The 413,330-nt window shown below is 65.3% G+C and carries 367 protein-coding genes, 13 tRNA genes, 6 rRNA genes, 8 pseudogenes, 1 CRISPR repeat array, 2 riboswitches and 1 other annotated feature (1 of these 398 running past the window's edge); of the genes and pseudogenes, 165 read left to right on the forward strand and 229 right to left on the reverse strand.

Going from position 1 to position 413,330, the window contains the following annotated elements; all coding sequences use genetic code 11:
* Window positions 1-19 carry the 3' end of a DNA starvation/stationary phase protection protein gene (locus tag BWR19_16970; protein APX94490.1) on the forward strand. The gene continues 455 nt to the left of window position 1, outside the view, so the window shows 19 of its 474 coding nt (coding positions 456-474); the start codon falls outside the window, past its left edge; its stop codon occupies window positions 17-19.
* Between the two features lie 58 nt (window positions 20-77).
* Here BWR19_16970 and BWR19_16975 read toward each other — a convergent pair whose 3' ends face one another.
* Both BWR19_16975 and BWR19_16980 read right to left on the reverse strand, forming a co-directional pair.
* Window positions 78-1,556, reverse strand: a complete 1,479-nt coding sequence (locus tag BWR19_16975; protein APX94491.1) for a cytosol nonspecific dipeptidase — start codon at window positions 1,554-1,556, stop codon at window positions 78-80.
* 134 nt (window positions 1,557-1,690) lie between these two features.
* On the reverse strand, window positions 1,691-3,850 hold the full coding sequence (locus BWR19_16980; protein APX94492.1) for a tRNA cytosine(34) acetyltransferase TmcA: 2,160 nt from the start codon (window positions 3,848-3,850) through the stop codon (window positions 1,691-1,693).
* A 182-nt stretch (window positions 3,851-4,032) separates the two neighbouring features.
* On the opposite strand from BWR19_16980, the gene BWR19_16985 reads away from it, so the two are divergent.
* The 3 genes from BWR19_16985 to BWR19_16995 all read left to right on the forward strand — a co-directional run bounded on the left by BWR19_16985 (window position 4,033) and on the right by BWR19_16995 (window position 7,811).
* Entirely contained in the window at window positions 4,033-5,028 is a 996-nt protein-coding gene (locus tag BWR19_16985; GenBank protein APX94493.1) for an iron ABC transporter substrate-binding protein, read from the forward strand.
* A 105-nt stretch (window positions 5,029-5,133) separates the two neighbouring features.
* A complete protein-coding gene (locus BWR19_16990) occupies window positions 5,134-6,744 on the forward strand; it encodes an iron ABC transporter permease (protein APX94494.1) in 1,611 nt (536 codons plus the stop codon).
* Window positions 6,741-7,811: a hypothetical protein gene (locus BWR19_16995; GenBank protein ID APX94495.1), complete on the forward strand. Its 1,071-nt coding sequence runs from the start codon at window positions 6,741-6,743 to the stop codon at window positions 7,809-7,811. Before BWR19_16990 ends, BWR19_16995 begins: the two co-directional genes overlap by 4 nt.
* A gap of 205 nt (window positions 7,812-8,016) precedes the next feature.
* Here the strand turns inward: BWR19_16995 and BWR19_17000 are convergent, their stop codons facing one another.
* Entirely contained in the window at window positions 8,017-10,797 is a 2,781-nt protein-coding gene (locus tag BWR19_17000) for a DNA polymerase I (protein APX95084.1), read from the reverse strand.
* A 218-nt stretch (window positions 10,798-11,015) separates the two neighbouring features.
* On the opposite strand from BWR19_17000, the gene BWR19_17005 reads away from it, so the two are divergent.
* The 3 genes from BWR19_17005 to BWR19_17015 all read left to right on the forward strand — a co-directional run bounded on the left by BWR19_17005 (window position 11,016) and on the right by BWR19_17015 (window position 14,279).
* The gene (locus BWR19_17005; GenBank protein ID APX94496.1) at window positions 11,016-11,312 is read left to right on the forward strand and encodes a hypothetical protein; all 297 of its coding nucleotides are present in this window, start codon (window positions 11,016-11,018) and stop codon (window positions 11,310-11,312) included.
* Between the two features lie 85 nt (window positions 11,313-11,397).
* Window positions 11,398-12,360 carry a homoserine kinase gene (locus tag BWR19_17010; GenBank protein APX94497.1) on the forward strand — a complete coding sequence of 321 codons (963 nt, stop codon included), beginning with the start codon at window positions 11,398-11,400 and terminating at the stop codon, window positions 12,358-12,360.
* Window positions 12,357-14,279 carry an arginine decarboxylase gene (locus BWR19_17015; protein ID APX94498.1) on the forward strand — a complete coding sequence of 641 codons (1,923 nt, stop codon included), beginning with the start codon at window positions 12,357-12,359 and terminating at the stop codon, window positions 14,277-14,279. The genes BWR19_17010 and BWR19_17015 overlap by 4 nt, the downstream gene beginning before the upstream one ends.
* A 75-nt stretch (window positions 14,280-14,354) precedes the next feature.
* Here BWR19_17015 and BWR19_17020 read toward each other — a convergent pair whose 3' ends face one another.
* The 7 genes and pseudogenes from BWR19_17020 to BWR19_17050 all read right to left on the reverse strand — a co-directional run bounded on the left by BWR19_17020 (window position 14,355) and on the right by BWR19_17050 (window position 34,123).
* Window positions 14,355-15,020: an isomerase/hydrolase gene (locus BWR19_17020; GenBank protein APX94499.1), complete on the reverse strand. Its 666-nt coding sequence runs from the start codon at window positions 15,018-15,020 to the stop codon at window positions 14,355-14,357.
* A 134-nt stretch (window positions 15,021-15,154) separates the two neighbouring features.
* Window positions 15,155-16,096, reverse strand: coding sequence for an ectoine hydroxylase (locus BWR19_17025; GenBank protein ID APX94500.1), 942 nt, complete (start codon window positions 16,094-16,096; stop codon window positions 15,155-15,157).
* A 162-nt stretch (window positions 16,097-16,258) separates the two neighbouring features.
* Complete coding sequence (locus tag BWR19_17030; GenBank protein ID APX94501.1) at window positions 16,259-17,104, reverse strand: hypothetical protein; 846 nt, start codon at window positions 17,102-17,104, stop codon at window positions 16,259-16,261.
* Window positions 17,105-17,796: 692 nt separating this feature from the next.
* A complete protein-coding gene (locus tag BWR19_17035) occupies window positions 17,797-18,615 on the reverse strand; it encodes a transposase (GenBank protein APX94502.1) in 819 nt (272 codons plus the stop codon).
* Complete coding sequence (locus BWR19_17040) at window positions 18,609-18,875, reverse strand: transposase (protein APX94503.1); 267 nt, start codon at window positions 18,873-18,875, stop codon at window positions 18,609-18,611. Before BWR19_17040 ends, BWR19_17035 begins: the two co-directional genes overlap by 7 nt.
* A gap of 167 nt (window positions 18,876-19,042) precedes the next feature.
* Window positions 19,043-19,261: pseudogene (locus tag BWR19_17045) on the reverse strand (sodium:calcium antiporter).
* Between the two features lie 192 nt (window positions 19,262-19,453).
* Window positions 19,454-34,123, reverse strand: a complete 14,670-nt coding sequence (locus BWR19_17050; protein APX94504.1) for a hypothetical protein — start codon at window positions 34,121-34,123, stop codon at window positions 19,454-19,456.
* Window positions 34,124-35,181: 1,058 nt separating this feature from the next.
* On the opposite strand from BWR19_17050, the pseudogene BWR19_17055 reads away from it, so the two are divergent.
* The 11 genes and pseudogenes from BWR19_17055 to BWR19_17105 all read left to right on the forward strand — a co-directional run bounded on the left by BWR19_17055 (window position 35,182) and on the right by BWR19_17105 (window position 43,204).
* Window positions 35,182-36,254: pseudogene (locus BWR19_17055) on the forward strand (IS1380 family transposase).
* A gap of 63 nt (window positions 36,255-36,317) precedes the next feature.
* The gene (locus BWR19_17060; GenBank protein ID APX94505.1) at window positions 36,318-36,596 is read left to right on the forward strand and encodes a transposase; all 279 of its coding nucleotides are present in this window, start codon (window positions 36,318-36,320) and stop codon (window positions 36,594-36,596) included.
* Window positions 36,597-36,652: 56 nt separating this feature from the next.
* The gene (locus BWR19_17065) at window positions 36,653-37,207 is read left to right on the forward strand and encodes a transposase (GenBank protein APX95085.1); all 555 of its coding nucleotides are present in this window, start codon (window positions 36,653-36,655) and stop codon (window positions 37,205-37,207) included.
* A gap of 258 nt (window positions 37,208-37,465) precedes the next feature.
* Window positions 37,466-38,545, forward strand: coding sequence for an IS110 family transposase (locus tag BWR19_17070; GenBank protein ID APX94506.1), 1,080 nt, complete (start codon window positions 37,466-37,468; stop codon window positions 38,543-38,545).
* 16 nt (window positions 38,546-38,561) lie between these two features.
* Window positions 38,562-38,858, forward strand: a pseudogene (locus BWR19_17075) (transposase).
* A 92-nt stretch (window positions 38,859-38,950) separates the two neighbouring features.
* Window positions 38,951-39,298, forward strand: a complete 348-nt coding sequence (locus BWR19_17080; GenBank protein APX94507.1) for a hypothetical protein — start codon at window positions 38,951-38,953, stop codon at window positions 39,296-39,298.
* Window positions 39,299-39,732: 434 nt separating this feature from the next.
* Window positions 39,733-40,092 (forward strand): hypothetical protein, encoded by a 360-nt coding sequence (locus BWR19_17085; protein APX94508.1) that lies wholly within the window; start codon window positions 39,733-39,735, stop codon window positions 40,090-40,092.
* Between the two features lie 91 nt (window positions 40,093-40,183).
* On the forward strand, window positions 40,184-41,611 hold the full coding sequence (locus tag BWR19_17090) for a hypothetical protein (protein ID APX95086.1): 1,428 nt from the start codon (window positions 40,184-40,186) through the stop codon (window positions 41,609-41,611).
* 503 nt (window positions 41,612-42,114) lie between these two features.
* Entirely contained in the window at window positions 42,115-42,297 is a 183-nt protein-coding gene (locus BWR19_17095) for a hypothetical protein (GenBank protein ID APX94509.1), read from the forward strand.
* Window positions 42,298-42,308: 11 nt separating this feature from the next.
* Window positions 42,309-42,872 carry a hypothetical protein gene (locus BWR19_17100; GenBank protein APX94510.1) on the forward strand — a complete coding sequence of 188 codons (564 nt, stop codon included), beginning with the start codon at window positions 42,309-42,311 and terminating at the stop codon, window positions 42,870-42,872.
* 2 nt (window positions 42,873-42,874) lie between these two features.
* Window positions 42,875-43,204: a hypothetical protein gene (locus tag BWR19_17105; GenBank protein APX94511.1), complete on the forward strand. Its 330-nt coding sequence runs from the start codon at window positions 42,875-42,877 to the stop codon at window positions 43,202-43,204.
* A gap of 114 nt (window positions 43,205-43,318) precedes the next feature.
* Here the strand turns inward: BWR19_17105 and BWR19_17110 are convergent.
* The 7 genes from BWR19_17110 to BWR19_17140 all read right to left on the reverse strand — a co-directional run bounded on the left by BWR19_17110 (window position 43,319) and on the right by BWR19_17140 (window position 47,949).
* A tRNA-Thr gene (locus BWR19_17110) sits at window positions 43,319-43,394 on the reverse strand.
* Between the two features lie 57 nt (window positions 43,395-43,451).
* Window positions 43,452-43,526 (reverse strand) — tRNA-Gln (locus tag BWR19_17115).
* Window positions 43,527-43,532: 6 nt separating this feature from the next.
* Window positions 43,533-43,608: transfer RNA gene (locus BWR19_17120), tRNA-Phe, on the reverse strand.
* Between the two features lie 83 nt (window positions 43,609-43,691).
* Window positions 43,692-43,964: an oxidative damage protection protein gene (locus tag BWR19_17125; protein ID APX94512.1), complete on the reverse strand. Its 273-nt coding sequence runs from the start codon at window positions 43,962-43,964 to the stop codon at window positions 43,692-43,694.
* Between the two features lie 23 nt (window positions 43,965-43,987).
* Window positions 43,988-45,070 carry an A/G-specific adenine glycosylase gene (locus BWR19_17130; protein APX94513.1) on the reverse strand — a complete coding sequence of 361 codons (1,083 nt, stop codon included), beginning with the start codon at window positions 45,068-45,070 and terminating at the stop codon, window positions 43,988-43,990.
* A 78-nt stretch (window positions 45,071-45,148) separates the two neighbouring features.
* The gene (locus BWR19_17135; GenBank protein APX94514.1) at window positions 45,149-47,497 is read right to left on the reverse strand and encodes a membrane assembly protein AsmA; all 2,349 of its coding nucleotides are present in this window, start codon (window positions 47,495-47,497) and stop codon (window positions 45,149-45,151) included.
* Complete coding sequence (locus BWR19_17140; GenBank protein APX94515.1) at window positions 47,494-47,949, reverse strand: GNAT family N-acetyltransferase; 456 nt, start codon at window positions 47,947-47,949, stop codon at window positions 47,494-47,496. Before BWR19_17140 ends, BWR19_17135 begins: the two co-directional genes overlap by 4 nt.
* Before the next feature lie 168 nt (window positions 47,950-48,117).
* Here BWR19_17140 and BWR19_17145 point away from each other — a divergent pair, with 168 nt between their 5' ends.
* From BWR19_17145 to BWR19_17165, 5 genes are all read left to right on the forward strand, one after another.
* A complete protein-coding gene (locus BWR19_17145; protein APX94516.1) occupies window positions 48,118-48,711 on the forward strand; it encodes an imidazoleglycerol-phosphate dehydratase in 594 nt (197 codons plus the stop codon).
* 43 nt (window positions 48,712-48,754) lie between these two features.
* The gene (locus BWR19_17150; GenBank protein ID APX94517.1) at window positions 48,755-49,396 is read left to right on the forward strand and encodes an imidazole glycerol phosphate synthase subunit HisH; all 642 of its coding nucleotides are present in this window, start codon (window positions 48,755-48,757) and stop codon (window positions 49,394-49,396) included.
* Window positions 49,397-49,472: 76 nt separating this feature from the next.
* On the forward strand, window positions 49,473-50,231 hold the full coding sequence (locus tag BWR19_17155) for a 1-(5-phosphoribosyl)-5-[(5-phosphoribosylamino)methylideneamino]imidazole-4-carboxamide isomerase (GenBank protein ID APX94518.1): 759 nt from the start codon (window positions 49,473-49,475) through the stop codon (window positions 50,229-50,231).
* A gap of 3 nt (window positions 50,232-50,234) precedes the next feature.
* Window positions 50,235-51,008: an imidazole glycerol phosphate synthase subunit HisF gene (locus tag BWR19_17160; GenBank protein ID APX94519.1), complete on the forward strand. Its 774-nt coding sequence runs from the start codon at window positions 50,235-50,237 to the stop codon at window positions 51,006-51,008.
* 19 nt (window positions 51,009-51,027) lie between these two features.
* Window positions 51,028-51,543 (forward strand): hypothetical protein, encoded by a 516-nt coding sequence (locus BWR19_17165; protein ID APX95087.1) that lies wholly within the window; start codon window positions 51,028-51,030, stop codon window positions 51,541-51,543.
* 18 nt (window positions 51,544-51,561) lie between these two features.
* On the opposite strand, the gene BWR19_17170 is transcribed toward BWR19_17165, so the two are convergent.
* Entirely contained in the window at window positions 51,562-52,161 is a 600-nt protein-coding gene (locus BWR19_17170; GenBank protein APX94520.1) for a hypothetical protein, read from the reverse strand.
* 49 nt (window positions 52,162-52,210) lie between these two features.
* Complete coding sequence (locus BWR19_17175) at window positions 52,211-52,507, reverse strand: cysteine methyltransferase (GenBank protein ID APX94521.1); 297 nt, start codon at window positions 52,505-52,507, stop codon at window positions 52,211-52,213.
* A 65-nt stretch (window positions 52,508-52,572) separates the two neighbouring features.
* Here BWR19_17175 and BWR19_17180 point away from each other — a divergent pair, with 65 nt between their 5' ends.
* On the forward strand, window positions 52,573-53,265 hold the full coding sequence (locus tag BWR19_17180) for a glutamine amidotransferase (GenBank protein ID APX94522.1): 693 nt from the start codon (window positions 52,573-52,575) through the stop codon (window positions 53,263-53,265).
* On the opposite strand, the gene BWR19_17185 is transcribed toward BWR19_17180, so the two are convergent.
* The 6 genes from BWR19_17185 to BWR19_17210 form a co-directional block, all read right to left on the reverse strand.
* The gene (locus BWR19_17185; protein APX94523.1) at window positions 53,218-54,339 is read right to left on the reverse strand and encodes a tRNA 2-selenouridine(34) synthase MnmH; all 1,122 of its coding nucleotides are present in this window, start codon (window positions 54,337-54,339) and stop codon (window positions 53,218-53,220) included. The two genes, BWR19_17180 and BWR19_17185, sit on opposite strands and share 48 nt — an antisense overlap.
* A complete protein-coding gene (locus tag BWR19_17190) occupies window positions 54,336-55,373 on the reverse strand; it encodes a selenide, water dikinase SelD (GenBank protein APX94524.1) in 1,038 nt (345 codons plus the stop codon). Before BWR19_17190 ends, BWR19_17185 begins: the two co-directional genes overlap by 4 nt.
* 46 nt (window positions 55,374-55,419) lie before the next feature.
* Window positions 55,420-56,799 carry a DNA repair protein RadA gene (locus BWR19_17195; protein ID APX94525.1) on the reverse strand — a complete coding sequence of 460 codons (1,380 nt, stop codon included), beginning with the start codon at window positions 56,797-56,799 and terminating at the stop codon, window positions 55,420-55,422.
* A gap of 115 nt (window positions 56,800-56,914) precedes the next feature.
* Window positions 56,915-57,364: a copper resistance protein gene (locus tag BWR19_17200; GenBank protein ID APX94526.1), complete on the reverse strand. Its 450-nt coding sequence runs from the start codon at window positions 57,362-57,364 to the stop codon at window positions 56,915-56,917.
* A 105-nt stretch (window positions 57,365-57,469) separates the two neighbouring features.
* Window positions 57,470-58,579, reverse strand: coding sequence for an alkene reductase (locus BWR19_17205; GenBank protein ID APX94527.1), 1,110 nt, complete (start codon window positions 58,577-58,579; stop codon window positions 57,470-57,472).
* Window positions 58,580-58,651: 72 nt separating this feature from the next.
* Entirely contained in the window at window positions 58,652-59,536 is an 885-nt protein-coding gene (locus BWR19_17210) for a transporter (GenBank protein APX94528.1), read from the reverse strand.
* Between the two features lie 127 nt (window positions 59,537-59,663).
* Between BWR19_17210 and BWR19_17215 the strand changes: the two genes are divergently transcribed.
* Complete coding sequence (locus BWR19_17215) at window positions 59,664-60,728, forward strand: histidinol-phosphate transaminase (GenBank protein ID APX94529.1); 1,065 nt, start codon at window positions 59,664-59,666, stop codon at window positions 60,726-60,728.
* Between the two features lie 342 nt (window positions 60,729-61,070).
* On the opposite strand, the gene rrf (BWR19_17220) is transcribed toward BWR19_17215, so the two are convergent.
* The 7 genes from rrf (BWR19_17220) to BWR19_17250 form a co-directional block, all read right to left on the reverse strand.
* Window positions 61,071-61,186: ribosomal RNA gene (gene rrf, locus BWR19_17220) — 5S ribosomal RNA — on the reverse strand.
* A gap of 68 nt (window positions 61,187-61,254) precedes the next feature.
* Window positions 61,255-64,168, reverse strand: a 23S ribosomal RNA gene (locus tag BWR19_17225).
* Between the two features lie 293 nt (window positions 64,169-64,461).
* Window positions 64,462-64,537: transfer RNA gene (locus BWR19_17230), tRNA-Ala, on the reverse strand.
* Window positions 64,538-64,653: 116 nt separating this feature from the next.
* A tRNA-Ile gene (locus tag BWR19_17235) sits at window positions 64,654-64,730 on the reverse strand.
* A 191-nt stretch (window positions 64,731-64,921) separates the two neighbouring features.
* Window positions 64,922-66,468 (reverse strand): 16S ribosomal RNA (locus BWR19_17240).
* The 16S, 23S and 5S rRNA genes sit together here with 2 tRNA genes alongside, the layout of an rRNA operon.
* Window positions 66,469-67,132: 664 nt before the next feature.
* On the reverse strand, window positions 67,133-67,981 hold the full coding sequence (locus BWR19_17245) for a CDP-diacylglycerol--serine O-phosphatidyltransferase (protein APX94530.1): 849 nt from the start codon (window positions 67,979-67,981) through the stop codon (window positions 67,133-67,135).
* Between the two features lie 157 nt (window positions 67,982-68,138).
* Entirely contained in the window at window positions 68,139-69,155 is a 1,017-nt protein-coding gene (locus BWR19_17250) for a ketol-acid reductoisomerase (GenBank protein APX94531.1), read from the reverse strand.
* Window positions 69,156-69,325: 170 nt separating this feature from the next.
* On the opposite strand from BWR19_17250, the gene BWR19_17255 reads away from it, so the two are divergent.
* Window positions 69,326-70,204, forward strand: a complete 879-nt coding sequence (locus tag BWR19_17255; protein APX94532.1) for a transcriptional regulator IlvY — start codon at window positions 69,326-69,328, stop codon at window positions 70,202-70,204.
* 58 nt (window positions 70,205-70,262) lie between these two features.
* Here BWR19_17255 and BWR19_17260 read toward each other — a convergent pair whose 3' ends face one another.
* From BWR19_17260 to BWR19_17280, 5 genes are all read right to left on the reverse strand, one after another.
* Window positions 70,263-70,754 (reverse strand): acetolactate synthase small subunit, encoded by a 492-nt coding sequence (locus BWR19_17260; protein APX94533.1) that lies wholly within the window; start codon window positions 70,752-70,754, stop codon window positions 70,263-70,265.
* Window positions 70,754-72,478, reverse strand: a complete 1,725-nt coding sequence (locus BWR19_17265) for an acetolactate synthase, large subunit, biosynthetic type (GenBank protein APX94534.1) — start codon at window positions 72,476-72,478, stop codon at window positions 70,754-70,756. The genes BWR19_17260 and BWR19_17265 overlap by 1 nt, the downstream gene beginning before the upstream one ends.
* Window positions 72,479-72,975: 497 nt before the next feature.
* Window positions 72,976-75,570, reverse strand: coding sequence for an ATP-dependent chaperone ClpB (locus tag BWR19_17270; GenBank protein APX94535.1), 2,595 nt, complete (start codon window positions 75,568-75,570; stop codon window positions 72,976-72,978).
* Between the two features lie 150 nt (window positions 75,571-75,720).
* Window positions 75,721-76,485, reverse strand: a complete 765-nt coding sequence (locus BWR19_17275) for a multi-copper polyphenol oxidoreductase (protein ID APX94536.1) — start codon at window positions 76,483-76,485, stop codon at window positions 75,721-75,723.
* A 10-nt stretch (window positions 76,486-76,495) separates the two neighbouring features.
* Window positions 76,496-77,455: a 23S rRNA pseudouridine(1911/1915/1917) synthase gene (locus BWR19_17280; protein APX94537.1), complete on the reverse strand. Its 960-nt coding sequence runs from the start codon at window positions 77,453-77,455 to the stop codon at window positions 76,496-76,498.
* Between the two features lie 115 nt (window positions 77,456-77,570).
* Here BWR19_17280 and BWR19_17285 point away from each other — a divergent pair, with 115 nt between their 5' ends.
* Window positions 77,571-78,401: an outer membrane protein assembly factor BamD gene (locus BWR19_17285; GenBank protein ID APX94538.1), complete on the forward strand. Its 831-nt coding sequence runs from the start codon at window positions 77,571-77,573 to the stop codon at window positions 78,399-78,401.
* A gap of 152 nt (window positions 78,402-78,553) precedes the next feature.
* Here the strand turns inward: BWR19_17285 and BWR19_17290 are convergent, their stop codons facing one another.
* A complete protein-coding gene (locus tag BWR19_17290; GenBank protein APX94539.1) occupies window positions 78,554-80,185 on the reverse strand; it encodes an NAD+ synthase in 1,632 nt (543 codons plus the stop codon).
* A gap of 106 nt (window positions 80,186-80,291) precedes the next feature.
* Between BWR19_17290 and BWR19_17295 the strand changes: the two genes are divergently transcribed.
* A complete protein-coding gene (locus BWR19_17295) occupies window positions 80,292-80,555 on the forward strand; it encodes a hypothetical protein (GenBank protein ID APX94540.1) in 264 nt (87 codons plus the stop codon).
* 3 nt (window positions 80,556-80,558) lie between these two features.
* Here the strand turns inward: BWR19_17295 and BWR19_17300 are convergent, their stop codons facing one another.
* On the reverse strand, window positions 80,559-81,659 hold the full coding sequence (locus tag BWR19_17300; protein ID APX94541.1) for a glycine oxidase ThiO: 1,101 nt from the start codon (window positions 81,657-81,659) through the stop codon (window positions 80,559-80,561).
* A gap of 87 nt (window positions 81,660-81,746) precedes the next feature.
* Between BWR19_17300 and BWR19_17305 the strand changes: the two genes are divergently transcribed.
* Window positions 81,747-82,301, forward strand: a complete 555-nt coding sequence (locus BWR19_17305; protein APX94542.1) for a hypothetical protein — start codon at window positions 81,747-81,749, stop codon at window positions 82,299-82,301.
* Here BWR19_17305 and BWR19_17310 read toward each other — a convergent pair whose 3' ends face one another.
* The 16 genes and pseudogenes from BWR19_17310 to BWR19_17385 form a co-directional block, all read right to left on the reverse strand.
* Window positions 82,302-83,522 carry a hypothetical protein gene (locus BWR19_17310; GenBank protein ID APX94543.1) on the reverse strand — a complete coding sequence of 407 codons (1,221 nt, stop codon included), beginning with the start codon at window positions 83,520-83,522 and terminating at the stop codon, window positions 82,302-82,304. It abuts the gene before it with no gap.
* Window positions 83,523-83,565: 43 nt separating this feature from the next.
* Complete coding sequence (locus BWR19_17315; protein ID APX94544.1) at window positions 83,566-84,171, reverse strand: hypothetical protein; 606 nt, start codon at window positions 84,169-84,171, stop codon at window positions 83,566-83,568.
* A 217-nt stretch (window positions 84,172-84,388) separates the two neighbouring features.
* Window positions 84,389-84,574, reverse strand: a pseudogene (locus BWR19_17320) (type IV pilus modification protein PilV).
* Window positions 84,575-84,582: 8 nt separating this feature from the next.
* Entirely contained in the window at window positions 84,583-85,059 is a 477-nt protein-coding gene (locus BWR19_17325; GenBank protein ID APX94545.1) for a hypothetical protein, read from the reverse strand.
* 4 nt (window positions 85,060-85,063) lie between these two features.
* Complete coding sequence (locus tag BWR19_17330) at window positions 85,064-85,492, reverse strand: hypothetical protein (protein APX94546.1); 429 nt, start codon at window positions 85,490-85,492, stop codon at window positions 85,064-85,066.
* A 165-nt stretch (window positions 85,493-85,657) separates the two neighbouring features.
* Window positions 85,658-86,635, reverse strand: a complete 978-nt coding sequence (locus BWR19_17335) for a 4-hydroxy-3-methylbut-2-enyl diphosphate reductase (protein APX94547.1) — start codon at window positions 86,633-86,635, stop codon at window positions 85,658-85,660.
* Entirely contained in the window at window positions 86,635-87,096 is a 462-nt protein-coding gene (locus BWR19_17340; protein ID APX94548.1) for a peptidylprolyl isomerase, read from the reverse strand. The genes BWR19_17335 and BWR19_17340 overlap by 1 nt, the downstream gene beginning before the upstream one ends.
* 67 nt (window positions 87,097-87,163) lie before the next feature.
* Window positions 87,164-87,679 carry a signal peptidase II gene (locus BWR19_17345; protein ID APX94549.1) on the reverse strand — a complete coding sequence of 172 codons (516 nt, stop codon included), beginning with the start codon at window positions 87,677-87,679 and terminating at the stop codon, window positions 87,164-87,166.
* Window positions 87,680-87,698: 19 nt separating this feature from the next.
* Window positions 87,699-90,533, reverse strand: coding sequence for an isoleucine--tRNA ligase (locus tag BWR19_17350; protein ID APX94550.1), 2,835 nt, complete (start codon window positions 90,531-90,533; stop codon window positions 87,699-87,701).
* Window positions 90,530-91,576, reverse strand: coding sequence for a riboflavin biosynthesis protein RibF (locus BWR19_17355; protein ID APX94551.1), 1,047 nt, complete (start codon window positions 91,574-91,576; stop codon window positions 90,530-90,532). Before BWR19_17355 ends, BWR19_17350 begins: the two co-directional genes overlap by 4 nt.
* A 249-nt stretch (window positions 91,577-91,825) precedes the next feature.
* Complete coding sequence (locus tag BWR19_17360) at window positions 91,826-93,349, reverse strand: murein biosynthesis integral membrane protein MurJ (GenBank protein APX94552.1); 1,524 nt, start codon at window positions 93,347-93,349, stop codon at window positions 91,826-91,828.
* A gap of 167 nt (window positions 93,350-93,516) precedes the next feature.
* Entirely contained in the window at window positions 93,517-93,783 is a 267-nt protein-coding gene (locus BWR19_17365) for a 30S ribosomal protein S20 (GenBank protein APX94553.1), read from the reverse strand.
* Window positions 93,784-93,973: 190 nt separating this feature from the next.
* Window positions 93,974-95,113: a glutamate 5-kinase gene (locus BWR19_17370; GenBank protein APX95088.1), complete on the reverse strand. Its 1,140-nt coding sequence runs from the start codon at window positions 95,111-95,113 to the stop codon at window positions 93,974-93,976.
* A 51-nt stretch (window positions 95,114-95,164) separates the two neighbouring features.
* Window positions 95,165-96,352, reverse strand: coding sequence for a GTPase ObgE (gene obgE / locus BWR19_17375; GenBank protein ID APX94554.1), 1,188 nt, complete (start codon window positions 96,350-96,352; stop codon window positions 95,165-95,167).
* Between the two features lie 86 nt (window positions 96,353-96,438).
* Window positions 96,439-96,696 carry a 50S ribosomal protein L27 gene (locus BWR19_17380; GenBank protein ID APX94555.1) on the reverse strand — a complete coding sequence of 86 codons (258 nt, stop codon included), beginning with the start codon at window positions 96,694-96,696 and terminating at the stop codon, window positions 96,439-96,441.
* Window positions 96,697-96,731: 35 nt separating this feature from the next.
* Window positions 96,732-97,043: a 50S ribosomal protein L21 gene (locus BWR19_17385; GenBank protein ID APX94556.1), complete on the reverse strand. Its 312-nt coding sequence runs from the start codon at window positions 97,041-97,043 to the stop codon at window positions 96,732-96,734.
* Window positions 97,044-97,299: 256 nt separating this feature from the next.
* On the opposite strand from BWR19_17385, the gene BWR19_17390 reads away from it, so the two are divergent.
* The 4 genes from BWR19_17390 (at window position 97,300) to BWR19_17405 (ending at window position 99,318) form a co-directional block, all read left to right on the forward strand.
* Window positions 97,300-98,274 (forward strand): octaprenyl diphosphate synthase, encoded by a 975-nt coding sequence (locus tag BWR19_17390; GenBank protein APX94557.1) that lies wholly within the window; start codon window positions 97,300-97,302, stop codon window positions 98,272-98,274.
* 73 nt (window positions 98,275-98,347) lie between these two features.
* A tRNA-Pro gene (locus tag BWR19_17395) sits at window positions 98,348-98,424 on the forward strand.
* Window positions 98,425-98,510: 86 nt separating this feature from the next.
* Window positions 98,511-98,918, forward strand: coding sequence for a hypothetical protein (locus BWR19_17400; GenBank protein ID APX94558.1), 408 nt, complete (start codon window positions 98,511-98,513; stop codon window positions 98,916-98,918).
* On the forward strand, window positions 98,908-99,318 hold the full coding sequence (locus tag BWR19_17405; GenBank protein ID APX94559.1) for a toxin-antitoxin antitoxin component: 411 nt from the start codon (window positions 98,908-98,910) through the stop codon (window positions 99,316-99,318). The genes BWR19_17400 and BWR19_17405 overlap by 11 nt, the downstream gene beginning before the upstream one ends.
* Window positions 99,319-99,327: 9 nt before the next feature.
* Here BWR19_17405 and BWR19_17410 read toward each other — a convergent pair whose 3' ends face one another.
* The 3 genes from BWR19_17410 to BWR19_17420 form a co-directional block, all read right to left on the reverse strand.
* Window positions 99,328-100,971, reverse strand: coding sequence for a choline dehydrogenase (locus BWR19_17410; protein ID APX94560.1), 1,644 nt, complete (start codon window positions 100,969-100,971; stop codon window positions 99,328-99,330).
* Window positions 100,972-100,980: 9 nt separating this feature from the next.
* Window positions 100,981-102,210, reverse strand: a complete 1,230-nt coding sequence (locus BWR19_17415; protein ID APX94561.1) for an MFS transporter — start codon at window positions 102,208-102,210, stop codon at window positions 100,981-100,983.
* A 195-nt stretch (window positions 102,211-102,405) separates the two neighbouring features.
* Window positions 102,406-102,633, reverse strand: coding sequence for a hypothetical protein (locus BWR19_17420; protein ID APX94562.1), 228 nt, complete (start codon window positions 102,631-102,633; stop codon window positions 102,406-102,408).
* Between the two features lie 135 nt (window positions 102,634-102,768).
* Between BWR19_17420 and BWR19_17425 the strand changes: the two genes are divergently transcribed.
* Entirely contained in the window at window positions 102,769-103,569 is an 801-nt protein-coding gene (locus BWR19_17425) for a redoxin (GenBank protein APX94563.1), read from the forward strand.
* Window positions 103,570-103,706: 137 nt separating this feature from the next.
* On the forward strand, window positions 103,707-106,655 hold the full coding sequence (locus BWR19_17430) for an RNA polymerase-binding ATPase (protein APX94564.1): 2,949 nt from the start codon (window positions 103,707-103,709) through the stop codon (window positions 106,653-106,655).
* Window positions 106,656-106,671: 16 nt separating this feature from the next.
* Here BWR19_17430 and BWR19_17435 read toward each other — a convergent pair whose 3' ends face one another.
* Window positions 106,672-107,592, reverse strand: coding sequence for a TIGR01777 family protein (locus tag BWR19_17435; GenBank protein ID APX94565.1), 921 nt, complete (start codon window positions 107,590-107,592; stop codon window positions 106,672-106,674).
* Between the two features lie 96 nt (window positions 107,593-107,688).
* On the opposite strand from BWR19_17435, the gene BWR19_17440 reads away from it, so the two are divergent.
* From BWR19_17440 to BWR19_17480, 9 genes are all read left to right on the forward strand, one after another.
* Complete coding sequence (locus tag BWR19_17440) at window positions 107,689-108,723, forward strand: hypothetical protein (GenBank protein ID APX94566.1); 1,035 nt, start codon at window positions 107,689-107,691, stop codon at window positions 108,721-108,723.
* A 186-nt stretch (window positions 108,724-108,909) separates the two neighbouring features.
* Window positions 108,910-109,821 carry a helix-turn-helix-type transcriptional regulator gene (locus BWR19_17445; protein APX95089.1) on the forward strand — a complete coding sequence of 304 codons (912 nt, stop codon included), beginning with the start codon at window positions 108,910-108,912 and terminating at the stop codon, window positions 109,819-109,821.
* Window positions 109,822-109,860: 39 nt separating this feature from the next.
* Complete coding sequence (locus BWR19_17450; GenBank protein APX94567.1) at window positions 109,861-111,276, forward strand: deoxyribodipyrimidine photo-lyase; 1,416 nt, start codon at window positions 109,861-109,863, stop codon at window positions 111,274-111,276.
* Between the two features lie 34 nt (window positions 111,277-111,310).
* The gene (locus BWR19_17455) at window positions 111,311-111,757 is read left to right on the forward strand and encodes a transcriptional regulator (GenBank protein ID APX94568.1); all 447 of its coding nucleotides are present in this window, start codon (window positions 111,311-111,313) and stop codon (window positions 111,755-111,757) included.
* A gap of 90 nt (window positions 111,758-111,847) precedes the next feature.
* Window positions 111,848-112,657 (forward strand): short-chain dehydrogenase, encoded by an 810-nt coding sequence (locus tag BWR19_17460; GenBank protein ID APX94569.1) that lies wholly within the window; start codon window positions 111,848-111,850, stop codon window positions 112,655-112,657.
* Entirely contained in the window at window positions 112,654-113,955 is a 1,302-nt protein-coding gene (locus BWR19_17465; protein ID APX94570.1) for an FAD-dependent oxidoreductase, read from the forward strand. Before BWR19_17460 ends, BWR19_17465 begins: the two co-directional genes overlap by 4 nt.
* Complete coding sequence (locus BWR19_17470) at window positions 113,952-114,713, forward strand: hypothetical protein (GenBank protein ID APX94571.1); 762 nt, start codon at window positions 113,952-113,954, stop codon at window positions 114,711-114,713. Before BWR19_17465 ends, BWR19_17470 begins: the two co-directional genes overlap by 4 nt.
* Complete coding sequence (locus BWR19_17475) at window positions 114,710-115,978, forward strand: SAM-dependent methyltransferase (protein ID APX94572.1); 1,269 nt, start codon at window positions 114,710-114,712, stop codon at window positions 115,976-115,978. Before BWR19_17470 ends, BWR19_17475 begins: the two co-directional genes overlap by 4 nt.
* Window positions 115,975-116,508: a hypothetical protein gene (locus BWR19_17480; GenBank protein APX94573.1), complete on the forward strand. Its 534-nt coding sequence runs from the start codon at window positions 115,975-115,977 to the stop codon at window positions 116,506-116,508. Before BWR19_17475 ends, BWR19_17480 begins: the two co-directional genes overlap by 4 nt.
* On the opposite strand, the gene BWR19_17485 is transcribed toward BWR19_17480, so the two are convergent.
* Entirely contained in the window at window positions 116,496-118,325 is a 1,830-nt protein-coding gene (locus BWR19_17485) for a GGDEF domain-containing protein (GenBank protein ID APX94574.1), read from the reverse strand. The two genes, BWR19_17480 and BWR19_17485, sit on opposite strands and share 13 nt — an antisense overlap.
* Before the next feature lie 226 nt (window positions 118,326-118,551).
* Between BWR19_17485 and BWR19_17490 the strand changes: the two genes are divergently transcribed.
* Both BWR19_17490 and BWR19_17495 read left to right on the forward strand, forming a co-directional pair.
* Complete coding sequence (locus tag BWR19_17490; protein ID APX94575.1) at window positions 118,552-119,067, forward strand: 3-hydroxyacyl-[acyl-carrier-protein] dehydratase FabA; 516 nt, start codon at window positions 118,552-118,554, stop codon at window positions 119,065-119,067.
* 12 nt (window positions 119,068-119,079) lie between these two features.
* Window positions 119,080-120,297, forward strand: coding sequence for a beta-ketoacyl-[acyl-carrier-protein] synthase I (locus BWR19_17495; protein APX94576.1), 1,218 nt, complete (start codon window positions 119,080-119,082; stop codon window positions 120,295-120,297).
* 78 nt (window positions 120,298-120,375) lie between these two features.
* On the opposite strand, the gene BWR19_17500 is transcribed toward BWR19_17495, so the two are convergent.
* From BWR19_17500 to BWR19_17515, 4 genes are all read right to left on the reverse strand, one after another.
* Window positions 120,376-121,134, reverse strand: a complete 759-nt coding sequence (locus BWR19_17500) for a 1-acyl-sn-glycerol-3-phosphate acyltransferase (protein APX94577.1) — start codon at window positions 121,132-121,134, stop codon at window positions 120,376-120,378.
* Complete coding sequence (locus BWR19_17505; protein ID APX94578.1) at window positions 121,131-122,003, reverse strand: dTDP-4-dehydrorhamnose reductase; 873 nt, start codon at window positions 122,001-122,003, stop codon at window positions 121,131-121,133. The genes BWR19_17500 and BWR19_17505 overlap by 4 nt, the downstream gene beginning before the upstream one ends.
* A 2-nt stretch (window positions 122,004-122,005) precedes the next feature.
* Complete coding sequence (locus BWR19_17510) at window positions 122,006-122,632, reverse strand: single-stranded DNA-binding protein (protein ID APX94579.1); 627 nt, start codon at window positions 122,630-122,632, stop codon at window positions 122,006-122,008.
* A 73-nt stretch (window positions 122,633-122,705) separates the two neighbouring features.
* The gene (locus BWR19_17515; GenBank protein ID APX95090.1) at window positions 122,706-124,091 is read right to left on the reverse strand and encodes an MFS transporter; all 1,386 of its coding nucleotides are present in this window, start codon (window positions 124,089-124,091) and stop codon (window positions 122,706-122,708) included.
* A gap of 180 nt (window positions 124,092-124,271) precedes the next feature.
* Here BWR19_17515 and BWR19_17520 point away from each other — a divergent pair, with 180 nt between their 5' ends.
* Window positions 124,272-127,124: an excinuclease ABC subunit A gene (locus BWR19_17520; protein ID APX94580.1), complete on the forward strand. Its 2,853-nt coding sequence runs from the start codon at window positions 124,272-124,274 to the stop codon at window positions 127,122-127,124.
* A 60-nt stretch (window positions 127,125-127,184) separates the two neighbouring features.
* Here BWR19_17520 and BWR19_17525 read toward each other — a convergent pair whose 3' ends face one another.
* The 55 genes from BWR19_17525 to BWR19_17795 form a co-directional block, all read right to left on the reverse strand.
* Window positions 127,185-127,571, reverse strand: coding sequence for a 50S ribosomal protein L17 (locus BWR19_17525; protein ID APX94581.1), 387 nt, complete (start codon window positions 127,569-127,571; stop codon window positions 127,185-127,187).
* Window positions 127,572-127,610: 39 nt separating this feature from the next.
* On the reverse strand, window positions 127,611-128,609 hold the full coding sequence (locus BWR19_17530) for a DNA-directed RNA polymerase subunit alpha (protein APX94582.1): 999 nt from the start codon (window positions 128,607-128,609) through the stop codon (window positions 127,611-127,613).
* Window positions 128,610-128,690: 81 nt separating this feature from the next.
* Entirely contained in the window at window positions 128,691-129,311 is a 621-nt protein-coding gene (locus BWR19_17535) for a 30S ribosomal protein S4 (GenBank protein APX94583.1), read from the reverse strand.
* A 12-nt stretch (window positions 129,312-129,323) separates the two neighbouring features.
* The gene (locus BWR19_17540) at window positions 129,324-129,710 is read right to left on the reverse strand and encodes a 30S ribosomal protein S11 (GenBank protein ID APX94584.1); all 387 of its coding nucleotides are present in this window, start codon (window positions 129,708-129,710) and stop codon (window positions 129,324-129,326) included.
* Window positions 129,711-129,749: 39 nt separating this feature from the next.
* Window positions 129,750-130,106 (reverse strand): 30S ribosomal protein S13, encoded by a 357-nt coding sequence (locus tag BWR19_17545; protein APX94585.1) that lies wholly within the window; start codon window positions 130,104-130,106, stop codon window positions 129,750-129,752.
* Window positions 130,107-130,230: 124 nt separating this feature from the next.
* Entirely contained in the window at window positions 130,231-130,344 is a 114-nt protein-coding gene (locus BWR19_17550; protein ID APX94586.1) for a 50S ribosomal protein L36, read from the reverse strand.
* A 28-nt stretch (window positions 130,345-130,372) separates the two neighbouring features.
* A complete protein-coding gene (locus BWR19_17555) occupies window positions 130,373-131,704 on the reverse strand; it encodes a preprotein translocase subunit SecY (protein APX94587.1) in 1,332 nt (443 codons plus the stop codon).
* Window positions 131,705-132,139 (reverse strand): 50S ribosomal protein L15, encoded by a 435-nt coding sequence (locus tag BWR19_17560; protein ID APX94588.1) that lies wholly within the window; start codon window positions 132,137-132,139, stop codon window positions 131,705-131,707.
* Window positions 132,140-132,142: 3 nt separating this feature from the next.
* Window positions 132,143-132,325, reverse strand: coding sequence for a 50S ribosomal protein L30 (locus BWR19_17565; protein APX94589.1), 183 nt, complete (start codon window positions 132,323-132,325; stop codon window positions 132,143-132,145).
* A gap of 6 nt (window positions 132,326-132,331) precedes the next feature.
* Window positions 132,332-132,832: a 30S ribosomal protein S5 gene (locus tag BWR19_17570; protein APX94590.1), complete on the reverse strand. Its 501-nt coding sequence runs from the start codon at window positions 132,830-132,832 to the stop codon at window positions 132,332-132,334.
* A 12-nt stretch (window positions 132,833-132,844) separates the two neighbouring features.
* Window positions 132,845-133,195 carry a 50S ribosomal protein L18 gene (locus tag BWR19_17575; GenBank protein ID APX94591.1) on the reverse strand — a complete coding sequence of 117 codons (351 nt, stop codon included), beginning with the start codon at window positions 133,193-133,195 and terminating at the stop codon, window positions 132,845-132,847.
* A gap of 9 nt (window positions 133,196-133,204) precedes the next feature.
* On the reverse strand, window positions 133,205-133,735 hold the full coding sequence (locus BWR19_17580) for a 50S ribosomal protein L6 (protein ID APX94592.1): 531 nt from the start codon (window positions 133,733-133,735) through the stop codon (window positions 133,205-133,207).
* A 9-nt stretch (window positions 133,736-133,744) separates the two neighbouring features.
* The gene (locus BWR19_17585; protein APX94593.1) at window positions 133,745-134,137 is read right to left on the reverse strand and encodes a 30S ribosomal protein S8; all 393 of its coding nucleotides are present in this window, start codon (window positions 134,135-134,137) and stop codon (window positions 133,745-133,747) included.
* Window positions 134,138-134,168: 31 nt separating this feature from the next.
* Window positions 134,169-134,474, reverse strand: a complete 306-nt coding sequence (locus BWR19_17590; GenBank protein APX94594.1) for a 30S ribosomal protein S14 — start codon at window positions 134,472-134,474, stop codon at window positions 134,169-134,171.
* Window positions 134,475-134,484: 10 nt separating this feature from the next.
* The gene (locus BWR19_17595; protein APX94595.1) at window positions 134,485-135,024 is read right to left on the reverse strand and encodes a 50S ribosomal protein L5; all 540 of its coding nucleotides are present in this window, start codon (window positions 135,022-135,024) and stop codon (window positions 134,485-134,487) included.
* Window positions 135,025-135,042: 18 nt separating this feature from the next.
* Window positions 135,043-135,357 (reverse strand): 50S ribosomal protein L24, encoded by a 315-nt coding sequence (locus tag BWR19_17600; GenBank protein ID APX94596.1) that lies wholly within the window; start codon window positions 135,355-135,357, stop codon window positions 135,043-135,045.
* Window positions 135,358-135,371: 14 nt separating this feature from the next.
* Window positions 135,372-135,743: a 50S ribosomal protein L14 gene (locus BWR19_17605; protein ID APX94597.1), complete on the reverse strand. Its 372-nt coding sequence runs from the start codon at window positions 135,741-135,743 to the stop codon at window positions 135,372-135,374.
* A gap of 54 nt (window positions 135,744-135,797) precedes the next feature.
* Window positions 135,798-136,058, reverse strand: coding sequence for a 30S ribosomal protein S17 (locus BWR19_17610; protein ID APX94598.1), 261 nt, complete (start codon window positions 136,056-136,058; stop codon window positions 135,798-135,800).
* 1 nt (window position 136,059) lies between these two features.
* Complete coding sequence (locus BWR19_17615; protein ID APX94599.1) at window positions 136,060-136,251, reverse strand: 50S ribosomal protein L29; 192 nt, start codon at window positions 136,249-136,251, stop codon at window positions 136,060-136,062.
* Window positions 136,251-136,664: a 50S ribosomal protein L16 gene (locus BWR19_17620; GenBank protein ID APX94600.1), complete on the reverse strand. Its 414-nt coding sequence runs from the start codon at window positions 136,662-136,664 to the stop codon at window positions 136,251-136,253. The genes BWR19_17615 and BWR19_17620 overlap by 1 nt, the downstream gene beginning before the upstream one ends.
* A 15-nt stretch (window positions 136,665-136,679) precedes the next feature.
* A complete protein-coding gene (locus tag BWR19_17625) occupies window positions 136,680-137,378 on the reverse strand; it encodes a 30S ribosomal protein S3 (protein ID APX94601.1) in 699 nt (232 codons plus the stop codon).
* A gap of 11 nt (window positions 137,379-137,389) precedes the next feature.
* On the reverse strand, window positions 137,390-137,722 hold the full coding sequence (locus tag BWR19_17630) for a 50S ribosomal protein L22 (GenBank protein APX94602.1): 333 nt from the start codon (window positions 137,720-137,722) through the stop codon (window positions 137,390-137,392).
* Window positions 137,723-137,740: 18 nt separating this feature from the next.
* Window positions 137,741-138,016: a 30S ribosomal protein S19 gene (locus tag BWR19_17635; protein APX94603.1), complete on the reverse strand. Its 276-nt coding sequence runs from the start codon at window positions 138,014-138,016 to the stop codon at window positions 137,741-137,743.
* A 22-nt stretch (window positions 138,017-138,038) separates the two neighbouring features.
* Window positions 138,039-138,866: a 50S ribosomal protein L2 gene (locus tag BWR19_17640; GenBank protein APX94604.1), complete on the reverse strand. Its 828-nt coding sequence runs from the start codon at window positions 138,864-138,866 to the stop codon at window positions 138,039-138,041.
* 17 nt (window positions 138,867-138,883) lie between these two features.
* Window positions 138,884-139,180 (reverse strand): 50S ribosomal protein L23, encoded by a 297-nt coding sequence (locus BWR19_17645; GenBank protein ID APX94605.1) that lies wholly within the window; start codon window positions 139,178-139,180, stop codon window positions 138,884-138,886.
* Complete coding sequence (locus BWR19_17650; protein ID APX94606.1) at window positions 139,177-139,785, reverse strand: 50S ribosomal protein L4; 609 nt, start codon at window positions 139,783-139,785, stop codon at window positions 139,177-139,179. Before BWR19_17650 ends, BWR19_17645 begins: the two co-directional genes overlap by 4 nt.
* Window positions 139,786-139,799: 14 nt before the next feature.
* The gene (locus BWR19_17655; protein ID APX94607.1) at window positions 139,800-140,438 is read right to left on the reverse strand and encodes a 50S ribosomal protein L3; all 639 of its coding nucleotides are present in this window, start codon (window positions 140,436-140,438) and stop codon (window positions 139,800-139,802) included.
* A 16-nt stretch (window positions 140,439-140,454) separates the two neighbouring features.
* Window positions 140,455-140,514, reverse strand: a sequence feature (possible 23S ribosomal RNA but 16S or 23S rRNA prediction is too short).
* An 87-nt stretch (window positions 140,515-140,601) separates the two neighbouring features.
* Window positions 140,602-140,913 carry a 30S ribosomal protein S10 gene (locus BWR19_17660; protein ID APX94608.1) on the reverse strand — a complete coding sequence of 104 codons (312 nt, stop codon included), beginning with the start codon at window positions 140,911-140,913 and terminating at the stop codon, window positions 140,602-140,604.
* A gap of 167 nt (window positions 140,914-141,080) precedes the next feature.
* A complete protein-coding gene (locus BWR19_17665) occupies window positions 141,081-142,274 on the reverse strand; it encodes a translation elongation factor Tu (GenBank protein ID APX94609.1) in 1,194 nt (397 codons plus the stop codon).
* A 29-nt stretch (window positions 142,275-142,303) separates the two neighbouring features.
* Window positions 142,304-144,424, reverse strand: a complete 2,121-nt coding sequence (locus BWR19_17670; protein ID APX95091.1) for a translation elongation factor G — start codon at window positions 144,422-144,424, stop codon at window positions 142,304-142,306.
* 78 nt (window positions 144,425-144,502) lie between these two features.
* Complete coding sequence (locus BWR19_17675) at window positions 144,503-144,973, reverse strand: 30S ribosomal protein S7 (protein APX94610.1); 471 nt, start codon at window positions 144,971-144,973, stop codon at window positions 144,503-144,505.
* A 112-nt stretch (window positions 144,974-145,085) separates the two neighbouring features.
* Window positions 145,086-145,460: a 30S ribosomal protein S12 gene (locus tag BWR19_17680; protein APX94611.1), complete on the reverse strand. Its 375-nt coding sequence runs from the start codon at window positions 145,458-145,460 to the stop codon at window positions 145,086-145,088.
* A 163-nt stretch (window positions 145,461-145,623) separates the two neighbouring features.
* Complete coding sequence (locus BWR19_17685) at window positions 145,624-149,841, reverse strand: DNA-directed RNA polymerase subunit beta' (protein ID APX94612.1); 4,218 nt, start codon at window positions 149,839-149,841, stop codon at window positions 145,624-145,626.
* A 10-nt stretch (window positions 149,842-149,851) separates the two neighbouring features.
* Window positions 149,852-153,928: a DNA-directed RNA polymerase subunit beta gene (locus BWR19_17690; GenBank protein APX94613.1), complete on the reverse strand. Its 4,077-nt coding sequence runs from the start codon at window positions 153,926-153,928 to the stop codon at window positions 149,852-149,854.
* A 235-nt stretch (window positions 153,929-154,163) separates the two neighbouring features.
* A complete protein-coding gene (locus BWR19_17695; protein ID APX94614.1) occupies window positions 154,164-154,532 on the reverse strand; it encodes a 50S ribosomal protein L7/L12 in 369 nt (122 codons plus the stop codon).
* A gap of 90 nt (window positions 154,533-154,622) precedes the next feature.
* Window positions 154,623-155,126, reverse strand: a complete 504-nt coding sequence (locus BWR19_17700; protein ID APX94615.1) for a 50S ribosomal protein L10 — start codon at window positions 155,124-155,126, stop codon at window positions 154,623-154,625.
* 268 nt (window positions 155,127-155,394) lie between these two features.
* Window positions 155,395-156,087 carry a 50S ribosomal protein L1 gene (locus BWR19_17705; protein ID APX94616.1) on the reverse strand — a complete coding sequence of 231 codons (693 nt, stop codon included), beginning with the start codon at window positions 156,085-156,087 and terminating at the stop codon, window positions 155,395-155,397.
* A gap of 2 nt (window positions 156,088-156,089) precedes the next feature.
* Window positions 156,090-156,521 (reverse strand): 50S ribosomal protein L11, encoded by a 432-nt coding sequence (locus tag BWR19_17710; protein APX94617.1) that lies wholly within the window; start codon window positions 156,519-156,521, stop codon window positions 156,090-156,092.
* 88 nt (window positions 156,522-156,609) lie between these two features.
* Window positions 156,610-157,143, reverse strand: a complete 534-nt coding sequence (locus tag BWR19_17715) for a transcription termination/antitermination protein NusG (protein APX94618.1) — start codon at window positions 157,141-157,143, stop codon at window positions 156,610-156,612.
* An 8-nt stretch (window positions 157,144-157,151) separates the two neighbouring features.
* The gene (locus tag BWR19_17720; GenBank protein ID APX94619.1) at window positions 157,152-157,520 is read right to left on the reverse strand and encodes a preprotein translocase subunit SecE; all 369 of its coding nucleotides are present in this window, start codon (window positions 157,518-157,520) and stop codon (window positions 157,152-157,154) included.
* A gap of 72 nt (window positions 157,521-157,592) precedes the next feature.
* A tRNA-Trp gene (locus BWR19_17725) sits at window positions 157,593-157,668 on the reverse strand.
* Window positions 157,669-157,809: 141 nt separating this feature from the next.
* Window positions 157,810-157,884, reverse strand: a tRNA-Thr gene (locus tag BWR19_17730).
* A gap of 31 nt (window positions 157,885-157,915) precedes the next feature.
* Window positions 157,916-157,989: transfer RNA gene (locus tag BWR19_17735), tRNA-Gly, on the reverse strand.
* 42 nt (window positions 157,990-158,031) lie between these two features.
* Window positions 158,032-158,115 (reverse strand) — tRNA-Tyr (locus BWR19_17740).
* A 106-nt stretch (window positions 158,116-158,221) separates the two neighbouring features.
* Window positions 158,222-159,061 carry a type III pantothenate kinase gene (locus tag BWR19_17745; protein APX94620.1) on the reverse strand — a complete coding sequence of 280 codons (840 nt, stop codon included), beginning with the start codon at window positions 159,059-159,061 and terminating at the stop codon, window positions 158,222-158,224.
* Entirely contained in the window at window positions 159,058-160,038 is a 981-nt protein-coding gene (locus tag BWR19_17750; protein ID APX94621.1) for a biotin--[acetyl-CoA-carboxylase] ligase, read from the reverse strand. Before BWR19_17750 ends, BWR19_17745 begins: the two co-directional genes overlap by 4 nt.
* Window positions 160,039-160,422: 384 nt before the next feature.
* Window positions 160,423-160,538, reverse strand: a 5S ribosomal RNA gene (gene rrf, locus BWR19_17755).
* Between the two features lie 68 nt (window positions 160,539-160,606).
* A 23S ribosomal RNA gene (locus BWR19_17760) occupies window positions 160,607-163,629 on the reverse strand.
* 210 nt (window positions 163,630-163,839) lie between these two features.
* Window positions 163,840-163,915 (reverse strand) — tRNA-Ala (locus BWR19_17765).
* Window positions 163,916-164,032: 117 nt separating this feature from the next.
* Window positions 164,033-164,109, reverse strand: a tRNA-Ile gene (locus BWR19_17770).
* Between the two features lie 192 nt (window positions 164,110-164,301).
* A 16S ribosomal RNA gene (locus tag BWR19_17775) occupies window positions 164,302-165,848 on the reverse strand.
* A 556-nt stretch (window positions 165,849-166,404) separates the two neighbouring features.
* Window positions 166,405-169,269, reverse strand: coding sequence for a 4Fe-4S ferredoxin (locus BWR19_17780; protein APX94622.1), 2,865 nt, complete (start codon window positions 169,267-169,269; stop codon window positions 166,405-166,407).
* An 11-nt stretch (window positions 169,270-169,280) separates the two neighbouring features.
* Window positions 169,281-169,952: a lactate utilization protein gene (locus tag BWR19_17785; protein APX94623.1), complete on the reverse strand. Its 672-nt coding sequence runs from the start codon at window positions 169,950-169,952 to the stop codon at window positions 169,281-169,283.
* The gene (locus BWR19_17790) at window positions 169,949-171,391 is read right to left on the reverse strand and encodes an iron-sulfur cluster-binding protein (protein APX95092.1); all 1,443 of its coding nucleotides are present in this window, start codon (window positions 171,389-171,391) and stop codon (window positions 169,949-169,951) included. Before BWR19_17790 ends, BWR19_17785 begins: the two co-directional genes overlap by 4 nt.
* Window positions 171,388-172,143, reverse strand: coding sequence for an oxidoreductase (locus BWR19_17795; protein ID APX94624.1), 756 nt, complete (start codon window positions 172,141-172,143; stop codon window positions 171,388-171,390). Before BWR19_17795 ends, BWR19_17790 begins: the two co-directional genes overlap by 4 nt.
* A gap of 372 nt (window positions 172,144-172,515) precedes the next feature.
* On the opposite strand from BWR19_17795, the gene pdhR reads away from it, so the two are divergent.
* Genes pdhR through BWR19_17810 form a run of 3 tightly spaced genes read left to right on the forward strand, consistent with a single transcriptional unit; the run spans window position 172,516 to window position 176,564 of the window.
* Window positions 172,516-173,292 carry a transcriptional regulator PdhR gene (gene pdhR, locus BWR19_17800; GenBank protein ID APX94625.1) on the forward strand — a complete coding sequence of 259 codons (777 nt, stop codon included), beginning with the start codon at window positions 172,516-172,518 and terminating at the stop codon, window positions 173,290-173,292.
* Window positions 173,279-175,189, forward strand: a complete 1,911-nt coding sequence (locus tag BWR19_17805) for a two-component sensor histidine kinase (GenBank protein APX94626.1) — start codon at window positions 173,279-173,281, stop codon at window positions 175,187-175,189. The genes pdhR and BWR19_17805 overlap by 14 nt, the downstream gene beginning before the upstream one ends.
* Window positions 175,182-176,564, forward strand: a complete 1,383-nt coding sequence (locus BWR19_17810) for a DNA-binding response regulator (protein APX94627.1) — start codon at window positions 175,182-175,184, stop codon at window positions 176,562-176,564. The genes BWR19_17805 and BWR19_17810 overlap by 8 nt, the downstream gene beginning before the upstream one ends.
* Here the strand turns inward: BWR19_17810 and BWR19_17815 are convergent.
* The 3 genes from BWR19_17815 to BWR19_17825 form a co-directional block, all read right to left on the reverse strand.
* Window positions 176,540-177,211, reverse strand: coding sequence for a hypothetical protein (locus tag BWR19_17815; protein ID APX94628.1), 672 nt, complete (start codon window positions 177,209-177,211; stop codon window positions 176,540-176,542). The genes BWR19_17810 and BWR19_17815 overlap by 25 nt on opposite strands.
* Before the next feature lie 86 nt (window positions 177,212-177,297).
* On the reverse strand, window positions 177,298-177,840 hold the full coding sequence (locus tag BWR19_17820) for a gamma carbonic anhydrase family protein (protein ID APX94629.1): 543 nt from the start codon (window positions 177,838-177,840) through the stop codon (window positions 177,298-177,300).
* A gap of 37 nt (window positions 177,841-177,877) precedes the next feature.
* A complete protein-coding gene (locus BWR19_17825) occupies window positions 177,878-179,218 on the reverse strand; it encodes a sodium-dependent transporter (GenBank protein APX94630.1) in 1,341 nt (446 codons plus the stop codon).
* 133 nt (window positions 179,219-179,351) lie between these two features.
* Here BWR19_17825 and BWR19_17830 point away from each other — a divergent pair, with 133 nt between their 5' ends.
* From BWR19_17830 to BWR19_17845, 4 genes are all read left to right on the forward strand, one after another.
* A complete protein-coding gene (locus BWR19_17830) occupies window positions 179,352-181,403 on the forward strand; it encodes an oligopeptidase A (GenBank protein ID APX94631.1) in 2,052 nt (683 codons plus the stop codon).
* 12 nt (window positions 181,404-181,415) lie between these two features.
* Window positions 181,416-181,661, forward strand: coding sequence for a hypothetical protein (locus tag BWR19_17835; GenBank protein ID APX94632.1), 246 nt, complete (start codon window positions 181,416-181,418; stop codon window positions 181,659-181,661).
* A gap of 361 nt (window positions 181,662-182,022) precedes the next feature.
* The gene (locus tag BWR19_17840; GenBank protein APX95093.1) at window positions 182,023-183,018 is read left to right on the forward strand and encodes a C4-dicarboxylate ABC transporter substrate-binding protein; all 996 of its coding nucleotides are present in this window, start codon (window positions 182,023-182,025) and stop codon (window positions 183,016-183,018) included.
* Between the two features lie 145 nt (window positions 183,019-183,163).
* Window positions 183,164-185,368, forward strand: a complete 2,205-nt coding sequence (locus BWR19_17845; protein APX94633.1) for a C4-dicarboxylate ABC transporter permease — start codon at window positions 183,164-183,166, stop codon at window positions 185,366-185,368.
* 83 nt (window positions 185,369-185,451) lie between these two features.
* On the opposite strand, the gene BWR19_17850 is transcribed toward BWR19_17845, so the two are convergent.
* Window positions 185,452-186,291 (reverse strand): methylenetetrahydrofolate reductase [NAD(P)H], encoded by an 840-nt coding sequence (locus BWR19_17850; protein APX94634.1) that lies wholly within the window; start codon window positions 186,289-186,291, stop codon window positions 185,452-185,454.
* 240 nt (window positions 186,292-186,531) lie between these two features.
* On the opposite strand from BWR19_17850, the gene BWR19_17855 reads away from it, so the two are divergent.
* Window positions 186,532-187,440, forward strand: a complete 909-nt coding sequence (locus BWR19_17855; protein ID APX95094.1) for a transporter — start codon at window positions 186,532-186,534, stop codon at window positions 187,438-187,440.
* 95 nt (window positions 187,441-187,535) lie between these two features.
* On the opposite strand, the gene BWR19_17860 is transcribed toward BWR19_17855, so the two are convergent.
* Window positions 187,536-188,945, reverse strand: a complete 1,410-nt coding sequence (locus BWR19_17860) for an adenosylhomocysteinase (GenBank protein APX94635.1) — start codon at window positions 188,943-188,945, stop codon at window positions 187,536-187,538.
* Between the two features lie 16 nt (window positions 188,946-188,961).
* Window positions 188,962-189,050, reverse strand: a riboswitch (S-adenosyl-L-homocysteine riboswitch).
* A 122-nt stretch (window positions 189,051-189,172) separates the two neighbouring features.
* On the reverse strand, window positions 189,173-190,393 hold the full coding sequence (locus BWR19_17865; protein ID APX94636.1) for a methionine adenosyltransferase: 1,221 nt from the start codon (window positions 190,391-190,393) through the stop codon (window positions 189,173-189,175).
* A gap of 279 nt (window positions 190,394-190,672) precedes the next feature.
* Between BWR19_17865 and BWR19_17870 the strand changes: the two genes are divergently transcribed.
* Entirely contained in the window at window positions 190,673-192,664 is a 1,992-nt protein-coding gene (locus tag BWR19_17870; protein APX94637.1) for a transketolase, read from the forward strand.
* Window positions 192,665-192,769: 105 nt separating this feature from the next.
* Here BWR19_17870 and BWR19_17875 read toward each other — a convergent pair whose 3' ends face one another.
* The 3 genes from BWR19_17875 to BWR19_17885 all read right to left on the reverse strand — a co-directional run bounded on the left by BWR19_17875 (window position 192,770) and on the right by BWR19_17885 (window position 194,838).
* On the reverse strand, window positions 192,770-193,822 hold the full coding sequence (locus tag BWR19_17875; GenBank protein APX94638.1) for a fructose-bisphosphate aldolase: 1,053 nt from the start codon (window positions 193,820-193,822) through the stop codon (window positions 192,770-192,772).
* 118 nt (window positions 193,823-193,940) lie between these two features.
* On the reverse strand, window positions 193,941-194,339 hold the full coding sequence (locus BWR19_17880) for a heat-shock protein (protein APX94639.1): 399 nt from the start codon (window positions 194,337-194,339) through the stop codon (window positions 193,941-193,943).
* A gap of 37 nt (window positions 194,340-194,376) precedes the next feature.
* A complete protein-coding gene (locus BWR19_17885) occupies window positions 194,377-194,838 on the reverse strand; it encodes a heat-shock protein Hsp20 (GenBank protein ID APX94640.1) in 462 nt (153 codons plus the stop codon).
* Window positions 194,839-194,975: 137 nt separating this feature from the next.
* Here BWR19_17885 and BWR19_17890 point away from each other — a divergent pair, with 137 nt between their 5' ends.
* The 5 genes from BWR19_17890 to BWR19_17910 all read left to right on the forward strand — a co-directional run bounded on the left by BWR19_17890 (window position 194,976) and on the right by BWR19_17910 (window position 199,504).
* Complete coding sequence (locus BWR19_17890; GenBank protein ID APX94641.1) at window positions 194,976-195,332, forward strand: CidA/LrgA family protein; 357 nt, start codon at window positions 194,976-194,978, stop codon at window positions 195,330-195,332.
* Complete coding sequence (locus tag BWR19_17895) at window positions 195,325-196,047, forward strand: hypothetical protein (GenBank protein ID APX94642.1); 723 nt, start codon at window positions 195,325-195,327, stop codon at window positions 196,045-196,047. Before BWR19_17890 ends, BWR19_17895 begins: the two co-directional genes overlap by 8 nt.
* A gap of 60 nt (window positions 196,048-196,107) precedes the next feature.
* Complete coding sequence (gene gapA / locus BWR19_17900) at window positions 196,108-197,145, forward strand: erythrose-4-phosphate dehydrogenase (GenBank protein ID APX94643.1); 1,038 nt, start codon at window positions 196,108-196,110, stop codon at window positions 197,143-197,145.
* Window positions 197,146-197,188: 43 nt separating this feature from the next.
* Entirely contained in the window at window positions 197,189-198,361 is a 1,173-nt protein-coding gene (locus BWR19_17905) for a phosphoglycerate kinase (protein APX94644.1), read from the forward strand.
* A 78-nt stretch (window positions 198,362-198,439) separates the two neighbouring features.
* Entirely contained in the window at window positions 198,440-199,504 is a 1,065-nt protein-coding gene (locus BWR19_17910; protein ID APX94645.1) for a fructose-1,6-bisphosphate aldolase, read from the forward strand.
* 78 nt (window positions 199,505-199,582) lie between these two features.
* Here BWR19_17910 and BWR19_17915 read toward each other — a convergent pair whose 3' ends face one another.
* Window positions 199,583-199,924, reverse strand: coding sequence for a hypothetical protein (locus BWR19_17915; protein APX94646.1), 342 nt, complete (start codon window positions 199,922-199,924; stop codon window positions 199,583-199,585).
* Between the two features lie 145 nt (window positions 199,925-200,069).
* Between BWR19_17915 and BWR19_17920 the strand changes: the two genes are divergently transcribed.
* Window positions 200,070-201,062, forward strand: coding sequence for a bifunctional glyoxylate/hydroxypyruvate reductase B (locus tag BWR19_17920; GenBank protein ID APX94647.1), 993 nt, complete (start codon window positions 200,070-200,072; stop codon window positions 201,060-201,062).
* A 59-nt stretch (window positions 201,063-201,121) separates the two neighbouring features.
* On the opposite strand, the gene BWR19_17925 is transcribed toward BWR19_17920, so the two are convergent.
* The 3 genes from BWR19_17925 to BWR19_17935 all read right to left on the reverse strand — a co-directional run bounded on the left by BWR19_17925 (window position 201,122) and on the right by BWR19_17935 (window position 202,479).
* Complete coding sequence (locus tag BWR19_17925; GenBank protein ID APX94648.1) at window positions 201,122-201,490, reverse strand: hypothetical protein; 369 nt, start codon at window positions 201,488-201,490, stop codon at window positions 201,122-201,124.
* A 294-nt stretch (window positions 201,491-201,784) separates the two neighbouring features.
* Window positions 201,785-202,075, reverse strand: a complete 291-nt coding sequence (locus BWR19_17930; protein APX95095.1) for a hypothetical protein — start codon at window positions 202,073-202,075, stop codon at window positions 201,785-201,787.
* Window positions 202,076-202,188: 113 nt separating this feature from the next.
* On the reverse strand, window positions 202,189-202,479 hold the full coding sequence (locus BWR19_17935) for a hypothetical protein (protein APX94649.1): 291 nt from the start codon (window positions 202,477-202,479) through the stop codon (window positions 202,189-202,191).
* A gap of 444 nt (window positions 202,480-202,923) precedes the next feature.
* Between BWR19_17935 and BWR19_17940 the strand changes: the two genes are divergently transcribed.
* From BWR19_17940 to BWR19_17950, 3 genes are all read left to right on the forward strand, one after another.
* Window positions 202,924-203,601: a haloacid dehalogenase gene (locus BWR19_17940; GenBank protein APX94650.1), complete on the forward strand. Its 678-nt coding sequence runs from the start codon at window positions 202,924-202,926 to the stop codon at window positions 203,599-203,601.
* 130 nt (window positions 203,602-203,731) lie between these two features.
* Window positions 203,732-204,106: a translation initiation factor gene (locus tag BWR19_17945; GenBank protein APX94651.1), complete on the forward strand. Its 375-nt coding sequence runs from the start codon at window positions 203,732-203,734 to the stop codon at window positions 204,104-204,106.
* A gap of 14 nt (window positions 204,107-204,120) precedes the next feature.
* Window positions 204,121-204,552: a hypothetical protein gene (locus BWR19_17950; GenBank protein APX94652.1), complete on the forward strand. Its 432-nt coding sequence runs from the start codon at window positions 204,121-204,123 to the stop codon at window positions 204,550-204,552.
* A gap of 4 nt (window positions 204,553-204,556) precedes the next feature.
* Here BWR19_17950 and BWR19_17955 read toward each other — a convergent pair whose 3' ends face one another.
* The gene (locus tag BWR19_17955; protein ID APX94653.1) at window positions 204,557-205,435 is read right to left on the reverse strand and encodes an NAD-dependent deacetylase; all 879 of its coding nucleotides are present in this window, start codon (window positions 205,433-205,435) and stop codon (window positions 204,557-204,559) included.
* Between the two features lie 159 nt (window positions 205,436-205,594).
* Here BWR19_17955 and BWR19_17960 point away from each other — a divergent pair, with 159 nt between their 5' ends.
* Complete coding sequence (locus BWR19_17960; protein APX94654.1) at window positions 205,595-206,506, forward strand: NERD domain-containing protein; 912 nt, start codon at window positions 205,595-205,597, stop codon at window positions 206,504-206,506.
* Here the strand turns inward: BWR19_17960 and BWR19_17965 are convergent.
* From BWR19_17965 to BWR19_17995, 7 genes and pseudogenes are all read right to left on the reverse strand, one after another.
* Window positions 206,503-207,267 (reverse strand): ribonuclease I, encoded by a 765-nt coding sequence (locus BWR19_17965; GenBank protein APX94655.1) that lies wholly within the window; start codon window positions 207,265-207,267, stop codon window positions 206,503-206,505. The genes BWR19_17960 and BWR19_17965 overlap by 4 nt on opposite strands.
* Window positions 207,260-208,597: a deoxyguanosinetriphosphate triphosphohydrolase gene (locus BWR19_17970; protein APX94656.1), complete on the reverse strand. Its 1,338-nt coding sequence runs from the start codon at window positions 208,595-208,597 to the stop codon at window positions 207,260-207,262. Before BWR19_17970 ends, BWR19_17965 begins: the two co-directional genes overlap by 8 nt.
* A gap of 106 nt (window positions 208,598-208,703) precedes the next feature.
* Window positions 208,704-208,802 (reverse strand): annotated as a pseudogene (locus tag BWR19_17975) (hypothetical protein).
* A 46-nt stretch (window positions 208,803-208,848) separates the two neighbouring features.
* A complete protein-coding gene (locus tag BWR19_17980; protein ID APX94657.1) occupies window positions 208,849-210,258 on the reverse strand; it encodes a nitrogen regulation protein NR(I) in 1,410 nt (469 codons plus the stop codon).
* A gap of 67 nt (window positions 210,259-210,325) precedes the next feature.
* The gene (locus tag BWR19_17985; GenBank protein APX94658.1) at window positions 210,326-211,369 is read right to left on the reverse strand and encodes a two-component system sensor histidine kinase NtrB; all 1,044 of its coding nucleotides are present in this window, start codon (window positions 211,367-211,369) and stop codon (window positions 210,326-210,328) included.
* A 368-nt stretch (window positions 211,370-211,737) separates the two neighbouring features.
* Window positions 211,738-212,340 carry a DUF4124 domain-containing protein gene (locus tag BWR19_17990; GenBank protein ID APX94659.1) on the reverse strand — a complete coding sequence of 201 codons (603 nt, stop codon included), beginning with the start codon at window positions 212,338-212,340 and terminating at the stop codon, window positions 211,738-211,740.
* A 138-nt stretch (window positions 212,341-212,478) separates the two neighbouring features.
* A complete protein-coding gene (locus BWR19_17995) occupies window positions 212,479-213,885 on the reverse strand; it encodes a type I glutamate--ammonia ligase (protein ID APX94660.1) in 1,407 nt (468 codons plus the stop codon).
* A 543-nt stretch (window positions 213,886-214,428) separates the two neighbouring features.
* On the opposite strand from BWR19_17995, the gene BWR19_18000 reads away from it, so the two are divergent.
* The 16 genes from BWR19_18000 to BWR19_18075 all read left to right on the forward strand — a co-directional run bounded on the left by BWR19_18000 (window position 214,429) and on the right by BWR19_18075 (window position 232,021).
* On the forward strand, window positions 214,429-214,968 hold the full coding sequence (locus BWR19_18000; protein ID APX94661.1) for a hypothetical protein: 540 nt from the start codon (window positions 214,429-214,431) through the stop codon (window positions 214,966-214,968).
* A gap of 96 nt (window positions 214,969-215,064) precedes the next feature.
* On the forward strand, window positions 215,065-216,084 hold the full coding sequence (locus BWR19_18005; protein APX94662.1) for a polysaccharide deacetylase: 1,020 nt from the start codon (window positions 215,065-215,067) through the stop codon (window positions 216,082-216,084).
* 165 nt (window positions 216,085-216,249) lie between these two features.
* Window positions 216,250-216,699 carry a hypothetical protein gene (locus BWR19_18010; protein APX94663.1) on the forward strand — a complete coding sequence of 150 codons (450 nt, stop codon included), beginning with the start codon at window positions 216,250-216,252 and terminating at the stop codon, window positions 216,697-216,699.
* A 1-nt stretch (window position 216,700) separates the two neighbouring features.
* The gene (locus BWR19_18015; protein ID APX94664.1) at window positions 216,701-218,212 is read left to right on the forward strand and encodes a Tricarboxylate transporter family protein; all 1,512 of its coding nucleotides are present in this window, start codon (window positions 216,701-216,703) and stop codon (window positions 218,210-218,212) included.
* 71 nt (window positions 218,213-218,283) lie between these two features.
* Complete coding sequence (locus BWR19_18020) at window positions 218,284-219,261, forward strand: recombinase RecA (protein ID APX94665.1); 978 nt, start codon at window positions 218,284-218,286, stop codon at window positions 219,259-219,261.
* A gap of 258 nt (window positions 219,262-219,519) precedes the next feature.
* Window positions 219,520-220,884 carry a hydrolase gene (locus BWR19_18025; GenBank protein ID APX95096.1) on the forward strand — a complete coding sequence of 455 codons (1,365 nt, stop codon included), beginning with the start codon at window positions 219,520-219,522 and terminating at the stop codon, window positions 220,882-220,884.
* Window positions 220,881-221,606: a hypothetical protein gene (locus BWR19_18030; GenBank protein ID APX94666.1), complete on the forward strand. Its 726-nt coding sequence runs from the start codon at window positions 220,881-220,883 to the stop codon at window positions 221,604-221,606. Before BWR19_18025 ends, BWR19_18030 begins: the two co-directional genes overlap by 4 nt.
* Window positions 221,607-221,771: 165 nt before the next feature.
* Window positions 221,772-223,607 carry a GTP-binding protein TypA gene (locus tag BWR19_18035; GenBank protein APX94667.1) on the forward strand — a complete coding sequence of 612 codons (1,836 nt, stop codon included), beginning with the start codon at window positions 221,772-221,774 and terminating at the stop codon, window positions 223,605-223,607.
* 187 nt (window positions 223,608-223,794) lie between these two features.
* Window positions 223,795-224,820 carry an L-threonine 3-dehydrogenase gene (locus tag BWR19_18040; GenBank protein APX94668.1) on the forward strand — a complete coding sequence of 342 codons (1,026 nt, stop codon included), beginning with the start codon at window positions 223,795-223,797 and terminating at the stop codon, window positions 224,818-224,820.
* Between the two features lie 3 nt (window positions 224,821-224,823).
* Window positions 224,824-226,011, forward strand: coding sequence for a glycine C-acetyltransferase (locus BWR19_18045; GenBank protein ID APX94669.1), 1,188 nt, complete (start codon window positions 224,824-224,826; stop codon window positions 226,009-226,011).
* A 127-nt stretch (window positions 226,012-226,138) separates the two neighbouring features.
* A complete protein-coding gene (locus tag BWR19_18050) occupies window positions 226,139-226,465 on the forward strand; it encodes a hypothetical protein (protein APX94670.1) in 327 nt (108 codons plus the stop codon).
* Window positions 226,466-226,616: 151 nt separating this feature from the next.
* Window positions 226,617-228,059, forward strand: a complete 1,443-nt coding sequence (locus BWR19_18055; GenBank protein APX94671.1) for a sodium-dependent transporter — start codon at window positions 226,617-226,619, stop codon at window positions 228,057-228,059.
* Between the two features lie 81 nt (window positions 228,060-228,140).
* Window positions 228,141-228,911 carry an ABC transporter ATP-binding protein gene (locus tag BWR19_18060; GenBank protein APX94672.1) on the forward strand — a complete coding sequence of 257 codons (771 nt, stop codon included), beginning with the start codon at window positions 228,141-228,143 and terminating at the stop codon, window positions 228,909-228,911.
* A gap of 36 nt (window positions 228,912-228,947) precedes the next feature.
* On the forward strand, window positions 228,948-229,652 hold the full coding sequence (locus BWR19_18065; protein ID APX94673.1) for an ABC transporter ATP-binding protein: 705 nt from the start codon (window positions 228,948-228,950) through the stop codon (window positions 229,650-229,652).
* Between the two features lie 63 nt (window positions 229,653-229,715).
* On the forward strand, window positions 229,716-230,720 hold the full coding sequence (locus tag BWR19_18070; GenBank protein ID APX94674.1) for a branched-chain amino acid ABC transporter permease: 1,005 nt from the start codon (window positions 229,716-229,718) through the stop codon (window positions 230,718-230,720).
* Window positions 230,720-232,021, forward strand: coding sequence for a branched-chain amino acid ABC transporter permease (locus BWR19_18075; GenBank protein APX94675.1), 1,302 nt, complete (start codon window positions 230,720-230,722; stop codon window positions 232,019-232,021). The genes BWR19_18070 and BWR19_18075 overlap by 1 nt, the downstream gene beginning before the upstream one ends.
* Before the next feature lie 75 nt (window positions 232,022-232,096).
* Here BWR19_18075 and BWR19_18080 read toward each other — a convergent pair whose 3' ends face one another.
* Window positions 232,097-233,314, reverse strand: a complete 1,218-nt coding sequence (locus tag BWR19_18080) for an amino acid ABC transporter substrate-binding protein (GenBank protein ID APX94676.1) — start codon at window positions 233,312-233,314, stop codon at window positions 232,097-232,099.
* A 217-nt stretch (window positions 233,315-233,531) separates the two neighbouring features.
* Here BWR19_18080 and BWR19_18085 point away from each other — a divergent pair, with 217 nt between their 5' ends.
* Window positions 233,532-234,572, forward strand: a complete 1,041-nt coding sequence (locus BWR19_18085) for a peptidase C45 acyl-coenzyme A--6- aminopenicillanic acid acyl-transferase (GenBank protein ID APX94677.1) — start codon at window positions 233,532-233,534, stop codon at window positions 234,570-234,572.
* Window positions 234,573-234,585: 13 nt separating this feature from the next.
* Here BWR19_18085 and BWR19_18090 read toward each other — a convergent pair whose 3' ends face one another.
* Window positions 234,586-235,173, reverse strand: coding sequence for a hypothetical protein (locus BWR19_18090; protein ID APX94678.1), 588 nt, complete (start codon window positions 235,171-235,173; stop codon window positions 234,586-234,588).
* 137 nt (window positions 235,174-235,310) lie between these two features.
* Between BWR19_18090 and BWR19_18095 the strand changes: the two genes are divergently transcribed.
* Both BWR19_18095 and BWR19_18100 read left to right on the forward strand, forming a co-directional pair.
* The gene (locus BWR19_18095) at window positions 235,311-235,634 is read left to right on the forward strand and encodes an antibiotic biosynthesis monooxygenase (protein ID APX94679.1); all 324 of its coding nucleotides are present in this window, start codon (window positions 235,311-235,313) and stop codon (window positions 235,632-235,634) included.
* 26 nt (window positions 235,635-235,660) lie between these two features.
* Window positions 235,661-235,988: pseudogene (locus BWR19_18100) on the forward strand (hypothetical protein).
* 53 nt (window positions 235,989-236,041) lie between these two features.
* A CRISPR array of direct repeats spans window positions 236,042-241,864; the repeat unit is 29 nt; unit sequence CGGTTGAGCCCCGCGCCTGCGGGGATCGG.
* A 110-nt stretch (window positions 241,865-241,974) separates the two neighbouring features.
* On the opposite strand, the gene BWR19_18105 reads toward BWR19_18100, so the two are convergent.
* Genes BWR19_18105 through BWR19_18140 form a run of 8 tightly spaced genes read right to left on the reverse strand, consistent with a single transcriptional unit; the run spans window position 241,975 to window position 250,738 of the window.
* Complete coding sequence (locus tag BWR19_18105; GenBank protein ID APX94680.1) at window positions 241,975-242,268, reverse strand: type I-E CRISPR-associated endoribonuclease Cas2; 294 nt, start codon at window positions 242,266-242,268, stop codon at window positions 241,975-241,977.
* Window positions 242,268-243,188: a subtype I-E CRISPR-associated endonuclease Cas1 gene (locus tag BWR19_18110; protein APX94681.1), complete on the reverse strand. Its 921-nt coding sequence runs from the start codon at window positions 243,186-243,188 to the stop codon at window positions 242,268-242,270. The genes BWR19_18105 and BWR19_18110 overlap by 1 nt, the downstream gene beginning before the upstream one ends.
* 27 nt (window positions 243,189-243,215) lie before the next feature.
* Window positions 243,216-243,914, reverse strand: a complete 699-nt coding sequence (locus BWR19_18115) for a type I-E CRISPR-associated protein Cas6/Cse3/CasE (GenBank protein APX94682.1) — start codon at window positions 243,912-243,914, stop codon at window positions 243,216-243,218.
* Complete coding sequence (locus tag BWR19_18120) at window positions 243,914-244,657, reverse strand: type I-E CRISPR-associated protein Cas5/CasD (protein APX94683.1); 744 nt, start codon at window positions 244,655-244,657, stop codon at window positions 243,914-243,916. The genes BWR19_18115 and BWR19_18120 overlap by 1 nt, the downstream gene beginning before the upstream one ends.
* Before the next feature lie 9 nt (window positions 244,658-244,666).
* The gene (locus tag BWR19_18125) at window positions 244,667-245,740 is read right to left on the reverse strand and encodes a type I-E CRISPR-associated protein Cas7/Cse4/CasC (protein APX94684.1); all 1,074 of its coding nucleotides are present in this window, start codon (window positions 245,738-245,740) and stop codon (window positions 244,667-244,669) included.
* Between the two features lie 36 nt (window positions 245,741-245,776).
* A complete protein-coding gene (locus BWR19_18130; protein APX95097.1) occupies window positions 245,777-246,391 on the reverse strand; it encodes a type I-E CRISPR-associated protein Cse2/CasB in 615 nt (204 codons plus the stop codon).
* 38 nt (window positions 246,392-246,429) lie between these two features.
* Window positions 246,430-248,112, reverse strand: a complete 1,683-nt coding sequence (locus tag BWR19_18135) for a type I-E CRISPR-associated protein Cse1/CasA (GenBank protein ID APX94685.1) — start codon at window positions 248,110-248,112, stop codon at window positions 246,430-246,432.
* 16 nt (window positions 248,113-248,128) lie between these two features.
* Window positions 248,129-250,738 (reverse strand): CRISPR-associated helicase/endonuclease Cas3, encoded by a 2,610-nt coding sequence (locus tag BWR19_18140; protein APX95098.1) that lies wholly within the window; start codon window positions 250,736-250,738, stop codon window positions 248,129-248,131.
* A 222-nt stretch (window positions 250,739-250,960) separates the two neighbouring features.
* Here BWR19_18140 and BWR19_18145 point away from each other — a divergent pair, with 222 nt between their 5' ends.
* Together BWR19_18145 and BWR19_18150 are read left to right on the forward strand one after the other, a co-directional pair.
* Window positions 250,961-251,830 (forward strand): WYL domain-containing protein, encoded by an 870-nt coding sequence (locus tag BWR19_18145; protein APX94686.1) that lies wholly within the window; start codon window positions 250,961-250,963, stop codon window positions 251,828-251,830.
* A 141-nt stretch (window positions 251,831-251,971) separates the two neighbouring features.
* Window positions 251,972-252,856 carry a glycerophosphodiester phosphodiesterase gene (locus BWR19_18150; GenBank protein APX95099.1) on the forward strand — a complete coding sequence of 295 codons (885 nt, stop codon included), beginning with the start codon at window positions 251,972-251,974 and terminating at the stop codon, window positions 252,854-252,856.
* 65 nt (window positions 252,857-252,921) lie between these two features.
* On the opposite strand, the gene BWR19_18155 is transcribed toward BWR19_18150, so the two are convergent.
* Both BWR19_18155 and BWR19_18160 read right to left on the reverse strand, forming a co-directional pair.
* Window positions 252,922-253,602, reverse strand: coding sequence for a PhoU family transcriptional regulator (locus tag BWR19_18155; protein ID APX94687.1), 681 nt, complete (start codon window positions 253,600-253,602; stop codon window positions 252,922-252,924).
* 25 nt (window positions 253,603-253,627) lie between these two features.
* Window positions 253,628-254,830: a sodium:phosphate symporter gene (locus BWR19_18160; protein APX94688.1), complete on the reverse strand. Its 1,203-nt coding sequence runs from the start codon at window positions 254,828-254,830 to the stop codon at window positions 253,628-253,630.
* Window positions 254,831-254,943: 113 nt separating this feature from the next.
* Between BWR19_18160 and BWR19_18165 the strand changes: the two genes are divergently transcribed.
* The 9 genes from BWR19_18165 (at window position 254,944) to BWR19_18205 (ending at window position 264,870) form a co-directional block, all read left to right on the forward strand.
* Window positions 254,944-256,119, forward strand: coding sequence for a monooxygenase (locus tag BWR19_18165; GenBank protein ID APX94689.1), 1,176 nt, complete (start codon window positions 254,944-254,946; stop codon window positions 256,117-256,119).
* A 52-nt stretch (window positions 256,120-256,171) separates the two neighbouring features.
* Window positions 256,172-256,840, forward strand: a complete 669-nt coding sequence (locus BWR19_18170; GenBank protein APX94690.1) for a hypothetical protein — start codon at window positions 256,172-256,174, stop codon at window positions 256,838-256,840.
* Between the two features lie 266 nt (window positions 256,841-257,106).
* A complete protein-coding gene (locus BWR19_18175; GenBank protein ID APX94691.1) occupies window positions 257,107-257,838 on the forward strand; it encodes an ABC transporter in 732 nt (243 codons plus the stop codon).
* Entirely contained in the window at window positions 257,835-258,725 is an 891-nt protein-coding gene (locus BWR19_18180) for a zinc ABC transporter permease (GenBank protein ID APX94692.1), read from the forward strand. The genes BWR19_18175 and BWR19_18180 overlap by 4 nt, the downstream gene beginning before the upstream one ends.
* Before the next feature lie 35 nt (window positions 258,726-258,760).
* A complete protein-coding gene (locus BWR19_18185) occupies window positions 258,761-259,957 on the forward strand; it encodes a metal ABC transporter substrate-binding protein (GenBank protein APX94693.1) in 1,197 nt (398 codons plus the stop codon).
* 87 nt (window positions 259,958-260,044) lie between these two features.
* On the forward strand, window positions 260,045-260,719 hold the full coding sequence (locus BWR19_18190) for an ABC transporter ATP-binding protein (GenBank protein ID APX94694.1): 675 nt from the start codon (window positions 260,045-260,047) through the stop codon (window positions 260,717-260,719).
* Window positions 260,716-263,196: an ABC transporter permease gene (locus tag BWR19_18195; protein ID APX94695.1), complete on the forward strand. Its 2,481-nt coding sequence runs from the start codon at window positions 260,716-260,718 to the stop codon at window positions 263,194-263,196. Before BWR19_18190 ends, BWR19_18195 begins: the two co-directional genes overlap by 4 nt.
* On the forward strand, window positions 263,193-264,353 hold the full coding sequence (locus tag BWR19_18200) for an iron ABC transporter permease (GenBank protein APX94696.1): 1,161 nt from the start codon (window positions 263,193-263,195) through the stop codon (window positions 264,351-264,353). Before BWR19_18195 ends, BWR19_18200 begins: the two co-directional genes overlap by 4 nt.
* Before the next feature lie 172 nt (window positions 264,354-264,525).
* The gene (locus BWR19_18205; protein APX94697.1) at window positions 264,526-264,870 is read left to right on the forward strand and encodes a hypothetical protein; all 345 of its coding nucleotides are present in this window, start codon (window positions 264,526-264,528) and stop codon (window positions 264,868-264,870) included.
* A gap of 85 nt (window positions 264,871-264,955) precedes the next feature.
* On the opposite strand, the gene BWR19_18210 is transcribed toward BWR19_18205, so the two are convergent.
* The gene (locus tag BWR19_18210; protein APX94698.1) at window positions 264,956-265,729 is read right to left on the reverse strand and encodes a hypothetical protein; all 774 of its coding nucleotides are present in this window, start codon (window positions 265,727-265,729) and stop codon (window positions 264,956-264,958) included.
* Window positions 265,730-265,995: 266 nt separating this feature from the next.
* On the opposite strand from BWR19_18210, the gene BWR19_18215 reads away from it, so the two are divergent.
* The gene (locus BWR19_18215) at window positions 265,996-266,193 is read left to right on the forward strand and encodes a hypothetical protein (GenBank protein ID APX94699.1); all 198 of its coding nucleotides are present in this window, start codon (window positions 265,996-265,998) and stop codon (window positions 266,191-266,193) included.
* Between the two features lie 59 nt (window positions 266,194-266,252).
* On the opposite strand, the gene BWR19_18220 is transcribed toward BWR19_18215, so the two are convergent.
* Complete coding sequence (locus BWR19_18220; protein ID APX94700.1) at window positions 266,253-266,786, reverse strand: lactoylglutathione lyase; 534 nt, start codon at window positions 266,784-266,786, stop codon at window positions 266,253-266,255.
* Window positions 266,787-266,872: 86 nt separating this feature from the next.
* On the opposite strand from BWR19_18220, the gene BWR19_18225 reads away from it, so the two are divergent.
* Window positions 266,873-267,376, forward strand: a complete 504-nt coding sequence (locus BWR19_18225) for a glycoside hydrolase (GenBank protein APX94701.1) — start codon at window positions 266,873-266,875, stop codon at window positions 267,374-267,376.
* A 15-nt stretch (window positions 267,377-267,391) separates the two neighbouring features.
* Here the strand turns inward: BWR19_18225 and BWR19_18230 are convergent, their stop codons facing one another.
* Complete coding sequence (locus tag BWR19_18230; protein APX94702.1) at window positions 267,392-267,868, reverse strand: transcriptional regulator MntR; 477 nt, start codon at window positions 267,866-267,868, stop codon at window positions 267,392-267,394.
* Window positions 267,869-268,025: 157 nt separating this feature from the next.
* Between BWR19_18230 and BWR19_18235 the strand changes: the two genes are divergently transcribed.
* Genes BWR19_18235 through BWR19_18245 form a run of 3 tightly spaced genes read left to right on the forward strand, consistent with a single transcriptional unit; the run spans window position 268,026 to window position 270,622 of the window.
* A complete protein-coding gene (locus BWR19_18235) occupies window positions 268,026-268,937 on the forward strand; it encodes an ABC transporter substrate-binding protein (GenBank protein ID APX94703.1) in 912 nt (303 codons plus the stop codon).
* Entirely contained in the window at window positions 268,930-269,709 is a 780-nt protein-coding gene (locus BWR19_18240; protein APX94704.1) for an ABC transporter, read from the forward strand. Before BWR19_18235 ends, BWR19_18240 begins: the two co-directional genes overlap by 8 nt.
* Window positions 269,696-270,622, forward strand: a complete 927-nt coding sequence (locus tag BWR19_18245) for a hypothetical protein (GenBank protein ID APX94705.1) — start codon at window positions 269,696-269,698, stop codon at window positions 270,620-270,622. The genes BWR19_18240 and BWR19_18245 overlap by 14 nt, the downstream gene beginning before the upstream one ends.
* 8 nt (window positions 270,623-270,630) lie before the next feature.
* On the opposite strand, the gene BWR19_18250 is transcribed toward BWR19_18245, so the two are convergent.
* Window positions 270,631-271,506, reverse strand: a complete 876-nt coding sequence (locus BWR19_18250) for an EamA family transporter (GenBank protein ID APX94706.1) — start codon at window positions 271,504-271,506, stop codon at window positions 270,631-270,633.
* Between the two features lie 176 nt (window positions 271,507-271,682).
* Between BWR19_18250 and BWR19_18255 the strand changes: the two genes are divergently transcribed.
* From BWR19_18255 to BWR19_18265, 3 genes are read left to right on the forward strand one after another with little or no spacing between them, the layout of a single operon-like run.
* Entirely contained in the window at window positions 271,683-272,372 is a 690-nt protein-coding gene (locus tag BWR19_18255; GenBank protein APX94707.1) for a hypothetical protein, read from the forward strand.
* Between the two features lie 10 nt (window positions 272,373-272,382).
* A complete protein-coding gene (locus BWR19_18260; protein APX95100.1) occupies window positions 272,383-273,252 on the forward strand; it encodes a zinc ABC transporter permease in 870 nt (289 codons plus the stop codon).
* 27 nt (window positions 273,253-273,279) lie between these two features.
* Entirely contained in the window at window positions 273,280-273,501 is a 222-nt protein-coding gene (locus BWR19_18265; protein APX94708.1) for a hypothetical protein, read from the forward strand.
* Window positions 273,502-273,512: 11 nt separating this feature from the next.
* Here the strand turns inward: BWR19_18265 and BWR19_18270 are convergent, their stop codons facing one another.
* The 4 genes from BWR19_18270 to BWR19_18285 all read right to left on the reverse strand — a co-directional run bounded on the left by BWR19_18270 (window position 273,513) and on the right by BWR19_18285 (window position 278,775).
* A complete protein-coding gene (locus BWR19_18270; GenBank protein APX94709.1) occupies window positions 273,513-274,844 on the reverse strand; it encodes a hypothetical protein in 1,332 nt (443 codons plus the stop codon).
* A gap of 351 nt (window positions 274,845-275,195) precedes the next feature.
* Window positions 275,196-276,440 carry a 4-hydroxytetrahydrobiopterin dehydratase gene (locus tag BWR19_18275; protein APX94710.1) on the reverse strand — a complete coding sequence of 415 codons (1,245 nt, stop codon included), beginning with the start codon at window positions 276,438-276,440 and terminating at the stop codon, window positions 275,196-275,198.
* 99 nt (window positions 276,441-276,539) lie between these two features.
* Window positions 276,540-276,959 (reverse strand): hypothetical protein, encoded by a 420-nt coding sequence (locus tag BWR19_18280; protein ID APX94711.1) that lies wholly within the window; start codon window positions 276,957-276,959, stop codon window positions 276,540-276,542.
* Between the two features lie 115 nt (window positions 276,960-277,074).
* Window positions 277,075-278,775 (reverse strand): methyl-accepting chemotaxis protein, encoded by a 1,701-nt coding sequence (locus BWR19_18285; protein ID APX94712.1) that lies wholly within the window; start codon window positions 278,773-278,775, stop codon window positions 277,075-277,077.
* Between the two features lie 224 nt (window positions 278,776-278,999).
* On the opposite strand from BWR19_18285, the gene BWR19_18290 reads away from it, so the two are divergent.
* Window positions 279,000-279,572, forward strand: coding sequence for a hypothetical protein (locus tag BWR19_18290; GenBank protein ID APX94713.1), 573 nt, complete (start codon window positions 279,000-279,002; stop codon window positions 279,570-279,572).
* Between the two features lie 7 nt (window positions 279,573-279,579).
* On the opposite strand, the gene BWR19_18295 is transcribed toward BWR19_18290, so the two are convergent.
* The 4 genes from BWR19_18295 to BWR19_18310 all read right to left on the reverse strand — a co-directional run bounded on the left by BWR19_18295 (window position 279,580) and on the right by BWR19_18310 (window position 283,550).
* Window positions 279,580-280,884: a C4-dicarboxylate ABC transporter permease gene (locus BWR19_18295; GenBank protein ID APX94714.1), complete on the reverse strand. Its 1,305-nt coding sequence runs from the start codon at window positions 280,882-280,884 to the stop codon at window positions 279,580-279,582.
* A 30-nt stretch (window positions 280,885-280,914) separates the two neighbouring features.
* Window positions 280,915-281,478, reverse strand: a complete 564-nt coding sequence (locus tag BWR19_18300; GenBank protein APX94715.1) for a C4-dicarboxylate ABC transporter permease — start codon at window positions 281,476-281,478, stop codon at window positions 280,915-280,917.
* Window positions 281,479-281,556: 78 nt separating this feature from the next.
* Complete coding sequence (locus BWR19_18305) at window positions 281,557-282,546, reverse strand: C4-dicarboxylate ABC transporter substrate-binding protein (protein APX95101.1); 990 nt, start codon at window positions 282,544-282,546, stop codon at window positions 281,557-281,559.
* A gap of 17 nt (window positions 282,547-282,563) precedes the next feature.
* The gene (locus tag BWR19_18310; protein ID APX94716.1) at window positions 282,564-283,550 is read right to left on the reverse strand and encodes a LysR family transcriptional regulator; all 987 of its coding nucleotides are present in this window, start codon (window positions 283,548-283,550) and stop codon (window positions 282,564-282,566) included.
* A 336-nt stretch (window positions 283,551-283,886) separates the two neighbouring features.
* Between BWR19_18310 and BWR19_18315 the strand changes: the two genes are divergently transcribed.
* From BWR19_18315 to BWR19_18335, 5 genes are all read left to right on the forward strand, one after another.
* Window positions 283,887-284,639, forward strand: a complete 753-nt coding sequence (locus tag BWR19_18315) for a hypothetical protein (protein APX94717.1) — start codon at window positions 283,887-283,889, stop codon at window positions 284,637-284,639.
* On the forward strand, window positions 284,636-285,340 hold the full coding sequence (locus tag BWR19_18320; protein APX94718.1) for an allophanate hydrolase: 705 nt from the start codon (window positions 284,636-284,638) through the stop codon (window positions 285,338-285,340). The genes BWR19_18315 and BWR19_18320 overlap by 4 nt, the downstream gene beginning before the upstream one ends.
* Window positions 285,337-286,266, forward strand: coding sequence for an allophanate hydrolase (locus tag BWR19_18325; protein APX94719.1), 930 nt, complete (start codon window positions 285,337-285,339; stop codon window positions 286,264-286,266). Before BWR19_18320 ends, BWR19_18325 begins: the two co-directional genes overlap by 4 nt.
* A 192-nt stretch (window positions 286,267-286,458) precedes the next feature.
* Complete coding sequence (locus tag BWR19_18330; GenBank protein ID APX94720.1) at window positions 286,459-287,214, forward strand: ABC transporter ATP-binding protein; 756 nt, start codon at window positions 286,459-286,461, stop codon at window positions 287,212-287,214.
* Window positions 287,207-287,935 carry an ABC transporter ATP-binding protein gene (locus BWR19_18335; protein ID APX95102.1) on the forward strand — a complete coding sequence of 243 codons (729 nt, stop codon included), beginning with the start codon at window positions 287,207-287,209 and terminating at the stop codon, window positions 287,933-287,935. The genes BWR19_18330 and BWR19_18335 overlap by 8 nt, the downstream gene beginning before the upstream one ends.
* Window positions 287,936-287,941: 6 nt before the next feature.
* Here BWR19_18335 and BWR19_18340 read toward each other — a convergent pair whose 3' ends face one another.
* The gene (locus BWR19_18340) at window positions 287,942-288,787 is read right to left on the reverse strand and encodes an AraC family transcriptional regulator (protein APX94721.1); all 846 of its coding nucleotides are present in this window, start codon (window positions 288,785-288,787) and stop codon (window positions 287,942-287,944) included.
* Window positions 288,788-288,893: 106 nt separating this feature from the next.
* Between BWR19_18340 and BWR19_18345 the strand changes: the two genes are divergently transcribed.
* From BWR19_18345 to BWR19_18405, 13 genes are all read left to right on the forward strand, one after another.
* Window positions 288,894-290,126 carry an ABC transporter permease gene (locus tag BWR19_18345; protein ID APX94722.1) on the forward strand — a complete coding sequence of 411 codons (1,233 nt, stop codon included), beginning with the start codon at window positions 288,894-288,896 and terminating at the stop codon, window positions 290,124-290,126.
* Window positions 290,127-290,208: 82 nt separating this feature from the next.
* A complete protein-coding gene (locus tag BWR19_18350; protein ID APX94723.1) occupies window positions 290,209-291,096 on the forward strand; it encodes a branched-chain amino acid ABC transporter permease in 888 nt (295 codons plus the stop codon).
* Window positions 291,097-291,098: 2 nt separating this feature from the next.
* Complete coding sequence (locus tag BWR19_18355) at window positions 291,099-292,094, forward strand: branched-chain amino acid ABC transporter permease (GenBank protein APX94724.1); 996 nt, start codon at window positions 291,099-291,101, stop codon at window positions 292,092-292,094.
* A 33-nt stretch (window positions 292,095-292,127) separates the two neighbouring features.
* The gene (locus tag BWR19_18360; GenBank protein APX94725.1) at window positions 292,128-292,955 is read left to right on the forward strand and encodes a hypothetical protein; all 828 of its coding nucleotides are present in this window, start codon (window positions 292,128-292,130) and stop codon (window positions 292,953-292,955) included.
* Window positions 292,956-292,980: 25 nt separating this feature from the next.
* Window positions 292,981-293,415 (forward strand): MxaD family protein, encoded by a 435-nt coding sequence (locus BWR19_18365; protein ID APX94726.1) that lies wholly within the window; start codon window positions 292,981-292,983, stop codon window positions 293,413-293,415.
* A 10-nt stretch (window positions 293,416-293,425) separates the two neighbouring features.
* Window positions 293,426-294,646 carry a hypothetical protein gene (locus BWR19_18370; protein APX94727.1) on the forward strand — a complete coding sequence of 407 codons (1,221 nt, stop codon included), beginning with the start codon at window positions 293,426-293,428 and terminating at the stop codon, window positions 294,644-294,646.
* A gap of 23 nt (window positions 294,647-294,669) precedes the next feature.
* The gene (locus tag BWR19_18375) at window positions 294,670-295,476 is read left to right on the forward strand and encodes a hypothetical protein (protein ID APX95103.1); all 807 of its coding nucleotides are present in this window, start codon (window positions 294,670-294,672) and stop codon (window positions 295,474-295,476) included.
* A gap of 38 nt (window positions 295,477-295,514) precedes the next feature.
* Entirely contained in the window at window positions 295,515-296,372 is an 858-nt protein-coding gene (locus BWR19_18380) for a hypothetical protein (GenBank protein ID APX94728.1), read from the forward strand.
* On the forward strand, window positions 296,369-297,343 hold the full coding sequence (locus tag BWR19_18385) for a hypothetical protein (protein APX94729.1): 975 nt from the start codon (window positions 296,369-296,371) through the stop codon (window positions 297,341-297,343). Before BWR19_18380 ends, BWR19_18385 begins: the two co-directional genes overlap by 4 nt.
* Complete coding sequence (locus tag BWR19_18390; GenBank protein APX94730.1) at window positions 297,340-298,587, forward strand: hypothetical protein; 1,248 nt, start codon at window positions 297,340-297,342, stop codon at window positions 298,585-298,587. Before BWR19_18385 ends, BWR19_18390 begins: the two co-directional genes overlap by 4 nt.
* Complete coding sequence (locus BWR19_18395; protein ID APX94731.1) at window positions 298,580-299,344, forward strand: hypothetical protein; 765 nt, start codon at window positions 298,580-298,582, stop codon at window positions 299,342-299,344. The genes BWR19_18390 and BWR19_18395 overlap by 8 nt, the downstream gene beginning before the upstream one ends.
* On the forward strand, window positions 299,337-300,053 hold the full coding sequence (locus BWR19_18400) for a hypothetical protein (protein ID APX94732.1): 717 nt from the start codon (window positions 299,337-299,339) through the stop codon (window positions 300,051-300,053). Before BWR19_18395 ends, BWR19_18400 begins: the two co-directional genes overlap by 8 nt.
* 68 nt (window positions 300,054-300,121) lie before the next feature.
* Window positions 300,122-300,328 carry a hypothetical protein gene (locus BWR19_18405; protein APX94733.1) on the forward strand — a complete coding sequence of 69 codons (207 nt, stop codon included), beginning with the start codon at window positions 300,122-300,124 and terminating at the stop codon, window positions 300,326-300,328.
* Between the two features lie 23 nt (window positions 300,329-300,351).
* Here the strand turns inward: BWR19_18405 and BWR19_18410 are convergent, their stop codons facing one another.
* Entirely contained in the window at window positions 300,352-301,158 is an 807-nt protein-coding gene (locus BWR19_18410) for a hypothetical protein (GenBank protein ID APX94734.1), read from the reverse strand.
* A gap of 171 nt (window positions 301,159-301,329) precedes the next feature.
* Between BWR19_18410 and BWR19_18415 the strand changes: the two genes are divergently transcribed.
* From BWR19_18415 to BWR19_18430, 4 genes are all read left to right on the forward strand, one after another.
* Window positions 301,330-302,226, forward strand: coding sequence for an allantoinase (locus BWR19_18415; GenBank protein APX94735.1), 897 nt, complete (start codon window positions 301,330-301,332; stop codon window positions 302,224-302,226).
* A 29-nt stretch (window positions 302,227-302,255) separates the two neighbouring features.
* Entirely contained in the window at window positions 302,256-302,984 is a 729-nt protein-coding gene (locus tag BWR19_18420) for an ABC transporter substrate-binding protein (protein ID APX94736.1), read from the forward strand.
* A 231-nt stretch (window positions 302,985-303,215) separates the two neighbouring features.
* Window positions 303,216-304,568 carry a glutamate dehydrogenase gene (locus BWR19_18425; GenBank protein APX94737.1) on the forward strand — a complete coding sequence of 451 codons (1,353 nt, stop codon included), beginning with the start codon at window positions 303,216-303,218 and terminating at the stop codon, window positions 304,566-304,568.
* A gap of 98 nt (window positions 304,569-304,666) precedes the next feature.
* A complete protein-coding gene (locus BWR19_18430) occupies window positions 304,667-304,975 on the forward strand; it encodes a hypothetical protein (GenBank protein ID APX94738.1) in 309 nt (102 codons plus the stop codon).
* Between the two features lie 39 nt (window positions 304,976-305,014).
* Here the strand turns inward: BWR19_18430 and BWR19_18435 are convergent, their stop codons facing one another.
* Genes BWR19_18435 through BWR19_18460 form a run of 6 tightly spaced genes read right to left on the reverse strand, consistent with a single transcriptional unit; the run spans window position 305,015 to window position 312,029 of the window.
* Window positions 305,015-305,410: a reactive intermediate/imine deaminase gene (locus BWR19_18435; protein APX94739.1), complete on the reverse strand. Its 396-nt coding sequence runs from the start codon at window positions 305,408-305,410 to the stop codon at window positions 305,015-305,017.
* A 14-nt stretch (window positions 305,411-305,424) separates the two neighbouring features.
* Window positions 305,425-306,192 carry a hypothetical protein gene (locus tag BWR19_18440; GenBank protein ID APX94740.1) on the reverse strand — a complete coding sequence of 256 codons (768 nt, stop codon included), beginning with the start codon at window positions 306,190-306,192 and terminating at the stop codon, window positions 305,425-305,427.
* The gene (locus BWR19_18445) at window positions 306,189-307,949 is read right to left on the reverse strand and encodes a hypothetical protein (protein ID APX94741.1); all 1,761 of its coding nucleotides are present in this window, start codon (window positions 307,947-307,949) and stop codon (window positions 306,189-306,191) included. Before BWR19_18445 ends, BWR19_18440 begins: the two co-directional genes overlap by 4 nt.
* Window positions 307,942-309,531: a BCCT transporter gene (locus tag BWR19_18450; protein ID APX94742.1), complete on the reverse strand. Its 1,590-nt coding sequence runs from the start codon at window positions 309,529-309,531 to the stop codon at window positions 307,942-307,944. Before BWR19_18450 ends, BWR19_18445 begins: the two co-directional genes overlap by 8 nt.
* A 40-nt stretch (window positions 309,532-309,571) precedes the next feature.
* On the reverse strand, window positions 309,572-310,552 hold the full coding sequence (locus tag BWR19_18455; protein APX95104.1) for a peptidase M19: 981 nt from the start codon (window positions 310,550-310,552) through the stop codon (window positions 309,572-309,574).
* A gap of 34 nt (window positions 310,553-310,586) precedes the next feature.
* The gene (locus tag BWR19_18460; GenBank protein ID APX94743.1) at window positions 310,587-312,029 is read right to left on the reverse strand and encodes an aldehyde dehydrogenase family protein; all 1,443 of its coding nucleotides are present in this window, start codon (window positions 312,027-312,029) and stop codon (window positions 310,587-310,589) included.
* A 93-nt stretch (window positions 312,030-312,122) separates the two neighbouring features.
* Here BWR19_18460 and BWR19_18465 point away from each other — a divergent pair, with 93 nt between their 5' ends.
* Entirely contained in the window at window positions 312,123-313,034 is a 912-nt protein-coding gene (locus BWR19_18465; protein APX94744.1) for a LysR family transcriptional regulator, read from the forward strand.
* Between the two features lie 13 nt (window positions 313,035-313,047).
* Here the strand turns inward: BWR19_18465 and BWR19_18470 are convergent.
* Window positions 313,048-313,124: transfer RNA gene (locus BWR19_18470), tRNA-Arg, on the reverse strand.
* A 255-nt stretch (window positions 313,125-313,379) separates the two neighbouring features.
* On the opposite strand from BWR19_18470, the gene BWR19_18475 reads away from it, so the two are divergent.
* Window positions 313,380-314,204, forward strand: coding sequence for a cytochrome c5 family protein (locus tag BWR19_18475; GenBank protein APX94745.1), 825 nt, complete (start codon window positions 313,380-313,382; stop codon window positions 314,202-314,204).
* A 92-nt stretch (window positions 314,205-314,296) separates the two neighbouring features.
* On the opposite strand, the gene BWR19_18480 is transcribed toward BWR19_18475, so the two are convergent.
* From BWR19_18480 to BWR19_18495, 4 genes are all read right to left on the reverse strand, one after another.
* Window positions 314,297-316,360 (reverse strand): DNA helicase Rep, encoded by a 2,064-nt coding sequence (locus tag BWR19_18480; protein APX94746.1) that lies wholly within the window; start codon window positions 316,358-316,360, stop codon window positions 314,297-314,299.
* A gap of 3 nt (window positions 316,361-316,363) precedes the next feature.
* Window positions 316,364-316,843, reverse strand: coding sequence for a tRNA (uridine(34)/cytosine(34)/5-carboxymethylaminomethyluridine(34)-2'-O)-methyltransferase TrmL (locus BWR19_18485; protein APX94747.1), 480 nt, complete (start codon window positions 316,841-316,843; stop codon window positions 316,364-316,366).
* 84 nt (window positions 316,844-316,927) lie between these two features.
* The gene (locus BWR19_18490) at window positions 316,928-317,485 is read right to left on the reverse strand and encodes a hypothetical protein (GenBank protein ID APX94748.1); all 558 of its coding nucleotides are present in this window, start codon (window positions 317,483-317,485) and stop codon (window positions 316,928-316,930) included.
* A 38-nt stretch (window positions 317,486-317,523) separates the two neighbouring features.
* Window positions 317,524-318,177, reverse strand: a complete 654-nt coding sequence (locus BWR19_18495; GenBank protein ID APX95105.1) for an orotate phosphoribosyltransferase — start codon at window positions 318,175-318,177, stop codon at window positions 317,524-317,526.
* A 119-nt stretch (window positions 318,178-318,296) separates the two neighbouring features.
* Between BWR19_18495 and BWR19_18500 the strand changes: the two genes are divergently transcribed.
* The gene (locus tag BWR19_18500) at window positions 318,297-319,064 is read left to right on the forward strand and encodes an exodeoxyribonuclease III (protein APX94749.1); all 768 of its coding nucleotides are present in this window, start codon (window positions 318,297-318,299) and stop codon (window positions 319,062-319,064) included.
* A gap of 65 nt (window positions 319,065-319,129) precedes the next feature.
* Here BWR19_18500 and BWR19_18505 read toward each other — a convergent pair whose 3' ends face one another.
* Window positions 319,130-319,852: a ribonuclease PH gene (locus BWR19_18505; protein APX94750.1), complete on the reverse strand. Its 723-nt coding sequence runs from the start codon at window positions 319,850-319,852 to the stop codon at window positions 319,130-319,132.
* Window positions 319,853-320,017: 165 nt separating this feature from the next.
* Here BWR19_18505 and BWR19_18510 point away from each other — a divergent pair, with 165 nt between their 5' ends.
* The gene (locus BWR19_18510) at window positions 320,018-320,881 is read left to right on the forward strand and encodes a YicC family protein (protein ID APX94751.1); all 864 of its coding nucleotides are present in this window, start codon (window positions 320,018-320,020) and stop codon (window positions 320,879-320,881) included.
* Between the two features lie 163 nt (window positions 320,882-321,044).
* Here the strand turns inward: BWR19_18510 and BWR19_18515 are convergent, their stop codons facing one another.
* From BWR19_18515 to BWR19_18545, 7 genes and pseudogenes are all read right to left on the reverse strand, one after another.
* Window positions 321,045-322,172, reverse strand: a complete 1,128-nt coding sequence (locus tag BWR19_18515) for a two-component sensor histidine kinase (GenBank protein ID APX94752.1) — start codon at window positions 322,170-322,172, stop codon at window positions 321,045-321,047.
* Window positions 322,169-322,822 carry a hypothetical protein gene (locus tag BWR19_18520; protein APX94753.1) on the reverse strand — a complete coding sequence of 218 codons (654 nt, stop codon included), beginning with the start codon at window positions 322,820-322,822 and terminating at the stop codon, window positions 322,169-322,171. Before BWR19_18520 ends, BWR19_18515 begins: the two co-directional genes overlap by 4 nt.
* A 79-nt stretch (window positions 322,823-322,901) precedes the next feature.
* Window positions 322,902-324,221 (reverse strand): two-component system response regulator, encoded by a 1,320-nt coding sequence (locus BWR19_18525; GenBank protein APX95106.1) that lies wholly within the window; start codon window positions 324,219-324,221, stop codon window positions 322,902-322,904.
* An 8-nt stretch (window positions 324,222-324,229) separates the two neighbouring features.
* Window positions 324,230-325,075, reverse strand: coding sequence for a hypothetical protein (locus BWR19_18530; GenBank protein ID APX94754.1), 846 nt, complete (start codon window positions 325,073-325,075; stop codon window positions 324,230-324,232).
* A 74-nt stretch (window positions 325,076-325,149) separates the two neighbouring features.
* Window positions 325,150-327,633: pseudogene (locus tag BWR19_18535) on the reverse strand (GGDEF domain-containing protein).
* Window positions 327,634-328,005: 372 nt separating this feature from the next.
* Window positions 328,006-328,335: pseudogene (locus tag BWR19_18540) on the reverse strand (hypothetical protein).
* A 1,853-nt stretch (window positions 328,336-330,188) separates the two neighbouring features.
* The gene (locus BWR19_18545) at window positions 330,189-332,180 is read right to left on the reverse strand and encodes a PAS domain S-box protein (protein ID APX94755.1); all 1,992 of its coding nucleotides are present in this window, start codon (window positions 332,178-332,180) and stop codon (window positions 330,189-330,191) included.
* A 478-nt stretch (window positions 332,181-332,658) separates the two neighbouring features.
* A riboswitch (cyclic di-GMP riboswitch) is annotated at window positions 332,659-332,747 on the forward strand.
* Window positions 332,748-332,927: 180 nt separating this feature from the next.
* On the opposite strand from BWR19_18545, the gene BWR19_18550 reads away from it, so the two are divergent.
* From BWR19_18550 to BWR19_18565, 4 genes are all read left to right on the forward strand, one after another.
* The gene (locus BWR19_18550; GenBank protein APX94756.1) at window positions 332,928-333,446 is read left to right on the forward strand and encodes a hypothetical protein; all 519 of its coding nucleotides are present in this window, start codon (window positions 332,928-332,930) and stop codon (window positions 333,444-333,446) included.
* Entirely contained in the window at window positions 333,446-334,192 is a 747-nt protein-coding gene (locus tag BWR19_18555) for a hypothetical protein (GenBank protein APX94757.1), read from the forward strand. Before BWR19_18550 ends, BWR19_18555 begins: the two co-directional genes overlap by 1 nt.
* 128 nt (window positions 334,193-334,320) lie before the next feature.
* Window positions 334,321-336,618 carry a hypothetical protein gene (locus tag BWR19_18560; GenBank protein APX94758.1) on the forward strand — a complete coding sequence of 766 codons (2,298 nt, stop codon included), beginning with the start codon at window positions 334,321-334,323 and terminating at the stop codon, window positions 336,616-336,618.
* Between the two features lie 59 nt (window positions 336,619-336,677).
* On the forward strand, window positions 336,678-337,094 hold the full coding sequence (locus BWR19_18565) for a hypothetical protein (GenBank protein ID APX95107.1): 417 nt from the start codon (window positions 336,678-336,680) through the stop codon (window positions 337,092-337,094).
* A gap of 62 nt (window positions 337,095-337,156) precedes the next feature.
* On the opposite strand, the gene BWR19_18570 is transcribed toward BWR19_18565, so the two are convergent.
* Window positions 337,157-338,266 (reverse strand): alanine racemase, encoded by a 1,110-nt coding sequence (locus tag BWR19_18570; GenBank protein ID APX94759.1) that lies wholly within the window; start codon window positions 338,264-338,266, stop codon window positions 337,157-337,159.
* The gene (locus BWR19_18575; GenBank protein ID APX94760.1) at window positions 338,263-339,402 is read right to left on the reverse strand and encodes an EBNA-1 nuclear protein; all 1,140 of its coding nucleotides are present in this window, start codon (window positions 339,400-339,402) and stop codon (window positions 338,263-338,265) included. The genes BWR19_18570 and BWR19_18575 overlap by 4 nt, the downstream gene beginning before the upstream one ends.
* A 42-nt stretch (window positions 339,403-339,444) precedes the next feature.
* Between BWR19_18575 and BWR19_18580 the strand changes: the two genes are divergently transcribed.
* The 6 genes from BWR19_18580 to BWR19_18605 all read left to right on the forward strand — a co-directional run bounded on the left by BWR19_18580 (window position 339,445) and on the right by BWR19_18605 (window position 343,953).
* On the forward strand, window positions 339,445-339,663 hold the full coding sequence (locus BWR19_18580) for a hypothetical protein (GenBank protein APX94761.1): 219 nt from the start codon (window positions 339,445-339,447) through the stop codon (window positions 339,661-339,663).
* 66 nt (window positions 339,664-339,729) lie between these two features.
* Window positions 339,730-340,362 (forward strand): guanylate kinase, encoded by a 633-nt coding sequence (locus tag BWR19_18585; protein APX94762.1) that lies wholly within the window; start codon window positions 339,730-339,732, stop codon window positions 340,360-340,362.
* Between the two features lie 84 nt (window positions 340,363-340,446).
* Complete coding sequence (locus BWR19_18590) at window positions 340,447-340,701, forward strand: DNA-directed RNA polymerase subunit omega (GenBank protein APX94763.1); 255 nt, start codon at window positions 340,447-340,449, stop codon at window positions 340,699-340,701.
* 31 nt (window positions 340,702-340,732) lie between these two features.
* The gene (locus tag BWR19_18595; protein APX94764.1) at window positions 340,733-342,865 is read left to right on the forward strand and encodes a bifunctional GTP diphosphokinase/guanosine-3',5'-bis(diphosphate) 3'-diphosphatase; all 2,133 of its coding nucleotides are present in this window, start codon (window positions 340,733-340,735) and stop codon (window positions 342,863-342,865) included.
* 100 nt (window positions 342,866-342,965) lie between these two features.
* Window positions 342,966-343,355 carry a reactive intermediate/imine deaminase gene (locus tag BWR19_18600; GenBank protein ID APX94765.1) on the forward strand — a complete coding sequence of 130 codons (390 nt, stop codon included), beginning with the start codon at window positions 342,966-342,968 and terminating at the stop codon, window positions 343,353-343,355.
* Window positions 343,356-343,437: 82 nt separating this feature from the next.
* On the forward strand, window positions 343,438-343,953 hold the full coding sequence (locus BWR19_18605) for an acyloxyacyl hydrolase (GenBank protein ID APX94766.1): 516 nt from the start codon (window positions 343,438-343,440) through the stop codon (window positions 343,951-343,953).
* A gap of 193 nt (window positions 343,954-344,146) precedes the next feature.
* Here the strand turns inward: BWR19_18605 and BWR19_18610 are convergent, their stop codons facing one another.
* Entirely contained in the window at window positions 344,147-345,022 is an 876-nt protein-coding gene (locus BWR19_18610) for an NAD(P)-dependent oxidoreductase (protein APX94767.1), read from the reverse strand.
* Window positions 345,023-345,102: 80 nt separating this feature from the next.
* Between BWR19_18610 and BWR19_18615 the strand changes: the two genes are divergently transcribed.
* Window positions 345,103-346,023: a LysR family transcriptional regulator gene (locus BWR19_18615; protein ID APX94768.1), complete on the forward strand. Its 921-nt coding sequence runs from the start codon at window positions 345,103-345,105 to the stop codon at window positions 346,021-346,023.
* Window positions 346,020-348,101, forward strand: coding sequence for an ATP-dependent DNA helicase RecG (locus tag BWR19_18620; GenBank protein APX94769.1), 2,082 nt, complete (start codon window positions 346,020-346,022; stop codon window positions 348,099-348,101). The genes BWR19_18615 and BWR19_18620 overlap by 4 nt, the downstream gene beginning before the upstream one ends.
* 5 nt (window positions 348,102-348,106) lie before the next feature.
* Here BWR19_18620 and BWR19_18625 read toward each other — a convergent pair whose 3' ends face one another.
* From BWR19_18625 to BWR19_18640, 4 genes are all read right to left on the reverse strand, one after another.
* Window positions 348,107-350,317 carry a TIGR01666 family membrane protein gene (locus tag BWR19_18625; GenBank protein ID APX94770.1) on the reverse strand — a complete coding sequence of 737 codons (2,211 nt, stop codon included), beginning with the start codon at window positions 350,315-350,317 and terminating at the stop codon, window positions 348,107-348,109.
* Window positions 350,318-350,371: 54 nt separating this feature from the next.
* Window positions 350,372-350,728, reverse strand: a complete 357-nt coding sequence (locus BWR19_18630; GenBank protein APX94771.1) for a hypothetical protein — start codon at window positions 350,726-350,728, stop codon at window positions 350,372-350,374.
* An 88-nt stretch (window positions 350,729-350,816) separates the two neighbouring features.
* Complete coding sequence (locus BWR19_18635; GenBank protein APX94772.1) at window positions 350,817-351,092, reverse strand: DNA-binding protein HU; 276 nt, start codon at window positions 351,090-351,092, stop codon at window positions 350,817-350,819.
* A 110-nt stretch (window positions 351,093-351,202) separates the two neighbouring features.
* Entirely contained in the window at window positions 351,203-352,363 is a 1,161-nt protein-coding gene (locus BWR19_18640) for an FAD-dependent oxidoreductase (GenBank protein APX94773.1), read from the reverse strand.
* An 87-nt stretch (window positions 352,364-352,450) separates the two neighbouring features.
* Between BWR19_18640 and BWR19_18645 the strand changes: the two genes are divergently transcribed.
* The 9 genes from BWR19_18645 to BWR19_18685 all read left to right on the forward strand — a co-directional run bounded on the left by BWR19_18645 (window position 352,451) and on the right by BWR19_18685 (window position 361,788).
* Window positions 352,451-353,005 (forward strand): chorismate lyase, encoded by a 555-nt coding sequence (locus tag BWR19_18645; GenBank protein ID APX94774.1) that lies wholly within the window; start codon window positions 352,451-352,453, stop codon window positions 353,003-353,005.
* 29 nt (window positions 353,006-353,034) lie between these two features.
* Window positions 353,035-353,919, forward strand: a complete 885-nt coding sequence (locus tag BWR19_18650; protein APX94775.1) for a 4-hydroxybenzoate polyprenyltransferase — start codon at window positions 353,035-353,037, stop codon at window positions 353,917-353,919.
* Between the two features lie 70 nt (window positions 353,920-353,989).
* The gene (locus BWR19_18655) at window positions 353,990-354,679 is read left to right on the forward strand and encodes a phosphate regulon transcriptional regulatory protein PhoB (GenBank protein ID APX94776.1); all 690 of its coding nucleotides are present in this window, start codon (window positions 353,990-353,992) and stop codon (window positions 354,677-354,679) included.
* Between the two features lies 1 nt (window position 354,680).
* Entirely contained in the window at window positions 354,681-355,997 is a 1,317-nt protein-coding gene (locus BWR19_18660) for a PAS domain-containing sensor histidine kinase (GenBank protein ID APX94777.1), read from the forward strand.
* A gap of 163 nt (window positions 355,998-356,160) precedes the next feature.
* Window positions 356,161-357,744: a peptide ABC transporter substrate-binding protein gene (locus tag BWR19_18665; GenBank protein APX94778.1), complete on the forward strand. Its 1,584-nt coding sequence runs from the start codon at window positions 356,161-356,163 to the stop codon at window positions 357,742-357,744.
* A 65-nt stretch (window positions 357,745-357,809) separates the two neighbouring features.
* The gene (locus BWR19_18670) at window positions 357,810-358,790 is read left to right on the forward strand and encodes an ABC transporter permease (protein ID APX94779.1); all 981 of its coding nucleotides are present in this window, start codon (window positions 357,810-357,812) and stop codon (window positions 358,788-358,790) included.
* Entirely contained in the window at window positions 358,787-359,740 is a 954-nt protein-coding gene (locus tag BWR19_18675; GenBank protein ID APX94780.1) for an ABC transporter permease, read from the forward strand. Before BWR19_18670 ends, BWR19_18675 begins: the two co-directional genes overlap by 4 nt.
* On the forward strand, window positions 359,715-360,764 hold the full coding sequence (locus BWR19_18680; GenBank protein APX94781.1) for a methionine ABC transporter ATP-binding protein: 1,050 nt from the start codon (window positions 359,715-359,717) through the stop codon (window positions 360,762-360,764). The genes BWR19_18675 and BWR19_18680 overlap by 26 nt, the downstream gene beginning before the upstream one ends.
* Window positions 360,765-360,792: 28 nt before the next feature.
* Window positions 360,793-361,788: an ABC transporter ATP-binding protein gene (locus tag BWR19_18685; GenBank protein ID APX95108.1), complete on the forward strand. Its 996-nt coding sequence runs from the start codon at window positions 360,793-360,795 to the stop codon at window positions 361,786-361,788.
* Window position 361,789: 1 nt separating this feature from the next.
* Here BWR19_18685 and BWR19_18690 read toward each other — a convergent pair whose 3' ends face one another.
* From BWR19_18690 to BWR19_18715, 6 genes are all read right to left on the reverse strand, one after another.
* Window positions 361,790-362,515 (reverse strand): sulfate transporter CysZ, encoded by a 726-nt coding sequence (locus BWR19_18690; GenBank protein APX94782.1) that lies wholly within the window; start codon window positions 362,513-362,515, stop codon window positions 361,790-361,792.
* Window positions 362,515-363,243, reverse strand: coding sequence for a phosphate transport system regulatory protein PhoU (locus tag BWR19_18695; GenBank protein APX94783.1), 729 nt, complete (start codon window positions 363,241-363,243; stop codon window positions 362,515-362,517). The genes BWR19_18690 and BWR19_18695 overlap by 1 nt, the downstream gene beginning before the upstream one ends.
* 43 nt (window positions 363,244-363,286) lie before the next feature.
* Window positions 363,287-364,078 carry a phosphate ABC transporter ATP-binding protein gene (locus BWR19_18700; protein APX95109.1) on the reverse strand — a complete coding sequence of 264 codons (792 nt, stop codon included), beginning with the start codon at window positions 364,076-364,078 and terminating at the stop codon, window positions 363,287-363,289.
* A gap of 44 nt (window positions 364,079-364,122) precedes the next feature.
* Window positions 364,123-365,661 carry a phosphate ABC transporter, permease protein PstA gene (locus BWR19_18705; GenBank protein ID APX94784.1) on the reverse strand — a complete coding sequence of 513 codons (1,539 nt, stop codon included), beginning with the start codon at window positions 365,659-365,661 and terminating at the stop codon, window positions 364,123-364,125.
* Window positions 365,658-367,406, reverse strand: coding sequence for a hypothetical protein (locus BWR19_18710; GenBank protein ID APX94785.1), 1,749 nt, complete (start codon window positions 367,404-367,406; stop codon window positions 365,658-365,660). Before BWR19_18710 ends, BWR19_18705 begins: the two co-directional genes overlap by 4 nt.
* A gap of 64 nt (window positions 367,407-367,470) precedes the next feature.
* Entirely contained in the window at window positions 367,471-368,391 is a 921-nt protein-coding gene (locus tag BWR19_18715; GenBank protein ID APX94786.1) for a phosphate ABC transporter substrate-binding protein, read from the reverse strand.
* Between the two features lie 151 nt (window positions 368,392-368,542).
* Between BWR19_18715 and BWR19_18720 the strand changes: the two genes are divergently transcribed.
* The gene (locus BWR19_18720) at window positions 368,543-368,947 is read left to right on the forward strand and encodes an acyl-CoA thioesterase (protein ID APX94787.1); all 405 of its coding nucleotides are present in this window, start codon (window positions 368,543-368,545) and stop codon (window positions 368,945-368,947) included.
* Between the two features lie 55 nt (window positions 368,948-369,002).
* Here BWR19_18720 and BWR19_18725 read toward each other — a convergent pair whose 3' ends face one another.
* From BWR19_18725 to BWR19_18735, 3 genes are all read right to left on the reverse strand, one after another.
* Window positions 369,003-370,091: an ABC transporter substrate-binding protein gene (locus BWR19_18725; GenBank protein ID APX94788.1), complete on the reverse strand. Its 1,089-nt coding sequence runs from the start codon at window positions 370,089-370,091 to the stop codon at window positions 369,003-369,005.
* A 555-nt stretch (window positions 370,092-370,646) separates the two neighbouring features.
* Complete coding sequence (locus tag BWR19_18730) at window positions 370,647-372,851, reverse strand: DNA helicase II (protein APX94789.1); 2,205 nt, start codon at window positions 372,849-372,851, stop codon at window positions 370,647-370,649.
* Between the two features lie 53 nt (window positions 372,852-372,904).
* Window positions 372,905-373,762, reverse strand: coding sequence for a transcriptional regulator (locus tag BWR19_18735; GenBank protein APX94790.1), 858 nt, complete (start codon window positions 373,760-373,762; stop codon window positions 372,905-372,907).
* A 249-nt stretch (window positions 373,763-374,011) separates the two neighbouring features.
* Here BWR19_18735 and BWR19_18740 point away from each other — a divergent pair, with 249 nt between their 5' ends.
* Entirely contained in the window at window positions 374,012-374,215 is a 204-nt protein-coding gene (locus tag BWR19_18740; protein APX94791.1) for a hypothetical protein, read from the forward strand.
* A 110-nt stretch (window positions 374,216-374,325) separates the two neighbouring features.
* Here the strand turns inward: BWR19_18740 and BWR19_18745 are convergent, their stop codons facing one another.
* The gene (locus tag BWR19_18745; GenBank protein APX94792.1) at window positions 374,326-375,156 is read right to left on the reverse strand and encodes a hypothetical protein; all 831 of its coding nucleotides are present in this window, start codon (window positions 375,154-375,156) and stop codon (window positions 374,326-374,328) included.
* A gap of 56 nt (window positions 375,157-375,212) precedes the next feature.
* Between BWR19_18745 and BWR19_18750 the strand changes: the two genes are divergently transcribed.
* Window positions 375,213-375,812 carry an undecaprenyl-diphosphatase gene (locus tag BWR19_18750; protein APX94793.1) on the forward strand — a complete coding sequence of 200 codons (600 nt, stop codon included), beginning with the start codon at window positions 375,213-375,215 and terminating at the stop codon, window positions 375,810-375,812.
* A 2-nt stretch (window positions 375,813-375,814) separates the two neighbouring features.
* Here the strand turns inward: BWR19_18750 and BWR19_18755 are convergent, their stop codons facing one another.
* The 22 genes from BWR19_18755 to BWR19_18860 form a co-directional block, all read right to left on the reverse strand.
* Window positions 375,815-377,650 carry a glutamine--fructose-6-phosphate transaminase (isomerizing) gene (locus BWR19_18755; GenBank protein ID APX94794.1) on the reverse strand — a complete coding sequence of 612 codons (1,836 nt, stop codon included), beginning with the start codon at window positions 377,648-377,650 and terminating at the stop codon, window positions 375,815-375,817.
* Window positions 377,651-377,662: 12 nt separating this feature from the next.
* Window positions 377,663-379,039, reverse strand: a complete 1,377-nt coding sequence (locus BWR19_18760; protein APX94795.1) for a UDP-N-acetylglucosamine diphosphorylase/glucosamine-1-phosphate N-acetyltransferase — start codon at window positions 379,037-379,039, stop codon at window positions 377,663-377,665.
* 13 nt (window positions 379,040-379,052) lie between these two features.
* Window positions 379,053-380,120 (reverse strand): thiamine biosynthesis protein, encoded by a 1,068-nt coding sequence (locus tag BWR19_18765; GenBank protein ID APX94796.1) that lies wholly within the window; start codon window positions 380,118-380,120, stop codon window positions 379,053-379,055.
* 18 nt (window positions 380,121-380,138) lie between these two features.
* On the reverse strand, window positions 380,139-380,936 hold the full coding sequence (locus BWR19_18770) for an undecaprenyl-diphosphatase (protein ID APX94797.1): 798 nt from the start codon (window positions 380,934-380,936) through the stop codon (window positions 380,139-380,141).
* Window positions 380,937-381,064: 128 nt separating this feature from the next.
* Complete coding sequence (locus BWR19_18775; protein APX94798.1) at window positions 381,065-382,435, reverse strand: magnesium transporter; 1,371 nt, start codon at window positions 382,433-382,435, stop codon at window positions 381,065-381,067.
* A gap of 120 nt (window positions 382,436-382,555) precedes the next feature.
* Complete coding sequence (locus tag BWR19_18780) at window positions 382,556-382,984, reverse strand: F0F1 ATP synthase subunit epsilon (GenBank protein APX94799.1); 429 nt, start codon at window positions 382,982-382,984, stop codon at window positions 382,556-382,558.
* Window positions 382,985-383,011: 27 nt separating this feature from the next.
* On the reverse strand, window positions 383,012-384,388 hold the full coding sequence (locus tag BWR19_18785; GenBank protein ID APX94800.1) for a F0F1 ATP synthase subunit beta: 1,377 nt from the start codon (window positions 384,386-384,388) through the stop codon (window positions 383,012-383,014).
* Window positions 384,389-384,436: 48 nt separating this feature from the next.
* The gene (locus tag BWR19_18790; GenBank protein APX94801.1) at window positions 384,437-385,324 is read right to left on the reverse strand and encodes a F0F1 ATP synthase subunit gamma; all 888 of its coding nucleotides are present in this window, start codon (window positions 385,322-385,324) and stop codon (window positions 384,437-384,439) included.
* Window positions 385,325-385,392: 68 nt separating this feature from the next.
* Window positions 385,393-386,937: a F0F1 ATP synthase subunit alpha gene (locus tag BWR19_18795; protein ID APX94802.1), complete on the reverse strand. Its 1,545-nt coding sequence runs from the start codon at window positions 386,935-386,937 to the stop codon at window positions 385,393-385,395.
* Between the two features lie 16 nt (window positions 386,938-386,953).
* Window positions 386,954-387,490: a F0F1 ATP synthase subunit delta gene (locus BWR19_18800; GenBank protein ID APX94803.1), complete on the reverse strand. Its 537-nt coding sequence runs from the start codon at window positions 387,488-387,490 to the stop codon at window positions 386,954-386,956.
* A gap of 11 nt (window positions 387,491-387,501) precedes the next feature.
* Window positions 387,502-387,972: a F0F1 ATP synthase subunit B gene (locus BWR19_18805; GenBank protein ID APX94804.1), complete on the reverse strand. Its 471-nt coding sequence runs from the start codon at window positions 387,970-387,972 to the stop codon at window positions 387,502-387,504.
* A 76-nt stretch (window positions 387,973-388,048) separates the two neighbouring features.
* Entirely contained in the window at window positions 388,049-388,276 is a 228-nt protein-coding gene (locus BWR19_18810; GenBank protein ID APX94805.1) for a F0F1 ATP synthase subunit C, read from the reverse strand.
* Between the two features lie 75 nt (window positions 388,277-388,351).
* On the reverse strand, window positions 388,352-389,179 hold the full coding sequence (locus BWR19_18815; GenBank protein ID APX94806.1) for a F0F1 ATP synthase subunit A: 828 nt from the start codon (window positions 389,177-389,179) through the stop codon (window positions 388,352-388,354).
* Window positions 389,180-389,196: 17 nt separating this feature from the next.
* A complete protein-coding gene (locus BWR19_18820; protein ID APX94807.1) occupies window positions 389,197-389,589 on the reverse strand; it encodes a F0F1 ATP synthase assembly protein I in 393 nt (130 codons plus the stop codon).
* 210 nt (window positions 389,590-389,799) lie between these two features.
* Window positions 389,800-390,714: a chromosome partitioning protein ParB gene (locus BWR19_18825; GenBank protein ID APX94808.1), complete on the reverse strand. Its 915-nt coding sequence runs from the start codon at window positions 390,712-390,714 to the stop codon at window positions 389,800-389,802.
* 34 nt (window positions 390,715-390,748) lie between these two features.
* Window positions 390,749-391,519, reverse strand: coding sequence for a chromosome partitioning protein (locus BWR19_18830; GenBank protein APX94809.1), 771 nt, complete (start codon window positions 391,517-391,519; stop codon window positions 390,749-390,751).
* 40 nt (window positions 391,520-391,559) lie between these two features.
* Complete coding sequence (locus BWR19_18835; protein APX94810.1) at window positions 391,560-392,198, reverse strand: 16S rRNA (guanine(527)-N(7))-methyltransferase RsmG; 639 nt, start codon at window positions 392,196-392,198, stop codon at window positions 391,560-391,562.
* On the reverse strand, window positions 392,195-394,099 hold the full coding sequence (locus BWR19_18840; protein ID APX94811.1) for a tRNA uridine-5-carboxymethylaminomethyl(34) synthesis enzyme MnmG: 1,905 nt from the start codon (window positions 394,097-394,099) through the stop codon (window positions 392,195-392,197). The genes BWR19_18835 and BWR19_18840 overlap by 4 nt, the downstream gene beginning before the upstream one ends.
* A 547-nt stretch (window positions 394,100-394,646) precedes the next feature.
* Window positions 394,647-395,417 (reverse strand): peptide ABC transporter ATP-binding protein, encoded by a 771-nt coding sequence (locus BWR19_18845; protein APX94812.1) that lies wholly within the window; start codon window positions 395,415-395,417, stop codon window positions 394,647-394,649.
* 10 nt (window positions 395,418-395,427) lie between these two features.
* Window positions 395,428-396,099, reverse strand: coding sequence for a nickel transporter (locus tag BWR19_18850; GenBank protein APX94813.1), 672 nt, complete (start codon window positions 396,097-396,099; stop codon window positions 395,428-395,430).
* 80 nt (window positions 396,100-396,179) lie between these two features.
* On the reverse strand, window positions 396,180-396,977 hold the full coding sequence (locus tag BWR19_18855; GenBank protein APX94814.1) for an amino acid ABC transporter substrate-binding protein: 798 nt from the start codon (window positions 396,975-396,977) through the stop codon (window positions 396,180-396,182).
* A gap of 92 nt (window positions 396,978-397,069) precedes the next feature.
* Window positions 397,070-397,423, reverse strand: a complete 354-nt coding sequence (locus BWR19_18860; GenBank protein APX94815.1) for an iron-sulfur cluster insertion protein ErpA — start codon at window positions 397,421-397,423, stop codon at window positions 397,070-397,072.
* 194 nt (window positions 397,424-397,617) lie between these two features.
* Between BWR19_18860 and BWR19_18865 the strand changes: the two genes are divergently transcribed.
* The 6 genes from BWR19_18865 to BWR19_18890 all read left to right on the forward strand — a co-directional run bounded on the left by BWR19_18865 (window position 397,618) and on the right by BWR19_18890 (window position 404,332).
* Window positions 397,618-399,369, forward strand: a complete 1,752-nt coding sequence (locus tag BWR19_18865; protein APX94816.1) for a Cl- channel voltage-gated family protein — start codon at window positions 397,618-397,620, stop codon at window positions 399,367-399,369.
* A gap of 37 nt (window positions 399,370-399,406) precedes the next feature.
* Window positions 399,407-399,838 carry a TIGR00701 family protein gene (locus tag BWR19_18870; protein ID APX94817.1) on the forward strand — a complete coding sequence of 144 codons (432 nt, stop codon included), beginning with the start codon at window positions 399,407-399,409 and terminating at the stop codon, window positions 399,836-399,838.
* Window positions 399,839-399,867: 29 nt separating this feature from the next.
* Entirely contained in the window at window positions 399,868-400,704 is an 837-nt protein-coding gene (locus tag BWR19_18875; protein APX94818.1) for a hydroxymethylpyrimidine/phosphomethylpyrimidine kinase, read from the forward strand.
* Complete coding sequence (locus BWR19_18880) at window positions 400,694-401,356, forward strand: thiamine-phosphate diphosphorylase (protein APX94819.1); 663 nt, start codon at window positions 400,694-400,696, stop codon at window positions 401,354-401,356. The genes BWR19_18875 and BWR19_18880 overlap by 11 nt, the downstream gene beginning before the upstream one ends.
* An 81-nt stretch (window positions 401,357-401,437) precedes the next feature.
* Window positions 401,438-402,730, forward strand: a complete 1,293-nt coding sequence (locus tag BWR19_18885; GenBank protein ID APX94820.1) for a glutamate-1-semialdehyde-2,1-aminomutase — start codon at window positions 401,438-401,440, stop codon at window positions 402,728-402,730.
* 30 nt (window positions 402,731-402,760) lie between these two features.
* Window positions 402,761-404,332, forward strand: a complete 1,572-nt coding sequence (locus BWR19_18890; GenBank protein APX94821.1) for a hypothetical protein — start codon at window positions 402,761-402,763, stop codon at window positions 404,330-404,332.
* A 284-nt stretch (window positions 404,333-404,616) separates the two neighbouring features.
* Here BWR19_18890 and BWR19_18895 read toward each other — a convergent pair whose 3' ends face one another.
* Window positions 404,617-405,312: a helix-turn-helix transcriptional regulator gene (locus BWR19_18895; GenBank protein APX94822.1), complete on the reverse strand. Its 696-nt coding sequence runs from the start codon at window positions 405,310-405,312 to the stop codon at window positions 404,617-404,619.
* 372 nt (window positions 405,313-405,684) lie between these two features.
* Between BWR19_18895 and BWR19_18900 the strand changes: the two genes are divergently transcribed.
* From BWR19_18900 to BWR19_18915, 4 genes are read left to right on the forward strand one after another with little or no spacing between them, the layout of a single operon-like run.
* Entirely contained in the window at window positions 405,685-406,287 is a 603-nt protein-coding gene (locus BWR19_18900; GenBank protein ID APX94823.1) for a non-canonical purine NTP pyrophosphatase, RdgB/HAM1 family, read from the forward strand.
* Complete coding sequence (locus BWR19_18905) at window positions 406,287-407,450, forward strand: YggW family oxidoreductase (GenBank protein APX94824.1); 1,164 nt, start codon at window positions 406,287-406,289, stop codon at window positions 407,448-407,450. Before BWR19_18900 ends, BWR19_18905 begins: the two co-directional genes overlap by 1 nt.
* Before the next feature lie 40 nt (window positions 407,451-407,490).
* Entirely contained in the window at window positions 407,491-408,165 is a 675-nt protein-coding gene (locus tag BWR19_18910; protein ID APX94825.1) for a cell envelope biogenesis protein OmpA, read from the forward strand.
* Between the two features lie 58 nt (window positions 408,166-408,223).
* Window positions 408,224-409,075 (forward strand): hypothetical protein, encoded by an 852-nt coding sequence (locus tag BWR19_18915; protein APX94826.1) that lies wholly within the window; start codon window positions 408,224-408,226, stop codon window positions 409,073-409,075.
* Window positions 409,076-409,083: 8 nt separating this feature from the next.
* Here BWR19_18915 and BWR19_18920 read toward each other — a convergent pair whose 3' ends face one another.
* The 4 genes from BWR19_18920 to BWR19_18935 form a co-directional block, all read right to left on the reverse strand.
* The gene (locus BWR19_18920; protein ID APX94827.1) at window positions 409,084-410,454 is read right to left on the reverse strand and encodes a tRNA uridine-5-carboxymethylaminomethyl(34) synthesis GTPase MnmE; all 1,371 of its coding nucleotides are present in this window, start codon (window positions 410,452-410,454) and stop codon (window positions 409,084-409,086) included.
* A 101-nt stretch (window positions 410,455-410,555) separates the two neighbouring features.
* Complete coding sequence (locus BWR19_18925) at window positions 410,556-412,244, reverse strand: membrane protein insertase YidC (GenBank protein ID APX94828.1); 1,689 nt, start codon at window positions 412,242-412,244, stop codon at window positions 410,556-410,558.
* A gap of 97 nt (window positions 412,245-412,341) precedes the next feature.
* Window positions 412,342-412,722: a ribonuclease P protein component gene (locus tag BWR19_18930; GenBank protein ID APX95110.1), complete on the reverse strand. Its 381-nt coding sequence runs from the start codon at window positions 412,720-412,722 to the stop codon at window positions 412,342-412,344.
* 40 nt (window positions 412,723-412,762) lie between these two features.
* Entirely contained in the window at window positions 412,763-412,897 is a 135-nt protein-coding gene (locus tag BWR19_18935; GenBank protein ID APX94829.1) for a 50S ribosomal protein L34, read from the reverse strand.
* Window positions 412,898-413,330 lie beyond the last annotated feature (433 nt).

Below are 413,330 nucleotides of genomic sequence, written 5' to 3' on the forward strand. Positions count from 1 at the left end.
CGGCGCCTACCTCGGCTGAGAGCCAGCCTTCGGCGCACGAGATTGTCAGCGGCCGCCTAGGGGCGGCCGCTGGCGTTTCAGGCCTGGGGGCTTGCGCCAGGCGTGGCCAGATCCTCCACCAGCCCGCGCAGCAGCTGCCAGAATTCGTTCACCGAGTCGATCTCGACGCGCTCGTCCGGCGAGTGGGCGCCGCGGATCTGCGGCCCGAAGGATATCATCTCCAGCTGCGGGTACTTGCCGCCGAGGATGCCGCATTCGAGGCCTGCATGGATCACCTTGACCGCCGGCTCGACGCCTAGCTGGTCGCGATGCAGCCGCTTGAAGCGCTCCAGGAGCGGGCTGTGCGGCGCAGGCGTCCAGCCGGGGTAGGCGTTCTCGATCCGGGTGCGCGCGCCGATCAGGCCGAACAGCGCGCTGAAGCGGTCGGCCATGTCTTGGGTGGCGCTATCGCGCAGCGAGCGCACCAGCGCGCATAGCCGGAAACGCCCGTCGTCGAGCGACACCACGCCGAGGTTGTTGGAGGTCTCGACCACACCGGGCACCTCAGTGCTCATGCGCTCGACGCCGCAGGGGGCGGCATGCAGGGCGTCGACCAGCAGGTGACTGGCGGAGGGCGTCAGCGCCGCGCCGGCCACCTCATCGCTCGCCGACAGGCTCAGCGTCAGCCCCTCGTCGACCCCGGCAAGCTCGCTACGCAGCTCCTCGCCCAGCGCGGCGAGCCGCGCCTCGGCCGCGGCCAGCTCATCCTCGGCCAGGGCCAGGGTGGCGAAGGCTTCCCGCGGCAGGGCATTGCGCAGGGTGCCGCCCTGGTAGTCGATCAACCGCGCGCCGCTGGGCGCCAGCGCCCGCAGCGCACGCATCATCAGCCGATTGGCGTTGCCGAGGCCCTTGGCGATATCGATCCCCGAATGGCCACCGCGCAGGCCGGTCAATGCCAACCGGTAGGGCCGCTCGCCTTCGCTCAGCGCGCTGGTCGGCAGCTGCGCCTCGACCACCACGTCAGCCCCGCCGGCGCAGCCGATATACACCTCACCGCGATCCTCGGAGTCGAGGTTGAGCAGCAGCTGCCCCTCCAGCCAGCCCTCGGCGAGCTGCAGTGCACCGCCCATCGAGGTCTCCTCCTCGAGGGTGAACAGCGCCTCCAGCGGACCATGCACCAGCGAGTCGTCTTCGAGAATCGCCAGCGCCGCCGCCACCCCCAGGCCGTTGTCGGCGCCCAGCGTGGTGCCGCGGGCGCGCAGCCAGCCGTCCTCGACGTAGGTGTCGATGGGGTCGCGGGTAAAGTCATGGGCATGCTCGGCATTGGCCTGGGCGACCATGTCGAGATGGCCCTGCAGGATCACCCCGGGGGCTGACTCATGGCCCGGCGAGGCGGCTTTCTTGAGACGCAGGTTGCCGTAGGCGTCGCGGTCGTGAGCCAGGCCCCGGGCATCGGCCCAGGCTTCTAGGGTGGCTATCAGCGCCGCCTCTTGCCCCGACGGCCGCGGGGTATTGCACAGCGTGCGAAAGTGCTGCCACAGCGCCTGCGGCGCCAACTGGTCGAGATGTGCGTTCATGATCGGCCTGCATGAGAGATAACTTGATTACTTTACTGACCGCTCGCCGCCAGGGAAAGCGTCCCCTCATCCCGGCCAGGGCTGTCGCAGATATCAGCAGCGCTCGGGACTAATACGCCGGTGGCCATGGCCCTTTATCGCGCCCAGTCGCGCCAGCGGGTCAGCGCCTCGCGCAGCCGTGCCTGCACCTCGCGCCGCCCGCTGAGTCCCAGCCGCTCGGCCAGCCAGGCGCTATCGCGGGCCTGGAACAGCCAGGCCACCAGCAGCCAGGCGTCGCCATCGCGGGCCGCGCCGGCGGCCAGGCCGCGCCGTACCAGCTGCTGCAGCGCCGGGCGCACCAGCGCCGGCTCGCGCCCTCCCAGGGTCACATCGTCGAGGTCGCGGCGCTGTTCGGTATCCAGCGGCGGCGCCTGGCCTTCGGCGAGCAGCGTCGCGGCCACCGCCGGTTCCAGGCCCTTCAGCTCGTAGGCCAACAGGGTCGGCAGCAGGCGCTGGAAGCGCTCGGCAAGGCCGGCGCATAGCGCCCGCCCCGCGTCGCTGGTGGGCATGGCCACCATCAGCGCATGCTCGCCGGTGGCGGTCTCGCGGCTCAGGCCCAGGCGGACGGCGCGAAAGCCGGCGGCATGCCAGAAGGCCATCAGCTCGGGGTCGGCGCCGAAACTGGCACCCAGCAGGTCGATGCCATCGCGCCGGGCGCGCTCGACCTCGGCGTCCAGCAGTTGCCGGCCGATGCCCTGGCGGCGGGCATCGGCGTGCACCGCAATGCGCATGATGCGGCGTACCCGCGAGGTCAGCGCCCGACGGCTGCCGGCGTGGGCGGCCAGCGACTGGGCCAGCAGATGGCCGCGCGGGCGGCGCTCGCCGCGGGCCACTCGCTCGGCCAGCTCGGCCGAGAAACCGCCCTCCTCACCGCACAGCGACACGGCGAGGGGCGTGCCCGCCTGCTCGAGGGTGGTGATCGAGACCCCGGGGCCGTCCAGCAGGCGGCGCAGGTCGCTGGGCCGGGTGCGGTAGTGGGCCTGCACCAGCAGGCCGAACAGCCCAGCGAGGCGCACCTCGTCGACCGCCAGCGATGCACGCTTCCAGCGGTGCTGGGCAATGGCCGTATCGCGTTGCGCTGGCAGCGCCGGCGGTTCGGCATCCAGCATCAGCAGCCGGTGGGTCAGCGCCTCGAGGGGGTCGCCTGCGGCCCAGCGCACCGGCGTGGTCAGCGTGCAGGCTCGCCAGTCAGGGGCGTGGCGCTGCAGGTGGGGCATGAAGCGCAGCGCAAAGCCGCGCCCCGAGCCCTCATAGCCGTGCACGGTAGTGGCGAAGGCGATGCGCGGAAAGCGCGCCAGCCAGTCGGCCAGCAGCGCCGCAGGGATCGCCGCGGCCTCGTCCACCAGCAGCAGGCTACCGGGGCCGGCCGCCGCACCGTGGGTCTCGGCCAAGGCATCCGGGGCCACGAAACGCACCCGCTGAACCTGGGCATCGCGGGTCAGGCTGACCTGATAACCCTGGCGACGCGCGTCGGGACAGTGGCGCTGGAGGTGCATGAACAGCGTTTCCACCGCCGCCGGGCGCGGCGCAGTGACCAGAATCTCTTGCTCGCCCTTGGCCAGCCAGCGCGCGCAGGCGATGCCCAGCGCTGCACTCTTGCCGCGGCCGCGGTCGGCGCTGATCACCAGCGGACGGCGCCGGCGCAGGCGCAGCAGTCGCGTCACTGCCCGGGCCTGATCCGCGGTGGCGCAGGCGGGATCCTCGCCGGTGCCGCCGGCATCTTCGTCGGACGCCGGCAGGGCAGGCAGCGCCAGCGTGTCGCTGGCCGTCCAGCGGGCGATATGCGGGGCGGCCTCGAGCTGTCGCGCCAGGCGCTGCAGATAGCGCGAGGTCAGATGTGCCGGCCGGTACGGATGATCGGCCAGCCGCCGGTAGTCGGCATCCGGCCGCGCACCCCAGTCGGGCGGGGTGAGCAGCACCAGCAGCCCGCCGGCCACCAGGGTGCCGCTGAGGGCGCCGAAGGCGTCGGGATCGAAGCCGGCCCCTTCGCTGACGGCGTCGAACACCACCAGCGCCTGCTCGCCGCCGAGCCGAGTGCGCGCCTTGTCCGCCGGCAGCCAGGCGGCGTCGGCGACGCCTGGCGGGGCCTCAGGGGCGATCCACAGCCCCCGCGCGGGGGTGCGCTGCCAGATCGCCAGCGCCCGGGCCAGGCACTGCTCGGGGCTGGCGGATATCCACACCAGGCCGCGCCAGCGCCGCGCGGCGAGTCGATCGCACCACGCCTGCAGCGCTGGCAGATTGCGGGCCTCCATCATGCTCGGCTCCTGTCTCATCGAGGGCACAGTGTAGAGAATCCTGTGCCGGGCGCACCAGGCATCGGCGCGCCGCATCGGCACTAAAGCAATTTGCGTATCATTATCATTTGCAATCAGATTATTTCTTGCTATCGTACCTACAGGCGCCAACCACCCCATGCAACACGACAACGGATATCGTCATGCAAAAGAACGTCATCGCTTCTGCCACGCTGCTCTCCACGCTGCTGGCAGCCCCCATCGCCGCCGCCGACCTGACCCTCTATTCGGGGCGCGGCGAGTCGATGGTGGAGCCGATCATCCAGCAGTTCGAGCGCAACACCGGCATCAACGTCAACGTGCGCTACGGCGATACCGCCCAGCTGGCGGTACTGCTGCAGGAAGAGGGCCAGCGTTCGCCCGCCGATCTCTACTGGGGCCAGGACGCCGGTGCCATGGGCGCCATCAGCCAGGCCGGCCTGCTCGCCGAGCTGCCCGATGACATCTACGAGGGCCTGCCCGGCATCTATACCAGCGAGACCGGCAACTGGGTCGCCGCCAGCGGCCGCGCCCGGGTGTTCGCCTATTCGCCGGAGCGGGTCAGTGAAGACGAATATCCCGAGAGCATCTTCGATCTTACCGACGAGCGCTACGAAGGCCGCGTCGGCTGGGCGCCCACCAACGGCTCCTTCCAGTCGTTCATCACCGCGATGCGCGTCGAGTATGGCGACGAGCGGACCCAGGAGTGGCTCGAGGGCATGCGCGACAACGGCGCGGTGACCTTCCGCAATAACACCACCCAGGTGCAGGGCGTCGCCGACGGGGAAATCGACTTCGGGCTCGTAAACAATTATTATTTGCCGCGGTTCCTGGCTGCCGATAGCGACTACCCGGTGGCGCAAGCCTTCTTCGCCGAAGGTGACATCGGCAACCTGGTCAACGTCGCCGGCATCGCGGTGCTGGAGAGCAGTGACAACAAGGACGCGGCACTCGAATTCATACGCTTCCTGCTGTCGCCGGCCGCTCAGCAGTACTTCACCGGCAGCGTCTATGAGTACCCGGTGACCCGCGACGTGATCCAGAACCCGGAACTCGAGGACTTCGACCGCTTGCTGGAGGTCAGCCCGCAGATCGACCTGGATGACCTGGAAGATCTCGAGGGCACGCTGAACCTGCTGCGCGATGCCGGGCTGCTGTAAGCCCCGCCAGCGCCAGCGCGAGTCGAGACCAGGGCGGCACAGGCCGCCCTGGTCTCGTGCGCTTGACTGCCATGGCCTGAATCGACACCGACACAGCGAGAGACGATGAGCAACAGCGCCGAGCTTGCCAGCCCTGCCGCACGCCGCACGCCGCCGAAAGGCAGGACGCGGCGCGTGCCGCTGCATATCCTGCTGCCTTCGCTGGTGGCGGCGGCGGCGATGCTGGTACCGCTGTTCTACCTCGGCCTGCGCGCCTTCGAGGCCGACCCGCAAACCCTCGCCAACCTGGTGCTGCGCCGGCGCAACCTCGACCTGCTGCTCAACACTCTCTCGTTGGCGCTGGGCGTGGTGGCCATGACCACCCTGATGGCGCTGCCGCTGGCCTGGCTGGTGGTACGCACCAACATCCGCTTCAAGCGCCTGCTGACCATTCTCGGGGTGATCCCGCTGGCGGTGCCTGGCTATGTGATGGCCTATGCGCTGATCGGCCTGGGCGGCAACTACGGCGTACTGGCCCAGCTCACCGGCGTGCAGCTGCCGCGCATCGAGGGCTACTTCGGCGCCATGCTGGCGCTGTCGCTGTATACCTTCCCCTATCTGTTTCTCAACCTGCGCGCGACCCTGGCCGGCCTCGACGGCAACCTCGAAGAGAGCGCCAGGAGCCTCGGTTACGGCAACCGCGAGGTGTTTCTCAAGATCATCCTGCCCCACCTGGCCCCCTCGCTGATGGCCGGCTGGCTGGTCATCACCCTCTACGTGCTGGGCGACTTCGGCGCCGTGGCGCTGATGCGCTACGAGGCCTTCAGCTACGCCATCTACACCCAGTACTCCGGCGCCTTCGACCGCATCTATGCCGCCTGGCTGTCGATCATGCTGCTGGCGGTGGCAGCCAGCTTCGTGATGCTCGACAGCCTGGTGGTCAAGCGCAAGCTGGCACGCGTGGGTACCGGGGTGGCGCGGCCGGTAAAGCCGATGCGCCTGGGTCGCCTGCGCTGGCTGGCCTACCCCTACCTGGTGCTGATCTTCGGCGCCTCGGTAGGCCTGCCGACGCTGATCCTCGGCTACTGGCTGGTACTGGCACCGCCCGACCTGAGCTTCTTCGCCCGCGTCCCGGGCACCTTCCTGCGCTCGGCGGGCGCGGCGCTGCCCGCTGCCTTGCTGTCGGCGGCCTTCGCCCTGCCGATCGCCTACCTCACGGTGCGCTACCGCTCCACCGCGGCGACGCTGATCGAGCGCTCGGCGTACATCGGCTATGCCATTCCGCCGCTGACCCTGGCGCTGGCGATGGTGTTCTTCTCACTGCGCACCGCGCCCTTTCTCTACCAGACCCTGACGCTGCTGATCGTGACCTGGGCGATGGCCTCGCTGGCCCTGGCCCTGGGGCCGATCCGCAGCGCCCTACTGCAGACCCGGCCCAACATGGAAGAGGCCTCCCATTCGCTGGGCCACGGTCCGCTGAGCACCTTCCTGTGGGTGATCTTCCCGCGCCTGCGTCGCGGCATCCTGGCCGGTGTCGCACTGGTCTTCGTGCTGTGCATGAAAGAGCTGCCGATCACCTTCTTGCTGGCACCGACCGGCTACACCACCCTGGCGGTGACCGTGTTCACCCGTACCTCCGAGGGCATGCTGGCCGAGGCCGCGCCCTTCGCCGCCGCCATCGTGGTGTTCTCCAGCCTGTCGGTAGGCTTCCTGTTAACCAAAGAGGGCAAGCGATGACCACCCTCAATCTCAACGCCACTCCCCAGGCCAGCGCCCCCCGGCGCCCCGCGCCGCTGCTCAGCGTCGATGGGCTATGCAAGCGCTACCGGCCCCAGGATCCACTGGCGGTAGAGAATGTCGGCTTCACCCTCGGCAACGGCGAGATCCTCGCGCTGCTCGGCCCCAGCGGCTGCGGCAAGAGCACCACCCTGCGCATGATCGCCGGTTTCGAGCATCCCGAGGCCGGCGACATCGTGCTGCGCGGCAAGAGTATCCTCGACCAGCCGCCGCAGCAGCGCCGCATCGGCATCGTGTTCCAGGACTATGCGCTGTTTCCGCACATGAGCCTGGGCCAGAACGTGGCCTTCGCCATGCGCCACCTGCCCAAGGCCAAGCGCGCCGCCCGCGCCCGTGAGTGGCTCGACCTGGTCGGCCTGGCCGACCTCGCCGAGCGCATGCCCGACGAGCTCTCCGGCGGCCAGCAGCAGCGCGTGGCGCTGGCCAGGACCCTGGCCGCCGAGCCGCAGCTGGTGCTGCTCGACGAACCGTTCTCCAACCTCGACGCGGCGCTGCGCGAGTCGACCCGCAAGGAAGTGCGCCAGCTGTTCAAGGCCGCCGGCACCTCGGTGATTCTGGTTACCCACGACCAGGCCGAGGCGCTCTCCTTCGCCGACCAGGTCGGCGTGATGCACGCCGGCAAGCTGATCCAGGTCGACCGCCCCGAGCGGGTCTATCAGCACCCGGCCACCGCCTTCGTCGCCGAGTTCCTCGGCCATACCAACCTGCTCGACGGCGATGCCGACGGCGAGATCGCCCAGACCGCACTGGGACCGGTGGCCATCACCCCGGCCAGCCGCGGCCCGGTTCGCGTCTCGCTGCGCCCCGAGCATCTGGCCCTGGCTACCGCCCCGGACGGCCATGGCGCCACCGTGGTCGAGCGCGAGTTCCGCGGCCACGACTGCTTCTACCTGCTGGAACAGCACGGCCAGCGCTTCTGCGCCATCACCCCCAGTCACACCCTGTGGCAGATCGGTGAGCAGGTCAGCCTCGAGCCCCAGCGCACCGCCACGGTGCTGCAGTACTAGGCTTTTTCACCCATCTCAGGGGGAGGAGGGAGTTGCGTCACGAGCGTAATCCCCCCTTCCCAGAGGGAATGTTGAATGAATCGTCGAGCGGGATGAAGCACAAGGCGCACGGAGCACAGAAACCGGAGCCTATGGGGTATAGGTGAGGATTTCGAGCACCGCGCAACGCAGTGATTCGCCCGCGCAGACCTTAATTCAGCGTTTCCTAGTGAGCTTCGTCCCAATTAGCCCCACTCTCCGCCTCGACGATCAGCGGCACGCGCAGTTCGGCGGCATCGCGCATATGCGTCTTGACCGCGTCGATAAAGCCGTCGACGTCGGCCTCCTTGACCTCGAAGACCAGCTCATCGTGGACCTGCATCACCATCCAGGCGTCGAACTCGCAGGGCGTCTTGGCGCTGCCCTGTAGCCAGGCGTCGACCTCGATCATGGCGCGCTTGATGATGTCCGCCGCGGTGCCCTGCATCGGCGCGTTGATGGCGGTGCGCTCGGCGGCCTGGCGGCGGGCGTGGTTCTGGGCCTTGATCTCGGGCAGGTAGAGGCGCCGGCCGAGCACGGTTTCGACGTAGCCGTCTTCGGCGGCCTGGGTGCGAATCCGGTCCATGTAGCGCGCCACCCCGGGGTAGCGGTCGAAGTAGCGCTCGATGTAGGTCTGGGCCTGGTTGCGCTCGATGTGCAGCTGCCGCGACAGCCCCCAGGCGCTCATGCCGTAGATCAGCCCGAAGTTGATCGCCTTGGCGCTGCGCCGCTGGTCGGCGGAGACCTTGTCGAGGGGCACGCCGAATACTTCCGCAGCGGTGGCGGCGTGGATGTCGCGGCCCTCGGCGAAGGCCTCGAGCAGGCCCTTGTCTTCGGAGAGGTGGGCCATGATGCGCAGTTCGATCTGCGAGTAGTCGGCGGCGACGATGCGGTAGCCGGGCCGGGCGACGAAGGCCTGGCGGATCTTGCGCCCCTCTTCGGTGCGAATCGGGATGTTCTGCAGGTTGGGGTCGCTGGAAGAGAGCCGTCCGGTGGCGGTGACCGCCTGGTGGTAGCTGGTATGCAGGCGCTTGGTGGTGGCATTGACCAGCCGCGGCAGCTTGTCGGTGTAGGTCGACTTGAGCTTGGCCAGGCCGCGGTGCTCCATTATTACCTTGGGCAGCGGGTAGTCCAGCGCCAGCTCCTCGAGCACCGCCTCGGCGGTGGATGGCGCGCCCTTGGGGGTCTTCTTGAGCACCGGGATCTTCTGCTCTTCGAAGAGGATCTCGCCGAGCTGCTTGGGCGAGCTGAGGTTGAACTCGCGTCCGGCCAGCTCGAAGGCCTCGGCCTCGAGCTCACGAATGCGCTCGGCCAGCGCCTGGCTCTGGGTGTGCAGCTGCTCGGCGTCGAGGGCCACCCCGGTACGCTCCATGCGCGACAGCACCGGCACCAGCGGCAGCTCCAGCTCATCGAGCACCGCGGCGAGCCGGCCCTCCCGTTCGAGGCGCGGGCGTAGCTCGTGCTGCAGGCGCAGGGTGATGTCGACGTCCTCGCAGGCGTAGGGTGCGGCCTGCTCGAGGGCGATCTGGTTGAAGGTCAGCTGCTTGGCGCCCTTGCCGGCGATCTCCTCGAAGCTGATGGTCTTCTCGCCGAGGTACTTGAGCGCCAGCGAGTCCATGTCGTGGCGGGTGGCGGTGGAGTTGAGCACGTAGGAGGCGAGCATGGTGTCGGCCAGCGGCCCGACCACACTAATCTGGTAGTTGGCCAGCACCGAGATATCGTACTTGAGGTTCTGGCCGATCTTGCCCTTGGCCGGGTCTTCCAGCAGCGGCTTGAGGGCCGCCAGCACCGCCGCGCGGTCGAGTTGAGCCGGGGCGTCGAGGTAGTCGTGGCCGAGCGGGATATAGGCCGCCTCGCCGGGCGCCAGAGCCAGCCCCACGCCGACGATCTCCGCCTCCATGTAGTTGAGGCTGGTGGTTTCGAGATCGAAGCAGAAGCGCTCGGCCTGGTGCAGCCGCTCCAGCCAGGCGTCCAGCGTGGCCTGGTCGACGATCACCTCGTCGTCGCGTGCGGCAGCAGTCGCGGCCGGCTCGTCGCTATCGGCCTGGGGCGTGGCGGTGCCGCCGGCCACGTCGTCGACGCCTTGGTCCTTGCCCTCGAGCAGCTCCGATAGCCAGGCCTTGAACTCCATCTCGCGATAGAGCTCGAGCAGGGCCTCGCGGTCGGGGTGGGCGATCTCCAGGTCGTCGAGCCCCACCGGCAGCTCGCAGTCGGTCTTGATGGTGGCCAGCTGGTAGGAGAGAAACGCCTGGTCGCGGTGCTCCTCGAGCTTCTTGGGCAGGGTCTTGGCGCCGCGGAAGTCCAGCGTCTTGACCTTGTCGAGGTCGGCGTAGATGGCGTCCAGGCCACCGCCCATGCCCTGCAGCAGGCCCAGCGCGGTCTTCTCGCCGACCCCCGGCACGCCGGGAATGTTGTCGACCTTGTCGCCCATCAACGCCAGGAAGTCGATGATCAGCGACGGCGGCAGGCCAAACTTCTGCTCCACGCCGGCCTCGTCGAGGGTCTCGTCCTTCATGGTGTTGACCAGGGTGATATGGCCGTTGACCAGTTGCGCCATGTCCTTGTCGCCGGTGGAGATCACCGCATCGCGGCCGGCCTCGGTGGCGCGCCGCGCCAGGGTGCCGATGACGTCGTCGGCCTCGACCCCCTCGATGCACAGCAGCGGCAGGCCGAGGGCGCGCACGCAGGCGTGCAGCGGCTCGACCTGGCTGCGCAGGTCGTCGGGCATCGGCGGGCGCTGCGCCTTGTACTCGGCGTAGAGCTCGTCGCGAAAGGTCTTGCCCTTGGCGTCGAAGACCACCGCCATGGGGCTGTCCGGATAGTCCTTGATCAGCCGCTTGAGCATGTTGAGCACGCCCTTGACCGCCCCGGTGGGCTGGCCCTGGGAGGTGGTCAGCGGCGGCAGGGCGTGAAAGGCGCGGTACAGGTAGGAGGAACCGTCGACGAGGACGATGGGGCTGACAGCCATGGCGAAACGATCCTTGAGCATAATCAATCCCCCCATGATACGCAGCTCGCCGTGCGGCGTCAGGCATCCCTCGCCAAGCGAGTCAGCTGGTCCTATACTGGCGTGCGCCAGGCATAGCAGGCCCGGTCCCCTCGTCGCATCACCTGCCGCAGTGAATTCCCGCCCATCGCCGGAGTCCAAGCAGGCAGCACATCGTGCCGCTTACGGCAGGAGGACATATGTCGCTATCATCTTTGCCCCGCCCCATGCTGCTGGCGGCGCTGCTTTGCTCGAGCCTGCTGCTGGCGAGCCTCGCCAGCCACGCCCAGTCGTCGCCCGAGCCGCAGATTACCGAGCGCCAGGAGGCGGATCGCACCCTGCGCGAATTTCGCATCAACGGGCAGCTCTACGCCATCGAGATCCGCACCCGCGACGGTGACCGCTACCACCTGCTCGATCGCCGTGGTGATGGCAATTTCAGCCGCGTCAGCGGCGATGCAATAGAGGTTCCCGACTGGGTCAACACGGCGCGCTGACCCTGTTTCGGTCGGCGACACTTTTCGTGCATCGCACTGGCAAGACGGTACAATGTGCGGCTTGGCAACCCCGGGCGAGAGACACATGGCCGTATTTACCCCGCTGAGCCAGGCTCAGGTCGCAGAGTTCCTGCAACGCTTCGACGTTGGCACGCTGACGCAGCTCGAGGGCGTGCCCAGCGGCACCGAGAACACCACCTACTTCGTCACCACCGAGCGCCACTCGCTGGTGTTGACGCTGTTCGAGCAGGGCGAGCACGAGGAGCTGCCGTTCTTCGTCGACCTGCTCGACTACCTGGCCGACCACCGCCTGCCGGTGCCAGGCCCGGTGCACGATCGCCAGGGCATCGCCCTGCAGAGCCTGGCCGACAAGCCGGCGCTGCTGTTCCCGCGCCTACCAGGCAGGTATCCCAGGTCACCGAACATCGCCCAGTGCCGGGCGCTGGGCGATGCCCTTGGCCATATGCATGCGGTATCGCGCTATTTCGACGGCCACCGTCCCAATCCCCGCGACCTGCACTGGCTGGTGGCCATGCATCATCGCGTACTGGTCTATCTCTCCGCCGACGACCAGGCGCTGATGAGCGACGAGGTCGATGCCTACCAGGCCTTCTTCGGCGACGCGCCGGACCTGCCTCGGGGCGCGCTGCACGGCGACCTGTTCCGCGACAACACCCTGTTCGACGGCGATCGGCTGGGCGGCATCATCGACTTCTACAACGGCTGCACCGGCGACCTGCTGTTCGATCTGGCGATCGTCATCAACGACTGGGCGGTAAACGCCGACGGCAGCCTCGACGCCGAGCGCCACGACGCCATCTTGCGCGCCTACCAGGCGCGCCGCCCGCTGACCGACAGCGAGCGCGAAGCGTGGCCGATGATGCTGCGCATGACCGCGCTGCGCTACTGGCTGTCACGGCTGCTGGTGGTCTACGTCGACCCGCCGGCCCACGACCTGACGCCCCACGACCCGGAGCAGTTCCGGACCATTCTGCTCAGCCGCCTGCAACACGGCGCGCTGACCCTGCCGGAGGCCCACCCCGCATGAGTCTGCTCGATGCCGGCGCACCGTCGCCTTCACGCCTGGCGCGCCACACCTACAACATCGACCAGTGGGGCAGCGGCTATTTCGACGTCGATGACGGCGGCCACACCGTGGTGCGCCCGCTGGGCAGCGAAACCGAGGGCCCGGCGCTGCCGCTGGATGCGCTGGTCGACCAGCTGCGCGAGGCCGGCCTGCGCCTGCCGGTGCTGGTGCGCTTCACCGATATCCTCCACGACCGGGTCGAGCAGCTGTGCGCGGCCTTCGATGCGGCGATTCGCGAAGAGGCCTATACCGGCGGCTACACCGCGGTCTATCCGATCAAGGTCAACCAGCAGCGCCGCGTGGTCGAGGAGATCCTCGCCACCCACGAGCGCGGCCACGGCCGGGTCGGCCTCGAGGCCGGCAGCAAGCCCGAGCTGCTGGCGGTGCTGGCACTCTCAGGCGACGGCTCGTCGCTGATCGTCTGCAACGGCTACAAGGACCGTGAATACATCCGCCTGGCGCTGATGGGCGAGAAGCTCGGCCATCGCGTCTACCTGGTGGTGGAGAAGTATTCCGAGCTCGACATCATCCTCGAAGAGGCCGCCGCCCTCGGCGTCACGCCGCGCATCGGCCTGCGCGCCCGGCTCGCCTCGGTGGGCCGCGGCAAGTGGCAGGACACCGGCGGCGAGAAGTCCAAGTTCGGCCTCACCGCCGGCCAGACCCTCGGCGTCATCGAACGGCTCAAGCGCAGCGATGCGCTGGGCAGCCTGCAGCTGGTGCACTTCCACCTCGGCTCGCAGATCGCCAATATCCGCGATATCCAGCGCGGCCTGCGCGAGTGCGCGCGCTTCTACCAGAGCCTGCGCGAACTCGGCGCGCCGGTGGACACCGTCGACGTCGGCGGCGGCCTGGGCATCGACTACGAGGGCACCCGTTCGCGCAGCGAGTTCTCGATCAACTACTCGATGCGCGAATACGCCAGCAACGTGGTGTGGGCCTTCCGCCAGGCCTGCGAGGCCGAAGGCCTGCCGCATCCGCACCTGATCAGCGAATCGGGCCGCGCGCTGACCGCCCACCACGCGGTGCTGATCACCAACGTGATCGGCGAGGAGCGCATCGAAGACCAGGCGCCACCGCGTCAGGTCGAGGATGACCCGCAGATCGACGAGCTGTGGCGCGTCCACGGCCGCCTGGCCGACATGCACGAGCCGCGCGGCCTGGTCGAGGCCTACCATGACCTGGTGCAGGCCATGGGCGAGCTGCAGGACCGCTTCGTACTGGGGCTGGCCGGCCTGGTTGCACGCGCCGAGGGCGAGGCGGTCTACTTCGCCGCCTGCGCGCGGCTCAAGGCGCGCCTCGACGGGCGTAACCGTGCCCATCGCGAGATCCTCGACGAACTCGCCGAGAAGCTCGCCGACAAGCTGTTCGTCAACTTCTCGCTGTTCCAGTCGCTGCCCGACGTGTGGGGCATCAAGCAGATATTTCCGGTGATGCCGCTGAGTGGCCTGGAGCGTGCACCGAGCCGCCGCGGGGTGATCCAGGACATCACCTGCGACAGCGACGGCCGCATCGACAGCTACGTCGACGGCCAGGGCGTGGAGAGCACCCTGCCGCTGCCGGAGTGGCGCGACGGCGACGAGAAGCTGCTCGGCTTCTTCCTGGTCGGCGCCTATCAGGAGATCCTCGGCGACCTGCACAACCTGTTTGGCGACACCGACTCGGTGGACGCCGCCCTCGACGCCAACGGCGACTGGGTGCTGTCGCATGCCATCCAGGGCGACACCGTGGCCCAGGTCCTCGACCACGTCAATTTCGACGCCGAAGTGCTGCGTCGCCATCTGGCCAGCCAGCTGGATGCCAGCCAACTCAGCGTCGAAGAGCGCCAGGCCTTCCTTGCCGATCTCTCGGCCGGCCTGCAGGGCTACACCTACCTCGAGTGAACGACGCCTCAACGCAACGCGCCCCCGCAGCCAGGCTGCGGGGGCGCGTTGCGTTGAGGCCGGTCGCGGCCGTGCCTAGTCGACCACCCGGGTAGCCACTTCCAGCCCACCGGTCAGGGTGAAGTGCAGCTCGGCGCCGCGCGGCAGCTCGCCGACGCCCGGCGGGGTCCCGGTCAGCACTACATCGCCCGGCAGCAGCGTGAAGTGGCGGCTCATCTCGGCCAGCAGGGTCGCCACCGGGAACAGCATGTCGGAGCCCTCACCGCTCTGCACCCGCTCGCCGTCGATATCCAGGCTGAAGGTCAGGGCGCTCCAGTTGGGCACGCGATTGAGCGCCAGGAACGGCGACAGCGGGCAGGCACCGTCGAAACTCTTGGCGATCTCCCAGGGGTAGCCCTTCTCCTTGAGCTGGGACTGGACGTCACGCAGGGTCAGGTCCAGCGCCAGGCCGATGCCCACCACCGCACGCTCGGCTTCCGAGGCCGTGGCATGGGTCAGCGGCTCGCCGATCAGCAGCGCCAGCTCGGTCTCGAAGTGCACATCGCCGCGGGAAAACGGCGCATCGATCGGCTCATCCAGCGCTACCGCACAGGTCGACGGCTTGATGAACAGCAGCGGCTCGGTGGGAATCGGGTTGTCCAGCTCTTTGGCATGGTCGGCGTAGTTGCGACCAACGCAGACGATCTTGCCCAGCGCGTGAGGAAATTCCTGGCCATCGGTGAAACGGGGAACAAAGCGCATGGCGGGATATTCTCCTGAAGAAAAGGGAGGCGACGTCTCGGGCGCCGCTTGCATGACAAGCACCACAGTTTACCGCAGCGGGCGCGCCAGTCCAGCGCCCCCGCCTTATGCGCCCATCACGACGCCTCTCGCCATCACGGCGACCAGGCGTCATCCGGCTGGTGGGCCAGGAATGCCGGCCGCGCCCGCCTTGCCGCGTAGGGCGCGACGCAGCGGTTGTCACGGCGATTATAAACAAAGAATACGTTGCTGCGCGGGTCCGGCGACATATTGGCGTTGGAGCCGTGCAGCGTGTTGCAGTCGAACAGCAGCAGCCCGCCTGCCGCGCCGGTCGGGGCCTCGATACCGTGCCGCGCCACCAGCGCCTCGAGCGCCTCGCGGCCGGGAACGCCGAGTTCCTGCACCTTCAGCGACTGCTTGTGATGATCGTCCGGCGTTTCGCCGAGGCAGGGCACGAAGACCTTGTGCGAGCCCGGCACCAGCATCAGCGGGCCGTTGAAATGGTGATTGTCGGTGAGCACCAGTGACGCGCTCACCGCGTGCATCGCCGGCATGCCGTCCTCGGCGTGCCAGGTTTCGAAATCGGAGTGCCAGTTGAAGCCCTTGCCCTGGAAACCCGGCTTGTAGTTGATCCGCGACTGATGGACATAGGCTTCGCCGCCGAGGATCTGCTCGGCACGCCCCTTCAGGCGCGGATCCTGCGCCAGGCGCCGAAAGCGTTCAGACAGAAAGTGTACGGCGAACAGCGAACGGATCTCCTCGCCGCCCGGCTCGGTGATACTGAAATCGCGCCCGGCGTATGCCGGATTCGAGAGCAGCGCCTTGAGCTCGTCGCGCAGACCGGCGAGCTCCTCTCCCGCGATGAAGTCGGGTTCGAATAGAAAGCCCTGGCGCTCGAAGCTATCTAGCTGCGCCTGGCTCAGGGGGCCATCTTCGGCGCTGCCCTTGACCACCGCTTCGCGGCGCTTGAGCCAAGGCATATCGAGCGGCCGCGACAGCCGCGTCGGATAGGGATCGCGCTGCTGCGCGGCAGGGGAATGGTAGTGAGCGTTGCGGGTAGCGGTCTGTACCGACATCCAAATCACCTCCTGAGGTTTGTGATCGGGTTGTTGATGCAGAAATAGCGGCAGCAAGCGCCCGCCACAGCCGTGCGCCAGTGATGGACGCTTGGGCGCCGAAGGTGGACATATGGGCGGCCTCGCTCACTTCAAGGCCCTTCCACCGGCCTACAGGCAGCGCTAGTCTGCTCCGAGCGGCTCGCCACGCGACTCGTCGCTGCCACGATAAATGTATTCACGGTAGAAGTCGGCCTTGTCCAGCGACTTCTGGTAATTCAGGATTTTTATCATATTCCTGTCGCGCTTCAAGTAACCATACTCTTCCAATAAAGAAAACGAGCGACTTACATGGACCGCAGAGAGTCCTAAAAACTCTCCCACCTCCTCCTGCGTGAGTGGCAATTCAAACTCCATGCCGGCCAGTGCATTCTGGTTTACTAGCCGGGTATGGGTTTCGAGTACCAAATAAATAATACGGGTCGGCGCATCGCCACTGACACAACTCTTGAGGCGGTCCAGCACAAGATTGCCGCGAACCGCCAAGTAGCGCAGGAATACTACTCTCAGCGCCGCTGATTTCTCATAGGCCTGGTTAACCTGCTCCCCAGAAAACACTCTAATACGCCCCGGCGTCAGCATGCTGATCTCAGAAACCTCGCTCAATGAGGCGAGTTCTCTCACCCCCATGATATCATCAGGAACATACAGCTCCAGGCGCTGTATATTACTGTCACGGGTATAGCGCTTGCTGCATGCCCAGCCCTCTTCCAACAGATACAATTGCTTGTCCGTATCAGAGTAACGCTGGACCACGTGCCCCTTATCCGCATCGATCGCATGGCTCGCCAGCTCGCTGAGCTGCCTGGACAATTCGCCCAACAGCCGCGCATAGGCATCGATAAAGTGACTGAACGGCAAGCTGGCCTGGTGGCTGCCTGCGCCCATACCAACACGATAAGCATCCGAGTGCCGTCGCAGTGACTCGAGCTCGTCCGCACCGCCATCGTCGGGTTTTCTTTGATCCATCTGTTGCTATGTCCTCACATGGCTATTGCCACAACTTATCCCCTGTTTACATCGTGACCCCATCTCTCCTTGCAGCATAGTAACTTGGCTAGGTGCCTCCCCCGCGGCCTCGGTAACGTCAGCGCACACCCACATGTGCCATCGATTATAATTTAACCATGCCCCTGTAACCCAAGTAACATAACCTAGGTTATGGACACTGCTGATTATTTATTATAGAAGCTAACAATCCAGCATCTTAGAGTGCTGTTTTATCACAACCTCTAATAACTTGAATAGCATCGCGACACTACGACACCAGCATCTCCAAAATACATCGCCGCCAGGCACCAGCACGTCGCCCACGGTTGAAGACCGGCCGCCTGTAGCGATTGGAAATTCAGGCACAAAAAAACCGCCAGTCGGCGGTTTATGATAAGTAGATGCTTGCTGCAGTCAGGCTGGTTGGTGCCGGCACCAGGAGTCGAACCCGGGACCTACTGATTACAAGCCACACCACCGAAAACCGATAGAAATCAGCGTATTACGCGTCGCGCAAGGCTTCGTGGAATGCTTTCAGGGACAGCCTGGAGAAATCAGGTTTTATCACCAGCATCACACGGCATCATCGAGTAGCTATTGAAGAGGATGAGGCTGCAGCTGTTGACCTTCCCCCTGGTTTAGGTCCGTCATCAATGTGAAAAACCGCTCCTTCAGGCACATTGCTGGGCATAGGCCACAGGTGGTAAATAGCCCAGCGAGCTGTGCGGTCTGACATGGTTGTAATGGGTTCTCCATTGGTCGATTTCGTACCGTGCATCGGTAAGGCTCAGGAACCAGTGTTGGTTGAGGCAGCTGTCCCGAAACTTGCCGTTGAAGCTTTCGATGAATGCATTCTGTGTCGGCTTGCCTGGCTGGATGAAGGCCAGGGTAACCTTCCGCTCACGTGCCCAGAAGAACAGTGCCTTACTGGTTAGCTCCGGTCCGTTATCGCAGACAATCGAATCAGGCAGCGAGCGTTGCTGCGCGAGTTCGTCCAGAAATCGGGCCAAGCGCCGCCCGGAAATGGACGTGTCCACCAACTGGCCGACACACTCTCGGCTGAAGTCATCCACAATGTTCAGCACTCGGAAGCGGCGCCCCGAGGCCAACTGATCCGAAACGAAATCCATCGACCAGCGCTGGTTGGGCCTGTCCGGCAGTGGCATCGGCGTCCTGGGCCGCCTCAGCCGCTTGCGGCGACGGCTCCTGACCTGAAGGCCCTGCTCGCAGTACAGCCGGTAGGTCCGCTTGCGATTGATCACCGGGCCCTCCTGACGCAACAAGGCATGCAGCAGCAAGTAGCCATAGCGGGGATAGCAGGTCGCCAAGGCTTGCAGACGTGCCCGAAGCGGCGCATCGTCACGCGGCATCGCCTGGTACCGAGCTACCGACCTTGCCAGGCCCAGCAATCGACAGGCACCTCGCTGGCTAAGCCAGCCGCCTGACACCAGGTGTTTCACCGCACGCCGCTTCGCTTCGGGCGTTACCACTTTCCCGAGACAATCTCCTTGAGCGCGGCATTGTCGAGGGCGCTTTCCGCCAGCAGCTTCTTCAGTCGGGCATTTTCGGTTTCCAGCTCGCGTAGGCGCTTGGCCTCTGACACCTCCATCCCACTGTACTTGGCCTTCCAGCGGTATAGGGTCTGCTCGCTCACGCCGTTCTGCCGAGCCAGCTCGGCGATCGAGACGCCGCGCTCGTTGGCCTTGAGGACGCTGATGATCTGCTCTTCGGTATGTCGGTTACGCTTCATCGCGAAATCTCCTGCTATCAAGATAAACGTAGCGGAAATCTCACATGGCCGGTGGACCGGTTTCTGGGGGAAAGGTCACCAACACACGCAGCTTAGTAGTTCAGCCGAATCCAAAATGAGAAAAGTTACGCTTAACTTGACGTGAATAAGCCTTTTACGCCAAGAGCTTATGAACGGAATATCGTAAAACTCAGACCCACATACGCTACGTAACCGAGCATGAGCAACCCGCCTTCGATCCTGCTAAGGCGACTCCCAGTGTATAGAAAAAGCAACAGAATTAGCGACGTTCCCAGCATGAGCCACTGATCATACTGCAAGATTCGCTCATGGACTGGAAGAGGCTGCAGGAACGCGGAAATTCCGAGTATTCCCAGGAGATTGAAAGGGCGGTCATTGAGACCGCCTTCATCCATGTCAGGACTTCTGACATGGATGTTACTCGAAAACTTTAGATCAGGCACTTAAGAGCCACGATCTGCAACAGTGCTAGTCAGTCGCACCACAAAAAGTCCCGCTCGACTAACCGAGCGGGGCGAGTTTGCTTAAAGCCAGAATTCAGGAATTCAGTCGGTTGACTATTCGATGTTTAGCTTTTCATCCAACAATAACTGGTTGATAAATTGCTGGCTAGTAGCACCAGACATCGAGTAGTTCTCAAGCACGATCACCTGATCAGGATTGCTACCCGTGGGATTGATATTGCCACTGGAATTGATATTGAGCACCACATTATTTCCACTCTGTTGGGCAAATACAAAGTTATTTATTTCTTCAATACTTATGCTGCCAGCATTCTCACCTTGCAGAAGATCAGCAATATCCAGAACATTATCTCCCCGGCTAAAGTCCGTGACACGGTCGGTGGCTGCGGTGCCCACCACGCCTTGATCACCAAAGTTCCACTTGAACACGTCATCACCGAAGCCGCCGGTCAGGATGTCATTACCAGCTCCGCCAATAAGAACGTCGTTACCAGCCCCACCAACAAGCACATCGTTGCCGGATGAACCGAGGATAACCTCATCACCTGCAGTACCCACGAAATTAGAATCGGCACTGAACGTGAGTCCGAGCCCCAAAGTGACGGCGTCGCCGTCACCATCTTCCACCGTGACACGCGTGTCCAGCACGAAATCGACCGATGGATCGAGATAGGTACCCCCCACATTGCTGATGCTATAACCGGTACTGGTACCAATAAAGTCGATCCTGTCGAAATACGAACCGCCATTTGGTAGGTCTTCAGCTCGGATCGTTGTAGTTGTAGTTGTCTGGCCTACGCCGCGCCCTACCTCTACGCCATCTAGATATGCCACCCACTGACTCCTGCCACTCGTTGTCACCACGACTTCGGCGAGCTCTACCCTTTGCTGTGTTGTTGGATCACGAAAATTCAACCGCAGCGTTTCACCAGCCGAGATCCTGCCACCGGGCCCGACCCAAATAGTGTTGGCAGAATAGTTAACGTTACCGCCTATACCCGTGGCGAGAAATTCGAGTGTTGATAGCAACGGGTTGCCAAATATAGCCGTGGGTCTATTACCCCCCGTTTCCGGGGACATATTGAGGAATCGCAGAACAGCTGCATCAATCTCAGCCAACACCTCGATAGTGTAGTCGCCAGTCTCCAGATCGACCCTGATTTCGAATGCAGGCCTCCCGTCCGATGTGGAGGCGGCAAGCACACCGTTGACGAAGCTATAGGTCAATGCATCGCCATTATCGACAGTCATAGGCTTCTGAACCGTACCCAATATCGGATCCGAATAGCGAACCAGGATTTGACCGGCGGAGTTGGTCGTAAGACTGATATTCGTCACGGCCGCGCCATCCGAATCGGCCCCGACTTGAATTCCGAGATTGGCACTCAGTACGCTACCCTGCTCGACGCTGAGTATGGCATTCTGCGTATTTGCGATCACCGGGGCGTCATCCACAATGATTACATTGATCGAACTACCTGCAGCATTTCCGGCATTGTCGGTCACAATCACATCGATTCTGGCCTTATCCAGCGTATTTCGTGCAACAGTTCCTTCCGGATGCGTGATCGCCTCAATCAGTTCAAACTCGTAATCCACTCGACCGGTTTCAGCATTGAAACCCGTCAAACGCAGCACATTGCCTTCCGCGGTTACGATCACTACTGGCGAATCGACTGACAGGTTCTGCAGATTGACCTTATCCAGCAGGACAAATCCGTCGTCCTCCACAGCGCTACCAGACATCAACATCCCGGCGACAGCCACCGATGCGATACCTACCACCGAACTAACCCCGAACCAGTTTTGGTCCAGTGTTGATCCAGCCCCTACCTGCGTTCCTCCCTCAAGGAAGGCCTCATACACCCTGACATCACCGCTAGCGACGAGGTTGGTGATGGATGGAAGCGTAGTAATAAGGGTCGCGGTATCATTCACGGCGCCCTGATTTCCGGCCGCGTCGGTCACCGTCATGATGACAATCAGTCCGCCGTCAGACAGACCACTTAGGTCCTGGCCAGCCACGGTGATAATGTTGTCTTCTACGGTGATGTCGCTAGCCGCCACGGTGACGCTGTTACCCAGACCGTCGCGGATCACGATGCTTACGATGCTCGCACCGTCTTCCAACGTACCGCTGAAGGTCACGTTGGTTTGTTCGCTGTCGTTGATCAGCCCATCGGCGTCATCGAATGCGATGCTGTTGCCATCATCTTCCTCCTCACCCGGTGCGGTGGTGTCGACCACGGCGCTGGCCGTGCCGGCCTCCGAGGTGTTGCCCGCCGCATCGGTGAGAGTCGCGCTGACCGTCAGCGTGTCGCCGTCAGCCGGCGCGACCAGGAAGGTTAGAACTTCGCCGGCGGTAATCTGGTCGTCGGTCAGCACGATATCGGTGCCATTGACCGTCAGGATGTTTCCGGCCACGGCGCCGGTGTTAGCCAGGCTTATGATGATGTTGACCTGATCATTAATGATTTCATCGTCGGTGATAAAGCCGTCACCGTTGGCAATCGTCACGTTCGGCGCGTTCGGTGCAATAGTGTCAACCACGGCGTCGGCCGTGCCGGCCGCCGAGGTGTTGCCCGCCGCATCGGTGAGGCTCGCGCTGACCGTAAGCCTCTCGCCGTCGACCGGCGCGATCAACGGGACGAGGACACTGCCCTCATCTATCTCGGCTTGTGTCAGCTCGATCGTAGTGCCATTGACTGTCAGGGTGTCGCCCGCCACGGCGTTGGTGCCGGCCAGGCCGATGGTCACACTCACATTGCCGTCGGCATCGATATCATCAGCGTTAATGAACGCACCACCCGTGCCGATGGTCACGCTCGGGGCGTTCGGCGCAATGGTGTCGACCACGGCGTTGGCCGTGCCGGCCGCCGAGGTGTTGCCCGCCGCATCGGTGAGGGTCGCGCTGACCTCAAGGCTCAGGCCGTTGCCGGGCGCCGCCAGGAAGGTGACCACTTCGCCGGCGTCGATGTCGGCTGGTGTCAGCACGATGTCCAGGCCATTGACCGTCAGGGTGTCGCCAGCCTCGGCGCCGGTGCCGGCCAGGCCGATGCGCACCTCGACCTGATCGTCGGTGATCTCGTCCTCGGTGATAAAGCCGTCACCGTCGGCAATCGTTACGCTCGGGGCGTTCGGCGCGGTGGTGTCGACCACGGCGCTGGCCGTGCCGGCCGCCGAGGTGTTGCCCGCCGCATCGGTGAGGGTCGCGCTGACCGTCAGCGTCTCGCCTTCCGCCGGCGCAGCCAACGGCACGAGCACGCTGCCCGCGTCGATGTTGGCTTGGCTCAGCTCGATCGCCGTGCCATTGACCGTCAGGGTGTCGCCGGCCTCGGCGCCGGTGCCGGCCAGGCCAATGACCACCTCGACCTGGGCGTTGATGATCTCGTCGTCGGTGATAAAGCCGTCACCGTCGGCAATCGTTACGCTCGGCGCACTCGGTGCGGTGATGTCGAGAATGCCGGTCTGGCTGGCCGTGGCGGTGTTGCCGCTCCCGTCCGTGACGCTGGCCTCGACCGTGTAGGCGCCTTCGGCCAGCGCCGTGGGCACCTCAACGCTCCAGGTGCCGTCGGGCTGGACCACGGCGGTCAGGGTCTGGGTGACGCCATTGGCGTCGGTGACCACTACGGTCACCGTCGCACCGATTTCATCGGAGCTGCCGCTGATGACCGGGGTGGTGTCGTTGATGCTGCCCTGCGCGTCCACGCTCAGCGCGGGCGCCGTAATGTCGAGGATGCCGGTCTGGCTGGCCGTGGCGGTGTTGCCGGCCGCGTCCGTCACGCTGGCCACCACCGTGTACTCGCCTTCAGCCAGCGGCGCGTCGACCACCACGCTCCAGGTGCCATCGGCCTGGACCACGGCGGTCAGGGTCTGGGCGTCGCCATTGGCGTCGGTGACCACCACGCTCACCGTCGCACCGAGCTCATCGGAGCTGCCGCTGATGACCGGGGTGGTGTCGTTGATGCTGCCCTGGGCGTCCACGCTCAGTTCGGGCGCAATGGTGTCGACCACGGCGTTGGCCGTGCCGGCCGCCGAGGTGTTGCCCGCCGCATCGGTGAGGGTCGCGCTGACCTCAAGGCTCAGGCCGTTGCCGGGCGCCGCCAGGAAGGTGACCACTTCGCCGGCGTCGATGTCGGCTGGTGTCAGCACGATGTCCAGGCCATTGACCGTCAGGGTGTCGCCAGCCTCGGCGCCGGTGCCGGCCAGGCCGATGCGCACCTCGACCTGATCGTCGGTGATCTCGTCCTCGGTGATAAAGCCGTCACCGTCGGCAATCGTTACGCTCGGGGCGTTCGGCGCGGTGGTGTCGACCACGGCGCTGGCCGTGCCGGCCGCCGAGGTGTTGCCCGCCGCATCGGTGAGGGTCGCGCTGACCGTCAGCGTCTCGCCTTCCGCCGGCGCAGCCAACGGCACGAGCACGCTGCCCGCGTCGATGTTGGCTTGGCTCAGCTCGATCGCCGTGCCATTGACCGTCAGGGTGTCGCCGGCCTCGGCGCCGGTGCCGGCCAGGCCAATGACCACCTCGACCTGGGCGTTGATGATCTCGTCGTCGGTGATAAAGCCGTCACCGTCGGCAATCGTTACGCTCGGCGCACTCGGTGCGGTGATGTCGAGAATGCCGGTCTGGCTGGCCGTGGCGGTGTTGCCGCTCCCGTCCGTGACGCTGGCCTCGACCGTGTAGGCGCCTTCGGCCAGCGCCGTGGGCACCTCAACGCTCCAGGTGCCGTCGGGCTGGACCACGGCGGTCAGGGTCTGGGTGACGCCATTGGCGTCGGTGACCACTACGGTCACCGTCGCACCGATTTCATCGGAGCTGCCGCTGATGACCGGGGTGGTGTCGTTGATGCTGCCCTGCGCGTCCACGCTCAGCGCGGGCGCCGTAATGTCGAGGATGCCGGTCTGGCTGGCCGTGGCGGTGTTGCCGGCCGCGTCCGTCACGCTGGCCACCACCGTGTACTCGCCTTCAGCCAGCGGCGCGTCGACCACCACGCTCCAGGTGCCATCGGCCTGGACCACGGCGGTCAGGGTCTGGGCGTCGCCATTGGCGTCGGTGACCACCACGCTCACCGTCGCACCGAGCTCATCGGAGCTGCCGCTGATGACCGGGGTGGTGTCGTTGATGCTGCCCTGGGCGTCCACGCTCAGTTCGGGCGCAATGGTGTCGACCACGGCGTTGGCCGTGCCGGCCGCCGAGGTGTTGCCCGCCGCATCGGTGAGGGTCGCGCTGACCTCAAGGCTCAGGCCGTTGCCGGGCGCCGCCAGGAAGGTGACCACTTCGCCGGCGTCGATGTCGGCTGGTGTCAGCACGATGTCCAGGCCATTGACCGTCAGGGTGTCGCCAGCCTCGGCGCCGGTGCCGGCCAGGCCGATGCGCACCTCGACCTGATCGTCGGTGATCTCGTCCTCGGTGATAAAGCCGTCACCGTCGGCAATCGTTACGCTCGGGGCGTTCGGCGCGGTGGTGTCGACCACGGCGCTGGCCGTGCCGGCCGCCGAGGTGTTGCCCGCCGCATCGGTGAGGGTCGCGCTGACCGTCAGCGTCTCGCCTTCCGCCGGCGCAGCCAACGGCACGAGCACGCTGCCCGCGTCGATGTTGGCTTGGCTCAGCTCGATCGCCGTGCCATTGACCGTCAGGGTGTCGCCGGCCTCGGCGCCGGTGCCGGCCAGGCCAATGACCACCTCGACCTGGGCGTTGATGATCTCGTCGTCGGTGATAAAGCCGTCACCGTCGGCAATCGTTACGCTCGGCGCACTCGGTGCGGTGATGTCGAGAATGCCGGTCTGGCTGGCCGTGGCGGTGTTGCCGCTCCCGTCCGTGACGCTGGCCTCGACCGTGTAGGCGCCTTCGGCCAGCGCCGTGGGCACCTCAACGCTCCAGGTGCCGTCGGGCTGGACCACGGCGGTCAGGGTCTGGGTGACGCCATTGGCGTCGGTGACCACTACGGTCACCGTCGCACCGATTTCATCGGAGCTGCCGCTGATGACCGGGGTGGTGTCGTTGATGCTGCCCTGCGCGTCCACGCTCAGCGCGGGCGCCGTAATGTCGAGGATGCCGGTCTGGCTGGCCGTGGCGGTGTTGCCGGCCGCGTCCGTCACGCTGGCCACCACCGTGTACTCGCCTTCAGCCAGCGGCGCGTCGACCACCACGCTCCAGGTGCCATCGGCCTGGACCACGGCGGTCAGGGTCTGGGCGTCGCCATTGGCGTCGGTGACCACCACGCTCACCGTCGCACCGAGCTCATCGGAGCTGCCGCTGATGACCGGGGTGGTGTCGTTGATGCTGCCCTGGGCGTCCACGCTCAGTTCGGGCGCAATGGTGTCGACCACGGCGTTGGCCGTGCCGGCCGCCGAGGTGTTGCCCGCCGCATCGGTGAGGGTCGCGCTGACCTCAAGGCTCAGGCCGTTGCCGGGCGCCGCCAGGAAGGTGACCACTTCGCCGGCGTCGATGTCGGCTGGTGTCAGCACGATGTCCAGGCCATTGACCGTCAGGGTGTCGCCAGCCTCGGCGCCGGTGCCGGCCAGGCCGATGCGCACCTCGACCTGATCGTCGGTGATCTCGTCCTCGGTGATAAAGCCGTCACCGTCGGCAATCGTTACGCTCGGGGCGTTCGGCGCGGTGGTGTCGACCACGGCGCTGGCCGTGCCGGCCGCCGAGGTGTTGCCCGCCGCATCGGTGAGGGTCGCGCTGACCGTCAGCGTCTCGCCTTCCGCCGGCGCAGCCAACGGCACGAGCACGCTGCCCGCGTCGATGTTGGCTTGGCTCAGCTCGATCGCCGTGCCATTGACCGTCAGGGTGTCGCCGGCCTCGGCGCCGGTGCCGGCCAGGCCAATGACCACCTCGACCTGGGCGTTGATGATCTCGTCGTCGGTGATAAAGCCGTCACCGTCGGCAATCGTTACGCTCGGCGCACTCGGTGCGGTGATGTCGAGAATGCCGGTCTGGCTGGCCGTGGCGGTGTTGCCGCTCCCGTCCGTGACGCTGGCCTCGACCGTGTAGGCGCCTTCGGCCAGCGCCGTGGGCACCTCAACGCTCCAGGTGCCGTCGGGCTGGACCACGGCGGTCAGGGTCTGGGTGACGCCATTGGCGTCGGTGACCACTACGGTCACCGTCGCACCGATTTCATCGGAGCTGCCGCTGATGACCGGGGTGGTGTCGTTGATGCTGCCCTGCGCGTCCACGCTCAGCGCGGGCGCCGTAATGTCGAGGATGCCGGTCTGGCTGGCCGTGGCGGTGTTGCCGGCCGCGTCCGTCACGCTGGCCACCACCGTGTACTCGCCTTCAGCCAGCGGCGCGTCGACCACCACGCTCCAGGTGCCATCGGCCTGGACCACGGCGGTCAGGGTCTGGGCGTCGCCATTGGCGTCGGTGACCACCACGCTCACCGTCGCACCGAGCTCATCGGAGCTGCCGCTGATGACCGGGGTGGTGTCGTTGATGCTGCCCTGGGCGTCCACGCTCAGTTCGGGCGCAATGGTGTCGACCACGGCGTTGGCCGTGCCGGCCGCCGAGGTGTTGCCCGCCGCATCGGTGAGGGTCGCGCTGACCTCAAGGCTCAGGCCGTTGCCGGGCGCCGCCAGGAAGGTGACCACTTCGCCGGCGTCGATGTCGGCTGGTGTCAGCACGATGTCCAGGCCATTGACCGTCAGGGTGTCGCCAGCCTCGGCGCCGGTGCCGGCCAGGCCGATGCGCACCTCGACCTGATCGTCGGTGATCTCGTCCTCGGTGATAAAGCCGTCACCGTCGGCAATCGTTACGCTCGGGGCGTTCGGCGCGGTGGTGTCGACCACGGCGCTGGCCGTGCCGGCCGCCGAGGTGTTGCCCGCCGCATCGGTGAGGGTCGCGCTGACCGTCAGCGTCTCGCCTTCCGCCGGCGCAGCCAACGGCACGAGCACGCTGCCCGCGTCGATGTTGGCTTGGCTCAGCTCGATCGCCGTGCCATTGACCGTCAGGGTGTCGCCGGCCTCGGCGCCGGTGCCGGCCAGGCCAATGACCACCTCGACCTGGGCGTTGATGATCTCGTCGTCGGTGATAAAGCCGTCACCGTCGGCAATCGTTACGCTCGGCGCACTCGGTGCGGTGATGTCGAGAATGCCGGTCTGGCTGGCCGTGGCGGTGTTGCCGCTCCCGTCCGTGACGCTGGCCTCGACCGTGTAGGCGCCTTCGGCCAGCGCCGTGGGCACCTCAACGCTCCAGGTGCCGTCGGGCTGGACCACGGCGGTCAGGGTCTGGGTGACGCCATTGGCGTCGGTGACCACTACGGTCACCGTCGCACCGATTTCATCGGAGCTGCCGCTGATGACCGGGGTGGTGTCGTTGATGCTGCCCTGCGCGTCCACGCTCAGCGCGGGCGCCGTAATGTCGAGGATGCCGGTCTGGCTGGCCGTGGCGGTGTTGCCGGCCGCGTCCGTCACGCTGGCCACCACCGTGTACTCGCCTTCAGCCAGCGGCGCGTCGACCACCACGCTCCAGGTGCCATCGGCCTGGACCACGGCGGTCAGGGTCTGGGCGTCGCCATTGGCGTCGGTGACCACCACGCTCACCGTCGCACCGAGCTCATCGGAGCTGCCGCTGATGACCGGGGTGGTGTCGTTGATGCTGCCCTGGGCGTCCACGCTCAGTTCGGGCGCAATGGTGTCGACCACGGCGTTGGCCGTGCCGGCCGCCGAGGTGTTGCCCGCCGCATCGGTGAGGGTCGCGCTGACCTCAAGGCTCAGGCCGTTGCCGGGCGCCGCCAGGAAGGTGACCACTTCGCCGGCGTCGATGTCGGCTGGTGTCAGCACGATGTCCAGGCCATTGACCGTCAGGGTGTCGCCAGCCTCGGCGCCGGTGCCGGCCAGGCCGATGCGCACCTCGACCTGATCGTCGGTGATCTCGTCCTCGGTGATAAAGCCGTCACCGTCGGCAATCGTTACGCTCGGGGCGTTCGGCGCGGTGGTGTCGACCACGGCGCTGGCCGTGCCGGCCGCCGAGGTGTTGCCCGCCGCATCGGTGAGGGTCGCGCTGACCGTCAGCGTCTCGCCTTCCGCCGGCGCAGCCAACGGCACGAGCACGCTGCCCGCGTCGATGTTGGCTTGGCTCAGCTCGATCGCCGTGCCATTGACCGTCAGGGTGTCGCCGGCCTCGGCGCCGGTGCCGGCCAGGCCAATGACCACCTCGACCTGGGCGTTGATGATCTCGTCGTCGGTGATAAAGCCGTCACCGTCGGCAATCGTTACGCTCGGCGCACTCGGTGCGGTGATGTCGAGAATGCCGGTCTGGCTGGCCGTGGCGGTGTTGCCGCTCCCGTCCGTGACGCTGGCCTCGACCGTGTAGGCGCCTTCGGCCAGCGCCGTGGGCACCTCAACGCTCCAGGTGCCGTCGGGCTGGACCACGGCGGTCAGGGTCTGGGTGACGCCATTGGCGTCGGTGACCACTACGGTCACCGTCGCACCGATTTCATCGGAGCTGCCGCTGATGACCGGGGTGGTGTCGTTGATGCTGCCCTGCGCGTCCACGCTCAGCGCGGGCGCCGTAATGTCGAGGATGCCGGTCTGGCTGGCCGTGGCGGTGTTGCCGGCCGCGTCCGTCACGCTGGCCACCACCGTGTACTCGCCTTCAGCCAGCGGCGCGTCGACCACCACGCTCCAGGTGCCATCGGCCTGGACCACGGCGGTCAGGGTCTGGGCGTCGCCATTGGCGTCGGTGACCACCACGCTCACCGTCGCACCGAGCTCATCGGAGCTGCCGCTGATGACCGGGGTGGTGTCGTTGATGCTGCCCTGGGCGTCCACGCTCAGTTCGGGCGCAATGGTGTCGACCACGGCGTTGGCCGTGCCGGCCGCCGAGGTGTTGCCCGCCGCATCGGTGAGGGTCGCGCTGACCTCAAGGCTCAGGCCGTTGCCGGGCGCCGCCAGGAAGGTGACCACTTCGCCGGCGTCGATGTCGGCTGGTGTCAGCACGATGTCCAGGCCATTGACCGTCAGGGTGTCGCCAGCCTCGGCGCCGGTGCCGGCCAGGCCGATGCGCACCTCGACCTGATCGTCGGTGATCTCGTCCTCGGTGATAAAGCCGTCACCGTCGGCAATCGTTACGCTCGGGGCGTTCGGCGCGGTGGTGTCGACCACGGCGCTGGCCGTGCCGGCCGCCGAGGTGTTGCCCGCCGCATCGGTGAGGGTCGCGCTGACCGTCAGCGTCTCGCCTTCCGCCGGCGCAGCCAACGGCACGAGCACGCTGCCCGCGTCGATGTTGGCTTGGCTCAGCTCGATCGCCGTGCCATTGACCGTCAGGGTGTCGCCGGCCTCGGCGCCGGTGCCGGCCAGGCCAATGACCACCTCGACCTGGGCGTTGATGATCTCGTCGTCGGTGATAAAGCCGTCACCGTCGGCAATCGTTACGCTCGGCGCACTCGGTGCGGTGATGTCGAGAATGCCGGTCTGGCTGGCCGTGGCGGTGTTGCCGCTCCCGTCCGTGACGCTGGCCTCGACCGTGTAGGCGCCTTCGGCCAGCGCCGTGGGCACCTCAACGCTCCAGGTGCCGTCGGGCTGGACCACGGCGGTCAGGGTCTGGGTGACGCCATTGGCGTCGGTGACCACTACGGTCACCGTCGCACCGATTTCATCGGAGCTGCCGCTGATGACCGGGGTGGTGTCGTTGATGCTGCCCTGCGCGTCCACGCTCAGCGCGGGCGCCGTAATGTCGAGGATGCCGGTCTGGCTGGCCGTGGCGGTGTTGCCGGCCGCGTCCGTCACGCTGGCCACCACCGTGTACTCGCCTTCAGCCAGCGGCGCGTCGACCACCACGCTCCAGGTGCCATCGGCCTGGACCACGGCGGTCAGGGTCTGGGCGTCGCCATTGGCGTCGGTGACCACCACGCTCACCGTCGCACCGAGCTCATCGGAGCTGCCGCTGATGACCGGGGTGGTGTCGTTGATGCTGCCCTGGGCGTCCACGCTCAGTTCGGGCGCAATGGTGTCGACCACGGCGTTGGCCGTGCCGGCCGCCGAGGTGTTGCCCGCCGCATCGGTGAGGGTCGCGCTGACCTCAAGGCTCAGGCCGTTGCCGGGCGCCGCCAGGAAGGTGACCACTTCGCCGGCGTCGATGTCGGCTGGTGTCAGCACGATGTCCAGGCCATTGACCGTCAGGGTGTCGCCAGCCTCGGCGCCGGTGCCGGCCAGGCCGATGCGCACCTCGACCTGATCGTCGGTGATCTCGTCCTCGGTGATAAAGCCGTCACCGTCGGCAATCGTTACGCTCGGGGCGTTCGGCGCGGTGGTGTCGACCACGGCGCTGGCCGTGCCGGCCGCCGAGGTGTTGCCCGCCGCATCGGTGAGGGTCGCGCTGACCGTCAGCGTCTCGCCTTCCGCCGGCGCAGCCAACGGCACGAGCACGCTGCCCGCGTCGATGTTGGCTTGGCTCAGCTCGATCGCCGTGCCATTGACCGTCAGGGTGTCGCCGGCCTCGGCGCCGGTGCCGGCCAGGCCAATGACCACCTCGACCTGGGCGTTGATGATCTCGTCGTCGGTGATAAAGCCGTCACCGTCGGCAATCGTTACGCTCGGCGCACTCGGTGCGGTGATGTCGAGAATGCCGGTCTGGCTGGCCGTGGCGGTGTTGCCGCTCCCGTCCGTGACGCTGGCCTCGACCGTGTAGGCGCCTTCGGCCAGCGCCGTGGGCACCTCAACGCTCCAGGTGCCGTCGGGCTGGACCACGGCGGTCAGGGTCTGGGTGACGCCATTGGCGTCGGTGACCACTACGGTCACCGTCGCACCGATTTCATCGGAGCTGCCGCTGATGACCGGGGTGGTGTCGTTGATGCTGCCCTGCGCGTCCACGCTCAGCGCGGGCGCCGTAATGTCGAGGATGCCGGTCTGGCTGGCCGTGGCGGTGTTGCCGGCCGCGTCCGTCACGCTGGCCACCACCGTGTACTCGCCTTCAGCCAGCGGCGCGTCGACCACCACGCTCCAGGTGCCATCGGCCTGGACCACGGCGGTCAGGGTCTGGGCGTCGCCATTGGCGTCGGTGACCACCACGCTCACCGTCGCACCGAGCTCATCGGAGCTGCCGCTGATGACCGGGGTGGTGTCGTTGATGCTGCCCTGGGCGTCCACGCTCAGTTCGGGCGCAATGGTGTCGACCACGGCGTTGGCCGTGCCGGCCGCCGAGGTGTTGCCCGCCGCATCGGTGAGGGTCGCGCTGACCTCAAGGCTCAGGCCGTTGCCGGGCGCCGCCAGGAAGGTGACCACTTCGCCGGCGTCGATGTCGGCTGGTGTCAGCACGATGTCCAGGCCATTGACCGTCAGGGTGTCGCCAGCCTCGGCGCCGGTGCCGGCCAGGCCGATGCGCACCTCGACCTGATCGTCGGTGATCTCGTCCTCGGTGATAAAGCCGTCACCGTCGGCAATCGTTACGCTCGGGGCGTTCGGCGCGGTGGTGTCGACCACGGCGCTGGCCGTGCCGGCCGCCGAGGTGTTGCCCGCCGCATCGGTGAGGGTCGCGCTGACCGTCAGCGTCTCGCCTTCCGCCGGCGCAGCCAACGGCACGAGCACGCTGCCCGCGTCGATGTTGGCTTGGCTCAGCTCGATCGCCGTGCCATTGACCGTCAGGGTGTCGCCGGCCTCGGCGCCGGTGCCGGCCAGGCCAATGACCACCTCGACCTGGGCGTTGATGATCTCGTCGTCGGTGATAAAGCCGTCACCGTCGGCAATCGTTACGCTCGGCGCACTCGGTGCGGTGATGTCGAGAATGCCGGTCTGGCTGGCCGTGGCGGTGTTGCCGCTCCCGTCCGTGACGCTGGCCTCGACCGTGTAGGCGCCTTCGGCCAGCGCCGTGGGCACCTCAACGCTCCAGGTGCCGTCGGGCTGGACCACGGCGGTCAGGGTCTGGGTGACGCCATTGGCGTCGGTGACCACTACGGTCACCGTCGCACCGATTTCATCGGAGCTGCCGCTGATGACCGGGGTGGTGTCGTTGATGCTGCCCTGCGCGTCCACGCTCAGCGCGGGCGCCGTAATGTCGAGGATGCCGGTCTGGCTGGCCGTGGCGGTGTTGCCGGCCGCGTCCGTCACGCTGGCCACCACCGTGTACTCGCCTTCAGCCAGCGGCGCGTCGACCACCACGCTCCAGGTGCCATCGGCCTGGACCACGGCGGTCAGGGTCTGGGCGTCGCCATTGGCGTCGGTGACCACCACGCTCACCGTCGCACCGAGCTCATCGGAGCTGCCGCTGATGACCGGGGTGGTGTCGTTGATGCTGCCCTGGGCGTCCACGCTCAGTTCGGGCGCAATGGTGTCGACCACGGCGTTGGCCGTGCCGGCCGCCGAGGTGTTGCCCGCCGCATCGGTGAGGGTCGCGCTGACCTCAAGGCTCAGGCCGTTGCCGGGCGCCGCCAGGAAGGTGACCACTTCGCCGGCGTCGATGTCGGCTGGTGTCAGCACGATGTCCAGGCCATTGACCGTCAGGGTGTCGCCAGCCTCGGCGCCGGTGCCGGCCAGGCCGATGCGCACCTCGACCTGATCGTCGGTGATCTCGTCCTCGGTGATAAAGCCGTCACCGTCGGCAATCGTTACGCTCGGGGCGTTCGGCGCGGTGGTGTCGACCACGGCGCTGGCCGTGCCGGCCGCCGAGGTGTTGCCCGCCGCATCGGTGAGGGTCGCGCTGACCGTCAGCGTCTCGCCTTCCGCCGGCGCAGCCAACGGCACGAGCACGCTGCCCGCGTCGATGTTGGCTTGGCTCAGCTCGATCGCCGTGCCATTGACCGTCAGGGTGTCGCCGGCCTCGGCGCCGGTGCCGGCCAGGCCAATGACCACCTCGACCTGGGCGTTGATGATCTCGTCGTCGGTGATAAAGCCGTCACCGTCGGCAATCGTTACGCTCGGCGCACTCGGTGCGGTGATGTCGAGAATGCCGGTCTGGCTGGCCGTGGCGGTGTTGCCGCTCCCGTCCGTGACGCTGGCCTCGACCGTGTAGGCGCCTTCGGCCAGCGCCGTGGGCACCTCAACGCTCCAGGTGCCGTCGGGCTGGACCACGGCGGTCAGGGTCTGGGTGACGCCATTGGCGTCGGTGACCACTACGGTCACCGTCGCACCGATTTCATCGGAGCTGCCGCTGATGACCGGGGTGGTGTCGTTGATGCTGCCCTGCGCGTCCACGCTCAGCGCGGGCGCCGTAATGTCGAGGATGCCGGTCTGGCTGGCCGTGGCGGTGTTGCCGGCCGCGTCCGTCACGCTGGCCACCACCGTGTACTCGCCTTCAGCCAGCGGCGCGTCGACCACCACGCTCCAGGTGCCATCGGCCTGGACCACGGCGGTCAGGGTCTGGGCGTCGCCATTGGCGTCGGTGACCACCACGCTCACCGTCGCACCGAGCTCATCGGAGCTGCCGCTGATGACCGGGGTGGTGTCGTTGATGCTGCCCTGGGCGTCCACGCTCAGTTCGGGCGCAATGGTGTCGACCACGGCGTTGGCCGTGCCGGCCGCCGAGGTGTTGCCCGCCGCATCGGTGAGGGTCGCGCTGACCTCAAGGCTCAGGCCGTTGCCGGGCGCCGCCAGGAAGGTGACCACTTCGCCGGCGTCGATGTCGGCTGGTGTCAGCACGATGTCCAGGCCATTGACCGTCAGGGTGTCGCCAGCCTCGGCGCCGGTGCCGGCCAGGCCGATGCGCACCTCGACCTGATCGTCGGTGATCTCGTCCTCGGTGATAAAGCCGTCACCGTCGGCAATCGTTACGCTCGGGGCGTTCGGCGCGGTGGTGTCGACACTTGACGAAGGCGGAGTAGTCTCCAACTCCGAAATCGCCTGTGTAGTAATATCGTTGAAAATATTGTCTGTGGCCGTGGCACCGATAACCGGTTCACCACCTTGCGTGCCTGCCTCAAAATCAAACGCCAAGGGGTCAAAATGTTCGTTAATGCGAGCGAGACGGACGAAGTCGTGGCCACCCCCTATGCCGCCCTCACCGCCGGCACTAGCCAGGGGTGCCAGGAGCACATCTAGGAAGTCGTCGTCCCCTTCTTCGATTGCAGCAAGCAGGGCTTGAAGATCTACATCCAAGACGCTCAAATCTTCAGCGTATAGGGGCTGATTGGCGTCGAGGTCGGAGGTCATCAATACAACCTGGCCACCTACAATCAAAGTGGGGTCTAGGCCATCTGCAAAGACGATCTGCACACGAGCATTGTCAGAAGTTACGAGCGTTTCGCCTTCTTGCAAGGTGTCACCAACACGGAGGTCGCGAAGATTGCCATCGGCGTCACGCGCCCAAGCCTGGCCAATGATGGAAATGACTGTTGCAATAGGCATGATGGGCTCCAGGCGTGATGATCTTGGTTAGCGTCGCGTCGATGGCCACTGCCATGCGAAAGAACACAACCGAAAAAATTTTGAGAGAAAAACAATAGGAAAAAATGAGCTTGACAAGTATTGTACCAATGGCCAATACAAAAGTATGAGAAGGAGTAGCTATATGGTGTAATTAATTCGTAATTTCGGCACCGCTGAATGAAGACAACCTACTGAATTACATGATGATATAGCTGAACCAGCCATTCATCCGTACCAATCCATGCCCAACCTCCAGCTCCGTGCCAGTGGTCGCACCCTCTGAACTGAACCGGTCCCCGAAATTCGGGCCAGGCGCTAAGCTCTGATCAGACCGACCAGGAGAGCCTGATCATGAGCAGGAAAAGACGGCAATACAGCGGTGACTTCAAGACCAAGGTAGCCCTCGCTGCCTTGAACCCGGCTTATTCAAGAGGCCGAGCTAAAAATGAAGATGGCGATTGATTTTCTCTTGTAGAATCAGGATGTTCCTGCCAGAACACGATCCAAGAGGACCACTCGCCATGGGTGAAAGCCTATCCACCTGGACGCCCTCCTGCAACGGCTCTGTCCGTGTCGAGCTGAGCGGCCAGCGAACCACCAGTGACAGCGGTGCTCTGCTGCTGCGCGAAGCCCTCGACCGTAGCGGCGCGATTGAGGCGCTCGAAGACAACCTGGTTGATCCGCGCCACTCGCTGGCCAGCGAGCTGCGCGCGGGACAACGCCCCTGGTCCAGGACCGGCCCTCTCAAGCCACGCTGTCGAGGTTGCTGACCTGCCTCGGCCGTGACGACAACATCGATTCCGTGCACGAAGGCCTGCTGCGACTGGTGACCTGGCGCCTGACCGCGCTGAAGAACGGTGAGCGTCCCAAGCAGCTGACGCGGGACAATGACGGCCTGCCGATCGAGGTCCACGGCCACCAGGACGGCTCGGCCTATCATGGCCTGTACGGTGCACGGATCTATTCGCCGCTGGTCGCCTCGCTGGCTGAGACCGGCTACATGGTGGGCGGCCTGCTACGCGAGGGCAACGCCGGCCCGGCCGAAAACGCCGACACCTGGATCCCCCATCTGGTGCACCGCCTCAATGAGAGCACCGGGGCTCACGTGCGGGTGCGCATCGATGCCGGTTTCACTGACAACGACACGCTGGAGGCGCTGGAAGCGCGCGGCATCGAGCACCTGGGGCGGCTGCGCAGCCACAAAGGCCTGCAAGCGCTGGCGGCGCCGCACCTGAAGCGACCCCGCGGCCGCCCGCCCGGGCAACCTCGGGAATGGTGCCACGACCTGGAGTAGCAAGTCGGCACCTGGCCGACGCCACGGCGCGTGGTGCTGGTGGTCCAGGAACGCCCCGATGATCTGCTGCTGCATGCCTTCTTCCTGGTCACCAACATCGGCAAGTTCGACTGGCCGCCCGAGAAGGTTCTGGCGCTCTATCTCAAGCGCGGCAGCGCCGAGGCGCATATGGGCGAGGTGAAGTCGGCTCTCGACGTGCACCTCTCGTCGACCGATCGCGGCGCCTCTACCGTCCAAGACGTGATGGCGCGCAACGAGATGAGCTTACTGCTGAGCCTCTATTCCTACCAAGTTCTGCATTGAATCGCCCCGGGTTTCGTAGACACCTCCAGGCCTTATACTGAAGGTACCCAGGAGGTCCCCATGAGCCGTCAACGATACACCGAAGAATTCAGGATCGAAGCCGTCAAGCAAGTGACGGAGCGGGGCCATCCCGTCAGCGAAGTCGCCGCCCGGCTGGGCGTGTCCGCCCACAGCCTGTATCAATGGATGAAGCGCTATGCCAAGCCTGCTGAACAACGCCAGCGGGATGATGACCTTCAGGCTGAGAACCGTCGTTTGAAGGCCGAGCTGAAGCGTGTATCAGAAGAGCGAGATATACTAAAAAAGGCCACCGCGTACTTCGCCAGGGAGTCCGACTGAAGTACGTGTTTATTCAAGACCATGCGGACCAATATTCGGTGCGGCGGCTGTGCAGCATCATGGCGGTACATCCCAGCGGTTACTATGCCTGGTGCCGTAACGCTATGTCTGACCGGGTTCGAGACGATCAGCGCCTTCTGGGGCTGATCAAGCACGCCTGGCTCGAGAGCGGCAGCATCTACGGCTACCGCAAGGTCCATCAGGACCTGCGAGAGATCGGCGAAGCCTGTGGTAAGCACCGTGTCGCTCGCCTGATGCGCCGGGAAGGCCTACGCTCACAGACCGGTTATCGGCGCCGCCCTGGCTGCTATGGCGGTAAACCGGCGGTGGTATCACCCAACCACCTGGATCGTCAGTTTGACGTGGCGGCGCCCAATGTTGCTTGGGTCACCGATATCACCTACATCCGCACTTACGAGGGCTGGCTCTACTTATCGGTGGTCATCGACCTGTTCTCTCGGCAGGTGGTCGGCTGGTCGATGAAGCCTCGCATGACCACTGACTTGCCATTGGATGCCTTGCTCGCGGCGGTCTGGCGACGAAAGCCGCAAGGGTTCGTGGTAGTGCATTCGGATAGTATGACTACTAAGGGCCAGGTGTTCGTGGATTGACCTGTCTTTCACAATGAACGACGTATCCTGAAAGACCTGGTGCCGTGATGGTTTTCGGGTTTCCTGACCCCCACTCCGATCGACCTGGGTTGAGTGTCTTTCCCTGGACCCGTCGGTGATCCGAAAGCCTTGGCGGCTAGGTTTCGCCTCGTCGAAGCATGTGACTCAAGAAGGGCCTGACAGCCTGTCTCGTTACTGTCGTGTCCAAGCTATCGAACTCGGTGAAGCCACCCTGAACTGATAGTCTGGAGACCCGCCATAAACCAGCAACGCAGTGATCGCTCTGTCATTGTCGGTGGCGTTGATACGCATAAGGATCTGCATGTAGCCGCCGTTGTGGATGATTATGACCGCCTGCTTGGCACCGCCAGCTTTCCTACCACCCGGCATGGCTACAAGACCATGCTCGTCTGGATGCGCAGCTTCGGTAAGGTTAGCCGAGTGGGCGTCGAGTGCACCGGCACCTATGGGGCTGGCTTACTGCGCTATTTACAGCGCGCAGGCATCACCACGCTGGAAGTCACCACCCCCGACAAGACCGTGCGTCGTAAACGTGGCAAGGACGATACCCTTGATGCAGAGAATGCCGCCCACGCAGCCTACGCGGGTATTCGCACCGTCACCCCGAAGACCCGAGACGGCATGATTGAGGCCCTGCGCGTGCTGAAGGTTTGCCGGAAAACCGCCGTAGCCGCTCGTCGTGTGGCACTCCAGATGATCCAGACCCAGGTGATTTCTGCACCAGAGGATCTACGCGACCTGCTGAGGAACCTGACACGAATGCAGTTGATACGCACGCTGGCCTCCTGGCGGCCGGATCTGAGCGGTTACCGGGACGTCACGATGGCGTACCGCATCGCCTTGAAATCTCTGGCGCGTCGTTATCTGGAATTGCACGACGAGATCGCCGATCTGGATGTCATGATCAAGGCTATCGTCGATGAGTTGGCACCTGAGCTGTTGTCACGGGTTGCGGTAGGCTACGAGTCGTCGGCACAGCTACTGATCACAGCCGGCGACAATCCGGACCGCCTAGGTTCAGAAGCCAGCTTTGCGGCGCTATGTGGTGTTAGCCCCATTCCCGCCTCATCAGGCAAGACACAGCGACACAGACTGAACCGGGGCGGCGATCGGGCCGCCAATAGTGCGCTGCATATCATTGCCATCGGGCGACTACGCCTTGATGCCACCACCCAGGCCTACGTCGCACGGCGGGTGGCGGAAGGCCACTCCAAGCTGGAAGCTATCCGGTGCCTGAAACGCTATATTGCTCGGGAACTATACTATGTGCTGCGCAACCGCCATCGAGAGATCCATAAGGTACAAATCGCCACTTGACACTTAGAAGGGCGTCCAAGGCAGTCAGTTCAGCAGCACGGACTGGCAGAGTTTTCTGAAGGCCCATCACCTGGTGGGCAGCATGAGCCGTCGCGGTAACTGCCACGATAACGCCGTTGCCGAAAGCTTCTTCCAGCTCCTCAAGCGGGAGCGGATCAAGCGGCAGATCTATTCGACGCGGGAAGCCGCCAAGAGCGATGTGTTCGATTATATTGAGATATTCTACAACCCAAGGCGCCGTCACAGCACGAGTGATGACCTGTCACCCATCGAGTACGAGCGACGCCATTTCCAGAGCCTGACGGGTGTCTAGAATATCCGGGGCGATTCAGTGTTTATCCGACCGCCGAGCCTGTCGCGGGGGATACTGCCGAGCGCGTCGCTTCGCTGATGTGGCGATGCCTGATGCCCCATGCTGTCCGCTTCTATCAGGAGCTGGACGACATCGAGGACAAAGCCCGCGCCGTCGCTGGGCTGATCCTGGCAAGGGGCTGGGAGCGCTTCACCGTCAAGCGTGACCTAGACCGCAACCTTCGCAATTCTCGCCGTTGGAAGCCGTGGGAGATGGACGAGACGATGCAGCGCCTTGAGTCGTTTGGATGGATCGTGCCAGAGGTGGGTAAGATCAACGACCGTGGCAAGCCTGCGGCCTATATGGTCAATCCTGCTGTTCATGAGCGATTCGCCAAGGTTGCCGAGGACGAAAAGCGTCGTCGAGAGACAGTAGCAGAGATGATGCGAGATATTGCATAGGGGCTTCGGCCCCTTTTTTAGGCCTGTGATTCAATATGTCGTAAATGTCGTATGCGCGTACGTATAAAGAAAAGCGTTTACCCTACCCACTTTATATACGCCTATGTTCCTATAAATTCACTCGTGCCCGCATACGACAATGCCGACATTTCTTTGTGGAGCGCCTACCCCGCCTCGCCAGTAATCCTTCTAGTGTGGTGGCAGTTGACAGCGCCGCCGTGCCTACCACTACCCCATGCCACCCCGCCAACGCCTCGATTACCGCCCATTCGTCTCCACATACTGATTATTAATCAGTCTGTTTGATTCACCATTATTCACTATAAATCAGGCACTTGTATCGTTTTGCGAAGGCTTTAAACTGTAGTTATCGGTAATTAGGTGCACATATGGGTGCACATCAATACCAAATACAATAGAGAAACCGCCGCGATATGGCCAAGCAAAACCCCCTTCCAGATGATTACAGCGCTGATTGGATTCAGCGCCTTGATGGTCGCACCCGGCTAGCCCAGGCGGTCCGCCAGCGATACACCGACCTGACCACTGATCTAGGTGGGCATGAGGCCATGAGCTACCAGCGCCGCAGCCTAGCCAAGCGGGCGCTTTGGCAGGAAGCCGTTATCGAGCAGATGGAGGCTGCACTAGCGCGGGGTGAGGACGTGGACCTAGGGCGCATGACACAGAGCGTCAACGCCTTGCAGGGGCTATATAAGACGTTGGGATTAGACCGCGTGGCCCGCGATGTTCCGACCTTGAGTGCCTACATCGCCGCCAAAGGTGCCGCCCAATGACCCGCCGCATCGCTCTGCTGCTAGTGGGTATTGCCGCCGGCCTGGTGCTGGGCATGTACGTGGGGGGCTGCTGATGACCGCTCCCGCCCTGGTGGACCCCATCACCGCCCTGACCGATGACAACCTATTGGCCCCGATGCTGCCGGGAGTCCACGAAGGCAGTTGGGATGCCTGGCTGGCCATCATCAAAGGCTTGTACGCCCTGCCGATGACCACTTGGGATGTGAAGGTGTGGCGGGAAGTGACCGGCCGCCCTGTGCCCCTAAAGCCCAGCCGCTCGGGGTATTTCCTGGTGGGTAGGAGGGGCGGAAAAACCCAAGCCGCCGCCGCCCTGACCCTCTACGAAACCGCCTTTCGTGACTGGACAGGCATCGCATCCAAGGGGGAATTGATCGTTGGCGCCCTGGTGGCCGCTGATCGACGCCAAGCAGGGCAGGCGCTGCGCTACCTTCGAGGCGGCATCGAGGCATCGGCCATGCTGCGCGGCATGGTGGTCAAGGACACCTCCGAGGGCATCGAGCTTTCCAACGGCACCGAGCTTGCAGTAATGACCGCTTCACACCGCTCTATCCGTGGCCGTTCGTTCGCCTGCCTGGTGGCCGATGAGCTGTGCCATTGGCGAACCGATGGTGAATCACCCGATGCCGAGATCCTGAGAGCTGCCGAGCCTGCGCTATCCCTGACCGATGGGCTAATGCTGGGCATATCGACGCCCCATGCGCGGCAAGGCGTCATGTATTCCCGATGGAAGCGCCACTATCGCAAGGCGGATGCACCCGCCCTGGTCGTGCAAGCCCCGAGCCGCCGGCTTAATCCGCGCTTGCCCCAGTCGGTAGTCGATGAGGCGATGGCAGAGGATGAACCTTCAGCACGGGCCGAATACTACTCGACCTGGAGGGACGATGTGGCCAGCTACGTCTCACGTGACGTTCTGGAGGCCCTAGTAACGCCTGGCATCACCGAGCGACCGCCACACCCTGCCCACCGCTTCCGAGCCTTTGTAGATGTCTCCAGCGGCCGTTCTGACGCCTTCTGCTGGGCTGTGGCCCACACCGAGGACGGAACCGACATTTTCGACCGGCTGGGCGAGATCAAGCCGCCATTTAGCCCAGCGGATGCGGTAGAGCGTTGCGCTGCTGACCTTCGCCGCTACGGCATCACCGAGGTTCGAGGCGACCAATACGGCGCCGGCTGGGTGTTGGAACAGTTCGAGGCCGCCGGCCTGAAGTACCTGCCCAGCGAGCTGAACCGCTCCGAGATTTACCTTGATGCACTGCCCAGGCTGACCGCCAAGCGGGCCGAGCTGTTGGACTCCGACACCCTGCTAAACCAACTCGCTAACCTGGAGCGCCGCTCCCGTTCTGGCGGACGTGACAGCGTGGACCATCCTCGAGGCGGTAACGATGACGCCGCGAATGCTGCAATGGGCGCCCTAACCGGCAGGCTCAAGGCACAGCGCAAGTCCAACGCCGCCATCCTGTTACCCCGCCGCCACCGCGAGAGGTACGCCCGTGCGTAGTGACCTGTTGAACCTGCCAGCCGATGCGCCCGCGTCTGAGGCGTGGTCGCTGCTGTGGTCGCTTTCCTTGGATATTCCTTACCCAACCCCAGGCCAGACGGCCGGCGACCTTCTCGCCAGCCTGGAGCCGAGTCTACAACGCAAGATCCATCATCTAATCGAAGCGGCAAACCGCCATGACCACGATTAAACGAGAGTTCGTAACCGGCACCCCGATGCCGCTTGGCCATAAGCGCCACACCGTCAACAGCCGCGACGAAGACGAGATGAATCAGGCCATCGAGTTGCTGGCCGAGAAGCTGGCTCCGATGGTTGCCAAGCTGCTGGAAGGCGAGGGCAAAGAGCCTGCCACCCAATGGCTATAACGGCCGCAAGCTGAACCCTGACGACCTTACTAGCCGATACGCGCTGCCCGCCGATGACGAGTTCGACACCCTGCCGGACGGCGACTCGCCCGCCACGCCTGGTGGCACTGATGAATACCAGCTACCGGATTAATCGCCATGGCCATGATTCCCATCACCGTCGAACAACGCGATGAAGCCGACCGGGAGCGCATGGAGGCGCTGCTGGTGTCGCTCTCCGACCGGCTCAACGCCAACTTTTCCGAGCAACTTGAGCAGGTGGGGCACACCATCGCGCTCATGATGGCCCAGCTTGACCGGCCAAACTCTACAACGTATTGAGGATTGACCCCATGACCCAGACCACCGACACCGCCGCCGTCACCCACGCAAACGATATTCTCGCCGATGCCGATGCTACCGTGGGGGCGCTGAAAACCGCGCAGGATGACGTCAGGGACGATATGCGGGCCTTGGATGCCCAGACCCTCCCCGAAGTGTCTCAGGCGCTCAGCATGGCCCAGCGACGCGAGTTCGAAGCCCAGCGCGAGGAAGTGTCAGCCCGCCGGGAGATCCTGCGAACCTTGTTCCACCGGCTGGGCGATGCCATCCAGCGCCGCCGCGCTCAGGATGCAATCGAAGGTGCCGAGGGCGACCGGGCTGCACTGGCAAAGGCGCTTGAACAGGCAGAGAAGGCCCGCGCCGCGTACCTGGCCGCTGCCCAGGATGCACTCGACTGCGCTCGGGTAATCGCCGATGGCCGTCAGGCTGCCGGTAACCCTGGCCGCGATAAGGTGGGCGCGTCCGCTGAGCAACTCGATAAACTGCAAGACCTGGCCGAGCCGCTGCTGGAAGGCGTGGCACTTCGGCGGCTGCGTCTGACAACTCAGCTTGGTGACCCTGCGAAGGCGGCATAATCATGGGCGCTGCGCTGGAGGTGGGCGCCCAGTGGTGGGACGACCGCACCCACCCCGTCAACGATGACGGCGCCCAGGGCCGGGAGGAGCTGGCCCGCGCTTGTGCTGATGTGTGGCTGGCGTCAATCCGCATGTACTACGCCGATTGCGCTGCCGCCTTACGTGGTCAAACCGCCGCCAATGACCAGGGGGAGGCGTTTCTCGACCTGTGGACAGGCCGGGAACTGCTAAAGAACCTCTGCGAGCCCCTGGACGCTGATCCCGAGGTGGTGGGCGATGCGATGATGGAGGCGCTGCGGGCCGGTAGGACTAGCCGGAAGTGGTTTCAGTAGCACATTGCTCACCATGCACCCAGACGTGCACCCAATAGCGTGCACGCACAAAAAAGCCGCCTCTGATGGGCGACTGATTCGAGAAGTAGATGCTTGATATGGCTGAAGTTTTTTTGGTGCCGGCACCAGGAGTCGAACCCGGGACCTACTGATTACAAGTCAGTTGCTCTACCAACTGAGCTATGCCGGCGCGGGCAACCCTTCAACTACTTGCATCCACTCGATGCTTCAGAAACTGGGTTGGCGATGGCTGGGGTACCAGGATTCGAACCTGGGAATGCCGATACCAAAAACCGGTGCCTTACCACTTGGCTATACCCCAGCAGCGTGGTGGCCAGAGACGGAATCGAACCGCCGACACGGGGATTTTCAATCCCCTGCTCTACCAACTGAGCTATCTGGCCCCTGCCAACGGGGACGTATTTAACTAGAATCCCTCGGCCCCGTCAAGCCTTTTTAGATCAACCGGATGCCACGCCTGTCCGGGTCACTGGCTGGGCGGAACATAGCCCTCGGCCTGGTCGGTTTCGCGGTTGTCGAGGAAGCGCTCGAGCTGCTCCATGAGGTACTCGCGCGCCTCGGGGTCGAGCAGGTTGAGGTGCTTCTCGTTGATCAAGCGGGTCTGCAGCGCCTGCCACTCCTCCCAGGCCTGCTTGGAAACACTGGCCTGGATCTCCTGGCCCTTCTTGCCGGGCAGCGGCGGCTGCGGCAGAGCCTCGAGCTCTTGCTGATACTTGCGACAGAACACGGTCTGGCTCATGGCTCACTCCTTGCGATAGGCATTCAGGCGTCGTCGAGATGCTGGGCGAGGCTGCCCAGTAGCGTCTTGACCGGCGCCGCTAGGCCAATGGTGACAGGCTCGGCGAGGTGATACCACAGCCGCCCTGGCGCATTGACGACCCGGGCCGGCCGGCAGGCGACCGGCTGCGCGGTGATCTGCAGGTGGAAGTGGCTGAAGGTGTGGCGAAACGCCTGCCAGGCCGGTTCACGCCTGGCCTCCGGGGCGTGCACGTCGAGCCATGCCTGCAGGGCGTCGGAGTCGTCGAACTGCGGAAAGCACCACAGGCCGCCCCACAGACCGGCGCCGGGACGCTGTTCGAGCAGCACTCGGCCCTCGCCGTCGTGGAGCAGCAGCATGATGGTACTGCGCTCTGGCAGCGCCTTCTTGGGCTTGGACTCGGGGAAGCGCTTCTCTTCGCCGCGGGCATGCGCGTCACAGACGTCCTCGAAGGGGCACAGCAGGCAGCTGGGCGTGCCCCGGCGACACAGGGTGGCGCCAAGGTCCATCATTGCCTGGCTGTAGTCGGGAAGGCGCGAGGCCGGCGTATAGTGCTCGGCCAGCGCCCACAGCCTGCGCTCCACCGCCGGGCGCCCGGGCCAGCCTGGCTCGGCGTGCAGGCGGGTCAGCACCCGCTTGACGTTGCCGTCGAGAATCACCGCACGATGCCCGGTGCTGATGCTGATGATGGCACCGGCGGTGGAGCGACCGATGCCGGGCAGCGCGGCCATGTCCTCGAGACTGTGCACCGGGAACTCGCCGCCGTGCTGCTCGACCACCCGGCGCGCCGCCTTGTGCAGGTTGCGGCCCCGCGCGTAGTAGCCGAGCCCGGTCCACAGGTGCAGCACCTCGTCCTGCTCTGCCGCGGCCAGTTGCTCGACGGTGGGGAATCGCGCCATGAAGCGCTCGTAGTAGGGGATCACCGTGGCCACCTGGGTCTGCTGCAGCATGATCTCCGAGACCCACACGCGATAAGGCGTCTTGTCGTGCTGCCAGGGCAGGCTCTTGCGACCGTGCTCGTCGAACCATGCCAGCAGGCGCTGTTGAAACTCCTGCGGAGAGAGTACGGGGCGGGGCATATCGGGCATCAGAGACTCATCGCAAGGCGGAGAAACATAAAAAAGCGCCGACGATAACGTCGGCGCAGGTGACTGGCTTGCTGGCCGTCAGTTGAACAGACCGCGCAGGCCTTCGCGAAGTTCCCGTCCTGCGCCTTCGCCAAGCCGCTCATCGAGACCTTCCAGGGCACCACCGAGGCGCTCTTCGATCTCCTGTGCGGCCCGCGAGGAGGCTTCGTTGCGCAGGATGTCACCCAGTGCGCTCTGGAACGCCGAGCGGTCGAAACGGCACCATTCACTGCTCTCCTCGCTCAGCTGGCCCTCGCAGCGCACCGGGAGCGGCACGCGCTCGAGGCGCGGATTGACGCGGCAGGCGGCATCCGCCGAGTCGACCAGGCGCGCCGCCGCGCGATAGTCGAACACCTGGGTCGCCAAGTTGATCTCGCCGCTGCCGTCGAGCCGAATGCCGGGAATGCTGATCTCCAGGTCGTCATTATGGGCCACGCCGTCGCGTAGGGTGAAGCTCGCCTCGGCGCGCTCGAAGCGGGTGTCACTGCTCCAGTCTTGGCGCATCTCCTCGCCGTCCAGCGCCGCCACCACGCCGCACAGCTCCTGGGAGACATTGACGTCGAAGAGCGCGCCATCGTCGATACGCAGCGCCAGGGTACCGTTCAGGTTACGGGTCATCAGGCCGCGGTTATCGCCGCGGGTGGTGAGATCGCCGTCGAGACTCAAGCGGCCGCGCAGCGGCGACTCCTCTGCCGACAGCGCCGCGTAGAGCGGCACGATCTGCACACGATCCAGGCGCGGCGTAAATGCCCAGCGCGGCGTCTCTTCGCGCTGGTCGAGCTCGCCACTGGCCGCCAGGCTGCCGTCGAACAACTGCCCCTCGAAGCGTGAAAGGCGATGCACGCCCTCACTGCCTTCAAGTGCCAGCTCGGCGTTGCGAATCACCAATCCCAGCGCAGTGAGGCGCTCGAGACGCAGCTCGCCGTCGAGGTCCAGCGGCGCCAGCCAGGCGATCGGCAATGCCGCTTCGTCGTCGTCGGCATAGACCATGCGACCCAGCAGCTTGCGCAGCATGGCGCTTTCGGCGGCCGGTTCGGCAGGCGGCAGGTAGGCGTCGAGGTCCAGGTGGTCGCCCTGCAGGTCGAACGTCAGCGACTGACCGTCTACCCCAGCGCCGAGGCGGCCGGTGAAGGTACTGTCATCGACCACCATGGTCAGGTTAGTCAGGGTGAACCGTGCCAGGTCGCCTTGCAGCGGGCTGGTCAGCGCGACGTCACTCAGCGCCGCGTCGCTTGCGGTCTCGGGCAGGGCGTCGAAGCGCGCCAGCCACGGACGCAGCGACAGCGGTGCCAGGCTCACCAGGCCGGTATAGCGGGGCGTGTCGAACAGCTCGGTCACGGTCACGCTGCCGCTCAGATCGAGATCGTCGGGCCCGCTCAGCGCCAGGCTGCGCAAGTGCAGACGCTGTTCATCAAGATCGAGGTCGGCAATGAACCCAAGGCTCAGCGCCAAGGCCCGGTCGCCGGCCGCTGGGTGCACGATGCTGGTGTCGAGCCGGCCACCCTCGATCTCCATGCGCCGCGTCTCGGTGCTGGCCACCAGCTCGCGCAGCTGCAGGTTGGCCTGCTGCTTACGATCGCCCAGCGTCGCCAGGGTGGTGCCGGTCTCGAGGTTGAGGTTCTCGAGTTCGTAGCGGCCGTCGCGCAGCCCCAGCCGTACCCGGCTCTCGCCGCGTACATTGCTGACCCATTCGGGCTCGACCTCGTCACTCTCCTGCCAGTCGGCATCAGGATAGGCCGAGAGCCGGAAGGCGGTCTTGAGCGGGAAGGCACGCTGCGGATTGACGTTGCTGCCGCTGACCTCGAGCCCGGTGAAGCGCAGCTGCAGGTCGCGCTGCCAGTCGCGATAGCGCACTTCACTGCCGCGCAGCGTGACGCTGGCGACATTCAGCGCCACTCGCATGCCCGACTCGTCGCCTACCGCCGGCCCGGCAGAGGCCGGTGCCAGCGCTTCGGCAGCCTCTTCACGACGCTCTTCGAGGCGCTCCAGCAGCACTTCCCAGTTGCCCTGACCCTCGGCGTCGCGCTCGAGGTTGAGGCGCATGCCGTCGAGGGTCAGGCCCTCGATGGCGATCTCACCGGTCAGCAGCGGCGCGAAAGCCAGGCTGACCTCGGCCTTGTCCAAGGCGGCAAACGGCGCCTCGTCGCCGGGCTGTTCGGGTAACCAGGCCTCGGCGTCAGCCACGCTGACGCCGAGCCGCGGATAGAACGACCACGTCAGGGGCCCGTCCAGGGTCAACTCGAGGCCGGTCTGCTCGCGAACCACGTCGATCAGCCGCGGCTTGAGGTCGTTGGGATCGAAAAAGGTAGTGACGTAGACCACCGCACCGACCACTACCAGACCCAGTACCCCGATGACCGCCAGCAGGGTTCGCAGTAGCGCTCTCATTGATGTCCTCCCCGTGAGCTGCGCGGATTGAATTCGAAATAGTCGCCCTCGGGCGAGGCGCGATAGCCGAGCCGCGACAGCAGCAGCTGGTCGCCCATCTGCAGGGTGGCGCTGGCGACCCGCAACACCCGCTGCTCGGCAGCCGCAGCGTCGCCGATCAGCGCCAGCAGCTGCGAGCCGACCCCGCGCCGGCGGGTCGTCTTGCGCACGCAGGTGTAGGCCAGCCACCAGGCGTCAGCGTCGATGTTCACCGCCACCGCCCCCAGCAGACGCCCGTTGAAGCAGGCACAGCAGAATAGCCCACCGCCCTCGAGGTGATCACGAATGAAGTCCTCGGCGGGCGCCGGCAAGCGCTCGGCGGGCGCATCGGCATAGATACGAGAGAGGTCGAGGGCGGTCTGATCATCCATTGACCATTCGCCGTGGTCGACCCTGTGAAGCGTAACCGGCATGTGTAATCTCCCCTGGCCGGGACGGCACATCGGATCGTCCGTCAGTGACCGCATTGTAGCGGATGGGGCGGCCGATTCTCTATAATGGATGGCTCGACCGCCGTGACGTCCCCCGGCGAGGCGTCCTATCACCGCAGACATTGCGCTCAGCGCAGGAGACTCAGCCCCATGACCGAGCGTACCGCCACGGTTTCTCGCGATACCAAGGAAACGCAGATCACGGTAAGCGTGAATCTCGACGGCCAGGGTCGGCTGAACGGCGAGAGCGGCGTGCCCTTCCTCGACCACATGCTCGACCAGGTGGCCCGCCACGGCTTGATCGATCTCGATCTCCAGGTCCAGGGCGACCTGCACATCGACGACCACCATACCGTCGAGGATCTCGGCATCACCCTCGGCCAGGCCTTTTCCCAGGCGATCGGCGACAAGCGCGGCATCTACCGCTACGGCCACGCCTACGTGCCGCTCGACGAAGCGCTGTCGCGAGTAGTGGTAGACTTCTCTGGGCGCGCCGGGCTGTTCATGAACGTCGAGTTCACCCGCGCCGCCATCGGGCGCCTGGATACCCAGCTGTTCTGGGAGTTCTTCCAGGGGTTCGTCAACCACGCCCAGGTGACCCTGCATATCGACAACCTCAAGGGGTTCAATGCCCATCACCAGGCCGAGACCATCTTCAAGGCGTTCGGTCGCGCCCTGCGCATGGCGGTCGCCGAAGACCCGCGCATGGCCGGCCAGATGCCGTCGACCAAGGGCTGCCTGTGAGCAGTGATGCACGCAGCCACCGCCACCTCGTAAGGAGCGCCTCATGACCATCGCCGTGATCGACTACGGAATGGGTAACCTGCACTCTGTCGCCAAGGCGTTGGAGCACGTCACCCACGAGAACGTCGTCGTCACCCGCGACCCGCGCCGCATCCACGGCGCTACGCGGCTGGTGCTGCCCGGCCAGGGGGCGATTCGCGACTGCATGGGCGAGCTCGAGCGTAGCGAGGTCAAGGGGCTGGTGCTCGAACTGCTGGCCAAGGCCGACAAGCCGCTGCTGGGCATCTGTGTCGGCCAGCAGATGCTGCTCGACGACAGCGAGGAGAATGGCGGCGTAGCCTGCCTGGGCTTTTTGCCGGGGCGTGTGCGGCGCTTCCCGGTGGACATGCTCGACGCCCACGGCAACCGCCTCAAGGTGCCGCACATGGGCTGGAACCAGGTGAGCCAGCACCAGCCCCACGCGCTGTGGGAGGGTATCGACGACGGCGAGCGTTTCTACTTCGTGCACAGCTACTACGTCGACACGAGCGACGACGCAGCGCTGTTCGGCACCACCGACTACGGCACCCACCGGGCCCATGTGGCGATCGGTCGCGGCCCGGTCTTCGCCACTCAGTTCCACCCCGAGAAAAGCTCGGCGGCGGGCCTGCGCCTGCTGGAGAACTTCGTCAACTGGGCGCCGTGAGCAGCGTACCACTGCCGCCGCCACGACGACTCATTCAGGATATGGCCGCCCGCCCGGGCGCCGAAGAGGACATGACATGCTGGTAATTCCCGCCATCGATCTCAAGGACGGCCACTGCGTCCGCCTCAAGCAGGGCCGCATGGACGACGCCACCGACTATGGCGACGACCCGGTGGCCATGGCCGCGCGCTGGGTCGAAGCCGGCGCGCGACGCCTGCATCTGGTCGACCTCAACGGTGCCTTCGAGGGCCAGCCGGTCAACGGTGAAGCAGTCACCGCCATCGCCCGCGCCTACCCCGAGCTGCCGATCCAGATCGGTGGCGGCATCCGCACCGCGGCAACCATCGAGCACTACCTGGCGGCCGGCGTGACCTATGTGATCATCGGCACCCAGGCGGTCAAGGAGCCGGCCTTCGTCAGCGAGATGTGCCGAGCCTTCCCCGGCCATGTGATCGTTGGCCTCGATGCCCGCGACGGCTACGTGGCCACCGACGGCTGGGCCGAGGTCTCCGCGCTCAAGGCCACCGAGCTTGCCAAGCGTTTCGCCGGCGACGGCGTCTCCAGCATCGTCTATACCGACATCGCCCGCGACGGCATGATGGGTGGCGTCAACGTCGAGGCCACCGCCGAGCTGGCACGCATCGGCGGCCTGCCGGTGATCGCCTCGGGCGGGGTCACCAATCTCGACGACATCCGCGCGTTGAGTGCGGTGGCCGGCGACGGCATCCTCGGCGCCATCACCGGGCGTGCCATCTACGAGGGCAGCCTCGATGTCGCCGAGGCCCAGCGTCTGTGCGACGAGCTGGGCGACCCACTCACCCAGCTAGGGAGCTGACTCATGGGACTCGCCAAGCGCATCATCCCCTGCCTCGACGTCGACGCCGGCCGCGTGGTCAAGGGCGTCAACTTCGTCGGTATCCGCGATGCCGGTGACCCGGTGGAGATCGCCAAGCGCTACAACCAGCAGGGCGCCGACGAGATCACCTTCCTCGACATCACCGCCAGCCACGAGAATCGCGGCACCACCGTGGAGATGGTCGAGCGCATCGCCGGCGAAGTGTTCATTCCGCTGACGGTGGGCGGCGGCATCCGCAGCTGCGACGATATCCGCACCATGCTCAATGCCGGCGCCGACAAGGTCTCGATCAATACTGCAGCGGTGACCAACCCGGGATTCGTGCGCGAAGCCACCGAGCGCTTCGGTAGTCAGTGCATCGTGGTCGCCATCGACGCCAAGCGCGTCTCCGCCGAGGGCGAAACGCCGCGCTGGGAGATTTTCACCCACGGCGGGCGGCGCCCCACCGGCCTGGATGCCGTAGAGTGGGCGAAGACGATGGTGGAGTACGGCGCCGGCGAGCTGCTGCTGACCAGCATGGACCGCGACGGTACCAAGGTGGGCTTCGATCTCGGCGTGACACGCGCCATCAGCGATGCGGTGAGCGTGCCGGTGATCGCCTCGGGCGGGGTCGGCAACCTCGACCACCTGGTCGCCGGGGTCATCGACGGCGGTGCCGATGCGGTGCTCGCCGCCAGCATCTTCCATTTCGGCGAGTACAGCATCCCAGACGCCAAGCGCTACATGGCCGATCACGGCATCGAGATGCGTCTTTAACCTGAGGGCCAGCATGGATATGTCACCACGGAAGGCCATACTCGCGGTGCTGTTTGTCGCGCTCGTGTCGATCAGCTCAGCGCCATCCGCCGGGGACTCGCGGCTCGACTGGCCGCCGACGCTAGAGCTCGAGCACGTTCTGGTGCAGACCAGCCTCTACACCCGCCACTTCGACCCGCAGCCGGACCACAACAACCAGCAGGACCTGATCAGTATCGAGCTGCACAATCCTCACCGCTGGCTGGCCGGCACCGCCTGGTTCAGGAACTCCTTCGACCAGCCGACCTGGTACTTCTATGCCGGGCGCGAATTCCCGCTGTGGCGCCCCAGCGACGACGTCACCGTGCGCGCCAAGCTCACCGCCGGCCTGCTGCGCGGCTACAAGGACGAACGCCAGGACAATATCCCCTTCAATCACTACGGTATTGCCCCGGCCGCCCTGCCCAGCCTGGGCGTGCAGTGGGGACGCTTCGAGAGCGACCTGATCCTGTTCGGCACCGCCGGGATGATGGTCACCGGCGGCATCCGCTTCTAGGCGTTCCGTGACGCCGCCTCAGGCGTCGTCGAGTGATAGCCCAAGGTTGCTAATGCCGTCGTTGCGGCCCAGCTGGCGTAGCGCCTTGAGGGTATCGCGGTCGAGCGGATGGCGCTCGACGCTGTCCAGCACCTCGCCCTGGAAGGCCTGCTCATCCTCCATCAGCGGGTGAGCACGCACCATCTCGGCCAGCCGCGCATCGTCCACTTCGCCTTCGCTCAGCTCGATGAAGGCGCGCACCCCGCCGCGAGAGCTGAGACTGACCTCGAACACCGCCTCCTCGGCATCGCCGCGCAGGGTGTCGAGCAGCGCCGACAGCGCCACCACCGCCTCAAGCGCCCGCCGCGCGCCGAAACTGTCATCGTCTGGGGGTGGCTCGAGTTCAGCCAGCTTGTCGGCCTGGCGCTCGAAGTCGATCTTCGCCTCGCGCACCGCAAGGGATTCCCACACCAGGTCGAGAATCACCCGCAGGCCGCGCACGTCGCCGTGGCCGCTGTTCTCGGCATACAGGGCGTAGTTGGGCAGCAAACGCTCGCAGAGCGCGGCCATGAAGGCCTGCCGCTGGCGCGGGCCGAGCTGGCGCAAGCGCTGATTGAAGCCGGGGGCGGAGGCGCTCATGATATCTCCTTGAGGTGGCGATCTCGGCCACCGTTTACGAAAAGCGGGCTCAAGGCCACAGCAGGGTGGTGGGCACGCGGCCGCTGGCATCGAACGCCACGCCTTCGGCGCGCAGCTTGTCACGCTGGCGCTGGGCGCCACCGTGATCCGTCACTCGACGCGTAGCATTGATCACCCGGTGCCAGGGTAGGCCGTGCCCATCGGGCAGGTGGCGCATCGCCGAGCCGACCATGCGCGGGGTGGCGCCTTCGGTCATCTTGGCGACCCGCCCGTAGGTGGTCACACGACCGGCAGGTATCTGCGCGACAACGGTGTAGATCTGTTCGAGTAGCGCAGGGTTGGCCACTAGCCACCTCCATCATCTCGCCGCCGCTGGACAGTCACGCGGCGGCGTGTTCATCATGGATCGATATGCACATCTACTTTCTGCAACACGCCGACCATCTGGGCCCCGCCAGGCTCGCCGACTGGCTGACCGGCATGGGCCATAGCTTCAACGGCTGCCTGCTGCACCGCGGCGAGGCGCCGCCACGGCTCGAGGACTGCGACGCCCTGATCGTGCTCGATGCGCCGCTCGATCTCGACCCGACCCATGCCGACTGGCTGAGCCGCGAGCGCAAGCTGATCCAGCGTGCGCTGAAAAGCGGCAAGCCGCTGCTCGGCGTCGGCTTCGGCGCCGGGCTGATCGCCGAGGGCCTGGGGGCCATCGTGTCGCCGGGCACCTACCCGGAGCTCGGCTTTCATCGCGTCACCCTGGCCGAGGACAGCCCGTTCGACCTGCCCGAGCAGTTCGAGGCCTTCATGTGCCATCGCGACATCTTCGGCCTCCCCGAAGGCGCGCTACCGCTCGGCGCCAGCACCGCCAGCCCGGTGCAGGGCTTCAGCTGGGACGCTGGCCGGGTGGTGGCGCTGCAGTGCCACCTCGAAGCCACCGAACCCAGCGTGCGTGCACATCTCGACGCACAGCCCGAGCTGGCAACCGTCGCCAATCAGCGTTTCGTCCAGCCCCGCGCCGAGATCCTCGCCGATCCGCGGCGCTTCGACCAGCTCGCCTCGCTACTCGACCGCGTGCTGCTCGACTGGCTGCGCAGCGTGCCGAGCTGACCAGTCGCGGGCCGCAGCCAGGCAGCTGTCCCAGTCGCCAACGTGCAGGAAGTGCTGCTCGCCCTTCTCCAACTGGTGACGGTACATCGGGTCATAGTACTCGGTGAGCAGCGGCGCCAGCCACGCCTCGTGTGCCTGGCGGTCGCCGCGGGCATGCTCGCGGAAGGCCAGCTCCTGCAGGCGCTGGAGGCGCGCCAGCCGGGCGCTACCGAGCCGCTTGGCGAGTCGCGCCAGCGACGAGGCCAGCTGCTTGCGCATCAGCGCCCAGCCCAGCCACTCGCCGAACTGCGAGCGATACACCTCCCACAGGTCATCGATGTAATCCTTGCGGATCTGCGCCAGCCGCCAGTCCAAGGGCATCTCGACGCGAACCCGCGGCGCCTGCTGCATGGCATGCCAGAACGCCAGCGGCACGTTGACCGCACCGATATGGCGTGACTCGTCTTCCACCACCAGCGGCCCCGGCAGTGCCAGCAGCCGGCGGCCCATGTCGTGTTCGAAGTCGATCTGCGAGGGCGACTGCAGCGGATGACGGCCAAACGCCGAGCCCTTGTGGCGCGCGCAGGCTTCCAGGTCTAGACCACCGGGCAGGCACTGGATCAGCGAGGTCTTGGCGCAGCCGGTCAGGCCGCCCACGACCAGCAGCGGCTGCTCGGCGGCGGCATCGATGCGTGCGCACAGCGCCTGGCGCATGGCCTTCCAGCCGCCGCGGATGCGCGGCCGCTGCAGGCCGGCCTCGGCCAGCCACTGCTGCGCGACCTGGGAGCGCAGCCCGCCGCGGAAGCAGTAGACGATAGCGTCCGGGTGCCTGGCCAGCAGCCGCTGCCAGGCCTCGACGCGACTCGCCTTGAGACCGCCGCTGACCAGCTGCTGCCCTAGTGCGATGGCAGCCTCCTGCCCCTGCTGCTTGTAGGCGATGCCCACTCGATGGCGCTCTTCGTCGTCCATCAGCGGCAGGTTGACGGCGCCGGGCAAGGCGCCCTGGGCAAACTCTACCGGGGCGCGTACGTCGATCAGCGTACGGCCCTCGCTCAGCAAGGCCAGGTCAGGCTCGACCAGCGGCAGCTCGCTCATCCACGCACCCGTATCAGTACCGGCCCGTCGGCCTTGACCACCTCGCCGAACGGCTGCAGTTCGATTCCGTGGGCGCGGCCGATGCGCTCGACGTCGTCTTCCCAGGCGGGGTGCACGGAAAGCAGCAGGCCGCCGGAGGTCTGCGGGTCGCACAGCCACTGCCAGTGCGCCTCGTCCATCGCCGGCAGGCTTTCACCCAGCGCCTGGCGGTTGCGTGCGCTGCCGCCCGGCACCGCGCCCTGGCGGCGGTAGGCTTCGGCCTCGGCCAGGCGCGGCAGCTGCTTGAAATCGATCCGCGCGGCCACCCCGCTGGCGGTGCACACCTCGGCCAGGTGGCCAGCCAGGCCGAAGCCGGTGACATCGGTCATGGCATGCACGCCCTCGACCTTGGCCAGCGCCATGCCGATGTCGTTGGCCTTGAGCATGGTCTCGCGGGCCAGGCCCTGATGCCCGGCCTGGATCAGCCCTTGCTTCTCGGCGGTAGTCAGCATGCCCACGCCCAGCGGCTTGGTCAGGTAGAGCAGATCCCCCGGCTTGGCGGCGTTGTTGAGCTTGAGATGTTCGAGATCGACCAGGCCGTTGACCGCCAGGCCGAAGATCGGCTCCGAGGCATCGATGGAGTGGCCGCCGGCCAGCGCCAGGCCCAGCTCGCGGCATACCGCCTGGGCCCCGGCCACCACGTCGCCGGCAATGTCGGCGCCCAGCTTGTCGAGGGGCCAGCCGAGGATACCCAGCGCCATCACCGGCGTGCCGCCCATGGCGTAGACATCGCTGATGGCATTGGTGGCGGCGATGCGGCCGAAGTCGAAGGGATCATCGACGATCGGCATGAAGAAGTCGGTAGTGGCAATCATCCCGCGGCCGTCGCCCAGGTCATAGACGGCGGCGTCCTCGCGCCCCTGGTTGCCAACGATCAGTCGCTTGTGACCGGCGCCGGGGCCGGCCTTGGCGAGAATGCTGTCGAGCACGTCGGGGGCGATCTTGCAGCCACAGCCGGCACCGTGGCTGTACTGGGTCAGACGAATGGCACTCATCGGGCTCTCCTTGCGGCAGTGATTGAATTGAGTCTAGCTGACGCCACTACAGCGCCTCGATCGCTTCGGCCAGTTTGTCGACGGCGATCACCTGCATGCCCGGCGGTGAGCTCTTGGGCGCATTGCCGCGCGGTACGATGGCGCGGGTGAAGCCGTGCTTGGCGGCCTCGACGATACGCTCCTGACCGCTCGGCACCGGGCGTATCTCACCGGACAGGCCGACCTCGCCGAACACCACCAGCTCACGGGGCAGCGGGCGGCTCTGCAGGCTCGACACCACCGCCAGCAGGACCGCCAGGTCGGCGCTGGTCTCGAGCACCTTGACCCCGCCAACCACGTTGAGGAACACGTCCTGGTCGCCGGTGAACAGGCCGCCGTGGCGATGCAGCACCGCCAGCAGCATCGCCAGGCGATTGGGGTCGAGGCCCACCGCCACGCGGCGCGGATTGCCCAGCGCCGAGTCGTCGAGCAGCGCCTGCACTTCGACCAGGATCGGCCGGGTGCCCTCCCAGACCACCATTACCAGGCTGCCCGAGCTCTGCTCCTCGCTGCGCGAGAGGAAGATCGCGCTGGGATTCTTGACCTCCTTGAGGCCGTGCTCGAGCATCGCGAACACGCCCAGCTCGTTGACCGCGCCGAAGCGGTTCTTCTGGCCGCGCAGGGTGCGGAAGCGCGAGTCGGCGCCACCCTCGAGCAGCAGCGAGGCATCGATCATATGCTCCAGCACCTTGGGACCGGCCAGCGAGCCGTCCTTGGTGACGTGACCCACCAGCAGCAGCACGGTGTTGGACTGCTTGGCGAAGCGGGTCAGCGCTGCGGCGGATTCACGCACCTGGGCCACGCCGCCCGGCGCCGAGGCGATATCGTCGAGGTGCATGGTCTGGATCGAGTCGATGATCAGTACCTCGGGCCGTTCGCGCTCGGCGACGGCGAGGATCGTCTCGACGCTGGTCTCGGCCAGCATCTTCAGCCCTTGGGTAGGCAGCTGCAGGCGATGGGCGCGCATCGCCACCTGGGACAGCGACTCCTCGCCGGTAACGTAGAGGGCGGACTTGTGCTGAGCCAGCTTGCAGGCGGTCTGCAGCAGCAGGGTCGACTTGCCGGCCCCCGGGTGGCCGCCGAGCAGCACCGCCGAGCCGGGCACCAGGCCACCGCCGAGCACACGATCGAACTCGCCGAAGGTCGACGAGAAGCGCGGCACTTCACTGAGGTCTACCGCTGCCAGGTCGATTACCTCGCGGGACACGATCCCGGCGTAGCCGCTGCGGCCAGTGGTCGACGGCGCGGCACCGGCACCCGGCCGCGCCGAGGCCAGGCGCACCTCGCTCAGGGTGTTCCATTCACGGCAGCTCGAACACTGGCCCTGCCACTTGCTGTACTCGGCACCGCACTCGGTGCATACGAACGCACTCTTCGCCTTGGCCATATTGGCATCCCATGCAAACGAGGGTGCATTCTAGCAGCCGGGGCCCACGCCGCCGACTCCCGCAACGCAGCGGGGCGGCCCGAAGGCCGCCCCGCTGTGCTACCGCATGCGTCGTTTACTGACGCTGCAGCTGCAGCATGTCGTTATTCTCGAAACGCCGGCGCTCGGGGTCGATCAGTTCCAGCGTGGTGTCATCCACGCGCAGGAAGTAGTAGATCTGCCCTTCGTTTTCTGGCGTCAGTTCGTAGACGGTGGCGTTGGGGTCATCGGCGCTGCCGCTGAGGACTTCCCAGTTCCCGGTATAGTTCTCGCTGGGCGGATCCTGGGGATGTTCGCGATAGCTGGCCTCGAGAGCGAAGGTACGCTCCTCGTCGGCGCTCTGCTCATCGCCCATCATCCGCACATCGATGTCGATGCCGGCACAGTTGCGGCAGGGTAGCGTGCCCTGATAGACCGCCTCCCCGTCTGCGGCCATGTCCGGCGCGGGGCCTTCCGTCGGGCCGGCGGCGCAGCCCGCCATCACGGCAAGCACGGCGGAACCGGCCAGCAACGTCCTGATTCGCATGAGAGTCCTCCTAACCATTGGGCCTAAGTGTCGCGAACCGCGACCACTACCTCACAGCATAACCGACAAGCACGCCGCGCGGACAGTTCCGCGCGCCTGCCATGTTCAGGCGGTGGCTTCGGCCAGCCGCGGGTAATCGGTATAGCCTTCGCTGCCGCCACCGTAGAACGTCGCCGGATCCGGCTCATTGAGCTCGGCATCGACGGCAAAGCGCTCGACCAGATCGGGATTGGCAATATACGGCCTGCCGAAGGCCGCGGCATCGCCCAGGTCTTCGCGGATCAACGTCTCCGCGCGCGGCGCCGTATAGTGGCCGCAGTAGATCAGGCTGCCGCTAAAGCGCTCACGCAGCCCGCGACGGAAGTCGTCGCTCAACTGCGGCCCTTCGCCGGTCCAGTCCGGCTCGTTGATGTGCACATAGGCGATATTGCGCAGCGACAGCTGCTCGGCCAGATAGTCGATCATCGCCTGGGGCTCATCGTCCTGGAGCCCGAATATCTCGATGAACGGCGACAGGCGGATACCCACGCGACCGGCGCCCATCACCTCGCTGACCGCATCGACCACCTCCAGCACCAGCCGCGCGCGGTTGACCACGCTGCCACCGTAGCGATCGTTGCGGCGGTTGCTGCCGGTGGCCATGAACTGCTGCAGCAGGTAGGCGTTGGCGGCGTGCACCTCGACCATATCGAAGCCGGCACGCTTGGCGTTGTGCGCCGCATGGCGATAGTCGGCGACGATCGCCGGCAGCTCGTCACTCTCCAGTGCGCGCGGCGTGCTGGTCGGATGTTGGCCGGCGCTGCCGTCCTCGAACTCGATGAAGCAGTTGGCGCCTTCGGCGCGCAGCGCACTGGGCGCCACCGGCGGCTGGCCGTCGGGCTGCACCGACTCATGTGAGATCCGGCCAACGTGCCACAGCTGCAATGCGATACGGCCTCCCTCGCGGTGCACGGCATCGACCACGCCCTTCCAGCCCAGCACTTGCTCATCGCTCCAGATGCCCGGGGTATAGACGTAGCCGCGAGCAGTGGGCGAGATATTGGTCGCTTCGCTGATGATCAATCCGGCACTGGCGCGCTGGGCATAGTAGCGCTGCTGCAGCTTGCCGGGGATGCCGTCCGGGGTACGCGCCCGGGTCAGCGGCGCCATGATCACCCGATTGGGCAGTTGCAGGCTGCCAACGGTCAGTGGTGACAACAAGGTCGAATAAGCCATCGTGATTCCTGTAGTGAGCGTGTGCTTGTATAGATGGAGATCGTTAGAGGGCTAATCAAGCCCCCGGTTCACTCATCCACCGTAGGCAAACACCAGGCCCAGCACGATCGGCATCACTACCAGGCTGCCCAGGTTGCCGATCAGCACCAAGGAGGCGACTTTCTGGGGCTCCTGGCGATACTGCTCGGCAACCAGATAGTTGAGTACCGCTGGCGGCAGGGCGGCAAAGACCCATAGCGTCGCCGCCTGCAAGCCGGTCAGGTCGAGTAGCCAGACCAGCGGCGCGGCGATAATCAGGCCTGATAGCGGGCACAGCACCGCCCCCAACGCGCCGGTCTTCCAGTCGCCGAAATCGATATCGAGCATGCGCACGCCGAGGGCGAACAGCATCAGAGGAATGCAGACGTTGCCCAGCATGTGCAGCGTCTCCAGCAGCCAGCCGGGCAGCACCGCGCCGCTGAGGTTGACCGCCAGGCCGGCGATACTGGCCAGCACGATCGGCATGCGCAGCAGCCGCCACATCGGCGTGCGCGGGTTGAGCATGTACAGCCCCACCGAGAAATGCAGCAGCATCTCGACGATGAACACCACCACCGCCGCGGGCAGCGCCGCCTCGCCGAAGGCCAGTACCAGCAGCGGGATTCCCATGTTGCCGGAGTTGTTGAACATCATCGGCGGCAGGAAGGTCTTGGGCTCCAGTCGCAGCCACTTGACCAACGGCCACAGCAACAGCCCCGACCCCAGCACCACGATGGCCGCTGCGGCGGCAAGGCCGGCATACTCCTCCAGCGGCGCCTGCCCGTCGGCGAGGACGGCAAACACCAGCATCGGAACGAACAGCTCCATGTTGAGCGTGTTGAGCCCGCGAATGTCCGGGGTGCGGAAGCGCCCATACAGCGTTCCGCAGCCGGCGATCAGAAACACCGGTAGCAGCGTGGCGAGAATTTGAGCAATCATCGAGCGATCCCTGTGCTGAGCGCCACAGCCTAGCATGACCGGTGCTTGCGCTGCGCCCGAGGCCGCGTCACCATGACCAAAGTGCTATCCACAGGCGCCTATGCGCCCCCTGTCTATGTGAGTGACCATGAGCAAGTTCTGGAGCCCGATCGTCCGGGAGCTGACGCCCTACGTGCCTGGCGAGCAGCCACGCGAGCAGCTGATCAAGCTGAACACCAACGAGAATCCTTATCCGCCGGCGCCAGGCGTCGAGCAGGCGCTGCGTGACTACCCCGTCGATCACCTGCGCCTCTATCCCGACCCCGAGGCCACTGCACTGCGCCAGGCGCTGGCCGAGGCCAACGGCGTCGAGCTCGACCAGGTGTTCGTCGGTAACGGCAGCGATGAGGTGCTAGCGCTGGCCTTCCAGGCCTTCTTCTGCCAGGACAAGCCGCTATCGATGCCGGCCATCACCTACAGCTTCTACCCGGTCTACTGCCGCCTGTACGGCATCGACTACCGCACCCTGGCACTCGGTGACGAATGGCAGGTGCCGCTGGAGTCCTTCAGCGCCGACAGCGGCGGCGTGATCTTCGCCAACCCCAATGCGCCGACCGGCCACGGTCACGGCCGCGAGGCGATCGCCGTACTGCTCGAGCGTGTTCGTGAATGCGTGGTGCTGGTGGATGAAGCCTATGTCGACTTTGGCGGAGAGAGCGCCGTTCCGCTGGTATCCCGCTATCCCAACCTGCTGGTGACCGGCACCTTCTCCAAGTCGCGCAGCCTGGCAGGCCTCAGGCTCGGCTACGCGATTGGCTCCCGCGAGCTGATCGAGGGCCTGGAGCGCATCAAGAATTCGTTCAACTCCTACCCCATCGACAGCATCGCCAATGCCGCCGGCGTCGCCGCCCTGCAGGACACCGAACACTTCGAGGCGTGCCGCGAGAAGGTCATCACCACCCGCGAGCGCACCCGTCGGCGTCTGAGCGAGCTAGGCTTCGAGGTGCTGCCGTCTCAGGCCAATTTCGTGCTCGTCCGCCACCCCCAGGTCGACGCCGCCCAGCTATTCGCCGGACTGCGTGAGCGCGCGATCCTGGTCAGACACTTCAACACCGAGGCGCTGCGCGACTTCATGCGTATCTCCATCGGCACCGACGACGAGATGGACAGCCTGATCGAAGCCCTCGAAGGGCTCTGCCGCCAGCCAGGCTGACTTAGCCCATAACCACGAAACCCCAGCCTCTTTCGACGCTGGGGTTTCTGTAATAGCGAAGCCCCGATCCCTGCGAGAACGGGGCGTCTGGACATGAAAAAACCCAGCCTCTTTCGAAGCTGGGTTTCTAAATAAGTGTCTGACGGTGACCCGAGCGGCGCTCCGCTACTCTCGCATGGGGGTGAGACCGCCCGGCCCTTCGCGGCACCGCCGCGAGGGCGGTCGAACGCCCCGAGCAGGCGAGGGGCCGGCCCGCGAAGCGGCCCCACATAGAAAAAGCGGGTTTCCCCATGCCCATGAAAAAACCCCAGCCTCTTCCGAAGCTGGGGTTTTGGTATAGGTGCCTGACGATGACCTACTCTCGCATGGGGAGACCCCACACTACCATCGGCGCTGAGCGGTTTCACTGCTGAGTTCGGCATGGGATCAGGTGGTTCCCGCACGCTATGGTCGTCAGGCGAAAAACGTGGGAATCATGCCAACCAATACGTCTCAACGCATCCGTCAATTGTCGCGTAATCCACAGACCCCTTGGGGTTATATGGTCAAGCCTCACGGGCCATTAGTACACGTTAGCTCAACACATTGCTGTGCTTCCACACCGTGCCTATCAACCAGCTAGTCTCGCTGGGCCCTTCAGGAGGCGTAAAGCCTCAGGGAAGTCTCATCTTGAAGGGGGCTTCCCGCTTAGATGCTTTCAGCGGTTATCCTGTCCGCACATAGCTACCCGGCAATGCCACTGGCGTGACAACCGGAACACCAGAGGTGCGTCCACTCCGGTCCTCTCGTACTAGGAGCAGCTCTTCTCAAACTTCCGACGCCCACGGCAGATAGGGACCGAACTGTCTCACGACGTTCTAAACCCAGCTCGCGTACCACTTTAAATGGCGAACAGCCATACCCTTGGGACCGACTTCAGCCCCAGGATGTGATGAGCCGACATCGAGGTGCCAAACACCGCCGTCGATGTGAACTCTTGGGCGGTATCAGCCTGTTATCCCCGGAGTACCTTTTATCCGTTGAGCGATGGCCCTTCCATACAGAACCACCGGATCACTAGAACCTACTTTCGTACCTGCTCGACGTGTCTGTCTCGCAGTTAAGCACCCTTATGCTCTTGCACTCAATGCACGATTTCCAACCGTGCTGAGGGTACCTTCGTGCTCCTCCGTTACTCTTTGGGAGGAGACCGCCCCAGTCAAACTACCCACCACACACTGTCCTCGACCCGGATAACGGGCCTGAGTTAGAACGCCAATGATGCCAGGCTGGTATTTCAAGGTTGGCTCCACCCGAACTGGCGTCCGGGTTTCTAAGCCTCCCAGCTATCCTACACAAGCAACATCAGCATCCAGTGTGAAGCTATAGTAAAGGTTCACGGGGTCTTTCCGTCTAGCCGCGGGTACACAGCATCTTCACTGCGATTTCAATTTCACTGAGTCTCGGGTGGAGACAGCGTGGCCATCATTACGCCATTCGTGCAGGTCGGAACTTACCCGACAAGGAATTTCGCTACCTTAGGACCGTTATAGTTACGGCCGCCGTTTACCGGGGCTTCGATCAAGAGCTTCGCCTTGCGGCTAACACCATCAATTAACCTTCCGGCACCGGGCAGGCGTCACACCCTATACGTCCGCTTACGCGTTTGCAGAGTGCTGTGTTTTTAATAAACAGTTGCAGCCACCTGGTATCTTCGACCGCCTCGTGCTCGGGGAGCAAGTCCCTTCACACTAACGCGGCGTGCCTTCTCCCGAAGTTACGGCACCATTTTGCCTAGTTCCTTCACCCGAGTTCTCTCAAGCGCCTTAGGATTCTCACCCTGACCACCTGTGTCGGTTTGGGGTACGGTCTCACATGGTCTGAAGCTTAGAGGCTTTTCCTGGAAGCGTGGCATCAGTGACTTCCAGACCGTGGTCTGTTCGTCTCGTCTCTCGGCCTTGAGGATCCGGATTTGCCTAAACCCTCAGCCTACCGACTTTCACCAGGACAACCAACGCCTGGCTCACCTAGCCTTCTTCGTCCCCCCATCGCAACCATGTCAGGTACGGGAATATTGACCCGTTTCCCATCGACTACGCCTTTCGGCCTCGCCTTAGGGGCCGACTCACTCTGCTCTGATTAGCATCGAACAGAAACCCTTGGTCTTCCGGCGGGGGAGTTTTTCACTCCCCTTGTCGTTACTCATGTCAGCATTCGCACTCGTGATACCTCCAGCAGACTTCTCAATCCACCTTCATCGGCTTACACGACGCTCCTCTACCGCTCATCCCTAAGGATGAACCCGTAGCTTCGGTACCTGGTTTAGCCCCGTTACATCTTCCGCGCAGGCCGACTCGACTAGTGAGCTATTACGCTTTCTTTAAAGGATGGCTGCTTCTAAGCCAACCTCCTAGCTGTCTGAGCCTTCCCACATCGTTTCCCACTTAACCAGGATTTCGGGACCTTAGCTGACGGTCTGGGTTGTTTCCCTTTTCACAACGGACGTTAGCACCCGCTGTGTGTCTCCCACGCTCGCACTCACCGGTATTCGGAGTTTGCCTCGGGTTGGTAAGTCGGGATGACCCCCTAGCCGAAACAGTGCTCTACCCCCGGCGGTGATACGTGAGGCGCTACCTAAATAGCTTTCGAGGAGAACCAGCTATCTCCGGGCTTGATTAGCCTTTCACTCCGATCCACAAGTCATCCAAATCTTTTTCAACAGATCCTGGTTCGGTCCTCCAGTTGATGTTACTCAACCTTCAACCTGCTCATGGATAGATCGCCCGGTTTCGGGTCTATATCCAGCGACTGGTCGCCCAGTTAAGACTCGGTTTCCCTACGCCTCCCCTATACGGTTAAGCTCGCCACTGAATATAAGTCGCTGACCCATTATACAAAAGGTACGCGGTCACCGAACATGTCGGCTCCCACTGCTTGTACGCACACGGTTTCAGGATCTATTTCACTCCCCTCTCCGGGGTTCTTTTCGCCTTTCCCTCACGGTACTGGTTCACTATCGGTCAGCCAGGAGTATTTAGCCTTGGAGGATGGTCCCCCCGTCTTCAGTCAAGGTTTCACGTGCCCCGACCTACTCGATTTCACGTGATCAGATTTTCGGCTACGGGACTATCACCCACTATGGTCGAGTTTCCCAACTCGTTTGCCTAATCAGTCACACGCTTAAGGGCTGGTCCCCGTTCGCTCGCCGCTACTAGGGGAATCTCGGTTGATTTCTTTTCCTCAGGGTACTTAGATGTTTCAGTTCCCCTGGTTCGCCTCCCAACACCTATGGATTCAGTGTGGGATACCCAGCTTATGCTGGGTGGGTTTCCCCATTCAGAAATGCCCGGGTCACAGGTCGTTTGCCACCTCACCGAGCCTTATCGCAGGCTTCCACGTCTTTCATCGCCTCTGGCTGCCTAGGCATCCACCGTGTGCGCTTAATCGCTTGACCATATAACCCGAAAGGGTCTGGTCTGCGATTACGTACGACAATTGCCGGATACGCTTGAAACGTATCTTGCATTTCTCCTTGCGGAGAAATTTGTCAGCATGATTCACATTGTTAAAGAGCAGACTGTCAATCGACAGTCATAAACCGGTCATCGTCTGATGCGATGGTGGCTTATGACTGTAGATCCGATCAGGTAATTCGACTGTTGGACGCTAGCGGCCAAACGATCTGAGGCAAGGCGAAAGGCGACGACGCATAGTGCGCTATGCGAGGAGACTTTCAACGTAGCATCAGGAAGTTTGGTGGAGCCAAGCGGGATCGAACCGCTGACCTCCTGCGTGCAAGGCAGGCGCTCTCCCAGCTGAGCTATGGCCCCCTATCAACATCCACTCCGATGAAGGAGAAAATGTAATTTCGTCGGAGACAAGGCGCTTTGGGCCGACGCATAGCCTGCTATGCGAGGTTCAAAGCAACGCCGTATCCGGCGAAATTTGGTGGGTCTGGGCAGATTTGAACTGCCGACCTCACCCTTATCAGGGGTGCGCTCTAACCAACTGAGCTACAGACCCGGCACTGTACCGTTGCAAGCTGCTGGCAACCCGCTGGCCGACCTCACCCTGCTTTCCACTTAAGGTCAGGGGGTGCGCGCTAACCAGCTGATCTACCGACCCGCTTGCAACCGCTGGGTCCTCGACCCAAACAGTCTTTGCTCTGGCCGATCAGGTAATTCATTGTGAGCACTTGCCGACACGAGATGAATTCGTCGATAAGGAGGTGATCCAGCCGCAGGTTCCCCTACGGCTACCTTGTTACGACTTCACCCCAGTCATGAACCACACCGTGGTGATCGCTCCCCCGAGGGTTAAGCTAACCACTTCTGGTGCAGTCCACTCCCATGGTGTGACGGGCGGTGTGTACAAGGCCCGGGAACGTATTCACCGTGACATTCTGATTCACGATTACTAGCGATTCCGACTTCACGGAGTCGAGTTGCAGACTCCGATCCGGACTGAGGCAGGCTTTATGGGATTAGCTCCACGTCGCCGTCTTGCAACCCTTTGTACCTGCCATTGTAGCACGTGTGTAGCCCTACCCGTAAGGGCCATGATGACTTGACGTCGTCCCCACCTTCCTCCGGTTTGTCACCGGCAGTCTCCCTAGAGTTCCCGACCGAATCGCTGGCAAATAGGGACAGGGGTTGCGCTCGTTACGGGACTTAACCCAACATTTCACAACACGAGCTGACGACAGCCATGCAGCACCTGTCTTTCGGTTCCCGAAGGCACACCAAGATCTCTCTCGGCTTCCGAAGATGTCAAGGGTAGGTAAGGTTCTTCGCGTTGCATCGAATTAAACCACATGCTCCACCGCTTGTGCGGGCCCCCGTCAATTCATTTGAGTTTTAACCTTGCGGCCGTACTCCCCAGGCGGTCGACTTATCGCGTTAACTGCGCCACTAAGAACTCGAGGCTCCCAACGGCTAGTCGACATCGTTTACGGCGTGGACTACCAGGGTATCTAATCCTGTTTGCTACCCACGCTTTCGCACCTCAGTGTCAGTGTCAGTCCAGAAGGCCGCCTTCGCCACTGGTATTCCTCCCGATCTCTACGCATTTCACCGCTACACCGGGAATTCTACCTTCCTCTCCTGCACTCTAGCATGACAGTTCCGGATGCCGTTCCCAGGTTGAGCCCGGGGCTTTCACAACCGGCTTATCACGCCACCTACGCGCGCTTTACGCCCAGTAATTCCGATTAACGCTCGCACCCTCCGTATTACCGCGGCTGCTGGCACGGAGTTAGCCGGTGCTTCTTCTGTGAGTGATGTCCTTCCTCGAGCGTATTAAGCCCAAGGCCTTCTTCCTCACTGAAAGTGCTTTACAACCCGAAGGCCTTCTTCACACACGCGGCATGGCTGGATCAGGGTTGCCCCCATTGTCCAATATTCCCCACTGCTGCCTCCCGTAGGAGTTCGGGCCGTGTCTCAGTCCCGATGTGGCTGATCATCCTCTCAGACCAGCTACGGATCGTCGCCTTGGTGAGCCTTTACCTCACCAACAAGCTAATCCGACATAGGCTCATCCGATAGCGCAAGGTCCGAAGAGCCCCTGCTTTCTCCCGTAGGACGTATGCGGTATTAGCCTGGGTTTCCCCAGGTTATCCCCCACTATCGGGCAGATTCCTATGCATTACTCACCCGTCCGCCGCTCGTCAGCATCCAGCAAGCTGGATCTGTTACCGCTCGACTTGCATGTGTTAGGCCTGCCGCCAGCGTTCAATCTGAGCCATGATCAAACTCTTCAGTTTCAATCAATGCGGTTCTTGCTCACCCAGCATCCGAAGACACCAGGCAAAAGCGAACCAATCTTGGCTCAAGGTTCAAACGTTTACTCAATTCCGATCCGAAGATCGGTGACGAGTCGCTTGCCTTGATGATGTGGTGACTGATCACCTCGTCATCGACAAGCGCCCACATGAATTACCTGATCGATTGTTAAAGAGCGTCTCGCTGTTGCCGTGGCTCGTGAAGAGCCGCCAGCGCCCGGCGAGGAAGGCGTATTCTACTGAAACGGTGCGGCTTGTCAAGCCTCGGCGGTGGCGATCAGTGCGACCACATCGCAGCGAACTCCGCCTGCCCGAGCGTCTTGCGACGCGCCGTTCGAGTGGGGCGCATTCTACCGTTTCCGGCGGGCCTGTCAATCGCTTTTCTTCTCAGCCCGACAAGAAAAACCCAACAAAACCAACTGCTTGCCCCTCTCTTTACCGCTACCAACGTATGCCCGTCGGCAGCAGCGGATGCGTACTTTACGGATTTAGCGTGAGGCCCGCAAGCCCTTTTTGGCAGAAAACTTATCCACACCCCGCAAGCCGCGAGCGCCTGTGGATAGCTGCCCGCGAACAGCGGCCCGCCAGGCGGGCCATGCAGACGACAACGCCCGCACGGGGCGGGCGTTTGAGCGAGATGAAAAGCTCAGGCGTCGGGGGCGTGCTTCATCTTGCGCATCACCGCCAGCGCTGGCCCCGAGACCACATAGGCACCGAACAGCAGCAGCAACATCACCGAGGGCTGCACTGAAATCATCACGAAGCCAAGCACGATGGCCAGCAGCACCACGAAGGGGACCGGCTTCTTGAAGTCGATGTCCTTGAAGCTGTGGTAGCGAATATTGCTGACCATCAGCACCCCGGCGGCCGCCACCACCAGCAGCATCAGCAGCTTGAAGCCTACCGCATCGGCATCGAAGCTGTGGAAGGTCCATACGCTGGCAGCCACGAAGGCTGCCGCCGAGGGGCTCGGCAAACCGATGAACCACTTCTTGTCGGTACTGCCGATCTGCACGTTGAAGCGTGCCAGGCGCAGGGCGGCGCAGGCCACGTAGAGAAATGCCACGACCCAGCCGGTCTTGCCGATATCCTGCAAGATCCAGGTGAAGGCGACCAGCGCCGGCGCCACGCCGAACGAGACCATGTCGGAGAGGCTGTCGTACTCGGCACCGAAGGCGCTCTGGGTATTGGTCATGCGCGCTACCCGGCCGTCGAGACCGTCGAGCACCATGGCGATGAAGATCGCCACCGCTGCAGCGGTAAAATCGCCGTTGATGCCGGCGATCACGGCAAAGAAGCCCGAAAACAGTGCCGAGGTGGTAAACAGGTTGGGCAGCAGATAGATACCCCGTCGCCGTACCTTCTTGCCATCCTCTACCGCCTCCTCGATGACTTCGGTCTCGCGCACGAAGGCCGAAGCGATGTCTTCGTCGGCGCGCGACGGAGGCACCTGCTCGGCGCGATCCTGCTCTGGCGTGTTCGGCTCTTGGCTCATGATTCTCTTTCCGTTGCCCAAAAAAAGCGCCGCGGCGCCCTTTCCATTCTACACCCTGCCTCGCATTACGATAGCGGCAGGCTCCTGAGGGCAAGTGCCAACAACGCCAAGGGCGCGGAGTTCCGCGCCCTTGGCTTGACTAACCCAGCAGGTGCGATCAGTTCTTGGACTTGTCGACCAGTTGGTTGGCGGCGATCCACGGCATCATCGAGCGCAGCTTGGCGCCGACCTGCTCGATGTCGTGCTCGGCGTTGAGACGGCGACGCGCGGTCATCGACGGGTAGTTGCTGTTGCCCTCGTTGATGAACATCTTGGCGTACTCGCCGGTCTGGATGCGCTTGAGCGCATTGCGCATGGCAGCGCGAGACTCGTCGTTGATGATCTCGGGACCGGTGACGTACTCGCCGTACTCGGCATTGTTGGAGATCGAGTAGTTCATGTTGGCGATGCCGCCCTCGTACATCAGGTCGACGATCAGCTTGAGCTCATGCAGGCACTCGAAGTAGGCCATCTCCGGGGCGTAGCCGGCCTCGGTGAGGGTCTCGAAACCGGCCTTGACCAGCTCGACGGCACCGCCGCACAGCACCGCCTGCTCGCCGAACAGATCGGTCTCGGTCTCGTCCTTGAAGGTGGTCTCGATGATCCCGCTGCGGCCGCCGCCGACGCCCGCGGCGTAGGAGAGTGCCAGCTCCTTGGCGGAGCCCGAGGCATCCTGGTGGATGGCGATCAGGTCGGGAATGCCGCCGCCCTTGACGAACTCGGAGCGCACGGTGTGGCCCGGGGCCTTGGGCGCGATCATGATCACGTCCAGATCCTTGCGCGGCTCGATCTGGTTGTAGTGGATGTTGAAGCCGTGGGCGAAGGCCAGGGTGGCACCTTCCTTGAGATTCGGCTCGACCTCGTTCTCGTAGATCGCCTTCTGGTTCTCGTCCGGAGCCAGGATCATCACCACGTCGGCGGTCTTGCACGCCTCGGGCACGGAGGCGACCTTGAGGCCTGCCGCCTCGGCCTTGGCCGCGGAGGAGGAGCCTTGGCGCAGCGCTACGGTGACGTCGACGCCGGATTCCTTGAGGTTGTTGGCGTGGGCGTGGCCCTGGGAGCCGTAACCGACGATGGTGACCTTCTTGCCCTGGATGAGGGACAGGTCGCAGTCCTTATCGTAATAGACGCGCATGGGGATTCTCCTGAGATATGGCGGATATGGCATTCAGCGTTGATGGCCACCCGCGCCGTCTGTCGCGGCGCTGGGAGTCGTCGAAACGATGACGACACCTTAAGGCAGGCGCAGCGTTGCGTAAAACGCTATATTTGCAATATCACATTGCATGTATTGAAATACGCTACATGGACATGCGCCCCCTCAAGCACTTCCTGGCCCTGGCCGACATGCTGCACTTCGGCCGCGCCAGCGATGCCTGCCATATCAGCCCCTCGACGCTGTCGCGTTCGATCCGCCAGCTCGAAGAAAACCTCGGCGCACCGCTGTTCGAGCGCGACAACCGCCACGTCGCGCTGACCCGCCAGGGGCAGATGTTCCAGCACTATGCCCGCGATGCGCTGGAGCAGTGGGAGGCGATACGCCACTCGCTGATGAGCGAGGCCCGTGAGCTGGCCGGCGAGATCAGCATCTACTGCTCGGTGACCGCCAGCTACAGCTTCCTCTACGCGCTGCTCAGCGAATTTCGCCTGCGTCACCCGCGCATCGAGCTCAAGCTGCACACCGGCGACCCCGCCGAGTCGGTGGGGCGGGTACTGGCCGGCGAGGAGGACATGGCGATCACGCCCCGGCCGCGCACCCTGCCCGAAGGCCTGGCCTTCAAGCCGATGACCACCTCGCCGCTGGTGTTCATCGCCCCCTGCGAAGAGACCAGCTGGATGCCCAGCACGCCGCAGACCCCCAGCGCCGCCCAGTGGGCCGGCGTGCCGATGATTCTCTCCGAGTCGGGCCTGGCCCGGGAGCACTGCGACACCTGGTTCAAGGCGCTGGGCATCACGCCGCAGATCTATGCTCAGGTCGCCGGCAACGAGGCCATCGTCAGCATGGTCGGCCTGGGCTTCGGCGTCGGTGTGGTGCCCAAGATCGTGCTCGATAACAGCCCGCTGCGCGACCGGGTCACGATCCTGCCGGTCAAGCCCGAACTGCCCCACTACGACGTCGGCCTGTGCGTCGCCAAGCGCCGCCTCAAGAGCCCACTCATCCGTGCGCTTTGGGCGGAAGTGTAGAGAGCGCTACGAAAAAAGCCGCCCCGGAGGGCGGCTCGATAGGCTGGTTGAGGCTTGGCTAAAGGCTGAGCACCTTATCGCCACGGGCAATACCCGACACCCCGGTGCGGGCCACCTCGAGAATGCCCACCGGTGCCATGGCCTGCAGGAAGGCATCCAGCTTGCCGGCATCGCCAGTGATCTGCACCGTGTAGAGGCTCGGCGTGACGTCGACGATCTGCGCGCGGAAGATATCGGCGGTGCGCTTGACCTCGTCACGCGCGGCACCGAGCGCCTTGACCTTAACCATCATCAGCTCGCGTTCGATGTGGTTGCCCTCGGTCAGGTCGACCAGCTTGACCACGTCGATCAGCTTGTTGAGATGCTTGGTGATCTGCTCGATCACTCGGTCATCGCCGATCGTGGTCACCGTCAGCCGCGACAGGGTCGGGTCTTCGGTGGGCGCCACGTTGAGCGTCTCGATGTTGTAGTTGCGTTGGGCGAACAGCCCCACCACGCGGGACAGCGCGCCGGGCTCGTTTTCCATCAGGATCGAAATGATATGGCGCATCAGGTCCGCTCCGTCTTCGAAAGCAGCATGTCACGCATGGCACCCAGCGGCACCTGCATCGGATAAACGTGCTCGCGCGGGTCGACATAGATGTCGAGGAACACCAGCTCGTTGTTGTCGGCGAAGGCCCGCTCGAGGGCGGGTTCGAGATCCTCGTGACGCTCTACCTTGATGGCGGTAAACCCGTAGGCTTCGATCAGCTTCTGGAAGTCGGGCAGCGACTCCATGTACGAGTGCGCATGGCGCGACTTGTAGTTGAGGTCCTGCCACTGGCGCACCATGCCCAGCGACCCGTTGTTGAGATTGACGATCTTGACGCCCACCCCGTACTGCTTACAGGTCGACAGCTCCTGCATCATCATCTGGAAGCTGCCCTCGCCGGTGATGCACACCACATCGTCCTGGGGGTAGCTCTTCTTGATGCCCATGGCCGCCGGGAAGCCGAAGCCCATGGTGCCCAGCCCCCCCGAGGTGATGAAACGGTTGGGCTTGTCGAACTTGTAGTACTGCGCGGCAAACATCTGGTGCTGGCCGACGTCGGTGGTCACGAAGGCCTCGCCGCGGGTAATCCTGCACACCGCCTCGATGACCTCCTGCGGCTTGAGCGCCTCGCCGGGCTCGGAGGGCTCGTAGAGCTTGCCGCGGCGCTCCTCGCGCCAGCCGTCGATCTTCTGCCACCACTCGCCGAGGGCGTCGGGATGGGCGATCTCCTTGCCCTGCACCAGGCTGATCATCTCGTTGATCACGCTGGCCGCCGGCCCGACGATGGGCACATCGGCACGCACCGTCTTGGACACCGAACTGGGGTCGATGTCGACGTGCACGATCTTGGCAGTGGGGCAGAACTTGGAGGTGTTGTTGGTGACCCGGTCGTCGAAGCGCGCGCCGATGGCGATCACCAGGTCGGCATGGTGCATGGCCATGTTCGACTCGTAGGAGCCGTGCATGCCCAGCCAGCCGAGGCACTGGTCGTCGCTCTGCGGGAAGGCGCCGATGCCCATCAGGGTGGTAGTGATCGGGAAGCCGAGTTGCTTGACCAGGTCGGTGAGCCCCTCGCAGGCGCGACCGGTGATCACCCCGCCGCCGGTATAGAACACCGGCCGCTTGGCCTTGAGCATCAGCTCCACGGCCTTCTTGATCTGGCCGGTATGGCCGCGGGTCACCGGGTTGTAGGAGCGCATCTTGACCTTCTTCGGGTAGACGTACTCGTAGCGCTCGGTGGGCGCGGTCATGTCCTTGGGAATATCCACCACCACCGGACCGGGACGGCCGGTAGAGGCCAGATAGTAGGCCTTCTTGAGGACTTCCGGAATCTCGGACGGATGCCGGATCGAGAAGCTGTGCTTCACGATCGGCCGGGTCACGCCGATGATGTCGGTTTCCTGGAAGGCGTCATCGCCGATCAGGTGACTCATCACCTGGCCGCACAGCACCACCATCGGAATCGAGTCCATGTAGGCGGTGGCGATACCGGTCACGGCGTTGGTCGCGCCGGGCCCGGAGGTCACCAGCACGGTGCCGGGCTTGCCGGACGCACGGGCATAGCCGTCGGCGGCGTGGGTCGCCGCCTGCTCGTGGCGTACCAGGATGTGCTTGACCTTGTCCTGACGGAACAGCGCGTCGTAGATATGCAGCGCTGCGCCGCCCGGGTAACCATAGATATATTCGACGCCCTCATCCTGCAGGAAGCGGGCGATCATGTCGGCGCCGGAAAGCAGTTCCACGTGTGTTTCTCCCCTGGAGGTCTCGAGTGCGATCCATGTCCCAGTGCGGGTCATGGGGTCGAGTGCGACGGTACGTCGCTGCCGGCAGTGCCGGCACCTGATGCCAAACCCTGGCTAATGAGCCCTGTTGGGGCCTGCACTCTCATTCGGCAGCATCGATCCATGCAGCATGAATCGGCGCTACCTTTCACGGCGGTTCGCCGTGTCGGGGGCGTTGGCCAGACCGAGCGGTTAGCTCGGGCCGGAAGTCCTTCGGCGGGTAGAGGCCATTCGGCCTACCCTTCGCGCGGTGAGTGGGGATTGCCCGTATGGACCGCGCCCGCAATCAGGAACCGACAAGATTCCAATAGCGCGGCTGGGCTGTCAACCGCCAAACCGCCTTGGGTAGCCCAAGGTCGACAATTGAGCAAGGCGCAGCCATTAAAAAGCCCGTCTCGACCAGCGAGACGGGCAAACGAGGTCGGACGCGACCGTTTAAACCATTATTGGCAGTTGCCTCATTTCCTGAAGTGTAGCTGGCCTTCCTCGGCGCTGACCTTGATCACGTCGCCGGGCACGAACTTGCCGCCAAGCAGATCCTGGGCCAGCGGATTCTCGATGCGGCTCTGGATCGCCCGCTTGAGCGGGCGTGCACCGAAGACCGGGTCGAAGCCGACTACCGCCAGCTGGGCCATGGCATCGTCGCTGACCTCGAGCCCCAGCTCATGCTCGGCGAGGCGTGCGCGCAGGCGCTCGAGCTGGATGCCGGCGATGGCCTGGATCTGCTCCTGGCCGAGGGCGTGGAACACCACCACCTCATCGATGCGGTTGATCAGCTCGGGGCGGAAGTGGTCGGCGACCACCGCCATCACCATCTCCTTCATCTGTGCGTAGCCCTGCTCGCTGTCATCCTCGCTGGCGCCCATGCGCTGGATGATGTCCGAGCCCATGTTGGAGGTCATCACGATGACGGTGTTGCGGAAGTCCACGGTGCGGCCCTGGCCGTCGGTGAGGCGGCCGTCCTCGAGCACCTGCAGCAGGATATTGAAGACGTCGGCGTGGGCCTTCTCCACCTCGTCGAGCAGCAGCACCGAGTAGGGCTTGCGGCGCACCGCCTCGGTCAGGTAGCCCCCCTCCTCGTAGCCGACATAGCCGGGAGGGGCGCCGATCAGCCTTGCCACCGAGTGCTTCTCCATGAACTCCGACATGTCGATGCGAACCATCGCCTCTTCGGTGTCGAACAGGAAGTTGGCCAGCGACTTGCACAGCTCGGTCTTGCCTACCCCGGTGGGACCGAGGAACAGGAACGAGCCGTTGGGGCGGTTGGGATCGGCCAGCCCGGCCCGCGAGCGGCGCACGGCGTTGGCCACCGCGGTGACCGCCTCGTCCTGGCCGATCACCCGCTGATGCAGGGCTTCCTCCATGCGCAGCAGCTTGTCGCGCTCGCCCTCGAGCATCTTGGCCACCGGAATCCCGGTCCAGCGCGACACCACCTCGGCGACCTCCTCCTCGGTGACGTTGGAGCGCAGCAGGGTGTGGGTCGAGGTATCCGCCCCGCCGGCCTCGCTCTCGGCGATCTTGCGCTCGAGGTCGGGGATCACCCCGTACTGCAGCTCGGACATCCTGCCCAGGTCGCCCTGGCGCTTGGCGGCGTCGAGTTCGACCCGCGCCTTGTCGAGGGCATCCTTGTACTGTGCCGCACCCTCGATGCTGGCCTTCTCGGATTTCCACACCTCCTCGAGGTCGGCGTATTCGCGGGCCAGCTCGTCGATCTGCGCTTCGAGGGTCTCGAGGCGCTTCTTCGAGGCCTCGTCGGTCTCCTTCTTGAGGTGCTCGCGCTCCATCTTGAGCTGGATCAGCCGGCGGTCGAGGCGATCCATCTCCTCGGGCTTGGAGTCGAGCTCCATGCGGATCCGCGACGACGCCTCGTCGATCAGGTCGATGGCCTTGTCGGGCAGCTGGCGGTCGGTGATATAGCGCGCCGAGAGCCGCGCCGCGGCAATGATCGCCGAGTCGGTGATATTGAGGCGATGGTGGACCTCGTAGCGCTCCTTGAGGCCGCGCAGGATGGCAATGGTGTCCTCTTCGGAGGGCTCGTCCACCAGCACCTTCTGGAAGCGACGCTCGAGGGCCGCGTCCTTCTCGATGTACTTGCGGTACTCGTCGAGGGTGGTGGCACCCACGCAGTGTAGCTCACCGCGCGCTAGCGCCGGCTTGAGCATGTTGCCGGCGTCCATGGCGCCCTCGGCCTTGCCGGCACCGACCATGGTGTGCAGCTCGTCGATGAACAGGATCACCCGCCCCTCTTCCTGGGACAGCTCGTTGAGCACCGCCTTGAGGCGCTCCTCGAACTCGCCGCGGTACTTGGCGCCGGCCAGCAGCGCGCCCATGTCCAGCGACAGCACGCGCTTGTCCTTGAGGCCCTCGGGCACCTCGCCGTCGACGATGCGATTGGCCAGCCCCTCGACGATGGCGGTCTTGCCGACGCCGGGCTCACCGATCAGCACCGGGTTGTTCTTGGTGCGCCGCTGCAGCACCTGGATGGTACGGCGGATCTCGTCGTCGCGGCCGATCACCGGGTCGAGCTTGCCCTCGGCGGCCCGCGCGGTGAGATCGAGGGTGTACTTGTTGAGCGCCTCGCGGTTGTCCTCGGCGTTGGCGTCGTCGACGCGCTGGCCGCCGCGCAGGCTGTCGATGGCGGCTGCCACCGCCTTGCGGGTCAGCCCGGCCTGGGTCAGCGTCTTGGCCAGGCCACCGCCCATCTCCAGCGCCGCCAGCAGCACCAGCTCGCTAGCCACGAACTGGTCGCCGCGCTTCTGGGCATCGCGGTCGGCGAGGTTGAACAGCCGCACGAAATCGCGGGACGGCTGCACCTCACCGTCGAACTGGCCGACCTTGGGCAGGTCGTCGACATACTGCACCAACCCCGTCCGCAGGCGGCCGCTGTCGCCGCCGGCCTGCTGGACCAGGCCCTTGATGCCGCTGTCGCGGGCATCGAACAGCGCCAGCAGCAGGTGGCCAGGGTCGAGTTGATTGTGGCCACGGCCCACCGCCAGCGATTGGGCATCGGCCACTGCGCTCTGCAGCTTGCCGGTAAATTTATCGGGTCGCATTTACTCTTCCTCCATCGGGGTGGCGGCGCGTTCGGACGCGCCGCTTGGCCCTGTCAATAACGTCTTGACATCATCAATGGAGTCGGCGGGGGCCGCTTTCAAGTCGGCCGACGGGGAAAGCTCGCCTAGCGTTGATCTGGATCAAGCGCCTCAGCGCAGCCAGATCACGCTGGCCATGCGGCCGGTCTGGCCATCGTCGCGGCGGTGGGAGTAGAAGCGCGGCTCGCAGGCGGTGCAGAAGTGCCCGCCGCTGACCTGATGGACCCCGAGGCGCTCGAGGCGCAGCCGCGCCAGCTTGTAGATATCGGTCATGAAGTGGCCGAGCCGATAGGGGCTGGGCTCGAAGGCCGAGGCCGCCTCCGGCTGTACCGCGACAAACGCCTCGAACACTTCGGGGCCGACCTCGAACTGGGCGTTGGAGATCGCCGGCCCGAGCCACACCAGTAGCTCATCGGGGTCGATATCCAGCGCGGCCATGGTGGCCTCGAGCACCCCCCCGGCGAGACTGCGCCAGCCGGCGTGGGCCAGCCCCACCTTGGTGCCCAGGCGGTCGCAGAAGAACACCGGCAGGCAGTCGGCGGTCTGGATCACGCAGGCGTAGCGCTTGTCGTCGGCCACCGCCGCGTCGGCCTGGGGCACCTCGGGATCATAGGCCTGCTGCACCGCCGCGCCGTGCACCTGGTCGAGCCACAGCAGCGGGCGGTCGTCGTCGAGCTGTGCGCGCAGCAGCTCGCGGCAGCGCTCGACCATGGCCGGGTCGTCACCGACGTGCAGCGCGGTATTGAAGGCCGCGAAGGGCCCCTGGCTGGGGCCGGTCTCGCGGGTGGTAACGAAGGCCCCCACCCGGGTCGGTGCCGGCCAGTCGGGCAGGATCAGCGTCGGGTGCGGGTGCAGGTCGTCGGCGGCGTCGTGCATCGCGGGCTCCTCAGCGCATGGTGGCGTGGTCGTCACGCAGGTAGTCGAGCAGCATCAGCATGTCGTCGGGCAGCTCGGCGCGGTACTCGACCCGCTGGCCGCTGGCCGGATGCAAGAAGGCCAGCTTGCGGGCGTGCAGCGCCTGGCGCGGGAAGCCGCGCAGCAAGTCCTTGAGCGCATCGTCGGCGCCCGGCGGCAGCTTCAGCCGCCCGCCGTAGAGCGCATCACCAATCAGCGGAAAGCGCTTGTGGGCCAGGTGCACGCGGATCTGATGGGTGCGCCCGGTCTCGAGCTTGCAGCGTACATGGGTATGGTGACGGAAGCGCTCGGAGACTCGGTAGTGGGTCACCGCCGGCTTGCCGTTGCCGGTCACCGCCTGGCGCTTGCGATCCTTGGGATGGCGGCCGATGGGCGCATCCACGGTGCCGCCGGAGGTCATCACCCCGGTGACGATGGCATCGTACTCGCGGGACATGCTGCGCGCCTGCAGCTGCTCGACCAGCGCAGCCTGGGCAGCCAGCGTCTTGGCCACCACCATCAGCCCGGTGGTGTCCTTGTCGAGGCGGTGGACGATGCCGGCGCGGGGAATGCTCGCCGCCGCAGGGTGATGGTGCAGCACGGCGTTGAGCAGGGTGCCATCCGGGTTGCCCGCGGCGGGGTGGACCACCAGCCCCGCCGGCTTGTTGATCACCAGCACCTCTGCATCCTCGAAGACGATATCCAGCGCCATCGCCTGGGGCTCGAAGCGAGTGTCCTCCTCGAGCTCGGCGCGCAGCAGCAGCTGCTCGCCGCCGTGGAGCTTGTCCTTGGGCCGCCGCTGCTCGCCATCGACGGTCAGCGCCCCCTGCTGGATCCAGCCCTTGAGGCGCTCGCGGGAGAAGTCGTCAAACAGCTCGGCTGCGGCCTGATCGAGGCGCTGGCCGGCCATGGCGTCGGGGACGCGGGCGTCACGGTGTAGGGTCTCGGACATGATGAAACGGCGGGGCCTGTGTGTTTTGCAAACGGGTGCGTTATAGTGAGCCGATTGTGGCAGATTGCGAACGATTCTAGCATGGCCACCCGGGTTGTTTGATACGAGGATCAAGATGCGCGTTATGCTTACCGGCACCCGGTTCGGTGCCTTCGCCCTCGCCGTGACCCTGCTCAGCGGCTGTGCCCTGTTCGGCGGTGGCGGTGACGACGAGTCGGACGACGACCTGCCCCAGGTGTCCGAACAGGAACTCTACCAGCAGGCCCGCGCGTCGCTGGAATCGGGTCGCTACACCACCGCGGTAGAGGAACTCGAGGCGGTGGATACCCGCTTCCCGTTCGGCGACTACGCAGAGCAGGCCCAGCTCGAGCTGATCTACGCCTACTACCAGACCGACAACTGGGAAGCGGCACGCGCCGCCGCCGGGCGCTTCATTCGCCTGCAGCCGGACCACCCGCAGGTCGACTACGCCTACTACATGCGTGGCCTGTCGGCCTATCAGGCCGGGCGCTTCAGCCTCGAACGGCTGCGGCTGGTCGACCTGTCACGCCGCGACCTGGGGGCTTCCCGCGACGCCTACAGCGACTTCAGCGAGCTGGTCCAGCGCTATCCGGAGAGCGAATACGCGCCGGACGCCCGTCAGCGCATCATCTACCTGCGCAACGTGCTGGCCGCCCAGGAGCTTCACGTGGCCGATTTCTACCTGCGCAAGGGCGCCTACCTGGCTGCCGTGCAGCGCGGCCGCTGGGTGATCGAGAACTACCCGGAGTCCACTGCCAACCGCGATGCGCTGGCGGTGATGGTGGAAGGCTACCTGGGGCTCGGCATGCGTGACCGCGCCCGCGAGGTGCTAGCCACCCTGATCGAGAACGACCCGCGCCACGAGCGCCTCAGCGGCCGCACCTTCCGCCCGCTGCACGTCGACGCCGACTCGATTTCGGCATAGCGAGCGCCGCAGGATAATATCTCCACCTCGAGTGGTATCAACGAAGAACCCCCGCCGGATCACATCCGGCGGGGGTTCTCTCGTTAGCGCCTCGGCACCCGTAACCTACCTGCCGGGCGCTGGGCGCTTGCCGCTCGGCGCTGCCCGCAGGGCTACTCCCCCGGCTGCCAGCCGTTGACGATCGGGTAGCGGCGGTCGCGGCCGAATCCGCGCGGCGTGACGCGCACACCGACCGGCGCCTGGCGCCGCTTGTACTCGCAGCGGTCGACCAGCTGCACCACGCGATAGACGTCCTCACGCGCGAAGCCCGCTTCGATGATCGCCTCGGCACTCATGTCGCCCTCGATGTAGCGCGCCAGGATGGCGTCGAGGGTGTCGTAGTCGGGCAGCGAGTCGCTGTCCTGCTGGTCCGGCGCCAGCTCGGCGGAGGGCGGGCGGGTGATGACCCGCTCGGGGATCGCCGGCTCCTGGGTGTTGCGCCAGCGCGCCAGGCGGTAGACCCAGGTCTTGTAGACGTCCTTGAGGGCGTTGTAGCCGCCGACCATATCGCCGTAGAGCGTGGCATAGCCCACCGCCATCTCGCTCTTGTTGCCGGTGGTCAGCACCATCAGGCCCTTCTTGTTGGAGATCGCCATCAGCAGCACGCCGCGCACCCGCGACTGGAGGTTCTCCTCGGTGGTATCGCGTTGGGTGCCGGCGAAGCTCTCGGCGAGGGTCTCGCTGAACGCCTCGACCATCGGCGCGATCGGCATCACCTCGTAGTTGACGCCGAGCAGGCGGGCCTGCTCGGCGGCATCCTGCTGGGAGATCTCGGCGGTGTAGTGGTAAGGCATCATCACCGCGTGCACACGCTCGGGGCCCAGCGCATCCACCGCGATGGCCAGCGACAGCGCCGAGTCGATACCGCCGGACAGCCCCAGCACCACGCCCTTGAAGCCGCTCTTGTTGACGTAGTCGCGCACGCCGGTGACCAGCGCACAGTAGAGGCTCTCCTCGGCCTCGACCTCGGGCTCGATCTCACCCGTGCGCGGCACCCAGCCCGCCTTCTCCTTGACCAGCTGCACCGGCATCAGCCCCACCTGCCAGTGCGGCGCCTGCACCTGCAGCTTGCCCTGGGCGTCGACGCAGGCCGAGCCGCCGTCGAACACCAGCTCGTCCTGGCCGCCGATCTGGTTGACGTAGACCAGCGGCAGCCCCACTTCGGCGGCGCGCTCGGCGAACAGCGCCAGGCGCTCGGCGGGCTTGTCCTGGTGGTACGGCGAGGCGTTCAAGGTGACCAGGATATCGGCGCCGGCCTGCTGGGCGCGCCGCGCCGGGGCCTCCTGCCACATGTCCTCGCAGATCAGGATGCCGAGCCTGGCGCCCTTGTGCTCATGCACCAGCGGCTCGCTGCCCGGCGTAAAGTAGCGCTGCTCATCGAAGACCTGGTAGTTGGGCAGCGCCTGCTTGGCATATTCGGCCACCCATTCGCCGCGATAGAGCAGGCCGGCCAGGTTATAGCGCCGGCCCTCGCGCATACCGGGATAGCCGACGATGACCAGCACCTCGCGGGACATCTTCTCGGCCATTCGGGCCCGCGCCTCGCGCAGGCGGGTCTCCATGGAGGGGCGCAGCAGCAGATCCTCCGGCGGGTAGCCGGTCAGGAACAGTTCGGGCAGCACGACGATATCGGCACCATGCTCGATACGCGCCTCGCGCACCGACTCGATGGCGCGCTCGGTATTGCCGGGAATATCACCGACCAGCGGGTCGAGTTGGGCCATCACCAGCGTCAAGTCTTGCATGGGCGTGAAAATCTCTCGAAACTCATGGATAGCCCATTGTCCCGCATGGCCGCACCGCTGGCAAAGCCGCGACGCGCCCCCGCCTCCTGCAAGGAGTCATATAAGGATGAACCTGTTGATCATACGCCTGATCATTTTCGCCGTGCTGTTCTTCGCCGGCCTCAAGCTGTACCGCATGTACCGCGACTGGAAACTCGACCGCGAGGAGCTGCTGGACCACGATTCAGGCGACAGCGACGCCAATCAGATCGTGCGCTGCACCTACTGCAAGGTGCACCTGCCGGAGACCGACGCCCTGCGCGAGCGCGGCGAGTGGTTCTGCTCCAGCGCCCACCGCGACAAGTATCTCGAAGAGCAGAAGGACGAGTAGCGGCTAGGCGCTGATCAGCCGCCCCTCCAGCCGGTAGGGGCTTGGGTCGAGGATCGCTTCGCGCCCCAGCAGCTGATCTACCAGCAGGCGCGTCGAGGCCGGCGCCAGCACCAGGCCATTACGGTAGTGGCCGGCATTGACGCTGAGGTTGTCGAGCCCCGGCACGCGGCCGATAAAGGGCGTGCCATCCGGCGAGCCCGGCCGCAGCCCGGCCCAGTGATGCTCCACCTCGCACTCGGCCAGCGCCGGCACGATGCGCGTGGCACTCTCCCACAGCGACTCCCTGGCCGCGCGGTCGGTGCCCTTGTCGAAGCCCGCCTCTTCCAAGGTCGAGCCGGCCAGCACGCGACCGTCGGCGCGGGGAATCACGTAGCGGCCGTCCATCAGTACCACTCGTTGCAGCAGCCCCGTCGGCGCCTTGAACAGGATCATCTGGCCCTTGACCGGGCGCACCGGCAGGCCCACGCCGAGTGACCCGAGCAGCTCGGCGGCCCAGGCGCCACCGCAGACCACCACCTCCCCGGCAGTGAAGCGCTCGGCGCCGGCATCCACCGCCGTGATTCGCCCTGCCGCGCGTGAAAGGCCGGTCACCTCGCAGCCCTCCTCGATGCGCACCTTGGGCATCGCGGCCAGGCGTGCGCGCAGCGCCTTGACCAGCCGCGGGTTGCGAATGCTGCCCAGGGTCGGCATCCACAGCGCGCCATCGCAGCCCGGCACCGCCGCCGGCTCCTTGGCGTAGAGAAAGTCGGCCGCCACCCGCTCCAGCGGCTTGCCCACCGCCCGCGCCCAGCCCAACGCCCGCGGTTCATCCTCGACGCGCAGGTACAGCAGCCCCTTCTGGCGATACTCCGGATCGATACCCGTTTCTTCCAGCAACCGCAGCGCAAGCTCGGGGTAGTAGCCTTCCGACCAGGTCGAGAGACGCGAGATCGGCGCCGTATAGCGCCAGGGATAGAGTGGCGAAACGATACCGCCACCGGCCCAGGAGGACTCGCGGCCGCACGCACCGCGCTCGAGCAGGGTCACCTCGTGGCCGGCGTCGGCCAACTGCAGCGTGGTCATCATGCCGATGACCCCGCCGCCTATGACTAGGAAATCACTCACAGCAGAATCCGATATGGCTTACACAGGCTTGGGCTAGGGTGACAGTAGCGGCACCAGGGATGGAACGCGCCTGCCAGGGAGGCACCCATGCACCCACCGAGCCACCAAGACTATCACGAGACGCCAGCGGCCAGCCGCCGACGCGCACGTCATATCAATCGGGGGTTTACGCTGATCGAGCTGCTGGTCGTCATCGCCGTGGCGGTGATCATGGCCACCTGGGCCATTCCCAACTACCAGCAGTTTACCGCACGCAATCAGGTAGCGGCCGAGGTGATACGGATCAAATCCGCGCTGGCCATGACCCGAAATGCCGCCATCACCCGGCGCACACAGGTAACGCTCTGCCCCAGCCCAACCCTACAGTACTGCGACGTCGCCGCCGGCTGGGAAAAGCCGCTGGCAATATTTGTTGGCAGCGGTGAGGCCGGGGATGCCGAGCTATTGCGCACCTTGGGCGAAAGCCGCCTCGAGTCGTTGAGCTACCGCAACGACAACCGCCCCGTGCGCTATCAGGCGCTGGGGCGGTCAGGAGGGTATAATGGGACTTTTCGGCTATGTGGAAAACTTGATACCGGTGCCCGCATCATTATTAACAATATGGGACGTATGCGCGTCGAATCTGAGCGACCTAAATGCTAGTCAATTCCAGCTGGCCAGCCTAGGAACACCTGCTCCGGTTCCAATGAAGCTACTCCAATCAATCACTCCATTAATTGCATCCCTAACTATTTGCTCATCAAATTTCACTGACCCTGCATTGCCACCACCACTAAATACTATATCTACAGGATCTGATGGAACACTGAAATCAACTTCTCCGTCAACCTTAGGATAATTAGCAGCCAAAAGCATCCCATTAACTACAACATTGCCCCCCATCGTGACATTTCCGCCAAGCGATACAAGCACCCCACAAAACTGTGCGCCGCCTCGTAGCCGAAGATCTCCGGTTACAACAAGTATGGCAGGATCAGCACTTACATCTCCTCTATTACCGTTACCCTCTTCATAGCACTCACCAATAGTTTCGCCATTGTACTTAACTCCATTTCCATTGGTATCTACATTACCATCAATAATTGCAGAATTTGGCATACTGCTTCCTACAACCGAATCATATATAGACTTAACTGTCTGACTTGTACGGGTACTCGGCTCTCCGTAATAGAGTATCCCTGAATCAAAGACATTTTCGTCTATATCAAGAATTTCCTCAGGGTGCTCATATGCCAAAGAACTAAGCGTTATAACCTCCTCACCATCCTGAACTATAGTCACTTCAGCTTGAGAAGAGGTAGGCTGCCAAACAGCTGCCCTGTCAGAATCTACAATACCACCAAGAACTGTTAAAGCCGAATCAAACCCAACAAAAGCGGGCACAATCCTTGCAAAAACAAGCTCACTCTGAGAAATGAAACCTTCATCATCTCCGCTTTCTCTAACAACGCCCACGGAGACTACATAGTTACCAGCAGGCACGGGGATTTCTTCATCATCAGGCAAATTCAGCAAAGAATAAGCCCATCCTCCTTCGCTCTCAGGCGGTGTTTTCCTGAGATTGCCTAGAAGTTCAAACCCTTCCCAGCCAGAAAACACATCAAGTGGAAAAACACTTTCATTATCTTCCAGAAAATCAGCCAAGCTTTCAAAGCTTGCGCTCCAGCCAGCACCTGGCTCTATATCTTTTAGCCCTCGCGAGGCGCCTGCCTCAGCATTCATCTGCGCCTCTGTCTGGACTCTATAGTTTCCCGCTAAGCGCTCGTCAATCTGCGAGGATTGCATGCTCGATAGGCCTAGCATCAATGACACTACCAGCAAGGATAGAACGACTATTAGCGCTGCGCCTTTCTGCTTTTTCATTATCCTACTCCGGGAAGCCACTACAGCCTCATCTACACCAAGATTATTCATTAGTTACTGCTGCGGTGCGGTTAACAGCGTAAAATTTGAGAAAGTCTGGGGAACCATCACCAGTGGGCATAAGAGATAACGTCATCAACACAACCCCCTGGCTCAGTAAGCTATCATCTACACCAATTGCACCATTATTATCTTCAAACCCGGCCACAACTTGTTCGAAGTTAGTAGGTAAAGCACTGCCACATGACTGAGCCATTTCCAAAGCTCTACCCAGTCCTTGACCGACAGGTGAGTCACTGAGTCTATACACTTTATTCACCCCTGTATCGCAACCAGAGATGTCTCCACGATTAGGAACTCTTAGGGTTAATTTGTTCTCGTTGCTATCCCATAAAATCCCTCTCTCGCCATCACCCCAATTATACCTCGGGTCGGCCCGCCTAACATCCCTCAAAATCACCTCCACAGCGAAGTTGACCGCTGCCTGCTTCTCACTTAGAGTCTGCACTTGGCGATTGGTCTGAAACACGGTCAAAAAAAGCTGCCCCGCACCCAAGATAATGATCAGGCCGATTACCATCGCAACCATCAGCTCGACCAACGAGAAGCCCAGCTGTTTTTTATAAGCCCCAGTCTTAAAGCCCTTCATTGTCTTCACCATTATCGGCAACTGGAAGCCTAACTACATAAGAAAAAGATTCTCTGCCGTCTTCTTCAAACCTCTCTTCATCCCAAGCTATCGTTATAATAAACTCACAATCACTAGGGGGGCCAACCGGCGATTCACTTAACCCGGGCAGGTACTCTGACCATTGCGAGTGCCATTCGCCACCAATACCATTGACGATGGATTGATCAGGGCACTGAAGATCAGACATGCTCGCCCAAAGCCTTTCCTGAGCATCCTGAGCGGCTAGCGAAGCAATAGAACGCTGGTAAGCAGCATGGGCGCCTTGGAGTGCATTGAGCTGCATGGCAGCCACCCCCAACATACCGATGGACAGTACCAGCAAGGCAATTAGCGCCTCGATTAATGTGAAACCTTTTGACATAGCTTTGCTCATGGAGTTATTACTCCAGAAGTTTCAGCACACTCCTCAGCACGTGCGACACGGCCAAAGCGGCTAACCGTTACTGCGCGGCAACCGGCTATATCGTGGCGTACGTTTAGCAGACATCCATCTTCACAGTCGGATCCTGACACGGTTCGCCCTAGGCTGTTGAAAGTAACATTACCATCCGAAGCCACTGCCATGCGCGAGTCCCGAGAATTTCTAATCCGGATGTCGTCGTCATTTTCCAGCTTAACTCTATACTCCCACGGAGACTCATTCACCAAGGTAAATGTCACCTCCTCACGACGTTTGATCGCCTCGCTCCTGGCGTAATTCACACCAGATATAATTTCATTGTAATCGCTCACTAAACGATTATTGTTCATCATGGCAGAGAAGTTGGGCACCGCCACCGTGGCAAGAATAATCGCAACGGCAAGTGTTACCAACAACTCAATTAGCGTGAAACCTTTATTGTTCATATCGCTACCAACAAGAGCCGGTGGTTCGATTTTCACCTTCTCCGGCCCCCCTTTCCCCATTACTTCTTATCCACAGGGTGCTGCAACCATCTGTTACTCGGGTTGCACCTGTTGCCTCTAAGCGAAAAGTCGACCCGGACTCAGTAAGCGTGATATTAGGATATACTCCGTCCGGCGATGAGGTCGTTACCAAACAATCATCTGGATAAGTACTCGATACGGTATAGCAGCGTTCCATTTCAGAAGCTGCTTGCATCAAGCCTGACTGCCCATCGGTGACCCGTGCCTGCTGCACATAGCGCTGATAGCTGGGGTAGGCGATGGACGCCAGGATGGCGATGACCGCCACGGCGATCATCAGCTCGATCAGGGTGAAGCCCCTCTGGCGCGTCGGGCGCCGGGAGGCGATGTCGGTAGCTTGCCCTGCACTCACTGCGGTGTCCCCCGCTTGCGGTTGCCCTGCATACTCGCGTTACCTTTCGTTTCAGTATGTATCATGCGCACCGTTTCTGACAGTATCCAAGCGCAAAAAACCGGGCCTTCCGCCCGGTTTCCTTACCAGCCTATCTCGTCAGAATAGCCCACTCTGGGCTAGTGCTCACTCACTGGCAATCACACGCTCCCTCAACTCGCGCGGCATGGAGAAGGTAATCGTCTCGGTGCGCCCGGAGAGTTCTTCGGGAACGCTGGCGCCCAGGCCCTGCAGCCGCTCGATGACGCCCTTGACCAGCACCTCCGGGGCGCTGGCGCCGGCGGTGAGGCCGATGGCGGTGACGCCATCGAGCCAGGCCGGGTCGATCTGGCTGGCGTCATCGACCAGGTAGGCCGGGGTGCCGACCCGCTCGGAGAGCTCGCGCAGGCGGTTGGAGTTGGAGCTGTTGGGGCTGCCCACCACCAGCACCAGGTCGCTCTCGGCGGCCAGGCCACGCACCGCGTCCTGGCGGTTCTGGGTGGCGTAGCAGATGTCGTCCTTGCGCGGCCCCTCGATCTCGGGGAAGGTCGCGCGCAGCGCGTCGATGACCTTGGCGGTATCATCCATCGACAGCGTGGTCTGAGTGACGAAGGCCAGCCGGCTGGGGTCCTTGACCTGGAGCGCGGCGACGTCGGCCTCGTCCTCGACCAGATAGATCGCCCCGCCCTGGGCGGTGTCGTAGCGGCCCATGGTGCCTTCCACCTCGGGGTGGCCGGCATGGCCGATCAGGATGCACTCCTGGCCGCGCTTGGCGTAGCGCAGCACTTCCAGGTGCACCTTGGTCACCAGCGGGCAGGTGGCGTCGAAGACCTTGAGGCCGCGCCGCTCGGCTTCTTCCTGCACCGCCCGTGACACGCCGTGGGCGGAGAAAATCACGATGACGTCGTCGGGCACCTCGTGGAGTTCCTCGACGAACACCGCACCGCGTTCGCGCAGAGTGTCGACCACGAAGCGGTTGTGCACCACTTCATGACGCACGTAGATCGGCGGGCCGAACACATCGATGGCGCGGTTGACGATATCGATGGCGCGGTCGACGCCGGCGCAGAAGCCGCGGGGGTTGGCCAACTTGATGTGCATGGCGGACTCTCTTGCCGTGGGCATCAATGAGTGGTGGCCGGGCGAACCTGAATCACCTCGACCTCGAAGGTCAGGGTACGCCCCGCCAGCGGATGATTGAAGTCGACTTCGACCTGCTCGCCGTCAATGCTGGCGATCACCCCGGGCAGCTCGCCGCCGGCGGCATCGGCAAACGACATCACCGTGCCCACCTCGGGCTCGACGTCGTCGAAGTCGTCACGCTTTAGCAGCTGCACGTTCTGCGGGTTGTGCTGGCCGAAGGCGTGCTCCGGGGAGATCTGGTAGCTGCCGGTGTCGCCGTCGGTGAGGCCCTCGAGGGGCGCCTCGAAGCCCGGCGGCAGGTTGCCGTCGCCGACCTGAAAGGTGGCCGGGCGCTTGTCGCGGGTCGAGTCGACCACGGTGCCGTCCTCGAGCTTGAGGGTGAAGTGCAGGGTGACTTCCATGCCGTCAGCGATGCGATGGACGCTAGCAGGTTGATCGCTCATCTGTGTCTCTCTTGGCGTGGGCGGGGCGCTGCCGTGAACCGATTGGACGCGCCGGCCGCCGTGGGGTTCAGCGCCGGGCGTCGCGAAACGACTCGATGATCAGGCCGGCGGCGCCGAGGGTAATGCCGATATCGGCGACGTTGAAGGCCGGGAAGTACCAGCCGGCGGCGTGGAAGGAGAGAAAATCCACCACGTAGCCGTGCACCAGGCGGTCATAGAGGTTGCCCAGCGCGCCGCCGATGATCAGCGCCAGCGACGGTGCCAGCAGCACCTCGTGGGCCTTGAGGCGGCGCAGCCAGATGGTCAGGCCGATACTGGCACCGATGGCGACCAGCGCAAAGAACCAGCGCTGCCAGCCCGGGTGCCCGGCCAGGAAGCTGAACGCTGCCCCGGTGTTGTGCAGCAGCGTCAGGTTGAAGAACGGCAGCACCTCCACCGGGCGGGCATAGCTCAACCAGGCGCTGGCGGCATACTTGGTCGCCAGGTCGAGCACGATCACCGCCGCGGCCAGCCACAGCCAGCGCAGCGGTTTATGCATCGGTGGGGCGGAAGCCTTGTCGGTCATCTCAGCAGTCTCGGACATCGTCGGTCTCAGGCATCACTTAAGCATAGCGCCGGGTTTCACCCGGGCCGTCGGGCAGGTTGCTGATACAGCGCCCGCACAGCTCGGGGTGCTCGGCATGCTGGCCGACGTCGGGGCGGTGGTGCCAGCAGCGGTCGCACTTGTGGTGCTCGCTGGCGGCCACGGCCACCTTGAGGGTGTCCAGCTCGGTGGCCTCGGCGGCGCTGCCGTCAGCGAGCGGCGCCAGATGCACGTCGCTGGTCAGCAGCACGAAGCGCAGCTCGTCGCCCAGCGTGGCCAGCGTCTGGTGCAGGCCATCATCGACGTAGAGGGTCACCTCGGCGGCCAGGCCGCTCTTGATCTGCTTGGCGTTGCGCGCGTCTTCCAGGCACTTGTTGACCGCCTGCTTGACCTCGAGCACCTGCTCCCAGAAGTCGCGGCCCAGCGGCGCGTCGTCTGCCAGGGTGGCGAGGCCCGCGTAGTACTCCTCGAGCAGCACGCTGTCGGCACGCTTACCGGGGATGTGCTCGTAGATCTCCTCGGCGGTGAACGACAGGATCGGCGCCACCCAGCGCGACAGCGCCTCGACCACATGATAGAGCGCGGTCTGGCAGCTGCGGCGGGCCAGCGATTCGGTCTGGGTGGTGTACTGGCGATCCTTGATCACGTCGAGGTAGAAGCCGCCCAGCTCGCGGGAGCAGAAGGTGTGCACCTGCTGGTAGACGTCGAGGAAGCGGTACTCGTCATAGGCGGTGTCAATGCGCGCCTGCAGCTGGGCGGCACGATCGACCACCCACTGGTCCAGCGCCAGCATGTCGTCGAAGGCCACCGCATCGCGCTCGGGGGCGAAGCCATTGAGGTTGCTGAGCAGGAAACGCGCGGTGTTGCGGATCCGCCGATAGACGTCGGCGGTGCGCTTGAGGATCTCGTCGGAGACCGCCATCTCGCCGGAGTAGTCGGTGGAAGCCACCCACAGCCGCAGGATATCGGCGCCGAGCTTGTCCATCACCTCCTGGGGCGCGACCACGTTGCCCACCGACTTGGACATCTTGCGGCCCTGGGCGTCGACGGTGAAGCCGTGGGTGAGCAGGCCGCGATACGGCGGGTGGCCGTCGATGGCGCAGCCGGTCAGCAGCGAGGAGTGGAACCAGCCGCGGTGCTGGTCGGAGCCCTCGAGGTAGAGGTCGGCGCGCGGGCCCTCGGCGTGGCCGAGCTGGTGGGAGTCGCGCAGCACGTGCCAGTGGGTGGTGCCGGAGTCGAACCACACGTCGAGGGTATCGGTGACCTTTTCGTAGTCCGCCGCCTCGGCGCCGAGCAGCTCGGCGGGGTCGAGGCGGAACCAGGCGTCGATGCCCTCCTGCTCGACGCGCTTGGCCGCCTCTTCCATCAGCTCGACGGTGCGCGGGTGCAGCTCGCCGCTGGCCTTGTGCAGGAAGAACGGGATCGGCACGCCCCAGTTGCGCTGGCGCGAGATGCACCAGTCCGGCCGGTTGGCGATCATCGAGTGCAGCCGCGCCTTGCCCCAGGCAGGGGTGAACTGGGTGGCCTCGATGCCCTCCAAGGCGCGCTGGCGCAGGGTCTTGCCGTCGCTGTCCTCGAGATCCATGCCCACGAACCACTGCGCCGTGGCGCGGTAGATCACCGGGGTCTTGTGGCGCCAGCAGTGCATGTAGCTGTGGGTAATGGTCTTGTGGGCCATCAGCGCACCGGCCTCGGCGAGCTTCTCGACGATCTGCGGGTTGGCCTTCCAGATCATCTGGCCGCCGAAGAACGGCAGGTCGTCGGCGTAGACGCCGTTGCCCTGCACCGGACTCTTGATCTCATCGAAGCTCATGCCGTGGGCGCGGCAGGTGACGAAGTCGTCGACCCCATAGGCCGGCGCCGAGTGCACGATGCCGGTGCTGCCCACCTCGGACTCGACGTAGTAGGCGAGGTACACCGGCGACAGCCGATCGTAGAGCGGATGGCGGAAGTCGATCAGGTCCAGCGAGGCGCCCTTGGCGGTGGCGACCACCTCGCCGCTGAGGCCGAAGCGCTCCAGGCAGCTCTCGACCAGGTCGGCGGCCAGCAGCAGCAGGCGCTGGCCAACGTCGACCAGCGCGTAATCGAACTCGGGATGCACGTTGAGCGCCTGGTTGGCGGGGATGGTCCAGGGCGTGGTGGTCCAGATCACGATAGCGGCCGGCTTGGGCAGCTGGCCCAGCCCGAAGGCCGCGGCCAGCTTGTCGTCGTCGGCGCAGGGGAAGGCCACGTCAATGGCGTCGGACTGCTTGTCCTGGTACTCCACCTCGGCCTCGGCCAGCGCCGAGCCACAGTCGAAGCACCAGTTGACCGGCTTGAGCCCCTTGAACACGTAGCCGCCCTTGACCATCTCGGCCAGGGCGCGGATCTCGCCGGCCTCGTTGGCGAAATCCATGGTCTTGTAGGGCTTTTTCCAGTCGCCGATCACCCCCAGGCGGATGAAGTCACTCAGCTGCTCCTGGATCTGCTCACCGGCGTACTCGCGGCACAGGCCACGCGCCTTTTCGGGGTCGAGGTGCTTGCCGTGGGTGGTCTCGACCTTGTGCTCGATGGGCAGGCCGTGACAGTCCCAGCCCGGCACATAGGGCGCATCGAAGCCGGCCAGGCTCTTCGACTTGACGATGATGTCCTTGAGGATCTTGTTGACCGCATGGCCGATATGGATGCTGCCGTTGGCATAGGGAGGGCCGTCGTGGAGCACGAAGCTCTCGCGGCCGCGGCGCTCGTCGCGCAGCCGCTGGTTGATATCCAGCTGCTCCCAGCGCGCCACCCGGTCGGGCTCACGCTTGGGCAGCATGCCGCGCATCGGGAAGTCGGTTTCGGGCAGGTTCAGGGTGTGCTTGTAGTCGCTCATGAGTGTCCGTCAGCGTCGCGCCCGGCAGCCGCATCGGCGGCCGAGGAGTCGTAAGTCGCAGCCTCGCGCGCCAGCGGCGCCGATGCCAGGGGAAGAGTGTCGTCGAGCCCGCCGCCTTGGCGGGCAAAGTAGCGCCGCGCCTGGGCCTGGTCGCGGGTGATCTGGGCCTTGAGCGGCTCGAGGCCATCGAAGCGCATCTCGCCGCGCAGGCGGGCACAGGGCACCACCGTCAGCCGCACACCGTAGAGGTCGCCGTCGAAGTCGAACAGGTGCACTTCGAGTACCGGGCGCTCGCTACCCACGGTGGGCCGCCAGCCGACGTTGGCCACCCCGGGCAGGCGTCGCCCGTCGGGCAGCGTGACCGCCACCGCGTAGACCCCGCGCAGCGCCAGCGGCAGGCGCAGCAGCGGCAGGTTGGCGGTGGGCACGCCGATGGTGCGCCCCAACTGCTGGTCGCGTACTACCCGTCCGCCCAGCGCATAGGGCCTGCCCAGCATGCGCTCGGCCTGGGCGAAGTTGCCGCAGGCCAGCAGGGTGCGCACCCGGGTGCTGGAGACGCGTTCGTCGTCCAGCGCAAAGGTGCGGGTGTGCTCGACGCCTACGCCGCGCTCGGCGCCGACCTCGGCGAGCAGCGCGAAGTCGCCGCTGCGGTCGCAGCCGAAGCGGAAGTCGTCGCCGACCACCAGATGCTTGACGTCGAGGCCGTCGAGTAGCACGCGGTCGATGAACTGTTGGGCGGTGAGGCTGCGCAGCGCCTCGTTGAACGGCAGGCAGAGCACGAAGTCGGCGCCGTGGGCGTCGAGCAGGGCGACCTTGTCGCGCAGCCGGGTCAGCCGCGGCGGCGCCTGGTCGCCGGCGAAGTACTCCCGCGGCTGGGGCTCGAAGACCACCACGGTCACCGGCACGCCAAGCTTGCGGGCGCGCTCGCGGCACTGCTCGAGAATCGCCTGGTGGCCGCGGTGGACGCCATCGAAGTTGCCGATGGTGGCCACGCAGCCGCGGTGCTCGTCGCGCAGATTGTGCAATCCTCGAATCAGTTGCATGCGTTGCTCACGTGCTCCGTGCCGTACCTCAGCGAATAAAACCATCGATTATAGCGGCCCACACTTCGGGCGCCTATGTCATCGGTCGCTAGCCCACGATATAGCTCGGGACTGATCCGTCGGCAGGCCTACGAGGAGGCGCTGTGAACCCGTCCCTGGGCGCTACCTACGCCATCCATGGCGTAGAACCTCCTCTTCGACCTGCCGCCGGCGTCCCTCACCTATGGCTATCTCGATAACGTCAACCGCTTAGCCGTTCAACTTGAACTGGCTGGGCCGCACGCCCAGCGCCAGCAGCCAGGCGAAATAGGCCCCGGCGCCGGCCACTACCAGGGTCGCCAGCCAGCCCACTCGCGTCCACACGCCCCAGCCAAGCCAGGCCTGCCAGTCCGGCGCCAACCCCCACAGCAGCGCGCCCATCACCGCACAGCCGCCACCCAGCTGCAGCGCGAAACGGCCCCAGCCGGGCTGGAACGTCAGCACCCCTTCGCGGTGCAGCAGATAGCCCAGCAGCCCGGCGTTCATGAACGCCGACAGCGCCGTCGCCAGTGCCAGGCCGGCATGCGCCAGCGGCCAGATCAGGATCAGGTTGAAGACCATGTTGGCGACCATGGCGATGATCCCCACCTTGACCGGGGTCTTGGTGTTCTGGCGAGCGAAGAAGCCCGGCGCCAGCACCTTGATCAGCATGAAGGCGACCAGCCCCAGCGAGTAGGCGCGCAGGCTCATCGCCGCCATACGGATATCGTGTTCGGTCATGGCGCCATAGTGAAACAGCGAGATCAACAGCGGCTCGGCCAGCAGCACCAGCGCCAGCGCCGCCGGCAGCCCCAGCAGCAGCACCGCGCGGATCGCCCAGTCGAGCATTCGCGAAAAATGCTGCGGCGACTGCTCGGCGTGGCGCTTGGAGAGCGCCGGCAGGATCACCGTGCCGATGGCGATGCCGAACACCCCCAGCGGCAGCTCCACCAGGCGGTCGGAGTAGTAGAGCCAGGAGACGCTGCCCGGCGTCAGCAGCGAGGCCAGCACGGTATCCAGCAGCAGGTTGATCTGCGATACCGAGACCCCGAACAGAGCCGGCGCCATCAGCAGCAGGATACGCTTGACGCCGCTGTGGGCGAAGTTCGGCCACGGCCGCGGCATCAGCCCCAGGCGCACCAGAAACGGCACCTGGAAGGCTAGCTGCGCCATGCCGGCGATCAGCACCCCCCAGGCCAGCGCCATGGCCGGCTCGCTCATCAGCGGCGTCAGCAGCACCGCCGCGCCGATCAGCGACAGGTTGAGCAGCACCGGCGTGAAGGCCGGGATGGCGAAGCGGTTCCAGGTGTTGAGCACGCTGCCGGAGAAGGCGGTCAGCGAGATCAACAGCAGGTAGGGGAAGGTCAGCCGCAGCATGTCGGCGGTCAGCGCCAGCTTGTCCGGGTCGCGCCCGAAGCCCGGGGCAAACACCCACACCAGCCAGGGCGCGGCGAACATCGCCAGCGCAGTGATCAGCAGCAGTATCACCGCCAGGCTGCCGGCCACCGCATCGAGCAGCTCGCGCACCTCCTCGCGGGTCTTGCGGGTGGCATACTCCGACAATACCGGGATAAAGGCCTGGTTGAAGGCGCCCTCGGCAAACAGCCGACGCATGAAGTTGGGGATCTTGAAGGCGACGAAGAAGGCATCGGCGCCGTTGCCGGCGCCGAACAGCGCCGCCACCACCACGTCGCGGGCCAGCCCCATGACCCGCGACAGCATGGTCATGGCGCTGACGATCAGCCCCGAGCGCATCAGCCCGGCGCGCGCCGGCGGCCGTCCAGTCGCGGCGGAAACGGGGGGCTCGCGTTGAGATGTGGGGTCGTCGTTGGCCACGTCGAGGCGTCACTTCCAGGGCGGATTAAGGGAACCAGGCACAAAAAAACCGGCCGCAGCCGGTTTTTTTGCAGAAAGCGTCCGGCTTACGCAGCCAGCGCCTTAATTCGCTTGTTCAAGCGGCTCTTCATGCGTGCCGCCTTCTTCTTGGACAGCACGTCCTTGTCGGCGATGCGGTCGATGACCGGCTGCGCCTGCTTGAAGGCGTCCATGGCCTGGGCGTGATCACCGCCGTTGATGGCCTTGATGACGCGCTTGACGTAGGTGCGGACCATGCTGCGCTGGCTGGCCTTGAGTACGCGACGGCTCTCGGCCTGACGGGCGCGCTTGCGGGCTTGCTTGCTGTTAGCCACTTACTGTCTCCTTGGAGAATTATTTCACCGACTTTCGGTAACTAGTTGACCAAGCTGGGATTATGCTACCACTCCCAACCGGTTTGGCCGTACTGGGTTGCACTCAACCACCGGGCCGTGTCTGAGAGGATGGCATATCCTATCATGCTGCAGACCCACTTGCTACTGCGAAACCCGCACGGCACGGGCCTCACAGCACCACCAGGTTGTCGCGATGGATCAGCTCCGGGGCTTCCATGTAACCGAGTAGGGCCTCGATCTGGTGGCTCGGCTTGCCGAGCAGGCGTGCGGCATCCTCGGCGCCGTAGTTGACCAGCCCCTTGGCGACCCGCTCGCCGTGCTCATCGACGCACACCACCATATCGCCGCGCACGAAGCTGCCGCTGACCGCGGTCACCCCCACCGGCAGCAGGCTCGAGCCGCGCCCGCGCAGCACCTTGACCGCCCCGGCATCCAGGGTCAGGCTGCCGCGCACCTGCAGCTGCCCGGCCAGCCAGCGCTTGCGCGCGGCAATCGGCGCCTGCTCGGGGCGCAGCAGGGTACCCAGTCGCTCGCCCTCGATCAGCCGCGTCAGTACCTCAGGCTGGCGACCGCTGGCGATCGCCGTGACCGCGCCGGAGCGCGCCGCCAGCTTGGCCGCCAGCACCTTGGTGGTCATGCCGCCACGGCCCAGCGCGCCGCCGTCCCCGGCCATTGCCGCTAGCGCCGGATCACCGGCGCGGCCCTCGTGAATCAGCTGGGCGGTCGGGTCGTGGCGCGGATCGGCGTCGAACAACCCCTCCTGGTCGGTGAGAATCACCAGCGCATCCGCTTCGAGCAGGTTGGCGACCAGCGCGCCGAGGGTGTCGTTGTCGCCGAAGCGGATCTCGTCGGTGACCACGGTGTCGTTCTCGTTGACCACCGGCACCACGCGCAGGTCGACCAGGGTACGCAGCGCCGAGCGCGCATTGAGGTAGCGCTTGCGATTGGAGAGGTCGTCGTGGGTCAGCAGGATCTGCGCAGTGAGCAGGCCGTGGCGGGCGAAGTGGCCCTCGTAGCACTCGGTTAGGCCGTTCTGGCCCACCGCGGCGGCGGCCTGCAGCTCATGCACCGCCGAGGGCCGCGCCTGCCAGCCCAGGCGCACCATGCCTGCCGCTACCGCGCCGGACGACACCAGCACCACCTCGATACCGCGGCGATGCAGCTCGGCGATCTGGTCCACCCAGCCGCCGATAGCCGGCTCGTCGAGGCCACGGCCGTCGTTGGTCAGCAGCGCGCTGCCGATCTTGACCACCACGCGGCGGGCGCCGCTCAGCGCCTCCCGCCCCGGCGTCTGCTGGTTGCTTTCCACTTGGCTCTCCAAGGCGATCATCCTTTAACTCAGAGAAACGGCACGGGCGCGCTACTGCACGTACTCCACTTCGACATCATAATCATCGTCATCGAAGTCGTCGTCATCGTCATCCACCCGCTTGCGCTTGCGGCCCAGCCGCGCCTCGGTGCGCGCCACCGACTCGGCCTCCATGCGCGCACGCATCTCACGCTCGCGCTCGGCGGCGGCCTCGTCTTCGTTCTCGAGGCGGCGCTGCTCGGTCAGCCAGCGGTGCGCGGCCTGCACCAGCGCCTCGGTGCCGTCGCCGGAAATGGCCGAGATGCGATACACCGGCCCGTCCCAGGCGAGGCGCGCGAGAATCGCCTCGGCAGCGGCTTCACGCTCCTCCTCGGGCAGCAGGTCGAACTTGTTGAGCACCAGCCAGCGCGGCCGTTCTGCCAGCGCCGGCGAGAACTGCTCGAGCTCATGCACGATCGCCTCGGCGGCCTCCACCGGATCGGATTCGTCGAACGGCGCCACATCGATCACGTGGAACAGCAGCCGAGTGCGAGTCAGGTGCTTGAGGAAGCGCAGCCCCAGGCCGGCCCCATCCGAGGCGCCCTCGATCAACCCCGGCACATCGGCCATCACGAAGTGCTCGTGCATGCCGAGCTTCACTACCCCGAGGTTGGGCACCAGGGTAGTGAAAGGGTAGTTGGCGACCTTGGGCTTGGCGGCGGAGACCGAGCGGATCAGCGTCGACTTGCCGGCATTGGGCATGCCCAGCAGGCCGACGTCGGCCATCACCTTCATCTCCAGGCGCAGGTTGCGCCGCTCGCCCTCGGTGCCCGGCGTGGTGCGCCGAGGGGCGCGATTGGTCGACGACTTGAAGTGGATGTTACCCAGCCCGCGGCGGCCGCCCTGGGCGACCAGCACCACCTGGCCGATCTCGGTGACGTCGGCGATCACCTCGAGGGTGTCCTCATCGATCACCGTGGTGCCCACCGGCACCTTGACGTGCAGATCCTCGCCGGCCTTGCCGCTCATCTGACGGCCCATGCCACCCTGGCCGTTCTGGGCCTTGTAGAAGCGCTGATACTTGAAATCGATCAGGGTATTCAGCGCATCGTCACCGATCAGGTAGACACTGCCGCCGTGGCCGCCATCGCCGCCGTCCGGGCCACCCTTGGGCACGTATTTCTCACGGCGGAAGCTCAGGCAGCCGTTGCCGCCGTTGCCGGCTTCGGCGATGATCGAGGCTTCGTCGACGAACTGCATGTTTCACTCTCCTGACGGGCATGGCCGTCATGATACGCAAAAGGCCCCGCCGTGGCGGGGCCTTTTACAGCAAGCTCATAGCGCTCTCAGGCAGAGACGACGCTAACGAACTTACGGTTTTTCGGACCCTTGGTCTCGAACTTGATCACGCCATCGCTCAGGGCGAACAGGGTGTGATCACGGCCGAGGCCGACGCCAGTGCCGGCGTGGAACTTAGTGCCGCGCTGACGCACGATGATGTTACCAGCTGTCACTACCTGGCCACCAAACAGCTTGACGCCAAGGCGTTTGGATTCGGAATCGCGGCCGTTGCGCGTGGAGCCGGCTGCCTTCTTATGAGCCATTGCAAATACCTCGCTCTATCAGGGGGCGTGTCCGCTTAGGCGGAGATCCCGGTGATCTTGACTTCAGTGAACCACTGACGGTGGCCCTGACGCTTCATGTGGTGCTTGCGGCGACGGAACTTGATGATGGTCACCTTGTCGCCACGGCCGTGGGACACGACCTCCGCAGAGACCTTGGCACCCTCGACCAGCGGCGCGCCGACCTTGGTATCGTCGCCATCGCCGACCAGCAGCACCTGGTCGAATTCCAGCGTTTCACCGGTGGCGATTTCCAGCTTCTCGAGTTTCAGGGTCTGGCCTTCCTGAACGCGGTACTGCTTGCCACCGCTCTTGATAACTGCATACATGTCTAGACTCTCCAAACACTCATCGGGGTTGTGCTCTTCATCGGCCTGCGGCGAGTGGCGCCCCTTTCGGCAGCCATCTGACAGGGAGCATGATGAGTCGGGTCGCGGATTATAGCCGCCTGGTCACGACGACACAAGGCCCAGGATCGCCCCCATCCCTCGCTTGACGCCCCCATGGGGCGCCCATAGCATAGCCCTCAACCCAAGGTCGGCCCGCCCCGGGCGACAGGCCCCACCTCTTACAAGCAGCGCGCCCATGCAGCCGACAGCATCGCCCCTTCACGCGGCGGTGGCCGAGGATTTCGCCGCCGTCGACCGCACCATCCTGGCCCAGCTCTCCTCACGAGTGCCGCTGGTCGAGTCCATCGCCGGCTATATCGTCGAGAGCGGTGGCAAGCGGCTGCGCCCGCTGCTGGTGCTGCTCGCCGCCCGCGCCCTGGGCTACGCCGGTGACAAGCACATCACCCTGGCCACGCTGATCGAGTTCATGCACACCTCGACGCTGCTGCACGACGACGTGGTCGACGAGTCGCACATGCGTCGCGGCAAGGCCACCGCCAACGACGCCTGGGGCAATGCCCCCTCGGTGCTGGTCGGCGACTTCCTCTATTCGCGCTCGTTCCAGATGATGGTCGAGGTCGGCTCGATGCGGATCATGGAGGTACTCTCGGCAGCGACCTGCACCATCGCCGAGGGCGAGGTGCTGCAGCTGACCAACGTCGGCAACCCCGATATCGACGAGGCCGCCTACTTCGACACCATCCAGGGCAAGACCGCGATGCTGTTCGAGGCCGCCAGCCACAGCGGGGCGATCATCGCCGCGGCCGATGCCGAGCAGGAAGCCGCCCTGCAGCACTACGGCCGCTACCTGGGACTCGCCTTCCAACTGGTCGACGACCTGCTCGACTACCAGGGCGACGCCACGGCAATGGGCAAGAATGTCGGCGACGATCTCGCCGAGGGCAAGCCGACCCTGCCGCTGATCTACGCCATGCGCGAGGGCACCCCGGCGCAGGCCAAGCTGATTCGCCAGGCGATCCGCCAGGGCGGCCTCGAGCGCCTCGACGAGGTGCTGGCGATCGTCGATCAGACCGGCGCGCTGACCTACACGCGCCAGCGCGCCGAGGAGATGGCCGCCAAGGCCCTCGAGCAGCTCGAACACCTGCCGCCGAGCCGCTATCGTGACAGCATGGCGGAGCTGGCAAGACGCGCCGTGGAGCGCGACACTTGAGCCGCCCCGGCACTTGCATCACGGCACAAAATCCGTATACTTCCGCATCGTTGAGGCGCTAGCCCAACCGCGTCGGAGCGTAGCTCAGCTTGGTAGAGCGCTGCCTTCGGGAGGCAGAGGTCGTAGGTTCGAATCCTGTCGCTCCGACCAAAGAATCCCCTAACGCCCTGCGATCACTCGCGGGGCGTTTTCGTTGTGCTAATCTGGCCACTCCACGCCGCTGCCGGAGCGACTACATGCTGACGGTTGCCCACCAACAGACGTTAACCACCCTGCTACGCCAGGCGCTACCCTCACTGCAGGCCGTCTACCTGTTCGGCAGCCAGGCCAGCGGGCAGGCCCGGCATGACAGCGACACCGACCTCGCCATCCTGCTCCCCAGGCCAGCAGACGCCGAAACACTCTGGCACCTCGGTGACGAACTCGCCGGCGCGCTCGGGCAGGATGTCGACCTGGTCGACCTGCGCCAGGCCAGTACCGTGATGCGGCACCAAGTCATTACTCATGGCACCCGCCTATGGCAGCGCGACCAGGCCGCGGACGAATTCGAGCTCAGCTGTTTGAGCGAATACTGGGACCTACAGATCATGCGCCGTGGCATTCTCTCCGATATTCGCCAGCGAGGCAGTGTCTATGGCCGATGACGTGTTGCTCAACAAGGCAGCCACCATCGAGCGCTGCGTGGCTCGCGCCGAGCAGGAGTACCAAACCGCGGGTGCAGGATTCGCCCAGGATTTTACTCGCCAGGATGCCGCCATTCTCAACCTGCAGCGCGCCTGTGAGGCGGCCATCGACGGCGGCTCTCACCTGGTTCGCCGCCAGGCCTTGGGCGCACCGCAGAGCGCCCGCGATGTCTTCGACTTGCTGGTTGCCGCAGGGCAGCTCGACGCTGCGCTTGGCGACGTGCTGAAGCGCATGACGGGATTTCGCAATATTTCGGTGCACGACTACCAGAAGGTTCAGATCCCGATCGTTGTCGCCATCATCACCAAGCATAGCGACGACTTGCTGAGTTTCGCCCGGCGGCTGATCGAACTGAGCTGAGTTTGTCCGTCACTCCCCTGCCAAGATCCAGCGCGCCGCCTTCTCGGCAATCATCAGCGTCGGTGAATTGGTGTTGCCGCTGGTGATGGTCGGCATCACGCTGGCGTCCACCACCCGCAAACCGTCGACGCCGTGCACCCGCAGGTGTGAATCGACCACCGCCATGGGGTCCTCGGCGCGGCCCATCTTCGCAGTACCTACCGGATGGAAGATGGTGGTGCCGATGTCGCCGGCCAGCCGCGCCAGGTCCTCGTCGCTCTGGTATTCGACGCCGGGCTTGACCTCCTCCGGCTGATACTTGGCAAAGGCCGGCTGCTCGGCGATGCGCCGGGTGACCCGCAGCGAATCCGCCGCCACCTTGCGATCCTCTTCGGTGCTCAGATAGTTGGGCGCAATGGCCGGGGCCTGCCGCGGGTCGGCGCTCTTGATGCGCACCGTGCCACGGCTGGTGGGGTTGAGATTGCAGACGCTGGCGGTGATCGCCGGGAAGTCATGCAGCGGCTGGCCGAAGGCCGGCAGGCTGAGCGGCTGAACATGATATTCGAGATTGGGGTGGCGATAGTCGGCGCTGCTGCGGGTGAAGGCGCACAGCTGCGACGGCGCCATGCTCATCGGGCCGGTGCGGTGGAGCAGATACTCCAGACCGATCCTGGCCTTGCCCAGCCAGCTCGCCGCCAGGGTATTGAGGGTCTTGGCGCCGCTGACCCGATAGACCGAGCGGATCTGCAGATGGTCCTGCAGGTTCTCCCCCACCCCCGGCAGTTCGCGCACCACAGGAATGTCATGCGCGGCGAGCAGCTCTGACGGGCCGATGCCGGAGAGCTGCAGCAGCTGCGGCGAACCGACGGCACCGGCCGAGAGAATCACCTCACGGCCGGCGCGGGCCAGCACCTCTTCGCCGTTGCGCGCGACGCGCACCCCGCTGCAGCGCGGCTTATCCCCCTCGCTAAACGCCAGCCCCAGCACCTGGCTGGAGTGCCAGAGGGTCAGGTTATCGCGCTTTTCGACGCCGCGCAGGAAGGCCTTGGAGGTGTTCCAGCGCCAGCCGCCCCGCTGGTTGACCTCGAAGTAATCGACGCCTTCGTTGTCGCCGCGGTTGAAGTCGTCGGTGCGCGGAATCCCCGCCTCCACCGCCGCCGCGGCGAAGTCGTCGAGCACCTCCCAGCTCAGGCGCTGCTTCTCGACCCGCCACTCGCCGCCGTGGCCGTGAAAGTCGCGGTGGCCGGCATCGGCGTCGCCGCCTGCATCCAGGCGCTGGTGATCCTCATGCTTGATGAAATCCGGCAGGCAGTTCTCCCAGCGCCAGGCATCGTCGCCCAGCGCCTCGGCCCAGCCGTCGTAATCGCGGGCCTGGCCGCGGATATACAGCATGCCGTTGATGCTCGAGCAGCCGCCCAGGGTCTTGCCGCGCGGGTAGATCAGCGAACGGCCGTTGAGCCCCGGGTCCGGCTCGGTACGAAACAGCCAGTCGGTGCGCGGGTTGTCGATGCAGTAGAGATAGCCCACCGGGATATGAATCCAGTGGTAGTTGTCGCGTCCCCCGGCCTCGATCAGCAGCACCCGGTTGGCCGGGTCGGCGCTCAGGCGGTTGGCCAGCAGGCAGCCGGCGGTGCCGGCGCCTACCACGATGTAGTCGAATGTCTGTTCTGCCATGCCACTCCCTCAAGTCGTAGTCGTATCGACGGTTGGCAGCCACCAGGCGACGATGCCCAGCAGCGGCAAATAGGCACAAAGCCGATAGACGGTCTCGATACTGGTCTGGTCGGCCAGATACCCCAGCAGCGCGGCGGCAATACCGGCCATGCCGAAGGCAAGACCGAAGAACAGCCCCGAGATAAGCCCGATGCGGCCAGGCACCAGCTCCTGGGCGTAGACCACGATCGCCGAGAATGCCGATGCCAGCACCACGCCGATGATGACCACCAGTACCGCGGTCCACCACAGCCCAACATGGGGCAGCAGCAGCGTGAAAGGCGCCACGCCGAGAATTGACGCCCAGATGACCCGCTTGCGTCCAATGCGGTCGCCCACCGGCCCGCCGATCAAGGTACCGACCGCCACCGCCGCGAGAAACAGGAACAGGTACAGCTGCGCAGCGGGAATCGAGAGCCCGAAGCGCTCCATCAGGTAGAAGGTGAAATAGTTGTTGAGGCTAGCCAGGTAGAAATACTTGGAGAGAATCAGCACCCCGAGCACCGCCAGCGCCTGCCCTACCCGCCGCCGCGTGACACGGCCACCGCCGCGCAGGCTGGCGGGTCGGCCGCGGGTGGTCGCCGCCAGGGCCGCGCGGTGTTCGCGATACCACTGCCCCACGCGCCACAGCACCAGCATCGCCACCAGTGCTGCCAATGCCAGCCAGGCGACGCTGGCTTGACCGTGGGGGATGATCACCAGAGCCGCGAGCAGCGGCCCCAGCGCCGAGCCGGCATTGCCGCCGACCTGGAACAGCGACTGGGCCAGCCCATGCCGGCTGCCCGAAGCCATGCGTGCCACTCGGGAAGCCTCGGGGTGAAAAATGGCCGACCCGGTGCCCACCAGCACCGCGGCCAGCAGCAGAAAGTAGAAGCTCGGCGCCACCGCCAGCAGCAGCAGGCCGAGCAGCGTGAAACCCATGCCGGCGATAAGTGAAAAGGGCAGCGGCCGGCGGTCGGTATACCAGCCTACGCCCGGCTGCAGCAGCGAGGCCGAGAGCTGATAGCAGAGCGTGATCAGTCCAATCTGGGCAAAACTCAGCGAAAAGCTCACCTGCAGCAGCGGATAGATCGCCAGCAGGATCGACTGGATGGTGTCGTTGACCAGATGCGCCAAGCTGATGCCGCCGAGCACCGTGAAGCTGGTCATCGTCACCAGACTCGGCTCGCCAGCCACCGTATTCGACCGCCCTGGACGCATATTGCTCTCCCGAATGGTGCCCCCCCAGCGCCTACCAAAGCGCCATCCCACGCCAGCTAAAGCCTACAGGCGTTGTTCAGGTCGACCAAGCCATCTGGCTGTTGGCCCAGGGGGCGGCGCCGGCAGCAGGCAGCCGACCAGCAGCGCTGTCAGAACGAGGCGCGCGCCGGGGGTGGCGCGACCAATCACCGCAGGTCACTCGTCATGCTGCTCCGCCACCTGCTGCTTGCGGCGCTTGTTGCGCCGGTAGAGCCGCGCCAGCGCAATGCCCAGCGCCACGGCCACCATCAGCGCCAGGGTCACGCCCTGCCAGGGCCGCGCGGCATCGCCGAGCAGCGTTTCCAGGGTGATGATGACGATGAAGCCGAGTGCCTGGCTGGCGATCGCCAGGGCGCGCAGAATATCGAAGGCAGGCTTAGCCATGTGCAGCTCCGGGGGTGACAGTCGAGCAATGCAACAGTACGCTTCTAGCGCACGATGCTGCGCGGCCATAGTGTAACAGTGGCCGCTCGTCGTCGCTGCCCCCTGCCGCTGTCCTGACCTGTTGGAGCCCGCCGGATGGATGCCATCGCCATTGGCCCAGTGCTGCTTTCCCTGCCCCGCCTGTATGCCTTCGGCGCGGGCCTGATATTGCTGTTGGCGAGCCTGGTGCTGCTTGGCCTGCCCAAGGGCGCCCACGCCCGCTGGTTCAACACCCTGGTGATCGTGTGGCTGGTCGCCGCGCGGCTCGGCCACGTGCTCACTCACCCCGAGGCCTATGCTGCCGCGCCGCTGGACATCGTCAAGTTCTGGCAACCCGGCTTCCACGGCCTGTGGGGGCTGCTGGCGGCGCTTATCTGGACCGCCTGGGCGCTGCGCGAGCACCTGATCAAGATGCTCGGTGGCATGGCGCTGGTGATCGGCAGCTCGGCGCTGTGGCTTGCGGTGGTCACCGTCTCGCCGCTGGGTGGCGAGATCGCCCTGCGCGAACTGCCCGACCTGACCCTGGATAACCTCGACGGCGAGCCGGTCACCCTCAGCGAGATCCAGGACGAGCTGGTGATCGTCAACCTGTGGGCCACCTGGTGTCCGCCGTGCCTGCGCGAGATGCCGCTGCTGGTCGAGGCCGACCAGCGCGACGGTGTCAGCGTGGTGATCGCCAACCAGGGCGAGGACCTGATGCAGGCCATGCGCTACCTCGACGAGCAGGGCTTCGAGCTCAGCTATCCGCTGCTCGACCCGCACCAGGAGCTGACCGTGCTCACCGAGTCACCGGGGCTGCCCACCACCCTGCTGTTCGACGCCGACGGTCGCGTCCTCGAACAGCACATCGGCGAGCTCTCCCGCGCCCAGCTCGACGGCTGGCTCAACCGCCACTAGCACCCGGGTGATGGCACACCGGGCACGATCAGCGCTTAAGTGCCGCGCCAGTTTCCGTTACCATACCGCGCCCCGCCGGCGTCGTTGGCCCACCGCCACGACAGCGGGGCGCGTTTTCGTTGAGCATCCGAGGCATCATGAGCGAATTTTCTCCCGGTCAGCGCTGGATCAGTGACGGCGAAGCCGAGCTGGGCCTGGGCACCATCCTGAACGTCGATTTCCGCAGTGTCACCGTGCTGTTCAGCGCCAGCCAGGAAACCCGAACCTACAGCGTGCGCCAGGCGCCATTGACCCGCGTGGCGTTCGCCCCCGGCGATCGCGTGCAGTCCGCCGAAGGCTGGCAGATGACCGTCGACGACAGCAAGGAGCTCGATGGCCTGGTGGTCTACATCGGCGAGGACGACGACGGCAAGCTGCGCGAGCTGCCCGAGGCGCGCCTCGCCGACAGCATGCAGTTCGATCAGGCCCGCGACCGCCTGCTCACCGGCCAGGTCGACCGCAACGACTGGTTCGACCTGCGCTTTCGCACCCTGCACCACCACCAGCGCATCGAGCAGAACCCGGCGCTGGGCCTGGCCGGCCCCAAGATCGACCTGATTCCCCACCAGCTCTATATCGCCGACGAGGTCGCCCGGCGCCACGCCCCGCGCGTGCTGCTGGCCGACGAAGTGGGCCTGGGCAAGACCATCGAGGCGGGGCTGATCCTGCACCGCCTGCTGCTCACCGGCCGCGCCGAGCGCGCCCTGATCCTGGTCCCCGACAGCCTCACTCACCAGTGGCTGGTCGAGCTGCTGCGTCGCTTCGCCCTCGACGTGCGGCTGCTCGACGAGCACCAGAGCCTGGCCCACCTCGACGGCAACCCCTTCGAGTCGGCGCAGCTGATCCTGGCCAGCCAGCAGTGGCTGTTCGCCAATCCTCAGCGTCAGACCCAGGCCCAGTCCTGCGATTGGGACCTGCTGATCGTCGATGAGGCCCACCACCTCGACTGGCAGCCCGAGCAGGTCGGCCCCGGCTACGCCTGCGTCGAGTCACTGGCGGCACGCACCGAGGGTGTGCTGCTGCTCACCGCCACCCCGGAGCAGATGGGCGTGGCCAGCCACTTCGCGCGGCTGCGCCTGCTCGACCCCGAGCGCTATCAGGACCTCGAACACTTCAAGGCCGAGGAGCACGGCTACGCGCGCGTCGCCGAAGCGGTGGATGCTCTCGAACGGCTGGCCGAGCAGGATGTGCCCAGCGACGCCGACCGCGACTGCGTGGCGGCGGTGGTCGACGACGCCGACAGCCAGGCGCTGCTGGCGGTGCTCGGCTCAGCCGAGAGCAGCGACGAGCAGCGCCAGGTGGCGCGTCGCGAGCTGCGCGAGCAGCTGCTCGACCGCCACGGCACCGGGCGGGTGATGTTCCGCAACAGCCGTCGCCACGTCGGCGGCTTCCCGGCGCGGCAGCTGCACGTCACGCCGCTGGCGCTGCCCTCGGCGTATCGCCGCGTGCTGCGCCGCCTCGAGCGCGACGAGGACTACCTCGACGAGCTGCTGATCGAGACCGGCCTCGACCACCCCGAGGTGGTGCTCTACCTCGACGCCATGTACCGCGCCCTGCCCCACGACCCGCTCAACGAGGAGCCGTGGTGGCGCATCGACCCCCGCGTCACCTGGCTGCTCGAGCTGCTCACCGAGGTCGGCCGCGACAAGCTGCTGGTGATCGCCCACGACCGCGACACCGCCACCGACCTGGCCAAGGCGCTGCTGGCGCTGGGCGGCATCCACGCGCCGGTGTTCCACGAGGGGCTGTCGCTGATCGAGCGCGATCGCGCCGCGGCGGCCTTCGCCGATGAGGAGGAGGACGGCTGCCAGGTGCTGGTGTGCTCGGAGATCGGCTCCGAGGGGCGCAACTTCCAGTTCTGCCGCCACCTGGTGATGTTCGACCTGCCGCTGCACCCCGACCAGCTCGAGCAGCGCATCGGCCGCCTCGACCGCATCGGCCAGCGCCACGCCATCGAACTCCATGTGCCGGTGTTCGAAGCCAGCCCCGGCGAGCGCCTGCTGCGCTGGTACCGCGACGGCATGGACGCCTTCAGCGCACCCCACGGCATCGGCAGCGATCTGTTCGCGGCGTTCGGCGACGCCCTGGCCGACGCCCTGCTCGACGAGGAGAGCCTCGCCGAGGTGATCGACGAGACCCGCACGCTGTTCGAGGCGCGCCTGGCCGAGCATGACGCCGGTCGCAACCGCCTGCTGGAGTGGGGGGCCTGCCGCCCGGCCCGCGCCGAGGCGGTGATCGATGCCATCTGCGAGCTCGACCACGACAAGGCGCTGCCGCGCTACCTCGATCAGGCGCTGGATATCTTCGGCGTCGACAGCCAGGAGCTCGGCGGTCGAGTACTGCATCTGCAGCCCAGCCAGCACATGCTCGACGGCCTGCCCGGGCTGGTCAAAGGCGAGGAGGGCTTCTCGGCGACCCTGTCGCGCACGGTGGCGCTGACCCGCGACGACGTCCAGCGTCTCTCCTGGGAGCACCCGCTGCTGCGCGAGATGATGGGGCGTATCCTCGATGGTCAGATGGGCAACACCGCCCTGGCGCTGCTCAAGCACCCGGCGATTCCCGCCGGCCGGCTGATGGCCGAGCTGGTGTTCCGCACCCACTGCCCGGCGCCCAGACGGCTGCATCTCAACCGCTTCCTGCCGGCCACTGCGGTGCGTGTGCTGCTCGATGAGTCCGGTGCCAACCTCTCCGACAAGGTGTCGTTCAGCGGGCTGTCCAAGAACCTGCAGAAGGTCAAGAAGGCGGTGGCCCGCGACCTGATCAAGAGCCGCCATGACCAGCTCCGCGGGCTGCTGATCCAGGGCGAAGCCGAAGCCGAGCGCGAGCTGCCGAGCATCGTCGAGGCGGCGCAGATCCGCATGCGCGAGGCGCTCGACGGCGAACTCACGCGTCTTCAGGCTCTCGCCGAGCGCAACCCGGCGGTGCGCGATGACGAGCTGCGGGCACTACGCGACGAACGCGCCGCCCTCGACGCCGCCATCGAGGGCACCCGCCTGCGACTCGACGCGGTGCGCGTGATCGTCACCGTGGATCACGACAGCCGCTGAGCCGACTCGGCGCCCGCTAGTCGAGGATCGCCGCCAGCGCCTTGTCCAGGGTCGGATAGGTGAAGGTGAACCCGGCCGCCTCGAGGCGCGCCGGGCGCATGTCGGCACCGGTCAGCAGCAGCCGCGACATCTCGCCGAAGGCGAGCTTGAGCACTGCCGCGGGTGCCGGGAAGATCGCCGGACGCCCCAGCTGACGGGCCAGGCTGCGGCTGAAGGCGGCGTTGGTCACCGGATGCGGCGCCGAGCCGTTGAAGGGCCCCTCGAGGTCGTCGCGCTCGAGCAGGAACTCGATGGCGCGAACCAGATCCTCGCGGTGCACCCAGGGCATGAACTGGCGGCCATCGCCGAAGCGTCCGCCCAGTCCCAGCTTGAACGGCGGCAGCATCTTCTCCAAGCTGCCGCCGCCCTGGTCGAGCACCAGGCCGATGCGCAGCAGCGCGACACGAGTACCGTGCTCCGCCGCCCCGCGCGCCACGCTCTCCCAGCGTTCACACAGCCGGTGGGCGAACTCGTCGTGGGGCGCGGTCTCCTCGGTGACCGGCTGCTGGCCGGGCTCGCCCTGCTTCGCCTGGGCGCCGTAATAGCCCATCGCCGACGCCGACACCAGCACCCGCGGCGCCTGTTCGTTTGCCGCCAGCTTGGCGCACAGCATCACCAGATCCTGGGTGACGTCGACCCGCGAGTCGATCAGGCGCCGCTTCTGCTCGTCGCTCCAGCGCTTGGCGGCGATCGATTCCCCGGCCAGGTTGACCAGGGCCTCGGGCGCCGACTCGAGTGCCTCCAGTACATTGCCGATGACCTGGGTACCCGCCGGCAAGCGTTGGCGTGCAGCGTCGGGATCGCGGGACACCACCGTTAGCTCATGCCCGGCCTCTGCCAGTCGCTGGCACAGCCGCTGCCCCACGAAACCGCTGCCGCCGGTGATCAAGATGCGCATGGCCAAGCTCTCCTTGCTGCGTTGATGGCGAGTTCGCCACAAGTTATACAATGCTTGTACTATACCTGATAGTCTAGCGGACATCTTCTCAACGACATGGACAGCGCCATGCCTCCATCCACTTCAAGCATAGCGGTGATCGGCGCCGGTATCGCGGGCTTGAGCTGCGCCCGCGCGCTGTCCGCCGCCGGCTACCCGGTCACCCTGTTCGACAAGGCTCGCGGCCCCGGCGGGCGCCTCTCCAGCCGCCGCGCTCCGGGTGCCATCGTCGACCTCGGCGCGCAGTATTTCACCGCCCGCGACCCGGCCTTTCAGGCTCAGCTCAACGATTGGCTCGAGCAGGGGCTGGTCGCGCCCTGGCCCACCTCGCTGTGGCGCAGCGAGGCCGGGGGCTGGCAGCGCCACACCGACGACCAGCCACGCTACTCTGCGGTGCCGCGCATGAGCGCCCTGACCCGTCGTCTCGCCGAAGGCCTCCAGGTGGTGAGCGAGTCGCGCATCCTAGGCCTCGTGCAGCAATCCGACGACTGGTACCTCGACGACGATCGGGGGCATCGCCACGGCCCCTTCCAGCGCGTGGCGATCAGCGCGCCAGCGCCCCAGGCCGAGGCGTTGGTCGCAGCCCACGACCACACCCTGGCAGACGCCTGCCGCCGCGTCGAGCAGTCGCCCTGCTGGGCCGGCTATGCGCTGTTCGACTCCCCCCTGCCGGCGCTCATCGGCGTCGACAACGACTGGCAGGCGGCATTCATCAATCAGGGCCCGCTGCGCTTCGTGGCACGCAACCACCTCAAGCCGGGCCGCGCCGAGCAGGGCGAGAGCCTGACCCTGCTGGCCACCGCCGAGTGGAGCCAGACGTGGCTGGAACAACCCGCCGAGCAGGTCGCCGAGGCACTCTACGCGGCCCTGCTGGAGCAGCTGCCCGGCCACGTGCAGCCGGCTGCCCCGCGGCTGCTGTCGGCGCACCGTTGGCGCTATGCTCAGCCGCGCAGCGCCGCAGCGGGCCCGGGCTTTCGCCTCGGTCAGGCCGGCCTGGCGCTGTGCGGCGATGGCTGGCTGGGCCCACGGGTGGAGGATGCCTGGTGCTCCGGGCAGCGCCTCGCCGAGCATTGGCTGAACGCCCACGCTTGAGCATGCCGGCAGCGCCACTCAGCGTTTGCGACTCAAGCCTCGCCGTTGGCCGCCGGCAGCGCTAGAATAGCCCCGCTTTGTACAGGGGCATTGCCTTGTACAACATTTTGCACCATCCTAAACGTCAGATACGCCAAGGTGATCGCCATGATTGATCACCCCTATGAACGAGAGGCCTCAGAGCGCATGAGTGACAAGGCGACCCATCCGGCCGATGCGCCGCTCTACCCGATCCGTGAAGTCTCGCGCCTGACCGGCGTGAACTCGGTTACCCTGCGCGCCTGGGAGCGCCGCTACGCCTTGATCTGCCCGCAGCGCACGCCCAAGGGGCACCGCCTGTATGCCCGTGATGACATCCAGCGCATCGAAAGCATCCTGCAGTGGCTCAACCGCGGGGTGCCGGTCAGCCAGGTGCGCGAGCTGCTCGACCAGCCCAGCACCGTCGAGGCCCCGGAGCCTGCCGCCGGCGACTGGCCCAGCCAGCGCCAGCAGCTGATCGCCGCCGTCGAGAGCCTCGACCTGGTGCGCCTCGATAGCCTTTATAACCAGTGCATGGCGCTCTATCCGGTCAGCACCTGCCTCAGCGAACTGTTCAAGCCGGTGGTCGAAGCGCTCGAAGAGCACTGGGACGAGCAGCTCGGCGCGACCCTCCAGCGGCGGACCCTGGAGGCGTTCCTGCGCACCCGCATCGGCACCCGGCTGTATCACGCCAACCTCAATAGCCAGGCCGCCACCCTGTTGATCAACCGCCTGCCCGACGACCACGGCACGCTGTGGGATCTGCTGGTGGCGCTGGCCGCCAGTCAGGCGGGGTATCGGGTACAGCTGTTCGATGCGCCGCTGCCGCTCAACGAGCTGCCGCTGGCGGTGGAGCGCCTCAAAGCCGGCGCGCTACTGCTGTGCAGCGGCCACTCCGAGCGCGCCGACCTGGTACGCCGCCAGCTGCCGCGCCTCGCCGAGCAGCTCGAGGTACCGGTGGGCCTGTGTGGCCCCATCGCTCGGATCCGCGCCGGCGATCTCGCCGATAGCCAGGTCGCGGTGCTCGGCGACGACCCGCTGCAGGCCATGACGCGCCTGGCGCCGCTACTGCGCGCCTGACCCGTCGCGGCACTGCCCTGCCGAACAAGGATCTCCGCCATGAACGCTCCCCGCCTGGTGTGGTTCCGCAGCGACCTGCGCACCCATGACAACACCGCCCTCGCCGAGGCCGCCGCCCGCGGCCCGGTGATTGCGGTGTTCCTGCGCTGCCTCGAGCAGTGGCAGCAGCACGGCCACGGCGCCAACAAGCTCGACTTCTGGGGACGCGGCGTGGCCGCCCTACGCGACGACCTGTCCGGGCTGAATATCCCGTTGCTGCACCGCGATATCGGCCGTTTCGACGCCGCCCCCGAGGCCTTGCTGGCGATCGCCCGCGAGCACGGCGCCTGTGCACTGCACGTCAACGCCGAATACCCCCTCGACGAACGGCGCCGCGACGAGCAGGTGGCCGCCGCCTTCGACGAGGCTGGCCTGGCGTTCCATGCCCACCGCGACGCGGTGACGTTCAGCCCCGGCGAACTGCTTACCGGCCAGGGCGACTATTACAGCGTGTTCACGCCCTTCGCCAAGGCCTGGCACCGCCAGGTCGACGCGGAGCGCCTTCGCCTGCGCGAGACACCGGCGCCCCAGGCGCGCCTGGCAATCGAGAGCGACCCACTACCGGCGCTGCCCAGCCTCAACGATTCGCCGGTCGACGGCCGCTACTGGCCGGCAGGCCAGGGCCCCGCCGCCGATCGCCTGGAGCGCTTCCTGCGCTACCGCGGCAAGCACTATCACCAGCAGCGCGACTTCCCGGCGGTGCGCGGCACCAGCGAGCTATCGCCCTACCTGGCGCTGGGCATGATCTCGCACCGCCAGTGCCTGCAGGCGGTGCTCAGCGAGAACGTCGGCCAGCTGGCCGACGGCGATGCCGGCCTCAGCGCCTGGGTCAGCGAGCTGATCTGGCGCGAGTTCTATCAGCATATCGTGGTCGGCTTCCCGCGCGTGTGCCGCCATCGCGCCTTTCAGCAGCACACCGAAGCCCTCGCCTGGCGCGACGACGACGCGGGCTTCGCCGCCTGGTGCGAAGGCCGCACCGGCTATCCGCTGGTCGACGCCGCCATGCGCCAACTGGTCCGGACCGGCTGGATGCACAATCGCCTGCGCATGGTCACGGCGATGTTCCTGACCAAGCATCTGCTGATCGACTGGCGCCGCGGCGAACGCTTCTTCCTGCGCCACCTGGTCGACGGCGAGTTTGCCGCCAACAACGGCGGCTGGCAGTGGGCGGCCTCCACCGGGACCGACGCGGCGCCCTACTTTCGCATCTTCAACCCCACCACCCAGTCGACACGCTTCGACCCGCAGGCCGATTTCATCACCGAATTTGTACCCGAATTGTCCAGCTTACCCACCAAGAAGCGCCACGCGCCCGTCGGCGACCTCCTCGACAGCGCCGATTATCCGCCCCCCATCGTCGACCACAAGGCCGCTCGAGCGCGTGCGCTGGACGCGTTCAAAGCGCTGAAAGACTGATCTTCCACCGCCACTACTAGACGCGAGATACGCCATGCACCGGGACCCGACCCTGGAGTCGTTCTGCGACTTCTACAATAAGCTCGACAAAACCTCTACAAATATGCTGCCAGAGGTATACACTAGGGACGTGGTGTTCCAAGATCCTCTGCATCGCATCACCGGGATCGAGGCCCTGATCGGCTACTTCGAGCGACTCTATGCCAACGTCGAGGCGTGCCATTTCGACTTCGGCGAGCGTCAACGCCACGCCGACACCGCCTTCGTCACCTGGACCATGACGCTGCGTCATCCCAGGCTCGCCGGCGGACGGGACTACCACGTCGAGGGCTGTTCGCGGCTGCGCTTCGCCGCCAGCGAGGGCCCTCACGGTGAGCGGGTCTGTCATCATCGTGATTACTTCGATGCCGGCGCCCTGCTCTACGAACGACTGCCGCTGCTCGGCAGCGTGATTCGCCAGGTCAAACGCCGCGCGGGGTAGGCGCCGAGACAGACTGCGCATCCAATCACGCCCCGGCCGCGTACATGATCAGGACGGCTACCGCCGTCGAATCGTTGGCCAGGAGGGGGTATGACCACACTGCAACACTCGCGCCGCATCTGGTTGACCGGGGCCACCTCCGGCATCGGCCTGGCGCTCGCCGAGCGCCTGCTGGCCGACGGCCACCGCGTGGCGCTGAGCGCGCGCAATGTCGACAAGCTCAACGCCCTGGCGTCGCGCTTCGACCAGGCGCAGATGGTACCGCTCGATGTGTCGGATCGCGGTGCCGTGCGCGCCGCGGGCCAGCGTCTCGAGACGCAGCTGGGCGGCCTCGACGTGGTGATCCTCAATGCCGGCACCTGCGAGTACCTCGATGCGCGCCACTTCGACGTCGACCTGGTCGAGCGCGTGTTTGCGCCGAACTTCTTCGGTGCCCTCTACGCCATGGAGGCCGCGCTGCCGCTGATGCGCCGTGCCCGCGACCATGACGGCATCCGCCCGCTGCTGGCCGCCACTTCGAGCGCCTCGGCCTATGTGCCACTGCCCCGCGCCGAGGCCTACGGCGCCTCCAAGGCGGCGCTCAGCTACTTCCTGGAGTCGCTGCGCCTCGACCTCGACGCCGAAGGCATCGACGTCAGCGTGATTCATCCCGGCTTCGTCAAGACGCCGCTCACCGATCGCAACGACTTCCCGATGCCGATGCGGATCAGCGCAGAAAAGGCCGCCGAGGCCATCGTCAAGGGCCTCGAGCGTCGCCAGCTCGACATCCATTTTCCGCGCCGCTTCACCAACCTGGTAAGACTGATGGGCATCCTCCCGCCGTCGCTGCGGCGGCGCCTCGGCCTGCGCATGGTCAGCGATACACAGGTTGACGGGCAGATCCGCGGGGGTGACGCATGACGTCGGGGCAGCGCATCGCCATCGTCGGCAGCGGTATCAGCGGCATGGCCGCGGGCCACTATCTCGCCGCCCGGCACGAGGTGACGCTGTTCGAGGCCGATAGCCGGCTCGGCGGCCATACCGCCACCGTCGACGTCGGCCTCGATGGCCGCGACTACGCCATCGACACCGGCTTCATCGTCTTCAACGACTGGACCTACCCGCACTTTCAACAGCTGTTGGCCAGCCTCGGCGTGGCCAGCCAGCCCACCGAGATGAGTTTCTCGGTACACGAGACCGGGCGCGACTTCGAGTACAACGGCCACACCCTGGCGTCGCTGTTCGCCCAGCGCCGCAACCTGCTGAATCCGCGCTTTTACCGCATGCTGCGCGATATCCTGCGCTTCAACCGCCAGGCAAGCGCCGACCTTGCCGCCGAACGCCTCGACCCGGCCATGACCCTGGGCGACTATCTCGCGGCCGGCGGCTACGGCGAGGACTTCCGTACTCGCTATCTGCTGCCCATGGGCGCCGCCATCTGGTCGGCGAGCATAGGCGACCTGATGGCCTTTCCGCTGCAGTTCTTCGTGCGCTTCTTCCGCCATCACGGGCTGCTGTCGGTCAGCCACCGCCCCCAGTGGTACACCCTGGTGGGCGGCTCGCGCGCCTATATCCCGGCACTCACGACCGCCTACCGCGAGCGCATTCGCCTGGCAAGCCCGGTTCAGGCGATACGCCGCGACGCCCAGGGCGTGACGCTGACCAGCCGCCACGGCGAGGAGCGCTTCGACCAGGTGGTGCTGGCCTGCCACGCCGACCAGGCGCTGGCCATGCTCAGCGACCCGAGCGACGCCGAACGCGAGATCCTTGCCGCGCTGCCGTATCAATCCAATCAGGTGGTCCTGCACACCGACACTCGGCTGCTGCCGCGGCGGCGGCGCGCCTGGGCCAGCTGGAACTATCGCCTCGACGGCCGCGACGCCGATGCCCGGGTCTCGGTGACCTACGACATGAATATCCTCCAGCGCCTCGAGGCCCCGCACACCTTCTGCGTGACGCTCAACGACAGCGACGCCATCGACCCGCAGAAGGTGCTGGGGCGCTTCGACTACGCCCACCCCCAGTTCACCCTCGCCGGCGAGGCGGCCAAGGCGCGCCACGCCGAGATCTCCGGCAACCAGCGCCGCACCCACTTCTGCGGCGCCTACTGGCGCAGCGGCTTCCATGAGGACGGCGTATGGAGCGCGCTGCGCGTGGCCCAGGCGCTGGGCAGCGATGCCCTGCCCGCCGCCGCGCCAGCCGTGGAGCAGCGCGTATGAGCCTGCCGCGCTCGCGCATCTACCGTGGCCAGCTGCGTCATCGGCGCTTCACGCCACGCGCCCATGCATTCAGCTACCAGGTGTGGATGGCCTGGCTCGACCTCGACGAGCTGCCGGCGCTGTTCGATGGCGTACCGGGGTACAGCGCGCGGCGCCCGGCGCTGGCGCGTTTCCGCCGCGCGGACTATCTCGCCCCCCACGACCAACCGCTGGCCGACGCCGTTCGCGAGGAGCTGACCCGCCAGCTGGGCAGCGCACCGGACGGGCGCATCTGCGTGCTGACCCAGCTGCGCACCCTCGGCATGGGGTTCAATCCGATCTCGCTCTACTACGCCTACGACCGCCACGGTGCCCTGCGCGCGGTGCTCGGCGAGGTCAGCAACACGCCCTGGGGCGAGCGCCAGCGCTACGCCTGTGCGGTGGACCCGGCACGCCATAGCCATGCCGCAGAGTTCGACAAGGCGATGCACGTGTCGCCCTTCAACCCCATGGACATGACCTACCGCTGGCGCTTCAACGCCCCGGGGCAGCAACTGATGATGCATATGGAGAACTGGAAGGACGAGCGCTGCCACTTCGACGCCACCCTGACCCTGGAGGCGCGCCCGGCGACCCGCGGCGTGCTGCTGGCCACCCTGGCGCGCCAGCCGTGGATGAGTCTCAAGACCCTGGCCGGCATCCATTTCGAGGCGCTGAGGCTGTGGGCCAAGGGCGTCCCCGTTCATGATCACCCCCATCGCGAGGAGACACCGTCGTGAGTACGACACGCTCTGCCACCTCACCGGACCTGCCGCGTCACGGCAGCCGTCTGATCCGTCTCGTCAAGCCGCGCCTGCTGGCTCAGCTGGACGCCCTGGAAGGCGGCCAGGTCACCTTGATCGAAGGTGACCACTGCCAGCGGCTGGGCCGCGGGGGCCCGCTCAAGGCCACGATCCGCGTGCAGCGTCATGCGGCCTGGAAGCGCCTGGCGCTGGGCGGCACCGTGGGTGCCGCCGAGGCCTACATGGACGGCGACTGGGACTGCGACGATCTGGTCGCCCTGACGCGGCTGTTTGCCGCCAACCTGGAGCGCGTCAACGGCGAGGTCGAGAACGGCAGCGCGCGACTCGGCCGCTGGCTGCTGACGGCGCTCTACGGCCTGCAGCGCAACACCCTGCAGGGCTCGAAACGCAATATCTCGGCCCACTACGACCTCGGCAATGACCTGTTCGAGACCTTCCTCGATCGCCAGCACTGGATGTACTCGAGCGCGCTCTTTCCCCATGCCGAGGCCAGCCTCGAGGAGGCCTCGACCCACAAGCTCGATGTGATGCTCGACAAGCTCGACGTGCGCCCCCACCACCACCTGCTGGAGATCGGCACCGGCTGGGGGGGGCTTGCCATTCACGCCGCCAAGACGCGCGGCTGCCGGGTCACCACCACCACCATCTCCGCCGAGCAGTATGCCCACACCGCGCGGCGCATCGAGACCGAAGGGCTCGGCGATCAGATCACGCTGCTGCAACAGGACTATCGCGAGCTGGAGGGGCGCTACGACCGGCTGATCTCGGTGGAGATGATCGAGGCGGTCGGCCATCAGTATCTCGACACCTACCTGGCCACCCTCGACCGACTGCTCAGCGATGACGGCCAGGCCATGCTGCAGGCGATCACCATCCGCGATCAGCGCTTCGAGGCGGCCAAGCGCGAGATGGACTTCATCAAACGCTATATCTTCCCCGGCGGCTTCCTGCCTTCCCATCACGCCATTCTCGCCAGCCTCAGCCGGCGTACCAGCCTCAACGTGCTGGCGCTGGATGAGATCGGCCTGCACTACGCACGCACCCTGCGCGAGTGGCGCCAGCGCTTCGAGGCCAGCCTCGACACCATTCGCCGCATGGGCTACGACGAGCGCTTCATCCGCATGTGGCGCTACTACCTGTGCTACTGCGAGGGCGGCTTCCTGGAGCGCACCATCGGCACCTGCCACCTGCTGCTGGCCAAGCCCGGGGCACGCCCGGCACCGCTGACCGGCGCCGTATGAGCCTGGCACGCCTGCAGGACCCGCAGGTGCGGCGGGCACTCTACAACGTGGCGGCCTTTCAGGTCGGCTGGTTCAGCTGCGTGCTGGGGGGTTCGCTGATCGGCGCACTGGTCGCCGCGGTGATCATCGGGGTCCACCTGCTGCGCTTGGCAGGCCCCGGTGAGTGGCGCTGGCTGCTTGGCTTTGCCGCGCTGGGGCTGCTGATCGACGGCGGCCTGAGTCTGGCCGGCGGCTTCGACTTCGGCGCCGACCAGTGGGGAGTGTTGCCGCTGTGGCTGTGGCTGCTGTGGCCGCTGTTCGCCACCCTGCTGCACCACTCGCTGCGCTGGCTGTGGCAGCACCCGTGGCTGGCCGTCCTCGGCGGCGCCACCAGCGGCCCGTCGTCCTACTTCGCCGGTGCTCACCTGGCCGGCGTCGAGCTGGCCGTCTGGCTGCTGCCGGCGCAGGCCGTCGTCTGGGCCCTGCTGTGCCTATGGCTGTGCCGTCGGATCGGCCAGGTGCGCCTGGCTGGCGGGGCTCAGGCCGGCTGAGGCTCGCGCCGCTGCAGCGCCTCGAGCTCCTCGGCCGGCAGGGGCCGCGAGAACAGGAAGCCCTGCACCAGCGGGCAGCCGTGTTCGAGCAGAAAGTGCCGCTGAGCTTCGGTTTCCACCCCTTCCGCGATGACCACCAGATCGAGGCCGCGGGCCATGGCCAGCACCGCGCTGACGATCGAGGCGTCTGCAGGGTCGTCGGGCAGGGCGCTGATGAAGGCGCGATCGAGCTTGAGCTTGTCCACCGGCAGCCGCTTGAGGTAACTCAGCGACGAGTAGCCGGTGCCGAAGTCGTCGATGGCGATCTGGTGGCCCAGCGCGCGTAGCGCCTCCATGCGCGGGTAGATATCGCCGGCGCGATCATCGAGCAGTACCGATTCGGTCAGCTCCAGCCCCAGCAGGCTGGCCGGCAACTGGTGCTGCGACAGGCAGGCCGCCAGCCGCGACTCGAGGTCGCCCTGGATCAGCTGAATCGCCGAGATATTGATCCACACCGGCACCGCGGGCATGCCGCCCAGGCGCCAGTTGGCCAGCTGCGCCGCGGCACGCTCCACCACCCAGTTGCCCAGCGCGGTCATCATGCCGTGGCGTTCGGCCAGGGGAATGAAGTCAGCCGGAGAGATCATGCCGTGCTGCGGGTGACGCCAGCGCAGCAGCGCCTCCATGCCGGCGAGTTCGCCGCTGTCGAGGCGATGCTGGGTCTGGTAGTGCAGCTCGAGCTGGCCGCCACTGGCCAGCGCCGCACGCAGGTCGTTGACCAGCGCCAGCTGGCGATCGCCGGCCACGTCCAGCGACGGTCGAAAGCGCTGGTCGTGATTGCGGCCGTGGCGCTTGGCGCTATATAGCGCCGACTCCAGGCGCTGGAACAGCACCCCGGAGTCGCGACCATCCTCCGGCGCGCGACAGCTGCCGATGGTCAGGCCCAGCCGCAGGCTATGCCCGTTGAGCTCGAAGGGTTCGCTCAGATGGGCGCGCAGGCCGGCCACCCACTTGTCGTGATCGTCGAAGGTGGTGGTACGGATCACCATGAACTCGTCGCCGCCCAGCCGCCCGACCACGCCCCCGGCGACGTGCCCGGCGAGACGCTGGCCGAAACGTGCCAGCAGGCGATCGCCCAGGTCGACCCCCATGGCATCGTTGACCGCCTTGAAGCCGTCGATGTCGATCAGGGCGATATCCAGGCCTTCGCCGGCACGCAGGTGGCGCAGCCGCGAGGTCATCAGATCATGCAGGCGCCGCCGGTTGGGCAGGCCGGTCAGCGGGTCCTCGAAGCCGATCCGACGCAGGTCCTGCTCGCGGGCCTTGTGGCGGGAGATATCGGTGAACATGCCGACGTAGTGGCTGATGCGACCACGCTCGTCCGGGCAGGCCTGGACGCGCAGCCACTCGGGGTACTCGTCGCCGTGCTTGCGGCGGTTCCAGATCTCGCCCTCCCAGCGGCCGGTGGTGGTCAATGACTGCCAGTAGCGCTCGTAGAATGCCTTGTCGTGGCGCCCCGCCGACAGCATCGACGGATCCTGGCCCTCGACGTCCTGGCTGGAATAGCCGGTGATCTTGGTAAAGGCGGGATTGACCGCCACGATGCGGTTGCGCGCATCGCTGATCATCACGCCGTCCTCGGAGAGCATCAGCGCTGCCTCGGAGAGCCGCGCGCGGCGGTGCTCATTGCGCACCTGGCGCCAGGCATCGAACAGCCCCAACGCGATGATCGCCACTACCGCCAGGCGCAGCCACACACCGGGCAGCCACACGACCGCCGCCAGCCCGGCGAGGGCCAGCCAGACGAGCGGTCGACTAAGCGAGAAGCGTGGCCACATGGCACAGTGTCGTGAAATCAGTCATCAATGCGTTGCCCTGCCCGGTGGCGGTTTGTCATCATCACTAGGTTATCGGCATCATGCCGCCAGGCTGAAGGGCAATGCAAAACATCCCTGCCAACGCAGCGCACGACGCCCGGCGTGCAATCACCGCCCGCTGTCAGTAGAATGCAGCCAGTCCGCGCGTACCGCGGTTCACAATAAATTCGACTCTCGGAACGACTCAGTGACCAAGCAAGAATCCTATAGCCGTGACGAGCTGCTGGCGTGCAGCCGAGGCGAACTGTTCGGCCCGGGCAATGCCCAGCTGCCGGCGCCCAACATGCTGATGCTCGACCGAATCGTGCGCATCAACGAGGCTGGCGGCGACCACGCCAAAGGCGAACTGATCGCCGAGCTCGATATCGTTCCCGACCTGTGGTTCTTCGACTGCCACTTCCCCGGTGATCCGGTGATGCCTGGCTGCCTGGGCCTCGACGCCATGTGGCAGCTGGTCGGCTTCTATCTCGGTTGGCTCGGCCACCCCGGCCGCGGTCGCGCGCTGGGCTGCGGTGAGGTCAAGTTCACCGGCCAGATCCTGCCCGAAGCGAAGAAGGTCACTTACCATATCAATATCAAGCGCATCATCACCCGGCGCCTGATTCTGGGCATGGCCGACGGCACCGTGACCGTCGACGGCCGCGATATCTATCAGGCCAACGACCTGCGCGTTGGCCTGTTCACCTCTACCGCGAATTTCTGACAGGAGGCTTCCATGCGACGAGTGGTAGTCACCGGACTGGGCATCGTGTCCTGCCTCGGCAACGATCAGCACCAGGTCCTCGATGCGCTCAAGGCCGGGCGCTCGGGCATTCGCTTCAAGGATGAATACGCCGAACGTGGCTTCCGCAGCCAGGTGGCCGGCGTGGTCGATATCGACCTCGATGCCCTGATCGACCGCAAGCTGCGCCGCTTCATGGGCGATGCCGCGGCCTACGCCTACGTCTCCATGGTCCAGGCCATCGAGGATGCCGGGCTCACCCCCGAGCAGGTTTCCCACGAGCGCAGCGGCCTGATTGCCGGCTCCGGCGGCGCCTCCAGCGCCAACCAGGTAGAAGCCGCCGACGTGATGCGCGAGAAAGGCCTGCGCCGCGTGGGCCCCTATCGGGTGACCCGCACCATGGGCAGCACGGTCTCCGCCTGCCTGGCGACCCCGTTCAAGATCAAGGGCGTCAACTACTCGATCTCCTCGGCCTGCGCCACCTCGGCCCACTGCATCGGCAGCGCCGTGGAGCAGATCCAGCTCGGCAAGCAGGACGTGGTATTTGCCGGCGGCGGCGAGGAGGAGCACTGGACACTCTCCTGCCTGTTCGACGCCATGGGTGCGCTATCGACCCACTATAACGACGCCCCGGACAAGGCCTCGCGCCCCTATGACCAGGCCCGTGACGGCTTCGTCATCGCCGGCGGCGGCGGCATGCTGGTGCTCGAGGAACTCGAACACGCCAAGGCCCGCGGCGCCAAGATCTACGCCGAGGTCACCGGCTACGGTGCCACCTCCGACGGCCACGACATGGTGGCTCCCTCCGGCGAGGGTGCCGCCCGCTGCATGCGCCAGGCGCTGGCCACCGTCAACGGCGGCATCGACTACATCAACACCCACGGCACCTCGACGCCGGTGGGCGATGTGGCCGAGCTCAAGGCGGTACGTGAGGTGTTCGGCGACAAGACCCCGGCGATGAGCTCGACCAAGTCGCTGACCGGTCACTCGCTGGGCGCCACCGGCGTGCAGGAAGCGATCTACTCACTGCTGATGATGGAGCACGATTTCATCGCCGCCTCAGCCAACGTCGAGGTCCTCGATGAGCAGGCCGCCGGCTTCGATATCGTCACCCAGCGTCGCGATAGCGTGAAGGTCAATCGCGTCCTCTCCAACAGCTTCGGATTTGGCGGCACCAACGCCTGCCTGGTGCTGGAGAAATTCAGCGACTGATCGCCGTACGATAGCATCGCTTGATCCATGACGGCGCCCCGCGGGGCGCCGTCATCGGTTAAGGCGCCAGGCAATCGCTCAACCCGGCAGCGGCTCTCCGCGCCCCACCGGGGCCGCAGGCCTCGGCACCTCGGAAATCTCCGCCAGCTGTCCCTCGATCCACGCCTCGACCTCGACCAACACCTCTTCGGGAGTGCGCCCGCGGGTGTCGATCGGCTCACCGACGCGCACCGACAGCCGCCCGGGATTCTTCACCCAGTGGCGCCCCGGCCAGCGCTCGCCGGCATTGTGGGCCACCGGCAGCACCGGCATGCCGGCACGACAGGCGATCACCACTCCGCTCTTGTTGTAGTGGCGACGCTGGCCCGGCGCGACCCGCGTGCCCTCGGGAAAGATCAGCACCGACAGCCCCGCCTCGAGGCGCTGCTTGCCTTGGCTCAACACCTGGCGCATGGCGCGGGCCGGCTTGGAGCGATCCAGGGCAATGGGGTTAAGCAGGCGCAGCCCCCAGCCGAACACCGGAATATTCAGCAGCTCGCGCTTGAGCACCGTGCACACCGGCGGCTTGAGCACCTGCAGGAACAGGGTCTCCCACTCGCACTGGTGGTTGGCGAGGATCACGCAGGGCACCTCCGGCAGATGCTCGCGGCCACGAATGTCGTAGCGCACCCCGCAGCTGATCCGGAACCAGGCAATGATGCTGTGGTTATACAGGTTGAGTAGGCGATAGCGCCCGGCCAGCGGCAGTAGCGGCGCCAACGGCAGGAACAGCACCCCGCACACCAGCATGGTCAGAAAGTACCCGGCATAGAACAGCAGGCTGCGCAGCAGGTTCATGAGGCCTCTCCAGCGCTGCGCCCGTGACACCAGGTGTCGAGCATACGCCCTACTTCCAGGCGCCAGGGCTTCTGATGGACGCCAAACGCCTCCAGCACCCGCCGACAGTTGAGCACCCGACGCAGCGGCTGGTCATGGTGATGCTTGAGCGCCTTGAGCGGCCCCAGTTCGACCTGCTCTCCCAGCCCCTCGAGGCGCGTGGCAAGCTGGGTGCGCACCATCGAGGCGAAGGTGTAGCCGCTGACCGGCTCGGTGCCCGCCAGGTGATAGGCGCCCCACGCCTGGGCGCCGCAGTGCTGCTGATGCAGCATACCCAGCAGCGCCATCGCCGCGGCATCCGCCGAGGTCGGGCAGAAGATCACGTCCTCGGCTACCCGCACCTCGTCGCCGGCCAGCAGGCTGTCGATCAGCTCACTGAGCCAGGCGCTGGCACCATCCAGCGCGAACAGCGGTCCCAGGCGCACGATCAAGTGCTCGGGGTGCTGCTGGCGAATCCGGTCGCCGACCTGTATTAGCCGGCGCAGGCTCTCGTCCCGCGGCGCGGGGATCACATGCTCATCGATCGGCGTGTCATGACCGTCCTCGTAGAGCTGATCGGAGACGCACCACACCAGCGGCGTGCGCGTCGCCCGACACGCCTCGAGGCACGCCTCCACCGCCTCGGCGTGGGCCACCACCGCCGCCGGCTCGGCGCTGATCGGCCTGGCCATCGGCGGAATCACCAGCGCATCCGGCGCCAGCTCTACGAGCGCCTCGGCGCTGATCGCCAGGCGCTCCTCGATCATCAGCCGGGTATCGCTGCGGCGGTTGGCCTCGCGCGCCAGCGCCAGGCTCAGGCAGTGGCCGGCATCGAGTATCAGCAGCTTCACGATCAGAACGGGATTTCGTCGTCGAAGTCGTCGAAGCTGCCCGGGGCCGGGGCACCATAGTTATTGCCCTGCTGCTGGCCGCCCTGCTGCTGGCCGCCCTGGGCCGGCGGCTGCTGGGAAGCTGGCTGCGGTGCCGGCTGGGGGCGTGGCTGACCGCCGCCCTGGCCGAAGCCGCCCTGGGGCGGCGGCTGCGGGGCGTTGCCACCCTGCTGGCCATAGCCACCCTGTTGGCCGTACCCGCCCTGCTGGGGCATGTTGCCCTGCTGCTGGAAATCCCCACCCTGGCCGCCGCCGCGACTATCGAGCATCTGCATGTCGTTGGCGACGATCTCGGTGCTGTAGCGATCCTGACCGTCCTGCCCCTGCCACTTGCGCGTCTGCAGGCGCCCCTCGATATAGATCCGCGAGCCTTTCTTGACGTACTGCTGGGCGATCTCGGCCAGCTTGTTGAACAGCACCACGGTGTGCCATTCGGTGCGCTCCTGACGCTGACCGCTCTGGCGGTCGGTCCAGCTGTCGGTGGTGGCGATGCGCAGATTGGCCACCGGGTTACCGGAGGGCAGGAAGCGCACCTCCGGGTCCTGACCCAGGTTGCCGATCAGGATGACCTTGTTTACTCCACGAGCCATGTCTCGCTCCTTGATTGCCATTGCCGGGCGACGCCAGGACGCCCCAGTGACTTGTTGACCACTAGCCAGCCGGCTAGCGGTTTCGCTTGATCCCCACCACGCGTGCCAGGGCATCGCTGTCGAGGCGCTGACGATCGACCTTGAGGTAGGCCAGCCGCTCTTCCGGCACCACCAGCACGTCTTCCACCCCGGCCACGTCGGCAAAACGCTCCATCAGCGTCTCCAGGGCATCGCCATGCGCCTGCTCGTCCAACGCTACCACTTCACTGGCCAGATGGCGCGGCGCCGGCATCCCCCAGATCGCCGCCAGCCAGCCTAGCCCGACCAGTGCGCTACCATAGAATACCGCATCCAGGCCCCACTGTTGGGCCAAGGCGCCGCCCAGCACGCCGCCCAGGAAGGCACCCAGGAACTGGCTGGTGGAGTAGACCCCCATGGCGGTGCCCTTGGCGCCCGCCGGGGCCAGCTTGCTGAGCATCGAGGGCAGCGTCGCCTCGAGCAGATTGAAGGCGGTGAAAAACCCCAGCAGCAGCAGGCCCAGCGATATCCAGGTGACCGGCAGCGTGCCCAGCCCCAGCAGGCACAGCGCCATGCCGCCCACCGCCAGCAGGAACACGCCGCGCATGCGCTGACGCTTCTCGGCAACGATCACCAGCGGCACCATGACCACGAAGGCCAGTGCCATGACCGCAAAATAGACCCAGCCGTGGTGCGGCAGGGCGATGCCCACCTCGAGCAGGCGGAACGGCACGGCGACGAAGATCGCCATCAGGATCAGGTGCAGAGCGAAGATCGAGATATCCAGCCGCACCAGGTCGCTGCGCCCTAGCGTCGCCTTGAGCTGGGCGCGGTCGAGCAGCACGTCGCGATGACGCAGGCGGCGCGGCGCCTGGGGCACCAGCCGCCATAGCACCAGCAGGCTCACCGCCGCCAGCAGCGCGGTGAACCAGAACACCCCGGCCAGGCCGAAGCCGCTGGCCAGCCACGGGCCGAGCACCATGGCCAGCGCAAAGGCGAGACCGATCGACATGCCGATGGTGGCCATGGCGGCGGTGCGCACCTGTTCACGGGTCTGGTCGGCCAGCAGCGCCATGATCGCCGCCGCCACCGCCCCGCTGCCCTGCAGGCAGCGACCCAGGATCACCCCGCCGATGCTGTCGGCCAGCGCCGCCACGATGCTGCCGAGCATGAACAGCACCAGCCCGGCGGCAATCACCGTCTTGCGCCCGATGCGGTCGGAGAGCAGCCCGAAGGGAATCTGCAGAATCGCCTGGGTCAGACCGTAGGCGCCCAGCGCCAGGCCGATCAGCAGCGGCGTGGCGCCGGCCAGGTCGTCGGCGTATAGCGCCAATACCGGCAGCACCATGAACAGCCCCAGCATGCGCGAGGCATACAGGCTGGCCAGGCCGATGATGGCGCGGCGTTCGGTGGCTAACAGCAGACCAGAGAGCATGCGCAGTGCAACGTGTCGGACTCGTATGGACGGACGCCAGGCGCCCGAGGATGACGGACCGGGTATTCTACCCACTCGCCGCCGCACAGGGAATCCATGCCGTAATGGCACGCCATAACATGCGGCTTTGCCGCGGCTCATGGCGGGGCCGTATAATCGAGCTTTTGCGCTGCGCATGAGGTGGTAATGGACAGGATTCTGGTCAGGGGTGCGCGCACCCACAACCTCAAGCACGTCGACGTCGAACTGCCCCGCGACAAGCTGATCGTGGTCACCGGGCTGTCCGGCTCGGGCAAGTCGTCGCTGGCCTTCGATACCCTCTACGCCGAGGGCCAACGCCGCTACGTCGAGTCGCTCTCGACCTATGCCCGGCAGTTCCTGTCGATGATGGAGAAACCCGACGTCGACCATATCGAGGGGCTGTCGCCGGCGATCTCCATCGAACAGAAGTCCACCTCCCACAACCCGCGCTCCACGGTGGGCACCATCACCGAGATCTACGACTACCTGCGCCTGCTGTTTGCCCGCGCCGGCACGCCGCGCTGCCCGGAGCACGGCGAAGACCTCGAGGCCCAGACCATCTCGCAGATGGTCGACCAGGTGGTGGCACTGCCCGAGGGCAGCAAGCTGATGCTGCTGGCACCGGTGATCAGCGGCCGCAAGGGCGAGCACCTGCAGCTGCTCGCCGAGCTGCGCGCCCAGGGCTTCGTGCGCGCCATGGTCGATGGCCAGATCCTCGAGCTCGACGATATCGCCCCGCTGGACAAGAACAAGAAGCACGACATCAGCGTGGTGGTCGACCGCATCAAGGTGCGTGATGGCCTGCAGCAGCGCCTCGCCGAGTCGTTCGAGACGGCGCTGGGCCTGGCCGACGGCGTGGCGGTGATCCACTTCATGGACGGCGAGCATGAGGACATCAACTTCTCGGCGCGTTTCGCCTGCCCGGTGTGCGGCTACTCGATCGCCGAGCTCGAGCCGCGGATGTTCTCGTTCAACAACCCCGCCGGTGCCTGCCCCAGCTGCGACGGCCTCGGCGTCCAGCAGTTCTTCGATCAAGCCAAGCTGATCAGCCACCCTGAGCTCTCCCTGGCCGAGGGCGTGATCAAGGGCTGGGATCGCCGCAGCGTCTACTACTTCAGCCAGCTGCAGGCGGTGGCCAGCCACTACCGCTTCGCCCTCGAGACCGCCTGGCAGGACCTCGCGCGCCACGAGCAGGAGGTGATCCTCCACGGCAGCGGCCATGACGATATCGCCTTCACCTACGTCAACGACCGCGGCCGCAAGGTCACCCGCGAGCACCCCTTCGAGGGCGTGCTGCCCAACATGCAGCGACGCTACCGCGAGACCGAATCCAACATGGTGCGCGAGGACCTCGCCAAGTACCTCGCCGTACAGCCCTGCCCCAGCTGCGACGGCACGCGACTGCGCAAGGAGTCGCGCCACGTCTATATCGACGACCGCCAGCTACCGGACATGGTGCGCCTGCCGATCGGCGAGGCGCTGCGCTACTTCCAGCAGCTGACCCTGCCCGGCCGCAAAGGCGAGATCGCTGTCAAGATCATCAACGAGATCCAGGCCCGCCTGGAGTTCCTGGTCAACGTCGGCCTCGACTACCTCAACCTGGAGCGCAGCGCCGAGACGCTGTCCGGCGGCGAAGCCCAGCGCATCCGCCTGGCCAGCCAGATCGGCGCCGGCCTGGTGGGGGTGATGTATATCCTCGACGAGCCCTCCATCGGCCTGCACCAGCGCGACAACGACCGCCTGCTCAAGACCCTGGTGCATCTCCGCGACCTGGGTAATACCGTGATCGTGGTCGAGCACGACGAGGAGGCGATCCTCGCCGCCGACCATGTGCTCGACATCGGCCCGGGTGCTGGCGTCCACGGCGGCCAGATCGTCGCCCAGGGCACCCCGCAGCAGATCAAGGAGAGCAAGCAGTCGCTGACCGGCCAGTACCTGGCCGGCACGCGGCGCATCGAGGTGCCGCCGTGGCGGATTCCCGGCAACCCCGAGAAGCAGCTGCGCCTCACCGGCGCCACGGGCAACAACCTGCGGGACGTCACCCTGACGCTGCCGCTGGGGCTGCTGGTCTGCATTACCGGTGTCTCCGGCTCCGGCAAGTCGACGCTGATCAACGGCACCCTGATGCCGATCGCCGCCCGCGAGCTCAACCGCGCCACTACCCTGACGCCCGCGCCCTATGTCGGCATCGACGGCCTCGAACAGCTCGACAAGGTCATCGATATCGACCAGAGCCCCATCGGCCGCACGCCGCGCTCCAACCCGGCCACCTACACCGGCATCTTCACGCCGATCCGCGAGCTGTTTGCCGGCACCCAGGAGGCGCGCTCGCGGGGCTACAAGCCGGGACGCTTCAGCTTCAACGTCAAGGGCGGGCGCTGCGAGGCATGCCAGGGCGAGGGCATGATCAAGGTCGAGATGCACTTCCTGCCCGACATCTACGTGCCCTGCGACGTCTGCAAGGGCAAGCGCTACAACCGCGAGACCCTGGAGATCCAGTACAAGGGCAAGAGCATCCACGAGGTGCTGGAGATGACCGTCGAGGAGGCGCTGGAGTTCTTCTCACCGGTACCCGCCATTGCCCGGCGGCTGCAGACCCTGCTCGACGTCGGGCTCTCCTACATTCGCCTCGGCCAGAGCGCCACCACGCTCTCCGGCGGCGAAGCGCAGCGCGTCAAGCTGGCCCGCGAGCTGGCCAAGCGCGATACCGGCCAGACGCTCTACATCCTCGACGAGCCCACCACCGGCCTGCACTTCGAGGACATCCGCCAGCTGCTCACCGTGCTGCACCGCCTGCGCGACCACGGCAACACCATCGTGGTCATCGAGCACAACCTGGATGTGATCAAGACCGCCGACTGGATCATCGACCTCGGCCCGGAAGGCGGCTCCGGCGGCGGTCAGATCATCGCCGAGGGCACCCCGGAGCAGGTCGCCAAGATGGCAGGGTCCCACACCGGCCACTTCCTCAAGCCGCTGCTGGTGCGGGCCAAGAGCCAGCAGACCGAACCGGCATAAAAAAACCGGCTCCTCGAAAGGAGCCGGTTTTGTCTGCCGTGCCGAAGGCAACGCCGGGGATCACTCCTCGGCGGCAGCCTCTTCGGCAATCGGACGGTCGACCAGTTCGACGTAGGCCATGGGCGCGTTGTCGCCGGTGCGGAAACCGCACTTGAGAATACGGACGTAACCGCCCGGACGCTCGACGTAACGCGGACCCAGCTCGTTGAAGAGCTTGCCGACCGTCTCTTTCGAGCGGGTGCGGCTGAAGGCCAGACGACGGTTGGCGACGCTGTCCTGCTTGGCCAGGGTGATCAGCGGCTCGATATGACGACGCAGTTCCTTGGCCTTGGGCAGGGTAGTCTTGATCATTTCATGCTCGACCAGCGACACGCACATGTTCTTGAACATGGCCTGGCGATGCGAGCTGGTACGGTTTAAGTGGCGACCACTCTTACGATGACGCATGGTTGTGATTCCTTACCAAACTGGGACTCGAGTCGACGCTCACGCGGAGGCCTTGTCGTCCTTCAGGCTTGCCGGCGGCCAATTTTCCAACCGCATGCCGAGGGACAGACCGCGCGCTGCCAACACGTCCTTGATTTCATTCAATGACTTCTTGCCGAGATTCGGGGTCTTCAACAGCTCCACCTCAGTGCGCTGGATCAGATCGCCGATGTAGTAGATATTCTCGGCCTTCAGGCAGTTGGCACTGCGGACGGTCAACTCGAGATCGTCTACGGGACGCAGCAGGATGGGATCGATATGATCCTCTTCCTCCTCCACTTCCTGTTCCTTGTCGGCTTCCAGGTCGACGAACGCGCCCAACTGCTCCTGCAGGATGGTCGCGCTGCGACGGATCGCCTCTTCCGGATCCAGGGTGCCGTCGGTTTCCAGGTCGATGACCAGCTTGTCGAGGTCGGTACGCTGCTCGACACGCGCTGCTTCCACCGCGTAGGAAACCCGGCGAACGGGGCTGAAGGTCGCATCCAGCTGCAGGCGACCAATGGCCCGTGATTCGTCATCCGCACCAAGGCGGGTATCCGCCGGCTCATAGCCACGGCCGCGAGCGATCTTGAGCTGCATCTGCAGCTCTGCGCCCTCGTTGACGTGGGCGATGACGTGCTCGGGGTTGACGATCTCGACGTCATGGTCGGTGGCGATGTCACCCGCGGTCACGACGGTCGGGCCCTGCTTGTTCAGCGAGAGCACCGCCTCGTCGCGGCTGTGCATCTTGATCGCCACGTCCTTGAGGTTCAGGAGGATTTCGATGACGTCTTCCTGGACCCCCTCGATCGCACTGTACTCATGGTCGACACCGGCGATCTCGGCTTCCACCACGGCACAGCCGGGCATGGACGAGAGCAGGATGCGACGCAGAGCATTCCCCAGGGTGTGACCGAAGCCGCGCTCGAACGGTTCGAGCACGATCTTCGCGTGGTGCGCGCTGATCTCTTCGACCTTGATATCGCGAGGACGGAGAAACTCTGTCACTGAACGCTGCATATGAACACCTTTCAGGCTGCCAAACGGATACTCGGTACTCTGCGCCGGGCCCTCGCGGACCCGGCATCACCCGCTGGGCGATTACTTCGAGTACAGCTCGACGATCAGGTTTTCGTTGATGTCGGCAGACAAGTCGCCACGTTCAGGCAGAGCCTTGAAAGTGCCTTCCATCTTCTTGGAGTCGACGTCGATCCATGCCACATCGCCGCGGTTGGCGGAGATCGCCAGTGCGGACTGGATGCGAGCCTGGTTCTTGGCCTTCTCACGAACGGACACCACGTCACCCGGCTTGACCTGGTAGGACGCCACGTTGACAGTCTTGCCATTGACGGAGATCGCCTTGTGGCTCACCAGCTGACGCGCTTCGGAGCGAGTCGAGCCAAAGCCCATGCGGTAGACCACATTGTCCAGTCGGGATTCGAGCAGCTGCAGCAACACTTCGCCGGTCGCGCCCTTGATGCGGGCCGCTTCCTTGTAGTAGTTGCGGAACTGCTTTTCGAGCACGCCGTACATACGACGCACTTTCTGCTTCTCGCGAAGCTGCAAGCCGTAGTCGGAAAGACGCTGACGGCGCTGGCCGTGCACACCCGGAATCTGCTCGGATTTGCACTTTTTCTCGAAGGGAGTGACACCGCTCTTCAGAAAGAGGTCGGTGCCCTCACGACGAGACAGTTTGCACTTCGGTCCAATATAACGAGCCATGAATCTGTCTCCTTAAACGCGGCGTTTCTTCGGCGGACGGCAGCCGTTGTGGGGAACGGGCGTCGCGTCGGTGATGCTTTGCACGCGGAAACCGGCGGCGTTGAGCGCGCGCACGGCGGATTCACGGCCTGGACCGGGGCCCTTGACCAGCACGTCGACGTTTTTCACACCATACTCGGCTGCAGCAGTCGCTGCACGTTCGCTTGCTACTTGAGCAGCGAACGGGGTGCTCTTGCGAGAACCACGAAAACCCGAACCACCGGCAGTCGCCCATGACAGAGCGTTGCCCTGGCGGTCTGTGATCGTCACGATCGTGTTGTTAAAAGAGGCATGGATGTGGGCAACCGCATCCACTACCTGCTTTTTCACCTTTTTACGGTTACTACGCGGGTTAGCCATGTTGATGTTTCTTCCTGTCTTAACGCCAGAACATGCGTGTTATTTGCGGATCGGCTTGCGCGGGCCCTTGCGGGTACGCGCATTGGTCTTGGTACGCTGACCACGCAGCGGAAGACCACGACGATGACGCAGACCACGGTAGCAACCCAAGTCCATGAGACGCTTGATATTCAGCGTCACATCACGACGAAGGTCACCTTCTACGGTGTACTTGCCGACTTCAGAACGCAGGGTGTCCAGTTCTTCATTGGACAGGGCCTGGATCTTGGTGGTCGGCGCAATACCGGCTGCTGCACAGACTGCCTGTGCGCGAGTGCGGCCAATCCCGAAGATATAGGTCAGCGAGATCGCCGCATGCTTGTTGTCCGGGATATTGACGCCTGCAATACGGGCCATCAGCTTACTCCGAAATTTGAGCGGCTTGCTCGATTAATCATCTACAAAAGGCGCAACAGCATACCCCTTTCCCTCCTTGAGGGCAAGGGGCATGCCGGCACCCGGTTGAATCACAGACCAGGGATCAACCCTGGCGCTGCTTGTGCCGCGGTTCGATGCAGATGACGCGCACGGCGCCATTGCGTCGAATGATCTTGCAGTTACGGCACATTTTCTTTACGGAAGCTCGAACTTTCATCGTTCTCTCCAAATCGCAACGGCGCGCCTCAGCGCATGATGCCGCCGCTACCGTAGCCTTTCAGGTTGGACTTCTTCATCACCGACTCGTACTGGTGCGACATGAGGTGCGACTGCACCTGGGCCATGAAGTCCATGATGACCACGACCACGATCAGAAGCGAGGTACCGCCGAAGAAGAACGGCACGTTCCAGGCCACGATCAGGAACTGGGGCATCAGGGAAACCGCAGTGATGTACAAGGCACCGAACAGGGTCAGACGGGTCATGACCTTGTCGACATAGCGAGCGGTCTGCTCGCCAGGGCGAATGCCCGGGAGGAAGGCCCCTGACTTCTTGAGGTTGTCAGCGACATCCTTGGGGTTGAAGACCAGCGCTGTGTAAAAGAAGCAGAAGAATATCACCGCCGCGCCGAAAAGCAAGATGTACAGCGGCTGTCCCGGCCCGAGGGCGAGTGACGCCGTCTGCAGCCAGTCCATTCCCTCGCCGGCGCTGACCCATTGGCCGAGCGAGGCGGGGAACAGCAGGATACTGGACGCGAAGATCGCCGGGATGACACCCGCCATGTTGACCTTCAGCGGCAGATAGCTGCTCTGACCGGCATACATCTTGTTACCCACCTGGCGGCGCGGATAGTTCACCGTGATGCGGCGTTGGCCGCGCTCGATGAACACCACGAACGCCACCGTGGCGATACCCAGTACCGACAGCGCCAGCAGCGGCAGGACGTTCCAGGCACCTTCGTTGCGCGCCAGCTCGAAGGCCTGGCCCACAGCGCCCGGCAGGCCTGCGACGATCCCGGCAAAGATCAGCAGCGAGATGCCGTTGCCGATACCCTTCTCGGTGATCTGCTCCCCCAGCCACATCATGAACACGGCGCCAGCGACGAAGGTCGTCACCGCCGTGAAATAGAAGCTGAAGTCAGCGGTATAGGCAATGCCCTGGCCGGCCAGGCCGACGGACATGCCGACCGCCTGGATGAAGGCCAACACCACCGTACCGTAGCGCGTGTACTGGCTGATCTTGCGACGGCCGGCCTCGCCTTCCTTCTTGAGCTGCTCAAGATGGGGCGAGACAGCAGTCATAAGCTGCATGATGATCGACGCCGAGATGTACGGCATGATGCCGAGGGCGAAGATACTCATGCGCTCCAGGGCACCGCCCGAGAACATGTTGAACATGCCCAGAATGGTGCCCTGCTGCTCCCTGAACAAGGCAGCAAGCTGGTCAGGATTGATACCGGGCACGGGGATGTGGGCACCGATCCGGTACACCACAATGGCGAGGAGCACGAAGCGCAGACGCGCCCACAGTTCACCCAGACCGCTGCCCATCGCCGGCATTTTTCCTGACTTAGCCATTTAGTCCTCTACCTTGCCGCCGGCGGCTTCGATCGCGGCACGGGCACCCTTGGTGACCTTGATGCCGCGGACGGTAACCGCCTTGTTCAGTTCGCCGGAGAGCATCACCTTGGCATGCTGCGTGGCGTCCTTGATCACGTTGGCCTGCTTCAAGGTCTCCAGGGTGATCTCGCCACCCTCGACCTTGGCCAGCTCGGCCAGACGTACTTCTTCAGACACCAGCGACTTCATGGAGGTGAAGCCGAACTTCGGCAGCCGACGCTGCAGCGGCATCTGGCCGCCCTCGAAACCGGGCTTGACCGTGCCACCGCTGCGCGACTTCTGACCCTTGTGGCCACGGCCGCCGGTCTTGCCCAGACCGGAGCCGATGCCACGGCCGACGCGCTTCTCGGCGTGCTTGGAGCCCGGTGCCGGGCTCAGGCTATTGAGTTTCATGGATTACTCTCCCTCAACGCGCACAAGGTAGTTAACCTTGTGGATCATGCCGCGTACGGCAGGGGTGTCTTCCAGTTCGACCGAGTGTCCAATGCGGCGCAGCCCCAGGCCCTTCATGGTGGCCTTGTGCTTGGGCAGGATGCCGATGGAACTACGGATCTGGGTAACCTTGAGTGTTGCTGCCATGGTGTCTTACCCCGTGATCGCTTCGACAGACAGGCCGCGCTTGGCGGCGATGTCGTCCGGAGACTGCATGGAGGAGAGACCGTTGATGGTCGCACGCACCACGTTCACCGGGTTGGTGGATCCGTAGCACTTGGCCAGGACGTCGTGGACGCCGGCCAGCTCGAGCACGGAGCGCATGGCACCACCGGCGATGATCCCGGTACCCTCGGAGGCCGGCTGCATGAATACCTTGGAGGCGCCGTGACGGGCCTTCACCGGGTACTGCAGCGTGTGGCCGCTGAGGCTGACCTTGATCATGTTGCGGCGCGCCTGGTCCATGGCCTTCTGGATCGCGACCGGCACTTCACGTGCCTTGCCGCGACCGAAGCCGACACGACCATTGCCATCGCCAACGACGGTCAGAGCGGTGAAACCGAAGATACGGCCACCCTTGACCACCTTGGCGACACGGTTGACCTGCACGAGCTTCTCTTGCAGATCACCGTTGTTCTGTTCGTTCTTCGCCATCGTAAAAACCCTTTAGAATTCCAGGCCGCCTTCACGAGCGGCGTCGGCCAGGGCCTTGACACGACCGTGGTACTTGAAACCAGCCCGGTCGAAGGCAACCTGAGTGATGCCCGCTTCCTTAGCGCGCTCGGCAATCAGTGCACCGACCTTGGCGGCCGCGTCTGAGTTCCCGGTCGCACCCTCACGCAGGGCCTTATCCAGCGTCGAAGCACTGGCCAGGACCTTACCACCATCCGGCGAGATGATCTGCGCATAGATGTGGCGGGGGGTACGGTTTACGCACAGGCGGAACACGCCCAGCTCGCGAATCTTGGCGCGAGCGCGGCGGGCACGACGGAGACGAGATTCTTTCTTCGCGTTCATAACCCTGCCTTACTTCTTCTTGGCTTCTTTGCGGCGGACTTGCTCATCGCCGTACCGGATACCCTTGCCCTTATAGGGCTCGGGCGGACGGAAGGCGCGGATTTCCGCGGCGACCTGGCCGAGCTGCTGCTTGTTCGCGCTCTTCAGCACGATCACGGTGTTCTTCGGTGTTTCCACCGAGACACCTTCCGGCAGCGTGTATTCGACCGGGTGGGAGAAGCCGAGTGTCAGGTTGAGCGTCTTGCCACTTGCCTGGGCACGATAGCCGACGCCATTGATCTCGAGGGACTTGGTGAAGCCCTCGCTTACACCGGTGACCATGTTCTGGACCAGTGCACGGGTAGTGCCGGCCATCGCCCAGCTCTTGGCGGACTCGCTCGGCGCGAAGGTCAGTTGACCCTCTTCCTGTCCGATGGTCACGTCGCCATGAACGCTCATGGACAGCGTGCCTTGAGCGCCCTTGACGGACAGCTGGTCGCCGTCGAGTTTTGCCTCGACGCCGCTGGGCAATTTAACCGGATATTTGGCTACGCGGGACATTCCAAACTCCTAGAATACGGTGCAGATGACTTCGCCACCGACACCAGCCTGACGAGCCGCACGATCGGTCATCACGCCATTAGAGGTGGAAACGATCGCAATACCCAGGCCATCGGCGACTTTCGGCAGTGCGTCCTTGCCCTTGTACTGGCGCAGGGACGGCTTTGACACCCGCTGAATGTGCTCGATGACGGCCTTGCCCTCGAAATACTTGAGGGTCACGGTCAGCTCGGGCTTGGTACCTTCAGCGACGGCGAAGTCGTTGATGTAGCCCTCTTCCTTCAGTACGCGGGCCACCTCGACCTTCAGCTTGGAGGACGGCATGGTGACCGTCTCCTTGGTGGCCATCTGCGCATTGCGGATACGAGTGAACATATCCGCCAGCGTATCTTGCATGCTCATTACGTTGCGCTCCTGATGATTCTGCGTGGCGTTACCAGCTGGACTTCTTCAGCCCAGGGACATCGCCCCGCATGGCGGCTTCACGCAGCTTGTTGCGGCCGAGGCCGAACTTGTTGTAGAAACCGTGCGGACGGCCGGTGATACGGCAGCGGTTACGCTGACGCACCGGGCTCGAGTCGCGCGGCAGCTGCTGCAGCTTGAGCTGCGCGTCGAAGCGCTCTTCGTCGGAAGCGTTCACGTCGTTAATGATGGCCTTAAGCTCGGCACGCTTGGCGGCGTACTTCGCGACCAGCTTGGTACGCTTGAGCTCACGCTCTACCATGCTTTTCTTTGCCATGATCCCACCCTTATTTCTTGAACGGGAAGTTCAGCGCGCTCAGCAGCGCACGACCTTCTTCATCGGTGTTGGCAGTGGTGGTGATGGTGACGTCCAGACCACGGATCCGATCGATCTTATCATATTCGATCTCCGGGAAGATGATCTGCTCACGCACCCCCATCGAGTAGTTGCCACGACCGTCGAAGGACTTCGGGTTGAGACCACGGAAGTCACGTACGCGGGGGATCGCGATATTCACCAGGCGGTCCAGGAAGTCCCACATGCGCGCACTGCGCAGTGTGACCTTGATACCAATGGGCCAGCCTTCACGCACCTTGAAGCCCGCGATGGACTTGCGTGCCTTGGTGACCATCGGCTTCTGACCGGAGAGCTTCTCCAGGTCGCCGACGGCATTTTCGATCAGCTTTTTATCGCTGGTCGCTTCGCCGATACCCATGTTGAGGGTCACCTTGGTGATCCGGGGTACCTGCATAACGTTGGCGTAGCTGAACTGCTCTTTGAGTTGAGCCACCACCTCGTTCTGATAACGTTCTTTCAAGTTCGCCATTTTGCTACCCGACTCGCGTTAGGCGTCGATCTGCGTCTGCGTCGACTTGTAGATACGTACCTTGGTACCGTCTTCCTTCACCTGGAAGCCGACGCGATCCGCCTTACCGGTCTCCGAATTGAAGATGGCTACGTTGGACGCGTGAATCGGAGCCTCGCGCTCGACGATACCGCCCTGATTGCCCGCCATGGGATTGGGCTTGGTGTGACGCTTGATCATGTTCACACCGGACACCACGAAGCGGTTTTCGAGAACCCGCTTAACGGTGCCACGCTTGCCCTTATCCTTGCCGGCGATGACGATCACTTCGTCATCACGTTTGATCTTTTGCATATCCGCCTCGCTCCTTACAGCACTTCAGGCGCCAAGGAAATGATCTTCATGAACTTTTCATTACGAAGTTCACGAGTGACCGGCCCAAAAATACGGGTTCCGATCGGCTGCTCGTTGGTGTTGTTCAACAGAACCGCCGCATTTCCATCGAAGCGGATCAGCGAACCGTCGGGACGACGGACGCCACTGCGGGTGCGAACGACCACTGCCTTGAGGACCTGGCCTTTCTTGACCTTGCCCCGCGGAATGGCTTCTTTCACCGTTACCTTAATGACATCACCCACGCGGGCGTAGCGACGGTGTGAACCGCCCAGCACCTTGATGCATTGCACCCGGCGCGCTCCGCTGTTGTCGGCGACATCCAGCATTGTCTGAGTCTGAATCATCGGTTTTCTCCAAACCTAATCTGACTGCACTGGTTTCGAAGGCGCTTGCCGAGCCTAGCCCTTGGCTTGCTCGACCACCTCGACCAACGTCCAGGCTTTCTTCTTGGACAGGGGACGCGATTCCTGAATGGAAACGGTGTCGCCGTCCTTAGCCTGATTCGCCTCGTCATGGGCGTGCAGCTTGGTGGAGCGCTTCATGTACTTACCGTAGATCGGGTGACGCTCGCGGCGCTCGATCATCACGACGATGGACTTGTCCATCTTGTCGCTCACCACCTTGCCGGTGAGCGTACGGGCTTTCTTTTCTTCGGCCATCTCAGTCACCTGCCTTCTCGTTGAGCACAGTCTTCACGCGGGCAATATCCCGACGGACCTGCTTGAGCAGATGAGTCTGGCTCAGTTGGCCGGTGGCCTTCTGCATGCGCAGGTTGAACTGCTCGCGGAGGAGTTCGAAGAGCTGCTCGTTGAGCTCTTCTACTGACTTTTCACGAATTTCCTGGGCTTTCATCACATCACCGTCCGTTTCACAAAGGTGGTGGAGACCGGAAACTTCTGAGCGGCCAGGCTGAACGCCTCGCGTGCCAGCTCTTCAGAAACGCCTTCGATCTCGTACAGGACACGGCCTGGCTGGATCTGTGCGACCCAATACTCGACCGAGCCCTTCCCCTTACCCATACGGACTTCCAGGGGCTTCTTGGAGATCGGCTTGTCCGGGAACACGCGGATCCAGATCTTGCCACCACGCTTCACATGACGGCTGATGGCACGACGACCCGCTTCGATCTGGCGGGCGGTGACGCGACCGCGACCGGTGGCCTTGAGGCCATACTCACCGAAACTCACCTTGCTTCCGCGATGCGCCAGACCACGGTTGCGGCCTTTCTGCATCTTGCGGAACTTCATACGCTTGGGTTGTAACATCGATTCGCTCTCCCCTTACCTGGAACCTTTCTTCTTGGAGGGCGCGTTCGTCGGCTGCTTAGCCTTGGCGCGAACCTCTTCGATGCCCCCGAGGATTTCACCCTTGAAGACCCAGACCTTGACACCGATGATGCCGTAGGTGGTCTTGGCTTCGTAGGTGGCGTAGTCGATGTCCGCACGCAGGGTGTGCAGCGGCACACGGCCTTCGCGGTACCACTCGGTACGTGCGATTTCCGCACCGCCGAGACGACCGGACAGCATCACCTTGATGCCGCCTGCGCCGAGGCGCATGGCGTTCTGCACGGAACGCTTCATGGCGCGACGGAACATCACCCGGCGCTCGAGCTGGCCGGCAATGTTCTGCGCGACGAGCTGGGCGTCGAGTTCCGGCTTGCGGACCTCTTCGATGTTGACGTGCACCGGCACACCCATCATCTGGGTGACGTCGCGACGCAGCTTGTCGACGTCCTCACCCTTCTTGCCAATCACGATGCCCGGACGGGCAGTGTGAATGGTGATACGGGCGTTGTTCGCCGGACGCTCGATGTGGATGCGGCTCACGGACGCATTCTTCAGACGCTCCTCGAGGAAGCGACGCACTTCGAGATCGTTGTTCAGCTTGTCGGCATAGGCACCGCGCTCGGCGTACCACACCGAGGTATGGTCTTTGACGATACCCAGCCGAATACCTGTCGGATTTACTTTCTGACCCATCTGGTCGACTCCTACTTCTCGGCTACCTTGACGGTGATGTGGCAGGTGCGCTTCAAGATACGATCCGCACGGCCTTTGGCGCGCGGCTGGATGCGCTTGAGCGTCATGCCCTCATCGACACAGATGGTCGAGACACGCAGCTCGTCGATGTCCATGCCGTTGTTTTCTTCCGCATTCGCGATGGCGGACTGAAGCACTTTCTTGACCAGCTTGGCAGCCTTCTTCGGTGAGAAGGTCAGCAGGTCAATAGCTTCGGCGACCGGTTTACCGCGCACCTGGTCAGCCACCAAACGGGCCTTCTGGGCGGATAAACGAGCGCCACGCAGCTTAGCTGTGACTTCCATCTCTCAATCCTCTCTGGCTTACCGTTTGGCTTTCTTGTCCGCCGCATGACCGCGATAAGTGCGGGTGGCAGCGAATTCGCCCAGCTTGTGGCCAACCATTTCCTCGGAGACATGCACCGGGACGTGTTGGCGACCGTTATGGACTGCAATGGTGAGGCCCACCATGTTCGGCAGGATCATGGAGCGACGCGACCAGGTCTTGATCGGTTTGCGGTCGCTCTTCTCCACTGCAGCCTCAACCTTCTTCAGCAGATGAAGGTCGATAAAAGGACCTTTCTTCAGTGAACGTGGCACAGCCGTTACCCCTTAATGTGTGTTACTTGGCCTTGCGGCGACGAACGATAAGCTTGTCGGTGCGCTTGTTCTTGCGGGTCTTGTGGCCCTTGGTGGGGATACCCCACGGGGAGACCGGGTGACGACCACCGCTGGTGCGGCCTTCACCGCCACCGTGCGGGTGATCCACCGGGTTCATTGCCACGCCGCGAACAGTCGGACGCACACCTCTCCAGCGCTTCGCACCGGCCTTGCCAAGTTGACGCAGGCTGTGCTCGGAGTTGCTCACTTCACCCAGGGTCGCACGGCACTCGGCCAGGACCTTGCGCATCTCGCCGGAGCGCAGACGCAGCGAAGCATAGTTGCCTTCGCGGGCGACCAGCTGAGCACTGGTACCGGCGCTGCGTGCGATCTGAGCGCCCTTGCCGGGCTTCAGCTCGATGCAGTGCACGGTGGAGCCCACCGGGATGTTACGCAGCGGCAGGGTGTTGCCCCGCTTGATGGCTGCGTTGACGCCGGACTCGAGGGTATCGCCCGCCTTCACGCCCTTGGGCGCGATGACGTAGCGGCGCTCGCCGTCCAGGTACTTGAGCAGTGCAATGTGGGCACTGCGGTTCGGGTCATACTCGATGCGCTCAACGGTGGCGGGAACGCCATCCTTGGTGCGCTTGAAGTCGACCAGACGATAGTGCTGACGGTGGCCACCGCCCACGTGACGGGTGGTGATGCGACCGTTGTTGTTACGTCCACCGGACTTGGACTTCTTCTCAAGCAGCGGCGCGTAAGCGCGGCCCTTGTAGATCTCGTCGTTGACGATCTTGACGACGTGACGACGACCGGCGGAAGTGGGTTTAGTCTTGACTACTGCCATGATCCGTACTCCTGCCCTTATTCGGCGCCAGAGAAGTCTTCGAGCGTCTCGCCCGCGGCCAGGGTCACATACGCCTTGCGGTAACCCTTGCGCTGGCCGATGCCATGTGCGGTGCGCTTGGTCTTGCCCTTCATGTTCAGGACCTGCACGCGATCGACCTTCTTGCCGAAGAGGGCCTGGACGGCCTTCTTGATTTCCGGCTTGGTCGCGTCATCCGCCACCTTGAACACATACTGATTGCGCTCGGCGGCGAAGGCGGCCTTCTCGGTCATGTGCGGACCAAGCAGAACCTTGAATACACGTTCCTGGTTCATGCCAGCTTCTCCTCGAATTTACGCAGAGCAGAGACGGTGACCAGCACCTTGTCGAAGGCGACCAGGCTAACTGGGTCGGCGGCGGCGACGTCCACCACATCCACGTTGGGAATGTTGCGGGCGGCCAGGTAAAGCTTCTCGTCGACCTCTTCGGTGACGATCAGCACCTTCTCCAGACCCAGCTCGCCGAGCTTGGCGACCAGCTGCTTGGTCTTGGGCGCGTCGACGGTGATCTCCTCGACCGCCACCAGACGCTCCTGACGCACCAGCTCCGAGAGGATCGAACGCATGGCCGCGCGGTACATCTTGCGGTTGACCTTCTGCGAGTGGTCCTGGGGACGCGCCGCAAAGGTCACACCGCCGCTACGCCACAGCGGCGAGCGGATGGTACCGGCACGAGCGCGACCGGTGCCCTTCTGGCGCCACGGCTTCTTGCCACCGCCGCGCACTTCAGAGCGGTTCTTCTGGGCACGGCTACCCTGGCGGCCACCGGCCAGATAGGCGGTGACGACCTGGTGTACCAGTGCTTCGTTGAATTCTTTGCCAAAGGTCGCATCGGACACTTCGACAGTGCCGGCGCTGGCACCTGCGAGATTCAAATTCATCGGTTCCAACCCCCTCAGCGAGCTTTGACGGAAGAGCGCACGACGACATCGCTACCCGGCGCACCAGGGACAGCGCCCTTGATCAGCAGCAGGTTGCGTTCGGCGTCGACACGGACGACTTCCAGGCTCTGCACGGTGCAGCGGGCGTTGCCCATCTGACCGGCCATCTTCTTGCCTTTGAAGACGCGACCCGGGGTCTGGCACATGCCAATGGAGCCCGGTGCACGATGCGACAAGGAGTTGCCGTGGGTGTTGTCCTGGGTGCGGAAGTTCCAGCGCTTGACGGCGCCCTGGAAGCCCTTGCCCTTGGAGGTACCGGTCACATCGATGATCTGACCAGCTTCGAAGAGGGATACGGTGAGTTCGCCACCCACTTCCGGAGCTTCGTCGCCTTCGGCAAGACGGAATTCCATCAGTGAACGACCGGCCTCGGTCCCTGCCTTGGCAAACTGTCCAGCTTGCGCCTTGGTCAGGTGCTTGGCCTTGCGGGAACCGGTTGTCACCTGGACTGCGCTGTAGCCGTCGGCTTCGACGGTCTTGACGCGAGTCACGCGGTTAGGCTCAACCTCGATAACGGTTACGGGCACGGATGCGCCATCTTCGGTGAAGACACGGGTCATGCCCGCCTTCTTACCGACTAAACCGATAGTCATGTTCAGTCTCCTAATAGTGTACGGGGCTATCACCCGCTATGGCTGCCCTTTCCAGAGCATTCCACTAGCACGTTGTATGACGCCATCCCGGCGTGGCGGCTGCTGCTCGGCGCTGTCTTGTTGACGTTCGCCGGGCGCTGGGCCGCGAGTGTCTAGTGAGGTCTCAGTCGAGTTTGATTTGCACGTCCACGCCAGCGGCGAGGTCGAGCTTCATCAGTGCGTCAACGGTCTTTTCGGTGGGTTCGACGATGTCGAGCACACGCTTGTGAGTGCGAATCTCATACTGGTCGCGCGCGTCCTTGTTGACGTGCGGCGAGATCAGGATGGTATAGCGCTCACGATTGGTCGGCAGCGGGATCGGACCGCGCACCTGAGCACCGGTACGCTTGGCGGTTTCAACGATCTCCGCGGCGGACTGGTCGATCAGGCGGTGGTCGAACGCTTTCAACCGAATGCGAATCTTTTGGTTCTGCATTTGCCCTAAACTCCAATGGATGTCGACGGCGCGAGCCGTCTACCCACGCATTCAAAGGATGCGCATTATAGGCATGGCGTCAGCCGGAGTCAAACACTCTGGCGAAAACATGCGCAGAAAGGGGGCCCCCGCAGGAGCCCCCTTCGATCATCAGGCGAGCCTAAGGCTTACTGGATGATCTTGGCGACAACACCGGCGCCGACGGTACGGCCGCCTTCGCGGATCGCGAAGCGCAGGCCGTCTTCCATGGCGATCGGTGCGATCAGGGTGACAACCATCTTGACGTTGTCGCCCGGCATGACCATCTCGACGCCTTCCGGCAGTTCACAGGTACCGGTCACGTCGGTGGTACGGAAGTAGAACTGCGGACGATAGCCCTTGAAGAACGGCGTGTGACGACCGCCTTCTTCCTTGGACAGCACGTAGACTTCGGCTTCGAAGACGGTGTGCGGCGTGATGCTGCCCGGCTTGGCCAGGACCTGGCCACGCTCGACGTCGTCACGCTTGGTGCCGCGCAGCAGGGCGCCGACGTTCTCACCGGCACGACCTTCGTCGAGCAGCTTGCGGAACATCTCGACACCGGTAACGGTAGTCTTGGTGGTGTCCTTGATACCGACGATCTCGATCTCTTCGCCGGCCTTGACGATACCGCGCTCGATACGCCCGGTCACCACGGTGCCGCGACCGGAGATAGAGAACACGTCCTCGATCGGCATCAGGAACGGCTGATCGATGGCACGCTCCGGCTCCGGGATGTACTCGTCCAGGGCCTTGATCAGGTTGGCAACGGCGGTGGTGCCCATGCCGTTGTCGTCTTCACCGTTCAGCGCCATCAGCGCAGAGCCGATGATGATCGGGGTGTCGTCGCCCGGGAAGTCGTACTCGGAGAGGAGTTCACGCACTTCCATCTCGACCAGCTCGAGCAGCTCTTCGTCGTCGACCATGTCGGCCTTGTTCAGGAACACGACGATGTACGGCACGCCAACCTGACGCGACAGCAGGATGTGCTCGCGGGTCTGCGGCATGGGGCCGTCGGCGGCGGAACAGACCAGGATAGCGCCGTCCATCTGGGCAGCACCGGTGATCATGTTCTTGACGTAGTCGGCGTGGCCCGGGCAGTCGACGTGCGCGTAGTGGCGCTCTTCGGACTGGTACTCGACGTGGGCGGTGGCGATGGTGATGCCGCGCTCACGCTCTTCCGGAGCGTTGTCGATGGTGTCGAACTGGCGCCATTCGCCGCCGAACACCTCGGCAGACACGCGAGTCAGGGCCGCAGTCAGCGTGGTCTTGCCGTGGTCGACGTGACCGATGGTGCCGACGTTGACGTGCGGTTTGGAACGTTCAAATTTTTCCTTAGCCACTGCTATAACCTCTTTACGTTAGCTAACGGTTAACCGTTCTGGTTGATGACGGCTTCAACGACGCTGGAGGGCGCCTCGTCGTACTTTGCAAACTCCATGGAGTAGCTTGCGCGGCCCTGGGTCTGAGAGCGCAGGTCGGTCGCATAACCGAACATCTCACCCAGCGGCACCATTGCGCGGATGATCTTGCCCGAAGACGAGTCATCCATGCCCTGCACCAGACCGCGACGACGGTTCAGGTCGCCCATGACGTCACCCATGAATTCCTCGGGGGTCACGACTTCGACCTTCATCATCGGCTCCAGCAGCACGGCCTTGGCCTTTCTGGCACCTTCTTTGATCGCCATGGAAGAGGCGATCTTGAACGCGGTCTCGTTGGAGTCCACGTCGTGATAGGAGCCATCGTACAGCGTGACCTTGACGTCGATCATCGGGTAGCCCGCGATGACACCGTTTTGCAGCTGCTCATAGGCCCCTTTCTCGACGGCCGGCACGTATTCCTTGGGAACCACGCCGCCGACGATTTCGGAGGAGAACTTGAAGTGGACTTCTTCGTCCTCTTCCTTTTCCGCTTCGGTGAACGGCTCGATGCGCAGCCAGACATGACCGAACTGGCCACGACCGCCGGACTGACGCACGAACTTGCCTTCCTGCTCGACGCTGCCGCGAATGGTTTCGCGGTAGGCGACCTGCGGCTTGCCGATGTTGGCCTCGACCTTGAACTCGCGACGCATGCGGTCAACGATGATGTCGAGGTGCAGCTCGCCCATGCCGGAGATGATGGTCTGGCCGGTCTCCTCGTCGGTCTTGACGCGGAACGACGGGTCCTCCTGGGCCAGCTTGCCCAGTGCCACGCCCATCTTCTCCTGGTCGGCCTTGGACTTCGGCTCAACGGCCACCGAGATCACCGGATCCGGGAACTCCATGCGCTCGAGGACGATCTTGTCGTTCAGGTCGCACAGGGTGTCACCGGTAGTGACATCCTTGAGGCCGATACAGGCGGCGATATCGCCGGCGTAGACCTCTTTGATCTCCTCGCGCGAGTTGGAGTGCATCTGCACGATACGGCCGACGCGCTCCTTCTTGCTCTTGACCGAGTTGAAGATGCTGTCGCCCGACTTCAGCACGCCCGAGTAGACGCGGATGAAGGTCAGGGTGCCGACGAACGGGTCGGTGGCGATCTTGAACGCCAGGGCCGCGAACGGCGCGCTGTCGTCAGCCTCGCGGGTGGCGATGGTGCCATCCTTGTCGTCCAGCTCACCCTCGATGGCCTTGACCTCGGTGGGTGACGGCATGAACTCGATGACGCCGTCGAGAACCGCCTGGACGCCCTTGTTCTTGAACGCCGAACCACAGGTGACCAGCACGATCTCGTTGGCCAGGGTGCGCGCGCGCAGGCCGGCCTTGATCTCTTCGATGGTCAGCTCGCCGCCCTCGAGGTACTTGTCCATCAGCTCCTCAGAGCCTTCGGCAGCGGCCTCGATCATCTCCTCGCGATACTTCTCTGCAGTCTCTTGCAGCTCGGCGGGGATGTCGGCCAGGTCATAGCTCATGCCCAGGTCGTCTTCGTTCCACAGGATCGCCTTCATCTGCAGCAGATCGATGACGCCCTTGAAGTCTTCCTCGGTGCCCCAGTTGATCTGGATCGGCACCGCGTTGGCGCCGAGGCGCTCCTTGAGCTGGTCGACGACCATGAAGAAGTCGGCACCGGCGCGGTCCATCTTGTTGACGAACACCATGCGCGGCACTTCGTACTTGTTGGCCTGGCGCCATACGGTCTCGGTCTGCGGCTGTACGCCGGAAGAGCCGCATAGCACCACCACCGCGCCGTCGAGCACGCGCAGCGAACGCTCGACTTCGATGGTGAAGTCGACGTGCCCCGGGGTGTCGATGATGTTGATGCGGTGCTCATCGAACTGCTTGTTCATGCCCTGCCAGAAGCAGGTGGTCGCCGCGGAGGTGATGGTGATACCACGCTCCTGCTCCTGCTCCATCCAGTCCATGGTGGCGGCGCCATCATGAACCTCGCCGACCTTGTGTGACAGGCCGGTATAGAACAGGACACGCTCGGTGGTAGTTGTCTTACCGGCGTCAACGTGGGCGACGATACCAATGTTGCGGTAACGCTTGAGCGGAGTCTTGCGTGCCACGATGGAATTCCCCATTGGTTGCACGTGCTACCCGCCAGGGCAGCACGTCGTGTATGGAAGTCGGCGAGCGCGCCGTGCTTAGAACCGGTAGTGGGAGAAGGCCTTGTTGGCTTCTGCCATGCGGTGCACGTCTTCGCGCTTCTTGACAGCCGCGCCCTTGCCTTCGGCGGCATCCAGCATTTCGCCGGCGAGACGCTGCACCATGGTCTTTTCACCACGGTTGCGAGCGGCGTCTACCAGCCAGCGCATGGCCAGGGCCTGACGGCGAGAGGGACGAACTTCCACGGGCACCTGGTAGGTTGCACCACCGACCCGACGTGACTTGACCTCGACCATGGGCTGGATGGTTTCCAGCGCCTTGTCGAAGATCTCCAGCGGCTCTTCCTTGCTGCGCTCGATGACGATGTCGAGCGCACCATAGACGATCTTCTCAGCAACAGACTTCTTGCCGCTGATCATCAGGTGGTTCATGAACTTAGCCAGGCGCTCACTTCCGAACTTGGGATCCGGCAGAATCTCGCGCTTCGCTGCTACTCTTCTTCTAGGCATGATAAGCCCTCAGGTAAAGGGTCCTTCAGGTAAACCCGAGACTCGCCCATGCGGGCCGCTCGACCTTACTCTTATCTGACCGTTGCAATACTGTATGTCGTAACGCCTCGGCTTATGCCTTGGGACGCTTGGTGCCGTACTTGGAACGGCCCTGCTTGCGGTTCTGGACACCCGAGGTGTCGAGGGCACCGCGCACGGTGTGATAACGCACACCCGGCAAGTCCTTGACGCGGCCACCGCGGATCAGGACCACGGAGTGCTCCTGCAGGTTGTGGCCTTCGCCGCCGATGTAGGACGACACTTCGAACCCGTTGGTCAGGCGCACGCGGCAGACCTTACGCAGGGCCGAGTTCGGCTTCTTCGGGGTGGTGGTGTAGACACGGGTGCAAACCCCGCGCTTTTGCGGGCAGGCCTGCAGCGCCGGAACGTCGCTCTTGGCGACGGGACGCTTGCGCGGCTTGCGCACGAGCTGATTGATAGTTGCCATGGTCTGTTGCTGACTCCAATGGTTGCCTTGGCCTTTTGAGCGGGTGCGGGCGTACCCACCCCACTATTGAAGGCTGCGCATTCTACTGTCTTGCTGCAATGCCCGTCAAGCCTAGGCCCGACCAACGCGGCGCCGTATCCGGCGCCGCGCTGCATGGCACTGCCTAGATGTCGTCGTCATCGGCATCGAGGGCGGTGAGCTGGGCGCCCAGCTCCTGCTCGACGTCGAAGGCCGACGGGCTGAGCGTACGCTCGGCGTCTTCACGCTTGCGCTTGCGCTCGGCGTGGTGGGTGAGGCCGGTACCGGCCGGGATCAGGCGTCCCACCACCACGTTTTCCTTGAGGCCGCGCAGGTAGTCGCGCTTGCCGGTCACCGCCGCCTCGGTCAGCACCCGCGTGGTCTCCTGGAAGGAGGCCGCGGAGATGAACGACTCGGTGGCCAGGCTGGCCTTGGTGATGCCGAGCAGCAGGCGGTCGTACTTGGCCGGGAACTTGTCCTCCGCCGCCAGCCGCGCGTTCTCTTCCAGCACCCGCACCAGCTCGACCTGATCGCCGGTGATGAAGCTGGAGTCACCGGCATCGGTGATCTCGATCTTGCGCAGCATCTGACGCACGATCACTTCGATGTGCTTGTCGTTGATGCCCACGCCCTGCAGGCGGTAGACCTCCTGGACCTCGGCGGTGATGTACTTGGCCAACTCCGTGACACCCAGCAGACGCAGGATGTCGTGGGGGTTGCTGGGACCGTCGGAGATCACTTCGCCCTTCTCGACGGTCTCACCCTCGAATACCGCGATCTGGCGCCACTTGGGGATCAGCATCTCGAACGGATCGCCGGATTCCGGGGTAATCGCCAGCCGGCGCTTGCCCTTGGTCTCCTTGCCGAAGCTGATCACGCCGCTGATCTCGGCGAGGATCGCCGGCTCTTTCGGCTTGCGCGCCTCGAACAGGTCGGCAACCCGCGGCAGACCACCGGTGATGTCCTTGTTGCCGGACGCCTCCACCGGAATACGCGCCACGACTTCACCGATACCCACCTTGGCACCGTTCTCCGCCGAGATGATCGCCTTGCCCGGCAGCAGGTACTGCACCGGGGTATTGGAGCCCGGCAGCGCGACGTGCTCGCCGGCATCGTTGGTCAGCATGACCATCGGACGCTTGTCACGACCGGCGGCAGGACGCGAGGCCGACTCGATCACCTCGATCGACGATAGGCCGGTCATCTCGTCCACGCTGCGGTGGATGGAGATGCCCTCCTCCATATCGATGTACTGCACCTTGCCCTCGACCTCGGCAACGATCGGGTGGGTATGCGGATCCCACTTGGCGACGGCCTGGCCGGCGTCGACCGCGTCGCCGTCCTTGACCGACAGCTCGGCACCGTAGGGCAGCTTGTAGTACTCGCGCTCGCGGCCATGGTCGTCGGCGACGGCCAGGGCGCTGGAGCGGGAGACCACCACCAGCTTGCCGTCGGCACGCTCTACCGACTTGATGTTGTGCAGGCGCACGCGCCCGCCGTGCTTGACCTGAACGCTGTCCACCGCCGAGGCCCGCGAGGCGGCGCCACCGATGTGGAAGGTCCGCATGGTCAGCTGGGTGCCCGGCTCACCGATCGACTGAGCAGCGATGACGCCCACCGACTCGCCGATGTTGACCTGATGGCCCCGCGCCAGGTCGCGGCCGTAACAGGCCGAGCAGACGCCGTGGGCGGTTTCACAGGCGATGGTCGAGCGCACTACGATCTCGTCGACGCCCATGGTGTCGAGCTCGGCGCACCACTTCTCGTCTAGCAGCGTGCCGCGCGGGATCAGCACTTCGTCGCTGGCCGGATCGATGACGTCCTGGGCCACCACGCGACCCAGCACGCGCTGGGCCAGCGAGACGATGATGTCGCCGCCCTCGATGACCGGGTGCAGCGTCAGGCCCTCTTCGGTACCGCAGTCGGTCTCGGTGATGACCAGGTCCTGGGCCACGTCGACCAGGCGACGCGTCAGATAGCCGGAGTTGGCGGTCTTGAGTGCCGTATCCGCCAGACCCTTACGCGCGCCGTGGGTGGAGATGAAGTACTGGAGTACGTTCAGGCCCTCACGGAAGTTGGCGGTGATCGGGGTCTCGATGATCGAGCCGTCGGGCTTGGCCATCAGGCCACGCATGCCCGCCAGCTGGCGGATCTGGGCGGCACTACCACGCGCCCCGGAGTCGGCCATGATGAACACGCTGTTGAACGAGTCCTGCTCTACCTCGTTGCCGTCGCGGTCGACCACGGTCTCCTTGGAGATCCCCGCCATCATCGCCTTGGCCACCTTGTCATTGGCCTTGGACCAGATATCGATGACCTTGTTGTACTTCTCGCCGGCGGTGACCAGGCCCGAGGAGAACTGGTCCTCGATCTCCTTCACCTCGTCCTCGGCGTCATCGACGATGCCCTTCTTGGCATCGGGGATGACGAAGTCGTTGACGCCGATGGAAGCACCCGACCAGGTCGCCATGCGGAAGCCGGTATACATCAGCTGGTCGGCGAAGATCACCGCTTCCTTGAGGCCGGCGCGGCGGTAGACCTCATTGATCAGCCTGGAGATCGCCTTCTTCTTCATCGGCTGGTTGACCAGCTCGAAGGGCGCCCCCTTGGGCAGAATACGGAACAGCAGGGCACGGCCCACGGTGGTATCGAAGATCGAGGTCTGCTCGATCTTCTCACCGCCCTCTTCCTCCGCCAGGTACTCGGTCAGGCGCACCTTGACGCGAGCGTGCATGGAGACGCTCTGGGTACCGTAGGCGCGCTCGACTTCCTTGAGGTTGGAAAAGACCATCCCCTCGCCCTGGGCGTTGATCTTTTCGCGGGTCATGTAATACAGACCCAGCACCACGTCCTGGGACGGCACGATGATCGGCTCGCCGTTGGCCGGCGACAGCACGTTGTTGGTGGCCATCATCAGCGCACGGGCTTCGAGCTGGGCTTCCAGGGTCAGCGGCACGTGAACCGCCATCTGGTCACCGTCGAAGTCGGCGTTGTAGGCGGCACACACCAGCGGGTGCAGCTGGATCGCCTTGCCCTCGATCAGCAGCGGCTCGAAGGCCTGGATGCCGAGACGGTGGAGGGTCGGCGCGCGGTTGAGCAGCACCGGATGCTCGCGGATGACGTCGGCGAGGATATCCCACACCTCGGGCAGCTCGCGCTCGACCATCTTCTTGGCCGCCTTGATCGTCGAGGCGTAGCCCAGCGACTGCAGCTTGGAGTAGATGAACGGCTTGAACAGCTCCAGCGCCATCTTCTTGGGCAGGCCGCACTGGTGCAGGCGCAGGGTCGGGCCAACGGTGATCACCGAACGGCCGGAGTAGTCGACGCGCTTGCCCAGCAGGTTCTGGCGGAAGCGCCCCTGCTTGCCCTTGATCATGTCGGCCAGCGACTTCAGCGGGCGCTTGTTGGACCCGGTGATGGCACGGCCGCGACGGCCGTTGTCGAGCAGCGCATCCACCGACTCCTGCAGCATGCGCTTCTCGTTGCGCACGATGATGTCCGGCGCGTTGAGGTCGAGCAGCCGCTTGAGGCGGTTGTTGCGGTTGATCACGCGGCGATACAGATCGTTGAGATCCGAGGTCGCGAAACGGCCGCCGTCCAGCGGCACCAGCGGACGCAGGTCCGGCGGCAGCACCGGCAGCACCTCCATGACCATCCACGCCGGCGCATTGCCGGACTTGTAGAAGGCCTCGAGCAGCTTGAGGCGCTTGGAGAGCTTCTTGATCTTGGTCTCGGAGTTGGTCTGCGGAATCTCTTCACGCAGGCGGTCGATCTCCTCGGCCAGGTCGATGTCCTTGAGCAGCGCCTGGACGGCCTCGGCGCCCATGCGCGCGTCGAAGTCGTCACCAAACTCCTCGAGGGCCTCGAAGTACTGCTCATCGTTGAGCAGCTGACCACGCTCCAGCGTGGTCATGCCCGGGTCGATGACCACGAAGCTCTCGAAGTAGAGCACCCGCTCGATGTCGCGCAGGGTCATGTCGAGGAACATGCCGATGCGTGACGGCAGCGACTTGAGGAACCAGATGTGCGCGACCGGCGAGGCCAGCTCGATGTGGCCCATGCGCTCACGGCGCACGGCGGCCTTGGTCACCTCGACGCCGCACTTCTCGCAGATGATGCCGCGGTGCTTCATGCGCTTGTACTTGCCGCACAGGCACTCGTAATCCTTCACCGGACCGAAGATCTTGGCGCAGAACAGGCCATCCCGCTCCGGCTTGAAGGTGCGGTAGTTGATGGTCTCGGGCTTCTTCACTTCGCCGTAGGACCAGGAGCGGATCATTTCCGGCGACGCGAGCGTGATCTTGATCGCGTCAAACTCTTCGGACTGAGCCTGCGATTTGAGGACTTTCACCAAATCTTTCATTGGGGGGCTCCTAGCTCTCTAACTCGATATCGATGCCCAGCGAGCGGATTTCCTTCACCAGCACGTTGAAGGATTCCGGCATGCCTGCCTGCATGGTGTGGTCGCCGTCGACGATGCTCTTGTACATCTTGGTCCGCCCTTCGACGTCGTCGGACTTGACCGTGAGCATCTCCTGGAGGGTATAGGCCGCGCCGTAGGCTTCCAGCGCCCATACCTCCATCTCGCCGAAGCGCTGACCACCGAACTGCGCCTTGCCGCCCAGCGGCTGCTGGGTGACCAGCGAGTAGGAGCCGGTAGAACGCGCGTGCATCTTGTCATCGACCAGGTGGTTGAGCTTCAGCATGTACATGTAGCCCACCGTCACCGGCCGGTCGAAGGATTCGCCGGTACGCCCGTCGTAGAGCGTCATCTGACCCGAGTCGGGCAGGTCGGCGAGGGTCAGCAGGTGCTTGATCTCGTGCTCCTTGGCGCCGTCGAAGACCGGGGTCGCCATGGGCACGCCGCCCTGCAGGTTCTTGGCCAGGGCGATCACCTCGTCGTCGTTCAAGGAGTCGATATCCTCCTGACGGGTGCCCTCGGTGTTGTAGATCTTGCCGAGGAACTCGCGGATCTCGCCGACCTGCTGGTCGCGGGCCTCGCGCAGCATGCGCTCGATCTTCATGCCCAGGCCGCGCGCGGCCATGCCGAGGTGGGTCTCGAGGACCTGGCCGACGTTCATCCGCGACGGTACGCCGAGCGGATTGAGGACCACATCGACCGGCTCGCCGCCGGCGTCGAAGGGCATGTCCTCGATCGGCATGATGGCCGAGATGACGCCCTTGTTACCGTGACGCCCGGCCATCTTGTCGCCCGGCTGGATGCGCCGCTTGACCGCCATGTAGACCTTGACGATCTTGAGCACGCCCGGCGCCAGATCATCGCCCTGGGTCAGCTTGCGCTTCTTGTCCTCGAAGCGCTCGTCCATCTCCTTGCGACGATTCTCGAGCTGCTCGTCGGCCTGGGCCAACAGCTCGTTGAGCGACTCGTCCTGCAGGCGCAGCTTGAACCACTGCTGACGCGGCAGCTCCTCGAGGTACTCCTCGCTGAGCGCGTCGCCCTTCTTGAGCTTGGGCCCACCGTTGACGGCCTGGCCGTCGAGGGTGCGCTTGAGGCGCTCGAAGGTGGCGTCTTCGGCGATGCGGTAGGTCTCCTGGAGATCCTTGCGCACTTCGTCGAGCTGCATCTGCTCGATGGACAGCGCTCGCGAGTCCTTCTCTACGCCGTCGCGGGTGAAGACCTGGACGTCGATCACGGTGCCGCGCATGCCGGTCGGCGCGCGCAGCGAGGTGTCCTTCACGTCGCTGGCCTTCTCGCCGAAGATCGCCCGCAGCAGCTTCTCTTCCGGGGTCAGCTGGGTCTCGCCCTTGGGCGTGACCTTGCCGACCAGGATGTCGCCGGGGCCGACTTCGGCACCGATGTAGACCACGCCGGCCTCGTCGAGCTTGCCGAGCGCCGACTCACCGACGTTGGGAATGTCCGAGGTGATCTCCTCGGCGCCCAGCTTGGTGTCGCGGGACACACAGGTCAGTTCCTGGATGTGGATGGTGGTGAAGCGATCTTCCTGCACCACGCGCTCCGAGACCAGGATCGAGTCCTCGAAGTTGTAGCCGTTCCAGGGCATGAAGGCGATGCGCATATTCTGGCCCAGGGCCAGGTCACCCATGTCGACGGACGGGCCGTCGGCGAGGATGTCGCCGCGCGCCACTTCGTCGCCGGGGCGCACGATGGGACGCTGGTTCATGCAGGTGTTCTGGTTGGAACGCACGTACTTGGTCAGGTTGTAGATATCGACGCCGGCTTCGCCGCCGATGATCTCGTCCTCGTTGACCCGCACCACGATACGCTTGGCGTCGACCGAGTCGATCACGCCGCCGCGGCCGGCCACGGCGCAGACGCCGGAGTCGCGGGCCACGAAGCGCTCCATGCCGGTCCCCACCAGCGGCTTGTCGGCACGCAGGGTCGGCACCGCCTGACGCTGCATGTTCGAGCCCATCAGGGCGCGGTTGGCGTCATCGTGCTCGAGGAACGGAATCAGCGCCGCGGCTACCGAGACCACCTGGCGCGGTGAGACGTCCATCAGGGTCACCTTGTCGGGCGCCATGAAGGTGGTCTCGCCGCGGTGACGGACCTGCACCAGGTCGTCGACCAGCTTGTTCGACTCATCCACGGTGGCCGAGGCCTGGGCAATGATGAAGTCGCCCTCCTCGATCGCCGAGAGGTGCACCACGTCATCGGTGACCTGACGGTCAACGACCTTGCGGTACGGGGTCTCGAGGAAACCGTAGCTGTTGGTGTGGCTGTAGGTGGCCAGCGAGTTGATCAGACCGATGTTGGGGCCTTCCGGCGTCTCGATCGGACACAAGCGGCCGTAGTGGGTGGCGTGAACGTCGCGCACCTCGAAGCCGGCACGCTCGCGGGTCAGGCCGCCCGGGCCGAGCGCCGATACGCGGCGCTTGTGGGTGACCTCGGAGAGCGGGTTGTTCTGGTCCATGAACTGCGACAGCTGGCTGGAACCGAAGAACTCCTTGACCGCCGCGGCGACGGGCTTGGCGTTGATCAGGTCCTGCGGCATCAGGCCTTCGCTCTCGGCCATCGAGAGGCGCTCCTTGACCGCACGCTCGACGCGCACCAGACCCACGCGGAACTGGTTCTCGGCCATCTCGCCGACGCAGCGGATGCGGCGGTTACCCAGGTGGTCGATGTCATCGACGTCGCCGAAGCCGTTGCGGATCGCAATCAACTCCTTGAGTACGTCGAGGATGTCCTGGTTGTCGAGCACGCCGGAACCGGTGTCGCCTTCGCGACGCAGGCGGCGGTTGAACTTCATGCGGCCGACGCCCGACAGGTCGTAGCGGTCTTCGCTGAAGAACAGGTTGCGGAACAGTGTCTCGGCGGCCTCCTTGGTGGGCGGCTCGCCGGGGCGCATCATGCGGTAGATCTCGACCAGCGCCTCGAGCTGCGAACGGGTGGTATCGAGCTTCAGGGTGTCGGAGATGAACGGACCGCAGTCGAGATCGTTGGTGTAGAGCGTCTCGAGGCTGGTGATACCGGCCTGGGCCAGCTTCTCCATCAGCTCCGGCGTGATCTCGGTGTTGCACTCGCAGATCAGCTCGCCGCTGTTGGGATCGACCTGATCGCGGGCCAGGGTCTTGCCGTACAGGTACTCCATCGGCACCTCGAGACGCTCGAGGCCCGACTTTTCCATCTGCCGGATATGCTTCTGGGTGACCCGGCGCCCCTCCTCGACGATCACGCTGCCGTCGACATCCTTGATGTCGAAGGTGGCGGTCTCACCGCGCAGGCGCGACGGCACCAGATCCACCGAGAAGCCGGACTTCTCGATATGGAAGGTGCTGGTCTCGAAGAACTGCTCGAGGATCTCCTCGGCGCTCATGCCCAGCGCGCGCAGCAGCACCGAGGCCGGCAGCTTGCGGCGACGGTCGATGCGCACGAACACGCTGTCCTTGGGATCGAACTCGAAGTCGAGCCACGAGCCACGGTAAGGAATCACGCGGGCCGAATAGAGCAGCTTGCCGGATGAGTGGCTCTTGCCCTTGTCGTGATCGAAGAACACGCCCGGCGAGCGGTGCAGCTGAGAAACGATGACGCGCTCGGTACCGTTGACGACGAAGGTACCGTTCTCGGTCATCAGGGGGATCTCCCCCATGTAGACTTCCTGCTCCTTGATATCCTTGATCGCCTTGTTGGATGACTCGCGATCATAGATGATCAAGCGCACCTTGACCCGCAGCGGTGCCGAGTAGGTAACGCCGCGCAGCTGGCACTCCTTGACATCGAAGGCCGGAGTGCCGAAACGGTAGCTGACATATTCGAGCGCGGCGTTGCCCGAGAAGCTCTCGATCGGGAAGACCGACTTGAAGGCGGCATTGAGGCCGATCTCCATGCGCTCTTCCGGCGCCCTATCCTGCTGGAGGAAGTCGTAGTAGGAATCAAGCTGGATGGCCAGCAGGTAGGGCACATCCATCACTTGGGGCAGTTTGCCGAAATCCTTGCGGATGCGTTTTTTCTCAGTGTATGAGTAAGCCATCTGTATTCCCCAGCTTGTTCACCATGGGTGACCGATGCGTGTCGGCGCCACCCGACGAGAGCACTACCGTCAGGCGCTGACGGCAAGCCCCCGTATGAGAGCTCGCCGTCGGAATTCGGCTAGCGGCTACGCCAAACGTGGCGGCCGGCTAGTAACAACAGAAAAAGGCCGGCAGCGGGTGTCCCGCCACCAGCCGTGGAAGCTTACGCAGCGCGTGAAGCCATGGGCACAAGGATTACTTGAGCTCCACGGACGCGCCGGCTTCTTCCAGCTTCTTCTTGGCTGCTTCAGCGTCGTCCTTGGACATCGCTTCCTTGATGGTCGCCGGTGCGCCGTCGACGGCACCCTTGGCTTCCTTCAGGCCCAGGCCGGTGATCTCGCGAACGACCTTGATCACGTTGACCTTCTTCTCGCCAGCGCCGGTCAGCACCAGGTCGAACTCGGTCTGCTCTTCAGCAGCTTCGCCAGCGGCAGCCGGGCCAGCCACGACGGCGGCAGCGGCAGATACGCCGAACTTCTCTTCCATCGCTTCGACCAGCTCGGCGACTTCCATCACGGACATGTCGGCGACGGCGTTGATGATGTCTTCTTTGGTCAGTGCCATTGTCAAATTCCTAAACTTTGCGGGAGCCTCGGTCGCCCGAGCGCTCGTTGATACAGTGTTCGATGCAGACAGCGGGATCGAGTTCGCCGATCAGGCGGCCTCTTCCTGCTTCTGATCGCGCAGCGCAGCGAGAGTACGAACCAGCTTGCCAGCGGACGCTTCCTTCATGACGGACATCAGCTTGGCGATGGCCTCGTCGTAAGTCGGCAGCGTTGCCAGGCGATCCAGGTCAGAAGCCGGGATGAACTCGCCTTCGTATGCCAGCGCCTTGACCTCGAAGTCCTTCTCACCCTTGGCGAACTCCTTGAACAGGCGGGCGGCAGCGCCCGGGTGCTCATAGGAGAAGGCCAGCATGGTCGGACCCGAGAACGTCTCGTTGAGGCACTCCCAGGGAGTGCCCTCGAGGGCGCGGCGTGCCAGGGTGTTGCGGACAACACGGATCTGCACGCCATTCTCGCGGGCCTGCTTGCGCAGGTCGGTCATTGCGCCTACGGCAACGCCACGCGAGTCGGCAACGACGACGGAGAGCGCATCTTTGGCCGCTTCACTGACCTCGGCAACGATCGCTTTCTTGCCTTCGAGTGCTAGTGGCACAGTGATCACTCCTTCGTGCCGGAAGCCCGTATCGAGCATTCCGGTGGTTACCATCTCCCCCACCCGCCAACTGGCCCGGTGGAGGTACCGGGTGATGGTGCTCACCAGAAGACTGGCGGCCACACCATCTGCGCAGGCGCCCTCAAGGGGCGATTAAGCCGCTCCGAGGAGCGGCACCTGCGGTCTTTGACGGTGCCCCGCCGTTACGCCTTGACGCCGCGTACGGGGACCGCAAAGTTACTGCCTGTTGCGTCGCTACTCGGCTGGCTTACACCAGCGCAGAGTGGTCGACGGTGATGCCCGGGCCCATGGTGGTGGACAGGGTCATCTTCTTGAAATACACACCCTTGGAGGTGCTCGGCTTGAGCTTCTTGAGGTCGGCGACCAGCGCTTCGAGGTTGCCCTGAATCGCGCTTGCGTCGAAATCGACCTTGCCAAGGGTAGTGTGGATGATGCCGTTCTTGTCGGTACGGAAGCGCACCTGGCCGGCCTTGGCGTTCTTCACCGCGGTCGCCACGTCCGGGGTCACGGTGCCGACCTTGGGGTTGGGCATCAGGCCGCGCGGACCGAGGATCTGGCCCAGCTGGCCGACCACGCGCATGGCGTCCGGTGACGCGATGACCACGTCGAAGTCGAGCTGGCCTTTCTTGACCTGCTCGGCCAGGTCGTCCATGCCGACGATATCGGCACCGGCTTCCTTGGCGGCGTCGGCGTTGGCACCCTGGGTAAAGACGGCAACGCGCACGTCCTTGCCAGTACCGTTGGGCATGACGGTCGCGCCACGCACCACCTGGTCGGATTTACGCGGATCGACACCGAGGTTGATGGCGACGTCCAGCGACTCCTTGAACTTGACGGTGGACAGCTCGTTGAGCAGCGCCACGGCCTCCTCCAGGGAGTAGACCTTGCCGGCCTCGAGCTTTTCGTTGATCAGCTTGGCACGCTTGGTCAGTTTAGCCATGATCAGAGGCCCTCCACGTTGAGGCCCATGCTACGGGCACTACCGGCAATGGTACGCACGGCGGCGTCGAGATCGGCAGCCGTCAGATCCGGCTCCTTGGTCTTGGCGATCTCTTCGAGCTGCTCGCGAGTCACGGTCCCGACCTTCTTCTTGTTCGGCTCGCCTGAGCCGGACTTGATACCAGCGGCCTTCTTCAGCAGCACGGCTGCCGGCGGCGTCTTGGTGATGAAGGTGAAGCTACGGTCGGAATAGACGGTAATCACCACGGGTGTCGGCAGACCCGGCTCGATATCCTGGGTCTCGGCGTTGAACGCCTTGCAGAACTCCATGATATTGACACCGTGCTGGCCCAGCGCGGGGCCGACGGGCGGACTCGGGTTGGCCTTACCAGCTGCAACCTGCAGCTTGATGTAAGCCTGTACTTTCTTGGCCATGGGTAGACTCCAGTTGGGTAATAGCGCCTTGCGGCTCCCCGGGTTAATGAACCGCCCAGCGGTTCATACGATACGCTCAGGCCGAGATTCAGTCCTTCTCGACCTGCGAAAACTCGAGCTCGACAGGGGTCGCGCGGCCGAAAATCAGCACGCTGACCTGTAAACGACTCTTGTCGTAGTTGACCTCTTCGACCACGCCGTTGAAGTCGGCGAAGGGGCCATCGACGACCCGCACCGACTGACCCGGCTCGAACAGGGTCTTGGGGCGCGGCTTGTCGGTACCGTCCTGCACACGGCGCAGGATGGCATCGGCTTCCTTCTGGGTGATCGGCGCCGGCTTTTCCTTGGTACCGCCGATGAAGCCCATCACGCGGGGCGTCTCGTTGACCAGGTGCCAGGTGCCGTCATCCATCTCCATCTCGACCAGTACATAGCCGGGATAGAACTTGCGTTCGCTCTTGCGACGCTTGCCGTCGCGCATCTCCACCACTTCCTCGGTCGGCACCAGAATCTCGCCGAAGCGGTCCTCCATGCCATACATCTTCACGCGCTCAATGAGCGAGCGCATGACATGCTTCTCGAAACCGGAGTAGGCATGCACGACATACCAACGCTTGGACATGGAATCTCCTAACCGATGACGCCGGACATCGCCCAGCCTAGAATGGTGTCCATCAGCCACAGCATCAGGGCCACCACCAGCACCGCCACCAACACGATGGCGGTGGTCTGAATGGTCTCGGGGCGAGTCGGCCAGACCACCCGCTGGATCTCCTTGCGCGCGCTGCGAGCAAGCTCGAGCAGATCGCGCCCCTTGGTGGTGGTAAAGCCAACCACCGCGGCCAGCGCACACAGCGCCACCACGCCCAGCACCCGATAGAGGATGGCCTGATCGGCGAAGTAGGAGTTGCCTACCACGGCAACCACCACCAAGGAAACGACCACCGCCCACTTGAGCCCGTCGTGGCGCGACTCCTGCACCTCGGCGTTATGTTTCATGAAAACGAGACTCCTCAGGGTGCGGCAATCGAAACATGAAAGTATAAGAGATAACGCCAGCCTGGGGAAGACTGGCAGGCCAGGAGGGAATCGAACCCCCAACCTGCGGTTTTGGAGACCGCTGCTCTGCCAATTGAGCTACTGGCCTGTATCGGCGCTGCCACCACGCCCCTTTTGCAGGGGGCCTATGCAACAGCGGGCGCAATGATAGCGGAAGCGATTCCGCCTTACAACCCCCGGCACGCCTCCGGGAAGAGAAAAGGCGAGCACTTGGCTCGCCTTTTCAATATGGAGCTCATGGACGGATTTGAACCGTCGACCTCACCCTTACCAAGGGTGTGCTCTACCCCTGAGCTACATGAGCAAAACGCTTGACCTACTGCCTGACCAGAAACTGGAGCGGGTAGCGGGAATCGAACCCGCACCATCAGCTTGGAAGGCTGAGGTTCTACCATTGAACTATACCCGCTTACCCACTCTTGCGGCCGATTCACAGTACGTCGGCAAATTCTGGTGGAGGGGGAAGGATTCGAACCTTCGAAGCTTTCGCGGCAGATTTACAGTCTGCTCCCTTTGGCCACTCGGGAACCCCTCCAGGCCGCGGCAAATTCTACCGCTTTTCTCAAAGTTGTCAAGTGCTTACCCGTCAGATATCAAACTCTCTTCGGGCAGCGCTGCACCTGAGAACGCGCAAAATTATGTCAAAGCAGCATCGAGAAGGCAAGGCCTGCACGAATCTTTTCCAAGGCCACCGGTGCGGGCACCTGGGGGGCGCCCGACAGCCGGCCGGCACGCTCCGCGCTGGTCAGCGGGAAACACGCCTCGAGTCCGCCATACACCATATCCGGCCATAGCGCATGGGGCACCCGCATGCCCCGCGACACGACCCGCGCATCACCGCCCGTGAGCAGCAGCGGCATCGCTACCCCCTCGCGGTCACACACCTCGGCATAGATGCGATTTACAGCACTCACCGCCGCCATGTAGATACCGTGATTGACCGCCTCCACGGTGTTCTTGCCGGGCGCCAGGAGCTCATCGGCCTCGCTGTCCGGGTCGATGGCCACGTTGCGTGTGCCCAGCTTGAGGCTCTCTTTCATCAATCGCAGCCCAGGCAGGATGTAACCACCGAGATGACGCCCGCCGGGCAGCACGAAGTCGATGGTGATGGCGCTGCCACAGTCGACGCTGCAGCAACCGCCGGCCAGGTGATAGCTGGCCAACGCGCCCATCCAGCGGTCGACGCCCAGCCGCCCAGGCTCCTCATAGCCATTGGTGACACCCAGCGCCTCACGGGTCGAGCGCGCCACGTGCACGATGCCGACGCGCCGCCGCAGCAGTGCCACGGTGTCCTGCAGCACCGCGCGCCGCGCCACGCTGGAGATACGCACCGCCTCCACCACATCGAGGTCGGGAATGTCGGAACCGGGTCGCCACTCCTCACGGGTCCAGACCGCGCCGCGCGAGCGTATCTCACTGCTGGCACTATCCTTGAGGCGCCACTTGGAGAGCGTATTGCCGATATCCAGGTCGAGAATCATGAACGCCCACGCACGCTGATTTCGCCGCCCGCCAGGCGGCGCTGCTGCCCCTCGTGGCGTACCAGCAGGTTGCCTGATGCATCGATCCCTTCGACCCGCGCGACATAGCGCGTGTCCTGCTGGACGACCTCGATTTCCCGGTCAGCATAGGCATGGCGGCGCGACCATGCCGGCTGCCAGGCAGCGAACCCCTCCTGCTCGTAGCGCGACAATAGGTCGAGCAGCCCAGCCACCAGCTCCGCCGCCAACTGGTTACGCGAGACCTCTGGCGCCACATCATGCACCGCCGCCACCGGCTGCCCGATGCGCCCGCGAATCTCGTCAGGCAGGTCGACGTTGAGCCCCAATCCGACCACCACTTCGCAAGGCCCGGCCAGATCGCCGCTCACCTCGAGCAGGATGCCCGCCAGCTTGGCTAGCCCCCCGGGCGTCTCGAGCAGCACATCGTTAGGCCACTTGAGCCTCACCGCAAGGTCGTGACGCTCCAACACTTCGGCCACGACGACCGCCACGGCCAGGCTCAGCCCCTCGAGTACGCTAGCTCCGCCCTCGAATCGCCAGCCGATCGACAGTACCAGGTTACGCCCCCAGGGCGTTTCCCAACCGCGCCCTCGACGCCCTCTGCCGGCGCTCTGCCCCTCGGCCAGACACACCTCGCCGTGACCTGCCCCCTGCTCGAAGCGCTCGCGCAGGTAGGCATTGGTGGATGTTACGTTGTCCTCGATGATCAAGCGGCTCAAGCGGGTCCGGCTATCGCGCGGCAACTGGGCGACGATACCGGCCCCGTCCAGCAGCTCTAGCGGGGTAGCCAGACGATATCCCAGGCCCTTGACCGCCTCGAGGGGGACATCCATTGCCTCGAGTTTCTTGAGCTGTTTCCACACCGCCGTGCGTGATACCCCTAGCCGCTCCCCCAGCTGCTCGCCGGAATGAAACTCGCCATCACGCATCAGGCGGATCAGATCACCAATGGTCATTACAACGGCCCCAGCCGGGAAAAACCATATTCTATCGGAAGCGGCCTACCGGCGGGAATGCCGCGACCAAAGTGCAACGCCCACCCGCCCCAAACGACGAAGCCCCGATCTCTGCCGAGAACGGGGCGTCTGGACATGAAAAAACCCAGCCTCTTTCGAAGCTGGGTTTCTAAATAAGTGCCTGACGGTGACCCGAGCGGCGCTCCGCTACTCTCGCATGGGGGTGAGACCGCCCGGCCCTTCGCGGCACCGCCGCGAGGGCGGTCGAACGCCCCGAGCCGGCGAGGGGCCGGCCCGCGAAGCGGCCCCACATAGAAAAAGCGGGTTTCCCCATGCCCATGAAAAAACCCCAGCCTCTTCCGAAGCTGGGGTTTTGGTATAAGTGCCTGACGATGACCTACTCTCGCATGGGGAGACCCCACACTACCATCGGCGCTGAGCGGTTTCACTGCTGAGTTCGGCATGGGATCAGGTGGTTCCCGCACGCTATGGTCGTCAGGCGAAAAACGTGGGAATCATGCCAACCAATACGTCTCAACGCATCCGTCAATTGTCGCGTAATCCACAGACCCCTTGGGGTTATATGGTCAAGCCTCACGGGCCATTAGTACACGTTAGCTCAACACATTGCTGTGCTTCCACACCGTGCCTATCAACCAGCTAGTCTCGCTGGGCCCTTCAGGAGGCGTAAAGCCTCAGGGAAGTCTCATCTTGAAGGGGGCTTCCCGCTTAGATGCTTTCAGCGGTTATCCTGTCCGCACATAGCTACCCGGCAATGCCACTGGCGTGACAACCGGAACACCAGAGGTGCGTCCACTCCGGTCCTCTCGTACTAGGAGCAGCTCTTCTCAAACTTCCGACGCCCACGGCAGATAGGGACCGAACTGTCTCACGACGTTCTAAACCCAGCTCGCGTACCACTTTAAATGGCGAACAGCCATACCCTTGGGACCGACTTCAGCCCCAGGATGTGATGAGCCGACATCGAGGTGCCAAACACCGCCGTCGATGTGAACTCTTGGGCGGTATCAGCCTGTTATCCCCGGAGTACCTTTTATCCGTTGAGCGATGGCCCTTCCATACAGAACCACCGGATCACTAGAACCTACTTTCGTACCTGCTCGACGTGTCTGTCTCGCAGTTAAGCACCCTTATGCTCTTGCACTCAATGCACGATTTCCAACCGTGCTGAGGGTACCTTCGTGCTCCTCCGTTACTCTTTGGGAGGAGACCGCCCCAGTCAAACTACCCACCACACACTGTCCTCGACCCGGATAACGGGCCTGAGTTAGAACGCCAATGATGCCAGGCTGGTATTTCAAGGTTGGCTCCACCCGAACTGGCGTCCGGGTTTCTAAGCCTCCCAGCTATCCTACACAAGCAACATCAGCATCCAGTGTGAAGCTATAGTAAAGGTTCACGGGGTCTTTCCGTCTAGCCGCGGGTACACAGCATCTTCACTGCGATTTCAATTTCACTGAGTCTCGGGTGGAGACAGCGTGGCCATCATTACGCCATTCGTGCAGGTCGGAACTTACCCGACAAGGAATTTCGCTACCTTAGGACCGTTATAGTTACGGCCGCCGTTTACCGGGGCTTCGATCAAGAGCTTCGCCTTGCGGCTAACACCATCAATTAACCTTCCGGCACCGGGCAGGCGTCACACCCTATACGTCCGCTTACGCGTTTGCAGAGTGCTGTGTTTTTAATAAACAGTTGCAGCCACCTGGTATCTTCGACCGCCTCGTGCTCGGGGAGCAAGTCCCTTCACACTAACGCGGCGTGCCTTCTCCCGAAGTTACGGCACCATTTTGCCTAGTTCCTTCACCCGAGTTCTCTCAAGCGCCTTAGGATTCTCACCCTGACCACCTGTGTCGGTTTGGGGTACGGTCTCACATGGTCTGAAGCTTAGAGGCTTTTCCTGGAAGCGTGGCATCAGTGACTTCCAGACCGTGGTCTGTTCGTCTCGCTTCTCGGCCTCCTCATTGAAGAGAGTGATCCGGATTTTCCTAAATCACTGGCCTACAAGCTTTCACCAGGACAACCAACGCCTGGCTCACCTAGCCTTCTTCGTCCCCCCATCGCAACCATGTCAGGTACGGGAATATTGACCCGTTTCCCATCGACTACGCCTTTCGGCCTCGCCTTAGGGGCCGACTCACTCTGCTCTGATTAGCATCGAACAGAAACCCTTGGTCTTCCGGCGGGGGAGTTTTTCACTCCCCTTGTCGTTACTCATGTCAGCATTCGCACTCGTGATACCTCCAGCAGACTTCTCAATCCACCTTCATCGGCTTACACGACGCTCCTCTACCGCGTGCCTGCATCCTTAAGTCTACTCTGTTGATCCGCTCATCCGACTCAACGTTCGGGTGGCGCTTGAACGTCGCTTCGCGACGTTAATCGAATAGCCTTAAGTGATGCAGGCACACCCGTAGCTTCGGTACCTGGTTTAGCCCCGTTACATCTTCCGCGCAGGCCGACTCGACTAGTGAGCTATTACGCTTTCTTTAAAGGATGGCTGCTTCTAAGCCAACCTCCTAGCTGTCTGAGCCTTCCCACATCGTTTCCCACTTAACCAGGATTTCGGGACCTTAGCTGACGGTCTGGGTTGTTTCCCTTTTCACAACGGACGTTAGCACCCGCTGTGTGTCTCCCACGCTCGCACTCACCGGTATTCGGAGTTTGCCTCGGGTTGGTAAGTCGGGATGACCCCCTAGCCGAAACAGTGCTCTACCCCCGGCGGTGATACGTGAGGCGCTACCTAAATAGCTTTCGAGGAGAACCAGCTATCTCCGGGCTTGATTAGCCTTTCACTCCGATCCACAAGTCATCCAAATCTTTTTCAACAGATCCTGGTTCGGTCCTCCAGTTGATGTTACTCAACCTTCAACCTGCTCATGGATAGATCGCCCGGTTTCGGGTCTATATCCAGCGACTGGTCGCCCAGTTAAGACTCGGTTTCCCTACGCCTCCCCTATACGGTTAAGCTCGCCACTGAATATAAGTCGCTGACCCATTATACAAAAGGTACGCGGTCACCGAACATGTCGGCTCCCACTGCTTGTACGCACACGGTTTCAGGATCTATTTCACTCCCCTCTCCGGGGTTCTTTTCGCCTTTCCCTCACGGTACTGGTTCACTATCGGTCAGCCAGGAGTATTTAGCCTTGGAGGATGGTCCCCCCGTCTTCAGTCAAGGTTTCACGTGCCCCGACCTACTCGATTTCACGTGATCAGATTTTCGGCTACGGGACTATCACCCACTATGGTCGAGTTTCCCAACTCGTTTGCCTAATCAGTCACACGCTTAAGGGCTGGTCCCCGTTCGCTCGCCGCTACTAGGGGAATCTCGGTTGATTTCTTTTCCTCAGGGTACTTAGATGTTTCAGTTCCCCTGGTTCGCCTCCCAACACCTATGGATTCAGTGTGGGATACCCAGCTTATGCTGGGTGGGTTTCCCCATTCAGAAATGCCCGGGTCACAGGTCGTTTGCCACCTCACCGAGCCTTATCGCAGGCTTCCACGTCTTTCATCGCCTCTGGCTGCCTAGGCATCCACCGTGTGCGCTTAATCGCTTGACCATATAACCCGAAAGGGTCTGGTCTGCGATTACGTACGACAATTGCCGGATACGCTTGAAACGTATCTTGCATTTCTCCTTGCGGAGAAATTTGTCAGCATGATTCACATTGTTAAAGAGCAGACTGTCAATCGACAGTCATAAACCGGTCATCGTCTTGGCGATGGTGGCTTATGACTGCGGATCCGATCAGGTAAGACTGTGGGGGTGGAGAGAAGTGGTGGAGCCAAGCGGGATCGAACCGCTGACCTCCTGCGTGCAAGGCAGGCGCTCTCCCAGCTGAGCTATGGCCCCTCCTGACATTTCTTCCGCCGTTTAGCGTGCGAAATGTAATTTGTGAGAGACAAGGCGAAAGATGACGACGTATAGCCTGCTATACGGGGAGTCTTTCAACGACGTATCGCGCAAATTTGGTGGGTCTGGGCAGATTTGAACTGCCGACCTCACCCTTATCAGGGGTGCGCTCTAACCAACTGAGCTACAGACCCGGCACTGTACCGTTGCAAGCTCGCTGGCAACCCGCTGGCCGACCTCACCCTGCTTTCCATTTAAGGTCAGGGGGTGCGCGCTAACCAGCTGATCTACCGACCCGCTTGCAACCGCTGGGTCCTCGACCCAAACAGTCTTTGCTCTGGCCGATCAGGTAATTCATTGTGAGCACTTGCCGACACGAGATGAATTCGTCGATAAGGAGGTGATCCAGCCGCAGGTTCCCCTACGGCTACCTTGTTACGACTTCACCCCAGTCATGAACCACACCGTGGTGATCGCTCCCCCGAGGGTTAAGCTAACCACTTCTGGTGCAGTCCACTCCCATGGTGTGACGGGCGGTGTGTACAAGGCCCGGGAACGTATTCACCGTGACATTCTGATTCACGATTACTAGCGATTCCGACTTCACGGAGTCGAGTTGCAGACTCCGATCCGGACTGAGGCAGGCTTTATGGGATTAGCTCCACGTCGCCGTCTTGCAACCCTTTGTACCTGCCATTGTAGCACGTGTGTAGCCCTACCCGTAAGGGCCATGATGACTTGACGTCGTCCCCACCTTCCTCCGGTTTGTCACCGGCAGTCTCCCTAGAGTTCCCGACCGAATCGCTGGCAAATAGGGACAGGGGTTGCGCTCGTTACGGGACTTAACCCAACATTTCACAACACGAGCTGACGACAGCCATGCAGCACCTGTCTTTCGGTTCCCGAAGGCACACCAAGATCTCTCTCGGCTTCCGAAGATGTCAAGGGTAGGTAAGGTTCTTCGCGTTGCATCGAATTAAACCACATGCTCCACCGCTTGTGCGGGCCCCCGTCAATTCATTTGAGTTTTAACCTTGCGGCCGTACTCCCCAGGCGGTCGACTTATCGCGTTAACTGCGCCACTAAGAACTCGAGGCTCCCAACGGCTAGTCGACATCGTTTACGGCGTGGACTACCAGGGTATCTAATCCTGTTTGCTACCCACGCTTTCGCACCTCAGTGTCAGTGTCAGTCCAGAAGGCCGCCTTCGCCACTGGTATTCCTCCCGATCTCTACGCATTTCACCGCTACACCGGGAATTCTACCTTCCTCTCCTGCACTCTAGCATGACAGTTCCGGATGCCGTTCCCAGGTTGAGCCCGGGGCTTTCACAACCGGCTTATCACGCCACCTACGCGCGCTTTACGCCCAGTAATTCCGATTAACGCTCGCACCCTCCGTATTACCGCGGCTGCTGGCACGGAGTTAGCCGGTGCTTCTTCTGTGAGTGATGTCCTTCCTCGAGCGTATTAAGCCCAAGGCCTTCTTCCTCACTGAAAGTGCTTTACAACCCGAAGGCCTTCTTCACACACGCGGCATGGCTGGATCAGGGTTGCCCCCATTGTCCAATATTCCCCACTGCTGCCTCCCGTAGGAGTTCGGGCCGTGTCTCAGTCCCGATGTGGCTGATCATCCTCTCAGACCAGCTACGGATCGTCGCCTTGGTGAGCCTTTACCTCACCAACAAGCTAATCCGACATAGGCTCATCCGATAGCGCAAGGTCCGAAGAGCCCCTGCTTTCTCCCGTAGGACGTATGCGGTATTAGCCTGGGTTTCCCCAGGTTATCCCCCACTATCGGGCAGATTCCTATGCATTACTCACCCGTCCGCCGCTCGTCAGCATCCAGCAAGCTGGATCTGTTACCGCTCGACTTGCATGTGTTAGGCCTGCCGCCAGCGTTCAATCTGAGCCATGATCAAACTCTTCAGTTTCAATCAATGCGGTTCTTGCTCACCCAGCATCCGAAGACACCAGGCAAAAGCGAACCAATCTTGGCTCAAGGTTCAAACGTTTACTCAATTCCGATCCGAAGATCGGTGACGAGTCGCTTGCCTTGATGATGTGGTGACTGATCACCTCGTCATCGACAAGCGCCCACATGAATTACCTGATCGATTGTTAAAGAGCGTCTCGCTGTTGCCGTGGCTCGTGAAGAGCCGCCAGCGCCCGGCGAGGAAGGCGTATTCTACTGAAACGGTGCGACTTGTCAAGCCTCGGCGGTGGCGATCAGTGCAACCACATCGCAGCGAACTCCGCCTGCCCGAGCGTCTTGCGACGCGCCGTTCGAGTGGGGCGCATTCTACCGTTTCCGGCGGGCCTGTCAATCGCTTTTCTTCTCAGCTCGACAAGAAAAACCCAACAAAACCAACTGCTTGCCCCTCTCTCCACCGCTACCAACGTATGCCCGTCGGCAGCAGCGGATGCGTACTTTACGGCCTTACCCCCGTGCCGCGCAAGACCTCGACGAAGAAAAACTTCCCGCGCCAGTCACTCTCCTGACAGCGCTGCTGACGCAGGCTGCGCGCGACTGGCGCGATCCAGCAGCGACAGCACCGAGCGGTAGGGAATACCGCTGTGCTGAGACAGCCCGATCTCGCAGGTGCGCGAGTTGGAGTAGCCGGCACTACAGCCCTCTACCTGCCCCGCCAGTCCCTGCAGCGCCGAGGCGTTCAGCTCGGGCGTGGTGAAGCCCTTGTCACCGGCAAAGCCGCAGCAAGTGATCTCGGCAGGCACGACCACTTCCGTGGCACAGGCTCGTGCCAGGGCCACGAACTTGTCGGCCAGCCCCATGCGGGTGCTGGAGCAGGTCACGTGCACCGCCACCTTTTCGTTGAGAGGCTCTATCTCGAGCCGATCCAGCAGGTGGTCATGGGCGAACGCCACCGGCTCCTGGAATGACAGTCGCTCATCGAGATGCTCGCCGGCGTGCAGGCTGCAGGGGCTGGTGTCGCAGAGGATCGGGTAGCGTCCATTATGGCTCGCCGCCAGCAGCTCACGATTGAGCTCCCGCGCCTTATGCTCGGCTTCATCGAACTGCCCCTTGGAGGCGAACGCCATGCCGCAGCACAGGTGGCCGGGGATTGCCGGAATGATCACTTCGAACCCGGCCTTGTCGAGCAGCGCCAGGGTGATCTCCATCACCGACCGCGCCTCACCGTCGTCATGCGATGCGCCTAGCACCCGCGTCGCGCAGGCTGGCAGGTAGACCACCTTGTCACGTGTGGCATCGCCGCGCTTGGTCGAGCGCTCGAGCACCTTGATCGATGCCGCCCGCGGCAGGCTCGGCGTCCACTGCGGCAGCCGCTCGCCGGAGAGCTTGCGCAACCCACCGCTGACCGTGGTCATACCGCGTTCGCCGAGCACCGCACGGCCTGCCCCGGCGACGTTCAGGGCCCCGCGGGCGACCCGCGTGGCGCCGGAGAAGTGGCGCCCGATGCGCCGCGCCATGCCCGCCTGGCCGAGATTGCGCTCGCGGCGCAGCCCGCGCACCAGGTCGCCGGTGTTGATGCCCACCGGGCACTGGGTGGCACAGAGGCCATCGGCGGCACAGGTCTCGATGCCCTGGTAGTCGTAGTCGGCGAGCAGGACATCATGACGCTCACGCTCGGCGTCGCTGGCATCGCTGCCCAAGGCGTCGAGCCGCGCCAGCTCGCGCCATACCACGATGCGCTGCCGCGGCGTCAGGGTCAGGTCCTTGGAGGGGCACACCGCCTCGCAGAAACCACACTCGATGCACTTGTCGACCAGCGGGTCGGCCGCCGGCAGCGGCTTGAGGTTCTCCAGGTGCAGGGTCGGATTGCGACTCAGGATCACCTCGGGATTGAGCAGGTTGTCGGGATCGAACAGCGCCTTGATCTGCCACATCAGCTGGTAGGCGTCGCTGCCCCATTCGAGCTCGACGTAGGGCGCCATGTTGCGCCCGGTGCCGTGTTCGGCCTTGAGCGAGCCGCCGTACTCCACGCCAACTAGCTGCGCCACTTCGTCCATCAGCGCCTGGTAGCGCTCGACCTCGCCGGGCTTCTCGAAACCCTGCGGGAACACGAAGTGCAGATTGCCCTCCAGAGCGTGGCCGAACAGGATCGTTTCCGGGTAGCCGTGTTTATGGAACACCTCGGTCAGTGCCGCCACGCCTTCGTCGAGACGCTCGATGGGGAAAGCGACGTCCTCGATGACCACCGTGGTACCCGTATCGCGCACCGCCCCTACCGCGGGGAACAGCCCCTTGCGGATCTTCCAGTAGAGGTCGTAGGTGGAAGCCTCCCGGGTAAACGCCAGCGGCTCCAGGGTCTTGACGCCCTCGAGGGTGGCATGTACCGCCTGCATGCGCGCCTCGAGCTCGTCATCGGTGTTGGCGCGCACGTCGATCAATAGCGCGGCGGCGCCGTCGGGCAGCGTCTTGAGCACCTCGGGCATGCCCGGCTTGTCCTGCACCGAGCGCAGCGCGGCGCGGTCCATCAACTCCACCGCCGAGACCGGCGCCTGCTTTAGGGCAATGGTCGCACGGCAGGTGGTCTGCATGTCGGGGAAGAAGGTCAGCGCCGCGGCCTTCTCGGTCTCGTCGACCACGGTGTCGTAGGTGATCGCGCTGATGAAGCCGAGGGTGCCCTCGGAGCCGATCATCAGGTGCTTGAGAATCTCGATGCCGTCGCTGAAGTCCACCAGGCTGTTCAGTGCATAGCCGGTGGTGTTCTTGAGGCGGTACTTGTGGCGAATCTTATCGGCCAGGGCATCGTCAGCGCGGGTCTCGGCCGAGAGCCGCTCGAGGCCCGCCAGCAGCTCGCCGTGGGAGGCCTTGAAGTCGGCGACACTGCGGGGATCGGCGGTATCCAGCAGCGCGCCATCGGCCAGCATCACGCGGATATCGCGCACGGTGCGATAGCTGTTCTGGGCCGTGCCGCAGCACATGCCGGAGGCGTTGTTGGCGGCGATACCACCGATCTTGCAGCTATTGATAGACGCCGGATCAGGACCAATCTTGCGCCGATAGGGCGCCAGCAGCTGGTTGGCACGCGCGCCGATCACCCCCGGCTGCAGGCGAATCGCCGCGCCATCGTCGAGGATCTCGTGGCCACGCCAGGCGCGTCCCAGCAGGATCAGCACCGAGTCGGTCACCGCCTGGCCGGATAGCGACGTGCCCGCGGCACGAAAGGTCACCGACAGCCGGCGTGCATGACACTGGGCCAGCACCTCGCCGAGTTCGGCCTCGCTCTCGACGCGCACGATCAGTTGCGGAATCAGCCGATAGAAGCTGGCATCGCTGCCGTAGGCCAGGGTCCGCAGCGGGTCGTCGATCAGCCGCTCGGCGGGAATGTTGCCGGCCAGCGCCGCCTTGAGGTCGGCCCAGGCGTTCATGTCTGTATCACTCATGCCGGCACCTCCCCAGTGTGGCGAACGATGACCACCAGCGCCTTGGGGCCATGTACCCCATAGGCCAGGGTCTGCTCGATATCGGCGGTCTTGCTGGGCCCCGAAATCAGTAGCGCATTGGTCGGCATGCCCTGCGCCCAGGCGTTGCGCTCCACCACGTCGAAGAAAGTGTCTTCGATGGTGTCGGCGTCGAGCACGGCGATATGGATCGGCGGCACCAGGCTGATCAGGCGCGGCTCATCGGCGCTCGGCCATAGCCACAGGCTGCCGGTCTCGGCGATACCGCCGCGGGTCGAGGTCAGGCCGGCATCCACCGACTCGAACTGCTCACGCTGCCACGCCTCGATGTCGCGATCGACGTCGACCAGCTCGACGTCGCCGCCCGCCAGCGCCTGCCGCGCCTCCGCGGGCACCGCATGCTCGCGCCCCAGCGCCAGCCGGCTGACGCCCTTGGCGGCCAGCACCTCGCTGAGCACCTCGGTCCAGCGCGCATGGGTCGCGTGCACCACCTCGCCGTGCACCGAGCCGATCAGCTGCTCGAAGCGTGCCAGCCGCTCGCTGGCATCCCAGCCACGGCCGGTGACCACCGCAAAGTCGCTCGCCGGCGCCGTCAGCGGCCCGTCGCTGCGCTCGCGCAGGCGCTTGAGAATCGTCTCGCGGCTGCTCATGACTCGCCCTCCCCGCGGCGGTGACGCTTGACCAGCGCATGCAGCGACGCCTTGGCCGGCTTGGGCGCGGTGCGATGGTCGGTCCACGGGCCGATACTCGAGGGCAGCCACTTCTGCAGCTTGCCGGCCAGCGCCGTCGAACGCCGCCAGGCGGCAGGATGCGTGGCCAGCCACTCGAAGCCCTTCCAGGCCGCCACCTCCTTGGCACTGCGCTTGACCCCGGCACCCGGCACGTTGCCGCGCCCTTCGCCGACCGACTCCTTGCGCAGCCGTACCAGCAGGTCGGGAATCGGAATCTTGACCGGGCACACCTCGCCGCAGGCGCCGCACAGGCTCGAGGCGGTGGGCAGGTCCTTGGTCTCCTCCAGGCCCAGCATGTGCGGCATCAGGATGCTGCCGATGGGCCCCGGATAGGTGGTGCCGTAGGTGTGGCCGCCAACCCGGGTATACACCGGGCAGTGATTCATGCACGCCCCGCAGCGAATGCAGCGCAGGGTGTCGAGCAGCTCGTCATCCTGATAGATGCTCGAACGGCCGTTGTCGACCAGCACCAGGTGCACCTCGCGGGGCCCGTCGTGCTCGTCGGCCTTGCGCGGCCCCGAGATCATGTTGAAATAGGTGGTCACGTGCTGGCCGGTGGCCGAGCGGGTCAGCAGCGCATAAAGCGGCGGCACGTCGCGCAGATGCTCGACCACCTTCTCGATGCCGGTCACGGCGATATGCACCGGCGGCACCGTGGTGGTCATGCGGCCGTTGCCCTCGTTCTCCACCAGGCACAGGGTGCCGGTCTCGGCCACTGCGAAGTTGACCCCGGAGACGCCCACATCGGCGGCCATGAAGCGCTCGCGCAGCTGCTGGCGCGCCGCCGCGGTCATGTAGTCGACGTCGCGGGTGCGCTCGGTGCCGGTCCTGGTGTGCATGATCTCGGAGATCTCATCGGTATTCAGATGGATCGCCGGCATGATGATGTGTGACGGCGTCTGCTCGTTGAGCTGCACCAGGTACTCGCCGAGATCCGACTCCAGCGCCTCGATGCCGGCCTCCTCGAGATGGGCGTTGAGGTGCATCTCCTCGGAGACCATCGACTTGCCCTTGATCACCGCGCGGGCGTCATTTGCCTCGCAGATCTCACGGATGATGCGGCACGCCTCGTCGCCGTCGGCGGCCCAGTGCACCCGAATACCGTTGGCCTGACAGTTGGCCTCGAGCTGCTCGAGCAGGTCGGGGAGCTTGGCCAGGGCGCGCAGGCGAATGTTGGCGCCCAGCTCGCGCAGGGTCTCGAGGTCCCAGTCGCTGAAGACGTCGCGCCGCTTGGCCATCAGGCCGTCCATCGCGCGGCGGAAGTTACCGCGGATCTGCGGGTTGCCCAAGGCGTCGTGGGCCTGGCGATGAAATTCCCGGGGCGTATAGGTATGCACCGCGTCCTGAACTTCGCTCATGAGGTTCTCCGCCATAGATAGCTGGCAATATGCTCGCCCTTGACGTCCTTGCCCTGGTGCGCAAAGCGTCCGGCGATGTTCATCAGGCAGCCGCAGTCGGAGGTCACGAAGCGCTTGGCGCCGGTGGCCTCGATGGCCTGGGTCTTGTCTTCGACCATGGCCGCCGAAACCTCGGGATGGCGTACCGCAAAGGTGCCGCCGAAGCCGCAGCACTCGCTGGCCCGCACCTGCTCGACCAGCTCGACCTGGCCCAGCTTGGCGAGCAGCGCCGGGCCGGTGTCGGCCAAGCCCATCTCGCGCCGTGCGCTGCACGAGGTGTGCATGGCGATCGTCTCGGACTTACCGCGATCCTCGAGGGGCAGATGACAGACGTGGACCAGAAACTCGGTGAGTTCGAAGACCCGCTCGGCGACGTCACGAGCCAGCGCCTCGTCGACGCTGCCGGCAAACAGCTGGGGGTAATGGGTGCGCATCATGCCGCCGCACGACCCCGAGGGCACGATGATCGGCCACGGCTCGGGAAACAGGCCGAGCTGCGCCCGTGCCACCTCACGCGCCTCATCGTGATAGCCGGAGGTGTAGGCCGGCTGACCGCAGCAGGTCTGGTCGTCGGGAAAGATCACCTCGATGCCTTCGCGCTCCAAAAGGCGAATGGCATCGAGCCCCGCCTCGGGGTAGAACATGTCGATCAGGCAGGTACCGAAAAGATAGGCCTTCTCCGGCCTAGGGGGGTAAAGCTTGACTGGCGCCATTGCTGCGTCTCCTCACCAAGATCCGCGCGTCACGGCTCACCTGCCACTGCGTGGCTCAAGCCGCTCGAGCTGCGGTAAATTGGTAAAACCAATTTACGATTTTTTATCGATGCACCTTAGGCGGCGTGCTATTTAGGTGTCAAACCCGTTCGCCGCTTTTGCCCCCTCCAGCTTCTCATACTTTGGTAGTGACGCCTCATCGCAACAGGCAACTCATTGAAACACAGGGCAATGGCCATATTCGCCGGGATTGCATCTACGCGCAATATTGACCTAAATTTGGTAATACCAATTTCCAACCAGACAGTCGCGGACGTTTTTGCCACAATCGCGCCCTACGCCCACGGTTCGCCCGCACCACGAGAGACTCGCATGGCCTATCAACCCGTTCGCCAGCCACGCATCGCCGATGTGATCACCGAGCGACTCGAGGCGATGATACTTGAAGGTAGCCTCAAGCCCGGCCACCGGCTACCGCCCGAGCGCGAACTGGCCGAGCGCTTCGGCGTGTCACGCCCATCGCTGCGCGAGGCCATTCAGAAGCTCGCCGCGCGAGGGCTGGTATCGAGCCGCCAGGGCGGCGGCACCTACGTCAATGAAACGCTCAATAGTCGCTTCAGCGACCCGCTGCTGGAGACCCTCAGCCGCCATAGCGAGTTCAATCTCGACCTGCTCGAGTTTCGCGATGCCATGGAGGGAATTTCCGCCTACTACGCGGCACTGCGCTCCACCCCTGCCGACAAGGCGCTGCTGGTGCAGCGCTTTGAGGAGCTAGACGCCTGCTTCCTTGGCCGCAATCCGGCGCACGAGGCCAAGGCCGATGCGGCCTTTCATCTGGCCATCGCCGAGGCCGCCCATAACGTCATGCTGCTGCACACCATCCGCAGCACCTTCCACCTGCTCGAGAAGAGCATCGTCGACAGCCTCGCCCACCTGTTCCAGCGCCCCGATGCCCGCCACGTACTGATGGGGCAGCACCGCGCGCTGCTCGACGCCATACTCGACGGCCGCGCCGAAGACGCCCGCGCCCGTGCCCACGAGCACCTGGTGTTCGTCGAGGAGGGACTGCTCGAGATGGAGCGCGCCGAAACCCGCGCCCAGCGCGCGCTGCGCCGCGCCCAGGCAATGCCCGAGCGTGCCAGTGGCTAGGCTCCCGGCGCCGCGCTGGCGCCGCTGGCTATGGCTGCTGGCGCCGCTCGGCCTGGTGCTGGTGGTCTGGCAGGCCGCCGCAGTGGCCCGCGACCAGGCGCTGCAGACCCTGCGTGACGAGGCCGAGAATGAGCTGCGGCTCTCCGCCACAGGCCTCGAGGGGCACCTATCGCGCCACGACTACCTGCCCGAGCTGCTGGCCTCGCGCAGCAGCGTGCGCGACTTCCTGGCCGAGCCCGCTGCCCACGACCCCATGCCCATCAACCTGATGCTGGACCGCTTCCGGGCCACCGCCGATGTGTCCGACATCTACCTGCTCGACCACTTCGCCAACACCCTGGTGGCCAGCAACTGGCATATGCCCAACACCTTCATCGGCCAGAACTACGCCTTCCGCAGCTACTACCAGGACGCCATCGTCGGCGGCCTGGGCCGCTTCCACGGCCTCGGCGTACAGTCGCTGGAGCGCGGCTACTACTTCTCGGCACCGGTCTACCTGGGCGACGAGAACGGCCGCGCCGACGGCGTGATGGTGGTCAAGGTGCTGCTCGACGCCGTAGAGGAGAGCTGGGCCGAGCAGAACGCCGAGCTGCTGGTGTCCGACCAGGACGACATCATCTTCATGGCCAGTCGTCCGGAGCTACGCATGCGCGCCATGCAGCCGCTCTCCGATGAGGAGCGCCGCGCCCTGCTGCGCACCCGCCGCTATGCCGACGAGCCGCTCTCCGCCGCCGGCATCCAGGCCCTCGACCGGCGCCGCGATGGCAGCCAGCTGGTGGGCTTCGACGACGGTCCGCTGGCCGAGCAGGAGTATCTGCTGCTCAGCCGCAGCCTGCCCGAGTTCGGCTGGGAGATGCACATTCTCAAGCCGAAACAGCAGGTCCAGCGCGCCCAGTGGCAGGCCGGCCTGCTGGCCGGCGGCCTGTATGGCGTGGTGGTGTTCGCCGGCGGCTTTGGCTGGCAGCGCCTGCGCTTGCGTCGCGAGCGCGAGGAGTTCGCCGAACGCGAGCGCCAGACCCTGGCCCGCGCTCGCGACGAACTCGAGCGCAACGTCGAGCGGCGTACCCGCGACCTGCTCGACTCCAACCAGCGGCTGTCCGCCGAGATCGAGGAGCGCCGCCGCGCCGAGGACAACCTGCGCCAGACCCGCGACGAGCTGATCCAGGCCACCAAGCTCGCGGTGCTGGGTCAGCTCGCTGCAGGAATCAACCACGAGCTCAACCAGCCGCTGGCGGCGATTCGCGCCTACGCCGAGAATGCGCGCACCTTCCTCGACCACCAGCGCCCCGATGCCGCCGGCGACAACCTCGAGCAGATCGTCGAACTGACCGCGCGCATGGCCGAGATCAGCGCTCAGCTGCGCCAGTTCTCGCGCAAGAGCGGCGAAACGCTCACCGCCGTCTCGGTGCCGGCCTGCTTCGACTATGCGCTGCGTCTGTACCAGGCGCGGCTCAACGATGCCAGCGTGGAGGTCGAGCGCCGCTTCGCCGACCGGGAGGTGTGGGTTCGCGCCGACCTGGTGCGCCTCGAACAGGTGCTGGTCAACCTGATCGGCAATGCCCTGCAGGCGATGAACGAGACGCCCAACCCACGTCTCACGCTGAGCGTCGAACGCGACGCGGAGGAGGTGCTGGTCGGGGTCGCCGATAACGGTCCCGGCATCGCCGAGGAGCACCTAGGCCGGCTGTTCGAACCGTTCTTCACCACCAAGTCGCCGGGCAGCGGCCTGGGGCTGGGCCTATCGATCTCGTCGCGCATCATCGATGACCTCGGCGGCAAGCTCAGCGCCACCAACCGCGCCGGGGGCGGCGCGCTGTTCACCATCCGCCTGCCCGCCGATGCCGCAAGCGAGTCGCGCAACACCCTCACCCAGCAGGAGTCCACGCCCCATGCATGAACCGGCACCGCCTCCGGTCCTGATCATCGATGACGAACAGCACCTGCGCATCACCGCCAGCCAGACCCTCGAGTTGGCCGGCTACGTGCCCCAGGCCTTCGCCAGTGCCGAGGCCGCACTGGAGGCGCTGGCGCCCGACTTCCCCGGGGTCGTGGTGAGTGACATTCGCATGCCGGGCATGGACGGCATGGCGCTGCTGCGCGAGGTGCGGCGACGCGATCCCGACATGCCGGTGATTCTGATCACCGGCCATGGCGATATCTCCACCGCCGTGGAAGCCATGCGCGAGGGCGCCTGGGACTTTCTCGAAAAACCCTTCGCCGGCGAGCGGCTGGTGGAAATGGTCCGCCGCGGCGTCGAGAAGCGCCGACTGAGCCTCGAGAACCGTGAGCTCAAGGCCGAACTCGAAGCCCAGCAGTCGGCGCCCGGGCCGCGCCTGGTGGGGCGTACCGGCGTCATGCAGCGGCTGGCCTCGATGATCCAGCGGATCAGCCAGGTCGAGGCCGACGTGCTGCTGTTCGGCGAGACCGGCGCCGGCAAGGACCTCGTCGCCCGCTCGCTGCATGAGCGCAGCAGCCGTGGCGGCCGCCCCTTCGTCGCCATCAACTGCGGGGCGGTGCCCGAGAGCATCATCGAGTCGGAGCTGTTCGGTCACGAGAAAGGCGCCTTTACCGGTGCCGTGGAGCGCCGCATCGGCAAGTTCGAGCACGCCAACGGCGGCACCGTATTCCTCGACGAGATCGAGTCGATGCCGCTGGCGCTGCAGGTCAAACTGCTGCGGGTGCTGCAGGAGCGCTGCATCGAACGGCTCGGTGCCAACGAGCCGGTGGCCCTGGACATCCGCGTGATCGCCGCCACCAAGGTCGATCTCAAGGCGGCCTCCGAGGCCGGCGACTTCCGCGAAGACCTCTACTACCGGCTCAACGTGGTGACCCTGCCGATCCCGCCGCTGCGCGAACGCCGCGAGGATATCCCGCTGCTGTTCCAGCATTTCGCGGTGGTCGCCGCCAACCGCAGCGGCCTCGAGGCGCCGCCGGTGGATAGCGGCGGCATGTCGGTACTGATGGCCCACGACTGGCCGGGCAACGTGCGCGAACTGCGCAACCTCGCCGAGCGCTACGTGCTGCTCGGCGCCACCTGCGACTACCGCCTCGATGCGCTGCTCGAAGGCATCGAACCCGGGCCCGGCGACATGGCCCTGCCACAGCAGGTCGAACTGTTCGAGAAGAGCCTGATCAGCCAGTCGCTGGCCAGCCACCGCGGGCGCATCCCCGACGTGTGCGAACATCTGGGGCTGCCGCGCAAGACGCTCTACGACAAGCTCAAGAAGTACGCCCTCAAGGCCGACGACTACCGCCAGGCCGCGCCGCCGTGAACCACCAGCGACGCGAGCGTCGACCACGGCGGCAGCCATGGCGCCAGGGCCGCCGCGCCCATCAGCATCAGCAGCGCGTGGCTCGGCTGGCGCAGGCTGCACGGCTTGAGCGCAGTGCCGAAGGAGCGTTTGATGCGCGCCCCGACCAGATCCACGCTGTACAGCTCATCGAGCAGCAGATGCATCACATAGCCCAGCCCCAGCGCCAGGCCATGGGCCCAGGCCATGCCGGCACTCTGTTCGAGTAGCCGGTAGCTCAGCGCCGTGGTCACCAGGCCGCAAAGCGCCCCGGCCAGCAGCGAGTGCCAACTGCCGCGGTGCACCGTGAAGCGCGCAAAGACCAGTCCCGCCAGATAGCGCACCGCCAGGTAGAGCCCACCGCAGGCCGCCAGCAGCTGGCCCGGCGCCAGGCGGTGCTGCAGCAGCAGCGCCCCGGCCACCACGGCGAGTACCGCCAGCAGGTTGAAGATCAGGCGAATGGCCCGTGAGTTGTCGGCGTCGATATCCGGCAGGATGCCGCCCAATGTCACCAGCGCGACCAGTGGCAAGCCGTCGACGAAGCCCCACAGGCCCGCCTGCCAGCCGCCGTGGGCCAGCAGGGCGCCGCCGCCGGCGGCCACGCTGAGATGGGTGCGAAAGTCGGCCATGAGGGGAGGACGCCAACACTGGATAAAATCCCAGATTATCGCCCGCCCGGGCCTGAAAAAACAATCAGTTGTCGCCGGCTGGCTGGCTACTCGGCCAGATACTGGTCCTTGAGCTTGACGTAGTTGCCGGCGGTGTAGGTGAAGAACGCCCGCTCGCTCTCCTTCAAGGCGCGTAGCGGCTTGGCCGGGTTGCCGGCATAGACGTGGCCGCTGGCCAGGCGCTTGCCCGGGGTCACCACGGCACCGGCGGCGATGATCACCTCGTCCTCGACCACCGCGCCGTCCATGACGATGGCGCCCATGCCGACCAGGATGCGGCTGCCCAGGGTGCAGCCGTGGAGGATCGCCTTGTGGCCGATGGTCACGTCGTCGCCGATGGTCAGCGGATGGCCGCCGGGGTTGAAGTCGCTGGCGTGAGTGATATGCAGCACGCAGCCGTCCTGGACGCTGCTGCGCGCGCCGATGCGGATACGGTGCATGTCGCCGCGCACCACCGCCATCGGCCACACCGAGCAGTCATCGCCCAGCGACACGTCGCCGAGCACCAGGCTCAGCGGGTCGAGATAGACGCGCTCGCCCAGGCGCGGGGTATGGCCCTGGAAAGGGCGCAGGGCAGAGGGGTCGCTCATCGCAGTCTCCCGTGGTCATGGGCCGCTGCCCGGAGGCTCAGATCAGGCCGCTCATCAGCACCAGCGCGGTCAGCGGAATCGACACCCAGCGTACCACGCCCTGCCACAGGCGGAAGCCGATGGGCCCGGCGTCGAGGGCCCGCAGCGCCGTCTCGCGAGGCACCACCCAGGCGGCGAAGACCGCGATCAGCAGACCACCGATGGGCAGGAAGATCTCGCTGGGCACGCTGGAGACCAGCTCGAAGAAGTTCATGCCGGCCATGATGTGTACGGCCTCGAGGTGCGAGAACGACAGCACCGAGAGGATCCCGACCAGCCAGATGCCCACCGCGATCAGCGCCGTGGCACGGCTGCGCCGCAGGCCCAGCCCCTGCAGGCCGGCGACCATCGGCTCGGCGAGGTTGATCGACGAAGTCCAGGTCGCCAGCAGCAGCAGCAGGAAGAACAACCCCAGCCACAGCGACCCCCACGGCAGCTCGGCAAAGGCGATCGGCAGGGTGACGAACATCAGCCCCGGGCCTTCGCCGGGGTCGATGCCCTGGGCGAACACCACCGAGAAGATCGCGATACCGGCCAGCAGCGCCACCAGCACGTCGAGCACCGCCACCGCGCCGGCGGCGCGCGGCAGGCTCTGGTGGTCGGGCATGTAGGCGCCGTAGGCCATCAGCGCACAGGCGCCCACCGCCAGGGTGAAGAAGGCGTGGCCCATGGCGTTGAGTACCACGCCAACGCTGATCGCCGACGGGTCGGGAGTGAACAACCAATGCAGCGCCGGCGCAAAGCCATCGGTGGTGGCGGCATAGATCGCCAGCACCACCAGCAGCAGGTAGAGCAGCGGCATCATCAGGTTGTTGAGCCGCTCCAGGCCGGTGCTGACCCCGGCCGCCACCACCGTCATGGTCATCAGCAGAAACAGGGTATGATTGAAGGTCATGCGCAGCGTGTCGGCGAGAAAGCCCTCGAAGTAGCCGGCCACCTCGGCCGGCCCCTGGCCTGCGAAACTGCCGTTGATCGCCGCAATCAGGTACTCGATCGACCACCCCGAGACCACCGAGTAGAACGACAGGATACAGAACACCGTCACGGCCCCGAACAGTCCCAGCCAGCGCCAATGCTCGCTGCTGCCGGCCTGGCGCGCCAGTGCCGCCAGCGACTGGCTGGGGCTGCGCCGCCCGGCGCGGCCGACCATGATCTCGGCCATCATCACCGGCAGGCCGAGCAGCAGCACGAAAACGATATAGAGTAGCAAGAAGGCACCCCCGCCGTTCTCGCCGGTCATGTAGGGGAAGCGCCAGATATTGCCCAGGCCCACTGCGGCCCCGGTGACCGCCAGAATGAAGGCGCGCCGTGAGCTCCAGCGTTCGCGTGTCTCGTGCATCGGGTGATTCCTCGTGGCCTTGCCGGCGGCGGAGGCGCAAGCCTATCAGGACGCCCGGCGTCGGCCAATGCATTGAAACCCGACGCCGCCGCCCGCATCTAAGCAGCAGACGTTTATCACCGACGAGGTTCGCATGTCCCGCAATCCACTGCTCGAACGCCACACCCTGCCGCCGTTTACCGAGATTCAGCCCGAGCACGTGGTGCCGGCCATCGAGCGCCTGCTGGACGACAACCGCGCCGCCATCGAGCGCCTCGTCGAGCGCACCCAACACGAGGCGCCCACCTGGGAAAGCCTAGCCGCGCCGCTGGAAGCGCTGAACGACCAACTGGCCCAGGCCTGGTCACCGGTCTCGCACCTCAATGGCACCATGAACTCGGAGCCGCTGCGCGAGGCGTACCAGGCGTGCCTGGCCAAACTCTCCGAATACAGCACATGGCTCGGCCAGCACGAGGGGCTGTGCCAGGCCTACCAGGCGCTCAGGGATTCGCCGGCCTACGCGCGGCTCGACGAGGGCCAGCAGCGCTCGGTGGACAATACCCTGCGCGACTTCCGCCTCGCCGGCGTCGACCTGCCGGCCGACAAGAAGGCCCGCTACGGCGAGATCCAGGCGCGCCTCTCTGCGCTGGCCAACGGCTTCTCCAACAACGTGCTCGATGCCACTCAGGCCTGGCACAAGGATATTGCCGACGCCGCCAGTCTCGACGGCCTGCCCGACAGCGCGCTGGAGACACTGCGCGCCAACGCCGAGGCCAAGGGCCTCGAGGGCTTTCGCATCACCCTCGATTTTCCGAGTTTCTTCCCGGTTGTCAGCTATGCCCACGACCGTGAGCTGCGCCGCGAGGTCTACACCGCCTTCGTCACCCGCGCCTCCGACCAGGGGCCCGACGCCGGCAGGTTCGACAATGCCCCGTTCATCGAGGAACTGCTGGCACTGCGCCGCGAACTTGCCGAGCTGCTGGGATTCGCCAGCTATGCCGACTACTCGCTGGCCACCAAGATGGCCGACTCGCCCCAGGAGGTACTCGACTTCCTCGGCGACCTGGCACAGCGCGCCTATCCCCAAGCCCAGCAGGAGTTCGCCGAGCTGGCGGCTTTCGCCCGCGAGGAACTGGGCCTCGACGACCTGCAGCCGTGGGACGTCGGCTACGCCAGTGAGAAGATGCGCGAGGCGCGCTACGCCATTTCCCAGGAGCAGCTGCGCCCCTACTTCCCTGCGCCGCGGGTGATCGAGGGCCTGTTCAAGGTGGTCGAGACCCTCTACGGCGTGAGCTTCGAGGAAGATGCCGAGGCGCCGCGCTACCATCCAGACGTGCGCTACTACCGCATCCTCGAACAGGGCGAGCCGATTGCCGGCTTCTACTTCGACCTCTACGCCCGCGAAGGCAAGCGCGGCGGCGCCTGGATGGACGAGTGCCGCGTGCGCCGCGCCCGCGAGGACGGCCGTATTCAGCTGCCGGTGGCCTATCTGACCTGCAACTTCACCCGTCCGGTGGGCGACAAGCCGGCGCTGCTGACCCACGACGAGGTCACCACGCTGTTCCATGAGTTCGGTCACGGCCTGCACCACATGCTCACCAAGCAGCAGGTCGCCGACGTCTCGGGCATCAACGGCGTGGCCTGGGACGCCGTGGAGCTGCCCAGCCAGTTCATGGAGAACTTCTGCTGGGAGCGTGAGGGGCTCGACCTGATCGCCGGCCACGTCGATACCGGCGCCAAGCTGCCCAATGAACTGCTCGAACGGCTGCAGGCCGCGCGCAACTTCCAGTCGGCAATGGGCATGGCCCGCCAGCTGGAGTTCTCGCTGTTCGATTTCCGCCTGCACCTGGAGCTCGCCGCCCCCAGCGCCGCCGAGGTCCAGTCGCTGCTCGACGAGATCCGCGACGGCCTGTCGGTGCTGCCCAAGGTCGATTTCAACCGTTTCCAGAACGGCTTCAGCCATATTTTCGCCGGCGGCTATGCGGCGGGCTACTACAGCTACAAGTGGGCCGAGGTGCTGTCCGCCGATGCCTACAGCGCCTTCGAGGAAGCCGGTATCTTCGACGCCGAGACCGGCGCGCGTTTCCGCCGCGAAATCCTCGAGCCGGGCGGCGCCCGCGATGCCGCCGAACTGTTCCGCGCCTTCCGCGGCCGCGAGCCTAGCGTCGAGCCGCTGCTGCGCCACACCGGCATCCGTGCCGCCTGACAGGAGAGGCCCATGGCTGTCCCCAAACGCTTTATCGCCGGCGCCATCTGTCCGCGCTGCGCCGCCATGGACCGGGTTCGCGCCTGGGAGCAGCATGGCGTGCGCTACCGTGACTGCGTCGCCTGCGATTTTTTCGAGCAGCTGCCCATCGAGGAGCAGGCCGCCGATGAGCTCGAGACCCGCGTCAACCGGGTACGCGAGGAGCAGGCCAGCAGCGACGTCCAGACGGTAAGAATCCTCGATCCCAAGGGCCGCTGAGCCCCTGCCCCGCCTAGCCGCACCGCCTGGTGCGGCGATCCGCACAGCGTGACGCTTGCTTATTCGTGCAGCGCCTCGAAAGCCGCCATCCCGCCGCCTGCCGGTGACCTTTCAGCCAGTCTGGCGTGATTCGCCGGCGGTCTGTGCGGCTTTCCACACAGCCGACACCCGGGGTTGTGCGGAAGACCGCACGGCGCGCGACCAAGCCTATTCGACTTTGGTGGAAGCGAAGCCCGGCAAGCCAATGATTTAAAAGAGCTTTTAATAGCATGGCGCGACCCTTGCAGTGTATATCGGCGATTAGCAACACCCCAACGATAACGACAGTGAGAGAGTCCCTATGACCGCTCCCAAGCACTTCATGCGCGCCGCTCCCCGCACCCTGGGTATGGCCCTGGCCTCCAGTGCACTGATCGGCGGCCTGCTGGTCAGCGCCAGCGCCCAAGCCGACCGCGAAGGCTGGCCCTCCAGCTTCACCATGGGTACTGCCAGCCAGGGTGGCACCTACTACATCTACGGTTCCGGCTGGGCCAACCTGATCGCCGACGAGCTGGGCGATATTTCCGGCGGCGGCGAAGTCACCGGCGGCCCGACCCAGAACCTGGCACTGGTCCATAACGGCGATATCTCCTTCGGCATGGCCACCATGGGCCCGGCAGCTGACGCCATGAACGGCGAAAGCCCGCTGGCACCGGGTGTGGTAATGGACAACGCCTGCGCCATATTCCCGATGTACGAGACGCCGTTCTCGATTACTGCATTGTCGAACTCCGGGATTACCAGCATTTCCGAGATCCCCGACGGCGCGCGGATCGGCTTCGGCCCCTCCGGCTCGACCTCCGACACCTACTTCCCGGCGATCCTCGAGGAACTGGGCATCAACTTCGAGCGGCGTAACGGCGGCTGGACCGACCTGGGTGGCCAGCTGCAGGATGGCCTGCTCGACGTCATCGCCTTCGCCGCGGGCATCCCGATCCCGGCAGTCAGCCAGCTCGAGGTGCAGACCAACGTCAACATCATCGAATTCACCGAGGAAGAGCAGCAGGCCGCCATCGAAGCCTTCCCGGTTTCCGAGTTCATGATCCCGGCCGACACCTACGAGACCCTCGAGGAAGACGCTCGGGCCGTGTCGATGTGGAACTTCGCCATCGCCCGCTGCGACCTGCCGGAAGACTTCGTTTACGAAGTCACGCGCATCACCATGGAGAACAACGACAAGATGATGTCGGTGCACCGCAGCGCCGAAACCACCATCCCCGAGAACGTCGTGCACAACACCGTGATGCCGTTCCACCCGGGCGCCGCGCGCTGGTTCAACGAGAACGGCTACGAGATCGATGACGACATGATCCGCTAAGCCCCTCCGCAGCACCCACTACAAGGGCCGGCACCTGATCTCAGGGCCGGCCTTTGCCACGCTATTACTGCTTCAGGAAATGCTGATCGATTGACGCCCTATGCGGCCGATCAGAGGGTTTCCAACACTCAAGGGTAACTGTCCCATGAGCAACACACCCGACAACCACTCTTCCGCCGAGGCCTCGGCCCGTGCCGCGGAGGAAAAGGACGCCGCCGAGCTGCTTGCCGAAGGCGTCGACGAAGAGGTCATCGAGTCCAATCGCCGCCTGTTTACCGGCTGGCAGTGGGCACTGTTCGGCGGTCTGGCGATTGCCTACTCGCTGTTCCACCTGATCACCCTCAACGTGATCCCGATGGAGACCTGGTCGTACCGCGTGATTCACATCGCCGGCGCGCTGATCCTCGGCTACGGCCTCTATACCGGCGCGCGCTTTGCCAGCGACACGCGCGCCACGGCACCCATGTGGCAAAATGTGCTGGCCGGGCTGCTGCTGCTGCCGGCGCTCTACGCGCTGCTGCAGACCTTCCTGATGTGGCGCGCCATCGAAGGCGGTGCCCAGCGCATCGAGCCGCATATCGAGGCCTGGCACTACGGCTATCCGCTGATCCTGGCCACCGCCGCGGCCATCGTGATGTCGTGGTTCTATCGTCAGGTGCGTGAGAAGTTCGCGCTGCCCGACCTGGTGCTGATGGTCTCGGCACTCGCCGTGGCCGGCTACTTCCTGGTCATCTACAACACCCCGCTGCGCATGTCGACCGGCACCTCCTTCGCGCCGATGGGGATCTCCTACGCGGCCATCGCCGGCTCGCTGCTGATTCTCGAGCTGACCCGCCGGGTCGCCGGCAATGCGCTGGTGATCATCTCGCTGGTGTTCCTGGCCTACGTATGGGGTGGCCCGCACCTGCCCGGCTTCCTTAGCTACCCGGGCCTCTCGGTGGGGCGCTTCTTCAGCCAGGTGTATACCGACACCGGGATTCTGGGTCAGACCACCGCGGTGTCGTCGACCTATATCATTCTGTTCATCATCTTCGCCGCCTTCCTGCAGGCCTCCAAGGTCGGTGACTACTTCGTCAACTTCGCCTTCGCCGCCGCCGGCCGCGCCCGCGGTGGCCCGGCCAAGGTCTCGATCTTCGCCTCCGGCCTGATGGGCATGATCAACGGCACCAGCGCCGGCAACGTGGTCTCCACCGGCTCGCTGACCATCCCGCTGATGAAGAAGGTCGGCTATCCGTCGCGCAGCGCCGGGGCGATCGAGGCCGCGGCCTCCAGCGGCGGCCAGATCATGCCGCCGATCATGGGCGCCGGCGCCTTCATCATGGCCGAGATCACCGGCATCCCCTACCGCGAGATCGCCGTGGCGGCGCTGATCCCTGCCGCCCTGTACTTCCTCTCGGTGTACTGCATGGTCGACTTCGAGGCGGCCCGCAAAGGCATGCGCGGCATGCGCAAGGACGAGATCCCGCAGTTCCGCCGTCTGATCAAGCATGTCTATCTGTTTACGCCGATCGTGATCCTGATCGCCGCGCTGTTCATGGGCTACTCGGTGATCCGCGCCGGTACCCTGGCCACTGCCGCCGCCGCGGTGGTGAGCTGGCTGTCGCCGCACAAGATGGGCATTCGCTCGATCCTCAAGGCGCTGCAGATGGCCGGCACCATGTCGATCCAGATCATTGCCGTATGTGCCTGCGCCGGCCTGATCGTCGGGGTGATCTCGCTGACCGGGGTCGGCGCGCGCTTCTCGTCGCTGCTGCTCGGCCTGGCCGGGGTCAGCCAGCTGCTGGCGCTGTTCTTCGCCATGTGCATCTCGATCCTGCTGGGCATGGGCATGCCGACCACGGCGGCCTATGCGGTGGCCGCCTCGGTGGTCGCACCGGGCCTGATCGGGATCGGCATCCAGCCGCTGGTGGCGCACTTCTTCGTGTTCTACTTCGCGGTGATGTCGGCGATCACCCCGCCGGTGGCGCTGGCGGCTTACGCCGCCTCGGGTATCTCGGGGGCCAACGCCATGGAGACCTCGACCACCTCGTTCAAGATCGGGCTGGCGGCCTTCATCGTGCCGTTCATGTTCTTCTACAGCCCGGCCATGCTGATGGAAGGCACCGGCATGCAGATCCTGCGCGTGGCGGTTACCGCCTCACTGGGGATTATCCTGCTCTCGGGCGCTGTCCAGGCCTGGTTCTTCGGCCCGGTCAAGGCGTGGCAGCGGCTGGTGATGATGGTCGGGGCGATCTTCATGATCTATGGCGGCATCTACACCGATATCGCCGGCCTGGCGGTCGGTGCCGGCCTGCTGATCATGCAGCGCAAGCTGCATGCGGGGGGCAACACGCCGCAAACCGCGACCTGAGCATCTTAGGCTGCAAACCAACACCGCCGCCCCTTGGGGCGGCGGTTTTTTTACGTCTAGGCGTTACCATTTACCGACCTCGCTCAGGCGAGGTTGTCGAGCACTCGCAGTGAGGCGTTGGCCTGATTGAGGGTGTAGAAGTGCAGGCCCGGCGCGCCGCCGTCGAGCAGCCGCTGGCAGAGGCGAGAAATCACCTCTTCGCCGAAGGCCTGGATGCTTTCGCTGTCGTCGCCATAGGCTTCGAGCTGCTTGCGGATCCAGCGTGGGATATCGGCGCCGCAGGCGTCGGAGAAGCGCGCCAGCTTGGTGTAGTTGGTGATCGGCATGATGCCGGGCACGATCGGCGCCTCGACGCCCAGCGCACGGGCACGATCGGCAAAGTGGAAGTAGGCCTCGGCGCTGAAGAAGTACTGGGTGATCGCCAGGTTGGCGCCGGCCTGCACCTTGCGCGCGAAGTTCTGCAGGTCGTGCTCGAAGCTCGGCGCCTGGGGATGGCACTCCGGATAGGCGGCCACGGCGATCTCGAAGTGGTCGCCGGTCTCGGCGCGAATGAACTCGACCAGCTCGTTGGCATAGCGCAGCTCGCCGATGCCGCCCATGCCCGAGGGCAGGTCGCCGCGCAGCGCCACCAGGCTGTTGATGCCGTCCTCGCGATACTGCGTCAGCAGCTCGCGCAGCTCACCCTTGTCGCTGCCGATGCACGACAGGTGCGGGGCCGTATTGATGCCGCTCTCGCCGATCATCTTGACCGTGCGTGTGGTACGCGCCTGGGTCGAGCCGCCGGCGCCATAGGTTACCGAGAAAAAGCGCGGCCCGCGCTCGGCGAGGGCATCGCGCACCCCGACCAGCTTCTCGCGCCCGGCCTCGGTATTGGGCGGAAAGAACTCGAAGCTGATGCCCAGCGGATGCTCTTGTACACTCATCGACTCTGATCCTCACGGGCCGCCTGCTCGGGCGGCGCGGCTAACGGGTGACATGGCGCCATGGCCTGATAGGGTCGCATTCTGACGACTCGGCGTCGCCCCGGCCAATGAAAGTTTCCCGGCCGCTGCATCAATTTCATTCATGTTGACGGCTTCACGCGCTCGGCGGGAGCGGGCATCATGCAGGTTCCTGCATAGACGGAGAGGCCCTGCGTGGAACTCGAACTCGGCGGCACCCTGATGGCCCCGCTGTGGATGCTGCTGGCCTACGTTGGCCTGGGGGTGGTGTGTGCCCGCTGGCTGGCGCTGGAAGCACGCCCCATCGCCACCCTGCTGATCTACCTGATCGCCCCGCTCACGGTGTTCCGCGGGCTGACCCTGGGCGGGCCGACCCTGGGCTACCTGATGCTGACGCTGGGCACCTTCGTCGCCGCCAGCCTGGTGGCGATGCTCGCCAACCGACTAGCGCGGCGCTGGTTTGGCCCCCAGGAAGCAGCGGTGCTGGCGTTCTCCGCAGGCACCGGCAATACCGGCTACTTCGGCCTGCCGGTGGCGATGGTGCTGCTGCCCGACGAAGGGGTCACGATCTATCTGTTCTGCATGCTCGGCGTGACCCTCTACGAGTTCACGGTGGGCTTCTACCTCAGCGCCCGCGGTCGCTTCTCGGTGCGCCATAGCCTGGTCAAGATCGCCCGCCTGCCGCTGATCTACGCCTTCGCCGCGGCGCTGCTGGCGAGTGGCCTGGGGCTGTCGGTACCTGCCGGCGTCATGGACGGCCTGGCGGTATTCCCCGCCACCTATACCCTGCTCGGCATGATGGTGATCGGCATGACCCTGGGCCGGGTCACCGTGCGCGAAGTCGACGGGCGTTTCATCGCCGCCTGCGTGGCGCTGCGCTACGCCGTGTGGCCGCTGCTGGCGGGCCTCACGGTACTCTTGCTGCAGGCCACTGTGGGTATCGATGAGCAACTGGCCCTGGCGCTGCTGCTGGTCGGCGTGGTGCCGATGGCCGCCAACGTGGTGGTGGTGGCCATGGAACTCGACATTCGCCCCGAGAAAGGCGCCATCGCGGTGTTGATCACCACCCTGATGGCGCCGCTGATGATCCCCTTCTACCTGTGGCTGCTGATGGGGGTGGCCGGCCTGTGACGGGCCGGCCGCCATTCAGTAGCGGTAGCTGTCGGGCTTGAACGGCCCCTCGGCGGGCAGCTCAAGGCCGGCCTGCACAGCAGGCCGGCTAAGGCTCAGTAGCGGTAGCTGTCGGGCTTGAAGGGTCCCTCGGCGGGCAGCCCCAGGTAGTCGGCCTGGGCGGGGGTCATCTGGGTCACCACGCCGCCGAATCCCTCGACCATATAGCGCGCCACTTCTTCATCGAGATGGCGCGGCAGCACGCTGAGGGTCAGCGCCTCGCGCTTGGCCGCGGCGTCGAGCTCGGCGAAGCGGCCCTCGAAGAGGTGGATCTGCGCCAGCACCTGATTGGCGAAGGAGCCATCCATGATCCGCGACGGATGGCCGGTGGCGTTGCCCAGGTTGACCAACCGACCCTCGGCGAGCAGCAGCAGGTAGTCGCGGCTCTCGGGGTCGAACTCGCCGGGATCGCTGTCGCGATAGACCTTGTGCACCTGCGGCTTGATCTCCTCCCAGTGCCACTGGCGGCGCATGAAGGCGGTATCGATCTCGCTGTCGAAGTGGCCGATGTTGCACACCACCGCACCCTTCTTGAGCGCCTTGAGCATCGGCGCGTCGCAGGCGTCTACGTTACCGGTGGCGGTGACCACCAGGTCGATCTTGCCGAGCAGTTCATGGTCGACGCTGGCGACTCCCTCATTGATCCCGCCCACATAGGGCGACACCACCTCGAAGCCGTCCATGCAGGCCTGCATGGCGCAGATCGGGTCGATCTCGGTGACCTTGACGATCATGCCCTCCTGGCGCAGCGAGGCCGCCGAGCCCTTGCCAACGTCGCCGTAGCCGATCACCAGCGCCTGCTTGCCGGCCAGCAGATGGTCGAGGCCACGCTTGATGGCGTCGCTCAGCGAGTGGCGGCAGCCGTACTTGTTGTCGTTCTTGGACTTGGTCACGGCGTCGTTGACGTTGATCGCCGGCACCTTGAGGGTGCCGTCGCGCAGCATCTCATGCAGGCGGTGCACGCCGGTGGTGGTCTCCTCGCTGATGCCGTGGATGGCATCGAGCAGCGCGGGATGCTGCTCATGCAGCAACTGGGTGAGGTCGCCGCCGTCATCGAGCACCAGGTTGGGCGTCCAGCCGTCGGGGCCGGCGACGGTCTGCTCGATGCACCACCAGAACTCCTCCTCGGTCTCGCCCTTCCAGGCGAACACCGGAATCCCCGCCGCGGCGATCGCCGCGGCGGCGTGGTCCTGGGTCGAGAAGATGTTGCACGACGACCAGCGCACGCTGGCGCCCAGGTCGATCAGCGTCTCGATCAGCACCGCGGTCTGAATGGTCATGTGGATGCAGCCGGCGATGCGCGCGCCGGCCAGCGGCTGCTGGTCGCGGTACTTGTCGCGGATCTTCATCAGCGCCGGCATCTCGGTCTCGGCGATGCGGATCTCGCGCCGGCCCCAATCGGCCAGGGTGATATCGGCGACCTTGTAGTCGTGGGTGGGAACTGCCGCGGAAGCCAGTTGGCTCATGGGTCTACTCCATTCCGGGGAATGGGCGCCGTTGCCTATGCCCAACCTGCCCGAGCCTCGCATTCGCCTGGCCTGCACGCGAATGCTGCAGCGCCCCTCGGGCAGCAGCAACTAGAGCCATAGAGTCACAACTCTTGCCGCAGTTCAAACCCCGCCCCAACGCGCGCCGCCAACGCAAGACGCCCGGCTGCCATCGACAGCCGGGCGTCCGCATGAGCGAGGCCTGATCAGAGGCCAGCGGCGGCCTTCAGTGCCTCGGCCTTGTCGACCTTCTCCCAGGGGAAGGCGATGAAGGTCTCGGTGTGTTCACGACCGTCGACATCGGTCCAGGTATAGGCGGTCTCGAACGGCTCGCGGCCGAAGTGGCCGTAGGCCGCGGTGAGGCGATACATGGGGTGCAGCAGGTCGAGCATGCGGGTAATGGCGTGGGGCCGCAGGTCGAAGTGCTCACGCACCAGCTCGATGATCTTGGCGTCGGCGACCTTGGCGGTGCCGAAGGTATCGATCGATACCGAGGTCGGCTCGGCCAAGCCGATGGCGTAGGAGACCTGGATCTCGCACTTGTCGGCGAGCCCCGCGGCGACGATGTTCTTGGCCACGTAGCGTCCGGCATAGGCGGCGCTGCGATCGACCTTGGAGGGGTCCTTGCCGGAGAAGGCGCCGCCGCCGTGACGCGCCATGCCGCCGTAGGTGTCGACGATGATCTTGCGCCCGGTGAGGCCGCAGTCACCCACCGGGCCGCCGATCACGAACTTGCCGGTGGGGTTGATGTGATACTTGGTGTCGGCGTCGAGCCATTCGGCGGGCAGCACCTGCTCGATGATCTCGTGCTTGACCATCTTGCGCAGCGCTTCCTGCTCGATCTCCGGGTCATGCTGGGTGGAGAGCACCACCGCATCGACGCCGCACGGCTTGCCCTCGGCGTCATAGCGGAAGGTCACCTGGCTCTTGGCGTCCGGGCGCAGCCACGGCAGCAGGCCCTGCTTGCGCAGCTCGGCCTGGCGCTCCACCAGCCGGTGGGCGTAGTGGATCGGCGCCGGCATGTAGGAGGCGGTTTCGTTGGTGGCATAGCCGAACATCAGGCCCTGATCGCCGGCGCCCTGGTCCTCGGGCTTGCTGCGGTCGACGCCCTGGGCGATATCCACGCTCTGCTTGCCGATCAGGTTGAGCACGCCGCAGGTCTCGCCGTCGAAGCCGACGTCCGAGGAGGTATAGCCGATCTCGGTGATCACCTCGCGTACCAGCGCCTCGAGGTCGACCCAGGCGGTAGTCGAGATCTCGCCGGCGACGATCGCCACGCCGGTCTTGACCAGCGTTTCGCAGGCCACGCGGGCCTGCTTGTCACGGGCGATGATGGCGTCCAGTACGGCGTCGGAGATCTGATCGGCGATCTTGTCGGGATGGCCCTCGGAGACGGACTCTGAGGTGAACAGGGAGTATTCGCTCATGGCGTGCTCGACCCTTTGGGGAATAGAGGAAGCGGAGTAGAGAGGCGGCCCATGGGGCTCGGTGAGAAAATTCTACACAGCCCCAGGGCCGGTTCCTAGCATCGTGGCTTGCCGGCGGCCGGCAATGATTTGATGGATCGCCGCAACTCGGCGACAATAAGCGCCTGTTTTTTGCGTCGAGCGTCGGCGCCCCAGCTTAGACAACTCGCGTTCACGGCCCCGTTGCCGGGCTCGTCCGACGTCATCCCCACTATATTGCCGCAGGCGAGGAGCTACTCAATGCCGTCCCGTTTCGAACTGGCCAATGCCATTCGCGCGCTGTCCATGGATGCCGTACAGAAGGCCAAGTCCGGTCACCCCGGGGCCCCCATGGGCATGGCCGATATCGCCGAAGTGCTGTGGAACGACCACCTCAGCCACAACCCGGCCAACCCGCACTGGGCCAACCGCGACCGCTTCGTGCTCTCCAACGGCCACGGCTCGATGCTGCTCTACTCGCTGCTGCACCTGTCCGGCTATGAACTGAGCCTCGAGGACCTGCAGAACTTCCGCCAGCTGCACTCCAAGACCCCGGGCCACCCGGAGCTGGGCTACACCGCCGGCGTCGAGACCACCACCGGGCCGCTGGGCCAGGGCCTGGCCAACGCGGTGGGCATGGCCATCGCCGAACGCACCCTGGCGGCGCAGTTCAACCGCCCCGGCCATACCGTCATCGACCACCGCACCTGGTGCTTCCTCGGCGACGGCTGCCTGATGGAGGGCATCTCCCACGAAGTGGCGTCATTGGCCGGCACCCAGGGCCTGGGCAAGCTGGTGGCCTTCTATGACGACAACGGCATCTCCATCGACGGCGAGGTCGAGGGCTGGTTCACCGACGATACCGCCAAGCGCTTCGAGGCCTACGGCTGGCACGTGGTACCCAATGTCGACGGCCACAAGCCCGAAGAGATCCAGGCCGCCATCGAGCTGGCCAAGAGCCACGACGACAAGCCGAGCCTGATCATCTGCAAGACCATCATCGGCTTCGGCGCCCCCAACAAGCAGGGCAAGGAGGAGTGCCACGGCGCCGCCCTGGGCGACGACGAGGTGGCCGCAGCGCGTGTCCAGCTCGACTGGCCGCATGCCCCCTTCCATGTCCCGGAAGCGATCTACCAGGGCTGGGATGCCACGGCCCGCGGCACCGAGCGCGAGCAGGCGTGGGAGGCCAACCTGGCGCGCTACGCCGAGGCCTTCCCCGCCGAGGCCGCCGAGCTCAAGCGCCGCCTGAATGGCGAGCTGCCCAGCGACCTGAGCAGCGAGAAGCTCATCGAGCAAGCCCAGGAAAAGGCCGAGAGCATCGCCTCGCGCAAGGCCTCGCTGGCCTGCCTCAACGAGCTCGGCCCGCAGCTGCCCGAGCTGCTTGGCGGCAGCGCCGACCTGGCGCCCTCCAACCTGACCTTCTGGAACGGCGCCAAGGCGATCTCCAAGGACGCAGCGGACGGCAACTACCTGCACTACGGGGTGCGCGAGTTCGGCATGGGCGCGATCATGAACGGCATCGCCGTGCACGGCGGCTTCGTCCCCTACGGCGCGACCTTCCTGACCTTCATGGAGTACATGCACAACGCCGTGCGCATGGCGGCGCTGATGCAGCGCCAGGCGATCTACGTCTTCACCCATGACTCGATTGGCCTCGGCGAGGATGGCCCCACCCACCAGCCCATCGAACAGCTGGGTGCGCTGCGCTCGACGCCCAACCTGGCCACCTGGCGCCCCGCCGACGCGGTGGAGACCGCCGCCGCCTGGGATGCCGCCCTCAAGCGTCATAGCGGCCCCACCGCGCTGGTGCTGTCGCGCCAGAACCTGCCCCACCAGCAGCGCGACAAGGCACAGCTGGCCAATATCGAGCGCGGCGGCTATGTGCTGCGAGACTGCGACGGCACCCCGGAGCTGATCCTGATCGCCACCGGCTCCGAGGTCGGCCTGGCCATGGACGCCGCCGCCGAGCTCGAGGCCAAGGGCCGCGCGGTGCGGGTGGTGTCGATGCCCTCGACCAGCACCTTCGACGCCCAGGACGCCGACTACCGCGAGTCGGTACTGCCGCGCAGCGTGACCCAGCGCCTGGCCATCGAGGCCAGCCACTACGCCTACTGGTACAAGTACGTCGGCCTCGACGGCGCCATCGTCGGCATGCAGACCTTCGGCGAGTCGGCCCCCGCCGGCGACCTGTTCCAGCACTTCGGCTTCACCGTCGACAACGTCGTCGAGCAGGCCGAGGCGCTACTCGGCTGATACGGCTACCGCAAGCGCCATGAAAAAGGGCACGACCTCACGGTCGTGCCCTTTCCATTTGCGCCGGCCGCGATTTGCCCGCGCAGACATTTGTGCGGTGTTTCCTCAAGCCACGGTTACGCTCTTGTCCAGGTACACATCCTGGATGGCGTGGAGCAGCTCGACCCCCTCGGCCACCGGCTTCTGGAACGCCTTGCGCCCGGATATCAGACCCATGCCGCCGGCACGCTTGTTGATCACCGCGGTGCGTACCGCCTCGCCGAGGTCGGTGTGCCCCTTGGAGCCGCCGCCGGAGTTGATCAGCCCGGCGCGGCCCATGAAGCAGTTGGCCACCTGGTAGCGGGCCAGGTCGATGGGGTGATCGCTGGTCAGCTCGTCGTAGACCTTGTCATGGGTGTGGCCGAAGCCCACCGCGCGATAGCCGCCGTTGGTCTCGGGCAGCTTCTGCTTGACGATATCGGCCTTGAGGGTCGCCGCCAGGTGGTTGGCCTGGCTGGTGAGGTCGGCGGCGACGTGATAGTCGCTGCCGTCGTGCTTGAAGGCCGGGTTGCGCAGATAGGCCCAGAGTACCGTGACCATGCCCAGCTGGTGGGCGCGCTCGAAGGCCTCGCTGATCTCCATGATCTGGCGACGGCTCTCGTGGGAACCGAAGTAGATGGTCGCGCCTACCGCCACACAGCCCATGTCGTGGGCCTGCTCGACATCGGCGAACAGCGTCTGGTCGTAGATGGCCGGGTAGCTCAGGGTCTCGTTGTGGTTGAGCTTGAGCATCATCGGGATCTTGTGCGCGTAGCGCCGCGCCACCGACGACAGTACGCCCAGCGTCGAGGCCACGCCGTTGCAGCCGCCCTCCAGCGCCAGCTCGACGATGTTGGCCGGGTCGAAGTACCGCGGGTTGGGCGCGAAAGAGGCCCCCGCCGAGTGCTCGATACCCTGGTCTACCGGCAGCAGGCTGAGGTAGCCGGTGCCCGCCAGCCGTCCGTGATTGAAGAAGGCTTGCAGGTTACGTAGTACCGCCGGGCTACGATCGCTGTCGGCCATCACCCGGTCGATGAAGTCGGGGCCGGGCAGATGCAGACTATCGCGGCGCACCCCCTGGCAGGTGTGGCCAAGCAGGCTGTCGGCGTCGCTGCCGAGCAAGGCGACGATATCCGTCATGGTGTCATCCTCTACGTCCGTGGAGTGGGTAAATCCGATATGCGTGGTGCGAAGCGACCCCCTTAGCGTAGAGGAATTGCCGCCCCGATGCAGGGGCGGCACTCCTTGAGGCGGCCGCTTACGCGGCCTTGACCTCGATGCGGCGTACCCGGTGGCTGTCCTTCTTGGGCAGGGTAACCGTCAGCACGCCGTTGTCGAGCTGCGCCGAGATCGCCTCGCTGTCGATCTCGTGGCTGAGCGTGAAGCGCCGCGCAAAGCGCTGGCCGCTGACTTCGGCATGCAGCGCCGTGAGCCCCTCGGGCATGCTCAGCTGTATCTCGCCCTCCAGGCTCAGCACGCTGTTGTCGACCTCGAGATGCAGCGATTCGTGGGTCACGCCGGGCATGTCGGCAACCAGCATGAGGGAATCCGCCCGCTCGACGATATCCACCGCCGGCGCCAGCGCGGTGTGCGCGGCACCTTCGTCGCGCTGGGCGTCGGGCTGGGTTCGCGGATGTTGATGTACGACCTCGCTCATGATCTATCACCTCCTGTTGGCAATATCACGATTTGGGCTATGCGACCTGGACCTCGATTCGCCGTGGCTTCAGCTCCTCGCGCTTGGGCAGCACGACCTCGAACACCCCGTTGGCGTGGCGCGCCTCGGCGCGTTCGGCGTCCAGGCCATCGGGTAGCGCAATCGCGCGCACGAACTCGCCGCTGGCACGCTCGCGCCGGAATACCGGGCGGGCACTTTCGGCAGCGTCGTTGGCGGCGAGTGGCTCGCGCCGGCCGCGCAGGGTCAATACGTTGTCCTGTATATCGATGGTCAGATCACCCGGTGCGACGCCGGCGGCGAATACGTAGACGCGTACCGCCTCGTCGCTGCGCGCCACGTTGATCATCGGGAAGCTGCCGCGGGGTACGGCACGGATATCGGCGGCGCGGCCGTCGGGAAACACCTCGTCCATCAGCTGACGGAACCAGTCGAGGCGCTGTGAGGCGCCGCTATCGAAACGCTTGAGATCTCCGAACATATCGAACACCTCCTACGTGTGGCAGGTTGTGGAATTGAGGCCTGGATGTGACACGGCCCCGATAATCTGCAAAATAGGAGCGCTTGCGCGGCTTTCAAGCCCCCCGCTGACGATTTTTTCGACGACCAAGGACGCTTATGCCGGCACTGCGCGGGTTCCTGTGGCTAGTGGTATTTCTACTGTGCGGTGAAGCGCTGGTCTGGGCGCTGAGGCTGCCGGTCTCCCCCGGGGTGGTCGGCTTGCTGCTGATGACCCTGTGGCTGGCCCTGCGCGGCCGGGTCAACCCCGACATCCAGGCCGCCAGCCAGCCGCTGATCGCGGTGCTGGCGATGCTGATCATGCCCGGCGTGGTGGGGATCTTCTTCATTGCCGACGAATTCGCCGGCCAGTGGCTGGCGGTGGCCGCGGCGCTGCTGCTGGGTACCCTGGCCAGCGTCGCCACCACGCTGTGGCTGATGCTGCGCTTCATGCCACCGGAAAGCGCCGATGAATAGCGCCTGGGATGGGCTGCGCGAGCAGCTGCTGGCGACACCGATGCTGGCCATTGCGCTGACCCTGGCGGCGTTCTTCGCCGGCGGCTGGGTCTTCACCCGGCTCGGCAGACCCAGCTGGTGCCCGGGGATCATGTTCTCGGCCATGCTGCTGGCCGCCGCCCTGGCGCTGCTGGGCATCGACTACGCCGACTACCGCGCCGGGGCCGGCTGGCTGATGCTGCTGCTCGGCCCGGCCACGGTGGCGCTGGGCGTACCGCTCTACCAGCAGCTGCCGCGCATCCGCGCGGTGTGGAAGCCGCTGCTGATCAGCCTGCCGCCGGCGGCGATGCTGGCCGCCCTCTACGCCGTCGCCCTGGCCTGGCTGCTGGGCGCCTCGCCGGAGGTGCTGGCTTCACTGGCGCCCAAGTCGGTCACCGCGCCGATCGCCATCGGCATCACCGAGCAGCTCGGCGGGGTCATCCCGCTGATGATGGGCGGCCTGCTGATCACCGGCGTGGTCACCACCGCCTGCGTCGGCCTGCTGGCCCGTCGCCTGCGACTGCGCGACCCGCGGGTGCTGGGTTTCGTGCTCGGCGTCAACGGCCACGTCATCGGCACCGTGCGCGCCTTCGAACTGGGCGCCACCGCCGGCGCCTTCGCCTCGCTGGGCATGAGCCTCACCGGCATCTTCAGCGCGCTATTCCTGCCGCTGGCCTGGCGACTGGTGGGCCTGTAAGGGGCAAATGCGCTAGAATCGCGTCTTTCCCGACGTCAGCCATCGCTTGCGAGCTTATCCATGGCCCATCGTATTGCCATCAATGGTTACGGCCGTATCGGCCAGTGCGTGCTGCGCGCGCTGCATGAGCGTCGCGATCTCGACGACCTCGAGGTGGTAGCGATCAACGAGCTCTCCGATCTCGACACCATCGCCTACCTGACCCGCTATGACACCACCCACGGGCGCTTCCCGGGTCGCGTCGAGCGCAACGGCGACTACCTGCTGATCGATGAGCGGGCGATCCGCGTGGTCTCCGCCGCCGAGCCGCGGCAGCTGCCGTGGCGCGAACTGGGCATCGACCTGGTGCTGGAGTGCTCGGGCAGCTTCAGCGAGCGCGACATGGCCGAACGCCACCTGGCCGCCGGCGCCGGGCGCCTGCTGTTCTCGCAGCCCGCCGAGAGCGACGTCGACGCCACCATCGTGTGCGGCATCAACGACCACCGCCTGGCGCCCCAACAGCGCATCGTCTCCGCCGCCTCGTGCACCACCAACTGCCTGATCCCGGTGCTCACCGTGCTCGACGACGCCCTGGGCATCGCCCACGGCGTGACGACGACCATCCATTCGGCGATGAACGACCAGCCGGTGATCGACGCCTACCACCAGACCGACCTGCGCCTGACGCGCTCGGCGATGCAGTCGATCGTGCCGGTGGACACCGGCCTGGCGCGCGGCATCAACCGCCTGATGCCGCACCTGGCGGGGCGCTTCGAATGCCTGCACGTGCGCGTGCCGACCATCAACGTCTCGGCCATGGACCTGGCGATCACCGTCAACCGCGAGACCAGCGCCGCCGAGGTCAACGCCCTGCTGGCCGAGGCCAGCCGTGGGCGCCTGAGCGGACTGCTGGGCTTCACCGAGGAGCCGATGGCGTCCATCGACTTCAACCACGATCCGCGCTCGGGTATCGTGGACGCCACTCAGACCCGGGTGGCCGGTGGCCGCCTGATCAAGCTGCTGTGCTGGTTCGACAACGAGTGGGGGTTCGCCAACCGCATGCTCGACGTCGCCGGGCGCCTGGCGCGCCTCGGCCCACCGCCAACGCCGCCCGCATGACCCGATTTCCTTCATGGCATCTCAACGCGAGGACTTTCCTGCGATGAACGTACGCAAGATGACCGACCTGCCACTCGCCGGCCAGCGAGTGCTGATCCGCGAGGACTTGAACGTACCGGTCAAGAACGGCCGCGTGTCCAGCGACGCCCGCCTGCGCGCCGCCCTTCCGACCATCCAGGCCGCCGTCGAGGCGGGTGCCAAGGTGCTGCTGATGAGCCACCTGGGGCGCCCCACCGAGGGCGAGCCCGCCGCCGAGTTCTCGCTGGCACCGGTGGCCGAGCGGCTCGGTGAACTGCTCGGCCGCCCGGTGCGCCTGGTCGACGACTACCTCGACGTCTCCCTCGACCTGCTCGACGGCGAGGTGGTGCTGCTCGAGAACGTGCGCTTCAACGTCGGCGAGAAAAACGACGATGAAGCGCTGGCCAAGCAGTACGCCGCGCTGTGCGACATCTACGTGATGGACGCCTTCGGCACCGCCCACCGCGCCCAGGCCTCGACCCACGGCGTGGCGCGCTTCGCCCCCACCGCCTGCGCCGGCCCGCTGCTGGCCGGCGAGCTCGACGCACTGGAGAAGGCCCTGGCCACGCCCCAGCGGCCGATGGCCGCCATCGTCGGCGGTTCCAAGGTTTCCACCAAGCTCGAGGTGCTCAACGCCCTCTCCGAGCGCTGCGATCAGCTGATCGTCGGCGGTGGCATCGCCAACACCTTCATTGCGGCGGCCGGCTACAACGTCGGCAAGTCGCTGCATGAGGCCGACCTGATCGAGCAGGCCAAGGCGCTGATGGCCAAGGTCGAGATCCCGCTGCCCACCGATGTGGTGGTGGCCACCGAGTTCTCCGAGCGCGCCACCGCGGTGACCAAGCCGGTCGACCAGGTCAATGATGATGAGATGATCCTGGATATCGGCCCCGATACCGCCGGGCGCCTCGCCGGCCTGCTCAAGGACGCCGGCACCATCCTGTGGAACGGCCCGGTCGGAGTGTTCGAGATCGACCAGTTCGGCCACGGCACTCAGGCACTGTCCCAGGCGATCGCCGAGAGCAACGGCTTCTCCATCGCCGGCGGCGGCGACACCCTGGCGGCCATCGACAAGTACGCCATTGCCGATCGCGTCTCCTATATCTCCACCGGCGGCGGCGCCTTCCTCGAGTACGTCGAGGGCAAGACCCTGCCCGCGGTGGCGGCCCTCGAGGCGGCCTACGAGGCCGCCCGCTAGGCCGCAGCAGCCCACTTTACCCTACAGGCGGCGCGCCCACTGGGCGCGCCGCCATCATCGATAACGTCGAGACAAACTATGGCACTGATCAGCATGCGCCAGATGCTGGACCACGCCGCCGAGCGCGGTTACGGCATCCCGGCCTTCAACGTCAACAACCTCGAGCAGATGCGCGCCATCATGGAAGCCGCCGACCAGACCGATTCGCCGGTCATCGTGCAGGCCTCCGCCGGCGCCCGCAAATATGCCGGAGCGCCCTTCCTGCGCCACCTGATCCTGGCCGCGGTGGAGGAGTTCCCGCATATCCCCGTGGTCATGCACCAGGACCACGGCACCAGCCCGGCGGTGTGCCAGCGCTCCATCCAACTGGGCTTCTCCTCGGTGATGATGGACGGCTCGCTGGGTGAAGACGGCAAGACCCCGATGGACTACGCCTACAACGTCGATGTCACCCGTCGCACCGTCGAGATGGCTCACGCCTGCGGCGTCTCGGTGGAGGGCGAGCTAGGCTGCCTGGGCAGCCTGGAAACCGGCATGGCCGGCGAGGAAGACGGCATCGGCGCCGAGGGCAAGCTCGACATGGAGCAGCTGCTCACCGACCCGGAAGAGGCCGCCGCCTTCGTCAAGGCCACCCAGGTCGACGCCCTGGCCATCGCCATCGGTACCAGCCACGGCGCCTACAAGTTCACCCGGCCACCCACCGGCGACACCCTCTCCATCCAGCGCATCAAGGAGATCCACGCGCGCATCCCCGACACCCACCTGGTGATGCACGGCTCCTCTTCGGTGCCCCAGGAGTGGCTCGCCATCATCAACGAGTTCGGCGGCGAGATCCCCGAGACCTACGGCGTGCCGGTGGAAGAGATCGTCGAGGGCATCAAGCACGGCGTGCGCAAGGTCAACATCGACACCGACCTGCGCCTGGCCTCCACCGGCGCGGTGCGCCGCTTCCTGGCCCAGAACCCATCCGAGTTCGACCCGCGCAAGTTCCTTAAGGAGACCGTCTCCGCCATGCGTGAGGTGTGCATTGCCCGCTACGAGGCCTTCGGCACCGCAGGCAACGCCAGCCGCATCAAGCCGATCAGCCTTGAGGCCATGGTCGGCCGCTACGACAGCGGCGAGCTGGCGCCCAAGGTGAAGTAAGTTGCCTCTGGCATAACGCAACAGCGGCGGCCCAAGGGCCGCCGCTGTTGCATGAGAAGGGCTAATCGAGCAGGACACTTACTCGTCGTCGTCTTCCTCGTCATCGCCATTCTCGGCGTCGCTCTCTTCGTCATCCTGCTCCGCTTCGCTGCCGTCGTGGGCGTCTTCAGGACTGCCCGAGCCACCGGTACCCGCCTCAGGGCTCTCTTCCTCGTCGTTGCCATTGTCGTCGGTCGACGCGTCCTCGTCTCGCGCCTCGCTGTCATCATCATCATCGCGTACCAGCGAACCGGCCTTGATGCCGTACTCTTCCTCGAGCTCGGCGTCGCTCATCGGCTCGTCGGCGTACACCAGGGTGGTGGTGCCCAGCATCAGGGCGGCAGTGAGGCCAACGGTGGTCAACCAGGGTATCAATCGCATCCGGTAATCTCCTTTTATGATCGGGATGGCGTGTCCGCGCGGGGAGCGGCGCCACTTCAGACTAGCCCAGCCGGCAGCGCATAGAAATGCACCTTGCGTGTTAGTCTTTCGATTCGCACCTCAACCCACTGGACAGGGAGCTCTCATGACCAAGCGTATCGTGGCCTATCGGCGCCTCAGCGACAGCCAGCTCGAAGCGCTGCGGAACGACTTTCACGTCGACTACTTCGCCGATCTCGCCTCCACCGACGAGCCGTCCTTTCGCGAGGCGCTGAGCCAGGCCCACGGCGTGATCGGCGCCGGCCTGCCGTTGACGCCGGCACTGCTGGATACCGCGCCTCGGCTCGAAGCAGTAGCGACGATCTCGGTTGGCTACGACAACTACCCGGTCGAGGCACTCACCGAGCGCGGCATCCTGCTCTGCAATACCCCCGACGTGCTCACCGAAACCACCGCCGATACTGCCTTTGCGCTGATCATGGCCAGTGCGCGGCGGGTGGTGGAACTCGCCGACTTCATCAAGCGCGGCGATTGGCAGGAGAGCATCGGCGAGGCGCAGTTCGGCAGCGACGTCCACGGCAAGACCCTCGGCCTGATCGGCATGGGCCGGATCGGCGCGGCCATCGCGCGGCGCGGTGCGCTAGGCTTCAATATGCCGATTCTCTACTCCAACGCCTCACCCAAGTCGCACCTCGAGGCCGAGTTCGGCGCTCGACGCCGCGAGATGGACGACCTGCTGGCCGAGGCCGACTTCGTGTGCATCACGGTGCCCCTCACCGCCGAGACCGAGAAGCTGATCGGCGCCCGCGAATTCGGCCTGATGAAGCCCGGCGCCATCTTCATCAACATCGCCCGCGGCAAGGTGGTCGACGAAGCCGCACTGATCGAGGCACTCGAGAGCGGCCAGCTGCACGGCGCCGGCCTGGATGTCTTCGAGCACGAACCGCTGGCGCCGGAATCGCCGCTGCCGCGGCTGGCCAACGTAGTGGCACTGCCGCATATCGGCTCGGCGACCCACGAGACGCGCACCGCCATGGCCCAGCGCGCCGTGGATAACCTCACGCTGGCGCTCAAGGGCGAGCGGCCGATCAATCTGGTCAACGACGCCGCCTGGGCGTCGCGTCGCGGCACCGGCTGAACCGCCAGCCATGAAAAAGCCGCCCCTGCGAGGGCGGCTCATTCCGACGTGACGCAGCTTTACTGCGTGGAGTCGTCGTCTTCGAAGTCGGGCAGCGACTCGGTACCGTGTGCCGGATCATCGGACCCTACACCACCGTGTTCTGCATCGGCGCTACCGTCTCCCGTAGTACCTGTCTCATCCATTTCCGGTGCGGACTCGGTACCCATGGCCGGGTCATCAGTGCCGACACCGCCGTGGTCAGCGCCGCCGTTGGCCGGATCCAGGTCGCTATCGGTGCTGCCTTCAACGCCCGACGCTTCCTGAGGGGCCGGATCCTGAGGCTCATACTCTTCGTCGTGCATGTCGGCGAAGGCCAGCGGGCTGGCGATCAGGCCGAATGACACACCAACGATACCCACCTTCTTGAGAAATTCCTTGGACATCATGTCGCGTACCTCTCGTTAATCCATTGACGCCAGCGGGCCGCGGGAAGCGGCAATGCCGCGTGGCGTATAATAACCGTAGAACTAAATGACGCTTTGTACAAGGTTTGGAAAATAAATTTCCTGCTCACCTCATTCAACATTGCCTTGGGAGGGCGGACAAAAAAGCCGCTTTCGGGGGTGGCCGAAAGCGGCAGCGCTGTGATCAACGTGCAGTGGAGACACGCTGGGGCTCGAGGGGGTGAGCCCACCGCCCTTCCCTGGGCAGCATCATCTTGCAAGGGAACCGGTCAGGAATTACCAGGACTGCTCTTCGTCGTCCTCAGGAGTCTCCCACTCCTCCTCTTCGTTCTCCTCCTCGTCATCGAAGGTGAACTCTTCTTCCTCGTCTTCATATTCGGTGTCGAATTCATCGTCGTTGGTGCTGAATTCGTCGCCGCCGTCGACATCAGGTGCCGGCTCTTCCTGCGGCGCCGGGTCTTGCGGCTCGTACTCTTCGTCGTGCATGTCGGCGAAGGCCAGCGGGCTAGCGATCAAGCCGAACGAAACACCCAGAATACCGATTTTCTTCAGAAAGTCCTTGGACATCATGTCGTACATCCTCCATTGGTCGCGCCGTGTAGCGCATTTCGATAACGTAGTGATCGAAGCATCCCTGTGGTCGCTGGCGCCCATCCTTGGGCGCCCGAGTCAGTCATGGCTTACCAAGACTGCTCTTCGTCGTCCTCTTCAGGCGTCTCCCACTCTTCCTCTTCGTTCTCTTCTTCGTCATCGAAGGTGAACTCTTCTTCCTCATCCTCGTATTCGGTATCGTAATCCGTGCTACCGAACTCATCGTTGCCGTCAACGTCCGGTGCAGGCTCTTCCTGCGGCGCCGGATCTTGCGGCTCGTACTCTTCGTCGTGCATGTCGGCGAAGGCCAGCGGGCTGGCAATCAGGCCGAAAGAAACGCCGAGAATACCGATTTTCTTGAGAAATTCCTTGGACATCATGCTCGCACCTCCATTTGTCTTCAGTGCTTGCTGAGTGTGAAGACGTACTGCCTATTGCTAGGAATCGAATCGATCTGTTGCGTCGCTTCGATGCTGTTCGTCTCTCACCCTGAACATTGCAGAGGCCATGCCAGGCTGTGCCAGAAAAATAGAAAACCATTAAAAAACATAGAGTTATAAAAATCACAGCGTGCCAGATAGCGCCCGGTGCATGGCGTGGCACCGCCAAACGAGTGGCGACATATGACACATGGGGCAGATTCGACACGCTAGCGGGGTGTGTCAGAAGGGCCACGCGGGGCGATACCTCGGCAGCGTCACACCGTGCGTTGGCGAACAGTGTTCAAAAAATGCGGAAAATGGCCCTCAATATTAGGCAGGATACGCCGATATCTGTAACACTAGGGCTATAAGTCCTTGACTTGCGCCGACAGAGGTCTGGCAATGGCAACACCTCGATGCCTACTGTTCGATTGCGACGGCACCCTCGTCGACAGCGAACCCTTACTGGCCGCCGAAATGGCGGAAAGCCTCACTCAGGCGGGCCTACCCTTTTCCCCCAGCGACTACATGGGAGAGTTTCGCGGCGCCCGCTTCTGCAACATCGTGGCTGAGCTGCAGCGCCGCCATGGGTCCATCGACCCCCAACGCCTCAGCCACTCCGAGGGCGAGATGCGGCGCAGGCTCGCCGACCGTATCGACAGCGAACTGCAGCCGCTGCCGGGCGTGCGCGAGGCGCTCGCTACCCTGAGCGATTTTCCCCGCGCGGTGGTTTCCAACGGCCCGGAGAGCAAGATCCGCGCCGGCCTGCGCGCCACCGGCCTGGCCGAGGCCTTCGGCGACAACCTGTTCAGCGGCTATACCGCCAACTGCTGGAAACCCGATCCCTGCCTCTATCTGCACGCCGCCAGCATCATGGGCTACCGTGCCGAAGAGTGCCTGGCGATCGACGATGCCATCGTCGGCGTCAAGGCGGCACTGGCCGCCGGCATGCGGGTGGTGCACCTGAACCGCTTTCCGGATGTCGAGAGCACTCCTGACGGCGCCATCAGCATCAGCAACATGCATCAGCTGCCCACCATCATCGGCCGGCTGCTGCTACCCGAGACGGCCAGCGTCTGATCCAGACCGCTTATCCACACCCCGGCGCCCAGCGCGCCTGTGGACAGGTCACCCCTGCCGGGCAGCGCCGCCCTCGGGTATCATGATGCGACACTCTCAAGCGGGCGCCGGCCCGATCAGGAGCATCCGCATGGCATCCCTACGCGACCAGCTAAGCGGGCTGGTCTACTCCACCGAGCACGGCGATATCTGCCCCGACTGCCGGGCGCCGATCGCCAACTGCGAGTGTGCGGCACACGCCGAGCAGGCACGCCTCGAGGCACTCGACGGCATCGTGCGCATCCGCCGCGAAACCAGCGGCAGGAAAGGCAAGGGCGTGACCACCGTCGAGGGCGTGCCGCTGGGCGACAGCGAGCTCAAGGCGCTGGCCAAGGCACTCAAGAAGCGCTGCGGTACCGGCGGCGCCGTCAAGGACGGTGTCATCGAAATCCAGGGCGACCACCGCGACACCCTGCACGATGCACTCACCCGCCAAGGCTACCGCGTCAAGCTGGCCGGCGGCTGATCAGGAGACTCCCCATGAATGACGGACCTATTCGACCTACGCCCAGGCGCGGCACCTGGCGCATCGCCATTGCCTGCCTGTTCGTCGCGCTGCTGGCCGCCTGCGCCGGGCGCCCGGATTTCGCGACCCTGGACACCCGCGTGATCCCCGACACGCCGCTCGAGGCCAGTGGCGATGCCGAGCTGCGCGTGGCACTTGAATCCCTGGAGGCCGACGGCAGCCGCGGTGAACTGATCGCCGAGACCACCTCGTCACGCGTCAGCGATACGCCGATGGACATCAGCCTGCAGTTCGACGCCCGCGCCCTCGAGAGCGGTCGCGACTATGCGCTGATCGCCGAAATCCGCGAAGACGCCCGCGTCACCCACCGCAACAGTGAGCAGGTCACCTTGACTGGCGCGCAGATCGGCCAGCAGCGCATCGAGATCCCGCTGGCGCCACGCTGAGCGCTCAGCCCTCGAGGTGCTCCGGCAGCGCCTCGAGGGTAGCGCCGATCGGCGCCTCGAGCTTGAGGTCATAGAGCGCATCGGCACGGGTATGGCCGAGGTTGAGGCAGGCCAATGGCGTCTGCTCGGCCACCGCCTGGCGCGCAAAACGGAAGCCGGAATAGACCATCAGCGACGACCCCACCACCAGCAGCGCATCGCCACGCGATACCGCCGCACGCGCGGCGGTTACCCGCTCCGCCGGCACCTGGTCGCCGAAGAACACCACGTCGGGCTTCCAGATGCCGCGCCCGCAGCGCGTGCAGCCGGGCACCTGGAAGTCGTCGAAGTCGCGCTCCAGATCGGCATCGCCGTCGGGTCCGACACGCGCCTCCAGGGCCAGCCAGTGCGGATTGCTGGCCGCCAACTCGGCGTGCAGGTCGTGGCGCATGCGCCGCGCATCGCAGGCCATGCAGCGCACGATCTCGGCGCGGCCGTGAAGGTCGATGACGCGCCGGTTGCCGGCACGCTGATGCAGGCCGTCGACGTTCTGGGTGATCAGGGTATCCAGCTGACCGCGCCGCTCGAGCAGCGCCAGGCCACGATGCGCCGCGCCGGGGCGCGCCTCGCTGAGCGCACGAAAGCCGACCAGCGCCCGCGCCCAGTAGCGCTGGCGCGCCGCATGACTGGCCATGAACGCCTGGTGGCTCATCGGCGGCGGCCGTTTCCAGGCGCCATCGCGGCCGCGGTAGTCTGGAATACCGCTGTCGGTACTCACCCCGGCACCGGTGAGCACCACCAGCCGCGGATGACGGGTGATGAACTCGGCCAGCGACGCGGCGGCTTGGGCCACACGGGCCGGGTCATGCGGCGTCGTCTCGGTGCTGGAGGCGTTGGGAGGCATAGTCGTCATGCAAGACTTCACTCTGGCAGGCCAGTGACGCTGATCTTGGAGCCTGGGATAATGACATTGTTCACCCAAGTCTGCCGAGGTTAGCTAGAATGAACGCGCAATCGTCCCCGCCGCTTGGCGACTCCCTTCACTAGGCAAGGACCGCTGCCGATGGCCTGGCTGGAATACTTACTGCCGCTGATCTTTTTGTTCCCCCTGGGAGCCACCGCGGTGATCGTCCTGGCGCTGCGCAATCTGCACGACGCGCGGGTGCGCTCGCCGTTTGACGCTCATCCACTGCGCGAGCCCGGCCAGGCGCTACGCGACCGCCTCGACCGCGCCTTTGCCAGCCTGTTCCTCAACGGGGCCCTGGGGCCCATCGTGGTCCTGGCGCCGCTGGTCTACGGCATGGGCCGGATGCTGTTCGCCAGCCAGCAGGACTGGGTGGAGTGGAGCCTCTACGGCATGCTCAGCACGTTGCTGGTGATGGTGTTCTGCTTCCTGTTGATCCGTGACTACCAGCGAATCCGCCGGCTCAAGCTGGGCCTGGCCTGCGAGCTGGTGATCGGCCAGGAGCTCGAGCGCCTGGTGCGCCCGGATGCCCACCCCTTCCATATCTTCCACGACATCCCCGCCGACACCTACACCATCGACCATGTCGCGGTGACGCCCCACGGGGTGTTCGTGATCGAGACCCGCGCCCGGACCTGGCCGGTCGACCCCCGCGGCGAAGGACGCAATCAGGTGGTGGTGGAGCGCCAACGACTGCGTTTTCCCGGCTGGAGCGAGCGGCGCCCGCTGCTCAAGACCCGCCAGGCCGTGCAGTGGCTGCGCAAGTGGCTGGCGCAAGAGTGCGGCACCTCGGTACCGGTCAAGGGCGTACTCGCCCTGCCCGGCTGGGAGATCGACGCCAGCCAGGCCGACGGCGACCTGCTGGTGGTCGGCGGCGAGCACCTCGCCGAACAGCTCTCCGCGATGCCGCTGGGCCCCTTCGACGATGCCACCCACGACCGCGCCATTCGCGCCCTGATGCAGCGCGCCGCGCTGGTGGAACTGCAGCATCTGCAGGAGCCGTCGGTCTAGTCCGCGGCCGGTATCTGCACGCGGTTATGGCAGCGCCCGGGGCGCTGCTCGACCAGGCTGTCGGCCTCTGGAAAGTCGCCCAGCCGCTCCGCGTCGATACCGATGCGTACCTCGCTGAGCCGGCGATTGCCGGGGCCGCGACACTCCAGCCGCAGCGCACGCCCGGTGCCACGACCGAAGGCCGCCTCGAAGGCGCCGATCAGTTCGTTGCGCGCCACCTCCCCGCCCTGGTTGAGCACCACGAAGTCGGCAAAGGCGCTGGCGTTGACCCGCTCGAGCAGGGCAAGCGAAGCAGCGAAATAGTCCTCGGCGTCCAGCGCCAGGCAGGCGGCGTGCTTGGCATATTGATAGCGATCCAGGCAGCTGGCGCGTCCCGGCATGCCCTCGTCCAGCGCCTCGGCGAGTGGCGCGGGAAGCTGAAAGGGCGGGTGCGCGCGGCAGAAGCTGCCGTCGGCACGCGGCGCTTCGATGAAGCACCCCTCGCGCCACCACTGCGGGCGGTCGACGCCATCGCGCGCAAAGCGCTCGGGCAGCGAGGGCCACAGCCCGTGCAGCACGAAGCCCTGCCCCGCCTGGCGCTCGCGGCACTCGTCGGGCGGCCGTGAGTGGGTGTCGCAGAAGCCGGGGTGCCAGGTCAAGGCCAGGGTATAGTGGTCGAAGCCCTCGCCCTCGAGGCGCGTCGCGTCGGCTGCCGCGAGGCCCGGCCAGGCGACGAGCAGCGCCAGCAGCAGGCCAACGAGGCAGCGGCGTACCTTAGTCACCCCTGAGCCGCCCGCCCATTTCCTGGGCCAGGTCGACGGCGTAGTGGTCGGTCATGCCGCCAATGAAGTCGAGCATCCGCCGGTAGCTGGCGTATAGCGACCAGGAGGGCCGCGGGGTGTTTTCGCCGATCAGCGCCAGCACCCGCTGGTGCTTGAAGCTCGACTCGCCGTGGTGGTGCAGCTCGTGGGCCGCGCCGATAAAGGCCTCGAGCAGAATCCCCAGCGTGGTGTAGGCGCCGATCTCCAGCTTGGCCTTGCGCTCGTTCTGGAAGATCCGCTCACGGGCCAGCTGCTTGGCGGCCTTGACCCCCCAGTCGAGGTCCGGGTGGCACAGCTCGAGCAGATCGTGCTCCAGCGCACCGCCCAGCAACTCGCCCTCATGCTGGACGAACACCGCCCCCACGTCGCTGACGGCTCGCTCCATGGCGGCACCGCGCAGCGCGGCGATACGCCGCCGCTGGGACACCCCGTCGCTCAGCATGGTGTCGTACTCCGGCGGCTTGCCACCGGCGATCTGGGTCAGCACCTCGGCGACCTCGTCGTAGCGCAGGATGCCCATCTCCAGGCCATCCTCGAGATCGAGCAGCGCGTAGCAGATATCGTCGGCGGCCTCGACCAGCCAGGCCAACGGATGGCGGCACCAGGCGTTGTTGCCGCGCGGCTTGAGCCCCAGCCGCTCGGCGACCTCGGCGAGCAGATGTGCCTCCGACTGGTAACTGCCGAACTTGCCGGCGCTACCGCCGTGCTCGACGGTCCAGGGGTACTTGAGCAGGGTGCCGAGGGTCGCACCGGTGAGGCGCATGCCGCCCTTGAACTGGTTGTATTCGATCTGGGTGACCACGCGGAAGCCCTGGGCGTTGCCCTCGTAGGTCAGCAGATCGGCGCGCTCCAGCGCCGACAGGCCCTCGAGCAGGCCGCTGCCGTCCTGCTCGGCGCGCTTGAACCAGTCGCGAATGGCGTATTCGCCGGCGTGGCCGAACGGCGGATTACCGATATCGTGGCCCAGGCAGGCGGCCTGGACGATGACGCCGAGGTCGGCCGGGGTGATCCACTGCGGTAGCCGGTGGCTGAGCTGCTCGCCGACGATCATGCCCAGCGAGCGCCCCACGCAGCCCACTTCCAGGGAGTGGGTCAGGCGGGTATGAATATGGTCGTTGTCGGTCAGCGGGTGCACCTGGGTCTTGCGGCCCAGGCGCCGAAACGAGCCGGCGAAGACGATCCGGTCGTGATCCTTGTGAAACGGGCTGCGGCCGATCTCGTTGCTCGCCGAGCGCGGCTTGTCGTTGAGCCGGCTCGGGTCGAGCAGTCGCTCCCAGTGCATCTGCGTCATCGGTGAAGCCTCCTTGAGAGGCTCATTCTGGCAGCCCCGGGCGCTAGGCGCTAGGCGCTGGGCACTGGGCGTGTCACTCCCCGTCGGCGAGCGCCGGCAGCAGCACCTTGACCTTGCGGGTCAGGGTATTGCGCCCCCAGCCCAGCAGCTCGGCGGCTTCGCCCTTGCGACCGCCGGTATGCTTGAGCGCGGTCTCGATCAGTATCCTCTCGCAAACTCTAGAGAGGGGTACCGCCTCCTCCCGATGCTTCTCAGTCCTCTGCCAGCGCCGGCAGCAGCACCTTGACCTTGCGGGTCAGGGTATTGCGGCCCCAGCCCAGCAGCTCGGCGGCTTCGCCCTTGCGCCCGCCGGTGTGCTTGAGCGCGGTCTCGATCAGTATCCTCTCGAAATCCGGCACCGCCTCCTCCAGCAGGTGGGTATGGCCCGCCGCCAGCGCGCGGTCGGCCCAGTCGCGAAAGGCGGCGCGCCAGTCACCGGCGGCGGCCTCGCTGCCTTCGGTAGTGCGTAGCTCCGGCGGCAGGTCGTCGATCAGCACTTCGCGGCCGGAGGCCATCACCGTCAGCCAGCGGCAGGTGTTCTCCAGCTGGCGCACGTTGCCCGGCCACGGCAGCCGAGTGAGATGCTGCTCGGCCTCCTTGGTCAGTACCTTGGCCTCGGTGGAGAGCTCGCGGGCAGCCTCGGCGAGGAAGTGCTGGGCCAGCCGCGGAATGTCTTCGCGGCGCTCGGCGAGCTTGGGCAGGTGCACGCGGATCACGTTGAGGCGGTGGAACAGGTCCTCGCGGAAGCGGCCGTCTTCGACCAGGGTCTCGAGGTTCTGGTGGGTCGCGGCGATGATCCGCACGTCGGCCTTGACCGACAGGTGCCCGCCGACTCGGTAGAACTCACCGTCGGCCAGCACCCGCAGCAGGCGGGTCTGGGTGTCCGGCGGCATGTCGCCGATCTCGTCGAGAAACAGGGTGCCGCCGTCGGCCTGCTCGAAGCGCCCACGCCGCTGGGCGGTGGCGCCGGTGAAGGCGCCCTTCTCGTGGCCGAACAGCTCCGACTCCATCAGGTCCTTGGGGATCGCCGCCATGTTCAGCGCGATGAACGGCTTGCCGGCCCGCGGGCTGTGCTGATGCAGCGCCTGGGCGACGCGCTCCTTGCCGGTGCCCGACTCGCCGTTGATCAGCACCGTGATATGCGACTGCGAGAGCCGGCCGATGGCGCGGAATACCTCCTGCATCGCCGGCGCCTCGCCGATGATCTCCGCCGACAGCCCCTCCGGGGCCACCGCCGGGCTCTGCCGCTCGCGGGCATGGGCCACCGCCCGGCGCACCAGCGCCAGCGCCTCGTCGACGTCGAACGGCTTGGGCAGGTACTCGAAGGCGCCGCCCTGATAGGAGGCGACGGCGCTGTCGAGATCGGAGTGGGCGGTCATCACGATCACCGGCATGTCGGGGTGCGCCTCGCGCACCTTGGCCATCAGGTCGAGGCCGTCGAGGCCGGGCATGCGGATATCGGTGACCAGCACGTCGGGAGGGCGCTTGAGCAGGCCATCCAGCGCCGTGTCGGCACGCTCGAAGCTCTCCACCTCGAGGTCGGGTTGGGCCAGCGCACGCTCCAGCACCCAGCGAATGGCGCGGTCGTCGTCGACAATCACGATACGGGCAGGATCTGTCATGCAAGCCTCCAGAGAACATCACGACAGCGAACAGCCGTGGCACAGATGAAAGGGCGGGTAAGACGGCTCATGGCGGCGCCTCCAGCGGCGTCAATAGCCTGAATTCGGTGCGCCCGGGCCGCGAGTCGCATTCGATCAGGCCCTGGTGCTGGTGCAGGATCGACTGGGCGATGGAGAGCCCCAGGCCGCTGCCCTCGGCGCGCCCCGAGACCATCGGGTAGAACAGCGTCTCGCGCAGGGGCTCGGGGATCCCCGGCCCGTTGTCGATGATCGCCACCTCGCAGACCAGCCGATGGCGCTCGGCGCCGAGGGTGAACTGACGCTTCGCGCGAGTACGGAAGACCAGCCGCGGCGAGGCGGTCTCGCTCTCGCTCATCGCTTCCATGGCGTTGCGCGCCACGTTGAGCACCGCCTGGATCATGCGCGCCTCGTCGCCGAACAGGTCCGGCAGGCTGGGATCGTAGTCGCGCTCGATGGTCACCGCCGGCTGCTCGGCGAGCAGCAGTGAGCGCACCCGCTCCAGCACCCGGTGGATGTTCAGCGGCTGGTGGTGGCTGAGCTGGTTGGGCCCGAGCATGCGGTCGACCAGATCGCGCAAGCGGTCGGCCTCTTCGACGATGATGCGAGTGAATTCGGCCAGCTGGGGGTCGGGCAGGTCGCGCTCGAGCAGCTGGGCGGCGCCGCGGATGCCGCCCAGGGGGTTCTTGACCTCGTGGGCCAGGCCGCGGGTCAGCGTCTTGATGGTCTCCTGGCGGGCGATCAGCGCCTCTTCGCGGGAGATCCGCAGCAGCCGGTCGCGGGGCTCGATCTCCAGCAGCAGCTCGTCATCGGAGAGCGGCGTGACGGTAAAGTCGACGGTGGCGCTCTCGCCGCCGGCCAGGGTCAGCACCGCCTCGCGCTGGGTAAACGGATGAAACTCGCGCCGCGCCTTGAGCAGTACATCGGCCACCGCCCCGTCGACGCCCTCCAGGCTCTCGAGACGAGTGCCTTGCACGCGTCCGACGCTTACCGCAAGCAGCGCTTCAGCAGCCGGATTCATCCACCGCAGGCGCAGGGTGCCATCAAGCAGCAGCACCGCCGTGGTGAGGTGTTCCAGCAGACGTTGATACATGGGGGCATCCCGCCGTCCTTGAGTTCACTATTGCTGTGCAAGAAGCGCGCCAGCCTGAGCAAGCGCCTGTCGACGGCGTTCCAGGAGGGTGCAAGGCGCACTAGTGCACCATATTAGTGCAATGCGGGCAGTGCGGCGATCAGCGCGGTGCACCACCGCGCTCAATCGTCATTCTCGCGACGCGACGGTGGCGACGGTTGATCGCGGGCGGCGCTGCTGGCACCGGCCTCATAGTCGAGCGCACTGTTGTCGCGCACCCGTTCGGCGTGATCAAAGGCATCCATGCCGCTCGCTTGCGGCGCAGGCGTGCGGCAGGGTCTCGGGCTGCCGTCCGGGCACAGCGACCCCCGTGCCCGGCGAGGGGGCAGCTAATTGGGATTGTTGGGGTTCTGCGGCAGGTTGACGCTGGCACGCTGCACGTAGAGGGTCACCGGCGCACTGCGATGGCGCACCTCACCCCGCGAATCGAGCAGTTCGGCCTGCAGCACGCGCTCACCGCGCTCGAGGTTGCCGACCATGAACACATCGCTGTGCATCGCCGACTGGCTCACCGCACCGTCCACCAGTAGCCGCACCCGGTGATCCTCGCGCAGGGCCGGCTCGATGCCCAGCTCGACCTGCAGGTTGCCGGCCTCGCCGGTCTGCAGCGTCTCCTCATTGCGCGGTGACGCAATGCGGAAGGTCGAATACGGCATGAACGGCGATGATAGCGACTCCGTCGGCGAGGCCGAGGGCGACGTGGCCTCGGGCACCGGCTGTGGCGCGGTCGCGGGCGCACGCTGGCCCGACGGCACCACGGTCAGCGGGTTGAGCTCGACCTGCTCACCGCCGCGCTCGGGATTGTCGGTAAACACCACGTTGCCCTGGGCATCGGTGGTGCGGTAGATCGACGTGGCATGGGCGCTGCTGGCGGCGCCCAGCAGGGCGACCAGCAGCGCGCAGCAAGCAGTTTTGAGTGGCAATTCAGTCATGCACCGGCTCCAACGCATGGCGACCCGAACGGGCCTGGTAGTGGTTTGGATAGTCTAGTGCAAAAAGGGGTTCCGCCGTGGCGGAACCCCTTTTCTTGGGCGACAACGCTAGCCGGTGCCGCCTCAGCGGCAGGCCGATCAGCAGCTGTAGTACATGTCGAACTCGACCGGATGCGTGGTCATGCGCAGGCGCTCCACGTCCTCTTCCTTGAGCTCGATGTAGGCATCGATCATCTCGTCGGTGAACACGCCACCCTCGGTGAGGAAGGCACGATCCTTGTCCAGCGCCTCGAGGGCCTGATCGAGGCTCTCGGCGACGGTGGGAATCGACTTGCCCTCTTCCGGCGGCAGGTCATACAAGTTCTTGTCCATGGCATCGCCAGGATGGATCTTGTTCTTGATGCCGTCGATACCGGCCATCAGCATGGCGGAGAAGGCCAGGTACGGGTTGGCGGTCGGATCCGGGAAACGCGCCTCGACACGCTTGCCCTTGGGGCTCGCGGTGTACGGGATGCGGATCGACGCGGAACGGTTGCGGGCGCTGTAGGCCAGCATCACCGGCGCTTCGAAGCCCGGCACCAGACGCTTGTAGGAGTTGGTGGAAGCGTTGGTGAAGGCGTTCAGGGCACGTGCGTGCTTGATGATGCCACCGATGTAGTAGAGCGCCATCTCGGACAGCCCGGCGTACTCGTCACCGGCGAACTGGTTCTGACCATCCTTCCAGAACGACTGGTGGACGTGCATGCCGGAACCGTTGTCACCCACCAGCGGCTTGGGCATGAAGGTCGCGGTCTTGCCGTAGGCGTGGGCCACATTGTGGATCACGTACTTCATTTCCTGAACTTCGTCGGCCTTCTTCACCAGAGTGTTGAACTTGACGCCGATCTCGTTCTGGCCGGCGTTGGCCACCTCGTGGTGGTGCACTTCGACGCTCTGGCCGATGGCTTCGAGGGTGTTGCACATGGCACTGCGGATGTCGTGGAAGCTATCCACCGGCGGGACCGGGAAATAGCCGCCCTTGACGCGCGGACGGTGCGCCAGGTTGCCGCCGTCGACCTGACGGTCGGTGGCCCAAGCACCCTCTTCCGAGGTGATCTTGTACATGGCACCTTCGATATCGGCCTTCCAGTGCACCTCGTCGAAGATGAAGAACTCGGGCTCCGGACCGAAGAAAGCGGTGTCGCCCAGGCCAGAGGACTGCAGGTAGGCTTCGGCGCGCTTGGCGATGGAGCGCGGGTCGCGATCGTAGCCCTGCATGGTGGCCGGCTCGATGATGTCGCAGCGCAGCACCAGGGTGGCGTCTTCGGTGAACGGGTCGAGGAAGGCAGTACCATCTTCCGGACGCAGGATCATGTCCGACTCGTTGATACCCTTCCAGCCGGAGATGGACGAGCCGTCGAACATCTGACCGTTCTCGAAGAACTCATCGTCGACGTCGCGTGCCGGAATGGTGACATGCTGCTCTTTACCCTTGGTATCGGTGAAGCGCAGATCGACCCACTTGATGTCATGTTCTTCGATCAGGGCGAGAGTCTTCTCAGACATGGTGTCCTCCACTAGTGAGCGTTGCTCGAAATATAGGCGTTGCGGGTCCAGCGTCGTTTGTAGCACGGCCGAGGCGGCTTGCCCACGGCGGCCGCCATGTACGACGACTCGGGTGATGCTTCTGCACTGAGAATGCAGGCAGCGTGCCAAAATGGCGCAAAATGCTGCAAAAAAAACCCAACCTCATAATTTTCTGGGATTTTTACCCATACACCAACATGCACCATGAGTTGGCAAAGCGGCGAAAGAATCCCCGACCGAGCACCATACGAACCATGTTGGTGCAAAAATAACCTCGATGCATCCAGATAGTGCAAAAAAGCCACGCCATGCCACGTGATGGTGCCATGGCCCAGCATCAGCCGCGGCTCGGCGTCTACCCCTACGAAAATCAGCCGACAAAATGATTGATACCTTTTGAAACCCAAGGCTACCATCGCTTACATAACCACATGCTCAGCGCCGCGGCGCAGACATGCTGCGACCGATCCACCGCTAACCGCCACTCACCAGGCCGGGGCAATGCGCTAAGGGCACGCTGTGATGGATGCCTACTGCATCATTATCGATTCTCGTCTGATGGCCTCGCGCCTGCCGCGCTGCCTGGCCACCCTGAACCATGCGGTGGCGCGCTATCCCGACAGGATCGATATCCGCGTGGTCTGCGACGCTGACAATGGCAGCCTTAAGACGCTGACTCGGCGCATCGGGGCACGTTGCGAGACGATACGCCTGGGATCGTTCGGCGCCCGCAGCAACGAGATGGTGCGCCGAGCCCCGGGTAGCACCCTGATCTTTCCCACCCCCTGTGCGCGCCTGGTCGCCGACTGGCTGGACAAGGCCGATCACCTGCTGACCCATCACCAGTGGGACGCCGTGCTGCTCACGCCGCGGCGCCGGCCGCTGTCCCAAGGGCTCAGGCGCCTCTGGCAGCGCGAACCGGAAACCGGCACGCTGTGCGTCAGGCGCGACTGGTTCGAGCGCATTGGCGGCTTCGACCCGAGCCTCGATGAGGATGCCCACAGCGACCTGCTGGCGCGGCTGCGCGCCTGCCAGGCGCGGGTGCTGGAGTTCCCGCTGTAGCGTGCTGTTATAGAGGTGGCGGATGCCCACGCGGCGCAATACGCCAAAGCGCATTACACTGAGATAACGTGATAGGCCACGCGCAGGAGGTTCACCATGACCCATTGGAACCTCGCTCTGGACATGGCCCAGCGCCTACGCGGGCACTGGCGCCGCAGCCTGCGCGTGCCGCTGCAGGGACGCCGCGCCATCCTGGTGCTGCATCGAGTGCTCCCCGATGAAGCCACCGCCCGGCTGCCACACCGGGCGCCCTACTGCCTCGGCCCGGAGAGCTTCAAGCATCTGCTGATGTCGCTGGTCGAGGTATCGCGCATCGTCTGCCTCGACACCGCCCTCAAGCCCCACCACGACCCGCGCGCCTGCATCGCCCTGACCTTCGACGACGGCTGGCGTGACAACGCCGAGGTCGCCGCGCCGCTGCTTGAGCATTACGCCCTGCCGGCCAGCATCTTCGTTACCACCGGCCTGCTTGGGCGCCCCCGCGGCGTGTGGTGGGAGGTCATCAGCGAGGGGCTATGGCGCCGTCAGCACGCCCAGCAGATCCACGACACCCTGTGCGACGCCGGGCTGCCGCCGCCGCCGCTGCCGCCTGCACACCCCGACCACGCCTACAGCGAAGCGCTGCTCGGCTACCTCACCGAGCTGCGCCGCTGCGACCCCATGCGCGTCAACGCCGTGGCCGAGGCGCTCTATCCCGATCTCGACCAGCCACCCCACGGGCTGGATCCGTTCAGCGTCAGGCGCCTGGAACACAGCGGCCTGTTCCGTTTCGGCGCCCACGGCGTGCTGCCGGAGTCGCTGGAGCCGCTCAGCGATGCGCGGATCTGCTGGCATATCCGCCGCTCCCGCGATGACCTGGCCAGGCTCTGCCAGGCACCGCTGGAGGCCTTTGCCTACCCCGATGAACAGCCCTCGAAACGGCTGCGACGACTCGCCAGTCGCTGCGGCGTGCGCCAGGCACTCGCCGGCTGTGGCGGCTGGCTGGCCCCGCAGCTCGACCCTCTGGCGATCCCCCGGATTCCCATCAGCCAGCCGGTGGCGCAGAGCCCCGGGCGCCTCTACGACTGGCTGCTGAGCCGCTGGCAGCCAATTGACGTCGGTCCACCAGCGCCGTGACAGCCGAGCGTTGAAGCCGCGTCGACCATGAGGTTTGTTTCTCAACGATAGAGTAGTTAGTTTGCGTGCTCGACCCAACAAAAACAGCAATTACATGTGCTGGCGCGCACTGCATCAATAGAAGTTGCTGTTTCAATGTCAACTAAATAACCATAGTGGCAGCGTATGACACGCATGGATTTCTGGTCGGGGCTCGCCGTCAGCGCCCTGGCACTGACGCTCATTACCTGGATCATCCCCCAGTATGGCGGTAGCGGCGCCTCCTTCGGTCTTCCCCCTCAGCTGCTGGCCACCCTCGGGGCCTGGCTGATGCTGCTCTGTGCCGCGGCGCTCAGCGTGGTCAGCGCCGTCAAGCTATGGCGCAGCGCCGAGTCCCCGATTCGCCTGCCCGGCGCAGGCCATCTCCTGCACCTGCTGTGGCCCTTTCTTTACGTGCTCGGCTTCATCTTCCTCATCGACCGCTTCCCGCTGACCTGGATCGCCCCGCTGCTGATCGGTGTCCTGCTGGTGATTCTCGGCGAGCGCCGCTGGTACATGGTGCTGCCGGTGGCCGTGGTTCCCGCGCTGGGGCTGTATGTCCTGACCGCCCATCTGATGCGAATTGGAGTGGTGTGAGATGATTGGATTCGACGCCATCCTGGCCTCGTTCGGGGCCGCCTTCACCCTGCACTCCATCGGCGTGATTCTCGGCGGCGTACTGCTCGGCTATATCGTCGGGGTGATTCCCGGCCTCAACCGCTCGGTGGCCATCGCCATCGCCATACCGCTGACCTTCTACATGTCGGCCTATGCCGCCATCGCCTTCCTGATCGGCCTCTCCAAGGGCACCGCGGCGGGCAGCGCGGTCTCGGCGATCCTGCTCAACACACCCGGCGAGCCCTCCTCGGCGGCCACCTGCCTCGACGGCTATCCGCTGGCGCGCAGCGGCAAGCCGCGCAAGGCGCTGAAGGTCGGCCTGCTGGCCTCGGTGGTCGGCGACCTGCTGGCCACCCTGCTGCTGATCGCCGTGGCCATCCCGTTCGCCGCCGTGGCGCTCAAGTTCGGCCCGTATGAGCTGGCGGCGATCCTGATCTTTGCCCTGGTGTTCATCGCCGGCATGGCCGGCGGCTCGTTCCTCAAGGGGCTGGCCGCCGGCGGCATGGGGGTGATCCTGGGAACCGTGGGTCTCGACCCGGAAACCGGCGCCATGCGCCTGACCTTCGGCTACGCCGAGCTGATGGAGGGCGTGCCGATCCTGCCACTGGTGATCGGCACCCTGGCGCTCTCGGAGATGTTCGTGCAGCTCGACGAGTATCGCCGCAACAAGGATGCCGACGTCATTCGGCTGAGCAAGAACGCCGACGACGACCTCAGCTACCGTGAGTTCAAGGGCACCCTGCCGACCATCTTGAAGAGCACCGGCATCGGCGCCTTCGTTGGCGCCCTGCCCGGCCTTGGCCCCTCGGTGGGCGCCTTCATGGCCTACGGCTTCGCCAAGCGCTCGGCCAAGGACCCGGACAGCTTCGGCAAGGGCAACCCCAACGGCATCGCCGCCGCCGAGGCCGCCGACAACGCGGTGATTCCCGCCAGCTATATCCCGCTGTTCGGCCTGGGTATCCCCGGCAGCGTGTCGGCGGCGCTGCTGGTCGGCGCCTTCATGATCCACGGCATCCAGGTCGGCCCGCTGATGCTGCGCGACCATCCGGAGATGCTGTTCACCATCTTCTCCGGGATGATCGTCGCCAGCCTGCTGATGCTGGCGGTGGGCTGGTACGGCCTGCGCATCTTCGCCAAGGTCACCAGCGTGCCGCCCAATATCGTCATCCCGGTGGTGATCTTCCTGTGCCTGGCCGGCATTCAGGTCCAGGGCTACGGCACCTTCGGGCTGATCGTGGTGTTCGGCTTCGCGATCTTCGGCTACTTCCTGAAGAAGTTCGACTACTCCTTCGTCACCTTCCTGGTCGCCTTCATTGTCACGCCCATGCTCGAGATGAACCTGCGCCAGTCGATCATCCTCTCGGGTGGCGAGATCTCGATACTGCTCCAGCGGCCCATCGCGCTGGTCTTCGTGGTCATCACCGCGCTGATGGTGCTGCACCTCGGCTGGTCGAGTTATCGGCGTAATGCCGCTCGCCGGGCAGCGTCTTGAGCCCGGCATCACCCTGTCGCCCCAGGCGAATTCGTCATCACAACAACCTGAAGAATGAACGAGGAATCCTCATGCAGATGAAGCTACTCAGCACCGCCATCCTGGCCACGACCATGGCCGTCGGCGTCGCCGGCCAGGCCCAGGCCGACGACTTCCCGAGCAAGCCGCTGACCCTGGTAGTGGGCTTCGGTGCCGGCGGCAGCACCGACATCCAGGCCCGCGTACTGGCCAACGTGCTCGAGGAAGAGCTCGGCCAGCCGGTCAACGTGGTCAACCAGCCCGGTGCTGGCGGCGGCGTGGCGCTGTCGCGCCTGACCGTCAGCGACGATGAGGGCTACACCTTCGTCTTCGGCACCTCGATGACCATTACCTATGGCCCGCTGTCCACCGAGACCAACTACCAGCTCGACGACTTCCGCTACGTGGCCGGCGTGACCCTCGGCCAGTCGGCCATGGTCACCGGCGAAGACCGTCCCTTCGGCGACACCTGGGAAGGCCTGATCGAGTACGCCAAGGAGAACCCGGGCACCAGCTACGCGACCCAGACCGCGCTGGACCGCATGATCATCGAGTACATCGCCCAGCAGGAAGGCCTCGATCTGCGCATCGTGCCGACCTCCGGCGGCGCCGGTATGGCCCCGCTGATCCTCTCCGGCGACGTCGACTTCGCCTACAGCGGCGGCACCCACTCCGGCTACGCCGACTCCGGCGAGATGCCGGTGCTGCTTAGCCTCGCCGAAGACCGCCTGGTGGCCTTCCCCGACGCACCGTCGATCCAGGAAGCCGGCTACGACATCAACCCCGCCGAGATCCGCGTGGTGATGGTGCCGCAGAACACCCCGGACAGCCACGTCGAGCGTCTCGCCGAGGCCCTCGAGGCCGCCACCCAGGACGAGCGCTTCATCGAGATCACCGAAGAGCGCATCCTGATGCCGGTGGTCTACATGGATGAGGATGAGGTCACCCAGACCCTCAGCGACCAGGTCACCGGCTACAGGGCGCTGCTCGAAGAGCTCGGCGGCGTTCCCGGCGAAGACGACGAGGGCTGAACCCAGTCCACTCGCTTGGCGCCCGTCACCTTCGGTGGCGGGCGCTTGCGTTCCCCCCTGAGCACTCGCCTGCCACCGCCAGCCCAACCGGACATTTACGCACGGCCTCCAGCGACTCTTCTATAGTAGGAGTTTCACGTGGAGGAATCCTTGATGCCGGTATCCACACAGCCCTCTCTATGCACCTCCCACGGCGGCCATGCCGCCGGCGCCTGCCAGTGCGGATCGCCGCTGCTGCAACGCTTTCATGAGCGCATCATGGCCGATCTTACCCGGCGCCAGTTCATCGGCGGCAGCGCCGCCGTCATGGCGCTGTTTGCGGGACTGCGGACGCCTAGCGTGATTGGCGCCCAGCCGCGAGGTAACGGCCAGTCTTTCGTGCTGACCAACCTGCGGCTGTTCGATGGCAGCGGTGCGCCGCTGCGTGATGATGTCTCGATAAGGGTCGACGCGGGGCGCATTCAGGAGATCCTGCCCGCTCAGGCGGAAACCGCCGAGGTGGAGCTTATCGACTGCGGCGGGCGGGTGGTGATGCCGGGGCTGATCGATGCCCACTGGCATGCCACCCTGGCGGCCATCACCCAGACCGCGGCCATGACCGCCGACCCGGGCTACGTGCATCTGGTGGCCGCTCAGGAGGCGGAGCGCACGCTGCTGCGCGGCTTCACCAGCGTGCGCGACGTGGGCGGGCCGTCGTTCGCCTTGAAGCGCGCCATCGACGAGGGCATCGTCCACGGCCCGCGCATCTTTCCTGCCGGCGCCATGATCTCGCAGACCTCCGGCCACGGCGATTTTCGCATGCGCCACGAGATACCGCGGGGCACGACCACGCCACTGAGCCCCGGCGAGCTGATGGGCGTGAGCGCCATCGCCGACGGCGAAGCGGAAGTGCTGCGCCGCACCCGCGAGCAGCTGATGCTGGGTGCCTCGCAGATCAAGCTGATGGCCGGCGGCGGCGTTGCCTCGAGCTACGATCCGCTCGACAGCACCCAGTTCTCCGAGCGTGAACTGCGCGCCGCGGTAGAGGCAGCCGAGGACTGGGGGACCTACGTCACGGTGCATGTCTACACGCCGCGCGGCATCCAGCGGGCCATTGCGGCGGGAGTGAAGTGCATCGAGCATGGCCAACTGGCAGACGAGGACAGCGTGCGGATGATGGCCGACGAAGGCACCTGGTGGAGTCTGCAGCCCTTCCTGCAGGACGAGGACGCCAACGTCTACCCCGATGCCGCACGCCGCGAGAGCCAGCGTCAGGTCGCCGAGGGAACGCTGCGCGCCTATGACATGGCCCAGCGCTTCGGGATCAAGACCGCCTGGGGCACCGACATCCTGTTCAACCCCCAGAACACCCCCAGCCAGGGTCGGCAGCTGGCCAAGCTGACCCGCTTCTACGCGCCCCTCGACGTGCTGGCCATGGCCACCGGCAACAATGCCGAACTGCTGGCGCTATCGGGGCCCCGCAACCCCTATCCAGGGCAGCTGGGGCGTCTCGTACCGGGTGCCATGGCAGACCTGCTGGTGGTCGACGGCGACCCCAACGCGAGCCTCGACTTCCTCGATGATCCCGAGCGCAACCTACGCCTGATCATGAAGGATGGGCGCATCTACAAGGACTCCCTATGAAGACTCGTCTGCTGGTTGCCGTGCTGCTCACGGGCACCGTTTCAGCCACCGCCGCGGCGGACACCTGGCGCGGTCAGGTGACGCCCTACGTGTGGATGCCCAGCCTGGCCGGCGACATCCGCCCCACCTCCAGCGCGCCGACGCTCAGCACCCGGCAATCCTTTAGCGACATCCTCGATGAGCTGGACGCGGCGTTCTTCCTGCACGCCACCGCGCGACGCGATCGCCTGGTGCTGTTCGGTGATATCTCTCACGCCTCCTTGAGCACCAGCGCCAGCCTGGCGCCGGGCGTGAGCATCGAGGGTCGGGTGCGGCAGACATCGATGACGGCGGCGGCCGGCTATCAGGTCGTGCAAGCGCCGGACCTCTCCCTCGACCTGCTCGCCGGTGCGCGGCTGTGGCGAGCCCGGGCCTCGGTAGACGTGCCGGCACTCGGCCTGAGCGCCACCGAGTCCGAGCGCTGGATCGACCCGCTGCTGGCGGCCAGGCTGCGCCGCGACTTCACCCCCGACTGGTCGGCGATTGTGTATGCCGACGTCGGCGGCTTCGGCGTCGGCTCCGACGCGACCTGGCAAGCGGTGGGCAGCCTCAACTACCGGCTGAACGATGCGCTATATCTCTCCGCCGGCTATCGCCACCTGGAGGTTCGCTACGAGGATAACGGCGCCCGGCTGGATATCGAGATGAGCGGTCCCTTGCTGGGCGCCACCTGGCGCTTCTAGGCGTCATCCGTTAATTGGCGGCGCTCAGGGCCGGCCCCGCGCCATAGTGCTATTACCCCGCGCGCCGAGTCTGTACAATGCGCCACCAACCTTCCCTACCCCGCGCCTAGGGTACGTAACAAGACCGTGTACATAGGTGCGTACATAAAGACGAGCTACAACCCTATGAGCACAGACGTAACTGGTTCTCACATCGAGAAAATCAGGAATATTGCCATCATCGCCCACGTCGACCATGGCAAGACCACCCTGGTCGACAAGCTCCTCAGCCAGTCCGGCACCCTGGACCGCAAGGCCGAGGGGCAGGAGCGCATCATGGACTCCAGCGACCAGGAAAAGGAACGCGGCATCACCATCCTGGCCAAGAACACCGCGATTCGCTGGCACGACTACCACATCAACATCGTCGACACCCCGGGACACGCCGACTTCGGCGGCGAAGTCGAGCGCGTGATGTCGATGGTCGACTCGGTGCTGCTGCTGGTCGACGCCGTCGACGGCCCCATGCCGCAGACCCGCTTCGTGACCCAGAAGGCCTTCGCCCAGGGCCTCAAGCCGATCGTGGTGGTCAACAAGATCGACCGCCCCGGCGCGCGCCCCGACTGGGTCATCGACCAGATCTTCGACCTGTTCGACAACCTCGGCGCCTCCGATGAGCAGCTCGATTTCCCGATCATCTACTGCTCGGCGCTCAACGGCATCGCCGGCCCCGATCCGGACGAGCTGGCCGACGACATGACGCCGATGCTGCAGTCCATCGTCGATATCGTCGAACCGCCCAAGGTCGAGCTCGACGGACCGTTCCAGATGCAGATCTCGGCGCTCGACTACAACAGCTACGTCGGCGTCATTGGCCTGGGTCGCATCAAGCGCGGCAGCGTTCGCCCGAACCAGCAAATCAGCGTGATCGGCACCGACGGCAGCATCCGCAAGGGCAAGATCGGCCAGGTGATGACCCACATGGGCCTCGAACGCGTGCAGACCGAGCAGGCCGATGCCGGCGATATCGTCTGCATCACCGGCATCGATAGCCTGTCGATCTCCGATACCCTGTGCGACCCGGCCAACGTCGAGGCGCTGCCGCCGCTGTCGGTGGACGAGCCCACCGTGTCGATGACCTTCCAGGTCAACGACTCGCCGATGGCCGGCCGCGACGGCAAGTACGTCACCAGCCGCAATATCAAGGAGCGTCTCGACCAGGAGCTGATCCACAACGTGGCGCTGCGCGTCGAGCCCGGCGAGACGCCGGAGAAGTTCAAGGTCTCCGGCCGCGGCGAGCTGCACCTCTCGGTGCTGATCGAGACCATGCGTCGTGAAGGCTTCGAGCTGGCCGTGGGCCGCCCCGAGGTGATCATCCGCGAGGTCGACGGCGTCAAGCAGGAGCCCTATGAAGAGGTCATCATCGACTGCGAGGAGCAGCACCAGGGCGCGATCATGGAAGAGCTCGGCTACCGCAAGGGCGAGCTGACCAACATGAACCCCGACGGAAAGGGCCGTGTGCGCCTCGACTTCATGATCCCGGCGCGCGGCCTGATCGGCTTCCGCGGCCAGTTCCTGACCCTGACCTCGGGCACCGGCATCCTCACCAGCCGCTTCGACCACTACGGCCCGCTCAAGCCCGACGCCTCCATCGAGCGGCGCAACGGCGTGCTGGTCTCCATGGTCGACGGCAAGGCCCTGGCCTATGCCCTCTACGCCCTGCAGGAGCGCGGCAAGCTGATCATCGACCATGCCACCGAGGTCTACGAGGGCATGCTGATCGGCATCAACAACCGCGCCAGCGACATGGTGGTCAACCCCACCAAGGGCAAGAAGCTCGACAACATGCGCTCCACCGGCAACGACGAGAACATCGTGCTGACGCCGCCGGTGAAGTTCTCGCTGGAGCAGGCCATCGAGTTCCTCGACTCCGACGAACTGGTCGAGATCACCCCCAACCATATCCGCCTGCGCAAGAAGCACCTCAAGGAAAACGAGCGCAAGCGCGCCAGCAAGGGCTGATCGGCCCAAGCCACTCGCCAGGCATCGAGCCCACCCTCGCGGTGGGCTTTTTTGTGCGTGATCATGGATCAATCAGCGGCACGCATGCGGGAGTCGCTGCGCAGTAGTAGAGTTGATGAACACCACTAGCGCTCTGCCCCACAGGCCAATACCTTCCAGAGCCCAACGACAACGATAGGGATACGCCATGAAAGCACTGGTCAAGAAGGACGCCGCACCGGGCCTGTGGCTCGACGAGGTGCCGCTACCCGAGGTCGGCATCAACGACGTGCTGATCAAGGTCAAGCGCACCGCCATCTGCGGCACCGACGTGCACATCTACAAGTGGGACAGCTGGGCGCAGAAGACCATCCCCACGCCAATGGTGGTGGGCCATGAGTTCGTCGGCGAGATCGTCGAGGTGGGCTCCAACGTCAACGACTTCCGGCCCGGGCAGATCGTCTCCGGTGAGGGCCACGTGGTGTGCGGGCGCTGCCGCAACTGCCTGGCCGGGCGCCGCCACCTGTGCGCCCACACCAGCGGCGTAGGGGTCAACCGCCCGGGCGCCTTTGCCGAGTACCTGGTGCTGCCGATGTCCAACGTCTGGGAGCACAAGCCGGACATCGACCTGGATGTGGCGGCGATCTTCGACCCGCTGGGCAACGCCGTGCACACCGCGCTGCAGTTCGACCTGCTGGGCGAGGACGTGCTGATCACCGGCGCCGGGCCGATCGGTGCCATGGCCGCCGCGGTGTGCCGCCATGCCGGCGCCCGCCACGTGGTGGTCACCGACCTCAATCCCGCGCGCCTGGCGCTGGCCAAGCGCCTAGGCGCCACCCGCACGGTCGACGTGCGCCACGAGAGCCTAGCCGAGGTGCAGCGCGACATCGGCCTCGCCGAGGGCTTCGACGTCGGCCTCGAGATGTCCGGCAGCCCGGCGGCCTTTCGCGACATGCTGGCCAACATGTGCCACGGCGGCAAGGTCTCGATGCTGGGCATTCCCACCGAGGAGATCGCCATCGACTGGAACACCGTGATCTTCAACATGCTGACCCTCAAGGGCATCTACGGACGCGAGATGTACGAGACCTGGTACAAGATGTCGGTGATGATCGAATCGGGGCTCGACATCTCGCCGGTGATCACCCATCGGCTGCCCTATACCGAGTTCCAGCAGGGCTTCGACGCCATGCTCTCGGGAGACGCCAGCAAGGTCATCTTGAACTGGGAGTGACACATGTACGGCGAATTTCAGCACCACCTGCAGCGCGAGCTCGAGGCCATCGAGACGGCCGGGCTGACCAAGCACGAGCGGCCGCTGACCTCCGCCCAGGGCGCGCGCATCGGCACGCCCCAGGGCGAGATGCTCAACCTCTGCGCCAACAACTATTTGGGGCTGGCCCAGCATCCCGAGGTCGCCGCCGCGGCACGGGCAGGCCTCGATGAGTGGGGCTATGGGCTGGCCTCGGTGCGCTTCATCTGCGGCACCCAGAGCCTGCACCAGCAGCTCGAGCGCGCGCTGAGCGACTTCCTGCACAGCGAGGAGACGATCCTCTACCCGTCGTGCTTCGACGCCAACGGCGGGCTGTTCGAGACCCTGCTCGGCGCCGAGGATGCGGTGATCTCCGACGCCCTCAATCACGCCAGCATCATCGACGGCGTGCGGCTGTGCAAGGCCAGGCGCTACCGCTATCGCAACCGCGACATGGCCGACCTCGAGGCGCAGCTCGAGGCCGCCCGGCGCGACGACGCACGCTTCATCATGATCACCACCGACGGGGTGTTCTCGATGGACGGCTACATCGCTCCCCTCGACGAGATCTGCGACCTCGCCGAGCGCTACGGCGCCCTGGTCCACGTCGACGACTGCCACGCCACCGGTTTCATGGGCCAGGGCGGACGCGGCACCCCGGAACACCACGGCTGCCTCGAGCGGGTGGATATCACTACCGGCACCCTCGGCAAAGCCCTGGGCGGCGCCAGCGGCGGCTATACCAGCGGCAGGCGCGAGATCATCCAACTGCTGCGCCAGCGCTCGCGGCCCTACCTGTTCTCCAACAGCGTGGCGCCGCCGGTGGTCGCCGGCGCGCTCAAGGCCGTCGAACTGGCGGCGAATTCGGGCCAACTGCGCCAGCAGCTGACCGACAACACGGCGTACTTCCGCGCCGGCCTCGAGCGCCTCGGCTTCGAGCTACTGCCCGGCGAGCACCCCATCGTGCCGATCATGCTCCACGACGCCGCGCTGGCGGCGCGCTTCGCCGACGCCATGCTCGAGCGCGGCATCTACGTCACCGCCTTCTCCTACCCGGTGGTGCCCAAGGGCCAGGCGCGCATCCGCACCCAGATGTCGGCGGCCTTCAGCCGCGACGACCTGGACACCGCACTCGACGCCTTTGCCAGTGTGAAACAGCATCTCGGCGGCTGATGCATACCTCTAACCCCCGCGCGCCAGCACAGCGTTGAAGCCCACCACCAAGGTGGGCTTTTTTCGTGACGCAGAAACCTGTCTACTCTTGGGGTGACAAACGCACGTTCGAGAGCGAGGCCAGCCGATGCACAAGCACGTGGAGTGGGACGCCCCGGGGCGCGATAGCGTCGCCGACCATTTCGCCAATCACCCAGAGCGCTACGTCGAGCCCGGCGCCGGCGACGTGCTCTCGGCACGGCTCAAAGGCATGGTGGTGCGCATCAAGGTGGCCGCCTACGTCGACGGCACCAGCATCGGCGACGTGGTGGCGCTGATCGACCCGGCCAGCGGCGAGCGCATGAAGTCGTGCGACAAGCTGATGCTCGGCGACACCGTGCGCCTGCCCGACGCGGCGCGCGCCTTCGAGCCGCAGCCCAGCGACGATTCGGATGCCGACGACAGCGACGACTGACGCCGGGAGAACGAGGCCAACGCCCTCTTAACGAATGCCTGTCAGGCGAGTAAACTCCGCGCTCGCCATGTTTTTGCCATGCCGCACCATCCCGTGCGGCCATGGTCACGATGGCTCACAAGGCCAATGCACCCGTTTCAGGACACACGACATGAGTACGCATAACGTCTGGACGCACAAGGGCACCTTCCTGCTGGCCGCGGTCGGCTCGGCGGTGGGCCTTGGCAACCTGTGGCGCTTCCCCTACCTGACCGGTGAGAACGGCGGCGGCGCCTTCATCCTGGTCTACGCCCTGACCATCTTCGCAGTGGGCATCCCGATCCTGATCGCCGAGACCATGCTCGGCCGCACCAGCCGGCGCAGTCCGATCATGGGCATGCGCCACCTGACCCGGACCCACGGCACCTCGCGGGCCTGGGAGTCGATCGGCTGGCTAGGGGCCGCCTCGGCGTTCCTGATCCTGAGCTTCTATTCGGTGATCGCCGGCTGGGCCATCCACTACACCGGCCAGATGTTCTCCGGCGCGCTGATCGGCGCCGATTCCGAGACCATCGGCGCCGGCTTCGATGCGCTGCTGGCCTCGCCGGGACTGCTGACCCTCTACCACACGCTGTTCATCATCGCCTCGGCGCTGATCGTCGGCATGGGCATCCACAAGGGCATCGAGAGCGGCCTGCGCATCATCATGCCGGCGCTGTTCGCGATCCTGCTGGTGGTACTGTTCTACAGCATCGCCAACGGCGACATCGGCGCTGCCGCGACCTTCCTGTTCACCTTCAATATCGCCGACCTGAGCCTCGAGGGCTGGCTGCAGGCCATGGGCCAGTCGTTCTTCACCCTGAGCCTCGGCATGGGCGCGATCATGGCCTACGGCGCCTACATGTCCAGCGAGGCCTCGCTGACCCGCACCGCGGTAGCGGTGGCCTTCGTCGACACCGCGGTGGCCATGGTCGCCGGCCTGGCGATCTTCTCGCTGGTGTTCGGCGCCGGCCTCGAGACCGGCCAGGGCCCCGGCCTGATGTTCGTGACCCTGCCGCTGGCCTTCGCCGAGATGCCGTTCGGCGCACTGGTCGGCGGGGTGTTCTTCATCCTGGTGCTGGGCGCGGCGGTCAGCTCGTCGATCTCGCTGATCGAGCCGGTGGCGGCGTTCCTGGTCGAGCGCTTCGACCTGACCCGCCCCAAGGCGGTGAGCCTGGTGACCCTGGGCGCCTGGATGATGGGCCTGCTCACCGTGGTCAGCTTCAACGTGTGGGCCGAGGGCACCATCTTCCATGCGCTGTTCGGGCGCAGTGCCTTCGACTTCATCGAGCTGCTGACCAATATCTTCATGCCGCTGGGTGGCCTGCTGATCGCGCTGTTCGCCGGCTGGGCGCTGACCCAGAGCGAGGTCATGAAGGAGCTGCGCACCAGCGACGGCTGGTTCAAGACCTGGCGCTTCCTGGTGCGCTTCGTGGCGCCGGCGGCGGTGTCGTTCGTGTTCCTGCGCACCATCCCGCAGGTCGACGGCTATCTGATCCCCACGCTGGGTGCTATCGTCATCGTCGGCGCCTTCGCCGCCGGCCGCACCTTCCTGGTCGAGGGCAACGCGCGCTGATGCCGCGGCCGGCCACCCACGGGTGGCCGGCCGCCCGGCGCCGCATGCCAATAACAACAGCAACGCTTCGCGGGACACTTCATGCCTTCCATCATCGACGTCAAGCACGTTAACAAGGCCTTCGGTGGCCTGACGGTCATCGACGACTGCTCGATCAGCGTCGAACGCGGCTCGATCACCGGGCTGATCGGCCCCAACGGCGCCGGCAAGTCGACGCTGTTCAACATCATCGCCGGCGCCCTGCCGCTGGACAGCGGCCAGGTGCTGCTCGACGGCGAGGACATCACCAACCTGCCGGCCAACCAGCTGTTCCACAAGGGGCTGCTGCGCACCTTCCAGATCGCCCATGAGTTCTCCCAGCTGACCGCGCTGGAGAACCTGATGATGGTGCCGCCCAAGCAGCTCGGCGAGTCGCTCTACTCGGCCTGGTTCAAGCCCGGCCAGGTGCGCACCCAGGAGACCGAGGTGCGCCAGCGCGCGCTGGAGGTGATCGACTTCATCGGCCTAAGCCACGTGCGCAACGAGCTGGCCGGCAACCTCTCCGGCGGCCAGAAGAAGCTCCTCGAGCTGGGCCGCACGATGATGACCGACGCCCGGGTAGTGCTGCTCGACGAGATCGCCGCGGGGGTCAACCGCACCCTGCTCGGCGAGCTGATCACCAACATCGAGCGCCTCAACCGCGAGATGGGCTATACCTTCCTGGTCATCGAGCACGACATGGACATGATCGCGCGGCTCTGCGACCCGGTGATCGTGCTGGCCCAGGGCCGGGTAATGGTCGAGGGCTCGATCGAGGAGATCCAGAACAACCCCGAGGTCATCGAAGCCTACTTCGGTGCCGGCGCCGCCTAGGCCGCCGCATAACGAACAATATCCAGGGAACCCACCATGCCCCTACTCGAAGCACGGGACGTTCACGGCGGCTACGGCGGCATGAACATCCTCAACGGCGTCGACATGAGCATCGAGGCCGATGAGATCGGCGTCATCGTCGGCCCCAACGGCGCCGGCAAGTCGACCATGCTCAAGGCGATCTTCGGCCTGCTGCAGGTCAACCAGGGCGAGATCCGCCTGCGCGGCGAGCCGATCACCAACCTCGCGCCCAACAAGCTGGTGCACCTGGGGATGGGCTTCGTGCCCCAGGAGAACAACATCTTCCCCAGCTTGAGCGTCGAGGAGAACCTCGAGATGGGCGCCTATATCCGCCCGTCAGGCGTCAGCCGCATGCTCGAGCAGATCTACGACTTCTTCCCGCCCTTGCTTGAGAAGCGCCGCCAGCCCGCCGGCGAACTCTCCGGCGGCCAGCGCCAGATGGTCGCCATGGGTCGGGCGCTGATGGTCGAGCCCAGCGTGCTGCTGCTCGACGAGCCCACCGCCGGGCTGTCGCCGCTGTTCATGAACGAGATATTCGAGCGGGTCAAGAAGATCAACGCCGCCGGGGTTGGCATCCTGATGGTCGAGCAGCATGCCAAGCAGGCGCTGGCGATTGCCCACAAGGGCTTCGTGCTGGCCGCCGGCCACAACCGCTTCACCGATACCGGCGAGGCGCTGCTCAACGACCCCGAGGTCGCCAAGAGCTTCCTGGGCGGCTGATCGCCGCGCCGACAAGACCGACACAAGAACAGTGGCCCGCGCGCCAACGCAGGAGATGTCGCTTTGAACGAACTGGTGTTTTTCATCAACAACGTGGTGGTGGCCGGCAGCGTGACCGGCTCGATCTACGCCATGGGGGCGATCGGCGTGACGCTGGTGTTCAGCATCATGCGCTTCGCCCACTTCGCGCATGCCGACATGATGACGCTGGGCGCCTTCGTGGTACTGCTGCTGAGCCTGGCCTTCCCCGGGGCGGGCAGCGTGGTGGGCCTGCCCACCGCCATCGTCATGCTGCCCATCGCCATGGTAGTGACGGCGGCCATCGCGGTGGGCATCGACAAGGCCTTCTACAAGCCGCTGCGCGCCCACGGCGTCAAGCCGATCGTCATCGTCATCGGCTCGCTGGGCGTGACGCTGATGCTGCAAGGCCTGCTGCGCCTGTTCGCCGGCACTAGCCCGCAGAACATGTACGTCGCCGAGCGCAAGGAGATCTACCGCCTCGAGCTGCCCTTCGAGGCGGTGACGCGCCCGATCATCGTCACCGAGCCCCAGGTGATCCTGTTCATCCTGGTGATCGCCGCGGTGGTCGGGCTGCACCTGTTCCTCAGCAAGACCCGCACCGGCAAGGCGATGCGCGCCATGTCCGACAACCCCGACCTGGCCCGCGCCTCGGGCATCAACACCAACCATATCGTCTCGGTGACCTGGATCATCGCCGGCAGCCTGGCCGCGGTGGCCGGCACCCTGCTGTCGATGGACGTGACCTTCAAGCCCGACCTGAGCTTCTTCCTGCTGCTGCCGATCTTCGCCGCGGCCATCGTCGGCGGCGTCGGCCACCCCTACGGCGCGATTGCCGGCGGCTTCGTGGTCGGCTTCGCCGAGACCCTGGCGGTGTTCAACTGGGCGGTGCTGCTGCGGCCCATTGCCGAGCACTTCCCCGAGTGGCTGGAGCTGCCGCGCAACCTGGCCTTCGTCGGCACCGAGTACAAGATCGTGGTGCCGTTCTTCATCCTGGTGGCGATCCTGGTGTGGCGTCCCACCGGTATCTTCAAAGGGAAGGTGATCTGATGACAACGCCCAACACAAAGGATCGCACTGTCTCCCCTCGCATTCCCACCCGCGAGCTGCTGCTGTTCGGTGGCCTGCTGGTGGCCATCCTCGGCGTCTATGCGGTGATGGGGCCGGCCTACAGCACGCGCATGCTGGTCGAGGCCGCCTGCTACGCGATCATCGCCCTCGGCCTGACCATCCAGTGGGGCTATGCCGGCCAGTTCAACGCCGGGGTCATGGGCTTCGTGGCGCTGGGCGGCTTCTGCGCCATGTTCTTCGGTATCCCGGTCAACGACGCCTTCTGGGACAGCCAGCTGCCCGGCGAGCTGGGCCGCGTGCTGCTCTACCTGGTGGCCTCGGTGCTGCTGGTGTGGGGCGCCACCAAGCTCGACCGCCTCGGCGTGCCCAAGAAGCTGCGCACCGTCATCGCCGTGCTGCTGGCGGTGGTGCTCTACCTGGTGGTGATCAGCATGCTGCGCGGGGTGACCGGCCAGATCCAGTCCCAGGCCGGCTTCATCGGCGGCCTGGGGCTGCCGTCGTGGATCGGCTGGATCGCCGGCGGCGCCCTGGCCGGCTTCATCGGCTACTTCATTGGGCATATCTGCCTGGGGCTGCGCAGCGACTACCTGGCCATCGCCACCCTGGGCATCGCCGAGATCATCAAGGCGTTCCTCAAGAACTCCGACTGGCTGACCCGCGGCACCGCCACCGTCTCGCCGCTGCCGTGGCCCACGCCCGGGCCCAGCGACCTGGGCTTCGTGCTGGCGCGAGCGATCTACCTGTCGCTTACCGCGGTGGTCATCGCCGGCATCTTCTTCCTGCTGCACCGCGCCTACCACGCCCCCTGGGGGCGGATGATCCGCGCCATCCGCGACAACGAGGTCTCCAGCGCGGCAATGGGCAAGGACATCAACAAGCGCCGCCTGGAGATCTTCGTCTTCGGCTGCATCCTGATGGGCATCGGCGGCGCCGCGCTGACCAACTTCAACAGCATCTTCGACCCCCAGGGCTACCTGCCGCTCAACCACACTTTCCTGGTGCTGGTGATGGTGATCCTCGGCGGCCCAGGCAACAACCTCGGCACCATCTTCGGCGCCGTGCTGGTCTACATCATCTGGCTGATGTCCGAGCCGCTGGCGCTGTTCCTGATGAACATCGCGGTGTATATCGGCGAGGGCTGGTTCGGCTGGGAGCCGCCGTCGAACATCTCGAGTCGCGCGCTACAGGCGCGGGTGTTCGTCATCGGCCTGCTGATCTCGCTGGTGCTGCGCTACGCGCCGCGCGGCCTGATGCCGGAGAAGGTGCCTCACCACCAGTGAGGGTGCTCCCCTAACGTGAAACGCCCCGGCACAGGCCGGGGCGTTTCACGTTCAGCTACCGCTAGCAGCGGCGTGTTACAGCTCGTCGGCCTCGAGGAAGCCCTGGCTGGTGAAGCGGCCATCCTGCACGACCATCTCGACCACCACGCCGGGCACGTCGCCGTTCTCGTCGAACTCGTGGCTGCCGGAGGCACCCTCGTAGTTGATCTCTTCACCGGCGGCGATCAGCTCCACGGCCTTCTCCCACTCGCCGGGCAGGATCTGCTCGCCGGGGGCGGAAGACACGCTGCGCAGTGCCTCGGAGAGGCCCTCGCGCTCGGCGTTGCCGTTCTGCTCGATGGCCAGGGCCAGCAGGAAGGCGGCGTCGTAGGCCTGGGCGGCGAACACCGCGCTGGGGTCGATATCGGCCTCGGCGGCGAGCGCCTCGAAGGTCTCGGTTCCCGGGGTGTCGGGGCTGCCCGGGCGGGTGGCGATCATGCCCTCGAGCACGTCGGCGCCAATCGCCTCGACCAGGCTGTCGCCGACCATGCCGTCGGCACCCACGTACTGGGTGAACATGCCGCTCTCGTAGGCCTGGCGCAGGATGGTCTGGCCCGAGCCGTCGGCGTAGGCCAGCACCACCAGCGTCTCGCTGCCGCCGGAGGAGAGCGAGCCCAGCTCCGAGCGGTAGTCGGCGCGGCCGTCTTCATGCGCCTCGTTCGCCGAGACCATGCCGCCCTCGGCCTCGAAGGTCTCGTTGAAGGCATTGGCCAGGCCCTGGCCGTAGTCGTTGTTGACGTAGGTCACCGCGACATCGGTAATGCCCTTGCTGATCAGCAGCTTGGCCAGCATCTCACCCTGGAAGGCATCCGACGGCACGGTGCGGAACACCAGGTCGTTGTCGTCCAGGTCGGTGACCGCCGGGGCCGTGGAGGCCGGCGATACCATCACCACGCCGCCGGGAATCGCCGCGTTGTTGGCCGCGGCCACGGTGGCCCCGGTGCACAGCGCGCCGACGATGGCGGTGACGTTTTCGGTATTGACCATGCGGTCCGCGGCGTTGGACGCCGCCGAGGCATCGGCGCAGGTGGTATCGGCATTCGGCATCACCAGCGTCTGGCCGCCGAGAATGCCGCCCTGCTCGTTGACATGCTGCACCGCCAGCTGAGCGCCGTCGAAGATCGGCGGCGTGAGGCTCTCGATGGGGCCGGTGAAGCCGCCCAGGAACCCGATCTTCACTTCGTCGGCCTGCGCCGCACCGATGAACGTGGCGGAGGACGCAGCCACCGCCATCGCTAACAGAGCTTTCTTCATGGTTGTTCTCGCTGTTGCCAGTTAAATTAGTGCCTCCCTAACTCTGGAAGTGTTTACGCAAAAACACAAGCGCTACGGCGTTAACGCAAGCGACCGTTTGAACCCTCCTAGCCCATTGAAAACGTGCCGGTTTTTACCTGCCCCCTAAGCCGCCCGCTGCACTTCAACGCTGCACGCGGTAGGCTGGAGGAAATTCCCTCGCCAAGGAGCGCCCCGCATGCTCGACGTGACCCACCTGCACGGCAGCCGCCGCGCCATCGGCCTGGCCCACGGCCAGCGCCACGCCGCGCAGATTCGCCGCAGCATCGCGGTCTACGACCGGCTGTTCCAGGACTTCGTGGGACTCGACTGGGCTGCCGCCAAGCGCGAGGCGCAGCGCTTCGTGCCCGCCATCGAGCGCGGCTTCCCGGCGATTCTCGATGAGCTGGCGGGCATCGCCGAGGGCGCCGGCCTCGAGCGCGACGACATCCTCACCCTCAACTGCCGCAGCGAGATATCGCTGACCCAGGCCAGCGGCGGCTGCTCGGCCTTCTCGCTCTATCAGCAGGGCCGCCAGTGGCTGGCCCAGAACTGGGACTGGCGCGCCGACCAGCTCGACAACGTGGTGGTATTGCAGATAGAGGGCAATGACGCGCCGCCGCTGGTCAGCGTCGGCGAGGCCGGCATGGTCGCCAAGATCGGCCTCAACGCCCACGGCCTCGGCGTGTGCCTCAACGCCATCCGCTCGCAGACCTGCGGCGACGGCCTGCCGATTCACTTTGCGCTGCGCAAGATCCTCGAGAGCGACGGCTTCGCTGGTGCGAAACGCATCATCGAGGAGGATCGGGTCGCCTCGCCGGCGCACTTCCTGGTGGCCAGCGCCGACGGCCAGGCCGCCGGTTTCGAGGTCCAGCCCGGGCCGCCCGGGGTGCTCGAACCTAGCGACGGTCGTGTGACCCACACCAACCACCTCTACGCCGCGGCCGCCACCGCCTGCGTGGCCGACTTCCCCAAGCCTGACTCCCACGTGCGCCTGCGCCGGCTCGACGAGCTGCTCGACCCGCCGCCAGCGGCCAGCGTCAGCGCGCTGTTCGAGGTGCTAAGCGACCACCACAACGCGCCCATGTCGATCTGCAAGCACACCGACCCGGGCATGCCCGAGGCCGAGCGCATGGAGACCCTGTTCGCGGTGGTGATGGCCCTCGACGAGCGCACCCTGCACCTGCGCCACGGCTACCCCTGCGAGGCCGAGGAGACGCTGAGCGTCAGCCTCGCCTAGGCACCTGGCGCTATCAGCCGGCCAGTGCCTCCTCCACCAGCCCTCGCGCCTCCTCGCTCATGGGTAGCCCGAGCGCCAGCGCGTGGGCCTCGGGCGACATCTTCTTCCAGGTCTTCTGCACGATACGGATCAGATGGTCATGCTCCACCTGGCGTGAGAAATCGCCGAAGTAGTTCTCCAGGAACACCAGGCAGGCGCAGTCCTCCAGCGCCTGGGTCTCCGGGTCGCGGCCCAGGCCCTGCTTGCGGATCAGGCTCGCCGCGCGCGCCGCGTCATCGGCCGAGTAGCCCGCCTCCTCCATCAGCCGCGCGGTGGTCTCACCGGCGCGCTTGCCCTGGTCGCGACGCCAGGTCAGATAGCCCACCCGGCCCTCGGGATACGCCTCCCGCGGCACCTTCCAGCGCTGCAGGTGCTGGGCACGCACCGCCAGCTGCAACAGCTCGCTGGGCGAATCAGCCAGCGTCTCCAGCCAGGCGCTCATGCGCCGCGCATAGAACAGCTCCTGGGGCAGCGACTCACCCGCCACCTCCACGTGCCGCGGATCCTCGGCGTGCAGCGCATCGATGGCGGCCAAGGCTTGATCATAGGGGGTATCGGACATACTCGCTCCTCATCGTCGGTGGCGGTCCATTGCCGCTGTTGCATATAGCCTATCAGCGTAGCGGCTGGATAAGGACAACGGGCGGGATACACTGCCCCTAGACCCAAGCCTCAGCAGCAGCGACAGGGAGCAGCGCCATGAAATACATCTTCGAAGTGCATATCCGCGACGGCTACCGCGCCGAGGACTACGCCGAGGCCTGGGTCCGCGCCAGCGAGATCATCCAGCAGGCGCCGGGGGCACGCGGCACCGAACTGCACCGCAAGATCGGCGACCCCAGCACCCTGATCGCCATCGCCCACTGGGACAGCAAGGCCAGCCGCGACGCCATGGAAGCCCAGCCCAACCAGCAGGTAAAGGAGATCATCCGCTCCGCGGCGCCCTGCTGCGAGATCCGCCTGATCGGCGAATTCGACGAGCCCGAGTGGGTAGTGATGCCGCCAAAAATCCAACTAAACTAAGGTGGCCACAATGACAGGGGAGCGACATGGTCAACCATACGTATTACGCCTACCGCATCCGCTGGTCCACGGAAGACGTACAGTTCGTCGGCCTATGCACCGAGCTACCCAGCCTTTCATGGCTGGCCAACAGCCAGAGAGAAGCCCTCGACGGCATCGTGGCGGTAGTGGCCGACGCGGTGGCCGATATGCAAGCTGCCGGGGAATCACCTCCCCAGCCGCTGGCGTAACGTCATTTTTCGGGCGTTTCAACGTCCGCATCCGTCAGATGAGCACCGTAAGCTAGCCATCAAGGCCGGCGAACAACCCATCAGCCTCAATCAGCGGATCAGTGGTCGCTCGTCCAAGCTCTAATCACACCGCCACCCCAGGGCCGACCTGGCTCAGATCAACTCGTTACCGCTTTGTGGCTCAGCCCCGCGCATGCGGGGATCGGTACCCGCCCGCCCCGTTATCGCCGGCAGTGAGCGGTTGAGCCCCGCGCATGCGGGGATCGAGTCGACACCAAGGACATGGACGCCCTCGCGTTCGGTTCATCCCCAGGCCTGTGGGGATCGGCTCGAGGGGATCTTCTACAACCTGAAGACCACCGGTTCATCCCCACGCCTGCGGGGATCGGCACAGGCGGGCCGTCCAACTGAACAGCAGGCCGGTTGAGCCCCGCGCCTGCGGGGATCGGAGCGTGCGGATCAGCTCGGCGTAGCGCTCGCGCGGTTGAGCCCCGCGCCTGCGGGGATCGGCTCGCGCACGAAGGCCACCCGGGCTGACATGACGGTTGAGCCCCGCGCCTGCGGGGATCGGGAGCCCCACCACGACGGCACGCCTCATTGGCACGGTTGAGCCCCGCGCCTGCGGGGATCGGTTCTCGGACTCGACGGCATCGAGGATCAGGGCCGGTTGAGCCCCGCGCCTGCGGGGATCGGTGGTCATTTACAGCGCTCCGAGATTTGTCCCGCGGTTCATCCCCACGCCTGTGGGGATCGGCCATCGCTTCGCGTCGTGCTGGCCTCCTGCGTCGGTTCATCCCCACGCCTGTGGGGATCGGTCTTCACTTCCCTGGCCAGCCCTACCCGCTGCCGGTTCATCCCCACGCCGGTGGGGATCGGGCGTTGTTGACGCTGACGAAGCCTATGCCGCCCGGTTCATCCCCACGCCTGTGGGGATCGGATCATCGACTGGGCCACGCGCCGCATTACAGGCGGTTCATCCCCACGCCTGTGGGGATCGGGCTGTAGACCTCGCGAGACTGCCTCCCGACTACGGTTCATCCCCACGCCTGTGGGGATCGGATGTCGAGCTGTAGGCGGGCGGCGTTCAACTCCGGTTCATCCCCACGCCTGTGGGGATCGGATGTCGAGCTGTAGGCGGGCGGCGTTCAACTCCGGTTCATCCCCACGCCTGTGGGGATCGGGTGGTCTTGCCACAACCTCGAGCCCTGCATGGCGGTTCATCCCCACGCCTGTGGGGATCGGAGAAACGGCCGCCGTCTCGGTGATGCCTGGCACGGTTGAGCCCCGCGCCTGCGGGGATCGGACGCGCACGTAGCGATAGACGGCGTCGCTGGTCGGTTGAGCCCCGCGCCTGCGGGGATCGGGGGGATGACGGGCAGGGTCTCGCGTATCCGGCCGGTTGAGCCCCGCGCCTGCGGGGATCGGGGCAGTAGGCACGTACCTTGTCCGCCGCGGCGCGGTTGAGCCCCGCGCCTGCGGGGATCGGCGTCGAGCGAGTTAAAGAAACGGCCCGGAAATCGGTTGAGCCCCGCGCCTGCGGGGATCGGGGGTGCAAGGGTCAACTACCGCAGCGTTATTGCGGTTGAGCCCCGCGCCTGCGGGGATCGGTCCCAATGAAAGTTTCCGTCTGACAGAATAGGCGGTTGAGCCCCGCGCCTGCGGGGATCGGTACAAGAACTCGATGAAGGCGGCGGCCTCGGACGGTTGAGCCCCGCGCCTGCGGGGATCGGAACCAGTGATTGTCGCCCATCAGGAACTGAGACGGTTGAGCCCCGCGCCTGCGGGGATCGGGCGGACGGTAACTGTTTTGTCAGTCATATCGGCGGTTGAGCCCCGCGCCTGCGGGGATCGGGTCTACTAACCTGGCGTCGTGAGCACCCTCGGCGGTTGAGCCCCGCGCCTGCGGGGATCGGCGCTGCTGCAGCTTGCGCGATCGTAGGTCGACCGGTTGAGCCCCGCGCCTGCGGGGATCGGGCCTTATCAATGTGACGCTCACCGATATCGGCCGGTTGAGCCCCGCGCCTGCGGGGATCGGCTTGCTTCAATTGGAGACAATATCGCGGATATCGGTTGAGCCCCGCGCCTGCGGGGATCGGCCATACTTCAATTGCCAAAGTTTCTAGGGAATCGGTTGAGCCCCGCGCCTGCGGGGATCGGTACAATCCGCGCATGGATACGTGGACGATGGACGGTTGAGCCCCGCGCCTGCGGGGATCGGCATCTTGATACAGAATTCAATAGCTTGTATGGCGGTTGAGCCCCGCGCCTGCGGGGATCGGCGATTTCATCTTGTTCTCGATTCTCACTGAACCGGTTGAGCCCCGCGCCTGCGGGGATCGGGCTTGATTCGTAACAACGCTAATCGCTGTTCTAGGTTGAGCCCCGCGCCTGCGGGGATCGGTTCATCCTATTTGGATAAATAAGAATATAAAACGGTTGAGCCCCGCGCCTGCGGGGATCGGATCACCCATCTGTGCCAGAACCCCTGTGTGAGCGGTTGAGCCCCGCGCCTGCGGGGATCGGTACAACAAATCGACTGACAATGAAATCATCGGCGGTTGAGCCCCGCGCCTGCGGGGATCGGACTGTAACAGCAACTCATCGATTCGGTGGAGTCGGTTGAGCCCCGCGCCTGCGGGGATCGGTCTATTGCTAGGGATAGAATCATTGGAATCACCGGTTGAGCCCCGCGCCTGCGGGGATCGGTACAACAAATCGACTGACAATGAAATCATCGGCGGTTGAGCCCCGCGCCTGCGGGGATCGGCGCAAGTATGGGCGCGATAAGGATACCGGCAACGGTTGAGCCCCGCGCCTGCGGGGATCGGCGGGCCGCAACGGATGCAGTATTTGCTGACGGCGGTTGAGCCCCGCGCCTGCGGGGATCGGATTCCAGTCTACTGTTACTTTCCCTTTACTTTCGGTTGAGCCCCGCGCCTGCGGGGATCGGTGATTATGATAAAGTCAATGTAATCTCAATATCGGTTGAGCCCCGCGCCTGCGGGGATCGGCCAAGCTGAGCGAGGATCATCGCCACCTCGGCCGGTTGAGCCCCGCGCCTGCGGGGATCGGTAACATCTCTGGAGTGATGGTCATTCGACCAACGGTTGAGCCCCGCGCCTGCGGGGATCGGAATGATGCCGACTGAGGCGCCCTCAGATCTCTCGGTTGAGCCCCGCGCCTGCGGGGATCGGCGACGTTCCGATTTAAACCGACTGACGGCGACCGGTTGAGCCCCGCGCCTGCGGGGATCGGAAAGCCCGCACGATGGCGGGCAGGGGTTGGGTCGGTTGAGCCCCGCGCCTGCGGGGATCGGTCGCGATTCTTCTCATAATACTCGGCCCAACTCGGTTGAGCCCCGCGCCTGCGGGGATCGGCTTCAGGATCTTGGAACTTCCACCATTTGAAGCGGTTGAGCCCCGCGCCTGCGGGGATCGGCTTGTCGCATGAACTCACTGTCATTGATGAGCCGGTTGAGCCCCGCGCCTGCGGGGATCGGCGTCTACAGCTGATCAATATTAGGCCCCGTCGCGGTTGAGCCCCGCGCCTGCGGGGATCGGAAGATCAGTCATTATATGAAAGTTACAAAGATCGGTTGAGCCCCGCGCCTGCGGGGATCGGTGGAGGGACTGCGACGACTCTGTTGCGATTGGCGGTTGAGCCCCGCGCCTGCGGGGATCGGACAGTGAGACGACGATTGTAGTCTGTCTCTGTCGGTTGAGCCCCGCGCCTGCGGGGATCGGATAAAGTCATTAAGAAAGCAATCATGGAAGAACGGTTGAGCCCCGCGCCTGCGGGGATCGGGAATGAAGTCTGTAGGAGCCATTATGAAGCGTCGGTTGAGCCCCGCGCCTGCGGGGATCGGGTCGCCGATCAGGCTCGAGACGAGGTTGGCCGCGGTTGAGCCCCGCGCCTGCGGGGATCGGGCCACGGACGGGGCCTTTTCTATGTGCGTATCCGGTTGAGCCCCGCGCCTGCGGGGATCGGGCTAGGCCTGCGATCATCAGGGCGGTCGTCGGCGGTTGAGCCCCGCGCCTGCGGGGATCGGTCAGCGCAGCGTGCAACTGGTGTCGGCATGAGCGGTTGAGCCCCGCGCCTGCGGGGATCGGGGCGCGAACCGATGCCGAGATAGTCGAGCAGGCGGTTGAGCCCCGCGCCTGCGGGGATCGGAATGCGGGCGCTACTGCGGAGCATGGGCGAGACGGTTGAGCCCCGCGCCTGCGGGGATCGGCCGATATTGACGACCTCGCCACGAGGCACTTGAGGTTGAGCCCCGCGCCTGCGGGGATCGGTGCATGAGCTATTGCCGCTGGAGCAGTGACGACGGTTGAGCCCCGCGCCTGCGGGGATCGGCAGAATGGCGTCGCGGGTGAGGGTCATTACCACGGTTGAGCCCCGCGCCTGCGGGGATCGGCTACGTGTGACCGTGCGATTGCCTAGCGATGCCGGTTGAGCCCCGCGCCTGCGGGGATCGGCAGGGCGGCAAAGACGCCATCAGCGACGACGCCGGTTGAGCCCCGCGCCTGCGGGGATCGGAGGAAATCACTTCTCTGATATTGGTCTGATTGCGGTTGAGCCCCGCGCCTGCGGGGATCGGACGGTACTTTCATTACTGACAACGTGTTCAACCGGTTGAGCCCCGCGCCTGCGGGGATCGGTACAACAAATCGACTGACAATGAAATCATCGGCGGTTGAGCCCCGCGCCTGCGGGGATCGGGGGGTCACGCGCTGACCAGGGACGAAGCCGTCCGGTTGAGCCCCGCGCCTGCGGGGATCGGTCATGCATCCTCCTGGCCAGGGCTTGGGGCGGCGGTTGAGCCCCGCGCCTGCGGGGATCGGAGACTAAAGAAGATGTAGAAACATTAATGAATCGGTTGAGCCCCGCGCCTGCGGGGATCGGGCGAGGATATGCTGGCCGTCCACCTCCTCGGCCGGTTGAGCCCCGCGCCTGCGGGGATCGGGACGTGCCATGCAGCGCGGAGCCTCGCATGGTCGGTTGAGCCCCGCGCCTGCGGGGATCGGCTGACGATCGATAATCTCAAGCAGGGCGGCGGCGGTTGAGCCCCGCGCCTGCGGGGATCGGTTCCAGGCCGACTTGAGCCGCTCCCAGCTGTCCGGTTGAGCCCCGCGCCTGCGGGGATCGGTTGAGGGGTTATCGAGCATCGCCGGTGTCTACCGGTTGAGCCCCGCGCCTGCGGGGATCGGGTGTCAGCCCACTGCCAAGGATCCCGGTTCCCCGGTTGAGCCCCGCGCCTGCGGGGATCGGACCCACCAACCATAAAGGCGCTCGACTGAAGGCGGTTGAGCCCCGCGCCTGCGGGGATCGGGCGGCCGAGTACCTGCGCGGCAAGAGCGGATACGGTTGAGCCCCGCGCCTGCGGGGATCGGATTAAAGATATGCCGGAAGAGCATCTTGAACACGGTTGAGCCCCGCGCCTGCGGGGATCGGACCACGGCGCACGCTGCCGAGCAAGCCGCCGCCGGTTGAGCCCCGCGCCTGCGGGGATCGGTGGCCTCGTCCATGCCATCGGTCAGCCCCTGGCGGTTGAGCCCCGCGCCTGCGGGGATCGGCAGCCTTTTCGCCCGATTCTTTTGATATGTGGCGGTTGAGCCCCGCGCCTGCGGGGATCGGCGTTAGCGATATTTGGCAAGGACAATAAAGATCGGTTGAGCCCCGCGCCTGCGGGGATCGGGCCCGATGGGCCCGGACCTCTCGCCTACCGACCGGTTGAGCCCCGCGCCTGCGGGGATCGGGCATCAGGGCATTAGTTTGTTACCCGGCATGGCGGTTGAGCCCCGCGCCTGCGGGGATCGGTTGACATGACCACTACACCCCGCTATGAAGTTCGGTTGAGCCCCGCGCCTGCGGGGATCGGGTGCCGCTGGCGAGGCCGCTTTTATTGCTCAGCGGTTGAGCCCCGCGCCTGCGGGGATCGGTCTAGCATCTTCTCGACAGTGAATCGAATAATCGGTTGAGCCCCGCGCCTGCGGGGATCGGACTAATTGTAGATAGTTGATCTACAAAAGGAAAATCGCCAGCAGAAATTCCACCAACGATTTTGCCTATTTTTTGTACAGACTAAATTTTTAAAGATCTAGGATTATCAACTATTTAGCCTCGACAGGCAGAAAGCGCACCAGACGCAAACCGTCGTGATCCCAAGGCTCGCGCCGGTTTGAGCCATAGGTCTGGAACTCGAAGCCAGACTCATGGTTGCTGGCCCAAGCCATGACGACATTGCCATCCTCCGCCAGGACGTTGACATGTTCCCAGATCATTTCGCGGATTCGCTTACTGACATCTCCGACATACACTCCGGCGCGAATCTCCAGCAACCAGACGGCAAGTCGACCTCTTAGACGAGGCGGCACGGCTTCAGTCACTACCACGAGCATGGCCATCATCCACTCCTGTGTCCGCTATCACCGATGGATGGCGGCTCGGGAATCGCTGGAGGCACGGCTTCCGGAGCGGGAGGAGGCGGTTCAATCTCCCCAGCCGACAGGACGTCCTCAATCATGGGAATCAGCCGCTGCAAAATCTTGGCCTGTTTGAAAGCATCACGGCAGGCGATACGTACCTCGCGCTCAGGCATCGGCGGGTTGCGTGCCGCAACTCGAAATGCAGCGGGTACGACCGTCTCGAATTTCACGATATCGGCAATATCGTAGACGAAGCTCTTTGGCTTGCCGGTATGCAGAAAGCCAATGGCCGGCGCGTAACCGGCGGCCAAAATGGCGGCCTCGCTGATGCCATACAGACAGGCGGTAGCGGCGGAAAGACACTGGTTGGCAACGTCGGAGGCGTCCCACTGGCTAGGATCATAGCGGCGCCCTGACCACTTGACGCCATATTGCTTGGCAATCAGCTGGTAGGTCTTGCGTACCCTGGCACCCTCCATCCCGCGGAGCTGCTCGACACTGCGACGTGACGGTGGCGGCTCACCAAATCGCAGCTCGAACATCTTGCGTACGACCTTCAAGCGTAGCGAGTCATCCAGCGCTAGCTGTGCCTGGTAGAGCAGCTTGTCGGAGCGAGCCCCACCGGGTTGCCCAGCGCTATAGAGCCGCACGCCGGCATCCCCTACCCAGATCAATAGGGTGCCCACGGTCGCCGCCAACTTGACGGCGGCATGGGAAACCCGCGTGCCGGGCTCCAGTAACAGGCAGGCGACCGAGCCAACCGGGATATGCATACGCTCGCCATTGACCTCGTCAATCACCACGAAGGCGCCGTCCCGCACATCGATCTGCCCCATCCCGACGAAGATCATCGACATGCGATCCTTCATAGGAATCGGCTTGAGCGGAATAAAGCCCATACTGGCCTCCCTGCCTGTGAGGTGTCGCTATGGCCGGCGAATCAGTATCAAGCCACAGCCGAAGGCCTTGGCGCGCCCGACGCCTTGCGCCAAGGCCTCGATCAAGCGCCCTGGATCAGTGACTTCCAACAGGCCTTCATAATCTACAGTGGAGAACTGGATGGCATCACGCCGACCAGGCTTGTGTAGCGAATGCTGACGGTAGGCCCCAACCTCCGGATCCACCGGCAGCCTAAAGCCCAGCGCTTCCGCCCTCGTCCGCAGCCAGTCTCGCGCCGCCTGATCCATCGCCTGGACGCATTCGGGGCTAGTTCGCTGACCGGGAGGGAAGGGCTTCTTCGCGGCCATAAGCACATCGCTACGCGGCGAGTGCCTGGCCCCCTCCACTCGCCGCGCCACCGTCGGGTTCGCACGCAGCCGGAATGCCAGTTGCTCGCCTTCCCTCAGCGTCGGCGCAAAGGGCTTGCACTGCACATCGAGCAGGCCCGCAATGGGGATGGGCTCCCGGTCGGAGAGTACATAGAAGAGCGGTAATCCCTTCGGCGGCTTGCCCTGCTCGGTGTCCTCCTCCATCTCCTGACGAAACAGGAAGGGACGAGCACCATCGTGGCCAGGAAATGCCTGCCAGAGCAGTTGGTGAGCACCATAGGCGCCACCCTGCATAACGTCGAACAGGGCTTCGCGAGAGAGGCCATTGAGATCGACGCGAACACGTGAAAGAAACATTAGTGTCCCTCCTCTACTCGCACGAAGCGCCGGAACTCGGTGCGCGGACCAAACTGCCAGCGGCGCCGGTTGAGCGGCCGATCCCACACATCGCTAGACTCCACAGCATGCTTGTCACCATCCAGTAGCGCGGCTCCTCCCTCCCAGCAGTACAGTGCCTCTCCGGTCAGTCGCAGGGCCGTTTTCTCACCGGAAATCACCGCCTCGAACTCGCTATCGAGGGCTTCGCGAAGGTGCGTGGCTTCGACTCGCCTAGGTGCCAGTGGTGCTGCCAAGGGGCAAGACTTGCGCCCCAGGTAGAGCGAATAGTGGGGGCGCTGCAACGCTGCCTCGAGCGACTCTAACGTGTAGGCAGAACCTTCAGAGAGCCATACCGCAACGGTCCAGAGACCGTCGCAGCGGTAGTCGCGGCTAGAGAGAATGGTATTGATCACCTTCTCTGAAGCATTCAGTTCATCGCGGCGCGTGCGATAGCTCACCTTGGCCTGAGATCCTGGAACCTGAGCAGTGTGGTAGTCGCGCAAGAGAGTACCGGGAGAACGTTGCTTGATGGCAATACGCACGCTCTCACCCAAGGCCTTCTGGCCAGCATCGTCCTCTCGCTTGATGCCAAGAGCTGCACCCAGCAGCCCCAAGATCGCACCACGCCCGGGATGCGTCGCAGTAGGGCGCGTCTCACCTACCGCCGCCTCCCCCCAACTAGCGAGTGGGGCATAGAGCCGAAAGACAAGATATTCCGTCATAGCGGCTCCTTAATGGTCGGCGTTGAGAAACTCAATCAGCCCATCGAGGTTACCCGAGGCGACCTCGCCCTCGAGCTTAGGGCCCGGGTAGCCAGCCAGGGCAGATACGATATAGCGCTGATCAGCTCCTGCGCCATAGGCCCCATCGAAGGCGTTCACCTGGTTCTCGAGCCGTTCCACGGCATCACCGGCCTGATCCTGACCGGCCACCGGCCGCAGAAAGGCTACCGACAGCGAGCGGGGCTGCTGGTCGCCCTTCTCAGCCAATACATAACTGGCATGGGCACGGGAGCCGAAGCTGTTCTGCTTGCCCTTCGGTGAGGTGCGTACGGCGGCCTCCACCAGGGCGGCAATGGCCCGCTCGGCCAGCTCGGCATCACCGTTGAGGTTATCGATCAACTGCTGCCGATCAATACAGATGTAGCTATAGAACAGCCCGGCCGCGAAGCCCGCCTCGCCGACGTGGGCCGCGCCTCGATGCACGTCGCCGGTATTGAGATCGTCAACGGCGGTGAAATAGTCATCCTCCACCTCTGCCGCATGGACGGTGATGGCATGCGCGACCTGACAGGCCGCCTCGACGTTGTACTCCGGCACCGCCGCCAGCATGCGACCGAACAGAGCGATATCCGCGGCGGCCGGCTTATGGCGCAGGAGACCCAGGTCGCCCTTTTCGGGTGCTCGTTTTTCGTCGGCCAGCGTCTCGACGAGATCATCAACCGCCTTCTGCTCCTCAGGGCCGATATGCACCAATTGACTGGTCGCCAACTCGCCCTTGGCCACATCGCCGAATACCCTCGCGATCTCCGTGGCCCAGGCCCGGGCGTCCTTGTCACTTACGCCTTTCTCTAGCAGGCGCTTCTCCGCCTCGAGGCCCACGCGCTTGGTACGCTGGCCACGGTGCAGACCCAATGCCTCCTCGAACAGGGCAGAGGTACGCCAGGTACGCTTGAGGCTCTGGGAAGAGACGCGCAGGCGCTTGGCACCGCCCATGATGGCGGTCTTCGGCCGCCCCAAGTCGTCACGGTTGAGGTTGGCCGGGGGATAAGAGGTCAGCAGATGCAATTGAATAAAGTGGCTCATGAGTTCATTTTCCCTGTCGTAGATGGTAAAGCTCGATCAGTCGCCGGCGTGCTGATAGCGGGACAGCGCCTCGAAATAGTCATTGGCCCAAAGGAAGCCGAGCCGACCAGATGGCTGGGGTGCCATTTCACCCTGCGATTCACGCCACCAGAGAGCGATATTGTCGGCTAGGTAAACAACGCTGACGTCCCGCTTATCGATCAGCGCCAAGGCACGCCGTAGTCGCTGCACCAGCTCTTCCGGTGCCTGACAAGTCAGCAGCTGCTGGAAGCGCAGCTCGCTCATATGGGGCTTACCGGTTTCCTTCTTCTGTTTGCCTAGCTGGCTACCCAGGCTGGCATTGGGGCTTTCCGCCCTGACTTCGGCCAGCACCAGCGCGACGCAAGCCCAGGCCTGCAGCCGAAGGTTGCGTCGCTTCTCACCTCCCCTTTCGGACTCTGGCAACCGATGCCAGAGATGCCGAAAGGCCTCGGTCAGCATGGCGGCCTCTGGCGTTTCACAGCGCCGTAGCATGGCTCGCACTCCCTTAGGCCAGGGGGGGGCTGAGGTAACGGCCTTAAGCTCCTCGGCGGGTAACGTCAGGCGCTGCCACCAACACCGCACGGCAAAGGCTTCTTCTGGACTGATGGCCCGTAGGTATTCGGTCACCACAGGCGTCTTTTTCTCCGTTTGCGGCTCTGCTGTTTCACTCATGGCGCGACGTCCTCCGTAGTTGTGCTTTCCTTGCCACCCGCTAACGCGAACCCTCCTTTCTTGGCGAACTGGGTGATGATCTTGCTACCCTTGCTGCGTCCGGAGAGCCAGGCCTGCAGATTGCGACGGGCCCCAGTGACGCGCTTCATATCCAGCTCAGCCACGGGACCACTCAGTGCCTGCGCATCGAACAACCGCAGGGCTTCCCGTTGGAGTCCGCGATACCAGACTTCGGCGATGTCTGTCGGCATATGAGTGTCCTCTCCATCGAGCAGAGCCTGCTGCATGCCAAACAGGGCATGGAAGAAGCCGGCCTGGGTCGCCTCATAGAAATGGGTATCGATGGGACTCATGTCCCCCTTGGCATCGGCAGGACGCGAGAACCAGGCGACCTTAATCTGGTTGCGCACCATCCACGCCACCTGGCGAGCCAGTTCGGTCACGTCCTGAACCCAGGATCTGAGCACTTCCTGCTGCTCAGGCGGCACCGCCACCAGCGGCATTTCTACGCCATACCAGCCTCGTGGCTTCATATTGTCCATGTCGTAACCGAAGGCCCAGAGCCTCGCCTGCCGGAGCAGCGGCTCGAATGCCTCGCCTTCGCGTCGCGCCTGTCGATTTGCCGGCACCTTGCCATACAGGTAGTCATGAACCACCGCTGCCGGCAGGGCACCACTGTTTTCAGCATCATCGAGCACCAGGTTCGACCAGTGCCGATACCCCAAGCCTCCTGGCTGCCCCTTGGTGGACAGCGGCGGCTCGCTGGGCTTCTTGGGGTCACGGCGATAGGGGGTCAAAGGGTGCTGCCAAGGGCCGTCATAATTGGCGCCATAGTTCTTGGCGCGAATCTCGGCAACAGATCGAGCGGTTTCCCGCCCGCAGAGATCGCATCGGCAGGGGGTGTCCTCGAAGAGCAGTCGAAAACGACGCGGCATGGACCAGTAGGCATGCAGGGCATGCATGTCATCCGGGACGACTACGGCGCCTTTCTTGTCGCTGAGCTGGGTTGGCCCCATCCAGGGAAAGAGGGTGTCGTCATCCGAGCGCAGTGGCTCGATCTTGCCCTGCCGTGCAAGAGATTGGCTCGGCAGCACATTCAGCCATAGCCGCTGCCAGAGGCTGGCCTGAGCATCCTCCGGCAATACCAGGGTCGTCAGCGGGCCACCGCCCCGGAGCCCCACCCGATAACCCGCACCCCCGGATGGTGCATTGATCTGCATGGTAAACAGCGCCATCGCCGCACAGTCAGAGCAGATTGCCTCGACACGCCCCCGCTTGACGAAGTGATCGGTATTGAGCTTGAGGCCATTGGCACCAGGGGAGTCGATCAGCAGCCCCGAGACAGACGTCGGCTTGGCATCCTCCAGCGGATCCCGGTCCTGCATAAAGCGCGGGCCATCACCCTCCAATTCGAAGGCCGTCGCCAAAGGTGCAAAGGCTGCCTCAAGTGCCTCACGACTCGGTGGCTCGGCAGCACGATCCAGCCAGTCATCGTGATCCTTGGGAGGCAGCGCGGTCTGCAGCAGGCCGATCAGCCACTGGTAAGCAGCGCCCTGGAAATCCGCCCGGGGAAGAGCCAGGTCGACGACCTCAGGGTCGGCGATGGCCAAGGGTGAGCGGTAGGTGATGCTTCCATCCCAGGCATGGAAGGGAAGCCATCGGTCATGCAGGAGATTCATAGATACCCTCCAGAAGTTATTCCTCGTTTGCTGTGCTATGTGGCCGAAAACCCAGGCCCCACTGGCCATCGTATTCACAGCTCGTGTCAGTCTCGGCCAACCACGGCTGCACAAAGCGCAACGCCTTGTAGCGCTCCTGCAGGGCTTCCCACTGGGCTTGATACTCTCCCGGCAAGCTAGCCAGCTTAGCGGCCTGGCTCTGGCGCAACTTGATCTGGCTGAGCATATCGGCATGCCGCGCATCCTCGGCCCAGAGCCGCAAAGCACCATCGGCGTCACACTTAAGCAGTGCCACATTGACTGTTGGCTCATCGACCAGGCGAGTGCCGATCTCCTGCTCCTCCTGCCACTTGTGGCGATCCCACACGTAGCCGGCCTTGAGCTCCAGGGCATTGAAGTTGGCCATCGAGGTCGCGACCCTCTGTATCCCTTTCTGCTCCCAGCGCGCTCCCTGCAGTCCGTCCGGCACAAGGTCGATCACTTCACCGTAGACACTCTCGATCAGCAGGCGCGCCTGCTCGGGCATGCGGATTCCCCCCAGCTCACGCAGGACTCGCTGGGTCAGCCACAGGAGGGAGGTATCCCGATAGACGGCATTCGTCCCAGGTAACGTACGTTTCAGCCAATGTTCATCCGGTGCGTCTGCCCACTCGGGGGCCAGCACCTGGAGAACGGGTGGCCGGCGCGGGCCACGGACATGGCGTTGAAGCCGACCGGCACGCTGAATCAGCAGGTCAATGGGAGCGAGATCGCTGATCATCAGGTCGACGTCACAGTCCAGAGACTCCTGGAAAACCTGAGTGCTGATCAACACCTGCCCACGACGGCACTCCGGCGTGGACGTCTTGCCCAGTCGCGCGAGGACGTCGGACTCGATCCGTTGGCGATCGAGCATGGCAAAGCGGCTATGGAACAGCAGGCAACACTCCGGCTCGGGGTGACGCTCACGCACTGCCTCAAAGGCACGAATGGCATCGTCTACGGTATTGCGCACCCAGGCGACGCACTCGCCGGCCGCTGCCGCGGCCAGAATAGTCTCGATGGCCTCCGTTTCTTCGGTCAGCCAGTCAATATCAACCTCACGGGACACTTCGGGCCGCGAGCCCAGCGCCACCTCACGAGACGCGTCCACATCAATCTGCGTCAGCAGCGGAAAGTCACTACGCTCAAGGGCGGCTGGCTCCCTATCCAGCCCGGCACGCCACGCCGCTGCCAGCGACTCGCGCATTGCATTCGGCAGAGTCGCTGTCAACAGGATGGCGCTGCCGCCCTGGCGGGCGTGATAGCTCAACAGCTGGTTGAGCAGGGTCTGCATATAGTGGTCATAGGCGTGCACCTCATCGACGATCAGCACCTTGCGCGCCAGCCCAAAGAGGCGCAGCGACTGATGACGGAACGGCAACGCACCCATCAGCGCCTGGTCAATGGTGCCCACACCCACCTCGGCCAGGAGCGCCTTCTTGCGCGAATCGGCGAGCCAGCGGTTGCAGTGGGCGGTCGCCGTGGCCTCGCCTGGCTCATAGTCCCGGTCGCCCGGCTGCGGCCGATCGATCGCCAGCGAGAAGGATTCGTTGAGCCGGCTGGCACCATGGGCCAATACGAAGGAGGGGTGGGAATCGGCCGAAAAGAAACGCCGATGCAGCAGGCCGAGGCGCTCATACATGGCATTGGAGGTCGCCATGGTCGGCAGCGCGAAATAGAGACCTTCGGCATGCCCAGCCGCCAACAGTCGCTGGGTGAGGATGCAGGCCGCTTCGGTCTTTCCGGCCCCCGTAATGTCTTCGAGGATGAACAACTGAGGCCCAGGCGAGATCGGCAGCGACTCGGCCTCGCACTGCAAGGGAGTCGGCGTGATCGGCCCGCCATCGAACCATTGATCGAGCCCGCTGTAGGCAAGCGGCTCCGGCAATCGATCGAAGCCGGTATCACGCAGTGCCGCCTCGGCGCGCGGCAATGCATAGCGCTCCCAATACTCGGCGATGGGCATCTCCTTCTCGCAGTAGCGGAAATGCTCCTGATTCGAGCCCAGCCAGTCGCTGAGTGTCGCCCAGCCGGCGATGGTCCAGCTCAGCGTCAGGAAGGCTTTTAGCCACTCACTCGAGACAAGCGTTTCCACCGGCCACTCAACGTCGATAAGGCCGGCCCACTCCTCGATGAACTGCCTGGCGGCTTCCAGATCGTCACCATCGGTTTCCTTGACGAAGAACTGCTCGAGCCGCAGCTGCTCCGCCTCGACCGGCTGGCCATGGTGACCGAAGAAGGGAATCAACAATGCCTGCATGGCCTTACGGCGCTGCTTTTTCTCCGAGCGCTCGAGGGACGCCTCGGACCAACGCAGAGTCCCGTTCTCCAGCCAATCAAACCAGCACTCCTGCCACAACAGAGCACCCAGCCGGTCATGCCGCACGGTGTACTCGTATCGCTCGACGGGTGGAACCAGCCTCACACTCTCCGGCCGGGCCAGCCCCTGGAAGGCTCGGGAGAACTTGCCAAGGTCATGCAACCCCAGCAGAAACACGAAGAAGCGGCGTAGCGCCTCGGGCGATATATCAAGGCGGGCCGCCAACAGCTGCGTCAGCGGACGCTCAGGAGCAAGCAAATACCAACCGACTGCTGCCACATCCAGGCTATGGTAGGGCAGTAGATGACATCGATCCCCTGCTTCAGCTGGTTTAGCCTTACCCCAGTACAGGTAGTAACTCATTGCTGACTCCCTGTCGTTATTCTTTGTTACGCACCATCTAAGCACCCTACTCTTTCAGTCACCACCACTGTCCAAGAAACCAGCATCTTTTTCAGGCCGATGCTGAGATAGATCATGGCATTCAGAGAGTCGCAAGGAGTTCGCATGCTCGATACTGCACCACTACCCTGGGACACCCTCGCCCGCTACCGGCTAATTGAAGTCCTGGCGCTATGGGAGGGTCGGGTGGTTGCATCACAGATCGGCGAGGCTTTCGGCATCGGCCGCCAGCAGGCACAGAAGGTGCTGCGCCGCTATCGTGAGCTGGTTCCCGGGAACTTGGTCTATGACGAGTCGCGCAAAGGGTTTCTTCCCACCGATGGATTCATCGGCCATTTCACCCAAGGTCGGGTTGAAGAGTATCTACATCTGCTGGGGTCGGGGCAGCAGCTGGACTCACCATTTGCAAGCCTTGGGCTCGGGGCCGCCGATACTGAGTCGTTGCCACTGCCAAGTCGCCAGGTGTCACCTGACGTGGTACGCGAGTTGGTAAAAGGCTCACGCCAGCAGCTACGGCTGGAAGTGTCCTACGCTTCCTTTACCAACCCGCGGGGCGAAGAAAGAATCATCGTGCCCCATACCTTGGTATATGCTGCAGGGCGCTGGCATGTAAGGGCCTTCTGTGAAAAGCATTTGTCATATCGTGACTTCGTATTGAGCCGTTTCCGCGATATTCCAGAGCCTTGTGGAGCGATGCTGGGAGAGCATGGCCGAGGAAACGATAGCGACTGGCTAACCATCGTCAACGTAAAGCTAATCCCCGATCAGCGCCTGACTGAGCCAGAACGCCAGCTAATAGCGGTTGACTACGCAATGACAGCTGGGACATTGGAGCTGTTATGTCGTGGCCCACTGGTGCTCTATGCCCTGCGTGAATTGGGAGTAAACCCCAACCATACCGAGACCGACCCTCGCGCCCAGCAGATTCAGATCGCCAATGCGGCCGAGCTCAAGCACTGGATCCGCTGGGACTGACCACCTACCACTCACTTGCATCCCTTTCCCCACCTCAGTACGGTTATTAATTGAACATTCAATAAAGGATTCACCATGCGCTTCACCCAGAGCCGCTTTTCGCGTGTCAGCCTTCCCTTCGCCCTGCTCGGCGGCGGTGCCTTGCTGCTGCCGCTCTCCGTACAGGGGGATGCCCTACAGCAGCAGCTGGATGATCTGCAAGACTTTCAGGTGATCGCCCACCGCGGCGCCAGCGGGCACGCGCCGGAGCAGACCCTGCCGGCGCTGGAGCTGGCCCATGAGATGGGAGTGGACTACCTGGAGCTGGATATCCAGATGACCGCCGACGGCGAGTTGGTGGCCTTCCACGACGAGAGCCTCGACCGCGCCACTGACGGCAAAGGCGAGCTCAAGGATTTCACCCTGGAGGAGCTCAAGGCGCTGGACGCCGGTAGCTGGTTCAACGAGGCCTACCCGGAGTATGCCGACGATGCCTACGCCGGGGAGCAGATCCTGACCCTGGGCGAGGTCATCGAGCACTTCGGCAGCGATACCCGCTACTACCTCGAGACCAAGTCGCCGGAGCTCTATCCGGGTATCGAGGAGGCGATGGTCGAGGAGCTGGAGGCCCACGGCCTGATCGAGGATGGCGCGGCACTCATCCAGTCGTTTAGCCAGGAGAGCCTGCTCAAGGTACAGGCGTTGAACGACCAGGTGCCGCTGGTACAGCTGGTGTGGTACTACCCGGAAGAGGACGGTGAGGAGCGCCTGGTCGAGTGGACCGGGGTGACGCCGGGCCCGAGCGAGATCGAGGATGCCGACTTCGCGGCGATCCGCGAGTATGCCGTCGGCATCGGCACCAACCTGACCTATGAAGACGAGCTGCAGGTGATCGATGCCGCCTTCGTCGAACAGGCCCAGGCCAACGACCTGCTGGTGCATGTCTACACCATCAACGAGCAGGACGGCATGCAGCTGCTGCTCGACTGGGGCGTCGACGGCATCTTCACCGACTTCCCCGACCGGCTCAACGCGCTGGTCGAGTAACGCTATCGGTTAGTCGTAACGAAGCGCGCCGCCCTCAGGGGCGGCGCTCGCGTCTCGGGGTGTCGTCACTCCGCGTCGTCTTCGTCGTGGTAGAAGTCGAGGTCCTCGAGCTGGCCGACCACCGCGGTGGCGATATTGGCCAGGTGCGAGGCCACGCGCTTGTAGTGGCGCGCCAGCAGCGAGTAGGCCACCGCCTCGTGGAAGGCGACCTGCTGGTCGTCCTTGAACAACTCCTCGATCAGGTGGTCGCCCTGGGCGCGAATGCCGCGGGCCATGGAGAGCACCTGGCGCGCCTTGGCCTCGTCGGAGTCGCGGGTGGCGCTGACCATCATGCCGAACATGCGGCCCATCTGCTCGGCCATGCCGTCCAGCGGCCCCTGGTAGCGCGGCACGTGGAAGCCCTCGCTGTAGAAGCTGCCCACCTCGAAGACGTTCTTGCAGTAGTCGCCGATGCGCTCCGCGTCCTTGGCCACGCTCATCAGCGCCAGGCAGATGGCCACGTCGTGGCCGGGGTTGACGGTGAGGTGGCGCAGCACCTTGCGCCGAATCGAGCGCTCCAGCTCGTTGATCGCCTGGTCGCGGTCGTAGAGCGGCTGGCGCACCTCGTCGGCGGAGGCGGTGCTGTAGAGCACGTCGTTGGCGCGGGCAAACATCCACTCGCCGTGCTCGAGCATGGCAGTCAGGTCTTCGAAGGCCTGGTCGAGGGTGTTCTCGGAGGTCAGAGCGGTATAGAGCTGTCGAAACATGTGACGGTCTCCCGGTGGGCCGCGCTCAGCGCAGGCTCATGAACAGTTCGGTGGCGGCAATGCCGACCAGCGGTACGACGAAGAACACGCCGATCAGGAACAGGAAGGCGTAGCGGGTCCGCTTGGCCGCCAGCTTGCCGTACCAGTTGGCCACGCGCAGCGGGATCACCCGCAGCGGCCACCAGATCGCGGTGCCGGTGAGGTTGAAGATGACGTGGAACAGGGCCACGGTCATCGCCGCTGCGATAGGATTGGCGGTGGCGGCCAGCACGCTGGTCACGGTGGTGCCGAGGTTGGCGCCCATCATGAACGGCAGCACCCGGCGCATGCGCACCACCCCGGCCCCGGCCAGCGGCACCATCAGGCTGCTGGTGATGGTGCTCGACTGCACCAGCACGGTGGAGACCACGCCCACGCCATAGGCGCGCAGGTCGGTGCGGAAGAAGTAGGTGCGGAACAGGCCGTCCATGTGGCGCAGCAGCGCGCCGCGCAGGTTCTGGACCATGAAAATCAGCGCGGCGAACATCAGCAGCATACCGAAGCCGGCCACCAGCAGCCCCTGGGCCGGCGAGGTCGGCAGCAAAAAGCCGCCGATGGCGTTGAAGGCGTCGACGACGGGCGAAGTGATCACCTTGATGGGGCTGTTGGGCCGAGCCACTTCTTCCAGACCGATCAGCTCGGCGAGCCAGCCGGCCAGGCGCGTGAACACCCCGCGGCCGGCCTCGTGGAACATGCCGCTGAGCCACTCGATGGGGAACACCACCGCCACGGTGAGGATGTTGAAAAAGTCGTGCATCAGCGCCGCGGTGAACGAGCGCCGGAAATTGCGCTTGATGCGCATGTTGGCCAGGGCCACGATGACCCCGGTGACCGCGGTGCCGATATTGGCGCCCATGATCGCGAATACCGCGGTGCCCAGCGTCATTTCGCCGCTGGCTACCAAGGTCACGATCAGCGCCGAGGTGAACGACGAACTCTGCACGATCATGGTGACCAGCACGCCGGCCAGCAGAGCGATGAAGGGGTTCTCGCCGTAGGCGAAGGCGCGGGTCAGGAAGTCGCTCTCGCCGCCGAAGGTGCCGAGGCCCGAGCCCAGCACGTTGAGGGCGGCCAGGAACAGGTAGAGGCACAGCCCGGCATACAGGCCGCGCATCCAGGCCGGGGTTTCACGTCGCGCCTGTCGCTCGAAGGCGGGCTGATCGGAGGGCGGTGTGGTGCGATTCGTCATAAGTGAGTAGCTACCGTGTGGGTCCGCGGGTGGTATGACGGTTTAATGACGCTTTGATGTCAGCGCGCACCCTAACGAGCATAGATGACAGTTTGATGACATTAAGGACACGCATGGCGAATTCTGCACAGGTGATCATCGTTGGCGGCGGTATGGTGGGTGCCGCGCTGGCCGCCTCATTAGGCCAGGCGGGCCTTGGCGTGGCTCTCGTCGAGAGCGGCGCTGCCCCCACCCTACCAGACGACGACGGCTTCGATCTGCGGGTGTCGTCGCTCAACCTGGCCGCCGAGCGGCTGCTGGCCGAGGTCGGCGCCTGGGAGAACATCCCCCAGGACCGCCGCTGCGCGTTTCGGCGCATTCACGGCTGGAGCCAGCAGGGCCGCGGCGAGGCCCACTTCGATGCCGAAAGCCTCGGCCACGATGCCTTCGGCAGCTTCGTCGAGAACCGCTGGATCCGCGCCGCGCTATGGGCGCGCCTGGCCGAACTGCCGACGGTCACCTGCCACTGCGGGGTGCGCCCCATGGTGCTGCGCCAGGCGGCCGGCGAGGCCGAACTGGAGCTCGACGACGGCACCCGGCTGAATGCGGCGCTGGTGGTCGGCGCCGACGGCGCGCGCTCGGCGCTGCGCGAGCTGGCCGGCATTGCGGTCGAGAGCGGCGACTACGACCAGCGCGCGCTGGTGATCAACGTCGCCACCCGATTGCCCCAGCAAGACGTCAGCTGGCAGTGCTTCACGCCCGAGGGCCCCCAGGCGATGCTGCCGCTGCCCGGCCATCATGCCTCGCTGGTGTGGTACGGCAAGCCGGATACCATCACTGCCCTCGAGCAACTCGACCCCGAGGCGCTGCGCGTGGCCGTGGAGCACGACTTCCCGGCGCGCCTGGGCGGCCTCGAGGCGGTGCTGGGCTGCGCCAGTTTTCCCATCCGCCGCCAGCACGCGCGGCGCTATAGCGCCGCGCGCTGCGTGCTGATCGGCGATGCCGCCCATGTGATCAGCCCGCTGGCGGGGCAGGGCCTGAACCTCGGCCTGCAGGACGTGATCGCCCTCAGCGAGCGGCTGGTCGCCGCACACCGCCGCGGCCAGGACCTCGGCAGTGACCGGGTGTTGGACGGCTATGCCCGCCAGCGGCGCCCGCAGACGCTGGCGATGATCGCCGCCACCGAGCTGCTGCACCGGGTGTTCACCGGCGCGCCACCGCTGCGCCGGCTGGGCAGCCTGGGGCTCGCCGTCACCCAGCGCCTGCCGCTGGCCAAGCGGTTGATGATGCGCCAGGCGATGGGCCTGTGACCCCGCCAATGACGCTATAGTAAGGGCGACCCACGCCAATCGGAGCCCCACCATGCGCCACTCCACCGTGCTGATCGCCAGCCTCGTGCTGCTGCTGAGCCTGCCCGCCACCGCACTCGCCCAATCCTCCACGCAGGAGTGGCAGGGCTATGCCGACGCCCTGGAACGCGGCGAGCGCCACGCCAACCTGTGGCAGGCGAGCTGGGTCGGTATCTACGGCGCCAGCCTAGTGCTCAACGCCTACCAGGCCAGCGAGGCGAGCGACCGCGACGACCGCTACGATGCCCGGGTCGGAGTGGTCAAGTCGGCGCTGGCGCTGGGCGGCATGTTTCTCGACCGCCAGCCCCACCCGGCCGCAAACCGCGACTTTCGCGCTCTCGATCAGGGCGACGACCTCGACCGCGCCCGGGCGCTGATCCGCGAGACCGCCGCCGAGGAGCGCCAGCGCCGCGCCTTCGAGGCGCGCCTGGGCTCGCTGGCGGTGAATACCGCCTCGGGGCTGCTGATCGGCGTCGGCGACGGTCGCGGCCGCGACGGGGCGATCAACTTCGCCACCGGCATGCTGATCAACGAGCTGCAGCTGCAGACCCAGCCGCGCCAGGCCGGCCGCGCCCTCAATCGCTTCCAGCCCGCCCAGGCCTCGCTCGGCGAGCTGCGCTTCGACTACGAGTACGCGCTGCTGGCCAGCCCCGAACAGCTGGGGGTGGCAATCCGCTACTGACGCTTGGAGCCCTCCCCGTATGGCCGCTATCATAGGCGGCCATTTTTCATGCCGTTGTCGGCATGACTTCTCAAGCCACTTGTTATGTTATAACCTTCCCGACATTCACGAGGTATTGTCATGGCTCACCGTCACCACCATCGGCCCGAGGGGCCGTGCCACTTTTCGCTGATGTCGCTGGCCGCCGGGCGCCGGCTGCTGCTGGCTGCGGTACCGCTGGCCGGGCTGTGGCTGGCGGTCTCCTGGGCCGCGGGGTGGTGGTCCTGATGTCGCGCCTGCGCCTCAACGACCTGCAGCTCGCCCAGGGCGGCCGAACCGTGCTCGAGCACGTCAGCGGCCGCTTCGAGGACGGCGCCATCACCGCGCTGATCGGCGCCAACGGGGCCGGCAAGAGCACCCTGATCCAGGCGATCATGGGCGAGCTGGCGCCGATCCGCGGCCGCGTCGAGTGCGATGTACCCAAAGAGCGGCGCGCCTGGCTGCCCCAGCAGCTGGCGCTCGACCTGACCTTCCCGATGAGCGTGGAAGAGCTGATCATGACCGGCACCTGGCCCAGCCACGGCGCGCTCAAAGGCTACTGCGGCCCGCACTACCGCCAGGCGCGCGAGGTGATGTCGCGGCTGGGGATTTCGCATCTCGCCCACCGTCCGCTGGGCGAACTCTCCGGTGGCCAGCGCCAGCGCGCGCTGCTCGGCCGCACCCTGATGCAGGAGGCCGCGCTGCTGCTGCTCGACGAGCCGTTCGCCAACGTCGATGTCGATACCGTCGAGGTGCTGATGGGGGTGCTGCGCGACATGGCCGCCCAGGGCGCCACCATCATCGTGGTGCTGCACGACCTCGAGCAGCTCTCGCGGCTGGCCGACTGCGTGCTGGCCCTGGCCGGCGGTCACGCCCGCTGGAGCACCCCGGACGCGATTCTGGAGCGCCACCACGGCGGTACCCAGCGCCATCACCATGCGCCGATCCTGCCCCTCGACTTGCCGGGGTTATCGCCATGATCGCGCTGCTGAACGAGTGGTTCATTGCCCCCTTCGACTACGGTTTCATGCGCCGCGCCTTCGTTGCCGGCATCGCCCTGTCGCTGGCCGCGCCGCCGCTGGGCGTGTTCCTGGTACTGCGCGGCATGAGCCTGATCGGCGACGCCATGGCCCACGCCATCCTGCCCGGCGTGGCGCTGGGCTTTCTGCTGGCGGGTTTTTCGCTGCCGGCGATGAGCCTCGGCGGCATTCTCTCCGGGCTGGTGGTGGCCGGGCTCGCCGGCGGCGTGTCGCAGATGAGCGGCCAGCGCGAGGACGCCGCCATGGCCAGCTTCTTCCTGATCTCGCTGGCCGCCGGGGTGATGCTGGTGTCACTGGGCGGCAGCAGCGTCGACCTGACCCATGTGCTGTTCGGCTCGATCCTTGCCGTCAACTCCACCGCGCTGATCCTGATTGCCGCCATCAGCAGCCTGATCGTGGCGTGCATGGCGTGGATGTTCCGCGCGCTGGTGGTGGAGTGTCTCGACCCGCTGTTCCTGCGCGGCCAGGGCAACCGCAACGGCCTGATTCACGGCCTGTTCCTGGCGCTGGTGGTACTCAACCTGACCGCCGGCTTCCAGACCCTCGGCACGCTGATGGCCGTGGGCCTGATGATGCTGCCGGCCACCGCCGCGCGCTTCTGGAGCAAGCGCCTCGAGGGGCTGATCTTGATCGCCGTGGTGTGGGCAATGATCGCCAGCACCGGCGGGCTGCTGCTGTCGTATCACCTGTCACTGCCGTCCGGCCCCAGCATCATCATGCTGGCCGGGGGCGGCTATATCGTTTCTGCGCTATTCGGGCGCTACCACAGCTTGATGGCCAAGCTGCGGCGGCGCGCTACACCGCTGGAGGCCGCCGAGGCCGGATAGCGATCGTTCCATCGCATCACACAACGAGGTACAGCATGAGAAACAAGCCGTTTGCCCTAAGCCTGCTGCTCGGCAGCGCCGGCCTGATCGCCCTGTCTCCGCTGCAGGCCGACGAACGCATCGAGGTAGTGGCCAGCTTCAGCATCCTGGCCGACATGGTGCATAACGTCGGCGGTGATCACGTCAACGTCACCTCGCTGGTGGGCCCCGACAGCGACGCGCATGTGTTCTCGCCCAGCCCCACCGAAGCCCGCGCCATCGCCGAGGCCGACCTGGTGGTGTTCAACGGCCTGCAGTTCGAGGGCTGGATGGAGCGTCTGATCGACTCCAGCGACTACAGCGGCCCGCTGGTCACCGCCACCGACGGCATCGAGCGCATCCCCTACCACGGTCACGATCACGGTCACGCCCACGGTCATGACGACCACGGCCATGACGACCACGGCCATGACGACCACGGTCACGACGACCACGGTCACGACGACCACGGCCACGACGACCACGGCCATGACGACCACGGCCACGACGACCACGGTCACGACGACCACGGCCACGACGACCACGGCCACGACGACCACGGCCACGACGATCATGACCACGGCGAGTATGACCCTCACGCCTGGCAGGACCTGGCCATGGCGCAGACCTACGTGGTCAATATCCGCGATGGCCTGATCGAGGCGGACCCGGACAACGAACAGGCGTACCGCGACAACGCCGAGCGCTACATCAACGAGATCGACGCCACCGACGCCGAGATTCGCGAGCTGCTCACCGAGATCCCGCCGTCGAGCACCATCATTACCGGCCACGACTCCTTCGGCTACTTCTCGAGCGCCTACGGCCTGCGCTTCCTGTCGCCGGTGGGCCTTTCCACCGAGGCCGAGCCCAGCGCCGCCAACATGGCCGAGCTGATCGACGTGATCCGTGAGCAGAACGTTCAGGCGCTGTTCCACGAGAACATGACCAGCCCGGCGATCATCAACCAGCTGTCGGAAGAGGCGGGCCTGCCTGTCGCCGGCACGCTGTACGCCGACGCCCTGGCCTCTGAAGGCGAGGCCAGCACCTACCTGGGCATGATGCGCCACAACGCCATGACCCTGCACGAGGCGCTGGCCGACCCGGACCATGACGAACATGACCACGGCCACGACGACCACGGCCACGACGACCACGGCCATGACCATGAGCATGGCCACGACGACCACGATGATCATGGCCATAGCCACTGATAGCTAACGCAAGCTGGCTTGGGCGCCGCCTTCGGGTGGCGCCTTTTTTATGCAACACTCATGGCGCGTCCCCCAGGTGAGCCCCCTATGCTCGAGCTGCGCCAGGTCAGCAAATCCTACGCCACACCCCAGGGCCCACTCAGGGTCCTCGACGGCGTGGACCTTTCACTCGCCGCCGGCGAGAGCCTGGCGCTGATGGGCGAGTCGGGCAGCGGCAAGTCGACCCTGCTGCATCTGGCCGCCGGCCTCGACCTGCCCGATGCCGGCGCCGTGAACGTCGACGGCCAACCGCTGGCAGGCATGGCCGAGCGCCAGCGCGCCGCGCTGCGCCGCGCGCGGCTGGGGCTGGTGTTCCAGCAGTTTCACCTGGTGCCGAGCCTCAGCGTGGTCGACAACCTGACCCTGCAGGCGCGCCTCGCCGGGCGCCACGACCGCGCCTGGTGCGACACCCTGATGGCCCGTCTGGGGCTTGCCGACATGGCCGGGCGCTACCCCGAGCAGCTCTCCGGCGGCCAGCAGCAGCGCCTGGCCATCGGTCGCGCCATGGCGGTGCGCCCGGCGCTGCTGCTGGCCGACGAACCCACCGGCAACCTCGATGAGTCCACCGCCGACGAGGTGCTGGCGCTGCTGCTGGAACTGGTTCACGACAGCGGCTGCGCGCTGCTGATGGTGACCCACAGCCCGCGCGTGGCGGCACCGCTGAAGCGCTGCCTGACCCTGGCCCGCGGCCACCTGCAGGGCGCCACGAGCGCCGCGCCATGATCGCCGCAGCGGCTGCCACCCTGCTCTCCCACTACCGGCGCCACCCCGGCCAGCTGGTGATGCTGCTGCTCGGCCTGTGGGTGGCCAGCGCGCTGTGGAGCGGCGTGCAGGCCATCAACGCCTCGGCCCGCGACAGCTACGACCGCAGCGCCGCGCTGTTCGACGCCGGGCTGGATCGCATCGAGCGCCGCGACGGCGAACCGCTGACCCTCGACACCTACCTGGCGCTGCGCCGGGCCGGCATTGCGGTGTCGCCGCTGATCGAGGGCGAGCTGGTCTTGGCCGGCGAGGCGCGGGTCACGCTGCTTGGCATCGAGCCGCTGACGCTGCCCGCCGCCAGCGGCATCCAGGCCAGCGGCGGGCCCGACGCCCTGGGCGACTTCCTGCAGCCGCCCTGGCGCACCCGGCTGGCCGCCGACACCCTGGCCGATCTCGACGCCGCGCGGGACGGCGAGCAGCTGCTCGACCGCGAGCGCCAGGCGCTGCCACCGTTGGCCCTCGACCCCAGCGTACCGCCCGGCACCCTGATCACTGATATCGGCGTGGCCGGCGCGCTGCTGGGCATGCCTGATGACGCCATCAGCCATCTGCTGATCGCCCCCGGCGCCCCGGCCACACTGCCCGACGCCCTGGTGCGGCTGCGCGCCGAGCAGCTCGCCGAGCCGGGTCAGCTCAGCGACAGCTTCCACCTCAATCTCACCGCCCTGGGCCTGCTGGCACTGGTGGTGGGGCTGTTCATCGTGCATGCCGCCCTGAGCCTGACCCTGGAGCAGCGCCTCGGCATGCTGCGCACCCTGCGCGCCCTGGGGGTCCCCGGCATGAGTCTTGTCGCCTTGCTGGCCGTGGAGCTGGTGGTGCTGGGGCTGATCGGCGCGCTACTGGGTATCGTTAGCGGCGTGTGGCTGGCCGGCCAGCTGCTGCCGGACGTGGCGGCCAGCCTGGCGACGCTCTACGGAGAGCGGGTCGGCGCTGAACTGGCGCTGCCCTGGCACTACTGGCTGGGCGGCATCGCCATCACCCTCGGCGGTCTGTTCAGCGCCGGCGCTACCACCCTGTGGCGGGCGGCGCGTCTCGACGTGCTGGGACTTGGCCAGCGCCAACGCTGGCGCGGCGGGCTGCAGCGCCAGCTGACGATCATGGCGCTGCTCGGCGCCGCGCTATGGCTGCTGGCCCTGGGGCTGTGGCTATGGCTCAGCGGCCAGCCACCCGGTGAGCGGCTGCTGGCCGGCTTCGCGCTGGTCGCCCTCGGCCTGCTGGCGGCGACCCTGCTGCTGCCGCCGCTGCTGGGGCTGCTGCTGGGCTGGGCGGTGCGGGGGCTGCGCCATCGCCCGCTGGCGCAGTGGGCGATGGCGGACCTGCAGCTGCAGCTGCCACGCCTGCAGCTGGCGATGATGGCGCTACTCCTGGCCCTGGCCACCAACCTCGGCGTCGGCAGCATGGTCGGCGGTTTTCGCCTCACCTTCCTCGACTGGCTCGACCAGCGGCTGGTCGCCGACGCCTATGTGCGCCCACCCGCCGAGCAGTTCGACGCCAGCCTGGCGTGGCTTGAGGCGCGTGACGAGGTCGTCGCGCTGCTGCCGACCCGGCGTGCCGACGCCACCCTGCGCGCCGCTGGCGTCGATGCCCAGCCGGTGGGCGTCTACGGCATCACGCCGGCCAGCCAACTGACCCGGCACTGGCCGCTGCTGACTACCCAGGCGGGGGTCGAGCAGGCCTGGCAGGCCTTCGAGCAGGGCGCGGCGTTGATCAATGAACAGCTGGCCATCGCCACCGGCCTGGGGCCCGGCGATCGCCTCACCCTGAGCAGCGCCGAGGGGCCCCACGAGACCGCGATTGCCGCCGTCTACCCCGACTACGGCAACCCCCGCGGCGAGGTGACGCTGACCACCGCGGCACTCGCCGCACAGTTCGCCGCGCCGCCGGGCAGCCTCGGCATCCTGCTCGCCGAGGGCAGCGATGTCGCCGCGCTGGGCCAGGCGCTCGACCGCGCCATCGACCTGGCCGGCGCCAGCCTGATCGACCAGCAGGCCGTGAAGCAACAGGCGCGGACGATCTTCGAGCGCACCTTCACCATCACTCGCGCGCTGACCCTGCTGACCCTGGCGGTGGCAGGGCTGGCGCTGTTCAGCAGCCTGCTGGCCCAGGGCGGCGAGCGGCGCGCCCAGCTGGCGCCGCTGTGGGCACTGGGGGTCACGCGAGGCAGGCTGGCCGGGGTGTCGCTTGCCCAACTTAGCCTGGCGGCGCTGGTCACCGCGCTGCTGGCGATCCCGCTGGGCATCGCCCTGACCTGGGGCCTGGTGGCAGTGATCAACGTCGCCGCCTTCGGCTGGCGCTTGCCGCTGCACGTCTTCCCCAGCCAGCTGCTGCTGGCCCTGGTGCTGGCTCTGGCGGTCGCCTGGCTGGCTGCGTTGATCCCCCTCTGGCGGCTGTGGCGCAGCCGCCCCCGCCAGCTACTGATGGAGTTTTCCGCCGCATGACTCGTCGCCTGTGGCTGTTGGCAGCCGCCCTTGTCGCTGTGGCGCTGGTGCTGCGTCCCAGCGCTGTCACCGAGTCCCCCCAGGGCTTCGCCGGCCTGGGCGCCGAGGCCGAAGGCTACGCCGAGGCCGGCCCGGGCCAGCCGCTGCGCTTTCCCGACGACCACGGCCCCCATCCCGACTACCGCATCGAGTGGTGGTACCTCACCGCCAACCTGGAGGATGAGCAGGGCCAGCCGCTAGGCATTCAGTGGACGCTGTTTCGCCAGGCCCTGGCACCACCCGAGGCGTCGCCGCTCGAGCCGACGCGGCCCTGGCACAGCCGCCAGCTGTGGATGGCCCATGCGGCGGTATCGCGGGGCGAGCGCCACCTGGTCGAGGAGCGCTTCGCTCGCGGCCTCGCGCTGCCCGCTGCCGAAGCGCGCCGCGCCCAGGCCGGCGCCGTGGCCGAGCCGTTCGCCGCCTGGCTCGACGACTGGCGACTGAGCAGCCGGGTCGTCGACCCGGCCGGCGATACCTTCGAGCGGCTCGAGGTCAGCGCCAGCGGCGAGGACGCCGGCCAGCCGTTCGGCTACCGCCTGACCCTGACCGCCGAGGGGCCCCTGGTGCTCCACGGCGAGGCCGGTTTCAGCCAGAAATCCGCCGATGGACAGGGCTCCTTCTATTACACCCAGCCGTTCTGGCGGGTTGAGGGCGAGGTCGACCTCGACGGCGAAACCCACCGCGTCAGCGGGCGCGGCTGGCTCGACCGCGAGTGGAGCAGCCAGCTGCTCGGGCCCACCCAGCAGGGCTGGGACTGGTTTTCGCTGCACCTCGACGACGGCCACAAGCTGATGGCCTTTCGCCTGCGCGGCGGTGGCCGCGATGGCGGCGACTATCTCTCGGGCAGTTGGATCACCCCGGACGGCAGCCTGACCCCGCTCAGCGGCGACGACCTGGCGCTGACGCCCCAGCAGACCAGCGTCGTGGCCGGGCGCGAGGTGCCGACCCGTTGGCGGCTAGCGCTGCCCGGGCAGGGGCTCGATCTCGAGGTCGCGGCGCGCCACCCCGAGCGCTGGATGGACACCGCCTTCGCCTACTGGGAGGGTGAGGTCACCGCCGTCGAGTCCCGCAGCGGCGAGGCGGTCGGCGAGGGCTATCTGGAGATGACCGGCTACTGAGGGGCGTTGCGTCAGCGGCTGTCCGAGCCGCTCGAATTGTCCAAATTATGTCCAATTATTTTTCCCCTCCGGGCACCCCGAAAGACCCTTGCCGCGCAATCGAGCGCAAAAGTTCGCTCTCCGCCCCTATCTCTCCTACATTACTTGTACACCCACTCTTGAGGCATTCACCATGGCCGAGAGCAACCACCCGGTCTCGGGCAGCATTACCCTGAAACAGCTGGGCCGCGGCGTCGCCGACGGCCACACGCCGATCGTCGAGGTCGAGTCCCAGGACGGCATCTACATCGTGCGCCTGCACTACGCGAACGGCGTGGCCGAGCTGTCCGACGAGCACGGCAAGACCCGCACCTTCCTCGGCACCGGCGAGATTCGCGACCTGCTCAGCGAAACCGGGCTGACCCACGGCGTACTAACCTGGGCGGATCAATGCGGCGACGAGATGATCGGCGTTCAAGGCCACGCCATCACCCCCGACGAGATGCTCGCCTACGGCACGCGTATCTCGTTTCGCTGAGCCAATCTTCACAGCGGCGCCCGGAGCGCCGCGTGGATGATGGACACCGCTACGTGGCATGCCGAATGCCAGTGTCTAATCGGACTCAATCGCTCCATGTACTCACCGCCTGTTCGATGGCCTCGGGTGAAACCTGGACCGCTCCCCGGAAGGGGTTGTCCTGGATGGCCAGCAACCAAAGAGCGACGACCGCAGCAAGGCTGAAGACAACAATCGCGTGCCGGTTCGCGGACGCCCTGTCGAGGAATCCCATGCCCATCACGAATTGCGTCAGGAAGCCGAGCAGGAACAAGGCACTCCACGAAAATTGCTGGTAATGATTAGCCACAACGGCAATGCGGTTTGTCCGCGCCTCGACAATGTCTTGTGCTAAAGACAGCATCTGGCCGTGGACCGCGGCCGAGTGGGCCTCATCGTGCGTGGCGTCCCGCACGGCGCGTAACAGTTCGAGTAGCGCCTGTTCCGTCTTGCTGCTTCCGCTTTCCTGAATCAGGCGCGGCCATTCGTCCGCCACCACCGAGTCAGCGTAGTCGACAATCGCCGCGCGGATCCTGTCTCCGCTGGCCGTTGTCGTTTCACTGGCGACACCGAGTCCGAAGATCGCCGCGCTCTCGGTTTGGACGGCTTGGGACGCTCGCTCCTTGCGGTCCATGGTGTCAGCGAGCAGGAAGGCCGCGAACAGCGCAAACAGGGTCGAAACGGCCACGAAGGTTGGCAAGCCGAGGGCGCCCCCCTTGAGGCGAGCGCTGAGCGGGGAATGAAACTGGACCCAGTGGATCAATGCCCCGGAAGCCAGAAATACAATCAGCAGGAGCGGAAGGATCAACAGGGGGTGGAATTCGAACCAGAAGCGGATCATCGCAATGTGTCGACTTGTGCCCGGCACGGCTCAGGTCTTGCCGTTGCCAGGCCCAGCCGCTGGGTTCGCCATCGGCCCAACGTCCTGGTAGAAGGCGCGTACTTCGGCGACGAGATCGTCGCAACCCAGAGGCGCGATGCGCTCGACAGCCCCGGCACACTCATGATGCCCTCGAAACAGAACCCGACCGCAAGAATCCTCGGTTCGTCTTCCCAGAGATCAGCGTTGGTAACAGGAAAAGCGGGAACATAGTTTCCCCTCGGTTCTTGTATTTTTATACGATCAATATTGCCGGTCGAGATTGCCTCCGGCATTGCATCTTCGCCTGTATCGTGGGGGCATTCAAGTTCCAGAGGTTTGCCCTGGACCGAAAGATTCCGAGGGGAGAAATGATCATGGTAACCGCGTGCATGACCGTGTTTGAGCAGACGACGGGGCTGCACGCGCTACGACAAATCGGCTAATAACTTCAGGGCCATGGTGTGCATAGACCGCTGCCTGCGTGCAGCTTTTCGGACAATGCCTAGTCGCCGAGCTGATTGAGGCGCGCCGCCTCGACGATCTCGATCCAGTAGCCGTCGACGTCCTTGACGAAGGCCACGTCCTTCATCTTGCCCTGGTCGGGACGCTTGACGTACTCGACGTCGTTGGCGTCGAACCAGGCCACCGCGGCGTCGAGGTCCGGCACGCTGAAGCAGATATGGCCGAAGCCCTGGGGCTCTGCGTTGCCGTCGTGATAGGCGAAATCGTCCTGTGTCTCGGTGCCCCAGTTATGGGTCAGCTCGAGCAGCCCCTTCTGACTGAAAGTCCACACCGTGCGCTGCCCTGCATCTTCCGGCACCGTGTCGCCGGCCTCGAGCTTGGCCAGGAAGTACAGGCTGAACTGCATCTCCTCGAAGTCCAGCCGCCGCACCACCTGCATGCCGAACACCCGGGTATAGAAGGCCAGGGCCTGCTCGGGATCCTTGATACGCAGCATGGTGTGGTTGAGTCGAAACCCCTGTGACTCGGCGGTAGCCGCCTGTACGCCGGGATGCTGCTCACCGTTGAAGCTCATGCGAAAATCCTCTATTAATCAAAGGGTGCATTAAGGAATACTAGCGTATCTGCGTACGTGGCAACGCGAATTCAAGGCCCGAGCCTATGACGACATCCTGCCCTGCCTATCCTTGGCGCGCCCTGCCGCTGTTCTGGGCCTTGCTGTTGATGGCGCTGCTCTCCGGCTGCGCCAGCCGCGATATCGCCACCCGCGACACTGCCACTACCCCCGCCAGCGGGCTCTCCATCGAGCGCGCCATGATCCTGGCCAACGCCCAGCAGGCGTTGGGCACGCCCTATCGCTTCGGCGGCAATACACCCGAGGGGCTCGACTGTTCGGGCCTGGTGGAAATGGCCTACCGCGCCGCGGGGATCCGGGTGCCGCGCACCGCCGATGATCAATTCCGACAGCTGCCGCAGGTTGGCGAGGCGCGCCCCGGCGACCTGCTGTTCTTCGGCAGTGGGCGCAAGGCGACGCATGTGGGGATCTATCAGGGTGACCGGCAGATGATTCACGCCCCGGGACGCGGGCGCGAAGTGGTCAGTGTGCCGCTGGATATCGACTACTGGCAAAGTCGCTTCCTGGGCGCCGCAGGGCCGGCCCCCTGACCGCGCCGGAGGCAATCACGCCGAGAGACGGCGATGCGTATAGCGCTGCATCGCCTCGAGGGTTTCCTGACTGACGTGATGCTCCATGCCCTCGGCATCGATGCGCGCGGTTTCGTCGCTGACGCCCAGGGCGCGCAGGAACTGCAGCACGATGGCGTGCCGCTCTCGGGACATCCTCGCCATGGTCTCGCCTTCCTCGGTCAAGAACAGCGAGCGATACGGCTTGCTGGCCACCAGGCCCAGGGTCTTCAAGCGCCCGACCATCTTGGACACGGTGGCCTGGCTGACCCCCATGCGCAGCGCAATATCCGCCGAGCGCGCCTCGCCCTGATGCGCGATCAGATCACCGATCAGCTCGACATAGTCTTCCAGTAACTCGGTCTCATGCGCATTGCGCACGGCCGCATATTGCTGGGCGTGCTGTTCGCTGGGCGGCAGCGCATCGGCCTCGCTGAGACTCGGTGAGGGCGTTTCATCTGGGCGATCAATCATGCGACGAATATAGCCAACCTACCTCTGTGCAGCAACCTCTCATCATTAACGTCTTGCGCAATACAGTTAGCCTTTGCTAAGTTATTTACATACCACTCAATCGCGACCCCTGCTCAAGGCTCGTCGCCAGGCAGCGGCAATCCCACTGGAGGCATCGATGCAACATGGCACGCGCGTCACCTTGCTGGGCCTACTCGCCATCGGCATGACCGGCATGGCGCATGCCGAGGCGCCGCCGCTGAAGGTCGCCGCCAGCTTCTCGGTCCTCGGCGACCTGGTCGCGCGAGTCGCCGGCGACGATGCCGAGGTCAGGCTGCTGACCCCCATCGGCGCCGAGGTGCATGAGTGGGAGCTGATCCCCAGCAACTTCATCGACCTCGAAGAAGCCGACCTGGTCTTCTACAACGGCTATGGGCTGGAGCAGTGGCTGCCCCAGGTCGAGTCGAGCGTTCGCGACGGTGTGCCCCTGGTGGCGGTCGCCGAGGCGTCGGGCTATCCCACCCAGCCGATCGTCACCGGCGAACAGGCCGGCGAGCCGGACCCCCACCTGTGGATGGATCCCCGCGCCAGCGCCGAGTACGCCCGGGCGATCGCCTCCGCGCTGAGCGAGGCCCGGCCCGAGGCCGCCGAGGGCTTCGAGGCCCGGGGCGAGGCGCTGGCCGAGTCGCTCGACGCGCTGCACGCCGAGATCGACGAGGCACTGGCCGAGATCCCGGCAGAGCAACGCCTGCTGATCACCAGCGAGGCAGCCTTCATCTACTTCGCCGATGCCTTCGATTTTGAACACGACGGCATCTGGGGCACCAACGCCGAGGAGGAGGGCACGCCGCGTCAGCTGATGCGTATCGTCGATCTCATCGAGGCGCGCCGGCCGGCGGCGATCTTCTGGGAGAGCACCATCTCCGACCGCCATGTGCGCAGCGTCGCCGATGAGACAGACATCGCCATCGCCGGGCCACTGTACGTCGACTCGGTCAGCGACGCCGAGGGCGAGGCGCCGGACTACCCCGCCATGCTGCGCCACAACGCCGCCCTGCTGAAGGGCGCGCTGGGAGCCGAGCGTGACTGAACTTCCTGCCATCGAGGCCCGGGGGCTCTCGGCCGCCTACCACCGCCAGACGGTGCTCAGCGACATCAGCCTGACGCTGCCCGCCGGCCAGTGGACCGCCATCGTCGGCCCCAACGGGGCCGGCAAGTCGAGCCTGCTGAAGGTGGTGACCGGCAGCCTGCGACCGCTGCGCGGCGAACTCCGGGTCCTCGGCGGCAACGCCAGAGAACAGCGGCGTGCCGGCAAGATCGCCTACATGCCTCAGCACGAACAGATGGAGTGGGACTTCCCGGTCTCAGTGCGCGAAACGGTGATGACCGGCCGCTACGGGCTGATGCGCCGCGATCCCTGGTGGCAGCGCGTGGTGCCCCAGCGCTGGGCCAATCCGCTGCACCGCGACGCCGTCGATGAGGCACTGGACGCCGTCGACATGTATCAACATGCGACCAGCCCCATCGGCGAGCTCTCGGGCGGCCAGAAAAAGCGCGTGATGCTGGCCAGGGCACTGGCCCAGCGCGCCGATATTCTGCTCCTCGACGAACCCCTGGCAGGCGTCGACTCGCCCAGCGAGCGGCTCATCCTCAGCATGCTCGAGCGCGAGCAGCGCGCTGGACGCACGATTGTCATGGTCACCCACGACCTGCCCAGCGCCCGCCACTATGCCGATCAGGTCGCCTTGATCAATCACGTGCTGGTCGGCATCGGCCCGCCCAGCGAGATGCTCAGCGATGCGATGCTCGCCCAGCTGGCCATCGGCGGCTCACCCGCAGGAGGCCTGCGTGTCGCTGCTTGACGGCCTGGGCAGCGCTTTAATCGACGCCCTGATCGGCTGGCTGATGCTGCCCATCGGCCTGCTGCCCGAGAGCCTGTCGGCTCCCTTCGAGTACCGCTTCATGCAGCGCGCCCTGCTCACCTCAGTGCTGGTGGGTGCCATCTGTGGCCTGCTGTCGAGCTTCGTGGTGCTCAAGCGCTGGTCGCTGCTGGGCGACGCCATCTCCCACGCCGTGCTGCCCGGCGTCGCCATCGCCTACCTGCTCGGCTGGCCGTTCTTCATCGGCGCCTTCATCACCGGGGCGCTGACCTCACTGGGCATCGGCGCCATCGAGCGCCATACCCGCATCAAGTCGGATGCCGCCATGGGCCTGATGTTCACCGCCGCCTTTGCGCTGGGCATCGTGATCATCAGCAAGATCGCCTCGAGCACCCATCTGATGCACATCCTGTTCGGCAACGTGCTGGGGGTGCAGACCTCGGCGCTGCTGCTCACCCTGATGGCCGGCCTGATCACAGCGCTGGCGGTGTGGCTGGCCTATCGGCCACTGCTGCTCTACACCTTCGACCCGCAGCAGGCCCAGGCGCTGGGTTTCAATATTGGCGTCATCCACTACGGGCTGATCCTGCTGCTGACCCTGACCATCGTCGCCAGCCTGGAAACCGTGGGCATCATCCTGGTGGTGGCCATGCTGATCACCCCCGGCGCCACCGCCCACCTGCTCACCGACCGCTTCAAGCCGATGCTGGCGATCTCGGTGCTGGTGGGCATCGTCTCGGCGGTGGCCGGCCTGCTGCTGTCGTTCCATTTCGACGTCGCCTCCGGCGGCGCCATCGTGCTGGTTGCCACCGCGCTGTTCTGCGTGGCGCTGCTCGTCGCCCCCAAGCACGGCCTGATGGTGCGTGTCCTGCGGCGCACCCGGTTGCGAGAATAGGCGCCGTCTTACGCCGTGGGCCGGCGCTTTAGGGTAGTGCGCCGCTCGTGATAGGCGATGGCCAGGCCGCTGCCGATGATGATCGCGGTGCCGATATACACCCAAAGGTCGGGCATTTCGCCCCAGAACCACCAGCCCAGCAGCACCGCCCACAGCATCCCGGTGTAGTCGAAGGGCGCGGCCAGCGCCGCCGGGGCGTGGCGAAAGGCCAGCGTCAGGCAGGCCATGGCGCCGATGCCAAAGATCCCGGCACCGATGAACCCCCACCAGTGCAGCGGCCAGGGCGTCTGCCATACCCAGGGCAGCATCGCCCCGGTCACCAGCAGCGGCACCAGGGTGACGTAGAACACCATCGCCCACAGGTACTCGCGCACGCCGTAGCGCCTTGCGGTGATCATCACCAGGGCATAGAACATCGCCGCCGCCACCACCACCAGGGCGCCCAGCTGGAAGCCGGCACCGCCCGGGCGCACCACCACCAGCACGCCGAGAAAACCGATGATGGCCGCTACCAGCGGCAGCCGCTCGACGCGCTCGCCGAGCAGCGGCACCGACAGCAGGGTGACGAACAGCGGCGCGGCGAAGGCGATCGCCGTGGTCTCGGCCAGCGGCAGCAGCACCAGCCCGAACACGAAGCACAGCATGGTGCCGGTGGCCAGCAGGCCGCGTACCAGGTGCACGCCGGGGCGCCGGGTGGTGAGCTTGCGCAGCCCCCCGTTGAAGTGCGCGATAAGCGCAATCAGCGGCAGCGAGATCAGGGTGCGGAAGAAGATGATCTGAATCGGCGAATGCACCTCGCCCAGCCACTTGGAAATCGCATCGCCCACCGACAGGCAGAACACCCCGGCGCACATCCATAGTATCCCCTGCAGCGATGGTGACATCTGCCCTCCTTTTGACCCCGTTTTGCGCACCAACCCGGTGCAACAGCCAAGCCTTCTAACATAGCCGAGTCGCCGGGTCGGGGCGATGGATAAGCACCAAAAGCGCAAGCGCGCGTAGTGTCGACTGAATTGTTATGTTATATAGTAACTAAAATATCTCGACCGGAGGACACTGCATGCCTGTCGCTACCGCGCCCCTGCTGGACGACCCGTTTCTCGAGGCCAGCGCCACCGCGCAGAATGCCGAGGAGCACCACTGGGCCTTCGGCGAGGATATCAGCGTCCTGCCGAGGATCTTCGACTCGGCGATCACCCTGGCGGTGATGACCCGGCGCCTGGATGCCGCGCTCCGGTCCAGTATCGCCGCCCAGCTCGACGCTGAGCGTGGCATCTCCTGGCATTGGCGCGGCGGCGTAGGCCAGGCGCTGGCCGACGACCTGGCCGCCCATCTGCCGGCCCCGGCCGAGGGCGCGGCGCTGATCGACGATATTCGCACCGTTGCCGAGGCAATGGCCTACCTGTTCGACACCGACACCATCGGCGTGCGCCTGCGCACCCTGGAGGGGGCGATGTGCCCGCGCTTCCACGTCGACAATCTCGCCGTGCGACTGGTCACCACCTACGCCGGCCCGGCCAGCGAGTGGCTGCCCGAGTCGGCGGTGGATCGGGCCGGCCTGGGCGCGCCGCACCCGGGCAAGCCCGAGGCGCTGCGCGACCCCGCGGCGATCCAGCAGCTCGGCGTTGGCGATCTGGCGCTGCTCAAGGGCGACGGCTGGATCGGCAACGAAGGGCGTGGGCTGGTGCACCGCAGTCCACAGCCGGCGCCCGGTGAGCGGCGCCTGCTGCTGGCCCTGGACCCCGGCTGAGGGCGCGCACGTGCTGGGAATGATCGTCGACTGGTTCACCCTGCCGTTCGGCTATGGCTTCATGCGCCGCGCCCTGGTGGCCTGCCTGGCCCTGTCGCTGACGGCGCCAGTCATCGGCGTACTCCTTACCCTGCGCGGCCTGAGCCTGATCGGCGAGCCGCTCTCCCACGCCATCATGCCGGGGGTGGCCGTCGCCTACCTGCTGACCGGGCTCTCGCTGCCCTGGATCATGCTCGGCGGCCTGGCCGCGGGGATGATCACGGTGCTCCTGGCCGGCGGTATCACCCTGGTCAGCGGCCTCAAGTCGGACGCGGCCATGAGCAGCCTGTTCCTCACTGCCATGGCCCTGGCGGTGCTCCTGATCGCGGCCTCGGGCAGCGCGCTGGACCTCAGCCATATGCTGTTCGGCTCGATCCTGACGGTCAGCAGCCGCGATCTGGTGGCCATCGTGATTACCGGCAGCGTGGTGCTTACCGGCCTGGCCGTTGGCCTGCGGGCGCTGATGGTGGAGGCGCTGGACCCCGGCTTCCTGCGCGCCCAGGCCGCGCGGCCGGCGTGGATCCACGGCGCCTTCATGACCCTGGTGGTGCTCAGCCTGGTCATCGGTTTCCAGGCCCTGGGCACGCTGATGGCGGTGGGGCTGATGATCCTGCCGGCCACCCTGGCGCGCTTCTGGAGCCGACGCCTGGAGGGCATGGTGACGGTGGCGGCTGGCTCCGCCATGGCCGCCAGCCTGCTCGGCCTGCTGCTCTCCTATCACTATGCCGTGCCGTCCGGTGCCGCCATCGTGCTGCTGCTTGGCGCGGGCTACGTCGTCTCGGTCATTGGCGGACGCCACGACAGCCTACTGTCGCGCTGGCGCCGCCTGTCATCTTCCTGAACCTTCCTCCTGTCAAAGGACGTTACGATGTTTGCACCCCGATCCATCGGTTTAGCCCTGCTGCTTGGCCTGCTTCCGCTGACCGCCAGCGCCGAGGATGGCGAGGTGGTGTTCCGCCTCTCGGAGGCTTTCGCCCCGCTGCCGGCGCTGATCGCCCGGCTGTGCGACCGGCAGCTGGCACTGGGCGAGGCCACCAACGTCAACGGCCCCGCAGCAAGTGCGAGGCCGTTGGAGACCGCATCAGCGTAATGTAGTGGGAATCAGGGCGTCACGACCTGGCACTCCATGCCGTTCTGCGACAGGCGGTAGCAGGTCTCGCGGGCCTGGTTCTCCTGCAGGTCGACCAGCCGGGCACGGAAGAACTTGCGGTCGCTGGACTCCACTTCGGTGACCGCCACCCGCGACATAGCCTGCTCGGAGGACAGGTAGCCGGCCGCTCTGGACGCCGAGGCGCGGGCCTGGTCGAAGTCCTGGTAGGCGCCGACCTGGATCGCCCAGCTGCCCTGTTCGATGCTGCCCTCGGCGGCGACCCCTGAGGCACTGAGCACGGCCAGGATCGGGTCTTCATCGGCACGGTAGGCCGGTGTCGTGTCAGCGCGGGAGTCGGCGCTATCGGCCGGCTGGCTGCTGCGCGGCCGAGCGTCCAGCGCAGCGATCAGCCGCAGCGGCTCGCTGGCCGCCTCCGGCTGGGTCTGCAGGTCGGCCATCGCCGTGGTCGGCGCCCGGTTCGGCATGTCGCTCGACTGGCCCTGCACCGACGCCACCAGTGTCTCCATCGGCTGGGCAATGCTGGTTTCCGCCACCCAGCCGTTCTGGTCGTTGAGGGCGGCGCGCATGAAGCCGCGGTCCAGCAGGGTGATCATGTGGTCATCCCGGGACTGGGCGGTAAAGCCGCCCATCACCACGGCAACGATACGCCGGCCATCGCGCACCGCCGAGGTCGCGACATTGAACCCCGAGGCGCGGATAAAGCCGGTCTTGAGGCCGTCGGCACCGGGGTAGTTGCGCAGCAGGCGGTTGTGGCCGTTGATGGTCTGACCGCGGTAGCTGAAGCTGGAGTTGGCGAAGTAGTGGTAGTAGTCCGGGAAGTCGTTCATCAGCCGCACCGAGAGCGTGGCCAGGTCGCGGGCGGTGGAGGTCTGCAGCGGGTCGGGCAGGCCCGAGGGGTTGCGGAAGTAGGTGTTGGGCATCCCCAGGCTGCGCGCCTTATCGGTCATCATCTCGCCGAAGTAGTCAACGCTGCCACCCAGCGCTTCCGCCACCACCACCGCCACGTCGTTGGCCGAGCGAATGATCAGCGCGGGGATCGCCTCGCGCAGGGTGATGGTGTCGCCGGCTTTCACGCCCAGCTTGGAGGGCTGCATCGAGGCCGCGTAGGAGGAGACCGGCAGCGGCTGGTCGAGACTCAGGCGCCCCTCCTCGACCGCTTCGAAGGCGAGGTAGAGGGTCATCATCTTGGTCAGTGAGGCCGGATAGCGAGTGGCGTCGGCGTTCGCCGAGTGCAGCACCTCACCGTTCTGGCTGTCGACCACGATCGCCGCATAGCGCGGATTGGCCTGGGCCGAGGAAGCCAATAGCCAGACGCCCACCATCAGGGTGGCGAACCCCCAGAGGCGATGGCGACCGATTGTTGTGGTTATGGTCACGAGAGATATGTTCACATCGAGCCCTTCGCGTATCGCTGACTGTCCCTGCTACCTGTGCCAGGCGGCTCCATACAGGAATTTATGCCCTATCTCCGCCATCTGTCCAGTAGCATCGTCGGTCATTACCGGGAGGTATTGCCCGCCACGCTCGGCTGCAGGCCCCTGGATAAAGGGCCTATCGCGTCACCGAGCGAATAAAACAGGCATGCTAGCCATTCATTAAAGCAGTGTTTTTTCTCGCTCAATGCCGGGAATTGCTGGCATTTTTGCCTTTAATTGCCCGCTCGGGCTCGACGCCTAGGCCACCGCGGGCTGCTCGTCCCAGGCCGGAAAGGGGTCGGGCAGACGTCGCCACACCTCTACCCCCGCGGCCAGCTCGGCGTCGCTCAACAGGCAGGCGTCGAGCGCCTCGCGCAGCCTGGTCTTGTCCAGCCGCTGGCCGATGAACACCAGCTCCTGGCGCATGTCGCCGAACGGCTCCTGCCATTTTTCCATGATATAGCCGCGGTATTCGGGATCATCCGGCCAGCGCGACTCGGGGACCGCCTTCCAGAACATACCGGCGTAGCCGTGGTGGGCAATGCCGCCGGCCTGACTCCACTGGCCGGCGTACTGCGGCCGCGTCGCCAGCCAGAAGAACCCCTTGGAGCGCAGCAGCTTGCCGCCGAACCAGTCGCCGTGCAGCAGGTCGTGAAACTTCTGCGGATGGAACGGCCGACGGGCGTGATAGGCGAAGCTCGAGATGCCGTACTCCTCGGTCTCGGGCACGTGCTCGCCGCGCATCTCCTTGAGCCAGCCGGGGGCCTGCTGGGCACGCTCGAAGCTGAAACGGCCGGTCTCGAGCACCTGCTCGAGCGGCACCTGGCCCTGGCGGATGGGGATCAGCTCGGCCTGGGGATTGAGCGAACGCAGCACGGCCTTGAGCTCTTCCAACTGAGCCGCGTCGATCAGGTCGGTCTTGCTGATCAGCAGCACGTCGCAGAACTCGATCTGGTCGACCAGCAGGTCGGCCACGTTGCGCTCGTCCTCCTCGCCCAGGCTCTCGCCGGCCTCGGCCAGCGACTGGGCGTCGTCGTACTGGCGCAGGAAGTTGGCGCCGTCGACCACCGTGACCAGGGTATCGAGCCGCGCCAGCTGCGACAGGCTCTGGCCCTGTTCGTCTTCGAAGGTGAAGGTCTCGGCCACCGGCAGCGGCTCGGAGATACCGGTGGACTCGATCACCAGCGCATCGAAGCAGCCCTCCCGCGCCAGCCGTGCCACCTCGATCAGCAGGTCTTCGCGCAGCGTGCAGCAGATGCAGCCGTTGCTCATCTCCACCAGCGATTCATCGATGCGGTTGAGGCCGATCTCGCCCAGCGCGTTGCCGGCGGCGGCGCCACGCACTGCCGCGGCGTCGATATTGACCTCACTCATATCGTTGACGATCACCGCGACGCGGCGCTGATCGCGGTTGTTGAGGATATGGTTGAGCACCGTGGTCTTGCCGGCGCCGAGAAACCCCGACAGGACCGTCACCGGCAGGCGATCAAATGATGGTGGCATTGGCATGGCGCGTCTCCTCTGGCGTCACGGGAAATGCCACACAAAATATGTTATATCATAACAATTATCAAGCCAACGCCATCCGCAGATGGCGATGATTCACTCGGGTGAGACATCGAGGCTGACGCGATAGCGATAGTCGAGATCGCTGCAGCGCTGCTCGCCGTTACAGGCGAAGGGGTTCATCACGTGCACGAACCACACACCCGGCTCGAGCTGCTGCTCGAGGCGAAAGTTGTGCCCGCGGCCACCGTCCCAGTCGCGGGCAACCTGGTTGCCCTCGGCGTCGAGCAGCCGGGCGTTGGGAATCACCTGGGTCTGCTGGCCGGCGTGGGTGTGGCTTTCGAGCACGACGTTGGCGGGGCTATCCAGCGTAAAGGTGAAATAGCGCGCGCCGGCCGAGACGATCTCGACCTCGTCGCCGTCCTGCAGGGTGATGGCGTGCTGCTCGTGGGGTGCCGAGGCGGCACAGCCGGCCAACAGCAGCAGCGCCACGATGATCAGCCCACTCAGGGGCATCGTCGAAGGCTTGCTCGTGGAAATGGATCGCATATGGCTCTCCTGTCTTGTCAGGGGGTCACGCTATAACGACAGCGGGAGCCGCAAATGGCTCCCGCAATCCTCTTAATGGCGGCTAGCGCATGCGCGAGGCCAGCAGCGGCCGGCCCGGCACGGTGCGCGGTGGCGCGCTGGCCAGCGGCGAGGCAGGCACGTCGGCAGAGCCCTGGCGAGAGGGCTGCTGCTCGTTGGCTGCCTCGAGGGTGAACACCGCCACCGCGTCTACCAGGCGCCGCGCCTGCTGGCGAAGGTTGTCGGCGGCGCTGGCACTCTCTTCGACCAGCCCGGCATTCTGCTGGGTGACGTGGTCCATCTCGGAGACCGCTTGGCCGGCCTGAGTCACGCCGACGCTCTGTTCGGCGGTGGCGTGGCTGATCTCGCTGACGTACTGGGTCACCTTGTCGATGGCGGCGATGATCTCCTGGGTGCTGCGCCCGGTGTCACCGGCCAGTTCGGCACCCTGCTCGATGCGCTCGACGTTGGCCGAGATCAGCGCTTCGATCTGCTTGGCGGATTCGGCGCTGCGCTGGGCCAGGTTGCGTACCTCGTTGGCGACCACCGCGAAGCCGCGGCCGTGCTCGCCGGCGCGTGCTGCCTCCACCGAGGCGTTGAGGGCCAGGATGTTGGTCTGGAAGGCAATGCCGTCGATCATGCTGATGATCTCCGAGACCTCCCGCGAGCTCTCGCGGATCTCCTGCATGGTGGCGACCAGCTGCTGTACCGACTCGCCGCCTTCGCCGGCGACGCGGGTAGCGTCACCGGCCAGCTGGTCGGCCTGGCGGGCATTGTCGGCGTTGAGCTTGACGCTGCTGCTGAGCTGCTCCATGGCGGTGGCGGTCTCGGTCAGCGCGCTGGCCTGCTGCTCGGTGCGCGAGGCCAGTTCGTTGTTGCCTTCGGCGATCTGCTCGCTGTTACTGGCCACCTCTTCGGCGGCCTGGCGCACGCTGGAGACGGTGCGCTGCAGCTGCTGGGACATCGCTACCAGGCTGGCCATGATGCTGCGGCTGTCGTGCTTGCCCAGTTGGCGGGTATTGACCAGCTCACCGCGACCCACGGCTTCGGCGAAGGCGCGCACTTCGTGGGGCTCGGCGCCCAGCTCGCGCAGCAGCTGGCGGGTCAGGCGAGCGGCCAGCAGCAGCGCGATGATCACCGCGCCGCCGCACAGCACCAGCATCAGAATCTGAAAGCCGCCGGCCAGGTCACGGGCGGCGCTGGCTTCGGCACCGTTCATGCTCTCCTGCAGGTCGATGAAGGTGTTGATGCTGGCCAACCAGGCACTGAACGCCGGGCTGGCCTGCTCGAGCAGCAGCTCGCGTGCGCCGTCGATATCGCCCTCGAGGCGACGCTCGACCACCGCCTCGACCAGCGGCATGGTGCGCGCCTCCACGGCCTCGATGTCGGCCAGCGCGGCGCGCTCCTCGTCGGTGATGTCGTCGCGGCTGGCGAACATGCTGGCCATGCCGGCCGCCGCCTGCTGGTAGTCCGCCTCGAGCGTGGCGATCTCGTCCAGCGCGGTTTCCAGCGCGGCGCTGCTGTCGACCAGGGTGACGTCGCGCAGGGCGATGGCGCGGTCGTGCACGCTACCGCGGAAGTCGATGGCGTGGCGCTGCTTTTCGCCGTTGACGTCGTTGATCACGGTCAGGCTGCGGTCGATGCTGTTGACCTGCCCGACGCCGACGGCGGTGAGGGCGATCATCAGCACGATGATGACGGCGAAACAGGCGAGCAAGCGAGTCTTGATGCTGCGACCCTTGAGGAGAGTGAGGCGGCCCTGCATGGCGGCATTCCTTGTACAATGTTATCGGGGTCTGGCGTCGTTATGGTGGCGTGCGGGGAGCGTACGCCTAGATAAAGCTATACGACGAATAATTTCTTGTACAACTTTAATTGCCATATGTACAAATTTTTACGCCTGCTACAATTCCCTCCCTTGCTGGGATGTCGCTTGGCGATTCTGGTAATCTGCCGACTGCTTCCGGCACTTACCCTCAGGAATCCACCATGCCCCGCTACGCCTCCGCTTTTTCAGCCGCCGCCTTGCTTGCCCTACTGCCGTTCGGCGGCGCTGCCAGCGCCGACCTCGTCGATGAGCGCCTGCAGGTGATCGACGCCTGGGCCGTGGCTACCCTCGGCGACGGCGAGCAGCGCGTGTATCGGGCCCTCAACGCCAGCGACTACAGCGACGCCTATCTGGCGGTGAACTACCGGTCAGGGGTCTGCGACCTGCCGGACCTGCAGATGCGCGTCACGCTCGAGGAGACCCAGCAGCAGGATGAAGTGGTCAACCTGGCGCCCACCGAGATCCGCATCGACCGCCTGCAAACGCATAGCGCCGCCGCCGAGTTTGCCACCCGCGCCGGCGATGACGGCTTCTATGCGCGTTTCTACGTCGAGGATCAGGCCGAGCTGCTGCGTGAGATGCGCCGTGGCGAGGTGATGCGGCTGCGCTTCGAGGGGGAGGAGGAGAACTACTGGTACATGGAGTTCAGCCTGTACGGCGCCGACCAGGCGCTGCCGCTGGCTGCCGACCAGTGCCGTCGCACCAGCCAGCAGCCGCAGGACTTCTTCGACTAGGTGCCTGTCAGCGGTTCATCGCCTGGGGCAGATGCAGGGCGATCTCCGGGAACAGGTACATCAGCACGATGGCCAGCAGCATCAACAGGAAGAACGGTAGCGTGGCCTTGGTGATGGTGACGATATCCTTGCCGGTGAGGCCCTGGATCACGAACAGGTTGAAGCCCACCGGTGGCGTGATCTGCGACATCTCCACCACCACCACCAGGTAGATCCCGAACCAGATCAGGTCGAAACCGGCGGCACTCACCAGCGGCATGAGAATGGCTGTGACCAGCAGGATCAGCGAGATGCCGTCGAGGAAGCAGCCCATCACCAGCAGCAGCAGGGTCAGCATGATCAGCAGCATGGCCGGCGACAGCCCCATCTCACCGATGGTACGGGCCAGCTGCATCGGCACCTGGGTGAAGCCCATCGCCGAGGTCAGGAAGGAGGCGCCGGCGATGATGAAGGCGATCATGCAAGCGGTACGCACTGCGGCGAACAGCGAGTCCTTGAGGGTGGCCATGTCGAAGCTACCGGTAAGGCGTGCAATGACGATGGACAGCACCACGCCGACCGCCGCCGCCTCGGTGGGCGAGGCCAGCCCGCCGTAGATCGACACGATGATGCCGCCGATCAGCAGCAGGATCGGCACCAGCGCCCAGGTGTTGCGCAGCTTGTCGACGAAGCTCATCGACGACTCGTCGTAGCCGGTGCGACCCTCGCGGTTACCCTTGAGCAGCGACCACAGCACCAGATAGCTCATGAACAGCGCCAGGATCATCAGCCCCGGGCCGATGCCGGCCATGAACAGCCGCGAGATCGACTGCTCGGTGACCACGCCGTAGACGATCAGCACGATCGACGGCGGAATCAGCAGCCCCAGGGTCGAGGCGCTGGCCAGGGTGCCGATGGCCATGTTGCTGTCGTAGCCGCGGCGCTCCAGCTCCGGCAGCGTCATCTTGCCCACCGTGGCGCAGGTCGCCGCCGATGAGCCGCAGACCGCGGCAAACATGCCGCTGCCAATGATATTGGTGTGCAGCAGCCGACCGGGCAAGCGGTTGAGCCACGGCGACAGGCCGCGGAACATGTTGTCGGCGAGCCCTGAGCGGAACAGGATCTCGCCCATCCAGATGAACATCGGCAAGGCGGTGAGATCCCAGCCGTAGCTGGCACCCCAGAAGTCCGAGGCGAGGATCGGCCCCGGCGAGAAGGGGCTGAAGAATTCCAGCGCGACCCAGGCGGTGCCGATCAGCGCGAAGGCGATCCACACCCCGCTGCCGAGCAGCACCGCCAGGGTGATGATGGTAGCCAGGCTCAGTATCAGCACGTGAGTGTCTCCAGATTAGCGGGCATGGGCTCAGCGCACCTCGCTGTCGTCGGTGGCGGTGGCTTCGCGAAAGCTCGCGGGGTCGCGGGCGGCGATACGCAGCGCCATCAGCAGGGCTTCGGCTAGCGCCAGGCACAGCAGCCCCACGCTGGTGGCCAGCACCGTCTGCGGAATCCACAGCGGGATCGACAGGAACCCCGAGGAGACGTCGTTGTACTGCAGGCTCTCGCGGGCCAGCTCGATCAGGCCATAGCCCAGCAGCAGGCTGATCGCCAGGGCCACGATCAGGCCAAACACCTCGAACCACACGCGTATGGCCGAGGGCAGGCGCGAGATCAGCAGGGTCACGCGGATGTGCGCGTGATGGACGAAGGTGTAGGCCAGGCCGAGGAAGGTCGCCCCGACCAGCAGGTAGGCGGCGATCTCGGAGACCCCGGTGATGCTCAGCCCCAGCCGGCGCAGGCCGACCAGCACCAGCAGCGCGTCGACCACCCGGAAGGTGACCTGCAGCGCGATCAGGGTGCAGATCGTCACCATGCACGCCGCCGCGCCCCAGGCCCCGAGGCGGTAGAGCTTGTCGAATTTGAAGGTCATGGTCGCAGTCTCGATGAGTGCGTGGGCGAGACGGGGCAGCGGCAGGACCGCTGCCCCGGCAGGCAGACTGGCTAAGGCTTAGTTGTCGAGCCCGGCGCGATACTCCTCGAGTACCTGCTGGGCCTCGTCGCTGGCACGCTCCAGCCAGTCCTCGAACAGCTTATCGCCGGCCGCCTGCAGCGCTGCGGCAACCGCCTCGTTGGGCTCGGAGATGGTGATGCCGTTCTCCTCGAGCACCGCGGCGCTGGTATCGCCATCCTCACGGCTCATCTGCCAGCCGCGCTCTTCGGCACGCGCCGCCGCTTCCAGTACGGCCTCCTGGGTCGCCTCATCGAGGCGGTCGAAGGCGCGCTGATTGATGAAGATGATGTTCTTGGGCAGCCACAGGTTGGCGTCGGTGTAGTGGTCGACGTAGTCCCAGGCGGTCATCGAGTTGCCGGTGGAGACCGAGGTGATCATGGCGTCCACGCGCCCGGTGCTGAAGGCGGTGGGGATGTCCGACTCTTCGGTCTCGGTGGGATTACCGCCGAGGTTCTGCACGAAGCGCTGGGTGTTGATGTTGGGCGCCCGCACTCGCAAGCCTTCGAACTGCTCAGGGTCGGTCAGCTCGTCGGCGGTGTAGATGCCCTGGGCCGGCCAGGACACGGCGTAGAGCGGCATGATGCCTTCTTCTGCGAACAGCTCGGTGATCAGCGGCTTGGTGGCCTCCCACAGCGCGAAGGCCTCGTCATAGCTGCCGGCCACCCCGGGCAGGGTGTCGACTTCGAAGATCGGATCGTCGTTGGAGAGCACCGACATGAACACCTCGCCGGCCTCGATGGTCCCGCGCCGCACCGACGGCTTGATCTCGCCGTGGGCAACCAGCGAGCCGCCGCTGTGCACGTTGATGGTCAACTCGCCGTCGGTGGCCTCGGCCACGTCCTCGGCGAACTGCTTGGTGTTCTGGGTATGGAAGCTGGCATCGCCGTAGGGCGTGGCCATGGTCCATTCGGCGGCCTGGGCGGTAGCCGCCGCGGCCAGGCTGCAAGCGGTGACCAGCAGCAGCGGGGTAGCGATTGTCTTGCGCATCATAAAAGACCTCTTGTTCAAGTTGATGGTCGTACTGGGTGGATAATGGACGCCGGGGCGGGATGCACCCAGCGTACCGCGAAGGCGGGGTCCGCCATGTCCTCGCGGCGACCCTCGGCATAGGCCGCAGCGCACTGCTGAGCCAGCTGCCCGACGCCGCGACAGAAGCGTGGATGATTGGCCTGGCGCCAGATTACATCGTAGTGCATGGCCGGCAGCGGGTCCGGCAGCGCCAGGCGGTACAGATCACCGCGCCGCCACTCGTCAAGCACCGTGGCCACCGGCAGGGCGCCGATGCCCAGCCCCTCCATGGTCATCCTCACGATGGTCATCAGCGTGTTGACGCTATGAATACGCGGGCTATCCAGCCCCTGATCGGCAAGATAGTCGACCAGCTCTTCATAGGGCCTGGCCTTCTTGCCGAAGGAAATGAACGGCAGGCTGGCCATCCAATCAGCGGGGGTGGCACCGAGCTTTTCCGCCTGGCGAGGCGATACGAACATGCCCATTTCATAAGGATTGAGCGGCATCTGGTCGATCTGGTCAGCCGGCAGATAGCCATTCATTGCCAACAGAATATCCAGATCGTTGTTGATCAGTCGCCGATTGACCGCCGGCGAGTAATCTACCGTCAACTCGATGGTCAGCCGCGGATAGCGCTCGGTAAGTTGGCGCATGAAATCGGGAAACCAGCTGTGGGCGATGGTCTCGATGGTGCCTAGTCTTAGCGGCGCCGAGAAGGCGTCGTCGCTGTCGAACAAGGCCATCGCCGCATCGCGCTGCTCGAGCATTCGCTCGGCGTGCAGAAAGAATTCGCGACCGCGCATGGTCGGCTGAATGGGCCGCATCGAGCGCTCCAACAGCAGCTCGCCCACCGTGCTCTCCAGGCGAGAAATACGCTCCGAGACGGAGGGCTGAGTCAGGTGAAGCCTGGCCGCCGCCTTGCGAAAGGAGCCTAGCTTTACCGCCCAGACAAAGGCTTCGAGCTCCTTGAAATCGAGCATATTACCGATCTCGACTCAGGCCCTTGGAGGCAAAAATGGAGTAGAAAGGGCTATCGAATTCATCTGTCACTCCACGGATAGCACTAAACAAGCGGAAGCTTTTATCGATGCCAACAGCGCTCCGCGATTAGCGCCTGTTGTTGATGTTGTAAGCACACACGTTAATTAATTGATAATCCTCTCGTGCCGCGACGTCAACCATTTTTCCACCCAATAACAACATGATAGAAGCTGCCGATATTCAATATCGCCAAAAACGATTGGCACTCGAGGAGTCGAGTTCATATATTGGTGTTCATGTCCGGATAACCTTCTTCAATAATAACAGGAGTCTTCATGGCCATTCCCCTGCTCAACTGCGACATGGGCGAGAGCTTCGGCAACTGGACCCTGGGCATGGACGCCGAGGCCATGCCCTATGTCGACTGCGCCAACATCGCCTGCGGCTTCCACGCCTCCGACCCCCACGTGATGCGCCGCACCGTGTCACTGGCCGCCGAGCACGGGGTGCGCATCGGCGCCCATCCCGGCTACCCCGACCTGATGGGCTTCGGCCGCCGCTCGATGGCCTGCACGCCCGCCGAGGCCGAAGACCTGGTGCTCTACCAGGTCGGTGCGCTGGCCGGCATCTGCCAGGCCGAGGGCATCCGGCTGCACTACATCAAGCCCCACGGCGCGCTGTACAACGACATGGCCCGCGATCCGGCGCTGCTGGAGGGCGTCATGCGCGCGGTACGCGCCTACGACGCCAGCCTGCCGCTGATGCTGATGTCCACCGCCGACCCTGCGCCGAGCCGCGAACTGGCGGCGCGCATGGGCGTGACGATCTGGTTCGAGACCTTCGCCGACCGCGCCTACGATGGCAACGGCCACCTCGCCTCGCGGCGCCTGCCGAATGCCGTGCATCACGACCAGGCGACCATCGTCGGCCAGGCCATGGCGCTGGCCAAGGGCGAATCGCTCACCGCGCTGGATGGCACCGTGCTGCAGCTGCCCAGCGACACCCTCTGCGTGCACGGCGACAATCCCGAGTCGGTGGCCGCGGTGCGCGCCATCCGCGAGGCCTTCCAGGCGCTGGAGCAGGCGTGACGCCGCGAATCGACACCACCGCCATGGATGCCCTGATGGTGCGCCTGTTCGACGCCATCGATGAGTCCAACATGGCCTGGATCATGGCCGCCGACCGCGCCCTGCGCGACGCCTTCGGCGCGGCGCTGATCGATCTGGTGCCCTCCTATACCACTCTGCTGGTGCACTACGACTGCCAGCGGCTCGGCCACCCAGAGGCGCGCAGGCGTGCTTTCGAGGCCCTGGATGGCCTGCAGCCCGCCGATACCCAGAGTGGACAGCTTCACCAGATCCCGGTGTGGTACGACGAGAGCGTGGGACCGGAACTGCCGCGGGTGGCCAAGCGCGCCGGCCTCGACGTCGAGGCGTTGATCGCGCGTCACTGCAGCCACGACTACTGCGTGTTCGCGCTGGGCTTCGCCCCCGGCTACGGCTTCATGGGGCTGGTCGACGAGGCGCTAGCCACGCCACGGCTCGACACCCCACGGCGCAAGGTCGCCGCCGGCAGCGTCGGCATCGCCGATCGCCAGACGGCCATCTACCCGCTGCTCTCCCCCGGCGGCTGGAACATCCTCGGCCGCACCGCGGTGCCGCTGTTCGAGCACGCGCGGCGCGGCGAGCCGCTGCTGCGGCCCGGCGACAAGGTCCGCTTCAAGGCCGTTTCACGCGCCGAGTTCGAAGCCGACGGCGGCGATACCACGCCGCTGGAGGAGCGCCCATGAGCGACGGCATGGTGGTCAAGCAGGCCGGCCCTCTGGCGCTGGTCCAGGACGCTGGGCGCTTCGGCGTGCGCCACCTGGGGGTGACCCAGGGCGGCGCCGCCGACTGGATCTCGTTTCGCTGGGCCAACTGGCTGCTCGGCAACCCCCTCGACAGCGCCGCGCTGGAGATCGTCATGGGCGGGGGCCTGACCCTGGAGGTGGAGCGCGCCACTCGACTGGCGCTGGTCGGCGCCGATCTCGGCGCGACCCTCGACGATGCGCCGCTCGCCCCCGGCACCAGCTTCAGCGTGCGCCCCGGCCAGCGGCTGGTGTTCCGCCAGCCGCTGGCCGGGCTGCGCGCCTACCTGGCGTTCCCCGGCGGCCTCGAGGCACCCATGGTGCTGGGCAGTCGCGCCTGTACCGCCCGCGAGCGCCTGGGTGGCCTGCACGACGACGGCCAGCCGCTGATCGCCGGCGACCGCCTGACCTGGCCCGGCGACGCCCCCGCCGAACGCCAGCTGCCCGAGGGCGCCGCGCCGCGCATGCCCACCCCGGGCTGCCGGCTGGCGCTGGTACCCGGTGCGCAGGTCGCCCACTTCAGCGGGGCCAGCCTGTTCCGCGCCTTCAACATGGCATGGCGGGTCGACAACCGCGCCGACCGCATGGGCGTGCGACTGACCGGCCCTGCGCTGCGCTGCTCACTGCGCGGCATGGTCTCGGAGGGCATTCCGCTGGGGGCGGTACAGGTGCCCGCCGATGGCCAGCCCATCGTGCTGCTCAACGACCGCCAGACCATCGGCGGCTACCCACGGCTAGGCGCCCTTACGCCCACGGCCTGCGCCACCCTCGCCCAGTGCCTGCCGGGCACCGAGGTGGGCCTGATGCCGGCTTCGCCCGGCCAGGCACAGGAGGCGCATCTGCGCCAGCTGAGGGCGTGGCGCGACTAGAATTTTATCTATTTTTCAATGCTCTACATGCATCACCGCAAACCGCCCCGCCAATCCAATGTGGGTTTCGGATAGTTTGACGTGCGCTATGGTCATGGCGAAAACACCCCGCATGCACCATAACTGAAGGGCCGGGCGAGACCGTTCGGCAGCCAATACGCACCGATAACGACAACAGTGGCGGAGCCTGTGATGCCAGAGGCAATCATCGAGACCACCGGCCTGACCAAGAGCTTCAAGGGCTTCAAGGCGGTCAACGACATTTCATTTCAGGTGCTGCCGGGCACCATCCACGCCATGATCGGCGCCAACGGCGCCGGCAAGACGACCTGTTTCAATCTGCTCACCAAGTTCCTGGCCCCCACCAGCGGCCAGATCCTGTTCAAGGGCCAGGATATCACCGCCCTCAAGCCGGATCAGATCGCCCGCCTGGGCCTGGTGCGCTCGTTCCAGATCTCGGCGGTGTTCGGCCGCCTGACCGCGCTGGAGAACGTCAAGCTGGCGCTGCAGCGCCACCGCGGTGAATCCTACGATTTCTGGGGCTCGCACCGGCGTCTCGACCACCAGCGACAGCGTGCCGAGGAGCTGCTCGACGACGTCGGCCTGGGCGATGTGGTCGACACCCCCGCTGCCGAACTGCCCTACGGCCGCAAGCGCGCCCTTGAGCTGGCCACGACCCTGGCCCTGGACCCGCAGTTGATGCTGCTCGACGAACCGCTGGCCGGCATGGGCACCGAGGACGTCGGCCGCATTGCCGCGCTTATTCGCCGCGTGGCCGAGGGGCGTACCGTGCTGATGGTGGAGCACAACCTCGGCGTGGTCGCCGAGCTGTGCGACCGGATTACCGTGCTGGCCCGCGGTGAGGTGCTGGTGGAGGGCGACTACGCCACGGTGTCCAAGGATCCGCGAGTCATCGAATCCTATATCGGAGGTGCCGCCCATGGCTGACGCAGCGCTCGATCAGCAGCCGGCGACGATGCTCAGCATTCGCGGCCTGAACGCCTGGTACGGCGAGAGCCACGTGCTCCACGGCATCGATCTCGAGGTACCCGAAGGCCAGGTGGTGACGCTGCTGGGCCGTAATGGCGCCGGCAAGTCCACCACCCTGAAGTCGATCATGGGCATCGTGCCCAGGCGTGAAGGTAGCATCCGCCTGCAAGGCGTCGAGACCGTCACCCGGCGGCCCTACCATATCGCCCGCCAAGGGATCGCCTTCTGCCCCGAGGACCGCGGCATCTACGCCACCCTGGACGTGCGCGAGAACCTCGAGCTGCCGCGCCGCATCAATTCGAGCGGTCTCTCCACCGAGCAGATCCTCGACCTCTTCCCCAACCTGCGTGAACGCCTGCACAGCCCCGGCTCCAAGCTCTCCGGCGGCGAGCAGCAGATGCTGGCGATCGGCCGCATCCTGCGCACCGGGGCGCGCTTTCTGCTCCTCGACGAGCCCACCGAGGGCCTGGCACCGGCCATCGTCGAGCAGATCGGCGACACCATCCGCCACCTCAAGACCCAGGGCTACACCATCCTGCTGGTGGAGCAGAACCTGCGCTTCGCGATGTCGCTGGCCGACCACCACTACCTGGTCGACCACGGCCAGGTGGTGGCCAGCTACGACCGCCAGAGCATCGACCACAACGCCGACGCGCTGCTGGCCCGGCTCGGCGTCTGACCGCACTCACGCCTGGCTATGATGGCGAAAGTGCGACGGCGACACGCCCTTCATGCGCTTGAAGGTCTTGGAGAAGGCGAACGGGCTGTGGTAGCCGACCCGCCCGGCGATCTCTTCCACCGGCAGGCTGCTGGTGGCCAGCAGGTGGGCGGCGTGCTGCATGCGCAGCTGGGTCAGCTGCTGCATCGGACTGCGGCCGAAGACCTTGCGGCTGATACGCCGCAGATGCTCGCTGCTGACGTGGGCGATCTCGGCCATCTCCTCGATGGTCCAGTGCTTCTCGAGGGTCGGGATCACCGCATCGAACACCGCCACGATGCGTGGGTCGCGCCGCCACGGATCGGCGAAGCGCGAGATATAGCGCTCGATGGTATCGCCCCACATCTCGCAGCTGGCGGCATCGCCCTGGCCGTGAAACACCTCGCTGTAGAGCCCCAGGATGGCGTGTTTCATCGGCTCGGGATCGAAGTGCTGCATGATCGGCGCGATGGTGCCGACCACCGAGCGCGGCGCACTCGGCAGGTAGCGCACCCAGCAGTACTGCCAGCGGCTTCCCGGCACGGCATGGAAGGCGTGCAGGCCGTGGGCCGGGGCGAACGACATCATGTTGCGGCGCATGGTGCACCAGCCGCCGTCGAGCAGCATGCGCCCCTCGCCGCCCAGCGAGCCGTGGATATAGGCGCCGCTGAGCCGCGTGCGCACGATGCGGTAGGGCACCGCGGCATCGCCGACTCCGACGTGGGAAATGTGCCGGTCCTTCAGCGCCTGGCAGTCCTCCACGCGCACGATCCACTGCTGGGTATCGTCCCCCACAATGTGGGTTTCGGATAGGTAGTCGTGTGCTGACGCCATGGCGGGATCACTCTTTTTGGCCCTTACTGATAGCAGCAACACATAACAGAAAGCGGCTGCTCAAGGCCAACTATAACAACAGTCACAACGAGCACAGGAGATTAACATGCCAGCCAAGACCCCTTTGAAAACCTTCGCCCTGTCGTCGATAGTGCTCGCCATGGGCGCCGCCTCCGGCGCCATGGCCAGCAATGGCTTTTCCGACGATGTAGTGCGTATCGGCGTGCTGACCGACATGTCCGGCATCTACACCGACCTCTCCGGCGAGGCCGCGGTGGAAGCCGTGCGCATGGCGGTCGAGGACTTCGGCGGCGAGGTCGGCGGCGTGCCGATCGAGGTGATCTACGGCGATCACCGCAACCGCGCCGATACCGGCGCCAGCCGTGCCCGGGAGTGGTACGACAACGACGGCGTCGACATGATCAACGACCTCTCCAACTCCGGGGTCGCGCTGGCGGTGGCGGCGGTGGCCGAGGAGCGTCAGCGCCACGCCATTTCCAACTCGGCGTCCAACATCGGACTGACCAACGACTACTGTTCGCCCTATGTGACCCACTACACCTACGACGCCTATTCGCTGGCCCAGGGCACCGGCAAGACGATCGTCGAGGACGGCGGTGATACCTGGTTCTTCCTCACCGTCGACTTCGCCTTCGGCATCGGCCTCGAGGAGCAGGTCTCCGAGGTGGTGCGCGAGGCCGGCGGCCAGGTCGTGGGCGCCGCCCGCCATCCGCTGGATACCACCGACTTCTCCTCCTACGCCCTGCAGGCCCAGGCCTCGGGCGCCGAGATCATCGGTATCGCCTCCACCGGCGCCGATGCCATCAACGCCATCAACGCGCTGTCCGAGTTCGGGGTCTCCCCGGATCAACGCCCGGCGGCCCTGCTGCTGTGGTACGACGACATCGTAAGCCTCGGCCTCGAGACCGCCCAGGGCCTGCTGCTGACCAACGCCTTCTACTGGGATGCCAACGACGAGACCCGCGAGTTCTCCCAGCGCTTCTACGAGCGCACCGGCCGCATGCCCAACATGGCCCAGGCCGGCAACTACTCCTCCACCATGCACTACCTCAACGCCGTGGAAGCCGCGGGGACCGATGACCCGGACGCCGTCTCCGAGCAGATGCGCACGCTGGAGATCAACGACTTCTTCGCCAGCGGCGGCTATATCCGCCCCAACGGCCGTATGGTGCACGACCAGTACCTGTGGGAGGTCAAGGCACCCGACGAGTCGGAGTATGACTACGACTTCCTGCGCCTGGTGGCGACCATCCCCGGCGAAGAGGCCTTCCAGCCGCTGGAAGACAGCAGCTGCTACCTGCTCGAACACAACCAGTGAGCGCGGCCGCTGCCCGGGGGCTCCCCGGGCAGCGGTGTGATGCTGATCGTCGCCCCTTCGTTCTCTCTGTGAGCAGTCAATCATGGATATCTTCGGTGTACCCATTCAGGCCCTGATGGGTCAGCTCATGCTGGGTATCGTCAACGGCTCCTTCTATGCCGTCTTGAGCCTCGGCCTGGCGATCATCTTCGGCGTGCTCAAGATCGTCAACTTCGCCCACGGCGCCTTCTTCATGCTGGGTGCCTTCACCGCCTTTCTGCTCGCCCAGCATCTCGGCGCCAACTACTGGACCACGCTGCTGGTGGCCCCCCTGGCCGTGGCGCTGTTCGGCATGCTGTTCGAGTGGCTGTTCCTACGCCGGCTGTACGGGCTCGACCCGATCTACGGCCTGCTGCTGACCTTCAGCCTGGTGCTGGTGCTGGAGGGTGGCTTCCGGGTCGCCTTCGGCTCCTCCGGCCAGCCCTTCGCTACCCCCGAGGCGCTGCGCGGCACTATCAACCTGGGCTTCATGATCCTGCCGATGTATCGCGGCTTCGTGATCGTCGCCGCCCTGCTGGTATGCCTGGTGACCTGGTTCGTGATCGAACGCACCGCGCTGGGCGCCAACCTGCGTGCCGCCACCGAGCGCGCCGAACTGACCCAGGCCTTCGGCATCAACGTGCCGCGCCTGGTGACCCTGACCTACGGCGTCGGCGTGGGCCTGGCGGCGTTTGCCGGGGTGCTTGCCGCGCCGATCTTCCACGTCAACCCGTCGATGGGCTCGAGTCTGGTGATCATCATCTTCGCGGTGGTCGTCATCGGCGGCCTGGGCTCGATCATGGGCGCCATCGTCACCGGCCTGGGGCTGGGCGTGGTGGAGGGCTTTACCCGGGTGTTCTACTCGGAGTTCTCCTCGACCATCGTATTCCTGGTCATGGTGCTGGTGCTGCTGCTGCGCCCCGCCGGCCTGTTCGGCCGAGAGGAGGGCTGACCATGCACCTGCGTTCCCTGACCTGGCCGCTGCTGATCGTCGGCCTGATAGTGCTGCTGGCGGTGCCCTTCTTTCCGCAGCTGGTGTACTCGGTGTTCATCATGAAGACGCTGTGCTTCGTGCTGTTCGCCTGCGCCTTCAACCTGCTGCTGGGGCATACCGGCATCCTCTCCTTCGGCCACGCCGCCTTCTTCGGCACCGGCGCCTATATCACCGGCCAGCTGGTCAAGGCCTACGGCGTCCCCACCGAGCTCGGCATCCTCGCCGGCGGCCTGGTGGCCGCCATGCTCGGCGCGGTGATCGGCGCCCTGGCGATCCGCCGCAGCGGCATCTACCTGGCGATGATCACCCTGGCGATGTCGCAGCTGGTGTTCTTCTTCTTCCTCCAGGCGCCCTTCACCGGCGCCGAGGACGGCCTGCAGCGCATTCCCCGCGGCACCTTCCTGGGCATGATCGACCTCAACAGCGATGTGGCCCTCTACTACGTGGTGCTGGGCATCGTCGGCGCCGGGCTGTGGGTGGTGTGGCGCACCGTCAACTCACCCTTCGGCCAGGTGCTGCGGGCGATTCGCGAGCACGAGCCGCGGGCCATCTCGCTGGGCTATCCGGTGGCGCGCTACAAGGTGCTGGTGTTCACCCTCTCCGCGGGGCTGTCGGGTATCGCCGGCTCGCTCAAGGCGATCATCTTTCAGCTCGCCGCCCTCTACGACGTGCACTGGCACACCTCCGGCGACGTCATCCTGATGACCCTGCTGGGCGGCATGAACACCGTGTTTGGCCCCGCCGTGGGCGCGGTAATCGTCTCCACCCTCAACCACTACCTGGACCCGTTCGGCGCCTGGGTCACGGTGATCATCGGCGTGGTGTTCATGACCTGCGTGCTGACCTTCCGTCAGGGCGTGGTGGGCGAGCTCGGCCGCCTGCTGAGGTCGCGTCACCCATCCAAGCCAACCAAAGCGCCGCCTCACGCCAGCGCCCGTGCCGATAGCCAGCGCTGAACGACCGCGAACTCTGAGAACAAGGAGGCCAGCATGGCCCAGCTCGATAGAACCACCCTGATGGCGCGCTTTCGTGACATGGCCGCCCGCGGCCAGCCGATCATCGGCGGCGGCGCCGGCACCGGTATCTCGGCCAAGTGCGAAGAGGCCGGCGGCATCGACCTGATCGTGATCTACAACTCCGGGCGCTACCGCATGGCCGGGCGCGCCTCCTCCGCCGGCCTGCTGGCCTACGGCAACGCCAACCAGATCGTCCAGGAGATGGCGCTGGAGGTGCTGCCGGTGGTCAAGCACACCCCGGTGCTGGCCGGCGTCAACGGCACCGACCCCTTCGTGATCATGCCCAAGCTGCTGCGCGAGCTGAAGGACCTGGGCTTCTCGGGGGTACAGAACTTCCCCACCGTGGGCCTGATCGACGGCACCTTCCGCATCAGCCTGGAGGAGACCGGCATCACCTACGCCCAGGAAGTCGAGATGATCCGCCTGGCCCATGAGATGGACATGCTCACCACGCCCTATGTGTTCTCCGCCGAGGAGGCGGTGGCCATGACCGAGGCCGGCGCCGACATCATCGTCGCCCACATGGGCGTCACGGTGGGCGGCACCATCGGCGCCGCCACCGCCAAGAGCCTCGACGAGTCGGTGCAGCTGATCGACGACTGGGCGGCGGCGGCCCGCGAAGTGCGCGACGACGTGCTGGTGCTCTGCCACGGCGGGCCCATCGCTACCCCCGAGGATGCCGCCTACGTGATGCGCAACAGCCAGCACTGCCACGGCTTCTACGGCGCCTCGAGCATGGAGCGCCTGCCCACCGAAATCGCGCTCACCGAGCAGATCCGCCAGTTCAAGGCCATCGCATGAGCCACGCCAACACAAGGAGCACACCATGACCCGCGTCTATGTCAGTGCCGTAATGCCGATCAGTCTGGAGCAAGCCTGGCGCGTGCTGCGCGACTTCAACGGACTGCCCGACTACCACCCGTTCTTCGCCAAGAGCTACATCGAGGACGGCAAACCCGCCGACCAGCTCGGCTGCGTACGCCACTTCCACGACCACGACGGCAACGCCATCCGCGAGGAGCTGCTGTCGCTCTCCGACCGCGAGCACCTCTGCTGCTACCGCATTCTCGACGCCCCGGCGCTGCCGGTGCGCGGCTATGTCTCGGAGATGCGCTTGAAGCCGATCACCACCAGCGGCCACTGCTTCGGTGAGTGGTGGGCGGAGTTCGAGGTCGACGACGCCGACCGTGACGACGTGGTCCAGCGCGTCGGCGACACCTTCCGGCTGGCCTTCGAAGGGGCCACCGAGCGCGCCCGCTAGGAGATACGCCATGCAAGCCATCGCCTATCTGATCGGCACCTGCGACACCAAGGCCACCGAGCTGCGCTATTTACGTGAGCGGCTGGCCGCCGCCGGCGTGGCCAGCTGCATCGTCGACGTCGGCACCCAGGGTGACGACCAGGGCGTTGCCGACATCAGTGCCGCCGAGGTCGCCGCCTGCCATCCCGAGGGTGCTGCCGCGGTGTTCGTCAACGACCGCGGCCGCGCCGTGGCGGCCATGGCCGAGGCGCTGCGCCGCTGGCTGCCCGCGCGCGACGATCTGGGCGGCGCCCTGGGCATCGGCGGCTCCGGCGGCACCGCGCTGATCGCCCCGGCGCTGCGCGAGCTGGATATCGGCGTGCCCAAGCTGCTGGTCTCGACCATCGCCTCCGGCAACGTCGCGCCCTACGTCGGCCCCAGCGACATCGCCATGCTCTACTCGGTCACCGACGTCGCCGGCCTCAACCGCATCTCGCGGCGGGTGCTGGGCAACGCCGCCCACGCCCTGGCCGGCATGCTGCGCGAACGCATTCCGGCGGTGGCCGACGACAAGCCGGCCATCGGCCTGAGCATGTTCGGCGTCACCACAGACTGCGTGAACCGGCTCTGCGACAGCCTCGAGGCCGACTACGACTGCCTGGTGTTCCACGCCACCGGCACCGGCGGGCGCTCGCTGGAGAAGCTCGCCGACAGCGGCATGATCGAGGGCCTGCTGGATGTCACCACCACCGAGGTCTGCGACCTGTTCATGGGTGGTGTGTTTAGCGCCGGCGAGCAGCGCCTCGATGTCGTCGCGCGTACCGCGCTGCCCTACGTCGGCTCGGTGGGGGCGCTGGACATGGTCAACTTCGCCGGCCTCGAGTCGGTCCCCGAGCGCTATCGCCAGCGCCTGCTCTACGAGCACAACCCGCAGATCACGCTGATGCGCACCACCGCCGAGGAGAACGCGCGCATGGGGCGCTGGATCGGCGACAAGCTCAACCGCAGCCGCGGCCCCGTGCGCTTCCTGCTGCCCGAGGGCGGCGTCTCGGCGCTGGACGCCCCCGGCCAGCCCTTCCACGACCCGGCGGCCGACGCCGCCCTGTTCGAGGCGCTCGAGGCGACCGTCGAGCAGACCCCCGAGCGACAGCTGATTCGCTCGCCCCATCACATCAATGACCCGGCCTTCGCTGCACAGCTGGTCGAGCAGTTCCGCGAGGTCATGGCAACACGTTCAAGGAGACCAAATTGAAGAAGTGGAATCGAGAAGCGCTGATGGCGCACTTCCAGGCCATGGTGGCACGCGGCGAGCCCATCGTTGGCGGCGGCGCGGGCACCGGCCTGTCGGCGAAGTGCGAAGAGGCCGGCGGCATCGACCTGATCGTGATCTATAACTCCGGCCGCTACCGCATGGCCGGGCGCGGCTCGCTGGCCGGGATCATGCCCTACGGCAATGCCAACGAGATCGTCAAGGAGATGGCCCGCGAGGTGCTGCCGGTGACCCAGAACACCCCGGTCCTGGCCGGCGTCTGCGGCACCGATCCCTTCGTGTTCATGGAACCGTTCCTGGCCGAGCTCAAGGCGATGGGCTTCGCCGGGGTGCAGAACTTCCCCACCGTGGGCCTGATCGACGGCACCTTCCGCGCCAACCTGGAAGAGACCGGCATGCGCTATGCCCAGGAAGTGGAGATGATCCGCCAGGCCCGCGAGGCCGGGCTACTCACCACGCCCTACGTGTTCAACGCCGACGACGCACGCGCCATGACCGAGGCCGGCGCCGATATCATCGTTTGCCACATGGGCCTGACCACCGGCGGCAGCATCGGCGCCGAGACCGCCATGAGCCTGGATGACTGCGTCGCCGCCATCAACGACTGGGCGGCGGCGGCCAGGGCCGTGCGCGACGATGTGATCGTGCTCTGCCACGGCGGCCCGATTGCCGACCCCAACGACGCCGAATACATCCTGGCCCGCTGTTCCGGCTGTCACGGTTTCTACGGCGCCTCGAGCATGGAGCGACTGCCCACCGAGCGCGCCCTGACCGAGCAGACCCGAGCCTTCAAGAATATTCGCCGGGGCTGATTTACCATGTGCTTTAACGACGCTTGGGGGGTGTGCCTATGAACACCTTCTACTTCCTGGCCCTCAACGGCCTGACCATGGCGGCGCTGCTGTTCATCATGGCCAGCGGCCTGACCCTGGCCTTCGGGCTGATGCGGGTGGTCAACCTGGCCCACGGCGCCTTCTATCTGCTGGGCGGCTATATCGGGGTCCAGGTGATTCGCGACACCGGCAGCCTGACCCTGGGCATCCTGGCCGGCGGTGCCGTGGCCCTGGTCGGCGGGCTGCTGATGGAGCGCTTCCTGCTGCAGCGGGTGCGCGGCATGGATCTCTCCGAGGCGCTGCTGACCATCGCCGTGGGTCTGATCATCGCCGACGCCCTGCTGGTGGTCTACGGCGGACAGCCGGTGAGCCTGCCTCTGCCCCGTGAGCTGCGCGCGCCGGTGGACCTGGGCGTGATGATGTACCCCTACTTCCGGGTACTGATCATGATCTTCGCCGTGCTGCTGGGCATCGCGCTGTGGCTGGTGATGACCTACACCCGCATCGGCGCGGCCATTCGTGCCGGCGTCGACGACCGCGAAACCGCCATGACCCAGGGCATCAACGTGCCGCTGCTGTTCGGCGGCGTGTTTGCCGTGGCCAGCTTCCTGGCCGGCGTCGCCGGCGTCATCGGGACCTCCTACATGTCGCTGACCCAGGGGCTCGACGTGCGGGTGCTGATGCTCTCGCTGGTGGTGATCATCATCGGCGGCATGGGCTCGCTCAAGGGGGCCGCGGTCGGCGCGCTGATCACCGGTATGGTGTCGAGCTTCGCGACCGGCTACCTGCCGCAGTTCGCGCTGTTCTTCCTGTTCCTGCCGATGACGCTGATCCTGGTCTTTCGCCCCCAGGGCCTGTTCGGGAGGGTGACATGAAACGCGAATACCTGATCATTGTGATGATCCTCGTCGCCCTCCTGGCCTGGCCGCTGGTGATGGGCAACTACGCCGTGTCCCAGGCCAACCGGGCGATGATCTACGCCCTGGCGGCGCTGAGCTTCTCGCTGCTGGCCGGCCGGCTGGGCTGGTTCTCGCTGTGCCAGACCACCTTTGCCGGCATCAGTGGCTACACCATCGCCATCCTGGGGGTGCGCTTCGGCCTGCCTTTCCCGCTGGTGGTCACGCTGGCGCTGCTGTTGACCACGCTGAGCGCGGTGATCTTCGGCCTGCTGACGGTGCGCTCGCGCAAGGTCAGCTTCCTGATGCTGACCCTGGCACTCGGCCAGATGGTGTGGGCGCTGTCGTTCCAGTGGGTCGACGTCACCGGCGGCTACAACGGCATCGCCGGGGTACGCATGCCGGTGTATGGCGACCTCAATCTCAACGACACCCGGGTCTTCTACGCCCTGGTCGCAACGGTCACGGTGGCGATCTACCTCGCCGTGTGGCGAGTGTATCGCTCGCCCTTCGGCCTGCTGCTGCTGGGCATCCAGGAGAACGAGCAGCGCATGCGCGCGCTGGGCCACCCCGTCGCCCTGGCCCGCTTCACCGCCTTCGTGCTGGCGGGCGCCATTGCCGGCGTAGCGGGGGTCTTCCTGGTCTACGACATGGGCATCATGTCGCCGTCACCGCTGGGGCTCGGCCACGCCGTGTGGGTGCTGACCGCCGCGGTGCTGGGCGGCTATCGCAGCCTGCTGGGCCCGGCGATTGGCGTGGCCGTGTTGATCGCCCTGGAGACCCTGGTTTCCCAATACACCGACCGACACATGATGGTGATCGGTGTGGTGCTGCTGCTCTCGATTCTGCTGATGCCGCGCGGGCTGGCAGAAATGTTCGAGCAGCACTTCAAGCGCAAGTCGAAGCCCCAGGCTTCCGTGACAACAACAACCCGAGGAGAAGAGCCATGAAGTACGCCAAGACGCTCATCGTAAGCAGCATATCCGCCCTGGCGGTAGGCGCCACCGCCCACCTGCAGGCCGACGACACCCTACGCATCGGCGTGATCGGCCCCACCACCGGCGTGTTCTCCTTCTTCGGCGAGCAGCAGCGCATGGGCGTGGAGCTGGCCATGGAAGAACTTGCCGAGCAGCTGGAGGCGCTCAATATCGAGGTCGAGTTCTACGACTCCCAGGGCGATGCCGAGACCACCGTCGACCGGCTGCGTGCCATGGAGTCGCGTGACGACGTCGACCTGGTGGTCGGCCCGGTGCTCGGCGGTACCGGCCTGGCCGGCCTGGAGTGGGCCAAGAGCTCGGGCATGCCGACAGTGATCTCCTACTCGGCCCCCGAGGACATCACCATGCGCGACCGCGCCGAGAACGTGGTGCGCGCCGGCTGGACCGGGGCGCAGCCGATGTTCGCCTTCGGCGAGTACGTCGCCGAGGAGCTCGGCCATCAGCGCATCGTCATGGTCGGGCAGGACTACTCCTTCCCCTACAACCAGCTGGGCGGCTTCCTCAAGGGCTTCTGCGCCGCCGGCGGGGAGTCGGTGGAGCGCATCTGGCACCCCACCGGCACCTCCGACTACAGCTCGATCCTGGCGACCCTGCCGGACGGCGATGCACTGCTCTACAATGGCGCAGGCAGCGACGGCCTGGCGTTCTTCCAGCAGTACTACGACTTCGGCATCGACGCGCAGATGCCGCTGCTTGGCGGCTCCAACTTCTTCGCCGTGGGCGACCTGCCGGAGATGGGCGAGCAGGCCATCGGCGGCCTCTCGGCGCTGCAGTATGCCGAAGGCCTGGAGACCGACAACTTCCAGGCGTTCCGCGACGCCTTCTGGGCGATGCATGGCGACGAGGTCATGCCGCTGGCGCCGGCCGAGCACGGCTATGTGGCCTTCATGATGGCGGTGAACGCCTTCGAGAGCGCCAACGGCGGCGACCGCGACGCGCTGATCGCCGCCCTGCGCGAGACCGAGATGCCGGATGCGCCGCGCGGCCCCTTCCATCTCGACGAGTACGGCAACCCGGTACAGAACATCTACATCAACGAGGTTCAGGAAGTCGACGGTCGCCTGGTCAACGTGCCGATCAAGACCTATGAGAACGTCAGCCAGTTCGGCCCCTTCGACGCCGAGGAGTACCTCGCCGGCGAGCCCGACAGCCGCGACTTCCCGCCCGGCAACTGCTCGGACCCTTACTATGACTGACCCACAGCCTGAGATGAGCCCTGTGCCGGCGCTGGAGGTCGCCGGCCTGGCCAAGTCCTTCGGTTCGCTGATGGTGGCCAGCGACGTCCATCTGCGGGTGGACGCCGGCGAGCGGCGTGGGCTGATCGGCGTCAACGGCGCCGGCAAGACCACGCTGTTCAACATGATCGCCGGCGAGCTCAAGCCCGACCGCGGCTCGATCGGTTTCTTCGGCGACGATATCACCCGCGACTCGGTCATCCAGCGCACCCTCAAGGGGCTGGGCCGCACCTATCAGGTGTCGACCATGGTGCCGTCGGTCACGGTGCGAGAGAACCTCGCGCTGGCCCGCGGCAATGGCCGGCTGCCGTCGCTGTGGCAACCCTGGCAGTCGCGACTGGACGACGACCTGATGGCCACCGCCGAGCGGCTGGGCCTGACGCCGGTGCTCGACGAGACGGTGGCCAACCTCTCCTACGGCACCCTGCGCCAGCTGGAACTGGCCATGGTGATGGCCCAGCAGCCGCGACTGCTGCTGCTCGACGAGCCCGCCGCCGGGCTCTCCCATGCCGAGCGCCAGGTGCTGCAAGGCATCCTGCGCAACCTGCCCCAGGAGGTGACGCTGCTGATGATCGAACACGATATGGAGATGGTCCTGGCGCTCAGCGACCGCATTTCGGTGCTGCACCAGGGCGAAATGTTTGCCGAGGGCACGCCTGACGAGATTGCCGCCCACCAGGGCGTGCGCGATATCTACCTGGGGCGTGCCAATGGCTGAAACAGTGATACGCGTCGAGCACCTCGAGGCCCATTACGGGCTGGGCCTGGCGCTGCAGGGCCTGACGTTCAGCGTGGGCAAGGAGTGTGTCGCGGTGATGGGGCGTAACGGGGTGGGCAAGACCACCCTGGCGAGGGCGCTGATGGGGCTCGATCCGCCCCAGGCACGCGGCTCGGTGGAACTGCTGGGTCGGCCGGTGCTCGGCTGGTCGCCGCAGCGCATCGCGCAGCTGGGGGTCGGCTATGTCCCCCAGGGGCGCCGGCTGTTTCCGTCACTCAGCGTCGACGAGCACCTGCAGCTGAACGCGCGCAAGGGCCCCGCCGGGCAGCAGTGGTCGGCTAGCCGAGTGTTCGAGCTGTTTCCCTCGCTGGGTCGACGGCGCCGCGCCTATGGCGACCAGATCTCCGGCGGTGAGCGCTCGATGCTGGCCATCGGCCGGGCCCTGGTCACCAACCCCGGCTGCCTGATCCTCGACGAGCCAACCGAGGGCCTGGCGCCGGCCGTGGTGGAGGACGTGGCGCTGAGCTTGAAGGAGCTGAGCCGCGAAGGTGTCGCGGTGCTGCTGATCGAGCAGAACGTCAAGGCGGCGGTGATGGCGGCCGATCGCGCCTACTTCATGTCGGAGGGCCAGATCGTGCATGAAACCGCCGACGGCGAGTCGATGTCCGACGAGGCCACGCTGGGGCGCTATCTGGGTGTCTCGGTCTAGGCGGCGATGGCCTTGTTGCGTCAGGCATCGTAGAGTGGCGGCGATTTGCACATCGAGGATCGCCGCCAATGCACCCCGAGGACCTGCAGACCCTGGTCACCATGAAGATGCCCTACGGCAAATACGCCGGGCGCCTGCTCGCCGACCTGCCCGGCCCCTACCTGGCCTGGTTCGCCCGCGAGGGTTTTCCTCCGGGCGAACTCGGTCGGCTACTGCAGCTGATGCACGAGATCGATCATAACGGGCTTGGCGAACTGCTCGACCCGCTGCGCTGAGGGTGCCTACAAAAAGGCTGCACTCACGCCGTGGAGACGGTGTAGACCATCTGCATGGCGAGGATGACCAGCATCACCGCGAACACCCGCTTGAGGGTCGCCACCGGCAGGCGGTGGGCGAGCCGCGCCCCCATGGGAGCGGTGAGGATGCTCAGCGGCGCCATCAGCAGCAGCGCCGGCAGGTAGACGTAGCCCAGCGCCGCGCTAGGCAGGCCCGCCACACCCCAGCCGTTGATCAGGTAGCCCAGCGCCCCGGCCAGGGCGATCGGCAAACCCACCGCCGCCGAGGTGCCGATGGCGTGCTGGACCTTGATGTTGCACCAGGTGAGAAAGGGCACGGTGAGCGCCCCGCCGCCGATCGCCACCAGCGCCGAGATACCGCCAATGCCGGCGCCCGCCGCGCTGACCCCGAGCGGGCCCGGCAGGACCCGCGTCGGTTTGGGCTTGAGGTTGACCAGCATCTGCGCCGCCATCAGCAGCATGAAGCAGGCGAAGAAGATCGCCAACCCGCGGGTGGGGATCAGCGCCGCGACGAAGGTCGCCAGGAAGGTCCCGGCCAGGATGCCCGGGGTGATATAGCGCACTACCTGCCAGCGCACCGCGCCGTGGCGGTGATGCGAGCGCAGGCTCGACAGCGACGACGGCACGATGGCGGCCATCGAAGTGCCCAGCGCCAGATGGGCGAGGTGCTCGTGGGGCACGCCCTGCAGCACGAACAGCGAGGTCAGCACCGGCACCATGATGCCGCCGCCGCCGATCCCCAGCAGCCCCGCCATCAGGCCGACGAAACCGCCCAGCGCCATATAGGCCAACCACCAAACAAGATCCAAGGTCTCACTCCTTATCCGATACTTTCTGACACATGCCTGCTCTCGGCCAAAGCTGGCTAGTGTAGAGCAAAAACGCGTCACACTGGACGCACACAATGTCTGGCTTCCCCCGGCGACGCGGATTGCTTACCGTGGAGGCCAAGCTCTATCCGCTCTGCCACGGAGACCACAATGACAACACCCTCCCGCGATCTCATCGGTTACGGTCGTCAAAGGCCCACAGGCCGCTGGCCCAACGGCGCACGTCTGGCCGTCAGCCTGGTGATCAATTACGAAGAAGGCTCCGAACGGTCACTGGCCATGGGGGACCCGGACCAGGAATCGATGACCGAGTGGGGCAGCTACGCGATCCCCGACGGCACTCGAAACCTGGCCATGGAATCCATGTACGAGTACGGCTCGCGAGTCGGGATCTGGCGGATCCTCGACATCCTCGAGCAGGCCCGGGTGCCGGCCACCTTCCACGCCTGCGCCCTGGCCTTCGAGCAGAATCCAGAGGTGGCCCGCGCAGCGGTCGACGCAGGCCATGAGATCTGCAGCCACGGCTATCGCTGGGAAGAGGTCTTTCGACTTAGCGAAGACCAGGAGCGAGAGCATATCCGACTCGCCATTGCTTCGTTCGAGAAGACATGTGGCAAGCGTCCGGTAGGCTGGTACTGCCGCTATGGCCCCAGCATCCATACCCGCCGACTGCTGATCGAAGAGGGCGGCTTCCTCTATGATTCCGATGCCTATAACGACGACGTTCCCTATTTCGTGGAGGTCGAGGGGACGCGCCAGCTAGTGGTCCCTTACACCTCCGATGTCAACGACTTCCGCTACTGGAACTCCCCCGGTCTCACCCAGGCCGCCGACTTTCTTGAGTACATGCAGGAGAGCTTCGACGTGCTTTATGATGAATCTGCCAGCGGCCCGCGCATGATCTCGGTGGGCTTGCACCCGCGTATGGTCGGTCGACCCGGGCGGGTGCGTGCCATCAAGCGTTTTATCGAGTACGCACAGCGCCACCAAGACGTCTGGTTTGCCACCCGCGAGGAGATCGCTCGCGCCTGGCTAGCGCGGAGCTGACCCCTTACCCACTCCTGGAGAGCTTCACCATGCAGATCCCCACCGCCCTGCGCGACACCCTTGCCCCCAGCGGCGTACTGCGTGCCTCCATCAACCTGGGCAACCCCATTCTGGCCGGCCGCGAGCCCGACAGCGGCGCGCCCTGCGGCGTCTCCGTCGACCTCGCGCGGGCCTTCGCCGAGCGGCTGGGTGTCGAGATCGAGCTGCTGGCCTTCGACTCCGCCGGCCAGTCGGTCGAGACGGTGACCGCCGAACGCGCCGATATCGGCTTCTTCGCCGTCGACCCGCTGCGCGGCGAAGGCATCCACTTCACCGCTCCCTATGTGCTGATCGAGGGCTGCTACCTGGTCCGCAATGACTCGCCGCTGACCGACAACGAGCAGGTCGATCACGCCGGCAACCGAGTGGTGGTGGGCAAGGGCAGCGCCTACGACCTCTACCTGAGCCGCACACTCGAGCAGGCCGAGATCGTCCGCGCGCCGACCTCCACCGCGGTGGTGGCGCAGTTCGTCGAGCAGCGGCTCGAGGTGGCCGCCGGGGTCAAGCAGCAGCTGGAGCAGGATAGCCAGCAGCATGACGGGCTGCGCCTGCTGCCGGGGCGCTTCATGGTGATCCAGCAGGCCATGGGCCTGCCCAAGGGCCGCGGCGAGGCCGCCGCCAACTGCCTGCGTGCCTTCGTCGAGGAGATGAAGGCCAGCGGCTTCGTCGAGCGCGCCCTCGAGCGCCACGGCATCCAGGGCGCCAGCGTCGCGCCCTGACCCCGGCGCGGCCCTGGCAGCGTTCACTGGCGGGCCAGCACGCCCGCCCGTACGTTTAACCAGCATTTGTCTTACATTCGCCATGCACCGCTTTGGTGCTTTTAATTGGACTTTTTCTCTGAATTTCGCCCCTCAATGAGGGCCATTTCCGACATGGGCCATGCAGCTGCTGCATAATGGTGCATTGAGTCGCTGTACCGTCAACGATCGTTACTGTCGGGGAAACGTCCAATGCCCTATGTGCATGACACCATTTCACGCCTGCGCCACAGCAGTCCGGCCCAGACCGAGTTCTACCAGGCCGCCGAAGAGGTCCTCGAGTGCCTACGCCCACTCTTCGAGCGCAGCCCCTACTACCACGACCACAGCATCATCGAGCGCATCGTCGAACCCGAGCGCCAGATCATGTTCCGCGTCTGCTGGACCGATGATGCCGGCAAGGTGCGGGTCAACAAGGGCTACCGGGTGCAGTTCAACTCGGCGCTGGGCCCCTACAAGGGCGGCCTGCGTTTCCACCCCAGCGTGACGTCCGGCACCATCAAGTTCCTGGGCTTCGAGCAGATCTTCAAGAACGCCCTGACCGGCCTGCCCATCGGCGGCGGCAAGGGCGGCTCGGACTTCGACCCCAAGGGCAAGTCCGACACCGAGATCATGCGCTTCTGCCAGTCGTTCATGAGCGAGCTGTACCGGCATATCGGCCCGGCTACCGATGTGCCGGCCGGCGATATCGGCGTGGGCGCCCGCGAGATCGGCTATCTATTCGGCCAGTACAAGCGCCTGACCGGCTGCTACGAGGGTGTGCTGACCGGCAAGGGCCTGAGCTGGGGCGGCTCGCTCGGCCGCAAGGAAGCCACCGGCTACGGCGCGGTCTACTTCGCCCAGAGCATGCTCGAGGCCCGCGGCGAGGGCATCGAGGGCAAGACCTGCCTGGTCTCCGGGGCCGGCAACGTGGCCATCTACACCATCGAGAAGCTCTACGAACTGGGCGCCACGCCGATCACCTGCTCCGACTCCCGCGGCATGCTCCACGATCCGCGCGGCATCGACCTAGCGCTGCTCAAGGAGCTCAAGGAGGTCAAGCGCGTCTCGCTGGAGGCCTACCTGGCCACGCACCCCGAGGCGCACTACGTGCCGCTGGCAGACTACCCGGCCGACGGCCATGCGGTGTGGCGCATCCCGGCCGATGCCGCCTTCCCCTGCGCCACCCAGAACGAGCTGACCAAGGCCGATGCCGAGACGCTGCTCGGCCATGGCGTCGACTGCATCAGCGAGGGCGCCAACATGCCCTCCACCGCCGACGCCGTCGATCTGTTTCTGGATGCCGGGGTCGCCTACGGCCCCGGCAAGGCAGCCAACGCCGGCGGCGTGGCCACCAGCCAGCTGGAGATGGCCCAGAACAGCAGCATGCAGCAGTGGCCGCTGGAGAAGGTCGATGCCAAGCTCAAGGCGATCATGGCCAGCGTCCACCGCCAGTGCGCCGACACCGCCGAGGAGTTCGGCGCGCCCAGCAACCTGGTGCTGGGCGCCAACATCGCCGGCTTTCGCAGGGTCGCCGACGCCATGATCGAACAGGGCGTTGGCTGAGCAGCCAATCGCCAAGCCCGGCAATAGCCGGGCTTGGGCTTACTCGGCTATCATGCAGGCACCCAATAGTCATCCACAGGTTGCCCATGAGCTCAGAGTTGACCGATTTCGAACAGCGCATGCAGCAGGAGATCGAGGACTTCCTCAAGCCGGACGCCAAGCCGACCACCACCCCGACCAAGCCCGCCGCGCGTCCCGTCAAGCTCGACCGGCAAGACGCCAAGTCGATGAAGACCGGGCATATCGTCAAGCTGGCGGTGCGCACCAAGCAGCTCGAGTTGGACACCGCCTTCGAATACCACTCCACCAGCATCTCCAAACTGGAAGCGCAGATGGAGGCCGAGAAGGCCGCCCGCAAGGCCGGCTATCCCATCGTCGGCTACGTGATCGATATTCAGCGGCTGTGAATGCCCGCCCCAAGGCGCGAAGAAGGACCGATCATCGGCTCAGCTCTGGTCTGCAGCAGGCGACTCCAACGCCGCATAGGCCACCATCTCCACCAGCATCTCTTCCCGGGCGAAGCCGGAAACGATGATCGCGGCGCGGTTGGGGAAGGGCGCCGTGACGTAGTCGGCGTAGAGGCGATTGACCGTGGCCAGATCCTCGCGACGGGTCACATAGATGAGCACCTGGGTCAGGTCCTGCATGCCTCCTCCGGCGCACGCCAAGGTATGGCGCAGATTCTCCAGCGTCTGCCGCGCTTGTGCCTCGATGCCGCCCTGCACCACGGCGCCATCGCTGCCAATCGGTATCTGGGCGGTAAACAGGATGCCGTTGCCGATCACGGCCCACTCCAGCGGCGCCTTGGCGGCGAACAGGTCGGTACGTACGGGATGAATCATGGGATCTCGCTCGATCAGTCGTTGTCGTTGACGCCGGCACCGGCGCCGCCACGTGAGGCCTCGCTGGACTCCACCAGCAGGCGATGGGCCAGCGTCTTGAGCCGCGCCCAGATAGCGTCATCCACCTCGATCCCGTCCTGCAGGGCCTGCTGGCGGCAGGCCAGCAGCGCCGACTCGGAGTGGCGGGCCAGCAGGTCGAGATCGTGGTCGGCGCCCAGCGAGGGCAGCAGCTCCACATGGTTGGCCATCACCAGGGTGATACCATCGTTGGGCTCGCTCTCCTCGGGCACGTCGCGCACCGAGTAGATCCTCACCTCCGGCGTGGCATGGCCGGCACGAAAGCCCACTACCTGTTCGGTGAGCGGCTCCTGGGCGTTGCGCCAGAACGCGGTGATATTGATCCCGCGCCCCGCCAGCCGGGCCAGGTAGCCCATGATCAGTTGGCGATTATGGCAGCGACGAATCTTCACCACCGAGAGCCCGCGGGCCCGGGCCTTGGCATAGCCCAGCTCGGTGGCCAGGCTGATGCTGCGCAGCACGCTGTGGCCCTGGCCATCCAGTACCGCCAGGTCGCCATCCTGGTAGATCACCCGCGGCAGCGCCTCGGGGTCCTCGGCGAGCAGGAAGTCCAGGCCGCGATTGAGCTGATCGACGCCGTTGAAGCCGTGACACTGCATCCAGGCCACCATGTCGGCAGCATCGGCGGCATCGCCCTCGTCGAAGCCGATTCCGCCGAAGGCCTTGCGGCACAGGCCCTGCAGTTCGTTGAATGACACCTTCATGGAGATATCCCTTGCGATAACGATGGGGGATGCACTCGCCCGCCCTCGCGGCGGGGCTCGAGGGGAAAGCTCCAGTCGTCGAAATCCCTAAGATCCTGCGGCTCGGCGTTGAGCTCCTCGACCAGCGGCGCGCCCTGGAAGAGCGTAATCCTGACCCAGCGGTCCGACTTGGGATCGAAGCGGCTGGCGCCGAAGAACGACAGCTTGGTGCGCAGCAGATGCATGGGCTTCATGTCGCGATGCCAGAGGTTGGCGTGGATATCGCCGTAGGGCGCCTTGACCAGGCTCTGCACGCGGCGAACGATCTCCTTGTGGCGCGGATGCTCGAGCAGAAAGTCGACCACCTTGGCGCGGGGCGCCGCCTCCAGGAAATCACACACCGCCCGGTGGCTATGCGCCACCCGGGGGCCTATGGCGATGGACATCTCCTTCTCGACACCGGGTTCGGCGTGGCGCACCCCGAGGCGGGGCTCCTCCTTTTCCGCGGAGCGATACCAGAACCAGTAGGCCCCCTCGCTGCTCGCGTAGTCATGGCACAGCGCCCAACCATAGTGGGTCTCGATCAGCTGACGCAGGCGCATCAGCGGCATGTCCGGCTCGAGATCCAGGTTCTCGTCGACGCCCATGCGCTCTTCCAGGGCGTCGACCGCCTCCGGGTAGAGCTCGATCAGCAGCGTATTGAGCAGCTCCTGAGCCTCCAGCGGCAGGGTCCGCGCCGCCCACTCCACCAGCTGCGACCAGAGGTCGGGCTCCAGGGGCACGCTGGCCAGCCAGGTCAGCACGTCCGGCAGCGCAGCCACGCTGGCGGCATTGCGCTCGCTCTGCTCAGGGTCCTCGGTGCGCGTCTCGGCCAGGTGCTGCATGGCGCGGCGGGTCAGCTCGATCAGTCGCTGGCGGTCGCGCTCCTCGGGCACTTGCCGCAGGGCCAGGGCCAGCGCCGTTTCGCGCTGGGTGACCCACTGGGCGATCAGCTGGGGGTGGTTGATCAGGAAGGGCGCCATGCCGAGCCCGGTGGAGTTGCCAATCCCCAGGTAGCGCCGCAGCTCGGTGGCCAGCGGGCAGGCGGTCTCCGGCGCCCGGCAGGCGGCCAGGTGCTCCACCTGCTCGATGGAGAAATGGCGCAGCAGATAGACCCCGGCCATCTGCGCCGAGAAGGGTCGCCGGAAGTCGGGATTGTCGAGCAGGCGGGCAAAGTCGGCGAGACCGAACTTGCCATTGCCGTAGACCGCCGTGGTGCGATAGAGGTAGCCGACCCGCGTCAGCCAGGCGGGGTCGGGCTGCTCGCCTCGTGCCAGGGCGTCGACGAAATGGGCGAAGTTGCGCAGGCTCTTGTTGGCCCGTGACAGTACCAGCACCCGGGGATGCTGACGTCCGGCTTCCTGCAGCGGCACATTGGCGGCCATCTGCGCCAGCAGGCTGTCATCCACGTCACCTTCGACCAGGCCGAAGGTGACATCCCAGGCCTCGGCGATCACCCGGTCGGAGCGCTGCTCATCCGCCAGCGGCTGGGCGAACATCACCCCGTGGTAGCGGGCGTTGGGCGTCTGCAGGCGATAGATCGCCGTGCCATGGCCCTCGGCGTTCAGCTCGAAGCGCACCCGGCTGACCTGCCAGCGCTGGCGGGCCATCTGGCGCACCAGGCTGCGCACGAAGCTCAGTCGGGTGGCGTGCAGGCTGCCGAGGCGCTCGAGCCGCATGACCTCGTCGGCAGGACGCAGCCCCAGGGGCAGCGCCGCCAGGCTTTCCACATCAGTCATTGACGATCACCTTGGGGCGCGTGGTGAGCCCCTGCTGCCGGGCCATGGCATAGGCCGCCTGGGGCCCGGTCCACAGCGAGGGCAGCAGCACCAGCGAGACCGGAATCGCGGTAATCACAATGAACTGCTGGAGCACGCCGATCTGCCCGGCCCCCATGTAGAGCAGAATGCCGGCCATCAACGACATGGCCACGCCCCAGAAGACCCGCACACCGACGTGGGGCTGATCATGCCCGGTACACACCACGGCGATGGCGTAGCTCATGGAGTCGCCGGTCGTCGCCACGAAGATGGTGGTCAGCAGCAGGATCGCCAGGGCCATCAGGACGCCGCCCGGCAGGGCCTGGGCAACGGTCAGGGTCGCCACATCGAACTGGAAGTTGTTGAGCGCTTCTGTCAGGTCGATTACCCCGGTCAGCTGGTAGTGAATGCCCGAGCCGCCCAGCAGGGTAAACCATACGGTGGTGGCAATCGGCGCCATCACCGCCACGGCCAGGATCATCTGGCGGATGGTGCGCCCACGCGAGATGCGTGCGACGAAGATCGCCATCAGCGGGCCATAGCCGATGAACCAGGCGAAGAAGAACACCGTCCACCACTGCATCCACCAGGCCGGCGCGGTTTCCGAGGTCATGGTAGCCATGGCCAGGAAGGAGCTCAGGTACTCGCCGAAGCCCTGCAGGTAGGCATTGGTCAGAAACAGGGTCGGGCCGAACAGGAAAATGATGGCGGCAATCGCCAGCGCCAGGAACACATTGAAGCGGCTCAGCATCTGGATGCCACGATGGATGCCGGTAGCGGCGGAGGTGACATAGAGCGCACCCAGAATGACCAGAATGACCAGCTGGGTGCCATACCCTTCGGTGACCCCGACGAGCTCATGCAGTCCGAAACTGACCTGGGTGGCCAGGAAGCCGATCGGCCCCACGGTGCCGGCCACTACGGCGATCACGCAGCAGGCATCGACCACACCGCCGAGCCAGCCACTCATCCTACGCTCGCCGAAGACCGGATAGAGCAGCGTCCTGGGCTGCAGCGGCAGTCCCTTGTCATAGTGGGCGTGGGCCAGCACCACGGCGGTCAACGAGCCCAGCACCGCCCAGGCCAAAAAGCCCCAGTGCATGAACGACTGCGCCAGTGCACCGGCCACCGCCTCCGCGGTTCCCGGCTCGGTGTCAAACGCCGGTGGCGTGACCACGAAGTGATAAACCGGCTCGCCGGCGGCGAAGAACACGCCACCTCCGGCCAGCAGCGTACACATGATGATCGATAGCCACTTGAAGGTGCTCAGCTCGGGCGTGTCGAGACCGCCGACCTTGGCGCTGGCCGCCGGCGAGATGGCAAGCCCCATGGCGATGAAAAAGGTCAACAGCAGCAGCAGCTGGAAGTAAGAGCCGAGCATGGCGGCGGTCCAGGCGAAACCGTTGCCGATGGCGTTGGCCACGCCGTCGACGTCGATGATCGACATCACCACGAACAGCACCACGAAACCGACGCTGAGCCCCAGGACGACGGGGTCGCCGAAGCGGTTGGCGTGCCCGGGGGGCGGTCTTTGCGATGAATGATGGTCAGGCGTACTCATGATGTTTTCCTTATTATGGATGAACCGCGGGTGGGAGAAGTCAGCTCGTGGCCGGGATAGCGGCACGCTGCAGCAGTGCCACCCAGTTACGGCCCATGATGCGCTCGACCTCGGTCTCGTCGAAACCGCGCTGGCGTAGCCCGGCGATCAGGTTGGGGAAGTCGCGGCTGTCGCGTAGCCAGGCCAGTGGCCGCGGCCAGCCGGCATTGCTGGCGCTACCCTCGCCGTAGTCCATCTCCTTGGACCAGCGACCGTTGCGCATCCACTCGAGGACCGAGACCGGCTGGTCCTGGCAGAGGTCGGTGCCCAGGCCCACATGCTCGATGCCCATCAGATCCACGGTGCGGGCAATCATCTCGCAGTAGGCTTCCAGGCTGCAGTCCGGCCCATCCTTGAGATGGAATGGATAGGCGGAGAATCCCAGCAGGCCGCCGCTCTCGGCGATCGCCGCCAGCACCCGGTTGGACTTGTTGCGCTTGGCCGCATGGAAGAACTCAGGGTTGGCATGCGAGATGATCACCGGCCGCTCGGAGAGCGCGATCGCCTCGAGAGTGGAACGCTCGGCGCTATGCGACATGTCGATCACCATGCCGACCCGATTCATCTCGCGAATCACCTGACGGCCAAAACGGGTGATGCCGCTGTCCTCGCTCTCGTAGCAGCCGCAGGCCAGCAGGCTCTGGTTATTGTAGGTGAGCTGCATGATCAGCAGGCCCAGGCGGCGCATTACCGCCACCATGTCGATATCGTCCTCGATGGGCGAGCAGTTCTGGGCCCCCAGGAAGATACCCACCTTGCCGGCCTGTTGCGCACGCAGGATATCGGCAGGCTCCAGCACCGGCATGATCAGGTCGGCGTGCTGCTCGAAGCGCCGGTTCCACTCCCCCAGCCGCGACAGGGTCTCACGCGTCGTCTCGTGGTAGACCAGGGTGGCATGCACGGCATCGACGCCGCCCTCGCGCATCTGCTGGAAGATCTCCCGCGACCAGTTGGAGTACTGCAGGCCATCAATGGTCAGCACTTGCTTGGACATGGAATGCTCCTCGGGCCTTGGCTCAGTTGGCTTTGACGTAGCAGGTCTTGACCACGGTGTAGAACTCCCGGGCATAGCGACCCTGCTCACGGGGGCCGAAGCTCGAGTCCTTGCGACCGCCGAAGGGCACGTGGTAATCGGTGCCGGCGGTGGCCAGGTTGACCATCACGCAGCCGGTCTCGGCGCGGGCCTTGAACTCGCTGGCCAGGGCCAGGGAGTCGGTAATGATCCCCGCGGTGAGGCCGAAGTTGGTGTCGTTGAGGGTGGCGATGGCGGTGTCCATGTCGGCGACCTTGATCACGCAGGCGATGGGGCCGAAGACCTCTTCGCGGTTGATGGCCATGGCGTTGGTCGTCGCAGTGAACAGAGTCGGCGCCATGAAGTAGCCGTCACTGGCACACTCGACGCGATGGCCACCAAAGGCCAGCTCGGCCCCATCGGCCTTGGCGCGCTCGATCCAGGCCAGGTTGGATTCGAGCTGGCGGGCCTCGGCCACCGGGCCGATCTGCACGCCCTCCTCCAGGGCCGGCCCCACCTTGGCCCGCGCCAGGCGGGCCACCAGCTTCTCGACGAAGGCGTCATGCACGGCCTCATGCACGATCAGGCGCGACGAGGCGGTGCACTTCTGGCCGGTGCCGGAGTAGGCACCGTTGAAGGCGGCCTCCACGGCCAGGTCGAGGTCGGCGTCCGCGGCAACGATCAGCGCATTCTTGGAGCCCATCTCCAGCTGGCACTTGACCAGGTTGCCGGCGGTGGCCGCCGCCACCCGGCGCCCCACCTCCAGCGAACCGGTAAAGCTCAAGGCATCGATCGCCGGGCTCGAGATCAACGCCTCGCCGACGCTGCCGCCAGAGCCCATCACCAGGTTGAAGGTGCCGGCGGGCAGCGCCTGGCGGCTGATGATCTCGGTCAGCGCCCAGGCGCTGGCGGGCACCAGGTTGGCCGGCTTGAAGACCACCGCATTGCCGAAAGCCAGCGCCGGGGCGATCTTCCACACCGCCGTGGCCATGGGGAAGTTCCAGGGGCTGATCACCCCCACCACGCCGACCGGCTCGCGGCGGGTCTCCACCTCGACCCCGGGACGCACCGAATCGACACGCTCGTCGATCTGGCGCAGCACCTCGGCGGCGTAGTAGTGGAAAAACTGTGCGGAACGATAGACCTCCCCCACGCCCTCGGCCAGCGGCTTGCCCTCCTCACGGGAGAGCAGGCGCCCCAGCTCCTGCTTGCGCGCCGCCAGCTCGTCGCCGATGGCCATCAGCAGCGCATAGCGCTGTTCCAGGCCACTCCTGGCCCACTCGCGCTGGCCCTGCCTGGCCGCGGCAATGGCCTCCCCGACCTGGGCGGCACTGGCCTGGGCATAGTGGCCGATCAGGTCCTGGCGATCCGACGGGCTGTAGTTGGCGGCGGTGCTTTCACCCTCGACCCACTGTCCGGCGATAAAAAGGGAGTGGTTGGCTGACATGGTGATCTCCTGAATAGCGTTGACATCATCCTAGGAGAGGCACCAAGATAAGGATAATCAATAAATTATAAGAATTGATCAGAAAAATTTACCATGCCACCAGAACTCAAGCTCCAGCCCCTTCGCTATGTATTGGCGATCATCGATCACGGCGGCTTCCATGCCGCCGCCAAGCAGCTGCATCGCAGCCAGCCGGCCATCTCCATGGCGGTACGCGATCTGGAGTTCCGTCTTGGCCAGCCGCTGTTCGAGAAGGGCAACGGCCAAACCCTACTGACCCCCTTCGGGCACTGGTGTGAACCGCGCTTTCGCGAGCTGGTAGCCCATCACGACCGCCTGAGCCGTGACGCAATGGCCTTGGCGAGCGCCCAGGCGGGTCGTGTCGATATCGCCGCGGTCCCCTCGGTGGCCAGCCGCCTGATGCCTGGCCTCCTTGCCAGCTTCGTCCACGACTATCCGGGTATCGAGATCAGCCTCCAGGATGGTCACTCGGAGCGGGTCAACCAGATGGTGCTCAAGGGCGAAGTGGAACTCGGCATCACCAGCCTGTGGCTGCCCGACGAAGCGCTGAGCTTCACCCCCCTGCTACACGATGAGATAGGCGTGGTGTGCCGCGACGACCACCCCCTGGCCGCTCATGGCCATCTGCACTGGCAGGCACTGGCGGGCCATGCGCTGATCCGCAACGGCACCTCGCGGCTGCTGGAGGGCTCCCCCGCCGCCGAGCTGCTGGCTCAGAGCACGCTATATATCTCCAACATGATCTCGCTGACCGCCATGCTCGAGGCCGGCATCGGCATCACCACCCTGCCGCGCCTGGCCTTCCAGGAGGAGCATGAGCGGCTGCGCTTCATTCCCCTCTCCACGCCCAGGCTGGAGCGGCAGATTGGCCTGCTGCGCCGGGCACGACAAAGCCTCTCGCCTGCCTCTGAGGCGATGCATGAATACCTGCTTGAAAGGCTGGTGGGATCCCACAACGACGAAGGGCCTACGGCGGAACCGTAGACCCTCGGAATAGTGGCGCGCCCAGAAGGATTCGAACCTTCGACCCCTGCCTTCGGAGGGCAGTACTCTATCCAGCTGAGCTATGGGCGCGCGGCTGCAGCGAGCTGCAGTGCATTGAAGCGGGCACAATGCTAACTGCCCGCCCGGCGAGTGTCCAGCGCCGCCGCGGCCGCTCCCGCGCACGCCTACGCCAAATGGCCTGCAATGGGGCATTTTCCTGGCAAACCTCTTGCCGGTATACTGGTTCCATTCTTCGTGCCAGGCGCAGCTGCGGGTGGTATGGCGGCGTCCTACACAATAACGCATCGAGCAGTTCTCGATACCGGACCGTAAGAGGTGGTGAGAGTGAATTCCAGCAAGTTGATCATCGGGTGCCTGACCACCCTGGGCCTGGCCGTAGCGGCCGCCTCCCAAGCACACGCCGACGCCGATCGTGACGCCATTGCCGAGCGACTCAAGCCGGTTGGCCAGGTGTGCCTGCAGGGCCAGGACTGCGGTACTGCAGCCGCCGCCGAGAACGGTGACGAGGCCGCCGACAATGGCAACGGCCTCGACGGCGGGGCCATCTACGGCCGCGTCTGCGCCGCCTGTCACGACAGCGGTGCTGCCGGCGCGCCGATGATGGACGACGCCGACGCCTGGGCCGATCGCCTCGACCAAGGCATCGAGACCCTCTACGAGAATGCCATCAACGGTATCGGCGCCATGCCGGCCCGCGGCGGCGACTCCAGCCTCTCGGATGAAGAGGTCATGGCGTCGACCAACTACCTGATCGAATCCGTCTACGACGGCGACCTGCCCGAGATCGGTGGCGACGACGAAGCCGAGATGGCGGAAGAGTCCAACGGCGAGGAAGAGGCCGACGTCGCCGCCAACGGCGAGGAAGAGGCAGCCGTCGAAGAAGAGGTGGCGGCTACCGAGGAAGAGAATGGCCTCGACGGCGAAGCGCTGTATGCCAGCGGCGGCTGTGCGGCCTGTCACGACAGCGGTGCTGCCGGCGCGCCGATCGTCGGCGACGACTGGGGCGAGCGCATGGATCAAGACATCAGCGAACTGTATGCCAATGCCATCAACGGCATCGGCGCCATGCCGCCCAAGGGTGGCAACAGGTCGCTCTCCGATGAAGAGGTCGAGGCCATCGTCGACTATATGGTCGCCGAGTCCGAATAAATGACCTGAGCGGTTGAGGTCATTGCTTTGAAGGGCGCCAGCTGGCGCCCTTCTTGCGTCTGGGCGGCCCCTGCTGGCAGGTGAAGGCTTTGCTAATTGAGTAGCGAGCGAATACCCGCCAGCGCATCCTTGCCGCGGGCCTGTTTCTTGTCGGGATCTTCCTTGTCGGCGCGCCCCTCCCAGGCCAGGTCCGCCTCGGGCAGCTCGTCGAGAAAGCGGCTCTGGGTGCAGTCCATCAGCTCGCCGTAGCTCTTGCGCTGGCGGGCCAGGGTCAGGGTAAGGGTGCGCCGCGCGCGGGTGATGCCGACATAGGCCAGGCGGCGCTCCTCCTCCACGGTGCCCGCTTCGATGGCGTTGCGGTGCGGCAACAGCTCCTCCTCCCAGCCCATCAGATAGACGTGGGGAAACTCGAGGCCCTTGGAGGCGTGCATGGTCAGCAGTTGGACGCGGTCGGAGTCGTCCTCCTCGGCCTGCTGCTCGAGGATGTCGCGCAGCACCAGCCGCGAGATGGCGGCCTCGACGCTGTCGGTTTCGGTGTCTTCGCTGGCGAGGCTCTCGTCTCCGGTCTCGTCGGGCGCCCGCTGCATCGACTTCTCGAGCTGGTCGATCAGGATCCACACGTTGGCCATGCGCCGCTCGGCGATGGTCGGCGCGCTGGCGTTCTGGTACAGCCACGCCTCGTAGTCCATCTCGCGCAGCATGTCGCGGATGGCGTGGATCGCATCGCCGCCGTCCATGCGCCGCCGCACGCCGTCGATGAAGTGGGTGAAGCGCCCCAGGCGCTCCACGGCGCGGGTCGGCAGCAGCTGCTCGAGCCCCAGTTCGTGGCAGGCGCCAAACAGCGAGCAGCCGCGCTCGGTGGCGTAGTTGGCGAGCTTCTCCAGGGTCCCGGGGCCGATCTCGCGGCGCGGCACGTTGACGATGCGCAGGAAGGCGTTGTCGTCGGCGGGGTTGATCAGCAGCCGCAGGTAGGCCATGGCGTCCTTGATCTCGTTGCGCGAGAAGAACGAGGTGCCGCCGGAGAGCTTGTAGGGAATCTGGTAGTGCTGCAGCTTGAGCTCCAGCAGGCGGGCCTGGAAGTTGCCGCGGTAGAGCACCGCGAAGTCGCGCCACTCGGCACGCTCCTTGATGCGCCGGGTGAGGATCTCGCTGGCCACCCGCTCGGCCTCGGCCTCCTCGTGGCGGTTGACCACCACGCGGATCGCCTCGCCGTCGCCCATGTCGGACCATAGCGACTTCTCGTAGACGTGGGGATTGTTGGCGATCAAGGTATTGGCGGCGCGCAGGATGGTGCCGGTGGAGCGGTAGTTCTGCTCCAGCTTGATCACCTTGAGGCGCGGGAAGTCCTCACCCAGGGTCACCAGGTTCTCGGGCCGCGCGCCGCGCCAGGCATAGATCGACTGGTCGTCGTCGCCGACCACGGTGAAGGTCTTGCGCTCCTCCATCAGCAGCTTGACCAGCAGGTACTGCGAGACGTTGGTGTCCTGATACTCGTCGACCAGCATGTAGTGGATCTTGCGCCGCCAGCGCGCCAGCGCCTCGGGGTCGTCGCGCAGCAGCACCACCGGCAGCAGGATCAGGTCGTCGAAGTCCACCGCGTTGTAGGCCTTGAGGTGGCGGCCGTAGGCTTCGTAGACCCGTGCCGCGAAGTGCTGGTCGTCGTCGGCGGCGTGGGACAGCGCCTCGCCGGGCAGCACCAGGTCGTTCTTCCACTGCGAGATCTGCCCCTGCACGGCGTTGATCTGCTCGGCGTCGACCTGGGCGTCCTTGTTCATCAGGTCGCGCAGCAGCGCCTTGGCGTCCTCGGGATCGAACAGCGAGAAGCCCGGCTTGTAGCCCAGCGCCTTGAGCTCGCCGCGGATGATGTTGAGCCCCAGGGTGTGGAAGGTCGAGACGGTCAGGCCGTGGCCCTCCTTGCCCTTGAGCATCTGCCCGACGCGCTCCTTCATCTCGCGGGCGGCCTTGTTGGTGAAGGTCACCGCGGCGATGCGCCGGGCGCTCATGCCGCACTCCTGCACCAGGTAGGCGATCTTGGTGGTGATCACGCTGGTCTTGCCCGAGCCGGCCCCGGCCAGCACCAGGCAGGGCCCGTCGATGTAGCGCACGGCGTCCTGCTGGCGGGGATTGAGCTTGGCCAGGCGCTGCTGGATCGACATCGCTTACTCCTTGGTGGGCTCGCTGGCACCGGCGAACCCCAGCTGCCGCCAGGCCTCGTAGACCACGATGGCGCAGGCATTGGAGAGATTCAGGCTGCGGCTATCGGCTAGCATGGGAATACGCAGGCGCTGCTCGGGCGGCAGGGCATCGAGCAGCGCCTGGGGCAGGCCGCGGGTCTCGGGGCCGAAGACCAGCGCATCGCCATGGCGATAACTCGGCTCATGGTAGCCGCTGCGGCCGCGGGTCGATACGGCGAAGACACGCTCGGGCGCCAGCGCCTCGACAAAGGCCGGCCAGTTGCGGTGCACGCGCACCGCCGCCCACTCGTGATAGTCGAGCCCGGCACGCCGCAGGCGCTTGTCGTCGAGCACGAAGCCCAGCGGCTCGATCAGGTGCAGCCGAAAGCCGGTATTGGCGCACAGTCGGATCAGGTTGCCGGTATTGGGCGGGATCTCGGGTTGGTACAGCACCACGTCGAGCATGCACTATCCGCGTGTCGGGCCCCAACGCACTCGGGCCCGGCTCGGCAAGACCGAGGGGCCCGATATAGCGCCGCGGGCGGTGGATCAGAAGGTCAGTCGCACCCCGGCATGGGCGCCGCTGTCCAGCGTCTGGTTGCCCGGCGAGGTGTCGAAATCGGCGCGCAGGCGGCGATAGCCGACATAGCCGTCGACGTTGCGGGTGAAGGCGTAGCGCGCCCGCACGCCGAGTTCGAGGCTGTCGTCGAGGTCGCTGGTGGTCACCACGCTGGGGGTGTAAAAGGCGTAGCCGCCCAGCGACACCGCCGGCGCCTGGGGCAGGTAGGCGTAGCCGTAGCCGCCCAGGCCGAGCCCGCCTCCGTTACCGTAGTCGGTATCGTACTGGCTCCAGCGTGCGCCGATGCCGATGTCCAGGTCGCTGTTACGATCCACGCCCAGCAGCTGGATGTGCCCCTGGGTGGCATCGTCACGATAGCCGCTGTGCAGGATACCGCCGCCCAGGGCGATGCCCGGCGCGATTTCACCGGCGGCGTCGAACTGCACGGCGTCGCCGCTCAGGTTGAGGTCGAGGCTGCTGGCCGCAGTGGCCACGCTGGCAGCCAGCATCAGCGTGGCGGCGGTGAGGGCGGAGAGTGTGTGTTTCATGGCAGAATCACTCATGGCAGTGGCGGTTGAGGGCGCGTCTAGGCGCTGACGCCGTAGCGAGCGCGGTAGTCGCGAATCGCCTCGGCATGGGGTTGCATGGCCGCACCGGCGTGCTGCTCGAGGTAGGCGAGCACCATGTCCAGGGTGACGATGCTGATCACCGGCATGGCGTAGCGCTGCTCGACCTCCTGGATGGCACTCAGCTCGCCGGCACCGCGCTCCTGACGGTCGAGGGCGATCACCACCCCCGCCGCCTCGGCGCCGGCCGCATCGATCAGCGCCATCACTTCGCGAATCGCGGTGCCGGCGGTGATCACGTCGTCGATGATCAGGATACGCCCGGCAAGCGGGGCGCCGACGATATTGCCGCCCTCGCCGTGGTCCTTGGCTTCCTTGCGGTTGAAGGCGAACGGCAGGTCACGAGCGTGATGCTCGGCCAGCGCCACGGCGGTGGTCGCGGCCAGTGGAATGCCCTTGTAGGCCGGCCCGAACAGCACGTCGGCCTCGAGGCCGCTGGCTGCGATGGCCTGGGCATAGCAGCGGCCCAGCCGCGCCAGGGCGGCACCGCTCTTGAACAGGCCGGCATTGAAGAAGTAGGGGCTGACACGGCCCGACTTGAGGGTGAATTCACCGAAGCGCAGCACGCCCTGGTCGATGGCGAATTCGATGAATTCGCGCTGATACGGCTGCATTTCGCCGGCGTTGTCTTGCTGCGCCACAGGACCCCCTATCATGTTTATCAACTAAGGCCATTTACCCAAACGTCGAAACGTCGGGTATCATACACGCGCGACGGAAAAGGGACCACGTAATGAAAATCGCCAGCATCAATGTCAATGGCATCCGCGAAGCGGTCAGTCGGGGCTTTCTCGACTGGCTTGCCAACCAGGATGCCGATGTCGTCTGCGTGCAGAACCTCAAGGCCAAGAGCTTCGAGCTCGACGACAGTATTCTCTACCCCGAAGGCTACGAGGGCTACTTCCTCGACGCCGAACAGGACGGCTTCTCCGGGGTCGGCCTCTACTGCCGCAAGATTCCCAAGGCCATCATGTACGGCCTGGGCTTCGAGCAGTGCGACCACGAAGGTCGCTTCCTGCAGGCCGACTACGACCGCTTCAGCATCGCCAGCTTCCTGATGCCCGACGGCAGTGACCCGCAGGCCAAGGAAGCCTTCATGGCGCAGTACCAGGAGTATCTCGGCAAGATGGCGCGCAAGCGTCGCGAGTACATCATCTGCGGCACCTGGCACGTCGCCCACAAGACCATCGACCTGGAGAACTGGGCCGATAACCAGACCACGCCAGGCTTCAAGCCCGAAGAGCGTGCCTGGATGGACCAGGTGCTCGGCCCGACCGGCTTCATCGACACCTTCCGCGAGATCAACCGCGACGCCGGTGAGTACACCTGGTGGCCGGCGCTGGATCAGGATCAGCCGCGCTCGCGGCAGGAAGGCTGGCGCCTCGACTACCAGATGGTCGGGCCCAACTTCCGCCGCCATGTGGTCGACGCCTGGATCGACTACGACGCGACCTTCTCGGAGTTCGCGCCGCTGATCGTCGAGTACGACCTCACGCTGTAATCCCTGCGCCCTCCCGTCCCCATGACGCCGGCCCCCAGGGCCGGCGTCATGCGTTGCGGCTAACGCTACTGGCGGATGCCCAGCGCCTCGCGCTGGTGGGCGAACAGGTCGGCGCCGGTGGCCTCGGCCAAGTCGAGCAGCGCATTGAGCTCGGCGCGGGAGAAGGCGCCGGCCTCGGCGGTACCCTGCACCTCGATCAGCCCGCCCGACTCGGTCATCACCACGTTCATGTCGGTATCGGCACCGCTGTCCTCGGGGTAGTCGAGATCGACCACTGGCGTGCCCTTGAAGATGCCCACCGACACCGAGCTGACCAGCTGCACGAAGGGGTCCTGCTTGATCTGCTTCTTGCGCTGCATGTAGCGGATGGCATCGACCAGCGCCACGCAAGCGCCGGTGATCGCAGCGGTGCGGGTGCCGCCGTCGGCCTGGATCACGTCGCAGTCGACGGTGATGGTGAATTCGCCCAGCTTCTTGAGGTTGACCGCGGCGCGCAGCGAGCGGCCGATCAGGCGCTGAATCTCCAGGGTACGGCCGCCCTGCTTGCCGCGTGACGCCTCGCGCCCGCCGCGGGTATGGGTGGCCCGCGGCAGCATCCCATACTCGGCGGTGACCCAGCCCTGGCCCTTGCCGCGCAGCCAGCGCGGCACGCCGGCCTCGACGCTGGCATTGCACAACACCTTGGTGTCGCCGAACTCCACCAGCACCGAGCCTTCGGCGTGCCGGGTATAGTCGCGGGTCAGGCGGATCTCGCGGGCCTGGTCGGGCTGTCGTCCACTGGGGCGCATAGGTCTCTCAACTCTCGGGCTTGCAATCGGAATGAAGGGCGGCCGGCCGGGCCGTCGAGATGGCTGGCGGCCGCCGCCGTGGCGCCATTCTACACGTTCGCAGCGACGAATCGGGTACACTGGCGCCATCGCTTTCCGCCGCTATCGACAGCCGAGGAGATTCGCATGGTGCACAGCATGACCGCCTTCACCCGCCAGCGCCACGAGGCCGAGTGGGGCAGCCTGCAGCTCGAACTGCGCTCGGTGAACCAGCGCTATCTCGACCTGCACTTCCGCCTGCCCGACAGCCTGCGCGACCTCGAGCCGCTGTGGCGGGATGCGCTGCGCCACCGCCTGGCGCGCGGCAAGGTCGAGTGCACCCTGCGCTTCGAGCCGCTGGCCGGCGGCGACGGCCTGAGCGTCGACCGCACGCGCCTCAAGGCTCTCGCCCAGGCGCTGGTCGAGGTGCGCAGCGAGCTGCCCGGCGTCGCCATGCCCGACGCCCTCGGCATGCTCCAGCACCCCGGCGTACTGGCCGCCGAGAGCGTCGACCACGAGGCCATTCAGGCCGCCGCCCAGGCGCTGTTCAAGACCGCCCTGGACGACCTGGTGGCGGGCCGCGCCCGCGAAGGCGCACAGCTCGCCGAGCTGATCCGCGCCCGTCTGACCGGCATCCGCGAGCAGGTCGCCGAGGTGCGCCGCCTGCTCCCCGACATCCTCGCCCGCCAGCGCCAGCAGTTGCTCGAACGGCTCGAGGCGATCAAGGCCGAGCTCGACCCCCAGCGCCTCGAGGCCGAGCTGGCGCTGATGGCGCAGAAGGCCGACGTCGACGAAGAGCTCGACCGCCTCGATACCCACGTAAGCGAGGTCGAGCGCCAGCTCACCCAGCAGGGCCCGGTGGGCCGCCGCCTGGACTTCCTGATGCAGGAGCTCAACCGCGAGGCCAACACCCTCTCCTCCAAATCCGTCGTTGCCGAGTCGACCCGCTGCGCGGTGGAACTCAAGGTACTGATCGAGCAGATGCGGGAGCAAATACAAAACATCGAGTGATGGCCACGCCTATCCGCCAATATCCAGTTTTATGCTGGAAGAGCGGCTGGAGGCCTTGGCCAAGATAGCAACGCTGGTGGAACCGGCAATCAGCGAACAGCGCCGGGCTCCTGCCGACACTCGGCCATGCGGCGTTACTCATCGGCGCAGTCCGATGAAGCCCTCAGCTCGGCGCTGAACCGAATGCCATGGTCACGGTGACACCGCGCTGGCCGTCGCTCTCGACCGTTACTCGCCCATGGTGGGCAGCGACCACGTCCCTGACCACGCACAGCCCGAGCCCGGTGCCCGCGCCGACGTCACGGGTGGTGAAGAAGGGCTCGAAGGCACGCCGCTTTACCTCCTCGCAGATACCGTCGCCATCGTCACTGACACGAGCTATCACCAGCCCGTCCTGCGAGTAGGTATCGAGGTGGATACGGCCCTTTCTGCCAACGGCCTTGGCAGCGTTGTCCAGCACATTGAGCAACGCCTGGGACACCTTGGCTGGGTAGCCGTAAAATGTTGGGACCTGGCCGAGCCGCAGCTCGATGCACAAGCCATGGTGGTATTCGGCCTGCAGCAGGTTACAGGTCGCCTCAGCCAGGGCGTTGATGTTGCATGGCGCGAAGTCGGCCTGATCGAGATTAGAGAAGGTCCTCAGGTCGTTGACGATACTCGCAATCTTGTTGGCCCCCTGGGCAGACTCATCGAGCAGCGCCTGGAAATCGTCGGCCACCTCCCGCGCACCCTGATGTTCCTCGAGGCATGGCGACAGCTCCTCGAGGTACTCCTTGGCGATCCCTAGGTTGCTGGCAATAAAGCCAATCGGGGTGTTGATCTCATGGGCGATCCCCGCAGCCAGCTGACCCACCGCCCGCAGCCGCGCGCTCTCGTATAGCTCATGCTGCGACTGCTCGATGAGCTTGACCTGCTCATCGATCTTCTGCTGCAGGGTTTCCGAGAGCCGGCGGTAGCGGGTCTCGGAGACTTCGAGCTCGGCATTGCGCTGCTGCAGTGCCTGATAGCTGGCTTCGCTGGCGTGCTGATGAAGGTTGGCTGCCAAGCGGTATTTTCCGGCGTGAAACAGCAGTAGCTCCAGCAACTCCACCGCCGCTGCCGACTTGAACGGCGGCAGGTTGGCCTTTAGGCAGGCCACCGTCTCCAGGTTGAAGGTGACCGGTTCGCCCTGTTGGTCATGACTGAGACAGCAGCTTGCCCCGCTCAGCTGCTCGAGCAGCGCTATTACCTTGGCCTGATGAGCGGGAGGCAGAAGCTCATCGAGCGGCAACTCATCGCTGAAGTGGCTCATGTCCGCACGCCTGCACGACACAGTCGCTCAATAAACGTGCGCTCGGCAATCCCGTGCTGCATCAGCAGCGAGTGGTGCCGATTCAGCTCCCCATAGAGCCGCCGCATCAGCCATTCAAAGGTCTCCACCACCCCCTCGCCAGCCAGCGCAGTAGACAGCACTGCCGGCCACCAGGGGGTCGCTGTCCAGGCAGCGGCCAGCTGATCGCGGGACAGCGCACCGGGCAGGTCGCGTTTATTGAACTGCAGCACCATCGGCAGCTCGTCGAGGTCCGCCCCGACGACGGCGAGATTGTGGCGCAATACCTCGAGCGCGGCGAGGTTTTCCCCTTGCAGCGTCGGGTCGGAGTGGGCAACGAAGATGAGCCCATCGGCCGCCTGCAGAATCGCCTGACGCGTGCTATCGAGCTCGTGCTGCCCGGGAACGGTATAGACCTTGATCCGCAGATCCACCCCATGCGCTTGACGAAAGCCGATCGGCCACAGGTCGAAGAACAGGGTGCGGTCATCCTGGCTCTCCAACTGCATCAGCGCACCGCCGCGCTGCGGCGCAAGCCGCTGCTGCAGCGCCAGCAGGTTGGTGGTCTTGCCGCTCATGGCAGGGCCACAGTAAACGACCTTCAACACGATACGCGGGGCACAATCAGTCATGTCGCACCCGGCGCCTGGCGAGATGATCCATAAAAGTAGGCTCTGATACGGTCATGATGGCCTCGTTGTTGAAAGCGTTTCAGGCGGCCGGATCTGGGGGTCGCACCAGAAGGGTATAGCGGGTATCTTCCGACTCCTCGAAGCGCATCAGCTTCTCGATCAGCCCCGTGGAAAGCTCCTTGCCCTCGTTGAGCAGCAGCATGCCCGCATCTGAGTGCAGGTCCCGCACCAGTACCATGCCCGGCTCGACCCGCCGCGTATCCAGCACCAGCACGCTGTTATCGGCCAAGCCCAGGTCGGGTGCCTTGTCGATGCACATCTCGACGAAGGCCTCGCACATCTCGGGATCATAGGTCCGCCCGGCATACTTCCTGAGCAGCGCCAAGGCCTCGTCACGTAACACGCGATGATCGAGCACCATGCCCTGCTGCAGTTCGATGAAGTCGACCGCCAGCTTGAGCAGCCGCGCCCCATAGGGAATCTCCGCACCACTGAGCCGGTTGGGGAAACCGGTACCGTTCCAACGCTCCTGGTGGTGGCGGATGATCTGCGCCGCATCCTGTAGCGGCTCCAGCGACATCAGCAGGCTCTCGCCGGTGGCCGGATAGCTACGATAGACCTCGCGATCTTCACGATAGAGCAGATCGTAGGGCTGCTTGAACAGGCGGTCCTCCCACGTCAGCTTGCCGAGGTTGTAGAGCGCGGCAGCCATCGACAGATCTCGCGTCAATGCCTCATCGAGCTGCTGGGTCTCGGCAAACGCCTTGATCAGGTCGCCAACCTGCGCGTTGGTCTGGCAGTGCCTCGGCAGCCGCAGGTTGATCAGCGACGAGAAGACCCGGGTCGCCGTAACGTAGCTCTGCTTGAGCTCGGCATAGGCCACGTCGAGCATGTCGGCGGTCTGCTGCAGTTCTTCGGTGCGATCGCGCACGCGCTGTTCAAGCGAGGCGTTGAGCGCTACCAGCTCTTCGTTCTGCGCCTGGGTCAAGGCCTCGAGGCGCTTTCGTTCGCGCTCGGTATGCAGATGTGCCAACGCCTGGCTCAGGGTGAGACGAAGTTCATCGTCGTTCCAGGGTTTGGCGATGTAGCGGTAGATCTTGCCCTCGTTGATCGCCCGTACCGTGGAGGTGAGGTCGGCATAACCGGTAAACAGGATCCGTACGCACTCGGGCCACCGCCGCTGCACCCGGGCGAGCAGTTCGGCGCCGTCCATTTCCGGCATGCGAGCGTCGGAGATGATCAGATCGACCGCCTCGGCGTGCATGATCTCCAGCGCCTGGGAGCCGCTCTCTGCGGTCAGTACACGATAGGGCTCATGGCGCAGTACGCGCTTCAGGGTACGCAGAATATTGGGCTCGTCGTCCACCGCCAGCAGCGTCAGGGCAGACGTATCGTTCATGGCCACCGTCATGGCGCGGTTGACTCCTTTTGGCTGCTAGCGGGCTGCTCGACCGGCAGCCAGACGCGAAATCGACAGCCGCGCCCCTCCTCGCTGAACGCCTCGATGCGCCCGCCATGCTTCTCGACAATGCTGTAGGAGAGCGACAGGCCAAGGCCTGTCCCCTCGCCTACCCGCTTGGTGGTAAAGAACGGTTCGAACAGGCGACTCATGTGCTCGGGCTTGATGCCATAGCCAGTATCTTCGACTTCGAACCAGACCGTGGCAGCCTCGACACCGGTGCGCAGGGTAATGGTGCCGCGAGGGCCTATGGCGTGCCCGGCATTGGTCAGCAGGTTGAGAATCACCTGATTGATCTGCGACGGCAGGCACTCTACCGGCGGTAGTTCCAAGAATTCGGTGACCACCTCGGCCTTGTACTTGATCTCGTTGTTGACCAGATTCAGGGTGCTTTCCAGGCAGTGCTGCAGATCGGCGGCGCGGAAGGTTTCTTCTTCGATGTGGGAAAAGTCCTTGAGCGAGGCGATGATGGCACGCACCCGCTCGATGCCCTCGCGAGACTCCTGTATCAACTCGCTAACATCCTCGCGCAGGAACGCGTAATCTCGCTCCTGCTTGAGCGTCTCCAGCGCCGGATGATCCGCGGCACTGTCGACCATCGCCAGAAGATCCTGAATATAGCCCTCCAGGGTCTTTAGGTTGGAGTAGACATAGCCAATGGGGTTGTTGATCTCATGGGCCACGCCTGCCGCCAGCTGACCAATGGCAGCCAGCTTCTCGGACTGGATCAGCTGCGAGTTGGCCTGCTCGAGGTCGTGGATCAGTTGGCTTGCCTTGAGGCTCTCGTCGGTCATCCTGCTCTGCTCTTCAGGCATATGGCATATCCTGTTATCGGCCCCAATAGGCATATATTTAGGTTTGTTCCCCTTCAGTTCTGCAACCCGCGGTCACTTCGGATGCGCCGCACTGCCGCTTGACGAAAAGCCTGCTTTACCACGAGGCGTAGCTCGTCGTCGTCCCAGGGCTTGGTCAGGAACTTGTAGATCGCTCCTTCGTTGACCGCCTCGGTCACCGTCTTGAGGTCGGTATAGCCCGACAGCACGATCTGGATGGTGTCCGGATAGAGCCCCTTGGCGCGATGCAGGAACTCGGTGCCGCTCATCTCCGGCATGCGCTGGTCACTGACGATCACCTGCACCTCATGGGTCGCCAGCAGCTCGAAGGCCTGCTGGGCGGTACTGGCGGTCAGTACTCGATAGCCGTCGCGGCGCAGCAGCCGATTGAGTGCGCGCAGGATGTTGGCCTCATCATCGAGCAGCAGCAACGTCTGGCCGCCCTCTTCGCCCTCGCGCCGGGCTGCATCCAGCGACTGAGCCTGATGATGTTGCTCTAGAAAGGGAATCAGCTCTGCAAGCGGCATCGGGCGCCCGAAGTAATAGCCCTGGTAAGTGTCGCAGAACTGCTTGCCCAGATAAGCACATTGCGCCTGTGTCTCCACTCCCTCGGCGACCACCTGCAGCTGCAGCTTATGCGCCATCGAGGCAACGCCCTCGATGATCGCCGCATCTCGCTCATCGCTGATCACCTCCTTGATGAACGAGCGGTCGATCTTGATCTTGTCAATTGGCAGGTATTTCAGGTAGCTGAGACTCGAATAGCCGGTACCGAAATCATCGATGGCGATCCCAATACCGTACCCTCGCAGCTGCTGCAGCGTCTCGATCGCGCCCTCGGTCTGCTCCATCAAGATGCCCTCGGTCAGTTCGAGCTCCAGTAGCGCCGCCTCGAAGCGTGTATCGTCGAGCACCTTAAGCACCCCGTCGACGAAACCGCTACGCTGGAACTGCATCGGCGAGACATTCACCGCCATGCTCAAGCGCCCCAACCCAAGCGTATTGAGATGCCGGCCATCACGGCACGCTGCGGCGAGTACCCAGTCGCTGATCGGTATGATCTGCCCGGTATCCTCGGCCAAGTCGATGAAATCGCCGGGCGTGACCAGTCCGCGACTCGGATGGTGCCAGCGAATCAGCGCCTCCACCCCGACAATGCGACCGCTGGGCCCATGTACCTGGGGCTGGTAGTAAAGTTCGAATGACTGGTCTTCAATGGCCTGCTGAAGCTCGTTGCGCAGCTTTACCCGCTCGCTGACCTTGTGATTGAGATCCTCGGTATACCACTGGTAGGTATTCCGCCCCAGTCGCTTGGCCTTGAACATCGCCAGGTCGGCCTGCTGAATCAAGGTGATGGGGTGTTCGATATCACCATCGCTGAGGGCAATGCCGATGCTGGCGGTCACTCTGAGCTCTTGGGTCGCAATGCGGTATGGCTTGGCCAGGCTAGCCAGCAGCCGCTCGATCACCGGCATTACATCATCCGGGTGGGCCAGGTCGGGGAGCACCACCACGAACTCATCGCCGCCGAAGCGGGCCACCGTGTCTCCCGGGCGTAACTGTTGCTCGAGCCGGCTGGCCACCTCTATCAGGATGAGATCCCCGGTGTCATGCCCCAGGGTATCGTTGATCGGCTTGAAGCCGTCCAGGTCGACGAACAGCACCGCCAACTGACGCCGATAGCGGCTGGCAATCCGGCATCCCTGAACGAGTCGGTCCTCCAGCAGCGAGCGGTTGGGTAGCCCCGTCAGCGCGTCGTGGCTGGCGTTATGTGCCAGCTGCGCCTGATATTCGCGCTGGGTGGAAATATCGTTCTGTATGCCGATGAAGTGCGTCACCTCGCCGCTGTCGTCGCGTACCGGAGAGATATACAGATCGTTCCAGAAGTCCGCGCCATCCTTGCGGTAGTTGCGAATCACCACGTGCAGATCGCGCTGCTCGGCAAGTCCCTCTCGCAGCATTTTACGCGCGCGCGGTTCGGTATTCTCGCCCTGCAGGAATCGACAGTTGCGCCCCAGCGCCTCCGCTCGCGAGTAGCCGGTGATACGCTCGAAGGCGGGGTTGACGTAGATCAGCGGCAGATCCCTCTTGCGGGCATCGACGATCACCACGCCGTTGACGCTCGACTCGAGGCTACGCTCGAAGATCCGCAGCTGCCGTTCGGCGGCCTTGCGTTCGTTGATATTGTGGAAATAGACCGCCAAGCCCTCTTCCGAAGGGTACGCATGTACATCCACCCATAGATCCAGCGGTGGATTGTAGGCCTCGAAGTGCACCGACACCTGTTCGTTCAACGCGCGCCGATACTCCAGCTCGAAACGGGTCCCGCAAGCCTCGGGGAAGGCTTCCCAGATGTTCCGTCCCCGCAGCGTGCTAGGCTCGCGCTCCAGCATCTTTCCAGCTTCGCTGTTGAGGTAGGTGAAGTACCAATCGGCATCAAGCGTAAAGAAGCCGTCGGTAATGCTCTCCAGGGTGTTGGTCAGCCGATCTGCGAGACGCCCCACCTCTTCACGCAGCGCCTTCTGCTCGGTGATGTCCTGGGTGGAACCCTGGACCCGCACGATCCGGTCATGGTTGTCGCGCAGCGCCTGGCCGATCACACGCACCCAGACCAGTCGGCCCTTGGCAGTGACCACTTCGAGCTCTTCATCGAAGGGTTTGCCTTGCGCCATGCAGGCCTGGAAGGCATCGGCAATGCACTCGCGAGAGACCGGGGCATAGTAGGCGATGGCCTGTTCGACACTCGGCTGAAACCCCGGCGGCTCATCATGGAGATGACAAACCTCATCCGACCACACGGGAGAGGTCTGGCCCTGATCCACGTACCATCCGCCGATCAACGCCGTCTCTCCCACGATCCGAAACAGCTGGGTGTGATGCTGCAGGGTCAGCTCATCGTGCTTGCGGCCGGTGACGTCTCTCGCCACGACGTAGACCGCCTCCTCGTGCCCAAGAGCCGCGTTGATCTCGACCCATCGCTCAACGCCCTGCGCATCGTTGATGCGTATCTCCAGCCCGTGCACTGCCTCGCCACAGGCCAGCCGCTCGAGGGCCGCGCCGACCAGCGGCTGGTCTGCGCGGCACACCAGCACATCATAGTGCTCGCCGACCAAACGCTCGGCCGAATAGCCCAGCAAGGTCTCGAAGGTGCGGTTGATCTGCAGGAAGCGCCCGTCGAGCCCGATCCGGCACAGCAGCTCCAACGACAGCGTGAAGAACTGATCGCGCTGTCGATAGGCATGCGCTGCCTCCCGATGGCTAAGCGCGTTGCTGCGGCGCCGCTGCTCGGCGAGCCGATACAGGCCCAGGGTGACCATCAGCAGCAGAGTGAACAGCAGGCCGCTGACCAGCAGCAGACCGGGCAGGTGGGTGCTGCGGGCCAGCGCCGAGGCCTGCATATAGGCGGTAAGCTGCCACTCTTTGTTTTGGCCGACGCGTAGCTCCAACATGCCCATCGAGGTCCACTCCGCCTGGCCTGTCTGACGGTTGCCCAGCACCGCTAACGTCGAGTGAGCGTTGTTCACGGCAACCGAAAACGGCCCTTCGAGCTTTGAGGTATCGTGCTCGATCAGCGTGGCCACATCGAAGCGAGCGATGAGCCAGCGACCCTGCCGATCGGTCACGTGCAGCGGCTCGGCCAGCCAGATGCCGAGCGCGCCGTACTCATCCCGATAAACCGAACTCAGGCTGCCGCTATTACGATCCGCGGCGTCGGCCAGCCATGCCAGGGCTTCGGGCGTCTCCAGAAATGCCGGTAGCGATGCCTCGGCGTCAGTGTGGCGAGCCCTCAGCCTGATGGGCGCAAGCTCATCATCGAGCACGCCGAGCAGCAGCATCGCCGGGAAATCTCGCAGGTAGCTGCTGGACTCCTGCTGCCACAGCCGTCCTTCAGGAAGCGCTTCCGCGGCTTCCCAGCGGCGCGCCTGGCGGTCGAGCAGCAGCAGGTGGTCGTCCAGGGCATGCTCGATCGTGCCAGCCACTTGCGTGAGTACCAGCTCGCTCTTGCTGGTCAGATGCTGCAGCGACTGCTGACTGAACAGCAACCAACCACCGCAGCTGAGAACCGCGCCCAGCGCCCCTGCCGCCAACACCCACTTCCCTGGCGCCTTGCCATGGGTCTCGCGTCGCGCCGCCATCAGCAGTGCCAGGCCGCTGCTCAACACGAACGCACTGGCAACACTGCTGGCCTGAAAATGGCTGAACGGATGCCCCAAAGACGCCACTGCGCGAGCATCACCCAACAGCACCATCAGCAAGATGGCAAACCCGGTCAGCAATAGAAGCCCACCCAGCACTTGCGCCAGCCGCTTGGAGGACCAAAGACCTGGGCCCCCTGCCAGCAGCCCCAGCCCTTGGGCGATGAAGGCGATAAGCATCACCGCACCGGTCAGCGGCTGGCGACTTATCAGGGCCAGTGTCTCTGCGCCACCCGCTCCAAGCAGGCGGTGGCTCAAGCCGTAGACACCCAGGGCCAGGAGCGCACCCGCGGCGACGCGGCAAATGCTGGCGTAGCCGAGCAATCTCGCCAGCAGCGACGCGCCGAACAGCCCGACCCCCAGCGCGCTCTCGGGCAGGATGATGTCCCGTATGTCCAGCGGGGGGGCAGGCGACAGCAGGGCATGCAGCAGCCCCAGGCTACCCAGCGCCAGACATGCCAAGGCGATCAGCAGGAGCATGAACTGTCGGATCAAGGCGTGACGCTGATGTGCGAGATCGCCGGCACGCACTGACGTAGTGGTAGCAGTCATGCCAGAAAATTCTCCGCCTCACCCGAGCAAGGGTGGCCATGTGACATGGGTAGTCCTCAACGTCATTATCGGCAGTATTTCATCAACCTTGATAGGCGATGGTCGCCACGGAGGAATATCCAAAGACTGCTCAAAACCACAGCAATGCAGCACTAATTCGTAGGCATACTCCAAAAATCATCAAGCCTGCACCACTCTTGACTGAATCCGATCCTGGTAGATCCGTGGGTTTGCGTCAGGCCGCCTGCCTGGCCTGAACCTGCTGCTCGAATTCAGTAGCCGCCGGGAGAGTGGCATTTCACTCTGCCGCTTGTTTTTTACAGGCCTCAGGGACTGACCGGTTGCCAGTGGGCTCGGTTGCGCCCTGCTTCTTTGGCAGCGTATAGGCCCTGATCTGCGCGCTTGATCGCTGGTTTCAAGGAGCTTTCTCCAGCGCTGACTAGCGTAACCCCCAACGAAGTGGTGTAGGCCAATACACCATCTCCCGTGGCGTCCTGATCGATCTTGACCGGGGTGGTGGCGACCGCCTCGCGTAGCCGCTCTGCGACCTGCAGGGCCTGCTCGCGATTGGTATCCGGCAGCAGCACGGCGAACTCCTCGCCGCCCATGCGACACAGCACATCGCCGTCGCGCAGCACCTGTCGGGCCAGGGTGGCGAAGGCTTGCAGCACCAAATCGCCCACGTCGTGGCCATAGGTATCGTTGATGCGCTTGAAATGGTCGAGGTCGATAGCAACCAGCGACAGCGGTGCCCCGCTTCGCTTGGCGCGGGCGATTTCCATGGCCGCCTGATCTTCCAGAGCGCGGCGGTTGCCCAAACCGGTGAGCGGGTCGGTAAGCGCCTGTCGCTCCAAGCGTGTTTCCAACGCCTTGCGATCGCTAAGGTCGAATACCGTGGCCCGGGAGTACTGAAAGCCCTCCTCAGTGACGTGCGCTGTGGCGTGGATCGCAACCCATAGCCGTGTACCATCACGACACGACAGCTCACACTCGGCGCGGCCCTCCTGGCCCTCGCACAGCACCTTCTGAAAGGCAGCATCGAACGCTGCGCGAGTCTCCGTTGTAACGAAGTCACGGTAGTGACGCTTGTCGATCACTTCGTCGGCGCGATAGCCCAGCCATTTAAGCTCGGTGCGGTTGATCTTGATGACCCGGCCGTGGCTGTCCAGCGAGTGGTAGCCACAGGGGGCATGCTCGTAGAGGTCCTGCACCTCACCGGCATACTGACGCGCCTCGCGGGAGAATACCAAGGCACGCTGCCTGAGCTCACGCAGGCGATGGCTGCTGAGCACCCAGAACACCCCAAAGGCCCCCGACAGCAGATACACCAGTGCGATGGCCAGCAGCTGAAACGGGTTCTCCTTGAGCAGTCCCCAGAGACTGGGTCGCGGCATCAGGATGCCGAGACGCCAGGGCTGGGTCTCCGCCTCGCTAAGGATCATCCCGGCCTGACTGCGGTAGTGCTGAGTGCGGATGTCGTGACTGCGGAAAGCAAGCAGGTGATCCGCCAGGAGCGCCGTGCCCTGGTTGCTGGCGCTCAGTGCGCTCCAGGCGTCCTGCCCGAGCGCTTGCAGCGGTCGGCCGAAGCGCTGCTGTTGGCCTTCGGTGTCGGGCAACAGCCACTTGCCCTGGGCATCTACCAGCAGGGCTTCACCCGGCCCCTCATCCAGAGCGCTTGGCAGTGTCGTGGTAAGTAATGACCAGTCTAGGGTGAACAGCAACACGCCCAGTCGCTCGCCGCTGTCACCGATGATCGGCGTGGCAATATCGATGACAGTGGTCAGCGGTGCCTGCTCTCCACCGGAGGCACCCAGGCGAATAGATGAGACATACAGGTCCCGCGCCTGCAGGCTCATGGCCTTGTGGAAGGCGGTTGTCGCGTCATGGTCAGCCACCGGCGGCCGCGACAGCTGGGGCACCGTCGAGGTCGCGACCCACTCTCGGCCCTCAGTGTCGACTACTGCAAGGCGGGTATAGCGGCCAAAGTGGGTCAGCAGGGTGTCGAACAGCGCCGCCAGCTGATCCCAGTCGTTTTGCGACGCCAGCCCCCACGTCGGCGTTAGGGCTTCGTGCTGGCGGGACAGGAAGCGTCTCAGCAGCGGGTACTCCGCGGTGGCCAGCACCTGATTGAAGCTCTCGTTCATGCTACGCAAGAGCAAATCATACTCGGATGCCAGCAGCGCCTCGGCAGACCGGCGCGAGGCGTCGACTCGCTCATTCAGATGAGAGGTGAAGATGGGCGCCAGTGTCAGCGAGACCAGTGCCACGGGAAGCAGCACGGCTACCGTCAGGCGGGCCCATAAGGGCTGGATGATCAAGGGCGGAACCTCGAATAAGGTTGGCCGCGGTCCCTGCAGGCAAGTGGTTATTGTTGTCAGGAGCAGAATGGGGCTTGTCGCTGACTGCGCGCAGTATCCAGCAAAAGTCGCGTGGCGTCACCCTGAGATAAGTTCCTTGCCCACCGAGCCAAGCTTGGCCACTATCCCCAGATAAATTGCGCAGGACTAGGGGTGGCTAAGCAATAATATGCAAGAAAGATGAGCCAATCGAGTATAAAAAAATAACTTAACCCAATATTTACCATCGCATTAATTAACATTGCCTGTTGCATAAAAACGCCAACACGCTTTATTTAGCGATAAAAACTTTCTGCTCTTAATTTCCCAAACAAAGAAACAAAGCTTGTGTCGCTCCCAAAATACAACTAATGTAAATCTACGTTATACCAGCTTCGGTGTTATAACGTTGAACAGGCTGATATGCGAACTGGCCTGGCGCCTGAAATAACAGGCAACATGTTGACAAGGGCATAGCCGTTGCAAAGCGGTGACGCAAAGCTACCTGTCCAGGGATGCCCGCATCCTGTGGATCGAGGGGCCGCCACACGCCTGAATTCCATTTCGGGATTCCCTCCTTGTTGCGATCCTCTTTCTGGATAATAAGCTCTTTGTGTATTTAGTTGTAGAACCGTAACCAGTCGGCGACACACAGAGTAAGCGTATGCCTTGGTCAATTGATTATTAGGTCGTTATCAACGACATAATACACTCGAGGGAGCGCTCTCTATGCGCAACAAGATATTTTCGCTACGTAAACTGGCCCTGATTTCCGCCGTGGCCTTGGCCGCCGGGGGGAGTGCAGTCGTTCAAGCACAGCAATCCACGGACCTCGATGTCAGCGCTACTGTCGTGGCGAGTTGTACCATCGGTACCACGGCCCTGGCGTTTGGTGACTACGACCCCATTGATCCCGTGGCGCTGGAAGGTACCGGCAACGTGTCCGTGACCTGTACTCAGGACGCCCCGGTTGCCATCACCCTGGGGCAGGGTGCCAACCCCGGCGGCACCTCTAGCGACGCCGCCCCCGAGCGGCAGTTGACCGACGCCACCAACTTCCTGACCTATTCACTCTTCAGCGATGCTGGGCGCACCACCGAATGGACCAACGATGCGACGGGTAGCGTCGCCACGACGGGCACAGGCGCCGCGGAGGACCACACCGTGTTCGGCAGGATCGACGGCGCTCAGAGCAGCGCACCCGCGGGGGCCTACACCGATACCGTTGTAGCCACCGTTACTTTCTGATGACCTACCTAAGCTCACGCCAGGCCGCTTATCGCGGCCTGGTTGTGCCTCTCTTCATGCTGATGCTGCTGCTGGCAAGCCAGGCGCTGGCCGGCAGCTTCAGCGTCAGTCCGACCCGGGTGGTCTTGTCCGCCCAGGACAATGTGGTGGCGCTGCGGGTGCGCAACACAGGCGCCGGGGAAACGTCGGTTCAGGTGGAACTTCAGGCGTGGCGCCAGGAGGGCGGGCAGGACATCTATACGCCCAGCCGCGAGGTGCTCGCCACGCCCCCCATTTTTACCCTGGCCCCGGGGCAGACGCAGATGCTGCGGGTAGGACTGCGTCGCCCGCCCGCGCAAGATACCCAGCTCAGCTATCGACTCTTCCTGCAGGAGCTTCCACCGCCCAGCGCGGATGACTTCCAGGGCTTGCGCATGTCGCTACGCATCAGCCTGCCGGTATTCGTGGCACCGGCTTCAGGCGTGGCGGCTCCACACATGCACTGGCGCGTCGAGCGCGCCAGCGGTGGCGAATGGCATCTGAGCGCCGACAACCGCGGCAACGGCCACGGCCAGGTGAGTCGACTTCGCGTACGGCTGCCCGATGGGCGGACACTACAGCCCTCAGGCAACGCCTATGTGCTACCAGGCGCCACGCAACGCTGGCGCCTGAGTCCAGGCAGCCCCCTCCCCGCGGCAGGCAGCGAGCTTGTCATCACGGCGGGCGTCAATGGTCAGGAAACCGCCTCACACCTGCAGGTAGAGTAGTCGTGCAGCGGTCGGCGTGGCATAGGGGGAGCGCCTTGGCCGTCATGCTGCTGATGTCGAGCCCAGTACATGCCGACACCACGCCGACTCAAGCCGCCAGGCTCGCTGATTGGTATACACGCTTAGTCGTGCAGCTCTCGCCAGAGCCGGACTGGGCGGGGGCTTCCAGCGCGGCTGCGTTGGGCATTCCAGGCACCGGCACGTTCGAGGAACTGTGGCTGGAAACCACGGTCAATGACCAGCGCCGGCCCACCACCGCGCTGGTGCTGATACACGACGGGCACGCGGTCTGGGTGGCCGCCAGCGACCTCGAGCAGTGGCGTATCTCGCTACCGGCTAGCGAGTCCTTGGATCACTATGGCGAGCCCTTCTACCCGCTTGAACCGCTGGGTATCTCCTCCGAGCTGGACCGGCGCCGCTCAACGCTGGATCTCAAGGTGCCCGCGGCGCTGTTCGCCGACACCCACCTAGGGGGCCTGGGCCGGGAGCGCGTCGCGCTGACGCCTTCGTCCCCGGGCGCCTTCTTCAACTATGACCTGTCGAGCGCCAACAGCCGCGGAGAGACCCGCCACAGCGGGCTGCTCGAGCAGGGCGTGTTCAACGGCTGGGGCAGCGGCGTCAATCGCCTGGTGGTGCGTGCCCCCCCGGCCGACGATCTGCCGAGCATCGTGCGCCTGGACACTCAGTGGCGCCGCGACAATCCCGACAGCATGCGCACCCTGCGGCTCGGCGATACCACCACCCTGGGCACGGCCTGGAGTGGCGGCGTGCGCTTCGGCGGGCTGCAGTGGGGAAGCAACTTCACCACCCGCCCGCAAATGATCACCCTGCCCCTGCAGAGCATGGCCGGTGAGGCCGCGCTACCGTCCACCGTCGATCTCTACGTGAACGATGCCCTGCGCCTGCGACGCGACGTGCCCCCCGGCCCCTTCATTATCGACGAGATACCCATGATCACCGGCCAGGGCCAGGCAAGGCTGGTGGTACGCGACGTCCTCGGCCGCGAACAGCTGATCACCCAGTCGTTCTATACCAGCGCGCGGCTGCTGCAACCTGGCCTGAGCAGCTACTCCGTGGAGCTGGGCACGGTTCGCCAGGACTACGGTCGTGAGAGCAATGCCTATGGTCGGGCACTGGGCACGGCGACCTACCGCACCGGAGTGACCCACTGGCTGACCACCGAGCTGCATGCCCAGGTGCTGCAGGACCAGCAGATGGCCGGCTTGGGCGGCAGCTGGCTGCTGCCGTTCGGCGGTGTCATGCATGCCGCCTATGCCGCCAGCGAGGCCGATGGCCGCCAGGGTGACCTGACGACCCTGGGCTTGCAGCGCCAAGGGTGGCCCTTGAGCGTGGGGGTCGAAAGCCAGTTCGCCAGCGCGGACTTCATGCGCCTCGGCATGCAGCAGGGGCACCCCTTGCCGCGCCATCAGCAGAGTGTCTTCTCCAGCCTCTCGAGCGCCCAGCTGGGCTCGCTAAGCCTCAGCTATACCGCTCAGCGTTTCGACAGCAGGGATGATATCGAGATCATCAACCTAGGCTACAGCAAGCGCTTGGGCTCCTTCGGCCACCTGACGCTGGCGGCGCTGCACTTCATGGCAAACGGTGAAACCGCCTTGCGGGCAGGCTTGAGCATTCCGCTGGGCATGCCACGCACTCGTGCCAGCCTGAGCTTCAGTGAGCGTGGAGAAAATCGTCAGGGCAGCATGCAGATACAGCGCAGTCTGCCGGTAGGCAGGGGGGTCGGCTACCGGGTTAGCGCCGGCCTCGGCGACGACGATCACCACCAGGCCAGCCTCGGCCTGCAGAGCGACTACCAGACCTACCTATTGGAGGCCTCTCAGCGCCATGACCACACCGCCAGCCGAGCCAACGTGCGTGGTGGTGCCGCCTGGCTCGGCGGCAACCTGTTTGCCAGCAGGCATATCGATCGCAGCTTTGCCGTGGTCCAGCTGCCGGGCTTTGCCGATGTCCAGGTCTATGCCGACAACCAGCCGGTCGCACGCACCAATCGTCACGGCAATGCGCTGGTTCCACGCCTGCGCGCTTATGAACACAACCGCATCGGCATCGAGCAGGCGGACCTGCCCCTCGGCGCCAAGGTCGACAGCCTGGAGATGCAGGTAGCCCCCTACTACCGCAGCGGCGTGGCGCTGCGCTTTCCAGTGACCCATGGCCGCGATGCGCTGTTCCGGATCCTGCTGGAGAGCGGCGAGCCGCTGCCGGTCGGGGCGGTGGTGGAAAATGCGCGCGGCGAGCACTTTGCGGTGGGACTGCGTGGCGAGGCCTTCGTGACCGATTTGGCGTCGACTAACCGCCTACGCGCCCGCTGGCGGGGGCAGGCCTGCGAGTTCACCCTGCAGGTGCCGGAAATCGAAGATGTCTTTCTCGAGCTAGGTGATGTCACCTGCCACGGAGTCACACCATGAATGCTGTTCCCTTTTCATGCACCTGGGCCCCGAGCGGCTGTCGCGCTGCCCGCCACCCGCTGCTGCGCTGGCTGGCCGCAGCGGCCCTGGCGCTGGCAGCCGGCGCCGCCCAGGCGGAGTGCAGTGTCAGCGCCAGCGGGCTGGGCTTTGCCGAGTACGACGTCTTCAGCGCAACGCCCAGCGATAGCAGCGCCACCATCACGGTAAGCTGCAGCGAAACCACCAGCTATAGCCTCGCCCTGCACTCGGCCAACGGCAGTCCCCAACAGCCCTTGTTGGGCAGCAGCAGCGATACTCTGGCCTATCGCTTGCATCAGGATGCTGCCCGCACGTTGGTCTGGGGCGAGGGGGCCTTCGCTCTCAATGGCAGCACCGAGGGGACCCAGGAGCACACCCTGTATGGGCGCATCCCGGAGGGCCAGAATGTCCGCGTGGATAGCTATACGGATCTCCTCACCGTGACACTGGAGTTCTAGCATGATGTTGGACGCGTCAGCTCATCACCCTAGTGGTCGCTGATATGGGCTGAGCCCACTGCTCAAGCGACGCTGCTCGGCGAGTCGGTTGTGGCCAGAGACAGCGTCTGACGCTGCGTCGCCGTAAATGTGCTCACCACGAACGGAGAGGTCATCGCGCGCAGCAGCGCCGAGTAATCGAGGCCGAAGCGCAGCTCCGTGCCGGGTGCCAGGCGCTGCTGTGTCTCCAGCACCAGGTGGTCGCTGCTGGCGGCAAGCACGCTGACGCCGGCAGGCGGCGTCAGGCCGTCCGGGTCGACGTCCTGGCGCCCGATCGCGGCGAGCGTCTGGACGATGGTGCCGCGTTCGCGCATCGCCGCCGCCACGCCGAATGCCGCCTCGCCGGTGGCGCCGCGCGGCGCCGTCGGCTTGGCCAGCGACTCGATGACGGGCACCACCAGGGTGAAGGCGTCGGTGTGCAGGCCGTGCAGCGGCAGCCGCGTGAGGGGGTCGCAGCCCAGCAGGATCGACTCGCCGAGCCGCAGGTCGTTGACGCGTCCCGCGGGCGCGGCGAAGGCCCAGGCGAGATTGGCCGAATTGCCGCCGGAAACCAGCGGCAGCTGCAGGCCAAGCTCGTCCTCGAACCTGCTCACCAGCGCCGAGAGCTCGCCCATGTTGTCGGCGCTCGGCACGACACCGGCACGGCACGCCAGGTTGGTGCCGAGGCCAACGAGCGTGACGTGGGGGAGCCGCAGCATGCGCCGGGCGAGGTCGAGTACGTCCTCTGGCAGTACGCCCTCGCGCAGGTCGCCCAGCTCCACCATCAGCACCAGGCCGTGACGGCTGCCCAGCCTGCCCGCCGCCGCCGAGAGTGCCTTGGCCACCTCGAGCTCGCTGATCTGGCTGAGGCTGGCGCACGCCACTGCCCGAGGGGCCTGGTCGGGCGTGGGCGAGCGCAGCAGGGTCAGCGGGGCCGGGATGCCGGCATCGCGCAGTGCCTCGAGGTTGGCGATCCGCGCATCGCCGAGCCGCAGCACGCCCCCCGCAAGCATGGCCCTTGCCACCTCCGGGGAGCCCAGCGTCGCCTTGGTGACCCCGGTGACGTCGATGCCGCGGCCGGACAAGCGACTGACGAGTGCGCGGGCATTCTCCTCGATCCTGGTCAGATCGATCTCGACGCGCGGGCAGGTCACGCCATGGCCAGTGGCTGATGCACCTTGAGTGCAGGAAAGGCGGCAGTGACCATTGCCACCAGCGCCGCGGGGTCGTGCCACAGCGCATCGGTGGCAGGGATGCCGAGCTCGCCAGCGTAGCGGGCGATGGCCGCCGCGACCTCCGCCCGGGTCATGTCCTCATGGTTGATCGCCAGCCCGATGACTCGGGTCTTGCCGAACAGCTCGATAAGCTTGAGCTCCGAGAGCGGCGACGGCATCGGCACTGCCGGATAGTCGCTGAGCATTCGGCGGGCCGGGGCATGCTGCATGATCACGGCCTGCGGCCGGCTGGCGCGCAGCACCACCGTCGAGCTCAGGTAGGCGGGGTGGCTGAGGGCACCCTGGCCCTCGATCACGATGACCTCGGGGTGCTCGCCCTCATAGGCGGCGAGCACCGCCCCTTCCAGTTCGCCGACACCGAACTGGGCGGGAATGGCATCGAGTGCGACGCCATAGGCGGCACCCTGCATCAGGCCGGTCTGTCCTGTGCCTACCATCACGGTGTGAATCCCGGCGTCGTTGAGCGCCTGGGTGAGCAGCGTCGAGGTGGTACGCTTGCCGATGGCACCATCGGTACCCAGCACCGCGATGCGCACGCAGTCGACGCTGCCGATCGCGCCGTCGAACATGCGCAGATCCTTGGTCGGGCGTGGCCGACGGATATCGTGCAGCGTTACCCCGCCGGCCTTAGCCGCCGCCGCGATCTCCGGATCGTCGGCGAGAAACTCGTGGAGGCCGGATACCACCCCGACGCCCGCCGCCACCGCCGCCAGCACCACCGCGCGGTCGGCCTCGGACATCAGGCCCGAGAGCGGAGCAAGCCCGAAGATGAGAAAGTCGGGCAGAGCATAGGCCGCGGCCAAGGCGTCGGCCAGACCGGCCACGATGGGGATGCCCGCCGCCGCCTCGCCCAGGGCGACACCCGCGTCTTCGCCGCTCAGGGTGCTATCGATGACGGACAGGATGCGATAGCGCTCACTGCTGCGCACCAGGCCGTTGGCCGTCTTGCCATCGATACGTGCGAAATTGCCCTCGCAGTAGACGATGGCCGAATGGCGGGCGTCACTGGGCCCAGCGGCGACGTCGAGAACGGCGTGAAGGGAACCTGGAAGCATGGATTGCCTACCTCGAGTCTTTACTCAGGGGGAGGCGACGGGATGGTGTCGATCGAGACAGCCGACAGTCAGCGAGAGCTCTCCACCAAGCAAGTGGATGTACGTCAGCATACGGAGATGGGGGCCGCCCGTATGTTGCTGGGCGCACACGGCAAGAGGAGATCGATGCGCTTGCCTGACCATGCCGCGGACGCGGGTCGGAACCACGCGACGCTGGCCGGCACTCGGCGCGGCCCGACGCCGAACCGTGCCGAGACATGACGACGAGCGCTGCGGCCACGTATAATGCTTAGCCTCTAGCCACTCGCCTTCTGCTCCGGAGCCGCTATGTCCCAAGGCACGCTGTTCATCGTTTCCGCGCCCTCCGGCGCCGGCAAGACAAGCCTGGTGCGGGCGCTGCTCGAGCGCCTCGACGGCCTGCAGGTCTCGGTGTCGCATACCACCCGCGCCATGCGCCCCGGCGAGCTGGACGGGGTCAACTACCACTTCGTCGAGACCGCCAGCTTCGAGGCGATGATCGAGCGAGGCGATTTCTTCGAGCACGCCCGCGTCTTCGACAACTACTACGGCACCTCGCGCCCGGCGGTGCAGGCCCTGCTCGCGGCGGGTACCGACGTGATCCTGGAAATCGACTGGCAGGGGGCGCGCCAGGTGCGCGAGCAGGTCGCCGAGGCCGAGTCGGTGTTCATCCTGCCGCCGTCGCTGGCCACCCTGCGCCAGCGCCTGTCGTCCCGCGCCACCGACGACGAGGCGATCATCGAACGGCGCATGCGCGATGCGGTCAGCGAGATGTCGCACTACGACGAGTACGACCACGTGATCATCAACGACGATTTCGCCACCGCGCTCGGTGAACTCGAAGCGCTGGTACGCGCGGCCCGCTCGCGGCTAGCCCGGGTCCGCGAGGCTCAGGCGCCGCTGCTGCAGGCGCTCTTGTCAGGGGATGAGGGGGTCGAGTAGACTCTCCTGTCCTCTATCGCATCGAATGGCCCGCGGGTCGTTCTTTCGCCATTTCCGCCCTACATCGAAGTCAGGTACCTGCACATGGCGCGAGTCACCGTTGAAGATTGTCTCGAAAACGTCGAAAACCGGTTCAAGCTGGTGATGATCTCCACCCAGCGCGCCCGCCAGTTGGCCCGCGGTTCACGCGACGCCCTGCTGCCGTGGGAGAACGACAAGCCCACCGTGATGGCACTGCGCGAGATCGCCGCCGGCAAGATCGACGAGAACGTCCTCGACGAGCCGGTGGAAGCGGCCCCGGTTCGCATCCGCCGTGAGCCGGAGATGGGCGAAGAGTGATTCGTTGACCACCCGGGGATAGGCGCGCTGCATGTTCACCATCGATGACTTGGCCGACCGCCTCGGCGGCTATCTTCCCCCAGAAGAGATCTGCCAGGTCAAGCGCGCCTTCTACTACGCCGAGCAGGCACACGACGGCCAGCGGCGGCGCTCCGGCGAGCCCTATGTCACCCACCCGCTCGCCGTGGCCAATATTCTCGCCAACATGCACATGGACCATCAGAGCCTGATGGCGGCCATGCTGCACGACGTGATCGAGGATACCGGCGTCTCCAAGGAGGCCCTTGGCGAGCAGTTCGGCGAGGCCGTCGCCGAGCTGGTCGACGGGGTCTCCAAGCTGACCCAGATCACCTTCGAGGACAAGGCGGTCGCCCAGGCCGAGAACTTCCAGAAGATGGTGCTGGCGATGTCCAAGGACATCCGCGTGATCATCGTCAAGCTCGCCGACCGCCTGCACAACATGCGCACCCTGGGTGCCCTGCGCCCCGACAAGAAGCGCCGCATTGCCCGCGAGACGCTGGAGATCTACGCCCGCATCGCCGGCCGGCTGGGCATCAACACCATCCGCGTCGAGCTCGAGGACCTCTCCTTCCAGGCCCTGCACCCGATGCGCTCGGAGCGCATCAAGCGTGCCGTCAGCAAGGCCCGCGGCCATCGCCGCTCGACCATCCGCCAGGTCCAGACCAGCCTGCAGAAGTGCCTCGACGACGACGGCCTGCCGGGCACCGTGATCGGCCGCCAGAAGCACCTGCTGTCGATCTACAAGAAGATGCGCGACCAGCGCAAGCCGTTCGCCGAGATCATGGACGTGTTCGGTTTCCGCATCATCACCGACGACGTCGACAGCTGCTATCGCATCCTCGGCGCGGTGCACAACCTCTACAAGCCGGTGCCCGGGCGCTTCAAGGACTACATCGCGATCCCCAAGGCCAACGGCTACCAGAGCCTGCACACCACCCTGTTCGGCAGCGGCGGCATGCCCATCGAGGTGCAGATCCGCACCCGCGAGATGGAGGCCATGGCCAATAACGGCATCGCCGCCCACTGGCTCTACAAGGCCGGCCAGACCGAGCGCCCGATTGCCGCCGGCAGCCACGCCCGGGCCCGCGAGTGGGTGCGCGGCCTGCTCGAGATGCAGCGCCACGCGGGTAACTCGCTGGAGTTCATCGAACACGTCAAGAACGACCTGTTTCCCGACGATATCTACGTGTTCACTCCCAAGGGCGACATCATGGAGCTGCCCCAGGGCGCCACGGTCATCGACTTCGCCTACAGCGTGCATACCGATATCGGCAACAACTGCATCGCGTGTCGCATCGACCGCCACCTGGCGCCGCTGTCGAGCCGCCTGGAGAGCGGCCAGACGCTGGAGATCATCACCGCGCCCGGGGCGCGGCCCAACACCACCTGGCTGTCGTTCGTGATCACCGCCAAGGCGCGCTCGGCGATCCGCCATGCCCTGAAGCACCAGCAGCACACCGAGTCGGTACAGCTCGGCCGGCGGCTGCTCAACAAGGCACTGGCGGATTTCGACACCAGCCTCGAGGAGCTGCCCGAGGGCCACCTCGCCGCGCATCTCGACGCGCTGGGCGTCAAGCAGCAAGATGAGCTGCTGGAGTCGATCGGGCTGGGCACGCGCATGGCCTACGCCGTGGCCCGCCGGCTGGTCGAGGCGCTACATGATGCCCCCGAGACGCGCGGCCCACGCGGCAACAGCCATGGGCCGATCGTGATCAGCGGTGCCGAGGGCATGGTGATCAACTTCGCGCGCTGCTGCCATCCACTGCCCGGCGACCCGGTGATCGGGCATACCTCGGTGGGCAAGGGCATCGTGGTGCACCGCGCCGAGTGCCGTAACCTCGACGACCTGCGCAGCGACCCGGAAAAGCTGTTCGCCCTCGAGTGGTCCGAGACCCAGGAGGCTGACTTCCCGGTGGCGCTGCGCATCCAGGTCGAGAGCCGCCGCGGCCTGGTGGCCGAACTGGCCGGCCTGGTCACCGACGCCGATGCCAATATCGAGCGGATCGGCATCGAGGAGCGCGACGCTCGCTTGTCGATCGTGCATCTGACGCTCGCCGTGCGCGACCGGGTGCACCTGGCGCGGATCATCAAGCGCATTCGTAACCTGCCCCACGTCAGCAAGATTCACCGCGTCACCAACTGAACGCGACCACGGGCCCTGCTGCGGCGAGCCGCAGCGGGGCCTACGCCGTTAGATGACATTCACCATAAGGCTGCATAACGCACCACGCGAGGGAGACATCATGAGCAACAAGGCCGTGATCAACACCGACAAGGCACCCGCCGCCATCGGCCCCTATTCCCAGGCCATCAAGGCCGGCAACACCGTCTACCTGTCCGGGCAGATCCCCCTCGACCCAGCCACCATGGCGCTGGTGTCCGAGGACTTCGAGGCCCAGGCCCGGCAGGTGTTCAGCAACCTCCAGGCGGTCTGCGAAGAAGCCGCCGGCACGCTGGCCGACGTGGTCAAGGTCAACCTCTACCTGGTCGATCTCGACAACTTCGCCATCGTCAACAAGGTCATGGAGGAGTTCTTCACCGCACCCTTCCCGGCGCGCGCCGCGGTCGGCGTCAAGGCGCTGCCCAAGGGCAGCCAGGTCGAAGCCGAGGCGGTGATGGTGATCGGCGACTGAGGCCGTTTTCCTGCTAATCGTTTCTGGCGTAAACTCGCTTAACGAGCCGCAAGTATTCAGGGACGAAACGCAGGAAAACCACATGAGACGAGTAACGCTTCATCGCCTGGCCGCCGCGCTGCTATCAGCCATGCTGCTGATCAGCCTGCCCGCGGCGGGCCAGAGCGGCGGCTACGCCACCCTCGGCGCCACCAGCGAGGGCGCGCCGGCGGTTAGCCTGGGACTGGACCGCACCTTTAGCCTCAGCCACTGGCATGCGCAGCTCGATCTACGCCTGGGCAGTGGCTTGTTGCTGCTACCCGGCGATGACGGCGACGACAACGCCGCCTGGACGCTGACCCCTGCGCTGCGCTGGACCTTCGCCGGCGAGCGCGGAGTATTCGCCGAGGCCGGTATCGGCGCGGCGCTGTTTCTCAACACCCGCCATGAGGGTCGTCACCTCTCCACCGCCTTTCAGTTCGAGGATCGCCTGGCGGTGGGGATGCCGCTCGGCAGCGGCGAACTCTCTGCCAGCCTGATCCACTACTCCAACGCCGGCATCAAGCGCCCCAATGACGGCTTCGAGACACTATCCGTCGGCTACCGACATCCACTGTGAGGCTGACCCGAACGGCATCAAGCGCCCCCTCTCAAGTCGGCGGCTTCGAGACGCTATCCGTCGGCTACCGACATCCACTGTGAGGCTGAACCGAACGGCATCAAGCGCCCCCTCTCAAGTCGGCGGCTTCGAGATGCTATCCATCGGCTACCGCCACCTATTCTAGGACTTGCCGGGCGCTGGGCGCTCGAGGCTACGCCTGCGCGGGCAGAAATCCGCCCTCCTTGAGCACCTGGGCGTAACCCTCGCGGTAGCTGGGGTAGCGGAACACATAGCCGCTCTCGCGCAGCCGGCTGTTGTCGCAGCGCTTGCTGGCACGGCGGCGCAGCGGCGACTGGATGGTCTCGGTGGACTCGACCTTGAGCTTGCCGGCCAGCCACAGCATCACCTCATGCAGGGGCGCCGGCTCGCAGTCGCTGGCCAGGTAGAGGTCGTCGACCGGGGCCTGGTCGAGGGTGCGCTGGATGAGATGCGACAGGGCGCCGGCACAGTCGTCGCGATGGATGCGGTTGGAGTACATCGGCGGGGCGCCGGCGGCGATCCGTCCTTCGCTGACCTGGCGAATCAGGCGATCACGCCCCGGCCCGTAGATGCCCGAGAAGCGCACCACGGTGCCGGGTAGCGGATGCTCGACGAGCGCTCGCTCGGCCTCGCGCATCAGGATCCCCGAAAAGCCGTGGGGCTCGGTGGGGCTGGTCTCATCCACCGCCTCGCCGTCCTGCTGGGCGTAGACGCTGGTCGAGGAGACGAAGAACACCCGCTTGGGCGGCGTGTCACGGCCGGCAAACTCGCCGAGCACCGCGCGCAGGCCGTCGGGGTAGGCGGCCCGGTAGGCCTCCTCCTCGAAGCGGTCGGCACTGAGCACATAGACCACGATATCGGCATCCGGCAGTCCCGCCAGCGCGGTCGGGTCGCTGATGTCCAGCGCCAGCGGCTCGATTCCGCTATCCTTGAGCGCCGCCTGGGCCTTGCGACGTACGCCGATCACGCGTTGACCCGCCGCCAGGAGCTGACGCCCCAGGGTCATGCCGATATCGCCACAGCCAATAATCAGTGTCGTTGTCTTCACCTTTCCCTCGCCCCTTGATAAAAAGTCCCTATTGGAAATTCGCTATCCATCTGCTCGAGAGGATGCCCGCTGGCACCAACATGACTCTAACAGAACTGCGCTACATCGTAACCTTGGCTCAGGAGCGTCATTTCGGACGCGCCGCCGAGCGCTGCTTCGTCTCCCAGCCGACGCTCTCGGTAGCGGTCAAGAAGCTCGAAGAGGAGCTCGGCGTGGCGCTGTTCGAACGCTCCAAGTCCACCGTACAGGTCACCCCGCTGGGTGAACAGATCGTCGAACAGGCCCAGCGGGTACTCGAGCAGAGCAGCGTGATCAAGGAGCTCGCCAACGCCGGCAAGGACCAGTTGGCGAGCCCCTTGCGCATCGGTGCCATCTACACCATCGGCCCCTACCTGTTTCCGCACCTGGTGCCGGAGCTGGCGCATAGCGCCCCACAGATGCCGCTGTATATCGAGGAGGGCTTCACCGCTGCGCTGCGCCGCAAGCTGCGCAGCGGCGAGCTGGATGCCATCATCGTGGCGCTGCCGTTCACCGAATCCGACGTGCTGACCAAGTCGCTCTACGACGAGCATTTCGAGGTCTTGATGCCGGCCAGCCACCCGTGGACGGCCAAGGCCAGCATCGACAAGGAGGACCTGCTCGAGGAGCGGCTGCTGCTGCTCGGCGAGGGCCACTGCTTCCGCGACCAGATTCTCGAGACCTGCCCGGCCATCAGCCATCAGCTCAACAGCCCCAGCAACACCCTCACCGCCGAGGGCGGCTCGCTGGAGACCATTCGCCACATGGTCGCCTCCAAGCTGGGCATCACGGTGCTGCCGCAGTCGGCAATCGGCACCGGCCACTATGAGAGCGGCGTGCTGGCCAGCCGGCCGTTCACTCCCGAGGCGCCGTCGCGCACCGTGGCCATCGCCTGGCGCGCCAGTTTCCCGCGGCCCAAGGCCATCGATGCCCTGACCGACGCCATCACCCGCTGCCGCCGCCAGGCCATCGACGCCGCATGACCCCCTTCGAGCAGCCGGTCACCGAGCTCAGCGGCATCGGCGAGGCGCAGGCGGCCAAGCTGGCCCGCCTGCGCATCGCCAGCCTGGCCGATCTGCTCTTCCACCTGCCGCTGCGCTACCAGGACCGCACCCGCATCACGCCCATCGGCACCCTGCGCGGCGGGGTCGAGGCGGTGGTCGACGGCGAGGTGGCGGCCAGCGACGTGGTGCGCGGCCGGCGCCGCAGCCTGCTGGTCAGGCTCAAGGATGGCTCGGGGATTCTCAGCCTGCGCTTCTTCCACTTCTCGCCGGCCCAGCAGCAGCAGTTTCAACCCGGCACGCGGGTGCGCTGCTTCGGCGAAGCCCGCGCCGGCGCCACCGGGCTGGAGATCTATCACCCCGAGTACCGCCTGCTCAAGCACGGCGAGGTGCCGGTGGACGAGCATCTGACACCGATCTACCCGACCACCGAGGGCCTCAACCAGGCGCGCCTACGCGGCCTGCTCAAGCAGGTGCTGACACGTCTGGAGGAGGATCCCGAGGCGCTGCCCGACGGCATCCCCGCGGCGCTGCGCGAGCGCTTTCGCCTCGCCGGCCTGCACGAGTGCCTGCACTATCTGCATCAACCGCCGCCGGACGCCGACCTGGAGCGCCTGGCCAGCGGCCGGCACCCGGCACAGCGGCGCCTGGCGCTGGAGGAGCTGCTCGCCCACCAGCTCAGCCTGCGCCAGATCCGCCTGCGCATCCAGGCCGACGGCGCCCCGCGGCTGCCCTCGGGGCGCAGCCTGCAGGCGCGCTTCGTCACCCAGCTGCCGTTTACCCTCACCGCCGCCCAGCGCCGCGTGCTCGACGAGATCGGCCACGATCTCGAGCGCCCCGCGCCGATGCTGCGCCTGGTGCAGGGCGACGTCGGCTCAGGCAAGACGGTGGTGGCGGCCATGGCCGCGCTGCAGGCCCTGGCGGGCGACTGCCAGACGGCGCTGATGGCGCCCACCGAGATCCTCGCCGAGCAGCACTACCGCAGCTTCCGCGCCTGGTTCGAACCGCTGGGTATCGAGGTGGCGTGGCTGGCCGGCAAGCTCAAGGGCAAGGCGCGGCTGGATACTAAGGCGGCCATCGCCGATGGCCGGGCGCGCATGGTGGTCGGCACCCACGCCATCTTCCAGGACGATGTGCGCTTCCAGCGCCTGGGCCTGGCGATCATCGACGAACAGCACCGCTTCGGCGTACACCAGCGCCTGGCGCTGCGCGAGAAGGGCGAGGCCGGCGGCCTGACGCCGCATCAGCTAGTGATGACCGCCACGCCGATCCCGCGCACCCTGGCGATGAGCGCCTACGCCGACCTCGACGTCTCGGTGATCGACGAGCTGCCACCGGGCCGCACTCCGGTGCAGACCGTGGCGGTGCCCGACGAGCGCCGCCCCGAGGTGGTCGAACGCATTCGCCGCGCCTGCGCCGAAGCGCGCCAGGCCTACTGGGTCTGCACCCTGATCGAGGAGTCGGAGGCGCTGGAGTGCCAGGCCGCCGAGGCGACCCGCGACGAACTCACCGAGGCGCTGCCGGAGCTCGCCATCGGCCTGGTCCACGGACGCATGAAGGCCGCCGACAAGGCCGCGGTGATGGACGCCTTCAAGGCCGGGGAGCTCGATCTGCTGGTGGCGACGACGGTGATCGAGGTCGGCGTCGACGTGCCCAACGCCAGCCTGATGATCATCGAGAACCCCGAGCGGCTGGGGCTATCCCAGCTCCACCAGCTGCGCGGCCGGGTCGGCCGCGGCGCCACCGACAGCTACTGCGTGCTGCTCTACCACCCGCCGCTGTCGGCCCACTCCCGCGAACGGCTGGGGGTGATGCGCGAGACCAGCGACGGCTTCCGCATTGCCGAGAAGGACCTCGAGCTGCGCGGCCCCGGCGAGGTGCTGGGCACCCGCCAGACCGGCCTGGCACAGATGAAGATCGCCGACCTGGAGCGCGATCGCGACCTGCTCGAAGAGGTCAGCCCGCTGGCCCGCGCGCTGCTCGAGCAGGCCCCCGAGGCCAGCCCGCCGCTGATCCGTCGCTGGCTGGGGGAAGAGGCCGGCCGCTACGGCCAGGTATGAGCCGTTCAAGGCGCGGCAGGCGCCGCCTCGGGCGAGGCGCCTGCGCCGGCCACGACCAGTCGATTGGCGGCCTCGGAAAGGGGCACCAGCTGTTGGGCGATCAGCCGCAGCTGGCTCTGAATCGGCCGATAGGGCACGACCGCGTCGCTAGCCGCGGGCACCTCGAGCCGCATCAGCAGCGCATTCACCTCGGACTCCAGCGGCCGCAGCGGGCGCCGCGCTGCCAGCGCCTCGGCGATCTCGCCGAGCAGGCCGCCGATTTCGCGGGCCAGCGGCACCAGGGTGGCATCGTCCTCGTCGTCGGCCAGGCGGTGGCGATGCGCGCCCAGCGCCGAAAGGTGGCTCAACAGGGTATGTGACAGCACCAGAAAGCGCAGCCCGTCGTCGGCCTCCGTCTTACGGTAGTGGCCCGGCTCGTGGAGCATGTTGGTCAGCACCGTCGACAGCGCGGCGTCGGCGTTGTGGGCATTGCGGCGGGCCAGCCGGTAGGCCAGATCGTCCTGCTTGCCGGCCTCGTACTGATGGATGATCTCGTCCAGATAGCCACGACTGTTGCTCAACACCCTGGCCGCCTCGCGGTTGAGGCGCCGACCCTGCCAGTCGGGCAGGATCAAGAACACCGCCAGCCCGGCGATCAGCGCGCCGAGCAGGGTATCGAACAGCCGCGGCCAGATCAGGTCGAAACCGTCGCCGACCTGATTGAAGCTGCACAACACCAGCAGGGTGATCGAGGCGGTGGCCAGCACGTAGTGCTTCTCGCGATTGGCAAAGAACGCCACCCCGGCGATCACCGCGATCAGGCTCTGCACCAGCGGCTGCGGAAACAGCGTGATCGACACCCAGCCGGCCACCAGCCCGAGCACGGTGCCGGTGATTCGTTGGGTCAGGAAGCGCCGCGTGGTGGCGAAGTTGGGCCGACACACGAACAGCGTGGTGAGCAGGATCCAGAAGCCCTGCTGTGGATCGAGCCACTGCAGCAGCGCATAGCCGGCGAGCAGCGCCAGCGGCAGGCGCAGGGCGTGGCGGAAGGTCGGCGAGCCCAGCGTCAGGTTGAGGCGAATGCGCTCCCAGGCATCTCTCAGGCTGCTCGGCGAGCGGTCGAACAGGCTATCGTCGCGGCGCGGCTCGTCGGCGTCCGGGTTATGGGCGCTGGCTAGCTGCTCTTCGAGAGTGGCGAGATTATCGGCCAGCGCCTCGAGCGGGAACAGCAGCTCGCGCCAGGCGACACGCCGCTGGTCGCGCAGATTGTCGATCGAGGCGCGCAGATCCTCCAGCGCCTGTTCGCTCTGGCGATGATCGAACGGCCGGTTGAGCAGCAGCGCCTTGGCCAGGCGCCGGCAGGCCAGCCCCTGCTGGTCGAGCAGCCGCTGACAGCGGAACAGCACGTCGTGGTGGAAGAAGGCCTCGGTCAGGGCGGCGTAGGGATAGTGCGTGGAGCTGGCCCGTTCGTGGATGTCCTGGGCAATGAAGTAGATACGCAGGTAGCGGTTGAGCTTGCGGTCGCCGCGCTGGCCCTCGAGGCGCCGGAAGATCATCTCCTTGGCCTGGTTGAGCGCCTCGACCACCTTGCCATTCTGGCGCGCCAGGGCCAGGCGCCGCGCCTCGATATCGACGTCGCGCAGCGGCTCGAACAGCGCCGACTTGAGCATCAGGTACTCGCCCAGCGCCCGGTAGACCCTTGCCATGCTCTGCTTGACCGGCTGACGCGAAAACAGCGCGCACCAGACCACCGAGATCACGCCATACCAGGCCGCCCCGGCCAGCAGCAGCAGCGGTTGCCGCCAGGGGCCGTCGTCGGGCACCCCGCCATGGTGCTCGATATTGATCATCGAGTAGATCGACAGGATCAGCGTCCCCGAGGCGATGGTGGCGTAGCGCTGGCCAATCGCGCCGAGCATGATCAGCACGAAAGTCGCCAGGCCCAGGCCGGCAGCGAACAGCCACGGCCAGGGGTAGAGCCACTGCACGCTGAGCGAGGCCACGGCGAAGCAGACCAGGGTCACCAGCAGCGCCTGCAGACGACCCTGCCAGCTGTCGTCGGTCTCCGACAGCGCGCTGGCGATGATGCCCAGGAACAGCGGTATCACCAGCGCCACGTCGCCCACGGCCCAGCTCAGCAGCAGAGCCCCGCTGAAGGCCAGGAAGACCCGCAGGCTGTAGGCGAACTTGTCGAGCGTCCAGAGACGCCGCAGGGGGAGCGAGAGTGTCGTCGGCATGCTGATGTTATACGTTAGTATAAGGCCGACTGGCTAGCGGCGACGTCGCCGCCTTCACAGATGGCGCAGCAGCTTCTGCAGACGGGTCAGGTCCTTGGAATCACCGACCAGGCGTACCTTGCCGCTCATCATGCCGTCGAGAAAGCCGCGCTGGGTCGGCTTGCGCAGTACCTTCACCGCACTATCGACGTCGGCGAAGCGCAGTTCCAGGTCGAGGTCCACCGGCAAGCCGGAGGCCACCTCGATGCCGTGGGACGACATCCGGTAGTGGCGGGCGATGGACAGATCTTCGGTGGCGATGCCCCAGTCGAGGCCGCGCATCTCGTCGAGCGCCTGGCGAAACGCCGGCTTGCGGCGCTGTGCCCGCTTGAGCATCAGGCCGAGCAGCCACAGCATCAGTCGCAGCTTCATGATAGGTCCTGGCGTGGAAGTAGGTCGCACAGATACGACGCCGACGGCCAAGGGGGTTCGGCACTGGGCGTCGCATCATCGGGCAGCATTACTTGGCGACGGCATCCTTGAGCGCCTTGCCGGGCTTGAACGCCACGGTCTTGCTGGCCGGGATGGTCAGCGGCTGGCCGGTCTGAGGGTTCTTGCCGGTGCGTGCGGCACGCTCGCGCACGGTGAATGAGCCGAAGCCGATCAGAGACACGTCCTGGCCCTTCGACACGCTGCCGGTGATCTCGTCGAGAATGACGTTGAGCACCTGGCTGGCTTTGTCCTTGGATAGATCGGCACGCTCGGCAATCGCCGAGGCGAGTTCTGGCTTGCGCATATAGCCCTCCTAGTTTGGCATTGGCATGGCGGCTCGGCCGCCGTGTTATTGTTCGCTACGGGAAAACAACGTATCGGTTACGCGGCAAACATGTTTGGCTTGCAACGTCACTAGACTAGCAACGCCGGTGCCGCCCGCGCCAGTTCGACTTTCCGCCTGACGCAGGCGCCTGTCAACGCAAAACCGATCAAACGTCCGTCCTCGTCCTCGGCCAGGGCCGCCAGATCGGCGCCTTCGCCCTCGAGGCGCCAGCGGGCCAGCGGCCGGTGGGGGGGCAGTGCCACGCAGGGTAGCAGCGGGGTCTTGACCAGGATCGGCCAGGCGCCGTAGCTAACCTCCGTGGGGGTACCGGCCAGGGTCGCTGCCAGCGCCTTGGCGCTGGCCTGCAGCGGCTGCACGTACATCGCATTGACCCCCGCCACGCAGGCCACGTCGCCCAGCGCATAGATACCCGGCTGCGAGCTGCGCAGCTGGCGGTCGACGCGAATACCGGCGTCGCTGACCGCCAGCCCGGCCGCGGCGGCAAGCGCCGTGCGCGGCGCCAGGCCGGTGGCCACCAGCACCAGATCGGCCTCGAGGGCCTGGCCGTCATCGAGGTGCACCGCGACCTGACTGCCCTCCGCCGCCAGCGCCTCGAGCTGGCGCCCCAGATTCACGTCGATACCCGCATCGGCAAAGGCGTTGCCCAGCGCCCGCCCCAGCGGCTCGGGCAACAGCCGCGGTAGCGGCGTGGTCTCAGGAGCCACCAGGCTCACCCTATGGCCTCCGGCGGAGAGATCGTTGGCAAATTCGCAGCCCACCAGGCCGGCACCGATGATCGTCACCCGTGCCGGGCGCCCCAGCGCCTCCAGGGCGGCGTAAAAGCCGCGGTAGTCATCGAGGTCGTTGATGGTGAAGACCCGCGTGGCAACCGCCTCGGGAATCGCAAAGGGCACCCGGGGAGCGGCGCCGGTGGCGATCACCAGCTCGCCGTAGGGCAGGATTTCCGCGCCTATCGACAGGCGGCGCGCAGCGGGGTCGATGGCGGTGACGCGGGTGTGGGGTCGCATCACCACGCCGAGCTGGTCGGCCACCTCCAGCGCCGAGCGGGCCGCCAGCCGTTCCGGCGGCAGGCGCTTGGCGAAGCCGGTGGAGAGCAGCGGCTTGGAATAGTCGTCGCCGCTGTCGGCAGTGATCAGGGTAATCGGCCGCCGGGCGTCGCGCTCGCGCAGCTGGCGGACCAGGCCCAGCGCGGCCATGCCGCTGCCGATGAGGGTCAAGGGGGCGTCCATGAAACTCCTGGGAATCGGGATCAGGCAACCGGGATCATTGGTCGCCCATGGTACACTACGGCCCCGTTTTTGACCCGGAGCCCGCCGGTGCCCGATCACCCTCTCGCCCGCTTTCCAGACTGCCGCTGGCGACCCGCCGCCGCCCATCGTCCGGCCATGAGCGCCGCCTGGTGGCAGTGGGTCGCCTCCAGCGACTCTTTGACCGCGCGGCTTATCGCCGCCGCCGACGGTCGCCCGTTTCGCGTCAGGCTGCTCGAACAGCGCCTGGGCCGGCCGCGCCTCGACGAGGCCCGCGCCCTGGGGCTGCCGCGGCACCAGGCGGCCTGGCTGCGCCAGGTGGCGCTATGCGTGGATGAGCGCCCCTGGGTGGTGGCCCGCTCGGTGGCGCCGCTGGCCCAGCTGCGCGGCCAGCGCCTCGAGCGGCTCGGCGAGCGCTCGCTGGGCAGCTGGCTATTTCGCCAGCCCGGCCTCAAGCGCAGCCCTATCGATGTCAGCGCCGATCCGGCGCCCTTCGCCGCCGCGCTGAACCCGTCTGGGCCCTGGGGCCGCCGCTCGGTCTTTCGTCACGCCGGCTTCGCGGTGCTGGTGCAGGAGTTCTTTCTCGCTACCATGGCGGATGAATTGGCGCTGCCACCGCGCTAGGCTAGGCTGCGTCGCTGCTGGAGACTGATATGGACCACCCCCCTCGCCCTCGCGGCCTGAAACGCCTGCCCGACTTCCTGCGCCTGATGCGCCTCGACCGGCCGATCGGCACCTGGCTGCTGATGTGGCCCACGCTGTGGGCGCTGTGGCTCGCCGCCGAGGGCCTGCCGAGTCGCGATATCCTGCTGATCTTCGTCGCCGGGGTCTACGCCATGCGCGCCGCCGGCTGCGTGATCAACGACTATGCCGACCGCCACGTCGACGGCCACGTCAAGCGCACCCGCGAGCGTCCGCTGGCCACCGGCCGCATCAGCGAGCAGGAGGCCAAGGGGCTGTTCGCCGGCCTGGTGGCGCTGGCCTTCCTGCTGGTGCTGTTCACCAACCTGTTCACCATCCTGCTGTCGATCGGCGGCGTGATACTGGCCTTCATCTACCCCTTCATGAAGCGCTACACCCACTTCCCGCAGGTGTTCCTGGGTGCCGCCTTCTCGTGGGCGATTCCCATGGCCTTCGGCGCCGTACTCGGCCATGTGCCGCCCGAGGCCTGGCTGCTGTTCGCCGCCAACCTGGCCTGGACGGTGGCCTACGATACCCAGTACGCCATGGTCGACCGCGACGACGACCTCAAGATCGGCATCAAGTCCACCGCGGTGCTGTTCGGCCGCGCCGACAAGGCGATCATCGGCCTGCTGCAGCTGGTCACCCTGGGCCTGCTCGGCTGGGTCGGGCTACGCCTCGGGCTCGGCGCCTTCTACTGGCTGGGCCTGGCGGCCATGGCGGCGATCTTCGTCTACCAGCAGTGGCTGATCCACGACCGCTCCCGGGAGCGCTGCTTCCAGGCCTTCCTCAACAACCACTGGGCGGGGCTGGTGCTGTTCGCCGGGCTGGCGCTGACGCTATGGCCGGAGGGGTAGGGTTGTCACGAGAATGTCATCTAAGCGCGGTGTAATCGCCATACTTTCATGACCCCGATGAGGCCACCGGATGACCGCCAAGACCGTTCTGATCGTCGATGACGAAGCCCCCATCCGCGAAATGATCGCCGTGGCCCTCGAGATGGCCGACTACCGAGTGCTCGAGGCCGACAACGCCCAGGATGCCCACGCCATGATCGTCGACGACCAGCCCGACCTGCTGCTGCTCGACTGGATGATGCCCGGCACCAGCGGCATCGAGCTGGCGCGTCGCCTCAAGCGTGACGAGACCACCAGCGAGCTGCCGATCATCCTGCTCACCGCCAAGGGCGAGGAGGACAACAAGATCCAGGGCCTCGAGGCCGGCGCCGACGACTACATCACCAAGCCGTTCTCGCCCCGCGAGCTGGTGGCGCGCCTCAAGGCCGTGCTGCGCCGTACCACGCCCAAGGGCGTCGAGGAGGCGGTCGAAGTCGAGGGGCTGATACTCGACCCCGCCAGCCACCGGGTCAGCGCCCACGGCAGCGCGGTGGAGATCGGCCCCACCGAATATCGCCTGCTGCAGTTCTTCATGACCCACCAGGAACGCGCCTATACTCGTAGCCAGCTGCTCGACCAGGTGTGGGGCGGCAATGTCTATGTCGAGGAGCGAACCGTGGACGTGCATATCCGCCGCCTGCGCAAGGCGCTGGGCGAACCCCATCAGCACCTGATCCAGACCGTGCGCGGTACCGGCTATCGGTTCTCCGCCAAGGGTTGACGTGCGCCTGTGGAGCCGCGAGCTGTGGCGCCTGGCGCTGATCGTCGCCGCCGCCAGCCTGGTCGGCTGGCTGCTGGATGCGGCCATGGCCGGCCTGGCCGCCGGCCTGGCCATCGTGCTGCTGCTGCAGCTACGCCAGCTGCACGCCCTGCACCGCTGGCTGACCCGCCACCCCCACACCGAACCGCCCGCCGCCCGCGGCCTGTGGGGCGAGCTGTTCGACCGCCTCTACAGGTACCAGAAGGCCCAGCGCATCACTCAGCAGCGTTTGCGCGACACCCTCAAGCGCATCCAGGACTCCTCGGAGGCGATGAGCGACAGCGTGGTGATGCTCGACCGCCGCGGCGACCTGGAGTGGTGGAACAGCGCCGCCGGCCACATGCTGGGGCTGCAGACCGTCCACGACCGCGGCCAGCACATCACCAACCTGCTGCGTGATCCGCGCTTCATCGACTACTTCAACGCCCGCGACTACCGCGAGCCGCTGACGCTGCCCTCGCCCATCGACGAGCGCCAGGTGCTGCAGTTCCAGATCACCCTCTACGGCGACGACGAGCGGCTGCTGATGGCCCGCGACATCACCCGCCTGCACCGCCTCGAGCAGATGCGCCGCGACTTCGTGGCCAACGTCTCCCACGAGCTGCGCACCCCGCTGACGGTGCTGGCCGGCTATCTCGAGACCTACGCCGATGTCGGCGACCAGCTGCCGCCGCGCCTGGCCCGGGGCCTCGCCCAGATGCAGGCCCAGACCTCGCGCATGCAGAACCTGGTCAACGACCTGCTGCTGCTGTCGCGGCTGGAGATCGACCGGCGCGGCGACGACGAAGCACCGGTGGCCGTAGAGTCGCTGCTCGAGGCGATTCGCCGCGACGCCGAGTCGCTCTCCGCCGGACGCCACCGGCTGAGCGTCGAGTGCGACGACCCGCGCCGGCTGGTGGGCAGCGAGCAGGAGCTGCGCAGCGCCATCTCCAACCTGGTCTTCAACGCCGTGCGCTACGCCGGCGACGGCCGCCATATCATCCTGCGCTGGCGCGCCCACGGCGACGCCGCCTGCCTCGAGGTCGAGGACGATGGCGAGGGCATCGACCCGGTGCACATCCCGCGCCTCACCGAGCGCTTCTACCGCGTCGACAAGGGCCGCAGCACCGCCACCGGCGGCACCGGCCTGGGCCTGGCGATCGTCAAGCACGTGCTGCTGCGCCACGACGCCCACCTCGAGATCGTCTCCCACCCCGGCCAGGGGGCGCTGTTCCGCTGCGTGTTCCCGACCTCGCGCCTGGCGCACCCCAACGCCGTCAGCGCGTCCCACCAGGCCTGAACGGGTGCGTCAAGCACAACGCCAAGACGGTTTCAATTGCAACAGTCGAAACAGCGCTGAAAGATTGCGCCAGGCTCTCCTGGCATTCTCGGCTACCTTATGAGAGAAAATTAACAAGGGCAGCCGCCCATCAAACGCTTGAATGAACCGAGGACAAAACAACATGACGTTCAACAAGACCCTACTCGCCACCGCCGTGATCGGCGCCATGCTGGCCTCCACGGCCCACGCCGAGACGCTGCGCTGGACCCGCTCCGCCGACAGCCTGACCATGGACCCCCACTCCCAGAACGAGGGGCCGACCCACTCGGTCAACCACCAGATCTTCGACACCCTGCTCTACCAGGACATGGACGTGGAGTACCAGCCGGGCCTGGCCACCGACTGGTACGTGCATGAGGACGACCCCAGCGTCTGGGTGTTCGAGATCCGCGAGGGGGTGACCTTCCACGAGGGCCAGGCGCTGACCGCCGACGACGTGGTCTTCTCGCTCAACCGCGCGCGCCACGAAAATGCCGACATGCGCGGCCTGCTGACCTCGATCGTCGAGGTGCGCGCCGCCGACGATTACACCGTGGAAGTGGTCACCGACGGCCCCAACCCGCTGCTGCCCAATAACCTCACCAACCTGTTCATCATGAGCCGCGAGTGGGCCGAGGAGCACGGCGTCGAGGAGCCCCAGGACTACGCCGCCGGCGAAGAGACCCATGCCGTGCGCAACGCCAACGGCACCGGCCCGTTCCGCGTCGAGAGCCGCGAGCCGGACGTGCGCACGGTGTTCGTGCGCAACGACGACTACTGGGGCATCGACCACTATCCGATGGAGATCTCCGAGCTGATCTTCACCCCCATCGAGTCCGCCTCGACCCGCGTCGCCGCGCTGCTCTCCGGCGAAGTCGACCTGCTCCAGGAGACCCCGGTGCAGGATATCGAACGCCTGTCCCAGGCCGACGGCATCAAGAACGAGCAGGGCGCCGAGAACCGCACCATCTTCCTCGGCATGCGCATGGACCTCGAGGTGCTCGACAGCGCCGACGTCGACAGCAACCCCTTCGCCGACCGTCGCGTGCGCGAGGCGATCAACCTCGCCGTGGATGCCACCACCATCCAGCGCTCGGTGATGCGCGGCAACTCCGAGCCCGCCGGGATGATCGCGCCGCCGTTCGTCAACGGCTATACCGAGGAGATGGACGAGGTGCTGCCGGCCGACGCCGAGCGCGCCCAAGAGCTGATGAACGAGGCCGGCTATGGCGACGGCTTCCGCGTCACCCTCAACTGCTCCAACGACCGCTACGTCAATGACGAGCAGATCTGCCAGGCGGTGGTCAGCATGCTGGCGCGGATCGGCATCACCGTCGATCTGGTGGCCCAGACCCGCTCACTGCACTTCGCCGAGATGGCCCGCGAGGAGTACGACTTCTACCTGCTCGGCTGGGGCGTGCCGACCATGGACTCGGAGTACGTCTTCAACTACCTCTACCACACCAAGGAGGAGGATCGCGGCAGCTGGAACTTCACCGGCTACTCGGATGAGCGGGTCGACGAGCTGACCGTGGCCATGGGCCAGGAGGTCGACGAGGACGCGCGCAACGAGATGATTGCCGAGGCCTGGCAGATCGTTCACGACGAGATCCTCTACATCCCGATCCACCACCAGATGCTGACCTGGTCGATGCGTGACGATATCGACTTCCAAGTGCAGAGCGAAAATACCCCGCACTTCAAGTACCTGCGCTTCAACAACTAAGCCGTAACCCGTGCTGAGCCCTCCGCGCGTTATCCACGCGCGGGGGGCTGCACCGTGGAGATCCCATGCTGGCATTCCTGATCCAGCGCGTCTTCCAGGCCGTCTTCGTGATGGTGGTGGTCGCGCTCATTGCGTTTTCGCTGTTTCACTACGTCGGTGATCCGGTCCTCAACATGGTCGGCCAGGAGGCCACCGAAGCCGATCGCGCCGCGCTGCGCGCGCGCCTGGGCCTCGACCAACCGTTGCCGATCCAGTTCTTCCAGTTCATCGCCAACGCCGCCCAGTTCGAGTTCGGCATCTCCTACCGCTCGGCGCGGCCGGTGACCGACATGATCGTCGAGCGCCTGCCGGCGACCCTGGAGCTGGCCATCATCTCGGCCATCTTCGCGGTGGTCATGGGCATCGTGCTGGGCATCTATACCGCCCTCAACCGCGGCAACTGGCTGTCCAACTTCATCATGACCGCCTCACTGATCGGCGTGTCGCTTCCCACCTTCCTGATCGGCGTGCTGCTGATCTATGTGTTTGCCGTGGAGCTCGGCTGGCTGCCGGCCTTCGGCCGCGGCGAGACGGTGCGCCTCGGCGACTGGTGGACCACCGGGCTGTTGACCACCAGCGGGCTGCGCTCGCTGATCCTGCCGGCGATCACCCTGGGGCTGTTCCAGTTGACGCTGATCATGCGCCTGGTGCGCGCCGAGATGCTCGAGGTGCTGCGCGCCGACTACATCAAGTTCGCCCGCGCGCGGGGCCTGTCGAAGCGCGTGGTCAACCTGCGCCACGCGCTGAAGAACACCCTGATCCCGGTGATCACCATCATCGGCCTGCAGCTGGGCACCATCATCGCCTTCGCCATCATCACCGAGACGGTGTTCCAGTGGCCCGGTGTCGGGGCGCTGTTCATCACCGCGGTGCGCTTCGTCGACATCCCGGTGATGGCCGCCTACCTGATGATGATTGCGCTGGTGTTCGTGGTCATCAACCTGATCGTCGACCTGCTCTACTACGCGGTCGACCCGCGTCTACGCGTCCAGGGAGGTGCCAAATGAGCGACACACAGCGCACCGTGATCCCGCCGCCCAAGCCCGGTAAGCTGCGCAGCTTCCTCGACAGCGACATCGTCTACTCGTGGAAGCGCCAGCCGGTGGTGATACTCGCCACCCTGGTGACCCTGGTGATGTTCGCTGCGGCGCTGTTCGCGCCGTGGATCGCGCCGCAGAATCCCTTCGATCCGCGCCAGCTCGACCTGATCGACGCCTTCACGCCACCGCTGACCACCTCCGACTTCACCGGCAACTTCTACCTGCTGGGCAGCGACAGCCAGGGTCGCGACGTCTTCTCGGCGATCCTCTACGGCTCGCGCATTTCGCTGCTGGTGGGCTTCGCCGCGGTGCTCTTCGCGCTGGTGCTGGGCACCGCCCTGGGCCTGATGGCGGGCTTCCGCGGCGGCTGGCGGGATGCGCTGATCATGCGCATCGCCGACGTCCAGCTGACCTTTCCCTCGATCCTCATGGCGCTGCTGATCTTCGGCGTGATCCGCGGCTTCCTGCCGCGCTCGATGCACGCCGAGATCGCCATCATCGTACTGATCGTGGCCATCGGCCTCTCCGACTGGGTGCAGTACGCCCGCGCGGTGCGCGGCGCCACCCTGGTCGAGAAGGGCAAGGAGTACGTCCAGGCGGCGCGGGTGATCGGCCTGCCGGCACGCAACATCCTGTTCCAGCATATCCTGCCCAACGTGATGCGCCCGGTGCTGGTGATCGGCACCATCGGCTTGGCCCTGGCGATCATCGCCGAGGCCACGCTGTCGTTCCTGGGGGTCGGCATGCCGGCCACCCAGCCGAGCCTGGGCACCCTGATCCGGGTCGGCCAGGACTACATGTTCTCCGGGGAGTGGTGGATCCTACTGTTCCCCGGTCTGGCGCTGCTGATGCTGGCGCTTTCCGTCAATCTACTGGGAGACTGGCTGCGTGATGTCCTCAACCCCAAGCTCCGATAGCCGCGACACGCCCGCCGTGCCGGCGCTCAGCGTGCGCGAGCTGCGGGTCGAGTTCCCCACCCGCCACGGCACCCTGGTGGCACTCGACGATGTCAGCTTCGATATCGCCCCCGGCGAGATCCTCGGCGTGGTCGGCGAGTCCGGGGCCGGCAAATCGATGACCGGCAACGCCGTGATCCAGCTGCTCGAACCGCCGGGCCGCATCGCCGGCGGCGAAGTCCACCTCGGCACCCAGCGGATCGACGACCTCGACGAAGACGCCTTCGTGCCGCTGCGCGGGCGCCATATCGGGATGATCTTCCAGGATCCGCTGACCAGCCTCAACCCGCTGTTCTCGGTGGGCGAGCAGCTGATCGAGACGATTCGCACCCACCTGCCGATGAACCACAAGCAGGCCCGGGAGCGGGCCCTGGAACTGCTGCGTGAGGTGGGCATCCCGGCCCCGGAGAACCGTCTCGACGCCTACCCCCACCAGTTCTCCGGCGGCATGCGCCAGCGCGTGGTGATCGCCCTGGCGCTGGCCGCCGAGCCCGAGCTGGTGATCGCCGACGAGCCCACCACGGCACTGGATGTCTCGGTGCAGGCGCAGATCCTGGCGCTGCTCAAGCGGCTGTGCGCCGAGCGCGGCACCGCGGTGATGCTGGTCACCCACGACATGGGGGTGATCGCCGAGACCGCCGACCGGGTAGCGGTGATGTACGCCGGCCGGCTGATCGAGATCGGCCCGGTGGAGGCGGTGATCCGCGAACCGCAGCACCCCTACACCCGCGGCCTGATGGCCTCGATCCCGGGCATCGAGACCTCCCGCGAGCGGCTCTACCAGATCGAGGGCGCCATGCCGCGGCTGGCGGCGATCCCCGCCGGCTGCGCCTTCAACCCGCGCTGCCCCCACGCGGTCGAGCGCTGCCGCCGCGAGCGCCCCGACCTGCTGCCCGCCGGCGCCAGCCGCGCCGCCTGCTGGCTGCATGATCCCGAAGATCCCGTGATTCCGGTTAGCGAGGAGGTCGCCGTCGATGGCCACTAAGCCCCTGACATCCGCCTCAGACGGCGAGATGCTGCTCGAAGCCCACGACCTGGCGCGCCACTTCGACGTCTCCAAGCCGTGGCTCAATCGCGTGCTGGAGCGCAGCGACAGGCTCACCCTCAAAGCAGTCGACGGCGTCAGTTTCGCCATCCGCCGCGGTGAAACCCTGGCGCTGGTCGGCGAGTCCGGCTGCGGCAAGTCCACCGTGGCGCGGCTGATCGTCGGCCTCTACGGCCTGACCCGCGGCCGCCTGCTGTTCGACGGCGAGGACATCAGCGACCTGGTCAACCGCAGCGGCAAGCAGGCCGCGGCGGTGCGCAAGCGCTTCCAGATGATCTTCCAGGACCCCTACGCCAGCCTCAATCCACTGTGGCGGGTGGGCACCATCATCGGCGAGCCGCTGCGGGTGTTTCGTCCCGAGCTGAGCGCCACCCAGCGCCGCGTGCGGGTCGGCGAGCTGCTCGAGCAGGTCGGGATGTCGCCGATGGATGCCAACCGCTACCCCCACGAGTTCTCCGGCGGCCAGCGCCAGCGCATCTCCATCGCCCGGGCGCTGGCCAACGAGCCGGAGTTCATGGTCTGCGACGAGCCGACCTCGGCGCTGGACGTCTCGGTGCAGGCGCAGATCCTCAACCTGATGCGCGACCTGCAGCGCGAGTACGGCCTGACCTACCTGTTCATCAGCCACGACATGGCGGTGGTCAAGCACATGGCCGACCGCATTGCAGTGATGTACTTGGGGCATATCGCCGAGATCGCCCCCGCCGAGCAGCTATTCGCCGCGCCGCGCCACCCCTACTCGCAGATGCTGCTGGCGGCGGTGCCGACGCTGACCGGCATGGGCAAGCAGCGCAGCGTGATCGAGGGCGAGGTGCCCAACCCGGTGCATCCCCCCAGCGGCTGCGCCTTCCATCCGCGCTGCCCCAACGCCAATGCGCGCTGCTCGCAAGAGACGCCGGCGCTGATCGCCCACAGCGACGGCAGCGAGGTAGCCTGCCACGCGGTGGAGGAGGGCCGGATCTGACTCAGTCGGACTGGCCGCGGTAGTGCTGGTCCCACATCAGCACCGCTCCGGCCACGGCGCCGGGCAGCAGCAGCAGGTTGGCCAGCGGTAGCCAGGTGATCAGCGTCACCAGGCCGCCGTAGCTGAGCGTCGGCCAGGGCCGCGCCCTGAGCCGGCGGCGCATGTCGGCGAAGGTGATCTTGTTGTTGTCCATCGGGTAGTCGAGGTAGGTGATCGCCATCACCCAGGCCGAGAAGGCCGCCCACAGCAGCGGCGCCAGCACATTGAGGGCGGGGATCCAGCTGATCACCAGCAACAGCGCCAGCCGCGGCAGGATATAGCTCAGCTTGACCAGCTCGCGACCCAGCGCATCGACGCCGGTGCGCAGCAGGCCGCGGTCGTCGAGGGGCTCACGCCCACAGGCCGACACCTCCACCCTGGCGGCGAGAAAGCCGTAGAAGGGGGCGGCGATCAGGTGGGTGATCAGGGTGAAGGTGAAGAACACCATCAGCACCAGGGTCACCACGAACAGCGGCCAGATCAGCCACTCCAACCAGGCCAGCCAGCCCGGTACCATTGCCATCCACCCCGCCAGCCAGCCGCCGAAGTGGCTGAGGACGTAGTGCAGCATGGCGGCATAGACCAGCAGATTGACCGCCAGCGGCACGAACACGTAGCGTCGCAGCCCCGGCGAATAGACCAGCCGGGTGCCGCGGCTCAGGGCATCGAGGGCCGAGAGCGTGGCCATCAGCCGCGCCGCTTGATGGCTTCTTCGTCGAGTTCGTCGGGGTCGATATGGCGGATATCCAGCCCCTTGACCAGATACACCACGTACTCGGCGAGGTTGTTGGCGTGATCGCCGATACGCTCCAAAGCACGCAGGATCCACATCACGCTGAGCACCGAGGTGATCGAGCGCGGATCCTCCATCATGAAGGTCATCAGCGAGCGCATCGCGGTGGTGTACTCGCTGTCCACCGCCTCGTCCTCGTGCACCACCTCCAGGGCCAGGTCGATATCGAAGCGGGCGAAGGCGGTCAGCGCATCACGCACCATCTTGCGCACGTGTTCGCTGATATGGCGCACCTCGATGAAGCCCTTGCTGCCGTTGCCGGCCTCGGCCAGGCTCATGGCGTTGCGGGCGATCTTGCTGGCCTCGTCGCCGATACGCTCGAGATCCGAGGTGGCACGGATCACCGCCAGCACCAGGCGCAGATCGGAGGCCGCCGGCTGGCGCCGCGCCAGCACCCGGGTGCACTCGTCGTCGATCTTGATCTGCATGTCGTTGACCGCGGCGTCGTTGTCGCGGACCCGCTCGGCCAGCCGGCTGTCGCCGTCGAGCAGCGCTGCGACCGCCTCCTGGACCTGCTTCTCGACCAGCCCACCCATCGCCATCAGGTGGGTCTTGAGCTCTTCGAGCTCCTGGTTGAACTGCTTGGAGATATGCTGACTGTGCGTATCGCTGGTGATATCCATGCTGTCTCTCCTGATGAGCGCTGGCTCCGATGGAGCACAAGGCTCAGGCCATGCGGCCGGTGATGTAGTTTTCGGTGCGCGCCAGGCGCGGGTTGGTGAACAGCGCATCGGTGGGCGCGTACTCGACCAGCTCGCCGCCGTGCAGGAAGGCGGTGTAGTCGGAGACCCGCGCCGCCTGCTGCATGTTGTGGGTGACCAGCACCAGCGTCAGCTGCGACTTGAGGTTGCGGATCAACTCCTCGATCTTCAGCGTCGAGATCGGGTCCAGCGCCGAGGCCGGCTCATCGAGCAGCAGCACCTCGGGCTTGACCGCCAGGGTGCGGGCGATCACCAGACGCTGCTGCTGGCCGCCGGACAGCGACCAGGCCGAGTCGCCGAGGCGCGCCTTGACCTCGTCCCACAGCGCCGCCGAGCGCAGCGCCCACTCCACCACTTCGTCGCGCTGGCGCTTGCGCAGGCCGCCCTGCAGGCGCAGGCCGAAGGCGACGTTCTCGTAGATCGACATCGGGAAGGGGTTGGGCGTCTGGAACACCATCCCCACCCGCCGCCGCAGCTCGGCCACCGCCACCTCGGGGGCGTGAATCTCCTGGCCCTCGAGGCGAATCTCGCCGCGCCGGCTGACGCTGTCGTTGAGGTCGTGCAGCCGGTTCAGCGCGCGCAGCAGGGTCGACTTGCCGCAGCCCGACGGCCCGATGAAGGCCGTGACCCGATGCCGCGGCACGCGCAGCGTGAGATCGCTGAGTGCCGGCGTCCCGGCATAGGCCAGGCTCAGCGCCTGGATCTCCAGGCAGCTGTCGGCGGGGGCGATCTCGACCACCGCCTCACGCCGCGCGATAGCGGCTGGGCTGGCAGGTTGCGAAAGCACGGTTCTCGGACCTCCTAGCGTGGCAGCGCGCCATGACGCGCCTTGAGATGATGCCGCAGTAAGATGGCAGTTAGGTTAAGCACCAGGATCACTAGCACCAGCAGCAGCGCCGTGGCGTATACCAGCGGCAGCGCGGCCTCGACATCGCCGCTGTGAAAGCCTACGTCGAAGATATGATAGCCAAGGTGCATGAACTTGCGCTCGAGGTGCAGGAACGGAAACTCGCCGTCCACCGGCACCTGGGGCGCCAGCTTGGCCACCCCCACCAGCATCAGCGGCGCCACCTCGCCGGCGGCCCGCGCCACCGCCAGGATCATCCCGGTGAGCATCGCCGGCAGCGCCATCGGCACCACCACCCGGCGCAGCGTCTCGAGCCGCGTGGCGCCCAGCGCCAGGGCGCCTTCGCGCTGGTGATCGGGAATGCGCGCCAGGCCCTCCTCGGTGGCCACGATCACCACCGGCAGGGTCAGCAGCGCCAGGGTCAGCGAGGCCCACAGCAGCCCGCCGGTGCCGAAGGTCGGCGACGGCAGCTGCTCGCTGAAGAACCACTCGTCGAGGCTGCCGCCGATGCCGTAGACGAAGACCCCGAGGCCGAACACGCCGTAGACGATCGACGGCACCCCGGCGAGATTGCGCACGCTGATGCGCACCAGCCGGGTCAGCCGGCCCTGGTGGGCGATCTCGTTGAGGTAGATGGCCGCCAGCACGCCGAACGGCGCCACCAGCAGCGACATCAGCAGTACCAGCAGCACGGTGCCGAAGATCGCCGGCCACACGCCGCCAGCGGTGTTGGCGGCGCGCGGCCCCTCGCTGAGAAAGCGCCACCCGCGCTCGCCCCAGGCGCCGAGCTTGGCCGGCAGCGACATGGCGTTGGGCCGCTGAATCGCCAGCACGTCTTCGAGGGGTAGCGCCAGTCGCTCACCCGCGACGCTCTCCAGCAGCACCCGGTCGCGGGCCATGCGCGCCTGAAGCGCCAGCACCTCGGCGTTGAGTGCGACCAGCTCCTCCTCGAGCCGAGCGCGGCTGGCGGCATCCTGCTCCGCGGCCAGCGCTCTCACTCGCGGCATCACCGCCTCCTGGCGCAGCGCGTCACGCGCCTCTCGCAGCTGCGCCAGGCGCTCCAGGCGCTGATCGAGCGCCGCCCAGCGCGCCGCCTCGTCGTCGATATCGAGGGCCACGCCATCCTCCTCGAGGCCCGCCACGCGGCCGATGAAGTCGCCCCAGCGCCGGCGCTCCACCACCACCAGTTCCGCCGGCCGCCGCTGGTCGACGATGCGCGCCACCTCGACCCAGCGCCACGGCGTGCCCAGCCACTCGCGGTTGCCGGTGTGATAGAGCCGCTCGACGCCTTCGGCGCTGCGCTCCTCGCGGCCGGGGCGGGCGGCGAAGCGGCTGCCGTCGTCGAGTTCCACCAGGACCACCTCGGCGGGCCAGAAGTGGGCCAGCCCGCGGCCCGCCAGCAGTGCCAGCAGTGCCACCAGCAGCAGCAGCGACAGCGCCACGCTGCCGGCCGCTAGCCACGCCCAGGGACCTTCGCCACGCACCCGCCTCATGTCGGCCCGCCGAGCCGCTGATAGCGGCGCCTGAGCCGGCCACGCACCACCTCGGCCAGGGTGTTGACGCAGAAAGTGAACACGAACAGCAGCAGCGCGCTGAGGAACAGCAGCCGGTAGTGGGTGCCGCCCAGCGCCGCCTCGGGCAGCTCGATGGCGATATTGGCCGACAGCGAGCGCAGGCCGTCGAAGGGGCTGGCGGTCATCACCGCGGTGTTGCCGGTGGCCATGAGTACGATCATGGTCTCGCCCACCGCGCGGCCGGCGCCGATCATCAGCGCGGCGAAGATGCCTGGACTGGCCGCCGGCAGCACCACCTTCCACAGCGCCTGCCAGCGCGTCGCACCCATCGCCGCGGCGCCCTCGGCGAGGCTCTTGGGCACCCCGGAGAGCGCATCCTCGGCCAGCGCGTAGATGGTCGGCATCACCGCCAGGCCCATGGCCAGGCCAACGATCATGGCGTTGCGGCTGGCATAGTCCAGACCTAGCTGGAGTTCCAGCCAGCCGCGCATGTCGCCGTCGAACCACCAGCGCTCCAGGCTCGGCGACAGCCACACTGCCAGTGCCGCCAGCAGTGCCAGCCACGGCATCAGCCACAGTCCCGCCCAGCTCAGCGGCAGGCGCTGGCGCCAGCGCGCCGAGCAGCACGCCCAGAGTACGCCGCCGCTCAGCATGCCCAGCGGCAGCACCAGCAGCAGCGCCAGCACGCCCGGCAGGTGACGCTCGACCCAGGGCGCCAGCACCAGGCCGGCGATAAAGCCCAACACGACCCCGGGCAGCGCCTCCATCAGCTCGAGGGTCGGCTTGATGCGCGTGCGCAGCCCCGCCGACATGAAGCAGGCGGTGTGCACCGCGGCCCCCAGCGCCAGGGGGATGGCCACCAGCAGCGCATAGGCGGCGGCCTTGAGCGTGCCCCAGGCCAGTGGCGCCAGCCCGTAGCGGGGCTCATCCTGGCTGTCGCTGACGCCGGTCTGCCAGCGCTGCTGGGGCGCGGCGTGGCCCTCGTAGTGCTGCGGCCGCCACAGGCTGCGCCAGGTCACCTCGGCGTGTTCGGCGTCGATCTCGAGGCGGCTGGCCGCGTCCGCGCTGCCCCACCACAGGTCGCCCTGGTCGTCCCAGCCCAGCGCTTCGCCGCTTGGCGCCTGGCCCTGCCAGCGCAGCCCGCCGATGGCCTGGTAGAGCCCCAACTGGTTGGCCTCGTTCAGCGCCAGCGCCTGACGGTCGGGCAGCGCGATCAGCTGGCGGATCGGCGCCGCGCCCAGCGCCTGATAGTGGCCCGCCGCCACCGGCAGATCATGATCGGCCAGCGTTACCCAGCGCTGCACGCCGCCGCCATCGTCGCCGACCAGCAGCGCCCGCCCGCCTTGCAGCGCCGCCAGTGCGGTGATGCGACGCGACGCCGGCACCGCCTCGACGCGCCCGGCCAGCTCGAGCCCGCTGGCCGTGCGCTGAAAGACCACCAGCTCACGGCCGTCGGCCTGCCACTGCTGCTGCTCGCCCGCAGCGCTGAGGCTATCCGTCGGCAGGCTCTCAAGCGCTGGCAGGGAGGCGCCGTCGGTGCTCTGCTCGCGCACCTCGGGGGCCACGAACAGCGGCGCCACCTCGACGGCCAGAAACACCCCGATTGCCAGTACCGCGCCGATCACGCCGATGCCACAGGCGCTGATCAGCGCCGTGGCCAGCCGGTCACGCAGGAAACGCAGGCGCTGACGAAGGCGCCGGGGAGCAGCGGCAGGGTCGGTCATCGCAAGGGCCTGTCAGCAGCGGGTAACCACCACAATAAGGCAGTTTGATGACAGCCAGATGACATCAGCCCTCCTCCAGGCCGAGCTGTGAGCGAGCCGCCCGGCGCAGCGCCTCGGGCAGCGCGATGAAGCCGCTCTCCTCGACCAGTGCCTGACCCGCGTCGGAGAGTACCAGCGCGATGAATGCCGCCTCCGGCGGAGGCAAGCGCTCACCGGGGGGCAGATTGACGTAGAGATAGAGCGTCCGCGACAGCGGATAGTCACCGCTGAGCACGTTAGCGGCGGTGGGCGCCAGCGCCTCGCCGACGGCGTTCTCCAGCGCCACGGCGCGCACGCCGGCGGTGAGATAGCCGGCGCCGGCGTAGCCGATCGCCCCAGGTGCACCGGCCACCGCGGCCACTGCCGCCGCCGAGCCGGTGTGCTCGTTGACGTCGAGACGAAAATCGCCGCCGCACAGCGCTTCACGCTTGAACACGCCGTGAGTGCCGGAGACAGAGTTGCGCCCATGTCGCGCCAGGCTGCCGCGGCGTGAACTGCCCGGCAGCGCCTCCCAGCGCGTGATCGCCTCGGCGGCGCCGCAGCGCCGGGTATCCGAGAAGATCGCATCGAGCTGGGCCAGATTCAGCGCCTCGAGCGGATGGTGGCGATGCACGAACACCGCCAGGGCATCCAGCGCCACCGGTATCTCCTGGGGCGGATGGCCCTGCTGCGCCTCGATGACCTCGCGCTCGGCCGCCGACATGCGCCGCGACATGGGTCCCAGCCGGCTGGTGCCCGCCGCCAGTGCCGCCGGCGCCGTTGCCGAGCCGCTGGCCTGCAGCTGCAACCGCACCCCGGGGTGGTCGCGCTCGAGCTGTTCGCCCCAGCGCAGCATCAGCCCGGCCAGGGTCTCGGAGCCCACCGAGTCGAGGCTACCCACCACGCTGCCCTCGTCGGCGGCCAGCGGCCAAGCCCCGAGCAGAGAGCACAGCAGCACCCCCCGCAAGAACGCACGTCGCCACGGCCGGCTGCTAGACGGGGTGTCGCAGCCACTGGAGCTTGCCTGCGACTGGCGTATATGATGGGTCGACGATGCCGCGCTGCGGCACGCCCGTTGTTTCACTCTCTTTTCACAACAACAAGATGCTGCACACTCCATGACCGACCTCGACGATGTTCCCGCGCCCCAGGGCCAACTGACACTCAAACTGCTGGCCTCCCGGCAGGATACCAACTTCTACGGCGATATCCCCGCCGGCTGGCTGATCGGCCATATGGATCAGGCCGCCGAACTCGCCGCCGGACGTGAGGCCCACGGCCGCACCGCCACGGTCGCCCTGGAGTCGATGGATTTCCTGTGCCCGGTGCGGGTCGGCTCGGTGGTCAATATCTATACCGCGATCCGCGAGGTGGGCCGCAGCTCGCTGAAGATCGACGTCGAGGTGTGGATACGTCCCCATCAGGAGCGCGATCCCGACGAGCTCTACAAGGTCACCGAGGCGCGCTTCGTGATGGTCGCCCTGGACGACAATGGGCGGATACGCGCCGTCCCCGACGCCTGAGCCTGAACGACGAAGGGCGCCCTGGGGCGCCCTTGGCATTCATGCTGAGGGTCGATCAGGCGCCAACGTTTTCGCGGCCTTTGAGATAGGAGTACTCGCCGACGTCGGTGAAGGGCCGTACCAGCTGCTGGAAGGCCAGGTAGGAGTCGTAGATCTTCTTCGAGTCGGGATCGTTTTCGACCTGGCGCTCGAGTACCTCCATGGAGGATTCGTAGAGCGCCTGCATGACGTCCTCGGGGAAGGTGCGCAGCTCGACGCCGTGCTCCTCGACCAGGGTCTCGAGGGCCTGGGCGTTGCGGTAGGTGAACTCGTCGATCATCGACAGGTTGGCACTGCGCGCGGCTTCGGTGACCACGTCCTTGAGGTCGTCGGGCAGGGCGTTCCAGGCATCCAGGTTGATGGTGCCCTCGAGCACCGCGCTGGGCTCGTTCCACACCGAGGTGTAGTAGTAGTCGGCGACCTGATAGAGGCCGAAGGCCATGTCGTTGTAGGGCCCGACCCAGTCGGCGGCGTCGAGCACGCCGGTCTGCAGCGAGGTGAATATCTCCGAACCCGGCATGTTCACGGCGGTGGCGCCGATGCCGTTCATGGCCTCGCCGGCCAGCCCCGGCAGGCGAATCCGCACGCCGCGCATGTCGTCCAGCGAGTGAATCTCCTTCTTGAACCAGCCGGCCATCTGGGTGCCGGTGTTGCCCACCGCGAACGGCTTGAGGTTGTGCTTGGCGTAGAGCTCGTCCCACAGCTCCTGACCGCCGCCGTTATAAAGCCAGGCGTTGGTCTCGGTGGTGTTCATGCCGAACGGCACGGCGGTGAAGAACTGCGCCGCGGCGACCTTGCCGCGCCAGTAGTAGGCGGCGGAGTGGCCCATCTCGGCGGTGCCCGCGGCGACGGCATCGAAGACTTCCAGGGCCGGCACCAGTTCGCCGGCGCCGAGCACCTCGACGCGCATGCGACCGCCGGAGAGCCGCTCGATGCGCTCGGCGAAGTCCTTGGCCCCGGTGCCCAGCGCAGGGAAGTTCTGCGGCCAGGAGGTGACCATGCGCCAGGTGATGACCTCGTCGGCCTTGGCGGTGGAGATGAAGGGTGCTGCGGCGACGCCGGCGGCACCGGCCCCCAGGGTCTTGAGAAAGTTACGGCGTTGCATGAAGGCGAACTCCAGAAGCGTTGTTGTGATTTCCTGGCAGGCTTAGGGAAGCGCTGAATAAATCGGCGAGCGGGATGAAGCACAAGGCGCACGGAGCACAGAAACCGGAGCCTATGGGGTATAGGTGAGGATTTCGCGCACCGCGCAACGCTGTGATTCGCACGCGCAGACATTTATGCAGTGCTTCCTGGATCCTGCGGGAAAGCGTCCGTCAGCGAGTATGCTAAGCCGACTTTCATTCGGCAAGCCCCGCCGCTCAACGCGCAGAGCTAGCGTAATTGCTGTTAGCGAGGAACGTCTAGGGCAGGTCGAATTGGGGGCTCTTGCAGCATCGCAAAGGCAGCACCGCTCGGAACTGATCTGGCGGTAGGCCTACGGGGAGGCGCTGTAAACCCGTCCCTGGGCGCTACCTTGCGCCCTGCTGCGCTCTCGCATCCTGCTCCGCTTACAGGACCGGTGCTGGCCATCCATGGCCAGCCCGTTCGAAGCGATGCTTCTCACCCATGGCGCAAACCTCCCCTACACCCTACCGCCAGCGTTCCTTACTTGCTCTCGCTACAGCGGCGTCAGCTTGGCAAAGCCCAGTACCAACCACTTGTCGCCTTCACCCTCGAAGCTGACCTGGACCCGGGCGCGTTCGCCCTCGCCCTCGGCGTTGAGGATCACCCCCTCGCCGAACAGCGGATGGCTGACCCGCTGGCCCAGCGACAGGCTGGGCAAGTCGCCGCCGCCATCCACCGAGGTCTGGCGCGACAGGCCCACCGCCGGCCTGGCGGTGACCGGGCGCGAGATCTGGCCGCGCAGGCGGACCTCCTCGAGCAGCTCCTCGGGCAGCTCGCGCAGGAAGCGCGACGCCCGCTGGAAGGTCTCCTTGCCGTGCAGCCGACGCAGCTCGGCGTAGGTCAGGTAGAGCTTGCGCATGGCACGGGTCAGACCCACATAGCAGAGCCGGCGCTCCTCCTCGAGGCGCCCCGGCTCCTCCAGCGACATCTTGTGCGGAAACAGCCCCTCCTCGACCCCGGAGACGAACACGATGGGGAACTCCAGCCCCTTGGCGGAGTGCAGGGTCATCAGCTGCACGCAGTCCTCGAACTCGTCGGCCTCGTGATCGCCGGCGTTGAGCGCCGCCTCGGAGAGGAATGGCTCCAGCGCCGCGGCCCCCTCGCCGACCTCCTGATTCTCCAGCGCATCACCCTGGGTAAAGGCGCGGGCGGCGTTGATCAGCTCCTCGAGGTTCTCGATCCGCGCCTGGCCCTTCTCGCCCTTCTCGTTGGCGTGGTGCTCGACCAGCCCGCTGGCGTGGTTCACGTGGGCGATGATCTCGTGCAACGCCATGCCGGCGGTATCGTTGTCGAGCTGTTCGATCAGCTCGGCGAAGGCGCGCACCGCGTTGGCGGCGCGGCCCTTGAGCAGCGCGTCGCTGAGCGCGTCGTGCAGCGCCTGCCACAGCGAGACGTTGTTGAGCCGCGCATGCTCGCGCAGGATCTCCACGGTGCGGGTACCGATGCCGCGGGCCGGCACGTTGATGACGCGCTCCAGCGAGGCGTCGTCCTCGCGATTGAGCAGCAGCCGCAGGTAGGCCAGGGCGTTCTTGATCTCGAGGCGCTCGTAGAAGCGCTGGCCGCCGTAGATGCGGTAGGGCACGCCCTGGCGGATCAGGGTCTCCTCGAGCACCCGCGACTGGGCGTTGGAGCGATAGAGAATCGCGATCTCGCGGCGCGCCGCGCCGTCGCGCACCTGCTCGCCAATGGTATCGACGATGAAGCGCGCTTCATCGAGGTCGTTGAAGCCGGCATAGACCGAGATCGGCTCGCCCTTGGCGCCCTCGGTCCACAGCTCCTTGCCCATGCGCCCGGTGTTGTGGCTGATCAAGGCATTGGCGGCGTCGAGGATGGCGCTGGTGGAGCGGTAGTTCTGCTCGAGGCGCACGGTACGGGTGTCGTGGAACTCCTGCTCGAAGCGGCGAATGTTCTCGACCCGCGCGCCGCGCCAGCCGTAGATCGACTGGTCGTCGTCGCCGACCACGGTCATGCCGGCACTCTCGCCGGTGAGCAGCTTGAGCCAGGCGTACTGCAGGGTGTTGGTGTCCTGGAACTCGTCGACCAGCACATGGCCGAAGCGCGCCTGGTAGTGGGCCAGCAGCGCCGGGGTATCGCGCAGCAGCTCGAGGCTCCTGAGCAGCAGTTCGCCGAAGTCGACCAGCCCACCGCGCTCGCAGGTCAGCTGATAGCGTTCGTAGAGCTCGACCATCTGCGCCATGTAACCATCGCCGTGGGCATCGACCTGGTGCGGCCGCAGCCCCTCCTCCTTGCAGCCGGAGATGAAGTACTGCACCTGGCGCGGCGGAAAGCGCTCGTCGTCGATGCGGTGATCCTTGAGCAGCCGCTTGACCAGGCGCAGCTGGTCGTCGCTGTCGATGATCTGGAAGTGCTGGGGCAGCCGCGCATCCTGCCAGTGGGTGCGCAGCAGACGGTGGGCGATGGAGTGGAAGGTACCCACCCACATGTTGCGCAGCGACAGGCCGAGCAGCGCTTCGAGGCGGGTGCGCATCTCGCGGGCCGCCTTGTTGGTGAAGGTCACGGCGAGGATGGCGTAGGGCGACATGCCCTCGGTCTGCAGCAGCCAGGCGATACGATGCACCAGCACCCGGGTCTTGCCGGAACCGGCCCCGGCGAGCACCAGCATATTGCCCTGGGGCGCGCTGACCGCCTCGCGCTGGGCGGGATTGAGGTGATCGAGAATCGCCGTGACGTCATCCATAGGGGCTGGCACTTGCAGGTCGAAAATGGACGCCTAGCGTAGCATATCGCCGCTCACTCCTCCGGCTCCGGGAAGCGTAGCGAATTGAGGCTGCGCTTGACCGACTTGAGCTGCTCGGTGAGCTTGGGACCGCGGGTCTTGGCCACCCCCACCGCCAGCACGTCGATCAGCACCAGATGGGCGATCCGTGAGCTCATCGGGGTGTAGATCTCGATATCCTCATGGACATCGATGTACAGCGGGATCGATACCTCATCGGCCAGCGGCGAACCGCTCGGGCACAACCCGATCACCGTGGCGCCGACCTCGCGGGCCAGCTGCACGCTGGCGACCAAGGCCTTGGTGCGACCGGTCTGGGAGATCGCCACCACCACGTCACCGGGTTTCAGGGTCACCGCCGACATGTTCTGCATGTGCGGGTCGGCGTAGGCCGAGGTGGAGATCTGCAAACGGAAAAACTTGTGCTGGGCATCGAAGGCCACCGCCCCGGAGGCGCCGAAGCCGTAGAACTCGACCCGGTTGGCCATGGCCAGGGCACTGATCGCCTTGCTGAGCAGATCGTTATCGAGGCGGTCGCGCACCGACAGCAGGGTGCCCACGGTGGAGTCGAAGATGCTGTGGGAGAACTCCGCCACCGAGTCGTCGTCGTTCATCGAGAACTGCGCGAACTGGCTGCCGGTGGCCAGCATCTGCGCCAGCTTGAGCTTGAAGTCCTGAAAACCGTTGCAGCCCAGTGCCCGGCAGAAGCGCACCACCGTGGGTTCGCTGACCTTGGCCTCGGTGGCCAGGTCGACGATGCGCATGTGGATAACTTCTTCGGGGTTGCGCAGAACGAAGCGCGCGACCTTCTGTTCGGAGCGTCGAAAGTGCTCCATGCGGCTTCTCAGCTCGTCGAATAGGGCGCGGCTCACGTTAGGCTCCTTGCTGGCATAACTTGTGCATAACTTATGGACATCCGGTGTATGGCCTGCGGCAAGCCGCTAGCTGGCCACCAGTATGCCTCAGCGGCGGCGTGATGGAGAGCCCCATCCTACAAGCAGCGACTTCAGGGATTCATCATTTTGTCAACTGGGGTATAGTAATAATGTCCCGCCGGTAACGCAGCGCTCGACCGGTCGGATGCTACATCAAGAGAAAGTCTTGAGTCAGGAGAATCGAACATGCGCAATGTCGAACAGGTTTCCTCCCTCAAAACAGAACTCCTCGATATTTTCATGAGCATGGAGGTCGATGAGCACAAGCAGCGCCAGAAGACCGCCGCCGTGCGCTACCTGCGCGCCCGCCGCGGTATCGAGCTGCACCGGGAATTCAAGCGCCTAGAGCGCGATATCGCCGACCTGGACGACGACGAGCTGATCCAGTAGGCAACGCGACGGCCCAGCCGTCATGGCGCTGCGGCGCCCGATGCGGTCCCCCCTTCAGACCTCCCCTAGGCGAGGTCGGCTAGCCTTCACTCCCTCGATATGCCTCACGCTCAAAACAGCGTGGCCTGCGCCTCACCGCTGAACGCCCCGATACAGGACCGTCCAAGCCGTTTGGCCACCTCATCATGAAGCTGCCTGGCCAGCTGCGGGGCATGCCGGTTATCCGCGGTATGCACAAAGAGAAAAGGACTTTTCCCCTGTTTTATCCACAGGCAGAGCCGCTCTACCCAGGGTGCGAAATAGTGGCGGTTGATCGCAGCGTCGACGTGGCCGATAAAGCGCACCAGCGGCCTATCGCCAGTGGAGAGCACGTGTAACGGACGTTTGGGTTTTTCGCCCTGGGCCTTGAGGAGCCGCGGGTCGCCGCCCGCCGGGGTCGAGAACAGCGGCCGCACGTCAAGCATCACACGGTCCACGCCGTGACTTATCAACAATCGGTTGAGCGCTACCTCGGCGCTGCCCTTGTGGAAAAATTCACTGTGTCGGACCTCAACGGCACAGGAGACTGCCTGCGGCCAACGCGACAGCAGCCGATCGAGTTGCGGAAGCTCCTGTGCCCCAAAATCGCGCGGCAGCTGCACCATCAAGGGGCCCAGGCGATCGTGGAGTGGCGCCAGGCGTTCGAGGAAGGCGTCGACCTCGGCATCGACATTCAACAGCCGCGCCTCGTGGGTCAGGCTGGCCGGCAATTTGAAACAGAAGCGAAAATCGGCGGGCGCCTGACGCGCCCAGCTGGCCACCGTCTCGGCCTTGGGCGCACCGCTGTAAAAGGTCGTGTTGCCCTCCACCGCCGAAAACACCCTGGCATACTCGGCCAGCCAAGCCTGCTGGCCACCGTGGGGCGGATAGAGGCTACCCCGCCAGTCCGGATTGGCCCACATCGCCAGACCCAGGTAGAGTTGTGCAGCCACTGTCACCCCACTGTCACAAGAATGCCATGAATGCGCTGAACCTAGCCCTATTCGACTTGCTCAATGCACCGCCGAACGCCCCCTCCAGCGGTGTGTTGATCGCCCAGCTGTGCGCGGTGCAACTGATCTGGCTGGTGCCGGCACTGCTGGTGGTCGGCTGGCTGCGCGGCAGCGAGCGACTCAAGCAGCCCTTGCTGGAAGCCTTCATGGCCACCCTGCTGGCGCTCGCCGCCAGCTACGCCATCGGGCTGCTGTGGCCAACACCGCGACCGTTCATGGTGCCGGTCGGGGAGTATCTGCTGGAACACCGCGCGACACCCGCCTTTCCCAGCAATCACCTGACCATCATGCTGACCATGAGCTTCAGCTTGCTACTGCACGCCAGCACGCGCCGCATCGGCGCGGCGCTGCTGCTCGTGGCACTCCCGGTGGCCTGGGCCCGGATCTTCCTGGGCGTGCACTTCCCCCAGGACATGCTCGGCGCCGCCCTGCTGGCGGCTTGCGTTGCCGGCCTGGTTGGCGCCAGCCGAGGCTGGCTGGTGCTGCCCTTCTATCACCACGTGGCCAGCCGGCTGTATCGCTGGCTGTTCGCCCCGCTGATCCAGCGCGGCTGGGTACGCGGCTGACGCTACTCCACCGTTACCGACTTGGCCAGGTTGCGCGGCTGGTCGACGTCGGTGCCCTTGAGCACTGCGACATGGTAGGACAATAGCTGCAGCGGCAGGGTGTAGAGGATCGGCGCCAGCGCCTCGTCGACATGAGGCAGATGGAGCACCTTGATACCCTCCTCGGCCACGATCGCCACCTGTTCATCGCCGAACACATACAGCTCGCCGCCGCGGGCGCGCACCTCCTGCAGGTTCGACTTGAGCTTGTCGAGCAGTTCGTCGTTGGGCGCCACCGAGATCACCGGCATTTCGCTGTCGACCAGCGCCAGCGGGCCGTGCTTGAGCTCACCGGCCGGGTAGGCCTCGGCGTGGATATAGGAGATCTCCTTGAGCTTGAGCGCGCCCTCCAGGGCGATCGGGAAATGCGCGCCGCGGCCCAGGAACAGCGCATGCTGCTTCTCGGCGAAATCTACCGAGAGCCGCTCGATCTCCGGGTCCAGCGCCAGCACCTGGGTGACCAGCGCGGGCAGCCCGCGCAGGGCCTTGACGATGCCGGCCTGCTGGTCCTCGGCCATGCCGCGCTGGCGACCCAGGGCCAGGGTAAACAGCATCAGCGCGGTGAGCTGGGTGGTGAACGCCTTGGTCGAGGCCACGCCGATCTCGGGCCCAGCGTGGGTCATCAGCGTCAAGTCCGACTCGCGCACCAGCGAACTGCCGGGCACGTTGCAGATCGCCAGGCTACCCAGGTAACCGCTCTCCTTGGCGAAGCGCAGCGCCGCCAGGGTATCGGCGGTTTCACCGGACTGGGACAGGGTCACGAACAGCGTATCCTGGGGTACCACCACTCGGCGATAGCGATACTCCGAGGCGACTTCGACCTGGGTGGGAATCCCGGCATAGCGCTCCAGCCAGTAGCGCGCCACCATGCCGGCATGGTAGCTGGTGCCGCAGGCGATGATATGGATCTGCTTGGCCTTCGAGAACAGCGCCTCGGCCTCGACGCCAAAGCTCTTGACCAGCACACCGCGCTCGCTCAGCCGGCCTTCCAGCGTCTGGGCAATCACCGCCGGCTGCTCGTGGATCTCCTTGAGCATGAAGTGGCGGTAATGGCCCTTGCTGGCGACCCCGTCACCGTGCTCGAAGGTCTGGACCGGGCGCTCGACCGAGCGCCCCTCGGCATCCACGATCTCGATCACCCCGCCGCGCGAAAGGCGCACCACATCGCCCTCCTCGAGGTAGATGAAGCGGTCGGTGACCTGCAGCAGCGCCAGCGGATCCGAGGCCAGGAAGGCCTCTTCGATGCCCACGCCCACCACCAGCGGACTGCCCTTGCGTGCGCCGATCACCACGTCGGGCTCGGCGGCGTGTACCACGCCCAGCGCATAGGCGCCCTCGAGCCTCGCCAGGACCCGCTGCACCGCCGCCTGCAGGTCGCCCTGGGCGCTACTCTCGCGATCCAGCAGGTGGGCGATGACCTCGGTATCGGTCTGCGATTCGAACACGTAGCCAGCGGCCTGCAGATCGGCCTTGAGCGCCTCGAAGTTCTCGATGATGCCGTTATGCACCACCGCCAGGCGAGCGCCCGACTGATGCGGATGGGCATTGGCTTCGCTGGGCTTGCCGTGGGTCGCCCAGCGGGTGTGGGCGATCCCCACGCTGCCCGGCAGGGCCGACTGGTCGAGCCGCTCGGCGAGCGCCGCGACCTTGCCCACCGCACGCCGCCGTTCCAGGCTGCCACTCTCGTCGAGCACCGCCATGCCGGCCGAGTCATAGCCGCGATACTCGAGGCGCCGCAGCCCCTCGAGCAGGATGCCTTGTACGTTGCGCTCCGCTACCGCTGCGACGATTCCACACATGCCTGCTTCTCCTTATGCCTTGTTGCCGGGGGAGGCCTTGGTCGGCCGCGGCCAGTCAGACTTGCTGATCTGACGAGCCCTGGAGACGGCCAGCGCGCCGTCGGCGACATCCTTGCTGACCGTCGAACCGGCGCCCACGGTGGCGCCCTTGCCGACGCTGACCGGGGCCACCAGCGCGGTATTGGAGCCGATGAAGGCGTCGTCGCCGATCTGGGTACGATGCTTGTTGGCGCCGTCATAGTTGCAGGTGATGGTGCCTGCGCCCACGTTGACCCCGCGCCCCAGGGTGGCATCGCCAACATAGCTCAAATGGTTGATCTTGCTACCCTCGCCGACCTCGACGTTCTTGGTCTCGACGAAGTTACCGACCTTGGCGCCCACCGCCAGGCGCGAGCCGGGTCGCAGCCGCGCGAAGGGACCGATGCGATTGTGCCCGGCGGCCACCGCCCCTTCGATGACGCTATGCGCCTCGATCACACTCTCGGCGCCGATATGGCTGTCGCGAATCACACAGTAGGGGCCAATACGCACGCCCTCCCCGAGTTCCACCTCGCCCTCGAACACGCAGCCAACGTCGATCTCCACATCATGGCCGCAGCGCAGGCTGCCGCGCACGTCGAGGCGCGCCGGGTCGGCAAGCGCCACGCCCTCGGTCATCAGCCGCTCGGCGATGGCCTGCTGATAGGTGCGCTCGAGACGCGCCATCTGGGCGCGGTTGTTGACCCCCTCGACTTCCATGGGGCTGGCCGGCTGGGCGGTGGCGATCTTCACCCCTTCGGCGGCGGCCAGCGCGATCACGTCGGTCAGATAGTACTCGCCCTGGGCGTTATCCGCCGAGAGCTGCGGTAGCCAGCGGCGCAGCTGGGCGCTGGTCATCGCCATGATCCCGGTATTGCACTCCTGGACCGCCCGCTCGGTCTCGCTGGCATCCTTGTGCTCGACGATGGCCACCGCCTGACCGGCGGCGTTGCGCAGGATGCGCCCGTAGCCGCTGGGGTCGTCGAGGGTCACGCTGAGCAGCGCCATCTGCTGCTCACTGACGCTGTCGAGCAGTGCCGCCAGGGTCTCGCGCCGAATCAAGGGCACATCGCCGTAGAGCACCAGTACCTTGTCGGGTCCCAGGGCGTCCAGGGCCTGGGCCACCGCATGACCGGTGCCCTTCTGCTCGGCCTGCACGGCAAAGCTCACCGGACAGTCGCCCAGCGCCTGGCGCAGCTGGTCACCGCCGTGGCCGATCACCACATGCAGGCGCTCGGCGCCGAGTGTCGCGGCGGTATCGATGACATGGCGCACCATCGGCTTGCCGGCTAGAGTGTGCAATACCTTGGGGCGCGTCGAGCGCATCCGTGTGCCCTGACCGGCGGCAAGAATCACTACGTCGAGGGTCATGCTCTCTCCTTGTTCAATCGTCCACGTCGATGCCGATGTCGGCGAGGGTCTCGGTGCCGAAATAGTCGATAAAGGCCGAGCTGACCCGGGTCGCCCAGCCGTCTCCCTCGCGCACCAGCAGCATCGCCATCAGGTCGTGCTGTTCAGCCAGCGCCAAGCCCTGCTCCTCGCCAAGCACCATCAGCGCCGTGGCCCAGGCATCGGCCCAGGCATTGGAGGGGTGCAGCACCGTCACCGAGGCCACCGCGTGCTCGATCGGCGTACCGCTGCGCGGGTCGATGGTGTGCGAATAGCGCCGACCGTCGGCCTCGAAATAGTTGCGGTAGTCGCCGGACGTGGCCACCGAGATATCGTGCAGGGGTAGCGTATGGTGGGCCACCTGGCGGCTACCGTCTGGCACCTCGACGCCGATGCGCCACGGGTTCTGCTGTTCATCACGATAGCCCTTGACGATCAGATCGCCACCCAGATTGACCAGATAATGGTCGATGCCTTGGGCGTCGAGATAGGCGGCGACCCGGTCGGTGCCGTGCCCCTTGGCCACCCCTCCCAGGTCGATGAACACATCGCCGGTGCGCCTGGCGCGGGTCTCGCTGGCGTCCAGCTCGAGCTTGTCATGACCGACCTCGGCGAGGCGCTCATCCAGCTCCTCCGACGTCGGTACCTCCGCGGGCCGCGCTTCGGAGCCGAAGCTCCACAGGTTGACCAGTCCACCGATGGTGATATCGAAGCTGCCGTCACTCTTCTCGGCTACCGACTGACTCACCGCCAGCACCTCGAACAGCGCATCGGAGAGCGCCAACCACTCACCCTCCGGCGTGCGGTTGAGGTCCATCAATTCACTGTCGTCACGATAGATCGACATCGCCCCATCGACGTCGTCGAGCTCGGCGACGAAGCCCTCTTCGAGCGCCTCGGCCTGGCTACGCGTCAGCGGATCGGCAATGGTTACCTGATAGAAGGAGCCGAAGATATTGCCCTCGAGCCGCACCGGCGTATCGAGTTCGGGATCCTGCTCGCCACAGCCGGCCAACAGTGAGGCAACCAGCAGCGACAACAACATGGGACGGATGACGTACATGCGTAATCTCTCCAAGGGCTACCAGAAGAACCACAGCAGCCAGAGTCCAAAGATAATCCGATAGATGACGAACGGCTGCATGCCGATGCGCTTGATGAAGACCAGGAAATAGTGGATGCACAGATAGGCGCTGAGGCCAGACAGCAAGGTGCCCACGATCATCGCCGTCCAGGCCACGTCCTCGGGTTCGCGCATCAAGCCGAACACCTCGAGCCCACCGGCCAGCACGATCACCGGTATCGACATCAGAAACGAGAAGCGTGCCGCGGCCTCGCGATTCATCCCCAGCAGCAGCGCCGCGGTGATGGTGATGCCGGAGCGCGAGGTACCGGGAATCAGCGCCAGCGCCTGGGCGCCACCGATCAGCAGCGCATCCTTGAGACTCAGCTGGTATTCGCTGCGCACGCCCTTCTTGCGCCAGTCGGCATAGCCCAGCACCAGCCCGAACAGAATAAGGCTGGCGCCGATCAGCAGCGGCGAACGCATGCTGGTCTCGATGGGGGTCTTGAAGATCAGTGCCGCAATGCCCACGGGGACTGTCGCCAGCAATACCCACCAGGCCAGGCGGCCATCTTCATCGCTGGCCTGGCCACGGCATGAGCCTACCCAGCTCAGCGTCATGCGTCTGAGTTCATGGCGGAAGTAGATGATGACCGCCGCCAGGCTGCCGAGATGCAGCGCTACGTCGAAAGCCAAGCCCTGGTCGTCCCAGGGCGTCAACTCCGGCACCAGGATCAGGTGCGCCGAGCTGGAGATCGGCAGGAACTCGGTAAGCCCCTGCACCAGCGAGAGAACGATGACCTGTAGCCAATCCATGCCGAGTCCCTGACAGCCAATCCTGAAACGCCGCCGGTTGGCGGCAACTGCGGTCCCGGGCGTGACATCGCCCTGATGGACCGCGCTCAAGGATACACATCAAGCCAGCGCTTGTCCGTCGCCCACGGCTAGATGCTGGTCAGGATCGCCGTGGCAATGCTGAAGTAGATCAGCACCCCACAGGCGTCGATCAGCGTAGTCACCAGCGGTGCCGAGGCGGTGGCCGGATCCCATCCCAGGCGGTTGAGCAGGAACGGCAGGCACATGCCCAGCAGGCTGCCGAACAGCACGATGATCACCATGCTCATGGCGACCACCATCGCCACTGCTTCGCCGCCGCGCATCACGCCGATGGGCGCTACCGCCAGCGCCATGGTCAGGCCCAGGGCGCCGGCCACCAGCAGCTCACGGCCGAGCAGCTTGCTCCAGTCCTTGACCCCGACATCGCCAGTGGCCATACCACGCACCATCAGGGTGGCGGCCTGGGCGCCGGCGTTGCCGCCACTGCCGATCAGCAGCGGCAGGAAGAACACCAGCGCCACCTGGGCGGCGATGGTTTCCTCGAAGTAGGCGATCCCGGCACCCGAGAACAGGTTGGCGAACACCAGCAGCACCAGCCAGGTGACGCGCTTGCGATACAAGCTCCACAGAGGCACCCGGCTGACCCCATCTTCCAAAGCGCCGATCGACATCCCCTTGTGGAAATCCTCGGTGGCCTCTTCTTCGGCGACATCCATGGCGTCATCGTGGGTGACGATACCTACCATTCGATCATCGGCGTCGATGACCGGTACCGCCAGCAGGTCGTAACGCGCCACCAGCCGCGCCACGTCTTCCTGAGGCTCGTCGACGCGTGGGCTGATCACGTCCTTGATCATCAGGTCGTCGACCAACGCGCCGGGACGCGCCACCATCAGCTGGCGCAGCGACAGGGTGCCGGCCAACCGGCCCTCCTTGGCCAGCACATAGATCTGGTAGACGGTCTCGGCGTCCGGCGCGGTCTGGCGCACCCGCATCATCGCCTGGGATACCGTCATGCCGCTGGGGATCGCCACGTAGTCCGAGGTCATGATCGCCCCGGCGGTGCCCTCCTCATAGCTGGCCAGCCGCTTGAGATCCTCACGCTCCTGCTTGGCCATGCGCCGCAGCAGACCCTCGCGGCGGTCCTCATCGAGCAGATTGAAGAGGTCGGCACGTTCGTCCGAGCTCATTTCCTCGAACAGCGAAAGCAGCGTCTCGTCGGACATCGCCTCGGCCAACTCGCCCTGCAAGTCGCTTGGCAGGTAGCCGAACACATTGGCGCGTCGTTCCACCGAGAGGTGGTCGAGCAGGGCAAAGACGGTGGGCGTATCGTCGTCCTCGTCGGCAATGTCCTCGAGGATCTCGGCGATATCCGCGGCACGCAGCTCGGGCAGCACGTCGTCGAGGTCGGCAGCCTCCGACTGCAGGGCCTCGAGCAGCGTGCTCTTCTGTTCGAGCAGGGCTTCATTCAATGACATAGGCATCCTCCTGACGCCGTAACCAGGCAGGTTGGGTGGCGGACATGGCGACCATCATAGCAGACACGAAAACGCCCCCTGGTCAACGACGCAGGGGGCGTTTTCCACGACAGGAGCCGATCAGCTCTTGCCGGCCTTCTTGCGCAGCTGCTGGATCGTTCTGAGCTGGGCCACCGCCTCGGCGAGTTCCGCCGCCGCACGCGAGTAATCCAGTTCCGAGGACTTCTCGTTGAACGACTTGAGCGCCTGCTGGCGAGCCTCTTCGGCCGCCGCTTCATCGATGTCACCGGCCCGGGTGGCGGCGTCCGCGAGAATCGACACCACCTTGGGCTGGACTTCCAGGAAGCCGCCCGAGATGTAGAAGTTCTCCTCAACACCGCCCGCCAGCGTCACCCTGACCGGCCCCGGCTGGAGCTCGGTCAGCAGCGGGGTGTGCCCGGGCAAAATCCCCAGGTCACCCATGATCCCGGCGGCGACCACCTGCTCGACCTCGCCGGAGAACACCGCTTCCTCGGCGCTGACAATCTCGCACTTGAAGCTGTTCGCCATAGTGTTGTCCTCTCTGGGTGGACGGCCTTACTTCATGTTGTTGGCTTTCTCGACGGCTTCGTCGATCGAACCAACCATGTAGAAGGCCTGCTCCGGCAGCTCGTCGTACTCGCCGTTGAGGATGCCCTGGAAACCGCGGATGGTGTCCTTGAGCGACACGTACTTGCCGGGCGCCCCGGTGAACACCTCGGCGACGAAGAACGGCTGCGACAGGAAGCGCTGGATCTTACGCGCCCGTGACACGGCCAGCTTATCCTCATCGGACAGCTCGTCCATACCCAGGATCGCGATGATGTCCTTGAGCTCCTTGTAGCGCTGCAGCACGTTCTGCACGCCGCGGGCGGTGTCGTAGTGCTCCTGGCCGACCACCAGCGGATCGAGCTGACGCGAGGTGGAATCGAGCGGATCGATGGCCGGGTAGATGCCCAGCTCGGCAATCGAGCGCGCCAGTACCACGGTCGCATCCAGGTGCGAGAAGGTGGTCGCCGGAGACGGGTCGGTCAAGTCATCCGCGGGCACGTAGACCGCCTGCACGGAGGTGATCGAGCCGGTCTTGGTCGAGGTGATGCGCTCCTGCAGCACACCCATCTCCTCGGCCAGCGTGGGCTGATAGCCTACCGCCGAGGGCATACGACCCAGCAGTGCCGAGACCTCGGTACCGGCCAGGGTGTAGCGGTAGATGTTATCGACGAACAGCAGTACGTCGCGGCCTTCATCGCGGAATTTCTCGGCGATGGTCAGGCCGGTCAGTGCCACGCGCAGGCGGTTGCCCGGCGGCTCATTCATCTGACCGTAGACCAGCGCCACCTTGTCGATAACGTTGGATTCGGTCATTTCGTGATAGAAGTCGTTACCCTCGCGGGTACGCTCACCGACACCGGCGAACACCGAGTAACCGCTGTGCTCGGTGGCGATGTTACGGATCAGCTCCATCATGTTGACGGTCTTGCCCACGCCGGCGCCGCCGAACAGGCCGACCTTGCCGCCCTTGGCGAACGGGCAGACCAGGTCGATGACCTTGATGCCGGTCTCGAGCAGCTCGTTGGAGGCCGCCTGCTCGGCATAGGTGGGGGGCTTGCGGTGGATCGGCATGCGCTCCTGCTCACCGATGTCGCCAGCCTCGTCGATCGGCTCACCGAGCACGTTCATGATCCGGCCCAGCGTTTCCTTGCCTACCGGTACGGAGATGGCTGCGCCGGTGTTGGCGACGTCCATGCCGCGTTTGAGGCCCTCGGTGGAGCCCATGGCGATGGTCCGCACCACGCCGTCGCCCAGCTGTTGCTGAGTCTCGAGCACGGTGTCGACTTCCGCGACCTTCAGCGCGTCGTAGACCTTGGGCACTGAGTCCCGCGGAAACTCTACGTCAATCACCGCGCCGATGATTTGTACGATACGTCCGCTCATCTTGGTTCCTCTTAAATACCTGCAAATGAAACCTGGCTTCCCAAGCTGCTATACGGCGGCTGCGCCACCGACGATCTCCGATATTTCCTGGGTAATCGCGGCCTGACGGGCCTTGTTGTACACCAGTTGCAGATCGTCGATCAGACCACCGGCGTTATCGGTGGCACTCTTCATCGCTATCATCCGCGCAGCCTGCTCACAGGCGGTGTTCTCGACCACCGACTGATAGACCTGCGACTCGATGAAGCGCTCTAGCAGCCGGTCCAGCAGCACCTTGGCATCCGGCTCATACAGGTAGTCCCAGCTTCCGGGACGAGTCTGTTCTTCATCATCATGCGCCTCTCCAATGTCGGGAGAGAGCGGCAGAAGCTGTCTGACCACCGGCTGTTGCGTCATGGTGTTGACGAATTCGTTGTACACCACGAATAGCCGATCCAGACGCCCTTCGTCATACGCTTCCAGCATGACCTTGACGCTACCGATCAGGTCCTGGACCCGCGGCGATTCGCCGAGTCCGCTCTTGGCTGCCACGAGGTTGCCCCCGTAGTTGCGGAAGAACGTGCTGGCCTTGGTACCCAGGGCACAAAACTCCAGTTCTGCGCCCTGATCACGCCAGGCCTTGGCATCCTTGAGGACAGCCTTGAACAGGTTGACGTTCAAGCCGCCGCACAGGCCGCGGTCGGTGGACACCACGATATAGCCGACCCGCTCCACGGAGCGCTCGACCATGTACGGGTGCATGTCCTCGGGATCCATGTCGGCATCGGCGATATGCGCCACCACGTCGCGGATCAACCGCGAATAGGGGTGGCTGGCCTTCATCAGGTCCTGAGCTTTACGCATCTTCGACGCAGCCACCATTTCCATGGCGCTGGTGATCTTCTGCGTGTTCTTGATGCTCCCGATCTGGGTGCGTATCTCTTTTGCAGCTGCCATAGCGATCTACCCTCGTTCGTGGCTCTCAGAAAGCATGCTGGCCCACTCCGAAGAGCGGGCCCACGGCATTACCAGCTCTGAGTCGCCTTGAACTTCTCGAGACCCGCCTTCAAGCCTTCCTGGATCTCGCTGCCGTAGTCGCCAGTCTGGTTGATCTTGTCGAGCAGCTCGGCATGTTCGGACTTCATGTACTCGTGCAGGGCACGTTCGAAGTCCAGCACCTTGCTGACATCGACATCATCCAGGTGACCTTCGTTGGCGGCGTACAGCGACAGCGCCATCTCGGCCACCGACAGCGGCGAATACTGGTTCTGCTTCATCAGCTCGGTGACGCGCTGACCGTGCTCGAGCTGCTTGCGGGTGGCCTCGTCGAGGTCCGACGCAAACTGCGAGAACGCTGCCAGCTCGCGGTACTGAGCCAGCGCCAGGCGCACGCTGCCGCCGAGCTTCTTGATGATCTTGGTCTGCGCCGAGCCACCTACCCGCGACACCGACAAGCCGGCGTTGATCGCCGGACGAATGCCCGAGTTGAACAGGTTGGTCTCGAGGAAGATCTGACCGTCGGTGATCGAGATCACGTTGGTCGGAACGAACGCCGAGACGTCGCCGCCCTGGGTCTCGATGATCGGCAGCGCGGTCAGCGAGCCGGTCTTGCCCTTCACTTCACCGTTGGTGAACTTCTCGACGTAGTCGGCGTTGACGCGCGCGGCGCGCTCCAGCAGACGCGAGTGGAGATAGAAGACGTCACCCGGGTAGGCTTCACGACCCGGCGGACGACGCAGCAGCAGCGATACCTGACGATAGGCCACGGCCTGCTTGGAGAGATCGTCATAGACGATCAGCGAGTCCTCGCCGCGGTCGCGGAAGTACTCACCCATGGTGCAGCCGGAGTAGGCGGCCAGGAACTGCATCGGGGCCGGGTCGGCAGCGCCGGCGGCGACCACGATGGTGTGCTCCATGGCGCCGTGCTCTTCGAGCTTGCGCACCACGTTGGCGATCGTCGACTGCTTCTGGCCGATGGCCACGTAGACGCAGGTGACGCCCTTGCCCTTCTGGTTGATGATGGCGTCGATGGCGATCGCCGACTTACCGATCTGGCGGTCGCCGATGATCAGCTCACGCTGGCCGCGGCCGATCGGCACCATGGCGTCGATCGACTTGAGACCGGTCTGGATCGGCTCGTCGACGGACTGACGGGTGATGACGCCGGGGGCGACCTTTTCCACCGCATCGGTCAGCTTGGCGTCGATGTCGCCCTTGCCGTCGATGGGGATGCCCAGCGGGTCGACCACGCGGCCGATCAGCTCGGGACCCACCGGCACCTCGAGGATGCGACCGGTACAGCTGGCGGTCATGCCCTCTTCGAGCTGCAGGTAGTCGCCCAGCACCACGGCACCGACGGAGTCGCGCTCGAGATTGAGCACCATGCCGAAGATGCTGCCGGGGAATTCGATCATCTCACCGAACATCGCGTCGGCCAGGCCGTGAATACGTACGATGCCGTCGGAGACGCTGACGATGGTGCCCTGATTACGGGCCTCGGATGCGACGTCAAGCTTCTCGATACGCTGCTTGATGATGTCGCTGATCTCGGAAGGATTCAGTTGCTGCATGCCATGTCCCTCAGACTCAGGCGTAGAGCGACTCGCGCAGGCGGTTTAATCGACCGCGTACCGAACCGTCGATGACGGTATCGCCGGCACGCAGGATCACACCGCCCAGCAGCGCCGGGTCTACCTGAGTGGTAATGGAGATTTCGCGATTCAGGCGCTTCTTGAGCGCACTGGCGAGCTTTTTCTGCTGCTTGTCTTCGAGCGCATAGGCCGAGACCACCGTCACGTCGACGCGCTGTTCGTGATCGGCCCGCAGGGCCTCGAACTGCGCGGCGACGGACGTCAGCGCGGCCAGGCGATCCTGGCTGGCCAGCGTCTCGAGGAAGCGCCGTGCGTCGTCATCGAGCTTGATGTCGGCCACCTCGATGACCAGCTCGACCTTGCGCGCGTCGGTCAGCTTGGGGCTCGACAGCACCTTCTTGAGCTCGCTATGGGCAACGACCTGGCCAAGGACATTGAGCCACTCGGACCAGGTCGTCAGCGCCTGATGATCGCGTGCGTACTCGAACGCTGCCTTGGCGTAGGGCCGGGCAACGGTAGATGTTTCCGCCATGGATCACCTCCTCACAGTTCGGCAGCGAGCTTGTCGAGCATCTCGCGGTGCGCCTTCTCGTCGATGGAGGACTCCAGAACACGCTCGGCGCCGACCAGGGCCAGCGTGGCGACTTGAGCACGCAGCTCATCCTTCACGCGATTGACCTCCTGATCGATCTCGGCGCGGGCGCTGGCCACCAGGCGTTCGCCCTCGCTGCGGGCCTGCTCGCGCGCTTCTTCGATCATCTGCGTGGAGCGCTTGTGCGCCTGCTCGAGAATCTCGGAGGCCTGCTCCTTGCTTTCACGCAGCGTCTGCTCGGCCTGCTCCTGGGCAAGCTCCAGGTCGCGCGAGGCGCGGCTGGCGGCATCGAGGCCGTCGGCAATGCGCTTCTGACGCTCGTGGAGCGCCTGGCTGAGCGGTGGCCACACGTACTTTATGCAAAACCAGACAAAGATCGCGAAGGCGATCGTCTGCCCGATAAGCGTCATGTTGATATTCACAGGATGATACCTCTGACGGTTTCGTGGCGACCGGAAACAAGCGAGCCGAGCGCGGGGCGCTCGGCACAGTGACTCGTTACCCGGCGACGACGAAGATCAGGTACATCGCGATACCCACGCCGATCATCGGTACGGCGTCGAGCAGGCCGGCCATGATGAAGGTGCGGGTCTGCAGCTGGTCGCCCAGCTCCGGCTGACGCGCGGTGGTCTCGAGCAGCTTGCCGCCCAGGATGGCGAAGCCGAAACCGGTAGTCAGGGCGCTGACGCTGATGATGATGGCCGCAGCAATGTAAACGATTTCCATGGTAGTGCTCCTAAGTTCAAGTTGAGGTCAGGTTTAAAGTTACCGCGTTTGCAATCGTTGCTCGGTTCGTGATGCTTAGTGATGCTCGTGCGCTGCGCTCAGGTACACGATCGACAGCGTCGTGAAGATGAACGCCTGCAGCGAAACGATCAGGATGTGGAAGATGGCCCACGGCACGTCCAGCATCCAGATGGCCCAGAACGGCAGCAGGGCGATGAGGATGAAGATCACCTCGCCGGCGAACATGCTGCCGAACAGACGCAGACCCAGGCTGATCGGTTTGACCAGCAGACCGACGATCTCGAGGATCAGGTTGAACGGCGCCAACAGCCAGGTGTTGAAGGGGGTCAGCGCCAGCTCCTTGCCGAACCCGGCGACGCCCTTGACCCGGCAGCTGGAGTAGATGATCAGCAGGAACACGCCCAGCGCCATGCCCAGGGTGGCGTTGACGTCGGTGGTCGGCACGATCTTCATGTATTCGACGCCGAGACGTCCGAACATCTCGGGCACGTAGTCCACCGGGATCAGCTTGAGGCTGTTCATCAGCAGGATCCAGATGAACAGGGTCAGCGCCAGCGGCGCGATCATCGGATTCTTGCCGTGGAAGGTCGAACGGGTCAGGTTCTCGATGAACTCGATGACCATCTCGGCGGCATTCTGCAGCCCGCCGGGCACCCCGGTGGTCGCCATACGACCCGCCTTGCGGAATACCCAGATGAACAGCGCCCCCATGGCGATCGACCAGCCCATGGTATCCAGATGGATCGCCCAGAAGCCCATTTCCACCGCTTCCTGCGACGTGGACGCCAGCGACCAGCCGTTGTCCGGATGCTTGCCGAAGGTCAGGTTCTGGAGGTGGTGCTGTATGTAATAGATGGCGGTCATTTCGTTATCCGCTGCCATACGCTGCTTACCTCGAGTCAGGGGGTCGGCCGGTCACGCAAGAGCCAGGGAGTCAGCCAATGCATGCTTTGGGCCGCCACATAGGCGATAAAGAAAAAAGTCGGGTTTGAGGGGGGCGCTGCGATGAACACCATCACGAACAGTGCCACCGTCAAACCAAACTTGCCGACTGCTGCTTGATAGAAACGAACCACGCTGATGCGGGGACGCCTGCCGCCACGCACCTGCAATCCGCGCCACAGGAAATACAGCGTAGGCAGCACTGCCACTCCCCCACCCAGCAGCACGCTGGGCAAGGCCTGGGTACCACCGCCTGCTAGCGCCAACATCCCTATCACGGCGATCGCGATCAGCTGCGCCAGCGGCAGGCGCTGCCATGGCAGCCTTCTTCGCCGGGCGCTTACGTGCATTGCAGTACCTCATCGCGAAATCCGTCCCGGCGGCAATAGCCCACCTGCGCGGCAGCGTGTCACGCCCATCGTTCAAGCAAACAACCGCGGATTATAGGGAAGCCCCCCCCCACCTTCAACCAAGGCGGTGCCGTTTTTGCACGATGTGGCGCCCGTTTATGACCAATGGGGGAGACACCCGGGACAAAATAGATGAGCCTGCTACGTTGTTCAGCGGATGTGCTCGAGAATCCCATCGAGCTCGTCGAGGCTGGCATAGCGTATCGTCAGCCTGCCCTTGCCACCGCGACCGTGCTGGATCTTGACCGGGGCCCCGAGCAACTCACCGAGGCGTGTTTCGAGGCGCGCCACATCGGGGCTGGCGGCGGGCTTCTCGGCTTTCTTGGGGTCACCAGCGGCGAGGCGTTTGACCAGCGCTTCGGTATCGCGGACCGTGAGGTCGCGGTTGACCACCTCGTGGGCCGCGCGGCGCTGCTTGGCACCGCTCAGCGACAGCAGTGCGCGAGCGTGGCCCATGTCCAGGTCGCCGCGTTCGAGCAGGGTCTGCACCTCGGGGTCGAGCGCCATCAGACGCAGCAGGTTGGCGACCTGGGCACGCGACTTGCCGACCGCATCGGCGGTCTGCTGCTGGGTCAGTTCGAACTCTTCCATCAGCCGCTTGAGCGCCAGCGCCTCCTCCATCGGATTGAGGTTCTCGCGCTGAATGTTCTCGATCAGCGCCAGTGCCAGCGCCACCTGGTCGCTGACCTCGCGGATCACCGCGGGAATGGTATCCAGCTCGGCCAGCTGGGCGGCGCGCCAGCGCCGTTCGCCGGCGATGATCTCGTAACGCGCATCGCCGATGGGGCGCACCACGATCGGCTGCATCACGCCCTGGGCGCGAATCGAATCGGCCAGCTCTTCCAAGGCTTCGGGCTGGATGTCGCGGCGCGGCTGGTACTTGCCGCGCGTCAACTGCCCCAGCGGCAGTCGCTCGAGGCGCTCGTCGGCACCACCCGGCACCGCCTCGGCGGAATCGCCAGCGGCCTCGAGATCGACCTCGCCCAGCGGCTCACCGTCGCGGCGTCGGGCACCACCACCGATCAAAGCATCCAGGCCACGCCCCAGGGCACGTTTACGGGTCATCGGCACTTCCTCAACTGGCAGATGGCGATGTCGCTCACAGCGACAGACGACGAATCAGTTCCTTGGCCAGCACCCGATGGGCCTGGCTACCGCGCGAGAAGCGCGCGTATTTGGTCACCGGCAGGCCGTGACTGGGCGCTTCGGCGACGCGTACGTTGCGCGGGATGGTAGTCTTCAGCAGGGTGTCCCCGAAGTAGTCGCGCAGCTGCTTGCTGATGTCGCGGGTCAGGCTGTTGCGCGAATCGAACATGGTGCGCACGATACCCACGATCTCGAGATCGGGGTTCACGCTGTCTTTGATCTGATCGACGGTATCGAGCAGCGCCGATAGGCCTTCGAGGGCATAGAACTCGCACTGCAGCGGGATCAGCAGGCCGTCAGCGGCGGTCAGGGCATTGACGGTGAGCATGTTGAGCGAGGGCGGGCAGTCGATCAGCACCACGTCGTATTCGGCGGCCAGCTCGCGTACCGCCTCCAGCAGACAGCGTTCACGGCCCTGGTCGCGATCGAGCAGTTCGACTTCGGCCGCGGTCAGATCGCCGTTGCCGGGCAGCAGCGCATAGCCGGCCTCGGGGCAGTCGAGAATCACCTCGGTGGCGCGCTTGTCGCCCATCAGCACATCGAGCACGCTGCCGTCGAGTTCGTGCTTGTCGACACCGCTGCCCATGGTGGCATGGCCCTGAGGATCCAGATCGATCAGCAGTACGCGCCGATCCAGCGCCGCCAGGCTGGCGGCGAGGTTGACGGCGGTGGTGGTCTTGCCCACGCCACCCTTCTGGTTGGTCAAGGCGATGATCTTGGTCACGAGCGACTTCCTTCCTTGTGCCGGCCTGCCGGGGGTAGGCCTAGGTGAGACCGTGGCGTTCGAGCACCAGCAGCTGCCGCTGTACGCTGTCGAAGGGCACCTGCAGCGCGTGGCGCTGACGTAACAAGACACCCGGCGGCAGACCGGCCAGCTCCTCCTCGACGCCAGGGCCTTTCATCGCCAGCCACTGCCCGTCGCTGGCGAGTAGATGATCACTCAAGGCCACGAAGTCGTCGAGGCTGGCGAAGGCACGTGAAATCACCTGATCGAAGGGCGGCACCGCCAGCGCTTCGACCCTGGCTTGAATCGGGGTCACGTTATCGAGCCCCAATTCCAGCACAGCCTGGCGTTGAAAGCGCACCTTCTTGCCGTTGCTGTCGAGCAGGCTGACCTGCAGATGCGGCGCCAGGATCGCCAGTACCAGTCCCGGAAACCCCGGCCCTGCGCCAACGTCGAGCAGCCTCGGGCCGTCGACGTACGCTAATACCGCGGCACTGTCGAGCAGATGACGAGGCACCATGTCATCCAACGAGCGTACCGCGGTGAGGTTATAGGCGCGATTCCACTTGTGCAACAGCGCAAGCAGGCCGAGCAGGCGTTCACGCTGCGCGGCCTGTGGGGCGATGTCAAGCTGCGCCAGCCCGGCGTCGAGCCGCGCAGCGATATCGGCATCGATCATCCGTTGGCTACCCGCGAGTCGTCGAGCAGTCGACGTTTCTTGAGGTGAATCAGCAGGATCGACACCGCCGCCGGCGTGACCCCGGGGATGCGGCCTGCCTGGGCCAGGGTGGCCGGACGCGTCGCGCTGAGCTTCTGGCGGATTTCGTGGGAGAGCCCCTCGACCCGCTGATAGTCCAGCTCGGCCGGCAGCGGCGTGGCCTCGTGGCGCTTGAGCTTGTCGATCTCGTCTTGCTGACGGTCGATATAGCCCTGGTATTTGGCCTGGATCTGGACCTGCTCGGCCACGGCGGCGTCGTCGACCGCCTGGCCGTCGATGCCGGGCAGAGAAGCCAGGTCGCGATACTCGAGCTCGGGTCGCTTGAGCAGCTCGAGCAGCGAATACTCGTGGGCCAACGGCTGACCGGTCTTGTCGGCGATAGCATTGCCAGCGGCGGTGCCCGGCTGTACCCAGCTGGCCTTGAGCCGTGCCTGCTCGCGTTCGATGGCTTCGCGCTTGGTGCTGAAGGCCGCCCAACGGGCGTCGTCGACGAGGCCCAGCTCACGGCCGATCTCGGTCAGCCGCAGGTCGGCGTTGTCCTCGCGCAGCAGCAGGCGATATTCGGCGCGGGAGGTAAACATGCGGTAGGGCTCCTGGGTGCCCATGCTGATCAAGTCGTCGACCAGCACCCCCAGGTAGGCCTCGTCACGCCGCGGCGACCAGCTCTCCAGGCCCTTGGCACTCCGCGCGGCATTGAGCCCTGCCAACAGGCCCTGGGCGCCGGCCTCTTCGTAACCGGTAGTCCCATTGATCTGGCCGGCGAAGAACAGGTTGTGGATAAACTTGGTCTCCAGCGAATGCTTGAGGTCGCGGGGGTCGAAGAAATCGTACTCGATGGCATAGCCCGGGCGGGTGATATGCGCGTTCTCCAGGCCCTTGATCGAGCGTACCACCTGCAGCTGCACATCGAACGGCAGCGAGGTGGAGATCCCGTTGGGATACAGCTCATGGGTATCCAGGCCTTCCGGCTCGACGAAGATCTGGTGGCTGGCCTTGTCGGCGAAGCGGTGAACCTTGTCCTCGATCGACGGGCAGTAGCGCGGCCCGACCCCTTCGATGACCCCGGAATACATCGGTGAGCGATCGAGATTGGCGAAGATGATCTCGTGGGTGCGCTGGTTGGTGTGAGCGATATGACAGCTCACTTGGCGCGGATGCATCTCGCGACCGCCGAGATAGGACATCACCGGGGTCGGAGTGTCGCCGGGCTGTTCTTCGAGCTGGCTGAAATCGACGCTTTTGGCATCCAGCCGCGGTGGCGTGCCGGTCTTCAGCCGTGCCACGTTGAACGGCAGTGCCCGCAGCCGCTCGGCCAGGGCATTGGAGGGCGGGTCGCCGGCGCGTCCGCCACGGCTCTGGTCGAGGCCGATATGGATCACCCCGCCGAGGAAGGTCCCGGTACACAGCACCACGCTCTGCGCATGGAAGCGAATGCCGGTTTCGGTGACCACGCCACGCACGCTGTCACCCTCGACGATCAGGTCGCCGGCAGCCTGCTGGAATAGCGTCAGGTTGGGCTGCTGCTCGAGCATGCCGCGGATGGCGGCCTTGTAGCGGACGCGGTCGGCCTGAGCGCGAGTGGCCCGCACTGCCGGCCCCTTGCGTGCGTTGAGCACCCGGAACTGGATCCCTCCCCGGTCAGTGGCCAGGGCCATGGCACCGCCCAGCGCATCGATCTCCTTGACCAGATGACTCTTGCCGATCCCGCCGATGGCGGGATTGCAGGACATCTGACCCAGGGTCTCGATGTTATGGGTCAGCAGCAGGGTCTGACAGCCCATGCGAGCGGAGGCCAGGGCGGCTTCGGTTCCCGCATGGCCACCGCCGATGACGATCACGTCAAAGCGGTCGGGGTAATCCACGTTGCACCTCGAATGGCACCGCTGGTGCCGAAAAAATGATCAATGCTGGAAATTGGCCGCCCAGTATAAACCTCCTGTGGGTAACCGTCAGGGGTTTTCCACACCGCCTCGTTCTCGTCCTGGTGACCCCAGGGTAGATAAGATTAAAAATAAGTAGAGTAAGAAAGAAGTTCTGTTGTGGTAGTAACTACTGGTGTGGACACTTTCTGTGGATAAGGGTTTTTTCCCTATTTCTATCAGCCTTTTGGAGTGTTGACCATCGTATGGGAAAGCAGCGGACCGGCTGCGTACATCAGGCTGGGAACCTGTGGATGGAAGTACGACTTGTGCACACCGGCTACGGTGCACCGTTTATCCACCGAGCTCACGGGCTGTTGTTACCGCGCTCGCACACAGTCTGGTGAAATATTCACCAACACCATGGTGGCGGGGTCTCGAGCGCGATATGGCAGCGTGCGAATTTTTTTTGTCCACAGGCCGAAAAACACCAAAAAAAGGGCCAGTCGATGCTCGACTGGCCCTTTCAAGTGGTGGTGAGGACGGCTGATCAGTGTTTGAGAACCCGCGATAGGAAGCTTTGCGTACGCGCATGCTGCGGATTGTCGAATACCTCGGCCGGGGGGCCCTGTTCGACAATCTGTCCGCTGTGGATGTAGATCACCCGGTCAGCGACCTCGCGGGCGAAACCCATCTCGTGGGTGACGATCATCATCGTCATGCCTTCCCGCGCCAGTTCACGCATGGCGTCGAGCACTTCGCCGATCATCTCTGGATCGAGGGCCGAGGTGGGCTCATCGAACAGCATCAGCCGCGGTTCCATGGCCAGCGCGCGGGCCAATGCCACACGCTGCTGCTGGCCACCGGAGAGCTGGCTGGGGTACTTATCGGCCTGGTCGCTGATGCCGACCCGCTCCAGCAGCCGCTGTGCAGTGGCATTGGCCTGCTGGTGGCTCACCCCGCGGACCTTGAGAGGGGCCAGCGTGATGTTGTCGCGTACGCTGAGGTGCGGAAACAGATTGAACTGCTGGAAGACCATGCCGACCTCGGTGCGGATGGTCTGCAGCGCCTTGCTGCTCTTGCCATGGGGAGTCAGCGGGTTGCCGTCGACCTCGATATGGCCGGCCTGAAACTCCTCGAGGCCGTTGATGCAGCGGATCAGCGTCGACTTGCCGGAACCGCTGGCGCCAATGATCACCACCACTTCGCCGGGGGCGACGCTGAGTTCGATGTCCTTGAGCACGTGCAGGCTGCCGAAGTGCTTGTTGACCTGCTGCATATGCACGATGGGTTGGGGCGCGGCGTTGGATTGGGTAGTCATGCAGGGCTCCTTATTGTCCGACCAGGCCGCGGCGCTCCAGCTGGCGCAGGATCAGCGATAGCGTCCAGGTGATAGCCAGGTACATCAGCGCCACCATGAAGTAGACCTCCAGGGCAGTGAAGGTGGTGGCGATGTAGATCTGGCCCTGGCGAACCAGCTCTCCGACGCCGATCACCGAGAATAGCGAGGTGTCCTTGATACTGATGATGCCCTGGTTGCCCAGCGGCGGAATCATGCGCCGAAAGGCCTGCGGCCAGATGATGTAGCGGAACGACTGAGTGCGTGACAGGCCCAGCGACAGCGAGGCCTCGCGCTGGCCGCGTTCGATCGACTGCACGCCGCCGCGCACGATCTCCGATATATAGGCGCCGGAGTTGATGGCGATGGCGGCAATGCCGGCGACCAGCGCATTGATTGGACCACCCAGCAGCTGCGGCAGGCCATAGAAGATGAACAGCACCTGCACCAGGATCGGGGTGCCGCGAAATACCTCGATATAAAAAATCGCCGGCCAGCGAAGCCAGCGCAGCGGGCTGATACGCAGCAGGCCGAAGAAGATGCCGATGAAGAAACCGATGGCCAGCCCACCGAAGGAGATCAGCAGCGTGTAGGGGATCCCTGGCAGCAGGTAGGGGATCGAGGCGAACGCCGCCGACCAGTTGAATTGAAAGGTCAGGTCCACGTCAGGGTCTCCCGTTGAGGACAGGCAGTAGAACGTCGACGGGGCCGGGAGGACCCGGCCCCGTCAGGCTGGTGGGAGGATCAGTCGGCGTCGGGGGATTCGCCGAACCACTCTTCGTAGATGGCGTCGTAGGTGCCGTCTTCGCGCATCTCTGCCAGCGCCTGGTTGGTGGGTTCTACCCACTCGCTGCCTTGATGGAAGACGATGCCGTACTGCTGGCCCTCGTAGAGCGGTCCCACCACCTTGGTGCGGCCTTCGCCGCGGGTCTGGGAGAAGTAGGCGACGTTGGGTGCATCGTAGAAGGCGGCATCGACGTTGCCGCCGAGCAGCGCCATATACATGTCGCTATTGCCCGGGTAGGGGGTGATGTCGGCGTCGTCGCCGAGGGTTTCCTGAAGATAGTCGTAGCTGGTGGAGCCGATCCGCGTGGCGATGCTCTTGCCTGCGAGATCCTCGATGGTCTCGACGTCATCGTTGTCGGCGCGGACGATGATCTGCAGGCCGCTGTCGTAGTAGGGATCGGAAAAGTCGACGATCTCGGCACGCTCTTCGGTGATCGTCACCCCGGCAATGGCGATCTCCTGATTGCCGGTCTGCACGGCGGGGATGATGCCGGCAAACTCCATGGTGGTGAGGTTGACCTCGAAGCCGGCACGCTCGGCGACCTCGTTGATGATGTCCATGTCGAAGCCGACCATCTCGCCGGTGTCGGGGTCCATCATCTCGAAAGGTACGAAGCTCGGGTCGGTCACCACGTCGACGCTGGGCAGGTCGGCGACGGCGGCAGTAGAGAGGCCAAGGCCCAGCGCAACGGCGGTGCTCAGCGCGGTGCGGGGCAGGTAACGATCTAGCAGATTACGGTGCATAAGGTTCCCCATTGTAGAACGATTATTCATGGAACTCGCTAATAAACCATGGCGAGTTAATGGGGAAGCGTCAAGCGGCAGCAGATCGTGCTGGTGAAGGCGGTTCAAACCATGAAGGAGGCGCCGCAGCCGCAGGTGGTGGTGGCGTTGGGGTTCTGGATCACGAAGCGGGCACCGGCCAGGCCTTGTTCGAAGTCGACGGTGGAACCCACCAGATACTGGTAGGAGAGTGGATCGACGATCATCGCCACGTCGTCGTAGTCGATCAGGGTGTCGTCATCGGCCATGCTGTCAGCGAAGTCGAAACCGTATTGGAAGCCTGAGCAGCCGCCGCCGGTGACGTAGACGCGCAGCTTCAACGTCGGGTTGCCCTCTTCATTAATCAGCTCGCGCAGCCGCGCCTGGGCGCTGTCGCTGAGAAACATCGGGCGCGGAACAAAAGATTCGGCACTGCTCATGGATGAGCTCCTGAGCCATGGATGAATAAATTAACCGGCTAGCCACCCATTATCGGCAATCCTTAGCAAAAGGGTCAACTTCTCACGGGTGGCCGAGGCTTGGCGTTGCGCCCGGCTATTGTATGCTGAGGGTAACATCAAGATGTCCGGTAGCCGGTGGGATTGGCTACTCGACCCGCTGACAGGAGTCTGCCTTGCCCCGTTTGCGCCTGCCCGATCTGAGTCTCGAGCGTTTCCGACGCCAGTTGGCCAATGTCGATGCGCTGCCCCAGCTATGTGTGCTGGGGCTGGTGTCGGGCGTGGTCACCGGCGGCTTGATGGTCGGCTTTCGCCTGCTGCTCGACCTGGGTGGGCTGGCGTTCATGCCGGGGGGCGACCACGAAGCCTTCCAGGAATTGCCGCCTTGGGCACGGGCATTGCTACCGCTGCTGGCGGTGACGCTGATTGGCCTGTGGCTGGGCCGTCAGCCGCTGGCGGCACGCAAGCTTGGCGTTGGCCACGTGATCGAGCGTCTCACCTATCACCAGGGGCGTTTTCCGCTGCGCAACTGGCTCAACCAGTGGTGGGTGGGCTGCGTGGCGGTGCTTGGTGGCCTCTCGGCCGGCCGTGAAGGGCCGGCCATTCATCTCGGTGCAGCGGCTTCGAGCGGTATCGGCCAGCAGCTGCGCTTGCCACATAACAGCCTGCGGGTGCTGGTCGCCTGCGGTACCGCCGCGGGCATCTCGGCGTCGTTCAATACCCCCATCGCCGGGGTCATCTTTGCCATGGAAGTGGTGATGATGGAGTACACCATCGCCGGTTTCATGCCGGTGATCCTGGCCTCGACCATGGGCGCGCTGATCGCTCAGCTGGTGTACGGCTCGGAGCCGGCCTTTCAGGTGCCGAGCATCACCCTCGATTCGCTGTTCAACCTGCCGTGGATCGTGGTCACTGCACTGGGTATCGGGCTGCTGGCCGGGCTTTTCATCCATGTGGCGCGCAGCGGCGAGTTTCTCACACGCTGGCCCTGGTGGCAGCGGCTGACGGCGGTGGGGGTGGTGACCGGGGCCGTGGCCCTGTGGTACCCGGAGGTGCAGGGGATCGGGTATGACAGCCTGGACGCCACGCTCAACGGTGCCTTGGCCGTCGATGTGTTGCTGGCGCTGGTGTTCGCCAAGCTGCTGCTGACTGCCTTCACCGTGGCCTGTGGGGTACCCATTGGGATCATTGGCCCGGTGCTGGTGGTAGGGGCCGCGGCAGGCGCCCTCAGCGGCATGCTGGGGCACTGGCTGTGGCCCAATGCCTCCGCCGACCCGGGGCTGTATGCGATGCTGGGCATGGCGGCGATGATGGGGGCTGTGCTGCAGGCGCCGCTGGCGGCACTGATGGCGCTGCTCGAGCTGACCCACAACCCCAATATCATCCTGCCGGGCATGTTGGCCGTGGTGGTCTCGGGATTGACCGCCCGCCAGCTGTGCCGCTGTGACGGCTTCTTCATCGCCGTGACGCGCCACGGCCTGCATCCGCTGCAGCAGCCGCTGATGCAGGCGCTGTCGCGGGTCTCGGTGCCGGCGGTGATGGAACGCAGCGTGGCGACCACGCTGCGCTGGGTGGGCCGTGACGAGGCGCGCATGCTGCTCGCCGGCAAGCCGCTGTGGCTGGTGATCCTGCGTTCCAGCGATGACAAGCCGACCCTGGCGCTGAAGGCGGCCGACCTGGCTCGAGCGATGAACGACGACACGCTGTGGAACGCCGAGCAGCGTCTCGACCTGCTGGAGGTACCGGGTCAGCGCCTGGAAATGGCGCCGATCCATGTCCAGGCGACGCTCAGCGAGGCCTTCGATCTGCTCAACGACCATGCGGTGGACGCGCTCTACGTCGAGAATACGCGACGGCCGAAGGGGCCGGGAATTTCCGGTATCATCACCCGCGACGCCATCGAAACCTACTATCGCTATCGTCGCTAGACATGGCGGCGAGGCAGCTAACGTCCGAGGAGACGGCATGTATCTGTGGATCAAGGCGCTGCACCTGATTGCCATCGTCACCTGGTTTGCGGCGATGTTCTATCTGCCGCGGCTGTTCGTCTATCACGCCATGGCGCGGGACAACGGCGATCAGCAGGCCATCGACTATTTCCTGATCATGGAGCGCAAGCTCTACCGCGGCATCATGCTGCCGTCGATGATTGCCGTGCTGGGCTTCGGCATCTGGCTGCTGGCGCTGGCGCCGGTGTGGATGGGGCAGGGCTGGATGCACGTCAAGCTGCTGCTGGTGGCGCTGCTGGTGGGCTACCACCACGTGTGCCTGGCGTACCTCAAGAAATTCGCCGCGGGCCGCTGTGACAAGTCCCACGTGTTCTTCCGCTGGTTCAACGAGGCGCCGGTGATCGCGCTGCTGATCATTGTGGTGCTGGCCGTGGTCAAGCCGTTTTGAAGGCTAGCGACACGGCCCATAGTCCCCGTGTGGCGAGTCGCCAGCTGCCGGCCGTGGTGGTACTGGCCGGCCATGACCCGACCGGCGGCGCCGGCCTGGTGGCCGATGCCGAGGCGATCGGCGCCTGTGGCGCCTGGCCGCTGACCATTCCCACTGCGCTGACGGTGCAGAGCAGCGCCGATGTCAGTGCGGTGATGCCCTGCGATCCGGATGGCATGCGCGACATGGCCGCGGCCCTCGACGAGTTCTCGGTGGCGGCGATCAAGGTCGGCCTGATCGCCAGCCTCGAGACGCTCGATGCGGTGGTGGATATCGTGCGCCGCTTTCCCGGGGTGCCGCTGGTGATGGATCCGGTGCTCAAGGCGGGCGGTGGGCGAGAGCTATCCAGCCTCGAGCTGCGCGACGCGTTTCGCGAGCGGCTATTACCCCGGGTGGATATTCTCACCCCCAACCGCCTCGAACTCGCCCGCCTGGCCGGGGATGCCCCGTCCAGCGACACTGACCGCGCCATTGCGCTGCTGTCCCTGGGCTGCCAGGCGGTGCTGGTCACGGCGACTGACGATCCGCTGCCGGGGAGCGATCAGCGTCAGGTTATCCACACCCTGCATACGCCTGACGAGGGGCGCCAGTGGCACTGGCCACGGCTGCCGGGGCGGTTCCATGGCTCGGGGTGTACCCTGGCCGCGGCGCTGGCGGCTCGGCTGGCCTGCGGTGAACGACTGCTGCCGGCCTGCGAGCAGGCCCAGGCCTACACCTGGGAGACCCTCGAGCATGGCTGGCTGCCGGACCCTCAGCGCCACCGCGGTCAGGCACTGCCGCGCCGCCTGTGGCGTCATCCGGCCTGGAGTGACCGACATGACGACTGATGCTACGGCTTGGCAGCAAGGCCTCTATGCGATTACGGATGCCGCCCTGCTGCCCGACGACCGCACCCTGCTGAGTGCCTGCGACGCCGCCTTGCGTGGCGGCCTGGCGCTGTTGCAGTATCGAGACAAGTCCGGCGATGACGCACGTCGCTGGCGCCAGAGCGCGGCGCTGGCCAGCCTCTGTCAGGACCATGCGGTGCCGCTGATCATCAACGATGACGCTGCGCTGGCGCAACGTCTTCAAGACGCTGGCTTTTCCGGGATTGGCCTGCACCTGGGCCAGGGCGACGGTGACCTGGCCGCAGCCAGGCGTCGGCTCGGCGCCGAGGCAGTGATCGGTGCCACCTGCCATGCGCGGCTCGCGTTGGCCGAGCGCGCCAAGGCCGAGGGGGCCAGCTACGTGGCCTTTGGTCGATTTTTTGCGTCGCGTACCAAGCCCGACGCGCCGCCGGCAGCGCTGACGCTGCTCGCTGAGGCGGCTGAACTGGGGCTGCCGCGGGTGGCGATCGGTGGCATCGATGCGCATACCGCCGTCTCGGCGCGGCGCGCCGGTGCCGACCTGCTGGCCTGCGTTGAAGCGGTGTTCGGCGGCAGTGACGTCGAGGCCAGGGTGAGCAGGTTGAACCGGCAGCTCGCCGGGCCGCCAGCATAACGTTATCCACAGGCAGTGCAGGCAGAGTTATCCGCACTGTCCAGAGAGTTATCCACAGACATTTTCTGCAGAGAGACCACCATGACCACTTCCGCCGAGCTCTTCGAACAGGCCTGTCGCCACATTCCCGGTGGCGTCAATTCACCGGTGCGCGCCTTCAAGGGCCTGCACCGGCCGCCGGTGTTCATGGAGCGCGCCCAGGGCGCCTACCTGTTCGACGTCGAGGGCAAGCGCTACGTCGACTATGTCGGCTCCTGGGGGCCAATGATCACCGGACACGCCGATCCCGAGGTGCTGGGCGCGGTACGTGACAAGCTCGACCATGGCCTCTCCTTCGGCACGCCGACCGCCATCGAGACCCAGATGGCGGACCTGGTCTGCGAGATACTGCCCAGCATCGAGCTGGTGCGGATGGTCAACTCGGGTACCGAAGCCACCATGTCGGCGATCCGCCTGGCGCGCGGCTATACCGGCCGCGACAAGATCGTCAAGTTCGAGGGCAACTACCACGGCCACTCCGATTCGCTGCTGGTCAAGGCCGGCTCCGGCGCACTGACCCATGGAGAGCCGAGCTCTCCCGGCGTGCCGGCCGCGCTGGCCGAACACACGGTGACCCTGCCGCACAATGACCTCGATGCAGTGGAGGCCTGTTTCGAGGAGATCGGCGATCAGGTGGCCTGCATCATCGTCGAGCCGGTGGCCGGCAACATGAACTGCATCCCGCCGCTACCGGGCTTCCTCGAGGGGCTGCGTCGCGTCTGCGATCAACACGGCAGCGTACTGATCTTCGATGAGGTGATGACCGGCTTTCGGATCGCGCTGGGGGGCGCTCAGGCCCACTACGGCGTGATCCCGGACCTGACCTGCCTGGGCAAGATCGTCGGCGGCGGCATGCCGGTGGGTGCCTTCGGCGGCAAGCACGAGATCATGGCGCATATCTCACCGCTGGGGCCGGTCTACCAAGCCGGCACCCTGGCCGGCAACCCGCTGGCCATGGCCGCGGGTATTGCGCTGCTTACCAAGCTGCGCGAGCCGGGGTTTCACGACGCCCTGGCGCAGCGCGTCGAGACGCTGTGCACGGGTCTCGAGGCCCGCGCCGAGGCCGCTGGTGTACCCATGATCACCCAGCGCGCGGGCGGCATGTTCGGGGTCTTCTTCACCGGCCAGTCACGGGTCGATAACTTTGCCCAGGCCACCGCCTGCGATGCCGACGCCTTTCGCCGCTTCTTCTCGGCGATGCTCGATCAGGGCGTCTATCTTGCGCCTTCGGCGTTTGAAGCCGGCTTCATGTCGAGCGCGCACACGGCTGAAGATATCCAGACCACGCTGGATGCCGCCGAGCAGGCGTTCACTAGCATGGCGCGAGGGGCGTAATTCGCCAGCCGCCATCGGGGGGAGACCAGGGTGAGTGATACGCTGATCGAGGCGCTCAAGGCGCCGAGTGCTTACGACCACCCCGTCGACGCGGTGGAGATCCACGAGACACATATTTCGTGGGTCCTGCTGACCGGCGAGTTCGCCTACAAGATCAAGAAGCCGCTCGATTTCGGCAGCTTCCTGGACTTCTCCACGTTGGCCAAGCGGCGCGCGCTGTGCGAACAGGAAGTGCGTCTCAACCGGCGTCTGGCACCCAATCTCTACGTGGCGGCGGTGCCGATTTCCGGTACCCCCGAAGCGCCGCGCATCAATGACGCCAGTGCCCCCTTCGAGTACGCCGTGAAGATGCGGCAATTCAGCAATCGCCTGCTGTTCAGCCACCTGCAGGCCAGCGGCGAACTCTCCCAGGAACTGCTCGACGACCTGATCGATCAACTGGTCGACTTTCACGAACGGGCCACGCCGGTGGCGGCGGACAGCCCACTCGGCAGCGCCGAGTCGACGGCAGCGATCGTGACGCGGGAATTCACACTGATCGCTGAGCGCCTCGATGACGACGACGACCTGGCGCATCTGGCATGCCTCGAGACGTTGGCCGGCGAGGCTCACGCCCGACTGCAGGAGGTCCTCACTGACCGCCATCGCAGCGGCTTCGTGCGTGAGACTCATGGTGATATTCACCTCGGCAACGCGGTTCACCATGAGGGTCGTGCGCTGCTGTTCGACGGTATCGAGTTCAACGACGAGCTGCGCTGGAACGATGTGGCCTGCGACCTGGCGTTTCTGCTGATGGACCTGGAGGCGCGCGGTGAGCAGAGTCTCGCCCGGCATGCGCTGAATCGCTATCTGGAACTCTCCGGCGACTATGGGCTGGTGCGGGTACTCGCCTACTACAAGTTCTATCGTGCGCTGGTCAGGGCCAAGGTGGCGGCGCTTCGCTACTGCCTCTCGGACGCGAGCGATCTACAACAGCTTGCGCTGACCGAGTGTCGCCGCTATCTGCGCCTGGCGGACGGCTATGCCCGCTTCAGTTTTCCCTATCTGCTGCTTGGGGTCGGGGTGTCGGGTAGCGGCAAGAGCCGCTTTACCGGCGAGGTCATCCGGCGCCTGGGCGGGGTACGGCTGCGTTCCGATGTCGAGCGCAAGCGCCTGTTTGGATTTCATCCACAGGCGGATAGTCAGCAACAGGGTGTGGATATCTATACGCCGGCGGCTACCCTGCGCACTTACCAGCGGCTCGCTGAGCTTAGCGGCGTTCTGCTGGAGTCGGGGCTGCCGGTATGTATCGATGCCACCTGCCTGGCACGTTGGCAACGCGATATGCTGGGCTGGGAGGCGGAAGGGCGTGGTCTGCCGTTGCTGACGGTGAGTTTCGAGGCCGACCCGGCGACGCTGCGACGCCGCATCGAAAAACGGGCCCGCCGCGGTGGCGACCCGTCGGAGGCGAGCCTTGCCGTGCTCGAGCGTCAGTTGGCCAGCCTGGAGCCGTTTGGCGACGACGAGCGGCGTCACCTGATTCATCTGGACACCACCGCCGACGATGCCACTGAAACCCTGGTGAGTTTGATCCAGGCCAAGATTGGCACGTTGGACGGCTGATGTTGTGCAACGCCGCTACCGCTCCCACCCTCTGAACCTGAAAGGTTGCCGTGTAAATAGTAATATCAGCGTGATATTGCCGAAAAAGGCTGCAGGGGTTGGCACATTGTAAATGGCCAACATGGCAGCGATGCCAACAACATCAGCAGGCAGGCCGCGCTGTGACTGGCGCCTGACCTTGCCATTGATTGGCCACACCCGTCGCCCAATAATGAATGCCGTGCCCGAGTCCGGGGGGACAAGTGGGTCACGAGTTGTCGGGCTATCGAAATACAAGCGACGATTCAATTCTGGCTTCGCCGATTGTCTCCCCCTTTATTGCTGGATAGAGGCAGCCGGGGCGTTGCCATCAGGTTCTTTTTCGCCCAGTTCATGGCCTGTATCCGGTTATGAACCTTGATTTTTCGGAATATATTGTAGATGTGCGACTTTACGGTGTGCTCGCTGACAAACAGCTTCTCGGCAATCTCGAGATTGGAGTCGCCCGATGCTAGCAGGCTGATGATCTCCATTTCGCGCTGCGTTAAGCCGCATGCTGGACGGAAAATACTCAGCTGTTGATGTCGATAGAAATCGATAAGGAGAGTCATCAATGAGCGCGACATCCAGAAATCACCCTCGATCAACACGCCGATTCCCTTGCAGATCAAGGCGATCGAGTCATCTCGGTAGAAAACCCCATGGATATGCAGCATGCGCATGATATCCATGGCATGTTCTTCATCCTTGAGATTGAACACAGACATGATTTTTGACGGACTCTCCATGCACGCCAAGTGCCACTCGTGCATGTCATTCTCACTGACATGATCGGCATCGATCAACAGCACTACCCGCTGATGCTGCATTTCTTGATGGTGCGCCTCCGGCGGTAGTATGCCGACGCTACAATCCACTTCATTCTTTATATAATCGACGAAGAGCTGTGACTGCGGATTGGCGTCGGTGACCAACAGCACCATCGTGTGTTCAGAATCCATGATGCATCCCCTGAAAAAGTACTCCGTGATGTGTATGCCCGGACATGCAGGGATAGGGCCTGTAGTATGACTCATCACACCATTTTTGTAAATTATAGTAACTTATGCAACGTTTCGTTTTCTTCGGAAGGCGATGGATGCTTATTTAGATTACCTTTTTATTTTTTAATATCAATAAGATAGAATGATTTTGGCGGCGTTTTGCTTGCACTGAGTCTGATGAAAATGACCTTTGTGCATGTTACTTTATGTGTTTTTTGATCCAGGACAGATGAGCTTTCTCATCCTCTGCCCTCGCTCGCCAAATATACGGTTCGCCTGGCCAGGGAGACGGCGTAGAATGAGCCGCGCTTCATCACCGAGGAGAGTGCCATGTCGCCAGCGTCCGACATTGTCCTGGCCAGCGGTAATGCTGGAAAGATCAAGGAATTCAATCAACTGCTTTCGCCCTTGGGCTATGAGGTCAAGGCCCAGTCGGCCTATGGCGTGGTCGAGGTCGAAGAGACTGGCCTGACGTTCGTCGAGAATGCGCTGCTCAAGGCGCGCGAGGCGAGCCGTGTCAGCGGCTTGCCGGCACTGGCGGACGATTCCGGACTCGAGGTCGATGCGCTGCATGGTGCGCCGGGGATTTATTCGGCGCGCTACGCCGGCGAGCCCAAGAGCGACTCTGCCAATAATCGCAAGCTGCTCGAACAGCTGCTCGAGGTGCCGGAGGGTGACCGCACGGCGCGCTACTGGTGCGTGCTGGTCTATCTGCGTCATGCAGACGATCCGGTGCCGCTGATCGTGCAGCAGCACTGGGAGGGCGAGATCCTGGCGCATCCGCGAGGGGAGGGAGGCTTCGGCTATGATCCGCTGTTTTGGATTCCCGAGGCGGGAATGAGCGTGGCGGAACTCTCTGCCGAGGAGAAGAATCGCCTCAGTCACCGCGGGCGTGCCATGCAGGCGCTCTTGTCACAATTGTCGGGGCACTGATGCCGCTCCCTCCGCTTTCGCTTTATGTGCACGTGCCCTGGTGCGTACGCAAGTGTCCCTATTGTGATTTCAATTCACATGGCGTGGGCCATGCTGCCGACTTGCCCGAGCAGGCATATCTCGCCGCCTTGCTCGACGACCTCGATGCCGAACTGCCCCTGGTGGCCGGTCGCGAGCTGGTCAGCGTGTTCATTGGTGGCGGCACACCGAGTTTGATGTCATCGCGCTTCTACCGTGAGTTGTTCACGGCGCTGGGTGCCCGACTGCCACTCTCCGAGGCCTGCGAGGTTACCCTTGAGGCCAATCCCGGGACCTTCGAGCAGGCGCGTTTCGCCGGCTATCGCGAGGCCGGCATCAACCGCCTCTCGCTTGGGGTGCAGAGCTTTCAGACGGCGCAGCTCGAGGCGCTCGGCCGGATCCACAGCGGCGATGACGCCAGTCAGGCGGTGCTCAACGCCCGCGCGGCGGGGTTCGACAATCTCAATATCGACCTGATGCACGGCCTGCCCGGCCAGGATGTCGACGCGGCGTTAGCAGATCTGGAGACGGCCTTGGCGTTAGCGCCGAGCCATCTCTCCTGGTACCAGCTCACGCTGGAGCCCAACACCGAATTTTATTCGCACCCGCCGCGGCTGCCCGCGGAAGAGCAGCTCTGGGATATTCAGGATGCAGGTCATGCGCGTCTGCTCGAGGCTGGGCTACAGCAGTATGAGATATCGGCCTACGCGCGACCCGGCCTGCGTTCGCAGCACAACCTCAACTACTGGCGGTTTGGCGACTACCTGGGAATCGGCGCCGGTGCCCACGGCAAGCTGAGCCGGGTGGACGACCGCGGTCGCTGGACGATTCAGCGGCGCTGGAAGTCGCGTCAGCCCGAGGCCTATCTGCGGCGGCGTCGCGATCCGCGTGGATTCATCGCCGGTCAGCGAACCCTGGAGGCCGACGAATTGCCGCTCGAGTTCGCCATGAATGCCCTACGCTTGGTGGAGGGAGTCCCTTTGCCGCTATGGTCGGCGCGAACCGGCCAGCCCTGCGAGGTGCTGTGGTCGCGACTCGCCGAGGCGCGCAAAAAAGGACTTGTTGTGGAAGATGGCGAGCGACTGCAAGCTTCCCCTCAGGGTCTATTATTCTTGAATGAACTGCTGGCCTCGATTGAGATCTGATCAGCGGTTCTGACATCGACGTTCAAGGAGTTATTCCGCTATGCGCAAGACACTTCGTCTAGCCCCTACACTAGCCGCTGCCATCCTGGTGGTGGGCTGTGCGACCAACGATCCCTATGGAGGGCAGACCCAGCGCAGTAGTACCGTCACCGGCGCCGGTATCGGCGCTGCGGTGGGCGCTGCCGCCGGCGCGCTAAGCGGCAGTGGCAGCACCAGTCGACGTGATCGTGCGCTCATTGGGGCGGCGGTCGGGGCAGCCGCCGGCGGCGGTATCGGCGCCTACATGGACCGCCAGGAAGCGCAGCTGCGCGAAAGCATGCAGGGCACCGGCATCGAAGTGGATCGCCAAGGCGACGACATCGTGCTCAATATGCCCAGCAGCGTGACCTTCGGGTTCGACTCCAGCGAGCTGACCAGCTCGGCGCGTACGGCCCTCAACGATGTCTCCGATGTACTGCGTGAGTATCCGGAGACGCGCATCAACATCGCCGGGCATACCGATAGCACCGGGTCCGCCGACTATAATCAGCGGCTTTCCGAGCGTCGTGCAGAGTCGGTAGGCAACTACCTGGGGCAGAGCGGTGTCGACCGCTCGCGTCTCAGCATGCGCGGTTACGGCCTGACGCAACCGGTGGCCAGCAACGACACCGAGTCGGGTCGCGCGCAGAATCGCCGGGTGGAAATCACCCTGACGCCGATGCAGCAGCAGATCTGATCTCAACCTTCGATATCGGCCCGCAGGCAACCCCTGCGGGCTTTTTCATGGGTACCTCATGCTCGCCTACCAGCACGCCTACCACGCCGGCAATGTCGCCGATGTACACAAGCATCTGACGCTGTATGCGGTGATTCAGCACCTGTTACGTAAAGCGTCACCGATTACGTATATTGATACCCACGCCGGTCGGGGACTGTACCCGCTAGACGCCGCCGAGACGCATAAGCTACAGGAGTATCGCCGCGGCGTGGCCCCGCTGTGGCAGGCACGCTCGCAGCTGCATGGCGCTAGCCCGCTGCTGGATGCCTGGCTGTCTGCCCTGGGCGAGGCGCAGCACGGCACGGGACGCCTCGATCACTATCCCGGCTCACCATGGTGGCTGGCCCGGTCGCTGCGTGCGCAGGATCGGTTACAGCTATTCGAATTGCACCCCGGTGAACACGCTGCGCTAGAGCGTCAGACGCTGCCGGCCAACGCCAGCCGCACCTACGGCGATGGCCTGACGGGGTTGCTCACGCGGCTGCCGGTGGCGACCCCGCGGCTGTGCGTGCTGATCGATCCCAGCTATGAGCGCAAGCCGGAGTACCTCGAGGTGGCCGATACGCTGCTCGACACAGCGCGCAAGGCGCGTCATGCGCTGGTCATGGTGTGGTACCCGCTGCTGCCCGCGTCACGCCACCAGGCGATGCTGGAGGCCCTGCGCGAGGCGGGACTGCGCAAGCTGTGGCGCAGCGAGCTGGTACAGCAGCCGTCGGGTGATCGCCGCCACGGCATGTACGGCAGCGGCATGCTGCTGCTCAACCCGCCGTGGGGGCTAGACGCTGCACTGGGCGAGGCACTCGATGCGGCCCTGCCGCTGCTCGGCGAGCAGGCCAGCCACCGCGGCGAGTGGTGGGTCGAAGAGTAAGCCAGCGCTTACTTACCGATGCAAAAGCTGCCGAAGATCTCGCCGAGCAGGTCGTCGGCGCTGAACTCACCGGTAATCTCGCCGAGTGCCTGCTGGGCATCACGCAGGTCTTCGGCGAGCAGTTCGCCGGCGCCGAAGCCTGCCAGCTGCGTTTCACCATGGCCGAGGGCCTGCTGGGCACGATCCAGCGCGTCCAGATGGCGGCGGCGTGCCGAGAAGCGCCCCTCGGACGTGGCGTTGAAGCCCATCACCGCCTTGAGATGCTCCTTGAGCGGCTCGATGCCGGCGCCGGTCTTGGCCGACAGGCGCAGCACCGGCGTCACGGCGCTATCGTCTATCCCGGCCGACTCATTGCTGGTGTCCACCTTGTTGCGGACCAGGGTCAAGCGGCTGGGGTCGGTCAGGCGAGCGACGAACTCTGGCCAGATCGCCATCGGATCGGTGGCGGAGGTTGTCGTCGCATCCACCAGCAACAGCACACGGTCGGCCTTGGCGATTTCGTCCCAGGCGCGGGCCACACCGATCTTCTCCACCGCGTCGGGCGTATCCCGCAGCCCGGCAGTATCGATGATATGCAGCGGCATGCCGTCGAGGTGGATATGTTCACGCAGCACGTCGCGCGTGGTGCCCTCGATCTCGGTGACGATCGCGGTGTCTTGTTGCGTCAGGGCATTGAGCAGGCTCGACTTGCCGGCGTTGGGCCGTCCGGCGATCACCACGCTCATCCCTTCGCGCAGCAGCGCGCCCTGATTGGCCGCTGTGCGCACCTCGGCCAGCTCGGCTTTTACAGCCTCCAGCATCGCCGCGACCTTGCCGTCAGCCAGGAAGTCGATCTCCTCCTCGGGGAAGTCGATCGCTGCCTCGACGTACATGCGCAGTTCGATCAGGCGCTGCACGAGTGCCTCGACACGCTGTGAGAAGGCGCCCTGCAGCGAGCGCAGGGCGTTCTCGGCGGCAGCCCGGGAGCTGGCCTCGATCAGGTCGGCAATCGCCTCGGCCTGGGCCAGGTCGAGTTTGTCGTTGAGAAAGGCGCGCTCGGAAAACTCGCCCGGTCTCGCCAGGCGCGCACCGAGGGCAACACATCGCTCCAGCAGCAGATCCATGATGACCGGGCCGCCGTGGCCCTGGAGTTCCAGCACGTCCTCACCGGTGAAGGAGTGGGGGCCGGCAAAGTAGAGGGCGATGCCCTCGTCGATACTGTCCTGAGCGCCCTGGAAGGGGCCGTAGTGGGCGTGCCGAGGCGAGGGGCAGTGGCCTACCACGGCATCGGCGATGGCTCGGCTGAGCGGTCCAGAGACGCGGATGATGCCGACCCCGCCGCGGCCGGGAGGCGTGGCCAGCGCAGCGATGGTGTCCTGGGTATAGAGACGCTCCGACATGGGGGCTTCCTGATCGTGGGGGAAGGGTATTGTCTCGGGCGTGGCCCACAAACGCCAGACCCCCGCACAGGGCGGGGGTCCGGGGGGTAGCATGGAGAGAATTACTTGGTCTTCATGCCTTTGCCAACGCTGGGGTCGTTCTCGATGCGTCGCGTGATCACGTACTGCTGAGCGATCGAGATGATGTTGTTGACCACCCAGTAGATGACCAGGCCGGCCGGGAACCACAGGAAGAAGAAGGTGAAGACGATAGGCAGCATCTTCATGATCTTGGCCTGCATCGGATCCGGCGGCGTCGGGTTGAGCAACTGCTGGACGAACATCGAGGCGCCCATCAGGATCGGCAGGATGAAGAACGGATCCTTCACCGACAGATCCTGAATCCAGAACATGAAGGGCGCGTGACGCAGTTCCACCGACTCGAGCAGCATCCAGTACAGGGCGATGAATACCGGCATCTGTACCAGGATCGGCAGACAGCCGCCCAGAGGATTGATCTTCTCCTTCTGGTAGAACTTCATCATCTCCTGGGACATCTTCTGGCGGTCGTCGCCGTACTGCTCCTTGAGGCGCTGCATCTCCGGGCCCAGCTTGCGCATACGGGCCATCGACTTGTAAGCCTTGGCGGAGAGCGGCCACATGACCAGCTTCACCACGATGGTCAGGAACACGATCGACCAGCCCCAGTTACCGATCAGGCTGTGGATCTGATCGAGCAGCCAGAACAGCGGATTGGCGATGAACCACAGCCAGCCATAGTCCACCGTCAGGCGCAGGTTGGGCGCCACTTGCTCGAGCCGCTCCTGGACCTTGGGGCCCATGTAGAGCGTCGCGCCGAGCTGGCTCTCACCCTCGGCGGCGATCTGCGCCGACGGGCCGGCAAAGGCGGCGACGGTGCGATCGCGGGAGTCGGTGGTGCCATAGTAGAGGTTTTGCTGATTCTGTGCCGGTGCCCAGGCGGTAGTGAAGTAGTGCTGGATAATTGCCACCCAGCCGCCTTCCACATCGCGATTGTTGAAACGGCCACGGCGAATGTCGTCGAAGTCGACTTTTTCGTAGCGGTTGTCCGGCGACGAGAAGGCCGCCCCGAGGTAGGAGCTCATGCCCAGTGCCACACCGCTGGTGGGGTCGGGGCTGTCATCGCGTGCCAGCTGGCCGATGAAGCGCGCCGTTACCGGCTCCTCGGTGTTGTTGGCCAGGTAGTAGTCGACATCGATCGCATAGTTGTCGCGTTCGAAGGTGTAGCGTTTGATCACCTCAACGCCGTTGACCTCTGCGGTTAGATCAACGGTCAGGCTGTTGTCACCCTCCTCGAGGCGATACTCGGTCTGTTCGGCATCAAAGCCGATACGGCCCGAGTGGCCTTCGAGCTGCAGCCCAGACTTGGCGACGAAGCTGCGCGTCTCGCTGTCGGAGAGCAGCACGAAGGGCCGATCGGAGTCGAGCGTCAATTTGTGCTGAGGCAGGGCAGCGTAGACGATGTCACCGCCCTGGGGATCGATACGCACGTCGAGGACGTCAGTGGTCACCGCGATCAGGTCACGGCTGCGCGTTTCGGTCTCGGCGGCTGGGGGCAGCTCGCTCTCCACCGCCTGCTGATCGGCGCTGGGAACGCTCAGGCCGCCATCGTCGTCGGGCTCAGCACTGTCGACCTGCGGGGCCCCGCCGTTGGTGAAGGAGGGCGCGTCCGGCTCAGGCGTTGCCTGGCCGTAGTCCTGGTTCCACTGTACGACCAGCAGATATGCCAGTACGGCTAGCGGAACCAGCAGAAGTAGTCGTTTTACGTCCATGAGGGTCCTGCCCGATGGGTAATGAACATTCTGACGGCAACATCGATATCAGCGGTGCCGATACACACGAAAGCCTGCCGGAGGCAGGCTCGAAGCGTCACCGCGGAGACGGCGAAGGAGTGTCCTGGCTGACAGCGATCGTCGACTGCTTGCGCACATCCTTTTCCAGACGCCGCCACATGCCGAATAGCTGGCGATGCAGGGTGTCGTTATCCAGCTCGTGTACGCCTCGCCGGGAGAGTACCACGATGTCGACAGCGGGAAGGCGATGCTGCTGGAGGCGGATGGATTCGCGAACAAGTCGTTTCAACCGGTTGCGGTCCACGGCCCGGCGCACATTCTTCTTGCTGAAGACCAAGCCTACGCGGGGATGGCCCAGCGCGTTGGGGCTTGCCAGTGCCAGCAATCCTTTGCCGTGAATCTTGAACGCCGCGTGATCGAAGACGTGTCGGTATTCCCCGGCATTCAGCAGTCGCAGACGCCGGGGAAAGCCCAGACAGGACACACGCAAGCCGAGATCAGGCGCTCAGACGCTTGCGGCCCTTGGCGCGACGCCGCGCCAGAACGGCACGGCCGTTCTTGGTGGCCATGCGGGCACGGAAGCCGTGCACGCGCTTGCGCTTAAGAACGCTAGGTTGAAAAGTGCGTTTCATAACTATCGATTCCCACGTGGTTAATTGGACGGATCGTCAATGGTGAGGTGCCCTGGCTCCGGCGGGGAACCCTGGGTAATTCGGCTCAAGACCGGGCATTTTAGTGAATTCGAGCCACAGGTGCAATTTTTCTCGCGCCTAACCTAGCCTGCCTCGAGTGGCCCTTGTCCCACGGCGGCACAGTGCAGCCGCGGCGCAGTTTGTGCGTCTTGTTATTAAGATTGGGGACGGAATATGTGGATAACATGGTTTTTCTCCATTAATACAGTGCGATAGTGTTGACCATCGGGTGTGGGAAAGATCTTGACAAGTGGTTGAGAAGTGACGCGGTGACGGGTGCCAGGCGAGCGAGTCTGGCCAGTTGGACGGTTGTCGTAGGCGCGTTCGGCAACCCCGCCATGATCGAGTTTTCCACAGCGCCGCCGCCTCCCTG

The sequence above is a fragment of the Halomonas sp. 1513 genome, from assembly GCA_001971685.1.
Lineage (GTDB): Bacteria > Pseudomonadota > Gammaproteobacteria > Pseudomonadales > Halomonadaceae > Franzmannia.

What these genes read in the sequence shown, in the direction of transcription:
- BWR19_16975 (APX94491.1), bottom strand. Translation starts at nt 1,556, where the DNA reads ATGAACGCACATCTCGACCAGTTGGCGCCGCAGGCGCTGTGGCAGCAC.
- BWR19_16980 (APX94492.1), bottom strand. Translation starts at nt 3,850, where the DNA reads ATGATGGAGGCCCGCAATCTGCCAGCGCTGCAGGCGTGGTGCGATCGA.
- BWR19_16985 (APX94493.1), top strand. Translation starts at nt 4,033, where the DNA reads ATGCAAAAGAACGTCATCGCTTCTGCCACGCTGCTCTCCACGCTGCTG.
- BWR19_16990 (APX94494.1), top strand. Translation starts at nt 5,134, where the DNA reads ATGAGCAACAGCGCCGAGCTTGCCAGCCCTGCCGCACGCCGCACGCCG.
- BWR19_16995 (APX94495.1), top strand. Translation starts at nt 6,741, where the DNA reads ATGACCACCCTCAATCTCAACGCCACTCCCCAGGCCAGCGCCCCCCGG.
- BWR19_17000 (APX95084.1), bottom strand. Translation starts at nt 10,797, where the DNA reads ATGGCTGTCAGCCCCATCGTCCTCGTCGACGGTTCCTCCTACCTGTAC.
- BWR19_17005 (APX94496.1), top strand. Translation starts at nt 11,016, where the DNA reads ATGTCGCTATCATCTTTGCCCCGCCCCATGCTGCTGGCGGCGCTGCTT.
- BWR19_17010 (APX94497.1), top strand. Translation starts at nt 11,398, where the DNA reads ATGGCCGTATTTACCCCGCTGAGCCAGGCTCAGGTCGCAGAGTTCCTG.
- BWR19_17015 (APX94498.1), top strand. Translation starts at nt 12,357, where the DNA reads ATGAGTCTGCTCGATGCCGGCGCACCGTCGCCTTCACGCCTGGCGCGC.
- BWR19_17020 (APX94499.1), bottom strand. Translation starts at nt 15,020, where the DNA reads ATGCGCTTTGTTCCCCGTTTCACCGATGGCCAGGAATTTCCTCACGCG.
- BWR19_17025 (APX94500.1), bottom strand. Translation starts at nt 16,096, where the DNA reads ATGTCGGTACAGACCGCTACCCGCAACGCTCACTACCATTCCCCTGCC.
- BWR19_17030 (APX94501.1), bottom strand. Translation starts at nt 17,104, where the DNA reads ATGGATCAAAGAAAACCCGACGATGGCGGTGCGGACGAGCTCGAGTCA.
- BWR19_17040 (APX94503.1), bottom strand. Translation starts at nt 18,875, where the DNA reads ATGAAGCGTAACCGACATACCGAAGAGCAGATCATCAGCGTCCTCAAG.
- BWR19_17060 (APX94505.1), top strand. Translation starts at nt 36,318, where the DNA reads ATGAGCCGTCAACGATACACCGAAGAATTCAGGATCGAAGCCGTCAAG.
- BWR19_17080 (APX94507.1), top strand. Translation starts at nt 38,951, where the DNA reads ATGCCCCATGCTGTCCGCTTCTATCAGGAGCTGGACGACATCGAGGAC.
- BWR19_17085 (APX94508.1), top strand. Translation starts at nt 39,733, where the DNA reads ATGGCCAAGCAAAACCCCCTTCCAGATGATTACAGCGCTGATTGGATT.
- BWR19_17095 (APX94509.1), top strand. Translation starts at nt 42,115, where the DNA reads ATGGCCATGATTCCCATCACCGTCGAACAACGCGATGAAGCCGACCGG.
- BWR19_17100 (APX94510.1), top strand. Translation starts at nt 42,309, where the DNA reads ATGACCCAGACCACCGACACCGCCGCCGTCACCCACGCAAACGATATT.
- BWR19_17105 (APX94511.1), top strand. Translation starts at nt 42,875, where the DNA reads ATGGGCGCTGCGCTGGAGGTGGGCGCCCAGTGGTGGGACGACCGCACC.
- BWR19_17125 (APX94512.1), bottom strand. Translation starts at nt 43,964, where the DNA reads ATGAGCCAGACCGTGTTCTGTCGCAAGTATCAGCAAGAGCTCGAGGCT.
- BWR19_17130 (APX94513.1), bottom strand. Translation starts at nt 45,070, where the DNA reads ATGCCCGATATGCCCCGCCCCGTACTCTCTCCGCAGGAGTTTCAACAG.
- BWR19_17135 (APX94514.1), bottom strand. Translation starts at nt 47,497, where the DNA reads ATGAGAGCGCTACTGCGAACCCTGCTGGCGGTCATCGGGGTACTGGGT.
- BWR19_17140 (APX94515.1), bottom strand. Translation starts at nt 47,949, where the DNA reads ATGCCGGTTACGCTTCACAGGGTCGACCACGGCGAATGGTCAATGGAT.
- BWR19_17145 (APX94516.1), top strand. Translation starts at nt 48,118, where the DNA reads ATGACCGAGCGTACCGCCACGGTTTCTCGCGATACCAAGGAAACGCAG.
- BWR19_17150 (APX94517.1), top strand. Translation starts at nt 48,755, where the DNA reads ATGACCATCGCCGTGATCGACTACGGAATGGGTAACCTGCACTCTGTC.
- BWR19_17155 (APX94518.1), top strand. Translation starts at nt 49,473, where the DNA reads ATGCTGGTAATTCCCGCCATCGATCTCAAGGACGGCCACTGCGTCCGC.
- BWR19_17160 (APX94519.1), top strand. Translation starts at nt 50,235, where the DNA reads ATGGGACTCGCCAAGCGCATCATCCCCTGCCTCGACGTCGACGCCGGC.
- BWR19_17165 (APX95087.1), top strand. Translation starts at nt 51,028, where the DNA reads ATGTCACCACGGAAGGCCATACTCGCGGTGCTGTTTGTCGCGCTCGTG.
- BWR19_17170 (APX94520.1), bottom strand. Translation starts at nt 52,161, where the DNA reads ATGAGCGCCTCCGCCCCCGGCTTCAATCAGCGCTTGCGCCAGCTCGGC.
- BWR19_17180 (APX94522.1), top strand. Translation starts at nt 52,573, where the DNA reads ATGCACATCTACTTTCTGCAACACGCCGACCATCTGGGCCCCGCCAGG.
- BWR19_17185 (APX94523.1), bottom strand. Translation starts at nt 54,339, where the DNA reads ATGAGCGAGCTGCCGCTGGTCGAGCCTGACCTGGCCTTGCTGAGCGAG.
- BWR19_17190 (APX94524.1), bottom strand. Translation starts at nt 55,373, where the DNA reads ATGAGTGCCATTCGTCTGACCCAGTACAGCCACGGTGCCGGCTGTGGC.
- BWR19_17195 (APX94525.1), bottom strand. Translation starts at nt 56,799, where the DNA reads ATGGCCAAGGCGAAGAGTGCGTTCGTATGCACCGAGTGCGGTGCCGAG.
- BWR19_17200 (APX94526.1), bottom strand. Translation starts at nt 57,364, where the DNA reads ATGCGAATCAGGACGTTGCTGGCCGGTTCCGCCGTGCTTGCCGTGATG.
- BWR19_17205 (APX94527.1), bottom strand. Translation starts at nt 58,579, where the DNA reads ATGGCTTATTCGACCTTGTTGTCACCACTGACCGTTGGCAGCCTGCAA.
- BWR19_17210 (APX94528.1), bottom strand. Translation starts at nt 59,536, where the DNA reads ATGATTGCTCAAATTCTCGCCACGCTGCTACCGGTGTTTCTGATCGCC.
- BWR19_17215 (APX94529.1), top strand. Translation starts at nt 59,664, where the DNA reads ATGAGCAAGTTCTGGAGCCCGATCGTCCGGGAGCTGACGCCCTACGTG.
- BWR19_17245 (APX94530.1), bottom strand. Translation starts at nt 67,981, where the DNA reads ATGAGCCAAGAGCCGAACACGCCAGAGCAGGATCGCGCCGAGCAGGTG.
- BWR19_17250 (APX94531.1), bottom strand. Translation starts at nt 69,155, where the DNA reads ATGCGCGTCTATTACGATAAGGACTGCGACCTGTCCCTCATCCAGGGC.
- BWR19_17255 (APX94532.1), top strand. Translation starts at nt 69,326, where the DNA reads ATGGACATGCGCCCCCTCAAGCACTTCCTGGCCCTGGCCGACATGCTG.
- BWR19_17260 (APX94533.1), bottom strand. Translation starts at nt 70,754, where the DNA reads ATGCGCCATATCATTTCGATCCTGATGGAAAACGAGCCCGGCGCGCTG.
- BWR19_17270 (APX94535.1), bottom strand. Translation starts at nt 75,570, where the DNA reads ATGCGACCCGATAAATTTACCGGCAAGCTGCAGAGCGCAGTGGCCGAT.
- BWR19_17275 (APX94536.1), bottom strand. Translation starts at nt 76,485, where the DNA reads ATGCACGACGCCGCCGACGACCTGCACCCGCACCCGACGCTGATCCTG.
- BWR19_17280 (APX94537.1), bottom strand. Translation starts at nt 77,455, where the DNA reads ATGTCCGAGACCCTACACCGTGACGCCCGCGTCCCCGACGCCATGGCC.
- BWR19_17285 (APX94538.1), top strand. Translation starts at nt 77,571, where the DNA reads ATGCGCGTTATGCTTACCGGCACCCGGTTCGGTGCCTTCGCCCTCGCC.
- BWR19_17290 (APX94539.1), bottom strand. Translation starts at nt 80,185, where the DNA reads ATGCAAGACTTGACGCTGGTGATGGCCCAACTCGACCCGCTGGTCGGT.
- BWR19_17295 (APX94540.1), top strand. Translation starts at nt 80,292, where the DNA reads ATGAACCTGTTGATCATACGCCTGATCATTTTCGCCGTGCTGTTCTTC.
- BWR19_17305 (APX94542.1), top strand. Translation starts at nt 81,747, where the DNA reads ATGCACCCACCGAGCCACCAAGACTATCACGAGACGCCAGCGGCCAGC.
- BWR19_17310 (APX94543.1), bottom strand. Translation starts at nt 83,522, where the DNA reads ATGAAAAAGCAGAAAGGCGCAGCGCTAATAGTCGTTCTATCCTTGCTG.
- BWR19_17315 (APX94544.1), bottom strand. Translation starts at nt 84,171, where the DNA reads ATGAAGGGCTTTAAGACTGGGGCTTATAAAAAACAGCTGGGCTTCTCG.
- BWR19_17325 (APX94545.1), bottom strand. Translation starts at nt 85,059, where the DNA reads ATGAACAATAAAGGTTTCACGCTAATTGAGTTGTTGGTAACACTTGCC.
- BWR19_17335 (APX94547.1), bottom strand. Translation starts at nt 86,635, where the DNA reads ATGCCCACGGCAAGAGAGTCCGCCATGCACATCAAGTTGGCCAACCCC.
- BWR19_17340 (APX94548.1), bottom strand. Translation starts at nt 87,096, where the DNA reads ATGAGCGATCAACCTGCTAGCGTCCATCGCATCGCTGACGGCATGGAA.
- BWR19_17345 (APX94549.1), bottom strand. Translation starts at nt 87,679, where the DNA reads ATGTCCGAGACTGCTGAGATGACCGACAAGGCTTCCGCCCCACCGATG.
- BWR19_17350 (APX94550.1), bottom strand. Translation starts at nt 90,533, where the DNA reads ATGAGCGACTACAAGCACACCCTGAACCTGCCCGAAACCGACTTCCCG.
- BWR19_17355 (APX94551.1), bottom strand. Translation starts at nt 91,576, where the DNA reads ATGCAACTGATTCGAGGATTGCACAATCTGCGCGACGAGCACCGCGGC.
- BWR19_17360 (APX94552.1), bottom strand. Translation starts at nt 93,349, where the DNA reads ATGCGCTCGGGGCTGATCGTCAGCGCCATGACCATGCTGTCGCGGGTC.
- obgE (APX94554.1), bottom strand. Translation starts at nt 96,352, where the DNA reads ATGCAGTTCGTCGACGAAGCCTCGATCATCGCCGAAGCCGGCAACGGC.
- BWR19_17380 (APX94555.1), bottom strand. Translation starts at nt 96,696, where the DNA reads ATGGCTCATAAGAAGGCAGCCGGCTCCACGCGCAACGGCCGCGATTCC.
- BWR19_17385 (APX94556.1), bottom strand. Translation starts at nt 97,043, where the DNA reads ATGTATGCAGTTATCAAGAGCGGTGGCAAGCAGTACCGCGTTCAGGAA.
- BWR19_17390 (APX94557.1), top strand. Translation starts at nt 97,300, where the DNA reads ATGCAGCCGACAGCATCGCCCCTTCACGCGGCGGTGGCCGAGGATTTC.
- BWR19_17400 (APX94558.1), top strand. Translation starts at nt 98,511, where the DNA reads ATGCTGACGGTTGCCCACCAACAGACGTTAACCACCCTGCTACGCCAG.
- BWR19_17405 (APX94559.1), top strand. Translation starts at nt 98,908, where the DNA reads ATGGCCGATGACGTGTTGCTCAACAAGGCAGCCACCATCGAGCGCTGC.
- BWR19_17410 (APX94560.1), bottom strand. Translation starts at nt 100,971, where the DNA reads ATGGCAGAACAGACATTCGACTACATCGTGGTAGGCGCCGGCACCGCC.
- BWR19_17415 (APX94561.1), bottom strand. Translation starts at nt 102,210, where the DNA reads ATGCGTCCAGGGCGGTCGAATACGGTGGCTGGCGAGCCGAGTCTGGTG.
- BWR19_17420 (APX94562.1), bottom strand. Translation starts at nt 102,633, where the DNA reads ATGGCTAAGCCTGCCTTCGATATTCTGCGCGCCCTGGCGATCGCCAGC.
- BWR19_17425 (APX94563.1), top strand. Translation starts at nt 102,769, where the DNA reads ATGGATGCCATCGCCATTGGCCCAGTGCTGCTTTCCCTGCCCCGCCTG.
- BWR19_17430 (APX94564.1), top strand. Translation starts at nt 103,707, where the DNA reads ATGAGCGAATTTTCTCCCGGTCAGCGCTGGATCAGTGACGGCGAAGCC.
- BWR19_17435 (APX94565.1), bottom strand. Translation starts at nt 107,592, where the DNA reads ATGCGCATCTTGATCACCGGCGGCAGCGGTTTCGTGGGGCAGCGGCTG.
- BWR19_17440 (APX94566.1), top strand. Translation starts at nt 107,689, where the DNA reads ATGGACAGCGCCATGCCTCCATCCACTTCAAGCATAGCGGTGATCGGC.
- BWR19_17445 (APX95089.1), top strand. Translation starts at nt 108,910, where the DNA reads ATGAGTGACAAGGCGACCCATCCGGCCGATGCGCCGCTCTACCCGATC.
- BWR19_17450 (APX94567.1), top strand. Translation starts at nt 109,861, where the DNA reads ATGAACGCTCCCCGCCTGGTGTGGTTCCGCAGCGACCTGCGCACCCAT.
- BWR19_17455 (APX94568.1), top strand. Translation starts at nt 111,311, where the DNA reads ATGCACCGGGACCCGACCCTGGAGTCGTTCTGCGACTTCTACAATAAG.
- BWR19_17460 (APX94569.1), top strand. Translation starts at nt 111,848, where the DNA reads ATGACCACACTGCAACACTCGCGCCGCATCTGGTTGACCGGGGCCACC.
- BWR19_17465 (APX94570.1), top strand. Translation starts at nt 112,654, where the DNA reads ATGACGTCGGGGCAGCGCATCGCCATCGTCGGCAGCGGTATCAGCGGC.
- BWR19_17470 (APX94571.1), top strand. Translation starts at nt 113,952, where the DNA reads ATGAGCCTGCCGCGCTCGCGCATCTACCGTGGCCAGCTGCGTCATCGG.
- BWR19_17480 (APX94573.1), top strand. Translation starts at nt 115,975, where the DNA reads ATGAGCCTGGCACGCCTGCAGGACCCGCAGGTGCGGCGGGCACTCTAC.
- BWR19_17485 (APX94574.1), bottom strand. Translation starts at nt 118,325, where the DNA reads ATGTGGCCACGCTTCTCGCTTAGTCGACCGCTCGTCTGGCTGGCCCTC.
- BWR19_17495 (APX94576.1), top strand. Translation starts at nt 119,080, where the DNA reads ATGCGACGAGTGGTAGTCACCGGACTGGGCATCGTGTCCTGCCTCGGC.
- BWR19_17500 (APX94577.1), bottom strand. Translation starts at nt 121,134, where the DNA reads ATGAACCTGCTGCGCAGCCTGCTGTTCTATGCCGGGTACTTTCTGACC.
- BWR19_17510 (APX94579.1), bottom strand. Translation starts at nt 122,632, where the DNA reads ATGGCTCGTGGAGTAAACAAGGTCATCCTGATCGGCAACCTGGGTCAG.
- BWR19_17520 (APX94580.1), top strand. Translation starts at nt 124,272, where the DNA reads ATGGACAGGATTCTGGTCAGGGGTGCGCGCACCCACAACCTCAAGCAC.
- BWR19_17525 (APX94581.1), bottom strand. Translation starts at nt 127,571, where the DNA reads ATGCGTCATCGTAAGAGTGGTCGCCACTTAAACCGTACCAGCTCGCAT.
- BWR19_17530 (APX94582.1), bottom strand. Translation starts at nt 128,609, where the DNA reads ATGCAGCGTTCAGTGACAGAGTTTCTCCGTCCTCGCGATATCAAGGTC.
- BWR19_17535 (APX94583.1), bottom strand. Translation starts at nt 129,311, where the DNA reads ATGGCTCGTTATATTGGACCGAAGTGCAAACTGTCTCGTCGTGAGGGC.
- BWR19_17540 (APX94584.1), bottom strand. Translation starts at nt 129,710, where the DNA reads ATGGCTAACCCGCGTAGTAACCGTAAAAAGGTGAAAAAGCAGGTAGTG.
- BWR19_17545 (APX94585.1), bottom strand. Translation starts at nt 130,106, where the DNA reads ATGGCCCGTATTGCAGGCGTCAATATCCCGGACAACAAGCATGCGGCG.
- BWR19_17550 (APX94586.1), bottom strand. Translation starts at nt 130,344, where the DNA reads ATGAAAGTTCGAGCTTCCGTAAAGAAAATGTGCCGTAACTGCAAGATC.
- BWR19_17555 (APX94587.1), bottom strand. Translation starts at nt 131,704, where the DNA reads ATGGCTAAGTCAGGAAAAATGCCGGCGATGGGCAGCGGTCTGGGTGAA.
- BWR19_17560 (APX94588.1), bottom strand. Translation starts at nt 132,139, where the DNA reads ATGAAACTCAATAGCCTGAGCCCGGCACCGGGCTCCAAGCACGCCGAG.
- BWR19_17565 (APX94589.1), bottom strand. Translation starts at nt 132,325, where the DNA reads ATGGCAGCAACACTCAAGGTTACCCAGATCCGTAGTTCCATCGGCATC.
- BWR19_17570 (APX94590.1), bottom strand. Translation starts at nt 132,832, where the DNA reads ATGGCGAAGAACGAACAGAACAACGGTGATCTGCAAGAGAAGCTCGTG.
- BWR19_17575 (APX94591.1), bottom strand. Translation starts at nt 133,195, where the DNA reads ATGAACGCGAAGAAAGAATCTCGTCTCCGTCGTGCCCGCCGCGCTCGC.
- BWR19_17580 (APX94592.1), bottom strand. Translation starts at nt 133,735, where the DNA reads ATGTCCCGCGTAGCCAAATATCCGGTTAAATTGCCCAGCGGCGTCGAG.
- BWR19_17585 (APX94593.1), bottom strand. Translation starts at nt 134,137, where the DNA reads ATGAGCATGCAAGATACGCTGGCGGATATGTTCACTCGTATCCGCAAT.
- BWR19_17590 (APX94594.1), bottom strand. Translation starts at nt 134,474, where the DNA reads ATGGCAAAGAAAAGCATGGTAGAGCGTGAGCTCAAGCGTACCAAGCTG.
- BWR19_17595 (APX94595.1), bottom strand. Translation starts at nt 135,024, where the DNA reads ATGGCGAACTTGAAAGAACGTTATCAGAACGAGGTGGTGGCTCAACTC.
- BWR19_17600 (APX94596.1), bottom strand. Translation starts at nt 135,357, where the DNA reads ATGCAAAAGATCAAACGTGATGACGAAGTGATCGTCATCGCCGGCAAG.
- BWR19_17605 (APX94597.1), bottom strand. Translation starts at nt 135,743, where the DNA reads ATGATTCAGACTCAGACAATGCTGGATGTCGCCGACAACAGCGGAGCG.
- BWR19_17610 (APX94598.1), bottom strand. Translation starts at nt 136,058, where the DNA reads ATGGCCGAAGAAAAGAAAGCCCGTACGCTCACCGGCAAGGTGGTGAGC.
- BWR19_17615 (APX94599.1), bottom strand. Translation starts at nt 136,251, where the DNA reads ATGAAAGCCCAGGAAATTCGTGAAAAGTCAGTAGAAGAGCTCAACGAG.
- BWR19_17620 (APX94600.1), bottom strand. Translation starts at nt 136,664, where the DNA reads ATGTTACAACCCAAGCGTATGAAGTTCCGCAAGATGCAGAAAGGCCGC.
- BWR19_17625 (APX94601.1), bottom strand. Translation starts at nt 137,378, where the DNA reads ATGGGTCAGAAAGTAAATCCGACAGGTATTCGGCTGGGTATCGTCAAA.
- BWR19_17630 (APX94602.1), bottom strand. Translation starts at nt 137,722, where the DNA reads ATGGAAGTCACAGCTAAGCTGCGTGGCGCTCGTTTATCCGCCCAGAAG.
- BWR19_17640 (APX94604.1), bottom strand. Translation starts at nt 138,866, where the DNA reads ATGGCAGTAGTCAAGACTAAACCCACTTCCGCCGGTCGTCGTCACGTC.
- BWR19_17645 (APX94605.1), bottom strand. Translation starts at nt 139,180, where the DNA reads ATGAACCAGGAACGTGTATTCAAGGTTCTGCTTGGTCCGCACATGACC.
- BWR19_17650 (APX94606.1), bottom strand. Translation starts at nt 139,785, where the DNA reads ATGAATTTGAATCTCGCAGGTGCCAGCGCCGGCACTGTCGAAGTGTCC.
- BWR19_17655 (APX94607.1), bottom strand. Translation starts at nt 140,438, where the DNA reads ATGACTATCGGTTTAGTCGGTAAGAAGGCGGGCATGACCCGTGTCTTC.
- BWR19_17660 (APX94608.1), bottom strand. Translation starts at nt 140,913, where the DNA reads ATGCAGAACCAAAAGATTCGCATTCGGTTGAAAGCGTTCGACCACCGC.
- BWR19_17675 (APX94610.1), bottom strand. Translation starts at nt 144,973, where the DNA reads ATGCCTAGAAGAAGAGTAGCAGCGAAGCGCGAGATTCTGCCGGATCCC.
- BWR19_17680 (APX94611.1), bottom strand. Translation starts at nt 145,460, where the DNA reads ATGGCAACTATCAATCAGCTCGTGCGCAAGCCGCGCAAGCGTCCCGTC.
- BWR19_17685 (APX94612.1), bottom strand. Translation starts at nt 149,841, where the DNA reads ATGAAAGATTTGGTGAAAGTCCTCAAATCGCAGGCTCAGTCCGAAGAG.
- BWR19_17690 (APX94613.1), bottom strand. Translation starts at nt 153,928, where the DNA reads ATGGCTTACTCATACACTGAGAAAAAACGCATCCGCAAGGATTTCGGC.
- BWR19_17695 (APX94614.1), bottom strand. Translation starts at nt 154,532, where the DNA reads ATGGCACTGACCAAAGAAGACATCATCAACGCCGTCGCCGACATGTCC.
- BWR19_17705 (APX94616.1), bottom strand. Translation starts at nt 156,087, where the DNA reads ATGGCTAAACTGACCAAGCGTGCCAAGCTGATCAACGAAAAGCTCGAG.
- BWR19_17710 (APX94617.1), bottom strand. Translation starts at nt 156,521, where the DNA reads ATGGCCAAGAAAGTACAGGCTTACATCAAGCTGCAGGTTGCAGCTGGT.
- BWR19_17715 (APX94618.1), bottom strand. Translation starts at nt 157,143, where the DNA reads ATGTCCAAGCGTTGGTATGTCGTGCATGCCTACTCCGGTTTCGAGAAG.
- BWR19_17720 (APX94619.1), bottom strand. Translation starts at nt 157,520, where the DNA reads ATGAAACATAACGCCGAGGTGCAGGAGTCGCGCCACGACGGGCTCAAG.
- BWR19_17745 (APX94620.1), bottom strand. Translation starts at nt 159,061, where the DNA reads ATGATTCTCGACCTGGATATCGGCAATACGCTCTCCAAGTGGCGCCTC.
- BWR19_17750 (APX94621.1), bottom strand. Translation starts at nt 160,038, where the DNA reads ATGACCATTGGTGATCTGATCCGCCTGATGCGTGATGGCGAGTTTCAT.
- BWR19_17780 (APX94622.1), bottom strand. Translation starts at nt 169,269, where the DNA reads ATGAACGCCTGGGCCGACCTCAAGGCGGCGCTGGCCGGCAACATTCCC.
- BWR19_17785 (APX94623.1), bottom strand. Translation starts at nt 169,952, where the DNA reads ATGAGCAGCCGCGAGACGATTCTCAAGCGCCTGCGCGAGCGCAGCGAC.
- BWR19_17790 (APX95092.1), bottom strand. Translation starts at nt 171,391, where the DNA reads ATGAGCGAAGTTCAGGACGCGGTGCATACCTATACGCCCCGGGAATTT.
- BWR19_17795 (APX94624.1), bottom strand. Translation starts at nt 172,143, where the DNA reads ATGGCGCCAGTCAAGCTTTACCCCCCTAGGCCGGAGAAGGCCTATCTT.
- pdhR (APX94625.1), top strand. Translation starts at nt 172,516, where the DNA reads ATGGCCTATCAACCCGTTCGCCAGCCACGCATCGCCGATGTGATCACC.
- BWR19_17810 (APX94627.1), top strand. Translation starts at nt 175,182, where the DNA reads ATGCATGAACCGGCACCGCCTCCGGTCCTGATCATCGATGACGAACAG.
- BWR19_17815 (APX94628.1), bottom strand. Translation starts at nt 177,211, where the DNA reads ATGGCCGACTTTCGCACCCATCTCAGCGTGGCCGCCGGCGGCGGCGCC.
- BWR19_17820 (APX94629.1), bottom strand. Translation starts at nt 177,840, where the DNA reads ATGAGCGACCCCTCTGCCCTGCGCCCTTTCCAGGGCCATACCCCGCGC.
- BWR19_17825 (APX94630.1), bottom strand. Translation starts at nt 179,218, where the DNA reads ATGCACGAGACACGCGAACGCTGGAGCTCACGGCGCGCCTTCATTCTG.
- BWR19_17830 (APX94631.1), top strand. Translation starts at nt 179,352, where the DNA reads ATGTCCCGCAATCCACTGCTCGAACGCCACACCCTGCCGCCGTTTACC.
- BWR19_17835 (APX94632.1), top strand. Translation starts at nt 181,416, where the DNA reads ATGGCTGTCCCCAAACGCTTTATCGCCGGCGCCATCTGTCCGCGCTGC.
- BWR19_17840 (APX95093.1), top strand. Translation starts at nt 182,023, where the DNA reads ATGCGCGCCGCTCCCCGCACCCTGGGTATGGCCCTGGCCTCCAGTGCA.
- BWR19_17845 (APX94633.1), top strand. Translation starts at nt 183,164, where the DNA reads ATGAGCAACACACCCGACAACCACTCTTCCGCCGAGGCCTCGGCCCGT.
- BWR19_17850 (APX94634.1), bottom strand. Translation starts at nt 186,291, where the DNA reads ATGAGTGTACAAGAGCATCCGCTGGGCATCAGCTTCGAGTTCTTTCCG.
- BWR19_17855 (APX95094.1), top strand. Translation starts at nt 186,532, where the DNA reads ATGGCCCCGCTGTGGATGCTGCTGGCCTACGTTGGCCTGGGGGTGGTG.
- BWR19_17860 (APX94635.1), bottom strand. Translation starts at nt 188,945, where the DNA reads ATGAGCCAACTGGCTTCCGCGGCAGTTCCCACCCACGACTACAAGGTC.
- BWR19_17865 (APX94636.1), bottom strand. Translation starts at nt 190,393, where the DNA reads ATGAGCGAATACTCCCTGTTCACCTCAGAGTCCGTCTCCGAGGGCCAT.
- BWR19_17870 (APX94637.1), top strand. Translation starts at nt 190,673, where the DNA reads ATGCCGTCCCGTTTCGAACTGGCCAATGCCATTCGCGCGCTGTCCATG.
- BWR19_17875 (APX94638.1), bottom strand. Translation starts at nt 193,822, where the DNA reads ATGACGGATATCGTCGCCTTGCTCGGCAGCGACGCCGACAGCCTGCTT.
- BWR19_17880 (APX94639.1), bottom strand. Translation starts at nt 194,339, where the DNA reads ATGAGCGAGGTCGTACATCAACATCCGCGAACCCAGCCCGACGCCCAG.
- BWR19_17885 (APX94640.1), bottom strand. Translation starts at nt 194,838, where the DNA reads ATGTTCGGAGATCTCAAGCGTTTCGATAGCGGCGCCTCACAGCGCCTC.
- BWR19_17890 (APX94641.1), top strand. Translation starts at nt 194,976, where the DNA reads ATGCCGGCACTGCGCGGGTTCCTGTGGCTAGTGGTATTTCTACTGTGC.
- BWR19_17895 (APX94642.1), top strand. Translation starts at nt 195,325, where the DNA reads ATGAATAGCGCCTGGGATGGGCTGCGCGAGCAGCTGCTGGCGACACCG.
- gapA (APX94643.1), top strand. Translation starts at nt 196,108, where the DNA reads ATGGCCCATCGTATTGCCATCAATGGTTACGGCCGTATCGGCCAGTGC.
- BWR19_17905 (APX94644.1), top strand. Translation starts at nt 197,189, where the DNA reads ATGAACGTACGCAAGATGACCGACCTGCCACTCGCCGGCCAGCGAGTG.
- BWR19_17910 (APX94645.1), top strand. Translation starts at nt 198,440, where the DNA reads ATGGCACTGATCAGCATGCGCCAGATGCTGGACCACGCCGCCGAGCGC.
- BWR19_17915 (APX94646.1), bottom strand. Translation starts at nt 199,924, where the DNA reads ATGCGATTGATACCCTGGTTGACCACCGTTGGCCTCACTGCCGCCCTG.
- BWR19_17920 (APX94647.1), top strand. Translation starts at nt 200,070, where the DNA reads ATGACCAAGCGTATCGTGGCCTATCGGCGCCTCAGCGACAGCCAGCTC.
- BWR19_17925 (APX94648.1), bottom strand. Translation starts at nt 201,490, where the DNA reads ATGATGTCCAAGGAATTTCTCAAGAAGGTGGGTATCGTTGGTGTGTCA.
- BWR19_17930 (APX95095.1), bottom strand. Translation starts at nt 202,075, where the DNA reads ATGTCCAAGGACTTTCTGAAGAAAATCGGTATTCTGGGTGTTTCGTTC.
- BWR19_17935 (APX94649.1), bottom strand. Translation starts at nt 202,479, where the DNA reads ATGATGTCCAAGGAATTTCTCAAGAAAATCGGTATTCTCGGCGTTTCT.
- BWR19_17940 (APX94650.1), top strand. Translation starts at nt 202,924, where the DNA reads ATGGCAACACCTCGATGCCTACTGTTCGATTGCGACGGCACCCTCGTC.
- BWR19_17945 (APX94651.1), top strand. Translation starts at nt 203,732, where the DNA reads ATGGCATCCCTACGCGACCAGCTAAGCGGGCTGGTCTACTCCACCGAG.
- BWR19_17950 (APX94652.1), top strand. Translation starts at nt 204,121, where the DNA reads ATGAATGACGGACCTATTCGACCTACGCCCAGGCGCGGCACCTGGCGC.
- BWR19_17955 (APX94653.1), bottom strand. Translation starts at nt 205,435, where the DNA reads ATGCCTCCCAACGCCTCCAGCACCGAGACGACGCCGCATGACCCGGCC.
- BWR19_17960 (APX94654.1), top strand. Translation starts at nt 205,595, where the DNA reads ATGGCCTGGCTGGAATACTTACTGCCGCTGATCTTTTTGTTCCCCCTG.
- BWR19_17970 (APX94656.1), bottom strand. Translation starts at nt 208,597, where the DNA reads ATGACGCAGATGCACTGGGAGCGACTGCTCGACCCGAGCCGGCTCAAC.
- BWR19_17980 (APX94657.1), bottom strand. Translation starts at nt 210,258, where the DNA reads ATGACAGATCCTGCCCGTATCGTGATTGTCGACGACGACCGCGCCATT.
- BWR19_17985 (APX94658.1), bottom strand. Translation starts at nt 211,369, where the DNA reads ATGTATCAACGTCTGCTGGAACACCTCACCACGGCGGTGCTGCTGCTT.
- BWR19_17990 (APX94659.1), bottom strand. Translation starts at nt 212,340, where the DNA reads ATGACTGAATTGCCACTCAAAACTGCTTGCTGCGCGCTGCTGGTCGCC.
- BWR19_17995 (APX94660.1), bottom strand. Translation starts at nt 213,885, where the DNA reads ATGTCTGAGAAGACTCTCGCCCTGATCGAAGAACATGACATCAAGTGG.
- BWR19_18000 (APX94661.1), top strand. Translation starts at nt 214,429, where the DNA reads ATGGATGCCTACTGCATCATTATCGATTCTCGTCTGATGGCCTCGCGC.
- BWR19_18005 (APX94662.1), top strand. Translation starts at nt 215,065, where the DNA reads ATGACCCATTGGAACCTCGCTCTGGACATGGCCCAGCGCCTACGCGGG.
- BWR19_18010 (APX94663.1), top strand. Translation starts at nt 216,250, where the DNA reads ATGACACGCATGGATTTCTGGTCGGGGCTCGCCGTCAGCGCCCTGGCA.
- BWR19_18015 (APX94664.1), top strand. Translation starts at nt 216,701, where the DNA reads ATGATTGGATTCGACGCCATCCTGGCCTCGTTCGGGGCCGCCTTCACC.
- BWR19_18020 (APX94665.1), top strand. Translation starts at nt 218,284, where the DNA reads ATGCAGATGAAGCTACTCAGCACCGCCATCCTGGCCACGACCATGGCC.
- BWR19_18025 (APX95096.1), top strand. Translation starts at nt 219,520, where the DNA reads ATGGCCGATCTTACCCGGCGCCAGTTCATCGGCGGCAGCGCCGCCGTC.
- BWR19_18030 (APX94666.1), top strand. Translation starts at nt 220,881, where the DNA reads ATGAAGACTCGTCTGCTGGTTGCCGTGCTGCTCACGGGCACCGTTTCA.
- BWR19_18035 (APX94667.1), top strand. Translation starts at nt 221,772, where the DNA reads ATGAGCACAGACGTAACTGGTTCTCACATCGAGAAAATCAGGAATATT.
- BWR19_18040 (APX94668.1), top strand. Translation starts at nt 223,795, where the DNA reads ATGAAAGCACTGGTCAAGAAGGACGCCGCACCGGGCCTGTGGCTCGAC.
- BWR19_18045 (APX94669.1), top strand. Translation starts at nt 224,824, where the DNA reads ATGTACGGCGAATTTCAGCACCACCTGCAGCGCGAGCTCGAGGCCATC.
- BWR19_18050 (APX94670.1), top strand. Translation starts at nt 226,139, where the DNA reads ATGCACAAGCACGTGGAGTGGGACGCCCCGGGGCGCGATAGCGTCGCC.
- BWR19_18055 (APX94671.1), top strand. Translation starts at nt 226,617, where the DNA reads ATGAGTACGCATAACGTCTGGACGCACAAGGGCACCTTCCTGCTGGCC.
- BWR19_18060 (APX94672.1), top strand. Translation starts at nt 228,141, where the DNA reads ATGCCTTCCATCATCGACGTCAAGCACGTTAACAAGGCCTTCGGTGGC.
- BWR19_18065 (APX94673.1), top strand. Translation starts at nt 228,948, where the DNA reads ATGCCCCTACTCGAAGCACGGGACGTTCACGGCGGCTACGGCGGCATG.
- BWR19_18075 (APX94675.1), top strand. Translation starts at nt 230,720, where the DNA reads ATGACAACGCCCAACACAAAGGATCGCACTGTCTCCCCTCGCATTCCC.
- BWR19_18080 (APX94676.1), bottom strand. Translation starts at nt 233,314, where the DNA reads ATGAAGAAAGCTCTGTTAGCGATGGCGGTGGCTGCGTCCTCCGCCACG.
- BWR19_18085 (APX94677.1), top strand. Translation starts at nt 233,532, where the DNA reads ATGCTCGACGTGACCCACCTGCACGGCAGCCGCCGCGCCATCGGCCTG.
- BWR19_18090 (APX94678.1), bottom strand. Translation starts at nt 235,173, where the DNA reads ATGTCCGATACCCCCTATGATCAAGCCTTGGCCGCCATCGATGCGCTG.
- BWR19_18095 (APX94679.1), top strand. Translation starts at nt 235,311, where the DNA reads ATGAAATACATCTTCGAAGTGCATATCCGCGACGGCTACCGCGCCGAG.
- BWR19_18105 (APX94680.1), bottom strand. Translation starts at nt 242,268, where the DNA reads ATGGCCATGCTCGTGGTAGTGACTGAAGCCGTGCCGCCTCGTCTAAGA.
- BWR19_18110 (APX94681.1), bottom strand. Translation starts at nt 243,188, where the DNA reads ATGGGCTTTATTCCGCTCAAGCCGATTCCTATGAAGGATCGCATGTCG.
- BWR19_18115 (APX94682.1), bottom strand. Translation starts at nt 243,914, where the DNA reads ATGTTTCTTTCACGTGTTCGCGTCGATCTCAATGGCCTCTCTCGCGAA.
- BWR19_18120 (APX94683.1), bottom strand. Translation starts at nt 244,657, where the DNA reads ATGACGGAATATCTTGTCTTTCGGCTCTATGCCCCACTCGCTAGTTGG.
- BWR19_18125 (APX94684.1), bottom strand. Translation starts at nt 245,740, where the DNA reads ATGAGCCACTTTATTCAATTGCATCTGCTGACCTCTTATCCCCCGGCC.
- BWR19_18135 (APX94685.1), bottom strand. Translation starts at nt 248,112, where the DNA reads ATGAATCTCCTGCATGACCGATGGCTTCCCTTCCATGCCTGGGATGGA.
- BWR19_18145 (APX94686.1), top strand. Translation starts at nt 250,961, where the DNA reads ATGCTCGATACTGCACCACTACCCTGGGACACCCTCGCCCGCTACCGG.
- BWR19_18155 (APX94687.1), bottom strand. Translation starts at nt 253,602, where the DNA reads ATGTTTCGACAGCTCTATACCGCTCTGACCTCCGAGAACACCCTCGAC.
- BWR19_18160 (APX94688.1), bottom strand. Translation starts at nt 254,830, where the DNA reads ATGACGAATCGCACCACACCGCCCTCCGATCAGCCCGCCTTCGAGCGA.
- BWR19_18165 (APX94689.1), top strand. Translation starts at nt 254,944, where the DNA reads ATGGCGAATTCTGCACAGGTGATCATCGTTGGCGGCGGTATGGTGGGT.
- BWR19_18170 (APX94690.1), top strand. Translation starts at nt 256,172, where the DNA reads ATGCGCCACTCCACCGTGCTGATCGCCAGCCTCGTGCTGCTGCTGAGC.
- BWR19_18175 (APX94691.1), top strand. Translation starts at nt 257,107, where the DNA reads ATGTCGCGCCTGCGCCTCAACGACCTGCAGCTCGCCCAGGGCGGCCGA.
- BWR19_18180 (APX94692.1), top strand. Translation starts at nt 257,835, where the DNA reads ATGATCGCGCTGCTGAACGAGTGGTTCATTGCCCCCTTCGACTACGGT.
- BWR19_18185 (APX94693.1), top strand. Translation starts at nt 258,761, where the DNA reads ATGAGAAACAAGCCGTTTGCCCTAAGCCTGCTGCTCGGCAGCGCCGGC.
- BWR19_18190 (APX94694.1), top strand. Translation starts at nt 260,045, where the DNA reads ATGCTCGAGCTGCGCCAGGTCAGCAAATCCTACGCCACACCCCAGGGC.
- BWR19_18195 (APX94695.1), top strand. Translation starts at nt 260,716, where the DNA reads ATGATCGCCGCAGCGGCTGCCACCCTGCTCTCCCACTACCGGCGCCAC.
- BWR19_18200 (APX94696.1), top strand. Translation starts at nt 263,193, where the DNA reads ATGACTCGTCGCCTGTGGCTGTTGGCAGCCGCCCTTGTCGCTGTGGCG.
- BWR19_18205 (APX94697.1), top strand. Translation starts at nt 264,526, where the DNA reads ATGGCCGAGAGCAACCACCCGGTCTCGGGCAGCATTACCCTGAAACAG.
- BWR19_18210 (APX94698.1), bottom strand. Translation starts at nt 265,729, where the DNA reads ATGATCCGCTTCTGGTTCGAATTCCACCCCCTGTTGATCCTTCCGCTC.
- BWR19_18220 (APX94700.1), bottom strand. Translation starts at nt 266,786, where the DNA reads ATGAGCTTCAACGGTGAGCAGCATCCCGGCGTACAGGCGGCTACCGCC.
- BWR19_18225 (APX94701.1), top strand. Translation starts at nt 266,873, where the DNA reads ATGACGACATCCTGCCCTGCCTATCCTTGGCGCGCCCTGCCGCTGTTC.
- BWR19_18230 (APX94702.1), bottom strand. Translation starts at nt 267,868, where the DNA reads ATGATTGATCGCCCAGATGAAACGCCCTCACCGAGTCTCAGCGAGGCC.
- BWR19_18235 (APX94703.1), top strand. Translation starts at nt 268,026, where the DNA reads ATGCAACATGGCACGCGCGTCACCTTGCTGGGCCTACTCGCCATCGGC.
- BWR19_18250 (APX94706.1), bottom strand. Translation starts at nt 271,506, where the DNA reads ATGTCACCATCGCTGCAGGGGATACTATGGATGTGCGCCGGGGTGTTC.
- BWR19_18255 (APX94707.1), top strand. Translation starts at nt 271,683, where the DNA reads ATGCCTGTCGCTACCGCGCCCCTGCTGGACGACCCGTTTCTCGAGGCC.
- BWR19_18265 (APX94708.1), top strand. Translation starts at nt 273,280, where the DNA reads ATGTTTGCACCCCGATCCATCGGTTTAGCCCTGCTGCTTGGCCTGCTT.
- BWR19_18270 (APX94709.1), bottom strand. Translation starts at nt 274,844, where the DNA reads ATGGTGGGCGTCTGGCTATTGGCTTCCTCGGCCCAGGCCAATCCGCGC.
- BWR19_18275 (APX94710.1), bottom strand. Translation starts at nt 276,440, where the DNA reads ATGCCACCATCATTTGATCGCCTGCCGGTGACGGTCCTGTCGGGGTTT.
- BWR19_18280 (APX94711.1), bottom strand. Translation starts at nt 276,959, where the DNA reads ATGCCCCTGAGTGGGCTGATCATCGTGGCGCTGCTGCTGTTGGCCGGC.
- BWR19_18285 (APX94712.1), bottom strand. Translation starts at nt 278,775, where the DNA reads ATGCAGGGCCGCCTCACTCTCCTCAAGGGTCGCAGCATCAAGACTCGC.
- BWR19_18290 (APX94713.1), top strand. Translation starts at nt 279,000, where the DNA reads ATGCCCCGCTACGCCTCCGCTTTTTCAGCCGCCGCCTTGCTTGCCCTA.
- BWR19_18300 (APX94715.1), bottom strand. Translation starts at nt 281,478, where the DNA reads ATGACCTTCAAATTCGACAAGCTCTACCGCCTCGGGGCCTGGGGCGCG.
- BWR19_18305 (APX95101.1), bottom strand. Translation starts at nt 282,546, where the DNA reads ATGCGCAAGACAATCGCTACCCCGCTGCTGCTGGTCACCGCTTGCAGC.
- BWR19_18310 (APX94716.1), bottom strand. Translation starts at nt 283,550, where the DNA reads ATGCTCGATTTCAAGGAGCTCGAAGCCTTTGTCTGGGCGGTAAAGCTA.
- BWR19_18315 (APX94717.1), top strand. Translation starts at nt 283,887, where the DNA reads ATGGCCATTCCCCTGCTCAACTGCGACATGGGCGAGAGCTTCGGCAAC.
- BWR19_18325 (APX94719.1), top strand. Translation starts at nt 285,337, where the DNA reads ATGAGCGACGGCATGGTGGTCAAGCAGGCCGGCCCTCTGGCGCTGGTC.
- BWR19_18330 (APX94720.1), top strand. Translation starts at nt 286,459, where the DNA reads ATGCCAGAGGCAATCATCGAGACCACCGGCCTGACCAAGAGCTTCAAG.
- BWR19_18335 (APX95102.1), top strand. Translation starts at nt 287,207, where the DNA reads ATGGCTGACGCAGCGCTCGATCAGCAGCCGGCGACGATGCTCAGCATT.
- BWR19_18340 (APX94721.1), bottom strand. Translation starts at nt 288,787, where the DNA reads ATGGCGTCAGCACACGACTACCTATCCGAAACCCACATTGTGGGGGAC.
- BWR19_18345 (APX94722.1), top strand. Translation starts at nt 288,894, where the DNA reads ATGCCAGCCAAGACCCCTTTGAAAACCTTCGCCCTGTCGTCGATAGTG.
- BWR19_18350 (APX94723.1), top strand. Translation starts at nt 290,209, where the DNA reads ATGGATATCTTCGGTGTACCCATTCAGGCCCTGATGGGTCAGCTCATG.
- BWR19_18355 (APX94724.1), top strand. Translation starts at nt 291,099, where the DNA reads ATGCACCTGCGTTCCCTGACCTGGCCGCTGCTGATCGTCGGCCTGATA.
- BWR19_18360 (APX94725.1), top strand. Translation starts at nt 292,128, where the DNA reads ATGGCCCAGCTCGATAGAACCACCCTGATGGCGCGCTTTCGTGACATG.
- BWR19_18365 (APX94726.1), top strand. Translation starts at nt 292,981, where the DNA reads ATGACCCGCGTCTATGTCAGTGCCGTAATGCCGATCAGTCTGGAGCAA.
- BWR19_18370 (APX94727.1), top strand. Translation starts at nt 293,426, where the DNA reads ATGCAAGCCATCGCCTATCTGATCGGCACCTGCGACACCAAGGCCACC.
- BWR19_18375 (APX95103.1), top strand. Translation starts at nt 294,670, where the DNA reads ATGGCGCACTTCCAGGCCATGGTGGCACGCGGCGAGCCCATCGTTGGC.
- BWR19_18380 (APX94728.1), top strand. Translation starts at nt 295,515, where the DNA reads ATGAACACCTTCTACTTCCTGGCCCTCAACGGCCTGACCATGGCGGCG.
- BWR19_18385 (APX94729.1), top strand. Translation starts at nt 296,369, where the DNA reads ATGAAACGCGAATACCTGATCATTGTGATGATCCTCGTCGCCCTCCTG.
- BWR19_18390 (APX94730.1), top strand. Translation starts at nt 297,340, where the DNA reads ATGAAGTACGCCAAGACGCTCATCGTAAGCAGCATATCCGCCCTGGCG.
- BWR19_18395 (APX94731.1), top strand. Translation starts at nt 298,580, where the DNA reads ATGACTGACCCACAGCCTGAGATGAGCCCTGTGCCGGCGCTGGAGGTC.
- BWR19_18400 (APX94732.1), top strand. Translation starts at nt 299,337, where the DNA reads ATGGCTGAAACAGTGATACGCGTCGAGCACCTCGAGGCCCATTACGGG.
- BWR19_18405 (APX94733.1), top strand. Translation starts at nt 300,122, where the DNA reads ATGCACCCCGAGGACCTGCAGACCCTGGTCACCATGAAGATGCCCTAC.
- BWR19_18415 (APX94735.1), top strand. Translation starts at nt 301,330, where the DNA reads ATGACAACACCCTCCCGCGATCTCATCGGTTACGGTCGTCAAAGGCCC.
- BWR19_18420 (APX94736.1), top strand. Translation starts at nt 302,256, where the DNA reads ATGCAGATCCCCACCGCCCTGCGCGACACCCTTGCCCCCAGCGGCGTA.
- BWR19_18425 (APX94737.1), top strand. Translation starts at nt 303,216, where the DNA reads ATGCCCTATGTGCATGACACCATTTCACGCCTGCGCCACAGCAGTCCG.
- BWR19_18435 (APX94739.1), bottom strand. Translation starts at nt 305,410, where the DNA reads ATGATTCATCCCGTACGTACCGACCTGTTCGCCGCCAAGGCGCCGCTG.
- BWR19_18440 (APX94740.1), bottom strand. Translation starts at nt 306,192, where the DNA reads ATGAAGGTGTCATTCAACGAACTGCAGGGCCTGTGCCGCAAGGCCTTC.
- BWR19_18445 (APX94741.1), bottom strand. Translation starts at nt 307,949, where the DNA reads ATGACTGATGTGGAAAGCCTGGCGGCGCTGCCCCTGGGGCTGCGTCCT.
- BWR19_18450 (APX94742.1), bottom strand. Translation starts at nt 309,531, where the DNA reads ATGAGTACGCCTGACCATCATTCATCGCAAAGACCGCCCCCCGGGCAC.
- BWR19_18460 (APX94743.1), bottom strand. Translation starts at nt 312,029, where the DNA reads ATGTCAGCCAACCACTCCCTTTTTATCGCCGGACAGTGGGTCGAGGGT.
- BWR19_18465 (APX94744.1), top strand. Translation starts at nt 312,123, where the DNA reads ATGCCACCAGAACTCAAGCTCCAGCCCCTTCGCTATGTATTGGCGATC.
- BWR19_18480 (APX94746.1), bottom strand. Translation starts at nt 316,360, where the DNA reads ATGTCGATCCAGCAGCGCCTGGCCAAGCTCAATCCCCGCCAGCAGGAC.
- BWR19_18485 (APX94747.1), bottom strand. Translation starts at nt 316,843, where the DNA reads ATGCTCGACGTGGTGCTGTACCAACCCGAGATCCCGCCCAATACCGGC.
- BWR19_18490 (APX94748.1), bottom strand. Translation starts at nt 317,485, where the DNA reads ATGAAACACACACTCTCCGCCCTCACCGCCGCCACGCTGATGCTGGCT.
- BWR19_18495 (APX95105.1), bottom strand. Translation starts at nt 318,177, where the DNA reads ATGCAGCCGTATCAGCGCGAATTCATCGAATTCGCCATCGACCAGGGC.
- BWR19_18500 (APX94749.1), top strand. Translation starts at nt 318,297, where the DNA reads ATGAAAATCGCCAGCATCAATGTCAATGGCATCCGCGAAGCGGTCAGT.
- BWR19_18505 (APX94750.1), bottom strand. Translation starts at nt 319,852, where the DNA reads ATGCGCCCCAGTGGACGACAGCCCGACCAGGCCCGCGAGATCCGCCTG.
- BWR19_18510 (APX94751.1), top strand. Translation starts at nt 320,018, where the DNA reads ATGGTGCACAGCATGACCGCCTTCACCCGCCAGCGCCACGAGGCCGAG.
- BWR19_18515 (APX94752.1), bottom strand. Translation starts at nt 322,172, where the DNA reads ATGAGCCACTTCAGCGATGAGTTGCCGCTCGATGAGCTTCTGCCTCCC.
- BWR19_18520 (APX94753.1), bottom strand. Translation starts at nt 322,822, where the DNA reads ATGACTGATTGTGCCCCGCGTATCGTGTTGAAGGTCGTTTACTGTGGC.
- BWR19_18525 (APX95106.1), bottom strand. Translation starts at nt 324,221, where the DNA reads ATGAACGATACGTCTGCCCTGACGCTGCTGGCGGTGGACGACGAGCCC.
- BWR19_18530 (APX94754.1), bottom strand. Translation starts at nt 325,075, where the DNA reads ATGACCGACGAGAGCCTCAAGGCAAGCCAACTGATCCACGACCTCGAG.
- BWR19_18550 (APX94756.1), top strand. Translation starts at nt 332,928, where the DNA reads ATGCGCAACAAGATATTTTCGCTACGTAAACTGGCCCTGATTTCCGCC.
- BWR19_18555 (APX94757.1), top strand. Translation starts at nt 333,446, where the DNA reads ATGACCTACCTAAGCTCACGCCAGGCCGCTTATCGCGGCCTGGTTGTG.
- BWR19_18575 (APX94760.1), bottom strand. Translation starts at nt 339,402, where the DNA reads ATGCTTCCAGGTTCCCTTCACGCCGTTCTCGACGTCGCCGCTGGGCCC.
- BWR19_18580 (APX94761.1), top strand. Translation starts at nt 339,445, where the DNA reads ATGGTGTCGATCGAGACAGCCGACAGTCAGCGAGAGCTCTCCACCAAG.
- BWR19_18585 (APX94762.1), top strand. Translation starts at nt 339,730, where the DNA reads ATGTCCCAAGGCACGCTGTTCATCGTTTCCGCGCCCTCCGGCGCCGGC.
- BWR19_18590 (APX94763.1), top strand. Translation starts at nt 340,447, where the DNA reads ATGGCGCGAGTCACCGTTGAAGATTGTCTCGAAAACGTCGAAAACCGG.
- BWR19_18595 (APX94764.1), top strand. Translation starts at nt 340,733, where the DNA reads ATGTTCACCATCGATGACTTGGCCGACCGCCTCGGCGGCTATCTTCCC.
- BWR19_18600 (APX94765.1), top strand. Translation starts at nt 342,966, where the DNA reads ATGAGCAACAAGGCCGTGATCAACACCGACAAGGCACCCGCCGCCATC.
- BWR19_18605 (APX94766.1), top strand. Translation starts at nt 343,438, where the DNA reads ATGAGACGAGTAACGCTTCATCGCCTGGCCGCCGCGCTGCTATCAGCC.
- BWR19_18615 (APX94768.1), top strand. Translation starts at nt 345,103, where the DNA reads ATGACTCTAACAGAACTGCGCTACATCGTAACCTTGGCTCAGGAGCGT.
- BWR19_18620 (APX94769.1), top strand. Translation starts at nt 346,020, where the DNA reads ATGACCCCCTTCGAGCAGCCGGTCACCGAGCTCAGCGGCATCGGCGAG.
- BWR19_18625 (APX94770.1), bottom strand. Translation starts at nt 350,317, where the DNA reads ATGCCGACGACACTCTCGCTCCCCCTGCGGCGTCTCTGGACGCTCGAC.
- BWR19_18630 (APX94771.1), bottom strand. Translation starts at nt 350,728, where the DNA reads ATGAAGCTGCGACTGATGCTGTGGCTGCTCGGCCTGATGCTCAAGCGG.
- BWR19_18635 (APX94772.1), bottom strand. Translation starts at nt 351,092, where the DNA reads ATGCGCAAGCCAGAACTCGCCTCGGCGATTGCCGAGCGTGCCGATCTA.
- BWR19_18640 (APX94773.1), bottom strand. Translation starts at nt 352,363, where the DNA reads ATGGACGCCCCCTTGACCCTCATCGGCAGCGGCATGGCCGCGCTGGGC.
- BWR19_18650 (APX94775.1), top strand. Translation starts at nt 353,035, where the DNA reads ATGGACCACCCCCCTCGCCCTCGCGGCCTGAAACGCCTGCCCGACTTC.
- BWR19_18655 (APX94776.1), top strand. Translation starts at nt 353,990, where the DNA reads ATGACCGCCAAGACCGTTCTGATCGTCGATGACGAAGCCCCCATCCGC.
- BWR19_18665 (APX94778.1), top strand. Translation starts at nt 356,161, where the DNA reads ATGACGTTCAACAAGACCCTACTCGCCACCGCCGTGATCGGCGCCATG.
- BWR19_18670 (APX94779.1), top strand. Translation starts at nt 357,810, where the DNA reads ATGCTGGCATTCCTGATCCAGCGCGTCTTCCAGGCCGTCTTCGTGATG.
- BWR19_18675 (APX94780.1), top strand. Translation starts at nt 358,787, where the DNA reads ATGAGCGACACACAGCGCACCGTGATCCCGCCGCCCAAGCCCGGTAAG.
- BWR19_18680 (APX94781.1), top strand. Translation starts at nt 359,715, where the DNA reads ATGTCCTCAACCCCAAGCTCCGATAGCCGCGACACGCCCGCCGTGCCG.
- BWR19_18685 (APX95108.1), top strand. Translation starts at nt 360,793, where the DNA reads ATGCTGCTCGAAGCCCACGACCTGGCGCGCCACTTCGACGTCTCCAAG.
- BWR19_18690 (APX94782.1), bottom strand. Translation starts at nt 362,515, where the DNA reads ATGGCCACGCTCTCGGCCCTCGATGCCCTGAGCCGCGGCACCCGGCTG.
- BWR19_18695 (APX94783.1), bottom strand. Translation starts at nt 363,243, where the DNA reads ATGGATATCACCAGCGATACGCACAGTCAGCATATCTCCAAGCAGTTC.
- BWR19_18705 (APX94784.1), bottom strand. Translation starts at nt 365,661, where the DNA reads ATGAGGCGGGTGCGTGGCGAAGGTCCCTGGGCGTGGCTAGCGGCCGGC.
- BWR19_18710 (APX94785.1), bottom strand. Translation starts at nt 367,406, where the DNA reads ATGACCGACCCTGCCGCTGCTCCCCGGCGCCTTCGTCAGCGCCTGCGT.
- BWR19_18720 (APX94787.1), top strand. Translation starts at nt 368,543, where the DNA reads ATGACCGACCTCGACGATGTTCCCGCGCCCCAGGGCCAACTGACACTC.
- BWR19_18725 (APX94788.1), bottom strand. Translation starts at nt 370,091, where the DNA reads ATGCAACGCCGTAACTTTCTCAAGACCCTGGGGGCCGGTGCCGCCGGC.
- BWR19_18730 (APX94789.1), bottom strand. Translation starts at nt 372,851, where the DNA reads ATGGATGACGTCACGGCGATTCTCGATCACCTCAATCCCGCCCAGCGC.
- BWR19_18740 (APX94791.1), top strand. Translation starts at nt 374,012, where the DNA reads ATGCGCAATGTCGAACAGGTTTCCTCCCTCAAAACAGAACTCCTCGAT.
- BWR19_18745 (APX94792.1), bottom strand. Translation starts at nt 375,156, where the DNA reads ATGTGGGCCAATCCGGACTGGCGGGGTAGCCTCTATCCGCCCCACGGT.
- BWR19_18750 (APX94793.1), top strand. Translation starts at nt 375,213, where the DNA reads ATGAATGCGCTGAACCTAGCCCTATTCGACTTGCTCAATGCACCGCCG.
- BWR19_18755 (APX94794.1), bottom strand. Translation starts at nt 377,650, where the DNA reads ATGTGTGGAATCGTCGCAGCGGTAGCGGAGCGCAACGTACAAGGCATC.
- BWR19_18760 (APX94795.1), bottom strand. Translation starts at nt 379,039, where the DNA reads ATGACCCTCGACGTAGTGATTCTTGCCGCCGGTCAGGGCACACGGATG.
- BWR19_18765 (APX94796.1), bottom strand. Translation starts at nt 380,120, where the DNA reads ATGTACGTCATCCGTCCCATGTTGTTGTCGCTGCTGGTTGCCTCACTG.
- BWR19_18770 (APX94797.1), bottom strand. Translation starts at nt 380,936, where the DNA reads ATGGATTGGCTACAGGTCATCGTTCTCTCGCTGGTGCAGGGGCTTACC.
- BWR19_18775 (APX94798.1), bottom strand. Translation starts at nt 382,435, where the DNA reads ATGTCATTGAATGAAGCCCTGCTCGAACAGAAGAGCACGCTGCTCGAG.
- BWR19_18780 (APX94799.1), bottom strand. Translation starts at nt 382,984, where the DNA reads ATGGCGAACAGCTTCAAGTGCGAGATTGTCAGCGCCGAGGAAGCGGTG.
- BWR19_18785 (APX94800.1), bottom strand. Translation starts at nt 384,388, where the DNA reads ATGAGCGGACGTATCGTACAAATCATCGGCGCGGTGATTGACGTAGAG.
- BWR19_18790 (APX94801.1), bottom strand. Translation starts at nt 385,324, where the DNA reads ATGGCAGCTGCAAAAGAGATACGCACCCAGATCGGGAGCATCAAGAAC.
- BWR19_18795 (APX94802.1), bottom strand. Translation starts at nt 386,937, where the DNA reads ATGCAGCAACTGAATCCTTCCGAGATCAGCGACATCATCAAGCAGCGT.
- BWR19_18800 (APX94803.1), bottom strand. Translation starts at nt 387,490, where the DNA reads ATGGCGGAAACATCTACCGTTGCCCGGCCCTACGCCAAGGCAGCGTTC.
- BWR19_18810 (APX94805.1), bottom strand. Translation starts at nt 388,276, where the DNA reads ATGGAAATCGTTTACATTGCTGCGGCCATCATCATCAGCGTCAGCGCC.
- BWR19_18815 (APX94806.1), bottom strand. Translation starts at nt 389,179, where the DNA reads ATGGCAGCGGATAACGAAATGACCGCCATCTATTACATACAGCACCAC.
- BWR19_18820 (APX94807.1), bottom strand. Translation starts at nt 389,589, where the DNA reads ATGCACGTAAGCGCCCGGCGAAGAAGGCTGCCATGGCAGCGCCTGCCG.
- BWR19_18825 (APX94808.1), bottom strand. Translation starts at nt 390,714, where the DNA reads ATGACCCGTAAACGTGCCCTGGGGCGTGGCCTGGATGCTTTGATCGGT.
- BWR19_18835 (APX94810.1), bottom strand. Translation starts at nt 392,198, where the DNA reads ATGATCGATGCCGATATCGCTGCGCGGCTCGACGCCGGGCTGGCGCAG.
- BWR19_18845 (APX94812.1), bottom strand. Translation starts at nt 395,417, where the DNA reads ATGACTACCCAATCCAACGCCGCGCCCCAACCCATCGTGCATATGCAG.
- BWR19_18855 (APX94814.1), bottom strand. Translation starts at nt 396,977, where the DNA reads ATGGGGAACCTTATGCACCGTAATCTGCTAGATCGTTACCTGCCCCGC.
- BWR19_18860 (APX94815.1), bottom strand. Translation starts at nt 397,423, where the DNA reads ATGAGCAGTGCCGAATCTTTTGTTCCGCGCCCGATGTTTCTCAGCGAC.
- BWR19_18870 (APX94817.1), top strand. Translation starts at nt 399,407, where the DNA reads ATGTATCTGTGGATCAAGGCGCTGCACCTGATTGCCATCGTCACCTGG.
- BWR19_18880 (APX94819.1), top strand. Translation starts at nt 400,694, where the DNA reads ATGACGACTGATGCTACGGCTTGGCAGCAAGGCCTCTATGCGATTACG.
- BWR19_18885 (APX94820.1), top strand. Translation starts at nt 401,438, where the DNA reads ATGACCACTTCCGCCGAGCTCTTCGAACAGGCCTGTCGCCACATTCCC.
- BWR19_18895 (APX94822.1), bottom strand. Translation starts at nt 405,312, where the DNA reads ATGGATTCTGAACACACGATGGTGCTGTTGGTCACCGACGCCAATCCG.
- BWR19_18900 (APX94823.1), top strand. Translation starts at nt 405,685, where the DNA reads ATGTCGCCAGCGTCCGACATTGTCCTGGCCAGCGGTAATGCTGGAAAG.
- BWR19_18905 (APX94824.1), top strand. Translation starts at nt 406,287, where the DNA reads ATGCCGCTCCCTCCGCTTTCGCTTTATGTGCACGTGCCCTGGTGCGTA.
- BWR19_18910 (APX94825.1), top strand. Translation starts at nt 407,491, where the DNA reads ATGCGCAAGACACTTCGTCTAGCCCCTACACTAGCCGCTGCCATCCTG.
- BWR19_18915 (APX94826.1), top strand. Translation starts at nt 408,224, where the DNA reads ATGCTCGCCTACCAGCACGCCTACCACGCCGGCAATGTCGCCGATGTA.
- BWR19_18920 (APX94827.1), bottom strand. Translation starts at nt 410,454, where the DNA reads ATGTCGGAGCGTCTCTATACCCAGGACACCATCGCTGCGCTGGCCACG.
- BWR19_18925 (APX94828.1), bottom strand. Translation starts at nt 412,244, where the DNA reads ATGGACGTAAAACGACTACTTCTGCTGGTTCCGCTAGCCGTACTGGCA.
- BWR19_18935 (APX94829.1), bottom strand. Translation starts at nt 412,897, where the DNA reads ATGAAACGCACTTTTCAACCTAGCGTTCTTAAGCGCAAGCGCGTGCAC.